Genomic DNA, 458,770 nt, shown 5'->3' with positions numbered 1-458,770 from the left:
CCCAAGGAGCCGTCGGCCGTCTGAGCCCCGGGTACCCCGGTACCCCCCGGTCCCCCCGCCGTGGACGCGGAACGGCCCCCGCCGCGGCGGGGGCCGTTCCGGGAGCGGGCGGGTCAGACGGCGAGGGCCTGCTTGACCTGGGCCAGGCTCGGGTTCGTCATCACGGACTCGCTGCCGGCGGCGGACTTCACGAGCACGGTCGGGACCGTCTGGTTGCCGTTGTTGGCCTTCTCGACGAACGCCGCGGACGCCGGGTCGAGCTCGATGTTGATCTCGTTGTACGCGATGCCCTCCCGGTCCAGCTGGGTCTTCAGCCGACGGCAGTAGCCGCACCAGGTGGTGCTGTACATCGTGACGGTGCCCGTGTCCTGCATGCTCGCTCCTCTGTGAGGTCTCGGTGGATCGCGGTGCCGGTTGATGATCCGAGGAGTCGAACGTCCCGCCCCGCCGGGCCATTCCCGCCGGGCCGCCCGGTGTGACCGATCCGACTGCCGGCCGCCCCGCTCCCGGGGCACCCCCGGCCCGCCCTTGCGGCACCTGCTGATCCACCGGTCCGGCCGGTGTGACGGATCCCGCGGGCCTGTGGACAAGTTTCCCGTCCGGCCCACCGGACCTGGCAGCATGGCGGGGTGACAGCAGCAACGCACTCCTCATCCGTACCGGCCGGCGGCGGCGCGCCCGACGTCGACGCCGACGCCGTGCTCCAGGGCCTCGACCCGGAGCAGCGCGAGGTCGCCACGACCCTGCGCGGGCCGGTGTGCGTGCTGGCGGGCGCCGGTACCGGCAAGACCCGCGCGATCACCCACCGCATCGCCTACGGAGTCCGCTCGGGCCAGCTCATGCCGGCCAGCGTGCTCGCCGTCACCTTCACCAACCGCGCCGCCGGCGAGATGCGCGGCCGGCTCCGCGCCCTCGGCGCGGGCGGGGTCCAGGCCCGCACCTTCCACTCCGCGGCCCTGCGCCAGCTCCAGTACTTCTGGCCCCGGGCGATCGGCGGGGAGGTGCCCCGGCTCCTGGAGCGCAAGATCCAGTTCGTGGCCGAGGCCGGCGCGCGCTGCCGCGTGCGCCTCGACCGCAACGAGCTGCGCGACGTCACCGGCGAGATCGAGTGGGCCAAGGTCACCCAGACCGTCCCCGCCGACTACCCGGCCGCCGCCCTCAAGGCCGGCCGCGAGGCCCCCCGCGACATGGCCGAGATCGCCCAGATCTACGGCACGTACGAGCAGCTCAAGCGCGACCGCGGCATGATCGACTTCGAGGACGTGCTGCTCCTCACCGTCGGCATCCTCCAGGACCGCCACGACATCGCCGAGCAGATCCGCACCCAGTACCAGCACTTCGTGGTGGACGAGTACCAGGACGTCAGCCCGCTCCAGCAGCGCCTGCTGGAGCTGTGGCTCGGCGACCGCGACAGCCTCTGCGTCGTCGGCGACGCCAGCCAGACGATCTACTCCTTCACCGGCGCCACCCCCGACCACCTGCTGAACTTCCGCACCCGCTACCCGCAGGCCACCGTGGTCAAGCTGGTCCGCGACTACCGCTCCACCCCCCAGGTGGTCCACCTCGCCAACGGCCTGCTGAACCAGGCCCGGGGCCGGGCCGCCGAACACCGGCTGGAGCTGGTCTCCCAGCGCGAGACCGGCCCGGACCCCGTCTACGCCGAGTACCCCGACGAGCCCGCCGAGGCCGAGGGCGTGGCCCGCCGGGTCCGCGACCTGATCGCGGCCGGTGTCCCGGCCGGCGAGATCGCCGTGCTCTACCGCATCAACGCCCAGTCCGAGGTCTACGAGCAGGCCCTCGCCGACGCCGGCGTCCCGTACCAGTTGCGCGGCGCGGAGCGCTTCTTCGAGCGCGCCGAGGTGCAGAAGGCGGTCCTCGCGCTGCGCGGAGCCGCCCGCTCCGCGGGCAACGACCCGCTGCTCGACGACGTCGTCGAGCTCGGCGCCCAGGTCCGGGCCGTGCTCAGCTCCACCGGCTGGACCGCCGAGCCGCCGGCCGGCTCCGGCGCCGTGCGCGACCGGTGGGAATCGCTGGCCGCGCTGGTCCGCCTCGCCGAGGACTTCGCCCGCGCCCGTCCCGGCGCGGGGCTGGCCGAGCTCACCGTCGAACTGGACGAGCGCAGGGCCGCGCAGCACGCGCCGACGGTCCAGGGCGTCACCCTCGCCTCGCTGCACGCCGCGAAGGGTCTGGAGTGGGACGCCGTGTTCCTGGTCGGCCTCACCGACGGCATGATGCCGATCACATACGCCAAGACCGACGAGCAGGTCGAGGAGGAGCGCCGGCTGCTCTACGTCGGCGTCACCCGGGCACGGCTGCACCTGACCCTCTCCTGGGCCCTCTCCCGGGCTCCGGGCGGCCGGGCCTCCCGCCGCCCCAGCCGCTTCCTGAACGGGCTGCGGCCGGGCTCCGCGGCCCCCGCGGGCCGGCCGGGCGTCCCGGCCGAGGGCGCGCCGCGCAAGCGGAGCCGCCGCGGGCCCGTGCTGTGCCGGGTCTGCGGCCGGACCCTGACCGAGGCCGGGGACATCAAGCTGATGCGCTGCAGCGACTGCCCCTCGGACATGGACGAGGGCCTCTACGAGCGGCTGCGCGAGTGGCGCGCCGGGCAGTCGAAGCTCCAGGGACTGCCCGCATACTGCGTGTTCACGGACAAAACCCTCATGGCGATCGCCGAGGCCGCGCCGTCCGAGCCGGGAGAGCTCTCGATGATCTCCGGCGTGGGCGGCCGCAAGCTCGACCGGTACGGGGCCGACGTCCTGGCCATCTGTACTGGTCAGGGGACTGACGGTGAGGATTCTGACGACGCGTAGAAACTCGTCGGAAAAATAGTTTGCACATGCCCGGCGAAGCCCCATAGGTTCTTAGCAACGGAAACGGTGGCTTCTCCGAAGCTCCGGATCCGTGCTGTACTTATCCGAATACATGGGACAGGCCCCCGGGCCGAGTCCCCGAGACGCCGAGAGGAGGCGAGACCAGTGACCAGCTTCATGACCTTCACCAAAATGACCGATCACTCGGTCGACGCTTCCTGCCTGCTCGGTTCCGTCTCCCTCATGGGCACCGGTCTGTCCGCGATTTCCGCTGACAGCCCCGCCCTGCTGGCGACCCTTCCGGTCAGCGAGCGCAATGAGCGACCGACCAAGGCACTGGTGGCAGTAGCGGAAGCCCGGCAGGCGCATGGCGCCTATGGCTTCGCGGCCGCAGCCGGTGCCGGATCCAAGACGCAGCAGACGCAGACCAAGCAGCACCACCTGATGTGGGCCTTCCGCGGGCTCGAACCCTGGAGTGATCCAGCCTGATCGCATGATCAGGCCGGCGCCTTCAGGGCCGCGGAACCCCACCCGGGATCCGCGGCCCTTCTGTTTGTCCCCGAACGGGGATGGCGGAGCGAAGGGGCCTCGGGACTGGCAAGACCAGGTACCACAGCCGCCACCCGGCCGACCGGCCGGAACGACTAGCCGAACAAGACGAGGAAGAAAACACCGTGCAACTCGAAGCGCACGCCCCGTCCGTACCGCAGACCCAAACGATCTCCCCGCCCGCAGTCCCGGAGGACCACGCCTTGACCCCCCTCACCGCGCTCACCGCGCTCGACGACGCCATCGAGAACCTCGGCGTCCCCGTACCGTGCCGGACCTTCGACCCCGAGGTCTTCTTCGCCGAGTCCCCGGCGGACGTCGAGTACGCCAAGTCCCTCTGCGGCACCTGCCCGCTGGTCGAGGCCTGCCTCGCCGGCGCCAAGGAGCGCCGCGAGCCCTGGGGCGTCTGGGGCGGAGAGCTCTTCGTCCAGGGCGTGGTCGTGGCCCGCAAGCGGCCCCGTGGCCGTCCGCGCAAGAACCCGGTTGCAGCGGCATGACCGCCATCGGAACCATCGACCGCCCCCTCACGCACGACCCGTTGAAGCAGGCCCCCATGTCCCCCTACGCCCCCACGAGCGAGCAGCCGCACGGCTCCGCCACCGCAGACTTCATCACCGCAGGCGCGATCACCTCGCGTCAGAACAGGACCCGCGAAATGCAACTCATCCCAGAAGCCATGGCCCGTGCCCATATGGACGACCGCATGCGCGAGGTGGACGCCGAGCGTCACGCCCTGCGCCTGGTCGCCGCGCGGCGCATGCAGCGAAAGGCCGAGCGCGTCTCCATGCGCGCCCGGCGCGCGCTGGCCATGGCCGTCATGCACTGAGCACGCGACGGGCCCCGACAGGGCTCGGCAGCGGCTTGAAAGCGACGTGAACGCCGCCGGAGCCGGCTGAACACAGCCGGCGAGGGCAGCACCGGGGGGACCGGTCCGAACGGACCGGTCCCCCCGGTGCGTTGCGGGGCCCCGCGCGGGCCGGCGGGGATATCGTCTGGTGGTGGACCAGCCGACCCCCCAACCCACCCCGCCGGGGCCCGAGGCCCAGGCCGTCGTCTGCGCGCGCTGCGGTGCCCGCCCCCCGGAAGGCGCCCCGCCGCCGCCCACCTGGACGTGTTCGGTGGAGAACGGGACCAGACAGTACTTCTGCGTCGACTGCGCGCGCGCCAACCTCCGCGCGATCGAGGGCCGGCTCGACTCCTCCTGGTGGTGAGGCCCGCGCGGGTCAGTCCTCGGGCAGGAACCCCGGCAGCCACGACTCCAGTTCGTCGCGCAGCCGCACCGTCGCGCCCAGCTGGCACAGGACGCCGATGGTGCTCAGCGTCACCCGGTGGATCAGCAGGTAGGACGGCGGCAGGTTGATCTGCCGCCCCAACTGGTGGGCGGGGGAGCGGGGATCGGCGATCCGTGCCGCCTGCCCGCGCAGCCACGGCCGGGTGAAGGTGAACTCGTCGGCCTCGGCGGGCTCGATGATGGGCTTCAGATAGTCCAGCACCGCGTCCGGGTCGAGTTCGACGCTCTCCCTGACGAACCCCTCGGCGCACAGGTGCCCGTAGACCCCCTCGGCGTCGCCGTCCAGGGTCATCCGCAGCGACCGGCCGATGGGCTTGGGCCAGCCGCCCGGCAGCCGGTCCACCGTGCCGAAGTCCAGTACGCCCAGCCGCATCCGGCCGTCCGCCCCCGAGATGAGCCGGAAGTTGCCCGGGTGCGGATCGGCGTGCAGCAGACCGGTCCGCGCGGGCCCGGAGAAGAGGAACCGGGCCAGCAGCTGTCCGGCGCGGTCGCGCTCCTCCCGCGTCCCGTCGGCGATCACCTCGGAGAGCGGGGTGCCCTCCATCCACTCGGTCACCAGCACCTGGTCACCCTGGTGCACGACGTCCGGGACGACCACGTCCTCGTCGGCGTCGAAGGCGTCGGCGTGGGTGCGCTGCGCCTCGGCCTCCAGCTCGTAGTCCAGCTCCTCCGCGACCCGGTCGCGCAACTCGGTGATCAGCGGCTTGAGGTCCATGCCCGGGACCAGCGGCCCCAGCAGCCCCGCGAACCGGCCCAGCTGCTTGAGGTCCGACAGCAGCGCCTCCCCGGCCCCCGGGTACTGGACCTTGACCGCCACCTGCCGCCCGTCGTGCCACACCGCCCGGTGCACCTGCCCGATCGAGGCGGCCGCGGCCGGCTTGTCCTCGAACTCCTCGAACAGCTCCCGCCAGTCCTCGCCGAGACGCTCCGCCAGCACCTCGTGCACCCGCGCCGCCGGCAGCGGCGGGGCCGCCTCCTGGAGCTTCGTCAGTGCCGCCCGGTAGGGGCCGGCGACCTCCTCGGGAAGCGCGGACTCGAACACCGAGAGGGCCTGCCCGAACTTCATCGCGCCGCCCTTCAGCTCCCCGAGCGTGCGGAACAGCTGTTCGGCCGTGCGCTGCTGGAGTTCGCGGGCCACGATCTCGGCCGACTTGCCGCCGATCCGCTTGCCCAGCCCCCAGGTGGCCCGGCCCGCGATGCCGAGTGGTAGCGCGGCCAGCTTGACGGTGCGCGTGACCGCCTTCCGGGGAAGATCAGACATGAGCCCCTCCAGTTTCCGGACTGCTGTGCCGCGAGCGGCGGTTCGGGACGCGGCGCGGCCCCCGTCGCATCCTGCCATGGCACCCCGACCCCCCGGACCGGGGCACCCGGCCCGGCTCCGGCGGGAGTCCGGCGGCTCACGACCGCACCGCCCCGGAGCCGGCCGCCGCGTCCGCGGCCGTTCCCGGGTCCGCGGCCGCGCAGGGGCAGTCCGGATGCGGGTGCAGCGCGGTGTGCTGCCAGTGCAGCCCGGGCAGGGCGGCCTCCCACCGGGCCGCCGTCGAAGCGGGCAGCTGCCCGTCGAGGAAGGCCAGGGCGTGCGCCGCGGCGAGGCCGGCCACCGCCGTGGACAGCCCCAGGTCGCAGGCCCCCGGCCCGCGGCGGCGGTGCGCCGAGCGCCACTGGACCAGCATGCGGGGCCAGGCCGGATCCCGGTCGACGCGGTCGCGCTCCATGCACCCCGCGCACGCCGTGGACCCGGGCAGCACCAGGGGCCCGACCAGCCCCGTCCCCTCCAGCACCCCCGCGTACAGGTGCGGGGTGCCCGTCGCCACCCAGTCGGCGGCCGTCGCCGGATCGGGGGCCCACGCCTGGAGGCCGTCCCGGGGTGCGAGGACCACCAGGGCCGGCTCCGGCCCCGGCCCACCGGGATCCCCCGCGCCCGGAGCCCGCCCCGGCGCCGCCTCCCGCACCAGCGCCCCCGCGGCCTCCGCCCGCGGCCGGCCCACGCTCCCCGGATCCAGCCCGCCCGGAGCCACGTCGGCCGCCTCCACCCGGCCCCCGTCCAGCACATCGACCCGGCCCACCCCGGCCCCCGCCAGCACGGCGGCGATCACCGCCCCCACCCGCCCGCTCCCGCGCACCTGGACCCGTAACGCCCTGCGCGCCGCGACACCGCGCAGGTCACCGCCCGGCTCCCGGTGCACCAGCGAGAGCGAGCCCAGGTCGGGCCCCAGCCGCTCCAGCACCTCCGGCCTTCTCCGCACGGCCTGCGCCCGCGGCCCCCCGGCGGTGAGGTCGTCGAGCAGCCCGGCCCCGGCGAGGTGCCGGACCAGCCCGTCCACCTGCCCCTCCGGCAGCCCCATCCCGGCGCCCTCGGCCCGCAGCAGCTCCATGCCCCGCGTCCCGTCGATCCGGTCGATGAGCGACCCCGTCGCCGTGTCCAGCGGTCCGAGCACCACCGCGTGGGCGGGCGTCACCCCGAACTGGACCGTCTGCAGGTCCCGCCACGCCCTCGCCAGTGCCGGCTTCACCTTCGGATACATCACGGCCTCCCCGTCCACGACTTCGTCTTCCGCGTTTCTGCGTTTCCGCGTTTCTGCGTTTCCGCCACGATGCCCGGCCGCCTGGCCGCGTGCGCGGATTTGTCCACAGGCAAGGGGTATTGGGCATATGAGATGAACGGCGGGGGTCCGTGACACCACGGCGAACCGATCACGTCCCGAACCCCGGACGCGCGGGACTTCCGCCACGGCTACCGGGTACCGTCGAGGCGTGCCAGCCGACCCGCCACAGCGCGCCGTCGAAGTACGCCGGAGCGCGCGCCGCCGCAGGACCGTGTCCGCCTACCGCGAGGGCGAGCGGACCGTCGTCCTGATCCCCGCCCGGATGTCCGAGGCCGAGGAACGGCGCTGGGTGGGCGTCATGCTCGACAAGCTCGCCGCGCAGGAGGGCAAGCGCACCCTCGGCGACGCGGAACTGATCGCGCGCGCCGAGCGTCTGTCCGAGCAGTACTTCGGCGGGCGCGCGCGTCCGCTCTCGGTCCGCTGGGTCACCAACCAGAACACCCGGTGGGGCTCCTGCACCCCCGCGGAGGGCAGCATCCGGCTGTCCCACCGCATCCAGGGAATGCCGGAGTACGTCGTCGACTACGTGCTGCTGCACGAGCTGGCGCACCTCCTGGTGCCCGGCCACGGCCCCCGTTTCTGGGAGCTGCTGGAGGCCTATCCGAAGACCGAGCGGGCCCGCGGGTTCCTCGAAGGAGTGGCCGCGGCGGAGCGCATGCCCCGGGTCCCGGCCGCCCGCGGGGAGTGACCCTCCGTCACGGAAGGCGGACGCGCACCGGGCCGGAACCGGGCCGGAACCGGGTCGGTACCGGGTCGGTGCCGACTTGGCCGGATGTCGGCAGGAGCCGTTAGCCTGAGCGGCACATATCGAGCAGTCGAAGTCGGGATGGGGGACGGTCGGACACATGGCCAGGGAATTCCAACGCGGCCACAAGGCCAAGATCAGTGATCTGACGGCGGGCACCGATCTGTACGTGGGCGTTCAGATCGCCGGGCCCGGGCTCACCTTCGACATCAGCTGCTTCGGCCTCGACGCCGACGAGCGGCTGTCGGACGACCGCTACTTCGTCTTCTACAACCAGCCGAAGTCGCCCGAGGAGTCGATCCAGCAGCTCGGCCCGCAGGCCGGGGACACCGAGTCGTTCCGGGTGACCCTCGACCACGTGCCCGCGTCCATCCACAAGCTGTCCTTCAGCGCCACCCTCGACGGCGCCGGCCAGATGTCGCAGATCGGCCCCGGCTACATCCGGATCGTCGCCGGCGGCGAGGAAGTCGTCCGGTACTCCTTCACCGGCTCCGAGTTCAGCACCGAACGCGCCCTGATGATCGGCGACTTCTACCGCAAGGACGTGTGGCGCTTCGCCGCCGTCGGCCAGGGCTTCGACGGCGGCCTCGCCGCGCTGCTGGAGCACTTCGGCGGCGAGGTCGCCGAGGACGAGCCGCAGCCCGAGCCCCAGGCCCCGGCCCAGCCGCAGGCCGCCGCGCCCTCGTTCGCGCCGCCCCCGCAGGCCGCCGCCCCGGCCCCGTCCTTCGGCGCCCCGGTCCAGCAGCAGCCGCCCGCCCCGGCGCCCGCCCCCGCGCCGTACGCCCCGCCGCAGCAGCAGCCCCCGGCCCCGCAGCCCCCGGCGCCCGCGCCCGTGCACTCGGCCCCGACCATGGTCGCCCCGCTCGGCGCGCCCGCGCCCGCGGCCCCGTACGGCCAGCCGCCCCACCCGCCGCAGCAGCCCGGCCCGCCCTCGTACGGCCAGCAGCCGCAGCACTCCTACGGCGCCCAGGTCCCGCCGCCGGCCCCGGCCCCCGCGCCCTACGGCCAGCAGCCGCAGCCCTCGTACGGCCAGGTCCCCGGCCAGCCGCCCGCCCCGCAGGCCCCCTACGGCCAGCAGCCCCCGGCCCCCTACGGCCAGGCCCCGCAGGCCGCCGCGCCCGGCGCCGGCCTCGCCGCCGCCCTCCAGCCGTACAAGGAGGCCCCCACCGGCGCCCGCTGGACCCCGCAGAACCAGCAGCTCATGCGGGTCGACCTCGCGATGGGCGGCCAGGCCGTCCTCGCCCGCCAGGGCAGCATGGTCCTGTATCAGGGCAAGGTCGACTTCAGCTACAAGGGCGCCGGCTTCGCCGGCCGCATCGTCGGCAACGCCACCGGCCAGGAAATGCAGCTGATGCGCTGCACCGGCCGCGGCCAGGTCTTCCTCGCCGAGAACGGCGCCCACCTGCACGCCATCGAGCTCCAGGGCGACGGCATCTGCGTCTCCGCCGAGAGCGTCCTCGCCTTCGACGAGTCCCTCCAGCACGAGGTACGCCGCATCGAGGGCCACGGCATCCCCGGCGGCGCCCTGTTCACGATGCTGTTCCAGGGCTCCGGCACCGTCATCGTCAAGACGCACGGCGTGCCCGTCGTCCTGCCGGTCACCCCCACCACCTTCGCCGACAGCAACGCCATCGTCGCCTGGTCGGCCGCCTCACAGGTGATCATTTCCAGCCAGGTCCGGCTGCGCCGCAACGCCTACCCGGGCCACAGCGGGGAGACCGTGAACCTCCAGTTCCGCGGCGCCCCCGGCAACTTCATCGTCGTCCAGCCGTACGAGGTCTGAGGGAGCCCCACATGAACGCCATGAACGCAATGAACCAGCAGCTCGCGGGCTACGCCCCGACGCCCGTCACGGCCCGTATGGAGAACCACGGCCGGGCCATGCTCAAGGTCGCCATGCAGAGCGGCCAGGACCTCTTCGCCCGCACCGGATCGATGGTCGCCTACGAGGGCTTCGTCCAGTACGAGCCCAACCCGCCCGCCGTCCGTCAGATGGCCTCCCAGTGGCTGACCGGCGAGGGCGCGCCCCTGATGAAGTGCACCGGCGACGGCCTGCTCTACCTCGCCGACTACGGCGCGGACGTCGTCTGCATCAACCTCAACAACGACGCCCTCTCCGTCAACGGCACCAACCTCCTCGCCTTCGACGCCCACCTCCAGTGGGGCGTGGAGCGGGTCAAGGGCATGGCGAAGTTTGCCGGCCAGGGCCTGTTCAACGTCCAGGTCGCCGGCACCGGCTGGGTCGCGATCACCTCCCGCGGCACCCCGATCGTGGTCGACTGCGGCCGCGGCGAGGACGAGACGTACGTGGACCCGGACGCGCTCGTCGCCTGGTCCCCGAACCTCAAGGTCAAGGGGAAGCGCAGCTTCAAGGCCTCGTCGATGATCGGCCGGGGCAGCGGGGAGGCCTACCAGATGGCCTTCTCCGGTCAGGGCATCGTCGTCGTACAGCCCAGCGAGGACAGCACCGACCGGCTCCGGACCCGGGGCTGAGGGGGAGCGGACACATCATGCAGAGCTCACTTTTCGGCCACGCCGAGCAGCAGTCCCAGGACCGCTACACCGTCCAGAACCCCCAGCTCCTGAGGGTCACCCTGACCGGCTCCGACGACATCCTCGCCCGCAAGGGCTCGATGGTCGCCTATCAGGGGATCGTCGACTTCGACGGCGAGTACCAGAGCAACAACCAGCGGGGCGCCCGCCGCCGCACCGGCGAGGGCCTGGACCTGATGCGCTGCTCCGGCCAGGGCACCGTCTACTTCGCCAACCTCGCCCAGTACGTCCACGTCGTCGACGTGGACCACGACGGCCTCACCGTCGACAGCAGCTACGTCCTCGCCATGGACTCCACCCTGCACTCCGAGGTCATCGCCGTCGACAGCCAGTACGGGATCTCCGGCTCGGGCAAGTACCAGCTCAACATCTCCGGCCGCGGCAAGGTCGCCCTCATGACCTCCGGCCAGCCGCTGATGATGCAGGTCACCCCCGACAAGTACGTCAACGCCGACGCCGACGCCATCGTCGCCTGGTCCACCTCGCTGCGCGTGCAGATGCAGGCCCAGACGCACTCCACCGGCGTGTGGCGGCGCCGCGGCAACACCGGCGAGGGCTGGGAGCTCAGCTTCCTCGGCACCGGCTTCGCCCTGGTGCAGCCCAGCGAGGTGCTGCCGCCGCAGAACGCCCAGCTCGGACAGGGCATCGCCGCCCAGTACGGCATGGGCCAGCAGGGCGCGCACGCCCAGAACCAGAACAACGCCTGGAACTGACCCGCACCGGGACCGGACCGGCACACGGGGAAGGGGCGGACCCGCACGGGCCCGCCCCTTCCCCGCCGCGTCACGCGCCCAGCCGCGCCCGGGTGGCCTCCAGCAGCCGCACCACCGAGGCATCGGCGACCGCCGGCACCTCCGCGTACGGGAACCAGCGCAGGTCCAGCGACTCGTCGCTGATCTCCGCCTCGGCGCCGTCCGGGGCCAGCACCGCGTACTGCACGTCCAGGTGCCAGTTGCACGGCGCGGGGATCGGATGCCGGTCCAGGCGCACGGGCCCGCCCGCCACCAGCGTCAGCCCCGAGCCGATGCCCGACTCCTCGACGGCCTCGCGCATCGCCGCCCCGGCGAGGGTGGTGTCCCCGGGCTCGCAGTGCCCGCCCATCTGGAGCCACATGCCGAGCTTCTTGTGCAGGGTCAGCAGCACCCGGCCGCCGACCGGGTCGATCACCAGCGCGCTGCCCGTGACGTGCCCGGCCGTGCAGGGCTTGTAGACCCCCTCCGGGTGGGCGGCCAGGTGCTCCAGGTAGACCCCGCGCAGCTCGTCCTGCTCGGCGTCCGGGCCCTCGTACTCCTTCAGGACCCGGACCGCGTCGTCGTACAGGCTCACTTCTTGTCGTCGCCCTCTTCGTCACGCTGCTGGGCGGCCTCGCCGAGCATCTTGTCGATCTCGGAGAAGTCCAGCTGCTCGCGGTGCACGAACCCGTCCGGGTCGTCCAGGTCGGAAGCCGTCGGCAGCATGTCCGGGTGCTCCCAGAGCCCGTCGCGGCCGTCCACGCCGCGCGCGTCGGTGAGCGAGGCCCACAGCCGCGAGGCGTCCCGCAGCCGCCGCGGACGCAGCTCCAGCCCGATCAGCGTCGCGAAGGTCTGCTCCGCCGGACCGCCCGAGGCACGCCGCCGGCGCATGGTCTCGCGCATCGCGTCCGCCGACGTCAGACGGGGCTTCGCCGCCTCGTGCACGACCGCGTCCACCCAGCCCTCGACCAGCGCGAGCGCCGTCTCCAGGCGGGCCAGGGCGGCCTTCTGCTCCGGGGTGTCCTGCGGCTGGAACATACCGCCCTGCAGCGCCTCCTGGAGCTGCTCCGGGTTCGACGGGTCGAGCTGGCCGACCACGTCCTCCAGCTTCGAGGTGTCCACCTTGATGCCCCGCGCGTAGCCCTCGACCGCACCGAACAGGTGCGACCGCAGCCACGGCACGTGCGCGAACAGGCGGGCGTGCGCCGCCTCCCGCAGCGCCAGGTACAGCCGCACCTCGTCCGACGGAACGCTCAGGTCCTTGCCGAAGGCCTCGATGTTCAGCGGCAGCAGTGCCGCCCGCCCGGCCGGGCCCAGCGGCAGCCCGATGTCCGTCGAGCCGACGACCTCGCCCGCGAGCGTGCCCACGGCCTGGCCGATCTGCTGGCCGAACATGGCCCCGCCCATGGAGCGCATCATCCCGAGCAGCGGGCCCGCCATGGCCTGCATCTCCTCGGGCAGCACGCTGCCCATGGCCGCGCCGACGCGCTCGGCGACCGGGTCCACGAGCTCCTTCCACACCGGGAGGGTCGCCTCCACCCACTCGGCGCGGCTCCACGCGACGGCCGCGTTGGCACCCGACGGCAGGGAGGTGACGCCGTCGAGCCACAGGTCGGCCAGACGCACGGCCTCCTCGACCGCGGACTTCTCCGCGACGCCGACGCTCGTGTCCTTGACCCCGTCCGCGGTGCCCTGCGCGACGGTCTGGCGGGCGATGTCCTTGGCCATGTCCCAGTTCACGGGACCGCCCTCGTAGCTCAGCATCTGGCCGAGCTGCTGGAAGGCGGCACCGAGGTCGTTCGGGTTCATCGAGCCGAACATCGCGGCGAACGGGTTCTCCGCACCGCCGGGGAAGCCGCCGGGAAGGCTGCCCGGGTCGAACCCGAACGGATTGCCGGGACCTCCCTGGCCGCCCTTCTTGCCTTTGTCGCCGTCCTCCGGCTCCTCCGGCGGAAGGCCGAATCCGAATGGGGTGTCGCTCACGGGTTTCCTCGGCTCGTAGGGCCGCCGGCGGGAGCCGACGGGCGATGGTCCGACAACACCACCCAGCCTAGACACCACTCCCGCTTCCGGGCTCGGTGCTCCGCCGGGTCCTGGGCTGCGGCAGGATGGACATCACCTGGTGGGTACGCGTCACAGCGCGCCCCCACTGAAGACAACCGCTGGAGACGCCCGGTGAGTTCCCCAGATCCGCAGGCTCGCGCGCCGCACGACGCCGAAAACCGCCCTGAGCACGACGACAGCGCGTCCGGCGTTCGCCAGCCGCGAAACCAGGCCGGTCCGCGCCGGCCCAGCCCCGTGATCGCGGTGACCGGAGCCGCCTCGGGCGTCGGCGCCGCCCTGGTCAGCCGCCTCGCCGAATCCGACGAGGTCAAGCAGGTCGTGGCCATCGACGAGCGGCGCGGGGACTGCGCCGCCGCCCAGTGGCACATCCTGGACGTACGGGACCCCGCGATCGCCGAGAAGCTGCGCGGCGCGGACGTCGTCGTCCACCTCGCGCTGGACCTCGACCTGGAGACCGACCCGGCCGCGCGTACCGCGTACAACGTGCGCGGCACCCAGACCGTGCTGACCGCCGCCGCGGCGGCCGGCGTGCACCGGGTCGTGCTGTGCACCTCGGCGATGGTCTACGGGGCCCTGCCGGACAACGACATCCCGCTCTCGGAGGACTCCGAGCTGCGCGCCACCGCCGAGGCCACCGGCGTCGGCGACCTGCTGGAGATCGAGCGCCTGGGCCGCCGCGCCCCCCGCGCCCACCCCGGCCTGAACGTGACCGTCGTCCGCCCGGCGGTCCTGGTCGGCGGCACGGACACCGCCCTGACCCGGTACTTCGAGTCCCCGCGCCTGCTCGTCGTCGCCGGATCCCGGCCCACCTGGCAGTTCTGCCACGTCGAGGACCTGGTCAGCGCCCTGGAGTACGCCGCCCTGGAGAAGGCCGAGGGCGAGCTCGCCGTCGGCTGCGAGGGCTGGCTGGAGCAGGAGGAGGTCGAGGAGCTCAGCGGGATCCGCCGCATGGAGCTGCCCTCCGCCGTCGCGCTCGGCGCCGCGGCCCGGCTGCACCGGATCGGCCTGACCCCGTCCCCGGCCGGGGACCTCGCGTACACCATGCACCCGTGGGTGGTCAGCGTCAGCGGGCTGCACGCGGCGGGCTGGCGGCCCCGCTGGACCAACGAGGAGGTGCTGGCCGAGCTGCTCCAGGAGGTCGCGGGCCGGCACACCGTCGCCGGCCGGCGCCTCGGCCGCAAGGACGCCGCCACCGCCGCCGGTGCCGCCGGTGCGACGGTCGCCCTGCTCGGCGCGGCCGCCGCCGTACGCCGCGCCCGGCGCCGCCGCGGGCTCTGACCTGCGGGACACGGCCCCGGACCGGCCCGGTCCGGGGCGGGGCCCGGCTCCTGTAGGAGGCTCCCAACCGGCGCGCCGCGCCCCGGGCGAAACGGCTATTCCACCGGGTCGGCGGCTAGGGCACGATGGGGAACATGGCACCGCACTTCGACCACCCCGGCGAGCAGGCCGCTCAGGACCCCATCCGGCTGCTCGAGATCCGTGAGACCCCGCTCTCCATCGACGAGGTCTTCAAGGCCGTCGGCGACGACGCCACCGGCGGCACCACCCTCTTCGTCGGGACGGTGCGCAACCACGACGGCGGAGCCGACGTCGACTCGCTCGGCTACTCCTGCCACCCGACGGCGGAGGCCGAGATGCGCCGCGTCGCGGACCGCGTCGTGGCGAAGTACCCGGTCCGCGCCCTGGCCGCCGTCCACCGCGTCGGCGACCTCGCCGTGGGCGACCTGGCCGTGATCGTCGCCGTCTCCTGCCCGCACCGAGGCGAGGCCTTCGAGGCCTGCCGGATGCTGATCGACGACCTCAAGCACGAGGTCCCGATCTGGAAGCACCAGACCTTCGCGGACGGCACGGAGGAGTGGGTCGGCGCCTGCTGAACCCGTGGCGGGCCTCTGAGCCGGGCCGGAGCGGGGGCCGGGCGCGGGGCCCTCACGGGCGGGGGGTAGCGTCGCCCCCGTTCGGCCGCGCAACACGCCCCCGATTTGCGTAACCCCCCTCCGGGCACGAGCGTTGAAGCCACCAACGACACGCACTTTCGGGGCAGGGAGGCACGTTCATGGCATCACTGGTGTGGCTGCTGATTCCGCTGTTCGCCGCGATCGGAGCGGCGATATGGGGCAGCTGGGCGGCCCGCGACCGCACCCAGGGAGACATATCCGAACTGGCCGGCTACGCCAGGTTCCGCGAGGCCATGGACAGGGCCGACCGGGCCGGGACGAGCGACAAGGCGCACTCCGGTTCCGACGCCGTCTGACGCGTCCCGAGAGCCCCTCCCCGTCCCCCTCACGGGCCCGGAACCGTTCCCCGCAGGCCCCCGACCAGGCCCCGGCTGAGAATCCGGTGAGAGTTCCGCCCGCGGGCCCCGTACGGACCGGCCCCACGGGCCGCCCGGTCGGGCCGTCCCGTACTGTCGATCCATGCCACGCCGCACCGCGACGATGCTCGCTTCCTTCCTCGTGCTGTTCGCGCTGCTCTGCGCGGGGGTCTTCATCAAGGTCCCGTACTCCGAGATGAGCCCGGGCCCGACCGTGAACACGCTGGGCGACTCGCGCGGTGAGCCGGTGCTGAACATCTCGGGGCACAAGACGTACCCGACCAGCGGCCACCTCAACATGACCACGGTCCGCGTCACCGGCGCCGACTACGACATGAACCTGCTGGAAGCGGTGTACGGCTGGATGGCCGGCGACAACATCGTCGTACCGCACGAGAACCTCTACCCGAACGGGAAGACGGACAAGGAGTCGACGCAGGAGAACGCCGAGGAGTTCAGCCAGTCGCAGGAGAGCGCCAAGGTGGCCGCCCTCAAGCAGCTCGGCATCCCGGTGGCCGCCCGCGTCGTCGTCTCCACCGTCGTCAAGGGCAGCCCCTCCGAGGGCAGGCTGCACGCCGGGGACGTGATCAAGGCGGTGGACGGCGCCCCCGTCACCGCCCCCGGGGACGTCGCCAAGCTCGTGACCAAGCACAAGCCCGGCGAGCCCGTCGAGTTCACCATCGTGCCCGCCGCCGAGGCGGCCGAGGCCGAGAAGGCGAACCGCGAGCCCACCGGCAGCGCGAAGGTCACCATCACCGCGGGCAAGGCGGAGGACGACGGCCACGCCATCGTCGGCATCCGGGCCGGGACCGACCACACCTTCCCGTTCCCGGTCGACATCAAGCTCGCCGACGTCGGCGGCCCGAGCGCCGGCCTGATGTTCGCCCTCGGCATCGTCGACAAGCTCACCCCCGAGAACCTCACGGGCGGCAAGTTCATCGCGGGCACCGGCACCATCGACGACGAGGGCAAGGTCGGGCCCATCGGCGGCATCCAGATGAAGACCATCGGCGCCCGCAAGGCCGGGGCCGAGTACTTCCTGACCCCGGCCGAGAACTGCGCCTCGGCCGCCCAGCACACGCCCGGGGGCCTGACCCTGGTGAAGGTCGCCACCATCGACGACGCCACCAAGGCGCTGGAGAAGATCAGCAAGGGGGACACGGCCGGACTGCCGAAGTGCACGGCGTCCTGACCGCGTCCTGACCGCGCCCCGCCGCCGCTCCCGCCGCGCAGGCGGAGCGGCCTAGCCCAGGAAGGTGGCCGCCAGTGCGTCGGCCAGCCCCGGCACCAGGCTCGCGCCGGTGAGCACCTCGCTGGAGGAGTCCTTCTCCCGCAGCCGTACGGCCGACTCGCGCGAGCCGTCGCGCAGGACGCCCACCGTGAGGCGCACCTCCTGCCGCTCGGGGTGGGCGGCGACCCACTTGGTCAGCTGCTTGTCGTTCAGCCCGTCCGGTACGGCGGCCTCCGCGGACGGCGGCAGCATCAGCCGCTCCACCGTCAGGGCACAGCCGACGACGGCGTCGGGCCAGGCGATGGTGCCCAGGAACTTGTCCAGCGGGGTCCCGGCCGGCACCTCGTCCTGCTCGATCGGGGTGAGCTGGCTCTTTCCCGCGTCGTCCTGGTCCAGGCCGAGCTGCCCGGCGAGCCGGGGCTCCTGCCTGCGCAGCCGGGCGGTGTCGACCAGGGCGAACAGCCGGGCCGGCTTGTCCCAGCCGAGGGTGGAGGCGTACTCGTCGATCTCGAGGACGGCGCGGGTCAGCGGGGTGGCCGCCATGGGGGTGCCGGGGGAGGGCGAAAGGTTGGACATGGACAACATCCTGCCTCCTTTCCCCCCGATACCGGGAACTGACTAAAGCCTCAGTAAGTTGCATGGGTGGGCCCTACGATCGTGGGCCCAGGACCAGACACAGCGACTTTCGAGGTGCGCACCTTGGCTTTCCAGATGCCGGACCGCGGCGGAGGCCCCTCCGGGCCACGGATGAGAGTCGGCCGCCCCTCCCGGCGCGCCCGGACTCTTCTGACGACATTGGGCGTCCTTGCCGTCCTGGCCATGGCGTTCATCATGTTCGCCGGGTTCTGGACGGACTGGCTCTGGTTCCGCTCCGTCAAGTACTCCTCCGTCTTCACCACCACCCTGTGGACCAAGATCGGCCTCTTCGCCGTCTTCGGCCTGCTGATGGCCGGTGCGGTCGGGCTGAACATCTGGCTGGCGTACCGGCTGCGGCCGCCGCTCAGCGCGATGTCGATGGAGCAGCAGAGCCTCGACCGCTACCGGATGAGCGTCGCCCCGTACAAGAGGTGGCTGCTCCTGGCCGTCTCGGCGATCGTCGGTCTGATCGCGGGCGCCTCGGCGGCCGGCCAGTGGAAGACCTGGCTGATGTACGTGAACGGGGTGCCCTTCGGGCGCAAGGACCCCCAGTTCCACCTGGACGTGTCGTTCTACACCTTCGACCTGCCCTGGTACCGCTTCCTCCTCGGCTTCGGCTTCGCGGCCGTCGTGCTCTCGGTGATCGCCGCCGTCGTCGTGCACTACCTGTACGGCGGACTCCGCGTGACCAGCCCGGGAGCCCGGGCCACCGCCGCGGCGACCGGGCACCTGTCGGTGCTGCTCGGCCTCTTCGTCACCTTCAAGGCCGTCGCGTACTGGCTCGACCGGTACGGCCTCGCCGTGAAGTCCAGCGACTTCAAGGCCGCCGACAACTGGACGGGCCTGCGCTACGTCGACGCCAACGCCTACCTGCCGGCGAAGACGATCCTCGTCGCCATCGCGGCGATCTGCGCGGTGCTGTTCTTCGCCACCCTGTGGCGGCGCACCTGGCAGCTGCCGGTCATCGGCTTCGGCCTGATGGTCCTCTCGGCGATCCTGATCGGCGGGCTGTACCCGGCGATCGTCCAGAAGTTCCAGGTCCAGCCGAACGAGCAGGCCAAGGAATCGCCGTACGTCGAGAAGAACATCAAGGCCACGCGCGACGCCTACGGGATCGACGGGGCCGACGTCAAGGACTACCCGGGCGTCCCGCAGACCGGGGACCGCACCAAGCTGCGGTCGGTGGCCGACACCACGGCCAGCCTGCGCCTGCTCGACCCGAACATCGTCTCGCCGGCCTTCCAGCAGCTCCAGCAGGTCAAGGGCTACTACGGCTTCCCGTCCACGCTGGCGGTCGACCGGTACGACGGCCAGGACACCGTCATCGGGCTGCGCGAGCTGAACATCGGCGGCATCCCGAAGAACAACTGGATCAACGACCACTTCAAGTACACGCACGGCTACGGCGTGGTCGCCGCCAAGGGAACCACCGTCAAGGACGGCGCCCCCGACTTCACGCAGTCCGACCTGCCCTCCAAGGGCATGTTCGGCACGGACTTCGAGCAGCGCATCTACTACGGCGAGCAGACGAAGCAGTACTCGATCGTCGGCGGTCCGCAGAAGGAGCTCGACTACTCGGACGACAAGGGCGAGAAGGAGACCAGCTACAAGGGCAACTCCGGGGTCAACCTGGACAACCCGGTCAACCGTGCCGCGTACGCCCTCGCCTTCAGCGAGCCGCAGATCCTCTACTCCGGTGCCATCGGCGACGGCTCGCGGATCCTGTACAACCGCACGCCCAAGGACCGCGTCGAGGCCGTCGCGCCCTGGCTGACCATCGACGGGGCGCCGTACCCGGCCGTCGTCGAGGGCCGGATCAAGTGGATCGTCGACGCCTACACGACGACCAACGGCTACCCGTACGCCTCGCGCACCACGCTGGGCCAGAGCACCGCGGACTCGCTGACCAACAGCCAGCGCGCGGTGGTCGCCCAGGAGAACCAGGTCAACTACATCCGCAACTCGGTGAAGGCCACCGTCGACGCGTACGACGGCACGGTCGACCTGTACCAGTGGGACACCCAGGACCCGGTCCTGAAGACCTGGATGAAGGCCTTCCCGGGCACGGTGAAGCCCAAGAGCGAGATCTCCAAGCCGCTCATGGACCACATGCGCTACCCGCAGGACCTCTTCAAGGTCCAGCGCGAGCTGCTGACCCGGTACCACGTCACGGACCCGCAGACCTTCCTCAGCGGCAGTGAGGCCTGGGCCGTCCCGGACGACCCGACGACCAAGGCCGGTACGGCGGTCCCGCCGTACTACCTGTCGATGAAGATGCCGGGCCAGCCGGAGAAGGACCAGGTCTTCTCGCTCACGACGACCTTCACGCCGAACGAGCGGCCCAACCTGAGCGCCTTCATGGCGGTGAACGCCGATCCCGGGACCCCGGACTACGGCAAGATCCGAATCCTGAAGATGCCGACGAGCAAGCCGCCGGACGGCCCCGGCCAGGTCCAGAGCAAGTTCCAGTCGGAGCCGAAGATCGCCGAGTCGATCCGGCTGCTGCGCGGCGGCGACTCGGAGATCGAGTACGGCAACCTGCTCGCGGTCCCGATGGACGGCGGAATGCTCTACGTGGAGCCGGTGTACGTGCGCAGCTCGGGGCTGAAGTACCCGCTGCTGCGCAAGGTGCTGGTGACCTACGGCGGCCAGACGGCCTTCGAGGACACCCTGGAGAAGGCGTTGAACGTGGTCTTCGGAGCCGAGGCCCCGACCACGCCCACCACGCCGGTGCCGCCGACCACGCCGACGAACCCGAACACCCCGCCGACCGCGCAGGACCCGACGGTCAAGGCGGCCCTCGCCGACGCCCAGAAGGCGGTGGAGGAGGCCGACAAGGCGATGAAGGCGGGTGACTGGGCCGCGTACGGCAAGGCGCAGAGCGACCTGCAGGCGGCGCTGAAGCGGGCGATCGACGCGGAGGCGAAGCTGACGGCTCCCAAGCCGGCCGGCTAGGCGGTGCGGAGAACCCGGTAATGGCTCCGTCCCGTGTCGTGATACTGTGGTTTCACCGACGCGGGGTGGAGCAGCTCGGTAGCTCGCTGGGCTCATAACCCAGAGGTCGCAGGTTCAAATCCTGTCCCCGCTACTGAAGACGAAGGCCCGGATCCAATGGGATCCGGGCCTTCGTCATGTCCGGAGCACCGAAAAGGTGCTGTTGGGAGACACGGGGTCACTGGGGCGGGTGAGTTGGGGGGCGAGCGTGTTTGACTTGTCTCTCTGTGGGCATGTCGACAAAACGCTGTAGTGACCTCACTGGCTGCGACATACCAGGTGTACGCGGGTAGCAGGTGATGCGACGATGGGATTTATGGGGGACAGGTCAACTCTGCTGGAGACAGGGCGGTTTGTGAGGGCGGAGGCCGAGTCGGGCGCGGGAACGGGCGAGGCCGCTCCGACCGTTAACGCGCAGACCGCACTGACCGATGCGGATTTCGCGGCAGAAGCCTTCGGGGACGCCGAGGGCACGACCGACGCCGAGCTGGAGGCCCGCCACCGCGTGGCCGCCGACAAGGGCGACCCGGGTGCCATGAGCGTGCTCGGCGCGCTGCTGCTGCGCCGTGGCGACCTGGCCGGGGCCGAGCCCTACCTCCGCGGCGCCACCGGCGCCGGCGACCGTGCCGCCGCCAACAACCTCGGGGTCCTGCTCCTCCAGCGCGGCTACCCCGACGAGGCCGCCGGCTGGTGGCGGGTCGCCGCCGTCGCCGGATCCGCCCCCGCCGCGCACGCCCTGGGCCGCCACTACCGCGAGCGCGGGGACGAGCCCGCCGCCGAGTACTGGCTGCGCCAAGCGGCCGAGTCCGGGCACGCCCTGGGCGCCTACGGGCTGGCCGACCTGCTGGAACACCGCGGGGACAAGGGCATCGAGCGCTGGTTCCGGGCCGCCGCCGAGCAGGGGCACCGCGAGGCCGCCTACCGCCTCGCCCGCCACCTGCGCAAGGGCGACCCGGCCGAGGCCGAGCAGTGGTACCGCCAGGCCGCCGCGCGCGGGCACCGCCGCGCCGGACTGCACCTGGGCGCCCTGCTGGAGGCCCGCGGCGAGCTGAAGGAGGCCGGCCGCTGGTACCTGAGCTCGGCCAAGCAGGGGGAGGCCCGGGCCGCCTGCGCCCTCGGCTTCCTGCTGCGCGACGCCGGCGACGAGGACAGCGCGGCCGCCTGGTGGCACCGTGCGGCCCAGGACGGCGACGGCAACGCGGCGAACGCCCTCGGCGCACTGCACGCCGCCCGCGGCGAGACCCAGACGGCCGAGAAGTGGTACCGGGTCGCCATGGACGCCGGCGACCACAACGGCGCCTACAACCTCGCCCTGCTCTGCGCCGCCCAGGAGCGGACCGCGCAGGCCGAGCAGTGGTACCGCCGGGCCGCGTACGCCGGCCACCGCGAGGCCGCCAACGCGCTGGCGATCATGCTGCTCCAGGCCGGGGACGCGGCCGGTGCCGAGCCGTGGTTCTCCAAGGCCGCGGAGGCCGGGAGCGTCGACGCCGCCTTCAACCTCGGCATCCTCTTCGCCAGCCGCGACGAGGACCGCTCCGCCCTGAAGTGGTACGAGCGGGCCGCCGCCGCCGGACACACCGACGCGGCGCTCCAGGTCGGGATCGCCCTCGTGCGCGACGGCGAGGAGCGGGCCGCCGAGCGGCACCTGCGCTGCGCGGCGGGCGGCGGCAGCGCGGAGGCCGCCTTCCGGCTGGCCGCCCTGCTGGAGTCGCTGGCCCCGCCGCCGGAGCCGGTGGCCCTCGGCGAGCCCGTCGGAGGCGCCGCCCGCACCGAGAGCGAGGAGTGGTACGCGCGCGCCGCCGAGCAGGGCCACCGCCGGGCACAGGTGCGGGTCGGCATGCTCGCCGCCGCCCGGGGCGACCTCGCGGTGGCCGCCCGGTGGTACCGGGAGGCGGCCGAGGCCGGCTCGCGCAACGGCGCCTTCAACCTCGGGCTGCTGCTGGCCCGCGAGGGCAACGAACCCGAGGCGGCCCTGTGGTGGACCCGCGCCGCGGTGGCCGGGCACGGCCGGGCCGCGCTCCGGCTCGGGCTGCTCGCGGCCCGGCACGGGGACCTCACGGAGGGGCAGAAGTGGTGCGTACGGGCCATGGAGCTGGGCCCGGCCGAGGTGTCCGAGCGCGCCGCCCGGCTGCGCGACGCCCTGGCGGAGGAGCTGTCCGCGTAGGAGCCGTCCGCCCGGCTCCGGACAACTGATTTGCATCTGCCGGGTGGCCTCCCGTACAGTCGTGTTTACCGACGCGGGGTGGAGCAGCTCGGTAGCTCGCTGGGCTCATAACCCAGAGGTCGCAGGTTCAAATCCTGTCCCCGCTACTGAAGGCCCGAGGCCCGGATCCCATGGATCCGGGCCTCGAGTCGTTTTCCGGGTCGTTTGTGAACGCGAAGAAGGCCGGGAGCCCAGGGCTCCCGGCCTTCTTCCGTGGGGCGTCAGGCGCCCGTGCAGCTCGGGCACACCCCGCGGTACGTCACCTCGACCGCGGAGACCACGAAGCCGAAGCGCTCGCCGTCGGGCAGGTCGGCCAGCGGGTCGCCCGCCGGGTGGACGTCCCGGATGGCGCCGCACTGGGCGCAGACCAGGTGGTGGTGGGGGCGGTGGGCGTTGGGGTCGTACCGCTTGGCCCGCCGGTCCGTCGAGACTTCCAGCACCTCGCCGAGCGATACGAGCTCGCCCAAGGTGTTGTAGACCGTGGCTCGAGAAATCTCGGGCAGTTTGGTCACAGCGCGTGCGTGCACCTCGTCTGCCGTCAGGTGAACGTGGTCACCGTCGAGCACCTCGGCCACGACGCGCCGCTGAGCCGTCATGCGCCAGCCGCGTCCGCGAAGTCGTTCCAGCAGGTCACTCATACAGGCCAGCCTAACAGTGGGGAATCGGTGTAGATCCCGAACCGGTGTGGACTTGGATGCTTGCTTGACTTAGACAAAGTCTATCGTAGGATCGATTACGACAAAGGCCGAGGACAGGACATGCACGAATGACGCAGGAGGCGCACGTGACGCAGGGACCGCTCACCACGGAGGCCGGGGCTCCGGTCGCCGACAACCAGAACAGCGAGACGGCCGGCGTCGGTGGTCCGGTCCTGGTCCAGGACCAGCTCCTGCTGGAGAAGCTCGCGCACTTCAACCGCGAGCGCATCCCGGAGCGCGTGGTGCACGCCCGCGGCGCCGGCGCCTACGGCACCTTCACGGTCACGGCGGACGTCACCAAGTACACCCGCGCCAAGTTCCTCTCCGAGGTCGGCAAGCAGACCGAAACGTTCCTGCGCTTCTCCACCGTCGCGGACAGCCTCGGCGGCGCCGACGCGCGCCGTGACCCGCGCGGCTGGGCGCTGAAGTTCTACACCGAAGAGGGCAACTACGACCTCGTCGGCAACAACACCCCGGTCTTCTTCATCCGGGACGCCATCAAGTTCCCCGACTTCATCCACACCCAGAAGCGCGACCCGTACACGGGCTCGCAGGAGGCGGACAACGTCTGGGACTTCTGGGGCCTGTCGCCCGAGTCCACCCACCAGGTGACCTGGCTGTTCGGTGACCGCGGCATACCGGCGTCCTACCGCCACATGAACGGCTACGGCTCGCACACGTTCCAGTGGAGCAACGAGGCCGGCGAGGTCTTCTGGGTCAAGTACCACTTCAAGACCGACCAGGGCATCAAGAACCTCACCCAGGCCGAGGCCAACCGGCTCGCCGGCGAGGACCCGGACTCCCACCAGCGCGACCTGCGCCAGTCCATCGAGCGCGGCGACTTCCCGACCTGGACCGTGCAGGTCCAGATCATGCCGGCGGCCGAGGCGGAGAACTACCGCTTCAACCCGTTCGACCTCACCAAGGTGTGGCCGCACGAGGACTACCCGCCGATCGAGATCGGCAAGCTGGAGCTCAACCGCAACCCGGAGAACGTCTTCGCCGAGGTCGAGCAGAGCATCTTCTCCCCGGCGCACTTCGTCCCCGGCATCGGCCCCTCCCCGGACAAGATGCTCCAGGGCCGCCTCTTCGCGTACGGCGACGCCCACCGCTACCGCGTCGGCATCAACGCCGACCACCTGCCGGTGAACCGCCCGCACGCCACCGAGGCGCGCACCAACTCCCGCGACGGCTACCTGTACGACGGCCGCCACAAGGGCTCCAAGAACTACGAGCCCAACAGCTTCGGCGGCCCCGCCCAGACCGGCCGCCCGCTGTGGGAGTCCACCCCCGTCACCGGCGGCACCGGCAACCACGCCACCCCCTCGCACTCCGAGGACGACGACTTCGTCCAGGCGGGCAACCTCTACCGCCTCTTCTCCGAGGACGAGAAGTCCCGTCTGATCGAGAACCTGTCCGGCTTCATCGCCAAGGTCTCCCGTGACGACATCGTCGAGCGCGCCATCGACAACTTCCGCCAGGCGGACGCCGACTTCGGCAAGCGGCTCGAAGCCGCGGTCCAGGCCCTTCGCGGCTGACGGACCGCTTGCCGTAGCAGGACAGCGGGCCGGAACCCCTTCGCAGGGGTTCCGGCCCGCTGCCGTTCCCGTACGGGCCGGGCTACGCGGGCACGGCCCGGCGGGCCGGTACCCAGCAGCGGATCACGTCGCGGACGGAGACGATGCCGACCGGGCCGCCGTCCTCCAGCACGATCAGATGCCGGAACCCGCCGTGGACCATGGCCTCCGCGGCCTCCTGCACGGTCGCGTCGGGGGTGCAGAAGACGACGTTGTTCGTGGTGTGCGCACCCACGGACTCCCGGTCGGGGTCGTGGCCGGCGCCGATCGAGTTCAGGATGTCGCGCTCGGTCAGGATGCCGATGCCGCTGTGGTCGGGGTCGAGGACGACGGCCGCGCCCACGCGCCGGCCGGACATCAGGCAGGCCGCCTGCCGGAGGGAGTGCGCGGGTCCGAGGGTGAGGATCACGGTGCTCATGGCGTCGCGGACGAGCATGGAGAGAGCCACCTCCTGGGGTGAGCCCCGCCCGGGTGGGGTGCGGCGCGCGAAAGGTTCCTCCACTTAGAGAAGTCGTTCACAAGCGCACAAGCGGGGGGATCCTCAGACTCCCACGGACACGGAAAGTCATCAAGGGGGCACGCTCGGCGCGCGAGCGCGCCGGTGCGAGGGGCCTCGCGCGGCGCGGCGGGCGGGCCGTCAGGCCTTCCGGTTCAGGTACCCGAGCATCTCGTCGTGCAGCAGGCCGTTCGAGGCCACCGCGTTCCCGCCGTCCACCCCGTCCACCCCGTCCAGGCTGGTGAACCGGCCGCCCGCCTCCTGGACCACGACCGCGATGGCGGCCATGTCCCACAGGTTCAGCTCCGGCTCCGCGCACAGGTCCAGCGAGCCCTCCGCGACCATCATGTACGGCCAGAAGTCGCCGTACGCCCGCGTGCGCCAGCACGCGCGCGTCAGGTCCAGGAAGCCCGGGAGCCGGCCCTGCTCCTCCCAGCCGCCCAGCGAGGAGTAGGCGAACGAGGCGTCGCCCAGGGAGGCCACCTTCGACACCGAGACCGGCCCGGCCGGCTCGCCCAGCGCACCCCCGGCGAAGGCGCCCCCGCCCTGCGAGGCCCACCAGCGGCGGCCCAGCGCCGGGGCCGAGACCACGCCCACGACCGGGCGGAACACCCCGTCCGCGCCCTCCTCCATGAGGGAGATCAGCGTCGCCCAGACGGGGACGCCGCGCACGTAGTTCTTCGTGCCGTCGATCGGGTCCACGACCCAGCGGCGCGGCCCGCCGCCCTTCAGCCCGTACTCCTCGCCGAGGATCGCGTCGTCGGGGCGCGCGGCCTGGATCCCGGCCCGGACGACTTCCTCGGCGGCCCTGTCGGCCTCGCTCACCGGCGTCATGTCCGGCTTCGTCTCGACCTGGAGGTCGAGGGCGCGGAAGCGCCGCATCGTGGTGGCGTCCGCCGCGTCGGCGAGTTCGAGGGCGAGACGCAGGTCATCGGCATACGTGGACATGACCGAACAGTATCGACACTCGCCGGGCCCGGCGAGCGAGGTCCACAGTGCGGCCGGGACGCGCCCTTGACGGGATCTGGCGACCCGTCAACCCTGGTGGGAAGCGCGTCCGGCGAACCCAGCGGGGAGGTGGCGATGCCGACGGCCCGTGAGTCCCTGCTGCAAGCGGCCGAGGCCGCACTGGCCGCCCGGCCCTGGCCGGCCGTGCGGATGGTCGAGGTCGCGGCCGCCGCCGGGGTTTCGCGCCAGACCCTCTACAACGAGTTCGGCGGCAAGGCGGGCCTGGGCCGGGCCCTGGTGCGCCGCTCCGCCGACTGGTACCTCGACGGGGTGGAACGGGCCCTGGCCGCCCCGGCCGCGCGCGGCTCCGCCGAGCGGCTCGCCGCCGTCGCCGACTGGACCGTACGGGCCGCCCGCGCCCGGGTCCTCGTACGGGCCCTGCTGACCGGCTCATGGGGGCCGGGGCTGCCCTCGCCGCCCCCGGCCGGGGGCCGGCAGGCGCTCGGGCCCGGGGAGCTGACCCGGGCGGCGCGCGACCGGGCCGCGGCCGCGCTGCCGCAGGAGCCGGCCCGCCGCTGCGAACTCGCCGTACGGCTCGCGCTGTCCTACGTGGTCGCGCCGGGGGAGCCGGGCCAGGAGCCGGCGGCGGTGGAACTGCTGCGGCTGCTCAGTGCGCCGAACCGGAGAGCTGGAGGCCGATGACCCCGAGGATCACCAGCGTGATCGAGACGAGTTTGAGGGTGGAGACCAGGTCGCCCAGGAAGACCATGCCGTAGATCGCCGTCCCGGCCGCCCCGATGCCCGTCCACACCGCGTACGCCGGCCCCACGTCGAGCTTCTTCAGCGCGAGGGTCAGCAGACCGAAGCTGCCGAGGGCGAAGCACGCGAAGGCGATCGTCGGCCACAGCCGGGTGAACCCGTGGGACAGCTTGAGGCATACCGCGAAGCCCGTCTCCAGGACCCCGGCTACCACGACCAGCAGCCACGCCATGGCGTATGCCTCCCCGCGTCAGGTGACTCGGCGTCACTTGGTGCGATTATGCATTTACCAGACATGGCCGGTGGCAAACCCCGCCGGACGATCAACCTGGCGCCGTCCGGCCCGCCGCGGCCCGCGGTCAGTCGCCCTCGCGGCGCTCGCGGGTCTGGAGCAGCCGCCGCAGCGAGTACAGCCGCGCCGGATCGGCGTGGCCCTCCTCCACCCACCGGTCCAGCGCGCAGTCCGGCTCGTCGTGGCTGCACGCGCGCGGGCACTCCTCCGTGCCCGGCACCAGGTCCGGGAAGGCCAGGACCACCCGGGACGGGTCCACGTGGTGCAGGCCGAAGGAGCGCACGCCCGGGGTGTCGATGACCCAGCCGTCCCCGGAGGGCAGCGGCAGCGCGAGCGCCGAGGTGGTGGTGTGCCGGCCGCGGCCGGTCACCGCGTTGACGTGGCCGGTGGCCCGCTGACGGCCCTCGGCGACCAGCGAGTTCACCAGGGTGGTCTTGCCGACGCCGGAGTGGCCGACGAAGGCGGTGATCCGGCCCTCCAGGCGCTCGCGCACCCGCTCGGCGGCGTCGCCCGTCGCCAGCTCCTCGCGGTTGGTGACCACGTAGTTCAGCCCGAAGGTCGAGTACACCTCCAGGATCTTGTCCGCGGAGGTCAGGTCGGACTTGGTGAGCACCAGCAGCGGCTCCAGCCCGGCGTCGTACGCGGCCACCAGGCAGCGGTCGATCATCCGGGGCCGGGGCTCCGGGTCGGCCAGCGCCGTGACGATGGCCAGCTGGTCGGCGTTGGCGACGACCACCCGCTCGTACGGGTCGTCGTCGTCCGCGGTGCGCCGCAGGACCGACTTGCGCTCCTGGATCCGCACGATCCGCGCGAGGGTGTCCTTCTTGCCGGACAGGTCACCGACGAGCGACACGTGGTCGCCGACCACCGCGGCCTTGCGGCCCAGCTCGCGGGCCTTCATGGCGGTGATCTTGCGGTCCTCGACCAGGCAGGTCAGCCGGCCCCGGTCCACGGTGAGGACGAAGCCGTCGGCGGCGTCCTCGTGCTTGGGCCGGATGTTCGTCCTGGCCCGGTTGCCCTTGGGGTTCGGGCGCTGGCGGATGTCGTCCTCATCGGTGTGCTTGCCGTACCTGCGCATGACCGGGCCCCTACGCTCCCGCTCCCGCATCCGCTCCCGAGAGCATGTCCGTCCACATCTTCGGGAAGTCGGGCAGGGTCTTCGCGGTCGTCGCCACGTTCTCGATCTCCACGCCCGGCACGGCCAGGCCGATCACCGCGCCCGCGGTGGCCATGCGGTGGTCGTCGTAGGTGTGGAACACGCCGCCGTGCAGCTTGCGCGGGCGGATCCGCAGGCCGTCCTCGGTCTCGGTGACGTCGCCGCCGAGGCCGTTGATCTCCGCGGTCAGCGCCGCCAGCCGGTCCGTCTCGTGCAGCCGCAGGTGCGCGACCCCGCGCAGGACCGACTCGGAGTCCGCCAGCGCGGCCACGGCCGCGATGCCCGGGGTCAGCTCGCCGACCTCGCCCAGGTCCACGTCGATGCCGTGGATCTTGCCGGTGCCGGTGAAGACCAGGCCCGCCTCGGTCAGCTCGCAGGAGCCGCCCATCGCGGTGAAGATCTCGCGCAGCGCGTCACCGGGCTGCGTGGTGCGCAGCGGCCAGTCCGGGATGGTGACCGTGCCGCCGGTGATCAGCGCCGCGGCCATGAAGGGCTGGGCGTTGGACAGGTCCGGCTCGACGACCATGTCGCGGCCGAGCAGCGCGCCCGGCGCCACCCGCCACACGTCCTTCTCGCCGCCGGCCTCGGGGGTGTCGACCTGGGCGCCCGCCGCGCGCAGCATGTCCACGGTCATCCGGATGTGCGGCATCGACGGCAGCTTGCCGCCCACGTGCCGGACCTCGACCCCCTGGTTGAAGCGCGGCGCGGACAGCAGCAGCGCCGAGACGAACTGCGAGGAGTTGGAGGCGTCGATCTCGACCGTGCCGCCCTCCAGGGCCCCGCCGCCCTGGACGGTCATGGGCAGCGCGCCCCGGCCGTCGTCGTCGATCCGGGCGCCGAGGGCGCGCAGCGCGGTGATGACCTGGCCGAGGGGGCGCTCGTAGGAGCGCGGGTCGCCGTCGAAGCGGATGTCGCCGTCGGCCAGGGTGGCCACGGGCGGCAGGAAGCGCATGACCGTGCCCGCGTTGCCGACGTCGACGGTGGCCGGGCCGTGCAGGGCCGCCGGGATGATCCGCCAGGCCTCGCCGCTGTCGCCGTCGGCGGAGCTGGAGGAGACGGTCTCCTCGATGCCGACGCCCAGCGCCCGCAGGGCGTCCGACATCAGCTGGGAGTCGCGCGAGCGCAGCGGGCGGCGCACCCAGCCCGGCTCGGCCGCGAGGGCGGCGAGCACGAGGGCGCGGTTGGTGACCGATTTGGACCCAGGCACGGTGACGGTGGCGTGGACGGCCCCCTCCGCGAACGGAGCGGGCCAGAGGTCGTGGAGCGCGGGGGTCTCGGTCATGGCCCTTACTTTAGTGGCTTCCCACGGCCCCGGATCTGGACGGCGGCCCCGTCTCAGAGGGCGAGCAGCCAGCGACCGCCGCCGATGAGGCAGCACAGGGTGACCGTGTGGAACAGGAGCAGCCAGGCGACGGGGTGGACGTGCGTGAGCCGGCCCAGCTGGTCCGCGTCCGACTCCGGCGCCGCGCCGCCCCGGCGCTGGGCCTGGAGCTCGAACACCGGCCGCACCGAGCCCAGCAGCAGGAACCACACCACCGCGTACGCGAACGCCGCCTGCACCGCCTCCGGGGCCTTCCAGGACACCAGCAGGAAGGCGCCGCCGGTCAGCACCACCGTCAGCAGCCCGTACGCGTTCCGGATCATCACCAGCATCACCAGCAGCAGCGCGGTCGCCGCCCACAGCAGCAGCGTGATCCGGTGCGCCGCCAGCAGGGCCGCGCCGCCCAGGCCCAGCAGCGCGGGCGCCGTGTAGCCGGCGGCGAGCATCAGGACCATCCCGATCCCGGTCGGCTTGCCCCAGCTGAGGGTGACCCCGCTGGTGTCGGAGTGCAGCCGGATCCCGGTGAGCCGGCGCCCGGTCAGCAGGGCGAGCAGCCCGTGACCGCCCTCGTGCGCGATGGTGATCGCGTTCCGGGCCACCAGCCACACCGGCCGGGGCGCCACGACCGCGAGGGCGGCCAGTCCCGTCGCCGCCACCAGCCAGAAGGCGGGCGGGGCCTGTATTCCGGTGAGCCGGTCCCAGAGGCCGGCCGTCGTGCTGCTGTCCATGGAGTGGCGGACTCCTTGCGGTCGGGGGTCGGGTCCATGGCAGTGTGTCAGCCATGTGCGGAAGGTTTGCGGCGAGTCGGACGCCCCAGGAGCTGGCGGGGATATTCGGGATCGAGCGGTGGGAGCCGAGCGAGACCCTGGCCCCCGACTGGAACGTGGCGCCGACCAAGGAGGTCCACGTCGTCCTCGACCGCCCCCTCAAAGACGCGCGGGACCCCCGTCCGGTTCGCCAGCTGCGGGTGCTGAAGTGGGGCCTGGTCCCCTCCTGGGCGCAGAACCCCGAGGGCGCGGCCCGGATGATCAACGCCCGGTCCGAGACCCTCCACGAGAAGCCGTCCTTCCGCCGCCCCTTCGCGCAGCGCCGCTGCATCGTCCCCGCCGACGGGTACTACGAGTGGGTCACCGCGCACGACGAGCGGGAGCTGGAGGTCGAGGGGAAGAAGAAGCGGGCCCGCAAGCAGCCCTACTTCGTGCTCCCCGCCGACGGCTCGGTCTTCGCGATGGCCGGGATCTACGAGTTCTGGCGCGACGGGAGCCTGCCCGCCGACCACCCCCGCGCCTGGTGGGCCACCTGCTCCGTGATCACCGCCGAGGCCGAGACCACCGCGCTGGGGGTGGCGCCCGCCGAGGGCCCGCGCTCGCTCTCCGAGATCCACCCGCGCATGCCGCTGATGCTGACCCCGGACCGCTGGGACGCCTGGCTGGACCCCGCCCGGACCGACGAGGACGGCCTGCGGGACCTGCTGGCACCCCCGCCCGGCGGGCTGATGCGGGCCTACCCGGTGGCCACGGCGGTCAGCAGCGTGCGCAACAACGGGCCGGAGCTGCTCCAGGAGCTGGAGGGCCCCGAAGAAGCGACGCTGTTCTAGGGGGTGTCCTGGCCGTGTCCCATCGGCGGAGCGGCCCCCGCCGCCCGGCAGGATGGGTCCATGAGCACCCGTACCGAGAGCGTGGACACCCCCGCCGGCGAGGCCCGGATCACCTGGCACGCCGCCCGCGCCGCGAAGCTGGTGCTGGCGCTGGGACACGGCGCCGGCGGCGGCATCGAGGCCCGTGACCTCCGGGCCCTGGCCGGGGCACTGCCCGGCCGGGGCGTCACCGTGGCCCTGGTCGAGCAGCCCTGGAGGGTCGCCGGGAAGAAGGTCGCCGCCGCGCCCAGGGTGCTGGACGAGGCCTGGCGGGCCCTGTGGCCCGCGCTGGAGCGGCCCGGCCTGCCCGTGGTGGCCGGCGGGCGCAGCGCCGGGGCCCGGGTGGCCTGCCGGACCGCCGCCGGGCTGGGCGCGGCCGGGGTGCTCGCGCTGGCCTTCCCGCTGCACCCGCCGGGCAAGCCGGAGAAGTCCCGGGCCGAGGAGCTGCTCGGGGCCGGGCGGCCCGCGCTGGTGGTGCAGGGCGGCCGGGACGCCTTCGGGCGGCCGGAGGAGTTCCCCGAAGGGGAGTACGAGCTCGTGGAGGTGCCCTTCGGGGACCACGGTTTCGCCGTGCCGAAGAAGGCGGACCTGACGCAGGACGAGGCCCTGGAAGTGATCACCGGCGCGGTGGCGCCGTGGCTCGCCCGGCTCACCGGCTGAGCGCCGGACCGGCCCCCGGCGGACCCCCGGAACGGCCCCGGAAACCAGGGACGGTGCCCCGGACGGGCTCCGCGGTGGTCCGGACCTGACAGATTCCGGCGTGACCCCGCTCACCTGCCCCCGCCCGGCCCCCGGAGATCCCGAAAACCCTTGGCGCACCGGGGAATGCGCTGCACCGGCCGCCTGTTGTGGGGAGTGTCGGAACGCAGGGGAAAGACGTCGGAGGAGAGGGAGCGCATGACCCAGGTCATCAGCCAGAACCGCCCGCAGGCCGCTGACCTGGACTGGACGGTGCTGCCTGCCCCCAAGCGCGGTTCGCTTCGGGCGGCGGAGGGCCGGGAAGGTCGACTATTCTCCGATTCGAGCGGATCCGCTTTCGGAGCCGCCACGCTGTCGGAGGAGGTGGGTCCTGTCGCTGGGACCGACGAAGGCCAGGCACAGGAGACGACCGCTGAGCGCAATGCGCGTTTCGAGCGGGACGCCCTCGGCTACCTCGACCAGATGTACTCCGCCGCACTGCGCATGACGCGCAACCCGGCCGATGCCGAGGACCTGGTCCAGGAGACCTACGCGAAGGCGTACGCGTCCTTCCACCAGTTCCGCGAGGGCACCAACCTCAAGGCGTGGCTCTACCGCATTCTGACCAACACGTTCATCAACTCCTACCGAAAGAAGCAGCGCGAGCCGCAGCGCAGCGCCGCCGAGGAGATCGAGGACTGGCAGCTGGCGCGCGCCGAGTCGCACATGTCGACCGGTCTGCGTTCCGCCGAATCGCAGGCGCTCGACCACCTGCCCGATTCGGACGTGAAGGAAGCGCTCCAGGCCATTCCCGAGGAGTTCCGCATCGCGGTCTATCTTGCCGACGTAGAGGGCTTTGCGTACAAGGAGATCGCGGACATCATGGGTACACCCATCGGTACTGTCATGTCTCGGCTGCACCGTGGGCGCCGTCAACTCCGCGGAATGCTGGAGGACTATGCCCGTGAGCGCGGGCTGGTCCCCGCCGGCGCGGGAGAGTCGAACGACCTGAAAGGCTCGGGCTCATGAGCTGCGGAGAGCCGCACGAGACGGAGTGCGCCGAGGTCCTGGACCATCTGTACGAGTTCCTGGACCACGAGATGCCCGACAGTGACTGCACGAAGTTCGAGACGCACTTCGGCGAATGCAATCCCTGTCTGGAGAAGTACGGCCTGGAACAGGCCGTGAAGAAGCTGGTCAAGCGCTGCTGCGGATCGGACGACGTACCGACCGACCTCCGCTCCAAGGTCATGGGACGGATCGAACTGATCCGTTCGGGTCAGGCCGTGCCCGAGGGTGACATCACCGCCGGGCCCGCGACCGGCTGAACGGCCCGGTCCGACCGCTGAACCGCCGCCCCCGGAAGTCCACTTCGTTCACTCGAAGGTGCTAATCCGGGGGCGCCCGTACGGCGCAATGCGAAAATGTGCCCCGCTCTGTTCGGGGGCCGACCTATTCTCCCCTCGCGGTACCGCTCACTTCCGGTACCGGGTTTTCCCGGCCCCTGGGGGAGGAGAGCGCCATGCGGGTACTTCCGCCGATGGCGCGCGCCTGCGTCCTGGCCGCCGTTCTCGCGGCCTCGGCCTGCGCGGCCCCGGCCCTCCTCGCGGGCTCCGCGACGCCGTGGCCCGCCGTGGCCCTGCTCGCCCTCCTCTCCCTCGGCTGCGAGTCGGCGCGGCACCTCCCCGTCCTGGGCCGCCGCGTCCCCGAGGGCATCGGCTCCTTCTTCCCGGTGGTGATGGCCGCCGTCTTCCTGCTGCCGCCGTCGGCCGCCGCGCTCGCGGCCGTGCCCGGAGGACTCGCGCAGGGCGTCGTGCGGCGGCCCGCCGGGGTCCGCCGGATCTGGCACGCCGCCCAGCAGGCGACGGCCGCGTGGGCGGCCGGGCGGGCCTACGGACTCCTCGGCGGCAGGGAAGCCCTCACCGGGCGGGGCGGCACGGAGGGCGAGCCCGCCGCCCGGGTGGCCGACTTCCCGTACGTGATGCTCCCCGCGGCCGTCGCCGCCGTCGTCTTCTGCCTGGTGCTCACCGCCCTCGACGCGGTCGTCCTGGCAACCGCCGAGGGCCGGCCCGCCGCCACCGCCCGGCGCGGACCCGCCGCCCCCGCCCTCGTCCCGCACTGCGTGCACGGGCTCGCCGGCCTGATGATGGCCGTCATGTGGCGCAGCCCGTACGGAGTTCCGGCCGCGCTGCTCGTCCTGCTGCCGATGTACATCTCCTGCTGGGTCTTCGCCCAGTACCACCGCGAACGCGCCGCGCACCGGGCCACGATCCGCGCCCTCGTGCAGGCCGTCGACCTCAAGGACCGCTACACGCGCGGGCACAGCGAGCGGGTGGGCCAGGCCTCCGCGATGATCGCCCGCGAGCTGGGCATGGGGGACGACCGCCTCGAAGTGGTCCGGATCGCCGGGATCCTGCACGACGTCGGCAAGCTGGGCGTGCCCACCCGGCTGCTGCGCAAGGACGGGCCGCTCACCCCGGAGGAGCGGCGGACCATCGAACTGCACCCCGAGTACGGGCACGAGATGGTGCGGGGCATCGGATTCCTCGGGGAGGCCCGGTCCGCGATCCTGCACCACCACGAGCGGGTCGACGGCTCCGGCTACCCGTACGGGCTCAGCGGCGAGCAGATCCCCGTCCTGGCCCGCGTGGTGGCGGTGGCCGACTCCTTCGACGCGATGACCTCCACCCGCTCCTACAGCCGGGCCCGGCCGGTGGCGACCGCCCTGGCGGAGCTGGAGCGCTGCGCGGGGGCCCAGTACGACCCGGCGATGGTACGGGCCCTGGTCGCCGCGATCGGCCGGCACGGCTGGCACCCCGTGGTCACCTCCGACGAGGACCTCCAGGTCATCCCCGCCGCCCCGGTCCCGCCGAGGCCGAGGCCGGGTCCGGCCCCGGACGACGCGGGCACGGGGGCCGCGGGCACCGGGGCCGCGGGGGACGCCGGCGCCGGGCCGCGGGCCGCCGATCCCGCCGGGCGGGCCGGCGGCGGCCGGTGAGGGCCCTCGCCGTCCGGGCCGTACGCGCCGCCGCGGCCGTGCTCACCGCCGCCGGGCTGGGCCACACCCTGTGGACCGGCGTCGTCGAGCCCGGCACCGCCCTCGCCTTCGGCACCCTGGTCGCCCTCGGCGAACTCGCCCGCCGCGACCACCACCCCGCCCGCACGGGCGAGGGCGCCGGGTCCGCCGGGCACAGCCGGCCCGCACCGCTCGGCTCCGCCGGAGCCCTCGCGTACGCCCTGCTCGGCCAGAACGCCGGGCACCCCACCCATCACGGGGTGCTCCAGACCGTCGCCGTCGTCGTCGCGGCCGCCCTCGCCGGCACCGTCCCGCACATCGCCCGGGGCCACGCCCCGGCCCTGGACCACGTGGCCCCCAGGGTCCTCACCGTGGCCTTCGCCGCCGCCTGCTTCCAGCCCCTGCACAACTCCGGGCGGCTCGGCGACCGGATCGGGCAGGGCCCGTACCTCGTCCTGTTCCTGCTGCTCCTGCTCGGGCTCACCGCCCTGTGCGACGCCGTGCTCGCCGCCCTCACCGCCGGGGCCCGCACCGGCTGGCCGTTCGCGCCGCTGCTCCGCGACGAGCTGCGCGCCCTGCCCGGCACCGGTTCGGCGATCTGCGCCACCGGCGTCGTGATGGCGCTCGGGGTGGCCGTGGCGGGCCTGTGGGCCCTGCCGGTCTTCTGCGTGCCGCTGCTGCTGACCCAGATGTCCTTCCACCGGATCTCCGCGGTCCGCACCACCTACCGCCAGACCATCACCTCCCTCGCCCGGGCCACCGAGATCGCCGGGTACACCGCCCCCGGGCACGCCCGCCGGGTCGCCGCCCTCAGCTGCGCCGTCGGCCGCGAGCTGGGCCTCTCGGAGCGGGAGCTCACGGTCCTGGAGTACGCCGCGCTGATGCACGACATCGGCCAGCTCTCGCTCGTCGACCCGGTCCCCGCCGGGGCCACCGCCGGGCTGCCCGCCGCCGAGGCCCGCCGGATCGCCGGGCTCGGCGGCGAGGTGGCCCGCCAGACCGGGGTGCCGGCGGAGGTCGCGGTGATCGTGGAACGCCAGGCGGACCCGTACCGTGAGCAGCCCGTCGCCGCCCGGATCGTGCGCGCCGTCAACGCGTACGACGACCTGGCGGGCGGCGGCCGTCACCCGGGCGGCTCACTGGCCGCCCTCGAACAGCTGCGCCTGGGCACCGGGCGCGACTACCAACCGGAGGTCGTGGAGTCCTTGGCGAGGGTTCTGGCCAGGGGCGGACACGGCAGAGTCGTACCCGTTCCGCCGGGGTAACCCATGGGTAATGAGCGGCCGTCCGAGCGGGCATGGTTGGATGCAGTAGGAGTGTCCGTGAGGGTGTGCGCAAGGCTGCACCTGTCCCCCAGCCACCGCTGGGGGTGCCCCCAAGCAGGCGGGAATCGTGAGGATCTTCGGGAAGGTACGGCATCGGCCCTCCGCTTCGTGGCGGCAGGCCACCGACCGCGCGTTCACGCTGATCGGCGACGGTCGGTACGAGGACGCGGGCGCGCTGCTGACCAGGGCTGCCGACCTGGAGCCCTGGCTGTCCGAGTCCTGGTTCAACCTGGCACTTCTCCACAAGTTCCGGCACGACTGGGAGCAGGCCAGGGCCGCCGGACTGCGCGCCGTGGCCCTGCTCGACCGGGAGACCGGCGCCCCGGACTGGTGGAACGTGGGCATCGCCGCGACCGCCCTCCAGGACTGGCCGCTGGCCCGCCGGGCCTGGCAGGCGTACGGGCTGAAGGTGCCGGGGGACCCGCACAGCACGGCCGGTACGGGCGAGCCGGTGGGCATGGAGCTGGGCAGCGCGGCCGTACGGCTGTCGCCCGAGGGCGAGGCCGAGGTCGTGTGGGGCCGCAGGCTCGATCCAGCCCGGATGGAGGTCCTGTCCATCCCCCTGCCCTCCTCCGGACGGCGCTGGGGCGAGGTCGTCCTGCACGACGGGGTGCCGCACGGCGAGCGGATCACCGCGGCCGGCCCCTCCTACCCGGTCTTCGACGAGATCGAGCTGTGGGCCCCCTCTCCGGTGCCGACCTGGGTGGTGCTGCTGGAGGCGGCCACCGAGGCCGACCGCGACGCCCTGGAACAGCTGGCCTCGGACGCCGGCTTCGCCGCGGAGGACTGGTCCTCCTCGGTGCGCCTGCTGTGCCGGACCTGTTCGGAGAGCGCGATGCCCAGCGGCGAGGGCAACGGCGACCACCTGGACCCGCACGACCACAGCGAACCGGGCCACCCCGGCCCGCTGGGCCACCGCACGGCCGGATCCGGCTCCCTGTGGGTGCCCGAGCGCGAATGCGGCATCGCGGCCCCGGCCGGGCTGGTGCGCGGGCTGCTCGACGGCTGGGTCGCCGACAGCCCCGACAGCCGTGAGTGGCGGGATCTGGAGGAAGTCTGCTGACCCTGGGCCGTAGGCTGTACGGGCACACCACGGACTTGAGGGAAGGCGTACGGCGGACATGGCGCAGCAGGAGAACCAGGTGACCCCGATCGACGACGAGGGCTACGTCGTGGACACCGAGGACTGTGAGGCGCGCGAGCTGGCCTACCGCGAGCGCGGTACGTCCCGCCCGATCACGGTCGTGGGCAACCCGGTGCTGCACAGCGAGTGCAAGGACGTCACCGAGTTCGGCGACGAACTGGCGCGGCTGATCGACGACATGTTCGCCAGCCAGAAGACCGCCGAGGGCGTGGGCCTGGCCGCCAACCAGATCGGCGTGGACGCCAAGGTCTTCGTCTACGACTGCCCGGACGACGACGGCGTGCGCCACACCGGCGTCGTGGTCAACCCCAAGCTCGTCGAGCTGCCCGCCGCGGCCCGCGTGCTGGACGACTCGAACGAGGGCTGCCTTTCGGTCCCGACCGCGTACGCCTCGCTGGCCCGCCCGGACTACGCCGAGGTCACCGGCCAGGACGCGCAGGGCAACCCGATCAAGGTCCGCGGCACCGGCTACTTCGCGCGCTGCCTCCAGCACGAGACCGACCACCTGTACGGCTACCTGTACATCGACCGCCTCTCGAAGCGCGACCGCAAGGACGCGCTGCGCCAGATGGCGGAGAACACCCCGCGCTACGAGGTCGTCCCGAACGACTGATCCCGCCCGTGCGCCGCACGCGAACGAGGGCCCCGCTCCGGAACCGGAGCGGGGCCCTCGTGTGTGGGGGGAGTGGCCGGCGCGCGCGGTGCGGGGCGCGGTCGGCGCATTCGGATGACATCACCGCCGCCGGAGCCCGGCCAGACCCACCTCCCCCGAATGTCAAGTCACCGTCGATTACCGGCCGTTGGGCTCCGGTCAGGCCACCGCCCGGGGTCCCCGGAAGGCGCGGCGGAAGGCGTTCGGGGTGGTGCCGAGGGTCCGCAGGAAGTGGTGGCGCAGGGCGGCCGCGGTTCCGAAGCCGCTGCGGCCGGCGATGGCGTCCACCGTGTCGTCGGTGGCCTCCAGCAACTCCTGCGCCAGCAGCACCCGCTGGCGCAGCACCCACTGGTACGGGGTGGTCCCCGTCTCCTGGAGGAAGCGGCGGGCGAAGGTCCGCGGCGACATGTGGGCCCGCTCCGCCAGCCCCTCGACGGTGATCTCCTCGTCCAGGTGCCGGGTCATCCACCCGATCACCTCGCCGACCGTGTCGCAGGCGGTGCGGGGGAGCGGCCGCTGGATGAACTGGGCCTGGCCGCCGTCGCGGTGGGGCGGTACGACCATCCGCCGGGCGATGGTGTTGGCCACCTCGGCGCCGTGCTCCTGGCGGACCACGTGCAGGCAGGCGTCGATGCCCGAGGCGGTGCCGGCGGAGGTGATCACCGACCCCTCGTCGACGTACAGCACGTCCGGGTCGACCCGGGCCGCCGGATAGCGGCGGGTCAGCGCCGCGGCGTGCATCCAGTGCGTGGTGCAGCGCCGCCCGTCCAGCAGCCCGGCCGCGCCGAGCACGAAGGCGCCGCTGCACACGCTGAGCACCCGCGCCCCCCGGTCCACGGCCCGGCGCAGGGCGTCGAGGAAGGGCTCGGGGTAGTCCCGTACCGGCGCCCGGCGGTCGGCGGGCAGGCAGATCAGATCGGCCTCCTCCAGCCGCTCCAGCCCGTGCGCCGGCGCGATGGAGAACCCGACGTCCGCCATGGTCAGCGGCCCGTCCTCGGCCGCGCACACCGCGAAGTCGTACACGGGCAGCCCCTGCTCGCTCCGGTCGATCCCGAAGACCTCGCAGAAGATCCCGAACTCGAAGGGCGCCACTCCGTCGACGAGGGCCACCGCCACGTTTTTCAGCATGGATCCAGTGTGGCAGTAATTCGTTCTTCCATGACAGTCCTGCCACTGTCCGGTTCCGGCTGCTCCGGCGATCTTTGAGTCATGAACACGTTCCTCGACTACGTGACCGTCCTCGCTGTCGCCGCCCTCCTCCTCGCCCCCGCCCTGTACGGAGCCCTGCACGACCGCCGCACCGACCGCCGGCTCAGGGCCGCCGCCCGCGAGCACTCGGCGGCGACGCCCCGCCCGGCGGCCGCACCCCGCCGGGCCGTCACCCGCTCCACCGCCTGGCGCCGGGGCCGCGTCGCGCACTGAGCGCGGTCCGCCTGCGGTCGACACCGCCCCCGGGCCGGGCCAGCATGGAGAGAGAGGGCGGCACCACCGACACCGGCCGCAGGCCCGGAAATTCCTGCTTCCCGCTCCCCTCCGGCCGAGCCGTCCGACCGAGCGGAGATGCCGCCGACCTCGATCCCGCGTGGACATCGCCGCAGACTCCTCATCGGAAGGAGGCGAGACGATGCTCCGCAGACGCCGTACGGCCGTCGGCATCGTGCCCGTGGTGATGGCCCTGGCGATAGGGCCCCTGACCGCCTGGACGAGCGCCGCGGCGGCTCCCGCCGTGGAATGCAGCATCAAACCGCACACCTTCACCAACGGGCCGGGCTACCTGATCTCGGGCTCGGGCTTCGAGCCCGGCAAGTACGTCAACTTCTTCCGCAACGGCGACAACATCGGAGGCGGCCCGGTCCCTGCGGACGGCACCTACTCGGTGCCGCTGCGCCCCGACCAGGGTGCCCCCGGGGCCGGCGTGGGCTTCTACGCCAAGGAGGGTCCGGAGGCGGGTGCGCGCACGACCACCTGCAAGGTGATCGACGCGCCGTCCGCCTGCGACGGGGCGAAGGCCGAGACCACCGGGTACCGGCTGGGCCGTACGGAGGGGCTCAAGGACGGCCGGGAGGACGGCTTCGCGGACACCTACCGCAAGAGCTACGACGACGCCGTCAAGAACCGGCCCGGACTGACCGCCGACGAGTGCAAGGCCCTGCAGGACAAGGGCTTCGCGGACGGCTACAAGGTGGGTTACGAGGCGGGCTTCAAGGAGGGCCAGGCCAAGGGCGGCAAGGTGGGCAAGAAGGAGGGCGAGGAGGACGAGCGCCAGGGCAACACCTCCCGCAACGTCGTCATCAGCCAGCTCCAGGTCAAGGCCGATCCGGCGAGCGGCGAGGCCGACTGCGCCCAGGGCATCCGGTTCACCGCCACCCTGGTCGGCTCCGGCACCGGCACGGTCCGGTACCACTGGGAGCGGACCTCCGGAAAGGTGCCCGGGACCGTCGAGTTCGCAGGCGACGGGACCAAGACGGTCACCGACCAGGCGGCCGTTCCGGCCGGGTCCACGACGGCCACGGTCAGCCAGAAGTTCGTGATCGACAGCGGCCCCTCGCAGGGGAAGACGGAGCAGGCGAGCGCCAGCGTCACCTGCAAGAAGTAGCACCGCCACAGCACGACGTCCCCGCCCGTGGAGCCACGGGCGGGGACGTCGTCGCGCCGAACGCCGGCCGGGACGGCCCTAGAAGTCCTCGTCCAGGTCGACCGTGCCCTCCACGGCGACCTGGTAGGCCGACGGGCGGCGCTCGAAGAAGTTCGTCAGCTCCTGGACGCCCTGGAGCTCCATGAAGGAGAACGGGTTCTGCGAGCCGTACACCGGCGGGAAGCCGAGGCGGACCAGGCGCTGGTCCGCGACGCACTCCAGGTACTCGCGCATCGAGTCGGTGTTCATGCCCGGCAGGCCGTCACCGCACAGGTCGCGGCCGAACTGCAGCTCCGCCTCGACGGCTTCCTTCAGCATGTCGGTGACCTGCTGCTGGAGCGCGTCGTCGAAGAGCTCCGGCTCCTCCTTGCGGACCGTGTCCACGACCTCGAAGGCGAAGTTCATGTGCATGGTCTCGTCGCGGAAGACCCAGTTGGTGCCCGTCGCCAGACCGTGCAGCAGACCGCGCGAGCGGAACCAGTACACGTACGCGAAGGCGCCGTAGAAGAACAGGCCCTCGATGCACGCCGCGAAGCAGATCAGGTTCAGCAGGAAGCGGCGCCGGTCGGCGGCCGTCTCCAGCCGTTCGATCTTCTCGACCGAGTCCATCCACTTGAAGCAGAACTGCGCCTTCTCGCGGATGGAGGGGATCTCCTCGACCGCGTCGAAGGCGGCCGCGCGGTCGTCCGGGTCGGGCAGGTAGGTGTCGAGCAGCGTCAGGTAGAACTGGACGTGCACGGCCTCCTCGAACAGCTGGCGCGACAGGTACAGGCGCGCCTCAGGGGAGTTGATGTGCTTGTAGAGCGTCAGCACCAGGTTGTTCGAGACGATCGAGTCGCCCGTCGCGAAGAACGCGACCAGACGGCCGATCATGTGCTGCTCGGCCGGCGTCAGCTTCGCGAGGTCGGCGACGTCCGAGTGGAGGTCGACCTCCTCGACCGTCCACGTGTTCTTGATCGCGTCCCGGTAGCGCTCGTAGAAGTCCGGGTAGCGCATCGGGCGGAGCGTGAGCTCGAAGCCCGGGTCGAGGAGGTTCTTCTTCTCGGTGGAGCTCATTACTGGCAGGCCTCGCAGGACTCGGGGTTCTCAAGGGAGCAGGCCAGCGCCTCGGCGTCGAGGGCCTGGGGCAGCTGGGCGGGGGTGGCGGCGGCCGGGACGGCGGCGGCGCCGGACGCGGCGCGGGCGATCTTCGTCGCCGGGCGCGAGCGCAGGTAGTACGTGGTCTTCAGGCCCTGCTTCCAGGCGTACGCGTACATCGAGCTGAGCTTGCCGATGGTCGGCGTCTCCAGGAACAGGTTCAGCGACTGGCTCTGGTCCAGGTACGGCGTACGGGCCGCCGCCATGTCGATCAGGCCGCGCTGCGGGATCTCCCACGCCGTGCGGTACAGCTCGCGGATCTCCGCCGGGATCCAGCCGAAGCCCTGGACGGAGCCGGAGGAGTCGCGCAGCGCCTCGCGGGTCTGCGCGTCCCACACGCCGAGCTGCTTGAGGTCCTCCACCAGGTAGCCGTTGACCTGGAGGAACTCGCCGCTGAGGGTCTCGCGCTTGAAGAGGTTGGAGACCTGCGGCTCGATGCACTCGTACACGCCCGCGATCGAGGCGATCGTCGCCGTCGGGGCGATGGCCAGGAGCAGGGAGTTGCGCATGCCGGTCTTCGCGATGCGGGCGCGCAGGGCCTCCCAGCGCTCGGGCCAGTGGCGCTCGGTCTCGTAGTGGTCCGGGTGCAGGACGCCCTGGGCGGTACGGGTCTCGGCCCAGGCCGGGAGCGGGCCGGAGCGCTCGGCGAGGTCGCAGGAGGCCTCGTACGCGGCCAGCATGATCCTCTCGGAGATCTTCGTGGACAGGGCCTTCGCCGCGGCCGAGTCGAAGGGCAGGCGCAGCTTGAAGAAGACGTCCTGGAGGCCCATCGCGCCCAGGCCCACCGGACGCCACTTGGCGTTGGAGCGGCCGGCCTGCTCGGTCGGGTAGAAGTTGATGTCCACCACGCGGTCGAGGAAGGTCACGGCGGTGCGGACGGTCTCGTCCAGGCGCGCCCAGTCCATCTCGCCGTCGGCGACGAACGCGCCGAGGTTGACCGAGCCGAGGTTGCAGACGGCCGTCTCGCCGTCGTTGGTGACCTCGATGATCTCGGTGCAGAGGTTGGAGGAGTGGACGACGGTGCCGGGCAGCGCGGTCTGGTTCGCGGTCCGGTTGGAGGCGTCCTTGAAGGTCATCCAGCCCTGGCCGGTCTGCGCGAGGGTGCGCATCATGCGGCCGTAGAGGTCGCGGGCCGGCATGGTCTTCTTGGCGAGGCCCGCCGCCTCGGCCTTGACGTAGGCGGCGTCGAACTCGTCGCCGTAGAGGTCGACCAGCTCGGGGACGTCGGCCGGGGAGAACAGCGACCAGTCGGCGTCGGCGTTCACGCGGCGCATGAACTCGTCCGGGATCCAGTGGGCCAGGTTGAGGTTGTGCGTACGGCGCTGGTCCTCGCCGGTGTTGTCGCGGAGCTCCAGGAACTCCTCGATGTCCGCGTGCCAGGTCTCCAGGTAGACGGCCGCGGCGCCCTTGCGGCGGCCGCCCTGGTTCACGGCGGCGACGGAGGCGTCGAGGGTCTTCAGGAACGGCACGATGCCGTTGGAGTGGCCGTTGGTGCCGCGGATCAGCGAACCGCGGGCGCGGATGCGGGAGTAGGAGAGGCCGATGCCGCCGGCGTGCTTGGACAGGCGCGCCACCTGGTGGTAGCGGTCGTAGATCGAGTCCAGCTCGTCCAGCGGGGAGTCCAGCAGGTAGCAGGAGGACATCTGCGGGTGGCGCGTACCCGAGTTGAACAGGGTCGGCGACGACGGCAGGTAGTCGAGCCGGCTCATCAGGCCGTACAGCGAGGCGACTTCCTCGACGGCCTGGACGCTCTCGTCCTCGGCGAGGCCGCAGGCCACGCGCAGCATGAAGTACTGCGGGGTCTCGATCACCTGGCGGGTGATCGGGTGGCGCAGCAGGTAGCGGCTGTGCAGGGTGCGCAGGCCGAAGAAGCCGAAGCGGTCGTCCGCGCCCTCGGCGAGCGCGTGCTCGACCAGCGCGTTCAGACGGGCGGCGTGGGCGGCGACGAACTCGGCGGTGCGGTCGGCGATCAGGCCCTCGCGGTGGCCGACGACGACGGACTCGGCGAAGGACGTCGCGCCCTGCCCGGCGGCCTCGTCGGCCACGGCCAGCGTGAGCAGGCGGGCGGCGAGGCGGGAGTAGGCGGGGTCCTCGGAGATCAGGCCCGCCGCGGCCTCGGTGGCCAGCCCGCGCAGCTCGGCCTCGTCGGCGGAGGCGCTGCGGCCGCGCAGGGCGGCGGCGGCGATCCGGCCGGGGTCGGTGTCGGGGAGGTCGGCGGTCAGCTCGGTGAGAGTACGCAGCAGCGCGGCCCCCGGGCCTTCGGTGGTGTCGCCAGAAACGGACTCGGCGCGCGGTGCGGAAGGCGCGATGGTCACGGCGGGAGCTCTCCCTCGCTCGGCCCGGTCATCGGCGGGTGGGGCGCGGGGAGGCGCATGCGGGCGCGACGGGATCGCGTACACACCGCATGGCGTCCACCGGCCCAACCGCGAGGCCCGGACGTGTCGGCACCCGGTTCGGTCGATCCGGGCGCACTGTCGGCAGGTCCTCGGACTTTTCATACCGTTGCGGGACAGTTCCGGATTCGCACCGGATTCCCCTGCGGCGACAGCGAGGATGAGCATACATGTGGTGGGCCGGGTCTGTGTGACCCCCTAGATGTTGTGTCGCCCGCGACTCCGCGTCCCTCTGGCGTACCTCTCCGCTATCGTCGGAGACAGCACCGTCGAGGAAGGCGAGCGAGGCATGACCCTCATGACCGACCATCCCCACATGACGACCGAAGCGTTCGAGCACCTGGCACGGATAGCGGCCCGCGAGGAGGAGGGGCTGCGGCTGGAATTCATCGGTGGGGTGCTGAGGAGCAAGGCGATGCCGGACGGGGACCATGGGCGGATCATCGTGTGGCTGTCCCGGATCTGTATCCAGCACCGCCCAGGGTTCTGGCTGCACGCGGGGCAGGGGATCAAGGCCGAACAGTACCGGGGCGGGCGCGCCATTCCGGATGGAATCCTGGCGCATGAGGACGCGTTCGTCGGGCAGGGCGACTGGGTGGATCCGGGCCCGATCCTGATGGCCGTCGAGGTGACCTCGTGGGACTCCGACACCGAACGGCGCGACCGGGTCGAGAAGCCGCGCGCGTATGCCGAGACCGGCATCCCCGTCTACCTGCTCATCGACCGGCTCAAGTGCCAGGTTCTCGTCCACAGTGACCCGGACGGCACATGCTACGAGACCGTACGCACCGTTCCCTTCGGTAAGGAAGTCACGCTCCCCGACCCCGTCGGCATCACCCTCCAGACCGAGCCCCTCAAGGACTGGGTGCGCTGACCCCGGCTGCGCCGAAGGGCCCCGCCGGAGGTCCGGCGGGGCCCTTCTGGCTCCTCAGCAGCAGCGGAAGCCCTCGCGCGGGTCCGCCTCGCGGGCGTCGGTGCGGGCCCGCTCGAAGGCGCGCCGGGTCAGGACCTCGGCGTCCGGGTCGTGCGAGCGGGCGTGCGCCACGTAGCGGTCGTACGCGGCCTCGCCGGAGAACTCCCGTACGTAGAACCGGGCCTTCGCCAGCGCCCCGCGCACCCCGCTCACGCGACCGGCTCCTTGGCCTTGCCCCCGCTCCCGTCGAGGCCGGCGGCCGCGAGCTCGGCCTTCTCCTCGGCGGTGGCGATGAGCCCGGCCGGGGCGATGATCTTCGACTCGGTCCACGGCACCTCGGAGAGGCGGACCGACCCGGGGGCGGAGACGGCCTTGAGGCAGACCCGGGCCGCGTCCACCAGCACGATGATGATCAGGACCGCGAACAGCGCCGACAGGACCCCGTCGACCGTGGCGTTGGTGACCACGGTGTGCATGTCGTCCATGTTCTTGGCGGGCGGCAGCACCTTCCCGGCGTCGATGCCGGTCTGGTACTTGTCGCGCTGCGCGAAGAAGCCGACCTTCACGTCGTCGGAGAAGATCTTCTGGTAGCTCGCGGTGAGGGTGACGGCCACGTCCCAGGCCAGCGGAACGCCCGTGACCCAGGCCCACTTGAGCCGCCCGGACTTGACCAGCAGCGTGGTGCAGACGGCCAGGGCGACCGCCGCGAGCAGCTGGTTCGCGATGCCGAACAGCGGGAAGAGCTGGTTGATGCCGCCCAGCGGGTCCTTGACGCCGACCCACAGGAAGTAGCCCCAGCCGCCGACGACGATGGCGCTCGCGAGCCACACGCCCGGCTTCCAGCTGACGTCCTTGAAGGACTTGTGCACGTTGCCGAGGGTGTCCTGGAGCATGAACCGGCCGACGCGGGTGCCGGCGTCGACGGTGGTCAGGATGAACAGGGCCTCGAACATGATGGCGAAGTGGTACCAGAAGGCCTTCATCCCGGCGCCGCCGACGACCGACGAGAAGATCTCCGACATCCCGAGTGCGAAGGTCGGCGCACCGCCCGTACGGGACAGCAGGCTGGCCTCCTCGACGTCCTTCGCGGCCTGCGCGAGGGCCTCCGGGCTGATGGCGAAGCCGAAGTCGGTGACGGCCTTGGAGGCGGTCTGGACGGTGGCGCCGATGACGCCGCCGGGGGAGTTCACCGCGAAGAAGAGGCCGGGCTCGATGATGCTCGCCGCTATCACCGCCATCACGGCGACGAAGGACTCGGTGAGCATGGCGCCGTAGCCGATGACCCGGACCTGGGTCTCCTTCTGGATCATCTTCGGGGTGGTGCCCGAGGAGACCAGGGCGTGGAAGCCGGACAGGGCCCCGCAGGCGATGGTGATGAAGACGAAGGGGAACATCGACCCGGCGAAGACCGGGCCGTCGCCGCGGGTGGCGAAGTCGGTGACCGAGGGCATCTTCAGCGTCGGCATCGCGATGACCACGCCGACGGCCATCAGCGCGATGGTGCCGACCTTCATGAACGTGGACAGGTAGTCGCGGGGCGCGAGCAGCAGCCACACCGGCAGCACCGAGGCGATGAAGCCGTACACGACCATCCAGATGACCAGCGTCTCCTTCTCCAGGGTGAAGGTGCTCGCCCAGGAGGAGTCGGCGACCCAGCCGCCGGCGACGATGGCGAGCAGCAGCAGCGCGACGCCTATGACGGAGACCTCGGTGACCCGGCCCGGGCGCAGGACGCGCAGGTAGACGCCCATGAAGAGGGCGATCGGGATGGTCATGCCGATGGAGAAGACGCCCCAGGGGGAGTGCGCCAGGGCGTTGACGATGACCAGCGCGAGCACGGCCAGCAGGATGACCATGATGACGAACACGGCGACGAGGGCGGCGGCGCCGCCGACGGGACCGATCTCGTCCCGGGCCATCTGGCCGAGCGAGCGGCCGTCGCGCCGCGTGGAGAAGAACAGCGTCACCATGTCCTGGACGGCGCCGGCGAAGATGACGCCCGCGACGATCCAGATGGTGCCCGGCAGGTAGCCCATCTGCGCGGCGAGCACCGGGCCGACCAGGGGGCCGGCACCGGCGACGGCGGCGAAGTGGTGGCCGAAGAGCACGCGCCGGTCGGTGGGGTGGAAGTCGACACCGTTGTCGAGGCGTTCGGCGGGGGTGGCCCGCGTCTTGTCGAGCCTCAGGACGCGGGTGGCGATGAACCGGGAGTAGAAGCGGTACCCGATGGCGTACGAGCCCAGCGCGGCGGCGAGCAGCCACGCGGCCGAGATCTCCTCGCCCCGGGACAGGGCCAGTACGCCCCAGCCGAGGGCCCCGACGAGGGCCACGCCCACCCAGACGGCGACCGACTGGGGGGAGGTCCGCCCCGAAGGAGGGGACGAGCCGGGGCCCGCCGATCCTCCCGCTGTCGGAGCCCCGTCCGTACCTGTTGCTTCCGGTTCCGGCATGATCCTCGTCCCCTCGTTGATCATCTGCTTAAGCGCAGGGAATCTACGGGGGGTTACCGCTGGATGTAAGCCCCCGTCCGCATAGCGGTACGAGCGTCCACCCAGGTCGAAGGGGTAGTCAACCGGTGATCAGGTGGCAGGTCGCTGGAGACGGGCAACGAACTTGTAACGGTCGCCGCGATATACCGATCGCACCCATTCGACCGGTTCTCCGTCGGCGTCCAGGGAGTGCCGCGAGAGCATCAGCATCGGCAGACCCACGTCGGTCCCGAGCAGTCCGGCCTCCCGGGGGGTGGCGAGGGAGGTCTCGATGGTCTCCTCGGCCTCCGCGAGCCGGACGTCGTACACCTCGGCGAGGGCGGTGTAGAGCGAGGTGTACTTGACGAGGGAGCGGCGCAGCGCCGGGAAGCGCTTGGCCGACAGGTGGGTGGTCTCGATGGCCATCGGTTCGCCGCTGGCCAGGCGCAGCCGCTCGATGCGCAGGACCCGCCCGCCCGTGGCGATCTTCAAGAGGCCCGCGAGGGTGTCGTCGGCCGTGACGTACCCGATGTCCAGCAGCTGGGAGGTGGGCTCCAGGCCCTGGGCCCGCATGTCCTCGGTGTAGGAGGAGAGTTGCAGCGGCTGCGAGACCTTGGGCTTGGCGACGAAGGTGCCCTTGCCCTGGATGCGCTCCAGCCGGCCCTCGACGACGAGTTCCTGGAGGGCCTGCCGGACGGTGGTCCGGGAGGTGTCGAATTCGGCCGCGAGAGTACGCTCGGGCGGCACGGGGGTGCCGGGGGGGAGCGTGTCGGTCATGTCGAGCAAGTGCCGCTTGAGTCGGTAGTACTTGGGCACACGCGCCGTCCGAGTGGCTGCCCCGCCTTCCGGCTCCGTGGTCGCCCCTTCGGTGGCCATCGCCGCCCGCCTTCCCGACTCCAGTTTCGCTGCCGTCACCGGCTCCTCCGATATGTGCGGTCACATGGTGACACGGGCGGGAGGGCAGGCCTCCTCCCCTCCCCCAGGTGTCGGTCCGATAACGGACCGAGCACCCGCTCATTAGACCCTTGACACCCCTAAAGGTCTAGGCCAAGCTCCCGGTACTGGTCTAAACCAATGTGGATCAGATCCCGGCCCCACGGCAGTACTTGGTACGTACGTCACCGCGGCGGGCGAGGGAAGGTGCAAAGCAGCAGCATCCCTGAGGAGGGTGGCGTGAAGCGCAAGCTCATTGCGGCGGTCGGTGTCGTGGGCATGATGGTCGGTGTCGCGGCGTGCGGCAACGGCGGCGACGACAAGCCGGAGTCCGACGCGTCGGGTGGCGCCAAGGAGATCACCGTCTGGGTGATGGACGGTTCCGCTCCCAAGGCCTGGATCGAGCAGGTCAACAAGGAGTTCTCGGCCAAGCACCCCGGTGTCACGGTCAAGGTCGAGGAGCAGAAGTGGACCGGCATCCAGGAGAAGGTCACCACGGCCCTCTCCGAGAACACCCCGCCGGACGTCCTTGAGCTGGGCAACACCCAGACCGCCGGCTACGCGGTCACCGGCGGCCTCGCCGACCTGACCAAGGACAAGGCCAAGCTCGGCGCCGACGCCTGGCAGAAGAGCATGCTCGCCTCCGCCGAGGTCGAGGGCAAGCTCTACTCCGCCCCCTGGTACGCCGCCAACCGCGTCGTCGTCTACGACAAGAAGGCCTACGAGAAGGCCGGCGTCACCCCGCCGAAGACCCGCGACGAGTGGATCGCCGGCCTGGAGAAGCTGAAGGCGTCCGACCCGTCCGCCCAGCCGATCTACCTGCCCGGCCAGAGCTGGTACATCCTCGCCGGCTTCATCTGGGACGAGGGCGGCGAGCTCGCCGTCAAGGACGGCGGCAAGTGGAAGGGCCAGCTGGCCACCCCGCAGGCCGCCTCCGCGATGGACTTCTACAAGAAGCTCCAGTCCTTCTCCACCGCCCCGAAGGACAAGGACGAGGCCACCCCGCAGCAGTCCACCGACATCGTCCCCAAGGGCGGCGTCTCCTCCTGGATCGGCCTCGGCTGGGAGGCCGGCGGTGCCGAGAAGGCCCTGAAGGACGCGGGCAAGGAGGCCGACTTCGGCTACTTCCCGATCCCGGGCAAGACGGCCGACAAGTCCGGCACCGTCTTCCTCGGCGGCTCGAACCTCGCCGTGGCCGAGCGCTCCAAGAACAAGGAGCTCGCCAAGGAGTGGCTGACCCTCGCCACCGGCAAGGACCAGATGACCAAGTACGCCGCCGAGGTCAAGGGCGCGCTGCTGCCCAACCAGGTCGGCGCGAACTTCGCCCCGGCCGCCGGCTCCTTCGCCGAGGCCATGGCCAAGGCCGGCGCGAACGGCAAGATCACCCCGGTGACCGCGGGCTGGGCGAACGTCGAGACCGAGCCGAACCCGATCAAGGAGTTCATGACCAAGGTCCTGAAGGGTGAGGACGCCGCCAAGGCGGGCGCGGACGCGGACAAGGAAATCGCGAACCGCATCAACAAGTAACAGCCCCACCCAGCAGTACCCGCACAGCCCAGCAGTGTGAACGCACCGGGGGGTGCGGCGGGCGGCCAGCCGCCTGCCGCGCCCCCGGTCGCGCATTTGACTCCACAGTCAACCGCGAGGAAGCCAAGCCATGACCGTGCACTCCCAGGGAGCGACGACCAGCGCTCCACAGGACGCACCACACAAGTCCGCCGGACGGCCGCCGAAGGCACCCACCGCCAGGACCGGCCCCAGTGATACGTCTCCTCGCGGGGGCAGAAAGTCGCTCCCCTCGGGGTGGCTGCCCTACCTGCTGGTCCTGCCCGCCGTGGCCGGCCTCGCGCTCCTGCTGCTGTACCCGCTGATCAAGAACGTGATCCTGTCCTTCCAGGACATCAACAAGATCGAGTTCATCCAGCGGAAGTACCCCTTCGCGGGATTCGACAACTACACCCAGCTGCTCGGCGACCCGAACTTCTGGACCGTCGTCGTCCGCAGCTTCGCCTTCACCCTGGCCAACGTCGTACTGATCATGGTGATCGGCAGCCTCATCGGCATCCTGCTGAACCGCCTCGGCAAGTGGATGCGCCTGGTCCTGTCGATGGCGCTGGTGATGGCCTGGGCCATGCCGATCGTCGCCTCCGTCCAGGTCTTCTACTGGCTGTTCGACGAGCAGTTCGGCGTCATGAACTGGGTGATGCGCACCCTTGGCTTCTCCGGCTACGAGCAGCACAACTGGTTCGAGACCGGCCTGTCCACCCTGACGATCGTCACGCTCCTGGTCGTCTGGGGCTCCATCCCCTTCGTCGCCCTCAACATGTACGCCGGCCTCACCACGGTCGGCGCCGAGCTGTACGAGGCCGCCCGCATGGACGGGGCCAACGGCTGGCAGACCTTCTGGAAGGTCGTCTTCCCGAACCTCAAGCCCTTCTTCCTGGTCACCACGTTCCTCGAGGTGATCTGGGTCTTCAAGGCCTTCACCCAGGTCTACGCGATGAACAAGGGCGGCCCGGACCGCGCCTCCGAGATCCTCCCGGTCTTCGCCTACGTCGAGGGCCAGAGCCAGGCCCACTACGGTCTCGCCGCCGCGATCTCCGTCCTGACGATCGTGATCCTGCTGGTCGTCATGTCCTTCTACTTCCGCCTGATCCTGAAGCAGGAGGAGGAGCAGTGAGCACCACCACCGCCCCGAACAAGCCCGCACAGCAGCTGCGCACCCGCAAGCCGCTGCGCCCCGCGACCGTCGCCAAGAACGCCGGCGCCGTGCTCCTGGCCCTGGTCTTCGTCTTCCCGGTGTACTGGATGTTCTCCTCGGCCCTCAAGCCGAACAGCGAGATCCTCACCAAGGACCCGGTCTTCGTCTTCACCCCGACGCTGGACAACTTCTCCAAGGCCACCGGCGTCGAGAACTTCTGGACGTACGTCACCAACAGCCTCGTGGTCACCGTGGGCGCCGTCCTGCTGGCCCTGCTGGTCGCCCTCGCCGCGAGCTTCGCGATCGCCCGCATGAAGTTCAAGGGCCGCAAGGGCCTCGTCCTCGGCGTGATGATGGCCCAGATGGCCCCCTGGGAGGTCATGGTCATCGCGATGTACATGATCATGCGCGACGCCGAGATGCTGAACAGCCTCGCCGTACTGACCGCGATCTACTTCGCGATGGTCCTCCCCTTCACCATCTGGACCCTGCGCGGCTTCATCGCCGCCGTCCCGGTGACCCTGGAGGAGGCCGCCCAGATCGACGGCTGCACCCGCGGCCAGGCCTTCCGCAAGGTGATCTTCCCGCTGCTGGCCCCCGGCCTGATGTCCACCTCGCTCTTCGGCTTCATCACCGCCTGGAACGAGTTCGCGATGGTCCTGATCCTCAACAAGGACAAGACCGCCCAGACCCTGCCCCTGTGGCTGACCCAGTTCAAGACCGCCTTCGGCAACGACTGGGGCGCCACCATGGCCGCGTCCTCGATCTTCGCGATCCCCGTCCTGGTGATCTTCATCTTCCTCCAGCGCAAGGCCGTCGGCGGCATGACCTCCGGCGCCGTGAAGGGATAACGGACCATGACGATCCTTGCGCACCGCAGTGACACGCTCACCCGCGATGCCCTCGCGGTCCTCCAGCCCGGCTTCGAGGGCACCACCGCCCCCGCCTGGCTGCTGCGCCAGGTCGGCGAAGGCCTCACCGCCGTCGGCCTGTTCGGCCGCAACATCGCCTCGCCCGAGCAGCTCGCCGCGCTCACCGCGCAGCTGCGGGCGGTACGGGAGGACGTCCTCGTCGCCATCGACGAGGAGGGCGGCGACGTCACCCGGCTGGAGGTCCGGGGCGGTTCGTCCTTCCCCGGCAACCTCGCCCTCGGCGCCGTCGACGACACCGCCCTGACCCGCGAGGTCGCCCGCGAGCTGGGCCGCCGGCTCGCCGAGTGCGGGGTCAACCTCAACTGGGCCCCGTCCGCGGACGTCAACTCCAACCCCGACAACCCGGTCATCGGCGTCCGCTCCTTCGGCGCCGACACCACCCTCGCCGCCCGGCACACCGCCGCGTACGTCGAGGGCCTCCAGGCCGCCGGCGTCGCCGCCTGCACCAAGCACTTCCCGGGCCACGGCGACACCAACGTCGACTCGCACCACGCGCTGCCCCGCATCGACGTGGACCTCGACACCCTCCAGGCCCGTGAGCTGATCCCGTTCAGGGCGGCCATCGAGGCCGGCACCAAGGCCGTCATGAGCGCCCACATCCTGGTGCCCGCCCTCGACCCGACCCGCCCCGCCACCCTCAGCCCGCAGATCCTCACCGGCCTGCTGCGCAAGGAGCTGGGCTACGAGGGCCTCATCGTCACCGACGGCATGGAGATGAACGCCATCGCCGGGACGTACGGCATCGAGCGCGGCTCGGTGCTCGCCATCGCGGCCGGCGCCGACGCCATCTGCGTCGGCGGGGGCCTCGCCGACGAGGCGACCGTGCTGCGCCTGCGCGACGCGCTGGTCGCCGCCGTACGCGAGGGCGTGCTCCCGGAGGAGCGGCTCGCCGACGCCGCCGCCCGGGTGCGCGCCCTCGCCGACTGGACCCTCCGGTCCCGTCCGGACGCGCCGCGGGAGGGGAGCGGCGCGTCCGGCATCGGCCTGACGGCGGCCCGCCGCGCGGTCGTCGTATCGGGCGCGGCGGCTCCGGTCCGCGACCCGTACGTCGCCACGCTCGCACCCGTCGCGAACATCGCGGTGGGCGACGAGACCCCGTGGGGGGTCGCCGCCGAGCTGGCCGAGCTGCTCCCGGGGACCGGCTCGGGCGTCTACCCCGAGGGCTCCGGGGCCGCCGACGTGCTGGCGGCCGCGGGGGACCGCACCGTCGTGGCGGTGGTCCGCGACGCGCACCGGCACCCGTGGATGACGGAGATCCTCGGCGCCCTGGTCGCGGCCAGGCCGGACACCGTGGTCGTGGAGATGGGCCTGCCGCGCGCCGAGCCGCGGGGGGTGCTGTACGTCGCCACGCACGGGGCCTCCCGGGTGTGCGGGCGGGCCGCGGCCGAGGTCATCGCCGGACGCGTCTGAGACCGGGCGCGTCCGGGACCGGGGCGCGCCCGGGACGCGCGCCCCGGGAACAAGAGAAGGCCGGGCCCCCGTGGAGGGGGGCCCGGCCTTCTCGTACGCCGTGGGGCTGTTACAGACCCTGCCAGGACGGCTTCGCGGCGTAGGTCTGGCGGAAGTAGTCGGCCAGCTTCAGCTTGGAGGCGGCCGCCTCGTCCACGACGACGGTCGCGTGCCGGTGCAGCTGGAGCGCCGAGGCCGGGACCAGCGCGGACAGCGGGCCCTCGACGGTCTGCGCGACGGCCTCGGCCTTGCCCTCGCCGGTGGCCAGCAGGACCAGGTGGCGGGCGTCGAGGATGGTGCCGATGCCCTGGGTGATGACGTGGTGCGGCACCTGCTCCATGTCGTCGTCGAAGAAGCGCGCGTTGTCCACGCGGGTCTGCTCCGTCAGCGTCTTGATGCGGGTGCGGGAGGCCAGTGAGGAGCAGGGCTCGTTGAAGCCGATGTGCCCGTCGGTGCCGATGCCCAGCAGCTGGAGGTCCACCCCGCCGGCGGCGGCGAGGTCCCGGTCGTACGCCTCGCAGGCCGCCTGGACGTCCTCGGCGGAGCCGTCGGGGCCCATGAAGGAGGCCTCGGTCAGGCCGAGGGGCTCGACGACCTCGCGGAGCACGACCGCGCGGTAGGACTCCGGGTGCCCGGCCGGCAGGCCGACGTACTCGTCGAGCTGGCATATCCGGGCCGCGGAGGCGTCGACCTCGCCGGCCTTGACCTTGGCCGCGAGGGCTTCGTAGACGGGCAGCGGGGTAGAGCCGGTCGCCACGCCGAGCAGGGCGTCGGGCTTGCGGCGGACCAGGGCGGCCATGGCCTCCGCGATGAGCTCGCCGCCTGCCTTGGCGTCCGGGACGATGACAACTTCCACGCTGGACCTGCCGATCTGAGAGTGGGGGTCCCCCAGCGGAGCGAGGGGGAGGGTGGGGGCGCTTGTGGTATAGACCAATCTAGCAGAGCCTTCCTGCGGAAGTAGGCCCTCCGCCCGCTCTTCCATGGTGGTCCCGTCGGCCGCCGCCCGCCCCCGCCCCGCTACAGCAGCGCCAGCTGGAGCCCGCCCGTGGCGTCCAGATGCTGGCCGGTGACCCAGCGCGAGTCCGGCGAGGCCAGGAAGGCCACCACGTCGGCGACCTCCTCCACCGTGCCCACCCGGTTGAAGACCGACCGGGAGGCCGCGTGCGCCCGGGCCGCCGGATCGGCCAGCCAGGCCGCGTTCAGGTCGGTCTCCGTGATGCCGGGGCCCACCGAGTTCACCGTGATCCCGCGCGGGGCGAGCGCGGCGGCCAGGGACACGGTCAGCGCGTTCACCGCGCCCTTGGCCATGACCGTGGCCAGGATCGCCGGCAGTGCGATGTGCGGGGTGCCGGTCACGTTCACGATCCGGCCCCCGTCCGCCAGCCGCTCCAGCCCGTGCTTGATCACGAAGAACGGCGCCTGGGCGTTGAGGGCCTGGACCCGCTGGAAGGTCTCCTCGTCGGTCTCCCCGATACCCGCGAAGGTCGCCGCCCCGGCGTTGTTCACCAGGACGTCCACCCGCCCGGTGTGCGCGGGGTGGGCCTCGTACGCGGCCCAGAGCGCCTGTGCGTCCCCGGGCACCCCGAGCTCCGCCCCGATGGCGAAGGCCCGGCCCCCGGCCGCCTCGATCGCCCCGACGGTCTCCTTCGCGGCCGCCTCGTTGCGCCCGTAGTGCACCGCGACGAGCGCCCCGTCCCGCGCCAGCCGCTCGGCGACGGCCCTCCCGATGCCCCGGCTGCCGCCCGTGACCAGTGCCGTCTTCCCCTTGAGCACGCCCATGACGCGCCCCCCTCCGTCATTCGCTAGTGGTCGCTACAGAAAGGGACCGTACCAGATTCCATAGCGACCGCTATAGAATCGTCCCCATGGTGACAGGACAACGCGGCAGGCCCCGCTCCTTCGACCGGGCCGCCGCCCTCGACAAGGCGATGCTCACCTTCTGGGAGCAGGGCTACGAGACCACGTCCATCGCGGACCTGACCCGCAACCTGGGCATCGGCGCGCCCAGCCTCTACGCCGCCTTCGGCGACAAGCGCAAGCTCTTCGACGAGGTCGTGGTGGTCTACGGCAGCCGGTACGGGGACTTCGCGAGCGTGGCGCTCGCCGAGGAGCCCACCGCCGCCGCGGCCATCGGCCGCATCCTGCGCGAGGCCGCCGAGATCTACACCGACCCCGCCCACCCGCCGGGCTGCATGGTGATCAGCGCGGCCGCCAACACCACCTCGCAGGAGGTGGCCGAGGCCCTGCGCGAGCGCCGCAACGCCAACCTGGAGCTGTTCGAGAGCCGCATCAAGGCCGACATCGCGAGCGGCGAGCTGCCGGCCGGAACGGACGCGCGGGCGCTGGCCCGCTTCGCCGGGGCGGTGCTCCAGGGGATGTCGCAGCAGTCGCGCGACGGGGCGAGCCGGGAGGAGCTGGAGGCCGTCGCGGAGCGGGCGCTGCTGGCCTGGCCGCGATAGGGAATCCGGGGAATCCGCGCGGGGAATCCGCCGGGGGAATGCGCACGAGAGGTGATTTCCTCTGGGCCACGGTGCAGGGCGGGACCCTCAGCCCGCCCGGCACCGTAGCCCGGAGTACTCACGGCCGTAGGGTGTGCGGTGCCCGGCGGCCGTTGGGAGGTGCCTGCGCGGTCAGGGCAGAACGCGTGGCCACCTCGCTCCGTCCTCCTGTGCGGGGAGGGCGGAAGTTTGAAACCCAATTGTGGACTAGACCAATCTGTCCTGTCCATCCAAGTGCGGGGTCTACCGACCCGTCACTTCCTCCAACAGTACGCGGAGTGTGCCCTTCCTGGATACTCCTGAGTATTCGTGGTGGGGAAAGTCATCCCCGTACCCGGGGTACGCTCGCAAGGTGCCCTCCATGAACGACCTCGTACGCCAGCACACCGCTCTCGGTGAATCCGACCTGGAGTGGTTGCACCTGCTGGTCTCGGAGTGGCAGCTGCTCTCCGACCTCTCCTTCGCCGACCTCGTGCTCTGGGTCCCCACCCTCGACGGCACCCGGTACGTCTCCGTGGCGCAGATGCGACCCAACACCGGCCCCACCTCCTACCAGGACGACATGGTCGGCCACCTGGTCCCGCGCGGCCGCCGCCCGCTGCTCGACGCCGCCCTCGACGAGGGCCGCATCGTGCGCGAGGGCGACCCGGAATGGCGCGAGGAGGTGCCGGTCCGCGTCGAGTCGATCCCCGTCCGCCGCGAGGGACGCGTCCTCGGCGTGATCGCGCGGAACACCAACCTGCTCACTGTGCGTACACCGAGCCGGCTGGAGCTCACCTACCTCCAGTCCGCCTCCGACCTCGCCCAGATGATCGCCGCGGGCTCCTTCCCCTTCCCGGGGCAGCAGGTCGACATGGACGCCTCCCCGCGCGTCGGCGACGGCCTCATCCGCCTCGACGCCGACGGCGTGGTGACCTACGCGTCCCCGAACGCGCTCTCCGCCTACCACCGCCTCGGCCTCGCCGCCGATCTGGTCGGCCAGCACCTCGGCACCACCACCGCCGAGCTCGCCCCCTCCCGGGGCCCGGTGGACGAGGCCCTCGTCAAGCTCGCCAGCGGCTGGGCCCCGCGCGAGACCGAGGTCGAGGGCAACGGCGGCGTCATCCAGCTGCGCGCCATCCCGCTCAAGCCCAAGGGGACCCGCATCGGCTCCCTCGTCCTGTGCCGCGACGTCACCGAACTGCGCCGTCGCGAACGTGAACTGATCACCAAGGACGCCACCATCCGGGAGATCCACCACCGGGTGAAGAACAACCTCCAGACCGTGGCCGCCCTCTTGCGGCTCCAGGGCCGTCGGATGGATTCGCCCCAGGCCCGCGAGGCGCTCAACGAGGCGGTCCGCCGCGTCGGCTCGATCGCGATCGTGCACGAGACCCTGTCCCAGAACCTCGACGAGCGGGTCGAGTTCGACGAGATCGCCGACCGCGTGATCGCGATGGTCGCCGAGATCTCGCCCGGCCGGGTGGAGTGCCGGCGCCTCGGCCGGTTCGGGATCCTGGACGCGGAGGTCGCCACTCCGCTGTCGATGGTGCTGACGGAGATCCTCCAGAACGCCCTGGAGCACGCCTTCACGCACGGGGAGGGCGGCACCGTGGAGGTGTCGGCCAGCCGCTCCGGCAGCGGCCGCACCGACTCCCGGCTGCTGATCACCGTCGTCGACGACGGCTGTGGCCTGCCCGAGGGCTTCGACCCCCAGCGGGCCGGCAACCTCGGGCTGCAGATCGTACGGACCCTCGTGGAGGGCGAGCTCGGCGGCACCTTCGACATGGTCCGGGCCGAGCCGCGCGGCACCCGGGTCGTCCTCGACATACCCGCCAGCCCGCAGAAGTAGGACGAACGGCCCGTCACTCAACGTGACGGGCCGTTCGGTCGTACTGCGGCGGCAAAGCACTGAGCCCCGGACCGAAGGTTCCCGGTCCGGGGCTCAAGAGCACGTTGCTGAGCGCTTATATGGGTACTACGCGCTGCGGCTCGAGGCTCGAAAGTCGATGTCAGGCGGTGGCGTTGCGCGCCCGATTGCGAGCGGCGCGGCGCTTCATGGCGCGGCGCTCGTCCTCGCTGAGACCGCCCCAGACGCCGGAGTCCTGACCGGACTCGAGCGCCCACTGCAGGCACTGCTCCATGACGGGGCAGCGGCGGCAGACGGCCTTGGCTTCCTCGATCTGCAGCAGCGCAGGACCGGTGTTGCCGATGGGGAAGAAGAGTTCCGGGTCTTCCTCGCGGCAAACGGCGTTGTGACGCCAGTCCATGGCTGCTCCATCTCCTTGTATTGCGGGCAGGTTGCTTGTGAATGTGAACGCTTTCACGAATCCCCCCGTGAGGGAAGGGCCGACGCCCAGTTGCCTGGTGCGGTCCGAAGATTCGTGGTGGGGTTCTGGCGGTCTGTGTGGGTGCCGGTTCTGCGGGCTGTCCCGATCGCCATGTAGAGATTCGCAAACCTCGGACGGGGATACAACCCCTTCCGGAAAGTTTTTTTGGATTCGTCGGTGTCTACTAGGTCACAGCCCTAGTTCCTGGGGGTGGACTGGCGTGTAAACGTTCGACTGAAAGGACTTTGGGCCCTTCCACTCACACAATCACACGCAGTGCACGGCGTACGCCTGTGAACCGAACGCTGGTGCGCAGTCCGAGGTGATCGCCGTCCATCTGGAAAGGGAGCGGAACCTTCGAATGCAAGGTGAAGTCGGTCAGATCGTGCAGAGACACCGCGTGCTTGCCGTGCGGACCGCGCTCAGGAGTCGAGGTCAGGAGCTGTGTCGCGTACCTGGCCACGGCCGGAGTTGACAAACGGTCGAGCGCCAATACGTCAAGTGCGGTATCGAACGACGCCTCCGGAGAGGCGTAAAGGGGCTTGTTCCCCAGATACGTCCAGGGCGAGGTGTTGCAGACTATCGACAGCACCAGATCCGTCACGGGATCCGCGCCGGGCTGCTCCAGCGTGATCGTGCCGTGCCGCCGGTTGGGCTCCTCCCAGAACTGGCGCATCAGCTGCCGCACGTACAGGGCGTGGGTCGAACGCTTGCCGCGCTCGCGCTGCTGCTCGACCCGCCCCACCACGCCCGCGTCGAAGCCGAAGCCCGCGCAGAACGTGAACCAGCGCTCCGGCACCGACTCGTCCTCGGTCCCCGGCACGCCGGACGCCAGCCCCAGCCCCACCGTCCGCTCGCGCTTCTCCCGCAGCGCGTCCAGCAGGGCACCCGTCGCCTCGACCGAATCGTTCGGCAGCCCGAGCGCGCGGGCGAACACGTTCGTGGAACCGCCCGGGACCACGGCCAGCCCCGGCAGCCGCTCCGGATCGGGGCCCTCGTGCAGGAGTCCGTTGACGACCTCGTTGACGGTGCCGTCGCCGCCGAGCGCCACCACCAGGTCGACGCCCTCCCGCGCGGCCCTGCGCCCGAGGTCGCGCGCGTGCCCCCGGTACTCGGTGGTCACCGCCTCCAGCTTCATCTCGCTGGCCAGGGCATGGGTCAGGACGTCGCGCGTGCGCGCGCTGGTGGTCGTCGCTGCAGGGTTGGCCACGAGAAGAGCACGCATGGTCGCCAGAGTACCCACCCCTCCATATGCGGCCCATACCGACCGTACCGTCCGGGCCCTCCGGCCCGCGGCTACCCTGCTGGGGTGAGCAAGAAGCCGACCCCCCACGCCCCCGCCGCCCCCGAGCCCGCAGCGCTGCCGGGCCGGCTGACCGCCGCCGCCGCACTGACCGCGCTGGAGGGCCTGGCCCTGGCCGGGCTCGGTGTCTACATGCTGTTCGTCGGCATCGCCGGGGACCCCGACTCCCCGCAGCAGGCCGAGACCGGCGGCATCACCCTGCTCGCCCTCGCCGCGCTCCCGCTGATCGCGGCGCGCGGGCTGCGCCTGGGCCGCCGCTGGAGCCGCGGCCCGGCGCTGATCACCCAGCTGATGGCGCTGCCGGTGGCCTGGACCCTGTGGACCACCGGCGGGGCGATGACCGTCGCCGCCGTGGCCCTGGCCCTGGCCGCGGTGGCCGTCGCCGCGCTGCTGGTGAACCCGACGGCGACCGAGGCGCTGGGCATCGGACCGGGCGACCAGGCCCGATAGCCCAGGGCCCCGATAGCCCAGGGCCCCGATAGCCCAGGGCCCCGATGGCCCGGAGCCCGGCCGCAGCCGGGTCCTCCTGCACTCCTCGCGCGGCCTACTCCTCGACGAGGAGCTTCTCCCGGAGCTGGGCCAGGGTGCGGGCCAGCAGCCGCGAGACGTGCATCTGCGAGATGCCGACCTCCTGCGCGATCTGCGACTGGGTCATGTTGCCGAAGAAGCGCAGCAGCAGGATCCGCTTCTCCCGCGGCGGCAGTCCCTCCAGCAGCGGCTTGAGGGACTCCCGGTACTCGACGCCCTCCAGCGCCTCGTCCTCCGAGCCCAGGGTGTCCGCGACCGCCGGCGACTCGTCGTCGGTGTCCGGCACGTCCAGGGAGAGCGTGCTGTAGGCATTGGCCGACTCCAGCCCCTCCAGCACCTCCTCCTCGGAGATCCCCAGCCGCTCGGCCAGCTCGTGCACCGTCGGGGACCGGCCGTGCTGCTGGGACAGCTCCGCCGTGGCCGTGGTCAGCGAGAGCCGCAGCTCCTGCAGCCGCCGGGGTACGCGTACCGCCCAGCCCTTGTCGCGGAAGTGCCGCTTGATCTCGCCCACCACGGTGGGTGTGGCGTACGTGGAGAACTCGACCCCGCGGTCGGGGTCGAACCGGTCCACCGACTTGATCAGGCCGATGGTGGCGACCTGCGTCAGGTCGTCCAGCGGCTCGCCGCGGTTGCGGAAGCGCCGCGCCAGGTGCTCGACCAGCGGCAGGTGCATCCGGACCAGCCGGTTGCGCAGCTCCGCCCGCTCGGGTGATCCCTCGGGCAGCTGCCGCAGCTCGAAGAACAGGGCCCGCGCGCCGCTGCGGTCCCGCGGATCCGGCACCGCCGGGGGCGCAGCCGGTGCCTCCGGGGCCTCTGCCTCCGGGGGCTGTGGTTGGTCGTGCTGGTTCTCGCTCATAGGGCCCGCCCGTCGCTCCGCCGAGTCCAAAAAGCCGTCTTCCGCATCCGCGTCAGCCGGGTGCGGCCGGGCGTGCTGCTGCTCCGGGATGCCGCCGTCGACCTCGTGCCTCACCCGGGGCCGATCCCCGCCCCGCACCGGGATCTCCCCGCCGCTCACGCCGGGCCTGGCCCCGCGCCGCGCTGTTTGTAGAGGCTGATGCTCACTGTCTTGTTCTCCTCGACCGTCGCCTCGACCTTGCCGGCCAGGGCCGACAGGACCGTCCACGCGAACGTGTCGCGTTCCGGGGCCCGCCCGTCCGTGGTCGGAGCGGAGACGGTCACTTCCAGCGAATCGTCGATCAGCCGGAAGACGCAGCTGAGGACGGAGCCCGGCACGGCCTGCTGGAGCAGGATCGCGCAGGCCTCGTCCACCGCGATGCGGAGGTCCTCGATCTCGTCGAGGGTGAAGTCCAAACGTGCCGCGAGACCGGCCGTGGCCGTTCGCAGCACAGACAGGTAGGCACCCGCAGCCGGCAGCCGGACTTCCACGAAGTCCTGGGTCCCGGGCTCGCCTGCGATCTGGGACACCCTCACCTCCAAGGTGGTACGAGCTCTGTTCGCCGGTGACGCTATCGCGATCCGGGCGATCGTGTCGCGGCACCCCTCATGGCGCCCGCTTGGAGCGACGGGCCGACCCCGCCAGGTGCGGTGACTGATGGTAAGCCCATGAGTACGCACAGTGGCTAGAGGTCTGCGGGCCCAATTCGGGGGAACCGGCGGAGGGTTGACCTACCCCGCTGACGCCGATCGAACCGTCGGCCCCGGACGGCCGAGGAGCCGTGTTCAGACGATGGAACCGTCGACGAAACACCAGCGCCAGGTTTCGCCCGGTTCGAAGCTCCGCATCACCGGGTGGCCGCTGTCCCGGTGATGGGCGGTGGCGTGCCGGTGGGGGGAGGAGTCGCAGCACCCCACGTAACCGCAGCCGAGGCACATCCGCAGCTGTACCGGATGGCTCCCGAGCACCTCGCATTCCGGGCAGGTCAACGCATGCGGGACCGGCTCGGGGCGCGGCAGTTCGGCAACGTGGGTGCACTCGCTCATGATGGCCAGGTTACGGCCGGGGGGCGGGCGCGACGACGGTGACGACGGATGGGATGGATCTTCGATGGAGGTATTGCCGCTGGTGGCGCTGGTCGCCGGGAGCGCCGCCGTGGCGGGCGTCGCCCGGCGCACGCCCGTACCGGCCCCGCTGCTGCTGGTCGCCGCGGGGCTGATCGCCGCGTACGTGCCGGGGGTGCCCTCGTACGCCCTCGACCCGCACATCGTGCTGCCGCTGCTGCTCCCGCCGCTGCTGCACACGGCGGCGGTGGACAGCTCGTACCTCGACCTGCGGGCCAACGTACGGCCGATCGCCCTGCTGTCGGTGGGCTACGTGCTCTTCGCGACGCTCGCCGTCGGCTACGCCGCCTACCTGGTGGTGCCCGGGCTCTCGCTGCCGGTGGCGCTGGTGCTGGGCGCGGTGGTCGCGCCGCCGGACGCGGTCGCGGCGACGGCGATCGCGCGGCGGCTGGGCCTGCCGAACCGGATGACGACGATCCTCCAGGGCGAGTCCCTGGTGAACGACGCCACCGCCATCACCGCCTACAAGGTGGCGCTGGCCGCGGCGGTCGGAGTGGGCGCCGGCTGGGCGGACGGGGTCGCGGAGTTCCTGCTGGCGTCGGTGGGCGGGGTCGGGGTGGGCCTGCTGCTGATGGTCCCCATCCACTGGCTGCGCAAGCGGCTGAGGGAGCCGCTGCTCCAGAACACCCTGTCGTTGCTGATCCCGTTCGTGGCGTACGCGGCGGCGGAGCGGGTGCACGCGTCGGGGGTGCTGGCCGTGGTGGTCGTCGGGCTGTACCTCGGCCACCGCAACTGGCAGGTTGACTTCGCGACGCGGCTCCAGGAGGAGGCCGTGTGGAAGGTGGTCGCCTTCGTGCTGGAGTCGGTGGTCTTCGCGCTGATCGGGCTCCAGCTGCCGGTGGTCCTGAAGGGGCTCGGGGAGTACGAGGGGGCGGCCGCGGCCTGGTACGCCCTCGCGGTGTTCCTCGCGGTGGTGGCGGCGCGGTTCGTGTGGGTGTTCCCGGCGACCTTCGTGCCGAGGTGGGTGTCGGAGCGGATCCGGCACCGGGAGCCGGAGACGGACTGGAAGTCCCCGGCGGTCGTGGGGTGGGCCGGGATGCGCGGTGTCGTCTCGCTGGCGATCGCGTTCTCCGTGCCGATGGGGGTGCCGCACCGGAACCTGATCCTGTTCCTCACCTTCACGACGGTCATCGGCACGCTGGTCGTCCAGGGCCTGACCCTGCCGCCCCTGATCAGGGCGCTGAAGCTGCCGGCGCGGGACGTGCAGGCGGAGACCCTCGCGGAGGCGCAGGCGCAGAGCGAGGCCTCGCGGGCGGCGGAGGAGCGGCTGGCGGAGCTGCTGGAACAGCCGGAGAACAGCACCATGCCGCCGCCGCTGGCGGACCGGCTGCGGACGGTCCTGGAGCGGCGGCGCAACGCGGTGTGGGAGCGGCTGGGCGAGGTCAACCCGGTGACGGGGGAGTCGGCGGACGACGTCTACCGCCGGCTGGCCCGGGAGATGATCGAGGCCGAACGGGAGGTCTTCGTCTCCCTCCGCGACCGCCGCCGCATCGACGACGAGATGCTCCGCGCGCTGCTGCGCCGCCTGGACCTGGAGGAGGCGGCGGCGTACCGGGAGGAGTCGGCCTGAGGTCCGGCTACGGGCGGCCCGTGATGACGGCCGTGACGGTCGACCCCGGGGGGAAGGTGCCGGACCGGGTCAGGGCGTGCAGGGCCCAGAGGAGCTTCGCTACGTAGATCCGCTCGACCGGGAGGCCGTGGCGGGACTCGAAGTCGGCGGCGAAGGCGTCGAGGGCGGGCGGGACGCGGGCGTAGCCCCCGTGGTCGAAGCCCTCCGCCAGGGTCCAGTCGCCGGCCGGGCCGCCGAAGGCCGCCGTCTGGAGGGACCGTATCTCCGGGCCCAGGAAGCCCCCGGCCAGGACCGGTACGCCCAGTGCCCGCTGGCCGGGGGCGAGCCCCGCCGCGAGGCCGGCCAGGGTGCCGCCCGTACCGCAGGCCACCGCCACCACGTCGGACGCCTCGCGCAGCTCGCGGCCCAGTTCCGCGCAGCCGGTGAGGGCGAGGGCGTTGCTGCCGCCCTCGGGGACCACGTACGCCCCCGTGGCCCCGGCGGCGGCCAGGAGGCGGTCCCGGGTGTCCGGGTCGGCCTTGCGGCGGTACTCGGAGCGGGTGGTGAAGTGCAGCCGCATGCCGTCGGCGGCGCAGCGGGCCAGGGAGTCGTTGAGGGGGCGCCCGGCCAGCTCGTCGCCCCGGACGATGCCGACCGTCTCCAGGCCGAGCAGCCGGCCGGCGGCCGCGGTGGCCCGGAGGTGGTTGGAGTAGGCGCCGCCGAAGGTGGCGAGCCGGCCGTGGCCGGCCTCCAGCGCCGCCCGGAGGTTCGGCGCGAGCTTGCGCCACTTGTTGCCGGGCAGCTCCGGGTGGACCAGGTCGTCCCGCTTGAGCAGGAGCCGTACCCCGTGCGCGGCGAAGCGTTCGTCGGCCGCCTCGGCGAGGGGGGACGGCGGGCGGGGGCGCAGTTCGGGGTGGGTCACCCGCTCATTGTCCGCCGGGGCGGGCCCGGTCGCCCGGTCCGGTCACTCCAGGCGTTCGGCGACGCGTTCGCGCAGCCGGTCCATGGTGAAGCCCCGGGGGTCGACCTTGCCGGGCTGCCATTCGCGGTGGCCGATGACCGAGCGTGCGCTCCAGCCGTGGGCCCGGCAGAGGGCGGCCGCCGCGCGGGCGATGGCGTCGAGCTGTGCGGGCGGCCAGGGGTCCTCGCCGTCGCCGAGGTTCTCGCACTCGAAGCCGTAGAAGTGCCGGTTGCCGTCGGTGTCGGCGTGGCGGTCCGGCGGCAGCCGCTTCTCGGCGATCACGGCCGCCAGGACGTCGGAGTCACCGGCGCCGGCGTGGTTGGTGCGGCCGTGGCCGACAAGGTGGACCCGGCCGTCCTTGGTGATGACGCCGTGGCAGAGGGGGCCGGGCAGGTCGGAGTGGCCGTCGCGGCAGAGCTGCACGGTGTGCGCGGTGCCGTGCGTGACGGTGTGGTGGACCATCACCCCGTGCACCGGCCCCCAGGGGCCCTTGTGGTTGCGGTTGTGGGTGCGCCAGGCGCCCACTTCCACGACGGTCAGGCCCTCGGCGCGCAGCGCCCGGATGAAGCGGTCAGCGGACATGGGTGCGGACATGGCCGCCTCCTTTCACCGTGTGTGTTCGTGCGGTTACTTAACGGTGTAGTGGAGGCTACCCTTCCGGGGCTAGGGCGTCTTTCGGCCAGCCGTCACGCCGAGGCCAGCCACAGGTCCGGGCCGAAGACCTCGTAGTGGACGTGGGAGGCCGGGACGCCCTTGGCGATCAGCTGGGCGCGCACCGACCGCATGAAGGGGAGCGGCCCGCACAGGTACGCCCTGGTGCCCGGGGCCACCGGGACGTCGGCGAGGTCGACGAGGCCGGTGGAGTCGCCCGCCTCGGCCCCGGTCTCGTACCAGAAGCGGGCCGTGGCGTCGGCGAGCTTGTGGGTCAGGGCGCGGTGGTCCGGGCGCAGGGCGTGGTCGGCGGGGCTGCGGTCGGCGTGCAGGACGGTGACCCGGCCGGTGTGCCCGGTTTCGGCCAGGTGCTCCAGCATCGACAGCATCGGGGTGCAGCCGATGCCCGCCGAGGCGAGCAGCACGGGCGAGTCCGGGTCCTGGAGCACCAGGTCGCCGTACGGGGCCGAGACGCGCAGGGTGTCGCCGGTGCGGACCCGGGTGTGGAGGTGGTGGGAGACCTCGCCGTCGGGGCCGCCGCCGGCGGCCGGGCCGTGGACCCGCTTGACGGTGATCGCGCGGACGGGGGAGCCGGGGGAGCCGGAGAGGCTGTACTGGCGGATCTGGCGGGCTCCGTCGGGGAGTTCGACCTGGACCGAGACGTACTGGCCGGGCTTGGCGCCGGGGGCGGGGGCGCCGTCGGCGGGGACCAGGTGGAAGGTGGTGCAGTCGGCCGTCTCCTCGACCCGCGCGGCCACCGTCCACTCCCGCCAGACGTCCCCGGCGAGCACCTGCTGCTCGGCGTAGAGCCGCTCCTCGACGGCGATCAGGGCGTTCGCCATCAGCCAGTACACCTCGTCCCAGGCCTCGGCGACCTCGGGGGTGACGGCCTCGCCGAGGGCCTCGGCAATGGCCTCGAAGAGGTGCGTGTGGACGACCGGGTACTGCTCGCGGGTGACGCCGAGGGAGGCGTGCTTGTGGGCGATGCGGTTCAGCATCACGTCGGGGCGGGTGTCGGGGTGCTCCACGAGGTGGGTGGCGAAGGCGGCGATCGAGCCGGCGAGGGCCTGCTTCTGGAGCCCGGCGTTCTGGTTGCCGCGGTTGAACAGGTCCCGGAGCAGCGCCGGATGGGCCGCGAAGAGCTTCGAGTAGAACAGCTCCGTGATGTCCGTGATGGCGGCCCCGACGGCGGGCAGGGTGGCGCGTACGGTCGCGGTCGACTTCTCCGACAGCATGGCGGCTCCTCGCTTAATTGGTATTGCAGACTCGTATTAAAGGGTTCGGGGCGGCCCGCCGCCATACGGAGATCCGTTCGAGGGCGGGCCGGGAGGCGGGGTCAATCGGCCACTCGGCCGCCACCGCTCGAAATGCCCAGCAGCAGGGGTCCCGTGGGGGCCGCCACCAGCTCGTTCACCGTGAGCGGGTCCAGAGCGGCGAAGAACGCCTCCTGGGCCCGGCGCAGCGCGCCGCGCAGGACGCAGGCCCCGCGCAGCGGGCACGGGGTGGCGCCCTCGCAGTCCACGACGTCGCCCGCGCCCTCCAGCTCGCGCACCACCCCGCCCACCGAGGCGGCGCGCCCGGCGGCGGTGAGCGCGAGCCCGCCGCCGCGGCCGCGCCGGGCCTCGACCAGCCCGAGATGCTGCAGCCTGGCGACCACCTTGGCGGTGTGGGTGTACGGGACCTCCATGGTCGCCGCCACCTCTCGGGTGGTGGGGAGGTCCGTGTCCTCGACGGCCAGGCGCATGAGCACGCGCAGCGCCAGGTCCGTGAATCGCGTCAGCCGCATGGCCCCAGAGTAGAAAACTGGCATCACAGATACAAATTAAGAGCGGCACGGCGCACGGGATGGCTGAAACGGGTGAGGTCTGCGGGAGGAAATGTGAAGCCGTTGAACCTTTGAGCATGCCCCGGCTCCCGGGAGCCAGTCCCACCCGTTTGTGTAGTGGTCCGGCCACGCAGCGCACTGGAAGGCTTCCGTCCCGCAGACCATGGAGTGATCGGAAGGAAAGACATGTCGGTCCAGGCAGGCTCCGAAACCGAATCCCGGACACCGCAGAGCAGTCTCGGGACCGCGGCCGCGCGGAACTTGGCAACCACGACCAAGTCCGCGCCGCAGATGCAGGAGATCACCTCGCGGTGGCTGCTGAAGACGCTCCCGTGGGTCTCGGTGCACGGCGGTGCCTACAGGGTCAACCGCCGTCTCAGCCACACCGTCGGCAACGGCGTCGTGGAGTTCGTCAAGACCGGCTCCCGGGTCCAGGTCATCCCGGCCGAGCTGGGCGAGCTGCCGCTGCTGCGCGACTACGAGGACGCGGAGGTCCTCACCGAACTCGCCGCCCGCTGCCGCCAGGTCGACTTCGAGGCCGGACAGGAGCTCACCTCCTTCGGCAGCCCGTCCGACCAGGTCTTCCTGCTCGCCCACGGCCGCGTCGAACAGATCGGCCCCGGCCCCTACGGCGAGGACGCGGTCCTGCGGACCGTCGCCGACGGCGCCTACTTCGGCGAGGCCTCCCTCACCGACGAGGCGGCCATCTGGGAGTACACCGCCCGCGCCGCCACCCCCGGTACGGCCCTCGTGCTGTCCCGCCAGGACTTCCGGCTCCTCGCCGACCGGGCCGACTCGCTGCGGGCGCACGTGGACCGCGTACGCACCCGCCCGGCGCGGCGCACCAACCCGTACGGCGAGGCCGCGATCGAGCTCTCCGCCGGCCATGTCGGCGAGGCCGTCCTCCCCCGCGCCTTCGCCGACTACGAACCCCGCCCGCGCGAGTACGAACTCTCCATTGCACAAACGGTCCTGCGCGTCCACACCCGTGTCGCCGACCTCTACAACCACCCGATGAACCAGACCGAGCAGCAGCTGCGGCTCACGGTCGAGGCGCTGCGCGAGCGCCAGGAGCACGAGATGCTCAACAACCCGGAGTTCGGCCTGCTCCACAACGCCGACTACGACCAGCGCATCCAGCCCCACGGCGGCGCGCCCACCCCGGACGACTTCGACGCCCTGCTCAGCATGCGGCGCGACTCCAAGCTGTTCCTCGCGCACCCCGAGGCCATCGCGGCCTTCGGCCGCGAGTGCAACAGGCGCGGGCTCTACCCGGAGACGGTCGACGTCGCCGGCACCCGGGTGACGGCCTGGCGGGGCGTGCCGATCTTCCCGTCCACCAAGATCCCGGTCAGCGCCGCCCGTACGACCTCCATCCTGTGCATGCGCACCGGAGAGGAGGAGCAGGGCGTCATCGGCCTCCACCAGCCCGGCATCCCGGACGAGATCGAGCCGAGCATGTCCGTGCGCTTCATGGGGATCAACGACCAGGCGATCATCTCCTACCTGGTCACCGCCTACTTCTCCGCCGCCGTCCTGGTGCCGGACGCGCTCGGCGTCCTGGAGAACGTCGAGATCGGCCGCTGGGACCGGTGACCGCCGACACCGTCGTCGCGGGCGAGGGACAGGAAGCGGCGGCCCTGCTGGAAGAGACGAGAGAAACGGTCAACCCGGAACTGCGCCGGGCCGTCGAGGGCCTGCCCGGCGCGATGCGCCGGGTGGCGATGTACCACTTCGGCTGGGAGCACGAGGACGGCAGCCCGGCCGCGGGCGGCGCGGGCAAGGCCATCCGGCCCGCGCTCGTGCTCGCCTCGGCGCAGGCCCTGGGGGCGCCCGCGGAGGCCGTCCGGGGCGCCGTACGGGCGGCGGCGGCCGTGGAGCTCGCGCACAACTTCACGCTGCTGCACGACGACATCATCGACCGGGACGTCCGCCGCCACGGGCGGCCCACCGCCTGGACCGTCTTCGGGACCCCGCACGCGATCCTCGCGGGCGACGCCATGATGGCACTCTCGCTGCGGCTGCTCGCCGAGGACCCGCACCCGGCTTCGGCACGTGCCTCGGCCCGGCTCGCGGCCTGCGTCGTCGAGCTGTGCGAGGGGCAGCAGGCGGACTGTGCCTTCGAGGAGCGCACGCACGTCTCGCTCGACGAGTGCCTGACCATGGCGGCGGCCAAGACCGGGGCCCTCCTGGGCTGCGCGTGCGCACTGGGCGCGCTGTACGCGGGGGCCGGGCCGGAGGAGGTCGACGCGATGGACGCGTTCGGGCGGGAGGCGGGGCTGGCCTTCCAGCTGATCGACGACCTGATCGGCATCTGGGGCGACCCCGGGCACACCGGCAAGCCCGCCGGGGCCGACCTGCTCGCCCGCAAGAAGTCCCTCCCGGTCGTGGCCGCCCTCACCTCGGGCACCGGGGCCGGGCAGGAGCTGGCGCTCCTGTACGCGGGCCCGCTGAAGCAGGACGACGTGTCCCGCGCCGCCCGGGCGGTGGAGCGGGCCGGCGGCCGCGACTGGGCGCAGGCCCACGCCGCCGACCGGATGGGCCGTGCGGTGCAGGAGCTGTCCCGGGCGGTGCCCGACCTCGCGGCGGCGGGCGGGCTGCTGGCGCTCGCGGAGTTCGTGACGCGGCGCACCAAGTAGCGGCCGGCTCGGTCCGGTGCCGCGGAGCGGTCTGTTCCGGCGCTGCGGGGCGCCGGAACAGACCTTTTCGTGGGCGGGCGGCGGGAAGCGCGCGGGGCAACTCTAGGATCACTCGCGGTAGTTGACATGCGAGTGAAGGGTGTGACCCGTGGTGCTGGAGATACGTCAGGCGGATCAGTCGGACCGGGACGCGGTCGCGCGCCTGCTGGACGAGGCCTTCCGCGACGACCCCGTGAGCAGCTGGGTCTTCCCGGACCCGGAGCACCGGGCCGCCGTGCACGGCAAGTTCCTCGGGGTGTTCGTGGACGTCGCGCTCGCCGAGGGCCGGATCGACTACGCGGCCGACGGCTCGGCGGCGGCGCTGTGGCTGCGCGTCCCGGCGGGGGAGCACGAGGGCGGGGCCGCCGAGGACGAGGTCCCGGCGAAGATGCGGGCCGTCGCCGACCCGGACAACGAGCGGTGCGAGCTGGTCGGCCGGCTCACCGGGGAGGTGCACCCCACCGCCGAGGAGCACGAGTACCTGCTGATGATCGCGGTCGCGCCCGGCAGGCAGGGCGAGGGGCTGGGCACCGAGCTGATCCGGCCGGTGCTGGAGCGTTGCGACCGGGACGGGGTCCCGGCCTACCTGGAGGCGAGCAGCGAGCGCAGCAAGGGCTTGTACGAGCGGCTCGGGTGGGAGTTCACCGGTGAGGCGGTGCGGCTGCCGGAGGGGCCGCTGATGTGGCCGATGTGGCGCAAGCCGCGGGGGTGAACGCGCGTCCCCGTGAATGGGGGTTGGCAAAGTACTTCAGGTGAAGTACTTTCATTGACGTGCCTCGGACTGGAGGCACTCCCGAATGGAAGAGAATCGCTTGCGCAAGCTCACGTACTTCATCGCCACCACCGTCGACGGCTTCATCGGAGCCCCGGACGGCGATGCCGATTTCATCTACAGCTACGTCGACCCGGAGTTCATCGGCCTCCTGACGGCCGAATACCCGGAGACGATCTCCAGCGGAGGACGCAAGCAGCTCGGCATCGAGGACGCCGCGCCCAAGCGCTTCGACGCGGTGATCATGGGCCGCAACACCTACGAGCCCGGCCTCAAGGCGGGCATGACCAGCCCCTACGGCCACATGCGCGAGCAGTACGTCGTCTCGCGCAGCCTCACCGCCTCCCCCGACCCGCAGGTGCGGCTGATCAGCGGCGACCTCGTCGCCGAGGTGCGCGGGATGAAGGCGCGGGACGGGCTCGGCATCTGGCTGTGCGGCGGCGCCGACCTCGCGGCCCAGCTGGTGGACGAGATCGACGAGTACATCGTCAAGACCTACCCCGTCGTCGTCGGGACCGGCATGCCGATGTCCCGCGCCGGCTTCGGCGTGCGCCCCCTGGAGCTGACCGGCTGCACCGCCCTCGGCGGCGGCCAGGTCGTCACCTCGTACGACGTCAAGCGCTGACCGGCCGCGCCGAAACGCACGAAACCGGCCTACCGTGGAGGTATGGCCGGTGAACAGCAGCAGCACGAACGCGGGACGGTCGCCCCGCGGGCCGGACACGAGCAGCGGACGTGTCCGGCCTGCGGGCGTGCCGTGGAGACGGTGCTCCGACGGCGCAAGTCCCTGGGGATCTTCGTCCCCGAGTGGAGTCCGGGCCCCTGCCGGAACCCGGACTGTGCCCTCTACGTCCCCGAGGGGTGAGACCTGGGCCGGATCAGGCCTAGCCCTTGGCGTCCAGACCCGAGGCGACCAGGCCGTTGGCCCACAGCTGGTTGACGCGTGACCGCTCGGCGCTGTTCGGGGTGGCGTTCGTGCACGAGGTGCCGGGGCCGCCGCCCGACATCAGCTCGCTGCACGGACCCGAGTAGTGGTCCGGCAAGCCCAGCACGTGACCGGTCTCGTGCGCCGTCACGCGGGTGGAGTTGTACTGCTGGTTCTGCCGGTAGTCCAGGAAGATGTAGCCGCGGCCGTGGCCGTCCGTGCTCGCGTACGAGCCGCGCGAGTCGTTGCCCTCGTAGTACGAGAAGTTCCCGCCCGAGGACACCTCCTGGAGCTTCACGTTGGAGACCGAGCTGTTCCAGATGCGGGTGGAGCTGGCTATCTGGGTACGGAAGCTCGGCGCGTTGCGGGTGTTGTAGGTGACGGTGACGGCCAGCAGGCCCGGGTTCGCGGCCCGCTGCTCGGCGACCGAACGCTTCACGGCCTCGAAGAAGGCCCGGTTCGCGGCGTCGTTCTCCGCCGAACGCTCGTACGCGGCGTAGCTCGCCGGGCTGCCGGCGGGGGCGCCGGTCGCGGCCCCGGCGGTCGGGACGACACCGCCGAGGGCGGCGGCGACACCGAGCCCGACGGCGGCGGCGGACAGCATGTTCCTGCGGGAGTGGCGCATGTGGGGGGCTCCTACTCGGCTGGTGCGGTGGGGGGTGGATGGGTCATCCAGTTCCGGAGTCTGCGGGAGCCGATGGGGCCGGGGGATGATGTCAGAGCCCGATAGCGCGAAGCTATCGGGCGGGTTTCGGCAAGATTCACCTTGGTCAACTGGCGTGAGAATGGCGGGATTCGGGGGGCTATCGGCGGCTGGTGCGGTACGCGGGGCCCGCCTACCCTCGGGTCATGGAGCTCGAGGTGAGGCACCTGCGCGCACTGTGCGCCATCGAGGAAGCCGGCAGTCTGCACAAGGCGGCCCGGCAACTCGGTGTGAGCCAGCCCTCCCTGACGACGCAACTGCGCCGGATCGAACGGGCCCTGGACGGCGAGCTGTTCCTGCGCGAACGCACCGGCTGCCGGCCGACCCCCTTCGGGCGCACCGTTCTGGGCCGGGCGCGGCCGCTGCTCGCGGAGATGGCCGCGCTGGTCGCCGAGGCACGGGCGGCGGCGAGCGGGCCGCGGCTGCGCATCGGTTCGACCGCGAGCCGGGCCCTGCCGGGCTGGCTGCGGCGGCTGCACCGGCGCGCGCCGGAGACGGAGACCTCGCTGGTGGTGGACGTCTCGGCGAACGCGCTGCTGCGGATGACCGCCGCCGGGCAGCTGGACGTGGCGTTCGTGCACGAGGTGGAGGGCAGCCCCCTGCGGGTGCCGGCCGGGCTGGAACTGCGGGTGCTGATGGAGCGCGAGCCGCAGTTCGTGTCCATGTCCCGGGACCATCCCGCCGCGCGGTCGCCGGTGGTGGCGTTAGAGGACCTGGCCGGGGACCGCTGGACGGTGGACCCCTCGGTCGACGGCGAATGGGACGGCCTGAGGCGGGTCTTCGCGGGGGCCGGTGTCGACCCGCCCGTGCTGCACGCCGACTACCACACGGCGGCCTCGCTGATCGTCTCCGGCGAGGCGGTGGCTCCGTGCCAGCCGACGTCCGGGCCGCGGGACGACATGGCCATCCGGCCGCTGTCGGGGGACCCGCTGGCGGTGCGGCTGCTTCTCGCGACGCGGCCGGGGGAGCACGCGGAGGTCTTCGAGGACCTCCGCGACGCCTACCGCGAAGCCGCCCTCCGCACCCCGCCGTACCGCGCCTGGCTCCGCCGGAGCGGCAGCCCGCTGCTGGTGGCGTAGCCCCTGCCCTTGCCCTGGCCGGGCCGTTGCCCTGGCCGGTGGTGCTGCCGCTGCGCGGGGCGTGCCCCTCCCCGCCCTTCCACCTCCCCCAGACTCCGTCCGGGGGGACCCCCAGGCCTCAAGCGCCGGCGCGGCTTACTGCACGGCGCTACAGCGCCCGCGCCTCACACTCCCCCGGCTACCGCTGGGAGGTGCCCCCAGGCGGGGCTGGGGTTCGCCTCGGGGTCTGGAAGTGCGCTGCGCGCACTCCAGCCGCCGAGCGGCACATCCGAGCCGGGCTCAGCCAAATCCAGCCTCGCCGGCGATTGAGGCGCGGGGTCTGGGGGCGGAGCCCCCAGGAAGGGGTCCGGGCGGAGCCCGGGGAACGGTGGAAGGGCGGGTAGGGGACCTTGCCCCGCGCAGCGGTACACCACCCGCACGCGCCCCCGGCCCCAGCCACGGCCCGTGGCCCCGTCCGGGCGCCGCCGGACGGAGTCCGGCGCAGCCGCGCGAGCGGCGCGTCGAGGGGGGAGGCGCGGCGCGTCGAGGAGGCGGGCTGCTTGACTTCGGTTGGCCGCGATATATCGTGTCTACAGAAGACGCGATATGTTGCGTGCGTCAGCCTGAGGAGGAGCAGCACATGCCAGAGCAGATGACGTGGTCCGTCGCCGCACCGCAGAAGCTCACCTTCGAGCAGCCGGTCCACGACCTCCGCGTACGCGTCGTCGGCGGCACCGTCAACGTGGTCGCCGCCGAAGAGGGCCCGGCCCGGCTGGAGGTCGCCGACGTCGACGGGCCCCCGCTGCACGTCGTCCAGGACGGCGGCACCCTCACGCTGTCCTACGAGGACCTCCCCTGGAACGGCTCCCAGGGCTTCCGGAAGTGGATCGAGGGCAAGCCGTGGAAGGCCTGGGCCGGCTCCTCCCCGGACGGCCGCAAGGCGTGGGAGCGCAGCGTCACCGTGACGCTGACCGTCCCCGCCGGCACCCGCGTCCAGCTGGCCACCGTCAGCGCCGCCGCCTTCGTCTCCGGGATCTCCGGCGGGACCGAGGTCAACGGGGTCTCGGGTGACGCGACGCTGGTCGGGCTCTCCGGCCGGGTGGAGGCGCGGACCGTGTCCGGCGGTGTCGAGGCGCAGTCCGTCACGGGTGAGTTCGGCTTCCACTCCGTCTCCGGCGGCCTGACGGTGGTCGACGGCGCGGCCGGCAGCGTACGGGCCGACTCGGTCAGCGGCGACATGCTCATCGACCTCGTCCCCGACCCGGACGCCGCCAAGCCGGTGGACATCTTCCTCAACTCCGTGTCCGGCCAGGTGGCCATCCGCCTCCCGCACCCCGCCGACGCCAAGGTCGAGGCCAACACCGCGACCGGCAGCGTCTCCAACGGTTTCGCGGACCTGCGGGTCACCGGCCAGTTCGGGGCCAAGCGGATCACCGGCACCCTCGGCGCCGGCACCGGCACCCTGCGCGCCACCACCGTCTCCGGGGCGATCGCCCTGCTGAGCCGCCCGCAGGCCGCGGCCGCCCCCCTCCAGCTCGACAAGAAGGTGCTCTGACATGCCGCCCGTCTTCGCCCACGGCCGCCTCCGCCTCTACCTCCTCAAGCTGCTGGACGAGGCGCCCCGCCACGGGTACGAGGTGATCCGCCTGCTGGAGGAGCGCTTCCAGGGGCTGTACGCGCCCTCCGCGGGCACCGTGTACCCGCGGCTGGCCAAACTGGAGGCCGAGGGGCTGGTCACGTACGCCACCGAGGGCGGGCGCAAGGTGTACTCCATCACCGAGGCGGGCCGTGCCGAGCTGGCCGGCCGGGTCGGGGAGCTGGCGGACCTGGAGCTGGAGATCCGGGACTCGGTCTCCGAGCTGGCCGCCGAGATCCGGGACGACGTCCGCGGCGCCGCCGGCGACCTGCGCCGCGAGATGCGGGCCGCGGCCACCGCGACGACGACCCACTTCGAGGACGAGTCCTGGAAGGTGGCCAAGGAGGAGTTCCGCAAGGCGAAGCAGGAGTGGAAGGAGCAGGCCCGCCGGGCGAAGGACGAGAGCCGCCGGGCCCGCGAGGAGGCCCAGCAGGCCCGGCGCCAGGCCAAGGAGGCCCAGGAGCGGGCCCGCGAGGAGGTCCAGCGGATCGCCGCGCAGCTCCAGGAGCAGTTCGCCAAGTCCGGCGGGGTGCTCGGCAGCCTGGCCGGGGCCTGGCTGGGCGGCGGCGCCCCCGCCGGCACCGGCCCCGCCGAGACGCCGAGCGCCCCCGGGCCCGCGGGCTCGGGGTGGGCCGAGGACCTGGCGCCCACCGCGGACCCGGCGCGGGACCTGGACCGGCTGCTGGACCGCTTCCGCGACGACGTCCGCGACGCGGCCCGCGACCACGGCGTGACCCCGGCGCAGCTCGCCGAGGCCCGCGCCCACCTGGCGGCCGCCGCCGCCCGCATCGCGGCGGGACTGCAGGCCTAGGGCTTGTCCGACGGATCAGGGCCGGGGGCGGTCTGGACGGCTCAGGCCGCGAGGCCGGTCTCCGCAGTGGCGTAGGTGACTCCGTGGTCCGCGAGGACCTCGGAGACCGGGCCGGGGCGGGAGACCAGGGCCAGGAGCAGGTGAAGGGTGCCGATGTGGCGGTCCTTGCGGCCCAGGGCGATGCGCAGGGACTGCTCCAGGGTCTTCTTCGCGCCCCGGGTGAAGCGGATGTGCCGGTTGTCGGGCTCCGGGCGGCCCAGGGCCGTGCGGAGCGAGGCGCCCAGGCCCCGCCTGCGGGGCGCGGGCGCCGCGAGGGCGCCCGCGCCGTGGGTCTCCTCGACCCTGGAGACGATCTCCGAGAGGTCGATGCCCAGGCCCGCGAGGGCCTCCTCGTCCGCCCGGGACATCCCGGCCCGGCGGCGGGCCGCTTCGAGGCCGGCGGCGACGGCCGTGCGGTCCGTGCCCAGCCGGTCCAGGGCGCCCAGGTCCAGCAGGGACAGCAGCAGGTGTTCCTCGGTGACGGCTGCGGCGTCGGCCGCACGGGCCCGGGCCACCGCGCCCGTCACCGTGTCGCGGGCGTCCCGGGTGAAGCGTTCGAACATCAGAGCCTCCCGTGCTTCTTGTGTACGGCCTGCCGGCTGACGCCCAGTTCGGCCGCGATCTCCTGCCAGGACCAGCCCTGCGCGCGGGCGCTGCGCACCTGTACGGCCTCCAGCTGCTCCAGCAGCCTGCGGAGGGCGGCCACGGCACGCAGGCCCACGCGCGGGTCCCGGTCCCCGGCCCGTGCTGCGAGGTCGGTCGCTTCGGTCATGACTGTCAATCTAGGTTGACGCGGGAGGGGTGTCAACCCTGATTGACGACATCGGGTCGCCGGGTCGTCGGGCCGTCGGATCGTCAGGTCGTGAGGACGATCTTGCCGAAGAGGTCTCCCGATTCGAGCTTCTCGAAGCCCTCGCGGGCGCGGTCCAGTGGCAGGACCTGGTCGATGACGGGGCGGATGCCGGTGGCGGCGCAGAAGGACAGCAGGTCCTCCAGCTCGTCCTTGGTGCCCATGGTCGAGCCGACCACCTTCAGCTCCAGGAAGAAGATCCGGTGCAGTTCGCCCGACGGCGGGGTACCGCCGCTGGTCGCGCCCGAGATCACCAGGGTGCCGCCGGGGCGCAGGCTCTTGACCGAGTGCGACCAGGTGGCGGCGCCCACCGTCTCGATGACGGCGTCCACCCGGTGCGGGAGCCGCGCGCCCGGCTCGTACGCCTCCGCCGCGCCCAGCTCCATGGCCCGCTTGCGCTTGGCCTCGTCGCGGCTGGTGGCGAAGACCCGCAGGCCGGCGGCCTTGCCCAGGACGATCGCGGCGGTGGCGACCCCGCCGCCGGCGCCCTGGACGAGCACGGAGTCCCCGGGGCGGACCCCGGCGTTGGTGAAGAGCATGCGGTACGCCGTCAGCCAGGCCGTCGGGAGGCAGGCGGCCTCCTCGAAGGACAGCTCGGCGGGCTTGCGCAGCACGTTCCAGGCGGGCACGGTCACCTGCTCGGCGAAGGTGCCCTGGTAGCGCTCGGTCAGGATCGAGCGGGGCTCGTCCGGGCCGACGCCGTGGCCGCTCTGGCCGATCACGGAGTGCAGGACGACCTCGTTGCCGTCCTGGTCGGTCCCGGCGGCGTCGCAGCCGAGGATCATGGGCAGTTTGTCCTCGCCGAGACCGACTCCGCGCAGCGACCACAGGTCGTGGTGGTTGAGGGAGGCGGCCTTGACGTTGACGGTCACCCAGCCGGGGCGGGCCCCGGGAGCCGGGCGCTCGCCCAGCTCAAGGCCGTTCAGCGGCTGGTCTCGGTCGATTCGGGCGGCATAGGCAGCGAACATGGCGCCAGACGCTACCGGTCGGTAGGCCGTCCTGGCCAGGGGTGGGTGATCGTGGACCGGTCGGAGCGGAAGTACTGGTTCGATGCTCAACTACCCGCCGTACCAGGCGGTTTGCTCCTCGCATAGGACTAACCGGAACGTCAAGAAGGGTTCCGGAGAGGGGTAGGATTCAAGCCATGCGGCGCGCTCGTCATGAGCCTGTCATTCCTGTCGCATTCTCGCTTTGCGTTCCCGCGTTCTCTCGCGCGCCCGGCAAGGAGGGCGGAACGACCCCTCCCGGTTCGGGGGCGGGGAGGGTGCGTTCCTGCGGGGGAGCGACGCGCACGCGAAGGGGCCCGGCCGGATCGATCCGGCCGGGCCCCACCCGTGGCACCTGTGACTCAGCGTGGCGCTCAGGCCAGGCGGGCCACCCCGTCGGCCTTCGCCGCGGCGGCGACCGCGGCCGTGACGGCCTCGGCGACGCGCTCGTCGAACGGCGAGGGGATCACGTAGTCGGCGGCGAGCTCGTCACCCACGACACCGGCGATGGCGTCGGCGGCGGCGATCTTCATGCCCTCGGTGATCCGGGTCGCGCGGACCTTCAGGGCACCCGCGAAGATGCCCGGGAACGCCAGCACGTTGTTGATCTGGTTCGGGAAGTCCGAACGGCCGGTCGCCACGACGGCCGCGTACTTGTGCGCGACGTCGGGGTGGACCTCCGGGTTCGGGTTGGCCATGGCGAAGACGAAGGAGTTCTTCGCCATCGTGGCCACGGCCTCCTCGCCGACGGTGCCGCCGGAGACGCCGATGAAGACGTCCGCGCCCGCGAGGGCCTCCTCCAGCGTGCCGTTCAGGCCGGTCTTGTTGGTCAGGCCCGCGATCTCCGCCTTGACGTCCGTCAGGTCGGAGCGGTCCGAGGAGACCACGCCCTTGCGGTCGGTGACGCAGACGTCACCGATGCCCGCGTCGACCAGGATCTTGGCGATGGCGATGCCCGCCGCGCCGGCGCCCGAGATCACGGCGCGCAGGTCGCCGAGGGTGCGGCCGGTGAGCTTCGCCGCGTTGCGCAGGGCGGCCAGCGTCACGATGGCCGTGCCGTGCTGGTCGTCGTGGAAGATCGGGATGTCCAGCGCCTCCTGGAGGCGGCGCTCGATCTCGAAGCAGCGGGGGGCGGAGATGTCCTCCAGGTTCACCCCGCCGAAGGACGGCGCCAGACGGATGACCGTCTCGACGATCTCGTCCGTGTCCTTGGTCGCGAGCGCGATCGGAACCGCGTCCACGCCGCCGAACTGCTTGAAAAGAATCGCCTTGCCCTCCATCACGGGGAGGGAGGCCTCGGGACCGATGTCACCGAGTCCGAGCACGGCCGTACCGTCGGTGACGACGGCGACCACGTTCGACTTCCAGGTGTACTCGTTCACGAGCTCCGGCTGCTCGGCGATGGCGGTGCACACCTTCGCCACGCCGGGGGTGTACGCCAGGGACAGGTCGTCCTTGTCGTTCACCGGCACCGTGGCCTGAATGGCCATCTTGCCGCCCCGGTGCAGCGCGAACACCGCATCGGGGTTGTTGTCCGTCGCACTGTCGCTGCGAGGGTTGACGATCTCCGCTGCCACTTCGTGTGACCCCTTAAGTCCTTGAATCGTTGAGGGTGGCCACTCCTGGTTAAGGGGTGGGCGGGCACCGCGTTCGTACTCCGCATCGACGGTTGGACCGCCTCCGCGGAGGGGAGGTTCGTACGCGCGGGCGCGCCGCACGCGCGCCCTGAGCCCCGGATGAGGGGTGTAAGGATCTGTTCTACCCGAAGAACACTCGCCCAGACGAGTCGATTCCGGACTGATCGTAGGGTCCTTGCCCCGGTTTTGGCTAAAAGTCCAAATCTCTCTGTCCAGCAGCCGAGACGCACCGTAAATAGTGAGGCGAAAACGGCAGGTCACGGGGGTTTGTGCGGCTCCGATGGGCCTTGCCCGCAGTCCTGTTGGCTAGTCGGGGGCGCCCGTTATCTGATTTTGACCTGACGGGCACCCTGAATGCGTCAGTCCGAATGGCAAGATGCCGTAATCACACAAGGTCGCGACACTCGATGGTGCGTGCTCCGACCTTCTCTCGGATGCTTTTCCACCCCTGCCGGAGGAACCGCTCATGACCGCAAGCACCACCCGTCGTACGACCGCCGCCCGGTCCCGGATCGCCGCGGTCGGCGCGATCGCGGTCGCCGGCGCCCTGATCCTCACCGGATGTGGCGACCAGACCGACGGCAACGGCTCCTCGACCCCGTCGGGCAAGACCGACAACAGCGCCCCGCTGTTCTCGAAGCTTCCGAAGAAGATCCAGGACGCCGGTGTCATCAAGGTCGGTTCGGACACGGCCTACGCGCCGATGGAGTTCGTCGACGGCGGGAAGATCGTCGGTGTCGACCCCGACATCGCCGAGGCCCTCGGCAAGCAGCTCGGCGTGAAGTTCCAGTTCACCTCCGGCACCTTCGACGGCCTGATCACCTCCCTGGAGACCGGCCGCCAGGACATCGCGATGTCCTCGATCACGGACAACAAGAAGCGCCAGGAAGGCCTCGACGACAAGGGCCAGAAGATCGGCAAGGGCGTCGACTTCGTCGACTACTTCTCCTCCGGCGTCTCGCTCCTGGTCAAGAAGGGCAACCCGGACAACATCAAGTCCCTCGACGACCTCTGCGGCAAGACGGTCGCCGTCCAGCGCGGCACCACGTACGAGGACACCTTCAAGGCGCAGGCCGAGAAGTGCGGTGACAAGAAGCTCACCATCGAGGCCTTCGACACCGACGCCGAGGCCCAGACCCGCGTCAAGGCCGGCGGCGCCGTCGCCGACCTGAACGACTTCCCGGTCACCGCCTACACGGCGAAGACCTCGGGCGGCGGCAACGACTTCGAGGTCGGCGGCCAGCAGGCCGACGTCGGCCTCTTCGGCATCGCGGTCTCCAAGGAGAACACCCAGCTGCGCGACGCCCTCAAGGAAGCCCTCGACGCCATCATCAAGGACGGCTCCTACGCCAAGGTCCTGGAGAAGTGGAACGTGAAGGACAGCGCCGTGCAGTCCGCCACGGTCAACGCAGGAAAGTAAGACCGAGCGCTCCACTGAAGGGCAGTCATTGTGACTGACAAGATCGACAAGGGTCCGGCCGCCACTCCGGCCGGGCCCGGCGCCTCGGGCAACCCCTACGAGGCAATCAAGGCCATCCCCGTACGGCACTACGGCCGCTGGATCAGCGCCGTGGTCGTCGCCGCGGTGCTCGCGTGGCTCGTCTACGCGTTCTCCCAGGGCAAGATCATCTGGGGCACGGTCGGCGACAAGCTGTTCGACCCCGCGGTCCTCACCGGCCTCGGCAACACCATCATCATCAGCATCTCGGCCATGGCGCTGGGCCTGGCGCTGGGCATCCTCTTCGCCGTGATGCGGCTGTCGAAGAACCCGGTCACGAGCTTCGTCTCCTGGCTCTACATCTGGTTCTTCCGCGGCACCCCGGTCTACGTGCAGCTGCTGGTCTGGTTCAGCCTCCCGCTGATCTTCCAGTACATCAACCTGGGCCCGATCTACAAGAACGAGACCGTCGACGTCATGACGCCGTTCATGGTCGCCCTGCTGGGCCTCGGCCTGAACGAGGGCGCCTACATGGCGGAGATCGTCCGTGCGGGCATCCAGTCCGTCGACGAGGGCCAGTCCGAGGCCTCGCACGCGCTCGGCATGACCCAGACGCAGACCATGCGCCGCGTCGTGCTGCCGCAGGCGATGCGCGTGATCATCCCGCCGACCGGCAACGAGTTCATCAACATGCTGAAGACCTCCTCCCTGGTCTCGGCGGTGCAGTACACCGAACTCCTGCGGGCCAGCTCCAACATCGGCAGCACCGCCGGCGCGGTCATCGAGATGTACTTCGTGGCCTCCATCTGGTACCTCGCGCTGACCAGCGTCTTCAGCGTCGGCCAGTACTACCTGGAGCGCCGCTACGCCCGCGGCTCGCTGCGCAGCCTGCCGCCCACCCCCTTCGAGCGGCTCAAGGCCAACCTGAACATGTTCCGCCGTACGGAGGTGGCGAAGTGACCGCCCAGCCGATGGTCAAGGCCGAAGGCGTACACAAGTCGTACGGCGCCGCCCACATCCTCCGCGGGATCGATCTCGAGGTCGCCCCCCGCGAGGTCTTCTGCCTGGTCGGCCCCTCCGGCTCCGGCAAGTCCACCTTCCTGCGCTGCATCAACCACCTGGAGCGCATCAACGCCGGCCGGCTCTCGGTCGACGGCCAGCTGGTGGGCTACAAGCAGAAGGGCGACAAGCTCTACGAGCTGAAGGACAGCGAGGTCGCGGCCCAGCGCCGGGACATCGGCATGGTCTTCCAGCGCTTCAACCTCTTCCCGCACATGACCGCCATAGAGAACGTCATGGAAGCCCCGGTCATGGTCAAGGGCGAGAGCAAGGCCGTGGCGCGCGAGCGCGCGGTCAAGCTCCTGGACCGCGTGGGCCTCGGCACCAAGGGCGGGAACTACCCGTCCCAGCTCTCCGGCGGCCAGCAGCAGCGCGTGGCGATCGCCCGCGCGCTGGCCATGGAGCCGAAGCTGATGCTCTTCGACGAGCCCACCTCGGCCCTGGACCCGGAGCTGGTCGGCGACGTCCTCGACGTCATGCGGGACCTGGCCGAGTCGGGCATGACCATGATCGTGGTGACCCACGAGATGGGCTTCGCCCGCGAGGTCGGCGACAACCTCGTCTTCATGGACGGCGGCGTCGTGGTCGAGTCCGGCAACCCGCGCGACGTGCTGGGCAACCCGCAGCACGACCGGACGAAGGCGTTCCTCTCCAAGGTGCTCTAGCCGGCGAAACGCTGACGCAGGGGCGGTACGGGTTCCCGTACCGCCCCTGCGGCGCGTGCGCGCGAAGTTCCTACCGCAGACCTAGGACCAAGGCGTCCGAGGGGGAGCGCCAGACCGAGCGGGCCTCGGCGAACCCGGCCGCGCGCAGGGTGCGGGCGTGCCAGGCCTCGTCGGGGGTGTCGCCGTCGGCGTGCTCCCCGTAGATCTCGAACCGGGCCTCGGTGGGACCGGCGAGCACCGGGTCGGCGGCCGCCAGGGCCCACCATTCCCGCCAGTCCAGGACCCCCGCCGCCCGCGCCCGGTCCATCCCGGCGTGCCGGTGGGCGTGCTCGGCGGCACCGATCCGCGGGGTGGCGGGGTCGGGCATGTGGTCGGCGTTCATGAAGACCCCGCCCGGGCGTACCAGCGGCGCGATCTGCCCGTACAGGGCGGCCAGCTCCGCGCTGGGGAGCCAGTGCAGGGCGGTCGCGGTCAGTACGGCGTCGTACGAGTCGTACGGGAGGGCCGCGCGCCAGCCGGGGTCCTTGAGGTCGGCGGTGACGAAGGTGACCCGGTCGTCCCCGGCGAAGTAGCCCCGGGCGATCGTCAGCAGCGCGGGGTCGAGATCCAGCCCCGTGCTCGTCGCCTCCGGGAACCGCCGCAGCAGCCGGTCCGTGATACTTCCCGTACCGCACGCGAGGTCCAGCACCCGGGGGGAGGGGCCGACGAAGGCCTCCACCATGTCCAGCATCACCCGGAACCGCTCCTCGCGGTCGGGCATGTACCACTCCTGCTGGCGGTCCCAGCTCTCCTGCCAGGCCCGCCAGTCCGTACCGAACGAGCCAGTCACAGCGTCCGCCATCCCGAACCCCTCCACACGTAATACCCTCGAAGCCTAAGCAGCCGTTACCCGGCTGATGCAGACACTAATCCGCAGCCGTAAGGACTACAAGTGGAACTGGCCCATTACTCGGACTTCGCCGTGCGCCTGGTCAACACCGAGGAGCCGGCCCGCAGCAAGGACGCCCTCACCTCCGTGGACGACGTCCGCGCCCTCTTCGGCGCCAGCGTCCAGATGGCCCGCCGGGTCACCGACACCGACGTCACCCGCTTCCGCAACGTCCGCGGCCGGCTCCGCGCCGTCTTCGAGGCCGCCGACGGCGGCGACCACGCCCTCGCCGTCGACCTCCTCAACTCCCTCCTCATGGAGTTCCCCGTCAGCCCCCAGGTCACCGGCCACGACACCGTCCGCGACGACGGCAGCCCCGACTGGCACCTCCACCTCGCCGAACACCCCTCCAACGCCTCCGCCGGCTACGCCGCCATGGCCGCCATGGGACTCGCCTTCGCCGTCACCGAACACGGCCCCGACCGCCTCGGCCTGTGCCAGGCGCCGCCCTGCCGCAACGCCTACCTCGACACCTCCACCAACCGCTCCCGCCGCTACTGCTCCGACCGCTGCGCCACCCGGGCCAACGTCGCCGCCTACCGCGCCCGCAAGCGGCTGGAGGCCGAAGCGTCCGCACGCAGCGGCCGCACCGCCGACCACGCCCAGGACAGCCGCTCCCTCAGCGAACGCTGACCCGCCGGGCGCGGCCGCAGCCGCAGGAACGCCACCGCCAGCACCAGCTCCTCGGGGACCGCGCCGTAGTCGGTGCTGTCCCCGGTCTCGTTGAACGGGTTGTCCCCGAGCATCCACCAGCCGCCCGGCCGCCGCTCCGCCGCCCGCTTGACCACCAGCAGGTCCTGCTGGAGCGGATGCCGGAACACCACCACGTCACCCGGCCGGACCAACGCCCCGTACCGGACCGCCAGCCGGTCCCCGTGCACAAGCGTCGGCACCATCGACGGCCCCGTCACCTCGGTGATCCCGACGCGCACCCGCGCCTGCCTGCTCCGCACCATCTCCGGCCTCCTCATCGTTCCCCGCATGCTGCCGTACGGCCCCGTACGTTCGCTCACCCCCGCTCGGCCGGGGCTGGACTTTTGTCCTAAGCCCATGGGGGCGCCCGCGATTTCCGGATTCTCAGCGAGTAATCTCCACCCTTGAGAAGACGATCACGAGGAGGACCCACTCCAATGCTTTCCCGCTTCTTCGCCCCCAAGGTGAAGGTCTCCGCCCACTGCGACCTGCCCTGCGGCGTGTACGACCCGGCCCAGGCCCGCATCGAGGCCGAGTCCGTCAAGGCCGTCCAGGAGAAGTACCAGGCCAACGAGGACGCGGACTTCCGCGCGCGCGCCATCACCATCAAGGAGCAGCGCGCCGAGCTCGCGAAGCACCACGTCTCGGTGCTGTGGAGCGACTACTTCAAGCCCCCGCACTTCGAGAAGTACCCGCAGCTGCACACCCTGGTCAACGACACCCTGAAGGCCCTCTCGGCCGCCAAGGCGTCGAACGACCCGGCGACCGGCGCCAAGGCCCTGGAGCTCATCGCCGAGATCGACCGCATCTTCTGGGAGACCAAGGCCGCCTGATCCTGGGCGCCCCTGCGGCACACGACTGAGGGGCCCGACCGTGCGCGGTCGGGCCCCTCAGTCGTGCGTACGCGCCGCTGGGACTACTCGTCGTCCTCGTCCTCGTCGTCCAGCCGGGCCAGCCAGGTCGCCAGGCGTTCCACCGGGACCTCGAAGTCCGGGTTCAGGTCGACGAACGTGCGGAGCTGCTCGGCGAGCCACTCGAAGGTGACCTCCTCCTCGCCGCGCCGCTTCTCCAGCTCCTCGATGCCGCGATCGGTGAAGTACAAGTCGGGCTCCGTGCCGTGTGGTGGTGATGGGGGTGTTTCCCGCCAGGATAATCCGCTTACCCCCGAGACCCTCCCGTCCGCCCGTCACCCGGCGCTACCTTGGACGCCCTTCACGGGGCGAGCGGGGGACGGGGGACCGGAGATGCCGGACGGGCGCACGGCCGGATCCGCGCGCGCCTTCGAGCTCCTGGAACCCCTCGTCCGGGCCGCCACCGTACGCGTCCACGCGCCCCCGGACGGGTATGAGAGCCCTGGGACGGGGCCGACGTGGGGGAGCGGGTTCTTCATCGCCCCGGGCTGGGTCCTGACGTGCGCGCACGTGGTCGGCGAAGGGGGTGCTGCCGTGCGGCTGGCCGGGCGTGAGGTCGGCATCACCTTCTTCTCCGGGGGTTCCGGGGGTCCCGGCGGCGACGGCGCCACGGGGACGGTCACGGGCCGGGTGGAATGCGTACTGCCCGAACGGCTCGACGAGCGGCGGCCCGGCCGGCGCGCCCTGTGGGACCTGCCGGACCTGGCGCTCGTCCGTGTCCTCGCCCCCGTCACGCACGCCTGCGTCTGGCTCACCGACCGGGCCAGACCCCGCCTCGACGAGGCCGCCTACTTCGGCTGCACCGAGGAACTCGGCTTCCGCGAGATCACCGGCCGCACCACCCGGCTGCGCGGCATCGCCGCGGGCGGGGCCGCGATCCGCCTCGGCGACGACGACGAGATCGAAGCCGGCATGTCCGGCGGCCCCGTGGTCGACCTCGCCCGCGGAGAGGTCGTCGGCGTCGTCAAGGCCCGCCGCAACGGAGTCGGCGGCGGCCTCGCCGTGTCCGTGGCCCAGCTGCGGACCCTGCCCATGGCCGCCACCGGCCAGACCGGCCTCTACCGCAGGGTCATGCAGGCCCACGACCTGTACCACTACGACCGGCACCTGAGCGACCTCGACAGCCGCAGGACCTGGACCGACGTGCACGATCTGCTGTCGGCCGGGGAAGCGGACCCGTACGGCGGGCGCGGCCGGCTCACCCCCGGCGAACGCACCACCCTGTGCGGACTGCTCGCGGAACTGCCGCCGCCCGGTTCGTCGGAGGCCGTACGGGAACTCGCCGAGCAGGCGAGGGGCGAGGAACCCGACACCACCCTGCCCGCCCCGCTGAGCTGGCGCGACGGCCTCGGCCTGCTGCACGACCCGCCCGGCGCGGGCGGCGAGGCCGCCGCCATGCTGCGGTACGCGACCGGAGTGAGCGTGGCCGACTACCGCGAGCCGCCCGCCCCCGGCGCCGACGAGGAACTGTGGGACTGGGTACGGGCCACCGCCGAGCGGCTGTGGCGCCCCCTGCGCCGGGAACTGGGCGAGCGGCACGAACGCGGCCTCGCCGAGCGGGAACGCCGCCGGCGCGCCGCCGCCGGCCGGGAGGCGCACGGCCCCGCCCGGCGCCACGCCGGGCTGCCGCCGGGACCCTCGGTGCTGCTGGAAGCCTGGGCGCACGGCTGGGAGGACGTCTACGACTGGCGGGTGTCCGTCCTGGCCGGACCGGCCCGCCCGGACCGCGTCACCCCCGTCGCCGCCGGCGTACGCGCCACCCTGGCGGCCCTGCCCGAGGCACTGCGCGCCCCGCTCGCCGAAGGGTTCCGGCGGTGCGACACGCACGAGGCGGCCGCGCTCCTCGAAGTCGCCGTCGCCCCCGAGCTGTTCGGGCTCGCCGTCGACGAGTGGGCCGTGTCCGGCGGGACACCGGTCGGGGTGCAGCGGCCGGTGGTGTTCCGCTCCGGCGGGGCCGTCTCGGCCGGGCGGTGGGCGCGGGTGCAGGCGGGCCCGCTCCTGGACCAGCGGGCCGACTGCCTCCGCGGCAGGCCCCGCAGCCCCTCGCCGGGCTGGCTGGCCGGACTGCTCGACAACACCGTCCCGGTGCTCTGCCGGGCGGCGGACGCCGAACCGACCCTGGGCGCGCTGCACTCCGTACGCGAGGCCGGCTACGGGGTGGTGGTCGGCCGCAGGCCACCGGCCGACCCGGGGGCCTCCTGCGCCCCCTTCCACCGGGGGCTGCGCGAGGAACTGGCCGAGGCGGGCCGGGGGGCGGTGCTGCCGCAGCGCCTCCAGGCCCTGCGGCAACGGGCGTACGGGGCGGACCCCGACGCCTACTGGGCGGCCGGGATGGCCCTCGTGTGGGACGACCCGGCACGGGCGCTGCCCGAGGACGAGCCGCTGCGGGGGGACCTGTGAGCCGGGCTCCCGGGCCGGCCGGGCGAGCGGTGCCGACCGGGGGAGCGGGAGCGGGCGGCGGAGCCGGTGCGGGGTACGGGACGTGCGGGACGTGCGGGAGGGAGCGGGCGTGAACGAGGAATGGCTCATCTACCGGGGCGTGGGCGAACCCCACGACGGCATCGAGGCCCTGCCCGAACCGCCGCCCTGGCGGGACTTCGACGGCGGCCCCGCCGTGGAACCGGGCGGCCCCGCCGCGGCCCCCGACGGGAACGTGGCCCGCCGCCTCGGCGCCCACCGGCAGGCCGCCGAGCTGCACCGCCCCGAGCCGGAGGAACTGGAGGCCGTCAACGCCGCCCTCTACCTGCGCCGGCCCCTCCTGGTCACCGGCTACCCCGGCACCGGCAAGTCCACCCTCGCGCACGCCGTCGCCCACGAGCTGAAACTCGGCCGGGTGCTGCGCTGGCCCGTGGTGTCGAGGACCGTGCTCCAGGAGGGCCTCTACCGCTACGACGCACTCGCCCGGCTCCAGGACGTACAGATCGCCGCCGGAGCCGCCGCGGCGGGCGGCCCGGGTTCCGCCGGCGCGCCGCCCGGCATCGGCAGGTACATCCGGCTCGGCCCCCTCGGCACCGCCCTGCTGCCCACCGGACGCCCCCGGGTACTGCTCGTCGACGAGCTCGACAAGAGCGACATCGACCTGCCCAACGACCTGCTGAACGTCCTGGAGGAAGGCGAGTTCACCCTCCCCGAGCTCGAACGCGTCGCCGACTCCGAACCCGAGGTGCAGGTACTCACCGACGACGGGGCCAAGGTCACCGTCCGCGACGGCCGCGTCCGCTGCCGCGCCTTCCCCTTCATCATCCTCACCAGCAACGGCGAACGGGACTTCCCCGCCGCGCTGCTGCGCCGCTGCATCCAGCTCAAGCTCGGCCAGCCCGGCGAGAAACGCCTCGCCACCATGGTCCGCGCCCACCTGGGCGAGGAGGCCGCCCAGCTCGGCGCCGACCTGATCCGGGAGTTCCTCACCCGCTCCCGCTCCGAACTGGTCGCCGCCGACCAGCTGCTCAACGCCATCTACCTCACCCACTACGCCGCCCCGCCGAGCCGGGACGACCTCGCCGACCTGCTCATCCAGCGCCTCGACCGCCCGAGGTGAGCCGCGGTGCCCCAGGAACCCGCCCACCCCGACGGGACCGCGGCCGCGGACATCCGCGCCCTCGCCGGGCTGCTGCGCGCCGCCGGACTCGACCCGTCCGCCGAGGAGCTGGCCGACGCGCTCTGGCTGGCCGCGAAGGCCGGCAGCGCGGCGGCCCGGCCCGCCGGAGCCGTCCCGGAGCCCGGCTCCGCCGCGCCCGGGGAAGCGGCCGGCCCGCCCGGGCCCGGGGCCACCGCCGAGCCGCCCCCGGAGCCGGCGCCGGAGGAACCGGACCCCGAGGACCCGGTCAGCCTCTACCCCGCCGGGGAACCCCCGGCCCCCGACACCGGGGCGGCCGCCGAGATCCCCGTGGCCGGCGGGGTGCCCGTACGCGTGCCCGGGGCGGCGGCACTGCCCCGGATCCTGGAGATCCAGCGGGCCCTGCGCGCCCTCCAGCGGCACCGGCCCCCCGGCCGCCCCACCCGTACGGTCCTCGACGAGGCCGCCACCGCCGAGGCCAGCGCCCGCGCCCTCGGACTGGTCATCCCGGTGTTCCGGCCGGAGAGCCGGCGCGAGGCGACCGTACGGCTCGTCATGGACGCCTCGCCCGCCATGGCGGTCTGGCGGGAGATGTTCGAGGAACTCCGGTCCGTGTGCGAGCGCCTCGGCGCCTTCCGGGACGTCCAGGCCCACCACCTGCACCGGCTCCCCGACGGCACCGCCGCCGTCGGCCGCGGCCCCGCACCCGGCCCGGGACTGCGCTCCGGCGACCAGCTGCGCGACCCCACCGGCCGGGCCCTGACCATCGTCGTCTCCGACTGCGCCGGGCCGCTGTGGCGGGAGGGCGAGGCGCAGCGGCTGCTGCACCGCTGGGCCGAGTGCGCGCCCTGCGCCGTCGTACAGCCACTGCCGCAGCGGCTGTGGGGCCGCAGCTGGCTGCCGACCGAGCGCGGGGTGCTGGAACGGGCCGGCGGGGGCGGGGGAGCGGGCGGCGGCGGGCCCAGGCTGCGGTTCCGGCCCGACCGGCCGCCCCGGCCCGGGCGGCCCACCGGAGGCCTCACCGTGCCCGTGCTCCCGCCGAACGCCATCGCCCTCGGAGCATGGGCCCGGCTCGTCGCCGGACTCGGCACCGGGCCCGTCCCCGCCGAGGTGGGACGCGTCCTCGCCCGCCACCCCGCCGCCCCCGTACCGCTGCCCCCCACCGCCCGGCCGCCGCGCGAACTGGTGCGCCGGTTCCGCTCCTCCGCCGCGCCCGGCGCCGTCCAGCTCGCCGTGTACCTGGCGGCGGCGCCGCTGACCCTGCCCGTCATGCGGCTGGTCCAGCGCACCATGCTGCCCGACTCGGAACCCTCCGACCTGGCGGAGGTCCTGCTCAGCGGACTGCTGCGGCGCAGCGGGGAACCGGCCGGGCAGTGGTACGAGTTCGTGCCCGGGGTGCAGGAGGTGCTGCTCGGGCCGCTGGGGCGGGACGAGGCCGCGCTGGTGCTCAAGCACTGCTCCGAGTACGTACTGGCCCACTTCGGGCGGGGCGTGCGCAACTTCCCCGCGCTGGCCGTCGCCCAGCTCACCGGGGAGCCCGCGGCCGCGCCGGACGCCGCCCCGGCACCCGGCCCGGACGCCGGGTGGGACGGCGGCCGGGTGCCGCCCGGGCAGCTCCCGCAGGCCTTCGCGCGGGTCTCCGCGAAGGTCGTACGCCGCTACCTGCCGGGCCCGCCCGAGGAGGCCCCGGCCCCCGCACCGCCCGTCCCGGTCCCCGTCGCCGACCCGCCGCCCGGCCGCGGCTGGGCGGTCCGCGCCGCCCGGGAGCGGCTCGCGGCGGGGACGCCCGACGCCGACGCACGGCCCCTGTACGAGTCCGCCGCACTGCTGCGCCGGGCCGTGGCCGCCCCGCCCGGCCCGGACGACCCCCCGGAGGAGGCCGAGACCGAACTCGCCGGGGTGCTGCTGCGGCTGTGGGCCGTCCAGCGCGACCCCGAACACCTCGACGAGGCCGAACGGGCCGTCACCGGGCTGCGCACCGCCGCCGGCCGGGCCGCGCTGGGCCGGGTGCTGTACGAGCGGGCGGTGGCGGCGGGCGCGGCGCCCGAGCTGCTGGCCGCCGCCGACCGGGAGTTCGCCGCCGCGGCCGCCGACCCCGCCCTGCACCGGGACTGCGCCGTACTGCGGGCCCGGACCCTGCTGCGGCTGGGCGCGCTGCGCGACGACGCGGGGCCGCTGCACGAGGCGCGGGCCGTCCTGGAGCCGATCGCCTCGGGGGAGGGGGCCCCGGACCCGGAGCTCCTCCTGACCCTGGGCCGCGTCCTGGTGGCCCTCCTGCCGCGCACCCCGGAGCCGGCGGAACGCACAGCCCTGGCGGAGCGGGCGGCCGGCACCCTGACCACGGCCCTGACGACCCTCCTCGCCCCGGCTCCTGCCCCGGCCCCGGCCCCGGCCCCCGACCCGGACACCGGCTCCCAGGACCCCGAGCCGGACACCCCGCAGCCCGGCCCCGGCCCCGGCCCCGCCCCCGACCCCGGACTCGCCGTGCGGGTGCGGGTCGAGCTGGGCGCGGCACTGCGCTACCTGCCCGCACGGCTGGAGGAGGCCGCCGCGCAGCTGGCGTCGGCCCTGGAGGAGGCGGCCGGGGACTCCGGGCTGCGGCTGGCCGCCCTGCTCTGCCTGGCCCGCGTGCACCGGGCCCGGTACGCGCGCGACGGCGACCCGGCGGCCCTGGAGGAGGCGGCCGGCGCGTACGGCCGGGCCCGGCGGCTGATCCCCCGGGACGGCGAGGCCTTCGGGGAGCTGCTGCCCGAATGGGGGGACGTACTCCTGGACCGGGCCCGGGCCGCCGACGGCCGGCGCTTCGCCTCCACCGCCGTACGGGTGCTGCGCGAGAGCCGCGCGGCCGTGCCCCAGTCCGACCCGGGGGCGGCGTACCGGCTGCGGCGGCTGGCCTCCGGGCTGCGGCTGCGGCACGCCTACGAAGGGGACCTGGTCGACCTGCGGGAGGCCGAGTACCTGCTGGAGCTCGCCGTGCGGCAGGGCCACGGCCCGCTGGACCGGGCCCGCGCCTGGCGGGAGCACGGGGACGTGCAGCAGGAGATCCACGCCCACACCCGCACCGCCGACCGCCTCGACCGCGCGGCGGACTCCTACCGGCGGGCCTGGCGCGCCGCACTGGAGGCCGACCGGGACGAGGGCACCACCGGTACGGCGCTGCCGCTCGCCGCCCGGGTCCAGGAGCTGCGCGGGGAGGTCCTGGAACGCCTCGCCCGCCCCCGCGCCGCCCTGGACGCCTACCGGGCCGCCCTGGAGCTCCGGCAGCGCCTGGGCGACCCCGACGGCGAACGGGCCCGGGCCGTCCGGGCCCGCGTACGCGCCCTGGAGGCGGGCACCTGAGCCGTTTCCCCCCGCCGGGCGCAGGGAAAGGGCAGTGGACCACACACGACAAGGGGACGGGCAGCCCATGGTGACCGGACGTCAGGAAGCGGCAGCACCACCACCGGCCCGCCCGTGCCCCGGGCCCCGGCCCGGGCTCCCGGACCTCACCGGGATCGACCTGGCCGCACTGCGCGGGATCGACCACCCCGTGCTCGCCGAGATCATCGACGGCCTGGTCGACCGGGTCACGCACCCGGCCGAAATCCTCAACGCGTTCGACTCCGGCGTCGCCTGACGGCCGCCGCCCCGCGCCGGAGTTGACCACTTTCCGCCGTTAGCCGGGCCCCCGCCGAGGGCAGGGATGGACCGTCCGCAGGGGAGAGGTACAGGCGATGAGCCAAGCGATCACGAGCGGTCCCGTGCCGCCCGTGCACCGGACCCTCGCAGGTCACGCCCGCCACGCCCGCTGGCCGTACGCCCGGCTCGACGTCCCGGCCCTCCGCGCCGCCGGCCACCGCCCGCAGCCGATCCGGCAGTTCGTCCTCAAGACGCACAGCCGCTGCAACCTCGCCTGCACCTACTGCTACGTCTACGAGATGGCCGACAGCAGCTGGCGCACCCGCCCCGCCGCCATGGCACCCGCGACCGCCCTGCGCGCCGCCGAGCGGATCGCCGAACACGCCGCCGCCCACGAACTGCCCCGCGTGGACCTCGTCCTGCACGGCGGCGAGCCCCTCCTCGCCGCGCCCGCCGCGCTCGCCGCCCCCGTGGAGGCCGTACGGGCCGCCGTCGCCCGGCACACCCCCCGCACCCGCGTCACCGCCGCCGTACAGACCAACGGCACCCTGCTCACCGCCGGCCGGATCGCCGCCCTGGCCGCCGCCGGGATCCGGGTCGGCGTCAGCCTCGACGGCGGCCTGCCCGCCCACAACCGGCGCCGCGTCGACCACACGGGCCGGCCCGGCTTCGACGCCGCCGCGCGCGGGCTGCGGCTGCTCGCCCGCCACCCCGACAGCTACGCCGGGGTGCTCTGCGTGGTGGACATCGCCCAGGACCCGGTGGAGACGTACGAGTCCCTGCTCGCCTTCGCCCCGCCCAGCGTCGGCCTGCTGCTGCCCCTGGCCAACTGGAGCACCCCGCCGCCCGGCCGCACCGGGCACGGGACCCCGTACGGGGACTGGCTCCTCGCCGTCTTCGAACGCTGGTGGCACGACGGGTCCCGGCGCACCAGGATCCGGATCTTCGAGGAGGTCATCGCCCTGCTGCTCGGCCTGCCCGCCGCCACCGAGACCCTGGGCCTGGCGCCCGTCACCACCGCCGTCGTCGAGACCGACGGCAGCATCGAACAGGCCGACTCGCTGAAGTCCGCCTACGAGGGGGCCGCCGCGACCGGCATGACCCTGGACCACCACAGCTTCGACGACCTCCTCGACCACCCCGGCTTCGCCGCCCGCCAGCTCGGCCGCGACGCCCTCGCCGCCGGCTGCCGCGCCTGCGAACTCGTCGAGGTGTGCGGCGGCGGACACTACCCGCACCGCTACCGGGCGGGGGACGGCTTCCGCCAGCCCTCCGTGTACTGCGCCGACCTCCAGGCCGTCATCCGGCACATCGCCCGCGCCCTCCACGAGGCCGCCACCACCGCCGGGCGGGCCGCCTCATGACCCACGGCACCGGCACCGGCACCGACACCGGCCTCCCCGCCCAGCGGACCGGCCCCGAAGCCCACGGGACGCCCGGGCGGGACCTCGCCCGGTTCGCCGTCAGCTCCCACACCCTGCGCGCCCTCGCCTCCACCGAACCCTCCGAAGCGGGCACCCGCCTCGTGCACGACGTACGCCGCTCCAAGCGGCTGCTCCTGCTGCGCGCCGTACTCGACGCCGCACCCGGCGCGGAGACCGCCGAGCACTGGGCGCTCCTGGAGGAGGCCGAACGCCAGGACCCCGTGGCCGTGCACGACGTACTGCACTACCCCGCCACCGGCGTCTGGGCCGAGGAGACCCTGCGCCGCCTCCACGCCCCGCAGGGCCCCCCGCCCGACCTCGGCCACCTCGGGGCGCTCGCCGTGGCCGCCGCGCTGCGCGCCGGAATCGGCTTCAAGACCACCCTGCGCCCCGTCAACGGCCGCCTCGTCCTGCCCACCCTCGGCCTGCTCCGCCCCCACGGCCCCGGCCGGCTCGCCCTGACCGAGCGCTCCTGGGACACCGCCGACGCCCTCCCGCTGCACGCCCTGCCCGGCGGCGCCCGCACCTCCCTCGACGACCTCGACCCCTACCGGGTCCCGCCCCCCGGCACCGCCACGGGCCCGGCCGCCGTCCGCCCGGCCCGCCGGCTCACCCCCAAGGGCCACAAGCGCTGGGACATCCAGTGGTCCGGCGCGCACACCCTGCTGGGCCGCTACGACTCCGCCCGCGCCGAGGAGATCGGCCTGCTGCTGCGCTCCGTGGTCCCGCTGGCCGGCGGCTCCCGCTCCAACGGCGCCACCCTGCCCGCCGCCGCCGGCTCCGTCCTGGCCCGCGCGCAGGCTCCGCCCGCCCTGGCCGCGACCCTGGTCCACGAGGTGCAGCACGGCAAACTCGCCGCCCTCGCCGACGTCCTCACCCTGCACACCGCCGACCGCACCCCCCGCCACTGGGCCCCCTGGCGCGCCGACCCGCGCCCCCTGGAGGGGCTGCTGCACGGCACGTACGCCCACCTCGCCCTCGCCGGGTACTGGCAGCACGCCGCCCTCTACGGGGCCCGTGGCGCCTGGGCCCAGCACGCCCGGATCCGCGCCCAGGTCGCCGCCGTCCTGCCCGCCCTGCGCGCGCACCCCGCGCTGACCGTCACCGGGCGGGAGTTCGTCGACGGCATGGCCGCCGCCGAGCGGGCCATGGACGCCACCCCGCCGCCCGGCGACCAGCACGCCGCAGCCCGCCGCACCCTGGAACGCGAACGCCGCGCCTGGTGCGAGGCACACCCCGAACTCGCCCCGTTCGTACGGGTATGACGCCCCGTCCGCTGCGGTACCTTTCAAGCCGCACCGCCCCGCACCCCGTCCACCGCACGGACCCCAGGGAGACGGCCGCATGACCGGTACCGCCATGCGTCACGACCGCGACGGAGCCGCCCCCGCGCAGCGCTTCGTCATCAGCTTCGCGGGCTTCAACCGGCCCTGGGCGGTGTGGATCGCCCACCGGCTGGAGGAACACGGCCACCGCGTCGTCCTCCAGCGCTGGGACCCGCAGAGCAGCCCCGGCGGGCTCACCGAGGCCCTCGACGACCTGGCCCGGGCGGGCGGCAGGATCCTCGTGGTCCTCAGCGAGCGCTACTTCTCCGCCGGCACCCACACCGACGAGGAGTGGAACACCGCCCTGCGCACCGTCACCGCCTCCCACCCCGACCGGTTCGCCGCCGTCTGCCTCACCGACGCCCCGCTGCCCAGCGCCGTCGCCGCCCTGGAGAAGACCGACCTGTGGGGCCTGGACGCCTACGAGGCCGAGTACCGCGTACTGCGCCGGCTGGAGCTGCCCACCGACCGCATCGGCACCGAGAGCGGCCGCCGGGGACCCCGCTTCCCCAACGACCCGCCCGAGATCTGGGGCCGCGTCCCGCGCCGCAACCCCCGCTTCACCGGCCGCAACGACGTCATCGGCCGGCTCCGCGCCGCCCTCACCGAGGCCCCGCCCGGCGCCTCCACCGCCACCCTGCTCGGCCTCTCCGGCGTCGGCAAGACCCAGGTCGCCACCGAATACGCCTACCGCTTCGCCTCCGAGTACGACGTGGTGTGGTGGGTGCCCGCCGAGGACCGGCCCACCCTGCGCGAACGCCTCGCCGACCTCGCCCCCGCCCTCGGCCTGCCGCCCGGCGCCGGAAGCTACGGCGAGCAGATCCGGGCCGTACTGGAGGCGCTGCGGCGCGGCTCCCCGTACCACCGCTGGCTCTTGGTCTTCGACGGCTGCGACAACCCCGACGACCTCACCGACCTGCTGCCCTCCGGCGCCGGCGACGTCATCATCACCTCCCGCAACCGCGAATGGGCCGCCCGGCACACCAGCCTCGTCGAAGTCCCCCTCTACGCCCGCCCCGAGTCCGTCACCTTCATCCGCCGCCGGGCCCGCCGGCTCACCGGCGACGAGGCCGACCAGCTCGCCGAAGCCCTGGAGGACTACCCGCTCGCCCTCGACCAGACCGCCGGCTGGCTCGCCGACTCCCCCCTCGGCGTCCGCGAGTACCTCAACCTCCTCCAGCACCGCCTCGACTCCCACGAGGCCGTCACCCTCTCCGACGACTACCCGCTGCCCTTCCCGACGGCGCTGGCCATACTCCTCAACAACGTCCGGGAGAACTTCCCCGACGCCCTCGCCCTGCTGCGGCTGTTCGTCTTCTTCGCCCCCGGCCGGGTCCCGCTGCGCCTGCTGCGCGAGTTCCCCGCCGACGGGGTCCCCGAACACCTCGCCGGGATCCTCAACGACCAGATCCGCTGGAACGCCGCCCTCAACAAGCTCGTCCAGTTCTCCGTGGTCCGCCTGGAGTACTCCGACCTCTCCGTCGAGGAGGGCGGCGGCCTGGAGACCGTCCAGCTCCACCGCATGGTCCACAACATCGTCCGCGAGAACCTCGCCGAGGACGAGGCCGACCAGCTCTCCCGAGCCGTCCGCCAGGTCCTCGCCGCCGCCGACCCCGGCCGCCCCACCGACTCCCGGCTCTGGCCCCGCTACGCCGAACTCATCCCCCACCTCGACCACGCCGGGGTCCTCACCAGCAGCAACCCCCGCATCCAGAACTTCCTGCTGCACTGCCTGCGCTACCTGATCCTCGCCGGCGAGTACCGCACCTGCCTGCGGCTCGCCGAACAGACCGACGGCGTCTGGCGGGCCATGCTCGGCGACGACCACGACCAGGTCCGCGAGCTCAGCTACCACCACGGCGGCGCCCTGCGCATGCTCGGCCACTTCCGGCAGGCCGAGGCCCTCGCCCGCTCCGTCGCCGACCGGCTCCTCGCCGAACGCGGGGACCGCGACCTGGAAACCCTGCGCGCCACCAGCACCTACGCCGGAGTCCTGCTCAGCACCGCCAAGTTCGACGAGGCCCGCGAACTGCTGGAGCACGCCTTCGCCACCTACCGCGAACTCCTCGGCGAGGACGACTCCACCACCCTCGGCGCCCAGAACAACGTGGCCGTCGTCCTGCGCCTCCTCGGCCGCTACCAGGAGGCCTACGACACCGACCTCGACACCCTGCGCCGCCGCGAAAGGGTGCTGCGGGTCCGGCACATCGCCACCCTCTCCTCCGGCATCGGCTGCGCCATGGGCCTGCGCCTCATGGGCCGCTACCGCGAGGCCCTGGCCCGCCAGGAACAGGGCCTCAAACTCCACGTCCAGGTCCTCGGCGCCAACCACCCGCAGACCCTGCGCGCCGAACACAACCTCGGCCAGTGCCTGCGCCGCACCGGCGACATCCCCGGCGCCGGCTCCCGGCTGCGCAGCGTCCTGGAACGCTCCACCCGGGTGTTCGGAGCCGAGTTCCCCTGGACCCTGATGGTCGCCTCCGACTACGCCACCTACCTGCGCGAGTACGGGGACATCGAGGAGGCCCGCCGGATCTCCGAGGAGGTCGTACGCGGCTACCAGTCACAGCTCGGCCTCGCCCACCCCTACAGCATCGGCACCGTCGGCAACCTCGCCCTCGTACTGCGCGCCCAGGGCGAGCGCACGGAAGCCCTGAACCTCGCGGAACAGGCCCTGGTCGGCATGCGCGGCGCCCTCGGCGACAGCCACCCCTGGACCCTGGGCTGCGCCCTCAACGCCACCGGCCACCGCAACATCACCGGCCGCCTGGAGGCCGCGCTGGAGCTCAGCCGGGAGACCCTGCGCGGAGCCGAACGGGTCCTGGGCCCCGACCACCCGATGGCCCTCAGCGCCCAGATCGCCCTGGCCGCGGACCTCCGCGCGGTCCGCGAGGACGCGGAGGCCTCGAAGCACGAGGACGCCGGCCTGAAGGCCCTCACCCGCACCCTGGGCCCCCAGCACGTCCACACCGTCTCGGCCCGCCAGCAGACCCGCCCCTACTGGGACTTCGAACCGCAACCGTAGGTGTTTTCAGCCTCGCCGGCGCTTGAGCCACCCCCAGCCCCGCCTGGGGGCACCTCCCAGCGGTAGCCGGGGGAGTTTGAGGCGCGGGGGCCCGGGGGCAGGGCCCCCGGCAGCGGCGCCGCACCCGGAAACGGCCGGAAGGCCCGGCCCCCACCAAGGGGGGCCGGGCCTTCCTTCTTCGTGCAGGTCGCGTTAGCGACTAGGCCTCGAAGACCTCGTTCATCAGCAGCTGCTGCTCCGCCTGGTGGCGCTTGGCGGAGCCCACCGCCGGCGACGAGCCGTGCGGACGCGAGACGCGCCGCAGGCGCTCGCCCGCCGGGATGTCCGCGCCGACCGCCAGGTCGAGGTGGTCGATCAGGTTCAGCGCGATGAACGGCCACGCACCCTGGTTCGCCGGCTCCTCCTGCGCCCAGATGTACTTCGCCGCGTTCGGGAACTTGGCGATCTCCGCCTGCAGCTCCGCACCCGGCAGCGGGTACAGACGCTCGATGCGGATGATCGCGGTGTCCGTGATGCCGCGCTTCTCCCGCTCGGCCTCCAGGTCGTAGTAGACCTTGCCCGCGCAGAAGACGACCTTGCGGACCGCGTTCGGGTCCACCGTGGTGTCGCCGATGACCGGACGGAACGAACCGTTCGTGAACTCCTCCGCCTTCGACGCCGCGGCCTTCAGGCGCAGCATCGACTTCGGGGTGAAGACGATGAGCGGCTTGTGGTGCGGGTTGTGGACCTGCCAGCGCAGCAGGTGGAAGTAGTTCGACGGCAGGGTCGGCATCGCGACCGTCATGTTGTCCTGCGCGCACATCTGCAGGAAGCGCTCCGGGCGGGCGGACGAGTGGTCCGGGCCCTGGCCCTCGTAGCCGTGCGGCAGGAGCAGGGTGACGCCGGAGGTCTGGCCCCACTTCTGCTCGGCCGAGGAGATGAACTCGTCGACGACGGTCTGCGCGCCGTTGACGAAGTCACCGAACTGGGCCTCCCAGAGGACCAGCGCGTCCGGACGGGCCAGCGAGTAGCCGTACTCGAAGCCCATGGCCGCGTACTCGGAGAGCAGCGAGTCGTAGACGTTGTAGCGGGCCTGGTCGTCCGACAGGTACAGCAGCGGGGTGTAGTCCTCGCCGGTCTCCCGGTCGATGAGGACCGCGTGGCGCTGGCCGAACGTGCCGCGGCGGGAGTCCTGGCCGGACAGGCGGACCGGGGTGCCCTCCATCAGCAGCGAACCGAAGGCCAGGGTCTCGCCCATGCCCCAGTCGATGGTGCCGTCGTCGATCATCGCCGCGCGGCGCTGCAGCTGCGGCAGCAGGCGCGGGTGGACGGTGACGCCCTCGGGGATGTTGACCTGGGCCTCGGCGATCCGCTTGACGACGTCCTGGGAGATCGCCGTGTTCACGGCGACCGGGAAGTCGGCCTGCGGGGCCGGGACCGGCGCGGCGACCGCGGGCTGCGTGGCGGCCTCGCGGACCTCCGCGAAGACCTTCTCCAGCTGGCCCTGGAAGTCCTGGAGCGCCTGCTCGGCCTCTTCCAGGGTGATGTCACCGCGACCGATGAGGGACTCGGTGTACAGCTTGCGCACCGAGCGCTTCTTGTCGATCAGGTCGTACATCAGCGGCTGCGTGAACGCCGGGTTGTCCGACTCGTTGTGGCCGCGGCGGCGGTAGCAGATGAGGTCGATGACCACGTCCTTGTTGAACGCCTGGCGGAACTCGAAGGCGAGCCGCGCGACGCGGACCACGGCCTCCGGGTCGTCACCGTTCACGTGGAAGATCGGTGCCTCGATCATGCGGGCCACGTCGGTCGCGTACATCGAGGAACGCGAGGACTCCGGGGCGGCGGTGAAGCCGACCTGGTTGTTGATCACGACGTGGACGGTGCCGCCGGTGCGGTAGCCGCGCAGCTGCGACATGTTCAGCGTCTCGGCGACCACACCCTGTCCGGCGAAGGCGGCGTCGCCGTGCAGGGCCAGCGGCAGGACGGTGAAGTCCGTGCCGCCCTTGTTGATGACGTCCTGCTTGGCGCGGGCGACACCCTCCAGGACCGGGTCCACCGCCTCCAGGTGCGAGGGGTTGGCGACGAGCGAGACCTTGATCTGCTCGCCGTCCAGGCCGGTGAAGGTGCCCTCGGCGCCCAGGTGGTACTTGACGTCGCCGGAGCCGTGCATGGACTTCGGGTCGAGGTTGCCCTCGAACTCGCGGAAGATCTGCGCGTACGACTTGCCGACGATGTTCGCCAGGACGTTCAGGCGGCCGCGGTGGGCCATGCCGATGACGACCTCTTCGAGGCGGGCCTCGGCGGCCGAGTCGATGACGGCGTCGAGCAGCGGGATGACGGACTCGCCGCCCTCCAGGGAGAAGCGCTTCTGGCCGACGTACTTCGTCTGCAGGAAGGTCTCGAAGGCCTCGGCCGCGTTCAGGCGGCGCAGGATGCGCAGCTGCTCCTCGCGCTCCGGCTTGGTGTGCGGGCGCTCGATGCGGTCCTGGATCCAGCGGCGCTGCTTCGGGTCCTGGATGTGCATGAACTCGACGCCGGTGGTGCGGCAGTACGAGTCGCGCAGCACGCCGAGGATGTCGCGGAGCTTCATCATCGACTTGCCGGAGAAGCCGCCGACCGCGAACTCGCGCTCCAGGTCCCACAGGGTGAGGCCGTGCTCGGTGATGTCGAGGTCGGGGTGCTTGCGCTGCTTGTACTCCAGCGGGTCGGTGTCGGCCATGACGTGGCCGCGGACCCGGTAGGAGTGGATCAGCTCGAAGACGCGGGCGGCCTTCGTGACGTCGTCGTCGTGCGAGGCGTCGATGTCGCGGTTCCAGCGGACCGGCTCGTACGGGATCCGCAGCGACTCGAAGACGTCGTCGTAGAACTTGTCCTCGCCGAGGAGCAGGTTGGCGACGATGCGCAGGAACTCGCCGGAGGCCGCGCCCTGGATGACCCGGTGGTCGTAGGTCGAGGTCAGGGTCATGACCTTGGAGATGCCCAGCTTGTTCAGGGTGTCCTGCGAGGTGCCCTGGAACTCGGCGGGGTAGTCCATGGAGCCGACGCCCATGATGACCGACTGTCCGGGCATCAGGCGGGGCACGGAGTGGACGGTGCCCAGGCCGCCGGGGTTGGTGAGGGAGCAGGTCACGCCGGTGAAGTCGTCCATCGTCAGCTTGCCGACGCGGGCGCGGCGGACGATGTCCTCGTAGGCCTGCCAGAACTCGAAGAAGTTGAGGGTCTCGGCCTTCTTGATGCCGGCGACGACGAGCTGACGGTCGCCGTTGGGCTTCACGAGGTCGATCGCGAGGCCGAAGTTCACGTGCTCCGGCTTGACCAGGGTCGGCTTGCCGTCCTTCTCCGCGAAGGAGTGGTTCATGGACGGCATGGCCTTGATGGCCTGCACCATCGCGTAGCCGATCAGGTGCGTGAAGGAGATCTTCCCGCCCCGGGCGCGCTTGAGGTGGTTGTTGATGACGATGCGGTTGTCGAACAGCAGCTTCACCGGGACGGCGCGGACGGACGTGGCCGTCGGCACTTCCAGCGAGGCGTTCATGTTCTTCGCCACGGCGGCGGCAGGTCCGCGGAGCGTCACCAGCTCGGGGCCGGCGGGGGCCTCGGTGGCGGGCGCGGCCTTCTGAGCCGGGGTGGTGGCGGCCGGAGCCTGAGAGGCGGGCGCGGCCGGTGCGGCGGCCGGGGCCTGGGAGGTGACAGTCACAGCAGGGGCACCAGAGGGGGTGGCAGGAGCAGGGGCAGGAGCTGACACAGGTGTGGGCGCGGCTGCGGGCGCGGCGGGCGCCGCCCCCGTGGCGGCGTCGACGGCCTGAGCGACCCCGGCGGTGGCGGTGGCGGCCTGTGCGGAGGCGCCGTCCGTCGTCGGGGTCTTGATGGGTTCGGCCGCCTTCACCGGGGCGGCGGCGCCCCCCGGCTTGTAGTCGGCGAAGAAGTCCCACCAGGCCCGGTCGACCGAACTCGGGTCCTGGAGGTACTGCTGATAGATCTCGTCGACGAGCCACTCATTCGCGCCGAAGCCTGAGGCGGGGTTCTTCCCGCCCTCTGCTGCGTCGGTCGTGGTGCTCGGGTTACTGGGGGACTGTGGCGACACGGCGGCAACCGCCCTCTTCCGCTTCACAAGGTATGGACAGCGGGGATAAAGGCTACGCCTCCCAGGGCGTGTGATGCAGGCCGGGCGGGACTTCCGTCGCGCAGGTCACACCGAACGGCGGGTTTCACCCATCGGAATGGCGGGAAACAAGCGTGGTTCGGGTAGGGGGCAGCCAGGTTGCGACCCCCAAGGCCTCGCACCCCTGACGACCCCGGGCACGTGTGGCCGAGATCATGTCCTTCCCACTCGAACCCTACGTCAAGACAGCACCTGTGAGCTGCCCGGAAGGGTGACAAGGATTCGGCAACCCCGTGACGATTCGGCCACGCCGATGTGGCCCCCGTGCAGCCCGACCGCCCAGCGGGCGATGGCCAGCCCCAGACCGGTGCCCCCGTCGCCGCCGCCGTCCCCGCCGCCGGCGGAACCCCGGTTGAACCGCTCGAAGACCCGGTGCCGCTCCGCCTCCGGGATCCCCGGACCCTCGTCGACGACCTCCAGCGCCAGGCTCCCCGGCGCCGCCCCGGCCCGCGCCCGGACCGTGACCCGGCCGTGCGCCGGGCTGTGCTTCACCGCGTTGTCGATCAGGTTCGCCACCACCTGGTGCAGCCGCTCCGCGTCCGCGTACGCGGTCAGCTCCGGAGGGTGCACGTCCAGATGAAGATGCACGTCATTGCGGGTGTGCCCACCGGAACCGGACGACATCCCCGGCCGCCCGGCGGCCGCCAGCCCCGACTCCTTCAGCACCCCCGACAGATACGGCCACACCTCGAACCGGCGCGCCTTCAACGGCACCACCCCGTTGTCCACCCGCGACAGGTCCAGCAGGGTGTCCACCAGCCGGCCCAGCCGCTCGGCCTGCTTCAGCATGGTCCGCATGGTCTCCGGATCGGCCTCCGAGACCCCGTCCACCACGTTCTCCAGCACCGCCCGCAGCGCCGCGATCGGAGTACGGAGCTCGTGCGAGACGTTCGCGACCAGCTCTCGACGGTGCCTGTCCTCGGCCTCCAGATCATCGGCCATCCGGTTGATCGTGGAAGCCAGATCGCCCAGCTCGTCACGGCGCCCGGCACCGCGCACCCGGCGCGTGTAGTCCCCGTGCGAGATCGCCCGCGCCACCGTCGTCATCTCGTCCAGCGGCGCCGTCAGGCCGTGCGCCACGAACTGCGTGATCAGCATCGAGGCGATCACCGAGAAGACCGTGATGAACCGCACCTCGGTGGCCGTGCGCAGGGCCACCATCAGCAGCCCCGTGGTGATGAACACCGAGACCACGACGAGCGTGCCCAGCTTCGTCTTGATCGAGAACGGCGAGTAGGGCCGCAGACCCGGCCCGCGCGGCGGCCCGCTCACGCCTGCGCCGGTGTCTCCAGGGCGTACCCGACGCCGTGGACGGTACGGATCCGGTCCGCGCCGATCTTCCGCCGCAGGGCCTTGATGTGGCTGTCGACCGTACGGGTCCCCGACGCGTCGGCCCAGTCCCACACCTCCGCCAGCAGCTGCTCCCGCGACAGCACCGCACGCGGCGTCCCCGCCAGGCAGACCAGCAGGTCGAACTCGGTCGGCGTCAGGTGCACGTCCTCCGACTGCACCCGCACCCTGCGCTGCGCGTGGTCGATCTCCAGGTCGCCCAGGCGCAGCGTCGCCCCGCGCGGAGCCGTCGCGGCCAGCGTGGCCCGCTCCACCCGGCGGAGCAGTACGTGGACCCGGGCGGCCAGCTCGCGCATCGAGAACGGCTTCGTCATGTAGTCGTCGGCCCCGACCCCGAGGCCCACCAGCATGTCGGTCTCGTCGTCCCGGGCCGTGAGCATCAGCACCGGGACCGGGCGCTGCGCCTGGACCCGGCGGCAGACCTCCAGCCCGTCGAAGCCGGGCAGCATGACGTCCAGCACCAGCAGCTCGGGCTGCCAGCTCTCGGCGGCCGCGACGGCGGCCGGCCCGTCGTAGGCCGTCTGCACCTGGAAGCCCTCGGCCCGCAGCCGGGCCGCGATGGCGTCGGCGATGGTGCGGTCGTCCTCGACCACGAGCACGCGCCGCTGGGCACCTGGGGTGGCCGCGGCGACGCTGTGGGTGGTGTGTGTCTGTTCCATGTCCCGCCCCTGAAGATCCCGCGTGATGGGGTGCAGCGTAGAGGAGGCACCGGCCTGCGGCTATGCGGGGTTCGGACAGGAGCCGGGGTCATCCGGAATCATAGATTCATCCCGTCGCGTCGAATCCCGGCAGCGCGTCCAGTACCTTGCGGAGCCCCGGAGCCAGCTCGGTCTGGTCCGCGGCGACCTCGAAACCGCCGTGCACGAAGGCGTACGTGAACCCGTCGTAGACCGGCGGATCGGCCGTGGCCACCCGGGGCAGGTGCGCGAAGTCCGCCTCCCGCAGCGCGGTGCGCAGGACCTCCAGCCGGGACGCCTCCAGCTTCCCGGAGCGCAGGTCGCGGGCCTTGCCGTCGAGGAGGGTCCAGGAGCCGTCGCCCTTGACGAGGACCGTCCGGGTCTGGCCCGCGAAACCCCCGCTGCGGGTCACGCGGACGAGGGTCCGGGCGGCGGCCTCGGTTGCCGCCGGGAGGGGGGAGGGCGTGGCGGGTGCGGTCGCCGCGGGCGGGGATGCCGAGGGCGGAGTCGCCGTCGCCGTCGCCGTCGCCGTGGGCGTCGCCGTCGGGGCCGCCGTGGCCTCCGGGGGCCCGCCGGACCCGCCACCGCAGCCGGCCAGTACCAGCACCGCGCCCAGCAGCACCACCGCCGCGGCCCCGGCCGCCCGGATCGTTCGCACACCCACCTCCGCAGGTACTCCGACCGAACACCGAGTATGAAGTGCCAGACCCCCGACCGAAAGCACCCGGAGGCCGTCATCCGCCGCATCACCCCCTGGCGCGCGCTGCCCGCGCTGACCGCCGTGCTCCTCGGGCTGTGGGGCCTGCCGCGCGGCGCGGGCGGCGGGAGCATGTGGCGCGACGAGTCCACCACCTGGCAGGTGGCGCACCGCCCCCTCCGCGGGCTGTGGGAACTGCTCGGGCAGGTCGACGCGGTCCACGGCCTCTACTACCTGCTGATGCACGGGGTCTTCGGCCTGTGGGACGGCGGCCCGTGGGCACTGCGGCTGCCGTCCGTGGCCGGCACGGCCCTCGCCGCCGCCGGAGTGGCCGCGGTGGCGCACCGGCTGGCGGGCGAGCGGGCCGCGCTGATCGCCGGCACCGCGTACGCCGTGCTGCCGCCGGTGCAGATGTACGCCCAGGAGGGGCGCTCGTACGCGCTGGTCGCGGCGGCCGTGGCCTGGGCGACGTACCTGATGCTGCGCGAGCGGTGGGCGGCCTACGCGGCGGTGCTCCTGCTGGGCTGCTGGCTGCACGAGTTCGCCGTACTGGCCCTGCCGGCGCACGCGTTCGCCGCCTGGCGGGCGCGGGGCTGGCGGTGGGCGGCGGGGGCCGTCCTCGCGGGGCTGCTGCCGCTGGCCCTCGTGAGCGCGCGGCAGGCGTCGGCGCAGCTGGGGTGGCTGGGGCGGCCGTCGTGGCAGGACTGGGCGGCGTACGGGGTGCTGGCGGCGGCGGTGGCCCTGCTCGCCCGGGGGAGCGCCGACCGGGGGCTCGTACGGGTGGCCGTGCCGCTCGCGCTGCTCCCGCCCGGGCTGCTGATGGCGGTCTCGCTGGCGCACCCCCTGTACGTCGACCGGTACGTCCTCTACGCGCTGGCCGGCCTCGCGGTGCTCGCGGGGGCGCGGGTGCGGCTGCCGCTGTCGTGGGTGCTGGTGGGGGCGCTGCTGCTGCCGGTGGGGGTGTGGTCGGTGTGGCTGCGGACCCCGGAGGCGCGCAAGGACGACGCCCTCGCCGTCGCGGCGGCGGTACGGGAGCGGGCCCGGCCGGGGGACGCGGTGCTGTTCATGCCGTCCCGGCGCCGGGAGTGGCTGCTGTCCTCGCCCGCGGTGTACGGGTCCGTCCGCGACGTGGCCCTGGCCCGGACCCCGGCGCGGTCCCGCACCCTCCAGGGCACGGAGCTGCCGCCGGACGCCGTCCGGGCGGCGGTCCTGGCCTCCCCGAGGGTGATCGCCCTGCTGGACCCGCCGGACCAGCCGCTGGACGCGTACCCGGCGGAGGCGGCGAAGCGCGAGGCGCTGGCGGCGGCGTTCGAGCGCTGCTCGGTGGCGGTGGTGCGCGGGGCGCGGGTGGCGGTGTACGCGCGGCGGGGCGAGTGCGGCTGACGCGGGCCCGCAGGGACACCGCCCCCGGGTCCCCCGGCCCTGATCCGCCCCGCCCCGGGTGCCGATGGGCCAGGATGGGCCGCAGACCGTGTCCGACGCTGCCTCCGGAGGCCCCCGTATGCCCGTGTCCGAGATACCCGGCCCCCTGGTCGGCAGCGGCTGGCTCGCAGAACACCTCGGGGACGTCGTGGTGTTCGACGCTTCCGTCGGGGGCCATCGCGGGGCACCGGTGAGGATTCCCGGCGCCCGTCCCTTCGACCTCGACGGGGAGCTCTCCGACCACGCGGCGGCGGCCCCGCACACCATGCCCTCCCCGGAGGACTTCGCCGAGGCGCTGCGCGGGCTCGGGGTCCACGACTCCGACGCCGTGGTCGTGTACGACGGCGCCGGGATCTACTCCAGCGCCCGCGCCTGGTGGATGCTGCGCGCCATGGGCTTCGACCGGGTGGCCGTGCTGGACGGGGGCCTGCCCGCGTGGGTCGCCGCCGGGCTGGCCGTCGAGGCCGGGGCGGCGGCGTACGAGGGGCCGCGCGGCGGCTTCACCGCCCGGCCCCGCCCGGGGCTGCTGGTGGACGCCGGCGCCGTCGCCGCCGCGCTCACCGACCCCGCCGCCGCCGTGTTCGACGCCCGGACCCGGGAGCGCTTCGCAGGCACCGCTCCCGAGCCCCGGCCGGGGCTGCGCGGCGGGCACATGCCGGGCGCGCTGAACCTGCCGTTCGGTGAACTCCAGGGACCGGACGGCCTGATGCGGCCCGCCGGGGAACTCCGCGAGGCCTTCGGGGCGTTGGCCGGGGAACGGGAGCGGCTCTACTTCAGCTGCGGTTCGGGCGTCACGGCCTGCGTGCTCGCGCTGGGGGCGACCCTGGCCGGGTACGGGGAGACCGCGGTGTACGACGGCTCGTGGAGCGAGTGGGGCCTGCCCTCGGAGCTGCGGCCGGTGGTGACGGGGCCCTGACCGGGGTGGGGCTATCCCCACCCCGGGTCCGGATACCTGCACCAGCGTGCGCCCGCCCCCCGGTCGGCAGACTCGTCGGCATGGAATCCCAGACCTTCACCCGCACCGCCCTCGCCGTCGCCGCCTCGGCCCTGCTGCTGTCGGGCTGCTCCTTCGTGGAGGACGCCCGGCTGAAGACCGCCGAGGCCGACGCCACCGTCACCGAGGCCGTCACGGCGGTGGAGCTGACGGGCCTTCGGCGCGGGTCGGTGGTGGTCACCCCGGGCAGCGGTTCCGGGGTGACCGTCCGACGGGTCGTGCACTACCGGGGCGACACCGCGCCCGTGCCGGGGCAGCGGGTCTCGGGCGGGGTGCTGGCCTTCACCGACGGCTGCGGCGGCGACGGGGACAGCTGCTGGGTGGACTACCGGCTGGAGGTGCCGGCCTCGGTGAAGCTCAAGGCGGGCAGCAGCAGCGGGGACATCACGGTCACGGGCGTGGCCTCCGCCGAGCTGGACTCCTCCTCCGGCGACGTCCGGGCCGAGCGGATCGCGGGCCCGCTGAAGGTGCGCACCTCCTCCGGGGACCTGACGGCCGCCGAGCTGTCCGGCCCGGAGTTCGAGTTCCGTACGGGCTCCGGGGACTCCACGGTCGGCTTCGCGAAGGCCCCGGCCTCGGTGTCCGTCACCACCGGCTCGGGCGACGTCACCCTGAGGGCGCCGCAGGCCGCGTACCGGGTGTCCGCCGAGACCGGCTCGGGCGAGCGGGACGTCACCCTCGGGGACGCTCCCGGCGCCCCTTCCCGCATCGCGGTCCGCACGGCCTCCGGCGACATCCGCCTCTCGGCCTCCCCGGACAGGGCCTAGGCGGTCACCGCGTCGACCTCCACCTCCACCAGCCAGGCCGGGTCGATGAAGCGGGACACCTCGACGAAGGTCGTCACCGGGCGGATCGCGGCGAAGCGCTCGCCGTGGGCCCGTGCGGCCTCCTCCCAGGTGGTGATGTCGGTCAGCATGATCCGGGTCCGCACGACATCCGCGAGCGAGGCGCCGGCCTCCTCCAGGGCCCGCTGCGCGATGTCCAGGCAGCGCACGGTCTGCGCGTGGACGTCGCCCGGGCCGACGGTGGAGCCGTCGTCCCCGATCGGCGCCGTGCCGGCGACCGCCACGTAGGGCCCCGTGCGGACCGCGCGGGAAAAGCCGATGCGGGGTTCCAGCGGGGAGCCCGAGCTGACGGTCCGTCGTATGTCTGTCATGCCGTCATGGTGCTACGAGGGGCCCGCCGGAGGTGTTCGCCCCCGGCGAACGGGTGTTGGGGAACATTGCCGGGCGCAGAAGCATTGAGTCGGCATAGCTCAACTTCACTGCCGGAGGGAACATCATGGCTTCGACGTCCGTAACGCTCACCCTGCCCGTACTGCCGCTCGACGACGAGGTCGTGCTGCCCGGGATGGTCGTTCCCCTGGACCTGTCCGACGCCGAGGTGCGCGGAGCCGTGGAGGCGGCGCAGGCGGCGGTGGGCGGCGGGAAGCCCCGGGTGCTGCTCGTGCCCCGGGTCGACGGGAAGTACGCCGGGATCGGCGTGCTGGGGACCGTCGAGCAGGTCGGGCGGCTCTCCGACGGGGATCCCGGGGCGCTGATCCGCGGGCGCGGCCGCGTCCGGATCGGCGCCGGGACCACCGGGCCCGGAGCGGCGCTCTGGGTCGAGGGGGAGACCGTCGACGAGAACGTGCCCGACCCGCTGCCCGGGTCCGTCGCCGAGCTCGTCAAGGAGTACAAGGCCCTCGCCACCAGCTGGCTGAAGAAGCGCGGCGCCTGGCAGGTCGTGGACCGCGTGCAGCAGATCGAAGGGGTGTCCGCCCTCGCCGACAACTCCGGGTACTCGCCGTTCCTGAGCGTGGCCCAGAAGGTCGAGCTGCTGGAGACCACCGACCCGGTCGCCCGCCTCCGCCTCGCCGTCAAGGCGCTCTCCGACCACCTCGCCGAACAGGACGTGGCCGAGTCCATCGCCAAGGACGTCCAGGACGGCGTGGAGAAGCAGCAGCGGGAGTTCCTGCTCCGCCGCCAGCTGGAGGCCGTCCGCAAGGAACTGCGCGAGCTGGGCGGGGAGAAGGAGGGCGAGGAGTCCGACGACTACCGCGCCCGCGTCGAGGCCGCCGACCTGCCCGAGAAGGTGCGGGAGGCCGCGCTCAAGGAGGTCGACAAGCTGGAGCGGGCCAGCGACCAGAGCCCCGAGGGCTCCTGGATCCGCACCTGGCTGGACACCGTGCTGGAACTGCCCTGGAACGAGCGCACCGAGGACGAGTACGACATCCAGGGCGCCCGGGCGGTGCTCGACGCCGAGCACGCCGGGCTGAACGACGTGAAGGACCGCATCACCGAGTACCTCGCCGTGCGCAAGCGGCGCGGCGAGCGCGGGATGGGCGTCGTCGGCGGACGGCGCGGGGGAGCGGTCCTCGCGCTCGTCGGACCCCCCGGCGTCGGAAAGACCTCGCTGGGCGAGAGCGTGGCCCACGCCATGGGGCGGAAGTTCGTGCGCGTCGCCCTCGGCGGCGTACGGGACGAGGCCGAGATCCGCGGCCACCGGCGCACCTACGTCGGCGCCCTGCCCGGCCGGATCGTGCGGGCGATCAAGGAGGCCGGGTCGATGAACCCGGTCGTGCTCCTCGACGAGATCGACAAGGTCGGCTCCGACTTCCGCGGCGACCCGGCGGCCGCCCTGCTGGAGGTCCTGGACCCCGCGCAGAACCACACCTTCCGGGACCACTACCTGGAGGTGGAGCTGGACCTCAGCGACGTGGTCTTCCTCGCGACGGCCAACGTCCTGGAGGCCATCCCCGAGGCCCTCGCCGACCGCATGGAGCTGGTGCGCCTCGACGGCTACACCGAGGACGAGAAGGTCGTCATCGCCCGCGACCACCTGCTGCCCCGCCAGCTGGAGCGCGCCGGACTGACCGCCGAGGAGGTGGTCCTCGGCGAGGACGCGCTGCGCAAGCTCGCCGGCGAGTACACCCGCGAGGCCGGCGTGCGCACCCTGGAGCGGTCCATCGCGCGGCTGCTGCGCAAGGTGGCCTCCCAGCACGAACTGGGCGAGCGGGAGTTCCCCTTCACCATCGGCGCGGGCGAGCTGCGCGGCCTGATCGGCCGCCCGCACCACGTGCCCGAGTCCGCCCAGGACCCGGCGGAGCGGCGGACCGCCGTCCCGGGCGTGGCCACCGGCCTCGCCGTGACCGGGGCCGGCGGCGACGTCCTGTTCGTCGAGGCCTCCCTCGCCGACCCGGAGACCGGCGCCGCCGGGCTCACCCTGACGGGCCAGCTGGGCGACGTGATGAAGGAGTCGGCGCAGATCGCCCTCAGCTTCCTGCGCTCGCACGGCGCGGAGCTGGAGCTGCCGGTCGCCGACCTGAAGGACCGGGGCGTGCACATCCACTTCCCGGCGGGCGCCGTCCCCAAGGACGGCCCGAGCGCGGGCATCACCATGACCACCGCGCTGGCGTCCCTGCTCTCCGGCCGCCAGGTCCGCACGGACGTGGCCATGACCGGCGAGGTCTCGCTGACCGGGCGGGTGCTCCCGATCGGCGGGGTCAAGCAGAAGCTGCTGGCCGCGCACCGGGCCGGGCTGACCACCGTGATCATCCCGAAGCGGAACGAGGCCGACCTGGACGACGTCCCGAGCGAGGTGCTGGAGGGACTGGAGGTGCACCCGGTGACGGACGTGCGGCAGGTGCTGGAGCTCGCCCTCGCCCCGGCGGTGGTGTCCTTCACCAAGGCCGCCTGATCCGGAAGGCGCGCACGGTCCACTGAGGCCCGGGGACCCCCAGCGGCGGGGCCCCGGGCCCTCGGCGTACCCGCTGCGAAATACTGGTGCCGAACAGGGGCGCCACGGTGTGCCCCGCCACGGATGGGAGCGGCGCGTGCACGGCAGCGAAGACCAGGAGTTCCTCGCCCTGGAGCGGGAGCTGTCCGTCTTCCTGCGGCGCGCCCGGGCCTCCTCCGGCGAGATGGCCCGCGCCCTGCACCCCGAGCTGGAGCCGGCCGCGTACGGGCTGCTGGTCCGGCTGGAGGCCGCCGGCCGCCAGCGGGCCACCGAACTGGCCGCCTACTTCGGCGTGGGCAAGGCCACCATGAGCCGGCAGCTGCGCGCCCTGGAGGTGCTCGGCCTGGTGGCCCGCGAGCCGGACCCCGCCGACGGCCGCGCCTTCCTCGTCGGCCTCACGGAAGAGGGCCGGGAGCGCTTCCTGCGCGTACGGGGAGCCCGGCGCGAGCAGTACATGCGCAAGCTCGCCGACTGGGACCGGGGCGAGGTCGCGGAACTGGCCAGACTCCTCAACCAGCTGAACTCCGGCGAGGAGTAGCCCCCCCCGGGCCCGGACGCGGGCTCAGAGCTCCGCGTAGACCGCCGAGGCGTCGTCGTGCCGCTTGTACCGGGCCGGCGGGCGCAGCGGATCCGACTCCACGGCCCGGACCCGCCCGATCAGCCCCCGCGCCCCCTCCTTGCGCAGCACGTCCAGGCAGGCCGCCCAGTCGCCCTCCCCGAAGGTGTCGGTCCAGCGGCTCGCCCCGTCCGTCAGCGCGGCCACCGCCAGCACCTCCGTGCGCGGGGTGCGCCCGGTGACGGCCCGGGCCGCCACCCCCGGGTCCGCGGCCGCCGTGAAGAAGCCCCCCTCGGCATTGCGCAGCGCGTCGGTCGCCGCCACCGAGCCGCGCACCCCGTCCGGCACCCGGTCCAGCCGGTCGTCCAGCACCGGCGTGACCGCACCGCCGGGCCCGCGGAGCAGGAGCACGGAATCCGAGAGCACGAGGTGCTCCACGTACGACTCGTCCCAGCGGACCATGACCACCGTCGCCTGCGGGGTCCGTACGTGAGAAAGGTCACAGGTGTCCCGGTGCGCGTCGGCGGTGTCGGTGATCGCCCGGGCCAGGACCCCCTCCAGGGGCATGTCCCGCCGCGATCCGGACAGTTCGGTCAATCGGCCGCCGAGCCGGGTGGAGAACCAGGGCACTCCGTGCACGCATCCGTCGTCCCCGCGCGGCGGGGTGACCCCGTCCAGGACGATCACGACGCCCCCTCCCGACGCAGGTGCCGACGCCGACACCCAGTCCTGGTTGGGGTGTTCCGCGTTGCCGGGTTCGGAGGCCAGGTCGATGCGCATGCGGACATTCTGCCCGCCAGGGCCTCCTGGAGGCCGGAAGGTTCATACCAATGCCGGAAACGGCGTGGCCGGCCCCCCGGAGGCCCCGCCCGCCCGCTCCCCGCGAAATGTGGGCGGGCATACTGCCAAAGCCCGCCGCGTTCTTTCAACCGCCCGTCCATGCCGGGCCCCTGGCACGCGGTGCCCGAGTTGGTCGGCCACTCCTCCGTGATGTTCACTCCTTCGAGTGGCCGGGTGGGCGATGTGCGGCTCTCCTCCCAACACACTGCGAAGGTCTGAGGCGGTACGAGGGGGCAGGGGGCGTTTACTTGTTGACCGGCCGTTACCTCGGCCACACGAGTAGACGAGCACGAGCACACGTACAGGATTGCGAGCACCGGTGTCTAAGAAGCGGTCTCGGAAGAACGGCACCGCCAGCGCCGACGGACCCGCCAACGCAGGACGGCGCGTCCGCGTCCGCAGCAGGCTGGTGGTCGGAGTAGCAGTCGCCGGACTCACCGTCCTCGCGGCAGGCACCCCCGCCGTCGTTTCCGCCACGAGGGAACTGAACGACTCCCAGCGCCTGGTCACCCTGGCGGAACAGACGCAGCACGCCCTCACCCTCGCCCACCTCCTCGGCGACGAGCGCGACGCCGTCGTCGAGTACGCGGCCAAGGGCCGGCCCGGCAACGCCAAGGCGCCCGTCGACGAGCGCACCGCGCGCACCGACCGGCAGATCGCCGAACTCCGGCCGGAGGCCGACGCGGAACTCGCCCGCGCCCTCGGCAAGGTCAAGGCCGTCCGCGCCGAAGCCGTCGACGGCAAGGGCACCGCCCTCGCCGCGCACCAGGCCTACGCGGGACTCCTCACCGAACTCCTCGCACCCGGCGACCGCCTCGCCGAACTCACCCCGCCCCGCGCCGAGGACGCCCTCGCCGTCACCCGGCCCATGGCCCCCCTGGGCCAGGCCGTGGACCAGGCATCGGCCACCCGCGGGCTGCTGCTCGCCGCCCTGGCCGTCCCGCGCGCCGAGCAGGCCCCGAACGCCGCCGTCGCCGACGAGCTCACCGGCGCCGCCCAGCGCTCCCGCGTACGCGAACAGGCCGCCCTCGACGACTTCACGCGCGCCGCCCGGCCCGCCGTACGCCAGACCCTCGCCGCCACCGTCACCGGCCCCGAGGTCAAGGCCGCCGACGACCAGCTCAAGCGCCTCACCGAGCGGTCCACCCTGACCCCGGCCGAGCGCAAGGCCACCGACTCCGCCGCCCTCGCCACCACCCTCACCGCCCGCATCGACCGGATGCGCTCGGTGGAGTCCACCCTGGCCGGCGACCGCGCCACCGCCTTCACCAAGCTGCGCGACGACGACGTGACCCGGATGGAGCTGATGGTCGCCGGGCTCGGCGTCCTCTTCCTCTTCGTCATCGGCTTCTCCACCGCCGTCGCCCGCTCCCTCACCAGACCCCTGTCGGTGCTGCGGCGCGGCGCGGAACGGCTCGCGACCCCCGAGGGCTCGCAGGAGCCCGTCCGCTTCACCGGCCGCAACGACGAGTTCGCCGAGGTCGTACGCCACCTCAACGCGGTCCGCGACCAGACCGTCGCCCTGCACACCAAGGTCGCCGGGCTCGACGCCGACCGCCGCCGCCTCATCGGCCGCAACGAAGCCCTCTCCGGCGGCCGCGAGGCCCTGGAGCAGGAGCTCGCCACGCTGCGCGCGGGCCTCGAAGAGCACCGCCGCATCATGTCGACGACCTCCGTCTCGCTCTCCCTGCGCACCCTCGGCCTCGTCGAGCGCCAGCTCGCGGTCATCGAGGAGCTGGAGTCCAAGGAAGGCGACCCGGACCGGCTCGCCACCCTCTTCAAGCTGGACCACCTGGCGACGGTCATGCGCCGCCACAACGAGAACCTGCTGGTCCTCGCCGGACAGGAGCACGGCCACGGCCAGAGCCTGCCCGTGCCCCTGGTCGACGTCATGCGGGCCGCCGTCAGCGAGATCGAGCGCTACGAGCGCGTCGACCTCGCGGCCATGCCCTCCTACACCCAGGTCGCCGGGCACGCCGCCGACGACATCTCCCACGTCCTCGCGGAACTCCTCGAGAACGCCACGACCTTCTCCCCGCCCGACGCCAAGGTGAAGGTGTCCGGCTGGCTGAACGACGCCGGCGACGTGGTCCTGTCCGTCGTGGACGAGGGCATCGGCGTCACCGAGGACCGCCTGGCCTCCCTCAACACCCGCCTGTCCGCCCCCGACGCCTACGACGAGGAACCCGAGGCCGAACACGGCCTGGGACTCGGCCTCTACGTTGCCGGACGCCTCGCGGCGCGCCACGGCGTCACCGCCGAGCTCCGCGCCGGCCGGCACGGCGGCCTGGAGGCCCTGGTCGTCGTCCCCGAGGCACTGCTGCCGGACACCCCGCCGACCTCCCCGGTGCACACCCTGGCCACGCCGGGCGTCCCCGCCTTCCAGCTGCCCGGCGTGATCGCCGAGGCCAATGAGAACACCCTGCCGCCGCGGCTGCGGGTGCCCGTGGCCGAGCCGGACGTGCAGGCCGTGGCGGCGGAGCCGTCAGAGCCCACCGAGCCCGCCAAGGTGGTCACGCTCGCCGAGGCCTTCGACGCGGAGGCGGGCGGTGCGGACGCCGCCGGCGCGGACGTCATGGACGCCGTGGACGCCGTGGACGCTGTGGAGCAGGACGCCGCCGCGCAGGAGTCCGCCGCCGCGCAGGAGTCCGCCGAGGCCGAGGTGTACGAGTCCGACACCTTCGACGCCGAGTCCCTGGTGGCCGAGGCCTTCGGAGCCGGGGCCTTCGCCCGCGCCGGCGAAGCCGCGCCCGCCGAGCCGGCCGCCGCCGAGGCGGAGCCCGCCAAGGTCGTCACCCTCGCCGAGGCCTTCGAGGACGCACCGCCGCCCCCCGCCGACCAGGTCTTCACCGCGTCGGCCCCCGACGAGGCCCCCGCGGCCGGGTCGCCGGGCGGGGTCGCTCCCGAGCAGGAGCTCCTCGCGCGGGTCGTGGCCGAAGCGGACGCGGACGCCTTCACGGTGGCCGACCCCGCCCCGGCGGACGCCGCCGGGGGACCGGAGACCGCGCCCGGTGCACCCGTACAGAACGAAGGACACCCTGGACCGGCGGACGACGCCGAACAGTCCAGCCACCGGCGGGCCGCCGACGCGGAGGACGGCTTCGTCCCCCGCCAGGGCAGCCACCCCGAGCCCATGGCCGAGCCCGCCACTCAGACCGTCACCGCCAAGGGCCTGCCCAAGCGGACCCCGCGCTCCGTGGCGGCCCCCGGCATCGGAAACCCCGCAGCGGCCCGCCCCGAGCCGCGCCGGGTCGACGCCGAGGAACTGCGCCGCCGGCTCGGCGGGTTCTACCAGGGCGCCCAGGACGGGCGCCGGGTCGTCGCGGCGGAACTGGAGCAGGACCGCCAGGACCGCCAGGACCCGCAGGACCGGGGGCAGGGGCACACCGACCAGGGGGACACCGCACAGGAGGCACGCACATGACCGCGCCCAGTACGTACGGACTGAGCACCCAGGCCCGCAACCTGCAGTGGCTGCTGACCGACCTGGTCGAGGAGGTGCCCGGGGTCAACTCCGTGGCCGTCGTGTCCTCGGACGGGCTGCTGCTGCTCTCCTCCGAGCCGACGGCGGAATCCCGGGGTGACCGTCCCAAGGGCCCCCGCGGCGCCTCGGCCGACCTCGCCACCATCGTGTCCGGACTCGGCAGCCTCACCACCGGTGCGGCCGCCCTCATGGAGTTCGGCACGGTCAAGCAGACGATGGTCGCCATGGAGAACGGCTCCGTCTTCGTCATGTCCATCAGCGACGGCTCCCTGCTCGGCGTGCACGCCACGCCCGACTGCGACATGAGCGTCGTCGCCTACCACATGGCCCTCTTCGTCGGCCGCGCCGGCCACGTCCTGACCCCCGAAGTCCGCAGCGAGCTGCGCCAGTCGATGGAGAAAAACCCGTGAGGAGTACGGCCTCCGACCGGCTGCCGATACGCGGCGCCGACCGCCGCCCCGCCCGCGTCCGCCCGTACTCCCTCACGGGCGGCCGCACCCGCTTCCCGCAGGTGCTGCTGGTGGAGACCTTCGTCGCCACGCTCGACAGCAGCCCGGCCAAGACGCCCGACCGCATGCCCGAGATGCGCGCCATAGTCGAGGTGTGCCGCCGGATGCGCACCATCGCCGAGATATCCGCACTGCTGAAGCTGCCGCTCGGCGTGGTCCGGGTCCTCGTCAGCGACCTCGCCGACCAGGGCCGGATACGCGTCTATGGCACGGGCCACGGCACCGGCCGGCCCGACCGCGCGCTGCTGGAAAGGGTTCTCAGTGGCCTCCGCCGTCTCTGACCTCGCCGCCGACCTCGCCCCCGGCGTGCCGGGCCTCGTGGACGACGAGCCCGTCCAGCCCTGGCAGTACGACCGCTCGCGCGCCCCCGTCGCCGTCAAGGTGCTCGTCGCCGGCGGCTTCGGCGTCGGCAAGACCACCTTCGTGTCCTCCGTCTCCGAGATCACCCCGCTGCGCACCGAAGCGGTGATGACCCAGGCCAGCGTCCCCACCGACGACCTGACCGGGACCCCGGACAAGAGCACGACCACCGTCGCGATGGACTTCGGGCGCATCACCCTCGACGACGACCTCGTGCTCTACGTGTACGGAACCCCCGGCCAGGAGCGGTTCTGGTTCATGTGGGACGACCTCGTACGCGGGGCCATCGGTGGCCTGGTGCTCGCCGACACCCGCCGGCTGCGCGACTGCTTCCCCGCGCTCGACTACTTCGAGACCTGCGGGCTGCCGTACGCGGTCGCCGTGAACCACTTCGAGGGCTCGCGCTCCTACGACGTGGAGGACGTGCGGGAGGCGCTCACCATCCCGCCGCACGTCCCCGTCGTGATCATGGACGCGCGGCGCCGGGCCACGGTCGTGGAGTCCCTGCTGACCCTGGTGGGCCACGCACTGGACGCCACTCCCGAGTAGGCCCGTTCCCCCTCCCCCGAATCGAGAACGTGATGCGCAAGATACTCGTCGTCGGGGCCGGCCAGTCCGGTCTCCAGCTCGCCCTCGGCCTCCAGGCGAAGGGCTACGAGGTCACCCTCATGTCCAACCGGACCGCGGACGAGATCCGCACCGGACGGGTCATGTCCACACAGTGCATGTTCGACACGGCGCTCCAGCACGAGCGGGACCTCCAGCTGAACTTCTGGGAGAAGCAGGCCCCGAAGATCCAGGGCCTGGGTGTCTCCGTGGCCGCCCCCGACGGCTCCCGCGCCATCGACTGGCTCGGCCGCCTCAAGGGCTACGCGCAGTCCGTGGACCAGCGCGTGAAGATGGCGGGCTGGCTCGACACCTTCACCCAGCGCGGCGGACAGCTGGTCGTGCACGGCGCGTCCGTCGCCGACCTGGACTTCTTCTCCCGCACGTACGACCTCGTGCTCGTCGCCGCCGGCAAGGGCGAGCTGGTGTCGATGTTCGGGCGGGACGCGGCACGCTCCCCGTACGACGCCCCGCAGCGCGCGCTGGCCGTCTCCTACGTCCACGGCCTCGGGCCGCGCCGCGAGCACCCGGACACCGAGGCCGTGCGCTGCAACCTGGTCCCGGGCGTCGGCGAGCTGTTCGTCATGCCGACCCTGACCACCTCGGGGCGCGCCGACATCCTGTTCTGGGAGGGCCTGCCGGGCGGGCCGCTGGACGTCTTCAAGGGCGTCAACGACCCCTCCGAGCACCTGGCGCTGACGCTGGAGCTCATGGAGAAGTACACCCCGTGGGAGTACGCGCGGGCGACGAAGGTCGAGCTGACCGACGCGGGCGGCACGCTCTCCGGCCGCTACGCGCCGGTCGTCCGCAACCCCATCGGGCGCCTGCCCGGCGGCGGCCTCGTGCTGGGCGTCGCGGACGTGGTCGTGGCGAACGACCCGATCACGGGCCAGGGTTCGAACGCGGCGGCCAAGTGCGCGGCCTCGTACCTCTCCTCGATCCTCATGCACGGCGACAAGCCGTTCGACGAGGCGTGGATGAAGGCCACCTTCGACAAGTACTGGTTCACCACCGGCAAGCCGGTGACCCAGTGGACCAACGCCATGCTGGGCGTCCCGCCGGAGCACGTGCTGAACCTGATCGGCGCGGCCGGGCAGCTCCAGCCGGTGGCGAATCGATTCGCCAACGGCTTCGACAACCCGGCCGACTTCGACTCGTACTTCTACGACCCCGAGGACACGGCCGACTACCTGGCGGAGGTCGCCTCGTCGCTCTCCCCGTCGGGTTCCTCGTCCGGCTCCCCTTCGGCCGAGTAGCCCGCATCGTCCCCCGCCGTCGCGGCCTCGGGCAGCGGCGGCGGGGTGAACTCCGCCAACGGCGCCCCCTCCGGATCCGGGCGGACCGCCCCGAGCAGCGGGTTCGCCGCGATCGGGGACACCTTCACCGTGGCCCCCGGGCGGGGCGCCTGGATCACCTTGCCGTCCCCGATGTACAGGGCCACGTGGGTCGCCTTGGGGAAATAGACCACCAGATCGCCCGGACGCAGCCGGTCCAGCGGCACCCGGGTCAGCCGCGCCCACTGCTCCTGGCTGGTCCGCGGGATGGACCGCCCGGCGTGCTCCCAGGCCTGCGAGGTCAGCCCCGAGCAGTCGAAGGAGCCCGGGCCCTCGGCGCCCCACACGTACGGCTTGCCGATCTGCGCCGCCGCGTACCGCAGCGCGGCCCCGCCGGCCGCCGTCGGCGTGGTCGTACGGGCGGGCAGCCGGCCCGAGTCCACCAGCGTGCGCTGCGCCCCGGCGGTCACGGCCGCCTCGCGCGCCCCGAGCCCGGCGAGTTCCTCGGGGGTGAGCGCCGCCAGCAGCCGCTCGACCTCCCTGAGCCGGCCCGTCACCTCCCCCCGGGCCTCCTTCTGCCGCGCGGCGAGCGCCTCCTGGTCGTCCAGCGCCCTGCGGGCCGCACCGGCGAGCGCCCCCGCCTGCTTCCGGTCCCGCTCCAGCCGCGCCACGACCCCGGCCCGCCGGGCACCCTCGCGGGCGGCGAGCCGGCGCTGGTCGACGGCCTGCTGCGGATCGCCGGAGAGCAGCAACCGCAGGTACGGGGAGAGGCTGCCGCCACGGGCCCCCTGGTACTGCTCCCGGGCGATCCGCCCGGCGGTGGCCCGCTCGGAGTCGAGTGCGGAACGGGCGCGCCCGAGCTCGGTGGTGAGCCGCTCCTCCTCCGCCTGGCGGGCCTTGAGGGCGGCCTCGGCGGCGTTGTAGGCCTCGGTGGCTTCTTCGGCTCTCTGGTAGAGCCCCTGGAGCTGGGCGAGCAACTCCCCGACCCCGCGTGCGGGGACGGCGGCGGGAGCGGCGGCGGGAGCGGCGCGGGCCTCGGGGAGGGGCCCTTCGGCGACGGCGGGCCCGGGGCGCGGTGCCGGCTCGGCGTGGACGCCGGCCGGCGGGCCGGCGGCGACGAAGACGGCGGCGAGGCAGGCGATCCGCAGCAGTCGTTTTGTCATGTAATCACCTCCGCCGCCCGATGCTGCCACGGGGAGCGGGGAGGGGCGGCGAGCGGCGGTGGCGGGTCGGAGGGCGTCACCCGGTTGGGGGGTGGGGGCGTGTCGTGCGGGCCCGCTATCTCCCCCTCGACCCCCCGGGCCCGGGCGGTGGTTGCCCACCCGCCTCCCCGGGTGCGGGTCCGGGGGTCGGGGGCGGGGTTTCGGCGGGGCGGTCTCGCAGCTGGTTTGGGGGTTTCCCGTCAGTCCCATCGTCCTTCCGGTTCGTGCCGGCCTGTCAAGGGCGCTCCCTTCGGTCGCGTCACTTCGTGATCGCCTTCGGCGACCCTTGACAGGCCGTCCCGCCCCGGAAAGCCGAAAGACTGACGGGAAGCCCCCAAAAGAACGGCACGGTCCATGGTGGGAGGGGCGGCCGTGTCAGCGATGAGGCGACGGGGCCGGGCGTCGGCCGGCCGGGCATCCGGGCCCGTGGATGCCGGATTCGGGGCCGGGGGCGCGACTGTGCGCACGAGAGGTTGATCAGAGCGACCTGGGAAGCCCCCAGGCGCGCCAGATCGCTACGCGCTCCTGTCGTCTCAGCGTCTGCCGACCGCCTTGGGCCGATACCCGCACCAGAGGTTGATCAGAGCAGCCGAGGGAGCGGATGGGCGCGTCGGATCGCTACGCGCTGCCCAGCTCTCGGCGACTGCGGGCCGTCTGGGGTGATGTGCTTCCGAGCTTCCTCAAATGGCGCTGCGCCCTGGGCTGTTCGGTGTCGAGCTGCACAGACAAGGGGCATGGCCGTGTCATTCGATGCGCCCGACCCGTACCCCAATTCATCCGGCCACGAATTCACGTGGGGCCCGCCCGAGGGCGAAACCGTGGCGTAACGAGTGCCGCGTACCGTCCCGTGGATGACTACCGAGATCCGGCCTGGTGTCGAGGATGACCTCGAAGAGCTGACCCGCATCTACAACCACTACGTCGTCGAGACGCCGATCACCTTCGACGTCGAGCCGCTGACCGTCGATCAACGTCGGCCTTGGCTGCTGGCGCATCCTGCCTCGGGACCCCACCGCCTGCTCGTGGCCGAGGAAGGCGGAAAGCTCCTCGGCTACGCGACGAGCGGCCCCTTCCGGCCGAAGCCGGCCTACGCCACCTCCGTGGAGACCAGCGTCTACCTGGCGCCCGAGCACGTCGGGCGTGGTGTCGGCGGCCTGCTCTACAGCTCGCTCTTCGAGGTTCTGGCACAGGAGGACGTCCACATGGCCCTCGCCGGAATCGCCATGCCCAACGACGCGTCACAACGGCTCCACGAGCGCTTCGGATTCCGGCTCGTCGGCCGTTTCGAACAAGTCGGACGGAAGTTCGGCGAATTCTGGGACGTGGCCTGGTTCCAGAAGTCGCTGGCGACCACAGCCGACCGTTGATCGGCCGCTCGGCCTACACGTGAATCGCCCGGTTCGGTCGCTCGCCATAGATTTCGGCGGAGATGCCCTCGTCTCCGTCGAAAGGTCCGGCCGTATGGTTCGCCGCTGGTTCACAGCCGCCCTGGGCGCGCTTCTGCTGTTGGCGCCCGGTTCTGCCTCGGCCTCACAGCCGTCGACCCAATTGCGGGTCATGACCCGCAACCTCTACTTCGGCGCGGACCTCGCGCCTGTTCTCGCCGCTGCCAACCCACAGGCGCTGGTCGCCGCCGTCACCACCGTGTACGCGAACGTCCAGGCGACGAACTTCCCCGAGCGCGCGAAGGCACTGGCCGGGGAAATCGCCCACGGCGACCCGCATCTCGTCGGGTTGCAGGAAGTGGCGCTGTGGCGCAGCCAGACCCCCGCCGGGCCGGGTAGCGCCACGCACGTCGAGTACGACTTCCTGCAGATCCTTCTCGACGAGCTCTCCGCCCGGGGCAAGCACTACGCCGCCGTGGCCACCCTCACCGTCGGCAGCGACTTCGAGGCCCCTCGCTCCACCCCCACCGGTCTGCAGGACATCCGGTTCACCGACCGGGACGTGCTCCTTGCCCGTACCGACCTGCCCGCGAAGGTCTTCTCGGTGACCGATGCGCAGGCCGCCCAGTTCCAGAACTTCCTGCCGATCTGCCGCCCGACCCTCGGGTGCCCGCCCGGTCCGCCCATCCAGGTGAAGCGCGGCTGGATCGCGGCCGATGCCACTCTGCACGGTCACAAGACCCGGGTGGTGACCACCCACCTCGAACCCGGGTCTCCCTCCGTCCAGGAAGCACAGGCGGGCGAGCTGCTCACCGGCCCCCTGAGCACCACACTGCCGGCCGTCCTCCTCGGTGACCTCAACTCACCCCCCGACACCAACACCTACAACCGCTTCCTCGCCGCCGGCTTCACGGACGCCTGGACCGCCACCCGCCACCACAACCTCGGCCTCACCTGCTGCCAGGCCCCCGACCTGCGCAACCCCATCTCCACCCTCACCCAGCGCATCGACTACGTCCTCTACCGCGGCCACATCACCGCACGAACGGCCCACACGGTGGGCGACCGCCAGGCTGACCGCACCCCGTCAGGTCTGTGGCCCTCCGACCACGCCGGCGTCAAAAGCGTGCTCCAGCTCCGCTAGACCCCAACCCCAGACGGCCGCGGGACGCCGAGATCGGAGAAGCGCGTAGCGATCTGGCGCGCCCCTGCGCGTCCTGGGCTGCTCTGATCAACCTCTGGTGCGGGTATCGGCCCAGGGTGGTCGGCAGGCGCTGAGACGACAGGAGCGCGTAGCGATCTGGTGCGCCTGGGGGCGTCGGAGGCCGCTCTGATCAACCTCTCGTGCGCATGCTCGCGCCCCCGGCCCGGGACCAGGGATCAAGGGGCCCGGATGCCCGGCCGGCCAACGCCCGGCCCCTCGCCTCATCGCTGACGGACCCGTCCGTCCAACCATGGACCGTGCCGTTCTTTTGGGGGTTTCCCGGCAGTCTTTCGGCTTTCCGGGGCGGGTCGGTCGGTCAAGAGTGGAGCGAAGCGACATCGCGTAGCGACGCGACCGAAGGGAGCGCTCTTGAGGGACCGGCACGAACCGGAAGGACGATGGGACTGACGGGAAACCCCCAAACCTCCCTGGCTCCGTCCCGCTAGGACTCCGCCCCCGCACCCCCGCCCCCCAGCAGGCGGGCCTTCGCCCTCGTGAACTCCTCCGGGGTCAGGAGGCCCTCCCGGACCAGGTCGGCCAGCTGGCGCAGCTCTGCCACCAGGTTCCCGGACGGCGGTGGAGCCGCCGGGGCCCCCGCGCCGGGGGCGGAGGGGGCTTGCGGGGGAGTCGGCTGCGGTTCCTCCTCGGCGGTGGGGGCCGGGCCGGCCCCCACCCCCCAAGGCTCCTCGCCCCCCTCCCCGACCCGGTGCCCGAACCCGTCCCCCACCCGGTGCCCGAACTCGTCCCCGACCCGGTCCCCGAACTCGTCCCCGAACCCCTCCACCACCGCCTCCCCGCTGTCCTCCGCCTGCGCCCACTCCGCCGCGCCCGCCGCCAGTCGCAGCAGGCCCCGCAGGAGCGGGTGGCCTGCCGGGCGGACCGCCGCCCTGACCGTCACGCCCACCGGCCGGATGAACATCACGCCACCCCCACCCTCTCCGCCGGGATCCGGACCGAGCCGACGATCCGCCCGCCCGCCGCCCGTACGGCGACGGCAGCGTCCTGGGCCCAGACGTGTTCGACCACCAGCAGCAGCGCGCAGCTGCCCCGGTCCAGGAGCTCCGCCGCCTCGCTGACGTCCTCCGGGCCGATCAGCCGTGCCACGTCACGGCCGGCCAGGATGCCCCGTAGCTCCACGAACTCGTCGAACTCCGCGGCCAGTACCTCCCCCGAGGCCGTCTTCGTCGTGACGAGGCCGTCGATCAGCCGCACCACCCCGGTCTTGCGCAGCCCCATCACGGCCTCGACCGCCGGGACCCGCAGCTGTTCCTCCGGGAAGGCGAGGACGATGAATTCCACAGGTCCCATGAGCCGGGGCTCCTCACTCCTGACCGTTTCTGACGACTCTTCGGCACCCTATGACATAAGCGGACATACCAGCCGCGACCTTGCTACGTTTCCCCATATGACCGCTCTGACGGCGAAGGTGACGGAGCCCGCTCCGCCCCCGCCCCCCGGCGCCCGCGCCGCCAAGCGTCGCGGCATCGAGCTGACGCTCCTCGCGGGCGCGGTCCTGATCTCCGTACTGGGCCACCTCTACGTGGGCCTCGCGGCCGACGGCAAGACCAGCCGGCCCGCAGCCCCCTACGCCGCCGGGCTCGGCGGCGCCGCGCTGCTCGCGCACCTCGCCGTGCGGCTCAGGGCCCCGTACGCCGATCCGCTCCTCCTGCCCATCGCCGTCCTGCTCAACGGGCTCGGCCTGGTCCTCATCCAGCGCCTCGACCTCGCCACCCCCGGGGAGCCCGGGGCGGGGGACCAGTTGCGGTGGTCGGCGCTCGGGGTGGTGCTGTTCGTCCTCGTGCTCGCGCTCCTGCGCGACCACCGGACGCTCCAGCGGTACGCCTACCTCTCCGTCGCCGCCGCGCTCACCCTCATGCTGCTCCCCGTGTTCTTCCCGGCCGTCAACGGCGCCCACATCTGGATCCGCTTCGCCGGGCTGTCCTTCCAGCCGGGGGAGTTCGCCAAGATCCTGCTCGCCCTCTTCTTCGCCGCCTACCTCGCGGCGAACCGCACCGCACTCGCCCTCACCGGCCGCCGGCTCTTCTGGAAGCTCCGCCTGCTGCCCGGCCGGGTGCTCGGGCCGATCCTCGCGATCTGGCTGCTCAGCGTCGGGGTGCTCGTCCTGGAGCGGGACCTCGGGACCTCGCTGCTCTTCTTCGGCCTCTTCGTGATCATGCTGTTCACGGCGACCGGGCGGATCGGCTGGATCGCCATCGGGCTGCTGCTCGCCGCCCTCGGGGCGTACGCCGTCGGGACCTTCGAGCCGCACGTGCACAGCCGCGTGGACGACTGGATGAATCCTTTCGCCTCCATCGAGCGCGGCGAGGGTCCCGGCCAGCTCGCCCAGTCCCTCTTCGCCTTCGCGGCCGGCGGCCTGCTCGGGGCCGGCCTCGGTCACGGCCAGTCCTTCCTCATCGGCTTCGCCGCCAAGTCGGACTTCGTCCTCGCCACCGCCGGCGAGGAGCTCGGCCTCGTCGGCCTCACCGCCATCCTGCTGCTCTACGGGCTCCTCGTGTCCCGGGGCTTCCGCGCCGGGCTCGCGCTGCGCGACCCCTTCGGACGGCTGCTCGCCACCGGGCTCGCCTCGATCGTCGCCCTCCAGGTGTTCGTCATCGCGGGCGGCGTCACCGGCCTGATCCCGCTCACCGGCATGGCCATGCCCTTCCTCGCGCAGGGCGGCTCCTCCGTGGTCACCAACTGGATCATCGTCGCCCTGCTCGTCCGGCTCAGCGACAGCGCCCGCAGACCCAGACCGGGACCGGGACCGGGGCCGGGGGAGGCCGCCGCGTGATCCGCTACATCCGCTGGTGCGCGTACTTCTGCGCCCTGCTGCTCGCCGCCCTGCTGGCCAACGTGGCCCGGGTGCAGGTGTGGGAGTCCGCCGCCTACGGGGCGAACCCCGCCAACAAGCGCCCCGCCATCGAGCGCTACGCCGAACCGCGCGGGGACATCCTGGTCGACGGCCGGCCCGTCACCGGCTCCCGCGACAGCGGCCAGCTGCTGCGCTACGAGCGGACCTACACCGACGGCCCGCTCTACGCGCCCGTCACCGGCTTCTCCTCCCAGACGTACGGGACCAGCTTCGTCGAGCGGGCCGAGGACGCCGTCCTCTCCGGCACCGACCCGGGGCTGTCCGCCTTCCCGCTCTGGTACGACCTCTCGCGCGGCCGCCCCGGCGGCGGCAACGCCGCGACCACCCTGCGCGCCGCCGTACAGCAGGCCGCGTACCGGGGGCTCGGCGGCAAGCGCGGCGCGGTCGCCGCCATCGAGCCGGCCACGGGCAGGATCCTGGCCCTGGTCAGCAGCCCCTCGTACGACCCGGGCCTGCTCTCCGGCACCGGTACGCGGGTCAAGGCGGCCTGGGAACGCCTGAACGCGGACCCCACCAGGCCGATGCTCAACCGGGCGCTGCGCGAGACCTATCCGCCGGGCTCCACCTTCAAGATCGTGACGGCCGCCGCCGCCCTCGACGCGGGCGTGGTCACCGACGTCGACGCCCCGACGCGGACCCCGGACCCGTACCCGCTGCCCGGCACCAGCACCCTGCTGCCGAACGCGGCCACGGGCTGCGCGGAGGCCTCGATGGCGGAGGCGGTGCAGTGGTCCTGCAACACGGTGATGGCCGACATCGGGGTGCGGGTCGGGCTGCGGGGGATGGCGGAGGCGGCGGCGCGCTTCGGATTCAACGACGAGGGGCTGCGGGTGCCGTCGTGGGTGTCGCGGTCGAACTTCGACACCGACATGAGCCCCGACCAGCTGGCGCTGTCCTCGATCGGACAGTTCAACACCAAGGCCACCCCGCTGCAGATGGCCATGGTCGCGGCGGCGGTGGCCAACGGGGGCGAGCTCCGCACCCCCTACCTGGTGGACCGCACGACCCAGGAGGACGGCTCCCTGGTGCGGCGCGCCGACCAGCGCACCCTGAGCCGGGCGATGAGCCCGGCCACGGCACTGCGGGTGCAGGAGCTCATGGTGAAGGTGGTGGAGGACGGCACCGGGCGCAACGCGGCGATCCCCGGCGCGCGGGTCGGCGGGAAGACCGGCACCGCGCAGCACGGCGTCGGCAACGCCGGTACCCCGTACGCCTGGTTCATCGCCTGGGCCCGCGGGCAGGACGCGCCGCAGCCGGCGGTGGCGGTCGCGGTGGTGGTCGAGGACGCCTCGGCGGTGCGCGGGGACATCAGCGGCAACGGAGCGGCGGCCCCGATCGCGCGGGCGGTGATGGAGGCGGCGCTGGCGCAGCGGTGACGCCCCCTGAGCCTGTGACCCGCGCCGTCAGGCCTGCGCGCCCTCCTGGATGGCGGTCTCCACCTCAGCCACCCGCTCCCGCTCCTCGGCCGCGAAGCGCTCGCGGTCCAGCGACTCGGCGATCTCCTCGTCCTGGGTCATCAGCAGGTCGAGGTTGGAGTCGCCCATCTCGAAGACGCCCATCTCCAGGTAGGCCTTCTGCAGCCGGTCCCCCCAGAGCCCGATGTCCTTGACGCACGGCACGATCCGGCTGAACAGCAGCTTGCGGAACAGGTGCAGGAACTCCGACTGCTCGGTGTACTGCACCGCCTCCCGTTTCGGGATGCCGAAGTTCTCCAGCACCTCCACCCCGCGCAGCCGGTCGCGCATCAGGTAGCAGCCCTCGATGACGAACTCCTCGCGCTCGCGCAGTTCGGCGTCCGTCAGCTGCTTGTAGTAGTCGCGCAGCGCCATCCGCCCGAAGGCCACGTGGCGGGCCTCGTCCTGCATCACGTACGCGAGGATCTGCTTGGGCAGCGGCTTGTCCGTCGTGTCGCGGATCATCCCGAAGGCGGCCAGCGCCAGCCCCTCGATGAGCACCTGCATGCCGAGGTAGGGCATGTCCCAGCGGGAGTCGCGCAGGGTGTCGCCGAGCAGCCCCTGGAGGCTGTCGTTGATCGGGTAGAGCATCCCGACCTTCTCGTGCAGGAAGCGCCCGAAGATCTCGGCGTGCCGGGCCTCGTCCATGGTCTGGGTGGCGGAGTAGAACTTCGCGTCCAGGTCCGGCACGGACTCCACGATGCGCGCCGCGCACACCATCGCGCCCTGCTCGCCGTGCAGGAACTGGCTGAAGTTCCAGGCGCTGTAGTGCCGGCGCAGCTCGCCCTTGTCCCGCTCGGTCATCTTCGCCCAGTGCCGGGTGCCGTGGAGGGTCAGCGTCTCGTCGGGGGTGCCGAGGGGGTCGTACGGGTCCACCTCGATGTCCCAGTCGATCCGCTTGGCGCCGTCCCACTGCTTGTCCTTGCCCTTCTGGTACAGCGCGAGGAGGCGGTCGCGCCCCCCGTCGTACTCCCAGTTGAAGCGGGCCGCGCCGGAGGCGGGGACCGGCCACACGGCCTCGTCCGGGGCCTGGGTGTAGAGCTCGTGCGTCGACACTGACGCCTCCTCGTCTCGCGTACTGCGTCTCGCGTAAGGGATCTCGCGTACTGCCTTGCGGGAGTGGACAGTTGGCAGCGTCACACGTTGGTAGACGCGGGGTCAACAAGTCGTGCGCGAGGGATTGACGACCTTGCTGACAAGGAGTCTCATAAGGGGTGACCGCAGGTAACCCGACCGCGAGGTGCCCGAAGCCATGACGACAGTGACGGAACGAGCCGCGCTGAGGGACGCCCTCGGCCTCCTCAAGGACCGCGAGCAGATCGCCGAACGACTCCTCGAATCCTCCGCCAAGCACTCCTTCGACCCCGACCGGGAACTCGACTGGGACGCCCCGCCGATCGACGGCAAGTACTACTGGCCGCCCGAGCTGCTCTCCCTCTACGACACCCCGATGTGGAAGAAGATGGGCGAGGAGCAGCGCATCGACCTCTCCCGCCACGAGGCGGCGTCCCTCGCCTCCCTCGGCATCTGGTTCGAGATCATCCTCATGCAGCTCCTGGTCCGGCACATCTACGACAAGTCGCTGACCAGCAACCACGTCCGGTACGCACTCACCGAGATCGCCGACGAGTGCCGGCACTCGATGATGTTCGCCCGCATGATCCAGAAGGGCGGAGCCCCCGAGTACCCGGTCACCCGGCTCAACCACAACCTCGCCCGCATCCTCAAGACGGTCTCCACCACCCCCGGCTCCTTCGCCTGCACCCTCCTCGGCGAGGAGATCCTCGACTGGATGCAGCGCCTGACCTTCCCGGACGAGCGCATCCAGCCCCTCGTCCGCGGCGTCACCCGGATCCACGTCATCGAGGAGGCCCGGCACGTCCGCTACGCCCGCGAGGAACTGCGCCGCCAGATGGTGACCGCCCCGCGCTGGGAGCAGGAACTCACCCGGATCAGCTGCGGCGAAGCCGCCCGCGTCTTCTCCGTGGCCTTCGTCAACCCCGCCGTCTACGACAACGTCGGCCTCGACCGGCGCGAAGCCGTCGCCCAGGTCAAGGCCAGCGGCCACCGCCGCGAGGTGATGCAGACCGGCGCGAAGCGGCTCACCGACTTCCTCGACGACATCGGCGTCCTGCGCGGCGTCGGCCGCAGGCTCTGGCGCAGCTCCGGCCTCCTCGCCTAGACGGGTCGTCTACTCTGCGGGCATGACCGTACGGGCGTACCGCAGACTGAGCGTCGAGGAGCGGCGCGCCCAGCTCCTCGACGCCGCACTGTCGTTGTTCGCGCACCGCGCCCCGGAGGAGATCTCCCTCGACGACGTCGCCGAGGCCGCCGGCGTCTCGCGCCCGCTGGTCTACCGCTACTTCCCGGGCGGCAAGCAGCAGCTGTACGAGGCCGCGCTGCGCTCGGCGGCGGACGTCCTCCAACTGTGCTTCGCCGAACCCCAGACGGGCCCGCTGACCCAGAGGCTGTGCCGGGTCCTGGACCGCTACCTGGCCTTCGTCGACGAGCACGACGCCGGCTTCGCCGCGCTGCTGCAGGGCGGCAGCGTCGTCGAGACCTCCCGCACCACGGCCACGGTGGACGGCATCCGCCGCGCGGCCGCCGAACAGATCCTCCTGCACCTCGGCGTCCCCGCCCCGGGCGCACGCCTGCGGATGATGGTCCGCACCTGGATCACGGCCGTGGAGGCCGCGTCCCTGATCTGGATCGACGAGGGCAAGCAGCCCGAGGCGGCCACCCTCCGCGACTGGCTGGTGGACCAGTTCATCGCCCTCCTCACGGCCACGGCGGCCACGGACCCCGAAACGGCCGGCGCGGCGAGCGCGGCCCTCGCCCTGGAACGCCCGGACGGCCCGGCGGGCGTCCTGGCCCGCCGCGTGATCCCGATGGTCTCCGAAGCCGCCCACCTGCTGTGACACTGGTGGGGTGAGAAGCGAACCGACCCCCTTCGAGGGCGGGCCGATGGACGGCCGCGTCCTCCCGATCCTCGTGGGCCCGACGGGCCACCCGCCGAAGTGGTACGAGATCCCGGTCCCGGCGGCGGACGGCGGCCCCCCGACGGTACTGCTGTACGAGCGCGTGCCGTCGGGGTACACGAAGCGGCTGGGGCTCCAGAAGGGGTGGAAGTACACCTACTCCCCGACGGGCGAGAAGCCGAAGCTCCGCTGGCCGTGGACGAAGTCCCGGGGCGGCCGCCGCCGCTGAGGCGGGGCCGGGGGCGGGGTTTCGGCGGGCCCGCCTCTCCTGCCCCGAAACCCCCGAACCGGCCATGAGACCGCCCGAGGGGACCCCGCTCCCCGCCCCCGGCCCACCGCCCCCCGGCCCGCAGACGAGGAGGCGGGTGGGCAGCCACCGTCCCGCCCCAGGGGGTCGAGGGGGAGATGGCGGGCCCGCGCCGCAAGCCCCGTACCCCCGCCCGGCTAGGGCAGCGGCAGTGTCAGGACCGCCTCCGCGCCCCCGCCCTCCGCCTGGCGGAACTCCAGGCGGGCGCCGATGGCCTCCGCCTGGCCCGCCGCGATCGTCAGGCCCAGGCCGTGTCCCTTGCCCCCGCTGCGGAAGCGCTGCGGTCCGTCCGCGAGGAGGTAGTCCGGGTACCCGTCGCCGTGGTCCCGCACCGACACCACGGGCCCGTCCACCGTCAGCACCACCGGGCCCCGCCCGTGCTTGTGGGCGTTCGCGAGCAGGTTCCCGAGCACCCGCTCCAGCCGCCGCCGGTCCGTCTCCACGTGCGCGTCCCGCACCACGACCACCTCGGTCTCCAGCCCCGACGCCCGCACCACCCGCCGTGCCAGCCGCTCCAGCTGGTGCAGGTCGGTGTCCACCCGCTCGTTCCCCGAGTCCAGCCGTGAGATCTCCAGCAGGTCCTCCGTCAGCTGCCGCATCGTGCGCACCCGCTCCCGCACCAGCTCCGTCGGCCGCCCCTCCGGCAGCAGTTCCGAAGCCGCCTGCAGACCCGTCAGCGGCGTGCGCAGCTCGTGCGCGACGTCCGCCGTGAACCGCTGCTCGCTCTGCAGCTTCCGCTGGAGGGTTCCCGCCATCGTGTCCAGCGCGGCCGCCACCGTCGACACCTCGTCCTGGTGCCGCGAAGGGTCCTCCGTGCGCGGGTCGCCGACCCGGGCGTCCAGGTCGCCCTGGGTGATCCGGCGCGCGACCGTCGCCGTCTGGTGCAGCCGGCGCGTCACCCGCGTCACCGCGAAGGCGCCGACCAGCAGGGTGCCGCCGAGGGCCAGCACGGAGGAGCCGATGATCGCGTTGTCCAGGCCCCGGATGGTCCCGGCGCTCTGCCCGTAGTCGATGAGGGTGGCCAGTGCCCGCCCGTCGGCCGGGGCCGCCGCCCACATCACCGGCCGCCCGCCGGCCTCGCCGACGACCGTGCCGCGCCGGCCGCTCAGCGCGAGCGTCCGCAGCTCCGGCGGCAGCCCCGCGGGGTCGAGCCCGGACTGCGGTGGCAGGGTCTCGCCCGCCTCGTACGCGTACGAGGCCTCGTCCAGCTTGTCCAGCGCCTTGTCCCGGGCCGCCGCGACCGTCTGCCGGGTCACCTCCACGTGCACCAGAACGCCCAGCACCGCCGCGAGGGCGCAGCACATCACCACGATGAAACAGGCGGACTTCCAGGTCAGCGTGGCCGTCCACGCGGGCAGCCACGCCCTCACGGCGCGACCGACGGACTGCTCGACGGCGACGGCGACGGCGAAGGCGAAGGCGAGGATGACGGCGCCGGCGAGGCAGTCCCGGCGGGCACCCGTACGATCTGCTCGCGCTCCGGCAGCATCGTCCGCTGCTTCGTGTCCCAGGACCAGGCGGTGATCAGCTCGTAGCCGGGGTTGCCGCTCGGCACGCGCAGGATGACGTCCCGCCCCGCCAGCTCCACGCCGATCACGGTCTCGGTGGTGGCCATGATCCGGTTGATCCGGCCGCCGGCGTCCACCGTGTACACCCGTACGGACATCATCCTGTCGGGGAACTCGATGCCGATCACCAGCTCGTCCTTGCCGTTGCCGGTGAGGTCCCGGTAGTACGGCTGCCGTACCGGGCACGTCGCCGGGTCCTGTCCGATCTTCCCGCAGGCGCGGATGGCGGCGGCGGTCTCCGCGGGCATGCCGTCCGTGCCGACGCTGATGTCCGGATGGGCCCGCAGCTCCGCCTGCACCAGCGCGACCGGGTCGACCTCGTGCACGTTCTGGCCGGTGACCTTCGGCAGCCCCCGTACGTACTCCGGCGGCGCGCCCCCCGGATCGGCGGGCGGCACCTCGGCGCCCCGGCGCTCGGGCCACAGGTGTACGGGGCCGCTCGCGGTCGGGGTCGGCCCGGCGGAGGCGAGCCCGCCGGTGTTGCCGCAGGCGGCGGCCAGCGGCAGCAGGGCGGCCACCAGCAGTGACGCGGGGGAGGGCTTTCGCACGTGCATGGCCTCCTCTGCGCGCGGCTGGTCGGTGCTGCTCGATATCCAGCCAACCTTATGCGCAGCTCGACCGCATTTGTCGCCGAGAGGCGGTGATCAGCCGTCCGTACGCCCGCGCCGCAGCATCGCGAAGCCCAGCCCGGCGGCGCCGATGGCGGCGATCCCGCCGCCCGCGGCGAGCAGCAGCACGCCGTCCCCCGGCCCGTCGGCCAGCGTGTTCAGCCGCAGCGCCTCGGCGGTGCCGGGGGTGCCGGAGCCGCCCTTGACCGGGGTGCCCGCCGGGGTGTCCAGCGACGCGGGTACGACCTGGCCGCCGCCGGCGCCCCCGCCGTGCCGGGTCCCGGTCTTGTGCCCGTCTCCGGCCACCGCGTGGGAGCCGCCGCCGGGCACGGTGTCGCCGACCCAGGAGGACAGCCGCCCGTCGGGCCGCAGCGCGGCGTGCAGCTCACCGGCGGCGCCGACCCCGGTGGACCCGTCGCGGCTGGTCAGGGTGGCCACCTTGGCGCCGGCGCGCAGGATCTCGGCCTGGTACGCGTCCTTCGCGAGGCGGTACACCTTCGCGGTCGACCGGCCGTCCGCGAGGGAGATGCTGCTGACCAGGGTCCGCTGCGCGCCGGAGGCGGCCGGCGCTCCGTCGGCGAGCGCCGCGGCGGTCGGCAGTGCCAGCAGTGCGCCGGCGCATGCGGTCACGGCGGTGGCGCGAACGATGGTGCGGCGGCGGGCGGTTTCCACGGGATTCCCTCGGCAGGTGGTCAGGGTCCGGCGCTTCCGGACGGCACAAAAGTAGGCCCCGGCCGTTGCGGTAGGGCGATGACCTTGTAACAGGAAGGCAGCAGGGAGCCGACGGAGCTGTTACACAACCGAGGGATTGCCCAGGGGCGCGCCGCCTGCTCCCATGGACGGCGGGGGTGAGGCCGATGCGCGGACTCAAGGTCCTTCCGAGCGGCCGGCCCGGCCGCGGCCGGCTCTACGTCAACCGGCCCGACGGCCAGGCCGTGGCCTGGTACGAGCGGCAGACCAACCGGATCAGCGTCCTGGCGGACGACCAGCGCGAGGCGGTACTGGCGGTCCTGCGACCGTACTTGACCAGCGGCTGGACCATCGGCCCGCCCCCGGTGCCCACCCCCGCCGAGCTGCGCGGCCTGAGCCTGCCGCCCGACCGGGACCTCGCCCCGAACCGGCCCGGCGAGACCCTGCTGGGCGAGCTGGCGTACGGATCGCAGGGCAGCCGGGCCCGGCACCGCATGCGGCAGGAGCTCCAGGCCCGGCAGCGCACGGGAGCGGAGCTCGACCTGCTGGAGGCCTCGGACTGGCGGGCCCTGCACGACGTCCCCCTGCCCGGTCTGGGACTGCTGGACCACCTGCTCATCGGCCCGCCGGGCGTCCTCGCCGTCCGTACGGTCCCGGGCCGCCGCCAGCGGGCCCAGGTCGGGGACCTGCTGCTCACGGTGGGCCGCGCGGAGCCCCGCCCCGACCCGCGCTGGATCCGCCGGGCGGCCGCCTGCGCCGCCCGGGTGCTGGCCGCGCCGGTCACCCCGGCCCTCGCCCTGGCGGACGCCTCCCGGGTGGAGGTGTCCCCGACGCAGCGCGACGTCCTGGTCCTCCAGCCCCCGACCCTGACGACCCTCCTGCGGGGCACGCCGAAGACCCTCAAACCCCCTGAGATCGAAGCCCTCTTCGCCCTGGCCCGCGCCCGCCCGGCATGGATCCAGGGGGCCACTCGCGGATCAGGCTGAACTCCGCTTGCGCGGCGCGGCCTTCTTCGCGGCAGCCGTCTTCTTCGCTGCGGCGGAAGCGGACTTGGCGGCCACCGAGGTGGACTTCCTGGCCGTGGAGGCGGCCTTCTTCGTGGCGGCCGAAGTCGACTTCTTGCCGTCCGGCTTGGCGGACGGGGCCGCCGAAGCGGACTTCGCCGAGGTCTTCTTCCCCGCGGCGGCCGTCTTCCCCGCCGCGGCCGTCTTCCGTCCGGCGGCCCCGGCCGTCGACTTCTTCCCGCCCACCGCCTTCGGCGCGGCGGCGGCCGCCGCACCGCGCCGGATCGGGGTCACCTCCGCCTCCGCACCGCCCTCCCCGCCCTCCCCGCGCCGCGAGGCCTTGGCGGCCCGCACGCTGTTCTCCAGCGCCGCCATCAGGTCGATCACCTGCCCGCCGGCCGGCTCCACCACCGCCTCCGCCGGTTCGAACGCCCCGCCCGCCTTCGCCGCGATCATCGCCTCCACGGCCTCGCGGTAGTCGTCGTGCAGCGAGGCCATCTCCACCTCGCCCAGCGTCGCCATCAGCGCGTCGGCCAGGTCCAGTTCGGCTTCCCGTACGGACACCGTGGCATCCGGGGCCACCCCCTCCGGCGCCCTGATCTCGTCCGGCCACAGCAGCCCGTGCATCGCGATCACGTCGTCGACGACCCGCAGCATGCCCAGCCGCTCCCGCCCCCGCAGCGCGTACTTGGCGATCGCCACCCGCCGGCTGCGCTTGAGCGCCTCCCGCAGCAGCGTGTACGGCTTGGCCGCCGTGGCCCCGTTCGCAGCGAGGTAGTACGCGGCGTCCATCTGGAGCGGATCGATCTCGTCGGCGGGCACGAACGACACGATCTCGATCGTCTTCGCCGTGGCGATCGGCAGGTGCGCCAGGTCCTCCTCCGTGATGGGGATGATCGACCCGTCCGCCTCCTCGTACCCCTTGCCGATCTCCGCGGAGGACACCTCCTCCCCGTCCAGCTCGCACACCTTGCGGTAGCGGACGCGGCCGCCGTCGGTCACATGGATCTGACGGAAGGAGATCGAGTGGCTCTCGGTGGCGTTCACGAGCTTGATCGGGATGCTGACCAGGCCGAAGGAGATCGCCCCGTTCCAAATGGATCGCACGGTTCCTCCTGATTCGTGGCAATCTCATCGTATGACGCCGATCACGATGGTGGAGGGGCGTCGCATCGCGCTCAGCAACCTGGACAAGGTCCTCTACCCGGGCAACGGCTACACCAAGGGCGAGGTGCTGCACTACTACGCCACCGTCGCGGGCCCCCTCCTCGCGCACATCAGGGACCGCCCGCTCTCCTTCCTGCGCTATCCCGACGGACCGGACGGCCAGCTGTTCTTCACCAAGAACCCGCCGCCCGGCACACCCGCCTGGGTGAAGACCGCCCCCGTGCCCCGCTCCGAGGACGAACGCGCCGAACAGGTGGTCGTCTGCGACCTGGCCTCCCTCATGTGGGCCGCCAACCTGGTCGTGGAGTTCCACGTCCACCAGTGGCGGGCCGACACCCCGGCCGTCGCCGACCGGCTCGTGCTCGACCTCGACCCCGGGCCGCCCGCCACCGTCGTCGAATGCTGCGCCGCCGCCCTCTGGCTGCGCGGGCGCCTCGCCGCCGACGGCCTGACCGCGTACGCCAAGACCTCCGGCTCCAAGGGCCTCCACCTGGCCGTGGCGCTCGAACCGGCCCCCTCCGCGCGCGTGTCCGCGTACGCCAAGGCCCTCGCCCAGGAGGCCGAGGCCGCGCTCCCCGACCTCGTCGTGCACCGCATGGCCAAGGCGCTGCGCCCCGGCAAGGTCTTCGTCGACCACAGCCAGAACGCCGCCGCCAAGACCACCGCCGCCCCCTACACCCTGCGCGCACGGCCCCTGCCGACCGTCTCCGCGCCCGTCTCCTGGGCCGAGGTCGAAGCCTGCCGCGACCCTTCCGACCTGGTGTTCCTCGCCGACGACATCCCGCCCCGGCTGGCCCGCGACGGCGACCTCCTCGCCCCGCTGACCGACCCCGGACGGGCCGGGAGCCTGCCGTGACCCCGCCGGCCGTCCAGGTCGCGCTCGCCGCCGCCGTACGCACCCTGCCGCGGGGGGCGGGCCTGGCGTACGAGCCGAAGTTCGACGGGCACCGCATGGTCGTGCTGCGCACCGAGGAGGACGTGGCGCTCCAGGCCCGCTCCGGGCGGATCGTCACCGCCGCCTTCCCCGATCTGGCGGCGGCCGCCCGGCAGTTGCCCGCCGGGACCGTGCTGGACGGGGAGGTGGTCGTCTGGCACGCCGGCCGCACGGACTTCGCGCTGGTCCAGCGGCGTGCGGCGGCGGCCACCGCGGCCCGCGCCGCGGTGCTCGCGCAGAGCCTGCCGGCCTCGTACGCGGCCTTCGACGTACTGGAGCTGGCCGGGGTGGACGTACGCGCCCGCCCCTACGAACGGCGCCGGGCCCTGCTGGTCGACCTGCTGCTGCCGCTCGGCCCGCCGCTCCAGCCGGTGCCGATGACGACGGACCCGGAGCTGGCCGAGACCTGGTACGAGACCCTGCCCGCCAGCGGCATCGAGGGCCTGGTCGTGAAGCGGCTGGACCAGCCCTACCCGGCCGGGCGGCGCGCCTGGCGCAAGCTCCGGCACACGAACGTGCGGGACGCGGCGGTGATCGGCTACACCGGCACCCCGCGCCGCCCGCTGGCGCTCGTACTGGTCCTGCCGGGGGAGGAGGACGAGGCGCCGCTGGTGTCGAGCCCGCTCTCGGCCGTGCTGCGCACGGAGCTGGCGGCGGCCGTCGCGGAGCGCGGGCGGGCCGCCGGGGGTGGGGGCGGGGGCGCGGGCGCGGGCGGGGCCACGGTCACGGCGATCGGGTTCGGGGAGGTGCCGTACCGCCCGCTGGATCCGCCGCTGGCGGCGGAGGTCCGGCACAGCTCGGTACGCCACCCGCCGCCGGAGGTGCTGCGGCTGCGGACAGACCTCTGACCCGCGCGGGAGGCGCAGGTCAGAGGGCCGGTGGTGGGGGGTTCAGGCGTGTGCGCCGCGTCCCGCGTCGGGGGGCGCCCCGGGCTGCGGGTGCGGCCCCGGGCCCTCCGGCTTCTCGTAGCCGGACTCGCGTTCGGCCCGTACCTCTTCGGCATGGGTGGAGGTGGTGGAGCCGAAGTTCCCGTAGCCCTGCATCTCGTGCGGCCGCAGGCCGCCCTCGGGGATCTCCACCGGGTCACGCTCCTCGCGGACCTCGTGGACCGCCCCGCCCTCGGGCAGGTGCGGCTGGCTCTCGGGGGTGGGCGGCGGCGGCTCCTTCGCCCGGACCCGCTGGCCCAGCTTGAACCCGGCGAGGATGACGCCGGCGATGACGATGCCGACGACGAAGAACCACGCGATGTCGGTCAGGATCGGGTCCACGCTCAGGATCATGTCCATAGAGACCATTTTCCCGCTTTTGCCACTTTTGCACGCCGGGGCCTCGCAAAGAATCCCCCCGCGCGGCCCCCGCCACCGCCCGCTCCCGCTGTCCTCGGACCGCGTACCCGCCCGCCGCGATTCCACCCGCGCCGTGCTCCGAACGGATGACGCACACCCGTCGGACGGACCCGTCCCGCGGTCCTACCGCAGCGGCCCGTCCGAGTCCCGCAGCCCCCGCGCGTCCCGGCCCCCGAGCACCCCCAGGATCTCGGCGCAGATGGCCAGCGCCGTCTCCGCCGGGGTCTTGGCACCCAGGTCCAGCCCGATCGGCCCGTGCACCCGCGCCAGCTCGGCCTCACCCACCCCGGCGGCCACCAGCCCCTCCCGGCGCCGCGCGGTGGTCCGCCGCGAACCCAGCGCGCCGACGTACGGGACCTCCAGCGCGAGCGCGCTCCGCAGGGTCGGCACGTCGAAGTCAGGCTCGTGGCTGAGCAGCACCAGGCAGGCGGCGTCCCGGTGTGCGGTCAGCACCTTCTCCGCCTCCGCCGCCGTCCCCACCACCACCGACTCCCAGCCCAGCAGCGCCGACTGCGCGCCGATCACGTCGGCCAGCTCCCCGGTCCCGCCGATCACCACGTACGGGGCCGACGGGTACGCCTCCACCAGCACCAGCCCGGAGCCCCCGTACAAGGCGTCCCGCCCCGGCCGCCGCGTCCCCAGCAGCTCCCCGGCACGCCGCCCGGCGTCGTCGGCCGGCGCGTCGCCGGCCCGTACGACCTCGCTGACGGCACCGTCCGCGCCCTCGCTGAGCCGGGTCACGAGCGCCACCCCGGCCCCGGTGCCCAGCAGCTCCCACCACTCGGCGGGGATCGCGGACAGCGGCTGCAACAGCACCTCCGCCTGCCCGCCACAGGTCAGCTTCGCCTCCGTGGCCTCACCGGCCCCGACCGACACCTCGCACACCCGCGCGGTCGCCCCGGCGCCCAGCGCCCCGGCCTCCGCGATCAGCTCGGCGTCGAACACCCCGCGGTACAGGGCCCCGACGCACTCCCCGCGGGCGTCCACGAGCACGGCCCCGGCGGGGTCCCGGGGCCCGAACCCCTGCTCGGTCACCGGCCGGGCCAGGAACGCCACCCGCCCCTCGGCCGCCCACTGCCGCGCCGTCTCCGCAAGCTCACGCATCCTCGTCGCCCCATCCTCTGTGCGCTCCCTCGCCGCAAAGCACCTGGTCAACGGGCACAAAGCGGCCTCACGAACCACCCTACGCACGCCCCGCACCCCCACCCATCCCCCGAACCCACAGACCCCGGCCCGTCGCCCTCGTACGGACCACCGGAAACGTCCACGAGTGGCCGCTCCGCCGCCACCACGGAGAATCGAGGGAGCGAAGGGAAACTACCGCCCGTGCTCACCCTGAAACGCGCCTTCGACTCCCTCTCCGTGCGCAACTTCCGGCTCTTCTTCCTCGGCCAGCTCCTCTCGGTGACCTGTACCTGGATGATGGTGATAGCGCAGGACTGGCTGGTGCTGGAGCTGTCGGGGAACTCGGGCACGGCCCTGGGCGTCGTCACCGCCCTCCAGTTCACACCCGTACTCCTCCTCACCCTCTACGGCGGCCGTCTCGCCGACCGCCACAGCAAACGCCGCATCCTGGTCCTGGCCAACCTGACATCGGGCACCCTCGCCCTCCTCCTGGGCCTGTGGGTGACCCTGGGCGAGATCCGCCTGTGGCACATCTGGCTCTTCGCCCTCGCCCTCGGCGCGGTCAACTCCGTCGAGGCGCCCACCCGCATCGCCTTCGTCGGGGAGATGGTCGGCAACGAGCTGCTCCCCAACGCGTCGGCGCTGAGCGGCGCGTACTTCAACGCCGCCCGGGTGGCGGGCCCGGCCGCCGCGGGCCTGCTCATCGCCCGACTCGGCGTCGGGCCGGTCATCCTGATCAACGCGTTCAGCTACCTGGGTGCCGTGGCGGGCCTCGCCCTGATGCGCCCCGCGGAACTCCACGGCCCGCCCTCCCGCCCGGCCGGCGCCCGCATCGCGGACGGCATCCGCTACGTCTCCCGGCGCCCCGACCTGGTCCTCCCCCTCGCCCTGACCGGCGTGCTGGGCCTGGCCGGCTTCAACTTCCAGCTGACGCTGCCGCTCCTGGCCAAGACCGAGTTCCACACGGGCTCGGCCGCCTTCGGACTGCTGAGCAGCTCCCTCGCGGCGGGCTCCCTGCTGGCCGCCTTCGCCACGACGGCCCGCCGCACCCGCCCGACGGCCGCCCTGGTCACCGGCTCGGCCCTGGCCTTCGGCGCCACGGAAGCCCTCACGGGCCTGGCCCCCACCCTCCCGACGGCGTGCCTCCTCCTCTCCCTCACGGGCTTCGCGATGATGTACTTCGCCCAGGCGGCCAACCACCGCATCCAGCTCGGCTCGGACCCCGCCTACCGCGGCCGCGTGATGGCCCTCTTCACCCTGATCTTCATGGGCACCACCCCCCTGGGCGCCCTCCTGACGGGCTGGCTCGCCGACCACTGGGGCCCCCGCTGGTCCCTCTCGGCAGGCGGCCTCATCTCCCTGACGGCAACGGCCCTGACCCTGACCTTCCGCCCCACGGCCCCCGCCCGGCCAGACCCGCTGCGCGAGCAGGACGCCACCCCCGCCAAGGGCGAACACCCGGCGTGAAAGGCCTGGCCCCGCCGATGACCCGCCGATGACCCGCCGGCCGTACGGCCTGAGGGCCCGGCTCAACGCGGGCGTTGATCCCACCGAGGCCGCCGAGCGCGCCGGCAACAGCGTGAAGGTGCTGCTGGGCCGCTACGCGAAGTACCTGACGGACGGCCGGAGTTGTCCGACCGTCGGACCGAGGGCCGATCTGCGCCGATGGGCCGAGACCCTGTCCGCGAATGGTCCACAGGGTCTGGCGTGCGCCTGCATGGAGTGGCAGTTGGCCGCACATACGCGAAGACCCCGTCTCAGCGTTGCCGCTGATGGCGGGGTCTTTGGGCACTTCCTGCGAAGTGCCCCCGGCAGGATTCGAACCTGCGCACACGGCTCCGGAGGCCGTTGCTCTATCCCCTGAGCTACGGGGGCGTGTCGTTCGCTTTGCGGCGACGGGTTGAACACTACCAGCTTCCGCGGGGTGATCAGGAACCGATTTGGGCGGGAGGAGGAGGTCGGTCGCCCGGAGGGGGTGGAAGTGGCAAAAACCCGGACGCGGGGGCTTAGGGCGACCTACTCTCAAGTTGTGCCAGGCGCCTCGGGCCGGGTGCTTGTTGTCGACGACAACAAGGTCATCCGGCAGCTGATCAAGGTCAATCTCGAGCTGGAGGGCTTCGAGGTCGTGACCGCGAGCGATGGTGCCGAGTGTCTGGACGTGGTTCACCGGGTGCGTCCCGACGCGATCACCCTTGATGTGGTCATGCCCCGGCTGGACGGGTTCGGGGCCGCCGCGCAGTTGCGGGCCGATCCGCGGACGCGGCACGTGCCCGTCGCCATCGTCAGCGCCTGTACGCAGCACGAGGTCGAGGCCGGGATCGCCGCCGGGGTGGACGCGTTCGTCGCCAAGCCCTTCGAGCCGGCCGAGCTGGTGCGGGTCGTGCGGCGGCTCGTCGAGCGGAAGGGTGCCCCGGCGGGGAGGGCCGGGAGGGCTGGGAGAGGGGCCTGAAGGGGCCTGGGCCCGCCTTCCTGTTCACATGGCGAAACCCGATGCATGGCCCAGGGGCTTCTCGCCTAGGCTGGGTTCCGTGATCCCCGCCGACCTCTCTCGTGCCGTCGTACAAGCCGTACGCCGCGCCGTCGAGGGCGGCGAGCTCCCCGCGGGCGTGCCCGAGCGGGTGGTCGTCGAGCGGACCCGCCCCGGCGGAGTGGGGGAGTACGCCACCCCCGTCGCGCTCCAGGTCGCGAAGGCCGCCCGGCTGGAGCCCCGTGAGGTCGCCCGGGTGCTCGCGGACCGGCTGCTCGCCGACGAGCCCGGGATCCGGGACGTGGAGATCACCGGGCCCGGGTTCCTCAATTTCAGCCTCCTGCCCACGCCCGCTGCCGAGCTCGTGCGCGAGGTCCGGGCCGGGGGCCGCAGGTACGGGTTCACGGACGGCGGGGAGCTGCGCGGGCGTGTGGTCCGGGAGGCCGTGCTGAGGATCCGGGCCAGTCAGGGGGTGCCCGGCGGGGAGGGGCTCCGCGTCGCGCCCGTCGCCCGCCGTGACGGGGACGTCGTCGCCGCGTACGGGGCGGACGCCGCCGCCTGGGCCATGCTCTGCGCACCGGCCCGCGAGACCCCCGCCTTCACCCCCGGGCTGCTCGTCCAGGACGAGTCCAGCGAGTTCTTCCGCGTGCGGTACGCCCACGCCCGCGCCCGGGCGCTGGGGACCAACGCCGCCGGCCTCGGGTTCCGCGGCGAGCCCGGGGACGACACCGACGCCCCCGGCCTGCTGCGGCTGCTCGGCGAGTACCCGCTCGTGCTGGAGGCCGCCGCGCACCACCAGGCGCCCGAGCGGCTCACCCGGCACCTCGTCGCCGTCGCCGACGCGCTCCTCGACTTCCAGCACCAGGTCCTGCCCAAGGGGGACGAGAAACCCTCGGCCGCCCACCGCGCCCGGCTGGCACTCGCCGAAGCCGCCGGGACGGTGCTGGCCGGCGGCCTCGCCCTCCTCGGCATAGACGCCCCAGACTTCCTGTGATCCGCGAAGAGAGATTCCGATGAGCCGTTCCGCGCACCCCGCCGGACCCCGCCACGCCGACGTCCTGCCCGAGGGCCACTACGCCCCGCCGCCGGCCGACCTGAACGCGCTCGACGAGAAGGTGTGGTCCCGTACCGTCACGCGGAACGACGACGGGGTCGTGACCGTGGGCGGGATCGAAGTGACCCGGCTCGCCGAGGAGTTCGGCACCCCCGCCTACTTCCTCGACGAGGAGGACTTCCGGGCCCGCTGCCGGGCCTGGGCGCACGCCTTCGGCAAGGACGCCGACGTGTTCTACGCCGGGAAGGCGTTCCTCTCCAAGGCCGTCGTGAAGTGGCTGAAGGAAGAGGGGCTGAACCTCGACGTCTGCTCCGGCGGCGAGCTCACCACCGCCCTCGCCGCCGAGATGCCCGCCGAGCGGATCGCCTTCCACGGCAACAACAAGTCGGAGAGCGAAATCCGGCGGGCCGTCTCCGCCGGCGTCGGGCGGATCGTGCTCGACTCCTTCCAGGAGATCGCCCGCGTCGCGCACGTCGCCCGCGAGCTGGGCGTACGCCAGCCCGTGCAGATCCGCGTCACCGTCGGCGTCGAGGCGCACACCCACGAGTTCATCGCCACGGCCCACGAGGACCAGAAGTTCGGCATCGCCGTCGCGGACGGGTCCGCCGCCGAGGCCGTACGGCGGGCCCTCGGGCACGACTCGCTGGAGCTGCTCGGCGTCCACTCCCACATCGGCTCGCAGATCTTCGACATGGCCGGCTTCGAGGTGTCCGCCAAGCGGGTGGTCCGGCTCCTGGCCGCCGTCCGCGACGAGCACGGCGTCGAGCTCCCCGAGATCGACCTCGGCGGCGGGCTCGGCATCGCCTACACCTCCGCCGACGACCCGCGCGAGCCGCACGAGATCGCCAAGGCGCTCACCGAGATCGTCGCGCGGGAGTGCGAGAGCGCCGGGCTCAAGGCGCCCCGCATCTCCGTCGAGCCCGGCCGCGCCATCGTCGGGCCCACCGCCTTCACCCTCTACGAGGTCGGCACCATCAAGCCGCTGGAGGGCCTGCGCACGTACGTCTCCGTCGACGGCGGCATGTCCGACAACATCCGTACGGCCCTGTACGACGCCGAATACGCGGTCACCCTCGTCTCCCGCGTCTCCGACGCCGAGCCGATGCTCGTCCGCGTCGTCGGCAAGCACTGCGAGAGCGGTGACATCGTCGTGAAGGACGCCTTCCTGCCCGCCGACCTGGCCCCCGGCGACCTGCTCGCCGTGCCCGCCACCGGGGCGTACTGCCGCTCCATGGCCAGCAACTACAACCACGCGCTCCGCCCGCCCGTCGTCGCCGTGCGCGACGGCGGGGCGCGGGTGATCGTCCGCCGCGAGACGGAAGAAGATCTCCTGTCCCTCGACCTCGGATGACCCCCATATTTCTGGGGGAAGGGTCGGGCCCCCCAAAATAGACGTTCTGTACACGTCTCACTCAATGGACCGGAGATGGAATCTCCTGTCCATTGAGTGAGACTGGTTCATACCTGGCGCGCAACACCGCGCGCCGGGAGCGATGAAAGATCGAAAGGCGTAGGTCAATGATGCGTACGCGTCCGCTGAAGGTGGCGCTGCTGGGCTGTGGAGTGGTCGGCTCAGAGGTGGCGCGCATCATGACGACGCACGCCGAGGATCTGACAGCCAGGATCGGCGCGCCCGTCGAACTCGCCGGCGTGGCTGTGCGCCGTCCCTCCAAGGTGCGCGAGGGCATCGACCCCGCCCTCGTCACCACCGATGCGACCGCCCTCCTCAAACGCGGTGACATCGACGTGGCCATCGAGGTCATCGGCGGCATCGAGCCCGCCCGCACCCTGATCACCACCGCCTTCGAGCACGGCATCTCCGTCGTCTCCGCGAACAAGGCGCTGCTCGCCCAGGACGGCGCGGCCCTGCACGCCGCCGCCGAGCAGGCCGGGCTGGACCTGTACTACGAGGCCGCCGTCGCCGGTGCCATCCCGCTGGTCCGTCCGATGCGCGAGTCCCTCGCCGGCGACAAGATCAACCGGGTGATGGGCATCGTCAACGGCACGACGAACTTCATCCTCGACAAGATGGACTCGACCGGCGCCGGCTACCAGGAGGCGCTCGACGAGGCCACCGCCCTCGGGTACGCCGAAGCCGACCCCACCGCCGACGTCGAGGGCTACGACGCCGCCGCGAAGGCCGCGATCCTGGCCGGCATCGCCTTCCACACCCGGGTCCGCCTCGACGACGTCTACCGCGAGGGCATGACCGAGGTCAGCGCCGCGGACTTCGCCTCCGCCAAGCGCATGGGCTGCACCATCAAGCTCCTCGCCATCCTGGAGCGGGCCGCGGACGGCGCGTCCGTCACCGCCCGCGTCCACCCGGCGATGATCCCGCTCAGCCACCCGCTCGCCTCCGTCCGCGAGGCGTACAACGCCGTCTTCGTCGAGGCCGAGGCCGCCGGGCGGCTGATGTTCTACGGGCCCGGCGCGGGCGGCTCGCCGACCGCGTCCGCGGTCCTCGGCGACCTCGTCGCCGTCTGCCGCAACAAGCTCGCCGAGGCAACGGGGCCCGGCGAGTCGGCGTACACCCAGCTGCCGGTCAGCCCCATGGGGGACGTCGTCACCCGCTACCACATCAGCCTCGATGTGGCGGACAAGCCGGGCGTCCTCGCCCAGGTGGCGACCACCTTCGCGGAGCACGGCGTGTCGATCGACACGGTCCGGCAGCAGGGCAAGGACGGCGAGGCCTCCCTCGTCGTCGTCACCCACCGCGCACCCGACGCCGCCCTCTCCGGGACCGTCGAGGCGCTGCGGAAGCTGGACACCGTGCGCGGTGTCGCCAGCATCATGCGTGTTGAAGGGGAGTAAGGACCCATGAGCAGCAATCGCACCCACCAGTGGCGCGGCATCATCGAGGAGTACCGCGACCGGCTGCCGGTGACGGACACGACTCCCGTGGTCACGCTCCGCGAGGGCGGTACTCCCCTCGTCCCCGCCCAGGTGCTCTCCGAGCGCACGGGCTGTGAGGTGCACCTCAAGGTCGAGGGCGCGAACCCCACCGGGTCCTTCAAGGACCGCGGCATGACCATGGCCATCACCAAGGCCAAGGAGGACGGCGCCAAGGCCGTCATCTGCGCCTCCACGGGCAACACCTCGGCCTCCGCCGCCGCCTACGCGGTGCGCGCCGGCATGGTGTCCGCGGTCCTCGTGCCCCGCGGCAAGATCGCGCTCGGCAAGATGGGCCAGGCCCTGGTGCACGGCGCCAAAATCCTGCAGGTTGACGGCAACTTCGACGACTGCCTGGACCTGGCCCGCGCGCTGTCCGACAACTACCCGGTGGCGCTGGTCAATTCCGTCAACCCGGTGCGCATCGAGGGCCAGAAGACGGCCGCGTTCGAGATCGTCGACGCGCTCGGCGACGCCCCCGACATCCACGTGCTGCCCGTCGGCAACGCCGGCAACATCACGGCGTACTGGAAGGGCTTCAAGGAGTACAAGGCCGACGGCCTGGCCTCCCGTACGCCCCGCGTCTGGGGTTTCCAGGCCTCCGGCTCCGCGCCGATCGTGCGCGGCGAGGTCGTCAAGGAGCCGCACACCATCGCCACCGCGATCCGCATCGGCAACCCGGCCTCCTGGGACTACGCGCTCGCCGCGCGCGACGAGTCGGGCGGCCTCATCGACGAGGTGACGGACCGCCAGATCCTGGCCGCCTACCGCCTGTTGGCCGCGCAGGAGGGCGTCTTCGTCGAGCCCGCCTCGGCCGCGTCGGTCGCCGGTCTGCTGAAGGCCGCCGAGGCCGGCCTGGTCGACCCCGGCCAGACGATCGTGTGCACCGTCACGGGCAACGGCCTCAAGGACCCCGACTGGGCCGTCGCCGGCGCTCCGCAGCCGGTCACCGTCCCGGTGGACGCCGAGGCCGCGGCCGTCCGTCTCGGCCTGGTCTGACCCAGGTCCCCGGCCCCTTCCGGGGCCACCAGCCCCCCGTTGCCGGATTCCGGAAATCTCCGGAATCCGGCAACGGGGGGCCGTACGGCACCAAAAGCCAACGGCGATCCAGCGGGATCCGGCGGAAGACGCCGACACGCATCGTGCGCCTCCTGTGCGCCCTATGTCGCGGGAGAACCTTCCTTCGATACGCTGTACTTACATCCGCCACCGCGCATATGACCGCGGTGCTGCCCCAAGGGCCTTCGGGTGTCGTACGTTCTCCAGTACATTCGCAGCGAAGATCCCGCGCAGCAGCCGGATCCCGCACAGTCACAAGGAGTGTCATCGACCGATGGCAGGTCCAGCGTTCCGCGCCGCCGCCGTACGGGTGCGCGTCCCCGCCAGCAGCGCCAACCTCGGCCCCGGCTTCGACGCCCTCGGCCTGGCCCTGGGGCTCTACGACGACGTCGTCGTCCGGGTAGCCGATTCCGGCCTGGACATCGACATCGCGGGTGAGGGCGCCGACACCCTCCCGCGGGACGAGAGCCACCTCCTCGTACGCTCCATGCGCACCGCCTTCGACCTGCTGGGCGGCCAGCCGCGCGGCCTGGAGGTCGTCTGCGCCAACCGCATCCCGCACGGCCGGGGCCTCGGCTCCTCCTCCGCCGCGATCTGCGCCGGCATCGTCGCCGCCCGCGCCGTGACCATAGGCGGGGAGGCCAAGCTCGACGACGCGGCTCTGCTGGAGCTCGCCACCGAGATCGAGGGCCACCCCGACAACGTCGCCGCCTGTCTGCTCGGCGGCTTCACCCTGGCGTGGATGGAGGGGGGCAGTGCCAAGGCGATCCGGATGGACCCCGCGGATTCCATCGTTCCGGTGGTCTTCGTCCCTTCGAAGCCGGTCCTGACCGAGACCGCCCGCGGCCTGCTGCCGCGCACCGTCCCGCACGTGGACGCGGCCGTCAACGCGGGCCGCGCGGGCCTGCTCGTGGAGGCCATGACCAGGCGTCCCGAGTTCCTGCTGCCCGCCACCGAGGACCGGCTGCACCAGGAGTACCGGGCCCCGGCGATGCCGGAGAGCGTGGCACTCGTCAACCGGCTGCGGGCGGACGGCATCCCCGCGGTCATCTCCGGCGCGGGCCCCACGGTCCTCGCGCTGGTCGACAACGGCGCGGCCGACAAGGTCGCGCAGCTCGCGGGCGAGGGGTGGGCCGCCAACCGGCTCGCGCTCGACGCCGCGGGTGCGAGCGTCCTTCCGCTGGGCGCCCAGGGCGGTCAGCCCGTGTCGTGACGACACGGCCCCCGTGGGCGGGCGGCCGGGCAGGCCGCCCGCCCACGGCGGGCGATTGCCGGTGATTGAGAGGGGGAATGTCTGTTGGATCCGGTAGTGTTAACCTCAAGTGCGCATCCGAAGCCGCCATGGCTCGGTGCTCAGCGTCCCCATCCGGGACCACATTTCTTCCGGGAGCCTCCCCGACTGCTTTGATCGCTGCCAGCAGTTTCGGGCACGCTCCGGAATCGGCGTGACATTCCCACGCTTCCAGCTCGGGGGCTTCTCGCCGGAACCACCATGCACGTTTCTCTCCGCCGTAACTCTTACCGGCGGACCACCGCCCCGGCACGGTCCACACACCGGACTGTTGTCGGACAGCACAACCGGTCGCCGAGCCAGACAGGCCGACGTCCGCTCCAGGGAAGGACCCTTCGTGAGCGACACCACCGATCTGATGGGCGCTGCCGACACCAACGTCGACACCAGTGCCCCCGCCGCGGGCGCGGCCCCGAAGCGCCGCCGCTCCGGCACCGGCCTTGAGGGCATGGTCCTGGCCGAGCTGCAGCAGGTCGCGTCGGGCCTCGGTATCAGGGGCACCGCGCGGATGCGCAAGAGCCAGCTGATCGAGGTCATCAAGGAGGCGCAGGGCGGCAGCGCCCCCAAGGCCGCCGCAGCCCCCGCCGCCGACGCCGCCGAGGCCAAGCCGAAGCGCCGCGCCACCAGCAAGGCCCGTACGGGCGAGGCCGCCGCCGCGGCCCCCGCCGAGAAGCCCGCCGCCCAGGCGCAGATCGAGATCCCGGGACAGCCGGCCAGCGATGACGCGCCGATCGGCGAGCGCCGCCGCCGCCGGGCCACCGCGCCCTCCGGCAGCCCCGAGTCCTCGGCCCCCGCCGCGGCCGTGCAGGTCGAGCAGAAGACCGAGACCACCGCCCCGGCCGCGCAGCCCGAGGCCAAGGCCGAGGCCGCCACCGCCGTCTCCGCCCAGTCCCAGGGCCAGGCGCAGGAGGCCGGCGAGGGCCGTACCCGCCGCGACCGCCGTGACCGCGGCGACCGTGGTGAGCGCGGTGACCGCGGTGAGCGCGGCGAGCGCCAGCAGGGCCGCCGCGAGCGCGGCGCCAAGGCCGACGAGCAGGGCCAGCAGCAGGGCGGCCAGGGCCAGCAGCAGCAGGGCGGCGGCCGCCAGGACCGCGCCGACCGCCAGCAGCAGCAGGGCGGCCGCGGCCAGGGCCGGCAGGACCGTCAGGACAACGGCCCCCAGGACGACTTCGACGAGGACGGCCGTCGCGGCCGTCGCGGCCGCTACCGCGACCGTCGTGGCCGTCGCGGCCGTGACGAGTTCGCGCCGAACGAGCCGCAGGTCGCCGACGACGACGTCCTGATCCCCGTCGCGGGCATCCTCGACATCCTCGACAACTACGCGTTCATCCGGACCTCGGGCTACCTGCCCGGCCCCAACGACGTGTACGTCTCCCTCGCCCAGGTCCGCAAGGCCGGCCTGCGCAAGGGCGACCACACCACCGGTGCGGTCCGCCAGCCCAAGGACGGCGAGCGCCGCGAGAAGTTCAACGCCCTCGTGCGCCTGGACTCCGTCAACGGCATGGCGCCCGAATCCGGCCGCGGCCGACCGGAGTTCCAGAAGCTGACCCCGCTCTACCCGCAGGACCGGCTCCGTCTGGAGACCGACCCGGGCGTGCTGACCACCCGCATCATCGACCTCGTGTCGCCGATCGGCAAGGGCCAGCGAGGCCTGATCGTGGCCCCGCCGAAGACCGGCAAGACCATGATCATGCAGGCGATCGCCAACGCGATCACCACCAACAACCCCGAGTGCCACCTGATGGTCGTCCTGGTCGACGAGCGTCCGGAAGAGGTCACCGACATGCAGCGGTCGGTCAAGGGCGAGGTCATCTCCTCGACCTTCGACCGCCCGGCCGAGGACCACACCACCGTCGCCGAGCTGGCCATCGAGCGCGCCAAGCGCCTCGTCGAGCTGGGTCACGACGTGGTCGTCCTGCTGGACTCCATCACCCGTCTGGGCCGCGCGTACAACCTCGCGGCGCCCGCCTCCGGCCGCATCCTGTCCGGTGGTGTCGACTCGACCGCGCTGTACCCGCCGAAGCGCTTCTTCGGTGCCGCGCGCAACATCGAGGACGGCGGCTCGCTGACCATCCTGGCCACCGCGCTCGTCGACACCGGCTCGCGCATGGACGAGGTGATCTTCGAGGAGTTCAAGGGCACCGGCAACATGGAGCTCAAGCTCGACCGCAAGCTCGCCGACAAGCGCATCTTCCCGGCCGTCGACGTCGACCCGTCGGGCACCCGCAAGGAGGAGATCCTCCTCAACAGCGAGGAGCTCGCCATCGTCTGGAAGCTGCGCCGGGTGCTGCACGCGCTCGACTCGCAGCAGGCGATCGAGCTGCTGCTCGACAAGATGAAGCAGACGAAGTCGAACGCCGAGTTCCTGATGCAGATCGCCAAGACGACCCCGGCCGGCAAGAACGACGACTGACCGGGTCGCCAGAACACGGAACAGCCCCCGCCGCATCCGCGGCGGGGGCTGTTCCCTTTGTGCGACCTTCGCCACACGCCTGCGCCCGCGCGGCCTTGTAAGAGACCCTTTAAGCCCCCGGATCGGGACCCTCGGTGGGCATCCGGTCACGGGTCGTGCCCGTGGGGGAGGGGGCGTGCGGAGCGGTCCACGCTCCGTGGAACCCTGGAATGCGCTAGTCCGTCTGAGTGAGAGACAGCCGGCAACGGAGCCAGGACCGAGGAGAGCATGAGCGAGGACAGCAGGGGCAGCGGTCGCAGGGCGGCACGCAGACGCGGGCGCCGGGCGCAGCCGCGCCGCCGCAAGGGCCTCAGGGTCGCCGCCTGGACCGCCGCCGGGGTGGTCCTGCTGGGCGGGGGAGGCCTCGGCTGGTTCTACTTCAAGCTCAACGGCAACCTGCACAGCGTCGACATCGACCAGGCCCTCGGCAAGGATCGCCCGCCGAACGTCGACAACGGCTCGATGGACATCCTGGTCCTGGGCTCCGACTCCCGCGACGGGGCGAACGGCGAGTACGGGGCGGACGACGGCGGCTCGGCCCGCTCGGACACCGCGATGATCGTGCACCTCTACGAGGGCCACAAGCAGGCCAGCGTCGTGTCGATCCCGCGCGACACGATGCTCCCGCGGCCCGCCTGCCCCACCGGCAAGGGGAAGACCAGCGCCCCCAGGCAGCGCGCGCAGTTCAACGAGGCCTTCACCATCGGCGGGGCCGCCTGCGCCGTCAAGACCGTCGAGGCGATGTCGGGGATCCGCATGGACCACTACATCGAGGTCGACTTCACCGGCTTCAAGAAGATCATCGACAACCTCGGCGGGGTCGAGCTCACGACCACCAAGCCGATCAAGGACGACGGCAGCCACCTCGACCTGCCGGCCGGCTCGCACAAGCTCAACGGCGAGCAGTCCCTCGGCCTGGTCCGCACGCGCAAGAGCGTCGGCGACGGGGGCGACCTGGGGCGAATACAGCTCCAGCAGGCCTTCATCAAGGCGCTGATCAAGCAGGTCAAGGGCGTCGGGGTGTTCGACAACCCCAAGAAGCTGTTCGGCCTCGCCGACTCCGCCACCAAGGCGATCACCACCGACAAGGCGCTCGGCGACATGAAGTCCCTGGCGAGCTTCGCCCAGGGGCTCCAGGGCATCGGCGCCGAGAACATGCGCATGATCACCCTGCCGGTGACCCGGGACCCGCTCGACAAGGACCGTGTCGCGATCCTGCCCAAGGACTCCAAGATGGTCTGGGACGCCCTGCTGGCCGACCAGCCCATCCCTGCCGCGGCCACCGAGCACTCCACCGGGGACAAGAGCACCGCGGGCTCCATCGTCCAGTAGAGGGGCCCGGCGGGTCCTGCCGGGATCCGGCAGGACCCGGGAGGACCCGGCAGGAATAGACCGGGACCCCTCCCCGTTGAGGGGAGCGTTCCCGGAATTTTGACAGGCGGCCCGGTCCTGGCAGACTGGTCTGTCGGCCCCGGTTCACGCAGTGCGCAATTCGGCTCCTGCGACCCGGCGCCCTCCCGAATCTAGGAGACACCTTGAAGCGCGAAGTTCACCCCGAGTACGTCGAGACCCAGGTCAGCTGCACCTGTGGCGCGTCGTTCACCACTCGCAGCACCCTGACCGAGGGCACCATCCGTGCCGAGGTCTGCTCCGAGTGCCACCCGTTCTACACGGGCAAGCAGAAGATCCTCGACACCGGTGGCCGTGTGGCCCGCTTCGAGGCCCGCTTCGGCAAGGGTGCGGCCAAGAAGTAGCGCGACCCAGGCGCCGGTCACCGGCCGCCCCCTGACCACGCGGGGGCGGCCGGACCGGCGCCTTTGTCGTCGTTCGGCCAGCCCACCCCACTTTTGATTTTTTCACCCCAGGAGCACCCGATGTTCGAAGCGGTCGAGGAACTGGTCGGCGAGCACGCCGACCTCGAGACGAAGCTCGCCGACCCTTCGGTCCACTCCGATCAGGCGAACGCCCGCAAGCTGAACAAGCGCTACGCGGAGCTGACCCCGATCGTCGCGACCTTCCGCGCCTGGAAGCAGTCGGCCGAGGACATCGAGACGGCCAAGGAGCTGGCGGCCGACGACCCCGACTTCGCCGCCGAGGTCAAGGAACTGAGCGCCCAGCGCGAAGAGCTCACCGAGAAGCTCCGCCTGCTGCTCGTCCCGCGCGACCCCAGCGACGACAAGGACGTCCTCCTGGAGATCAAGGCGGGCGCCGGCGGCGACGAGTCCGCCCTGTTCGCAGGTGACCTGCTGCGCATGTACCTGCGCTACGCCGAGCGCGTGGGCTGGAAGACCGAGATCATCGACTCCACCGAGTCCGAGCTCGGCGGCTACAAGGACGTCCAGGTCTCCGTCCGCACCAAGGGCGGCAACGGGGCCACCGAGCCCGGCCAGGGCGTGTGGGCCCGGATGAAGTACGAGGGCGGCGTGCACCGCGTGCAGCGCGTGCCGGCCACCGAGTCCCAGGGCCGCATCCACACCTCCGCCGCCGGCGTGCTCGTCACCCCGGAGGCCGAGGAGGTCGAGGTCGAGATCAACATGAACGACCTCCGCATCGACGTGTACCGCTCCTCGGGCCCCGGCGGCCAGTCCGTCAACACCACCGACTCGGCCGTGCGCATCACGCACCTCCCGACCGGCGTGGTCGCCTCCTGCCAGAACGAGAAGAGCCAGCTCCAGAACAAGGAGCAGGCCATGCGCATCCTGCGCTCGCGCCTGCTTGCCGCCGCTCAGGAAGCCGCCGAGCAGGAGGCCTCCGACCAGCGCCGCAGCCAGGTGCGCAGCGTGGACCGCTCCGAGAAGATCCGCACGTACAACTTCCCGGAAAACCGGATCTCGGACCACCGGACCGGTTTCAAGGCGTACAACTTGGACCAGGTGCTCGACGGCGACCTCGACTCGGTCATCCAGGCCTGCGTCGACACCGACTCCGCCGCGAAGCTCGCGGCCGCGCACTGACCCTCGCCCCACCCCCCCCGTACGACAGCAGCCCGGAGGACCAGCGTGAACTTGCTGCTTGCCGAGGTGGCCCAGGCCACCCAGCGGCTGGCCGCCGCCGGCGTGCCCTCACCGCGTTTCGACGCGGAGGAGCTCGCGGCCTTCGTGCACGGCGTCAAGCGGGGGGAACTGCACCACGTCAAGGACGCGGACTTCGACGCCCGCTACTGGGAGGCCGTCGCCCGCCGCGAAGCGCGCGAGCCGCTCCAGCACATCACCGGCCGGGCCTTCTTCCGGTACCTGGAGCTCCAGGTCGGCCCCGGGGTGTTCGTGCCCCGGCCCGAGACCGAGTCGGTCGTGGACTGGGCCATACACGCCGTCCGGGCCATGGACGTGGTCGAGCCGCTGATCGTGGACCTGTGCACCGGGTCCGGCGCCATCGCGCTGGCCATGGCCCAGGAGGTGCCGCGCTCGCGCGTCCACGCCGTGGAGCTGTCCGAGGACGCGCTGCGCTGGACCCGCAAGAACGCCGAGGGCTCCCGGGTCACCGTCCACCAGGGCGACGCGCTCACCGCGCTGCCCGAGCTGGACGGACAGGTCGACCTGGTCATCTCCAACCCGCCGTACATCCCGCTCACCGAGTGGGAGTACGTCGCCCCCGAGGCCCGCGACCACGACCCCGAGATGGCGCTGTTCTCCGGCGAGGACGGCCTCGACACCATCCGGGGCATCGAGCGGACCGCCCACCGGCTGCTGCGGCCCGGCGGCATCGTCGTGATCGAGCACGCCGACACCCAGGGCGGCCAGGTGCCGTGGATCTTCGCCGACGAACGGGGCTGGGCCGACGCCGCCGACCACCCCGACCTGAACAACCGTCCGCGCTTCGCGACCGCCCGCAAGGCCATGCCGTGACCCGCGCCACCGTTTCCCCCGCCACCCCCACGCTGCACGAGGAGATCCGCTGATGGCCCGGCGATACGACTGCAACGACGCGACGGACCGCAAGACGGGTCTGCGCGAGGCGGCCTCCGCCGTGCGCCGCGGAGAGCTCGTCGTGCTGCCCACCGACACCCTGTACGGGATCGGCGCGGACGCCTTCAGCGCGGAGGCCGTCGGCGACCTGCTCGCCGCCAAGGGGCGCGGCCGCAACATGCCCACCCCCGTCCTCATCGGCTCCCCGAACACCCTCCACGGCCTCGTCACGGACTTCTCCGAGCAGGCGTGGGAGCTCGTCGACGCCTTCTGGCCGGGCGGGCTCACGCTGGTCGCCAAGCACCAGCCTTCGCTGGCCTGGGACCTCGGGGAGACCCGCGGGACCGTCGCCGTGCGCATGCCCCTGCACCCCGTCGCGATCGAGCTGCTGACCGAGGTCGGCCCGATGGCCGTCTCCTCGGCGAACCTGTCCGGGCACCCGGCACCGGCCGACTGCGACGCGGCGCGCGAGATGCTGGGCGACTCCGTGTCCGTGTACCTGGACGGCGGCCCCACGCCGAGCACCGAGCCGTCGTCGATCGTCGACGTCACCGGGAAGGTTCCCGTACTGCTGCGCGAGGGGGCGCTGAGCGCCGCACAGCTGCGGGAGGTCGTACCCGACCTCGAGGTGGCTCCGTGAGCCCTCAGGGGCGTGGCATAGCGACCCAGTCGTTCCGCATACTCCACGTCAGCACCGGCAATGTGTGCCGCTCGCCCATCACCGAGCGGCTGACGAGGCACGCGCTGGCCCACCGCCTGGCCGTCCTGGGCCTGCCCGCCGAGGACCTCATCGTGGAGAGCGCCGGCACCTGGGGCCACGAGGGCGCCCCGATGGAGGCCAACGCGGCGGCCGTGCTGGCGGACTTCGGCGCGGACGCGTCGGGGTTCACCGGGCGCGAGCTGCTCGACGAGCACGTCATACGCGCGGACCTGGTGCTCACCGCCACGCGGGACCACCGGGCGCAGGTCATCTCCATGGGCCACTCGGCGGGGCTGCGCACCTTCACGCTGAAGGAGTTCACCCGGCTCGTACGGGCGATAGACCCGGCCACGCTGCCGCCGCTGGACGACGGCATGGCGGAGCGGGCGCGGGCGCTGGTACGGGCCGCCGCCGCGCTGCGAGGGTGGCTGCTGGCGCCGTCCGCCGACGCGGACGAGGTGTACGACCCGTACGGGGCGCCGATCACCTTCTTCCGGTCGATCGGCGACGAGATCAACCAGGCGCTGGACCCCGTGGTCACGGCCCTGACGGGCGTCGACGCCCCCCACTCCTCTCTTTGACGCGCCGCTCGCGCGGCTCGGCGCCGGGGCTCCACGCCTTCTTGACGCGCCGCTCGCGCGGCTCGGCGCCAGGGCGCCTCACCGGCTTCGCGCCGCTGCGCCGGACTCCGTCCGGCGGGCCTGGGGCGGGCCACGGGCCGTGGCTGGGGCCCGTGGGTCGTGAGCGGGTGGTGTGCCGCTGCGCGGGGCGAGGTCCCCTACCCGCCCTTCCACCGTTCCCCGGGCTCCGCGGGCTCCGCCCGGACCCGCGCCTCAAACTCCCCCAGCTACCGCTGGGAGGTGCCCCCAGGCGGGGCTGAAAGACCTTGGGGCTTCGCCCCGGACCCCGTGTCTCATGCGCCGGTGGCGCTGAGAGGCCTGGGGCTTCGCCCCGGACGCCGTGCCTGAAGCGCCGACGGGGCTGAGAGGCCTGGGGCTCCGCCCCGGACCCCGTGCTCGACCGCCGGCCAGGCGGGCGGGGTGGGCGGGGGCGGCCTACAGTGGCTGGTACCGGTAGGCCCACCGTGCGGGAGTCGCCATGACTGTCACCACCGAGCAGGCGGCGGATCTCCTGCGGCAGCAGGATCCGCAGATGGCCGACATCCTCGACGGGGAGCGGCACCGCCAGGCGGACACGCTGCAGATGAGCGCCGCCGAGAACTTCACCTCGCCCGCCGTGCTCGCCGCGCTGGGCTCCGTGCTCTCCAACAAGTACGCCGAGGGATACCCCGGTGCCCGCTACCACGGCGGCTGCGAGTACGTGGACCTCGCCGAGCGGACGGCCGTGGAGCGGGCCAGGGCGCTCTTCGGCGTCGAGCACGCCAACGTGCAGCCGCATTCCGGCTCCTCGGCCGTACTCGCCGCCTACGCGGCGCTGCTGCGCCCCGGGGACACCGTCCTGGCCATGGGGCTGGCGCACGGCGGGCACCTCACGCACGGCTCGCCCGCCAACTTCTCCGGCCGGTGGTTCGACTTCGTGGGGTACGGCGTCGACGCCGAGAGCGGGCTCGTCGACTACGAGCAGGTGCAGCGGCTGGCGCGGGCCCACCGGCCCAAGGCCATCGTGTGCGGGTCGATCTCCTACCCCCGGCACCTGGAGTACTCGGCGTTCCGCGAGATCGCCGACGAGGTCGGGGCGTATCTCATCGCCGACGCGGCCCACCCCATCGGGCTGGTCGCCGGAGGGGCCGCCCCGAGCCCCGTCCCGTACGCCGACGTGGTGTGCGCGACCACCCACAAGGTGCTCCGCGGCCCCCGCGGCGGGATGCTGCTGTGCGGCGCCGAGTTCGCGGAGCGGGTCGACCGGGCGGTGTTCCCCTTCACCCAGGGCGGCGCCCAGATGCACACCATCGCCGCGAAGGCGGTGGCCTTCGGCGAGGCGGCCGCCCCGCCCTTCACCCGGTACGCGCACCGGGTCGTGGCCAACGCCCGCGTCCTGGCGGCCGCCCTGGAGCAGCGCGGGTTCGCCGTGACGACCGGCGGGACGGACACCCACCTCATCAGCGCCGACCCCGCGGCGCTCGGCGTCGACGGGCCGACGGCGCGCGGCCGGCTGGCCGCCGCCGGGATCGTCCTGGACACCTGCGCCCTGCCGTACGGGGACCAGCGCGGCATCCGCCTGGGCACCGCGGCGGTGACCACGCAGGGGATGGGGGAGCCGGAGATGGCCCGGATCGCGGAGCTGTTCGCCGCCGCGCTGGCAGGGGAAGCGGCCCGGACGCGGGCCGGGGTGGCCGCACTGACCGGTGGATTTCCCCCTTACGGGGCGTAACCGGTACGAGCGTGGAGTAGTGCAACCGGAACGGGGCCTCCGTGCGTCCTCGTCCCTGGTGACATCGCGGCTAATGTGTGGGGCTGAGATGGCCGGCGATACATCTGGGGCAGCCAGTGCGTGAATATCTGCTGACGCTTTGCGTCACGGTCGCGGTGACCTACCTGCTGACCGGGCCCGTGCGGAAGTTCGCGATCGCGGCCGGCGCGATGCCGGAGATCCGCGCGCGCGACGTGCACCGCGAGCCCACTCCGCGGCTCGGCGGCATCGCCATGTTCGGCGGCATGTGCGCGGGACTGCTGATCGCCGACCACCTGCAGAACCTCAACGGGGTCTTCGAACGGTCCAACGAGCCCAGGGCGCTGCTCTCGGGCGCCGCGCTGATCTGGCTGATCGGCGTCCTGGACGACAAGTTCGAACTCGACGCGCTGATCAAGCTGGGCGCCCAGATGATCGCCGCGGGCGTGATGGTCATGCAGGGCCTGACCATCCTGTGGATTCCGGTTCCGGGCATCGGCACGGTGGCGCTCACCCAGTGGCAGGGCACCCTGCTCACCGTGGCGCTGGTGGTGATCACCATCAACGCGGTGAACTTCGTCGACGGACTCGACGGTCTGGCGGCGGGCATGGTCTGCATCGCCACATGCGCGTTCTTCCTCTACGCCTACCGGATCTGGTTCGGCTACGGCATCGAATCCGCCGCCCCCGCCACCCTCTTCGCGGCGATCCTGATGGGCATGTGCCTGGGCTTCCTGCCGCACAACATGCACCCCGCCCGGATCTTCATGGGGGATTCCGGCTCGATGCTGATCGGGTTGGTGCTGGCCGCCTCGGCCATCTCGATCACGGGGCAGGTGGACCCCGACACGATGGCCCTCTTCGTCGGCGGTGAGCGCAACGCGACCCACGCGATGCTGCCGGTCTTCATTCCGCTGCTGCTCCCGCTGACCATCATCGCCATTCCGATGGCGGACCTGATCCTGGCGATCGTGCGGCGCACCTGGAACGGCCAGTCACCCTTCGCCGCGGACCGCGGCCACCTGCACCACCGGCTGCTGGAACTCGGGCACTCCCACAGCCGCGCCGTACTCATCATGTATTTCTGGTCAGGCCTGATCGCATTCGGCACGGTGGCCTATTCGGTGCATTCGGCCTCGATGTGGATCGTGCTGTCCCTCGCGGCGCTGAGCGCGCTGGGCCTCGTACTGCTGCTGATGCCGCGGTTCACCCCACGGGCGCCGCAGTGGGCGCAGGGCCTGGTCCCGCCGCGCTACCGGCACGCCGAGCGGGCCGCGGAGGCGGCCGTACGGGAGGACGAGGGCATGGAGCCGGAGCCGGCGAGGCCCGTCGTGGCGGGGGTGTCGGGCGTCAACGGCGCGACCGCGGTAGGCCCCCGTTCGCGCCTCCCCGACCGGCGTAAGGCCGGATCGGCACGCTGACGGCCCGGGCGCATTTCCGACATGGGCGCCCTTTACCAGACAATGAGAGGGCTTGTCTTGCACACACGGGCGCGTTAGCCCTCATGTGTGACAGTCAGCACACCTGACAGGTAAAGCTCTCATCAAATAGTTTGTGATACCGTTCACTAAACCCGGCGACAGAGCCGAAGGACCGTAGTGCGACGGTCCATTGGCCCGAGGCTCTCACTCGGACCGGGCTTACGCTCGTCCCCGTACGAGTTCCCGTACGAGTCCGTGCCCCCACCACCACGCGGAGCAAACCGCCATGCGGTCAGATGACGTCCGATCCCTCCTGCAAACCGCCGTACCCACTGCTGCCGCCGGCGCAATCGCCGCCGTGATCAGCGGTCTGGTCGTCGGAGGCAAGGGTGCTGTCGGATCCGTCGTCGCGACCGTGGTCGTGATCCTGTTCATGGGTCTCGGATTCGTCGTCCTGCAGCGCACGGCGAAATCCCTGCCGCATCTGTTCCAGGCCATGGGCCTCATGCTCTACGCCGCGCAGATCCTGCTGCTCTTCGTCTTTCTCGCCGTGTTCAAGAACACGACACTGTTCCACCCCCGGGCGTTCGCCATCACGCTCGTCGCCACCACCCTCGTGTGGATCGGCGCACAGACGCGTGCTCACATGAAGGCGAAGATCCTTTACGTCGAGCCGGACTCGACCAAGGGTGAAAAGCCCGAAAACCCGGGGTCGAAGTCGTGAGGGGTAGGGCCGGGATAAGTGTGCGTTCGAGATGCTGCTATCGTCCGGTTCCAACTGCGGCTCTGCGGGCGCGGGCATCTGAGCTGACGCCTGTTCCATCGCGAGGCTCGATGCCTGACTGCCGCCCCCACACCCGTTACACCAGTCCAGTGCCGAACCGCGGCCTCGCGCCGCGCCGACACAACGAGGTTGCCGTACCTATGCGCCACGCTGAAGGAGCCCGCGGTGAGTGCTGACCCGACGCAGGTCCTCGCCTTCGAGACCGACTGTCACATCTTCGACGGATGTGGCTTCCCCGGCCCGGGCCTGCACTCGTTCCTCTTCGAGCCGCTCTGGGGCGAAGCGGGCAGCAATGCCTACTTCAACAAGCCGATGCTGCTGGCCCTCCTGGGCTCGATCATCATCGTGGCCTTCTTCTGGGCCGCCTTCGGCAAGGCGAAGATCGTCCCCGGCAAGCTCCAGATGGTCGGCGAGGCCGGCTACGACTTCGTGCGCCGCGGCATCGTCTACGAGACCCTCGGCAAGAAGGAGGGCGAGAAGTACGTCCCCTTCATGGTCTCGCTGTTCTTCTTCGTCTGGATCCTGAACGTCTGGTCGATCGTCCCGGTGGCCCAGTTCCCGGTGACCTCGATCATCGCGTACCCGGCCGTGCTCGCCCTGATCGTCTACGTGATCTGGATGTCGGTCACCTTCAAGCGCCACGGCTTCGTCGGCGGCCTGAAGAACCTCACCGGCTACGACAAGAGCCTCGGCGGCGTCCTGCCGCTGATCATGGTCATCGAGTTCTTCTCGAACGTCCTGGTGCGCCCGTTCACCCACGCGGTCCGACTCTTCGCGAACATGTTCGCCGGTCACACCCTGCTGCTGCTCTTCACGATCGCCAGCTGGTACCTGCTGAACGGCATCGGCATCGCCTACGCCGGTGTGTCGTTCGTGATGGTGATCGTGATGACCGCCTTCGAGCTCTTCATCCAGGCTGTCCAGGCGTACGTCTTCGTCCTCCTGGCCTGCAGCTTCATCCAGGGCGCGCTCGCCGAGCACCACTGAGCCAGGCCCGCCCCGCTCAGCCCCCCGTATTCGTCCGGTGGCCAACCCCCACCGGTCCGTGAAAGAGAAGGAAGAACTGGCATGTCCCAGACCCTTGCCGCCGTCACCGGCTCCCTCAGCTCCGTTGGTTACGGTCTCGCGGCCATCGGCCCCGGCGTCGGCGTCGGCATCATCTTCGGTAACGGCACCCAGGCCCTCGCCCGCCAGCCCGAGGCTGCCGGCCTGATCCGCGCCAACCAGATCCTCGGCTTCGCCTTCTGTGAGGCGCTCGCCCTGATCGGTCTGGTCATGCCGTTCGTCTACCCGAGCTCCTGATCCTCGGTCTCGACGAACAGTCCACTAGACGAAAGGCACTGATGTGAACCTCATGGTTCTCGCGGCTGAGGAGATGGAAAACCCCCTCATCCCGCCGATCCCCGAGCTCGTCATCGGTCTGATCGCCTTCGTCATCGTCTTCGGCTTCCTCGCGAAGAAGCTTCTCCCGAACATCAACAAGGTTCTGGACGAGCGCCGCGAGCAGATCGAGGGCGGTATCGAGAAGGCCGAAGCCGCTCAGACCGAGGCCCAGAGCGTGCTGGAGCAGTACAAGGCCCAGCTCGCCGAAGCCCGGCACGAGGCCGCGCGCCTGCGCCAGGACGCGCTGGAGCAGGGCACTGCGCTCAAGGAAGAACTGCGCGCAGAGGGCCAGCGGCAGCGTGAGGAGATCATCGCTGCCGGTCACGCCCAGATCGCGGCAGACCGCAAGGCCGCCGCTCAGGCGCTGCGTCAGGACGTGGGCAAGCTCGCCACCGACCTGGCCGGCAAGCTCGTCGGCGAGTCCCTCGAGGACGCCGCTCGTCAGAGCCGCACCATCGACCGCTTCCTCAGCGAGCTTGAGGAGAAGGCCGAGGCGGCCCGATGAACGGAGCGAGCCGCGAGGCGCTGGCCTCCGCGCGCGAGCGTCTCGACGCGCTGACGGACAACACGTCCGTCGACGCGGCGAAGCTCGCCGGTGAGCTGGCAGCCGTCACCGCGCTGCTCGACCGTGAGGTCTCGCTGCGTCGGGTCATCACGGACCCGGCGCAGTCCGGCGAGGCCAAGGCCGAGCTGGTCGGCCGGCTGCTGTCCGGCCAGGTCGACGGGAACACCCTCGACCTGGTGTCCGGCATGGTGCGCTCCCGCTGGTCGCAGTCCCGCGACCTGGTGGACGCGCTGGAGGCGCTGGCGGCCACCGCCGACCTCACGGCGGCCCAGCAGGCCGGCGGCCTCGACAACGTCGAGGACGAGGTCTTCCGCTTCGGCCGGATCGTCGCCTCCAGCACCGAGCTGCGCTCCGCGCTGACCGACCGCGCCGCCACCGGCTCCGCCAAGAGCGAGCTGCTGCGCGGCCTGCTCGGCGGCAAGGTGAACGCCGCCACCGAGCGCCTGGTGATCCGTCTCGTCACGCACCCGCGTGGACGTAGCCTGGAAGCGGGACTCGAGTCCCTGTCCAAGCTCGCCGCCGAGCGCCGGGACCGCATGGTCGCCACCGTGACCAGCGCGATCCCGCTCAGCGACGTGCAGAAGCAGCGTCTCGGCGCGGTGCTGGCGAAGCTGTACGGCCGCCAGATGCACCTGAACCTCGACGTGGACCCCGCGGTCCTCGGCGGGATCTCGGTGCGGGTCGGCGACGAGGTCATCGACGGCACCATCGCGGACCGCCTCGCCGAGGCGTCGCGCCGCATGGCCGGCTGACCAGCCGCCACCACACAGATACAAAGCATTCCTAGCGGCCCGGTTGGGCCGTGCAGAACTTGCAGAAGATTCCTGGGGGTCACCCCCAGACCCCTAAGAAGCTTCAGGCCCAACAAGGAGAGCAGGGAACCCAGATGGCGGAGCTCACGATCCGGCCGGAGGAGATCCGGGACGCACTGGAGACCTTTGTCCAGTCGTACCAGCCGGACGCGGCCTCGCGCGAGGAGGTCGGAACGGTCAGCGTTGCCGGCGACGGCATCGCGAAGGTGGAGGGCCTGCCCTCCGCCATGGCGAACGAGCTGCTGAAGTTCGAGGACGGCACCCTCGGTCTCGCCCTCAACCTCGAGGAGCGCGAGATCGGTGCGATCGTCCTCGGCGAGTTCAGCGGTATCGAGGAGGGTCAGCCGGTGCAGCGCACCGGTGAGGTCCTCTCCGTAGGCGTCGGCGAGGGCTACCTCGGCCGCGTCGTCGACCCGCTCGGCAACCCGATCGACGGCCTCGGCGAGATCGCGACCGAGGGCCGCCGCGCCCTCGAGCTGCAGGCCCCGGGCGTCATGGTCCGTAAGTCGGTGCACGAGCCCATGCAGACCGGCTACAAGGCCGTCGACGCCATGGTGCCGATCGGCCGCGGCCAGCGTCAGCTGATCATCGGCGACCGTCAGACCGGCAAGACCGCTCTGGCCGTCGACACGATCATCAACCAGCGTGACAACTGGCGCTCCGGCGACGTGAACAAGCAGGTCCGCTGCATCTACGTCGCCATCGGCCAGAAGGGCTCGACCATCGCGTCCGTTCGCGGCGCCCTGGAAGAGGCCGGCGCGCTCGAGTACACGACGATCGTCGCCGCCCCGGCGTCCGACCCGGCCGGCTTCAAGTACCTGGCGCCGTACACCGGTTCCGCCATCGGTCAGCACTGGATGTACGCCGGCAAGCACGTCCTGATCATCTTCGACGACCTGTCGAAGCAGGCCGACGCCTACCGCGCCGTGTCGCTGCTGCTGCGCCGCCCGCCGGGCCGCGAGGCCTACCCGGGTGACGTCTTCTACCTGCACTCCCGTCTGCTGGAGCGTTGCGCGAAGCTCTCCGACGAGATGGGCGCCGGTTCGATGACCGGTCTGCCGATCGTCGAGACCAAGGCGAACGACGTGTCGGCGTTCATCCCGACCAACGTCATCTCCATCACCGACGGCCAGTGCTTCCTGGAGTCCGACCTGTTCAACGCGGGCCAGCGCCCGGCGCTGAACGTCGGTATCTCGGTCTCCCGCGTCGGTGGTTCCGCGCAGCACAAGGCCATGAAGCAGGTTTCCGGCCGTCTGCGCGTCGACCTGGCCCAGTACCGCGAGCTGGAGGCGTTCGCCGCCTTCGGTTCCGACCTGGACGCCGCGTCGAAGGCCTCGCTGGAGCGCGGCAAGCGCATGGTCGAGCTGCTGAAGCAGGGCCAGTACCAGCCGATGCCCGTCGAGGAGCAGGTCGTCTCCGTCTGGGCCGGCACCACCGGCAAGATGGACGACGTCCCGGTCGAGGACATCCGCCGCTTCGAGTCGGAGCTGCTGGAGCACCTGCGCCGCGAGCGCAAGGACCTCCTGACCTCCATCGCCGACGGCGGCAAGATGTCGGACGACACGCTGGGCTCGATCGCCGACGCGATCGCCGCCTTCAAGCGCCAGTTCGAGACCTCGGACGGAAAGCTCCTGGGCGAGGACGTTCCGGCCGTCAACGTCTCCAAGTGACGACGGAAGGGACCTGACTCATGGGAGCGCAGCTCCGGGTCTACAAGCGTCGCATCCGTGCCATCACGGCGACCAAGAAGATCACCAAGGCGATGGAGATGATCGCCGCCTCGCGCATCGTCAAGGCGCAGCGCAAGGTGGCGGCGTCGATGCCGTACGCGACCGAGCTCACCCGTGCGGTGACCGCGGTGGCGACCGGTTCGAACACCAAGCACGCCCTGACCACCGAGGTCGAGGCGCCGACCCGCGCCGCGATCGTGCTCATCACGAGCGACCGCGGTCTGGCCGGCGGCTACTCCTCGAACGCCATCAAGCAGGCGGACCGGCTCACCGAGCGGCTGCGCGCTGAGGGCAAGGAGGTCGACAGCTACATCGTCGGCCGCAAGGGTGTCGCCTACTACGGGTTCCGTGAGCGCAAGGTCACGGAGTCGTGGACGGGCTTCACCGACAGCCCGGCCTACGCCGACGCCAAGCGCGTCGCGGCGCCGCTGATCGAGGCCATCCAGCTGGACACGGCCGAGGGCGGCGTCGACGAACTGCACATCGTCTACACGGAATTCGTGTCGATGATGACGCAGAACGCGGTGGACGGCCGGATGCTGCCGCTCAGTCTCGACAAGGCTGCGGAGGAGGACGGTGCGAAGGGCGAGATCCTTCCGCTGTTCGAGTTCGAGCCGTCGGCGGAGGACGTCCTCGACGCCCTGCTGCCGCGCTACGTCGAGAGCCGGATCTACAACGCACTGCTGCAGTCGGCCGCTTCCGAGCACGCCGCCCGCCGCCGCGCGATGAAGTCGGCGACCGACAACGCCGGGGACCTCATCAAGAGCCTCTCCCGGCTTGCCAACGCGGCCCGCCAGGCCGAAATCACCCAGGAAATCAGCGAGATCGTCGGTGGCGCGAGCGCCATGGCCGACGCGACCGCGGGGAGTGACAAGTAATGACGACCTCTGTTGAGACGGCCGCCGCCACGGGCCGCGTCGCCCGGGTCATCGGCCCGGTCGTCGACGTGGAGTTCCCCGTCGACGCGATGCCCGAGATCTACAACGCCCTGAAGGTCCAGGTCGCCGACCCGGCCGAGGACGGCGCGCTCAAGACGCTGACCCTCGAGGTCGCCCAGCACCTGGGTGACGGCATGGTCCGCACGATCTCGATGCAGCCCACCGACGGTCTGGTCCGCCAGGCCCCGGTGACCGACACGGGCGAGGGCATCACCGTCCCCGTCGGCGACTTCACCAAGGGCAAGGTGTTCAACACCCTGGGTGAGGTGCTCAACTACCCCGAGGCGAACGCCGAGGTCACCGAGCGCTGGCCGATCCACCGCAAGGCGCCTTCCTTCGACGAGCTCGAGTCGAAGACCGAGATGTTCGAGACCGGCGTCAAGGTCATCGACCTCCTCACCCCGTACGTCAAGGGTGGAAAGATCGGTCTGTTCGGTGGTGCCGGTGTCGGCAAGACCGTTCTGATCCAGGAAATGATCTACCGCGTCGCCAACAACCACGACGGTGTGTCGGTCTTCGCGGGCGTCGGTGAGCGTACCCGTGAGGGCAACGACCTCATCGAGGAAATGGGCGACTCGGGCGTCATCGACAAGACGGCGCTCGTCTTCGGCCAGATGGACGAGCCCCCGGGCACCCGTCTGCGCGTCGCCCTGGCCGGTCTGACCATGGCGGAGTACTTCCGCGATGTTCAGAAGCAGGACGTGCTGTTCTTCATCGACAACATCTTCCGGTACACCCAGGCGGGTTCCGAGGTGTCGACCCTGCTCGGCCGTATGCCCTCCGCGGTGGGTTACCAGCCGAACCTGGCCGACGAGATGGGTCTCCTCCAGGAGCGCATCACCTCGACCCGTGGTCACTCGATCACCTCGATGCAGGCGATCTACGTCCCCGCGGACGACCTGACCGACCCGGCGCCGGCGACCACCTTCGCCCACCTCGACGCGACGACGGTTCTCTCCCGTCCGATCTCCGAGAAGGGCATCTACCCGGCCGTGGACCCGCTGGACTCGACGTCCCGCATCCTCGACCCGCGGTACATCGCGGCGGACCACTACGCGGCCGCCATGCGTGTCAAGGGGATCCTGCAGAAGTACAAGGACCTCCAGGACATCATCGCGATCCTCGGTATCGACGAGCTGGGCGAGGAGGACAAGCTCGTTGTCCACCGTGCCCGTCGTGTCGAGCGCTTCCTGTCGCAGAACACCCACGTCGCCAAGCAGTTCACCGGCGTGGACGGTTCGGACGTTCCGCTCGACGAGTCGATCACCGCGTTCAACGCCATCTGCGACGGTGAGTACGACCACTTCCCCGAGCAGGCGTTCTTCATGTGCGGTGGCATCGAGGACCTGAAGGCCAACGCCAAGGAGCTGGGCGTCTCCTGATCCGGCGCGCCCCGCGAGGGGCGCATCCGGTTCGCAGGTTTCACAGGAGAGGGGCGGGTGTGTCCCGTCCCTCTCCCCACGCCCATTAGAATTTGACCCAACACCCGGCTGACCCGCCGGGTGGTGACCCGAGGAGCCACCTTGGCTGCTGAGCTGCACGTCGAGCTGGTCGCGGCGGACCGCAATGTCTGGTCCGGCGAGGCCACCCTGGTCGTCGCCCGCACCACGTCCGGCGACATCGGCGTCATGCCCGGTCACCAGCCGCTTCTCGGTGTGCTGGAATCGGGCCCGGTGACCATCCGTACCAGCGAGGGCGCCACTGTCGTCGCCGCGGTGCACGGCGGATTCATCTCGTTCGCGGACAACAAGCTGTCCCTGCTGGCCGAGATCGCCGAGCTCGCGGACGAGATCGACGTCCAGCGGGCGGAGCGGGCACTGGAGCGCGCGAAGTCGGAGGCCGACGCGGCCGCCGAACGTCGCGCCGATGTCCGGCTGCGCGCGGTCGCGGGGCACTGAGCCCCGTACCGAACAGTTTGATACCTCAGCCGCGGTCGGGTCCGGAATTTTCCGGACCGGGTCGCGGCTGAGGCGATGTACGTACTTTTGTTTGTGCGGTTTTCGATGAGCGAGGAGGTCGGTGAAGATGCTCCTCGCTCTGCTTGTGAGCGGCCTGGTCGTAGCCCTGGTGGTGATCGGGCTGTTCGTGTTCGGGCTGCGCCGCAGACTCATCCAGCGGTCCGGCGGGACCTTCGACTGCAGCCTGCGCTGGGGCGTGGCCGAGGAGCCCGACGTCTCCGGCAAGGGATGGGTCTACGGGGTCGCCCGCTACAGCGGTGACCGGATCGAGTGGTTCCGTGTCTTCTCGTACTCGCACCGCCCGCGCCGGCTGCTGGAACGCTCCTCCATCGAGGTCCTCGCGCGGCGCGCGCCCGAGGGCGAGGAGGAGCTGGCCCTGCTGTCCGACGCCGTCGTGCTCGGCTGTTCCCACAAAGGGACCCGCCTGGAGCTGGCGATGAGCGAGGACGCGCTGACCGGGTTCCTGGCGTGGCTGGAGGCCGCGCCGCCCGGGCAGCGGGTGAACGTGGCCTGACCCGGCCGACACGTGGGGAAGCCGGGGAGGCGGGGGACGGTCCCGCCTCCCCGGCTTCGTCGTGCCACCGGGGGTGTGCAGTGCGTGGGGGTTACTGCAGCCCGGTGTGGATCGCGTTGGCGAGTTCGCCGTTCGCGGTGTCGCCGCTGAACTCCCAGAAGAAGGCGCCCTTGAGGCCCTGGTTCTTCAGCCAGGTCATCTTCCCGGCGATGGTGGCGGGGGTGTCGTAGCTCCACCAGTTGCTTCCGCACTTGGCGTAGGCGGTGCCGGCGACGGTGCCGGTGGCCGGGCAGCCGGCCTTGAGGACCTTGTAGTCCTCGATGCCCTGCTCGTAGGTGCCCGGGGCGGGTCCGGTGGCGGTGCCGCCGGGCGCGTCCTGGGTGACTCCGGTCCAGCCGCGGCCGTAGAAGCCGATGCCGAGGTTGAGCTTGGAGCCGGGGATGCCCTTGCCCTTGAGCTTGGTGATGGCGGCCTCGGAGTTGAAGCCGGCGATCGGGATGCCCGCGTAGGAGGTCAGCGGGGAGTGGGGGGCGGTGGGGCCCTTGGCGTCCCACGCGCCGAAGAAGTCGTACGTCATGACGTTGTAGAAGTCGACGTACTGGGCGGCGCCGCCGTAGTCGGCGAGGTCGAGCTTCCCGCCGTTGGAGCCGTCGGCTGAGATCGCGGCGGTGACCAGGCTGGAGCCGCCGAACTTGGCGCGCAGGGCCGACATCAGGTTCTTGAAGGAAGCGGCGCCGCTGGTGTCACAGGACAGCCCGCAGGCGTTGGGGTACTCCCAGTCGATGTCGATGCCGTCGAAGACGTCCGCCCAGCGCGGGTCCTCGACCAGGGCGTAGCAGGAGTCGGCGAAGGCGGCCGGGTTCTGGGCGGCCTGGCCGAAGCCGCCGGACCAGGTCCAGCCGCCGAAGGAGTAGAGGACCTTGATGTTCGGGTACTTGGCCTTGAGCTTGCGCAGCTGGTTGAAGTTGCCGCGCAGGGGCTGGTCCCAGTTGTCGGCGACGCCGTCGACGCTCTGGTCGGCGGTGTAGGCCTTGTCGTAGTCGGCGTAGGCGTCGCCGATGGTGCACTTGCCGTTCTGGACGTTGCCGAAGGCGTAGTTGATGTGGGTGATCTTCGCGGCGCTGCCCGAGGTGACCAGGTTCTTCACGTGGTAGTTGCGCTGGTAGACGCCCCAGTCGGTGAAGTAGCCGAGCTTGACCTTGGCGCCGGGGTCCGGGGGCTCGGTGCCGCCGCCGCCCGGGGTGGTCACCGAGAGCCCGCCCGAGGAGGGGCCGGTCTGGTCGGCGGTGTCACGGGCGGTGACCGCGTACGTGTACGTGGTGCCCTTGGTCAGGCCGCCGTCGTTGAAGGTGGTGCCGGTGACGGTGGTGAGCTTGGAGCCGTTGCGGTAGACGTCGTAGTTCTTGACGCCCTTGTCGTCGGTGGCCGCCGACCAGGACAGGGTCAGCGCGTTCTCGGTGACGCCGGTCGCGGTGGGGGTGCCGGGGGCCGAGGGCGGGTTGTCGGTGGGGTTGGTGCCGCCGTCGCAGGAGCCGCCGTTGATCTTGCAGCCGGAGGGGGCGCCGGCGCCGGTTCCGTTGAAGCCGAAGCTGACGGTGGCGCCGGGGGCCAGGGTGCCGTTCCAGCCGACGTTCTTGGCGGTCCAGTGGTCGCCCGAGCTGGTGACGGTGGCGTCCCAGGCCGAGGTCACCCGGGTGCCGGACGGGTAGTCCCACTCCACGGTCCAGCTGCTGAGGGTGGTGGTGCCGGTGTTCTTCACCGTCCACTTGCCCTCGAAGCCGGAGCCCCAGTCGGAGACCTTGGTGTACGTCGCGGTCGCGGACGCGGCCGCCTGCGCGGGGCCGGCCAGGCCGACGAGGCCGGCGACCGGCAGGGCGAGGGCCGCCACCGTGGCGGCCAGCCTCCTGAACAGACGGTTGCGTCGTGGGGGTGCTGTGCTCAAGGGTGCTCCTCCGTAGGTCCGTACCGATCGTGGGGCCGACCGGTACATGGGGGTGGGACCTGCGCCGCCCGTGAGCACGCCTCGTGTCGATCTTTGTCATGGCACGCTCACCACAGTGATGCGGTGAGACTAGAAAGGTCTGGACCAAGCGTCAAGAGGTCCAGACCTTAGCTCCAGAGGCCGTCTAGATCCCCAACTCCTGTGCCAGTACGGCCGCTTGGACCCGGCTCCGCAGATCCAGCTTCCCCAGCACCCTGCTGACGTGGGTCTTCACCGTGGCCTCCGCCATGTCCAGCCGTACGGCGATCTCCGCGTTCGACAACCCCCCGCCCAGCGCCCCCAGCACCTCCCGCTCGCGCCGCGTCAGCGACTCCACCGCCGCGGCCGCCCCCGGCCGCACGGGAGCGCGCACCGCCTTCGGCGCCGCGAACTCGGCGATCAGCCGCCGGGTCACCGCCGGCGCGATCAGCCCCTCGCCGCGCGCCACCGTCCGCACCGCCGCGATCAGCTCCGCCGCGTCCGCGTCCTTCAGCAGGAAGCCCGAGGCCCCCGCCCGCAGCGCGCCGAAGACGTACTCGTCCAGGTCGAAGGTGGTCAGGACCAGCACGTCCGCCAGCCCCCGCTCCACCACCTGCCGGGTGGCCGACACCCCGTCGAGCTTCGGCATCTGCACGTCCATGAGGACCAGGTCCGGGCGCAGCTCGGCCGCCAACCGCACCGCCTCCTCACCGTCGGCGGCCTCTCCCACCACCTCGACGTCGCCCGCACTGCGCAGGATCAGCACCAGACCGGCCCGTACGGCCCGCTGGTCCTCGGCCACGACGACCCTGATGGTCATGACTGCACCGCCTTCTCCTCGGCGGGCAGTACCGCCCGCACCTGCCACACCCTGTCCGTCGCGCCCGCCGTGAACGTCCCGCCCAGCAGCTCCGTGCGCTCCCGCATGCCGATCAGCCCGGCCCCGGAACCCGGGGCGCGCGGGTCCGGGCGGTCCCCGTACGGGGAGTCCACCGCCACCGTCAGCAGCCCCGCGCCGTGCGCCACGCGGACCCGGACCGTGCCGGGGGAGGCGTGCTTGAGGGCGTTGGTCAGCGACTCCTGCACGATCCGGTACGCCGCCAGCTCCACCGGCGCCGGCAGCGGCGACCCGGCGGGCCGCTCGTCCGCCAGGACGAAGTCCAGCCCGCTCGCCGACCCGTTGGTACGGGCCTGCCCCAGCAGGGCGTCCAGACCGTCCAGGGAGGGCACGGCGACGGCTTCCTGCTCCGCCCCCGCGTCCCGCAGCAGCCCGATCAGCCGGCGCATCTCCGCCAGGCCCTGCACGCTGTTCTCCCGGATCACCCCGAGGGCCTCGCGGCTGGTGGCGGGGGAGTCGATGGAGAGGGCGGCCGTGGAGTGGATGGCGATCGCCGAGAGGTGGTTGGCCACCATGTCGTGCAGCTCCCGCGCCATCCGGGCACGCTCGGCCACCACGGCCTGGCTGCGGTCCATCTCGGCCAGCAGCGCCGTCTGCTCGGCGCGCAGCCGGGCGGCCTCGGCGGCCTCGCGGTGGTTGCGCAGGGTCGCGCCGGTCAGGGCCGGGGCGAAGCTCACGATGCCGGTGATCACGCCGATGAGCAGGGCCTGCGGGGTGCGCAGCCAGACCAGGGAGCCGATGGTGACGGCCACGGTGATCAGACCGGTGCTGACCGGCAGCCGGCGGGCCATGGCGGGCTTGCCGTAGACCACGGCCGCGTACATCAGGTCGGTGAAGATGATTACGGAGGCGATGTTGCCGAGGGTGAACTGGTCCACGACCACGGCGAGGGTGCCGACGCTCAGGGTGACGGTCGGCATGGTGCGGCGCAGCAGCTCCAGGGCGCCGAGCACCAGGAGCGGGAGCAGCACCGCCCAGTCGGGCAGGAAGTGCCGGCCGGGGGAGCTGTGCACGCCCAGCGCCCACAGCAGCAGGCCGGCGAGCACGCTGACGCCCGCGAGCAGTACGTCGTCGCGGTGCGGGCGGGGGATCTTCGGGAGCACGGCCCCATCCAACACGGTCCGGCGCGGCGGGGCGTCGGCACCCGGGCTGAGACGGCGCTACATCGAAGGATGCAGTGGGCTTTCCTCACTGGCGACGACGCGGCGGGGCGCGGCGGCCGGAACCCTTGGAGGAGAACCGGGGGAAACGGGGAAGGAAGGGAGGACCGTCATGCTCGTCGGGCTGATCATCGCCTGTGAGGTCGGCTTCTGGGTGCTGCTGGCGGGCGGACTGGCGCTGCGCTACCTGGCCGGAATGCCGAGGCTGGGGGCCGCGCTGCTGCTGATGGAGCCGCTGCTGGAGCTGGTGCTGCTGGTGGTGTCCTTCATCGACCTGAAGAACGGCGGCGAACCGAGCTGGCGGCACGGGGTCGCGGCCCTCTACATCGGCTACACCGTCGGCTACGGGCACTACACCGTGAAGTGGCTCGACGGCCACGCCGCCCACCGCTTCGCCGGGGGCCCGAAGCCGCCCGGAACCAAGTACGGCAAGGCCCGCGCGGTCCACGAGTGGAAGCTGTGGGCGCGGACCCTGGCCGGCGCCGCGGTCGCGGTCGGGCTGCTCCAGGCCGGCACCTGGTACGTCGGCGCCGCCGCCGACACGGCCCAGCTCCAGTCGTGGCAGGGCGTCGCCCTGCGGGTGCTCGGCATCCAGGCAGTGATCGCCGCGAGCTACTCGATCTGGCCCCGCAAGGCCCCGGCGGGCGCCGGGGCGGACGCGGCGGACCGGGACGCCGAACTGGCCGAAACCAAGCGCTAGCGCTCCCCGCCCGGGGGGCGACCCCCGGGCCCCCGGTGGGGCCGGGGTGCGGTCAGCGTTCCCCGCCCGGGACCCAGAGCACGTCGCCGACCTCCTTGTTGGCCGTCCGCGCCAGGATGAACAGGAGGTCGGACAGGCGGTTGAGGTAGGTGGCCGTCAGCGGGTTCATCACCTCGCCGTGCTCCTCCAGCGCCGCCCACGTGGAGCGCTCGGCCCGGCGGACCACCGTGCAGGCCTGGTGCAGCAGGGCCGCTCCCGGGGTGCCGCCGGGGAGGATGAAGCTGCGCAGCTTCTCCAGCTGCTCGTTGAAGACGTCGCAGTCCGCCTCCAGCCGGTCCACGTAGAACTGCTCCACCCGCAGCGGCGGGTACTCGGGGTCCTCCACGACCGGGGTGCACAGGTCGGCGCCGACGTCGAACAGGTCGTTCTGCACGCGGACCAGGACCTTCACCACCGCCTCCGGCAGCGCACCCAGCGCGATCGCCGTCCCGATGGCGGCGTTGGCCTCGTTGGCGTCGGCGTACGCGGAGATCCGCAGGTCCGTCTTCCGGGTCCGGCTCATGTCCCCCAGGGCGGTCGTGCCCTTGTCGCCGGTACGGGTGTAGATGCGCGTCAGGTTCACCATGGCGCCAGCGTAGACGGGCCCGCCGGCCGCGCACCGTCGAGCGGGGGGAGCGGCGCCCCGGCCGACGCGTGCGGCATCCGGCGGCGGGCCGGTGCGGACCGGCGGACGGAGGAGCCGGCGGGCCCGCTACGAGGTGGCGAGAACTGAACTGTGGGGCCGTGCACGCCTCGTGGGCGGTTCCAGTGTGATGTCCGTCAGCTGAGACGTGACGCGTGTTACTTCACGGTCACTCGGCCCCTCACGGGCGCTAGTCTCCGCCGGAGAGGCTACGAGGCCGGGTCGTACTGAGAACAACAAGGGGTGTGCAGTGGCTGGGAAGCTCGCCGTCATCGGCGCGGGACTGATGGGTTCCGGGATCGCTCAGGTCTCCGCTCAGGCGGGTTGGGACGTCGTCCTGCGGGACGTCACCGATGCCGCGCTGACCCGGGGCACGGACGGCATCAAGGCCTCTTACGACAAGTTCGTCTCCAAGGGCAAGATGACCGCCGAGGACGCCGAGGCGGCGCTGGCGCGGATCACCACGACCACCGACCTCGACGCGGTCGCCGACGTGGACATCGTCGTCGAGGCCGTCTTCGAGAAGCTCGAGGTCAAGCACGACATCTTCCGCACGCTCGACAAGATCGTGCGCGAGGACGCCATCCTGGCCTCCAACACCTCCGCCATCCCGATCACCAAGATCGCGGCCGTGACCGAGCACCCGGAGCGGGTCGTCGGCGCGCACTTCTTCTCGCCCGTCCCGATGATGCAGCTCTGCGAGCTGGTGCGCGGCTACAAGACGAGCGACGAGACCCTCGCCACCACCCGCGCGTTCGCCGAGTCGGTCGGCAAGACCTGCATCGTCGTCAACCGCGACGTCGCCGGCTTCGTGACCACCCGCCTGATCTCCGCGCTCGTCGTCGAGGCCGCGAAGCTCTACGAATCCGGCGTGGCCACCGCCGAGGACATCGACATCGCCTGCAAGCTGGGCTTCGGGCACGCCATGGGCCCGCTGGCCACCGCCGACCTCACCGGCGTCGACATCCTGCTGCACGCCACCAGCAACATCTACACCGAGTGCCAGGACGAGAAGTTCGCGCCGCCGGAGCTGATGCGCCGCATGGTCGACGCGGGTGACATCGGCCGCAAGAGCGGCCAGGGCTTCTACAAGCACTGAGACGGCCGTTCGAATCCCCGCACCCTACGGGGTGAATTAGGTATCGGTTCGCTCACGGTCGGCAACTTCACCGCCCGCACGGCAGTCAGTTGCAGTGAGAGTTGCCGACCACGGACCCGTCGGACCACACGTACGCAGTAAAGCCGGGGAGCAGACATGCACATCAGGGGCGACCACGCCGAACTGGCCGTCGGGGGCCGCCTCGACGTGCGCAGCGCGGCTGACGCCCGTACGGTCCTCCACACCGCCCTCGACGACGGCCACGGCGACCTCGTGCTCGACCTCACCGGCCTCGACTCCTGGGACGCGACCGGACTCGGCGTGATCATGGGGGCGCACCGGCGGGCCGGCCGGACCGGGCGGCGCCTGGTCCTGCGCGGGGTGCCCGACCGGATGCAGCGGCTGCTCGTCGCGACCCGGCTGCACCGCATCCTCGCGATCGAGGGCGGGCTGGAAGCGGAGTCCCTGCCCCGGGCGTGATGAGGGGCAGGGGGCCGGGCCCGGGGAAAAGGGGCTGCGGCTGCGGGGCGCGCTCCGCTTACATGGGTCCATGGTGTCCACCGACAGACTGCTGGCCTTCGCCGCCATGTCCCTCGTGCTGATCGTGATCCCCGGCCCCAGCGTCCTCTTCGTCGTCGGACGGGCGCTCGCCCAGGGCCGGCGGGCCGCGCTGACCACGGTGGCCGGGAACACGCTCGGAGCGTACGTACTCGTCGTGGCCGTGGCGCTCGGCGTCGGCGCCGTCGTCGAACGCTCCGTCCTCGTCTTCACCGCCCTGAAGCTGGCCGGCGCCGCCTACCTCGTCCACCTGGGCGTCAAGGCCTTCCGCAACCGCGGATCGCTGCACGCCGCGGTCGCCGAAGCGGCCCCCACGGCCCACGGCACCCTGCGGACCCTCGGAGAGGGCTTCGCGGTCGGCGTGGCCAACCCCAAGACCATCGTCTTCTTCGCCGCCGTGCTGCCCCAGTTCGTCGACCGCGACCAGGGGCACGTCATGCTCCAGATGCTGCTGCTCGGCCTGGTCTTCAACCTGATCGCGATCGTCTTCGACAGCCTCTGGGGACTCGCCGCCGCCACCACCCGCGACTGGTTCGCGGGATCCCCGCGCCGCCTCTCCATGATCGGCGGCACGGGCGGGCTCGCCATGATCGGCCTCGGCGTCACCGTCGCCGTGACCGGCCGCAAGGATTGATCGAAGGAACCGTAACGGTCCGGTGGTGAAGGCACCCCTGCGGTGACGGCGGCCGCGGCCACGGTCTAGGGTCGGGCGGAAACCGGACCGGTGGCGACAACGACGTGAGCGGGCGCCGGGCACGACGAAGACGGCGGCGGGGCGCGCGGCGCGATCGGGGGACAGGGGCATGGACCGTACACAGGGGCAGCCCGGCCAGGACGAACTGGCCACGGCGGGCCGGCCGGCCGGAACACCGGCGGCGGCCCCCAAGACCGTGACGGCCAAGACCGTGACGGCCAAGGCCGCGGCCCCGGCGTCCGCCGCGCAGCCGCAGACCCCCGCCCGCGTCGTGACCCTGACCACCGGGGAGTTCACCCTCACCGTCAACCCCGTCGACGGCAGCGAGATCGAGCCCCTGCGGCCCGAAGCCCGCGCAACGGCCGGCCGCCGCCCCGCCAGGCGCGCCGCCGCCTCCCGCGCCGACCGGGACGCCGCCGCGCGCCCGCCCGTACTGCCCGGCCCGCCCCTCCCCGCCCTGCCGCTCCTGGAGCGCGCCGAGGAGCGGGAGCGGCTCGTACGCCTCCTCGGACGCGGCCGCTCCGTACGGCTGACCGGCCCCGCCGGATCCGGCCGATCCGTCCTCCTCGACGCGGTCGCCGCCGACTGCGCGGACCTCGCGCCCGACGGGGTCGTCCGGCTCGGCGGCCACGGGCGGCAGCAGCCCGCCGAACTGCTCCACGCCCTGTACGCCACCGTGTACGACACCCGGGACGAGCGCCCCGACCGTACGCAACTCCTCGCGGGCGTTGCCGAGATCGGTGCGATCGTGCTCCTCGACGACCTGGAGCTCGGCGGCGCCGCCCTCGACGAACTGCTGCGCGCCACCCCGGAATGCGCCTACCTGCTCGCCGCCACCCCCGACACGAAGGCCCCCTCCGACGAGTCGCACCTGGAGGAGGTCTTCCTCGGCGGACTCAGCCGGGCCGGCTGCGTACGGCTGCTGGAGGCCGCCACCGGCAGGCCGCTCACCGACGAGGAGACGGCCTGGGCGGAGGACCTGCGGTTCGCTTCCGAGGGGCTGCCGCTGCGCTTCGTACAGGCCGCCGCGCTGCTGCGGCAGCGCGACGAGCTCAACGGCGGCTCCGCCGACGACGAGGACGAGGAGCCCGGGGTCTTCGAGGAACGCCCCCGCGACCCCTCCCACGTGCCGCTGCCCACCCTGGCGCAGGCCGCGGCCCCCGCCGAGCTGCTGGCCTCCCGGGTCAGCGAGTCGGCCCGGGCCGCCCTGCGGACCGCCTGCGCCCTGGGCGGGGAACTCCCGCACCACGCCCACCTGCCCGCGCTGGTCGGTGAGACGCACGCCGACGCCGCCGTCGCGGAACTCCTCGGCTGCGGGCTGATCACCCCCGTGGGGCCGCGCTACCGGCTCGCGGAGGGGGTCGCGCGGCAGCTGGAGGAGGCCGGGTACGGGGAGAGCGCCGCCGACGAGGCGCGTACCGCCGCCCGGCACTACGCCTGGTGGACCGGCCACGCCTCGGTGACCCCGGAGCGGGTCGCGGCGGAGGCCGACGCGGTGCTCGCCGCGCTGGGCGGGGCCGATGTGGTGGCCGCCGTACTGCTGGCCCGCACGACCGCCCCGGCGCTGGCGGCGGCGCCGTACTGGGAGGCCTGGGGGCGGGTGCTGCGCTCCGGTGCGGAGGCCGCTCGGAAGGCGGGGGAGGTCGCGGAGCAGGCGTACTTCCACCACGAGCTCGGCGTGCTCGCGCTGTGCGAGGGGCGCCTGGACCGGGCGCGGGCGGAGCTGGAGGCCTCGATCGGGCTGCGCGGGGCGCTGGCCGACAAGCGCGGGACGGTCTCCGGGCGGCGGGCGCTGGCGCTCGTCACCGACCGGGACCGGGAGGCGATGGGGGCGAAGGTCTCGCCGCCGCTGCGCCTGGAGGCCCCGCCGGTCCTCCCGGCCCTGCCGTCCGGCGGGGGCGCCGCGGTGAAGCCGGCCGGCGCCGAGGCGGTCACGCAGCTGACCCCGGTGATCGGGAAGGCGGCGGGTTCGCCGACGACCCTGTCCCAGGTCTACGCGGACGCGTTCGCGCCGGTTCCGCAGGCTCCGACGGTTCCGCAGCCGGCGCCGGCGCCGGTGCCGTTCGTGCGCCGTCCGGAGCCCGCATCCGTCCAGCGGCGCAAGACGGTGCTGCTGGCCGCCGCCGGGGCGCTGACGGTGGTGGCGCTCGGTACGGTCGTCGGCCTGTCGCTGACGGCGGGGGAGGACGACCCGGAGCAGCCGACGGCCCCGACCGTGTCCTCGACCCCGGACGCCCCGGCGGTGGCCCCGCCGCAGGTGCCGGGGAACAGCGGGAACGATTCGCCGCCGCAGCCGGACGTGCCGGCGGCCGGTGCCGCCGACCCGACGCGGGGCGGGGGCCCCCGGCCCACGACCCCGCCGCCGGCCCATACGCCGGGCCCGCAGCAGCCGCAGCCGACCCCGCCGGCGACGACGCCCCCGGCCCCGACGTCCCCGAAGCCGGAGGCCACCCCGCCGGGCACCACGCCCCCGGCCCCGACGTCCCCGAAGCCGGAGACCAGCCCGTCGGGCACGTCGACGGCCCCGACCACCCCGACGACCTCGACGGAGGCCCAGTCCCCGACGGCGTCGGAGTCCCCGACGACTATCTGACCCGGCGGGGGGTGCGGGCCCTGCGGGGCTGTCCCCTACCCGCCCTTCGCCCGTTCCCCGGGCTCCGCCCGGACCCGTTGCGGGGGGCTCCGCCCCCGCACCCCCGCGCCTCAAACGCCGGCGGGGCTGGATGACCCGACCCCGCCGGCGTTTGAGGCGACGGCGCGCAGCGCCCGTGCGGGGTCAGGGGCAGCGCCCCTGGGAACGGTGGAAGGGCGGGGAGGGGACCGGCCCCGCGCAGCGGCCCCGCACGACAACGGCCCCCCGAGCCGGAGCTCAGGGGGCCGGGGCGGCGACGGGCCGCACACGAAGGCGAAGAGGAGCGGGCCCCCGCCCCGCACCCGCCGGACGGAGTCCGGCGCAGCGGCGCGAAGCCGGTAAGGCGCCCCGGCGCCGCACCGCGCGAGGGGCGCGTCGGAAATGGGTCCGGCGCAGCGGCGCGAAGCCGGTAGGGCGCCCCGGCGCCGCACCGCGCGAGGGGTGCGTCGGAAATGGGTCCGGCGCAGCGGCGCGAAGCCGGTAGGGCGCCCCGGCGCCGCACCGCGCGAGGGGCGCGTCGGAAATGGGTCCGGCGCAGCGGCGCGAAGCCGTGGAGGCCGCCCGCGGCCGAGCCGTGCGAGCGGCGCGTGAAAGAGGACGGGCCGCCCGCGGCCGAGGCGCGCGAGGGGCGCGTCCAGAGGGCTAAAACAGGCGGAGCTTGTCGTCCTCGATGCCGCGGAGGGCGTTGTAGTCGAGGACCACGCAGTCCATCCCGCGGTCATTGGCCAGAACCCGCGCCTGCGGCTTGATCTCCTGCGCCGCGAAGACGCCGCGCACCGGCGCGAGGTGCGGGTCGCGGTTCAGCAGCTCCAGGTACCGGGTCAGCTGCTCGACGCCGTCGATCTCGCCGCGCCGCTTGATCTCGACCGCCACCGTCGCGCCGGAGGAGTCCCGGCACAGGATGTCCACCGGGCCGATCGCCGTCATGTACTCGCGCCGGATCAGGGTGTAGCCCTCACCCAGCGTGTCGATGCGGTCGGCCAGCAGCTCCTGGAGGTGCGCCTCGACGCCGTCCTTGATGAGGCCGGGGTCGGTGCCCAGCTCGTGGGAGGAGTCGTGGAGGACTTCCTCCATGGTGATGATGAGCTTCTCGCCCGCCTTGTTGACGACGGTCCAGACGTTCGCCTCGTCCCCGCTCCCCTCCTTGAGGGTGCACGGAGGCGACATCCAGTTGAGCGGTTTGTACGCCCGGTCGTCCGCGTGGATCGAGACACTGCCGTCGGCCTTCACGAGGATCAGACGGGGTGCCGAGGGCAGATGGGCGGTGAGCCGGCCCGCGTAGTCGACGGAGCAGCGGGCAATGACGAGACGCATGGTCGGCAACGCTACTCGACCGACGGGCCTCCACGCGATTCGCCCCTGAAAGCCCCGTTCGCCGATGGCGCGTTGTATGCGCATTCTCCTGGTGCGGCACCCGGTGGGCGCCTACCGTGGTGAGCGGGAGGTTGTCGAGCGTGCACACTGCGTCGCGATCTCCCTCCCTGCCCGTAGGACTCATGCAGCCCAAACTGCCTGGGTCACGAGAGGAGAACCCATGTCGCTCGACGTCTCACCGGCCCTACTCGAACAGGCCGAGCGAGGCGAGGTCGACGAAGCCGCCTTCGTCGACTGCGTCCGGACCTCCCTGCCTTACGCATGGGAGATGATCAGCTCGTTGGTGGCCCAGCTGGAGGTTGAGGGCGGAGAGTTCGCCGACAACCAGACGCCGCCGCCGGACGAGCAGGCGCGCGGGCAGCTGCTGCGCGCGCTCGCGAGTGACGCGATACGGGGTGCGCTGCAGCGGCACTTCGGGGTGCGCCTGGCGTTCCAGAACTGCCACCGTGTGGCCGTGTTCCCGCTGGATTCCTCGGTGGACGACCGGCTGGCCAAGTTCACCTCGATCCGCGGCCAGCTGCTCAACCAGTCCCCGGAACTTCGGGACTGCTAGCAGGACCGGTACTCCGCTGCCGCTCCGTGTCGCGGGAGGTGCGACTGACACAGGAGCGGCAGCCCCAGGCCCTTCACGGGGTCACACCAGCAGGGGGAGGAGCTCCGAGCCGAGGCGGCGGACGTTGTCCTCCGTGGCGGCGAGGTCACCCGACCCCTCCGTCAGCAGGGCGAAGCGGGTGATGCCCGTCCGCTCCGAGGTCTGCGCCAGCCGGTCCGCCGCCAGGGTGGGGCTGCCGACGGGGTGCAGGGAGCACAGCAGTTCCGTGTACGCGTGCGGGTCCCGCATCGAGCGCTGCCGTCCGTCCACCGTCACGTGGGCGTCCAGGCCCTGGCGGAACCAGTCCGGCATCGACTTCAGCAGGGTCTCGCGCGCGTCGGCCGTGCGGTCCGCCAGCTGGCAGACCCCGGCCGACACGTGCCCGGCCGCCCGTACGGACTCCGGCGAGTGCCCGTGCGCCAGCGCGGTCCGCCGCCACAGCGCGACCTGCTCGGCCTTCTCCTCGTCCCCGCAGTGCATGCCCAGCAGCATCGGCAGCCCGCGCTCCGCGGCCAGCCGCACCGACGCCGGGGAGGTGCAGGCGACGATCACTTCCGGCCCCGTCCCGTCGCCGTCCAGGGCGTCGGCCGGGCGCGGTACGACGGCCACCTCGCGGAAGGAGTGCCGAGGGCCGGCCGCCCCCACCCGGGGCTCCGCCAGCCAGCGCCGCAGCAGGTCGAGGTCCTCCGGAAAGCCGGTCTCGTACGCTTCGAGTCCGCCCCCGAACACCTCCAGGTCCACCCACGGCCCGCCGCGCCCCACCCCCAGGGTGAACCGGCCGCCCGAGGTGACGTGCAGCAGGGCCGCCTGCTCGCCGAGGGCCACCGGGTGCGTGTTCGGCAGCACGCTGACCGCCGTGCCCACCCGCAGCCGCCGGGTCCGGCCCAGCAGCAGGGCCGCCAGGGTCACCGCCGACGGGCAGACCCCGTACGGCACGAAGTGGTGCTCGGCGAGCCAGACCGAGTCCAGCCCGGACTCCTCGGCCACCTCGGCGGTCCGCACCGCCCGGTGCAGTGCCTCGCCCTGTCCCTGACCCGGGAACTGGGCCGCCAGTACAAACGCTCCTACGCGCATCATCGCCCTTAGCCTCCTCGCGGCTGACGCGGCCTCCCCCAGGCGGACCGACCCGTCGACGGCATCGACGTCTGCTGGCAACAACGTCTGACACGTGCCAAAGGCACGGCCTGACAGGAAAGTTATTGAGATTGTCGGGCCAGCTCTCTCCGGAGGGCCTGCCTCCTCCCGCCACCCTGCGGGTACCCCGGCTCGCTGCGCGTAGTCTGGGAGAAAGTCACTGTCGGCCGCCCCTTCGTGAGGTATACGTGTCACCGCGCCACAACCGCCCCAAGGGCGGCGAGACTCCGGACGAACGACCCGGCACCGGCCTTGACCGGTTCGGTCTGGAGCGCACCGAGGAGTACCTGGGCGAGGACTGGAAGGTCCGGCACGTGGCGGGGGCCAGCGCGGCGGGCAAGCGCTACCGCTGCCCGGGCTGCGACCAGGAGATCCCGTCGGGCACCCCGCACCTGGTGGCGTGGCCCGAGTACGGCGGTGTCGACGACCGCCGGCACTGGCACAAGGCCTGCTGGAACGCGAAGGACCGCCGCACCTCCAAGGTGCAGCGGTCCCGCAACGCGCCCAGGTACTAGGGCCTGTGGCCGTCAGACGTCGCGGCGTCGGACCACCGCGTACGAGGCGATGACCGCGGCCGCGGCCACCACGACCAGCAGTACGAGCTGGACCACGGCGCTGGGGGCCGACCGGCCCTCCATGTCGACGCCCTGCAGCCCGAACAGCTGGACCAGGCCCACCGGGGCGTTGTAGCGGAGCACCAGCCCCCCGAGCCCCGAGGTGACCGGCCAGGAGGTCAGTATCGCCCCGAGCACCGGGGGCATCGTGACCACGCCGAGCATGACCGCGATCCCGCCCGCGGAGTGCCGTACGAGCGCCCCGACCGCGAGCGCGAGGACGCCCAGCAGGGTCACGTAGAAGGAGCCGGCCACCGCGCCCGTCCAGTCGCTCAGGCCGTGCACCCCGGCGGCCGGCCCGTTGTGCAGGATCGCGGCCCACAGGCCGACGAACAGCACCGAGCCCAGGGTGACGAGGAACGAGGACGTCCCGAAGACCAGGTACTTCGCGGTGAGCACCCGCAGCCGCTCCGGGGCGGCGGTGAAGGTGGTGCGGATCAGGCCGGTGCCGAACTCGGAGGAGATCGTCAGCACGCCCAGCACGATCACGGACACCTGGCCGGCCATCAGCCCGAAGAGGGCGGGGCCGGTGAACGGGAGGTACTGGTAGTCGGCGGACGAGGTCTGGAGCACGGCGATCATGCCGACGCCGACGACCAGCGCCACGAGGGAGCCGAGCGTCCACAGGGTGGAGCGCACGGAGGTCAGCTTCGTCCACTCCGAGGCGATGGCGTGCCCCAGGTGCGGCCGGGGCGTGGGCAGCGGCGAGCTGTACGCCTGCGGCCGCTCCGCGCTCGCCGCGGGCGGGCCGGCGGGGGTGGGGGTCATCGGGGGTCCTCGGGGGTGTTCTCGGAGCCGCGGGCCAGCTCGGCCGCGCTGCCCGGCATCAGGAAGGGGCGCCCGGATCCGGGCGGCGGGGGAACGAAGAAGCTCGCCGCCGTCTCGGCCGGGACGGCCGTCTCCTCCTCCCACTCCGGGACGGTCAGCGGCTCGGGCTCCCACAGCTCGGCGCGGGGGTCCTCGGTGGAGGTGTACTCGACGGAGGAGTGGGTCATCCGCATGTACGCCTCCTCCAGCGAGGCCCGGTGCGGGGAGAGCTCCCACAGCCGTACGCCGGCCTCGTGCGCGAGGTCGCTGATGCGGGGCAGTTCCAGCCCGGTCACCCGCAGCGCCCCGTCGGGCTCCTGGAGGACCCGGCCGCCCGCCCGCGTCAGGGCGGCGGCGAGCGAGGTCCGGCCGCCGGAGCCGTCGGCCGCGGGCCCGGCGGCGGCGCGCACCCGCGCGAATCCGGCCGAGTTGTGCGTGATGAAGTCCTGGGTGCTCATGTCGGCCAGCAGCCGGCCCCGGCCGATCACGATCAGGTGGTCGGCGGTCAGTGCCATCTCGCTCATCAGGTGCGAGGAGACGAAGACGGTCCGGCCCTCGGCGGCCAGCTTCCGCATGAGGTTGCGGACCCAGAGGATGCCCTCGGGGTCGAGGCCGTTGACCGGCTCGTCGAAGAGCAGCACCTGCGGGTCGCCGAGCAGGGCGGCCGCGATGCCGAGGCGCTGGCCCATGCCGAGGGAGAAGCCCTTCGTGCGCTGGCGGGCGGCGTCCTGCAGGCCGACCACGCCGAGGACCTCGTCCACGCGCTTCTCGGGGATCCCGGAGAGCTGGGCGATGGACAGCAGGTGCGTACGGGCCCTGCGGCCGCCGTGCATGGCCTTGGCGTCGAGCAGGGCGCCGACGTGCCGCTGTGCGTTCGGCAGCTCCCGGAAGGGGAGGCCGTTGATCGTGACGCGGCCCGAGGTGGGCCGGTCCAGCCCGAGGACCATGCGCATGGTGGTGGACTTGCCGGAGCCGTTGGGTCCCAGGAAGCCGGTCACGTGGCCCGGCTTGACCTGGAAGGACAGCTGGTCGACAGCGGTCTTGGCGCCGAAGCGCTTGGTCAGGCCGACTGCCTCGATCATCCTTGTGCCCCTTGCCAGCCGGGACGGCTTTCGCCCGCGTACGCCTTAAGAGGATATCGGGGCTCCTGCGGTTCCCTCCCGGGGCGGATCCCTGAGCTGCCCCTGAGATCCGACCCGGGGATGTCCCGTAGTACGCGGGACGTCCGTCGCGAGAAGGACGTCCCACGTCACGGGGTGTGCGTCAGGCGTCAGGCGTCCCGCTTCGCAAGGGTGAGGTAGCCGGCGGCCACGGCGGCCAGCGACCACAGGGCCATGATCCCGAGGCCGCCCCAGGGCCCGTAGGGCGTGTCGGTGTCCGAGGAGGCGACGGTCTGCATGATCGCGGATCCCGCCATGTTGGGCAGGTAGTCGGCGATCTTGCGGGTGGCGTCGACCAGGCTGAGGACGATCGGCAGGATCAGGACGAAGGTGATCAGAAGCGAGATCGCGGCGGCCGAGTTCCGCAGGACCATCGAGACCCCGATGGCGAAGGCGGCGAGCAGTGCCAGGTACAGGCCGACGCCGATCACCGCGCGCAGGACGTTCTCCTCGCCGATGGCCGTGCTGTGGTCGCCGAGGAGGGCCTGGCCGAGGAAGAAGGACAGGAAGCCGGTGGCCAGGCCGACGACCAGAGCAAGGCCGGTGGCCACGGTGACCTTGCCCAGCAGCAGGGTGCCGCGGCGGGGCACGGCCGCGAGGGAGGTGCGGACCATGCCGGTCCCGTACTCGCTGCCCACCACCATCGCGCCGAACACCAGCATCGCCAGCTGGCCCAGCATCATCCCGGAGAAGCTCATCTGCGTGGCGTCGAAGGTGACCTGCGAGGCCTTCGGCATGTCGTCGAAGGTCGCGTTGACCACGGCGCACAGCCCGGCGCCCATGGCGACGGTGACCAGCAGCGTGGTGGCCAGGGTCCAGCTGGTGGAGGCGACGGTGCGGATCTTGGTCCACTCGGAGCGGAGGACGGCGGAGTAGGCCACGTCACTCACCGCCCTTGCGGGTGGCGTCGAAGCCCGCTCCCCACGCGGGGCCGGCGGGCGGGGGCACGGCCGCGCCGGGGGCGTGGGCGTGGTATTCGACGGAGTCCGCCGTCATGCGCATGAACGCTTCCTCGAGTGAAGCCCGTTGCGGGCTGAGTTCGTGCAGCACGATCTGGTGCTGTGCCGCGAGTTCGCCGAGCCGCTCGGGTTCGACGCCGTCGATCTCCAGGGTGCCGGTGGCGGGCACGTTGACCGCGTTGATGCCGGCCTGGTGCAGCACGTCCTTGAGCCGTTCCTGCTGCGGCGAGCGCAACCGTACGTAGCTGCGGGAGTTCTGCCGGATGAAATCGGACATGGACATGTCGGCAAGGAGCTTTCCCCGGCCGATGACGATCAAATGGTCTGCGGTCAACGCCATTTCACTCATCAAGTGGGAGGAGACGAAGATCGTTCTCCCTTCCGAGGCCAGCCCCTTCATAAGATTGCGGATCCAGAGAATTCCCTCGGGATCAAGACCATTGACGGGTTCGTCGAACATCAGGATCTCCGGATCACCCAGCAACGCAGCGGCGATTCCCAGCCGCTGGCCCATTCCGAGCGAAAATCCTTTCGACTTCTTCTTGGCCACGGCCGTCAGGCCGACCAGGTCCAGCACCTCGGCCACCCGTCGTTCCGGGATCCGGTTCGACTGGGCCAGGCAGAGAAGGTTGTTGTACGCACTGCGACCGCCGTGCATGGCTTTCGCGTCCAGCAGCGCCCCGATGTGCTTCAGCGGTTCCGGCAGGTCCCGGTAGTGCTTCCCGTCGATCCGGACCGTGCCGCCCGACGGGCGGTCGAGGTCGAGCATCATGCGCATGGTCGTGGACTTCCCCGCCCCGTTGGGGCCGAGGAAGCCGGTCACCACCCCCGGTCTGACCTGGAAGCTGAGGTGGTCCACGGCGGTCTTCGCGCCGAATCGTTTCGTAAGGCCCTCAAGCTCGATCATGCGGCCACGCTAGAACGGCCAGGGGCCGTACGCCACCTCAAAAAGGTGACATACGGCCCCTGATGTGCCGGTTTCGCTACCAGCAGGTAGACGGCGGCGTACGCGCGGGCGTACTAGCGGCTCTGCTGCGCCGGGACGCCCCGGGTGACCGGCTCGTCGTCGATCGGGGAGCCGGCGGCCGCCACGGCCGCGCCCGTCAGCGTCGCCAGCATCTCGCGGACGTTGGTCAGCTGCGCGTTGATGGAGTCGCGGCGGTTGGTCAGCGCCGCCAGCTCGCGCTCGGACTCGCTGCGGATGCGGTCGGCCTTGGCGTTGGCGTCGGCCACGATGTCCTCGGCCTGGCGCTGCGCGGTCTCCACCGTCTGGCGGGCCCGGCGCTCGGCGTCCGTACGCAGCTTCTCGGCCTCCAGGCGCAGCTGCTCGGCCCGGTGCTCGATCTCCGCCAGGCGCTTCTCGGCCTTCTGCTGACGCGAGGCCAGGTCGCGCTCCGACTGCTCGCGACGCTTGGCCAGGTTGGTCTCGAAGTCCGCGGCGGCCTGGGCGGCCTTGGCGCGGGTCTCCTCGAACAGGGCGTCGGCCTCCTCGCGCTTGGAGGCCGCGTCCTTCTGGGCCTCGGCGCGCAGGGCGGCCGCGTCGCCCTTTGCCTTCTCGACGATGCGGACGCCCTCGTCCTCCGCGTTCGACTTCCGGTCCGCCGCGAACGACTCGGCGTCGTTGCGCACCTGCTGGGCCGCCGACTCGGCCAGCTCGCGGTGCTGCTCGGCCGCGCGACGGGCCTCCTCGCGCAGGTCCTTCGCCTCCTCCTCGGCCAGCCGCAGGATCTTCTCGACCCGGGCGCCGAGACCGGCGTACGACGGCTCGGCGTCGCTCACCTGGGCCTGGGCGTTCTGCGTTTCGAGGTGCAGCTCCTCGATCCGCTTTTCCAGAGAGTTGATACGTCCTAGGGCGCTGTCGCGGTCGGAGACCAGCTTGGTAATGCGGTCGTCCACCTGACCGCGGTCGTAACCACGCCGCACGAGCTCGAAGCCGAAGGGGGAGGAAGTGTCGCTCATGGGGTTCCTGTCGAATGAGACCGATGAGGTGCTACGTGAGGTGTTAAGGGGAATCCTAGGCGCCAGGGCGGCGTGTCATCGAGTCAATCCGGGTTTGCCCTGGACAATGACACCCCTTTTGAGTGGCAAGGCGACGGAATGATTGTCACTCCTTCGACTGAACCTCCCTCAGAAGCACACATCCTGTCTTCTGACTACCCCTCTGACACCTTGCCACCCGAACGAGTGGAACCCGCTGATGCGCCGGCCTTCACGCCCCCCGCGCCCTGACCGCCCAATGCGGGCTTTCCGCCACCCGAAGGTGCCTCGAATGATTCCAACGCCTCAAGAACGTCCTGGACACGGGAGATCTCCGCCTGAATGTCCTCGCGCCTGCGCACCAGGACCTCCAGCTCACGACGGCCCTCGTCGACCAGCCGCTCCGCCTCCGCCGTCGCCTCCGCGAGCACCTTCTCGGCCTGCCGCGACAGCTCCGCCTTCTTCGTCTCGGCCTCCTTGAGCAGCGCCTCGGCCTTGCGCACGGCCGCGATGCGGACCTTGCTCGCCTCGCTGCTCGCGTCCGACACCAGCTCCTTGGCCTTGGCCTCCGCCTCGGCGCTCTGCTCGGTCGCCGCGCGGACCAGCTTGTCCACGCGCTCGCCGGCCGACTTCATCTGCTCGGCCGACTCCCGGCGGGCACGCTCGTGCAGCTCCTCCACCTCGGACTCGACGCGGGAACGCAGCTCCTCCGCCCGCTCCCTTATGGCGGCCGCGTCCGTACGCGCGCCGACCAGCAGCTCGTCCGCGTCCGTCCGCGCCTTCTCCACCGTGGAGTTGCCCTCGACGGTCGCCTCCGCCGTGATGCGCGCCGCCTCCTTGCGGGCGGCGTCGACCATCGCGTCGGCCTGCTCCTCGGCCGCCGTGGTGGCGGCCAGCGCCTGCCGGCCCGCGTCCGCGGTCAGCTTGTCCGCCTCCGCGGCCGCCTCCGTGATGAGCCGGTCCACCTGCTCCGCGGCCTCCGTGCGCCGCTTGTTGGCCGCCTCACGGGCCTCGTCCAGCAGCCGCTCCGACTCCTCGCGCGTCTGCGTACGGGTGCGCTCGGCATCGGTCGCCGCCTCCGCCTTCACCCGCTCCGCCTCGGACCGGGTACGGGTCGCGTGCTCCTGCGCCGACGCCAGCGCCTCCGCGGCCTCCGCGCGCAGCCGCTCCGCCTCGGTGGCCGCCTCGGCGACCGTGCGCTCGTTGTCCTTGCGGGTCTGCTCGGTGAGCTTGTCCGCCTCGGACGCCGCCTCGGTGATGAGCCGGTCCGCCTGCTCGGCGGCCTCGGTGCGCAGCCGGTTGCCCTCGGCGCGCGCCTCGTCCAGGGTCTGCTCGGCGTCGCGCTCGGCGGTCTCCAGGGTCTCGTTGGCCGCGGCCGTGACGCGCTCCGCCTCCGCGGTGGCCTCGCCGATGATCCGGCCGCCCTCGGTGCGGGCCTCCTCCAGCGTCCGCGCCGCCTCCGCGACGAGCCGGTCGGCCTCCGCCGCGGCCTCGGCGACCGTGCGCTCGTTGGCCGCGCGGGTCTCCTCGACGAGCCGGTCGCCCTCCGCGCGGGAGTCCACCAGGATCCGCGCCGAATCGCGCTCGGCGGCGGCCAGGGTGTCGGCCGCCTGCGTCTTCAGGGCGGCGGCCCGCGCCTCGCCCTCCTCCAGGACCCGTGCGGCCTCGGCCATGAGGCGCTCGGCCTCGGCGGTCGCCTCGGCGACCGTGCGCTCGTTGTCCTTGCGGGTCTGCTCGGTGAGCTTGTCCGCCTCGGACGCCGCCTCGGTGATGAGCCGGTCCGCCTGCTCGGCGGCCTCGGTGCGCAGCCGGTTGGCCTCGCCGCGCGCCTCGTCCAGGGTGCCCGCGGCCTCGGCCCGGGTGGCCTCGGCCGCCTCGGCGGCCTCCGCGGTGAGCCGCTCGGCCTCCGCCCGGGCGTCGGCGACGGTCGCCGCGTTCGCCGCGAGGGTCTCCTCGGTGAGGCGCTCCGCCTCCGACTCGGCCTCGGCCACGATCCGGGCGCCCTCGGCGCGCGAGGCCTCCAGGGACTCCGCCGCCTCGCCGCGGATCCGGTTCGCGTCGTCACGGGCGTCCGCCCGGGTCCGCGCCGCGTCCCGCTCGGACGCCGCCAGGGCGTCCGTCGCCTCGGTGCGCACCCGCTGCGCGTACTCGGCCGTGTCGGCCCGCAGCTGCTCGGCCTCGGTGATCGCGTCGCCGACGGTCCGCGCCGCCAGCTCCTTCGCCGCGTCCGTCTCCACACGGGCCTCGCTGCGCACCCGGGCGGCGTCCTCGGCCGCGCGCTCGCGCTCCGCGTGGGCGTCGGCGCGGACCCGGTCCGCCTCCTCCTCCGCCTCGGTGCGGGTACGGTCCGCCGCGTGCTCGGCCGCGCTGCGCAGCCCGCTGATCTCCTCCTCGGCCTGCTCGTGCAGCCCGGCCACGGCGTCGCGTACCTGCTGCGCGGTGGCCTCGGCCGCCGCGACCAGCTCCGCCGCGCGGCGCTCCGCCTCCTCGGTCAGGCGCGCCGCCTCGGCCTGCGCCTCCTCCGAGCGCTTGCGGGCCTGCGCCAGCAGCTCCTCGTTCTGCTCACGGGCCTGCGCCCGCTCGTTGCCCGCGTCCGTCCGGGCCGCCGACAGGGTCTCCTCGGCCTCACGGCGGCGCCGCGCGGCCTCCTCCTGGGCGGCCGCCAGGGCCTCCGCGGCCTCCTCGGCGACCCGCTCGGCCGCCGCCTTCGCCTCGGCACGCAGCCGGTCAGCGGTCTCCTGCGCCTCGGTGCGCACCCGCTCGGACTCGGCCTCCGCCTCGGCGCGCAGCCGTACGGAGACCAGCTCGGCCTCCGCGCGGACCCGGCCCGCGTCCTGCGCGGCCTCGGAACGCAGCTGCTCGGACTCCGCCTCCGCCTGGCCCTGGAGGGTACGGATCCGCTCCGCCGCCTCGGCGCGCAGCCGGTCGTTCTCCTCGGTGGTCTCCCTGCGGATGTTCTCCGCCGCCAGGCGGGACTCCCGCAGCGTCTGCTCCGCCGACGTCAGCCGGGCCTCGGCGTCCGACTGCAGCCGGGCCAGCTCCGCGTCCGCCTCGGCGCGCTTCGCCGCCAGGGCCTGCTCGGTCTCCTCGCGGCGCGCCCGTACGGCGGCGTCCGTCTCGGCGGTCAGGGCCTCGGCCTGCTCCTCGGCCTCCGCGCGCAGCCGCTCGGCCTCCGCGCGGGTCCGCTCCAGGGTCTCCTCGGCCTGCCGGCGCAGGGTGGTGGCCCGCTCCACGGCCTCGGCACGGACCCGCTCGCTCTCGGCGGCGGCCCCGCCGCGGAGTTCGTCCGCGTCCGACTTGGCCTTGCCCAGCAGCTCCTCGGCGGTCCGGGCCGCCTCCTCGATCTGCTGCACCGCCTCGCGGCGGGCCTCGCCGCGGATCCGCTCGCCCTCGGCGACGGCCTCCGCGCGCAGCTGCTCGGCCTCGCCGCGCAGCCGCCGCGCCTCCTCCTGGAGTTCGACCGTGCGGGCCCGGTACTCCTCGGTGTCGTCCTTCGCGGCGCCCTTGAGCTCGTCGGCCGTGGCCGCGGCCTGGGCACGCAGCCGCTCTGCCTCGGTCTCCGCCTCGCGGCGGATCCGCTCGGCCTCCTCGGACGCGGCGCGGGTCGTCGCCCGGGCGTCCTCCGAAGCCTTGTTCAGCACGTCCTCGGCGGTGCGGGCCGCCTTCGCCAGCTGCGCCGCCGTGTCCTCGGCGGCGGCCGTACGGGCCTGCTCGCCGGCCTCCGTGCGCAGCCGCTCCGCCTCCGCGCGGGCATCGGCCAGCGCGTGCTCGGCCTCGGCCTTGAGGGCCTCGGCCTCCTTCGTGGCCTCGCCGACCAGCCGGGCGACCTGCTCCTTCGCGGTGCGGGTGCGCTGCTCGTTGACGGACTCCGCCGAGGCGAGCTGCCGGGCGGCGCTCTCCTTGGCCTCCGCGAGCAGCTTCTCCGCCTCGGCCCGGGCCGCGCGCAGCGCCCCGTCGGCCTCCTGGACGCGGGCCTCGGCGACCCGGCCGAGGTCCATGGTCTGCTGCCGGGTCTGCTCGGCCTCGGCGGTGGTGGTGCTGCGCAGCCGCTCCGCGTGCTCGGTGGCCTCCTGGGCCTGCGCGGAGGCGGCGGCCAGCAGCCGCTCGGCCTCCTTGCGGGCGCGCAGCAGCGCCGACTCGGCCTCGGCGCGCGCGGCCTCCGCGTCGGCGGCGAGCCGGCGGCGGGCCTCCTCGGCGGTCCGGGCGGCCTCGGCGCGGGCGGCGTTCAGCGCCTGCTCGGCCTCGGCGCGGGACTCCTCCATGAGCCGGCGGGCCTGGGACTCGGTCCGGGCGCGCAGCTGCTCGGCCCAGGCGACGTTCTCGTTGACGTGCGCCTCGACGGTCTGGCGGCGCTCGTTGAGCTCCTGGTCCAGGCGCTGGCGCCGGTTGACGGCCTCGGCGTGCAGCTCGGCCTGGAGGCGCGCCTGGTGTTCGGCGTGCTCCTGGAGGATCCGCTGGGTCTGCGCCCGGGCGTCGCGCAGTTCGCGCTCGGCGTCGGACCGCATCTGGTCGGCCTGCACCTGGGCGTTGCGCAGCAGCTGCTCCGCCTGGTAGCCCATGTCCGCGCCGTCGTAGGCAGGGCGGGACGCGAGCGCGCGCCGCACCTCATGCAGCTTGGCGCGCAGCACCTCGACCTGGTACCCGAGGTCCTCGGCGTGCTGGACGGCCTTCCCGCGCTCCTTCTTCAGCCGCTCCATCTCGGCTTCGAAGCGCGAGAGATGGTCGGCTTCGGCCTGATGGCTCTCCTGGCTTTCGTAGCCCCGCACAGCGCGGTCCCATCCGTCCCCTGGTCGCAAGCTCACTCCCAAATGAGCATCGCTCGCCCGCTGAACGACGCCCCCGGGGAATGGTGTCAGATGTCGGGGCAGGGCTAGCAGGCCCCGACCCCGTTCCGCACCGAACCCCGGCCGAGCCATGGCCACTCTACCGGCCGGGGAATGGGGACATCAGTGCGCTGCTGCCGGGCCGCCTCCGCCCGGCCGTCGAGCCGTCCTGATCGGCGTGCCCGTGACGCGCTGATCCGTGATGTCCGAATGAATCTTTCCGTGGGCGGGACACGGCGCCGTTGACGCGGTGCGCGCGGGCGCCGCGGGCCGGCGGGGCCCGGCCGACGGCCCCCGCCGCCCCCGCCGCCCCTGCCGCCCGTGCCGCCCCGGCCGGGTGGCCGGGCGCGGACGGCACACCACGGCCGGTGGTGTGCCGTGGCGCGAGCCGGTCACATCAGTGGCCGGCGGCGTCGGGGTCGGAGGTGACCAGCTCGGTGAGGACTCCGTGGCAGTCCTTGGGGTGGAGGAAGGTGATGCGGGAGCCCATGGAACCGGTACGGGGCTCGTCGTAGAGGACGCGGACGCCCTTGCCGCGGATGGCCGCCGCGTCGCCGTCGACGTCGGCGGTGCCGAAGGCGATGTGGTGCACGCCCTCGCCGTTCTTGGCCAGCCACTTGGCCACCGTGGAGTCCTCGCGGGTGGGCTCCAGGAGCTGGAGGTAGGAGGCCCCGCCGTCGGAGGTCTCGTTGATCTTGAGCATGGCCTCGCGGACGCCCTGCTCCTCGTTGACCTCGGTGTGGAACACCTCGAACCCGTACGTGGCACGGTAGAACTCGACGGTCTTGTCCAGGTCGAAGCAGGCGATCCCGATGTGGTCGATTCTTGTCAGCATGGGACCAGTGCACCGCCGAGGAGGGTCGTCACGCAACGTGCCAGCGATCACACCGACTGCCCGATGACTGCGCGGGTACTGCTCAGTACATTCGGGTAAACCCTCGTTCACTCCTCATCCTCAAGGGGCTGTGCCTCATGTCCGGAACGAACAACACCACCTCAGTGATCGTCGCCGGGGCCCGCACGCCCATGGGGCGGCTGCTCGGCTCGCTGAAGTCCTTCTCGGGTGCCGACCTCGGCGGCTTCGCCATCAAGTCCGCGCTGGAGCGGGCCGGGATCTCCGGCGACCAGGTCCAGTACGTGATCATGGGCCAGGTGCTCCAGGCCGGCGCGGGCCAGATCCCCGCCCGCCAGGCCGCCGTCAAGGCCGGCATCCCCATGAACGTGCCCGCGCTCACCATCAACAAGGTGTGCCTTTCGGGTCTGGACGCCATCGCGCTGGCCGACCAGCTCATCCGCGCCGGGGAGTTCGACATCGTGGTCGCGGGCGGCCAGGAGTCGATGACCAACGCACCGCACCTGCTGCCGAAGTCCCGCGAGGGGTACAAGTACGGCGCCATCGAGATGCTCGACGCGATGGCCCACGACGGCCTGACCGACGCCTTCGAGGGCATCGCGATGGGCGAGTCCACCGAGAAGCACAACACCCGCCTGGGCATCGAGCGCGCCCCGCAGGACGAGTTCGCCGCCGCCTCCCACCAGCGGGCCGCGGCGGCGCAGAAGAACGGCGTCTTCGAGGCCGAGATCACCCCGGTCGAGATCCCGCAGCGCAAGGGCGACCCGGTCGTCTTCGCCGTCGACGAGGGCATCCGCCCCGAGACCACGGCGGAGTCCCTGGGCAAGCTGCGCCCGGCGTTCGCCAAGGACGGCACCATCACCGCCGGCACCTCCTCGCAGATCTCCGACGGCGCCGCCGCCGTGGTCGTGATGAGCAAGGCGAAGGCCGAGGAGCTGGGCCTGGAGTGGCTGGCCGAGATCGGCGCCCACGGCAACGTGGCCGGCCCCGACAACTCCCTCCAGTCGCAGCCCTCGAACGCGATCCTGCACGCCCTGAAGAAGGACGGCCTGGAGGTCTCCGACCTGGACCTCATCGAGATCAACGAGGCCTTCGCGGCGGTCGCCGTGCAGTCAATGAAGGACCTCGGCGTGACCCCGGAAAAGGTGAACGTCAACGGCGGCGCCATTGCCCTGGGGCACCCGATCGGCATGTCCGGGGCCCGTGTGGTGCTGCACCTGGCGCTGGAGCTCAAGCGCCGAGGCGGCGGTACCGGTGCGGCCGCCCTCTGCGGCGGCGGCGGCCAGGGCGACGCCCTCGTGATCCGCGTCCCGAAGGCGTAGGGGCGAGCGCATGGCGACGGTGGACGTCCCCACGCTGGTGGCACAGGCCCGTGAGGGCCGGCCGCGGGCAGTGGCCCGGCTGATCTCACTGGTCGAGGGGGCGTCCCCGCAACTGCGCGAGGTGATGGCCGCCCTGGCCCCGCTGACCGGCGGCGCGTACGTGGTCGGGCTGACCGGCTCCCCGGGTGTCGGCAAGTCGACCTCGACGTCGGCGCTGGTCTCGGCCTACCGCGCGGCCGGGAAGCGCGTCGGCGTGCTCGCGGTCGACCCGTCCTCGCCCTTCTCGGGCGGGGCGCTGCTCGGCGACCGGGTCCGGATGTCGGACCACGCGTCCGACCCCGGGGTCTACATCCGCTCCATGGCCACCCGCGGGCACCTGGGCGGCCTCGCCTGGGCGGCTCCGCAGGCGATCCGGGTGCTGGACGCGGCCGGCTGCGACGTGATCCTCGTCGAGACGGTCGGCGTCGGGCAGTCCGAGGTGGAGATCGCCTCGCAGGCCGACACCTCGGTGGTGCTGCTGGCTCCGGGCATGGGCGACGGGATCCAGGCCGCGAAGGCGGGGATCCTGGAGATCGGCGACGTGTACGTGGTGAACAAGGCCGACCGGGACGGCGCGGACGCCACCGCCCGGGAGCTGAACCACATGCTGGGCCTGGGCGAGACCCGGGGGCCCGGCGACTGGCGGCCGCCGATCGTCAAGACGGTCGCGGCGCGCGGGCAGGGCATCGACGAGCTGGTCGAGGCGCTGGAGAAGCACCGGGCGTGGATGGACGAGCGCGGGGTGCTGGCCGAGCGCCGGTCGGCGCGGGCGGCGCGGGAGGTGGAGACCATCGCGATCACCGCACTGCGGGGGCGCCTGGCCGACCTGCGCGGGGACGCGCACCTGGACGCGCTGGCGGCCCGGGTGGCGGCCGGCGAGCTGGACCCGTACGCGGCCTCGGACGCGCTGCTGGAGAGCCTGACCGAGGGCTGAGGGGCGCGCGACGCGTGAGAGGGCGGGGAGCCTCGGCTCCCCGCCCTCTCACGTGTGTACGGCGCGTGCTCAGATCTTGCCGCGGTTGCCGCGCAGGTGCTCCGCGACCGGGCGCAGCGACTCGCGCAGTGCCTGGAGGGCCTCCGGCGGCAGCAGGTCGATGAAGTGCTCGCGGACGGACGCCACGTGGTGCGGGGCGACCTTGCGCATGGTCTCCATGCCCTCGTCCGTGAGGACCGCGTACAGGCCGCGGCGGTCGGACTCGCAGTTCACCCGGCGGACCAGGCCCGCGGTCTCCATGCGGGTGATCTGGTGGGAGAGCCGGCTCTTGGACTGGAGCGTGGCGGTGGCCAGGTCGCTCATGCGCATCCGCAGGCCTTCCGACTCCGAGAGGTTCACCAGGATCTCGTAGTCGTTGTTGGTGAGTCCGAAGGGCTGGAGATCCTTTTCCAGCTGGTGCATCAGCAGTCTGCTGACGTCCAGGTGGGTGCGCCAGGCGCACTGTTCGGCGTCGGTAAGCCAGCGGGTGGCCGTCTCGGTCTCCATCGTCTCCATGAAAGAACTCTACCTAAGAAGTTGAATTACGTACAAAAATAGGAAGATCGCATTCGGGCGGTGCGGGCCGCGGACCTCACAGCCCGAGACGCCGCTGGAGATCGCCCAGCTGCCCCGGCATCCGGGGCACGCCCAGCTGCCCCAGCGGACCCTGGCCGGCCCCCGGAACGCCCTGGGCGTTGCCGGTGGCCGCCCCGGCGCCCACCGCGCCCACCGACTGCTCGGCCATCAGCAGCTCGGTCGACTGCAGCAGGACCGTGCCCGCGCCGACGAACTCGAACTGGTGCTCCTCACCCGAGGTGCCGCCGATGCCGGTCAGCGAGCGCAGCCCGCCCATCACGCCCGACATGTAGCCGTGGTCGTAGTGGTGGCAGGGGGAGGGGCAGTCCGCCCAGCCCACCAGCGCCTGCGGATCGACACGCAGCGGCGGCTCCATGAACACCACCGGTCCATTGGACGCCGCGACGAACTTCCCGGTTCCGATCAGGGTCAGGAAGCCCGGGACGATCGACTGCTTGAGCGCCAGCGAGGGCTGGTACGCCAGCAGGTTCCCCGACCGGATGGTCAGGTTGCCGTTCTCCAGGTCGTACGAGTTCACGTCGAAGGCCCGGTCGGCCAGCAGCATCTTGCCCTGCCCCTCGGCCACCACCCAGTCACTGGCGTGCAGCGGCGAGTGGAAGCTGGTGCGCAGCAGGCGGTCGAAGCGGCCGTTGCCGATGCCGTTGAACTCGATGCGCCCGTAGTAGGCGATCATCTTGCCCTTCTGCAGGAACCACTGGCTCCCCTTGAGCTCCACGCAGAAGGTGTACGCGTTCACGTTGTCGTCGGAGGGCAGGCTGTGCGGGTCGAACACCGTCGGGCCGCCCGGGCCCGGGTTCACGGGGCCAAAGTTCACAGCTTCTCCTCCGAGGCCTGTACGTAGACCGCGCCCTGGCCGGACAGCTCCAGCTGGAACGCCTCGCCCGAGCCGCGCCCCACCATGTCCCGCCAGCCGAGCGCGGTGGAGAGCTTGTTCCGGACGTCCCCGTGGTGGGCCACGTACGCCTGCGGGTCGACGTGGACCGGCCGGTTCGGGGTGATGGGGAGCTCGATGACTCCGCCGTGGGCCATCACGGCGACCGCGCCGTGGCCCTTGAGGGTGGTGGTGAACAGGCCCTGGCCGGTCACCTGGCCGCGCACCATGCCCATGACCCCGCCCTGCGAGCCCATGAACATCGTGCCCTGCTGGAGGGTGCCGTCGAAGGCGAGCAGCCGGTCGGCCTCGACGTACAGGGTCTCGCCCTGGAGGTTGATCACCTGGATGTGGTGGCCGCCGTGGCCGAACATCACGGTGCCGCTGCCCTCGACCGTCATCAGCGGGGTCTGCTCGTTCGCCACCCGGCGCCCGATCATGCCCATGACGCCGCCCTGGCCGCCGGTGATGCTCGGGGTGAAGGAGACCTCGCCCCGGTAGGCGAGCATCGCCCCGCGCTGGCTGTACATCTTCTGCCCGGGGACCACCTGGGCCTCGACCATCTTCGAGTTGATCTCGCGGAACGGCATCAGACGTCACCCCCGATCGTGTTGCGCTCGCTCGGCTGGACGTACACCAGGCCCTCGCCCTCGAAGCGGATCTGGAACGCCTCGCCGGAGCCCTCGCCGATCAGGGTGCGGAAGTTGACCCCCGACTGGAAGGACTGCTGGAGGTTGCCCGTGTGCGCGATGTACGCGCCCGGGTCGACCGACAGCGGGTACTGGGAGCTGACGCGCAGCACCACCGCCGGCCCGTCGGACACGATCGCCGCCTGGCCGGAGCCCTCGACGGTCGTCGTGAAGAGCCCGTTGCCCGTGGTGGCGCCGCGCAGACCGGTGAAGGTCGTACCGGTGCGCAGGCCGGCGTCGGTGCACAGGAGGTTGCTGGACTCGACGTAGAGCTTCTCGCCGCGCAGGTTCACGAGGTTGATCTCGCTCGCGCGGTCGGCGAAGTAGCAGGTGCCGTGCCCCTGCACCTCCATCACGGTCATCTGTTCGCCGGTCAGCCGGCGGGTCACCATTCCGCGGAGGCCTTCGCCGCCGCCCGTCATCTTCTTGAAGGCCATCTGGCCGTCGTACGCGACCATGGCGCCGTTCTTCGCTTTCACGGCGTCACCGGTCAGGTCGACGGCGAGCACCTTGCTGCCTTGGAGTCTGAACTGAGCCACGGGGATGAAGGTATCGGCAGCGGGCCGGGGCGAACAGGGTCTGGTGGGCCGATATCCGCCACAATCGCCGGGCTTCGGGGGATCCGGGGCCCCGCGGGAAGATCGCGGAGAGCGGCTGACACACTGGGACGGACCCCAGGTACCCGGCCCCGAAGGTTCCACGTGGACATCAAGACCGCTTCCGCCCTGCACCGGCTGCGCCTCATCTCCGTTCCGGAGGCGCTGTCGTTCCCGGCCCTGCTGATCTTCGGCTCGCTGCTGAGCCGGGTATCGGACATCGACTACCTCATGATGCCGCTGGGCATCCTGCACGGGATCCTGTTCGTCATCTACGCGGTCTTCCTGCTGGACGTGTGGAACAAGGCGAAGTGGCCGGTCAAGAAGGTCGCCCTGTTCTTCGTGCTCGCGCTGCTGCCCTTCGGCGGGCTCTACGGCGACAAGCTGCTCAAGCGCGACGAGACCGACAGCGTCATCGCCGCCCGCGCGCGCCAGGCTGCGGACGCGTGATCGTCGCGTTCTCGGTGACCCCGCTGGGGGTCGGCGAAGAGGTCGGCGAGTACGTGGCCGACGCGGTCCGCGTCGTACGCGAGTCCGGGCTGCCGAACCGCACCGACGCCATGTTCACCACCGTCGAAGGCGAGTGGAACGAGGTCATGGACGTGGTGCGCCGCGCCGTGGCCGCCGTCGAGGAGCGGGCGCCCCGGGTCTCCTTCATCCTCAAGGCCGACATCCGGCCCGGCGTCACCGACAGCCTCACCTCGAAGGTCGAGACGGTGGAGCGGCACCTCTCCGAGGGCTGAGCCGGCCGCCCGCACTGTTTCCGGAAAGCGCCCCCCGCCCGCCGGCGGGGGGCGCTTTCCGCAGGCCCGGGACCCGCCCGGGTGCGGCCGGGCCCGCCGACCCGGCGGGGCCGGCCCGGGCCACGGCCGCGTCGTTCGTCGGCATCGAGCTGTACGAGGGGGTCGACCCGGAGGGCGCCGGGCTGGCGCTCACCGCGCTGGAGCAGCTGGCCGCGCTGGCCGCCGTCCTGGAGGGCCTCGGGCCGCTGACGCAGCGCGCCGTCCGCCACGGCCTCCGGCGGGGAACCCGGGGCTGACACCGCCGCCCGGCGGGGTGGGGTCAGCCGGCGGAGCCTGAGGCCAGGGCGATGCCCAGGGGGGTGCGTTCGTACAGGACGCGGTGGCCCTGGCGGAAGGGGACGAGGAGCCCCGCCGCCCGCAGGGCCTTCAGGTGCGCCGACACCGTCGAGGGGGCCAGGCCCAGCCGGTGCGCGAGGTCCGTGGTCGAGGCGGGCTCGTGCAGGGCGCACAGCACCTCCGCCCGGGCCCGCCCCAGCAGCCCCGCCAGGGCCCGCGGGGCCGGACCGGCCGCGGCCGTCCACAGCGCCCCGATGCCCCGGGCCGGGTACACCAGCGCCGGCTGCCACGGCGGGTCGAACCCGCCCACCACCTCCGGCCAGACGAAGGCGCTCGGCATCAGCAGCAGCCCCTGCCCGCCGAGTGCGCGGTCGTGGTGGGACGGGCGCTCGATGGTCAGGGTCTGCTCCTCCCCGTACCAGCGCAGGTCCGGGTGGAGCCCGTCGAGCAGCGCCTGGAGCCCGCCCGCCGCCAGCCGGCGCGAGTGGAACAGCACGTCCGCCTCCAGCAGGGCCCGCAGCCGGGTCCAGTGCGGGGCGATCAACACCTCCCAGGCCCGCTCGTACAGCTCGGCCAGCTCCCCCACCGCCCGCGCGGGATCCGCCAGCATCCGCCGCCCGATGTCGCTGTCCACCGCCCCCGGGGTGCAGACCAGGGCCCGCCGCAGGTCCTCGCGGGCGGCCTCCGGGTCACCGGCCGCCGCCCGCACCCGGGCCAGCTCCTCCCCGAAGGTGACGGACGGTCCGGCCGGCGGCGGGCTCAGCAGGTCCGGGTTGTGCCCCTTCCTCGGCATCAGCAGCCACAGCGGACGCAGGTCCAGGCCGGCCGCGGCGGACCGGACCCGGCTCAGCCAGGGCAGGTGGTACGCCTGCCGGTGCGGGCGCAGCAGGACCCGTACGGCCTCCTGCGTCTCCCAGAGCGGGGAGATCGCGAACCGGCACCGGAGCAGGTCGGCCGGACCGAACCGGTAGTGGAACGCCACGCAGCCCCCCGGGCCTCGCCGCCGGAAGATTCGGGCCGGGCCGAATCCCTAGGGCCGCCAGCGTAGCCCCGCCAGGGTTCGGGCCATGCCCACCGACAACGCGACCACCACCCCGGCCGCCGGGGACCCGGGCACGGGGTACCGCCCCCTGTTCCGCGTCCGCGAGTTCCGCGCCGTCTTCGCCGCGCACCTGCTGTCCCTGCTCGGCGTCGTCGTCGCCGAGATCTCCCTCACCGTCCTCGTCTACCGCGCCACCGGCTCACCCCTGCTGAGCGCGCTCACCTTCGCCCTCGGCTTCCTGCCGTACGCCCTCGGCGGCGTCCTGCTCGCCCCCTTCGCCGACCGGTACCCCGCCCGGCGGGTGCTCGTCGGGTGCGACCTGCTGTGCGCCGCCTGCGCGGCCGGCATGGTCTGGCCGGGGACGCCGGTCGCGGGGATCCTCGTACTGCGCTGCGCCATGGCCCTCGTCGCCCCCCTCTTCCAGGGCGCCCGCAGCGCCTCCCTCACCGACGTCCTCGGGACCGGCGAGGCCTTCGTCCTCGGCCGCTCGCTGCTGCGGATGGTGGCGCAGAGCGCTCAGCTCGCCGGCTTCGGCCTCGGCGGACTGCTGCTGGCCGCCGTCTCCCCGCGCGCGGCCATCGGGCTGACCGCCGCCGGGTTCCTCGCCTCCGCGCTGCTGCTGCGCCTGGGCACCCGGGCCCGGCCCGCCCGCGCCGCCGGTCCCGGCGCCGTGCGCGCCTCCCCGCTCGGCGGGCTGCGGGCCGTCCTCGGCGGGCGCCGGCTGCGGGCGCTCACCCTGCTGTGCTGGCTGCCGCCCGCCTTCGCCGTCGTGCCGGAGGCACTGCTCGCCCCGTACACCGAGGGCATCGGGGCCGGGACCGTCACCCTGGGGGTGCTGATGTGCGCGCTGCCCGTCGGCACCGTCGCGGGTGAACTCTGGGCGGGGTCGGCGCTCACCGCCCGAACGCGTTCGCGGATCACGGCGCCGCTGGCCGCCGCCTCCCCGCTCCCGCTCCTGCTGTTCGCCGTACGCCCCGGCCCGGCCGTGGTCCTGGTGGCGCTGCTGCTCGCCGGGCTGGCGCACGCCTACACCCTCGGGCTGGACCGGATGTACGTGGACGCCGTCCCCGACGAGCTGCGCGGACGGGCGATGACCCTGCTGAGCACGGGCCTGATGACCCTCCAGGGGGTCGGCATGGCCCTCGCCGGTGCCGCCGCCGAGCTCCTCCCCGCGCACGTCGTCGTCGCCGGTGCCGCCGCGCTCGGCACCGCGGTCGTGGTACTGCTCCTGGCCGAGGTGCGGCGGTCGAGGAATGAGACGGGGCTCGCGGTCAAATGACCGCCCGGTAGGGTCTGGTGGATGCCCAAGCCGCTCAGCCTCCCCTTCGACCCCATCGCCCGCGCAGACGAGCTCTGGCGGCAGCGCTGGGGGCCCGTGCCGTCCATGGCGGCGATCACCTCCATCATGCGCGCGCACCAGATCCTGCTGGCGGAGGTCGACGCGGTGGTGAAGCCGTACGGGCTGACCTTCGCCCGGTACGAGGCGCTCGTGCTCCTCACCTTCTCCCAGGCGGGCGAGCTGCCGATGTCGAAGATCGGCGAGCGTCTGATGGTCCACCCGACCTCCGTGACGAACACGGTGGACCGGCTCGTGAAGTCCGGCCTGGTCGACAAGCGCCCCAACCCGCAGGACGGCCGCGGCACGCTCGCGTCGATCACGGCGAAGGGCCGCGAGGTGGTCGAGGCGGCGACGAAGGACCTGATGGCCATCGACTTCGGCCTCGGCGTGTACGACTCGGAGGAGTGCGCGGAGATCTTCGCGCTGCTGCGCCCGCTGCGGGTGGCCGCCGCGGACTTCGACGAGAACTGAGTCACGGCGCCGGACCCGGCGCCGGACCCGGGGCCGCGTCAAGATCGCGCAAAACGGACGGTTAGGCTCGACGGCATGAAACGAAGCGTGCTGACCCGCTACCGCGTCATGGCCTACGTGACCGCGGTCATGCTCCTGATCCTCTGCGCCTGCATGGTGGCGAAGTACGGCTTCGACACCGGCGCCGGCCTGACCCTCGCGGTCTCGCAGGTCCACGGCGTGCTCTTCATGATCTACCTGGTCTTCGCCTTCGACCTGGGCTCCAAGGCCAAGTGGCCGTTCGGCAAGCTGCTGTGGGTGCTGGTCTCGGGGACCATCCCGCTGGCCGCCTTCTTCGTCGAGCGCGGCATCCGCGCCGAGATCGAGCCGCTGGTCACCGACGGCATGGCGACCGCCAAGGCCTGAGCGCCGCTGGGGTCCGACCGGATCCGGACACCCCCGGGGAGACTCCCCGGGGGTTTGCCATCGACATTTACTAGGACGTCCTAGTAAATTCATGGGTATGGACGCTGACGCCATCGAGGAGGGCCGCCGCCGCTGGCAGGCCCGGTATGACAAGGCCCGCAAGCGCGAGGCCGATTTCACGACGCTCTCCGGAGATGACGTCGACCCCGTCTACGGGCCCCGCCCCGGCGACTCCTACGAGGGGTTCGAGCGCATCGGCTGGCCGGGGGAGTACCCCTTCACCCGCGGTCTGCACGCCACCGGCTACCGCGGCCGGACCTGGACCATCCGGCAGTTCGCCGGCTTCGGCAACGCCGAGCAGACCAACGAGCGCTACAAGATGATCCTGGCCGCCGGCGGCGGCGGGCTCTCCGTCGCCTTCGACATGCCGACCCTGATGGGGCGCGACTCCGACGACCCGCGGGCGCTCGGCGAGGTCGGCCACTGCGGCGTCGCCATAGACTCCGCCGCCGACATGGAGGTCCTCTTCAAGGACATCCCGCTCGGCGACGTCACCACCTCCATGACCATCAGCGGCCCCGCCGTGCCCGCCTTCTGCATGTACCTGGTCGCGGCCGAGCGCCAGGGCGTCGACCCGGCCGTGCTCAACGGCACGCTCCAGACCGACATCTTCAAGGAGTACATCGCCCAGAAGGAGTGGCTCTTCGAACCCGAGCCGCACCTGCGCCTCATCGGCGACCTCATGGAGTACTGCGCGAACGGCATCCCCGCCTACAAGCCGCTCTCCGTCTCCGGCTACCACATCCGCGAGGCCGGGGCGACGGCCGCGCAGGAGCTCGCCTACACCCTGGCCGACGGCTTCGGCTACGTGGAACTCGGCCTCTCCCGCGGCCTGGACGTGGACCACTTCGCCTCCGGCCTCTCCTTCTTCTTCGACGCGCACCTCGACTTCTTCGAGGAGATCGCCAAGTTCCGCGCGGCCCGCCGCATCTGGGCGCGCTGGATGAAGGAGGTCTACGGGGCGAAGTCGGACAAGGCCATGTGGCTGCGCTTCCACACCCAGACCGCCGGCGTCTCCCTCACCGCGCAGCAGCCGTACAACAACGTCGTGCGCACCGCGGTCGAGGCCCTCGCGGCCGTCCTCGGCGGCACCAACTCCCTGCACACCAACGCCCTCGACGAGACCCTCGCCCTCCCCAGCGAGCAGGCCGCCGAGATCGCGCTGCGCACGCAGCAGGTGCTGATGGAGGAGACCGGCGTCGCCAACGTCGCCGACCCGCTGGGCGGTTCCTGGTACGTGGAGCAGCTCACCGACCGCATCGAGGCCGACGCCGAGAAGATCTTCGACCAGATCAAGGAGCGCGGCCTGCGCGCCCACCCGGACGGCCGGCACCCCATCGGGCCGATCACCTCCGGCATCCTGCGCGGCATCGAGGACGGCTGGTTCACCGGCGAGATCGCCGAGTCGGCCTTCCAGTACCAGCGCTCCCTGGAGAAGGGCGACAAGCGGGTCGTCGGCGTCAACGTCCACCACGGCTCCGTCACCGGCGACCTGGAGATCCTCCGCGTCAGCCACGAGGTGGAGCGCGAGCAGGTCCGCGTGCTGGCCGCCCGCAAGGAGCGCCGCGACGACGCCAAGGTGACGGCCTCGCTGAAGGCGATGCTGGACGCCGCCCGGGACGGGACGAACATGATCCCGGCCATGCTGGACGCGGTACGCGCCGAGGCCACGCTCGGCGAGATCTGCAACGTCCTGCGCGACGAGTGGGGCGTCTACACCGAGCCGGCCGGCTTCTAGCCCCCGGCGGCAGCGGACGCACAGCGGCCGGCCGTACCCCCGCGGTGGGGGTGCGGCCGGCCGCGCCGTGTTCTGCGGTGACGGGGCGCCGTCAGGCGCGGGCCGCGCCCTGGAGGCCGTGCATCAGGAGGGCGGTGAAGGCGCCCGCCCACAGCTCGTCCACCGGCTCGCAGCTCACCAGCGCCCGGTGCACCACCGTGCCCGCGATCACGTCGAAGATCAGGTCGGTGGTGTGGCGGGCCAGGGCCGCGTCCTCCTCGGGCGGGAGTTCGCCCCGGGCCTGGGCCCGTTCGCGACCCAGTACGACGAGACGTTTCTGCCGGTCCACGATCGCCGACCGGATCCGGTCCCGCAGCGCCTCGTCCCGGGTGGACTCCGCGACCACGGCCATCAGGGCCGTACGGGCCTCCGGGCGCCGCAGCAGCCGCGCGAACTGGAGCACCACGTCCTCGATGTCGGCTTCGAGCGAGCCCCGGTCCGGCAGCTCCAGCTCGTCGAACAGCTCCGCGACGGCGTCCACGACCAGCTCGTTCTTGCCCGCCCAGCGCCGGTAGAGGGTGGTCTTCGCGACCCCGGCGCGGGCCGAGACGTCCCCCATCGTCAGCTTCGACCAGCCCAGCTCCACCAGCGCGTCCCGGGTCGCCGCGAGGATCGCGGTGTCGGCGGCCGCGCTGCGGGGGCGGCCGGTACGGCCGTGCGGGGAGCTGACACCGGGGCTGGGGTTGCGCATGGCCGAGACCATACCCGTCGGTAGGGGAACCGGCGGGGGCCTGTTCGCTGTGGTTCAGATCACGGGGCGCGCGGGCTCCGGGGGAGTTACGCTACGGCTCGTAGCGTAAGAGCGACAACCACGCGAAGCTACTGGCGCCAGGTGGGGACCCGGCGCCGAACATCGCACAACGCAGGACGATCTTTCGGGATCCTTTTCGTCGGCGCGCGCACAAGGGGGAGGATGTACGCATGCAGCCCAGAAACATGTCCATGAGCGGCGTGGTCGACCTCGCCGCTGTGAAGGCGGCCGGCGAAGCCAAGGCCAAGGCCGAGCAGGCGCGCAGCGACGCGGCCCGGCAGGGCGGCGGCGCGGGCAGCGCGCCCGGCGGCGCCGTACCGCCGTCCGCCCTCGTCTTCGACGTATCCGAGGCGGGCTTCGAGCGCGACGTGCTCCAGCTCTCCAACGAGGTTCCGGTCGTCCTCGACTTCTGGGCCGAGTGGTGCGAGCCGTGCAAGCAGCTCGGCCCGCTGCTGGAGCGTCTCGCCGTCGAGGCCGACGGCCGTTTCGTACTGGCGAAGATCGACGTCGACGCCAACCAGATGCTGATGCAGCAGTTCGGCATCCAGGGCATCCCGGCCGTGTTCGCCGTGGTCGCCGGCCAGGTGCTTCCGCTGTTCCAGGGCGTGGCGCCCGAGCAGCAGATCCGCGAGACCCTGGCCCAGCTGGTCCAGGTCGCCGAGGAGCGCTTCGGCCTCATCGGCCTCCAGGTCGACCCCGGCGCCGAGGGTGCCCCGGCGGCCCCCGCCGCGGTTCCGGCGGGTCCGTACGACGCGCTGCTGGAGGCGGCCGTCGTCGCGCTGGACGCGGGCGACCTGGCCGGTGCGGTGCAGGCGTACAAGAACGTACTGGCCGACGACCCGGCGAACACCGAAGCGAAGCTGGGCCTGGCCCAGGCCGAGCTGCTGTCCCGGGTGCAGCACATGGACCCGCAGACGGTGCGCGCCGAGGCCGCCTCGAACCCGAAGGACCCGGCCGCGCAGATGGCCGCGGCCGACCTGGACCTCGCGGGCGGGCACGTGGCGGACGCCTTCGGGCGCCTGGTGGATACGGTCCGGGTGACTTTCGGTGACGACCGGGACGCGGTACGGGTCCGGCTGCTGGAGCTGTTCGACGTGATCGGCGCGGACGACCCGCGGGTCTCGCAGGCCCGTACGGCGCTGGCGCGGGTGCTGTTCTAGCCGTACTCCGGTTGCGTGTGCCGCCACCGGCGATTTGTTGACACGGAGATAAACAGCGGCCGCGTTTTGCCAAAACTTGGTAATCGCGGCCGCTGTTACTCGCAGTAAATCGAACCCCGTGAACTGTCCGGTTGGTTCGTTCTTCACCCCTTCTGTCGTGGCCCAGGGTGACACCCTGTGTGGCCGTGCGATGCCACCGGGACAGACTCCGGTTATCCAGCCGTTACCCGCCAGTAACGAACCCCCTTGTGCCCCGGCCGGGAATGGACCACGATCGGCGACGCTCGGTCCTTCCCGCAGAACCGCTCACCCGGAACCGCGGCGGAGGGTCCCCACCGGGCCGGCCGGTGACAGTGGCACCGGCCGTGGACAGGGGGGTCTCTGCCACACCGGCAGGGCCTGTCCTCCAGGTTGCGCGAACGCGTGGCCCAGTGGTTGTCGCTCGGGGGTGAACGCCGGTGTATCGGACGCGGCTGCGCCGCGGCTCGGCCGCCTGCGCTCCTTCCCGAGGACGTAGCACTTCTCCCATCCCAGGACGGGCCTCCCGGCCCGGACCGGAGATGTACGTCCGAGAAGGAGGAACAAGATGAGTTCTCAGGTTCGTGGCGGGACCAGATGGAAGCGCTTCGCGCTCGTCATGGTGCCGAGTCTCGCGGCCACCGCCGCGGTCGGTGTGGGTCTGGCGCAGGGTGCCCTCGCGGCGTCCTTCAGCGTCTCGGGCCAGGACTTCAAGGTGTCGGCCGACAAGCTCGACGGTGACGACCTGCTCCAGTACGGCAGCGTGGCCGAAGGTGCGACGCTGGGCGACCCCAACAAGAAGACCAAGCACCCGGTCACCATCTCCGGGTTCAGTCGCGCCGAGATCACCAACATGTGCCAGTCCCTGGTCACCCCGGTCCCGGGCCTCGGCGCCATCACGATGCAACTGCGCACCGGCCACAAGGGCACGCCCGCCGTCGCGCACAACATCTACCTGGATGTCGCCGAGCTCGACACCAACGCCGAGTTCACCGACCTGGACATCGGTGTCGCAGTGGGCGCGGCGAAGGACGGGACGCACCCGACCGGGCCGCAGGCCAACACGGTGGCGGACGGCGGCCTGTTCTCGCAGCGTGCCAAGAAGGCCGTCCTGACGAAGGTCCGTCAGAAGGCCTGGGCGACGACGGCGGGCACCTTCACGCTGCCCGACCTCAAGCTGCGCCTGATCAGCGGCAACGAGCCGTGCTACCAGGACGAGAAGTAAGCCGGTTCCGTCCTGTGATGTGACCGGACGGGCGGACGGCGGCAGCGGCCGCCGTACGCCCGCCCGGGCTCCACAGAGTTCTCCGTACCACCGTTTCCAGGGAGCTGTTGTCCATGAACCCCGAGGCCCCGGTTCGCGCCGCAGACGACCACTGGCTCACCGTCGTGCACCACCGTTTCCGCGCCTGGCGGGGCAGCCGTCCCTTCTGGGCGGGTCTCTTCACGTCCCTGGGCGGCGTTCCGATCGCCTACTTCCCCTACGCGGACCTCCGGCTGGGCAACGTCACCATCGCCATGGCCACGACCGCCGGTGCGGGCTCGCTGATCATCGGCATCCTGCTGATCACCCTGGGCATCGCCCAATGGTTCCAGCAGGGCATCCGGGTGTTCGCGGGTGTCGCCTCGATCCTGCTGGCCCTGGTCTCGCTGCCGGTGTCCAACCTGGGCGGTTTCTTCCTCGGTTTCCTGTTCTCCCTGCTCGGCGGAGCGCTCGCGCTGGCCTGGGCTCCGGGAAAGCCGGTGGAGGAGGAGCCCGAGGAGGCCGACGCGGCCGAAGTGCCGCCCGCGGACCCGTTCTACGGCATCCCGGGCCCCCGTGACACGGAAACGCCGTACGCGACCGAGACGACTGCCCACGCCGATGGCGGGAGGAACAGTGCGGGGTGACGAGACGCAGCGGGGCGTGGCCCCAGGTGCAGAGTCCCGTGAGAGAAGGGGCCCGCGCCACGCGGCGCCCAGGAAGTCGCTGCTGAACAAGATCCAGATACCCGTCGGCAAGACGATGGCCCTCGCGGCGATGCCGACCGCGGTCCTCGTCGGGATGGGCATCGCCCCGAAGCTGGCGCTGGCCGACGACAAGGACATCCCCTTCGCGCCCGGCCCGTGCGTGACCCGGTCCGACGAGCCCACGAAGTCGGCCTCGCCGACGCCCACGCCGTCGACGTCCGCGTCCACCTCGCCGTCGCCCAGCACCTCGCCGGGTGCGACTCCCTCTCCCGGCGCGAGCAAGGCCCCGAAGCCGGCGGCGAGCCCCTCGGCCTCCCCGTCCGCCAAGACGCCCGAGACCCCGAAGACGAGCGCCTCCCCGTCGGCGTCGGCGACGGCCCCGGCCGCCAAGCCGGTGAACCCGCTCGACCCGCTGGGCGTCGGCGACGCCCTCAAGGGCCTCGTGGACGGACTCGGCAAGCCCCTCCAGGACGCGAAGACGCCGGCCACCCCGGCGCCCGCGCCGACCCCGAGCGCGACGAAGACCGCCGACCCGGCGGCCGACGCGATACGCGACGCCGCGAAGAAGGCCGGGGTGAAGGTCGAGGAGCTCCCGCAGAGCGTCAAGGACACGGTCACCAAGCCGAAGGACGAGACGGGCAAGACGGCCAAGGACGCCGACGGGGCGTCGCCCAGCCCCTCTCCGAGCACGTCGGCGACCACGGACCCGAACGGGAAGCAGCCCTTCCCCTGCCCGACCTTCGACGCCGAGGCCTTCGCCAACGCCAAGCTGGAGCCCGGCATCCCGCTCCTGCCGGACGAGCCCTGGTACCTGGACAGCTCGCTGCTGACCCTCTACGGCCTCGACTACGAGGGCATCGTGGAGGTGAAGACGGCGGGCGGCAAGGTCAAGAAGGTCCTGAAGTTCACCGCGGACTCGCTGGACATCAAGGACCTGTACCAGACCGTGGGTACGAGCCCCAACATCGCCCACCTGAAGTCGCGTCCGGGCTCCACGTCCACGATCCGCGGCGCGAAGGTGACGATGTACACCGAAAGCCTCAAGGGCAACCTCTTCGGGATCATCCCGGTCGAGTTCACCCCGAACACCCCGCCGCCCCTGAACGTCCCCTTCGCGTTCTTCACGAAGGTCAAGGTCGTCCAGGCCGGCCAGTTCGGCGGCAACCTCACCGTCCCGGGCCTGAAGAACTACATCGGCCCGGCGGAGAAGTAGTCCTGGCGTGAAAGAAGGCCTGCACCCCTCGGGGTGCAGGCCTTCTTTCATGGTCGGCGGGGCTAGGAAGCCGCCCCCGGTCCCTTCGGCGGGTCGAGGAGGTCCGCCTTGGCCTGGAGCTCCTCCGCGATGTCGTCCCAGTCGGGGCCGAAGGCGAGGAGGTCGTCAGCGGCCTCGCGCAGCAGTGCCGCGTCGTCCGGGCGCTGCAGGCACGCGATCCGGTAGGCCAGGTTGCGTGCCCACGGCGGGAGGCCGATGAAGTTCTCGGCCTTCAGCGTGCGAAGCATGGAGAGGATCTCGTCCGGGCCCGCGTAGATGACCGTCTCCACGTACTCGAACTCGGCGAGGCCGAACTGTTCCGGGGTCACGTCCACGTTGTCCTCGGGGGTGACTCCACGGCCCAGCCTCAGCAGTTCCGTCACGCTCGTTCCTCGTTCGCTCATCAGCCGGTCCGGTAGTAGGTCGAGATGGAGATGGCGTCGTCGCCGAACTTGAAGATGTTTCCGGTGATCTCCATGCCATCGATGGTGACGATGACGTTCTGCAAGCCCTGCATGCTGCCGCCCTTGCCCATGTGGGTCAGGGTTTCGAGGATAAGGGCCTTCTCGATGGTGTCGGGATTCAGGTGCGTGGTGTTGAGCGCGGGGAAGGACGGCTTGCCCTTGGGGGCCTTGTGGGCCCGGTTCATGGCGTGTCCGGTGCTGATCGTCCACTTCCATCCCCCGGCGGTGACGGCGCGCTTGATCAGCGTGGGGTGGACGCCCGCGGCGGTGATGGTGCGGAAGGCACCGAACTCCACGTGCGCGCTGACCATCGCGATCGGCTTCAGGCGGGCGAGGGTCTGGGCGGCCGCCGCAGTCGCACGGAAATAGCCGCCGAGGCCGACTGCGATCTTGGTAACGGCCACCGCGACCTGCGGGATCTTCAGCACCGCGGCGCCGATGAGGACGACGTTCAGCGCCGTCCACAGGCAGCTCTCCACGTCCCACGAGGAGAAGCACTTCCTCGCGGCGGTGACACCCAGGACGTCGAGGAGGATCTGGCCGCCGTTCTCGATCACCCAGTCGATGACGTCCTTGTTGGCCGCCTCCAGAGCGGCCTTGTACTCGTCCACGCAGGCCTGGCCGCAGGCCTTGCGCAGCGCCTCCTCCTGGGTGAGGTTCAGGTCCGCGCCGCCGTACCCGGGACCGCCGTCGTTCTTGGAGGCGGCGATCTGCGCAGCGCGCTGTTCCTCCTCCCACTTGCGGTAGGCCTCTTCGGCCCGGTCCGCCGACGCGTCGGCGTCCTTCGCCGACTGCTGGGCGTTGGCCGCGGCACCCTCCGCCGCCTTCGCGTCCGACTCGGCCTTGGTGGCCGCGCTGTTCGCGGCGTCGGAGTCCTTCTTGGCCGCGTTGGCGGAGGTACGGGCGTTGGCGGCGCTCTTCTCCGCCTCGGTGGCCTCGCTGTTGGCGGCGGCGGCCTCGCTCGCCGCGTCCCGCGAGGCGTTGCCGGCGAGGAGGACCTCGGCACCGGCCTGGGAGTTGTACTCCGTCGCCTTGGTCTCCGCGGCCTTCGCGGCAGCCGCGGCCTTGGCCGCCGTGGCGGCGGAGGCACGCGCGGCGGCGACCGACTTCAGTGCCGCTGCGGTGTCCGCCGCGGCGGCGGCCGAGGCCTGGGCCGCGAGCTTGGCGTCACCGGAGGCCTTGTCGGCGAGTGCCTTGGCGGCGGCCGCGGCCTTGGCGGCCTCCTCGGACTTCGCGGTGGCCGCCGCCGCCTGCTGCTCGGCGAGCGACTTGGCGGACTGCCCCACCAGGACCGCGAAGGCGGCGGCGGAGTCGGACTCCCGGTACGGGGTACCGGCCGCGATGGCGGTGTTGGCCGGCTTGACGGCTTCCGCGGCCGAGTCGCGGGCGGCCATGGCCGCCTGGGCGGTCGCGTAGGCGTGTCCGGCGGTGACCGCGGACCAGGCCGAGGTCTTCTCGGCCTCGTCCTGGGCCGCGGCCGCCTCCTTCTTGGCCTGGACCGAGGCGGCCTGGGCCTTCTTGGCCTCCGCCTCCGCCTTCACGGCGTTCGCGGAGGCGGCGTCCGAGGCGTCGATGGCCTCGGCGGCAGCCGCGTGGGCCGTCTGGGCGGCCGCGTAGCTCGTCCACCACTGCGAGTTCGCGTTCTCGTACGCGGCCTGCGAGCGGGCGGCGGCGCCCTCGGCCCGGGTGGCGGCGGCACGGGCCTCGACCGCGGCGGAGCCCGCCTCGTCGGCGGCGGTGCGGGCACGGTCCGCCGCGCCCTTCGCGGTGTTGGCCGCGGTGCGGGCCTCCGTCGCGGCCTTGCGGCTGTCCCCGGCGGCGGCGGTGCCCTCGGCGGCGGCCGCCGCCGACTCCAGGGCGGCGGCGCGGGCGTCCTTGGCACGCATGTCGCGCTCAGCCTGCGCGGCCGCGTCACGGGCGATGGCCGCCCGGTTCTCGGCGCCTTCGGCGGCGTCCAGCTTGTCCGCGGCGGTCGAGCCGGCGGACTCGGCGGCGGTACGGGCCTTGGCCGCCGCCTCACGTTCGGTGGCGGCGCGCTTCTCCGCCGCCAGCGCCTTGTTCCGCTCCGCCGTGGCCTTGGCGTGCTCGGCCTTGGCGACGTCACGTTCCTGCTCGGCCTTGATCCGCTGCGCCTTGGCGTTGTCCGCGGCCGTCTTCGCCGTGTCCCGGGCGGCCTCGGCGGTGGCCTGGGCGGTCTTCGCCTTGGTGGCGTTCTCCGCGGCTTCCTTGGCCTGGGCCGCGGCCGACGCGGCGGCGGCCTTCGCCTGGGCGGCGGCCTCCTGCGCGGCGACGCGGCGGAACTCGGTGTTCAGGGCGTGCGACTGGGTCTGCGCCAGGGCGTACAGGGTGTTGCTGTCCGCGACCGTCGCCTTGGCGGCGTTCGACGCCGTCTCGGCGGCCTTCGCCGCGGCCTGGGCGGCGGCGGCCGAGGCCTTGGCGACCTGGACGGACTGCTGGGCGAACAGCAGGCCCCGGCCGCGCGGAGCCTTGGCGGCGTCGGCGAGCGCCCACGCGGCGTCCTGCGCGGTGTCGGCCTTCTCGGACGCCGTCCTGGCGGACGCGGCGGAGGCCGCCGCGATCTTCGCCTGCTCGGCGGCCTTGGTACGGGCCGTGGCCAGGTCCTTGGTGGCCTGGGTGAACACGGACGCGGCCGGGCGGCTCGACGCCGGCTGGCCGGCCCAGTACTTCTGCCAGGTCAGGATCTGGTCGGCGAGCCACGCCTGGCCCAGCGCCTCGATCATGGCCTCGGTGGACTCGCGCACCTCGGCCGCGGCCGCGACCTCGGCGTTGACGATCTCGGCACGCGGCTTGGCCTGGGTGGCGTACTCCTTCTCCCACTCCAGGTGCGCGGTGACGACGATCGGGGACATGACCCGGTAGAAGTCGAGCGGGTTGCGGCTGTCGCACGCGCCCCAGGCGACCTTCAGCGCCTCGACCTCCAGGCGGAACTCGGCCGAGCCCTCGGCCGGGGCCTTGCCCATGTAGCCGCCGAGCCGCAGGTAGCGGGCGATGTCGCTCGCGGTCGGCATGCGGTAGTTGCCGCTCGACGCGTCCTTCAGCATCGAGTTGGTGACGAAGTCGTGGTTCTCGTCCTTGCCCTTGAGCTCGGCGGCGAGCGCCTTCGCCTTGTCGAGGGCGGCGTTCGAGGGCACGGCGTGGGCGTCGGAGCCCAGCTGGTTGTACAGGTCCCGCTGGGGGCCCAGGGTGAAGGCGACGACGTCCTTGTCGAACTTGGGGGCGTACTGGTCGATGCCCGCGCCCGTGCCGGACTTCCAGTACGGGTAGTTCGCCTTCTCCCAGCGCTCCCGCCGCTCGGCCGAGGCCACCGGGGAGCCCTCGTACGAGTCGCGGTCCTTGATCCGGGCCTGGTCCAGCGGGTACATCCCGGTGGCGAGGTCGGTCGCGGCGGCCAGGTCGGCGGCGGGACCGGTGAGGGCCTTGGCCGCCGTCTTCTTCATCTCCGGCCCGCCGATGTGCAGGGCGAAACCGCCCGCGCAGCGGTCGAGGCGGGCCTGCTCGCCGAGGCTGATCGGCCGGTAGGGCGGGTCGGTGTCCGGGGGGACCTCGACCGCGCCGGCGGGAGCGGCCTGGATCAGGCCCACGAGGACCGCGGAGGCGGTGAGCAGGGCGGTGCCCGCCAGCCCGCGCCGCAGGGCGTCGCGGGAAGCGCGACTCCTGCCCCGCAAAAGGGTGGTTCGTTGCACGTGCTTGTTGCCTGTCTTCAGGGGTTCGGTCAGCCCGAAGGAAGGCGCGCGTACGTACGGCCGTGCCGCCGCGGCATGCGGTGGCACGGTGGAGTGAACTGGTCGATTCCCCCTGTGCACGGGTCAGGTGCACAACCCCGTTTGCCTTCCCCCAAGGCGGTTCGAGCGTTTCACGATCGGGTTACCGCCGGTAGTGCGTTTTCGGCCACACCAGTGTGATTTCGGCCGAAACTACTGGCCAGTAGCCCCGGGCGACGGGAAACACCGAGGGCGGCACCCCGGGTCTCCGGGGTGCCGCCCTCGGTCTCTGTGCGGCAGAGTCAGGCGGTCGGGCGGTCAGCCGTCGGGCTTCAGGCGGGGGTGCCGCCGCCCAGGTGGTGGACGCGGACCATGTTGGTCGTGCCCGGGACGCCGGGGGGCGAGCCGGCCGTGATGATCATGGTGTCGCCGGCGTTGAAGCGCTGGAGCTTCATCACCTCGGCGTCCACCAGGTCGACCATGGCGTCCGTGCTGTCGGCGTGCGGGACGATGGCCGACTCGACGCCCCAGCTCAGGGTGAGCTGGTTGCGGGTGTTCACGTCCGTCGTGAACGCGAGGATCGGCTGCGTGGCGCGGTAGCGCGACAGGCGGCGGGCGGTGTCGCCGGACTGGGTGAAGGCGACCAGGGCCTTGCCGTCGAGGAAGTCCGCGATCTCGCAGGCCGCGCGGGCGACGGAGCCGCCCTGGGTGCGCGGCTTCTTGCCCGGGACCAGCGGCTGGAGGCCCTTGGACAGGAGCTCCTCCTCGGCCGCCGTGACGATCTTCGACATCGTCTTGACGGTCTCGATCGGGTAGGCGCCCACCGAGGACTCGGCGGACAGCATGACCGCGTCGGCGCCGTCGAGGATGGCGTTGGCGACGTCGGACGCCTCCGCGCGGGTCGGGCGGGAGTTGGTGATCATCGACTCCATCATCTGGGTCGCGACGATCACCGGCTTGGCGTTGCGGCGGCACATCTCGATGAGCCGCTTCTGGACCATCGGGACCTTTTCGAGCGGGTACTCGACGGCCAGGTCGCCGCGGGCCACCATGACCGCGTCGAAGGCCGCGACGACGGCCTCCATGTTCTCGACGGCCTGGGGCTTCTCCACCTTGGCGATGACGGGGACCCGGCGGCCCTCCTCGTCCATGACGCGGTGGACGTCCTTGACGTCGTTGGCGTCGCGGACGAAGGACAGGGCGACCATGTCGCAGCCCATGCGGAGGGCGAAGCGCAGGTCGTCGATGTCCTTCTCCGACAGGGCGGGGACGTTCACGGCCGCGCCGGGCAGGTTGATGCCCTTGTGGTCGGAGATGACACCGCCCTCGATGACGATGGTCTTGACCCGCGGGCCGTCGACCTCGGTCACCCGGAGCTCGACGTTGCCGTCGTTGATCAGGACCTGGTCGCCCTTGGCGACATCGCCCGGGAGGCCCTTGTAGGTGGTGCCGCAGATGGACTTGTCGCCCGGGACGTCCTCGGTGGTGATGGTGAACTCGTCACCGCGCACCAGCTCGACGGGACCCTCGGCGAAGGTCTCGAGACGGATCTTGGGGCCCTGGAGGTCGGCGAGGACGCCGACCGCACGCCCGGTGTCCTCGGAGACCTTCCGGACGCGGTCGTACCGCTCCTGGTGTTCTGCCTGGGATCCGTGGCTGAAGTTGAATCGGGCCACGTTCATACCTGCCTCGATGAGCGCTTTCAGCTGCTCATACGAGTCGACGGCGGGGCCCAGCGTGCAGACGATTTTGGAACGGCGCATGACCGGATCCTATCCGTTTGTTTCGTAGCGGAATATTCCGTCTGGCGGAAAGTCCAAGTGACTACTGGGTAACCAACGCGTACGCCTGGGAGGCGATCTCCAGCTCCTCGTCCGTCGGGACCACCGCCACCGCCACCCGCGCGTAGTCCGGGGAGATCAGCCGGGGCTCCGCGGAGCGCACGGCGTTGGCCTCCAGGTCCAGCGCGAGGCCCAGCTCCTCCAGGCCGGCGATCGCCGCCTCCCGCACGGCGGACGCGTTCTCGCCGACGCCCGCCGTGAACACCACCGCGTCCACCCGTCCCAGGACCGCCGTGTACGCGCCGATGTACTTCTTCAGCCGGTGGACGTAGGCCGCCAGCGCGAGGCCGGCCGCCTCGTCGCCCTCGCCCGCGCGCCGCGTCACCTCGCGCATGTCGTTGTCGCCGCACAGACCCAGCAGACCGCTCTTCTTGTTGAGCAGCGAGTCGATCTCGTCGACGGAGAGCCCGCCCACCCGGGCCAGGTGGAAGATCACCGCCGGGTCCAGGTCGCCGGAGCGGGTCCCCATGACCAGGCCCTCCAGCGGGGTCAGGCCCATGGAGGTCTCCACGCAGGCCCCGCCCCGCACCGCCGAGGCGGAGGCGCCGTTGCCCAGGTGCAGCACGATCACGTTCACGTCCTCCACCGGCTTGCCCAGCAGCGCCGCCGCCGCACGGGAGACGTAGGCGTGGGAGGTGCCGTGGAAGCCGTACCGCCGGATGGCGTACTTGTCGGCGGTCGCCGCGTCGATCGCGTACCGGGCCACGTGCTCCGGCATCGTCGAGTGGAAGGCGGTGTCGAAGACGGCCACCTGCGGCAGGTCCCCGCGCAGCTCGCGCGCCACCTCGATGCCGGTCACGTTCGCCGGGTTGTGCAGCGGGGCCAGCGGGATCAGGCTGCGGATCTCCGCGAGCACCTCGTCGTCGATGACCGTCGGCTGGGTGAACCGGGTCCCGCCGTGCACCACCCGGTGGCCCACGGCCGCCAGTTCGGGGGAGTCCAGGCCCAGGCCGTCGGCCGCCAGCTCCGCCGCGACCGCCCGCAGGGCGGCGCCGTGGTCGGCGATCCGGCCGAGCCGCTCGCGCTTGCCGCCCTCGGCGCCGGCTCCGGTGAGCGGCTCGTGCACGAGGCGGGAGGTCTCCTCGCCGATGCGCTCCACCAGGCCGGCGGCGAGGCGGGAGCGGTCGGCCATGTCGAGCAGCTGGTACTTCACGGACGAGGAGCCGGAGTTGAGGACGAGTACGCGCGTTGCGGTCACGGTGGGGGGTCTTTCCTTCGGGTGTGGTGGGGGGATCACTGGGCCTGGGGCCGGGACTGCGACTGCGCCTGGATCGCGGTGATCGCCACGGTGGTGACGATGTCCTGGACCAGCGCGCCGCGCGAGAGGTCGTTGACCGGCTTGCGCAGGCCCTGGAGCACCGGGCCGACCGCGACCGCGCCGGCCGAACGCTGCACCGCCTTGTACGTGTTGTTGCCCGTGTTCAGGTCCGGGAAGATCAGCACGCTCGCCCGGCCGGCCACCTCGGAGCCGGGCAGCTTGGTCGCGGCGACCGAGGGCTCCACGGCGGCGTCGTACTGGATCGGGCCCTCGATCGGCAGGTCGGGGCGCTGCGCGCGGACGGTCTCGGTGGCCTTGCGGACCTTCTCCACGTCCGCGCCGGAGCCCGAGGTGCCCGTGGAGTACGAGAGCATCGCGATCCGCGGGTCGACACCGAAGGCGGCCGCGGTGGCCGCCGACTGCACGGCGATGTCGGCCAGCTGTGCCGCGTCGGGGTCCGGGTTGACCGCGCAGTCGCCGTAGACGAGGACCTGGTCGGCCAGGCACATGAAGAAGACGGAGGAGACGATCGAGGCCTCGGGCTTGGTCTTGATGATCTCGAAGGCGGGACGGATGGTGGCGGCGGTGGAGTGCACCGAGCCGGAGACCATCCCGTCGGCCAGGCCCTCCTGGACCATCAGGGTGCCGAAGTAGTTGACGTCGGTGACCACGTCGTGGGCCAGCTCGACGGTCATGCCCTTGTGCGCGCGGGCCTTGGCGTAGTACTCGGCGAATCGTTCCCGCAGGGGGGAGGACGCCGGGTCGATCAGCTGCGCGGCCGAGATGTCGACGCCCAGGTCGCCGGCCTTCTTCAGGATGGCCTGTTCCTCGCCCAGCAGGGTCAGGTCGCACACCCCCCGGCGCAGCACCACGTCCGCGGCGCGCAGCACCCGCTCCTCGGTGCCCTCGGGCAGCACCACGCGGCGCCGCTCCGAGCGGGCCCGCTCCAGCAGCTCGTGCTCGAACATCATCGGGGTGACGCGCTCGGAGCGGGCCACCGACAGCAGCCCGCGCAGTTCGGCGGTGTCCACGTGCCGCTCGAAGAGGCCGAGCGCGGTCTCCAGCTTGCGCGGGGTCGCGGAGTTCAACCGGCTCTGGAGCGAGAAGAGTTCGGCGGCGGTCGGGAAGCTGTTGCCGGCCACCGAGACCACCGGGGTGCCGGGGGCGAGCTTCGAGGCAAGGGCGAGGACGTCCTTGGACGGGCGCTCGTTCAGGGTCAGCAGTACGCCCGCGATCGGCGGGGTGCCCGAGGCGTGCGCGGCGAGCGCGCCCACCACCAGGTCGGCCCGGTCCCCGGGGGTGACGACCAGGCAGCCGGGGGTCAGGGCGTTCAGGAAGTTGGGCAGCATCGCGCCGCCGAAGACGAAGTCCACGGCGTCGCGGGCGAGCCCGGCGTCGTCGCCGAGGAGCACCTCGCCGCCGAGCGCCCGGGTGATCTGGGCGACGGTGGGGGCGGACAGGGACTTGTCGTCGGGCAGGACGTAGCAGGGCACGGGGAGGCGGGCGGCGAGCCGCTCGGCTATGACGTCGCGGTCCTCGGGGGCCACCCGGTTGACGACCATCGCCACGACGTGGCAGCCCAGGCTCTCGTAGGCCCGGTGGGCGTTGCGGGCCTCGGCGCGCACGGCCTCGGCGGGGTGCTTGGTGCCGCCGACGACGGGGATGACGACCGCCCCCAGTTCGTTGGCGAGGCGGGCGTTCAGCGCGAGCTCGTCGGGCAGGTTGGTGTCGGCGTAGTCCGTGCCGAGCACCAGCATGACCTCGTAGTCCCGGGCCACCCGGTGGTAGTGGTCGACCAGCCGCGAGACCAGCTCGTCGGTGCCCTTCTCGGCGAGGACGGCGGAGGCCTCGTGATATTCCATGCCGTAGGCCGTCGCGGCGTCCTGGTCGAGCCGGTAGCGGGCCCGCAGGAGGTCGAAGAGCCGGTCCGGCCCGTCGTGCAGCAGGGGGCGGTACACGCCGACCCGGCCCGTCTGCCGGGTCAGGAGCTCCATGATCCCCAGCTCGACGACCTGCCGGCCGTCTCCCCGCTCGATACCGGTCACGTACACGCTGCGCGTCACGCGGGCTCTCCGTCCCATGCAGTGGATGTCTGATTGGTGTGCCTCGACCTCTTGACAATACCTCCGTCAGTGGATAGGGCGCCCCTGGAAAAAGTCCGGGCGGGAGGGACGAAAGGCCTGGTGGGTGGAGCAGTGCCGAGCGCGCACCCTTCTCGGAACGTGGAACAATCGGACAGGCGTCATCAAATACGCCCTTCATATGTACGGCAGGAGACACAGCACGATGCGTATCGGAGTTCTCACCGCAGGCGGCGACTGCCCGGGCCTGAACGCTGTCATCCGGTCGGTCGTACACCGTGCCCTGGTCGGACACGGGGACGAGGTCATCGGCTTCGAGGACGGCTTCAAGGGCCTGCTCGACGGCCACTACCGCCCCCTCGACATCAATGCCGTCAGCGGGATCCTGGCCCGCGGCGGCACGATCCTCGGCTCGGCGCGCATGGAGCGCGCGCGGCTGCACGAAGCCGCCGAGAACGCCCACGAACTGGCGCGGCGTTACGGCATCGACGCGCTGATCCCGATCGGCGGCGAGGGCACCCTGACGGCCGCCCGGATGCTGGCCGACGCGGGGATGCCGGTGGTCGGCGTGCCGAAGACCATCGACAACGACATCTCCTCCACCGACCGGACCTTCGGCTTCGACACCGCCGTCACGGTCGCCACCGAGGCCATCGACCGTCTTAAGACCACCGCCGAGTCCCACCAGCGCGTGATGGTGGTCGAGGTCATGGGCCGTCACGCGGGCTGGATCGCCCTGGAGTCCGGTATGGCCGGCGGCGCCCACGGCATCTGCCTGCCCGAGCGCCCCTTCGAGGTGGACGCCCTGGTGAAGATGGTGGAGGAACGGTTCGCCCGCGGGAAGAAGTTCGCCGTCGTCTGCGTGGCCGAGGGCGCGCACCCGGCCGCCGGCTCCATGCCGTACGAGAAGGGCGCCATCGACCAGTACGGCCACGAGCGCTTCGCCGGCATCGGCAACCGGCTGGCCATCGAGCTGGAGCACCGCCTCGGCAAGGAGGCCCGCCCGGTCATCCTCGGCCACGTCCAGCGCGGCGGCGTGCCCACCGCCTACGACCGCGTCCTCGCGACCCGCTTCGGCTGGCACGCCGTCGAGGCCGTGCACCGCGGGGAATTCGGCAAGATGACCGCCCTGCGCGGCACCGACATCGTGATGGCGCCGTTGGCCGAGGCCGTCACGGAGCTCAAGACCGTCCCGGAGAACCGGATGTACGAGGCGGAGTCGGTCTTCTGACCGGGCCGGGCGCGTCGCTTCGCGTCAGGCGCCGCCGGCCAGGGCCCAGAACCGGTCCGTGATCTCCGCGAGGAACTCCCGCCCCGCGTCGCCGGTGCCGGCCGCGCCCTCGGCACCGCCCCAGCCGAGGGTGGCCACCATCCGCGACTGGTACTCGTTGTAGAGGAGCTCCAGGACCCGCTCCAGGTGGGCCTTGGGTACCGGCAGCAGCTTGGCCAGCGGTTTCACGTAGGCCTGCCAACGGGTGGTCGCCGCGCTGCGCAGCAGGTCGGCGAGCTCCTCGTGCTTGCCGGTGGCCGTCACGAACTGCGCCAGGGTCAGGCCGAGCACCGAGGCGAGGGCGGCGGACTGGCGTTCGTTGCCCTTCCAGCGCGCGGTGTCCTCCATCTTCCGGTACGCGTTCGGCTCGACCCCGATCCGGCGGGCCAGGTCCTCGGGGTCCAGGCCCCGGGCGATGCGGTGCTCCCGCAGGGTGACGGGCTCGGCCAGCAGCTCCCCGGGGGAACACCAGAGCACGCCGGCCAGGGCCGTGAGCTCGGCGGAGGTGGGCGACTGCTCGCCCCGCTCCCAGGCCATCACGGTCTCTGGTGCGACGAGCAGGCCGTACTGGGCCCGCAGGCCGTAGGCGACATGACCGGGAGCCATGCCCAGGGCCGCGCGCAGGCGGCGCGCGGCGGGGGCATTGAAAGGGGGGCTGGAGTGCACAGGGCACACGGTAGGAGTGGCCAACCTTCGACGACTACAGACTATTCAAACAAGCCCATAACTCGTAGGAAAGTCCTATGGAGTTCATGACTTTGGGCGGTTTTCCCGGCGACCGTCCGGTAATCGGATCGTGGGAAGATCCATTGAGAGCGTACGGATCAAGCCACTCCATTTCAGGTGACCCGGGAAACCCGGAGAGTGATCCCGGTCACAGGACGTGAACCGGTCCGGCCCGCCGTCCGTGATCCATGTCGGGGGCCCTCGCATACGGGGGTGGCGAGGGCCCCGCCCTTCCCTTGACGTCGGCGTCAAGGAATACGGTCGGGCCATGCGCATCGGCGAACTGGCGAAGCGGGCCGGGACCAGCACCCGGACGCTCAGGTACTACGAATCACGCGGACTGCTCGCGGCCCGGCGGACCGGCAACGGCTACCGCGACTACGACGAGGACGACCTGCGCCTGCTGCGCCAGATCCGGACCCTCCAGGACTTCGGCTTCGAACTGGAGGAGACCCGGCCGTTCGTCGAATGCCTGCGCGCCGGCCACCCGGCCGGAGACTCCTGCCCGGCCTCCCTCGCGGTCTACCGCCGCAAGCTCGCCGAGCTGGACCGGCTGATCGGCCAGCTGGCCGACGTCCGCGACCAGGTCTCCCGCCAGCTGGCGACGGCCGAGGAGGCCGCCGGGGAAGCCGTGCCGCGCTGCGAGATGACCGGCTGACGAGAGGGGAACGAAATGATCCACGCCAAGGGTGTGGCGGAAGTGACCGACGCCGACTTCGAGGCGCGGGTGCTGGCCGAACGGGGCCGGCCCGTACTGGTGGAGTTCACCGCGGACTGGTGCGGCCCCTGCCGCCAGCTCGCCCCGGTGCTCTCCGCCGTGGCCGCCGAGCGGGCGGACCGCCTCAAGGTCGTACAGATCGACGCGGACAGCAACCCCGCGACCGTCACGCGCTACGGGGTGCTGTCCATGCCGACCATGCTCCTCTTCCGCGACGGGGAGCCCGTCCGGCAGATCGTCGGCGCCCGGCCCAAGCGCCGGCTGCTTCAGGAGCTCGACGAGGCGACGGCGGCGACGGCGCCGGTCACGGCCTGAGCCAGACCGTCGCCATCGGCGGGAGCGTCATCCGCAGGCTCGCCGCACGCCCCTGGGCCGGTACCGGCTCCGGGCGCAGCGGCCGGCCGTGGTGGACGCCGCTCCCGCCGTACTCCTCCCGGTCGGTGTTGAGGACCTCCCGCCACAGCGGCACCTCCTCCGGCACCCCGATCCGGTAGCCGTGCCGGACCACGGGGGAGAAGTTCGACACGCACAGCAGCTGCGAGCCGTCCTGCGCGTACCGCAGGAACGCGAACACGTTGTCCTCGGCGGCGTCCGCCTCCACCCACGCGAAGCCCTCCGGCACCGAGTCCCGCTCCCACAGCGCGGGAGCCGCCGTGTACGCGCGGTTCAGGTCGCGCACCAGGTCGCGCACCCCCCGGTGGTCGCCGGCCGCCGGATAGGAGGAGTCCAGCAGCCACCAGTCCGGCCCGTACGACTCCGACCACTCCGAACCCTGTGCGAACTCCTGCCCCATGAACAGCAGTTGCTTGCCCGGGTGGGCCCACATGAAGCCCAGGTACGCACGGTGCGTGGCCCGCTGCTGCCACCAGTCGCCCGGCATCTTCGACACCAGTGAGCGCTTGCCGTGCACCACCTCGTCGTGCGAGATCGGCAGCACGTAGTTCTCGCTGAACGCGTACACCATCCCGAAGGTCATGTCGTGGTGGTGGTACTTGCGGTGCACCGGCTCCTTCGACACGTACCGCAGCGTGTCGTGCATCCAGCCCATGTTCCACTTCAGGCCGAAGCCCAGGCCGCCGGAGTCCGTCGGCCGCGTGACCCCGTTCCAGGCCGTCGACTCCTCCGCGATCGTCACCACCCCCGGGCAGCGCCGGTAGACCACCGCGTTCATCTCCTGGAGCAGCGCCACCGCGTCCAGGTCCTCCCGGCCGCCGTGCTCGTTCGGCGACCACTGGCCCTCGTCGCGCGAGTAGTCCAGGTACAGCATCGAGGCCACCGCGTCCACGCGCAGCCCGTCCACGTGGAACTCCTGGCACCAGTACACGGCGTTGGCCACCAGGAAGTTGCGGACCTCCTTGCGCCCGTAGTCGAACTCCAGCGTCCCCCAGTCCGGGTGCGCGGCCCGGCGCGGGTCCTGGTGCTCGTACAGCGGCCGCCCGTCGAACTCGGCGAGCGCCCAGTCGTCGCGCGGGAAGTGCGCCGGCACCCAGTCGACGATCACCCCGATCCCGGCCCGGTGCAGAGAGTCCACCAGCAGCCGGAAGTCGTCCGGGGTGCCCATCCGCGAGGTCGGCGCGTAGAAGCCGGTGACCTGGTAGCCCCAGGACCCGCCGAAGGGGTGCTCGGCGACCGGCATGAACTCCACGTGGGTGAACCCGAGCTCCTTCACGTACGCCGGCAGCTGGTCGGCCAGCTGCCGGTACGTGAGCCCCGGCCGCCAGGAGGCCAGGTGCAGCTCGTACACCGACAGCGGCGCCTGGTGGGGTGCCCGGTCGCCGCGCGTGGCCATCCACTCCGCGTCCTGCCACACGAACCGCGAGGCCGTGACCACCGAGGCGTTCGCCGGCGGGACCTCCGCGTACTGCGCCATCGGGTCGGCGCGCAGGGTGTGGCTGCCGTCCGGACGGGTGATGTCGTACTTGTACAGGGCGCCCTCGACGACCCCCGGCAGGAACAGCTCCCACACCCCGCTCGCGCCGAGCGAGCGCATCGGGTAGGCCACCGAGTCCCAGTACGAGAAGTCCCCGGTGACCCGCACCCCTTGCGCGTTCGGCGCCCACAGCGTGAAGCGGGTGCCGGCCACGCCCTGGTGCTCCATCGGGCGGGCGCCCAGGGCCGTCCACAGCTCCTCGTGCCGGCCCTCGCCGATCAGGTGCAGGTCCAGCTCCCCGAGTGCCGGCAGGAACCGGTACGGGTCGTGGACCTCGACCTCGTCGCTCTCGTACGCCACCAGCAGCCGGTACTCCGGCACCCCGGTCAGCGGCAGCAGCCCGGAGAACAGCCCGTCCCCGTCGTCGAAGAGCTCCGCCCGCAGCCCCTTGGCCACGATGGTGACGGCCTTCGCGTACGGGCGCAGCACCCGGAAGGCCACCCCGCCCCGCTGCGCGCGGGCGCCCAGCACCGCGTGCGGGTCGTGGTGGCGGCCCTCCAGCAGCCGGGCCCGTTCCTCCGCGTCCAGCGCGGGCGCCGGCCGGACCCCGTGGGGCGGCGCGGCGCGGCGGGCCCTGGGTGCGCGGGCCCGCTTCGCGGGTTCGGGTACGGCTGCGGCTTCCTCGCGGACGGTCGGTGACGGCTGTCGTGCGGCGCTCACGCGAGCGGCCTCCTCGGGGGCTTCGGGTGGGGGGTGGGGGCGGTGCCGGGAGCCGGCGGGGGCATGCGGTGTGCGGGCCGCTGGGGTTCCGACAGCCGGCGGATCGCCGCCATCGGGACGTGCAGCCAGTCGGGGCGGTGCCGGGACTCGTACCGGGCCTCGTACACCGCCTTGTCGGTCTCGTACGCGCGCAGCAGCACCGGGTCCTCGCGCGGGTCGCGGCCGGTGGTGCGGGCGTAGCCCTCGCAGAACGCGGCCCGGCAGGCGTCAGCCCAGGCGGGGGCGAAGGGCCGGTGCGAGCGGGCGGCGTAGTCGAAGGAGCGCAGTATCCCGGCGATGTCGCGGACCGCCGGCTCGGGGCGGCGGCGGTCCGCGAGCGGCCGGGCCGGCTCCCCCTCGAAGTCGATCAGGGCCCAGCTGCCGTCGGCGGTGCGCAGGGTCTGGCCCAGGTGCAGGTCCCCGTGGATGCGCTGGGCGGGGACCCCGGCGCCCCGGGAGGCGGCCAGCGCGTCGAAGGCGCCGCGCAGCCCGGTCTCGTACGGCTGCAGTGCGGGCACCTCGCGGCAGGTGGCGGCGAGCCGGGCGGTCATCCCGGCGGCGAGCCGGGCGGTCTGCTCGGGGCCCAGGGCCAGGGTGGGCAGCGCGGTCGCGAGGGCGCTGTGCACCTCGGCGGTGGCCCGGCCCAGGGCGTGCGCCTCGGCGGTGAAGTCGGCCCCGGTCCCGAGTCTGCGCAGGGCCAGCTGCCAGCCGTCGTCGGAGCCGCGCAGGTAGGGCTGGAGCACGCCCAGGGTCAACGGTTCTCCACCGGCCAGCTCGGCCTCGTACCAGGCGACCGGGGCGGGCACGCGGGCGCAGCCGGCGGCGGCCAGGGCCCTGGGCAGCTCCAGGTCCGGGTTGACCCCGGGGCCGACCCGGCGGAACACCTTGAGGATGTACGAATCCCCGTAGATCAGGGAGGAGTTGGTCTGCTCCCCGGACAGCGGCCGGGGCAGCAGTCCGGCCTGGACCGGAGTGTCCGGATCCCGGTCGAAGCGGAGCGGGCCCAGGGTCCCGGGGGAGCGCAGCCGTTCCAGCAGCAGGGAGGCGAGCCGGGGGTCGCCCAGCGCCTCGTACACGGCCCGGCCGGCGTACGGGCCGCTCTCGGCGTGCCCGATCAGGGCGGGCGCGAGGGCGGGCGGGAGCGGGGACGGGCGGATGCCCAGGAGGAGTTGGTAGCAGTCCCCGTCCACGTCGAGCAGCAGGTGCAGCAGTCCGGGGGCGGAGCCCGGCGGCAGCAGTTCGGCCGCGGAGACGGCCTCGATCCTGCCGATCCGGCGCCCCTTGCCCGCGAACCAGCGCTGTGCGGGCAGCCAGTCCCTCAGCATCGGCTCCAGGGCGGCGGTCCCGGCGGGTCCCGGGGCTCCGGCGGGTCCGGCGGTTCCGGTGGCCCGGGCGGCCGTCAGCCGGCTCCGGGCGGATGCAGCCTCCGACATGGCGTCGCGTCCTTTCCCCGGGCCGTCACAGAATGCGCAGAGTGTCCCGGATGTGCGGCAGTTGCTACTCCGGTATGTGCGTGTGTCGGGTCAGGATGATCCGTACAGGGGCGGGCCGTTGACCCAAAGGAGTGCCCGCCCCGTAGCGGGTCCGTCAGTCGGCGCGCTGGTCGCTGCGGAGCCGGAACCAGTAGAAGCCGTGTCCCGCCAGGGTCAGCAGGTACGGCCACTCGCCGATCGGCGGGAAGCGCACGTCACCCGTGAGCTCCACCGGGACCCGCCCGTTGAACGACCTCAGGTCCAGTTCGGTGGGCTGTGCGAAGCGGGAGAAGTTGTGCACGCACAGCACCAGGTCGTCCCCGAACTCGCGCAGGAACGCGAGCACCGCCGGGTTGGACGAGGGCAGTTCGGTGTACGAGCCGAGGCCGAAGGCCGGGTTGGCCTTGCGGATCTCGATCAGCCTGCGGGTCCAGTGCAGCAGTGAGGAGGGCGACGCCATGGCCGCCTCGACATTGGTGACCTGGTACCCGTGGACCGGGTCCATGATGACCGGCAGGTTCAGCCTGCCCGGATCGCACGAGGAGAAACCGGCGTTGCGGTCCGGGGTCCACTGCATGGGGGTCCGTACGCCGTCGCGGTCGCCGAGCCAGATGTTGTCGCCCATGCCGATCTCGTCGCCGTAGTACAGCACCGGCGAGCCGGGCAGCGACAGCAGCAGGGCGGTGAACAGCTCCATCTGGTTGCGGTCGTTGTCCAGCAGCGGGGCGAGCCGGCGCCGGATGCCGATGTTGGCCCGCATCCGGGGGTCCTTGGCGTACTCGGCGTACATGTAGTCGCGCTCTTCGTCCGTGACCATTTCGAGGGTCAGCTCGTCGTGGTTGCGCAGGAAGATGCCCCACTGGCAGCCGTCCGGGATCGCCGGGGTCTTGGCCAGGATCTCGGAGACGGGGTAGCGCGACTCTCTTCGGACGGCCATGAAGATGCGCGGCATGACGGGGAAGTGGAAGGCCATGTGGCACTCGTCCCCGCCCTTGGCGAAGTCGCCGAAGTAGTCGACGACGTCCTCGGGCCACTGGTTCGCCTCGGCGAGCAGCACGGTGTCCGGGTAGTGCGCGTCGATCTCGGCGCGGACCCGCTTGAGGAGTTCGTGGGTGCGGGGCAGGTTCTCGCAGTTGGTGCCCTCCTCGGCGTAGAGGTAGGGCACGGCGTCGAGGCGGAACCCGTCGATGCCGAGGTCGAGCCAGAAGCGCAGCGCCGAGATGATCTCCTCCTGCACGGCCGGGTTCTCGAAGTTGAGGTCCGGCTGGTGCGAGAAGAAGCGGTGCCAGTAGTACTGCTTGCGGACGGGGTCGTACGTCCAGTTGGAGGTCTCGGTGTCGATGAAGATGACGCGGGCGTCCTGGTACTGCTTGTCGTTGTCGGCCCACATGTAGTAGTCCCCGTACGGCCCGTCGGGGTCCTTGCGGGACTGCTGGAACCACTCGTGCTGGTCGCTGGTGTGGTTCATGACGAAGTCGATGATCACCCGCATGCCGCGGGTGTGCGCGGCGTCCACGAACTCCACGAAGTCGGCGAGGTCGCCGAACTCGGGCAGCACGGAGGTGTAGTCGGAGACGTCGTAGCCGCCGTCGCGCAGCGGCGACGCGAAGAACGGCGGCAGCCACAGGCAGTCGACGCCGAGCCACTGGAGGTAGTCCAGCTTGGCGGTGAGCCCCTTGAGGTCACCGACGCCGTCGCCGTTGCTGTCGTGGAAGGAGCGGACCAGGACCTCGTAGAAGACCGCCCGCTTGAACCAGTCGGGGTCGCGGTCCTTGGCGGGGGTGTCCTCGAAGGTGTCGTGGACGGGATCGTTGATCATCATGTGGTGGGTGACCCTCCGGTGGGCGGGGACGGTCGCAGGGCGGCCAGGACGTGCGCGGGCGTACGGCCCGGTTCCAGGCGCACGTAGTTCGCCCTGCCCCAGTGGTAGGTCTCGCCGGTGAGCTCGTCGCGCACCGCGAGGGACCCGTGCCAGTCGAGGCCGAGTACCGGCATGTCCAACGAGACCGTCGCCTCCTGGGTGTGGTGCGGATCGAGGTTGACGACCACCAGTACGGAATTGCCGCCGGAGTGCTTCGAATAGGCGATCACCTGTTCGTTGTCGGTCGGGTGGAAGTGGATGTCGCGCAGCTGCTGGAGGGCGGGATTGCGCCGGCGCAGCCGGTTGAGGGCGGTGATCAGCGGGGCGATCGTGCGGCCCTCGCGGTCGGCGGCGGCCCAGTCGCGCGGGCGCAGCTCGTACTTCTCGGAGTTCAGGTACTCCTCGCTGCCCTCCCGGACCGGGGTGTTCTCGCAGAGCTCGTAGCCCGCGTAGATCCCCCAGGTGGGGGAGAGGGTGGCGGCGAGGACCGCCCGGACCTCGAAGGCGGGCCGGCCGCCCTTCTGGAGGTACTCGTGGAGGATGTCGGGCGTGTTCACGAAGAAGTTCGGCCGCATCACGGAGGCCGAGCGGTCGCCGGACAGCTCGGTCAGGTACTCGGTCAGCTCGGCCTTGGTGTTGCGCCAGGTGAAGTAGGTGTACGACTGCTGGAAGCCGACGGAGGCGAGCGCGCGCATCATCGCCGGCCGGGTGAAAGCCTCCGCCAGGAAGATCACGTCGGGGTCGGACTTGTTGATCTCCGCGATCACCTTCTGCCAGAACACGACCGGCTTGGTGTGCGGGTTGTCGACCCGGAAGATCCGGACGCCGTGGTCCATCCAGTGCCGCAGGATCCGGACCGTCTCCTCGACGATGCCGGCCATGTCCGAGTCGAAGTGGACCGGGAAGATGTCCTGGTACTTCTTCGGGGGGTTCTCGGCGTACGCGATCGTCCCGTCGGCGCGGTGGCGGAACCACTCCGGGTGCTTCTCCACCCAGGGGTGGTCGGGGGAGCACTGGAGGGCGAAGTCCAGGGCGATCTCCATCCGGAGGTCGCGGGCGCGGGCCACGAAGGCGTCGAAGTCCTCCAGGGTGCCGAGCTCGGGGTGGACCGCGTCGTGGCCGCCCTCCGTCGAGCCGATGGCCCAGGGCACGCCCGGGTCCCAACTCCCGGCGGACAGCGTGTTGTTGGGCCCCTTGCGGTGGGTAGACCCGATGGGGTGGATGGGCGGCAGGTAGACCACGTCGAAGCCCATGGCGGCGATGGCGGGCAGCCGTTCGGCGGCGGTGCGGAAGGTGCCGCTGACCGGGGCCCTGCCCGGCTCCACCACCGCTCCCTCGGAGCGGGGGAACATCTCGTACCAGGAACCGAAGAGGGCCCGCTTGCGTTCGACGATCAGCGGCAGCGGCTTGGCCGCCGTGACCAGCTCCCGGTACGGGCGCCGGGCCAGAGCCGCGTCCACCGCGGGCGCGAGCGCGGCCTCGTACCGCTGCGCGACCGGCCGGTCCTCGTCGCGCATCGCGTCGGCCGCGGCCAGTACGGCCTCGCGGCCGTCCCGCTTGGGGATCTTCGCGGCGGCGCGCTCGTAGAGCTCCGCGCCTTCGAGGAGGGTCAGCCCGGTGTCGAGGCCGGCCGGGATCTTGATCGCGGCGTGGGCGCGCCAGGTGGCGACCGGGTCGCTCCACGCCTCTACGGTGTAGGTCCACCTTCCCTCGACCTCGGCGGAAACGCGGGCACCCCACCGGTCCGTACCGGGGGCGAGTTCCCGCAGCGGCACCGGCGGGCGCAGCCGCCCGCTCGGGTCGCGCAGGACGACATGGGCGGCTACGGCGTCGTGGCCCTCGCGGAACACGGTGGCGGAGATCTCGAGGACCTCGTCCACGACCGCCTTGGCGGGTCTGGCGCCGCAGTCGACGGCGGGGCGGACGTCCAGCACGGGAATGCGACCGATCATGATGGGATCACCTGGGGGCAGTTCGCAGGGCTCGGTGACGGTCCAGCCGGAGTCACGGCTGGTAGTGCACGCTCTGTTCGCTCTGTTTCTAGCCGCTCGGAAGACGGCTGGGCTGCGGGCATGGCCGCTCCTGTCCGCGTTCACTCGGGTGGCGGGGAAAGGTTGTGGGCGGGTGCGCCGTGCGTGTAGTACCGCGTGTACCCGCACAGCCCTTCCCACTCTCACCCCGCCCAATCCGCGCCGTCGGTTAACTACTCGTACGTAGTGGGACGCGGAGGACCAAGGAACGGCTCGGCGCGGCCCGGCATCCGCCGAGGCTCCGTCAAGTCGGCGAGGATGGGCCGATGGACAGCGAAAACACCTCCGTCACGCAAGCCCCCACAGCCCCTCCCGCCCCATGGGGCGAGGACCTCCAGCCGGTGTTCGGCCTCCCCTGCGGCATGGTGCTGCGGCCCTGGCGCGAGGCGGACGCCCCGGTGCTGGCCGAGGCGTACGCGGACCCCGGCATCCGGCACTGGAACCGGCCCGAGCCCGAGACCCCCGCGTCGGCCGCCGCCCGGATCGCCCGCTGGAACCGGCGCTGGGCGGAGCGGGAGGCGGCGGTCTGGGCCGTGTCCCCGTCGCCGGACTCCGCGGCCGTGGGCCTGATCGGGATCGCCGACTTCGATCCGGAGGGCGCGAGCGCGGAACTCGTGTACTGGCTGCTCCCGGACGGGCGCGGGCGCGGGGTGATACCGCAGGGGGTGCGCGCGGCGTCCGAGTGGGCCTTCCGCACGGCCGGCCTGCACCGGCTGCGGATCTGCCACTCGGTGGCCAACCCGGCCTCCTGCGCGGTCGCGCTGAAGGCCGGCTTCCCGCTGGAGGGAACCATGCGCGGCGCGCTCCTGCACGCCGACGGCTGGCACGACGAGCACCTCCACGCCCGCCTGGCCACGGACGCCTGACGGACGGCTCCGACTGCCCCGACGGCCCGGGCCGGGACGCGCCATGGCCGGGGCCGGGCTCGGACGCTAGCCTTCCGGGGGCGACGTGCGGGTGCACAGCGTGGTGCGGTCGCTCCGATCCGTCATCCCCTGCGAAGGTGGAACGTGTGAAGGCTATCCGTCGATTCACCGTGCGCCCCGTCCTCCCCGAACCCCTGATGCCGCTCGCCGACCTCGCGCGCAACCTGCGCTGGTCGTGGCATACGGAAACCCGTGAACTCTTCCAATCCGTCGACCCCGAGGGCTGGCAGGCCGCCGGCGGCGACCCCGTCCGGCTGCTCGGCGCCGTGCCCGCCTCCCGGCTGGAGGAACTCGCCGCCGACCGGCGGTTCCTGCGGCGGCTGGCCGTGGCCGCCGCCGACCTCGACGACTACCTGCACGGCGGCAGGTGGTACCAGACCAGCGAGAACGCCGCGGAGTTCCCCGCCGCCATCGCCTACTTCTCCCCCGAGTTCGGCATCACCGCCGCCCTGCCCCAGTACTCCGGCGGCCTCGGGATCCTCGCCGGGGACCACCTCAAGGCCGCCAGCGACCTCGGCGTCCCCGTCATCGGCGTCGGCCTGCTCTACCGGCACGGCTACTTCCGCCAGTCGCTCTCCCGCGACGGCTGGCAGCAGGAGCACTACCCGGTACTCGATCCCCACGAGCTGCCCCTGTCCCTGCTGCGGCAGGAGGACGGCCTCCCCGCCCGGGTGACGCTCACCCTGCCCGGCGGGCGGTCGTTGCACGCGCACATCTGGCAGGCCCGCGTCGGCCGGGTGCCGCTGCTCCTGCTCGACTCAGACGTCGAGGACAACGACGCCGGCGCCCGCGAGGTGACCGACCGGCTCTACGGCGGCGGAAGCGACCACCGCCTCCTCCAGGAGATGCTGCTCGGCGTCGGCGGCGTCCGCGCCGTACGCGCGTACTGCCGGATCACCGGCCACGCCGACCCCGAGGTCTTTCACACCAACGAGGGACACGCCGGCTTCCTCGGACTTGAACGCATAAGGGAACTCGACGGCGAGCAGGGCCTCGGCTTCGACGCGGCCGTCGAAGCCGTGCGCGCCGGGACCGTGTTCACCACGCACACCCCCGTGCCCGCCGGCATCGACCGCTTCGAGCGCTCCCTGGTCGCACGGCACTTCGGCGACGGCGGCGAGCTGCCCGGCGTACCCGTCGAGCGGATCCTGGAACTGGGCGCCGAGACCTACCCGGGCGGTGACCCCGGGGTGTTCAACATGGCCGTGATGGGCCTGCGCCTCGCCCAGCGCGCCAACGGCGTCTCCACCCTCCACGGGGCGGTCAGCCGGGGCATGTTCGCCGGGCTCTGGCCGGGCTTCGACGCCGCCGACGTGCCCATCACCTCCGTGACGAACGGGGTGCACGCCCCGACCTGGGTCGCCCCCGAGGTCATGCGGCTCGGCGCCCGCCAGATCGGGGCCGGACGGACCGAGGACGCCCTCGCCGTGGGCGCCTCCGCCCGCTGGGATGCCGTCGCGCAGATCGCCGACCAGGACGTGTGGGACGTACGCCGGGCCCTGCGCGAGCAGCTGGTCCAGGAGGTGCGCGACCGGCTGCGCGCCTCGTGGAAGCAGCGCGGGGCCGCCGACGCCGAACTCGGCTGGGTGGACGGCGTCCTCGACCCGGACGTGCTGACCATCGGCTTCGCCCGCCGCGTGCCCTCGTACAAGCGGCTCACGCTGATGCTGCGCGACCCCGAGAGGCTGCGCCGGCTGCTGCTGGACCCGGACCGCCCCGTGCAGATCGTCGTCGCCGGCAAGGCGCACCCGGCCGACGACGGCGGCAAGCGGCTCGTGCAGGAGCTGGTCCGCTTCTCCGACGACCCGCGCGTGCGCCACCGCATCGTCTTCCTGCCCGACTACGGCATGGCCATGGCGCAGAAGCTCTACCCGGGCTGCGACGTCTGGCTCAACAACCCGCTGCGCCCGCTGGAGGCCTGCGGCACCAGCGGGATGAAGGCCGCCCTCAACGGCTGCCTCAACCTGTCCGTGCTGGACGGCTGGTGGGACGAGTGGTTCGAGCCCGACTTCGGCTGGGCCATCCCCACCGCCGACGGGCTCGGCACGGACGAGGACCGCCGCGACGACCTGGAGGCCGGATCCCTCTACGAGCTGATCGAGAAGCGGGTCGCACCCCGCTTCTACGACCGGGACGGGGGGGCCGGACTGCCCGTGCGGTGGATCGAGATGGTCCGCCGCACCCTGGTGTCCCTGGGCCCGAAGGTGCTCGCGGGCCGGATGGTGCGGGAGTACGTGGAACGCCTCTACGCCCCCGCCGCGCTCTCCCACCGGGCCCTGACCCCCGGCGCCGCACAGGAACTGGCCTGGTGGAAGGGCCGGATCCGGGCCTCCTGGCCACGGGTCGCCGTCGAGCACGTGGAGGCCGTCGCCGCCGCGCCCGTGGGGGGCACCGCCGAACTGGGCGCCACCCTCACCCTGCGGGTGCGGGTCGCGCTGGACGCGCTCGCGCCGGAGGACGTGGAGGTGCAGGCCGTCGCCGGGCGGGTCGACGCCCAGGACGTGATCCGGGACGGGCGGGCCTTCCCGCTCAAGCCCGCCGCCGGACCCGACCTGGAGGGGCGCTGGGTGTACGAGGGCCCGCTCGCGCTGGACCGGACGGGGCCCTTCGGCTACACCGTACGGATCCTGCCGACGCACCCGCTGCTGGCGACCCCGGCCGAACTCGGCCTGGTCGCGGCCCCGGTGGACACTGACGCGCTGGGCGGCGTACTGCTGCGCTGAGCCGCTGCGGGCGGGATCAGGGGGCGGGCGGCGGATCCACCAGCCGCCCGCCCTCGACCAGCATCCCGGCCCGCTTCACACTGCGCAGGGCCGGGATCACCTCCACCTGGCCCACGCCGTCCACCGCGCCGATCCGCTCCGTCAGATAGGTGTAGAGGGCGTCGGTGTCGCGGCACACCACCACCGCCATCAGGGAGGCCGCCCCCGTCACGGCAGCCGCGAAGGGCACCTCGCGGTGACCCGCCAGCGCGTTCCCCACCTCCGCCAGCCGGGCCGGCGGGACGGTCAGCACCAGCGTCGCCTCCGCCTCGTAGCCGAACAGCTCGGGCACGAACTCCACGTCGAAGAAGACCGCCCCGAGGTCCCGCAGCCGCTCCAGCCGCCGGCGGGCGGTGGACTCCGACAGCCCGGCGGCGCGCGCCAGCTCCGGATACCCCGCGCGGCCGTCCCGGCCCAGCACCGCCAGCAGGGCCGACTCCGCCGCGTTGAGGACGTACCGCTCCGGCCCCGGCTCGGCCGGAGGGCGCTGAAGGGCCGCGATCTGGTCGGGGCGCAGCTCGTCGACGCCCGCCCACGCGTCGGGACCGCCGAAGAACTTCCGCAGGATGGTGTGGGCGCTGATGCCGGTGACCCGGCGGGTGCGCGGCAGCTTCTCCAGCAGCAGGGCGTCGCGGTCACGGCGGGTACGGGCCCGGGTCATGCAGTGGATCTCCGTGCCGCCGGAGTTCATGGTCACCCAGGCGATGTCCGGCCGGCGGGCGAGCGCCTCGGCGACCGGGAGCGCCGCGTCGGGGGTGCACTGCACCCGCAGCCAGGACTCGAACAGCCCGACGCGGCTGCCCACCGGCAGCCCGACGACCCGGATCAGCCCGGCGCTCCGCAGCCGCCGGTAGCGGCGCACGACGGTCTGGTCGGAGACCTCCAGCACCTCGGCGATGCGGCTGAAGGGGGCCCGGCCGTCGATCACCAGGGCGTGGATCAGGGACCGGTCGAGACCGTCCAGCTCTTCGCGATTCACGGTTTCCATCACCACAGCATCCCCGATGACGGAAATCCGGCAGAGGGTGCTCGCTGGGTGGGGTTCCGGAACGGGCCGCTGCGACCGTGGGGTCACACGGGGCGCGCCCCGCCTCCCGACCCCCGATCCGAGGAGACCCCCATGCGTAAGTGGCTGCCGCTGACCGCGGTGTGCCTCGGGGCGTTCATGCTCCTGGTCGACGTCACGATCGTGACCGTCGCCCTCCCGGACATGGCCGCCGACATGCGTACCGACTTCGCCGGCCTCCAGTGGGTGATGGACGTCTACGCCCTCGCCCTGGCCGCCCTGCTGCTCGGCGCGGGCTCGCTCGCCGACCGGATCGGCCGCCGCCGCGTCTACCTGGGCGGGCTGGTGCTCTTCGCCGCCTCCTCCCTCGCCTGCGGGGTCGCGGACGGCCCGGCCGCGCTGATCGCCTTCCGCGCGGTGCAGGGCGTCGGGGGCGCGGCGATGTTCGCCACCACCATGGCCCTGCTCAGCGCGGCCTACCAGGGCCGTGACCGGGGCGTCGCCTTCGGCGTGTGGGGCGCGGTCAACGGCGCCGCCGCCGCGGCCGGGCCGGTCATCGGCGGACTGCTGACCGAGCACTTCGGCTGGCGCTGGATCTTCTTCATCAACCTGCCCGTCTGCGTGCTGGCCGTCTGGGTGACCCTGAAGGCCGTGGCCGAGTCCCGCGACCCGCGGGCGCGGGGGCTCGACCTGCCGGGCATGGCCACCTTCACCGTGGGGGCCGCGGCCCTGACGTACGCCCTGATCAGGGTCGGAGAGAACGGCTGGACCTCGGCCGCCACCCTCGGGCCGGCCGGCCTCGCGGTGGCCGCGTTCGCCGCCTTCGTCCTCGTCGAACTGCGCGGCTCCCGCCCGATGCTGGACCTGTCGCTCTTCCGCAGCCCGGTCTTCGTGGCGGTGATGGCCGCCGGGCTGCTGCTGTCCGGCGCGGCGTTCTCGTACCTGATGTACGTCTCCCTCTGGCTCCAGTCCGCCGAGGGGATGAGCCCGGTGGGCGGCGGCCTGGTGCTGCTGCCGATGAGCCTCGCCGGCTTCGTCGTCGCGGCGCTGGCCGGGCGGCTGCTGCACGGGGCCCCGCCCCGGCTGACGATCGGCGGCGGGCTGCTGCTGATCGGGGCGGGGGCGCTGCTCCAGGCCTGGATGCTGGACGCGGGTGACGGCTGGACCGCGCTGGCGCCCGGACTGCTGGTGAGCGGCGTGGGCGTGGGCATGGCGACCCCCGCGCTGGCGGCCACCGCGATGGGGGCGGTGGCCCCGGCCCGGGCGGGCATGGCCGGCGGCGTGCTGAACACCGCGCGGCAGCTGGGCACCGCGCTGGGGATCGCGGTGCTGGGCGCGGTGTTCCACGCCGGGCTGGCTGACGGGCTCGACGGGCGGCCCCGGGAGCTCGCCGACGCCCTGGCCTCCGGCGGGGCGGGGCGGCTGCTGGCGGCGCCGGGGGCGCGGGAGTGGGTCGACGCCGCCTTCGCGAGCGGGCTGCGGGACACCTTCCTGGTCTCGGGGGCGCTGGGCCTGGCGGGTGCGCTGGCGGTGGCGCTGCTGGTCCGCCGCCCGGCCGCCGGGGCCCCGGTCCCGGCACAGGGCGGTGCTCCGGCGGGAGTTCCCGCGTCCGGGCGGACCTCCGCCTGAGCCGCGCCGGCGCCCGTACGGCCGTACGGGCGCCGGGGTGATCCGGGCGGCTCCCCGGGAGGGTGAACCTTCGAACACGCGGTGCATGGCGGTGCTCCCGGTGGCCGGTCCGCTCCTAGGCTGCCCCCGGATGTCCACCGGACCCGGTCCCCACGCACCCCGAGAAACGGACTCTCACATGCGTCTTCGCTCCACCGCAGCGGCCGCGCTCCTCGCCTCCCTCGCGCTCGTCCTCCCGGCCGCCGGCCCGTCCCTGGCCGTCGGCCACGACCGCGACCACGACACCCTGGGCGAACTGCACTACCGGTTCACCGACGACGGCGGCGACGTGCACCGCAGGACGCTCGAGCCCGCCGACAACGACACCTGCTACCGGCTGACGGGCACCTCGCAGAACCGGCCCGCGTTCTGGGTGGAGAACGACACGGAGTCCCTCGCCCTGCTCTTCAGGGACAACAGCTGCGGCGGCGAGGCCCAGGAGACGCTGCGGCCGGGCGAGCGGGCGCACGACCTGAACGTCCGGTCGGTGTTCTTCAAGCCGAGCGGGCACCACGGCGGGCACCACGGCGGCCGTGACGACTGGGACGACCGTGACGACCGTGACGACTGGGACGACGACCGCAGCATGGCCCGCCCGGGGCAGGGGCGGAGCATGACCCAGGGCGACTTCATGAAGAGCGTCTTCCGGAGCATCGGCTGAGGGCCGCCGCCCGGACATGGGACAGGGCCGCCCGGGGAGTTCTTCTCCCGGGCGGCCCCGTGGTTCAGCGGTTCAGCCGTGGTTCACTCCCTGCCCCGGAGGGGGTCAGAAGGTGAGCTTCCAGCTGTCGATCTTGCCGGTGTCCAGGCTCGCGTTGTCGTTGACCCGGAGCTTCCAGACGCCCTGGGCGACCTCGGAGGAGGCGTCCACCGTGTAGCTCCTGACGATGTTGTCCGCACTGCCGCCGGAACGGTTGTGCAGGTTGTAGACGCTGCCGTCGGGCGCGACCAGGTCGACCTTCAGGTCACCGATGTAGGTGTGGACGATGTTGACGTCCACCTTGAGGGTGCTCGGCGCGTTGCCGGTGCGGGTCACCGTGACCGGGGACTCGACGGTCGCGTTGTCGGCGATCGCGTAGTCGTTCGTGTTCTCGAACACGTTCTGCTGCGAGGTGCCCACGGTCCAGGTGAAGGACGCCGTACCCGACTTGGAGGCCGAGTCGGTCACCGTGACGGTCACGTTGGACGTGGCCGCGGTGGTCGCCGTACCGGAGATCAGACCGGTCGAGGAGTTGATCGACAGGCCGGCCGGCAGGCCGGTCGCCGAGTAGGTCAGCGAGCCCGGGTTGGTGCTGGTCGCCTGGACCTGGAGGCTCACCGCGGTGTTGATCTGGGTGTTCTGGTTGGCGATCGGGCTGACCGTCACGCCGTCGTTGATGCGCGGGCCGACGTTGATGGCGGCCCAGGCGTTGGCGACGTTGTTGTACGTGGCCGAGCCCTGGCCGTACAGGTCGGCGGCGGCCTTCAGCGTCTGGACGCGGGCGTCGGCGTAGTTGGTGGTCGACTTGAAGTAGCCCACCGTCAGCGCGCGGAACCAGATCTTCGAGGCGGCGTCACGGCCGATCGGGGTGACGGGCAGGCCGTCGGAGGTCGGCGAGTCGTAGCTCACGCCGTTGATGACCTTGGCGCCGGAGCCCTCGGAGGCCAGGTAGTACCAGTGGTTGGCCGGGCCCGAGGAGTAGTGGACGTCGATGCCGCCGATGCCGGAGTACCAGGCGTCCTTGGAGGAGCCGTCCTTGCTCGGCTTGTCCATGTAGCGCAGCGGGGTGCCGTTGCCGCGGATGTCGATCTTCTCGCCGACCAGGTAGTCGCCGACGTCCTGCGGGTTGTTGGCGTAGAACTCGACCGCCGCCGCCATGATGTCGGAGGTGGCCTCGTTCAGACCGCCGGGCTCGCCGCTGTAGGTCATGTTGCCGGTGACCGAGGTGAGGCCGTGGGTCATCTCGTGCGCGGCCACGTCGATCGAGGTGAGCGGCTTGGCGTTGCCGTCACCGTCGCCGTAGGTCATGCAGAAGCAGGAGTCGTCCCAGAAGGCGTTGACGTACGCGTTGCCGTAGTGGACCCGGCTGTACGGGGCCACGCCGTCGTTGCGCAGGCCGTTGCGGCCGTGGACGTTCTTGTAGTAGTCCCACGTGACCTGGGCGCCGTAGTGGGCGTCCGCGCCGGCCGTCTCGGTGTTGGACGGGGAGCCGTTGCCCCAGATGTCGTCCGGGCCGGAGAACAGGGTGCCGGTGCCGGAGGTGCCCCGGTTCAGGTTGTAGGTCTTGTGGCTGCCGCGGCCCGCGTCGGTGAGCGTCCAGTTGCTGCCCGACTGCGAGGAGCCGAGGGTGACCTGACCGCTGTACTGGGTGTTGCCGGTACCGGTCTGGACGCCCTGCCACTGGGAGATCTTCGCGCCGGTCTTGGCGTTCGTGATCACGTGGAGCTGGCTCGGGGTGCCGTCGTCCTGGAGGCCGCCGACGACGGTCTCGAAGGCGAGGACCGGGACGCCGTCCGCGGCCCAGATGACCTTGCGGGCACCCTTGTCGGCCTTGGTCTGCTTGGAGCCCTCGGCGTTCGCAGCCGAAACGGCCTGGCCCTCGGCGGCGGCCGGGGTCACGGTGGCGGTGGTGTCCGAGACCTTGATCTCGTGCTGGGTCGCCTTGGTCACGCTCTTGGTGACGCCGCCCTTGGCGTGGACGGTGAGGTCACCGCCGAGCACGGGCAGACCGTCGTAGGTCCGCTCGTAGGTGGTGTGCGTGGTGCCGTCCGCGTCCTTGGTCACATCGCGGACGATCAGCTTCTCGCCACCACCGAGGCCGAGCGCCTTCGCGGCCTGGGCGGTGGTCGAGTTGGCCTCGGTGATGAGCGTCGCACGCTCCGAAGCGCTGAGTGCTGCGGGGGCCGCGCCCGGGTTGGGCTGGGCGGCCGTGCGGGTCTGCGACGCGGTCGCGTCGGCGGTGGCGGTACCGGCCTGTATGCCTACGGCGAGCAGGGCGGCCGCGGCTACGAGCGCGCCGGCCGCGGTGGCACGCCGCTGGGGGGTGGGACTCAACGCAGACTCCTTCTGCAAGGGGGGGTTCCGGATGGCTGGGTGGGCCTCCGGGCAGATCAGGGCTGGTGCGATGAACGGATCGAAGAGTGCCAGCTGTTTGCTGCGATGTCAGGGCCACATCAAAAGGTTGGCCGGAAACAGTCCGTTGTCCGAAGATACGTATCCGGTATCCGAACCATTCACCTTTGTGTGGGAGGGGCCCCGCCGGCGGACGGAACGCTTGCTACCGGCTGTTAACACTTGGGCAACAAGGGATCCCGCCAACCCGAACGGCATTTACCGTACGGGTGTTTGTCGTACTGTTTCCCGGTGCGACATGTGTTCGCTGCCAGGGGAAGCAGTGGACAGGTGGCACCGACCTAGACCACGTGCCAGGGGGGCCCATGAGGCATGTTCGTTTTCCTGAGCAAAGAGTGGCCTCCGAGGTGGCCGGGCCCGACGGGCCGTCAGCGCCCCCGGTGCGGCGGCTCGGTGACAAGGCGCGGTGGTACCTGCCCGTGGCCGTGACGGCCGACCTCGTCGGTGCCGCCGTGCCCGTCGGCCTGGTCTTCGACGCCGCCGGGCAGGCCAGGCCCCTCCACTGCGCGGTCGGCGCGGCCCTCGCCTGGACCGGGGTGCAGGCGCTGCGCCGACGGTACGTCACCCGGGTCCTCGGAGAGTCCCGCGGAGCGCTCCCCGTACTGCACGACTGGCTGATTCTGATCGGCGTCCTGGCCGTCGCCCGGGTGGTGACGGCGGAGGAGACCCCCCGTCTCGCCGCCCTCGGCGCGCTGCTGCCCGCGCTCCTCGTCACCGTCGGGTGCCACAAACTGACGTACCGCCACCTGTCGGCCGACCGCCGCGAGGTACAGGCCGTCAGCCGCGTGCTGGTGGTCGGCGAGCCCGCCGCCGCCGAGCACGTCATCGCGCACCTCGCCGCGCGCACCGACCACCCGTACGTCGTCGTCGGCATCGTCCCCGTCGGCGGGGGCCCCCTCGCCGGCGGGATGCCGGTCGCGGCCAGGCTGGACGCCTCGATGCCGAAGGCGCCGAACCGGGACGCGTCGGCCGTGCTGCGCGCCGTCCGCCGCCACCACGCCGACCTGGTGCTCGTGGCGCCCGGGGCGCGCTTCGCGGGGGAGCGGCTGCGGCGGGTTGCCTGGGCCCTGCACGACGAGGGCCTCGAACTCGCCGTCTGCCCGGGGCTGGTGGAGATATCCGTCAAGCGGCTGGAGACCCTGTCGGCGGGCGGCCTCGCCGTGCTGCGGGTCGCGCCGCCCGTGCGGCGGGGGGTGCAGCCCCTGCTCAAGGCGGTGCTCGACCGGGTGGGGGCGGCTGTCGGGCTGCTGCTGCTGTCGCCGCTGTTCCTCGGGCTCGTCCTGGCCATCCGCCTCGGCTCGACGGGGCCGGCCTTCTACAGTCAGCGGCGCGTCGGGCGCGACGGGGTCCCCTTCGTCATGTGGAAGTTCCGCACGATGGTGACGGACGCCGACCGGCTCAAGGCCGAGCTCGCGGGGGCCAACGAGAACGACGGCCTGATGTTCAAGATGCGCCGCGACCCCCGCGTGACCCGGGTGGGCCGGCTGCTGCGCCGCACCTCGCTGGACGAACTCCCGCAGCTCGTCAACGTACTGACGGGCAGCATGTCGCTGGTCGGCCCCCGCCCTCCGCTGCCCGAGGAGGTGGCGGAGTACGACGAGGTCGAGCTGCGCCGGCTCACCGTACGGCCCGGGATGACCGGCCTGTGGCAGATCAGCGGGCGGTCGGACCTGTCCTGGGACGAAACGATTCAGCTGGATCTGCAGTACGTGGACAACTGGTCCTTCACCAGCGACGTCGACGTCATGGGCCGTACGCTCCGCGCCGTGGTCGACGGCCGCGGAGCGTACTGAGGGGCCACGGGGTGACGTCAGCTCTGGCCGAGCCACCAGCGGTAGGTGGCGTCGATGCCGTCCCGCAGCCCGGTGCCCGGCTTCCAGCCCAGCGAGGTCAGACGGGACACGTCGAGCAGCTTGCGCGGGGTCCCGTCCGGCTTGGAGGTGTCCCAGGCCAGCCGTCCCCGGAAGCCGGTGACCTCGGCGACGGTCTCGGCCAGCTCCTTGATGGTGAGGTCCTCGCCGCAGCCGATGTTGACGGGCTCGTCGCCGTCGTAGCGCTCCAGCAGCACCGCGCAGGCGGCCGCCAGGTCGTCCACGTGCAGGAACTCCCGGCGCGGGGTGCCGCTGCCCCACAGGGTGACCTCGTCGCGGCCCTCCGTGGCCGCCTCGTGGAAGCGGCGGATCAGCGCCGGCAGCACGTGCGAGGACTGGAGGTCGAAGTTGTCGCCCGGGCCGTAGAGGTTCGTGGGCATGGCCGAGATGTACGAGGCCCCGTACTGCTTGCGGTACGACTGGACCTGCACGATGCCGGCGATCTTCGCGAGGGCGTAGGCCTCGTTGGTGGGCTCCAGCGGGCCCGTCAGCAGGGCGTCCTCGGTGATGGGCTGCGGGGCCAGCTTCGGGTAGATGCAGGAGGAGCCGAGGAACAGCAGGCGGCCCACGCCGGCGGTGTGCGCACCGGCGATGACGCTGAGCTGGATCTTGAGGTTGTCCTCCAGGAACTGCACCGGGTACGTGCTGTTGGCCATGATCCCGCCGACCTTGGCGGCGGCCAGCACGACCGCGTCCGGGCGGACGTCGCGCAGGTACGCCTCCGTCGCGGTGGCGTCGCGCAGGTCGAGGTCGGCGCGGCCGCGGGTGAGCACCTCGTGGCCGTCGGCGGTGAGGCGGCGCGCGACCGCGGACCCCACGAGGCCGCGGTGTCCGGCGACGAAGACGCGGGCGTGCGGGGGCAGCAGGGACGGGGTGCTTGTCATACCGCCGATGATGCCAGTCCGCCGGCCGCGGGTTCCGGGGGAGTCCGGACCCGGGGTGCGGAGCCGTCGGTTACACCCGGGGCCGGTCGTGCGCGTGCGGCGCCACTGCCGGGGGCTCTGCCCCCGGACCCCGGGCGCCTCGGACGCCGACGGGGCCGGAGCGTGCGGCGGGGCCCTGGCGTGCGCCAGGGCCGGGTCGTGCGGAGTGGGCGTGTACGGTACGCATCCAGTCCCGGACCAGGGACGGGCGGGCCCGGCCCGCCGCCTGCCGGAATGCCGCAGGGCCGTCGGGGGCCCCTGCGCGCCGGGCCGCAGGCGCATACGGAAAGACCGGTCGTGCCAGAGGCCGGAGCACATCAGAACAGCAACGGATCCCAGGGGGACACCACATGGGCAAGACCGCACTGATCACCGGCGTCACCGGACAGGACGGCTCGTACCTCGCAGAGCTCCTGCTCTCCAAGGGCTACACGGTGCACGGGCTCGTGCGGCGGTCCTCCAGCTTCAACACGGAGCGGATCGACCACATTTACCAGGACCCGCAGACGGAGAATCGTTCCTTCGTCCTGCACCACGCCGACCTCTCCGACGGCGTCGCCCTGGTGAACCTGCTGCGCGACATACGCCCCGACGAGGTCTACAACCTCGGCGCCCAGTCCCACGTCCGCGTCTCCTTCGACGCCCCCCTCTACACGGGCGACGTGACCGGACTCGGCGCGCTGCGGCTGCTGGAGGCCATCCGGGCCAGCGGCGTCGACACCCGGATCTACCAGGCCTCGTCCTCCGAGATGTACGGCTCCACACCGCCCCCGCAGAACGAGGACACCCCCTTCCACCCGCGCAGCCCGTACGGCGGGGCCAAGGTCTTCGCGTACTGGACCACGGTCAACTACCGCGAGGCCTACGGCATGTTCGCCGTCAACGGGATCCTCTTCAACCACGAGTCCCCCCGCCGCGGCGAGACCTTCGTGACCCGGAAGATCACCCGTGCGGTCGCCCGCATCAAGTCCGGCCTCCAGGACCACCTCTACCTCGGCAACCTCGACGCCGTCCGCGACTGGGGCTACGCCCCCGAGTACGTCGACGCGATGTGGCGCATGCTCCAGCAGGACGAGCCGACGGACTACGTGGTCGCCACCGGAGTAGCCGCCACCGTGCGGGACTTCGTCGAGTCCTCCTTCGCCCACGCCGGCCTTGACTGGACCGACCACGTCCGCTACGACCCCAAGTACGAGCGCCCCAGCGAGGTCGACGCCCTCATCGGCGACGCCTCCAAGGCGCGGGAGATCCTTGGCTGGAAGCCGACGGTCCTGGTGCCCGAGCTGGCGCAGATCATGGTGGATGCCGATGTCCGCCAGGTCGAGGACCAACTGGCGGGCGCCGGCGTCCGGATCGACCGCTGAGCCTCCGGCTCTCGCCTACGATTTGCCGTGTCCCGGTCATCCCCGCGAGCTCAAGGCTCCGTACGGGTGTGGCCGGGTGCGCACCCGCCGCATGTCCGCGGCGCATCCTCCAGCCTGAACTCCGTTGATTCCAAGTTGGTATGCAATGGGTCAAGAGAGGTGACCGGGTTCTCGCGCGAGCCCTAGTCTGCGCCAGTACATACGGCTGTTCGGATAGTTCCAGCCATCAAGCCGGGCCAACGGCCCTGGGGGGCTCATGCGTAGATCCAGAGGGCTGAGTGCTGCCCTCGCACTGTCACTGGCCGGTGCCGGCACGGGCCTCGGCCTGGTGCTGATGCCCGAGGCGTCAGCCATCACACCGCCGGTGGCGTTCACCGCCGACGAGCTGCCCACCTGGCAGCCGAACGGCGTCGTCTTCGCCATGGAGCAGGCGAACGGCACCGTATTCGCGGGCGGCACCTTCTCCGCGGTCCGCCCGCCCGACGCGGCCGGGGGAGCCGAGCAGGAAGCGGTCAACTTCGTGGCGCTGGACGCCGCGACGGGCAACCCCACCTCCTGCAAACTGGCCTTCACCGTCAGCGACGGCAGCGCGACCGTCCGGGCCCTGGCCGTCTCCAAGGACAAGAAGACCCTGTACGCGGGCGGCTACTTCGGCGCCGTCAACGGCACTCCCGTCTCCAGCCTCGCCGCGATCGACATCGACACCTGCACCCCCAAGGCCGCCTTCCACCCCGGCGTACCCGCCACCGTGCGCGCGCTCGACGTCACCGACGACACCCTTTACGTGGCCGGTGACTTCGGCACCGTCGACGGCCAGACCCGCGAGCGGTTCGCCGCGGTCGACGCCGCCTCCGGTGCCGTCAAGCCCTGGACCGCCAACGCGGACGAGCCCGGCCGGGCCGTCAAGGTCAGCAACGACGGCAGGAAGGTCCTGCTCGGCGGCGACTTCTTCGCGGTCAACGGCGCCAACACGCACGCCCTGGCGGTCGTCGACGCCACCACGGGCGCGGTCGCCAAGACGTACTCCACCATCCCCTCCAACTCGGTCGTCAAGCACATCTCGGCCGACGCGACGGGCTACTACACCGCCAACGAGGGCTCCGGCGGCGGCGTCTTCGACGGCCGCCTCGGCCTGGGCCTCGACTTCAACGAGAAGTGGCGCGACCGCTGCCTCGGCGCGACCCAGTACGTGCTGCCCTACGACGGCGTGCTCTACAGCTCCTCGCACGCGCACGACTGCTCCACCGAGCTGGAGTTCCCCGACGGCAAGCGGAACTTCTTCCTGGCACAGCCCACCGACCACACCGGCACCGCCCCCGCGCCCGCGGACGGCTTCGTGCGCGGCCCGCGCAAGCTCGGCTGGCACCCCACCGCCAACGACGGCATCGGGGAGGGCATCGGCCCGCGCGTCATGTCCGTCGCGGAGAAGGACGGCGTCAAGTACCTGTGGGCGGGAGGCGAGTTCACGCTCATCAACGGCCGGCCCCAGCAGGGGCTGACCCGCTTCGCCGGCACCGGTGACGTCGGCGCGCCGACCACCCCCGTCGCCAGCGCCGCGAGCGTCAAGCCCGGCGAGGTCCAGGTCCGCTGGCGCACCGGCTACGACCAGGACGACAGCAAGCTGACGTACCGGATCTACCGCAACGGCTCGGCGACCCCGATCGCCACCGTGACCGCCGACTCCCTGGAGTTCGAGCGCCCGCAGGCCTCCTGGAACGACACCACCGTCAAGGCCGGCCAGTCCTACACCTACCGGGTGACCGCCACCGACGCCGCGGGCAACACCAGCGCCCTTTCGGCGAGCGTCTCCGTGACCGTCCCGACCTCCGTGCAGGCGTACCCGGACAGGGTCCGCGCCGACGGCGCCAACCTGTACTGGCGCTACGACGACACCGTCAGCCCGTACGTCGCGGACTCCTCCGACGGCGGCAACACCGGCGGCGTCCAGGTCGGCGCCCCGGCGCTGCGCCAGAGCCCCGGCGCCGTCAGCGGCACCAGCACGGCGATGGGCTTCAACGGCACCAGCCAGCAGGTGTACAGCGACCACCGCCAGAGCGTCGGCGCCTCCTTCACCGTCGAGACGTGGTTCAAGACCAACACCACGCGCGGCGGCAAGCTGATCGGCTTCGGCAACAACACGGTCAACAGCAGCAGCACGTTCGACAAGCAGCTGTACATGACCAACACCGGCCGTCTGGCCTTCGGCGTCTACAACGGCACCGCCCGCACCATCACCACCGGACTCCTCGAGACGTACAACGACAACAAGTGGCACCACGTCGTCGGTACGCAGGGCCCCGGCGGCATGACCCTGTACGTGGACGGCCAGAACAAGGGCACCAACAGCGCCACCAACTCCACCCCGTACGCCGGCTTCTGGCACGTGGGCGGCGACAGTCTGACCAGCTGGCCGAACCGTCCGACGAGCAACTTCTTCGCCGGACAGATCGACGAGACCGCCGTCTACCCGTCGGCGCTCACCCAGGCCCAGGTCAAGGCGCACTTCGACCTGGCCAAGGCCCCGACCGACACGGTCTCCAAGGTCACGGCGTCCGAGGACACCTACGTCAACCAGGGCGCCCCCAGCGCCGCCTACGGCACCTCGTCCTCGCTCGCGGTGCGCGGTACCTCGGCGTACGAGACGTACCTGCGCTTCACCCTCCCGGCCGCCCCGGCCGGGCAGGTCCTCAAGGCCGCCTCCCTCCAGTTCAAGACCTCCACGCAGACCGGCGCCGGCACCGCCGACACCGTCTCCGTGGTCCCGGTCACCGGCACCTGGAGCGGCGGCGCCACGACGTTCAACACCAAGCCCGCCCTCGGCACCACCCCGCTCGGCAGCATCGCGGGCGTGCCCGACGGCTCGGCCGTCCAGAACGTCGAACTGGACACCGCCGCGGTCTCCGCGCTGCTGGGCGGCGGCTACAGCCTCGGCCTGACCAGCACGGGCACCGACCCGCTGTGGATCTGGTCCTCGGAGTCGACCGCCGCGGACGCCGCTCCGCAGCTGGTCCTCACCTTCGGCCAGAAGTAACCGCCTGACGGAGTACGGGGCCCGGCCGCCATGCGCCGGGCCCCGTACTCCTCCCCACGTACGGGAGCCACCTGATGTACCGACGCTCCGCGGCGGCCGCCGTCCTGCTCGCCGCCGCCCTGACGCTGACCGGCTGCAGTTCCCCGGGCGACGGCAAGGCCGGCACCGCCCGGGGCGCCGCCACGCCGAAGCCGCCGGCCCCGTCCTCGGCGCCCGACCCGGCGGACGCCACGACGGCGCCCGCCGCACCGGCGTCACCGGACGCGAAGCCGGCGGGCCCGGTCCTGCCGGACGCGAAGCTCACCCCGAAGACGGGCAGCTTCGAGGAGAACGAGAAGAAGTACCTGAGCGGGCGCGTCCCCGAGAAGACGGACCCGGCCGCCGTCCTCCAGACCGGCCAGGAGACCTGCCGGCGCGTGGAGCGCACGGCCAAGCGGGACAAGGACGCGGCGGCCGCGTCCATCGTCTCCGGCGAGGTCACCGGCGCCAAGGACGCGATCACCTTCCTCTGCCCGGAGCAGAAGCCGGTCCTGGACGCCGCCCAGAAGGGCTTCACCGACGGCCCGCGCCCCGCCCCGGCCCCCGGCACCTACCGGGCCGCCACCCAGAGCACCACGTGCACCTGGGAGGTCCAGGCCAAGGACGGCTCCGTCCTCACCTCGGGCCCGGAGGCCCCGCCCAAGCCGGGCGACCGCATCACGGCCACCGTTCCCGCCGGAGCCGACCGGTTCAGCTCGACGGGCTGCTACGCCTGGCTCCCCGCGTAACCGCGTAACCGCGTAACCGCACCACGCTCCGCAGAACGCCGCCCGCGACCGGAACCCCCGGCTGCGGGCGGCGTTTTCGCACCCGGCTTCCGGGTACCCGCGCCGTCACACGACACAGCGGAGGCGAATCCTATGCGGGGCATCGGCGGTTGCATCGCCCTGATCGTGGTGGGGGCCATCCTCACCTTCGCGAGCGACTGGGAGCTGGAGAGCGTCAACCTCGACCTCGTCGGGCTGATCATGATGGCGGCCGGGTGCGTCGGCCTCGGCGTCTACGCCAGCGTCCTCAAGCGCCGCCGCGCCACGGCGGCCTTCCCGGTGGTGGAGGAGCACCACCGCCACGACCTGTGACCCCTGCCCGCCTGCTCCTCTCCCGGCCCGAAGGCCGCCCCGAAGGCCACCGAAAAGCTGGCGAAGCAGCTGGTGGCCTCCCTCAAGGGCAAGGCCTGACCCTCACCGCCTCAGCGGCGGCCGGCCGTCCCGTACACGTCCAGGAGGGTGTCCAGTACGGCGTCCATGGAGAAGGACGCCGCCGCGAGTCCGCGGGCGGCCGCCGAGGCCTTGGCGTTCGTGGCGGGGTCCAGGAGGGCCAGGACCGCCCGGGAGACGCCCTCGGGACCGGGGTCCACCGCGTGCCCCGCGCCCGCCGCGGCGATGTCCCGGGCCAGGCCGTTGGAGTGGGTGACCACCGACGGGACGCCCACCGAGAGGGCCTCCAGCACCGACATCGGGAACGGCTCGTCCACCGAGGGCAGTACGTAGACGTGGGCGCGGCGCAGCTCCGTGAGGACCTCCGGGGTGGACAGGGCGCCGGGGACGGTGAAGCGGTCGGCGAGGCCCAGGGCGGTGATCCGGGCCCGGACCGCGGCGAGCTCCCCCTCGTCCGGGCCGGCCACCACGAACTCCGCGTCCGGGTGCATGGCGAGGACCGCCGGGGCCGCGTCCACGAAGTCCACCGGACGCTTGCGCGCCTGGAGGCGGGCCGAGTACAGGATGCGCGGCGGCCCGGCGAGCGGCGGCCGCTCCTCCTGCGCAGGGGTGCCGTTGACCAGGCGGACGGCCCGCGCCAGGGGCGGGGCGCCCACCACCGCGTCCAGGCCCGCGCGCTCGTGCGGGGTCAGGTACAGCACGGCGTCCGCGCCGCGCAGCAGGCGGCGTACCGCCACCGCGTCCAGGAGCTTCGCGAGGAGCCTGTCGCTCGGGTCCACCATGCCGTGGGTCTGGAGGACGAGGGGCCTGCGCGCGCGCAGGGCCGCCAGGGCCACGGGCAGGGTGACCAGGTCCCGGGCCAGGTGGACGTGGACCACGTCGGCGTCCCGCACCAGGCGGGACGCCGAGGCCAGCAGGGCCGGCGAGGTCATCCCGCTGAAGCCGAGGGGGAGGAGGCGGCGGGCCGGGAACAGCTTCGCCGGGACGCCCTCCACCGACGCCGGCCAGGGGTCGAAGCCCTCGCCCAGCGCCAGCAGACGCGCCTCGTGGCCGCGCGCCCGCAGGCCCTGGGCCAGGTTCAAGGCCACTCGCACCGGGCCGCCGAAGGCGTGCGAGGGGGAGTGGAGGGTCACGGCGTGCAGGACCTTCACCTGGGCTCCTCCACCGGGCGGCGCCGCCCGTCCTGGGTCTGCAGCGTCAGGGCGGGGAGGTCCTTGTGGACGACGGCGCCCGCGCCCGCCACCGCGCAGCGGCCCACCGTCACACCGGCCAGCACGGTCGCCCGTACCGCCACCCACGCGCCGTCCTCGACGGTCACCGGAGCGTTGCGGTAGCGGAAGTCGGCGGCCCGGTGGTCGTGCGAGCCGGTGCACAGCATGGACTCCTGCGACAGGCAGACGTGCGAACCGATGGTCACCGGCTCCAGGTTGAGCAGCCAGGCGCCCTCGCCGATCCACGTGTGGTCGCCGACCTCCAGCTTCCACGGCCACAGCACGCGCACCCCGTGCCGGATCAGCACTCCCTCACCGATCTTCGCCCCGAAGGCCCGCAGCAGTGCCACGCGCAGCTTGGCGGGACAAAACCAGGACATGAAGAGGGTGTTCATCACGGCGAACCACAGAGCCTGCGTCAGGAACCCGCGCCCCTTGTCGTATCCGGCCAGCGTGAAGGCAGGAAGATCGCGCAACAGAAGCCCCTCGTCGTCCACCCCGGGCGCGCCTCCCGGCGCGCCGAACGCTCAGACTAGACTGCGCGCTGATCACGCACGGGGGTGGGGGCAACAGTGGCCACGGACATACGCGAACCCGCCGTGGAGCCGGTGCCGCCGCCCGTCGAGGACGAGTCCCGGTGGGGGAGGATCACCACCCCGCGCACCATGCTCTCGCGGGCGCTGTCCGTGCCGCTCGCCCTCGGCTTCACCGTCTTCCTCCCCCTCTTCGTCGCCGTCCAGTCCGGCGACGGCCAGCGCGACGCCGCCTACTGGCTGCAGCTCCTGCTCACCATGTACGCGGGCGCCCGGCTCTCCGCGATGGTCCTCACGAGCCGCCGCAAACTGCTCCAGGGCTCCTTCTGGCTCTTCGTCTACATGGCCATGGGCGTGGCCCCGCTCGCCCAGGCCGTCCTGGGCCGGGTCCCCACCCCCGTCGTCGGGCCCCGCTCCGACCTCACCCTCGCCATCGGGCTGGTCCTGCTCGGCTGCACCGCCTTCGACGTCGGCGTGCTGCTCGCCCGCCACCGGCCCGCGGGCCGCGCGGGCGGCTCCCCGAAGGAACCCCGGCCGGTCATGGCCCACCGGCGCAGGCTCCAGCTGCTGACCGCCCTCGCCTTCCTGGGCAGCACGGCCTTCATCCTCAAACTCGGCGGCCCGGCCGTCTTCTTCTCCAGCCGGCAGGAGATCATCGCCGGCATCCAGGAGGCGGGCGTCTCCAACGGCGACGGCCAGGCCGGGCAGGCCCTGCTGCGCGGCTTCGGCACCGTGCCCGCGCTGCTCGCGCTGCTCCTGTACACGCGCTGGCTCATCACCTCGAAGTTCGCCCGCCGCAAGGTGTCGGTCATCGTCACCTGGGCGGGGCTGGCCGTGCTCAACCTGATCGTGAACAACCCGGTCTCGAACCCGCGCTACTGGTTCCTGACCGTCCTGTTCGCGCTGCTGTTCACCGTTTTCCCGGTGAGCCCCGCCATGTACCGGGTGGCCCTGTCGATGGCCGTCGTGGTCGCCCTGCTCGTCTTCCCCTTCGCGGACCGCTTCCGCTACGACGAGAAGAACTACAAGCCCGTCGAGACGACCTCGTTCCTGGAGCCGATGGCACTCAAGGACTACGACCAGATCGGCATGTTCGCCAACACCATCACCTTCTCCGACTCCGGACCCGGCCACTTCTACGGGCGCCAGCTCGCCGGATCCGTCTTCTTCGCGGTGCCCCGCTCGGTGTGGCCGGGCAAGCCGCGCGACACGGGCGTGATGGTCGGCCAGTGGATGGGCACGGTCAACACCAACCTCTCCTCCCCGATCTGGGCCGAACTCTGGCTGGACTTCGGCCCGTTGGGCATGGGCGCCGGCCTGCTGGGCATCGGGTACGCCGCCGCGCGCGTCGACCGCCGCTACGCGAAGCGGGCCACGCGCCGCTCCGCTCCGGGCAGCCTGGTCTCGGTCGTGGTCCCGCTGGTCGCCGGGTACTCCTTCATCCTGCTGCGCGGGCCGCTGCTCCAGGCCTCCGGCCGGGTCGCGATCGCCGCGATGTGCCTCGCGCTGGTGGCCACGTACCGCCAGGACGAGGGCGCCACCCTGCGCTGAGCCGGCGCGGGAACTCCCGTGCCTGGCCGCATGGCGCCAGGCACCTCCGTGCCACCCCGAACCCCTGGAACACCCCCGGACCCGGAAGCCATGATCCTCTCGACGGCCGCGACAAGGGGCCGGGGGGAAACGGGTCGGCGCGGCTGAGCGCACACCCGGTACCGCACCACTGCGCGTCCGTGCCGCTGCCCACACGCAGCTCATCCGCGTCCGGAATCTGGGGGATTGTCATGCCTGCTCGTCGTCGCCTGACCACGCTCGCCTCGGTCACCGCCACCGTGGCCGTCGGCTCGTCCGTCCTGCTCTCCCTGGGCGCGGGCCCGGCCTCGGCCGCCAGCGTGGCGACGTGGGACAAGGTCGCCCAGTGCGAGAGCTCCGGCAACTGGAGCATCAACACCGGCAACGGCTACTACGGCGGGCTGCAGTTCTCGGCGTCGACCTGGCGGGCCTACGGGGGGACGGCGTACGCGTCCTACGCCCACCAGGCCACCAAGAAGCAGCAGATCCTGATAGCCGAGAAGGTCCTCGCCGGCCAGGGTCCGGGCGCGTGGCCGAGCTGCGGCCGCCTCGCCGGACTCGGCAACGACCACGCCGACCCGTACCCGGACGCACCGACCCCGCCGGCCCCCGCGCAGTCGTGGAAGGCGCAGGTGCTGATCGGCTCGGGCAACGGGATCTACCACGCCACCCGCTTCGACAACGGCACCTGGACCCGCTTCGGCAACGTCGACGGCGAGGCGGCGGCCGTCCCGGGCGGCGTACGCACGACGGCCGACGCGGGCATCAACGGCGACACGCACGTCCTGGCCGTGAGCAACGAGGGCAAGCTCTACCACACCATCCGCAACGCGGACCGCACCTGGGGAACCTTCGGGGACGTCCACGCGGCCGCGGGCGCCCTGCCGAACGTGACGCAGGTGGCGGCGGTGTCGTCGGGTACGGAGCTCCAGGTCGTGGTGGTGGCGGACGGGAAGGTCTACCACACCGTCCGGCACGCGAACGGGACGTGGGCGCCGTTCGGCGCGGTCGGCAACCCGGGCGGTGCCCCGGTGACGAAGGTGGCGGTCTCCCAGGTGGGCACCGACACCCAGGTCGTGGCCGTCTCGAACGGCTCGCTCTTCCACACGGTCCGGCACGCCGACGGCACGTGGATCAACTGGGGCGACGCCTCCGCCGAGACCGGGGTCTTCGGTGTCGACGATGTCGCGGTGGCCGGTACGGGCGGTGACCTCCAGCTGGTGGTGACCACCGAAGGCGGTGCCAAGCGCTACCACGGGGCCCGCTTCGCGAGCGGCCAGTGGGTCCTCAACGACCTCTCCGCCGTCGTCCCGGCCGGAGTCACCGTCACCGACGTCGCGGCCGCCGCGGTCGACAACCAGCTCCAGGCGGCCTTCGTGACCACCGACGGCCGGATCCTGCACACCCTCCGCCACCTCGACGGGACCTGGACGGGCGCCGCCCCCATGGACCTGACGGGCGTCGGCGGCAACCACACCGGCGTGTCCATCACCGCCACCTTCAACTGACCAGCGCACGACACCCGCCACACATCCGAGGAGCCACCATGTCCACCACCTTCAGCCGTCGTGCGCTGACCTCCGCCGCCGGCCTCGCCCTCGCCGCGTCCGGCCTGGTCGCCTTCGCCGCCTCCCCGTCCTACGCCGCGGGGCCCGCCTACCAGATGCCGTTCAGCTGCAACCAGGCCTGGCTGGGCCAGACGTACAGCGGCCACAGCCCGTCGATGCAGTCGATCGACTGGACGCACGGCGCCACCACCGCCAACCAGCCCGTGCTCGCCAGCGCCGACGGCGTCGTCAGCACCGCCACCACCCTCACCAACCCCGACGGCTCCTACCGCAGTTACGGCAAGTACGTGGTCATCGACCACGGCAACGGCTCGACGAGCCTCTACGCCCACCTCAACGGCTACGACGTCAGCGCGGGAACCCGCGTCGTACGCGGCCAGAAGATCGGCATCGTGGGCAACACCGGCAACTCCTCCGGCGCCCACCTGCACTACGAGCAGCGGTACAACGGCACCGTCAAGCAGTCCGTCTTCGACGGCGAGCCCTTCCAGATGGGCTCGACGCTGACCAGCCGCAACTGCGCCGACACGACGACCCCGCCGGCCCCGACGGGCCAGTGGCGGGCGCAGGTCGCGGTGGAGTCCGGCGGCGGGCTCTACCACGCCGTCCGCAACGCCGACCGGACCTGGACCGGCTTCGGCGACGTCCAGGGCGTCACCGGCGCGGTCCCGGGCGGGGTGCGGACCACCGCTGAGGCGGGCATCAACGGCGACACGCACGTCCTCGCCGTGAGCAACGAGGGCAAGCTGTACCACTCCATCCGCTTCGCCGACCGCTCCTGGTCGGACTTCGGGGACGTGCACGGCGAGGCCGGTCCGCTCGCCAACATCACGCAGGTGGCGGCGGTCTCCTCGGGCACCGAGGTGCAGGTCGTGGTGGTGGCGGACGGGAAGGTCTACCACACCGTCCGCCGCGCGAACGGGACGTGGGCGCCGTTCGGCGCGGTCGGCAACCCGGGCGGTGCCCCGGTGACGAAGGTGGGGGTCTCCCAGGTGGGCACCGACACCCAGGTCGTGGCCGTCTCGAACGGCTCGCTCTTCCACACGGTCCGGCACGCCGACGGCACGTGGATCAACTGGGGCGACGCCTCCGCCGAGACCGGGGTCTCCGGTGTCGACGATGTCGCGGTGGCCGGTACGGGCGGTGACCTCCAGCTGGTGGTGACCACCGAAGGCGGTGCCAAGCGCTACCACGGGGCCCGCTTCGCGAGCGGCCAGTGGGTCCTGAACGACCTCTCGTCGGTCGTCCCCTCCGGTGTGACGGTCACGGACGTGGCGGCCGCGCAGGTGAACAACGAGCTCCAGGCGGCCTTCGTGACCACCGACGGCCGGGTCCTGCACACCATCCGCGCCGTCAGCGGCACCTGGTCGCCCGCGGCCCCGGTCGACCTGACGGGCGTGGCCGGCAACCACACCGGCGTCTCGATCACCGGCACCTACAACTGATCCGGTACTCCTGATCCGGTACTCCTGATCCGGACACACCGCGGGCCCGGGACGACACCGTCCCGGGCCCGCTCACGTGTACCTCAGGCGGCCGCAGCGACCTGCGCCGGCACCTTCAGCCGGGCCACCCGCAGCCACCCGGCGGCGGCCTTCGCGGCGGAACCCAGGACCAGGCCCCAGGCGGCGCCCGCCACGCCCCACACGGCGAACCCGCCCAGCAGCAGCCCCACCGACAGCAGCGAGAACACCACCTGGAGCGAGAGGGTGGCCTTCGGTTCGAGCACGCGCAGCGTCAGCAGGGCGCAGGTGCCCAGGCCCATGACCGCGTACTGGGTCCCCGTGGCGGGCAGCAGCGCGGCGGCCGCCGGCCAGGTGTCGCCGAGCAGCTCCCGGCCCAGCCGGTCCGGCAGTACGTACAGCACCGCCGCCCAGCCCGCGCCCAGCACCGCGAGGACGGCGCCCGTCAGCACGGTCAGCCGGACCGCGCCCCGCTTTCCGCCGGCCCGCCCCACCACGGGCGGCCCGAAGGCGTTCGCCGAGTTGAACAGCACGTTCAGCGGGCCGAAGAGGGTGCTCGCGCCGCGCAGCGCACCGACGGCGAGCGGCGTCGCGAACGCGCCGAGCCCGAGCACGGCGAGCTGGCTGGAGCCGTTGCCCACGGCGAACTCGACCACGAAGCGCCGCCCCAGGTGCCCGCGCCGCAGATAGGGCCGCAGCTCACCGCGCACCCCGCGGACGAACGGCCGCAGCAGCCACAGCCCCAGCCCCAGCGCGGGCAGCGCGGACAGCCCCCACACCAGCACCAGCCGGCCCGCCGGCACCCCCTGCGGCTGCACGGCCAGCGCCGCGACCACGCACACCAGCCGCAGCATGTCCGCCGCCAGCGCCCGCTCGGGCACCCGCAGCGCGGAGAAGCAGTAGCGCAGCCCGTCCTGTACCAGGACCGGCGGCAGTACGAGGCCCAGCGCGAGCAGCGCCGGTCCGGCGTCCCCGGGCACCGCGAGGCCCGCCACGGCCAGTACGAGCCCGGCCACGGCCGACGCGGCGGCCGTGAACAGCACGGAGGAGCGGCACACCCTGCCCAGGCCCCCGCCCTTCTCCAGCACCACGGCCTGGCCGACGTAGGCCGTGTTGAGCCCGAGCAGCACGCTGAAGGCCACGTAGACCACCGAGAAGGCGGCGAACCCCGACGCCGACGACAGCCGGGCGGCCAGCACCAGCACCAGGATGTTCGTGGCACTGGAGGCGGCCTGGTCCAGGACCGAGGAGACCGCGGCGAGACCCCGCCGGCTCACCTCCGGCCCGTGCGGACCGTGCGCAGCGCCACGGTGTCGCTCCCTTCGCCCGGGGCGGGCTCCGCGGATCCGGCGCCCCCGCCGGCCGGCGGCCGCGGCGCGTCCGGGGCGGGGCCGGCCGCGGCCCCGTCCTTGGACCTGCCGCCGCGCTTGCCGGAGGGCAGCGGGGCGTGCAGCACCGCGCCCAGCACGGTCCCGCCGGCTCCGCTGATCAGCTCGCGGATCCGGGACAGGTCGCTGCGGTGCACGGCGCGCGGGTCGCAGACCACGAGGACGCCGTCGACGCGGTCGACCAGGGCGAGCGCGTCGGCGTACGAGAGCACGGGCGGCGCGAGCACCACGACGGTGGAGTTGGGGGAGTCGGCCTCGGAGATCAGCCGGCTGGTGCGCGGGGAGGTCAGGGCGCGGGGCACGTTGCGCACCCGGTCGCCGGGGATCAGGTCGAAGTCCCCGGACTCGGCGGCGTCCACGACGAGCCGGCGCCCGGCGGGCCAGTCGGAGTCGCCGTCCGCCGCGCCGTCCGCCCCGGTGCTCCAGCGCGGCCGGTCGCCGGTGTCGGTCGGCAGCTGGCTGGCCAGTACCGGGGTGCGCAGGTCGGCCTCGATGAGCAGGACGTCCTTGCCGGTCTCGGCGAAGGAGGCGGCCAGGTTCACGGCCACCGCGGCGGCCGTCTCGCTGCTGCCGCGCGGGGCGACCACCAGCAGCCGGCGCCGGTCGGCGAACCGGGAGTCGTAGGCGAGCCGGAAGGCCACCGAGCGGTACTCCTCGGCGAGCCGTGGATCGGCCTCCCCGGCCGCGAGGAGGGGGCCGCCGCCGGTCCGGTCCCGGGGCAGGTGGCCCAGTACGGGCGCGCGCAGGGACCGGGCCACGTCGCCCTCGGAGCGCGGCGCCGGGTCGAAGACCAGCCGGACCCACGCGGCGAGCAGGCCGAGCGCCAGGCCGACGGCCGCGCCGAGCGCGAGCGACATGGGGACGCCCGGCCCGTCGGGGGCGGCGGGCGGGGTGGCCGCGCTGGTGACCCGGCCCGGGGTCATGTCCAGGGCCTGGAGCTTGGCGATGTTGCCGTTGAGGGTGTTGACCTTGTTCTGGAGGTCGGTCCGCGAGGAGAGGGACGCGTCACGGGCGGTGCCCGCCGGCATGTTGTTGATCTGCCGGGCCACCTCGTCGAGCTGCTTGGCGACCGGGTCGCGCTGGGCCTCGTACCCCTTGACCATCGTGTCGCGGGTGACGTCGAGGGCCTCCCGCCGCTTGAGCAGGTAGGCGGCGGCCATGCCGTCGGCGCGTTTGGCGGCCTGCCGGGGGGAGGCCGCGGTGTAGGTGAAGCGCAGCACCATCGTCTGCGGCGGGTTGGTCACCTGGAGGCCGCCGCGGAACGCCGGGAAGTCCTTGGCGGACACGCCGAGCGTCTTCGCGGCCTGCTCGGCGATGGAGCTGGAGAGCGCGACCTGCCGTTCCGAGCCGATGTTGATGGCCTTGTCGGGGGCGAGGCTCGGGTTGAACGGGTCGTCGGTGGGCGCGCGCAGCACCACGTCCGCGACGGACACGTAGGTGTCCGCAGTGGAGACGCCCAGGTAGACGCCGCCCAGCAGGCCGACGGCCACGCCGGCGCCGAGGAGCCGGCGGTAGCGCAGGAGCTGCTTGAACTGGTCCCGGAGGAGATCGGGTTCGTCCTCGGCCGGGGCCGTCACCGGGCGGTTCGTCTCGGTCACGACCGGGGACCCCCGAGTGCTTCGTCGATCAGTGCGTCGATGCGGGCCAGGCCCGCTTCGCGGCTCAGGTGGGCCGCCACGTGGACGGGTCCGGCGGCACCGAGGGCGTCCGCGCCCTCGGGGTCCTCGGCCAGGGACCGGACGGCCTTCAGCAGCGCCTCGGGGTCTTCCGGCGGTACCAGCACCCCGGCCCCCGAACGCCGTACCTCCTGCGCGGTCCCGCCCTGCGCCGCGACGGAGGCGACGACGGGCCGCCCGGCCTGGAAGTAGGAGGTGAGCTTGGACGGCACGCTCATGTCCAGCACGGCGGCGTGCTGCGTGACCGCGAGGACGTCCGCCGCGGCGAGCACGTCCGGGAAACCGCCGTCGGCGGCCGGGGGGATGATGTCCAGGTTCGGCACGTCGGCGGCGAGGCTCGCGAGGGCCGTGCGCTGGCTGCCGTCGCCCATGAGGACGAAGCGGACCTCCGGATCCAGCCGGGCGGCGCCGACGAGGACTTCGAGGCCCTGCTTGAGGCCCATGTTCCCGGAGTGCAGGACGACGGTCTGGCCCGGCGCCCACCCCAGGTGGTGGCGGGTCTCCCCGCGCGGCTTCGTGGGCTTGGCCACGTGCGACCAGTTGGGGACGAGGCGGATCTTCTCCGGGGCCACGCCCATCGCCACGACCCGGTCCACGAACGTCTCGTGGATGACGCCGACCAAGGTGGCCCGCTTGAGGGCGTACGCCTCCGCGCGCCCGGCGAACGCGGCCGCCTTGTCCCCGCCGCTGATGCCGCTCTGCGCGGCCGCGGCGCCCATCAGGTCCTGGACGACGGGTACGAACGGCACCTTCCAGCGGGCCGCGAGCCGTGCTGCCGTCACCCCGCCGGCGAGGCTCGGCATCTGCGCCATGACCAGGTCGGGCTTCGGCATCCGGGGCGGGGCCACGGCACCGTGCAGCAGAATCGATCCTTCGAACAGGGCCCGCCTGACCGCGGTCTGACGGGGCGGCACGGTGTGCGCGCGCCGGTGCACGGTGACCCCCGCGCGCTTCTCGGTGTGCCGCAGCTTCCCCTTGTACTCCGGCTCGACCGACCAGGCCGGGTAGTGCGGCATGCCCGCCAGAACGTGCGCGTCGTGACCGGTACTCGCCCAGTGCTCCGCGATCTGGGTGGCGTACGGGCCTATGCCCGCATGCTCCGGGGCGTAGTTGGTGGAAACCAGCAGCAGGCGCCGGTGACCGGATGTGGACACTGAACGTCCCCTTCTCCCCTGGATGATGCGCACGTCACCCTATTCGTTCACCCGACCGGTATGGGAACGCGCAGGCTATTGTCGGCTAATCCGCCGCACCGGGGGTGCGGCCGCTGGGGGGTAACCGATGACGGAGCACGACATGACCGATCCTGTGCCGTCCACGCGCAGGCCGTACCGGGTGGGCTACGCACCCGGTGCCTACGACCTGTTCCACATAGGCCACCTCAACATCCTCCGGCACGCCCGCAGCCGGTGCGACTACCTCGTCGCCGGCGTGGTCTCGGACGAGATGGCCGAACTGGCCAAGGGGAGCCGTCCGATGATCCCGCTCGTCGAGCGGCTGGAGATCGTCCGCAGCGTCAAGTACGTCGACGCCGCCTTCGTGGAGACGGTCCCGGACAAGGTGGAGACCTGGAAGCAGGTCCGCTTCGACGTCATCTTCAAGGGCGACGACTGGCGCGGCACCCCCAAGGGGGACAAACTGGAACGGGACTTCGCCGCCCACGGGGTCGACGTCGTCTACTTCCCCTACACCGTGCACACCTCCAGCACCCAGCTGCGCCGGGCCCTGGACGCCCTCGCCCAGCAGGCGCACCCGCCGCTGCCGGAGCAGCTCACCGCCGAACGGCGCTGAGCTCGCGGAACCACTTCGCCAGGAACGCCAGCAGGAACAGGGCGGCGACCGCGCCCAGGCCCGCGTACGCCCAGCGGAACAGCGCCCCGCCGCCCAGCAGCAGGAACACCAGGCAGAACACCCCGTAGTCCACGGGGAGCAGCGCCACCGCGCGCAGGGTCGACGGGGCGGCGGCCGGGCTGCCCGGGGCGGCCTTCGGCTTGAGCTTCTCGGTCAGCAGCCCGCCGAAGAAGGTGACCACGGCGGCGAACTGGAAGCCCAGCGGCACCAGCAGCCAGGCGTCCGATCCGGTGCCGCCCCCTCCGATCCCGAACGCCTCGGGGAAGCGGTGGAAGGCGATGAGCACGCAGGCGTGCAGCGCGGTCAGCTTGGCGGCATCCACGACGTGGTCGAGCCACTCGCCCGCCGCGCTCCCGCCGCCGCGGAGCCGGGCGAGCTGGCCGTCGGCCGAGTCGAAGGCGAAGCCGACCGCGAGCGCCGCCCAGACGGCTATCCCCAGCCCCCAGGAGGGCGCGGCCAGCGCGACCGCGGCGACGGCGGCGAAGCTGAACGCGGCGCTGACCAGGGTGACCTGGTTGGGCGTCAGGCCCAACGCGTACGAACCGGCCGCCAGGTACCGGCCGGCGGGCCGGTTGACGAACCGGGAGTAGAGCGACACCCCCTTGGCCGACTTCTGCGCCCCCCGCAGTTCCCGGAGCGCGGTCCCGAATCTCCCCATGCCTGCCCCTGCCCTGTCCATGTGGTGATGTGTTCGCGTGTTCGTGTGTTCATGTGGTCGTGTGTTCACAGGAAGGGCACATCATCGCAGGGGGAGCGAAAGGTTCCGCTCCGGATCGGTCAACCCACGGAAGCAGCCGGCCGCCTCACCCCACCACCCGCAGCAGCAGCACCGACCGGGCCGGGACCGCCAGCGCCTCCCCGCCCCGGTGCCGGGTCCCCGGCGGAGCCTCCTGGGACTCCCGCGCGGTGTCCAGCACCAGCTCGTACGCCGTCGCCCACGGCGCGCCCGGCAGCATCCACTCCACCGGCCGGTCCCCGGCGTGCAGCAGCGCGAGGAAACTGTCGTCCGTCACCTGGCGGCCCCGCTCGTCCCGCCCCGGGATGTCCCGCCCCGACAGGTACAGGCCCACCGCGGCGGCCGGGGCGTACCAGTCCCGCTCCGTCATCTCCGCGCCCGCCGGGGTGAACCAGGCCAGGTCCCGCAGCCCGTCCGCACCCTGCGGCCGCCCCGAGAAGAACGCCCGCCGGCGCAGCACCGGATGGGCCTGGCGCAGCGAGACCAGCCGCCGGGTCAGCGCGAACAGGCCGCTCCACTCCGGGTCGGACAGCAGCGACCAGTCCACCCACCCCGTCTCGTTGTCCTGGCAGTACGCGTTGTTGTTGCCGCCCTGCGTACGCCCGAACTCGTCGCCCGCCACCAGCATCGGCACCCCCGTCGACAGCAGCAGCGTCGTCAGCAGGTTGCGCAGCTGCCGCCGCCGCAGCGCCCCGATCCGCGGGTCCCCGCTCTCGCCCTCGGCCCCGCAGTTCCAGGACCGGTTGTCGTTGGTGCCGTCCCGGTTCGCCTCCCCGTTCGCCTCGTTGTGCTTGCGCTCGTACGACACCAGGTCGCGCAGGGTGAACCCGTCGTGCGCGGTCACGAAGTTCACCGAGGCGTACGGCCGCCTCCCGCCCCACGCGTACAGGTCGCTCGACCCCGACAGCCGGTACCCCAGGTCCCGTACGTCGGGCAGCGCACCCCGCCAGAAGTCCCGCACGGCATCCCGGTACCGGTCGTTCCACTCCGTCCACAGCGGCGGGAACGCCCCCACCTGGTAGCCGCCCGAGCCCACGTCCCACGGCTCCGCGATCAGCTTGACCCGCCGCAGCACCGGGTCCTGGGCGATCACCGCGAGGAACGGCGACAGCATGTCCACGTCGTGCATCGAGCGGGCCAGCGCCGCCGCCAGGTCGAAGCGGAAACCGTCCACCCCCATCTCGGTCACCCAGTACCGCAGCGAGTCCGTGATCAGCCGCAGCACGTGCGGGCGTCCGGCGTGCAGGGTGTTCCCGCAGCCCGTGTAGTCGGCGTAGCGGCGCTGGTCGGACTGGAGCCGGTAGTAGCCCCGGTTGTCGACCCCGCGCAGCGAAAGGGTCGGCCCCAGCTCCCCGGCCTCCGCCGTGTGGTTGTAGACCACGTCGAGGATGACCTCGATCCCCGCCGCGTGCAGGGCCTTCACCATCCGCTTGAACTCGCCGACCTGCTGCCCCGCCGTCCCGCTCGCGGAGTACCCGGCGTGCGGGGCGAAGTACCCCACCGAGTTGTACCCCCAGTAGTTGCGCAGGCCGCGCCGCAGCAGGTGGTCCTCGTGCGCGAACTGGTGCACCGGCAGCAGCTCCACCGCCGTCACGCCCAGCGTCTTCAGGTGCTCCACCGCCGCCGGATGGGCCAGTCCCGCGTACGTGCCGCGCAGCTCCTCCGGAACACCCGGATGGCGCATCGTGAACCCGCGCACGTGCAGCTCGTAGATCACCGTATCGGCCCAGGGCGTCTTCGGCCGGACGTCGTCCGACCAGTCGTCGTCATCGTGGACGACCACCCCCTTCGGGACGTACGGGGCCGAGTCCCGGTCGTCGCGCACCGTGTCCGCGATGTACTGCTGCGGCCAGTCCCGGACGTGCCCGTACACCTCCGGCGGCAGCGAGAAATCGCCGTCGACGGCCCGCGCGTACGGGTCCAGCAGCAGCTTCGCCGGGTTGTACCGGGCGCCCGTCCAGGGGTCCCAGCGCCCGTGCACCCGGAAGCCGTACCGCTGCCCGGGCCGCACGCCCGGGACGAAGCCGTGCCAGATCTCGTGCGTCAGCTCGGTCAGGGTGCAGCGGGTCTCCGCCCCGAGGGCGTCGAAAAGGCACAGCTCCACCGCCTCCGCGCCCTGCGCCCAGAGCGCGAAGTTGGTGCCCTCCACCCCGGCCGGCCCCGCGTGGTAGCGGGCCCCCAGCGGGTGCGAGGAGCCCGGCCACACCGGTGGCGGCGGGTGCGCGGCCGCCCGTAACACCTTCGCCTGGACGCGCTCGCGTACGGCGTCCATCCCCTCGACGGGCCGGCCGGCATCGCTGCCGGCGGCATCCACCGCCTCTTGCTCGGCTGCGCTCGACACTGCCCGCCTCCACGGCTCCTCGGTACCGGCGGGGGCAATGCGGCCCGGCGTCCCGGCCAGGGCCCGCCCCGTCTGGTCCTTCCCACTGTTCTGCCCGGACTGTTCTGCCCGGAACGTGCCCGGCCCTCACGTTTCCCCCGGAGGGCCCCGGTCGTTGGACGGAACGTGACTCTTCTGACGAGGCGGGCAGGGGCGGGCTTGGCCGCCGTGGCGGCGTGGGCGGGCCTGCTGGGCGGGCTGACCGGCTGCACCGAGGACGGCGGCTCCCCCGTCGAGATCCAGCTGCCCGGCAAACCCCGATCCCCGGACGAGGCCATCCGGATCACCCCCGACGACAACGCCAAGGGCGTACCGGCCGAGGGCCCCCTGCGGGTGAACGTCCCCGAGGGCCGCCTCGAACGGGTCAGGGTCACCAAGGTCGAGGACGCCCAGGAGGAGGAGGTCCCCGGCGAGATCGCCGCCGACGGCCTCAGCTGGAGCCCCGACCCCGACGCCGGACGGCTCGCGCTCGCCGCCAAGTACACCGTCGACGCGGTCGCCCTCGACGGGCACAACCGCCGCCAGGCCCGGCACACCACCTTCACCACCTACGTCCCCGAGGAGCGGTTCATCGGCTACTTCAAACCCGAGAACCGCTCCACCGTCGGCACCGGCATGATCGTCTCCTTCAACTTCAACCGGCCGATCAAGCAGCGCGCCGACGTGGAGCGGGCCATCACCGTCACCTCCGACCCGGCCGTCGAGGTCGTCGGCCACTGGTTCGGCTCCGAACGCCTCGACTTCCGGCCCAAGACCTACTGGAAGGCCGGCACCGAGGTCACCGTGAAGATGAAGCTCCGCGACATCGAGGGCGCGCCCGGCTCGTACGGCATCCAGGACAAGACCATCCGCTTCACCGTCGGCCGCTCCCAGGTCTCCGTCGTCGACGCGGAGGCGCACACCATGGAGGTCCGCCGGGACGGGCAGCTGGTGTCCACCATCCCCATCAGCGCCGGGGCGCCGAAGAACACCACCTACAACGGCAAGATGGTGGTGATGGAGATGTTCGACGTCACCCGGATGAACGGCGCCACCGTCGGCTTCACCAGCGAGGACGGCAAGGGCGAGTACGACATCCCGGACGTCCCGCACGCCATGCGGCTCACCGCCTCCGGCACCTTCCTGCACGGCAACTACTGGGCCAGCCCGGACACCTTCGGCTCCACCAACACCAGCCACGGCTGCGTGGGCCTGCGCGACGACAAGGGCGGCGGCTCGGACACCCCGGCGGGCTGGTTCTTCGACCGGACGCTGGTCGGGGACGTGGTGGAGGTCGTGAACTCGCAGGACAAGACCGTCGCCCCCAACAACGGACTGGGCGGCTGGAACATGTCCTGGGCCGACTGGGTGGCGGGCTCCGCCATCGGCTGACGGCCCGCGCCCACCGCGCGGCGACTGACATATTCCGGACCGCCCCGCACCCCGGGGGAGCGGTGCAATCGAGTGATTGTCGGACCGGAATGCCGTACTCGCCGAGTGTCTTCCGTCCGCCGCGCCGAACCCCGCCCGCAGCCTGTCAGGGCCATCGGCGCGGGCAGGTGGCCGAGACATCGGACGGAGTGTCATGTCAGCAAGGAAATGGACCCTCGGGCTGGCCGTGGGCGTCGTCATCGCCACCGGGTCCCCCGCGGCCGTCGCGGCGGGCCCCGGCAACGAGCCGGCCGCCGCCACGGCGCGCACCCTGAGGGCCCCGTTGCCCGGCGGCCTCGGGCCCTGCATCCCCGGTACCCTCCCGGGCGAGGGCTGCCCGTCGGTCTGGCCGGACCCCAACAACCGGGACTTCACCGGCCGGGACGCGAACATCAACGTCTTCGTCGGCGGGGACATGCTGGTGCGCCGGGGCGCCGCCGAGGCCGAGGGGAAGGTCGTCGTCCTCGGCGACTTCGACATGAACAAGTCCGCCGGAGGACTGGTCTACAACGTCGGCATCGCCGGAGTCGGCTCCCGCGTCCCCCCGCCGAGCGGCTCCGACTTCCTGACCACCGGGGGCGACGTCAACGTCGCCCCGCGCCAGACCCTCCTCGCCGACGGCGGTGTCGTCCGCTTCGCGGGCGCCCTCACCGGCGGCGGCACCGTGACCGGCACCCGCATCCCAGACCCGAACGCCGCCGAACCCTACGCCCGCCTGCGCGGCGCGCTCGCCACCGCCAGCACCTGCTACGCGCTGCCCGGCGGAGTCCCGCGCACGCCGACCGGCCGGGCCGTGTGGAGCACCCAGGAGACCGTCTTCACCGGCGACGGCCGCTCGCCGCTCCAGGTCTTCAACGTGGACTTCGACCTTTCCGCCCATTCCGGCGAAGCCCAGCAGACGCTGCGCTTCGCCGGCATCCCGGAGAACGCCACGGTCCTGGTCAACGTCGTCGGGGAGAACCCCGCCCTGCGCGTCAACAACGTCCTGCTCCCCGCCGGGCTGCGCGAGCGGCTGCTGTGGAACTTCCCCGACGCCGAATCGGTCACCATCGCCGGTTCGGCGCAGCTCGGCGGCAGCGTCCTGATCGGACCGGAGGCCTCGGTCGCCAACGTGTCCGTGATCGGCATGAACGGCCGCTTCTTCACCGCCGGCAACGTGACCCACACCAGCCCGACGGAGACCACCGGCCTGGGCGCGGAGTTCCACGCGTACCCCTTCAACGGCGACCTGCCCGACTGCGCGACCGTCCCGCCGGCCAGGGGCTCGGTGTCCGTCGTCAAGCACGACGAGAACGGCCGGGCCCTTCCCGGGGCCACGTTCGAGCTGTGGAAGGAGACCAACACGGTCGACGGCCTCCAGCCCACCGGCGCGAACCCGGACACCAAGGTCGCCGACTGCACCACCGGCGCGGACGGGACCTGTACGCAGGTGGAGGAGCTCGGCACCTACTACTGGCGCGAGACGGCCCCGCCCCCCGGCTACGACCTGCCCGCACAGCCCGTCCACACGCTGGTCCTGACGGCCGAGAACGCCGCCCGGGGAGTGCGGTGGACGGCCGTGAACAACAGGACCCCCGTCCCTCCGGTCGAGAGTGCCCGGGTGGTGCTGCGGAAGGTCGACAAGGACACCGGCGACCCGCTGCCCGGCGCCCGCTTCGAACTGTGGCGCGAGAGCAACGGCACCGCAGGCCTGCAGACCGGAGAGCGGCCCGACACCCGGCTCGACGGCGTCTGCGTGACCGACGCGCGCGGCTCCTGCACGGTCGAGCTGCCGGTCAGCGAGCGCTACTACTGGCGGGAGGTCGGCCTCCCGGACGGCTACGAACGCCCCCGCGACCCCGTCACCGCCTTCGAGCTGGAACGCGGTGAGACCGAGGAGCTCGTCGTCGTCACCGTCCCGAACAAGAAGGAGGACGACGACCCGGCCGGCACCATCAAGGTGCTGAAGAAGGACGCCAAGACGAAGCGGCCGCTGCGCGGCGCGGAGTTCGAGCTGTGGCGGGAGACCGGACGCGCCGCGGGCCTCCAGCGGAGCGGCGACGACGCCGACGAGCGGGTCGGGGACGAGTGCACCACCGGCCGGGACGGCGTCTGCGCCTTCGACGGGCTCCAGAACGGCGCGTACTACGTGGTCGAGGTGGACGTTCCCGACGGCTACGTGCTGCCGCGCGACCCGGTGACGGGCCCGCTGACCCTGGACGGGCGCACCCCGGGCCACCGGATCGCCGTCACCCTCCTCAACAAGCGCGCGCACGACGGCCAGACCTGCCACTGCAAGGACAAGCCCGACCACGGCAAGCCGGACCACGGCCGTCCCGACCACGAAGGTCCCGACCACGGGGGTCCCGACCACGACGGCCCCGACCACGGGGGTCCCGACCACGGGCGGCCCGACCACGGGGGTCCCGACGGTCCCGGCTGGAACCCCGGCGAGTGGCCGCTGGGCGGTGACCGCAAGGCCTGACCGCCCGTCCGCCCCGGCACTTGGGACGGAACGGTGACACGACTGTGCCTATTCGTAATCTCCCCATGTGATTTCCTGTCGACAAGCGCGCGACTGTCCGTGCGCGGGGGACATGGGGAGAACACGAGTGAACCTGCAGCCGATACGCGGCCGCGTCCGCACCGGCCTGCCGGCCGTTCTGCTGGGGGCGGCCCTGCTGCTGACCAGCGCGTGCAGCGGCGGCGGCAACAGCGGGGGCAGCGGCGGGGACAACGGCAAGGCCGGGGGTGGCACGGCGAAGACCGGCACCGAGGCGTCCAAGGCCGTGGTCAACGTCAAGCCGGACGACGGGTCGAAGGAAGTCGCCACCAGCGGCGTCCTGAAGATCACCAGCAGCGGGGGCAAGCTGACCACCGTGACGGTGGCCGACACCAAGGGCAACGCGGTGGAGGGCAAGGTGGCCGCCGACGGCGCGTCCTGGGAGCCCGCCCGCAACCTGGCCGCCGCCACCGAGTACAAGGTGCACGCGGTGGCCAAGGACGAGGCCGGCCGGGAGTCCGCCAAGGACACCACCTTCACCACCCTGACCCCGCAGAACACCTTCGTGGGCCACTACACCCCCGAGGACGGCTCGACCGTCGGCGTGGGCATGCCGGTGTCCATCAACTTCACCCGCGGCATCACCAACACCGAGGCCGTCGAGAAGGCCATCACGGTCACGGCCGAGCCGTCCGTGCCGGTCGAGGGCCACTGGTTCGGCAACGACCGCCTCGACTTCCGCCCCGAGAAGTACTGGGCCGCGGGCACCAAGGTCACCGTGAAGCTCGCGCTCGACGGCGTCGAGGGCCGTCCCGGCGTCTACGGCAAGCAGACCCGCACGGTCACCTTCACCGTCGGCCGCTCCCAGGTCACCACCGTCGACGCCACCTCCAAGAAGATGGAGGTCGTCCGCGACGGCCAGGTGCTCAAGACCATCCCGATCACCGCGGGCGCCCCGTCGACGACCACCTACAACGGTCAGATGGTCATCAGCGAGAAGTACAAGGTGACCCGGATGAACGGCGCCACCGTCGGCTTCGGCGGCGAGTACGACATCTCGGACGTCCCGCACGCGATGCGGCTGTCGACCTCCGGCACCTTCGTCCACGGCAACTACTGGGCCTCCTCCAGCACGTTCGGCTCGGAGAACGTCAGCCACGGCTGTGTCGGCCTGGAGGACGAGCGCGGCGCCGGCGACCCCAACACCCCCGCGGCGTGGTTCTTCAACGAGTCGCTGATCGGCGACGTGGTCGTCGTGAAGAACTCCAAGGACAAGCAGATCGCCCCGGACAACGGCCTCAACGGCTGGAACATGGACTGGGCGGAGTGGATCAAGTAACCGATCCGCGTACGTGAGCCGGTGGCCCGGTGCTGTGACCCACAGCACCGGGCCACTTCGCGTGCAGCGCCCTTCTGGGGGAGACCCCCAGACCCCCTGGCCACTAACCTCCCCCGTATGACCATCTCTCTCGAAGTCTCCGAAGGCGTCGGCACCATCCTGCTGGACCGCCCGCCCATGAACGCCCTGGACATCGCCACCCAGGACCGGCTGCGCGAGCTCGCGGTGGAGGCCACCGACCGCGCCGACGTGCGCACGGTCGTCCTCTACGGCGGGGAGAAGGTGTTCGCGGCCGGCGCGGACATCAAGGAGATGCAGAACATGGACCACGCGGCCATGGTCGCCCGGTCCCGTGCGCTCCAGGACGCCTTCACCGCCGTGGCCCGCATCCCCAAGCCGGTCGTCGCCGCCATCACCGGCTACGCCCTCGGCGGCGGCTGTGAGCTCGCCCTGTGCGCCGACTACCGGATCGCCGCCGACAACGCGAAGCTCGGCCAGCCCGAGATCCTGCTCGGCCTGATCCCGGGCGCGGGCGGCACCCAGCGGCTCTCCCGGCTGATCGGCCCGTCCAAGGCCAAGGACCTGATCTTCACCGGCCGCATGGTCAAGGCCGAAGAGGCCCTCGCCCTGGGCCTGGTGGACCGCGTCGTGCCCGCCGCCGAGGTGTACGAGCAGGCGCACGCGTGGGCGGCCCGGCTCGCCCAGGGCCCGGCGATCGCGCTGCGCGCCGCGAAGGAGTGCGTGGACGCCGGTCTGGAGGCGGACATCGACACCGGCCTGACCATCGAACGCAACTGGTTCGCGGGCCTGTTCGCCACCGAGGACCGCGAGCGCGGGATGCGCAGCTTCGTCGAAGAGGGCCCGGGCAAGGCCAAGTTTGTATGAGCGCAGTCGTATGAGCGCAGTCGAGGGATGCCTCAAGACGCGCATGAGCGCGGCCGTATGAAACCCCTGAGGGTGGATTAGCCAGGCCTTAAGCCGGCCTTAAGGGCACCTGATGGTCCACCGACGGTGATCGCCGCACAGCGGAACGTCACCCCAGGTCAGGCTGGTTCATGCAGCCCTCGATTGCCTTTCGCATATGCCGGGACACCCCCTCGGAATCCATGGTTCCGGGGGGTGTATTCCCGTGGAACGGCCCGGACGGGCGCGCGGGCCGTCCATGATGGGTGCATGGCGGGCCTGGAGGGTGTGGAACAGCCGCGGCAGCGCAGCAGTGCGTCGGCCGTACGGCTCACGGCGGCGGTCGAGGACGAACAGGGCCTCAGGGCTCTGGAGTTGTACGGCAACCCCGCCGAGGCGGAAGTGACGCTGCCGTCCATGCCGGAGTCCGCGAGCACGGCCCGCCGGCTCACCCAGAGCGTGGTCATCCGCTTCTGGGGGCTGTCGCCGCAGATCTCCGAACACGCCGTCCTGCTGGTCTCGGAGCTCGTCGGCAACGCCGTGCGCCACACCGGGGCCCGGTCCTTCGGCTTACGGATGCTGCGCCGGCGCGGTTGGATCCGGGTGGAGGTGCGCGACCCCTCGCGCGGGCTGCCCTGTCTGATGCCGGTCCACGAGCTGGACACCACGGGGCGGGGGCTGTTCCTCGTCGACAAGCTCTCCGACCGCTGGGGCGCGGACCTGCTGCCGCGCGGCAAGATCACCTGGTTCGAGATGCGGGTCGCCGACCGCTGAGCGGCCCCGGAACGCCAGAAACCCCCTGTCGCCGAGGTGGGGCGCTGCGGGGGTTTCATGGGTGCGCCGAGGATCGGTGGGGTGTGTGATCCTCGGCGAGGGACTTCGCTCGGGTCAAAGGGAAGCCGTGGTTCCGACTATGGCAGACGAGGGCTCAAACGCCAAAAGTCCCGAGTCGGACATAAGTGTGCATATCTCAAGAGTTTCCATCTAAATCCTAGGTGAGATGGGCCACTCGCCTCGTAATCAACGAATAAATATCGACCGCTCTGTGTAAATCGTTGATCACATACCGGACACCCGAGTCTGGGTGCCCGTCCGGCGAAAGTCCCAAATTGGGTCAATCATTACTTTCGGTGTCATCCGGCTCTTAAATGGGCGCGTGCTCTGTTATCCAGACCGTCGTACGGCCCTGCGCGCCACGGCGGCGGCCGCCGCCGGCGCCCTCACCGCGGCCTGCGGCACGGGCGGCGGCCCGGCAGCGCCGGGACCCGTCCGTGCCGCCCCCGCCAAGCCCGCCCGGCCGGCCGGGCCGGCGCCCGCGGCCCCGGCCCCCCGCCGCATCCCGGGGCAGCCCGTGGAGATCGCGCACGGCCCCCGCGACCGGCCCCGGGTCGCACTCACCTTCCACGGCAACGGGGACCCCGCCGTCGCCCGCGCCGTGCTCGCCGCGGCGGAGAAGGCCGGCGCGCGGGTCACCGTACTGGCCATCGGCAGCTGGCTCGACGAGCACCCCGACATGGCCCGGCGGATCCTGGACGGCGGCCACGAACTCGGCAACCACACCCAGCGCCACCTCGCCATCAACGGCATGCCCGAGGCCGGGGCCTACGCCGAGATCACCGGCTGCGCCCAGCGCCTCAAACGGCTCACCGGCTCCATCGGCACCTGGTTCCGCCCCTCGCAGACCCAGTACGCCACCCCCCTCGTCCGGACCCTCGCCCAGCGGGCGGGCTATCCGCACGTCCTCTCGTACGACGTGGACTCCCTCGACTTCACCTCGCCCGGCGCGGCGGCCGTCATCCGCAACGTCACCGGGACGATCCGGCCCGGATCGGTGGTGAGCCTGCACTTCGGCTACGCGGACACGGTCGACGCGATGCCGCCCCTCCTCGAAGAACTCGCGCGCCGCGAACTGCGCGCGGTGACCACCACGGAGCTGCTGACCTCATGAAGACCACCCGCCTTCCCCGGAAGGCCGCCGTGCTGCTGGCCGGTCTGGTCCTCGCCGCCCTGGCGGGCTGCGGATCGGCAGACAAGGCCCCCGCCGAGGCCCTCGGCACCAAGGGGCCCGCCAAGCAGCCCGTCAAGGCCGTCCCGGCCGTGCCACCGGGCCTGGCGGGGATGCCCCCGCTGCTCGATCCCCACGACGTGTACGCCGCCGACCGGCCGAACAAGCTGTCCCCGGTGGTCAAGGACTTCCCGTCCCGGGTCTACGTGCCGAACACCAACTCCAACACGGTGTCCGTCATCGACCCGGCCACGTACAAGGTCATCGACACCATCCCGGTCGGCGTCCAGCCGCAGCACGTGGTGCCCTCCTGGGACATGAAGACCCTCTGGGTCAACAACAACCGCGGCCACACGCTCACCCCGATCGACCCGGCCACCGGCGAGGCCGGCAAGCCCGTCGAGGTGCACGACCCGTACAACCTGTACTTCACCCCCCACGGCAAGTACGCCGTGGTGATGGCCTCCATGGACCGCGAGCTGGTCTTCCGCGACGCGCACACCATGGACCGGGTGAAGACCGTCCCCGTCACCTGCTTCGGCGTCAACCACGCCGACTTCTCGGCGGACGGCCGCTACTTCATCGTCAGCTGCGAGTTCTCCGGCGAACTGCTCAAGGTCGACACCGAGAAGATGGAGGTGATCGGCCAGCAGAAGCTGCCCTTCGAGGGAGCCATGCCGCAGGACGTCAAGATCTCCCCGGACGGGAAGACCTTCTACGTCGCGGACATGATGGCGCACGGCATGTGGGTGCTCAGCGGGGACAAGTTCGACGTCCCCAAGCTGCTGCCCACCGGCAAGGGCTGCCACGGCCTGTACGTCAGCCGCGACTCGCGGGAGATGTACGTCTCCAACCGGGGCGAGGGCAGCATCTCGGTCTTCGACTTCAAGGAGAACCGCCTCACCAAGAAGTGGAAGCTGCCCGACGGCGGCAGCCCCGACATGGGCGGGGTCTCGGCCGACGGCCAGGTGCTGTGGCTCTCCGGCCGCTACAACTCCGAGGTCTACGCCATCGACACCGTCACCGGCAAGCAGCTGGCCCGCATCCCGGTCGGCGGCGGCCCCCACGGCCTCGCCGTGTACCCGCAGCCCGGCCGCTACTCCCTCGGTCACACCGGCATCTTCCGCTAGCGGACGCGGCGGTCCCGGACATGGCGGCAGGTACGGGTGAAGGGACCCGAACGGGACCCGCGGGAGCCTGCGGCGCCCCGGGCCGCTACCCTGAGCCGGTCAACAAGCACCGAGAAGGGGTGGACCCAGTGGCTGACATCGAGAGCGCACGGGCGACGTTCGACAAGTTCGACGTGAACGGTGACGGCTTCGTCACGGCCGACGAGTACAGCGCGGCCATGAAGGCGATGGGTGACCACTACGTCACCGCCGCGGTCGCGGACTCCGTGATCGCCGCCAAGGACAGCGACGGCGACAAGCTGATGAGCTTCGACGAGTTCTGGGCCTCCCTGAACAAGTAAGCGCGGCGCGTCCGCCTCCGCCCCGCCCGCCGGGGCGGGGGCGCGTCAGGCCCCGCCCTCCGGCGCCTGGGCCCGCGCCGGGCCCTCCACCTCGGACAGGGCCTCCACCTCGGACAGGGCCTCCTCCAGCCAGCTCAGCCAGAAGCTCTCCAGGGCGATGCCGCCGTGCAGCACGAGCCGGCGCAGCCGGTCCGCGGCCGCGTCCCGCCCCGCCGGGAAGTCCTTCGCCTCGATGGCCTCGTACGTGGCCAACTGCGCCCGGTGCAGCTCCAGATGGCGCCGCAGCTCCGGCCCCAGCCGCTGCGGCCCGACCACCGCCGCCGCGCGGATCCGCAGCAGCAGCGCGTCCCGCACCGGCTTCGGGTCCTGGCTCTCGTCCACCCACCGCGCCAGCTCCGCGCGGCCGTCGGGCAGCACCTCGTACTCCTTCTTCTGCCCGCGCACGGGCACCTCGCTGGGCAGCGCCCGGATCAGCCCCGCCTCCTCCAGCCGCCCCAGCTCCCGGTAGATCTGCTGGTGCGTCGAGGACCAGAAGTAGCCGATCGACTTGTCGAACCGCCGGGTCAGCTCCAGCCCCGACGAGGGCTTCTCCAGCAGGGCGGTGAGGATGGCGTGCGGCAGCGACATGCCGCCATCGTAGGTCGCCCCGCGCTCAGCCCAGCGCCGCGAGTTCCTCCGGGGTCCGCGGCCCGGGCGCCCCGTCCGCCAGCACCCCCCGGGTCCGCAGGAACGCCCCGACCACCGGCGCCCAGGCCGACCGCAGCCCCGCCGACGCCAGCAGCTCCGGGTCCGAGAGCAGTTCCCCGGCGGGGCCCGTGCGGATCCCGGACGGGGTCAGCACGGCCGCGTCGTCGGCCCAGCGGACCGCGAGGTCCACGTCGTGGGTGGCCATGACCACCGTGGTGCCGGCCGCGCGCAGGCCCGCCAGGACGTCCAGGAGGCGTTCCTGGCCGTCCGGGTCGAGCCCGGCCGTGGGCTCGTCCAGGATCAGCACCCGCGGGGCCATCGCCACCGCGCCCGCGATCGCCGCGCGCTTGCGCTGCCCGTACGACAGCAGGTGCGTCGGGCGGTCCCGCAGCGCCGTGATGTCCAGCGCGGCCAGCGCGCCCTCCACCCGCTCGCGGACCTCCGCCGCCGGCAGGCCCAGGTTCATCGGGCCGAAGGACACGTCCTGCTCCACGGAGGCCGCGAAGAGCTGGTCGTCCGGGTCCTGCACCACCAGCTGCACCGAGGTCCGCAGCCGGACCAGGCCCTTGCGGTCGTACGCCACCTCCGTGCCGCCGAGCCGCAGCGCCCCCGAGCCCGGCCGCAGGCCCCCGCTCAGCAGCCGCATCAGCGTGGTCTTGCCGCTGCCGTTGCGGCCCAGCAGCACCAGCGCGCGGCCCTCGGCGATGCCGAAGTCCACCCCGGACAGCACGGCCGGGCCGTCCTCGTACGCGTACCCCGCGCCGACCAGCTCCACCAACGGGGTCACAGCCACAGCTCCTTCAGTACGAGGGTCCCCGCGACCAGAGCGGTCAGCAGGGCGGCGGACCCCGTCAGGAACCGCCAGGACAGCGCCGCGTCGGGCACGAGCACCCGCAGCGCGCCGTCGTAACCGCGCCCCGCCAGCCCCTCCTGGAGCCGGGCCGCGCGGTCGAAGGCCCGGACGAACGAGGTCGCCGCGAGCCCGGCCAGCGAACGCCACACCGCCGCCCGGCCCGTCTGCCCGAGCCGGGCCGCCTGGGCGCGCCTGACCTGGGCCATCGAGTCCAGCAGCAGGAAGCCGATCCGGTACATCACCAGGGCCACGTCCACCACCGGCGCCGGCACCCCGGCCCGCACCAGCCTGGGCAGCACGTCCGAGACCGGGGTCGTGAAGGCGAACAGCAGCACCCCGAGCGAGGCCGACGAAGTGCGCAGCAGCAGCTCCACCGCGTGCCGGGGCCCGTCCGGGGCGAGGGCGAGGAACCCGTCCGGGCCGCCCACCGACACCAGCAACGGCAGTGCCCCGGTCACGCAGAAGCCCAGCGGGATCCGGAAGGCCCGCCACAGCTGCCGCCCGGCCACCCCGGCCGGCCCGAGCAGCACGGCCAGGGTCGCGGCGGCCACCAGCGGCCCGCCCGGCCAGGGCGGCAGGCACACCGCGGTGACGGTGAGCCCGAGCCCCAGCAGGGCCTTCTCCAGCGGGTGGCGGCCCCGCCAGCGGCTGGAGTGGGCCGCCACGTCGATCGGCAGCACCGGCTACGACTCCGGGGTCGGGCGGGCCGGCTCGGCCTCGGCCTCGGCCTCGGCCCGCGCGAGGGCCTGCGCCGCGCCCTGGCGGCGGCCCTTGCGGACGCCGAAGTAGTAGGCGAGCACGCCCGCCCCGAGTGCCGCCTGGAGGGCGAACAGCGCGGACTCGACCTCGCCCGACGGGGGCTCGTACAGCGGGGAGAACCAGGGCTCGTAGTCCGGCTTCAGCTCGGTGATGGCCGCCTCGGCCTGAGCGTCGGAGCCGGTGAACGGCTCCTCCTTGCCGTCGCCGAGCCCCAGCGCGAGCGGGATGACGGCCAGCGCCGCCACCAGGAGCAGCAGCAGGGTGTTGATCTTCGCGTTCCTGCTCATCAGAGCGCCGCCTCCTGCTTCGCCTGCTTGCCGCCGGTCAGCTTCGCGACCCCGAGCCGGACCAGGTCGGACTTGCTGGACTGCATCAGCAGCCGCATCACGAGCACCGTCAGCAGGCCCTCGCTGATCGCGAGCGGGATCTGGGTGACGGCGAAGATGCCCGCGAACTTCTCCAGGGAGCCCGGGAAGCCGCTCGCCGGGTCGGGGAAGGCCAGCGCCAGCTGGACGGAGGTCACGCAGTAGGTGACCAGGTCGGCGAAGAACGCGCCGGCGAAGACGGTCACCATCAGCGGCACGCCGGACTTCCGCAGCAGCCGGTAGACCCCGTAGCCGGCCCAGGGCCCGGCGATGGCCATCGAGAAGACGTTGGCGCCCAGCGTGGTGAGCCCGCCGTGGGCCAGCAGCAGCGCCTGGAAGAGGAGGGTGATCGTGCCGAGCACCGCCATGATCGGCGGCCGGAAGAGGATGGCCCCGAGCCCCGTCCCCGTCGGGTGCGAACAACTGCCCGTCACGGAAGGGATCTTCAGGGCGGACAGGACGAACGTGAACGCGCCGGACGCCCCGAGCAGCAGCGTGCTCTCCGGGTTCGCCTTCACCTCGCGGGTCAGCGCGCGGACCCCGTGGACGACGAAGGGGGCGGACGCGGCGCCCCAGGCGACCGCGTGCAAAGGGGGTAGGAACCCCTCGGCTATATGCATGGGTTGGGAGACCTCTCCAGCACCTCGTGGATGGACGACGCGCCCCGGCCGGTCTCCTGGCTCACGGGTACTGATGCCCTGGCTCCGCCTTCCCGGGACCGTGCGGTCTCCCGCGCGGGCCCAGTGGCTTCCCGCGGTGGGGGCACCTCCCGGACGGAGTCTGGGGGAGAGTGGAGCCGGACTTCCCGATCACAGTGGCGAGGGCCGCACCGGTCTTCCACCGGTTTCCCGAACACCAAGGCCAGACGACCCTAGTCGCCCGCACGGACCGTCACAACCCGGACCGATCCGGCCACCCCGGCCGCCACCCGGCCGCCGCCCCGCGGCACACCCCGGACGGGCCAGGCCCGCTGGCCCGCCCGCCGGGCGCCCGGCACGGTGGAGGACATGGCAGCCGACCAGAGCCCCCGCTACGAGGACCTCTCCGCCGTCTTCGTCAACTGCACCCTCAAACGCTCTCCCGAGACCAGCAACACCGAGGGCCTGATCGCGAAGAGCCGGGCCGTCATGGAGTCGGCGGGCGCCCGCACCTCGCTGATCCGCGCCGTCGACCACGACATCGCCACCGGCGTCTGGCCGGACATGACCGACCACGGCTGGGAGAGCGACCAGTGGCCGGTCCTCTACAGCCAGATCATGGACGCCGACATCCTGGTGCTGTGCGGCCCGATCTGGCTCGGCGACAACAGCTCCGTCATGAAGCAGGTCATCGAGCGGCTCTACGCCTGCTCCTCGCTGCTGAACGAGCAGGGCCAGTACGCCTACTACGGGCGCGTCGGCGGAGCGCTGATCACGGGGAACGAGGACGGCGTCAAGCACTGCGCCATGAACATCCTCTACAGCCTCCAGCACCTCGGCTACGCCGTCCCGCCCCAGGCCGACGCGGGCTGGATCGGCGAGGCCGGCCCCGGCCCCTCCTACCTGGACCCGGGCTCGGGCGGTCCCGAGAACGACTTCACCAACCGGAACACCACGTTCATGTCGTGGAACCTGATGCACCTGGCGGCGCTCCTCAAGCGCGCCGGCGGCATGCCGGCCCACGGCAACCAGCGATCCCTGTGGGACGCCGGCTGCCGCTTCGACTTCCCCAACCCCGAACACCGCTGACCGGGCGGCTCCGGGCCGTCCGCGGGTCAGCAGGTGTCGGGGTGCGGGAAGTCCAGCACGAGCCGCTCGGGCGAGTGCAGGACGGAGGTGTTGTAGGTCGGCTGGGTGTCGAAGGCGGCGCCGAAGGTCACGTACCCCTCGTAGTCGCCGGTCATGGCCATGCCCTTGAGCTTGCTGAGGTAGATCTTCTGGAGCCTGGGCCCCTGGTAGACGTTCTGCCCCGCGTCGTCGTGCCCGGCGGCGGGGTGCAGGCGGATCTCCAGGAAGTACTTCCCGGCCAGCGGCACGGGCTTGCCGGACCCGTCGTAGACCAGCTGGGACACGGGAGTGACGGTGACCGGGGGCACGTAGCCCTGGAGGTCGATGACGAGCCGGTCGTACGTGCAGTGCCCGCCCCAGCGGGCATTGACGACGAGCGGCGTCTGGGTGCTGGTGGTGGTCGTGGTGGCGGCGGACGCCGGCGACGCGGAGAGCGCGAGCCCGGCGGTGAGCAGGGCGCCCGTGGCGAGGGCCACGATCCGGCGGCGGTGCGGGTGACGCATGATGTCTCCCCGGTTCCGTGAGACGGGGACTGCCTGTCATCTCATAGGACACCGCCGGAGGGCGCGCGGTTCCGCGCGCGCCGCCTCAGTGCGCCAGCAGCGCGCTCAGCTGTGCGTCCAGGTCGTAGTGCCGCCGCTCCTGCCCGCGCGGCACCAGCTCCGTCATCCGCCGGCACAGCTCGCGCACGTCCTTGGCGCGGGCGGAGACCACGCAGCTCTGCCCGCCGTTGCTGAAGCCCAGCAGGACGCGCGGCTCCGAGCCGCTCCACCGCGGCCACACCTGGATGTCGCCCTCGCCGGTGGCGGCGCTCTGCCCGTCGAGCAGCAGCTCCCGCGAGAACACCCAGCGGGCGAGGTGCGTCCCGGCCCCCCGGAAGTCGACGGCCACCTCGTACGGGCGGTCCGTGCGGTAGACGAACCGGCCGGTCAGGGGCACGGACAGGGGGGCGGCTTCCAGCCGCAGCGGCAGGAGTCTCTGTTCGGTGATGGTGGCCATCGGCGGCTGCCTCTCGTCGCGCGTGGGGTCTTCCCGCGCCCCTCCCGGCACGCTATCCGCGGCCCGGGGGCGCGCCGCGGGGCCGAAGGTCCCGAGCCGCCGGGCCGCAGGGCCTCTTTTCGGCCGGGCGGCGCGCCACGGGCATGCGGAGGGCCCGCCCTCCGGGGGGAGGGCGGGCCCGGTGTCCGGTGGCGGCGGTGCCGCGCGGCCGGCCGCTACGGCAGCGGGTTGCAGATCAGCGCGTCGTGGTTGTCGGACCGGCCGATCGCGGTGGAGCCGGATCCGTCGGCCTGGGCGCCGTTGTTCTGGTGCGACGCACCGAAGCCCGACGCGACCTGCTGCGCGGTGGAGGAGTTGCCGAGGTTGCTGCCGCCGGCGCCGGCCCCGTTGTGTTGCGTACTTCGCGGATCAGCACTCGATGACGTTGACCGCGAGGCCGCCGCGCGCCGTCTCCTTGTACTTGATCTTCATGTCGGCGCCGGTCTCCTTCATGGTCTTGATGACCTTGTCGAGGGAGACCTTGTGGCTGCCGTCGCCGCGCATCGCCATCTTCGCGGCGGTGACGGCCTTGACGGCGGCCATGCCGTTGCGCTCGATGCAGGGGATCTGGACGAGGCCGCCGACCGGGTCGCAGGTCAGGCCGAGGTTGTGCTCCATGCCGATCTCGGCGGCGTTCTCGACCTGCTCGGGGGTGCCGCCCAGCACCTCGGCGAGGGCGCCCGCGGCCATCGAGCAGGCGGAGCCCACCTCGCCCTGGCAGCCGACCTCGGCGCCGGAGATCGAGGCGTTCTCCTTGAAGAGCATGCCGATCGCGCCCGCGGCCAGCAGGAAGCGGACCACGCCGTCCTCGTCCGCGCCGGGCACGAAGTTCACGTAGTAGTGCAGGACCGCCGGCAGGACGCCCGCAGCACCGTTCGTGGGGGCGGTCACCACGCGCCCGCCCGCCGCGTTCTCCTCGTTGACGGCCATCGCGTAGATCGTCGTCCACTCGCTGCGGTGCATCATCGGGTCGCCCTCGGTGCGCAGCTGGCGCGCCGTGGACGCGGCGCGGCGCTTGACGCGCAGGCCGCCCGGGAGGATGCCCTCGCGGGACATGCCGCGCGAGACGCAGGACTGCATGACGCGCCAGATCTCCAGGAGGCCCTCGCGGATCTCCTCCTCGGTGCGCCAGGCCTTCTCGTTCTCCAGCATCAGGGAGGAGATCGACAGACCGGTCTCGTTGGCCAGGCGCAGCATCTCGTCGCCCGAGCGGAAGGGGTACTTCAGCACGGTGTCGTCGAGCTTGATCCGGTCCTCGCCGACCGCGTCCTCGTCCACGACGAAGCCGCCGCCGACCGAGTAGTACGTCTTCTCCAGCAGCGGGGCGCCGGCGGCGTCGTACGCGAAGAGGGTCATGCCGTTCGCGTGGTAGGGCAGCGAGCGGCGGCGGTGCAGGATCAGCTGGCTCGGCTCGTCGAAGTCGATCTCGTGGGCACTGCCTATCTCCGTACCCAGCAGCCGCAGCTTGCCGCTCTTGCGGATGCGCTCCACCTCGTCGTCGGCGGTCTCGACGTCCACGGTGCGGGGGGAGTGGCCCTCCAGGCCGAGCAGGACCGCCTTGGGCGTGCCGTGCCCGTGGCCGGTCGCGCCGAGGGAGCCGAAGAGTTCCGCCCGCACGGAGGCGGTCTGGGCGAGGACGCCGTCCTTCTTCAGCCGCGTCACGAACATGCGCGCCGCGCGCATCGGGCCGACCGTGTGGGAGGAGGACGGGCCGATGCCGATGGAGAAGAGGTCGAAGACGGAGATGGCCACTGGCGGACTCCCTTGTCTGCTCGTGGGGTGGGGAGGGGGCAGGGGTGTGGTGATCAAGACGGGGGATCTGCGGATTTTGTCCGGCAGACGAGCGTAACGCGTGGAGATGAACGGTTCGCCTCCCGGACGGGGCCGACGGACGTGAGCCGGGTCGCGTTCCGGTGCCGGGAGGGCCCGCAAGGGCGTGCCGGGGGCCGTGGCGGCCGCCAGGAGGGTGTGCGGGCCGCCGGAGAGCACCCGTACGGGTGCGGGCGGTCATGAAAAGGGCCCGGCCTTGTGAAGAACAAGGCCGGGCCCCCGGAGCCGTCCCTAGAGCGACGGGTACAGCGGGAACTTCGCGGCCAGGGCCGAGACGCGCGCCTTGAGGTCGGCGGCGTCGTAGCTCGGCTTCAGCGCCTGCGCGATGATCTCGGCGACCTCGGTGAAGGCCTCGGCGTCGAAACCGCGGGTCGCGAGGGCCGGCGTACCGATCCGCAGACCCGAGGTGACCATCGGGGGCCGCGGGTCGTTCGGGATGGCGTTGCGGTTGACCGTGATGCCGACCTCGTGGAGGCGGTCCTCGGCCTGCTGGCCGTCCAGCTCGGAGTTGCGCAGGTCGACCAGGACCAGGTGCACGTCGGTGCCGCCGGTGAGGACGTCCACGCCCACGGCCTTGACGTCGTCCTGGACCAGGCGGGCGGCGAGGATCTTCGCGCCCTCCAGGGTCCGCTCCTGGCGCTCCTTGAACTCCGGCGAGGCCGCGACCTTGAAGGAGACGGCCTTGGCCGCGATCACGTGCTCCAGCGGGCCGCCCTGCTGGCCCGGGAAGACCGCGGAGTTGATCTTCTTGGCCAGCTCCTGCGTCGACAGGATGACGCCGCCGCGCGGACCGCCGAGGGTCTTGTGCGTGGTGGTGGTGACGACGTGGGCGTGCGGCACCGGGTTCGGGTGCAGGCCCGCGGCGACCAGGCCCGCGAAGTGGGCCATGTCGACCATCAGGTACGCGCCGACCTCGTCCGCGATCCGGCGGAAGGCGGCGAAGTCCAGCTGGCGCGGGTACGCGGACCAGCCGGCGACGATCAGCTGCGGCTTGGACTCCTTGGCGAGGCGCTCGACCTCGGCCATGTCCACCTGGCCGGTCTCGTCGACGTGGTACGGGACCACGTTGTAGAGCTTGCCGGAGAAGTTGATCTTCATGCCGTGGGTCAGGTGACCGCCGTGGGCCAGGTTCAGGCCCATGATCGTGTCGCCCGGCTTGAGCAGCGCGAACATCGCGGCGGCGTTGGCCTGTGCACCCGAGTGCGGCTGGACGTTCGCGGCCTCGGCGCCGAACAGCGCCTTGATGCGGTCGATCGCGATCTGCTCGACCACGTCGACGTGCTCGCAGCCGCCGTAGTAGCGGCGGCCCGGGTAGCCCTCGGCGTACTTGTTGGTCAGGACCGAGCCCTGGGCCTCCATGACGGCGACCGGAGCGAAGTTCTCCGACGCGATCATTTCCAGGGTCGACTGCTGGCGCACGAGCTCGGCGTCGACGGCGGCGGCGACGTCAGGGTCGAGCTCGTGGAGGGGGGTGTTCAGAACGGACATTCAGGGGCCCCTGGGGTGTCAGTTGTCGGAGTGGGTGAGCGCGGCGTACTCGTCGGCGGTGAGCGCGTCCTTCGGCTCCTCCGACAGGCGCACCTTGAACAGCCAGCCACCCTCGAACGGGGCGGAGTTCACCAGGGCCGGGTCGTCCACGACGTCCTGGTTGAACTCGGTGACCTCGCCGGAGACGGGGGAGTACAGGTCGCTGACCGACTTGGTCGACTCCAGCTCGCCACAGGTCTCGCCCTCGGTGACGGTGTCGCCGACCTCGGGGAGCTGGGCGTAGACGACGTCACCGAGCGCGTTGGCCGCGAACTCCGTGATGCCGACCGTCGCGACGCCGTCCTCGACGGCCGACAGCCACTCGTGCTCCTTGGTGTAACGCAGCTGCTGGGGGTTGCTCATGACCTGATTCTCCTGGATGCGGGGAGGTGGATACGAATGGTGGTCTTGCGTGCTGAGACGGGGGGACCCGGTACGAGGGCTACTTCTGCCGCTTGTAGAAGGGCAGGGCCACGACCTCGTACGGCTCATGCGTACCGCGAATGTCGACGCCGACGCCGGAGGTGCCGGGCGCGGCGTGCTCCGCGTCGACGTACGCCATCGCGATCGGCTTGCCCAGCGTGGGGGACGGGGCGCCGGAGGTCACCTCGCCGATGACCTCGCCGCCCGCGACCACCGGGAAGCCGGCGCGCGGGACGCGGCGGCCCTCGGCGACCAGGCCGACCAGCTTGCGCGGCGGCTTGGTGGCGGCGACCTCGGCGGCGGCCTCCAGGGCGGCGCGGCCGACGAAGTCGCCCTCCTTCTCGAACTTCACGACCCGGCCCAGCCCGGCGTCGAAGGGGGTGAGCGCGGTGGTCAGCTCGTGCCCGTACAGCGGCATGCCCGCCTCCAGGCGCAGCGTGTCGCGGCAGGACAGGCCGGCCGGCACCAGGCCGGCGCCCTCGCCCGCCTCGGTCAGCGCCTGCCACAGCTCCACGGCGTGCTCGGGGGAGACGAACAGCTCGAAGCCGTCCTCGCCCGTGTAGCCGGTACGGGCGATCAGGGCGGGCACGCCCGCGACGGTGCCCGGCAGGCCCGCGTAGTACTTCAGGCCGTCCAGGTCGGCGTCCGTCAGCGACTTCAGGATGCCGGGGGACTCCGGGCCCTGGACGGCGATCAGCGCGTACGCGTCACGGTCGTCGCGGACCTCGGTGTCGAAGCCGGCCGCGCGCTCGGTGAGCGCGTCCAGCACGACCTGGGCGTTGGAGGCGTTGGCGACGACCATGTACTCGGTCTCGCCGAGGCGGTAGACGATCAGGTCGTCGAGGATCCCGCCGTCCTCCTGGCAGATGTGCGTGTAGCGGGCGCGGCCGACGCCGACGGTGGAGATGTTCCCGACGAGCGCGTAGTCCAGCGCCTTCACGGCCTCCGGGCCGGTCAGGGTGATCTCGCCCATGTGGGACAGGTCGAACAGGCCGGCCTTGGTGCGTACGGCGTTGTGCTCGTCGCGCTCACTGGCGTAGCGCAGCGGCATGTCCCAGCCCGCGAAGTCGGTCATGGTCGCACCGAGCGAGCGGTGCAGCGCGTCGAGCGCGGTCAGGCGGGGGGCAGTGCTCATGGGTGTGGCTCCCGGGTCCCAGGGCATGACATGACGAGGAGGTTCCTCCCCATCTGTCATCGGAACCTGAGAGGTTCGCCGAGAGTTCCCGGAGGGGGAACGCCGACTTGCACCTTGGGTGGAGCACGCGCCGGGCCGTCCGGGGACGGACGCGGCGGGGCTCGCTTTTCAGATCTGCCTCATCCACGCGGTACGGGGCCTGAGAGATTCAAGGGAGGTACTTGCTCCTTCGGCGCCCGGGCACGGCCTCGCGGCCTGCCGGGACTCTCCCGCGCGGATTCAAGCGGCCGGTATGCAGTTTGGTGTCCAGATGGCGCACATCATTGCACGGGACGGGCGGGGGAGGGCAGTGGGGCCCGGAAGAACGTGCGGTCCGGGCGGGGCCGGCCGTCCGCGCTGTGGAACGCCCGGCCGCAACCGGGGCCGCCGGATTACCGTCTCTTTACATTCAGTGGGCATGGGGCCCTCGCGGCCCGATTCGGGGGAGACGATCACTGTGCGGAGACTCGGAGTGGCTACGACGACAGGTGCGGTCGGCGCGGTCCCGGAGCAGCGGAGCACCGCCCGGCCCGCGGCGGCCGGCGGCCCCGGCCCCGTCCGCGACCTGCGCGGACAGTCCGCGCGGCCGCACCGGCTGAGCTACGCCGCCGGGGACATCGTGGTGGTGTCCGGGCTGCCCGGCGGCGGCAAGAGCACCCTGATCAAGCGGGCCGCCGAAGCCGCCATCGACTCGCAGGACACCCGCGAGCGCTGGGAGCGCCGCATGCCGTCCGGCCTGCCGTACGCGGTGTACCGGCCGCTGGTCCGCGCCGCGCACTACGGGGGGCTGTGGCGCGAGCTGCGCTCCGGCGCCTCTGTGGTGGTCCACGACTGCGGCACCCAGCCGTGGGTGCGGGGCCTGCTGGCCGCCGTCGCGCGGCGGCGGGGGCGGGCGCTGCACCTGCTGCTGCTGGACAGCACCCCCGACGAGGCCCTGTCCGGGCAGGAGGCCCGCGGCCGTCGGGTGTCGGCGTACGCGTTCGCCCGCCACCGGGGCGCGGTGTCCCGCCTCCTGCGCTCCGCGGAGGCCGGCCGGACCCCGCGCGGCTGCGCCTCGCTCACCCTCCTGGACCGCCCCGCGGCCGCCGCCCTGACCCGGATCACGTTCGACGCCTGACGGGCCGCTGCCCGGATTCCAGCCCCGCCGGCGTTCGGGGCGCTGGGTCTGGGGGGGCGGAGCCCCAGGGGGTCCGGGGCGCAGCCCCTGGGGTACCCCCAGCGGTAGCCGGGGGAGGAACGGGCGAAGGGCGGGCAGGGGACCTCGCCCCGCGCAGCGGTACGCGCCACCCGCGGACGCCCCGGCCACGCGCCGGCGTCGCCGGTGAAACCGCCCCGGCACTCCCGCGCGTCACAGAGGCGGCGGCACCCCCCGCCCACCGCCGGAGGCCACGGTAGCCTCGGGGCGACATCGGCGCGGACACAGGGAGAGCAGGCGCACATGCAAGGCAACGGCTGGCCGGCGAACGAGTTGGAGCAGGTGCTCGGAGCGGCGCTCGGCCAGGCGGACGCCGGCCCGCGGATCCTGGAGGCGCTCGGCCGCAGCCAGGTCTGGGTGCCGCTCCCCCAGGGCGGCGGGCCCGACAGCGCCTCCCTCGACCTCCCCACGATGCTGATCGACGGCGCGGCGTACGTCCCCGTCTACAGCTCGGAGGCCCAGTTCCGCTTCGCCGCCGGCCCCGCCATGGACTTCGCGGTCGCCCCCGTCGTCGAGTTCGCCCGCGGCCTGCCCCCGCAGCTCGGCATCGCCGTGAACCCCGAGGGTGCCGTCGGGGTCCCCCTGCCCCCCGCCGCCGTCGCGGAGCTGTGCCGCACCGGCCGCACCGAGCTCGACGGTCCGGCCTCCGGCGGCCGCGTCCGGCTCTTCGAACCCGACTGGCAGGAGGACCCGGTCGACTTCCTCGCCGCCGCCGCCGAGGAGTTCCGGGCGACCGGAGCCGTGGCGTCCGCCCACCGCTGCCTCGCCAGCGTCGAGGGCGGCGACCCCCAGCTCTTCATCGGTGTCCGCCTGGCGGGATGGGATCCCGGGTCCCGCAGCGCCCCTCTGGAGGCGCTCGGCCGCGCCCTGGCCCGCGTACCGGCGCCCTGGCCGGTGCAGTTGATCCTGCTGGACGCCGCCGAGGACCCGGTCACGGAGTGGATTCGTGAGCGCGTACGCCCCTTCTACCTCCCGTAGCGCCGCTTAAGCTGGTTGGGACGTGTGGACGACGGGCGGACGAAGACGAAGAGGGGTACCGGGTGAGTGCGTCAGGCACGGCCGCGGCCGGGCAGGTCGAGCACATGCTGCGCCAGGTGACTCCCGGGCGCTATGAGAGCTATGAGTCATTCCTGCACGCCCTCGGCGAGGGCAGGCTCTGGATGCTGCTGTGGCAGGGGCAGCCGGGCTCACCGGACGCCCAGTACGGCGGCATGGAGGTCGAGGGGCTGGGCTACGCCCCCTGCGTGACCTCCCCGCAGGAGCTGGCCGCGAGCGGCTGGAACCGCGGCTACGAGGTGGTCACGGGCCGGGACATCGCCCGCGCCCTCTACCCGGACCGCTGGGGCCTGTGGGTCAACCCGCACGCCCAGGGCGGCGGCCTCGGCATCCCCTGGGCCGACCTGCGCCGGGTCGCCACCGGCCTGGACCGGATGCCGGCGGGGCCGCTGCGGCTGTCCGAGCCGGCCCTGGAGCTCCCACAGTTCTACGGGCTGCTGACCCAGCACGCGCACCGCACGCCGGCCGTGAGGTCGCTGCGCCGCGCCTGGGTGCAGCCCTCGCTCGGGTCCGCGTACCTCGCGGTGGGGCTCGACCTGTACGACGCCTCGGCGCCCGCGCTGGAATCCGTACGGGAGATGATGCGCCAGTCGGTCGGCGCCGTGCCCGAGGGGGTTCCGGTGTGCACGGTGGCGCTCGCGGACGAGCACGATCCGGTGGCGATGTGGCTGCGTGCGCAGACCCGGCCCTTCTACGACCGCGAGGGGCAGGCCGCCGCCTACTGAGCCCCCGCGGGCGTTCCGGGGACGCTTTCCCCGAGCTCCCTACAGGGATTTCCGGGGTGCGCCCGCGCCCTGAGACAAACCCGTCCGACGGACACCAGGCCGCCGGGAACCACGGTTCCCGGCGGCCTTCGTCTTGTCCGGATATCACCGTAGGTGGGCGCCCAATTGGCGCACTCCTCCCCAGGGTTGGGCGTGATGTCCGGTTGCGTACCGAACGGACGGTCTTGCTCCGCTGAGCCGTGAGCGGAGTCCGGATAACGGGAACCCAGGCCTCAGATCACGGTTGCGCATCCATTCATCTGCGGGTCTGGCGGCTGGTCGAGCGCCCGATGAAGACTCCCCACCCAAGAGCCGGTCAGTCCTCCAGGACGCGGTTCGGTCCGTGGACTCCGCCGCTCGTCCCGACGCGGCGCTTCCGCACTTCCCGCACCTCAGCTGCACCGCACCGCACGCACCGCACCCTGCTCCACCCACAGCACGGCCGCACTGCCAGCACTGCCAGCACCTCGCACCTCGTACGCGTTCACGTGCCCCGAGCACTGGAGCGCCACTCCGCACCAACGCCGCCACAGCGGCGGGCATGGGCCGACCCACCCGTCGGCCGAGAGGGGTCCCCACCACGATGACGGCACCACTGCACGACACGAGCGCGGAATCACCCGCACCCGTGTCCGTAGCCGAAGTCCCTGCCAAGGCCATCGAAGGCCGCTCGCCCGGCCGCATCGCCTGGATGCGGCTCAAGCGCGACAAGGTCGCGCTGACCGGCGGCGTGATCGTGATCCTCCTGATCCTGGTGGCGGTCTTCGCGCCGCTGATCGTGAACCTGCTGGGCCACGACCCCAACGAGTTCCACGAGGACATGATCGATCCGGACCTGGGCACGCCGCTCGGCTCCTTGGGCGGCATCAGCTCCGACTTCCTGCTGGGCGTCGAACCGACCAACGGGCGCGACGTGTTCAGCCGGATCGTCTACGGCGCCCGCATCTCGCTGGTCGTCGCCTTCCTGGCGGCCTTCGTCTCGGTCGTCCTCGGCAGCCTCCTGGGTGCCCTCGCCGGCTTCCTCGGCGGCTGGGTGGACGGGATCATCAGCCGGCTGATGGACCTGCTGCTGGCCTTCCCCCAGCTGCTGTTCACCATCGCCCTGGTCTCCGTGGTCCCCAACTCCGTGTGGGGGTTCGAGGGTTCCGGCGTCCGGATGGGCGTGCTCATCCTCGTCATCGGCTTCTTCGGGTGGCCGTACATCGGCCGCATCGTCCGGGGCCAGACGATCTCCCTGCGGGAACGCGAGTACGTCGAGGCCGCTCGCAGCCTCGGGGCCGGCCGCGGCTACATCCTCCTGAAGGAGCTGCTGCCGAACCTGGTCGCGCCGATCCTCGTCTACGCCACGCTGATCATCCCGACCAACATCCTGACCGAAGCGGCCCTCAGCTTCCTGGGTGCCGGCGTCAAGCCGCCCACCGCTTCCTGGGGAAAGATGCTCTCCGACGCCGTCCCCATCTACCAGGACGACCCCATGTACATGGTGGTTCCCGGTATGACGATCTTCATCACCGTCCTGGCGTTCAACCTCTTCGGGGACGGGCTGCGTGACGCACTCGACCCCAAGGGCAGCTGAACCGCTTCTTCGATTCACCACCTCTGGAGGTTGGACAACCGTGACCCGCAGAAAGCAGGCTCTCGCGATCACCGCAGTGATCGCCGCGCTCTCGATGACCGCCGCGTGCGGTGGCAACGACAAGAAGGACGACAAGGCCGCCGACGGCGACAGCGGCAAGGGCTACAGCGGTGCCGCGACCGCCGTGATCAACCCCTCGGACGCCAAGGGCGGCGAGCTCAAGCTCTGGTCCCCGCAGGACGTCGACTACCTCGACCCGGCGCGCGCCTACTACGGCTTCGTCTGGAACATGCAGCGCCTCTACGTCCGCAGCCTGCTGGCCTACGACGCCAAGCCGGGCAAGGACGGCACGAAGGTCGTACCCGACCTCGCCGAGGCCCTGCCGGTCATCAGCAACGACGGCAAGACCTACACCCTGAAGCTCAAGGACGGGGTGAAGTTCGAGGACGGTACGCCGATCACCTCGAAGGACATCAAGTACGGCGTCGAGCGCGTCTTCGCGCAGGACGTGCTGTCCGGCGGCCCGACCTACCTGATCGACCTCCTGGACCAGGGCCAGAAGTACCCCGGCCCGTACAAGGACACCGACCCGAACAAGATGGGTCTGAAGACGGTCGAGACGCCGGACGACAAGACGATCGTCTTCAACCTGGCGAGCGCGAACTCCGACTTCAGCTACCTGCTGGCCATGCCGTCCTCCTCGCCGGTCCCGGCGGGCAAGGACACGGGCGCCACGTACACCAACAAGCCGATCTCCACGGGCCCCTACAAGGTCGAGAGCTTCACCGCCGGCAAGGGCGCGACCTTCGTCCGCAACGAGAACTGGGACCCGAAGACGGACCCGATCCGCAAGGGTCTGCCGGACAAGGTCTCCTTCACGGTCACCACCAACCCGGACGACATGGACCAGCGCCTGCTCTCCGGCGACATCGACATGGCCGTCGACGGCACCGGTGTCCAGCAGGCCGCGAAGAACAAGATCCTCAAGGACGAGAAGCTCAAGGCCAACGCGGACAACCCGTTCACGGGCTACATCCGCTACTTCGCCTTCCCGCAGACGGTCGCGCCGTTCGACAACATCGAGTGCCGCAAGGCCGTCATCTACGCGGCCGACCCGAAGTCCCTCCAGACCGCCCGCGGCGGCCCGACCAGCGGTGACCTCGGCGCCAACATGCTGCCGGCCGGTGTCCCCGGCTCGGACAAGAGCTACGACCCCTTCGGCCTGACCAAGGGCAAGTCGCAGGCGTCGAAGGCCAAGGAGGCCCTCAAGGCCTGTGGCAAGCCCGACGGCTTCGAGACCGTCATCGCCGTGCGCAACAACCGCGCCCCCGAGGTGAAGACGGCCGAGTCCCTGCAGGCCTCGCTCGCCAAGGTCGGCATCAAGGCGACGATCGACCAGTTCGACGGCAAGCTCTCCTCCTCCACGATCGGTTCGCCCGAGAACGTGAAGAAGAAGGGCTACGGCATCATCGTCATGGGCTGGGGCGCCGACTACAACTCCGGCGCGGGCTTCCTGCAGCCGCTGGTCGACGGATCGTTCATCCTGCCGAACGGCAACAACAACTACACCGAGGTCAACGACACGGAGATCAACGGCCTGTTCGACAAGGCCGCTGCCGCCGCCACCCCGGAGGCCGCCGCTCCGTTCTACACGGAGATCAACAAGAAGGTCATGGACAAGGCGCTCTACCTGCCGATCAACTTCGACAAGGCGCTCGTCTACCACAACCCGCGCCTGACGAACGTCTTCTTCAACGAGTCCTTCGGCAAGATCGACCTCGCCACCGTGGGCATCAAGCAGTAGCGGCGGAGCAGCAGAACCAGCAGGACCAGCAGGCTGCCCGGCGACGAGCCGGGCAGCAGCCTGGCAGCCCGGCCGACGCCGGGCACGCAACCGCAACTCAGCACGTAAGTAAGTGCCTTCACCGCACATGCGCTAGTCCGAAGGGCAGGTGAAGGCCGCAGGCGCTGGCCGCCGCCCCCACGAGGGGCGGCGGCCACCAGCCCCGGGCGGCCGACTGCAGTGCTCGTCTACCTCATACGGCGGCTGTTCAACGTCGCCGCCACGCTGCTGGTGGTCTCCGTGGTCACCTTCGGCATCTTCTTCGCGGTCCCGAAGCTGACCGGCAGCGATCCCGCGCTCATGTACGCCGGCCGGGAGACCAACGAGACCGCCCTGGCGGGCATCCGCGTGAAGATGGGCTTCGACAAGCCCATCTCCGAGCAGTACCTGCTCTTCGTCAAGGGCATTTTCGCCGGCCGCGACTACGACGGCGGCACCGAGATCACCCACTGTGCGGCCCCCTGCTTCGGCTACTCCTTCAAGACCGAGGCGCCCGTCTGGGAAACCATGATGGACCGCATCCCGGTCACCCTCTCGCTCGCCCTCGGGGCGGCCGTGATCTGGGTGATCGCCGGAGTGGCCACGGGCGTGATCTCCGCACTCAAACGCCGCACCGCCGTCGACCGCACCGTCATGGTCGGCGCGCTCGCAGGCGTCTCCCTGCCGATCTTCTTCACCGGCATGGTGGCCCCCGCGGTCTTCGTCTACAGCCTCGGCTGGCTGGACGTCTCCAACTACAAACCCCTGACCGAGGATCCGCTGGCCTGGCTCAACAGCATGATCCTGCCCTGGGTCACCCTGGCCTTCCTCTTCGCCGCGACCTACGCCCGCATCACCCGGGCGACCATGCTGGAGGTCATGGGCGAGGACTACATCCGCACCGCCCGCGCCAAGGGCCTCAAGGAGGCCGTGGTCATCCGCAAGCACGCCCTGCGCTCCACGCTCACCCCGGTCGTCACCATGTTCGGCCTGGACCTCGGCGGCCTCCTCGGCGGCGCGGTGCTCACCGAGACCACCTTCAACTTCCAGGGCCTGGGCACGGCCGCCGTGGCCGCGATCAGCGCCGGCGACCTCCCCGTGATCATGGGCGTCACCCTGCTCGCCGCCCTGTTCGTGGTCCTCGCGAACCTGATCGTGGACCTGCTGTACGCCGTCATCGACCCGCGCGTGAGGCTGACGTGACCAAGAACGATTCCGACCAGCCGGCCTTCGTGCCCGAGCAGGGCGGCGCGCGCGACGCGGCCCCCTTCCTCTCCGTGCGCGACCTCAAGGTCCACTTCCCGACCGACGACGGCCTGGTCAAGTCCGTGGACGGCCTCACCTTCGACCTGGAGCGCGGCAAGACCCTCGGCATCGTGGGCGAGTCCGGCTCCGGCAAGTCGGTGACCTCGCTGGCCATCATGGGCCTGCACCGCACCGGCAACGCGCGCAGCCGCCCCGACATCTCGGGCGAGGTCGTGCTCGACGGCGAGGACCTGGTCAGCGCCGACGCCGACCACGTACGCCGGCTGCGCGGCCGCAAGATGGCGATGGTCTTCCAGGACCCGCTGTCCGCGATGCACCCGTACTACTCGGTCGGCAAGCAGATCGTCGAGGCGTACCGGACCCACCACGACGTCGACAAGAAGAAGGCCCGCGCCCGCGCCGTCGAGATGCTCGACCGCGTCGGCATCCCGGAGCCCCACCGGCGCGTGGACGCGTACCCCCACGAGTTCTCCGGCGGTATGCGCCAGCGCGCGATGATCGCGATGGCGCTGGTCAACAACCCCGAACTGCTCATCGCGGACGAGCCGACCACCGCCCTGGACGTCACCGTCCAGGCGCAGATCCTCGACCTGATCCGCGACCTGCAGAAGGAGTTCGGCTCCGCGGTCATCATGATCACGCACGACCTCGGCGTGGTCGCCGAGATGGCCGACGAGATCCTCGTGATGTACGGCGGCCGGTGCGTCGAGCGCGGCACCGCCGAGAAGGTCTTCTACGAGCCCCGCCACCCCTACACCTGGGGACTGCTCGGCTCCATGCCGCGCATCGACCGCGACCAGACCGAGCGGCTGATCCCGGTCAAGGGCTCGCCGCCCAGCCTCATCAACATCCCGAGCGGCTGCGCGTTCAACCCCCGGTGCCCCTACGCCGACGTGCCCAAGGGGGGCATCACCCGCACCCAGCGGCCCGAGCTGACCCAGGACGACAGCCGGCACTGGTCCGCCTGCCACATGTCGCAGGAGGAGCGGACCCGGATCTGGACCGAAGAGATTGCGCCGAAGCTGTGACGGACATGAAGAAGGACACCGCCGCCCAGGACTCGGCGACGGCCGTCGCCGAGGCGGAACCGCTGCTGAAGGTCACCGGCCTGGTCAAGCACTTCCCCATCAACAAGGGGATGCTGCGCCGCCAGACCGCCGCCGTGAAGGCCGTCGACGGGATCGACTTCGACGTCCGGCGGGGTGAGACCCTCGGCGTCGTCGGCGAGTCCGGCTGCGGCAAGTCGACGATGGGCCGCCTCATCACGCGGCTGCTGGAACCGACCGCCGGGCGCATCGAGTTCGAGGGCAAGGACATCACCCACCTCAGCGTGGCCGGCATGCGCCCGCTGCGCCGCGACGTGCAGATGATCTTCCAGGACCCGTACGGCTCGCTGAACCCGCGCCACACGGTCGGCGCGATCGTCTCGGCCCCCTTCAAGCTCCAGGGCGTCACCCCCGAGGGCGGCATCAAGAAGGAGGTCCAGCGCCTCCTCTCGCTCGTCGGCCTGAACCCGGAGCACTACAACCGCTACCCGCACGAGTTCTCCGGCGGCCAGCGCCAGCGCATCGGCATCGCGCGCGCCCTGGCGCTGAAGCCGAAGCTGGTCGTCGCGGACGAGCCGGTGTCGGCGCTGGACGTGTCGATCCAGGCGCAGGTGGTGAACCTGCTGGACGACCTCCAGCAGGAGCTCGGCCTGACGTACGTGATCATCGCGCACGACCTGTCGGTCATCCGGCACGTCTCGGACCGCATCGCGGTGATGTACCTCGGCAAGATCGTGGAGCTGGCGGACCGCAAGTCGCTGTACGAGTCCCCGATGCACCCGTACACGAACGCCCTGCTGTCCGCCGTCCCCGTCCCGGACCCGAGGCGGCGCGGCGCGAAGAGCGGCCGCATCCTGCTCAAGGGCGACGTCCCCTCGCCGATCTCCCCGCCGGCCGGCTGCCGCTTCCACACGCGGTGCTGGAAGGCGACGGAACTCTGCGCGAAGCAGGACCCGCCGCTGCTCACCATCAAGCCGGGCCACCAGACGGCCTGCCACCACCCGGAGAACCAGCCGGCGCCTGCCTCTTCCTGAAGCGCCGCCGCCCTTCTCTGACGCGCCGCTCGCGCGGGGCCGGCCCCTCCCCGTCCTTCACCCTCCCCCAGCGGTAGCTGGGGGAGGGTCTGGGGGCGGAGCCCCCAGGAAGGGGTCCGGGGCGCAGCTCCGGGGAACGGGCGAAGGGCGGGTAGGGGACCTCGCCCCGCGCAGCGGCCACCGGCAGACGGCTCCCGGCAAGGCGCCCCACGGCAGGGGCGGACGCCACCGCCCCGCCGGCAGGCGACAATGACCGGGTGCTCCACGATCTCTTCCCGCCCGGCATCCAGCACGCCCTGGACCTCGCGGGCATCTTCGTCTTCGCCACCGCCGGCGCCCTCCTCGCGGTCCGCAAGAACTTCGACGTCTTCGGCATCTGCGTCCTCGCCCTCGTCACCGCCCTCGGCGGCGGCCTCCTGCGGGACCTCTGCATCGGCGCCGTCCCGCCCGCGGCCTTCAGCGAACTCAGTTTCTTCGTCACCCCCCTGATAGCCGCCGCGATCGTCTTCTTCCTCCACCCGGAGGTCCAGCGCATCAACCGCGCCATCAACGTCTTCGACGCCGCCGGCCTCGGGCTGTTCTGCGTCACCGGGACGACCAAGGCCTACGAGTACGGCCTCGGACTGACCGCCTCCGCCGCGCTGGGCCTCGCCACGGCCGTCGGCGGCGGCGTACTGCGCGACGTACTCGCCAACGAGGTGCCCTCGCTGCTGCGCGACCGCGAGATGTACGCCGTGCCGGCCGTCGTCGGCGCCGCGATGGTGGCCGTGTTCATCGGCTTCGAGGTGCTCAACCCCGTGACCACCGGCATCGCCATCGTCACCACCTTCGTGCTGCGCCTGCTCGCGATGCGCTACCACTGGCGTGCCCCGCTGGCCTGGAACCGCCGCTCCTCGGTGGCCGAAGAGGTGTAGGTCCCCCTCGTAGGCCCACCCCAGAAAGAAAAGCTACCGCTTAGTAGCTTGCCGGTGTACCGTCGGCGGCATGTCTTACGCAGCGGCCCAGGCCTCCATCGGCGACAGCGAATTCGACCGCGACACCACCGTCACCGCCCGCGCGGGCGAGCCCGGGGTGTACGACGCGGAGCTGTCCGCCGGCTGGACGATCATCACCGCCGTCAACGGCGGCTATCTGCTGGCCCTGGTCGGCCGGGCCCTCGCGTCGGCCCTGCCGCACCCGGACCCCTTCACCGTGTCCGCCCACTACCTGACCTCCTCCGTGCCCGGCCCCGCCGTGATCCGCACCGAGGTGGTCCGCGTCGGCCGCACCCTCTCCACGGGCCAGGCCTCGCTGTTCCAGTACGACGAGAACGGCGCCGAGGTCGAGCGCATCCGCGTCCTCGCCTCGTACGGGGACCTGGCCGCACTCCCGGACGCCGTGCACACGGTGGCGCGCCCGCCGGCCATCCCCGCGTACGAGGACTGCCTCGGCCCCGAGGCCGGCCCGGCCCCGATCCCCGGCAGCAACGCCATCGTCGACCGGCTCCGGCTCCGCCTGGACCCGGCGACCGCCGGGTGGGCGGTCGGCGCCCCCTCCGGCAAGGGCGAGATGCGGGCCTGGTTCGAGCTGGCCGACGGCCGCGACGCCGATCCGCTGTCGCTGCTGCTCGCGGTGGACGCGCTGCCGCCGACCGCCTTCGACCTCGGCCTGCTGGGCTGGGCCCCGACGGTGGAGCTCACCACGCACATCCGGTGCCGCCCGGCCCCGGGCCCGCTGCGGGTGGGCATCGTCACCCGCAACCTGGCCGGGGGCTTCCTGGAGGAGGACGCCGAGGTCTGGGACTCCGCCGACCGCCTGGTGGCCCAGTCCCGCCAGCTGGCTCGTGCCCCGCGCTGATTCCTCCCAACGCGCCGCTCGCACGGCTCGGCGCCGAGGCGCCTCCCCTCCTTGGCGCGCCGCTCGCGCGGCTCGGCCGCGGGCGGCCTCCCCGGCTTCGCGCCGCTGCGCCGGACTCCGTCCGGCGGGGCCGGGGCGGGGTCGGTTCGGGTGGCTGGGCCGGTGGGTCGGGTGCGGGTCGTTGGCCGCTGCGCGGGGCTGGCCCCTCCCCGCCCTTCAACCTCCCCCGGACTCCGTCCGGGGGGACCCCCAGCCCTCAGTCGCCGGGCGCGGCTACAGACACGGCGCTACCGCGGCCGCGCCTCAAGCGCCGGCGGGGCTGGAAGTGCGCTGCGCGCACTCCAGCCCTGGTCGGCACATCCAGCCCCGCCTGGGGGCACCTCCCAGCGGTAGCTGGGGGAGCTTGAGGCGCTGGGGATCTGGGGGCGGAGCCCCCAGGAAGGGGTCCGGGCGCAGCCCGGGGACCGGTGGAAGGGCGGGTAGGGGACCAGCCCCGCGCAGCGGTACCCGGGCTCCGGACCGCGGTTCCGGGCGGCGGTACCCGGGCCCCGGGCCCCGGCTCCGGGCGGCGGCAGCCGCGGCGGTGCCGCCCCGTGGTCGGACCAAGCACCCCCGGGCGGGACCCGCGGCAGCGACGGGCTCGTAGAATCAAAAAATCATGGCCTACCTCGACCACGCCGCGACCACGCCGATGCTCCCGGAAGCCGCTGCGGCGATGACCGCGCAGTTCGCCGCCACCGGTAACGCGTCCTCCCTGCACGCCGCCGGCCGCCGGGCCCGCCGTACCGTCGAGGAGGCCCGCGAGTCCCTCGCAGAGGCGCTCGGCGCGCGCCCGAGCGAGGTGGTCTTCACCGCCGGCGGCACCGAGGCCGACAACCTCGCCGTCAAGGGCCTCTACTGGGCCCGCCGCGACGCCGACCCCGCCCGCAGGCGGGTCCTCGCCAGCCCCGTCGAGCACCACGCCGTCCTCGACGCCGTGCACTGGCTCGCCGAGCACGAAGGGGCCGAGGTCGAGTACCTCCCCGTCGACCGCTACGGCCGGGTGCACCCCGACGACTTCCGGGCGGCAGTCGAACGCAACCCCGACGACGTCGCCCTCGCCACCGTGATGTGGGCCAACAACGAGATCGGCACCGTCATGCCGGTCCGGGAACTGGCCGCCGTCGCGCGGGAGTTCGCCGTACCCCTGCACTCCGACGCCGTCCAGGCCTTCGGGCAGCTCGACGTCGGCTTCGGCGACAGCGGACTCGCCGCCATGACCGTCAGCGGCCACAAGGTCGGCGGGCCCTACGGCATCGGCGCGCTGCTGCTGGGCCGCGACCAGAGCCCCGTCCCGGTCCTGCACGGCGGCGGCCAGGAGCGGCACGTCCGCTCCGGCACCCTCGACGTGCCGGCCATCGCCGCCTTCGCGGTGGCGGCCGTACTCGCCGCCGAGCGGCGCGAGCGGTTCGCCGCCGAGGTCGGCGCCCTGCGCGACGAGCTGATCGCGGCCGTGCTGGCCGCCGTCCCCGACGCCGTCCTCGGCGGTGACCCGGTGGACCGGCTGCCGGCCAACGCCCACTTCAGCTTCCCCGGCTGCGAGGGCGACTCGCTCCTGCTGCTGCTGGACGCGCAGGGCATCGAGTGCTCCACCGGCTCCGCCTGCACCGCGGGGGTCGCCCAGCCCAGCCACGTCCTGCTGGCGGCGGGCACGGACCCGCGGCTGGCCCGCGGCACCCTGCGGTTCTCCCTGGGCCACACCTCCACCAAGGAGGACGTCGCCGCCGTCGCCGCCGCCATCGGCCCCGCCGTGGAACGCGCCCGCACCGCCGGCCTCAGCTAGCCGCCGCCCCCAGCTCCTGCCGGACCATGCGGATGTAGCGGTCCCAGTCCCAGTGCGGGCCGGGGTCCGTGTGGTCGGCGCCCGGGACCTCGTTGTGCCCCAGGATGTGCTTGCGGTCCGCCGGTATGCCGTACCTCCGGCAGACGTCGGCGGCCAGCCGGGCCGAGGCCGCGTACATGGCGTCGGTGAAGTCCCGGGGGCTGTCGACGAAGCCCACGTGCTCGATGCCGACGCTGCGCTCGTTCATGTCCCGGTTCGCCGCGTGGAAGGCCACGTCCAGCTCGCGCACCATCTGCTCCACATGGCCGTCCTGGCGCACTATGTAGTGCGCCGACGCCTTGTGCCACGGGTTCTTGAAGGCGTCGACCGAGGACTCGAAGCCGCCCTGTGTGACATGGACGACGATCCGGTCCACCCGGTAGTCGTCGGGCCGGTCTGCGAGCCGCCAGTTCGCCGGCGAGGCCGCCGTCCAGCTCGCGCCCGCGTAGTCGAGCTCGCCCTCCTTGCGCGGCTTGGACACCCCCGGCAGCAGCCACCAGGCCCGCCCGATCTCGTCCCGGGCCGCGAAGCCCGCCGCCGCGAGGACCCCCAGCCCGCCCAGGAGCACAGCCCGCCGCGTCCTGCGCGGCCCCTTCTCCACCTGCTCGGTCATGTGATCCACCCCCCACAGCCGATAACGCGCTGTGACCCCGCCCGGTTCCCCGTACTCTGGACGGTGCTATGACTGAGAACCTGCCGCGCACCGCCCGCCCCCTCCGCGTCCTGGCCGCCATGTCCGGCGGCGTGGACTCCGCCGTCGCCGCCGCCCGGGCCGTCGAAGCCGGGCACGACGTCACCGGGGTCCACCTGGCGCTCTCCGCGAACCCCCAGTCCTTCCGGACCGGCGCCCGCGGCTGCTGCACCATCGAGGACTCCCGCGACGCCCGCCGCGCGGCCGACGTCATCGGCATCCCCTTCTACTGCTGGGACCTCGCCGAGCGCTTCCGCGAGGACGTCGTCGAGGACTTCATCGCCGAGTACGAGGCCGGGCGCACCCCGAACCCCTGCCTGCGCTGCAACGAGAAGATCAAGTTCGCGGCGCTGCTCGACAAGGCCCTCGCGCTCGGCTTCGACGCCGTCTGCACCGGCCACTACGCCACCGTCGTCGAGAACGCCGACGGCTCCCGCGAGCTGCACCGCGCCTCCGACATGGCCAAGGACCAGTCCTACGTCCTCGGCGTCCTCGACGAGAAGCAGCTGGCCCACGCCCTCTTCCCGCTCGGCGACACGATCACCACCAAGGGCGAGATCCGCGCCGAGGCCGAGCGGCGGGGCCTGGCCGTCGCGAAGAAGCCCGACAGCCACGACATCTGCTTCATCGCCGACGGCGACACCCAGGGCTTCCTCGCCCAGCGCCTCGGCAAGGCCGAGGGCGACATCGTCGACGGGACCACCGGCGAGAAGGTCGGCACCCACGAGGGCGCCTACGGCTTCACCATTGGCCAGCGCAAGGGCCTGCGCATCGGCCACCCGGCCCCCGACGGCAAGCCCCGCTACGTCCTCGACATCTCCCCGGTGAACAACACCGTCACCGTCGGCCCCGTCGAGGCCCTCGACGTGACCGCGCTCACCGCGATCCGCCCCCGCTGGTGCGGCTCCACGCCCGCCGCCCCGGGCACCTACACCGCGCAGCTGCGCGCCCACGGCGGCGAGACCGAGGTCTTCGCCGAGGTCGTGGACGGCGAGCTGCGCGTCACCTTCACCGACCCGGTCCGCGGCGTGGCGCCCGGCCAGGCGATCGTCCTCTACGACGGCACCCGCGTGGTCGGCTCCGCCACCATCGCCACCACCACCCGGGCGGCGGCCACCGCCACGGCTCAGGCCGTCTAGCCGACCGTCAGGACGATCTTGCCGGTGGTGCGGCCCCGCTCGCCGATCTCGTGGGCCTGCGCGGCCTGCTCCAGCGGCAGGACCGTGTCGATGACGGGCCGCAGCCTGCCCTCCTCCACCAGGGCCGCGATCTCCGCCAGGCCCCGGAAGTCGGGCTCGACCAGCGTCCAGCCGGTGCGGAAGCCCTCCGCGCCCGCCGGCACGTCGTCCGGGGAGGGCAGGGTCACCAGGTGCCCGCCGGGCTTGAGGACCTTGAGCGAGCGCGCGCCCTCCTCCCCGCCGAGGGAGTCGATCACCACGTCGACGTCCGAAACCGCCTCGGTGAAGTCGGCCGACCGGTAGTCGATCAGCTCGTCGGCCCCCAGTTCGCGCAGCAGGCCGTGCTTGGCCTCGCTCGCCGTGCCGATGACGTAGGCGCCCCGCGCCTTGGCGATCTGCACCGCGAGGTGGCCGACGCCGCCCGCCGCGGCGTGGACCAGCACCCGCTGACCGGGGGTGACGCCGGCCGTGTCCACCAGCGCCTGCCAGGCGGTCAGCGCCGCCAGCGGCAGTGCGGCCGCCTGCACGTGGTCGAGGGAGGCGGGCTTGCGGGCGAAGTGCCGGGCCGCGCCCACCACGTACTCCGCGTAGCCGCCCGCCTGCCGCGGGAAGCCCGGCATTCCGTACACCTCGTCGCCGGGGGCGTAGAGGGTCACGCCCGGGCCGACCGCCTCGACGGTGCCGGAGACGTCCCAGCCCACGATCGGGGTCTCGCCCCAGGCGATCAGGGCGCCGCTGGCCCGGGTCTTCCAGTCGACGGGGTTCACGCCGGCCGCGTGGACGCGTACCAGGATCTCGTTGAGGCCCGGCTCCGGCCGCTCGATCTCCCGCTCGACCAGGGTCTCGGGGCCGCCCCATCCGTTCACGACGATCGCGCGCATCTCTGTCTTCCTCATTCCATGGGATTTCGTCCGATACCGGGTCCTCCCCGGCGACACGTTCCACACTCGGGCATCCCGGGGCGGCATGGTATTGGCCTGATGGCCAGGGTGTGACAGGATCTGGCCATGGACGGCGCACGGAAAACGACAGCGGGAGCCGCGAACGGCCGGCGCCCGCACCGGGTCGCGGTGCTCGCCCTGCCCGGTGTGCCCCCCTTCGAGCTGGGCATTCCCTCCCGGGTCTTCGGCAGCGCCCTGGACGAGGCCGAGCAGCCCCTGTACGAGGTCACCGTCTGCACCGCCGACGGCGGCCCCGTCCTCAGCGACGCCGGGTTCACGGTGCAGCCCGCCGCCGGACCCGAGGCCCTCGCCGCCGCCGACACCGTGATCGTCCCGCCCACGCACGCCATGCCCGAGCTGGCCCGGGGCGGCCCGCTGCCCCTCGAGGTCACCGCGGCCATCGCGGGGATCCGTCCCGGCACCCGGCTCGTCTCCATCTGCACCGGCTCCTACGTGCTCGCGGCGGCCGGGCTCCTCGACGGCCGTCCCGCCACCACCCACTGGAACCTGGCCCCCGAGTTCCGCCGGGCCTACCCCCGCGTCCAGGTCGACGAGGAGGTGCTCTTCGTCGACGACGGCGACGTCCTGACCTCCGCGGGCGTCGCCGCCGGGGTCGACCTGTGCCTGCACCTGATCCGCCGCGACCACGGGACCACCGTCGCCAACCGGGCCGCCCGCATCTGCGTCGTACCGCCCTGGCGCGACGGCGGGCAGGCCCAGTACATCGACCGCCCCGTCCCCGCCCCCACGGTCGCCACCACCACGGCCACCCGCGCCTGGGCCCTGGAACGCCTCGCCGAACCGATCAGCCTCGCCGAGCTCGCCGCCCACGCGCGGATGAGCCTGCGCACCTTCACCCGCCGGTTCCGCGACGAGGTCGGCATGACCCCCGTCCAATGGCTCACCGGACAGCGTCTGGAGGTCGCCCGCCAGCTGCTGGAATCCAGCGACCTGCCCGTGGACCTGGTCGCGCACCGCTCCGGCTTCGGCTCCGCGAACTCCCTGCGCCAGCACATGCGGACCGCCTTCGGGGTCTCCCCGATGGCCTACCGGCGCACCTTCGGCCCCCACACCATGACCTCCGGGGTAATCGCCACGGCCGGCGCCCGCTGACAGCATCGGGGCAACGGCCGGGACCGCCCGGCGCACCGACAGGGGAGGCCCACATGACCGCGTACGCCATCGCCCACCTGCACCGCCCGACCGTCAACGAGGACGTCCTGCGCTACATCGAGGAGATCCAGGCGACCATGGACCCCTTCGGCGGCCGCTTCCTCGTCCACGGCAAGCAGGTCGAGGTCATGGAGGGCCCCTTCCCCGGCACGGTCGTCGTCATCGGCTTCCCCGACATCGACCGGGCCCGCGCCTGGTACGCCTCCGACGCCTACCAGGCCATCCTCCCGCTGCGCACCGGCCACATCCCCGGCACCGCCTTCCTGGTCGAGGGCGTCCCCGCCGACTACGACGCCACCGGGCGGGCCGGCGCCCTCCGCGAAGCCGCCGGACTCTGACCCCGTCGGGCCGGAGCCGCGGACCGAGGCGGCGGCGGGGCCCGGGCGGATGCGAGCATGGCGGTATGCCTACTCACGTGATCACCGGTGCCGGTTCCGGCATCGGCGCCGCCGTCGCCGCCCGCCTGCACGCCCGCGGCGACGACCTCGTCCTGCTCGCCCGCGACGCCGCCCGCGCCCGGCAGCTCGTCGAGCGCTACCCGGGCGCGCGGACCCTCGTCGGCGACCTCGCGGACCCCGACCGGCTGTCGTGGGCGTTCTCCAAGCAGCCCATCCCCGAGCGCATCGACTCCCTCCTGCACATCGCAGGGATCGTCGACCTCGGACCGGTCGGCGAGCTCCGCCCCAAGACCTGGCACCAGCAGCTCAACGTGAACCTGATCGCCCCCGCCGAGGTCACCCGGCTGCTGCTGCCCACCCTGCGCGCCTCCAAGGCCACCGTCGTCTTCGTGAACTCCGGCGCCGGCCTCACCGCCCACGCCGACTGGAGCGCGTACGCCGCCTCCAAGCACGGGCTGAAGGCCCTCGCCGACTCCCTGCGCGCCGAGGAGAAGGCCAACGGCATCCGCGTCACCTCCGTCTACCCCGGCCGCACCGCCAGCCCGATGCAGGCCAAGGTGCACTCCCAGGAGGGCAAGGAGTACGATCCCGAGCGCTGGATCGACCCCGAGTCCGTGGCGACCACCATCGTCATGGCCGTCGACCTGCCGCGCGACGCCGAGGTCAACGACCTGTCCGTGAGGCCCGGCCGATGACAGCGAGCGCCACCGGCGTCGGCTCGCTGCCCGGCGGCGACGCCCGCGAGGCCGCCAAGACCGCGACGGGGTCCTTCGAGGACTTCCCCTACCTGCCCGAGCTGCCCGCGCGCGGGCCCGGCGCGGACATGATCGGCCGCTCCCTGGGGCTGCTCGTCGACATGTACGCGCACGTCGAGCCGAGCGGCTGGCGGGTCAGCGACCGCCCCGGCCGCGACACCCGCCGCGCCCGCTCCTGGCTGGGCGAGGACCTCGACGCCCTGGAGGAGTTCACCCAGGGCTACACCGGCAGGCTGAAGGTCCAGGCCGTCGGCCCGTGGACGCTGGCCACCGCCCTCGAACTGCACGGCGGCGAAGCCGTCCTCCAGGACGCCGGCGCCTGCCGCGACCTGGCCGGATCCCTCGCCGAGGGCCTGCGCGACCACCTCGCCGACGTACGCAAGCGCATCCCCGGCGCCGAGATCGTGCTCCAGTACGACGAGCCGTCGCTCACCGCCGTACTGCTCGGCCGGGTCCGCTCCGCCAGCGGCTACCGCACCTACCGGGCCGTCGACCGCCAGGTGGTCGAGAGCACCCTGCGCGACCTCTTCGCGGTGCACGACGGAGAGGTCGTCGTGCACTCCTGCGCGCCCGACGTCCCCTTCGCGCTGCTGCACCGGGCCGGCGCCACGGGCGTCTCGTTCGATTTCTCCCTGCTCACCGAGCGCGAGGACGACGCCATCGGCGAGGCCGTCGAAAGCGGCCTGAAACTCTTCGCCGGAGTGGTGCCGGGCACCGATGCCCCGTTGTCAGACCCGGGCGGTAGCGTCATGGGTGTCAGGAAGCTTTGGCGCAGGCTGGGACTGGCCCCGGGGACTCTCGCCGAGTCCGTCGTGGTCACCCCGTCGTGCGGTCTGGCGGGCGCCTCGCCCGCGTACGCCCGCGCGGCGCAGGCCCATTGCGTCAGGGCGGCGAGGTCGCTCGCCGACAACCCTGAGTGACGGTCGAGGACGGGCCACGGGAGGACACGGCATGGCAGCCGAACAGCAGGACACGGCAGTACCGACGGCGGCGCGCGAGCAGCACCAGCTGCTCGCCGAGCAGGTCGAGGAGCACCGCTTCCGGTACTACGTGAACGACCAGCCGGTCGTCAGCGACGCCGAGTTCGACCAGCTGCTGCGCTCGCTGGAGGCCCTGGAGGAGCAGTACCCCGAGCTGCGCACGCCCGACTCGCCCACCCAGAAGGTGGCCGGGGCGTACGAGACGGACTTCGCCTCCGTGGAGCACCGCGAGCGGATGCTCTCCCTCGACAACGCCTTCGACGACGAGGAACTGTCCGCCTGGGCCGACCGGGTGGCCCGGGACGTGAACACCCCGGACTACCACTACCTGTGCGAGCTCAAGGTGGACGGCCTCGCCGTCAACCTCACCTACGAGAACGGCCGCCTCACCCGCGCCGCCACCCGCGGCGACGGCCGCACCGGCGAGGACATCACGCCCAACGTCCGCACCATCGCCGAGATCCCGGACCGCCTCAAGGGGGACCGGGTCCCGGCCCTCGTCGAGATCCGCGGCGAGGTGTACTTCCCGATGGAGAAGTTCGAGGAGCTCAACGCCCGGCTCGTCGAGGCCGAGGGCAAGCCCTTCGCCAACCCTCGCAACGCGGCGGCCGGTTCGCTGCGCCAGAAGGACCCCAAGGTCACCGCGACCCGCCCGCTGCACATGGTGGTGCACGGCATCGGCGCCCGCGAGGGCTTCGAGATCGAGCGTCAGTCGCAGGCGTACGAGCTGCTGCGGGAATGGGGCCTGCCCACCGCGCAGCACAACAAGGTCGTCTCCTCCCTGGCCGAGGTGCGCGAGTTCATCGCCCACTTCGGCGAGAACCGGCACTCCGTGGAGCACGAGATCGACGGCGTCGTCGTCAAGCTCGACGAGATCGCCCTCCAGGGCCGGCTCGGCTCCACCGCCCGCGCCCCCCGCTGGGCCATCGCCTGGAAGTACGCCCCCGAAGAGGTCAACACCAAGCTCGTCGACATCAAGGTCGGCGTCGGGCGCACCGGGCGCGTGACCCCGTACGCCCAGGTGGAGCCGGTGACGGTGGCCGGCTCCGAGGTCGAGTTCGCGACCCTGCACAACCAGGAGGTCGTCAAGGCCAAGGGCGTCCTCATCGGGGACACCGTCGTCCTGCGCAAGGCCGGCGACGTGATCCCCGAGATCCTCGGCCCCGTCGTGGACCTGCGGGACGGCACCGAGCGGGAGTTCGTCATGCCGGCCCTCTGCCCCGAGTGCGGGACGGAGCTGCGCCCGATGAAGGAGGGGGACATCGACGTCCGGTGCCCCAACGGGCAGACCTGCCCCGCGCAGCTGCGGGAGCGCCTCTTCTACCTGGGCGGCCGGCAGTCCCTCGACATCGAGAACTTCGGCATGGTGGCCGCGGCCGCCCTCACCGGGCCGCTGGAGCCGGCGCAGCCGCCGCTGCTGGACGAGGGCGACCTCTTCGACCTCACCATCGAGCAGCTGCTGCCCATCAAGGCGTACGTCCTGGACCCGGACAGCGGACTGCCCAAGCGGGACCCGAAGACCGGCGAGGAGAAGATCGTCACGGTCTTCGCCAACCAGAAGGGCGAGCCGAAGAAGAACGCCCTGGCCATGCTGGAGAACATCGCGGCCGCCAAGGAGCGCCCGCTGGCCCGGATCATCAACGGCCTGTCGATCCGGCACGTCGGCCCGGTCGCCGCGGAGGCGCTCGCCCGCGAGTTCCGCTCGATCGAGCGCATCGAGCAGGCCACCGAGGAGGAGCTGACGGCCACCGAGGGCGTCGGGGCGATCATCGCCGCCTCCCTCAAGGAGTGGTTCGCCGTCGACTGGCACCAGGAGATCCTGCGCAAGTGGCGGGCGGCCGGCGTGCGGATGGAGGAGGAAGGTTCCGCCGAGGAGGAGGGGCCGCGCCCGCTGGAGGGCCTGACCGTGGTCGTCACCGGCACCCTTCAGAACCACACCCGCGACGGGGCCAAGGAGGCCCTGCAGAGCCGCGGGGCCAAGGTCACCGGCTCCGTGTCGAAGAAGACCTCCTTCGTCGTCGTCGGCGACAACCCCGGCTCGAAGTACGACAAGGCCGTACAGCTCAAGCTCTCGATCCTCGACGACGCCGGCTTCGAAGTGCTCCTCGAACAGGGGCCCGACGCCGCACGCGAGGCCGCGCTCCCGCTGGAGGGCGGTGCCGGAGCCGGGGACGGGCAGTAACCCGCACGGGAGTCGTCCAGGGGGCGGCGTAGGCGAACGGATGCATGGCGCCCGGCCGTACGGGCGGGCGCACGCCGGGCGCGGTTCCCGGTGGTAAACGGCCGGTACAGGGCTGGTCGAGGGGCGATGAGCTGTCGGATCATCGGACGGGTGACGGGGGGGCCTGGTCCAAACTCACCCGTTCGGCGGATACCGTACTGATGAGGATGGCTGGGCCGCATTCGGGCAACCACCGCCGACCGCTGCCCCTGGGAGCCTCTCGCGTCCTACTGTTGTGGGGTGCGCCTGTCGTGCGCGGCTGCCTGATGCGCTTTCAGCCGTGATGGCATGACATCGGGGCCATCGCGTGACATCGGCATCGCCGGCTGTGAGAGGGACGGGCATGAAACCCACCGAAAGCGCCGACCCGTCACCTGAATCCGGCGGGGAGACCCCGCCCGTGCGGGCGGGCCGGCTCGGTGTCCTGGGTGCCAGGACACCGGAGACCCGCGCCCTCGACACCGGAGCGGGCGTACCGGGACAGGAGCGGCAGCGCACCGTGCTGCCCCTCGCCCTCGTCGGCTTCGCCGCCGTGGTGCTCGCCGCCGGCATCACCTCCGCACTGACCGACCGTCAGGCGCTCTTCCCCGGCGGCTCCGTGGGGTGGGGTCTCGCCCTGCTCACCGGCATCATCGTCGGCCACCTCGTCGCCCTGGGCCGCGACCGCTGGTGGGGCGGCACCGGATCCGGTGCGGCACTCACCCTCGGCGTCCTGATCCTCTACGGCTGGATCCCCGCCGGACTCGTCTCCCTGGCGGTGGTCTCCCTCGTCGGGGCCGCGCGCCGGCAGCGCTGGCGGCAGGGCCTGCTGCACGGCTCCGTCGACATCCTCGGCATCGGCGCGGGGGCCCTCGTACTGGCGGCCTTCGGCGACGCGCCGAGCGTCGAGAGGCCGTGGCTGCCCATGGACTGGGACCTGTCGGCCGCCCCCGAGGTGGTCCTCGTCGCCCTCGCCTACCTGCTCGTCACCCGGATCCTGCTGTGGTTCGCGCTCACCCCGCGCGGCGGCGGGCTGCCCACCATGGCCCGCGCGACCATCCTGCGCCAAGCCCTGGTCGCCGCGGCCCTGCTCGGCATCGCCCCGCTGATCTGCGTGGTCGCCAGCACCCGGCCGGTGCTGCTGCCGCTGTTCGCCGTACCGCTCATCGCCCTCGACTCCACCCTGTGGATCGCCCGGGCCCGCGCCGAGGAACAGCTGCGCGACCCGCTGACCGGGCTGCCCAACCGGCAGTGGCTGCTGGAGCGGGCCTGGTCCGCACTGGACGAGGCCGAACGCCAGGGCACCCGGTCGGCCCTCGTACTGATCGACCTGGACCGCTTCCGCGCCGTCAACGACACGCTCGGCCACCTCGCGGGGGACCGGCTGCTGCTCCAGATCGCCGAGCGGCTGCGCCAGGCGCTCCCGGCCGAAGCCGAGGCGGCCCGGCTCGGCGGCGACGAGTTCGCCGTGCTCCTGCCCACCACCGACTCCACCACCAGCGCCCAGCGCGTCGCCCGCAACCTGGTCGCCGAGCTCAGCTCCCCGCTGGACCTCGACGGCCTCACCCTGGTCCTGGAGGCCAGCGCCGGCCTCGCCGTCTTCCCGGACCACGCGCTGGACGCGGAGGGCCTGCTGCGCCGCGCCGACGTGGCCATGTACCAGGCCAAGCGGGACCGCACGGGCGTCGAGGTCTACGAGTCCAAGCGCGACAGCAACACGCCCGACCGGCTCGGCCTCCTCGGCGACCTCCGCCGGGCCCTCGACGCCGGCGAGGTGGAACTCCACTACCAGCCGAAGGTCCGCTTCGACGGCCAGGTGGCCGGCCTGGAGGCACTGGTCCGCTGGGTGCACCCCGAGCGCGGGCGGGTCTCGCCGGACGAGTTCATCGCGATCGCCGAAACGTCCGGGCTGATGCCGCACCTGACGGAGTACGTCCTGGAGACGGCCCTCGCCCAGGTCGCCCGGTGGCGGGCGCAGGGCCTGAAGGTCCCGGTCGCCGTCAACGTCTCGCCGCGCGACGTCCACACCCCCGGGTTCGCGGGAGCCGTCGCCGCCCGCCTGGCCCGGCACGGGGTCCCGGCCAGCGGTCTCCAGCTGGAGATAACGGAACACGTCCTGCTGGAGGACCCGCAGCGGGCCGCCGACACCATGGCCGGGCTGACCGGCCACGGCGTCAAGATGTCCCTCGACGACTTCGGCACCGGCTACTCCTCGCTGGTGCACCTGCGCCGGCTGCCGGTGAGCGAGCTGAAGATCGACCGCTCGTTCGTCGCCCGCCTCGCGGTGGACGCCCAGGACGCGGAGATCGTCCGCTGCACGGTCGACCTGGCCCACTCCCTGGGCCTGCTGGTGGTCGCCGAGGGCGTGGAGGACGACGAGACCTGGGAGCGCCTGCGGGACCTGGGCTGCGACGCGGTCCAGGGCTGGCTGGTCGCCGCCGCCATGCCGCCGCAGGAGGCCACCGCCTGGCTGCTGGCCCGCGGCGAGCGCGGCTGGCGCCGCCCGGCCGACATCACCGCGGAACTCGCCGCCACGGCCACCGCGGAAACCCCGGCCCAGTAGCCGCCGCCCGCCGCTGAAATCAGCCCCGCCGGCGATTGAGGCGCGGGGTCCGGGGCGGAGCCCCGGGGAACGGTGGAAGGGAGGGTGGGGGACCGCTCCGCGCAGCGGTCACCCGCCCGTGCCGCAGGCCCCCGGCAAACCGTTTACCGGGTCCCGGGGTCGGCCCCATAGGATTGGGACCGAAACCTACACACTCACCACCCCCAGAGGATCGCTGCATGCCTGGCATCACGCGCGAGGAGGTCGCCCACCTCGCTCGGCTGGCACGTCTGGAACTGAAGAGCGAAGAGCTCGACCACTTCGCCGGACAGCTCGACGACATCATCGGCGCGGTCGCCCGCGTTTCCGAGGTCGCCGACCAAGACGTCCCGCCGACCTCCCACCCGCTGCCGCTGACGAACGTCATGCGCGCGGACGAGGTCCGTCCCTCGCTCACCCCCGAGCAGGCGCTTTCCGGCGCTCCCGCCCAGGAGCAGCAGCGTTTCAAGGTGCCGCAGATCCTGGGGGAGGACTAATCACCATGGCTGACACCAACATCATCAAGCTCACGGCCGCCGAGACCGCCGAGAAGATCGCCTCCGGCGAGCTCACGGCCGTCGAGGTCACCGAGGCCCACCTCGCGCGCATCGAGGCGACGGACGAGAAGGTCAACGCCTTCCTGTACGTCGACCGCGAAGGCGCCCTGGAGCAGGCCCGCGCCGTCGACGCCAAGCGCGCGGCCGGCGAGAAGCTCGGCCCGCTGGCCGGCGTCCCGCTCGCCCTCAAGGACATCTTCACCACCGTCGGGGTCCCGACCACCGTCGGTTCGAAGATCCTCGAAGGCTGGATCCCGCCGTACGACGCCACCCTGACGCGCAAGCTCAAGGAAGCCGGCGTCGTCATCATCGGCAAGACCAACATGGACGAGTTCGCCATGGGGTCCTCCACCGAGAACAGCGCCTACGGCCCCACCGGCAACCCCTGGGACCTCACCCGGATCCCCGGCGGCTCCGGCGGCGGTTCCGCGGCCGCGCTCGCCGCCTTCCAGGCCCCCCTCGCGATCGGCACGGACACCGGCGGCTCCATCCGCCAGCCCGCCGCCGTCACCGGCACCGTCGGCGTGAAGCCCACCTACGGCGGCGTCTCCCGTTACGGCATGGTGGCCTTCTCCTCCTCCCTCGACCAGGGCGGCCCGTGCGCCCGTACGGTCCTGGACGCGGCGCTCCTGCACGAGGTCATCGCCGGACACGACCCGCTCGACTCCACCTCCATCGACGCCCCGGTCCCGCCGGTCGTCGAGGCCGCCCGCAACGGCTCCGTCGCCGGCATGCGCGTCGGTGTGGTCAAGCAGTTCGCCGGCGAGGGCTACCAGGCCGGCGTCGTCCAGCGCTTCAACGAGTCGGTGGAGCTCCTCAAGGAGCTCGGCGCCGAGATCGTCGAGCTGGACTGCCCGTCCTTCGACCTCGCCATGGCCGCGTACTACCTGATCGCGCCGTCCGAGGCCTCCTCCAACCTGGCCCGCTTCGACGCCATGCGCTACGGCCTGCGCGTCGGCGACGACGGTACGAAGTCCGCCGAGGACGTCACCGCCCTGACCCGCGAGGCCGGCTTCGGCGACGAGGTCAAGCGCCGCATCATCCTCGGCACGTACGCGCTCAGCTCCGGCTACTACGACGCGTACTACGGCTCCGCCCAGAAGGTCCGCACGCTCATCACCAAGGACTTCGAGAAGTCCTTCGAGCAGGTCGACGTGATCGTCTCCCCGACGACCCCGACCACCGCCTTCGCGATCGGTGAGCGCACCGACGACCCGCTGGCGATGTACCTCGCGGACCTGTGCACCATCCCGACCAACCTGGCCGGCAACTCCGCCATGTCGCTGCCCTGCGGCCTGGCACCGGAGGACGGTCTCCCGGTCGGGCTGCAGATCATCGCCCCGGCGATGAAGGACGACCGCCTGTACAAGGTCGGTGCCGCCGTAGAGGCCGCCTTCGTCGAGCGCTGGGGTCACCCGCTGCTTGAGGAGGCTCCGTCGCTGTGAGTTCCAGTGCACTGTCCAAGGCCAAGGGCTTCAAGAAGTCCAAGTCCGGCACCTACCTGTCGATCGGTACCACCGCTTTCGGTGCCATCAGTGTGATCAAGCAGGCCCGCAAGGCCCGCACCGAGCACGACACGCTGAAGCTCGTCGACGCCGTTGTGTCCGCCGCCGCCATCGTCACCGGCCTCGCGATCCTGTACCGCGAGCTGAAGCGCCTCGGCGACGACGACGTCCTGCTGGGCTGAGAGGGAAAGTTTCACCGTGACCACCTTCACCGAACTGCTGTCGTACGAGGACGCCCTCGCGTCGTACGACCCCGTCATGGGCCTCGAGGTCCATGTCGAGCTCGGCACCAAGACCAAGATGTTCTGCGGCTGTTCCACCGAGCTGGGCGCCGAGCCCAACTCGCAGACCTGCCCGACCTGCCTCGGTCTGCCCGGCTCCCTCCCGGTCGTCAACGCGATCGGCGTCGAGTCCGCCATCAAGATCGGTCTCGCGCTGAACTGCGAGATCGCCGAGTGGTGCCGCTTCGCCCGGAAGAACTACTTCTATCCGGACATGCCGAAGAACTTCCAGACCTCCCAGTACGACGAGCCCATCGCCTTCAACGGCTACCTGGACGTCCAGCTGGAGGACGGCGAGATCTTCCGCGTGGAGATCGAGCGCGCCCACATGGAGGAGGACACCGGCAAGTCGCTGCACGTCGGCGGCGCCACCGGCCGTATCCACGGCGCGTCCCACTCCCTGCTGGACTACAACCGTGCCGGCATCCCGCTCATCGAGATCGTCACCAAGCCCATCGAGGGCGCGGGCGAGCGGGCCCCCGAGGTCGCCAAGGCGTACGTCGCCGAGCTGCGCGAGGTCATCAAGGCGCTCGGCGTCTCCGAGGCCCGCATGGACAAGGGCCAGATGCGCTGCGACGTCAACCTGTCGCTGCGCCCGACCCCCGAGTCCGAGTTCGGCACCCGCAGCGAGACGAAGAACGTCAACTCGCTGCGCTCCGTCGAGCGCGCGGCCCGCTTCGAGATCCAGCGCCACGCGGCGGTGCTCTCGTCGGGCGGCTCGATCGTGCAGGAGACCCGGCACTTCCACGAGGAGGACGGCTCCACCACGGCCGGCCGCATCAAGGACAACGCCGAGGACTACCGCTACTTCCCCGAGCCGGACCTGGTCCCCGTCGCCCCGGCCCGCGCCTGGGTCGAGGAGCTGCGCGGCGGGCTGCCGGAGATGCCGCGCGTGCGCCGCAACCGCCTCCGCGAGGAGTGGGGCGTCAGCGAGCACGACATGCAGTCGATCCTCAACGCGGGCGCGGTGGACTCCATCGTCGCCACCATCGAGGAGGGCGCCGACTCCGCCGCCGCCCGCAAGTGGTGGATGGGTGAGCTGGCGCGCAACGCCAACGAGCAGGGCGTCTCGGTCGACGAGCTGCCGATCACCCCGGCCCAGGTGGCCCGTATCGCGGCCTTGGTCGCGGCCGGCGACCTGAACGACAAGCTGGCGCGCCAGGTCATCGAGGGCGTCCTCGGCGGCGAGGGCACCCCGGACGAGGTCGTCGACAAGCGCGGCCTGAAGGTCGTCTCGGACGAGGGCGCGCTCGGCGCGGCCGTGGACGAGGCCATCGCGGGCAACGCGGCCATCGCCGACAAGATCCGCGGCGGCAAGGTCGCCGCCGTCGGCGCCCTGGTCGGCGCGGTCATGAAGACCACCCGCGGCCAGGCGGACGCGGCCCGCGTCAAGGAGCTCATCCTGGAGCGCCTCGGCGTCGAGGGCTGATCCCCCGGCAGTCCCTGACGAAGGCCCCGCACCGGACACCGGTGCGGGGCCTTCGCCGTGTCCGGGCGCGGTCGGCGCCATGTCCGGATGTGACGGGGAATCGTCATTGCCGCCACGCGGGAGCCGCGTGAGGATGGGGTCATGCCCACTTCGCACCGGGTCGTCATCGCGGTCTTCCCCGATGTCGACCTCCTCGACGTCACCGGCCCGGCCGAGGTCTTTGCCCTGGCCAACCGGGAGACCGATGGGCGGGCCGGCTACGAGGTCACCCTCGCGGGGCCCGCCGCCGGACCGGTGCGGACCTCGGCCGGGGTGCGGCTGTTCGCCGACACCGCCTTCGGCGAGGTCGGCGGGCGGGTGGACACCCTGCTGGTGCCCGGCGCGGTCGACATGACCGAGGCCGGACCGGTCGCCCGGATCGACGACACCGTCGTGGCGTGGGTGCGGGAGACCGCCCCGCACGCCCGGCGGGTGGCGTCGGTGTGCGTGGGGGCGCACCTGCTGGCGGCGGCGGGGCTGCTGGACGGGCGGACGGCGACCACCCATTGGTCGACCGCCGCCCAGCTGGCGGCCGAGCATCCGGAGGTCGTGGTCGACCCCGATCCGATCTTCGTACGCGCCGACCGCGGCCGGCTGTGGACCGGGGCGGGGATCAGTGCCTGTCTGGACCTGGCGCTGGCCCTCGTCGCGGAGGACCTGGGCGAGCAGACCGCGCTGGCGGTGGCCCGGCAGCTGGTGATGTACCTCAAGCGGCAGGGCGGCCAGAGCCAGTTCTCGGTGCCGCTCAGCCGGCCGGCCGCCGGCCGCCGGGACATCGACGACCTGCGGCTGTGGATCGCCGACCACCTCGACGCGGACCTGTCGGCGCCGGCGCTCGCGGCCCGTATGTGCCTGAGCGAGCGGCACTTCGCCCGTGTCTTCACCCAGGAGACCGGCACCACTCCCGCCGCCTACGTCGAAGCGGCCCGGATCGAGGTGGCCCGGCGCGTGCTGGAGACCACCGACAGCCCGCTCGACCAGGTCGCGGCCGCCGCCGGCCTCGGCTCGGCGGAGACCCTGCACCGGGCCTTCCGCCGGCAGCTCGCCACGACCCCGGCGGCCTACCGCCGCCGGTTCCGTACGCAGGCCGGCTGACCCGCACCGACCCGTTGGAGCAGGAGGAGCGGCTTCGCCATGCCTTCTTCCGTGCAATTTCTCCCTTTTGAAAGGTTTTCCATGAGCGCGAACAGCATGAACAGCACGAACGCGAACACGGACGCGACCAGGAGCGCTGCCTCCGCGACCCTGCGCGACGTGAGCGGGCTGGACGGGCGTCCGGCCCGGCTGGCGGACTCCGTCCTGGTGATGATCGACTTCCAGAACACCTACCGGACCGGCGTGATGGCCCTGGACGGCGCGGAGGAGGCGCTCGCGGCGGGCGCGCGGCTGCTGGAGCGCGCCCGCGCCGCCGGGGCGCCGGTGGTCCACATCGTCAACGACGGCGGCGTGGGCACCCCGTACGACATCCGCGCCCGCATCGGCGCCATCAGCGACGAGGTTGCCCCGGCCGGGGGTGAGCCGGTGGTGGTCAAGCAGGTCCCGAACGCCTTCCACGCCACCGAGCTGGAGAAGGTCCTCGCCGGCCTGGGGTTCGGTGCGGGCAGCGGCAAGGACCTGGTGCTCGCCGGGTTCATGACGCACATGTGCGTCACCTTCACCGCCGAGGGGGCCTTCTACCGCGGCTACCGGCCCACCGTGGTCGCCGAGGCCACCGCCACCCGCTCCCTGGCCGCCCCGGACGGCACGGTCCTGCCCGCCGCGGCCCTCCAGGCCGCCGCCCTGACCACGGTCACGGACCTCTTCGGGCTGGTGGTGCCGGGGGTGGACGACCTTCTGTAGCGATCGCTACTTAAATCGGGTAGGTTTCTTTCTGTAGCGACCGTTACCGAAAGAAGCAGGGGGATCCGCATGTCCGCGACCACGTCCAGGGCCCGCCAGGCCCACCAGGCCCCGGCCCACTACGCCCGCACCGTCCGCACCGGGAGCGGCGGCCCCGGCCTGCTGCTGGCCCACGGGGCGGGCGGGTCGGTGGAGGCCAACTTCGGGCCGCTGCTGGACGCGCTGGCCGCACGGCACAGCGTCGTCGGCGTCGACTACCCCGGCGCCGGGGACACCCCGAAGTCCGGGGAGCCGCTGAGCCTCGACGAGCTGGCCGACCAGCTGGTGGCCGCCGCGGACGCCGAGGGGCTGGAGCGGTTCGCCGTGCTCGGCTACTCGCTCGGCGGGAGCGTGGCCGTCCGGGTCGCCACCCGGTACCCCGAGCGGGTCACCGCGCTCGTGCTCACCGCGAGCTTCGCGCGGGCCGGCCACGGCTTCGGGCTGATCGGGGAGCTGTGGTCCGAGCTGGGCCGGCGCGGTGAGAACGAGCTGCTCGCGCGGCTCCTCGTACCGCTCGTGCTCAGCGAGGAGCAGCTGGAGGCGCTGAGCCCCGAGCAGCTGGAGGGCGCGGTGCGGGGGACCGCGTCCACGGTGACGCCCGGGAGCGGGGACCAGGCCGCCCTGATCAAGGGGACGGACCAGCGCGCGGAACTCGCGGGGATCGGCGTACCGGCCCTGGTCGTCGAGACGACCCGGGACCGGCTCGTGCCGAGGGCGGTCCAGCGGGAGCTGGCGGACGCCCTGCCGGGCGCGCGGCGCGCGGAACTGCCCACCGGGCACCTGCCGTTCGCCGAGCGCCCCGCGGAATGGGCCGCCCTGGTCACGGAGTTCCTCAGCGGGCGTCCGGCGCGCTGAGGAAGGCCAGGCGGGCCGGCTTCGCCGGGAGGTGGACCTCCGGCAGGTCGATCTCCGGCAGCTCGACCTCGGGGCCGAGCTCGAAGCCGGTCCGCTCCAGCAGGGCGATCGCCTTGGCGTTGCGGGCGTCCGGTTCAGCGACGACGCGGCGGGTGGCGGGGTCGGAGAACACGTACGCGATGAAGGAGCTCATCAGGGCCCCGGTGAAGCCGTGCCGGACGCCGCTCCGGCTGGGGCCGATCAGCAGGTGCACGCCGACGTCCCCGGGCCGGGCGTCGTAGCACTCGCTGACCCGGTCCTCGGCGCATTCGTACGTCTGGAAGAGCGCGACCGGCTCGCCGTCGCGGTGGACCATGAACGCGTGGTGGGTGGTGCGGCGGTCGACGTCCTCGTAGATCTCCTGGACGAGCTCGCGGCTGGCCTCCGTCATGCCCCAGAAGCGCGCCCGCTCCTCGGTGACCCAGGCGTGGATCAGCGCGGAGTCGGCGGCGGGGTCGACGGGGGTGATGGTGACCGTCCCGAAGCCCTCGACGTGCCGGGTGTGGACGGGCGTACGGGTGGATGCGGACGCGGATGCGGCGGCGGAGCCGGTGATCATGCGGATTCCTTGGTGAGGCGGGCCCAGTCGGTGACGACGGGGACGAGTTCGCAGCGGGCCCAGAGGGGGAGCTGGTCGCGGTGGTGGGGGGAGCCGGTGACGCCGTCCGCGCCCAGCGGGACCGCCCAGAGGCTGTCCTCGCGGCGGGCCAGGTCCCAGACGTAGCGGGCCGCGGAGGCGCGGGCGGCGCGGTCGGTGAACCCGGGCACGGAGGAGGTGGCGTTGACGCAGTCGTGGTCGCCGCCCAGGCCCGGCCATTCGGCGTCCGGGTCCGGCAGCGCCGACCAGGGTGCGAGGAGGTGGAGCCGCGACCAGGGGGTGTCGTGGGCGCCGGCCTCGGCCGTCTCCTCCAGCGCGGCGCGCACGTGCGCGGCGCGGTCGAGGCCGGGGAGGAGGGGGGTGGTGAGCAGGCCCTCCAGGGCGTAGCCGACGCGGGGCAGGAGGTACAGCCAGGGGTGGAAGACCTCCGGGCCGGCGGGGGCCGGGGCCAGGCCGGCGAAGACGGGGTCGGCGGCGAGGCGGCGTACGGTCGCGCTCCGGAAGGCGGCGAAGGCGGCGGCGTCGGTGCTGCCTGCCGCCATGTGCCGGTCCCAGGCGAGGAGCCGCTCCCGGAGCCGGGCGGCGGCGGGGGAGAGGCCGTCGGGGGCGGGCAGCAGTGCCAGCAGCGGTCCCGCGGAGCCCAGGTAGTCGTCCGCGTGTACGTCGGCCATGGCCTTCGGGGACCAGTCCGCCGAGCCGCTGAGCAGCTCCCGGATCCGGTCGGCGCGGTGCGGGGGCGCGAACTCCACGCCGAGGGGGGACGCGATCCCGCGTGCGTTGGCCATGACGGCGAAGCCCTGGACCGGCTCGGCGGGGGTGGGCGCCCAGCCCTGCCAGGCGTGCCGGGCGTCCCAGGCGGGCACCGGCCGGAGCCGGTTCGAGCCGTCGCGCAGCGGGACGGCGCCGGCGACGCGGTGCAGCAGGCCGCCCTCGGAGTCGGCGGCGTGGACCACGTTGACCGGCTCGGCCCAGCTGTCGAGGGCGCGGTCCACGTCGGCGACGGTACGGGCGCGGAGCAGGGCGGGCAGTGCGGCGAAGCCCAGGTCGCGGCGGACGCGCGGCGGGTAGCGCAGGGCGAGGGCGTCGGCGCCTTCGGGGACGAGGCCGTCGGCGTCAGCGCGGACGACGACCGGGCCGCGCGGGGTCTCCAGGACCTCCACCTCGACGTCGGCGGCGCCGGCCACGGCGATCGTCTCGGTGTGCCGGGCGACGGGCTCCCAGGTGCCGTCGGGGCCGAGCGCCTCCAGGCCGTCGCCGGCCGGGCGCAGCCGCTCCGCGTAGAGGTCCTGGTAGTCGGCCATGGCGTTGGTGATGGCCCAGGCGGCACTGCCGGTGTGGCCGAAGTGGGCGAGGCCGGGGACGCCGGGGACGGCCAGGCCGAGGACGTCGTACTCGGGGCAGGCGAGGCGTATCTGCTGGTAGACGCCCGGGTCTTCGATGAACCGGTGCGGGTCGCCCGCGATGATCGCCGCGCCGGTGGCGGTCCGGTCGCCCGGGACCAGCCAGCCGTTGCTGCCGGCGGTGCCGGGGCCGTCGGTGGCGAAGAGGGTGGCGGCGCCGTCGCCGAGGACGCGGGCGGCGCGCTCGCGCCAGAGCTTGGTGGCGAACCCGGCGAAGAGGATGTGGGTGGCGATCCAGACCGACAGCGGGACCCAGGGTTCCCAGGGGGCGGGGGTGTGGCCGGTGCGGGCGAAGCGCTCGTCGCGGGCGGCGCCTTCGGCGAGCCCGGAGTTGACGCCGTCGACGTAGGCGCGCAGCCAGGCGGCGGTCTCGGGGTCGAGGGCCTCGTGGCAGCGGCGGGCGGTGTCGTCGAGGCGGGCCTGGCGGGCGAAGCGGTCCCAGGGGACGCAGTCGGCGCCGAGGAAGGCGGCGCTGGAACCCTGTGCGCGGTGCCGCTCGACTTCGAGCTGCCAGGCCCGGTCGAGGGCGGTGACGCGGCCCTGCGCGTAGGAGAGGTGGATCGGGTCGGAGGCGCGCAGGTGCGGGATGCCCCAGCTGTCGCGGTAGACCTCATAGGGCTCTGTAGTCACACTGCTCACATCTCCCCAGGCATCTTAGGTTAGGCTGCCCTTACTATAAGGGTGTCAGGGGGAGGGGCGGACATGGCGGTCGGCAAGGGCTGGGAGGGCGTGGTCCTCAAGCTGCTGCGCGGCAAGGACTTCACGTTCACGGTCACCGGGGTGGAGGAGGTCACCGAGCACTTCCGCCGGGTCCGCTTCAGCGACGGCGGACTGCTGGCCGCCGCGGGCGCCTCCCTGCACCCGACCATGTGGGTCCGGGTCTGGTTCCAGGGCGGCAGCCGTCCGCACCAGCGGGCCTACACGCTGGTGGACCCCGACCCGGCGGCCGGGACCTTCGCCTTCGAGTTCGCCCTGCACGACGGGCTGGCGAGCCGGTGGGCGCGCACGGCCGCACCGGGGGACACCCTGGAGGCCACCGTCCAGGGCACCGGCTTCACGGCGCCGGACCCGGAGCCGAAGCGGCTGCTGGTGATCGGAGACCCGGCCTCCCTGCCGGCCGTCAACTCCCTGCTGGACGCCTACCCGAGCACCCCGGCCACCATCTGGTTCGAGACCCAGCACGACTCCGACGCGGAACTGCCCGTACGCGCCGACCCGGGCCGGCACGACCTCCGGCGGGTGGCGCGCGACGGGTCGGCGCTCGCCGAGCGGGTGCGGTCCGAACTGCCGGAGCTGCTGGGCCCGGACCCGGCCGACGCGTACGTCTGGCTGGCCTGTGACACGGCCACCACCCGGGACCTGGCGGGATACCTCAAGAAGGAACTGGGCCTGCCGAAGCAGCGCGTGAACAGCCTGGGCTACTGGCGCGCCGCCTGAGGCAGGGCTACGCGCCGACCGTGCCGTCGACGGCCTCGCGGAGGAAGTCGGCGTGGCCGTTGTGGCGGGCGTACTCGTGGATCATGTGGAGTATCACCAGGCGCAGCGAGGCCTCCTGCTCCCACTTCGCGACGTACGCCGTCACCTCCAGCGACTCGGCGGCCGCCTCGACGGCGCGCGAATGCTCCACCTCCGCCTCCCAGGCGGCGAACGCCTCGGCGCGGGTCGCGGCCGTGGCGTCGTACGCGGCCTGGAAGTCGTGGTCGTCGGACCACAGGTGCGGTACGTCGGCGCCGCCGATCGTGCGCCGGAACCAGTGCCGCTCCACCTCGGCCATGTGCCGCACCAGCCCCAGCAGGGACAGGGTGGACGGCGGCGAAGCCTGCCGCCGCAGCTCCTCGTCGCCGAGCCCCTCGCACTTCCAGGCGAGCGTGGCCCGGTGGTAGTCGAGGTAGGCCCGCAGCGTCTCCCGCTCCCCGCCGGTCAGCGGCGGCCCTGTGCGTCCGGTGTTCTCCATGTGGAGCTCCTCTCCCGTGTCAGGCCGTCGGGGACGGCCAGATGTAAGGCGTCGTCACCCCGAGTACGCCGAAGCCCAGGCGTTCCAGGATCGGGCGGCTGTCGTCCGAGGCGTCCACCTGGAGGTAGGGGATGTTCCGGGCCGCCGCCACACGGGCCCGGTGGGCCACCAGCAGGCGGTAGATGCCGCGGCCGCGCCACTCCGGGGCGGTGCCGCCGCCCCACAGGCCGGCGAAGGCGCTGCCCGGCCGCATCTCCATCCGGGCCGCGCTGACCGGGACGTCCCCCGCCATCGCCAGCACGGCCTCGATGGTCTCCGGCTCGTCCCGCAGCAGCGTGAGCATCTGCTCCCGGATCCGGGGCCGCTCCGTGCCGAAGGCCCGGTGGTGCACCTCCATCATCAGGTCCACCCCCGCCTCGTCCGTCACCACCCGCAAGGTGATCCCCTCCGGCGGCTCCACCGGCAGGGAGGCGAGGTCGGCCGTGCGCGCCACCACGAGCGTCTCCGGCGGCTCCGGCACGAACCCCGCCGCGCGCAGCCGGTCCCCGAGGTCCGCCGGGCGGTCGTGGGAGTACAGCTTCCACTCGAACTCCGGCCCGCCCCCGTCCTCCCCGCGCGCCCCGAAGTACGCCACCTGCGCGGCGATCTCCGCGTCCGCGGTGTCCTCGTCGAGGTCCGACCAGAGCACGCCGTTCCAGCCGAGCCCCGGCACGGTCTGGCGTACCACCCGGCCCACCCGCTCCACCCGCGCGTGCGCGGCGTCGGGCTGCGCGTCGCGCCGCATCTCCGCGTCGTAGCGGTCGCGCACCTTCAGCAGTTCATCAAGGTCCATCGTCATGCGGGCCAGCTGATCAGCTGCGGGGCCGTGCGTACAACTGCATTAGCCTCACCCCGTGAATGACGACGACTCCGCCATCTACACCGGCAAGGCCACCCCCGACGCCGCCACCGACCGGGGCTGGCTCCTCGGCCACTTCAAGAGCCCCGGCGATCCCCGCCACAGCGGGGACGTCGAGATCAAGTGGGGGGTCCACCCCAAGGGCGAGGAGCGCGGGCGGTGGGTGACCGGCGAGCGCCGCACCGCCCTCCAGGTGCTGATCAGCGGCCGGTTCCGGCTGGAGTTCCCCGGCCGCACCGTGGTCCTCGCCGAGCAGGGGGACTACGTGGTCTGGGGGCGCGGGGTCGACCACTCCTGGTACGCGGAGGAGGACGCGGTGGTCCTCACCGTGCGCTGGCCCTCGCTCCCCGGCTACCGGGCCGACGAGCCGTCCGCCCCGGAGCACCAGTGACCAAGGTCCCGTATCCCGCCACAGACCTGTGACGATGCACACGAAACCAGCCAACGATCACGAAAGGCTGGAATCGTGTCAATCGAGGTGTAGACCACCCTGGCCGCGGCGGACCTCGCGGCCGAACCTTCACAAGTTCACGAGTTCATGAGTTCTTTGCGTCGGGCTACCTCCCGGTGAAGATCCGAACCACCAGGGAGCACGTCCGTTGGCAGCAATCGCACGGTGGTGCCTGCGGCACCGACTGGTCACCGTCCTGATCTGGCTGCTGGCCCTCGGCGGGACCGCCGCGGCCGCCGGAGCGGCCGGCACCGCGTTCTCCAACGACTACGAGGTCCCCGGCACGGAGTCCGCCCAGGCCCACGCCCTGCTGCGCGAGGGCTTCCCCGGCCAGGGCGGCGACACCGACACCATCGTGTGGCGGGCCCCGGACCACCGGACGGCACGCACCCCGGAGATAGAACAGCGCATGACCCGGGCCCTGGACGCCGTCGCGGCCCTGCCCGGGGTGGCATCCGTCGCGAGCCCCTACGCACCGGGCCCCGCCGGCGCCGCGCAGATCAGCCCCGACGGCCGCACCGCCTACGCGGTGGTCACCTTCGACCGGCCGGCCGACTCCGTGCCCAAGGCCCAGGCCAAGGCCGTCGTCGACACCGCGAAGAACCCCGCCACCCAGGCCGACGGCCTCCAGGTCGAACTCGGAGGCCGCGCCATCGGCCTGACCGAGGCACCCAGCGCCCACCTCGCCGAGATCATCGGCGTCGGCATCGCCGCCCTGGTCCTCTTCCTCGCCTTCGGCTCCCTCGCCGCGAGCCTGCTGCCCATCGCGACCGCCCTCGTCAGCGTCGGCAGCGCCTACTTCGGCATCACCCTCCTCGGGCACGCCATGCCCGTCGCCGACTTCGCCCCGATGCTGGGCACCCTCGTCGGACTCGGCGTCGGCATCGACTACGCCCTGTTCATCGTCACCCGGCACCGCAAGGGCCTGGCGCGCGGCCTCACCGTCGAGGAAGCCGCCGCGAGCGCCGTCGCCACCACCGGCCGGGCCGTCGTGTTCGCCGGGGCCACCGTCTGCATAGCCCTGCTCGGCATGCTGGTACTGCGGCTGAACTTCCTCAACGGGGTCGCGATCGCCGCGTCCCTCACCGTGATCCTCACCGTGGCGGCCTCCGTCACCCTGCTGCCCGCCCTCCTCTCGTACATCGGCATGCGGGCCCTCTCGCGCCGCGAACGGCGCAAGCTCGCCGCTGAGGGCCCCCGGCCCCAGCCGCCCACCGGGTTCGCCGCGCGCTGGTCGGCCTTCGTGGAACGCCACCCCAAACTGCTCGGACTGGCCGCGGCCCTGGTGATGGCCGTGCTCGCGCTGCCGACCCTCTCGCTCCACCTCGGCACCTCCGACCAGGGCAACAACCCGGCCACCTCCACCACCCGCAAGGCGTACGACCTGCTGGCCGGCGGTCCCTCCCAGACCGGAGGCCCTGGGGAAGGCTTCGGGCCCGGCATGAACGGCCCGCTCAGCGTCGTCGCCCGGCTCGACGGGGCAGGCGACCGCGTCGCCTTCGAGCGGCTGGCGGAAGCCCTGCGCACCACCGAGGGCGTCGCCTCCGCCGGCCCGGCCGTCTTCAACCGCAGCGGGGACACCGCCGTCCTCACCGTCGTCCCCGACTCCGCCCCGCAGTCCCGGGCCACGAGCGAACTGGTCGACGACCTCCGCCGGGACGTCATCCCCCGCGCCGCCCACGGCAGCACCATGGACGCCCACGTCGGCGGGGTGACGGCCGGCTACGACGACTTCGCCGAGGTGATCGTCGGCAAGCTGCCGCTCTTCGTCGGGGTGGTCATCGCGCTCGGCTGCGTCCTGCTGCTGCTCGCCTTCCGTTCGATCGGCATACCGCTCAAGGCCGCCGCCATGAACGTCGCCGCCGTCGCCTCCTCCTTCGGCGTCGTCGTCGTGATCTTCCAGTGGGGCTGGGGGAGCGAACTGCTGGGCCTGGGCAGCGCCGGCCCGATCGAGCCCTTCCTGCCGGTGATCATGGTGTCGGTGCTCTTCGGGCTCTCCATGGACTACCAGGTCTTCCTGGTCAGCCGGATGTACGAGGAGTGGCTGGAGACCGGCGACAACAGGCGGGCCGTCCGGGTGGGCCTCGCCGAGACCAGCCGGGTGATCAACTCGGCCGCCGTCATCATGATCTCCGTCTTCCTGGCCTTCGTGCTCAGCGGCGACCGGCTCATCGCGATGTTCGGCATCGCGCTCGCCGCCGCCGTCGCGCTCGACGCCTTCGTCCTGCGCGCCCTGCTCGTCCCGGCGCTCATGCACATGCTCGGCGGTGCGAACTGGTGGATCCCCGCCTGGCTCGACCGCCGGCTGCCCCGCATCAGCATCGAGCCGCCGGAACGCGCCGCTGCCCGTGCGACACTTCCGTCGCAGCGGCCGGACGCGGACCACGTCGAACCGGCCCGCACGTCCCGCTGACCGGTCACGAGCCGTAAGGAAGCACCGATGTTCGCGATAGAACTGGCCGACGACGCCCAGCTGTTCCCGCTGGAGGTGTGGCACGCCGAGGAGTTCCTGGCGCACATGGACCGGGGCCGCGAGTTCATCGGCCGGTTCATCGGCCTCCCGGACCGCGTCACCGACCTCGAATCGGCGCGGCACCTGCTCGGCACCAAGGCGGAGGAGGCCGCCAGGGACGGCGCCCGCCTCTACGGCATCCGGGTCGGCGGCACCCTCGTCGGCGGGGTCCTCTTCCGGACCTTCGACGCCGCGGCCGGCAACTGCGAGGTCGGCTGCTGGCTGGAGCCCGAAGCGGCCGGCCGGGGCCTGGTCAACAAGGCCTGCCGGGTCCTGATCGACTGGGCCTTCGACGTGCGCGGCATGCACCGCGTGGAATGGCACGTGGCCTCCGGCAACAAGAAGAGCATCGCCGTCGCCGAACGCCTCGGACTGACCCGCGACGGCGTCATGCGGCAGAACCACCTGCACCAAGGCGTCCGCCAGGACACCGAGGTCTGGGCCGTCCTCGCCCCCGAATGGGCCGCCGCCCGCCAGGCGTAGCCACCGCCGCCGCGGGCCCCGCCGGGCGCCCGCGGCCCACCGGCGGCGGAACCCGCACGGGCCTCTCAGGAACCTCTCAGAAACGCCGCCTACGGTGCCCGGCATGGACACCACGAAGACCCCCGCCCCGGCCGCCCCCGACGCGGACGCGGACGCCCCCGAGGGCAAGGCGGCCACCTCCGGGACGGCAGCCGCCGAACCCGCCGCCGACCCCGACGGCGACAAGGCCGAAACCACCGAGGCCGCCGAGGCCTCCGAAGCCGAAGCAGAAGCCGACGAGACCGGCGAGACCGGCGAGACCGGCGAGGACGTCCCCGAGCGGAGCACCGGCGTCGGAGCCGCCGCATCCGCCGTCGTCGCAGCGGGCCTGGGCCTCGTCGCCCTCAGCGGCAGCTGGGTCTCCCGCGTCGCCGCCGAACGCCAGACGCTCATGGGCCAGATCGAATCGGTCAGCGCGACCACCGCCAAGGAGAAGATCGCCGCCCTGTACGGCGACGCCTGGCACATGACCGCCCTCGTCAACGGTGTCCTCTCCACCCTCGCCCTCCTCCTCGCCGTCTTCGTCCTCGCCGGCCCCGCCTTCGGCGCCCCCGGCCGGGTCCACCCCGCCTGGGTCCGCTCCGTCTCCTGGGCAGCCGTCGCCCTGGGCCTCCTCGGGGTCCTGCTCTTCGGCCTCATGTACTTCGACCTGCTCTTCCCCCTCCCCACGGCCGCCGAGTAGGCACCGCCTTACGGGATCTCCCGCCTTGCCTTAGGCCGCCCGAGGCCGCCTCAGGCCCCCCGGACCCCGGCCTAAGGACCCCGGCACCGCGGAGATGCGGCATGAGCCCCATGTGCCGCACCCCTCTGGGACGCGAATCTTGGATCACACCGAACGAGGTGCCCGAGAACAGCGACCAGGGAGAACGAGATGTTCGAGTACGAGATCGCCACCGCCCGCCGCACCGACCTCATCCGCGAGGCCGACCGGTACCGGATGGCCCGGGAGGCCAAGAAGGCCGCCCGCTCCTCTCGGAGCCAGGATTCCGAGAGGCCGGTGAGTCGCCACCGCGGCCTCTTCACCCGCGCCGCGTAACCCGCGTCGCGGACCACGGGAGCCGTGGCGAGATGACAAGCGCAGCGATAACGACTGCCGCCGGGCCGGACCTGTGTGCGATGCTCGGCGGCGTGGAGACCAGATCTGTCAGCCCGGTGTTCGTCGGCCGAGCCGACGAACTGGCCGCACTCGTGGACGCCCTGGGGCGCGCCGCCAACCAGGAGCCGCAGGCCCTGCTCATCGGCGGAGAAGCAGGAGTCGGCAAGACCAGGCTGACCGAGGAGTTCCTCACGGAGGCCGCCCGCCGCGGCGCCGTGGTGGCGGTCGGAGGGTGTGTGGAGATCGGGGCGGAGGGACTTCCCTTCGCCCCCTTCTCCACTGCCCTGCGCACCCTGCTCCGCCTGCTCCCCGACGAACTGGCCGAAGCCGCCGCCGGCCAGGAGGACGAACTCGCCCGGATCCTCCCCGAACTCGGCGAGACCCCCCGCGGCCCCCACGACGAGGAGAGCACCGCCCGGCTCTTCGAACTGACCGCCAGGATGCTGGAACGCCTCGCCGCCGACCGCACCGTCGTGCTCGTCCTGGAGGACCTGCACTGGGCGGACACCTCCACCCGGCACCTGCTCGCCTACCTCTTCCGCACCCTCGCCCGCGGCCGGCTCGTCCTCGTCGCGACCTACCGCGCCGACGACGTCCACCGCCGCCACCCGCTGCGCCCGCTGCTCGCCGAACTCGACCGGCTCCGCACCGTCCACCGCATCGAACTGTCCCGCTTCAACCGGGCCGAGGTGCGCCGCCAGCTCGCCGGGATCCTCGCCTCGCAGCCCGAGGAGAGTTTCGTCGACTCCGTCTTCGACCGCTCCGACGGCAACGCCTTCTTCGTCGAGGAACTCGTCGCCTCCCAGGAGAGCGGCTGCCGCACCGGGCTCACCGAATCCCTGCGCGACCTCCTGCTCGTCCGCGTCGAGGTACTGCCCGACGCCGCCCAGCGCGTGGTGCGCATCGTCGCCGAGGGCGGCTCCACCGTCGAGTACGCCCTGCTGCGCGACGTGGTCCGGCTCGGCGAGGACGAACTCATCGAGGCCCTGCGGGCCGCGGTCGGCGCCAGCATCCTCTCCGCCACCGCCGACGGCGACGGCTACCGCTTCCGCCACTCGCTGGTCCGCGAGGCGGTCAGCGACGACCTGCTGCCCGGCGAGCGCGCCCGCGTCAACCGCCGCTACGCCGAGGCCATGGAAGCCGACGAATCGCTGGTCCGCGCCGAAGAGCGGGTCATCCGGCTGGCCAACTACTGGTTCGCGGCCAACGACCCCGCCAAGGCCCTGCCCGCGGTCCTCGCCGCCTCCGTCACCGCCCGCCGCCGCCACGCCTACTCCGAGCAGCTCAGCCTGCTGGAACGGGCCATGGACCTGTGGGACAGCGCCCCCGACGAGGTCCGCGCCGAACTGCGCCCCGCCGACTACACCGAGGTCTACCCGCCCTGCGGCTGCGACCCGGCCACCACCCCGCTCCAGCGCCTCGACCTGCTCGCCGAGGCCACCGTCGCCGCCCGCTTCGGCGGTGAACGCGAACGCGCCCTGAAACTCACCAAACTGGCCCTGCGCACCCTCGACGAGGACGGCGACGACCCGCTGCGCGCCGCCTGGTTCTGGACCGAGCGCTCCCGCCTCGTCGCCAACCTCGGCCGGGGCGACGGCTGGCACGAGATCGCCACGGCCCAGGAACTGGTCAAGGGCCTGCCCCCGTCCCAGGTGCACGCCGACGTCCTCGTCCGGGCCGCGGGCTGGGGCATGCTCCACAACCCGGGCCCCGGCAACCTCGCCGCCGCCGAACGGGCCGTGGAGTACGCCCGCATGATCGGCGCCGAGGAGACCGAGCTCAACGCCCGGATCACCTACGGCTGCCTGCTCACCGACTCCGGCGACGGCACCACCGGCCTCGCCGAACTCCACGCGGTCAAGGACCGCGCCACCGACCTCGGGTTCACCGTGGTCGCGGGCCGTGCTCACGTCAACATCACCTCTCAACTCGAAGCCATGGGCCGGTCCCGCGAAGCCGTGGAACTGGCCGAACAAGGGGTCGAACTCGTCAGCAGGTCCCGGCTCCTGGACACCGAGGCCTGGGTCTGCGGGAACATGGCGGAGAGCCTGTACAGCCTCGGCCGCTGGGACGAGGCCGCCGAGGCCGCCCGCCGCACCCTGCGCGTCGGCCAGAGCGCCGCCCCGCGCGGCTCCGCCTCGGCCCGCCTGGCCTACCTGGCCCTGGCCCGCGGCGAACTCACCGAGGCCGCCCAGCAGCTCGCCGCCGCCCACGCCCACTTCGGCACCCACGACCGCCAGCCCCAGCACCGGCTCCCGCTCCACCGGCTGGCCATCGGCCTGGCCGACGGCGAGGGCCGCATAGCCGACGTCCGCGCCGAGACCGCCGACGCCGTGGCCCACGGCTTCCCGCTCGGCCAGCACCGCTACGCCTGGCCGCTGCTGCTCGCCTCCGCCTCCGCCGAGGCGGACGCCCGGGGCCTGCCGGTGGCCGACGCCGGACGTGACGCCGCCCTGGAGGTGCTGCGCACCGCCGCCCGGACCCTGGCCACCCCCGTCCCCGTATGGGCCGCGCACGCCGAGTACCTGCGGGCCGAACTGCTCCGCGCCGAGGCCCGGGACACCGTCGCCGACTGGGCCGCGGTCGAGGCCGCCGTACGCCCCCTCCAGCGCCCGTACCTGCTCGCCCGCGCCCGCCACCGGCTCGCCGAGGCGCTGCTCGCCTCGGGAGGGGACCGCGAGACCGCCGCCGGCCTGCTCCGCGACGCCCACGCCGCCGCCGACCGGCTCGGCTCCCGGCGGCTCCGGGAGGACCTGGCCCTGCTCGCCCAGCGCGCCCGGCTCCCGCTGACCGCCGAGGAGGACCACCCGGTCGCCCCGGTACCGGGCACCGACCCGATCGAGGCCCTGGGGCTGACCAGCCGTGAACGGGACGTCCTGCGCCTCGTCGCGGCGGGCAGTAGCAACCGCCGGATCGCGGAGGAGCTCTTCATCTCCCCGAAGACGGCCAGCGTCCACGTCTCGAACATCCTGGCCAAGCTCGGAGTCGCGAGCCGGGGCGAGGCCGCGGCCCTCGCCCACCGGCTGCACCTCTTCACCGCGCCGCTCGCCCCGGCGGCGTCCCCCGCGGCCCCGGGCGGACGCCGCTAGGGGGTGCCCGCAAAGCCCCTCCTGCCCCGCGACGCCGACACCCCCCTAGGGATCCCGGGGCTCCTCGCCCCCGTCGGCAGCGCCCGGCTCCTGGACCTCGGCCGGGCGTATGAGCACCTTGCCGGAGTCGAGGTCTATGGGGCCCCGTCCCGGATCGCCGTCACCGACGTCGGTCCGGGACAGCTCCAGCCGCTTCTTCTCCTCGTGCGCATGCTTGCGTCCGGGGTTGAACAGTTCCTCGATCATGTTGAACACCGCGCTCGCCCTGCCTTCCGCCCCCTCCGGAGCCGCTCAGGTCACCGCACCGTCAGTTTCAGGATCCTGTCGTCGCCGGGCTCCGGCGACCCGCGCCCGTCCGTCTCGCTCGTGACCAGCAGCAATTCGTCCCCGCCGAGGGGCACCACCGTGCGCAGCCGGCCGTACTTCCCCTGGAGGAAGGCCTCCGGCTCCGCCGCGGCGGCGGTTCCCTTCAGCGGGATCCGCCACAGCCGCTCGCCCTTCAGCCCCGCCATCCAGATCGAGCCATCCGCCCAGGCGATCCCGCTCGGCGAGGCCTCGTCCGTCTTCCACACCGCCACCGGATCACGGGACCCCGCCTTTCCGCCCTTCCCCTCCGCCTCCGGCCAGCCGTAGTTGCCGCCGGGCTCGATGAGGTTCAGCTCGTCCCAGGTGCGCTGGCCGAACTCGGACGCCCAGAGCCGTTTGTCCTTGTCCCAGGCGAGGCCCTGCACATTGCGGTGCCCGTGGGAGTAGACGAGGGAGCCGGCCTCCGGATTGCCCTGGGCCGGCCGCCCGTCCGGGGTCATCCGCAGGATCTTCCCGCCGAGCGACTTCCTGTCCTGCGCCAGCGAGGTGTTCCCGGTCTCGCCCGTGCCCGCGTAGAGCATCCGGTCCGGGCCGAAGGCGATCCGGCCGCCGTTGTGGATGAGGCCCTTGGGGATCCCCCGCAACACCGTGTCGGGCGAGCCCAGTTGCTGCCCGGCCGGTCTCTGCTCGTCGTACCGCATCCGGGCGATGCGGTTGTCGGACTCGGTCGTGAAGTACGCGTAGACCATCCGGTCCGAGGCGAAGTCCGGGGACAGTGCGAGCCCCAGCAGCCCGCCCTCCCCGCCCGGGGCCACCCCGGGGACCTTGCCGATCTGCGTCACCGCCCCCGTGTCCGTCCGCACCCGGCTGATGGTGCCCTTGTCCCGGGAGGCGACCAGCAGGTCCCCGCCGGGCAGCGGGGCCACGCCCCAGGGGGATTCCAGGCCCTTGGCGACCTCGCCCGTCACCGTCACCGCCCCCTTCGCGGGCGGCGCCGACGCATCCGCCGGCCCCGACGCCCCGGAGGACGCCGCTCCCGCCGGCGGTGAGCCCGGCGGGGAACCGCCCGGCCCGGCCCGCTCGCCGTCCGGCGGGGAACAGCCCGCCGCCAGCAGGGCGCTGCACCCCGCCAGCGCGAGCCCCGCCACCACGCCCCGGCGCCGCGCGCGCCCGCTCCCGTACCCCGGCGCCTCCCCGAGGCCCCGCAGCGCCCCGCCCCTGTGGAACTGCCCGTACCGCATCGTCCCGCTCCCCTCCGGTCGTCCGTCCCCTGTCCGGTGTCCTCCAGTCCTGCCCTTCACCACTCTCAACAGACCCGGCCGGTCCCGAAGTTCCATCCCTCGTACACCCGATCGAGTGGACCTGGGAAGCCGCAGGGGAGCCGCAAAGGAGCCGGAAAGGAGCCGACGGGAAGACCGGAACCTAGTCCCAGGCTCCCACCGCCGCCGGCAGCGCCGCTATCTCGGCCAGCTCCTCGCCCGTGAGGCGCACCTCCGCCGCCCGGGAGTTCTCCGCCGCCCACCGGGCCCGCTCCGCCCCCGGCACCGGCACCACGTGCGGCCCCTGCGCCAGCACCCAGGCCAGCGCCACCTGCGCCGCCGTGACCTCGGGCCCGTGCCGCCGGGCCACCCGCCGCAGCCCCGCCACCAGTACCTGGTTGGAGGCCATCGCGTGCGCCGTGAACCGAGGGTGCCGCGCCCGCACGTCCGCCTCCTCGAAGCCCTGCCCCGGCGTCAGCGTCCCGGTCAGGAACCCGCTGCCCAGCGGCATCGCCGCCAGCATCCCCACCCCCCGCGCCGCACACCACGGCAGCAGCTGCCACGCCGCCTCCGGCGACCACACCGACAACTCCGCCTGCACCGCGGTCACCGGGAACACCTGCTGGACCCGCTCCAGCTGCCGCAGCGTCGTGCGGTACCCCCGGTCCCCGCGCCGCCCCGCGCCCGGCCCGGCCCCCGCGCCCAGCGCGCAGAACCCCAGCGCCCGTACCTTCCCCGCCTGCACCAGCTCCGCCATGGCGCCCCAGGTCTCCTCCACCGGCACCTCCGGATCCACCCGGTGCAGCTGGTACAGGTCTATGACGTCGGTCCGCAGCCGCCGCAGCGAGGCGTCGCACGCCCGCCGCACGTACCCCGGCCGCCCGTCGGCCACCACGTGCCCCTCGCCCGCCCGCAGCCCCACCTTGGCGGAGACGAAGGCCTCGGACCGCCGCTCCCGCAGCGCCCGGCCCAGCACCAGCTCGTTGGTGTAGGGCCCGTACAGATCGGCCGTGTCCAGCAGGTTCGCCCCCAGGTCCAGCGCCGTGTGCAGAGTGCGCAGCGACTCCTCGCCCCGCCGCCGCGAAGGCGCGTAGGCCCAGCTCATCGGCATGCAGCCGAGCCCTATGGCTCCCACCGTCAGCGGTCCCGACCCGATCGACCTGCGCTCCACCCCTGCGTCCCCCTTCCGGCCCGGTACCGGTCCGGCCATCAAACTAACGGCTTGATCCAGTTCCCTTCGCATAGCCTCGTGATCATGACTGCAACGACCGGGGACGTCTGGCTCCCCTTCCCGCCCGGAGAGATCGACGGCCTCCCCGACTGCTTCCGCTACCGCCAGTGGGACGGCGAGGACACCTTTCCGGCCGACCCGGCCGACTGCGTCTTCTACGTCACCCCGTACATGAAGTCCCAGGAGGTGACCCTGCGTCCGCTCGCCCGGATGCCCGCCCTGCGGGTGGTGCAGACCCTCACCGCCGGCATCGACCACGTCCTGCCCGGCCTCGGCGACCTCCGGCCGGGCGTACGGCTGTGCAACGCCCGCGGCGTCCACGAGGCCAGCACCGCCGAGCTCGCCCTCACCCTCGTCCTCGCCTCCCTGCGCGGCATCCCCGGCATGGTGCGCGGCCAGGACCGCGAGGAGTGGCGCGGCGGCTTCTACCACGCCCTCGCGGACCGGTCCGTGCTGATCGTCGGCTACGGGGCGATCGGCGCGGCCGTCGAGGACCGGCTCGCGCCCTTCGAGTGCGGGCGGATCACGCGCGTCGCACGCTCGGCCCGCACCGCCCCGCACGGGCCGGTCCACGCCCTCGCGGACCTCCCCGGCCTCCTCCCGGACGCGGACGTCGTCGTCCTCACCACCCCGCTGACCGAGGACACCCGGGGACTCGTCGACGCCGGCTTCCTCGGCCGGATGAAGGACGGCGCCCTGCTCGTGAACGTCTCGCGCGGGCCGGTCGTCGACACCGCGGCCCTGCTGGGGGAACTGGAGTCCGGCCGGCTGCGCGCAGCGCTCGACGTCACGGACCCCGAGCCGCTGCCCGCCGGCCATCCTCTCTGGCACGCCCCGAACGTCCTGATCACCCCTCACGTGGGCGGCAGCAGCTCGGCGTTCGAGCCCAGGGCGAAGCGGCTCGTGGCCCGCCAGCTCAACCGGTTCGCCGCCGGGGAAGAGGTCCACAACACCGTCCTGATCAAGGACTGAAGCCGGCGCGTCCCGCCATCCGGGGCACCTGATGGCTACGCTGGGCGACGGCATGCATGCGATCAGTGGCCAAGACCCCCCTCTTGGTGACGGAGCGTAGACAAGCTATGTCGCTGAGTGACGAAAGTGGTGTATCGTCCGGAACAAGGGGCTGCGCCACGTACGTCTGGCGCTGGGGAGTGATCGGACACTTTGGGGGGCGACGGGCGATGCACGGCCAATGGACGAAGGATCCGATGCGGCAGGGCCGCCGGAGGCGGCGCAGCCGGGACTGGGCTGCGCCAGAAGCGGCCGGCGAGGGGCACCGGTGAGCGCGCCGGGGGCGGCGCTGCTGACCCGGCCGCCGGCCACCGGCGGAGGAGGCCGGGGCCTCGCAGCGCAACTCCTCCTCGCACTGGTCAGCGGCGGCTACGCCGTCGGAGCCGCCCTCGGCTGGGGGTCGGACGAACTCGCCAAGATCATGGGCGACTTCGGACTCAGCGCCGCCGGATTACTGGCCGCCGCCTCCTGCTACCACTACGCCCGCGCGATCGACAAGCGCGAACGTCCCGCCTGGCTGATGTTCGCCTTCTCCTCGCTCATGGGCGGCCTGGGGAACGCCGTCTGGGGCTGGTACGAGGTGGTCCTCGGCCAGAAGGTCCCCGAGCCCTCGCTCGCCGACTTCGCCTTCCTCTGCTTCGCGCCGCCCGCCATCGTGGGCCTGCTCGTCCTGGCCAAACGCCCGGTCACCCGCGCCGGATGGGTCTGCCTCGGCCTCGACTCCTGGCTCATCGGCGGCTCGCTGCTGACCCTGTCCTGGAGCCTGGCCCTCGCCAACGCCGCCCGCACCGCCCAGTCGGGCGCCCCGGGCAGCGTGCCGCGCGCCGCGCTCTCGCTCGCGTACCCGCTCCTGGACATCGCGCTGGTCTCGATGGTCCTGGTGCTGCACTTCCGGCGCTCGGCGAACAACCGCTCGGCGGTCAACACGGCGATCGCGGCCCTCGCCCTCACCGTCCTGAGCGATGCCCTGTTCACCTCGCCGCTGCTCAACACCACTTACAGCTCGGGGGAGATCCTCGACGCCGGCTGGTTCGCGGGCTCGCTGCTGCTCGCCTACGCCCCCTGGGGCGCCCGCCGGCCCGAGCCCGTGACGCGCCCCGCACCACCGCGCCCGGACCGCTCGCACAGCCGCCCCATCACCGGCTCGCTGCCCGCCCTCACCCCGTACCTCGCGGCCGCCGTCTGCACCCTCGGCATCCTCTACAACGTCGTGGACGGCCGGAAGGTGGACCGGATGGTGGTCTTCACCGGCTGCACCGTCGTCCTCGCCCTCGTCATCCGGCAGGGCATCATGCTCCTCGACAACATCGCGCTCACCCAGGAACTGGCCCAGAAGGAGAACCACTTCCGCTCCCTCGTACAGGGCTCCAGCGACGTCATCATGATCGCCGCACCCACCGGGACCCTGCGCTACGTCAGCCCCGCCGCCGCCGGGGTCTACGGCCGCGAGGCGGAGGAACTGGTAGGCACCGAGCTCGCCGCCCTGATCCACCCCGACGACCTCGGCCGGGTGGTCCACGAGGTACGCCGCTTCCTGGCCGCCCCGCCCGCCGAGGAGCCCACCACCCGCATCGAGTGCCGGTTCAAGTCGGGCGGGGGCGAGTGGTTGAACGTGGAGTCCACCGTCAACCGCCACCAGGGCGGCCTCATCCTCAACAGCCGTGACGTCACCGAGCGGGTCCGCCTCCAGGCGCAGCTCCAGCACAGCGCCGAGCACGACCCGCTGACCGACCTGCCCAACCGGGCCCTGTTCACCCGGCGCGTCCGGCAGGCCCTGACCGGCCGCCGGGCCGGCGACCACAGCACCGCGGTGCTCTTCATCGACCTCGACGGCTTCAAGGCCGTCAACGACACCATCGGCCACCAGGCCGGCGACGAGCTCCTCATCGAGGCCGCCCGCCGCCTCCAGGACGCCGTCCGGGCCGGGGACACCGCCGCCCGCCTCGGCGGCGACGAGTTCGCCGCGCTGATCCTCGGCGACGGCAGCCGCGACCGCAGCGCCCGCGAGTACCAGGTCCACGACATCGCCGACCGGCTGCGCGCCACCCTCTCCCAGCCCTACCGCATCGCGGGGAGCGAGGTCCGGGTGGCCGCCAGTATCGGAGTCGCCTTCGCCGACCCCGGCATCACCCCTTCGGACCTGATGCGCAACGCGGATCTCGCGATGTACCGGGCCAAGGCGGGCGGCAAGGACCGGGTCGAGCTGTACGCGCCGCAGATGCAGGCCGAGGTCGTGCGCAAGGCCGAGCTGGCCGGGCGGCTGCGCACCGCGCTGCACGAGGGCGAGTTCGCCCTGCTGCACCAGCCCGTGGTCTCCCTGGCCACCGGCGAGGTCGTCGCCGTCGCCGCGCAGGCCCGCTGGCGCTCCGCCCAGGGGATCCTCTTCACCCCGGCCGAGTTCCTCCGGGTGGCCGAACACAGCGAGGGCGGGCCGGCGGCCGGGCCGGACGGCTCGCGCACCGCCGAACTGGGCCGATGGCTCCTGGAAGAGGCCGTCGAGCAGGCCGCCGAGCGGCACCGGGCCGGGCACGACGTGCCAGTGGCCGTCCGGATGACCGCCCAGCGGCTGCTGGACCGCTCCACACCCGGCAGCGGCGTGGAGGCCCTGCTGGCCCGCCACGGGCTGCCCTCCGGGTCGCTCGTGCTCGAACTGGCCGCCTCCGACCCCAGGGTGCCCTTCGACGAGCTGGAGCGCCGCCTGACGGCCCTGCACCGGCTCGGCGTACGGATCGCCCTGGACGGCTTCGGCAGCGGCTACGCGGCCATCAGCGCCCTCCGCAGGCTCCCGGTGGACCTGCTGAAGCTGGACCGGGGCCTGGTCGAAGGGGTGGTCGAATCGGCCAGACTGCACAAGATCACGGCCGGATTGTTGCGGATCGCAAACGACCTGGGCATGCAGTCCGTGGCCGACGGCGTGGACCTCCCCGAGCAGGTGCTGGCGCTGCGGGCGATGGGGTGCACCCACGGCCAGGGGGCGGCTTTCTCCGGACCACTCGACGAATACAGGCTGCGGCGCGCGCTCGTGAGGAGTACGTTCCCAGTACCGGGCGGTACGGCCCAGCCCGCCTTGGCCGGCGGCTCGTCCGGTGGCTCGATGGTCATCCGTAGAGGCTCAAATAATGAGACGCCCGTCCCACCCGCTTGACATCCACCTCCCGCCGGAGGGAGGGTCAATGCCATGCGCACCCGAATTCTCGTACTTGGAAAGCGCGTCGGCTGAAGCTGGGGCCTGCATGTCCCCGCTCGACACCACCGACGCGCTCCCCTCGCTTGCCACCCGGCACGAGGGGTTTTTTGTTGCACTGGCACACGCGTCCGGACCAGATCCGGATCACCCCCCGCTCCTCGTAAAACCCTCAGCTTCGAGAAGAGAATGCCGATGACCGAGCAGGCCTCCGGGGCCCACCATCCGCAGCCGCGGCCCCGTACGGGTGGGCACCACCAGCCCACCGCAGTTGAGCACGTCACGGGCGCGCAGTCCCTCATCCGCTCTCTCGAAGAGGTGGGGTGCGACACCGTCTTCGGTATCCCGGGCGGCTGCATCCTCCCGGCGTACGACCCGATGATGGACAGCAAGAAGGTCCGTCACATCCTGGTCCGCCACGAGCAGGGGGCCGGCCACGCCGCCACCGGCTACGCCCAGGCCACCGGCAAGGTCGGCGTGTGCATGGCCACTTCCGGCCCGGGCGCCACCAACCTGGTGACCCCGATCGCCGACGCGCACATGGACTCCGTCCCGCTCGTCGCGATCACCGGCCAGGTCTCCTCCAAGGCCATCGGCACCGACGCCTTCCAGGAAGCGGACATCGTCGGCATCACGATGCCGATCACCAAGCACAACTTCCTGGTCACCAAGGCCGAGGACATCGCGAAGACCATCGCCGAGGCCTTCCACATCGCCTCCACCGGCCGCCCCGGCCCGGTCCTGGTCGACATCGCCAAGGACGCCCTGCAGGCGAAGACCACCTTCTCGTGGCCGCCCAGCCAGGACCTGCCCGGCTACCGGCCGGTCACCAAGCCGCACGCCAAGCAGATCCGTGAGGCGGCCAAGATGATCGCCGCCGCGAAGCGCCCGGTCCTCTACGTCGGCGGCGGCGTCATGAAGGCCGGTGCCACGGCCGAGCTGAAGGTCCTCGCCGAGCTCACGGGCGTCCCGGTCGTCACCACCCTGATGGCCCTGGGCTCCATCCCGGACAGCCACCCGCAGAACCTGGGCATGCCCGGCATGCACGGTGCCGTCACCGCCGTCACCGCGCTCCAGAAGTCGGACCTGCTGATCGCCCTCGGCACCCGCTTCGACGACCGCGTCACCGGCAAGCTGGACAGCTTCGCCCCCTTCGCCAAGGTCATCCACGCGGACATCGACCCCGCCGAGATCGGCAAGAACCGCGCCGTCGACGTCCCGATCGTCGGTGACGCCCGCGAGGTCATCGCCGACCTGATCCAGGCCGTCCAGGCCGAGACGAACGAAGGCAACACCGGCGACTACACCGCCTGGTGGAAGGACCTCAACCGCTGGCGCGAGACCTACCCGCTCGGCTACGACCTGCCCGAGGACGGCACCCTCTCGCCGCAGCAGGTCATCGAGCGGATCGGTCAGCTGGCGCCGAAGGGCACCATCTACGCGGCCGGCGTCGGCCAGCACCAGATGTGGGCCTCGCACTTCGTCAACTACGAGGAGCCCCGCACCTGGCTGAACTCCGGCGGCGCCGGGACCATGGGCTACGCGGTCCCCGCCGCGATGGGCGCCAAGGTCGGCATGCCGGAGCGCACGGTCTGGGCGATCGACGGCGACGGCTGCTTCCAGATGACCAACCAGGAACTGGCCACCTGTGCGCTGAACAACATCCCGATCAAGGTCGCCATCATCAACAACGGCGCCCTCGGCATGGTCCGCCAGTGGCAGACCCTGTTCTACAACCAGCGCTACTCCAACACGGTCCTGCACGCGGACGAGACCGGCCACGACACCGTGGGCTCCCAGCTCGGCGAGTCCGCCTCCCCCCGCATGGGCACCCGCGTCCCGGACTTCGTCAAGCTGTCCGAGGCCATGGGCTGCGTCGCGCTGCGCTGCGAGGACCCGGCGGACCTGGACAAGGTCATCGCCGAGGCCAACGCGATCAACGACCGCCCGGTCGTGATCGACTTCATCGTCCACGAGGACGCCATGGTGTGGCCGATGGTCGCGGCCGGCACCTCCAACGACGAGGTCATGGCAGCCCGGGGCGTCCGCCCCGACTTCGGCGACAACGAAGACGACTGAGCCGAGAGAGCCTGAGAGAGAGAACGACTCACATGTCCAAGCACACGCTCTCCGTCCTGGTCGAGAACACGCCCGGCATCCTCGCCCGGATCGCCGCGCTGTTCTCCCGCCGCGGGTTCAACATCGACTCCCTCGCGGTCGGCGTCACCGAGCACCCCGACATCTCCCGCATCACCATCGTGGTGAACGTCGAGGACCTCCCGCTGGAGCAGGTGACCAAGCAGCTCAACAAGCTGGTCAACGTGCTCAAGATCGTCGAGCTGGAGCCGTCCAACGCCATCGAGCGCGAACTCGTCCTGGTGAAGGTCCGCGCCGACAACGAGACCCGCTCGCAGATCGTCGAGATCGTCCAGCTGTTCCGCGCCAAGACCGTCGACGTCTCCCCGGAGGCCGTCACCATCGAGGCCACCGGCGGCACCGACAAGCTCGGCGCCATGCTCAAGATGCTGGAGCCCTTCGGCATCAAGGAACTCGTGCAGTCCGGGACCATCGCCATAGGGCGTGGCGGCCGGTCCATCACGGACCGCAGCCTGCGCTCGCTCGAACGCAGCGCCTGAGCCCCGCGGCGTCCGGTTCAGGACACGACGGCTGACACGCCAGCCCGCATAGCGAGACCGAGAAACTCTTATTCCGTTCCCCGCCGTACGGTGGGAGCAACACCAGCGCACCAAGGAGATATCCCAGTGGCCGAGCTGTTCTACGAGAACGACGCCGACCTGTCCATCATCCAGGGCCGCAAGGTCGCGGTCATCGGTTACGGCAGCCAGGGCCACGCCCACGCGCTGTCGCTCCGTGACTCCGGCGTCGACGTCGTCGTCGGCCTCAAGGAGGGCTCCAGCTCCAAGGCCAAGGCCGAGGAGCAGGGCCTGAAGGTCCTCCCGGTCGCCGAGGCCGCCGAGTGGGCGAACGTCATCATGATCCTGACCCCGGACCCGCTCCAGGCCGAGATCTACGAGGCGTCCATCAAGGACCACCTGCAGGAGGGCGACGCGCTCTTCTTCGGGCACGGCTTCAACGTCCGCTACGGCTTCATCAAGCCCCCGGCCAACGTGGACGTCGCCCTGGTCGCCCCGAAGGGCCCGGGCCACCTGGTCCGCCGTCAGTACGAGGAGGGCCGCGGCGTTCCGTGCATCGCCGCCGTCGAGCAGGACTACTCGGGCAGCGCCTTCGCCCTGGCCCTGTCGTACGCGGCCGGCATCGGCGGCACCCGCGCCGGCGTCATCAAGACCACCTTCACCGAGGAGACCGAGACCGACCTGTTCGGTGAGCAGGCCGTCCTCTGCGGTGGCGCCTCCGCTCTGGTCAAGGCCGGTTTCGAGACCCTGACCGAGGCCGGCTACCAGCCGGAGATCGCCTACTTCGAGTGCCTGCACGAGCTGAAGCTCATCGTCGACCTCATGTACGAGGGCGGCCTGGAGAAGATGCGCTGGTCGGTCTCCGAGACCGCCGAGTGGGGCGACTACATCACCGGCCCGCGCGTCATCACCGACGCCACCAAGGCCGAGATGAAGAAGGTCCTGGAGGAGATCCAGAGCGGCAAGTTCGCCGAGGAGTGGATGGCCGAGTACAAGGCCGGTCTGCCGAAGTACAACGAGTACAAGAAGGCCGACTCGGAGCACCTGCTGGAGACCACCGGCAAGAAGCTGCGCAAGCTGATGAGCTGGGTCGACAGCGACGAGAGCTGATCTCGTGAACGGCGGGGCCGGGACGTGAGTCCCGGCCCCGCCGCACACCCGCTCCCCTCCGGCGCCGGCCGGAGATCACCGGAATGTAGCCCTCGGATAGGACGGATTGTCCACCCCGGCCAATCCCGGACGGGTGATCCTTCCGTACAGGCGGAAATCCGCACCCGATCCGCCACTACACTGCTCAACACAACGCGTCAGGCCCACAGTGTCGTGCGTCTTCCACGCGGCTACCCCCTCCACCGCCTGCGGCCGTCGGGACGGCCGTCCGCACTGGACTTGTGAGGACCCACGTGAGCTCGAAACCTGTCGTACTCATCGCCGAAGAGCTGTCGCCCGCCACGGTGGACGCGCTCGGTCCGGACTTCGAGATCCGGCACGTCAACGGCGCCGACCGCGCCGAGCTGCTCCCCGCGATCGTCGACGTCGACGCGATCCTCGTCCGCTCCGCCACCAAGGTGGACGCCGAGGCCATCGCCGCGGCCAAGAAGCTGAAGGTCGTCGCCCGCGCCGGTGTGGGCCTCGACAACGTCGACGTCTCCGCCGCCACCAAGGCCGGCGTCATGGTCGTGAACGCCCCGACCTCCAACATCGTCACCGCCGCCGAGCTCGCCTGCGGCCTGCTCGTGGCCACCGCCCGCAACATCCCGCAGGCCAACACCGCCCTGAAGAACGGCGAGTGGAAGCGGAACAAGTACACGGGCGTCGAGCTCAGCGAGAAGACCCTCGGCGTCGTCGGCCTCGGCCGCATCGGCGTCCTGGTCGCCCAGCGCATGTCCGCCTTCGGCATGAAGGTCGTCGCGTACGACCCCTACGTGCAGCCCGCGCGCGCCGCCCAGATGGGCGTCAAGATGCTGACGCTGGACGAGCTGCTGGAGGTCGCCGACTTCATCACCGTGCACCTCCCCAAGACCCCCGAGACCCTCGGTCTCATCGGGGACGAGGCCCTGCGCAAGGTCAAGCCGTCCGTCCGCATCGTCAACGCCGCACGCGGCGGGATCGTGGACGAGGCCGCGCTGTACTCGGCCATCAAGGAGGGCCGCGTCGCCGGCGCCGGCCTGGACGTGTACGCGAAGGAGCCCTGCACGGACTCCCCGCTGTTCGAGCTCGACCAGGTCGTCTGCACCCCGCACCTCGGCGCGTCCACGGACGAGGCCCAGGAGAAGGCCGGCATCGCGGTCGCCAAGTCGGTGCGCCTCGCGCTCGCCGGCGAGCTCGTGCCGGACGCGGTCAACGTCCAGGGCGGCGTCATCGCCGAGGACGTGCGCCCCGGCCTGCCGCTCGCCGAGAAGCTCGGCCGCATCTTCACCGCCCTCGCGGGCGAGGTCGCGGTCCGCCTCGACGTCGAGGTCTGCGGCGAGATCACCCAGCACGACGTCAAGGTGCTGGAGCTCTCCGCCCTCAAGGGCGTCTTCGAGGACGTCGTCGACGAGACGGTCTCCTACGTCAACGCCCCGCTGTTCGCGCAGGAGCGCGGCGTCGAGGTCCGTCTGACCACCAGCTCGGAGTCCCCGGACCACCGCAACGTGGTGACCGTGCGCGGCACCCTGTCGGACGGTCAGGAGGTGTCGGTCTCCGGCACCCTCGCGGGCCCGAAGCACCTGCAGAAGATCGTGGGCGTGGGCGAGTACGACGTGGACCTGGCCCTGGCCGACCACATGATCGTGCTGCGCTACACCGACCGCCCGGGCGTGGTCGGCAAGGTCGGCCAGCTGCTCGGCGAGGCCGGCCTGAACATCGCGGGCATGCAGGTCGCCCGCGCCGAGGAGGGCGGCGAGGCACTCGTCGTCCTCACGGTCGACGCGGAGGTCCCGGTGGACGTCCTGGCGGCCATCTCCGAGGAGATCGGCGCCGCTTCGGCCCGTACGGTCAACCTCGGCTGACCGTCGCGCACATGTGAAAGGGCCCGGGGTCGCGACCCCGGGCCCTTTCGTGCAACCCCGTCCGGACGCCGTACGCGGCTCAGCGCGCCGGTACCGGTTCGGCCGGGGCCCGCTCCGCCCCGGGGGGAGCCGGGCTCGTCCCGCCCCGCGCGATGGCCAGCGCGAGCCCCGCCGCGGCGAGGAGCAGCACCGCACCGCCCCAGGCCGCGTACTGCATCCCGTGCACGAAGGCCTCCCGGGCCAGGGCCAGCAGCTGCCCGCCGGCCCCGCCCCCGGCCTGCCCGGCGGCGGCGACGGCGCCGCCCAGGGTCTCCCTCACCGCGGCCGGCTCGCCCGCCAGGTCGGCGCGGTAGACGGCGGTGCCGAGGCTGCCCAGCAGCGCCATCCCGAGGGCCCCGCCGAACTCCTGGCCCGTCTCCAGCAACGAGGCGGCCGAACCGGCCTTCTCGGCCGGGGCCGTGGCGAGGGCCATGTCGGAGACCAGGGACATCACGCCGACGATGCCGGAGGCGAGCACCCCGGCGCCGGCCAGCAGCAGCCACAGGGAGTCGGTGCCCACGAGGGAGATCAGCCCGAACCCGGCGGCGGCGACGGCGAAGGAGCCGGCGATGACCCGGGACCGGTCCGTCCGCCGGGCCAGGACGGTGGAGACGGGCGCGGCCGCGCCGATGAGGAGCGAGGGCGCCAGGCTCCACAGGGCTGCTTCCAGGGTGCCCATGCCGAGCACGGACTGCAGGTACTGGGTGGTGAAGTAGGCCGAGCCCATCATCGCGAAGGCGGCGACGGAGTTCAGGGCGATGCCCGCCCCGAAGCGGCGGTCCCGGAACAGCGCCCGGCCCACCATGGCGTCCTCCCGGCCGCGCTGGCGGCGGAGGAAGGCGTACCCGAAGACCAGGCCGGCCAGCAGGCAGGCGGCGTACAGCGGGTCGAGGCCCTCGGCGGCGATCTCCTTCAGCCCGTAGACCACCGGCAGTACGGCGGCCATGGACAGCGGCACGCTCAGCAGGTCGAAGCGGCCGGGGGCCGGGTCCTTGAACTCCGGTACCAGCACCGGGACCAGGATCAGCAGGAGCAGCATCGCGGGCACGTTGACCAGGAAGACGGAGCCCCAGTGGAAGTGCTTCAGCATCACTCCGCTGAGCACCGACCCGAGGGCGACCCCGCCGGTCATGGCGCCGGACCAGATCCCGATGGCCTTGCTGCGCTGCCCGGCGTCCTGGAAGAGGTTGCGGACCAGGGCCAGCGTGGACGGCATCAGGGTGGCGCCCCCGACGCCGAGCAGGACCCGGGCCGCGATGAGCATCGCGGCGCTGGTGGCGAAGGCGGCGCCGACGGAGGCGAGGCCGAAGGCGGTGGCGCCGATCAGCAGCAGCTTGCGGCGGCCGATCCGGTCGCCGAGCGAGCCCATCGTGATCAGCAGCCCGGAGAGGGCGAAGGCGTAGCTGTCGAAGATCCAGAGCTGCTGGGTGGCGCTCGGGTCGAGCTCCCGGGTGATGGCCGGGACGGCGAAGTAGAGGACGGAGACGTCCATCGAGACCAGGAGCAGGGGCAGCAGCAGGACCGTGAAGGCGGTCCATTCGCGGCGGCCGGCGAGGGGTGCCGCGGTGGCGGGGTTCGTCATGAACAGGAATGTACAGACGTATGGAACGTCTGTCTATGACGCTTGTATGGAAACTTCGTGTGGGACTGTCGTCTAGGACGGCCGTCTTGCTACGGTGGCGGCCATGGGACACAAAGAGGATCTGCTCGAAGGCGCCAAGAAGTGCCTGGTCGAGAAGGGGTTCGTACGCACCACCGCGCGCGACATCGTCGGCGCCTCGGGCACGAACCTGGCGTCCATCGGCTACCACTACGGCTCCAAGGACGCCCTGCTCACCCAGGCGTTCATCGCCCTCATGCAGCAGTGGGGCGAGTCCGTCTTCCAGGGAGGCCTGCCCGGTGAGGACAGCTCCCTGGAGCGCCTGCACGCCATGTGGGACGGCGTGGTCGCGCAGCACGACGACTGGGCGCCCGTCTGGGCGGCCAGCATGGAGGTCGCGCTGAGCGGCGAACGGGTGCCGCAGCTGCGCGAGATGCTCGTCGCCTCCCAGGCCGAGGGCCGCCGCGGCCTGATCTCGCTCCTCACCGGCACGCCGGAGGAGGAGCTCACCGAACGCGACGAGCGCACCCTCGGCTCCGTCGTCCAGGCGCTGCTCAACGGGCTGATGATCCAGTGGCTGCTCGACCCCGGAACCGCCTCCTCCGCCGAGGAGTTCACCGAGGGGCTGCGCCGGATCGCGGAAGGCCTGACGGCGTCCCTGCGGGGCGGGTCCACCGCGCCGACGGCGGAGTAGGCGCGCGGGCACCGGGCCTGCGGGCACCCGGGCCTGCGGGCACCGGGCCTGCGGGCCTCGGGCCGGGTCCACGCCCGCGGGTCCACGCCCGCGCCCCTCGGGCCGGCCTCCGCCGAGGCCGGCGGCCCCTCGCGCGCGCGGCCCTCAGGCGCGCAGGCGCGCGGCCTTGAGGGCCATGTGCAGCAGCAGCCGGTCCTCGCCGAGGTCCAGGTCGAGCCCCGTCAGCTGCTCCACCCGGCCCAGCCGGTAGTACAGGGTCTGGCGGTGGATGCCCAGTTCCGCCGCCGCGCGGCCCGCCTGCCCCGCGCAGTCGAGGAACACCTCGGCCGTGCGGGCCAGTTCCCGGTGGGCCGGGCCCAGCAGGGCCCGCGTCGCCGGATCGTCCGCCGGGCCGGCGCCCAGGGCGGCCAGCATCCGGTACGGCCCGATCCCCGCCCACTGCGCCACCGGACCCAGCCCCGGCTGCGCAGCCGCCGCCCGGGCGGCGGCGGTGGCCTGGGCCCACGCCGCGGGCAGCTCCGCGAGCGCCCGGACCGGGTCGGAGAGCCCGGCGGTGACGGAGCCGCCCCCGACTGCGGGGGCCCCGGCGCCGGGGGACCCCGCCGGCGCCGTGCGGGGGAGCAGCCGCCCGACCGCCGCCAGGGCCGGACCCAGCGCGTCCCCCGACCGCAGCCGCACCAGCACCGCCAGCATCGCCGTCCCCGGGCCCGGACCGTCCCGGTCCGCGGAGCCCGCCGGGACCACGCACACCGCCGCCGCCCCCGGCACCGACCCCGGAGCCTCCCCGGACCACGGGGCCACGCACACGGCGGCGTGCGGCCCCTCGGCCCCCGGCCCCAGCGCCACCCGCAGCGCGGCCACGGCCATGTCCTGCTGCCAGCCCCGGCCTGCGGTGAGCACCGCCAGGAACTCCCGGGAGAGGTCGGCGCCCGCCTTGGCCTCCTCGGCGAGCAGCACCCCGATCCGCTGGGCCACCTCCATCGCGGCCTCCAGGGCGGCCGGGCCGGGGCCCGGATCCTGGTCGAGGAGCCACACGTAGCCCTGCACGATGCCCCGGTACCGCACCGGCAGGCAGATCCGCCCCCGGAAGACCCCCGCGTCGGGGGCCGCCGGGATCCGCACCGGGCCGGTGGCGCGGGCGATCCCGAAGCCCTCGAACCAGGACCGGACGGCCGCCGTCGACTGCCGGGTCAGGATCGAGCGGGTGCGCACCGGGTCCATCACGAGGTCGTCCTCGCTGTCGTGCGCACCGAAGGCGATGAGGCGGAAGTCCCGGTTCTCCAGCGTCGCAGGGGCGCCGAGCAGCGCCGAGATCTCGTCCACCAGGTCCTGGTAATCGCCCTTCACGCGGACATTCTCCCACCCCGCGACGGGCCCTTCAGACAGATGTATGAGATCCGGGCCACGGATGCGTGACAGCTGTCGATGGCCGAGGATCGTGGAGATCCTTAGGTTTCACGGTGGTTTTACTTGCGTTTTCCTTACGGTCGCGGCCCACCCCTGCGGCGTCCGTTCGTCCGCTTCTGCCACCCGTTGGAGGTGCCCCGTGCTGGGTCCCGCGATCCTCGCCGCTTCGCGCAGCGACAAGATGCGCCGAATCGTCTCTGCCGCCCCGGTGACCAAGCCGGTGGTCAACCGGTTCATCCCCGGTGAGACGGTCGGCCAGGTCATCCCGATCGTCGAGGAGCTCACCCGCAAGGGCCTTGAGGTCACCCTCGACGTCGTCGGCGAGGACATCACGGCCGTGGAGCAGTCCTACGCGGCCCGGGACGCCTACCTGGAGCTCATCGAGCGCCTCAAGGAGCTGGAGCTGGGCGAGACCGTCGAGATGTCGGTCAAGCTCTCCATGTTCGGCCAGGCCCTGGAGGGCGGCCACGAGCTGGCCCTCGCCAACGTCCGCCCGGTCGTCGAGGCCGCCGCCGCCATCGGCACCACCGTGACGCTGGACGCCGAGGACCACACCACCCTCGACTCGATGTTCGCCATCCACGAGGAGCTGCGCCGGGACTTCCCGCAGACCGGCTGCGTCATCCAGGCCTACCTCTTCCGCACCGAGGCCGACGCCCGCCGCCTGGCCGCCGCCGGCAGCCGCGTCCGGATCGTGAAGGGCGCCTACAAGGAGCCCGCCGAGGTCGCCTACCAGGACAAGGCGGAGATCGACAAGGCGTACGTCCGGATCATGAAGATCCTGATGGAGGGCGAGGGCTACCCGATGATCGGGTCCCACGACCCGCGCCTGATCGCCATCGCGCAGGAGCTCGGCCGCCAGGCCGGGCGCAAGCTGGACGAGTACGAGTTCCAGATGCTCTACGGCATCCGCAGCGAGGAGCACCTGCGGCTCGCCGCCGAGGGGCATCGCATGCGGGTCTACACGGCCTACGGCACCGACTGGTACGGCTACTTCATGCGCCGTCTCGCGGAGAAGCCGGCCAACCTGCTCTTCTTCCTCCGCTCGATGATCACCAAGAACTAGCCCAGAACCAGGTCAAGGAGTTATCGCCATGGATGCTGTGACCCAGGTCCCCGCGCCGGTCAACGAGCCGGTCCACTCGTACGCCCCCGGCAGTGCCGAGCGCGCGCGCCTCGAGATCCAGCTGAAGCAGCTGTCCGAGAACCCGATCGACCTCCCGATGACGATCAACGGCGTCAAGCGGATGGGCGGCGGCGAGCGTTTCGACGTCGTGCAGCCCCACGACCACAAGTCGGTCATCGGTACGTACGCCAACGCGACCCAGGCCGACGCCCAGGAGGCCGTGGACGCCGCCCTGGCCGCCGCCCCGGCCTGGCGTGCGATGTCCTTCGACGACCGCGCCGCGATCATCCTGCGCGCCGCCGAGCTGCTGGCCGGCCCGTGGCGCGAGAAGCTGGCCGCCTCCACCATGCTGGGCCAGTCCAAGACGGCGCAGCAGGCCGAGATCGACACCCCCTGCGAGCTCGTCGACTTCTGGCGCTTCAACGTCCACTTCGCCCGCCAGATCCTGGCCGAGCAGCCCGCCGCGAACAGCGCCGGCGTGTGGAACCGCAGCGACCACCGCCCGCTGGAGGGCTTCGTCTACGCGATCACGCCGTTCAACTTCACGGCCATCGCCGGCAACCTGCCGACCGCCCCCGCCCTGATGGGCAACGTGGTCGTGTGGAAGCCGTCCCCGACGCAGACCCACTCCGCGGTCCTCCTCATGGAGCTCCTGGAGGCGGCCGGCCTGCCCAAGGGCGTCATCAACCTGGTGACCGGCGACGGCATCGCGGTCTCCGAGGTGGCCCTGAACCACCCCGAGCTGGCCGGCATCCACTTCACCGGCTCGACCAAGACCTTCCAGTACCTGTGGAAGACGGTCGGCAACAACATCGAGAAGTACCGCTCCTACCCGCGCCTGGTCGGCGAGACCGGCGGCAAGGACTTCGTCGTCGCGCACCCGTCCGCGGACCGCGCGATCCTGAAGACCGCCCTGACCCGCGGCTCCTTCGAGTTCCAGGGCCAGAAGTGCTCGGCCTCCTCCCGCGCCTACGTTCCGGCCTCCATCTGGAACGACGGCTTCAAGGAGCAGTTCGCGGCCGAGGTCGACGGCATCACCATGGGTGACGTCCGCGACCTGACCAACTTCATCGGCGCGGTCATCGACGAGCGCTCCTTCGCGAAGAACAAGGCCGCGATCGACCGCGCGAAGGCCGACCCGACCTGCACCGTCATCGCCGGCGGCACGTACGACGACTCGGAGGGCTACTTCGTCCGCCCGACCGTCATCGAGTGCACCGACCCGGAGAACGAGGTCTTCACGACCGAGTACTTCGGCCCGATCCTCGCGATCCACGTGTACGAGGACGACAAGTACGACGAGATGCTCGCGCAGATGGAGAACGTCTCGGCATACGCCCTGACCGGCGCCGTCATCGCCCAGGACCGCTACGCGGCCGCCGACACGATGGAGAAGCTCCGCTTCGCGGCGGGCAACTTCTACATCAACGACAAGTCGACCGGCGCCGTCGTCGGCCAGCAGCCCTTCGGCGGCGGCCGCGCCTCGGGTACCAACGACAAGGCGGGCGCGGCGTCCAACCTGCTGCGCTGGACCTCGACCCGCTCCATCAAGGAGACCCTGGTCCCGCCGACCGAGTACGGCTACCCCCACATGGGCTGATCCTGCCCCCAGCTGAACCCCGCCCCCGCTCCGGTACCCCCAAGTCCGGAGCGGGGGCGGTCCCCATTTCCGGGGGGCCTTGCGGGGTTCAGACCTCGACCAGGACCTGGTCCAGGGACTTGCGGACCAGGTCCGGGACCTCGCAGTCGTCGGCCGGATAGCCCACCGGGATGACCGCGAAGGCCTTCTCGTTCTCCGGGCGGTTCAGGACGTGCGCCAGGAAGCGCATCGGGCTCGGGGTGTGGATGAGCGCGGCCAGCCCGGACAGGTGCAGGGCCGACAGCAGCATGCCGACCGCGATGCCGACCGACTCGTCGACGTAGTAGTGCTTGCGCTTCGTGCCGTTCGGGCCGAGCCAGTAGCGCTGCTGGAAGACCACGATCAGCGCCGGCGCGTCGGTGAGGTGGGTCTTCACGGCGTCCGTGCCGATGGGGCGCAGCGCGGCGAGCCACTCGTCGCCGAGGCGGCCGTCGTAGGAGATCTGCTCCTCCTGCTCGGCGGCGGCGCGGATCTGCTGCCGGACGGCCGGGTCCTTGACCAGGACGAAGGTCCACGGCTGCTGGTGCGCACCGGAGGGGGCGGTGGCCGCGCAGGCGATGGCGTCGCGGACGGCCTGCTCCGGGACGGGATCGGGGGAGAAGTGGCGCACGGTCCGCCGCTCGTCCATCCGGGCCCGCAACTCCGCCGCGCGCGCGAGGGATTCGGGGCCGGGCATGCGCGCGGGACGGTAGGCGACGGGCCGGTAGGGCTGGCCATGGGTGGGGGTCCACTGCTGGGTCTCAGGCGACATGCGCAGATCTTGCAGCGGTGGAACTCCCGAGGCCAGCGGAGCGTCATGAACCAATGTCCGTTGTGTACTGACAGGGGGGCTATGACCGTGTCGAACGTCGGTCGATTCGTGGACTGGGAGGGCTGCTTCAACGCCCGCGACCTCGGCGGTCTGGGAGCGCTGCGGCCCGGGGCGCTGATCCGGGCGGACAGCCTCGACGGGCTCACCGCCCGAGGCTGGACCACCCTGTACGGTCACGGGGTGCGGACCGTCATCGACCTGCGCAACGACGGAGAGGCCGAGGTGGACCACTCCGCGCGGCCGGCCGGGCTGACCACCCTGCGGATCCCGCTCGACGGCATCGAGCACCGGGACTTCTGGGACGTGTGGTGGGGCACTCCCGGCTTCGGCACCCCCGCGTATTTCCGGCCTTTCCTGGAGCGCTTCCCCGACCGCGTGGCCTCCGTCGCCCGCGCCGTCGCCACCGCCCCGCCGGGCGGGGTCGTCTTCCACTGCGGTCTGGGCCGCGACCGTACGGGGATCATCGCGCTCGTCCTGCTGCGGCTGGCCGGGGCGAGCCCGCGGGAGACAGCCGACGACCACGCGCTGAGCGAGCCCCGGGTGCGGGCCCGGTACGCGGCCCGGGGCAGGTCCTACGACGACTCCGAGATCGAGGAGTACGTCGCCGGCCTCGGCACCACGGTGCACGCCCTGGCCCGGGACACCGCGCAGTGGCTGGATGCGGGCGCCTACCTGCGCGGGGCCGGGCTGACGGCGGCCGAACTGGAGGGGCTCCGGGGCAGACTGGGGGCATGAGCGACGACACGCCGGTCCGCCTCGCGCACACCTCCCAGCTCGGCCGGGACGCCCTCGCCGCCGTCCGGGACCTGCCCGACGGGGCCTTCGACGGCGACTTCGGCGACGAGGACTTCGAGCACGCCCTCGGCGGGATGCACGCCCTGGTGTACGAGGGCGGCGTGCTCGTCGCGCACGGCAGCGTCGTCCAGCGGCGGGTGCTGCACCAGGGGCGGGCCCTGCGGACCGGGTACGTGGAGGCCGTGGCCGTCCGCGCCGGCCGGCGCCGGCGCGGGCTCGGCGGGGCGGTGATGGCCGGGCTGGAGGGCGTGATCGCCGGCGCCTACGTACTGGGCGCCCTGTCCGCGTCCGAGGAGGGCGCGGCCCTGTACGAGAGCCGGGGCTGGAAGCCGTATCCCGGGCAGATCGGCGTGCTCGGCCCGGCCGGCCCCGAGCGGCTGGCCGAGGAGGAGGGCTCGACCTACGTGTGGACGCCGCCCGGCGGGGTCGCGCCGGTCTCCTCCGGGCGGCTCGACTTCGACTGGCGCGACGGGGACGTCGTGTAGCTAGCCCGAGACGCTGGGGGCGCCCGTCTCGATGTGGCCCGTGTAGCGGCGCGACCAGGTGCCGTCGGCGTCGGCCAGGACCGTGAAGTCGTACCAGCCCTTGCTGTACGCCACCGCGTTGAAGAAGTCCTCGCGCGAGGAGTTCGCCGGGACGGTGTAGGTCCAGGGGCCGTCCGTGCGGTAGGCGTTGGAGCGGATGGTGAAGGTGACCGGGGAGCCCGAGGCGTTGGTCATCTTGAACCAGACGGCCGTCTTGCCGGTACCGGACTCCACCGCGTAGCGGGCCGCGACCTCCAGGTCCTTGCCCGGCTTCGTGGCGTCGCCGATGAAGCGGCGCAGGAACCGGTTCGGGCCGTACATCGAGATGTCGTACTTGCCCGAGCCGGCGCCCAGGCCGATGGAGAACCAGTCGGTCGAGGTGGCGCCCGGGTCGACCGTGTACTGCCAGGCGGCCGTGTCCCGGTACTGGTGCGGGTGGATCGAGAAGTGTGCCGCCTGCTTCGCCTGGGGGCCCTGGTTGGTCATCGAGAACCAGGCCAGGATCTTGCCCATCGGGCCGAACTCGAAGCGGTCCAGGTTGCCGTTCACCTGGTACGGGAGGGCCCGCGCCGGCCGGGTGCCGGGCTCCTGCGCCGGCTGGGCGTTGTCCTGCGGGACGGGGTTGGGCAGCGGGCCGCAGGTGGACTGGCCGATCACCTTCGCCGTGGGCGGCAGGCCCGCGGGGACCCCGTACACGGGGTGCGCGAAGTCGAAGACGCCCGTCAGGTCACCGGTCACCTTGCGGCGCCAGGCGCTGATGTTGGGGCAGAGGGCGGGCGTGCCGATCGCGGTCGTCCACTTCTCCATGAAGCGCAGCACCGAGGTGTGGTCGAAGACCTCGGAGCTGACCCAGCCGCCGCGGGTCCAGGGGGACATCACCAGCATCGGGACGCGGAAGCCGAGCCCGACCGGGACGCCGTCGATGTACTCGTCCGGGGTGCCGGGCGGGGCGACCGGCGGCGGCACGTGGTCGAAGAAGCCGTCGTTCTCGTCGTAGTTGAGGAAGAGGACGGTGGAGTCGAAGACCTCCGGGTTCGCGGCGAGCGCGCGGTAGACCAGGTCCACGAAGTGCGCGCCGTCGCCGGGAGGGGCGTACGGGTGCTCGGAGAAGGCCTCGCTCGCCACCACCCAGGACACCTGGGGCAGGGTCCCGGCGACCACGTCGGCACGGATCGCGGCCGCGATGTCGTCGGGGGTGGAGCCGGTGACCCTGGGGACCGAGGCCATGCCCCGGTCCCACAGCGGGTCGCCGGGCCTCGCGTCGGTGAACTTCTTGAAGTAGGCCAGCCCGTTGTCCCCGTAGTTGTCCTGGGCGTTCTGGTAGACCTTCCAGCTCATCCCGGCCCGCTGGAGGGCCTCCGCGTACGACTCCCAGGTCAGCCCGGACTCCTCGCCGCCGTCCTTGCTGCCCGCGTCGACCTTGCCGCTCCACAGGAAGGTGCGGTTGGGGCCGGTGGCGCTGAGGGTGGAGCAGAAGTAGGCGTCGCAGACGGTGTAGTTGTCGGCGAGGCCGTAGTGGAAGGGGATGTCGCCCCGCTCCAGGTAGCCGAGGGTGTGGGTCTTGCCGACACCGGCGACCCAGTTGTCCATCCTGCCGTTGTTCCAGGCCGCGTGCTGCGAGCTCCAGCTGTGCGGGAGGTCTCCGGTGCACTGGGCCAGGGTCTGGCCGTCGGCCCCGCCGGCCGAGGGGGTGGCGGACAGCTTCCACGGGTACTGGCGGCCGCCCCAGTTCGGCTGGTTGAAGGTGCCCCAGCCTCCGGGGATGTTGCCCGCGGCGCGGTCGCCGAAGCCGCGTACGCCCTTCAGCCTGCCGAAGTAGTGGTCGAAGCTGCGGTTCTCCTGCATCAGGACCACCACGTGCTTCACATCGGTGATCGTGCCCGTCGCGGCGGCGGCCGCGGCCGTGCCCGGCAGGGCGGCGGGCAGGGCCGCCCCCGCCACGAGCCCTGCGCCGATCCCCACGAATCCCCTGCGGCTGATGGGTGTCACTGGCTGCTCGCCTCCAACTCAAGTGCCCCTCCGGCACATTGACGGCAAGGGTGGCGGCAGCCGCCGTAAAGGTCTACATCCGTGCGGTAAGAACTCGGTGAACATCCGGATGGCTGGAATCAACTCCCGGTGCGCACGAGCATCTTGCCCGTGTTCTCGCCGTGGAGCATGCCCAGGAAGGCCTCCACCGTGCGGTCGAATCCCTGGACAACGGTGGTGTCCGTACCGACCCGGCCGCTGCGCAGATGGGGCACCAGGAAGTCCTCCAGCTCGTCCTGGAGATTGGTGTGGTTTCGAACCATTACGCCTTCCATGCGCAGAGACTTGTGGACCACCTCGAAGAGGTTGCGGGGCGCGGCGGGGGCGCGGTCCGCGTTGTACATCGAGATCGCTCCGACCCAGGCGATCCGGCCGTATTCGCGCAGGGAGTCGATCGCGCCCTCCAGGTGGTCCCCGCCCACGTTGTCCACGTACACGTCGATGCCGTCCGGCGCGGCCTGCGCCAGCTGCTCCCCGACCGGCCCGTCGTGGTAGTCGAAGGCGGCGTCGAAGCCGAGGGTCCCGGTGAGGTGGGCGACCTTCGCCGCCGAGCCGGCGCTGCCGATGATCCGGCGGGCGCCGAGCAGCCGGGCGATGCGCCCGGTGGCGGTGCCGACCCCGCCGGCGGCGGCGGAGACGAAGAGGTCCTCGCCCTCGCGCAGGGCCGCGGTCCGGGTGAGGGCGGCGTAGGCGGTCAGGCCGGTGCCGCCCAGGACGGACAGGTAGGCCTCCAGCGGGACGCCTTCGTGGCCCCGCAGTCTGCGGGTGCCGTCCACGCCCGGGGTGACCAGGGAGTGGGTGCGCCAGCCCGCGCGGTGGAACACCAGGTCGCCCTCCTTCAGGCCCGGGTCGCGGGAAGCGGTGACCCGGCCCACCGTGCGGCCCTCCAGCGGGGCGTTCAGCTCGAAGCCGCCCTCGCCGCCGTCCATCAGTCCGCGGTGGTACGGGTCCACCGACAGCAGCAGGTTCTCCACCAGGGCGGTGCCGGGGGCGGGTTCGGGAACGGGAGAGGAGACGTACGCGAAGTCGGAGGCGACGGGGAAGCCGGTCGGACGGGCGATCTGGTGGACGGCGTGGGCGGTGTCGGTGCTCATGGCCATGAACCTAGGAAGGAATCCGGCGGCCGGGCAGGGGGTTGCCCTCATGGAAGCCGCACATCCATGAGTGCGGCTCATACATCGAGGTGGGAACCCTTGACCGAGCTCGCCCCGCAGGAACTCCGCGTCCTGGTCGCCGTCGCCGACACGGGCGGCTTCTCCGCCGCGGCCGCCGCGCTGGGGGTCAGCCAGTCGGCCGTCTCGCACTCGGTGCGCGGCAGTGAGGGCAAGGTCGGCGCGGTGCTGTTCGAGCGCGGCCGCACCGGAGCCTCGCCCACCCCGGCCGGCGAGCGGGCCGTCGCACTGGGCCGGCGCATCCTGCGGCTGTACGAGGTGCTGGGCGCGGAGGCGCGCGGCGCCGCCCGGGCCCCCGCCGGGCGGGAGGCGCTGGAGGGGGTGCTGCGCGTCGCGGCCTTCCGCAGCGCGGCCCTGCACCTGCTGCCGCCCGCGCTGGAGCGGCTCGCCGCGCTGCACCCCGGCATCCGGCCCGAGGTCAGGGTGGTGCGCGAGATCGGCGCCGGCACGGCGGGGGAGGTGGCCGCGGGCCGGGCGGACCTGGGCATCGCGACGCTGGGCGCGCGGGAGGACGTACCGCCGGGGCTGCTGACCGGGGTGCTGGCGGAGGAGGCGTACTCCCTGGTGCACCCCGCCGGGCACCCGGACCCCAGGGCGCTGCCCCTGCTGGACTGGGACGAGAACTGCGGCTCCTACACCCGGGCGTGGTGGCGGTCCCAGGACTGGATCCCCCGGGCCACCGTGAAGGCGGAGGACGACGCCATGGTGCTGACCATGGTCGGCCGGGGCCTGGGCATGGCGATCATGCCGGAGCTGTCGCTGCGGGAGGCTCCCGACACCGTCGAGATCACCGCCCTGGGGCCGCGGAGGCCGGTGAGGCAGGTGGGATACGTCACCACAACGGAATTGGCATCCACGCTCGTCGCCAGGGCTCTGATCAGGGAACTCAGGGCCGAGAAGGCCTGAAAGCGGAACCTGTGGAAGGCTCCCTTCGAGGGGTTTCCCGTCTCAGATACTAGGAAGTCCGAGTAATTGCGGAGACATACAGCCGGACCTGCCCTAGCTTTGTAGGAGCCGAACGTCTCGCTGATCCTGCGAATGGCGGTCGAGGGCGCGCGCCCACTGGCAGGCAACCCCTGCGGCGCACTGCCCCCCGCCTCTTCCGGCGCCTTGAAGGAACACCCCTCATCCGTGGCCCCGCCACGCCGTGATCCCAAGGAGTCGATCACCATGACCCCCACCACCGCCGCAGCCCGCCGCGTCCGCCACGCCTCCCCGGCCGACGCCGACCGCAAGAACGCCGCCGCCGCCCTCCAGCGCGCCCTGGACCGCCGCGACAACGGCGGCTCGACCGGCCACTGACCGGCTTCCCGGCGACTCCGCTTCCCGGCCCGTCCGCACCCGGCGCGCCGCGTCCGGTTGGTCCAAATGCTGGACGCGATATGTCTGAGGGCTGGGACACGGAGTACGGTTCCGACATGTCGACCAGCATCAATCTCGCAGTGATCCCCGGTGATGGCATCGGCCAGGAAGTCGTGGCTCAGGGCCTCAAGGTCCTTACCGCGGTCCTGCCCCAGGATGTGAAGCTGGAGACCAAGGAGTACGACCTCGGCGCCCAGCGCTGGCACCGCACCGGTGAGACCCTCCCGGACGCGGAGCTGGAGGCCCTCAAGCACCACGACGCGATCCTGCTGGGCGCCATCGGCGACCCGTCGGTCCCGTCGGGCGTCCTGGAACGCGGCCTGCTGCTGAAGCTCCGCTTCGCCTTCGACCACTTCATCAACCTGCGCCCCTCGAAGCTGTTCCCGAACACGGCCACCCCGCTCGCCGGCCGTCCGGAGATCGACTTCGTCGTGGTCCGCGAGGGCACCGAGGGCCCGTACACCGGCAACGGCGGCAGCCTGCGCACCGGCACCCCCGCCGAGGTGGCCACCGAGGTCAGCGTCAACACGGCCTACGGTGTGGAGCGCGTCGTGCGCGACGCGTACGAGCGGGCCAACGCCCGCCCCCGCAAGAAGCTGACGCTCGTCCACAAGAACAACGTCCTCGTGTACGCGGGCCACATGTGGAAGAACATCTTCGACAAGGTCGGCCAGGAGTACCCCGAGGTCACCACCGACTACCTGCACGTCGACGCCGCGACGATCTTCTTCGTCACCCAGCCCGAGCGCTTCGACGTCATCGTCACGGACAACCTGTTCGGTGACATCCTCACCGACCTGGCCGCGGCCGTCACCGGCGGCATCGGCCTGGCCGCCTCCGGGAACATCAACCCGACCGGCGCCTTCCCGTCCATGTTCGAGCCCGTCCACGGCTCCGCCCCCGACATCGCGGGCACCGGCAAGGCCGACCCGACCGCGACGATCCTCTCGGTCGCCCTCCTGCTGCGCCACCTCGGCTACGAGGCCCAGGCCGTCCGCATCGAGGACGCCGTCTCCGCCGACCTGGCCGAGCGCGACGGCACCTTCCGCTCCACCGACGTGATCGGCGACGCCCTCGCCGCGCGAGTAGCCGGCTGACCCGGCCGTTCCACCCAGGAAGCCGCCAGGTCACAAACGGACCTGGCGGCTTCTCCTGTGCGGCCCCCGGTGCCACCATCTCCCCTGGGCCGCTAAGCCCCGTTTCTCCGAAGCCTGCCCGCGCGCGATAATCGAACGCGAGGCCGCGGATTACGGGGAAGCTCGGACGTCCTAGTACGCATGAGCGCGGTCCGCCAAACCCAACCGGTGAAGGACAAGCACTCATGACGACGCCCACGATCGAGCTCAAGCCCTCCTCGAACCCGCTGTCCGACGCGGAGCGCGAGGCGATCCTGGCCAGCCCCGGCTTCGGCCGCCACTTCACCGATCACATGGTGACGATCAAGTGGACCGAGGGCCGCGGATGGCACGACGCCGAGCTGGTCCCGTACGCCCCGCTGGCGATCGACCCCGCGAACATGACCCTGCACTACGCGCAGACGATCTTCGAGGGCCTCAAGGCCTACCGCCAGCCCGACGGCACCGTCGCCACCTTCCGCCCGCGCGCCAACGCCGAGCGCTTCCAGGCCTCCGCCCGCCGCATGGCGATGCCCGAGCTGCCCGCCGACCTCTTCATCGAGGCCTGCGACGCCCTGATCAAGCAGGACCGCGCCTGGGTGCCGGACTCCGGCGAGGCCTCCCTGTACCTGCGCCCGTTCATGTTCGCGTCCGAGGTCGGCCTGGGCGTCCGCCCGGCCAACGAGTTCCTCTTCATGGTCATCGCCTCGCCGGCCGGCGCCTACTTCCCCGGCGGCGTCAAGCCCGTCTCCGTCTGGCTCTCCGAGGAGTACGTGCGCGCCGTCAAGGGCGGCACCGGCGCCGCCAAGACCGGCGGCAACTACGCGGCCTCCCTCGTCGCCCAGGCCCAGGCCGCCTCGCACGGCTGCGACCAGGTCGTCTGGCTCGACGCGGTCGAGCACCGCTGGATCGAGGAGATGGGCGGCATGAACCTGTACTTCGTGTACGGCGACCGCATCGTCACCCCCGAGCTGACCGGCTCGCTCCTCCCCGGCATCACCCGCGACTCCCTCCTCACCATCGCCCGAGACCTCGGCTACACCGCCGAGGAGGGCCGCATCACCACCGAGGACTGGAAGCGCGACAACGAGAACGGCACCCTCACCGAGGTGTTCGCCTGCGGCACCGCCGCCGTCATCACCCCGGTCGGCTCGGTCAAGTCCGAGCGCGCCAACTGGACCCAGGGCGACGGGCAGCCCGGCGAGGTCACCATGAAGCTCCGCAAGGCGCTCCTGGACCTCCAGACCGGCCACACCGCCGACACCCACGGCTGGATGCACCCGCTCGGCTAGGGCCTGTCCCGAGACGCCCGAAGGCCCCCGCGCTGCTGCGCGGGGGCCTTCGGCCTTGCGGTGGGGTGGGGGAGGAGCGTGGTCAGCGCTCCTCGTCCTTCTTCTCCCCGTCCTTCTTCTTGCCGCCCTGGACGGGGCCGTCCGGGCCTCCCACGGCCATCAGGCCGTCGCCGATCATGTAGGCCAGTCCCGCGATCCCCTTGACGATCCTCGTCGCCACGTATGCGATCTCTTCCACGACGCCTCCCCGTGCCGTTCGTACCGGGCGGCGGCCCCTGTCCTATTCGGCCGCCGCCAAGACTGCTTCCGTCGTCGGACCGGCGGCCGGAGCCGCCTTCGGCCGGAGGGTCAGCGCGGTGTACACCGCGCCGCCGACCAGGCCCGACAGGATGAAACTACAGTCCACCCCGCCGGTGAGGGCCAGCAGAGGGCCTTCGTACACCGGGGTCGACACGGCCGCCAGTCCCACGGCCGCGCCCGCCGCCCAGGAGGCGGTGGCGCGGAGGTTCCAGCCGCCGCTGTACCAGTAGACGCCGCCGCGGGCCCGACGGTTGAACACCTGGAGGGCGTCGGCGTCGTAGACCCCGCGGCAGCGCACGAAGCCGATCAGGGTGATCACGGCCCACGGGGTGCCGATCGCGGTGAGCAGCAGCACGAACGAGGTCATCGCGGACTGCACGTCCCACTCGAAGGAGCCGAAGAAGACGAACGCGGTGGCCACGGCCGCGGCGATCACGGTGGCCTTCGTACGGGTGGCCCTCGGCACGATGGCGTCCAGGTCCAGGCCCATCGAGTAGAGCATCAGCCCGGCGTTGCCCACCGAGCCGGCCGCCGCGGCCGCCAGCAGCGGGACGAGGTACCAGAAGGGCGCGGCCGCCACGAGCGGCCCGGCGTAGTCGGCCCCGGCGCGGGCGGCGAGGGCGGTGTAGGTGCCGAACAGCTGCGGGATCAGCAGCCCGACCAGCAGCCCGAGGCAGGTGGCCCAGAACACCTTGCGGGAGCCGTGGCGGCGCGGGGAGACGTAGCGGGTGTAGTCGCCGAGCAGGGTGATGAACGCGACGGGCCCGCTGAGCCCGGCGGCGACGGCTGCCAGCAGCCAGGTCGGCCAGAAGGAGCCGAGGAGGTACTCCGTGTCCGGCGGGGCGGCGCTGGTGAAGTCCGGGGCGTAGGCGATGACGCCGACGGCCAGCAGGACCACCATGGCGACGGCCAGCACCTTGCTCATGCGCAGCAGCAGCCGGTAGCCGAAGACGGCCCCGACGACGGTGCCCGCGGCGAGCACGCCGTACATCACGGCCCGGGTGAGGCCGGTATCGGGCAGTCCGGTGAGCCGGGACAGGGTCCCGGCCATCACGTCGCCGCCGATCCACAGGGTGAGCGCGGTGTAGCCGAGGGAGAGCAGCAGGCCGACCACGGAGCCGACCAGCCGCCCCCGTACGCCGAACTGGGCGCCACTGGAGGTGGACAGGTTGGTCGCGGTGCGCAGGGACACCAGGGCGAGCGGCGCGGTGAAGGCGATGCCGACCAGGGTGCCGGTCACGATGGCGGTGACGGAGGGCACCAGCCCGAGTCCGAAGGACGGGGGCAGCCAGCCGAAGACGATCACGCCGAGGCAGAGGTTGGAGCCGAGGAGGATCGAGATCAGGTCACGGGGACTGCTCGTCCGCTCCTCCTCCGGAATGGTGTCGACTCCGCGCTGTTCGATGGGCATGGGGGGACTCCCTTGGCAGGGCGGGGGATGGTTGCGCATGGATTTGAGCGTCATTCAATGTGACCTGAGCCCAGGTCCCAGGTCAATGCTTCATTGCGCGGAAATGAAGAGTTAGAGTGATGCTCTAACCCATCGAGTCAAAAGGTGGTGGATCGGCGTGCGGCTGACCCCTACGGAGCGCGACCGGCTGCTGCTGCGCAGCGCAGCGGAACTGGCCAGGGCCCGTCGGGCCCGGGGCCTCAGGCTCAATGTCCCCGAGGCCACCGCGCTGATCGCGGACACGGTCTGCGAGGCCGCGCGCGACGGCAAGCGGCTGGCCGAGGCCATCGAGGAGGCCCGGAGCGTCCTCGGACCCGACGACGTGCTGCCCGGTGTGGCCGACGTGGTCACCGAGGTGCACGTGGAGGCCGTCTTCGACGACGGATCCCGCCTCGCGGTGGTCTCCGCGCCCATCCAGGGCGCGGTCTCCCTCGGCGACGACGCCCCGGGAGCGGTCGTCCCCGGCCCCGGCGCACCGCAGCCCGAACCCCAGCTGCACCTGCGCGTGCGCAACACCGCGTCCGTGCCGGTCAGCGTCACCTCCCACTTCCACTTCTTCGAGGCGAACCCCCGGCTCGACTTCGACCGCGCCGCCGCCTACGGCATGCGGCTGTGCGTGCCGGCCGGCTCCTCGGTGCGCTTCGACCCGCACGGCGAGGGCGAGGTGGGCCTCGTCCCGATCGGCGGCCAGCGGATCGCCATCGGCTTCGCGGGCCTGGTGGACGGTCCGCTGGACGCCCCCGGAGCCAAGGAGCAGGCCCTGGCCCGCGCCGCCGCCTGCGGCTACCTCGGCGCCGCCGCCACCACCGAAGCCGACCCGAAGGGAGACCGGGCGTGAGCCGTCAGACCCCCCACACCGACCACAGCGCGCACTGCGCCCCCGGCAGCAGCCGCCACATCGACCCGCACGAGTACGCCTCCGTCTTCGGCCCCCGGGCCGGGGACCGGGTCCGGCTCGGCGACTCGGGGCTCACCGTCCGGGTGGAGTACGACGCCCAGAAGCCCGGCGACGAGTTCCTCGCCGGGTTCGGCAAGACCGCCCGCGACGGCCTGCACCTGAAGGGCGCCGCCGTCCGCGAGACCTGCGACGTCGTGATCAGCAACGTCCTCGTCATCGATGCCGTCCTCGGCATCAAGAAGGTGTCGATCGGCATCCGCGAGGGCCGCATCCACGCGATCGGCCGGGCCGGCAACCCGGACACCCTCGACGGGGTCGACGTGGTCGTCGGCACCGGAACGAGCATCGTCTCCGGCGAGGGCCTGATCGCCACGGCCGGCGCCGTGGACACCCACGTCCACCTGCTCTCCCCGCGGATCATGGAGGCCTCCCTCGCCGCCGGTGTCACCACCGTCATCGGTCAGGAGTTCGGCCCCGTCTGGGGCGTTGGAGTCAACTCCCCCTGGGCGCTGAAGCACGCCTTCAACGCGTTCGACGCCTGGCCCGTGAACATCGGCTTCCTGGCCCGCGGCTCCTCCTCGGACGCCGCGCCGCTGGTGGAGGCCCTGGCCGAGGGCGGCGCGTCCGGCTTCAAGGTCCACGAGGACATGGGTGCCCACACCCGTGCCCTGGACACCGCGCTGCGGGTGGCCGAGGAGTACGACGTGCAGGTCGCCCTGCACTCCGACGGCCTCAACGAGTGCCTGTCGGTGGAGGACACCCTGCGCGTGCTGGAGGGCCGGACGATCCACGCCTTCCACATCGAGGGCTGCGGCGGCGGGCACGTGCCCAACGTCCTGAAGATGGCGGGCGTGCCGAACGTGATCGGCTCCTCCACCAACCCCACCCTGCCCTTCGGCCGGGACGCGGTCGCCGAGCACTACGGCATGATCGTCTCCGTCCACGACCTCAAGCCGGACCTCCCGGGCGACGCCGCGATGGCCCGCGACCGGATCCGCGCCGGGACGATGGGAGCCGAGGACGTCCTGCACGACCTGGGCGCCATCGGCATCACCTCCTCCGACGCCCAGGGCATGGGCCGGGCCGGCGAGACCATCCGCCGCACCTTCGCCATGGCCGCCAAGATGAAGGGCGAGCTCGGTCCCCTGGACGGCGACGGCGAGGGCGACGACAACGCCCGCGTGCTGCGGTACATGGCCAAGCTGACCATCAACCCGGCGATCGCCCACGGCCTGGCGCACGAGATCGGCTCCATCGAGATCGGCAAGCTCGCCGACATCGTCCTGTGGCGCCCCCAGTTCTTCGGCGCCAAGCCGCAGCTGGTGCTGAAGTCGGGCTTCCCGGCCTACGGAGTCACCGGCGACCCCAACGCCGCCACCGACACCTGCGAACCACTCGTCCTCGGACCGCAGTTCGGCTCGTACGGGGCCACCGCCGCCGACATCTCCGTCGCCTTCGTCTCCGCCGCCGCGGCGGCGCTGGGCAGCGACGAGATGCCGACCCGGCGCCGCCGGGTCGCCGTACGCGGCACCCGCGGCATCGGCCCCAAGGACATGCTCCTCAACTCCCGGGTGGGCGCGGTCGATGTGGACGCGCGCAGCGGACTGGTCTCCCTCGACGGGGAACCGCTGCGCTCCGAAGCGGCCGACTCGGTCTCCCTCAACCGCCTGTACTTCTTCTAGACGGCAAAGCCTGTAAGCCCGTTAGGACCCCACCATGAATGCACAGCCCGCCGCCAAGCCCGTGAACGACGGCTTCCGGATGCCCGCCGAGTGGACCCCCCACGAGCGCACCTGGATGGCCTGGCCCAGCCCCAACCCCACCTTCACCAACGAGCAGGAGCTCGCCGAGGCCCGCCAGGCCTGGGGCGCCGTCGCCCGCGCGGTCCGCGCCTACGAGCCGGTGACCCTCGTCGTCTCCCCGGGCGACGCCGAGAGCGCCCGGGCGATCGTCGGCGACGACGTCGAGCTCGTCGAGCAGGAGCTCGACGACGCCTGGATGCGGGACATCGGCCCGACGTTCGTCACCAACGACGCCGGCGAACTGGCCGCCGTCGACTGGACCTTCAACGGCTGGGGCGCTCAGGAGTGGGCCCGCTGGGACCACGACTCGAAGATCGCCCGGCACATCTCCGACGTGGTCGGCACCCGCACCTACAGCACCCGCCTGGTGAACGAGGGCGGCGCCATCCACGTCGACGGCGAGGGCACCGTGCTCCTCACCGACACCGTGCAGCTCGGCGAGGGCCGCAACCCCGGCTGGACCCGCCAGCAGGTCGAGGAGGAGATCCACGCCCACCTCGGCACCACCAAGGCGATCTGGCTGCCGTACGGCCTGGCCGGCGACTACGGCACCTACGGCACCCAGGGCCACGTGGACATCGTCGCCGCCTTCGCCCGCCCCGGCGTGGTGATGGTCCACACCCAGCCCGACCCGGCCCACCCGGACCACGAGCGCTGCAAGACCATCGCCGCCATCCTGCGCGCCTCCACCGACGCGCAGGGCCGGCTGCTGGAGGTCGTGGAGGTCCCCGCGCCGACCGTGCTGGAGGAGGACGGCGAGTGGGTGGACTACTCGTACATCAACCACTACCTCTGCAACGGGGGAGTGGTGCTGTGCGCCTTCGACGACCCGCGCGACGAGGAGGCCGCCGAGATCTTCCGCGGACTGTTCCCCGGGCGGACCGTGACGCTCGTTGACGCACGTACGATTTTCGCCGGGGGTGGCGGTATCCACTGCATCACCCAGCAGCAGCCGAAGGTCTGACCCGAGGCCGACCTCGTGAAGGAGTGACCATGGTGGCGGGTGGAGTACCGGTACGGGCGGCGCGCAAGAACGCGCCCCCGCGCGAGGACGTACTCGTCGCCGCCATGGCCACGATCGCCGAGCGCGGACTGGAGGGCCTGACCATGGCCGGCCTGGGCCGGCAGGTCGGCATGAGCAGCGGCCACCTCCTCTACTACTTCGGCAGCAAGGACGAGCTCCTGCTGCAGACCCTGGAGTGGAGCGAGGCGGCCCTCGGCACCGAGCGGCGGGCCCTGCTGGCCCGCCGCGGCTCGGCGCGCGAGCGCGTAGGGGCGTACGTGGACCTGTACGTGCCCGACGGCGCCCGGGACCCGCACTGGACCCTGTGGCTGGAGGTCTGGAACCGGTCCCAGAACGCGGGCCCCCAGGAGCGCGAACGGCAGGCCGCCATCGAGGGCGCCTGGCACCGCGACCTGGTCGCCCTGCTCGCCGAGGGCATCTCGCGCGGCGAGTTCCGCGCGGTGGACCCCGACCGCTTCGCGTCCAGGCTGCGGGCCCTGCTCGACGGGTTCAGCATCCAGGTCGCCGTGGGCCTGCCCGGCATAGGGCGCGAGGACATCCTGGAACACGTCTCGGAGTTCCTCGCCGAAACCCTCGCCGGCTAGGCCCTGTCCTGGCCGTGCCTTCCGTATCAGGCACTTTCCCGGCGGCGGCCCGACTGCCGGACGGCAGGTGCCCGCATGCTGAGACCGGCGTCCACCGGCGACGGGCCGTGTGACACACTGCGAGCGTGTCTGCTCAGCTCATGATTATGGACAGCAGCGCGCCGGTCCTCTGTGACCGCTGAAACCGTGGACGACCTCCGCGGCAGCGGCCACCGTGCCTCAGACCCGCGCGCAGACCTCTCGCACCCGCGAGGGGTCTTTTCGTTTCCAAGGGCAGAAACATGCCGGAAGCGGGCAGCGCGCGATGATGGGGGCAGTGGATCCCCGGTCTCCGGAACCACTCATCCGACAGGAGTCAGATCAGCATGACGACGACAGAGGCGACCCAGCCGACAGAGGCCCTCGACGACGCCTTCCACGTCTTCGACACCACCCTGCGCGACGGCGCCCAGCGTGAGGGCATCAACCTCACGGTCGCGGACAAGCTGACCATCGCGCGGCACCTGGACGAGTTCGGAGTCGGCTTCATCGAGGGCGGCTGGCCCGGCGCCAACCCCCGCGACACCGAGTTCTTCGCCCGCGCCCGCGCCGAGATCGACTTCAAGAACGCCCAGCTCGTCGCCTTCGGCGCCACCCGCAGGGCCGGCGGCGCCGCCGCCTCGGACCCGCAGGTGCGAGCCCTCCTGGAGTCCGGCGCGCCGGTCATCACCCTCGTCGCCAAGTCCCACGACCGGCACGTCGAACTCGCCCTGCGCACCACCCTGGACGAGAACCTGGAGATGGTCCGCGACACCGTCTCCCACCTCGTCGCCCAGGGCCGCCGGGTCTTCGTCGACTGCGAGCACTTCTTCGACGGCTACCGCGCCAACGCCGAGTACGCCAAGTCCGTCGTCCGCACCGCCCACGAGGCCGGTGCCGACGTCGTCATCCTCTGCGACACCAACGGCGGCATGCTCCCCGCCCAGATCACCGCCGTCGTCTCGACCGTGCTGGCCGACACCGGGGCCCGCCTCGGCATCCACGCCCAGGACGACACCGGCTGCGCCGTCGCCAACACCCTGGCCGCCGTCGACGCGGGCGCCACGCACGTGCAGTGCACCGCGAACGGCTACGGCGAGCGCGTCGGCAACGCCAACCTCTTCCCGGTCGTCGCCGCGCTGGAGATCAAGTACGGCCGCAAGGTCCTCCCCGAGGGCGCGCTCGCCGAGATGACCCGCATCTCCCACGCCATCGCCGAGGTCGTCAACCTCACCCCCTCCACGCACCAGCCGTACGTCGGCGTGTCCGCCTTCGCGCACAAGGCGGGCCTGCACGCCTCGGCCATCAAGGTCGACCCGGACCTGTACCAGCACATCGACCCCGAGCGCGTCGGCAACACCATGCGCATGCTGGTCTCCGACATGGCCGGCCGGGCCTCCATCGAGCTCAAGGGCAAGGAGCTCGGCGTCGACCTCGGCGGCGACCGCGCGCTGATCGCCCGCGTGGTCGAGCGGGTCAAGGAGCGCGAGCTGGCGGGCTACACGTACGAGGCCGCCGACGCCTCCTTCGAGCTGCTGCTGCGCGCCGAGGCCGAGGGCCGGGCGCGCAAGTACTTCCGCGTGGAGTCCTGGCGGGCCATCGTCGAGGACCGCCCCGACGGCACCCACGCCAACGAGGCCACGGTCAAGCTGTGGGCCAAGGGCGAGCGGATCGTCGCCACGGCGGAGGGCAACGGCCCGGTCAACGCCCTCGACCGGGCGCTGCGGGTCGCGCTGGAGCGCTTCTACCCCCAGCTGGCCAAGTTCGAGCTGGTGGACTACAAGGTCCGCATCCTGGAGGGCAAGCACGGCACGGAGTCCACGACCCGCGTGCTGATCTCCACGACGGACGGCACCCGCGAGTGGAACACGGTGGGCGTCGCCCCCAACGTCATCGCGGCCTCCTGGCAGGCCCTGGAGGACGCCTACACCTTCGGCCTCCTGCACGCGGGCGTGGAGCCGGCCGAGTAGTCCCGGCGGCGGTCGGCACCTGCCGATGACGAGGTTCCCGAATTTCTTCGGGGGCATGGCCCTTTATGTCCGGCTCACACGGGAAAGTGGCGGTTCGGGTAGCGTCGTCAGTATGAGGACCAGGCTGATATCCGTACGCATCGGATCGGTGCTGTCCGGTCTGCTGCTGGCGCTGACCGTCGGCGGGCTCGGTGCCGCCCCGCGGGCCGCCGCGGCCGACGGCGGGACCGCCGCCGTGGCGGAGGCTCTGAAGAAGGGTCCGGTCTACGTCGACCCCGGGGCCGCCGCGCAGCTGTCGCCGGCCCAGGCCGACGCCCTGGCCGCCAAGATCAAGGCGGCCGGCAAGCCGCTCTTCGTCGCCGTGCTGCCCGCGACCCCCGCCTTCCCCGCCGACAGCGTGCTGCGCACGGTCCGCACCGAGACGGGGATCACCGGGCTCTACGCCATCCGGCTCGGCGACGGCTTCGACGCCGGGGCCGACCGGGCCGTCATGCCGGGCAACGCCGTCCGCAACCTCACCGACGCGGTGAAGGCGGGCGGGGCGGTGGACGCCGCCACCGAGCTGAACAACTTCGTCGACCAGGCCCTCCCGCAGATGAAGGGCCGCGCCCCGGCCTCCTGGGGCGGGGCCTCCGACGGCGGCGGCTCCTCGGCCGGGGCGCTGATCGCCCTCGCCGCGGTCGCCCTGGCCGGCGGTGGTGGCGCGTACCTCCTGGTCAAGCGGAACCGGAAGAAGAAGGAAGAGGCCCGGCGGGAAGCCATCGCCCGGCTGGGCGTGGTCGTGGACGAGGACATCACCGCCTTCGGCGAGGAACTCGAACGCCTCGACTTCCACCCCGGCGAGCCCGGCGCCGACGACGCGATGCGCGCGGACTACGAGAAGGGGCTGGACTCCTACGAGACGGCCAAGCGGATCATGGCCTCCGCGCGGGAGCCGCACGAGGTACAGGGGGTGACCCAGGCGCTGGAGGACGGCCGGTTCGCGCTGGCGGTCCTCGACGCCCGCCGTCAGGGCAGGCCGCTGCCCGAGCGGCGCCCGCCCTGCTTCTTCGACCCGCGCCACGGGCCGAGCACCGAGGACGCCGCCTGGGCCCCGGCCGGCGGGACGGCCCGGACCGTACCGGTCTGCGCGGCGGACGCCGTACGGCTGCGCGACGGGCTGGACCCGGCGGTGCGCACCGTCGACACGGAGCGCGGTCCGCGTCCGTACTACGACGCCGGTCCCGCGTACGGCCCCTGGGCCGGCGGGTACTTCGGCGGCGGGATGCTGCCCGGCCTGCTGATGGGCACGATGCTCGGTTCGATGATGGCCACCCCCGCGTACGCCTCGGACTTCGGCGGCGGGTACGGCGGCCACGACGGCGGCGGCTTCGGGGGCGGGGACGTCTCGGGCGCCGATTTCAACCCGTCCGACTTCGGCGGCGGGGACTTCGGCGGCGGTGGCGGATTCGACGGGGGCGGCGGATTCGACGGCGGGGGCGGCTGGTAGCCGCCCCCGGGGTTCCGTGCGGGCCGCGGTCAGGCCTGCTTGACCGCCGAGATGTCGAAGGTCAGCTTCACCTTGTCGCTGACCATCACGCCGCCGGCCTCCAGGGCCGCGTTCCAGGTCAGGCCCCAGTCGGAGCGCAGGATCTCGGCGGAGCCCTCGAAGCCGACGCGCTCGCTGCCGTAGACGTCCGTGGCGGAACCGGCGAACTCCAGGTCGATGGAGAGCGGACGCGTCACGTCCTTGATCGTCAGGTCACCGGTGATGCGGTACTTGTCGCCGCCCAGCTGCGCCGCCGAGGTGGAGCGGAAGGTCATCAGCGGGAAGAGCTCGGCGTCGAAGAAGTCGCTGCCCAGCAGGTGGGCGTCGCGGTCGGCGATGCCGGTGCCGACCGAGGCGATCTGTACGTCGATGGAGGCGGTGGAGCGCGACGGGTCGCTGCCGTCCAGGCGGAGGGTGCCCTCGTGCTGGGCGAAGCTGCCGCGCACGTTGGTCACCATGGCGTGGCGGACGGTGAAGCCGATGCTGCTGTGCGCCGGGTCGATGGCGTACTCGCCGGTGAGGGCGGCGAGCGCCGGGTCGACGGGGAGCGTGGCGACCGTGCCCTGCTGTACGGGGGCGGCGGTCTGGCTGCTGCGGCGGGAGAAGAGACCCATGACTTCCTCCTGGGGAGTCCTGCGGTTTGGTTTAACTTTCAACAAGAAGGACGCTAGACCCATTCCGTTCAAATTTCAACTTCTCGGGTCGGGGTACCGCCGTTTTGTGGAACCTCCACAAAGGCCGAAGGTCCCTGCTGGGGGAGTCCATGCATCCTTCGGAGGTTCTGTCCGGGCCGCACAGCGGACGGGGCCCGAGACTGTGTAGAACCGACGGAGGGTTTTGATGGCCACGCTTCGTAAGGTCGGTACATGACCGTTGTGGACCAGACCCCGAGCGAGCCGACGGACGCCCGCGGGCGCGTGGCCGAGCTGCACTCCCTCCGCGAGGAGGCCCGGCGCGGCCCCAGTGACCGCGCGACCGAGGCGCAGCACGCCAAGGGCAAGCTGACCGCGCGCGAGCGCATCGCGCTCCTGCTCGACGAAGGTTCCTTCAGGGAGGTCGAGCAGCTCCGCCGGCACCGGGCGACCGGCTTCGGCCTGGAGGCCAAGAAGCCCTACACCGACGGTGTCATCACCGGCTGGGGCACGGTCGAGGGCCGCACGGTCTTCGTCTACGCGCACGACTTCCGCATCTTCGGCGGCGCGCTGGGCGAGGCCCACGCCACGAAGATCCACAAGATCATGGACATGGCCATCGCGGCCGGTGCCCCGCTGGTCTCCCTCAACGACGGCGCCGGTGCCCGTATCCAGGAGGGCGTCTCCGCCCTCGCCGGCTACGGCGGCATCTTCCAGCGCAACACCAAGGCCTCGGGTGTCATCCCGCAGATCTCGGTGATGCTGGGCCCGTGCGCCGGCGGCGCCGCGTACTCCCCGGCCCTGACGGACTTCGTGTTCATGGTCCGGGACACCTCGCAGATGTTCATCACCGGCCCGGACGTCGTCCGCGCGGTGACCGGCGAGGAGATCAGCCAGAACGGCCTCGGCGGCGCGGACGTGCACGCCGAGACCTCCGGCGTCGCGCACTTCGCGTACGACGACGAGGAGACCTGCATCGCCGAGGTCCGGTACCTCATCACGATGCTCCCCTCGAACAACCGCGAGAACCCCCCGGTCCACGAGAACACCGACTCCGCCGACCGGCGCTCGGACGTCCTCCTCGACCTGGTCCCCGCCGACGGCAACCGCCCGTACGACATGCTCAAGGTCATCGAGGAGCTCGTCGACGACGGGGACGTCCTGGAGATCCACGAGCGCTGGGCGCGCAACATCATCTGCGCCCTGGCCCGCCTGGACGGCCAGGTCGTCGGCATCGTCGCCAACCAGCCCGGCCACCTCGCCGGCGTCCTGGACATCCACGCGTCCGAGAAGGCCGCGCGCTTCGTCCAGATGTGCGACGCGTTCAACATCCCGATCGTCACCCTGCTGGACGTCCCGGGCTTCCTGCCCGGCGTCGACCAGGAGCACGGCGGCATCATCCGCCACGGCGCCAAGCTGCTGTACGCGTACTGCAACGCCACGGTGCCGCGGATCTCGCTGATCCTGCGCAAGGCCTACGGCGGCGCGTACATCGTCATGGACTCCCAGTCCATCGGCGCCGACCTCACGTACGCCTGGCCCACCAACGAGATCGCCGTCATGGGCGCCGAAGGCGCCGCCAACGTGATCTTCCGCAAGCAGATCGCGGACGCCGAGGACCCCGAGGCGATGCGGGCCCGGATGGTCAAGGAATACAAGGCCGAACTGATGCACCCGTACTACGCGGCCGAGCGCGGCCTCGTGGACGACGTCATCGACCCCGCCGAGACCCGCGGGGTGCTCGTCAGCGCCCTCGCGATGCTCCGCACCAAGCACGCCGATCTGCCGTCTCGCAAGCACGGCAACCCGCCGCAGTAACGAGCGAAGGAGACATGCCGACGATGAGCACCGCCACCGACACCCTGCTGAAGGTCGAGAAGGGCAACGCCGAGCCCGAGGAGCTGGCCGCGATCACCGCGATCCTCCTCGCCCGCGCCGCCGCCACCCCGGAGGAGGCCGCCGCCGCGGGCCGTTCCACGGCCGGCTGGCGCCGCCTGGAGCGCAGCCGGGGCTTCCAGGCCCCCCACAGCTGGCGCGGCTGAGCAGCGCACGCAGAACGCCACGAGGCCCCGCACCCTTTCGAGGTGCGGGGCCTTCCGCGTGCCCGCCCCCCGCACGGCCCGCCCCCGCACGGCACGTCCCGGGGTACGGCGAAGGCCCCCGTGTCCGGGACACGGGGGCCTTCGCCGTCGTTCGTTCCGCTCTGCTTACCGGAGCCGGGCCATGAGGGCGTGCTCGACGAGCGTGATGAGCGCGCTCTTGGCGTCCGCGCGGTGGCGGGCGTCGGTGGTGATGATGGGGGCGTCCGGGCCGATCTGGAGGGCCTCGCGGACTTCTTCGGGGGTGTAGGGCTGGTGTCCGTCGAAGCCGTTGAGGGCGATGACGAAGGGCAGGCCGCTGTTCTCGAAGTAGTCGACCGCGGGGAAGCAGTCGGCGAGGCGGCGGGTGTCGACGAGGACGACGGCGCCGATGGCGCCGCGTACGAGGTCGTCCCACATGAACCAGAAGCGGTCCTGTCCGGGGGTACCGAAGAGGTACAGGATCAGGTCCTGGTCCAGGGTGATGCGGCCGAAGTCCATGGCGACCGTGGTGGTCGTCTTGTCACCGGTGTGGGTGAGGTCGTCGATACCCGCGGAGGCGCTGGTCATGACGGCTTCGGTGCGCAGGGGGTTGATCTCGGAGACCGCGCCGACGAACGTGGTCTTGCCCACGCCGAAGCCGCCCGCCACCACGATCTTCGCGGAGGTGGTGGAGCGCGGAGCCGCTCCGCCGTTAGAGCTTGCGAAGTCCACTGAGCACCCTTTCGAGCAGTGTCACATCTGGCTGGCCGCCGGCAGACTCGTCGCCGCCGGGCTGGTGAATGGCGACAAGGCCCGCCTCCGCCAGGTCGGCGACGAGGATTCGGGCGACACCAAGAGGAATGGAGAGAAGTGCCGAGATCTCCGCGACGGATTTGATCTCCTGGCACAGGCGGCAGATGCGCTGGTGCTCGGGCAGCTGCCCTTGCAGACGAGCGGGATCCGCCGTGGTACTGACCAGCGCCTCGATGGCGAGCTGGTAGCGCGGCCGGGTACGGCCGCCGGTCATCGCGTACGGGCGCACCAGCGGGTTGTGCGCCTTCGGGGCCTGCGGCTGCGCTGCCCTGGGGGGCTGCTGCGGAAGCCGGTGGGGCGCCTGGGGCTGCTGGGGCTGGCCGTACGGCTGCTGGGCGTAGGGGTTGTGCTCCGGCACGGGCCGGCTGGGAGAGGAGGGGAAGTTGAAGCGGTTCTGGTCGTGCCCACCCTGCGGCTGCAGGCCGCCATAAGGATGTCCTCCGGGTGTTGTCACGTTTCCTCCTCCGACTCCAAGAACGCAGTACTCCCTGTGGAACCGCGCCACCGCACCCTACGGTGCGATGACGCGAAACGCACTGCCCGTTTGCTAGTTGAGAAGGCTTCCCTGCAGCTCCGCGCGGAGGTCCGGGGTGAGGACCGTGCCCGCCCGATCCACGAGGAGAGCCATCTCGTAGCCCACGAGGCCGATGTCGCACTCGGGGTGCGCGAGCACCGCGAGCGAGGATCCGTCGGAGACGGACATCAGGAAGAGGAACCCGCGGTCCATCTCCACAACGGTCTGGTTGACGGCGCCGCCCTCGAAGATCCGGGAGGCACCGGCGGTCAGCGAGGTCAGGCCGGAGGCCACGGCCGCCAGCTGATCGGCGCGGTCGCGCGGGAATCCGTCGGACATCGCCAGCAGAAGGCCGTCGGCGGAGACCACCACCGTGTGGGACACCCCAGGGGTGTTGTCCACGAAGTTGGTGATCAACCAGTTCAGGTTCTGCGCCGCCTGGCTCATCGCGCTCACACTAACGCTCCTGGTCATAGCTGTTACTTGACTGCTCGGAACCCGCGCTGCGTCCCTGCTGGACACCGCGTCGCAGGTTACTCAACCTGCCACGGACGTCCTCCGGGGCGCGGGAGACCTGGGGGCCTCCCTGCGGGGTCGTCTCCGCAGCGCCCTCGACCAGGTTGGCCTTGGGCACGCGCCGAGGGAGACCGGACGAGGTGACCCCGCCCGCCTTCGGCTCACGGAGCTTGCCGGCCTGCTGCCAGCGCTCGTCGTTCGTCGAGCGCCAGCCCCCGCCGGCTGCTGCCTCCTCCGGCTCCTGCTTCGGTTCGGCGGCCTGCTGCTGACGCTGCGGCCGCTGCTCGAAGAGGGATCCGGCGGACTCCGCTTCCTGCTGTGCCGGCTGCCACTGCTGCTGGCTGCCGCGTCGCGGCAGGCCCGCCCCGGTCAACTCGTGACCGGCGTCGGCAGCGGCGCCCGGACGGTCGAAGCCTACGCGGTCCACGGCCGGTTCGGGAGCGGAGGGGGATTCCGAATCGGTCCCGTAATCCTGCTGGTAGGAGCCCGGGTAGGTGTTCTGCCCGGGCCACTCGGCCTGCTGGGACTGGTCCTCGTAGCCACCGTCGTACGTCTGGGCGGGCTGCTGCCCGTCCTGGTAGCCGGACTCCGGATACGCGTAGCCCTGCTCCGGGAACGTCTCGTAGGCCCCCGGCTGCTGCTGGGCGTCGTACGGAGCCTCGTAGCCCTGCGCGGACTGCTGCTCGTAGCCCTGGTACTCCTGGTACCCGTGCTCCGGCTGGGGTTCCGAATACTCCTGCGCCTCGGGACCGGGGTACTGCTCCTGGTCCTGCGCCTGCGGGAAGTTGAGCTGCGCCTCCAGCGCGGCCCGGCGCTCCTCGCGGCCCAGGGACCGGCCGAGCGGGTCCGCGGGCTTCGCGTCGCCGCCCTGGGCGCCCGGGGCGTCGTAGGCGGAGTCGTCGAAGCCGAGCTCGGCGGCCGTCCGCAGCGGGGCGGCCTGCTGGGCCTGCTGCTGCGGAATGATCGAGGAGACGGTGAAGTCGTCTTCCGGGATGCCCTCGCCACCGCCACCGTGGGTGATGGCGTCGGGGAGCATGACCAGCGAGGTGGTGCCGGCCGCCTCGCCCGAGGGGCGCAGCTGGACGCGGATGCTGTGGCGGTCCGCCAGCCGGCCGACCACGAAGAGACCCATGCGCTGCGAGATCGCGGCGTCCACGGTCGGCGGGTTGGCCAGCTTGTGGTTGATGTCCGCGAAGTCCTCGGCCGTGAGGCCGATGCCCTTGTCGTGGATCTCGACCATGACGCGGCCGTCGGGCAGACGCGTGGCGGTGACGCGGACCTTGGTCTGCGGGGAGGAGAACGTGGTGGCGTTCTCCAGGAGCTCGGCGAGCAGGTGCACGAGGTCGGTCACGGCCTGGCCGTGGATCTCGGCCTCGGAGACGCCCGAGAGCTCGATGCGCTCGTACTGCTCCACCTCGGAGGAGGCGGCGCGCAGCACGTCGACGAGGGGCACCGGCTGGTCCCAGCGGCGGCCCGGGTTCTCACCCGCGAGGATGAGGAGGTTCTCGCCGTTGCGGCGCATACGGGTGGCCAGGTGGTCCAGGCGGAAGAGGTTCTCCAGCTGGTCCGGGTCGGCCTCGTTGTTCTCCAGGTCGGTGATGAGGGTCAGCTGGCCCTCGATCAGGGACTGGTTGCGCATGGAGAGGTTGGTGAAGATCGCGTTGACGTTCCCTCGCAGGAGCGCCTGCTCGGCGGCGAGCCGGACCGCTTCCTGGTGGACCTGGTCGAAGGCGCGGGCGACCTCGCCGATCTCGTCCCGGGAGGTGATCGGGATCGGCTGCACACGGGTGTCGACCTTGCCCGGGTCGGTGCGCGAGAGCTGGTCGACGAGCGCGGGCAGGCGCTGCTCGGCGATGTCGAAGGCGGAGCTGCGCAGACGGCGCATCGAGCGGCTCATCTGGCGGGCCATCATGGCGGCCAGGATGAAGGCGGCCAGCAGGGCCACGACCACGATCGCGCCGGTCAGGATGGCGTCGCCGCGCGACTTGTCGGAGACCGCGACGGCGTCCTTGACGGCCTTGTCGAGGAGGTCCTTCTCGATCTCGGCGTAGCCGTCGAACTTGGCGGTCGCGGCGGCCTGCCAGGCGGGGGCGGTGGTGCCGTTCAGGGCGAGCTTGGCGGGCTTCTCGCCGCCGGCTATCGCCTCGGTCATGCCGGTGAGGGCGGAGCCGTTCACCACGGGCGGAGCCTTGAAGACGGTGCCCGCCTGCTCTGCGGCCTGCTTGGCCTGGGCGAGCTTGGCGGCGCCCTCCTGGGACTTCTTGCCCATGACCTCCTTGAGCCGGTTGGTGTCCTCGTCGGTGCCGGCGGCGACGTACTCGCCGATGGCGATCTCTTCGAGGTAGGCGTAGGAGGAGAAGGCGACCAGCTGGGCCTTGCGGATTTCCTCGTTCTCGTTCGGGCGCACCAGCAGGTGCGTGCCGACGGAGCGCTGCAGCGAGTTCGCGGCCTTGGCCAGCTCGACCGCGTAGACCATGCGGCCGTAGCTGGTGACGTTTCCGGTGCCCAGGCCCAGTTCGTTGGAGAACTGCATGAGGTAGTGCTGGACCAGCACGTAGCCCTCTTCGGTCGGGATGGGGCCGGCCGAGGAGGGGAGGTTCTTCTTCTGGGTCTCCGGGACGGCGTAGGCCGTCTTGCGGACCTGCTCCAGCTTCGGCTCCTCCTGGCGGAAGAGTTCGAGGCGGCGCTCCAGGCCCTGCTTGGCCGGGAGGTCCTTCGCGGCCTGGGCGAACTTGGCCTTGGCCGCGTCCGTGGCCGCGTAGGCCTTCGTCACCGCGGCGTTGTTGCGGTCGCCCTTGAGGAGGGGCTCGGCGGTGAGGTCGCGCTCGTTGAGGAGGGCCTGGCCGTATTCGGCCGCGGCCTGGACGATCCGGGCGGTCTTCTCGGCGTCCTTGGCCTCGTTCCAGCTGTCGACCGAGCCCTTCACCTGGAAGCCGCCCATGACCAGTCCGACGAGGACGGGAACCATGAGGATGGCGTTCAGCTTGGTGGCCACCCGCCAGTTGCGGGGGGAGAGCCTGCTGGTGCTTCCGCTGCTTGTGGATGGTTCCACGGGCACGTCGACGGGCGACATGGCCGCGCGCGGCGGCGGGGTGAAGTTGCCTCGCGCGGGTTCATCCGCGGGGCTCGAGTTGCTTCGCCTCACTCGACCAACAACCTCTCGGCGGTGCTACTAGCTGGTTCGTTGAATTCCAGCACGGTTAAGTGCCGTGTTCCAAACAGTTGAATCCGGCCATTCCCAGAACCTTACGCCCCACATAAATCGGACATAAAGAGCGAGCTGCGGCAAAAATGGGGCCTGTCGTGCGCGCAGCGGCACCGACCGAACGCACGCTGTGTGCGGCCGGCGACAATTCACTGTCGAAACGTTATGAACGCGAGGGGCGGGCCGTGTTCGAGAACACAGCCCGCCCCTCGCGTATTGCCTTGTAATGCGTGTTACTTGAGCCGGGCCATGAGGGCGTGCTCGACGAGCGTGATGAGCGCGCTCTTGGCGTCCGCGCGGTGGCGGGCGTCGGTGGTGATGATGGGGGCGTCCGGGCCGATCTGCAGGGCCTCGCGGACCTCCTCCGGCGTGTACGGCTGGTGTCCCTCGAAGCCGTTGAGGGCCACGACGAACGGCAGGCCGCTGTTCTCGAAGTAGTCCACCGCGGGGAAGCAGTCCGCCAGGCGCCGCGTGTCGACCAGCACGATCGCGCCGATGGCGCCGCGTACGAGGTCGTCCCACATGAACCAGAAGCGGTCCTGTCCGGGGGTACCGAAGAGGTACAGGATCAGGTCCTGGTCCAGGGTGATGCGGCCGAAGTCCATGGCGACCGTGGTGGTCGTCTTGTCACCGGTGTGCGTGAGGTCGTCGATGCCCGCGCTCGCGGACGTCATCACGGCCTCGGTTCTCAGCGGATTGATCTCGGAGACCGCGCCGACGAACGTGGTCTTGCCCACGCCGAAGCCGCCCGCCACCACGATCTTCGCGGAGGTGGTGGAGCGAGGAGCCGCCCCACCGTCAGAGCTTGCGAAGTCCACTGAGAACCCTCTCGAGCAGCGTTACATCCGGCGTTCCGCCGGCCTCTCCATTGCCCGGCTGGTGGATGGCCACCATGCCGGCTTCCGCCAGGTCGGCGACGAGGATGCGGGCGACGCCGAGCGGCATCGAGAGCAGCGCGGAGACCTCCGCGACCGACTTCACCTCGCGGCACAGGGTGCAGATGCGCTGGTGCTCCGGCAGCAGGCCGGACAGGTGCATCGGGTCGGCCGTCGTGCTGACCAGCGCCTCGATGGCGAGCTGGTAGCGCGGACGGGTCCGGCCGCCGGTCATCGCGTACGGGCGGACGAGCGGCTGATCGCCTTCCGAGTACGAATCTCCGTACGCGTCGGGGTAGGCGGGGGGCGGGGTCATTGATCCTCCGGGCTGGACAGCAGTGGTCAGCGTGCCGTCTGACAGGGCGGCCGGTGGGGGGACATGACGGCCTGTCGGGGGTACTGGATTCCGGGTGTGCGGACCCGGTTCCCCGGCCGGAAGTACCGTCCGGCCGGGGAGGGGGGTGTCAGATGAGCAGGCTTCCCTGGAGCTCCGCGCGCAGGTCCGGGGTGAGGACGTTGCCGGCACGGTCAACGAGGAGGGCCATCTCGTAGCCGACGAGGCCGATGTCGCACTCGGGGTGCGCGAGCACGGCCAGCGAGGATCCGTCGGAGACGGACATCAGGAAGAGGAACCCGCGGTCCATCTCCACAACGGTCTGGTTGACGGCGCCGCCCTCGAAGATCCGGGAGGCACCGGCGGTCAGCGAGGTCAGGCCGGAGGCCACGGCCGCCAGCTGATCGGCGCGGTCACGGGGGAATCCTTCGGACATCGCCAGAAGGAGTCCGTCGGCGGAGACCACCACGGTGTGGGACACCCCGGGGGTGTTGTCCACGAAGTTGGTGATCAACCAGTTCAGGTTCTGTGCCGCCTGGCTCATCGAACTCAACTATCGCTCCTGCTGGTAAGTGGGGTCGATGTGGTAACTGCCGGTCGCGGGGCCGGTGGTGCCGGCCTGGCGGCCCTGCTGGATACCGCGACGGAGGTTGGTGAGACGGCCGCGGACGTCGTCCGGGGCACGCGACACCTGCGGGCCGGCCTGGGTTTCCGACTGCTGCTGCGCGGTACCCGCCACGAGGTTCGCACGCGGCACCCGGCGGGGCAGACCCGAGGTGGTGATCCCGCCGGCGGCGGGCTGGCGCACGCGCTCGGCCTGCCGCATCAGCTCGTCGTTCGGGGACGCCTTCCAGCTGACCGTCGGGCTGCTGCCGGTGACCGCCGCGGCGGGCTCGGCCGCGAGCTCCTGGCCGCGCTGCGGCAGCGACTGCTGCTGCGGGCGCTGGTGGGGAGCCGGGGCGACCGGGGCCGCCTGCAGGGGCTGGTGCGGCTGCTGGGGTACGGCCGGTCCCTGCCCGGCGGGCTGCTGCCCGCCCTGGTAGGACCAGTTCGAATCCAGCGACTGCGCCGGAGCCGGCAGGGCCTCCGGCTGGTACGCCTGCGGGAGGCGCGGGGCCTCGGCGCGCGGGGCCGGAGCCGGAGCGTAACCGCCGGGCTGCTGTGCCTGCTGCGCCTGCTGCTCACTGTAGCCGCCGACGCCGGGGCCGCCCGGGCGGGCGAACTGGCCGGTGGAGGACGGGTCCAGCGGACCCGCCTGCTGCGGCCGCTCGAACTGGCCGGTGCTGCCGCCCTGCGGGTACGGGGCGTTGAAGTCCGGGCGGGCGAACTCGGCCGTGGAGCCGGGGCCCGACAGCTCGTCGTGGCCGCGCGGGACCTCGTGGCCGCCCTGGGCCGCGGCGCCCCAGCTGGTGCCCTGCGGGGCAGGGGCAGGGGCAGGGGCCGGAGCCGGGGCCGCCGGACCGCCCGCGCCCGGGAGCTCCGGACGGGCGGCGCCGCCGTCGCGCGCCGGCAGCTGCGGCCGCCTGCGCTTGACGGGGGCACCGGGCTGCTGCTGGGGCCGGCCCTGCTGGGGCTGCTGCTGCGGGGCCTGGCCCTGCGGCTGCTGCGGCCGCTCGAAGCCGTTGCCCTGCTGCTGCGCGAACCCGCCCTGGGCACCGCCCTGCTGCGGGAAGCCGCCGGGACCGCCGGGACCGCCGGCCGGCCGCGCCTGCGGGCCGCCGGTCTGGCCGCGGGCGGGCAGCGGAGCGCCGCCGCCGAAGGCACCCTGGCCCTGGGACTGGCCCGTCGGGGCGGAGGGACCGCCCTGCGGACGGGGGCCCTGGCCCTGCGGGCGCTGCTGCTGGCCGGGGCCGCCGTCGCGTCCCGGCAGGGCGGCGCGCTGGCCGCCGCCGGCGACCTGGCCGCGCTGCGGGCCGGCGCCCACGGGGGGACGTGCGCCCGCACCGGGCACGGACGCCTGCTGGCCGCCGGGGGCACCCGGACCGCCGGGACCGCCCGGCGCACCGCCGGGACCGCCCTGGCCGCCCTGGCCCGGCATCGGACCCGGCTTCTTGCCGCCCTGGGCGACGTCCACCGGAAGCATGACGAGGGCCGTCGTACCGCCCGAGTCGGAGGGGCGCAGCTGGATGCGGATGCCGTGTCGCAGGGACAGGCGGCCGACCACGAACAGACCCATTCGACGGGACACCGAGACGTCCACGGTGGGCGGCGAGGCGAGCCGCTCGTTGATCGCGGCGAGGTCCTCGGGGGAGAGGCCGATGCCGGTGTCGTGGATCTCGACGAGCACGCGGCCGTCGGGCAGCGCGTGACCGGTGACCTTGACCTTGGTCTGCGGGGAGGAGAACGAGGTGGCGTTCTCCAGCAGCTCGGCGAGGAGGTGCACGAGGTCGTTGACGACGCGGCCGGCGACATCGGTGCCGGGCACCGCCGCCAGCTCGATGCGCTCGTACTGCTCCACCTCGGACGCGGCGGCGCGGAGCACGTCGACGAGCGGGACGGGGCGGGTCCACCGGCGGCCCGGCTCCTCGCCCGCGAGGACGAGGAGGTTTTCGCCGTTACGGCGCATGCGGGTCGCGAGGTGGTCGAGCTTGAAGAGCGAGGAGAGCTGGTCCGGGTCGGCCTCGCGCGACTCCAGTTCGGAGATGAGCGACAGCTGACGCTGGATGAGGCCCTGGGAACGGCGCGAGAGGTTGGTGAACATCGCGTTGACGTTGCCCCGGAGGAGGGCCTGCTCGGCGGCGAGGCGGACGGCCTCGCGGTGCACGTCGTCGAAGGCCGCGGCCACCTGGCCGATCTCGTCGCGGGTGTGCAGGCCGACGGACTCCACGGAGGTGTCCACGTCCTGGGGGTCCGACTCGGAGAGCTGCTTGACGAGCTCGGGCAGACGGTCCTGGGCGACGCGCGTCGCGGTGTCCTGCAGGCGGCGCAGCGAGCGGATCATGGACCGGGCCATGACGAAGGCGCCGATGAGGGAGACACCGAGGACGAGGAGGATCAGGGCACCGTTGATGATGGCGTCCTGCTGCGACTCGTTCTTGAGCTCGCGGGCCTTCTGCTCCATGTCCTCCAGCAGCGAGAGCTCGATCTGCTGCATCGCGCGGAGCTTGGTGTCGTCGGCGTCGTACCAGTCCATCCAGGAGCGGTTCTTCTCCTTGACGAACTGTCCCTGGGTGCTCAGCACGCGGCGGGCGTAGTGGTCGGCGCTGCCGATCTCGGAGTTGCCGTCGCCGAGGGAACTGAGGAGTTCCTCGGGCTTGCCCTGGTAGACGAGCTCGAAGGTCTTCTTCGCCTGGCTCTCACCGCGGAGGGCGGAGAGGGCGTAGAGGCGGTCGTTCTCCTCCAGCTTGCCCTGCTTGTCGCCGCTCTCGGGGAGCGAGGCGGCGATGATCGCGCGCTGGATGGACGCGTACTCCTTGGCGGAGGAGAACGCCGCCAGGGCGCGGGTGCGCTTGATCATCTCGGGGTTCGAGGTGGCCTGCGCCATGTCCTGCGAGAGCGAGAGCAGCGAGACGATCAGCGCGTTGTACTCGGTGACGGTCTGCTGGGCGCCGTTCTGGTACGCCTTCTTGCGGATGTCCTCGATGCCGGTGAGCTGGCGGCCGATCTGGAGGATGTTGTTGCGGATCGACTTGAGGGTCTCGTCCTTGTCCTCCGCGTTGTCGACCTTGTCGGTCGCGGCGGCGAAGGCCTTGGCGGCGGCGTCGGTCTGGTCGCGTACACCCTCGACGAGGCTGTTGGCCTTGCCGTCCTTGGTGAGCGACATCGGACCGGCCGACTTGTCCCGCTCCTCCTGGAGCATGGCGGCGAGGCTGGTCGCCTGGCGGGTCATCACCGTCAGCAGCTGCATGTGCTCCAGCTGCTGGATGTCCTCGAGCGAGTCGTTGATACGGAAGCCACCGAGCGAGGTGGCGGCGACGACGGGCAGGGTCAGCAGCGACACGAGTCGCGTGCTGATGCGCCAGTTCTGCATGGCGAGACGGGAACCGGGCCCGCTGGGGGCCTTGGGTATCGCCTCTTCGGTCGTGGGCGACTCGGCCTTGCCCTTGGCCCTGCTCGGCTTGACGGCCTTGCCGGGCTTCCCGGCCTTGCCGGACCTGCCACGGCCCTTCGCCTTCACCGAGGAGGTGTCGGGACCGGCTCCTTCGGCAGCCGGCCCGCGGTTCTGGGCGTGCTGGGGTGAGGAGCCACGGTCGATCCCGCCGCGCGGCTCCTGCTCCGCCGCAGCGCTGCCATCCCTCTTGAATCGTCCCTGCACTAGCGTCGCAACCTCTGGACCAGGCGCCCCGCCGGGTGAACGGCGGAACGGTGTCGAGTCTTGGGGCACTGACGGCCCCGTGATGGTCGTCGGTGACCGGCGCGTCTCCCTCTCCATTGCCGCCGCGCGCGGCGCTCTCTTGCGCCACCTGCGCGCCGGCTGATACCCGCGGCGGTCCCGCGAATTCCAGCACAGTGGGGGATCTCCAACAAGGTGCGCGTGTCGCCCCGGCGAGCCCGTCACGGCTTGTGGCGGGAGTGCTACGCGGCGTGGAGGCACTATGGGGAGGAAACGGACTTACGTCAACCAAAGCTTCGGTCCGGCAAGGTGTCCCAGTCGAGATGATCAGGAGCGGAATGGCGCATTCAGTGGCGCAATGTCCGTTTCGGCAGCCTCGATTGACCGCCCGTTATGCCGGTATTGCCCGGTCGCTGGTGAGCAAACTCACACGACTGTGGCCATTACTTACCGGTTCAGACGGGGATTCGGATGTTTAGCCTTGCCTGTTAAAGGGTTGGCGCCACATCCGGCGCATCCGACAACCCTCATCCCACGAAGCGACCCGAGGGCCCGAAACTCCGATGAAGACGACGATGATGTTCCGCAACATAGCCAACCCCCGCCGCACCACCCTCGCGCACCTGAAGGACGCCGAGGAGCTGCAGGCGGCGCCGGCCACCCCGGAGCACTCCGTCGACCTGCCGACGCAGACCGCGAACCCCCGCCGCACCGTCCTCATGGACGCGCCGGTCGCCGCAGCACGGTAATCCCTCCGCAGTAGTGGCTCCGTAAAGGAGCGCGAGGCGCCGCCGCCCACCGCGTTAGCCTGGACTCCGCAGACTCCAGCCAGCGGAAATACAGAGGGGCAGACGCAACACGTGCGCATCGCCAGGTTCTCGATCGACGGCAATGTCGCGTTCGGCGCGGTCGAGGGCAGCACTGCCCCCGGCGCCGAAGGTGAGCTCGTCCTCGACATCATCAAGGGCATCCCGTTCGCGGACTTCGAGCTCTCCGGCACGAAGGTCCCGCTGAGCAAGGTCCGGCTGCTGCCGCCCGTGCTCCCGAACAAGGTCGTGGCCGTCGGCCGCAACTACGCGGAGCACGCGGCGGAGCTGGGCAACCAGGTTCCGGACGCGCCCATCACCTTCTTCAAGCCCTCCACCTCCGTGGTCGGCCCGGGCGACCCGATCGTCTACCCCTCCTTCTCCCAGGACGTGCACCACGAGGCGGAGCTCGCCGTGGTCATCGGCCGCATGTGCCGCGAGGTCCCGAAGGAGCGCGTGAAGGACGTGATCCTCGGCTACACCTGCGCCAACGACGTCACCGCCCGCGACGTCCAGCAGCGCGAGAAGCAGTGGGCCCGGGCCAAGGGCTTCGACAGCGCCTGCCCCCTCGGCCCCTGGATCGAGACCGACCTGGACCCGGCCGACCTGACCATCCAGTGCACCGTCAACGGCGAACAGCGCCAGCTCGGCCGCACCAGCGACATGGTCCGCTCCATCGAGGACCTGGTCGTGCACATCAGCGAGGCCATGACGCTGCTCCCGGGCGACGTCATCCTCACGGGGACCCCGGCCGGAGTCGGCCCCCTCAACGTCGGCGACGAGGTCGCCGTCACCATCGAAGGCATCGGCACTCTCACCAACAAGGTGATCAAGCGTGGCTAACGCGAACGTCCGCGTACGTTTCTGTCCCTCCCCGACCGGCAACCCCCACGTGGGCCTGGTCCGCACCGCCCTCTTCAACTGGGCGTTCGCCCGCCACCACGGCGGTACGTTCGTCTTCCGCATCGAGGACACCGACGCGGCCCGCGACTCCGAGGAGTCGTACGAGCAGCTCCTCGACTCGCTGAAGTGGCTCGGCTTCACCTGGGACGAGGGCCCCGAGATCGGCGGCCCGCACGCCCCGTACCGCCAGTCCCAGCGCATGGACATCTACAAGGACGTCGCGCAGAAGCTCCAGGACGGCGGCTACGCCTACCACTGCTACTGCACCACCGAGGAGCTCGACACGCGCCGCGACGCCGCCCGCGCGGCCGGCAGGCCCTCCGGCTACGACGGCCAGTGCCGCGACCTCACCGCGGAGCAGAAGAGCGCGTACGAGGCCGAGGGCCGCACCTCGATCGTCCGCTTCCGGATGCCCGACGAGACCATCACCTTCACGGACCTGGTCCGCGGCGAGCTCTCCTTCACCCCGGAGAACGTGCCGGACTTCGGCATCGTCCGCGCGAACGGCGCCCCGCTGTACACGCTCGTCAACCCGGTCGACGACGCGCTGATGGAGATCACGCACGTCCTGCGCGGCGAGGACCTGCTGTCCTCCACCCCCCGCCAGATCGCCCTCTACAAGGCGCTGACCGAGCTGGGCGTCGCCAAGGCCACCCCGCAGTTCGGCCACCTGCCGTACGTGATGGGCGAGGGCAACAAGAAGCTCTCCAAGCGCGACCCGGAGTCCTCGCTCAACCTCTACCGCGAGCGCGGCTTCCTGCCCGAGGGCCTGCTGAACTACCTCTCGCTCCTCGGCTGGTCCTTCTCCAAGGACCAGGACATCTTCTCGATCGAGGAGATGGTGGCGAAGTTCGACATCGACGGCGTGAACGCCAACCCGGCGCGCTTCGACCTCAAGAAGTGCGAGGCGATCAACGCCGACCACATCCGCCGGATGGACCCCAAGGCCTTCGCGGACGCCTGCGAGCCGTGGCTGCGGGCCCCGCACGCCAACTGGGCGCCCGAGGACTTCGACGCCGAGGCCTGGGCCCGGATCGCGCCGCACGCCCAGACCCGGGTGACCGTCCTCTCGGACATCACCGCGAACGTGGACTTCCTCTTCCTGAAGGAGCCCGTCGAGGACCAGGCGTCCTGGGACAAGGCCATGAAGGGCGAGCCCGCGGCCCTGCTGACCACGGCGCGGGAGAACCTCTCCGCCGCCGACTGGTCGGACCCGGAGTCCCTCAAGCAGGCCGTCCTGACGGCCGGCGAGGCGCACGGCCTCAAGCTCGGCAAGGCCCAGGCCCCGGTCCGCGTGGCCGTCACCGGCCGCACCGTCGGCCTGCCGCTCTTCGAGTCCCTGGAGATCCTGGGCAAGGAGCGCTCGCTGGCGCGCATCGACGCGACCCTGGCGAAGCTCTCCGCCTGACCCGCACCACCCCGTGGGGGCGGCAGCCGACCCGGCTGCCGCCCCCACGGCGTTCCGGGCCCGTCGGGTGCGGTGAGAACGGCCGCACCCGCCGCACCCGTCACGGCCCCGGGCGGGCCGTGACGCGCCTCACGCGGACTTCGCCGACGGCCCCACGCGGGACCCGCCGACGGCGTAGGCTCGCCCGTATGCCGATCCGCGCAGTGCTGTGGGACATCGACGACACCCTGTTCGACTACACGGGGGCCGATGCGGCCGGCCTGGCCGCCCACCTGCGCGACGAGGGGCTCGGGGAGCGCTACGGATCCCCGCACGAGGCCCTGGCCCTCTGGCGCCGGATCACGGAGCTGAACTGGGCCCGCTTCTCCGCCGGCGAGGTCACCTTCCAGGGCCAGCGGCAGGACAGGGTGCGGGACTTCCTCGGCAGGCCCGCCATGACGGCACCGCAGGCCGACGCCTGGTTCGACCGCTACGTGAAGCACTACCAGGCCGCCTGGGCGCTCTTCCCGGACGTCCTGCCCGTCCTGGACGCCCTCGCCGGCACCCACCGGCACGGGGTGCTCTCCAACTCCTCCGCCGCCAACCAGGACCCCAAGCTGCGCCACCTCGGACTGCGCGACCGCTTCGAGGTGCTGGTCTGCGCCGCCGAGCTGGGGGTGAGCAAGCCCGACGCCGCCGCCTTCCTGGCCGCCTGCGAGGCGCTGGCGCTGCCCCCGGGGCAGGTCGCGTACGTCGGCGACCAGCCGGAGATCGACGCGCGCGGCGCGCGGGACGCCGGACTGACGGCCGTCTGGCTCGACAGACAGGGCGGCAGGGGGCCCGGTCCCGTGGGCGTACACAGGATCGAGGGGCTCGACCGGCTGCCCGGGCTGCTGGCCGCCGATACCCGTTTTGGAGCACGGTCAGGCATCCGGTAATGTTCTTTCTGCGCCGGGGAACGGGCCGAAAGGCCGGAAACCACAGGCGCTAACCAAACGAAAGGCCCCCAGGGGCTTGAAGTTCGGTGGGCTATAGTGTAATTGGCAACACGAGGGTTTCTGGTTCCCTTATTCTAGGTTCGAGTCCTGGTAGCCCAGCGCAGTGCAGCAGTAACGCAGTGCTTTGCCCCCGTTGTGTAGCGGCCTAGCACGCCGCCCTCTCAAGGCGGTAGCGCCGGTTCGAATCCGGTCGGGGGTACAGATCCTTCCCGCGGGATCTCCAGGGTCGCTCCCGGAGATCTTGATGCAGGATCGCTAGGGCCCCCGTTGTGTAGCGGCCTAGCACGCCGCCCTCTCAAGGCGGTAGCGCCGGTTCGAATCCGGTCGGGGGTACCAAGGTCTGGCAGGTCTAGACCATTGGGCTATAGTGTAATTGGCAACACGAGGGTTTCTGGTTCCCTTATTCTAGGTTCGAGTCCTGGTAGCCCAGCGCAGTACCGCAGTAAAGCTAGCCCCCGTTGTGTAGCGGCCTAGCACGCCGCCCTCTCAAGGCGGTAGCGCCGGTTCGAATCCGGTCGGGGGTACAAGAGGAGAGGCCCTCCGCGATCATCGCGGAGGGCCTCTTCCGTGTTTCCGGGACCGTGCCGGGCCGGCCGTCGCCGGGGTACAAGTACGGGCCCGGAGGCGCGAGTTCGGACGTGTGCGGCGTCGTACGCGCCCCCGGACCCGGGGGTTGGTCAAGCAGGGCAGGTTCAGCCGGAGCGGCGCAGGGCCTCCGTCAGGCGGGCGGCCGCGTCGATGACGGCCTGGGCGTGCATGCGCCCCGGGTGGCGGGTCAGGCGCTCGATCGGCCCGGAGACCGACACGGAGGCCACCACGCGGTTCGAGGGGCCCCGTACGGGCGCCGAGACGGACGCCACGCCGGGCTCCCGCTCGCCGATCGACTGGGCCCAGCCGCGGCGGCGCACGCCGGACAGGGCCGTGGCCGTGAAGCGCGCGCCCTGCAGGCCGCGGTGGAGCCGCTCGGGCTCCTCCCAGGCCATCAGGATCTGCGCGGCCGATCCCGCCTTCATCGGGAGCGTGGAGCCCACCGGGACGGTGTCCCGAAGGCCCGACAGCCGCTCGGCGGCCGCCACGCAGATGCGCATGTCGCCCTGGCGGCGGTAGAGCTGCGCGCTCTCGCCCGTCACGTCACGGAGGTGTGTGAGCACCGGTCCGGCCGTCGCCAGCAGGCGGTCCTCGCCGGCCGCGGCGGCAAGCTCTGCCAGCCGCGGGCCGAGGATGAACCGGCCCTGCATGTCCCTCGCCACCATCCGGTGGTGTTCCAGTGCCACGGCCAGGCGATGTGCCGTGGGTCGTGCGAGCCCTGTCGCCGCGACCAGCCCGGCGAGGGTGGCCGGACCGGACTCCAGTGCGCTCAGTACCAGAGCTGCCTTGTCGAGAACGCCGACGCCGCTAGAGTTGTCCATGAAACGATATTCACGTCTCACACTGTGAAACGCAAGTTCAAATTTTCCAAGAACGAGCGAGTCTGTATGTGCGGGTCCACGAACCACTGGGTCCGAGCCGTCGTTCCGCGGGTGGGGTAGCGGGCGATCAGGCGCACCAGATCTCTAAATAAGCGCCGGCACAACCGGCCGGCCGGAGGGAAAGCGATGGGTAGGACACTCGCGGAGAAGGTCTGGGACGACCACGTCGTCCGGCGCGCCGAGGGCGAGCCCGATCTCCTCTTCATTGATCTCCACCTGCTGCACGAGGTGACCAGCCCCCAGGCCTTCGACGGTCTGCGCCAGGCCGGCCGCAAGGTCCGCCGTCTGGACCTCACCATCGCGACCGAGGACCACAACACCCCCACCCTCGACATCGACAAGCCGATCGCCGACCCGGTCTCCCGGGCCCAGCTGGAGACGCTGCGCAAGAACTGCGCCGAGTTCGGTGTCCGGCTGCACTCGCTCGGTGACGTCGAGCAGGGTGTCGTCCACGTCGTGGGACCCCAGCTGGGTCTGACCCAGCCGGGCACGACCGTGGTCTGCGGCGACTCGCACACGTCCACGCACGGCGCCTTCGGCGCGCTGGCCTTCGGCATCGGCACCAGCCAGGTCGAGCACGTGCTGGCCACCCAGACGCTGCCGCTGGCCCGCCCCAAGACGATGGCCATCACCGTCACCGGCGAGCTGGCCGAGGGCGTCACCGCCAAGGACCTGATCCTGGCGATCATCGCCAAGATCGGCACCGGCGGCGGCCAGGGCTACATCCTGGAGTACCGCGGGGCGGCCGTCGAGAAGCTCTCGATGGAAGCCCGCATGACCATCTGCAACATGTCGATCGAGGCCGGCGCCCGGGCGGGCATGATCGCCCCCGACCAGACCACCTTCGACTACCTGGAGGGCCGCGACCACGCCCCGACGGGCGAGGACTGGGACGCGGCGGTCGCCTACTGGAAGACGCTGCGCACCGACGAGGACGCCGTCTTCGACGCCGAGGTCGTCATCGACGGCTCCTCCCTGTCCCCGTTCGTCACCTGGGGCACCAACCCGGGCCAGGGCGCGCCGCTGTCGGCCAACGTCCCCGACCCGGCTTCGTACGAGGACGCTTCGGAGCGCCTGGCCGCCGAAAAGGCCCTGGAGTACATGGGGTTGACGGCCGGGCAGCCGCTGCGCGAGATCAAGGTCGACACCGTCTTCGTAGGTTCCTGCACCAACGGCCGCATCGAGGACCTGCGCGCCGTCGCGGGCATCATCGGGGGCCGCAAAGTCGCCGACGGCGTACGGATGCTGGTGGTCCCGGGCTCGGTCCGGGTCGCCCTGCAGGCCGTGGAAGAGGGCCTGGACAAGGTCTTCAAGGAGGCCGGCGCCGAATGGCGGCACGCGGGCTGCTCGATGTGCCTGGGCATGAACCCCGACCAACTGGCCCCCGGTGAGCGTTCCGCGTCCACCTCCAATCGCAACTTCGAGGGCCGGCAGGGCAAGGGCGGGCGCACCCACCTGGTCTCCCCGCAGGTGGCCGCCGCCACCGCGGTGCTGGGCCATCTGGCCTCGCCCGCCGACCTGTCCGCCGCCGACGCGACCGCCGGAGTCTGAACCATGGAAGCCTTCACCACCCACACCGGCCGGGCCGTTCCGCTGCGCCGCAGCAACGTCGACACCGACCAGATCATCCCGGCCCACTGGCTGAAGAAGATCACCCGCGACGGGTTCGAGGACGGGCTCTTCGAGGCCTGGCGCAAGGACCCGGAGTTCGTCACCAACCGCCCCGAGCGGGCAGGCGCGACCGTCCTGGTCGCCGGTCCCGACTTCGGCACCGGCTCCTCGCGCGAACACGCCGTATGGGCCCTGCAGAACTTCGGTTTCAAGACGGTCATCTCCTCCCGCTTCGCCGACATCTTCCGCGGCAACTCGCTGAAGAACGGTCTGCTGACCGTCGTCCTGCCGCAGGAGACCGTCGACCGGCTGTGGGAGCTGACCGAGGCCGACCCCACCGCCGAGGTCACCGTCGACCTGGTCGACCGCAAGGTCCGAGCCGAGGGGATCGAGGCGGAGTTCGAGCTCGACGACAACGCCCGCTGGCGTCTGCTGGAGGGCCTGGACGACATCTCGCTCACCCTTCAGAACGAAGCCGACATCGATGCGTACGAAAGCGGCCGGCCGTCCTTCAAGCCGAGCACCATTCGGCACTGATTCCTGCCTGATCAGCGCTTATTCACCCTTGGGTGATCACATCGACAACACTGTGCCCCCCGCCTTCCGGCGGGGGGCACAGCCGTATGTTGAGGCCCCGTGAGGCGACAACTCGCCCCAGATGGCACAATCTGTGCATGGAACGCGACAGTCAACTCGAGCTCTACGAGCTCGTCGCGGACCGTTTGAAAGAAGCACACGCAAGGGTGCGCGCACTGCAAGTCCCGGAGGGCGTAAGGATGACGCTGTCCCGGAAGCTGTTGGTCGTCACTGCCGCGGCGAAGCACGATCTCGCCGACGCGGCAAGGCGCCTGGACAGGTTGATGAAGGACCTCGACGAGGGTCGATTCCCTGAAGGCGACTGATGCGAAGGAACTCCGTAACGGCCTACATCGTTGCGGCACTAGGGTGATTAGCCCGTTTCGTGTTTGATTTGCGGTATATATCCGCCTAACGTGCGAAATAAGCTTGAACACATTCGTTCTGGCGATGTCTCCGAAGGGGAAGACGTGAACAAGGCGCAGCTCGTAGAAGCGATTGCCGACAAGCTGGGCGGCCGCCAGCAGGCCGCGGACGCCGTCGACGCGGTACTGGACGCCATGGTCCGCGCGGTCGTCGCGGGCGACCGGGTCTCGGTCACGGGCTTCGGCTCGTTCGAGAAGGTCGACCGTCCGGCCCGCTACGCCCGCAACCCGCAGACGGGTGAGCGCGTCCGGGTCAAGAAGACCTCCGTCCCCCGCTTCCGCGCGGGTCAGGGCTTCAAGGACCTGGTCAGCGGCACCAAGAAGCTCCCCAAGGGCGACGAGGTCGCCGTGAAGAAGGCCCCGAAGGGCAGCCTGACCGGCGGCGCGTCCGCCACGGTCAAGAAGGCCGCCGCGAAGAAGGCCACCACGGCGAAGAAGGCCGCCGCGAAGACCACGGCCGCGAAGAAGACCGTGGCGAAGAAGGCCGTCGCGAAGAAGGCCGCGACGACCGTCAAGAAGACCGCGGCGAAGACCACGGTCGCGAAGAAGGCCACGGCCACCGCCAAGAAGGCCGCCCCGGCCAAGAAGGCGGCGACGGCGGCCAAGAAGACCACCGCCACCGCGAAGAAGACCGCCCCGGCGGCCAAGAAGGCCACCGCGACGAAGGCGCCCGCCAAGAAGACGGCGACGCGCAAGGCCACCGCGAAGAAGACCACCGCCCGCAAGAAGTGAAGTAAGGGCACGGGTTACACACGCCGGGCCGGCTTCCCCACCGGGGGAGGCCGGCCCGCGGTGCGTTCCTTCGCAGGTCACGGGCCTGTCGGCAGGCCCGGCACGGGGGTCAGAAGGTCTGCAGGGTCACCAGCGTGATGCGCAGGGCCGGGCCCTCGCCGTCCGTCTCGATGCGGACCCGCTGCCCGGGCCGCAGCAGCCGCAGGCCCCCCGCGTCGAAGGCCGCGGCCTCGAAGGGCACCGGGGTGCCGTCGTCCAGCAGCACACTGCCGCTGCGGGTCTGGGAGTCGTACGTGTACGCGGTCGCCTGCATACGGGAACTGTATCGGGCCGTGTGCCGCCCGACCCCGAGGGCCAGGGCCGTGCGCAGGTCCGCTCCCGTGTCCACGTCGCGGCGCACGCTCTCCACGTCCGGGAGGGCTATTTCCACCGCCCCCGAGGCCGAATGCCGGGCCCGGGAGGGGCCGCCGAACGAAGGTGCCAATTCCACGTCGGGAGCCGCGGAAAGCAGGGTCGTGCCGATTCCGGCCGCATCCGCCAGAAATGCCCGGGGAAAATGCCCCGCGATATCGAGCACACGTAGCAATTCCGGCGCCCGCAGGGCCGGCAGGTCGGCGTTCATCGCGGCCACCGCGGCCCCGGGCCGCCCCGCCCGAACCGCCCGCGCCCCGTGGTCCAGCGCGGCGTTGAGCCCCGCTCCGGGGGCGTCCGGCAGGATCCGCGCCCCCAGCCGCGCCAGCTCCGCACCCGCCACGGCGTCGTCCGTGACGACCACCACATCCGCGACCGAGGCGCAGTCCAGCGCCCCTGCCACGGTGTCCTGGGCGAAGGCCAGCGCCAGTCCGGGCCGGGACCCGCCCACGGCCGCCGCGAGACGGCTCTTGGCCAGCGCCAGGGGCTTCAGCGGGACCACCAGGCTCCATGCGGCGTTCGTGGCGGCCCCCTTCACTACGGTGCGCGGCGGCACCCGCCCGACCCATCGGCAGGTCACGGCCCGGTCATCCCTCGGCCCATTGTCGCCCCCGGACGGCCGCAGGGGGGCTTCGTGGTCCGAGCGGGGCGTACGGTGTCCTCGACAGAGGCCGGACCCGCAGCGACACTTGTCCGGCCCACAAGGTGCCCAAGCCGCGCACCGGTCCTAGAGGAAGGTGTCCGAGTGTCCCGCCGCAGAATCGGCTTCTGGTACCGCCTGGCGGCGGTCATCGCAAAACCGCCGCTGGTAGTGCTCTTCAAGCGGGACTGGCGGGGAATGGATCACATTCCGGCGGACGGCGGATTTATCACCGCCGTCAATCACAACTCGTATCTGGACCCGCTCTCCTACGCGCACTTCCAGTACAACACCGGCCGGGTGCCGCGTTTGCTCGCCAAGGCCGGCCTCTTCAAGGTGCCATTTGTCGGCATGATCCTGCGCGGATCCGGACAGATCCCCGTCTACCGCGAGACCACCAACGCCCTGGACGCATTCCGGGCCGCCGTGGACGCGGTCGAGCGCGGTGAATGCGTGGCCTTTTACCCGGAAGGCACCCTGACCCGCGACCCGCAGATGTGGCCGATGGCCGGCAAGACCGGTGTCGCCCGCGTGGCGCTGATCACCAAGGCCCCCGTCATTCCCGTGGCCCAGTGGGGCGCGAATCTCGCGATGCCGCCCTACGCCAAGGAGAACAAGGTCCGGCTGTTCCCGCGCAAGACCCTCCAGGTGCTCGCCGGACCGCCCGTGGACCTCTCGGCCTACTACGACCGCGAGCCCACTCCCGACGTCCTCAAGGGCGCCACCGAGGCCATCATGGCCGACATCACCAAGCTCCTGGAGGAGCTGCGGGGCCAGCAGGCGCCCGCGGAGCCGTACGACCACCGCAAGGCCAGGGCGGAACAGCGGCGCAAGGCCGCGGGGGAGGGCAAGAAGTGACACGTCCCGTCAAGGCGGCAGTTTTCTCGGCGGGCTCCTGGGGCACCGCCTTCGGCCTGGTGCTCGCCGACGCCGGCTGCGAGGTCACCCTGTGGGCCCGGCGTCCGGAGATCGCCGACGCCATCAACACAGGCCGTACCAACCCGGACTACTTCCCCGGTGTGGAGCTCCCGGCGAACCTGCGCGCGACCACCGACCCGGCCGAGGCCGCCCGCGGCGCCGACTTCACCGTCCTGTCCATCCCCTCCCAGACGCTGCGCGCCAACCTCGCCGAATGGGCCCCGCTGCTGGCCCCCGACACCGTGCTCGTCTCCCTGATGAAGGGCATCGAACTCGGCACCGCCAAGCGGATGAGCGAGGTCATCGAGGAGGTGGCCAAGGTCCCCGCCGAGCGCGTCGCCGTCGTCACCGGCCCCAACCTGGCCCGCGAGATCGTCGCCCGGCAGCCCGCCGCCTCCGTCGTCGCCTGCGTGGACGAAGCCGTGGCCCAGCGCCTCCAGGCCGCCTGCCACACCCCGTACTTCCGCCCGTACACCAGCACCGACGTCATCGGCTGCGAACTCGGCGGCGCCGTCAAGAACGTCATCGGCCTGGCCGTCGGCATCGCGGACGGCATGGGTCTGGGCGACAACACCAAGGGCTCGCTCATCACCCGGGGGCTCGCCGAAGCGACCCGCCTGGGCCTGGCGATGGGCGCCGACCCGCTCACCTTCTCCGGCCTCGCCGGCCTCGGCGACCTCGTCGCGACCTGCTCCTCGCCGCTCTCCCGCAACCACACCTTCGGCACCAACCTGGGCCGCGGGATGACCCTGGAGGAGACCATCGCGGTCACCAGCCAGACCGCGGAAGGGGTCAAGTCCTGCCAGTCCGTGGCGGATCTGGCACGCCGGTACGGAGTGGACATGCCGATCACCGACACGGTCGTCGAGATCGTGCACCACGGCAAGCCCCCGCTGGTCGCGCTGAAGGAACTGATGGGCCGCAGCGCCAAACCGGAACGTCACTGACACCTTTCCGGACGCATGAGCGGGTACTCTCGTGGCGATATGAGCAGCGAGAACCTCCCCCAGACCCCTGAGCAGCAGGGTCGCAAGCCCCGCGTGGCCGTCGTCTTCGGCGGCCGCAGCTCGGAACACGCCATCTCGGTCGTCACCGCGGGCGCCGTGCTGCGCTCCATCGACCGCGCCAAGTACGAGGTGCTGCCCATCGGCATCACCACGGACGGCCGGTGGGCCCTGACCACCGACGCCCCCGAGCGCATGGCCATCGCGGACCGGCAGCTCCCCAGCGTCGAAGCGCTGGCGGAGTCCCCGGAGGGCACCGTCGTGCTCCCGGTCGACCCCGCCAGCCGCGAGGTCGTCTACACCGAGCCGGGCGCCGTCCCCAAGGCACTGGGCGAGGTCGACGTCGTCTTCCCCGTGCTGCACGGCCCCTACGGCGAGGACGGCACCCTCCAGGGCCTCCTGGAGCTCTCCGGGATCCCCTACGTCGGCTCCGGCGTCCTCGCCTCGGCCGTCGGCCAGGACAAGGACTACATGAAGCGGGTGTTCACGTCCTTCGGGCTGAACGTCGGCCCGTACGTGACCATCCGCCCCCGCGAGTGGGAAGCCGACCAGGCCGCCGCCACGGCGAAGATCCTGGACTTCGCCGGCGAACACGGCTGGCCGCTGTTCGTCAAGCCCGCCCGGGCCGGTTCCTCCATCGGCATCACCAAGGTCGACGACCCCTCCGGGCTCGACGCGGCGATCCGCGAGGCCCGCCGCCACGACCCGAAGATCATCGTGGAGGCGCTGCTGCGCGGCCGCGAGATCGAGTGCGGCGTCCTGGAGTTCGAGGACGGGCCGCGCGCCAGCGCCCCCGCCGAGATCCCCCCGGTCTCCAGCCACGACTTCTACGACTTCGAGGCGAAGTACATCGACTCCGCCACCGGCCTCGTCCCCGCCCCGCTCACCCCGGAGCAGACCGCCGAGGTGCAGAAGCTCGCGATCGACGCCTTCGAGGCCGCCTCCTGCGAGGGCCTGGTGCGCGCCGACTTCTTCCTCACCGAAGACGGCACCTTCGTCATCAACGAGATCAACACGATGCCCGGTTTCACGCCGATCTCCATGTACCCGCGGATGTGGCAGGAGTCCGGCATCGAGTACCAGGAGCTGGTGGACCTCCTGATCCAGGCGGCCCTGCGCCGCTCCACCGGACTGCGCTAGCCGTACCCGTACAGCAGACCGCCCGCTGGAAGGCCCTCTTTCGAGAGCGCGCCAGCGGGCGGCGGTGTGCGCGGGGCGGACGGATCAGTACGAGGAGATCCCGGCCGGGACCGATGCGGCCACGGCGGCGGACAGACCGACGAGCATGCTCGCGTCCGTGGCATGCTCCTTGTCGATCCACACCTCGGTGTAGGCCAGCCGGCCCGTGGTGGTGAACCGCAGACCGCCCTCCGGCGGCTGCTCCACCAGCCAGCCGACGCCGTTGACCTCGACGCCGTCCGCCTTGGGATCGGCCATCTTGGGGGGCTTGGGGATACCGCACCGCAGTACGATCGCCGAGCCGCCCCACGCGGCGGTCAGGTCCGTCTCCGGGTCGGTGACGGACCGGGCCAGCCCCGACACCGTCTCCGGGAGCTCCCTGTGCAGCGCCGCACAGAGCTGCGCGACACCGGCGGGCGGAGCCGGCGGGGGTGTCACCCGGGCCTCGGAGGCCCCGGGGGCACAGCCCGCCAGGGCCGTGACCGCCACCAGGGCGGGCAGGGCCAGTAGACGGAGGGGCCGGTGGTGCGAAGACATCACCGGCCAAGACTAGACGGGGGCTACAGATGGACCACCGGGCAGGTCAGGGTGCGGGTGATCCCCTCCACCTGCTGGACCTTGGCGACCACCATGCGGCCGAGATCGTCGACGGTGTCGGCCTGGGCGCGCACGATCACGTCGTACGGCCCCGTCACGTCCTCGGCCTGGATCACCCCCGCGATCTTGGAGATGGACTCGGCGACGACCGACGCCTTGCCCACCTCGGTCTGGATGAGGATGTACGCCTGTACCACGGAACCTCCAGGGCGGCCACGAGGATCATTTCCCCTAACCTTCGGATGGGCCCGGGGACATCGGGCGGGCCCGGGGAAGAAGGGACGCCACGGTACCGCGTCGCCGCATGCCACGGGGAGACCCGGGGGTCCGGCGCCACGCACAGCGGGGCGTACGCAGAGCAGAAGTTGACGTATCTGTTGACGGTACCCAGAGCTGTGACGGCTCGCGACCGCAAGCGGACTTGCCAAGAAGGGGCACAGCGATGAAGGGCACTGTGGGCGAGCTGGGGGAGTTCGGGCTCATTCGGGAGCTCACCTCACGGCTCACCACCACCCCGGCGGTCCGGCTCGGACCCGGGGACGACGCCGCGGTGGTGTCGGCCCCCGACCGGCGGGTCGTGGCGAGCACGGACATCCTGCTGGAAGGCCGGCACTTCCGCCGCGACTGGTCCACCGCCTACGACGTCGGCCGCAAGGCCGCCGCGCAGAACCTGGCCGACATCGCGGCCATGGGCGCCGTGCCCACCGCGCTGCTGCTCGGCCTCGTCGTCCCGGCCGAGCTGCCGGTCACCTGGCCCACCGAGCTGATGGACGGCATCCGCGACGAATGCCAGGTCGCGGGCGCGGCGGTGGTCGGCGGGGACGTCGTACGCGGCGACACCATCACCGTCTCCATCACCGCCCTCGGGGACCTGCGCAACCACGAGCCCGTGCTGCGCTCCGGCGCCCAGCCCGGCGACGTCGTGGCCGTCACCGGCTGGCTCGGCTGGTCCGCGGCCGGCTACGCGGTGCTCTCGCGCGGCTTCCGCTCCCCCCGGGCCTTCGTCGAGGCCCACCGGCGCCCCGAGCCGCCCTACCACGCCGGCCCCGCGGCCGCCGGGCTCGGCGCCACCGCCATGACCGACGTCAGCGACGGTCTGATCGCCGACCTCGGGCACATCGCCGAGGCCAGCAAGGTCCGCATCGACCTGCGCTCGGGCGCCGTGGACATCCCCACCCAGATGCACGACATCGGCCAGGCCGTCGGCGTGGACCCGCTCCAGTGGGTGCTCACCGGGGGAGAGGACCACGCCATCGTGGCGACCTTCCCGCCCGACGTGAAGCTCCCGGCCCGCTGGAAGGTCATCGGGTCGGTCCAGCACCGCTCCGCCCTGCCCCAGGTGACCGTGGACGGCGCCCCGTGGACCAGCACCGGCGGCTGGGACCACTTCGGCGCCGACCCGGCCGACGGCGAGACCGCGTGAGCGTCGCCGGCGCCGCACCGCCGCTGTGCCTGACCGTCGCCGGATCCGACTCCGGCGGCGGCGCGGGCATCCAGGCCGACCTCAAGACCATGCTGGCGCTCGGCGTGCACGGCATGAGCGTGGTCACCGCCGTGACCGCCCAGAACTCCCTCGGCGTGAAGGGGGCCTGGGAGCTGCCCGCCGAGGCCGTCACGGCCCAGTACCGGGCCGTGGTCGACGACATCGGCGTGCACGCGGTCAAGACCGGGATGCTGTCCTCCGCCGTACTCGTGGAGACGGTGGCCGAGCTGCTGGCCGGCACCCCCGCCCCGGCCGTGGTGGACCCCGTCGGGGTCTCCAAGCACGGGGACGCGCTGCTCGCCGCCTCGGCGCTGGACGCCGTACGCCAGGAGCTGCTGCCCAGGGCCACGGTCGCCACCCCGAACCTGGACGAGGTGGCCCAGCTCACCGGGCTGGCCGTCGAGACCGAGGACGACATGCGGCGGGCCGCCGACGCGGTCCTCGGCTACGGACCCCGCTGGGCGCTGATCAAGGGCGGCCACCTCGCGGCCCACGGCGACCAGGCCGTGGACCTGCTGAGCGACGGCTCCCGGGAACTGTGGCTGCGGGCGCCCCGGCACGACAACCGGCACACCCACGGCACCGGCTGCACGCTCGCCAGCGCGATCGCCGCGGGCCTCGCCAAGGGCCTGGACGTGCCGGAGGCCGTCACGGCCGCCAAGGAGTACGTCACCGGCGCCATCGCCGCCGGCTTCGCGCTCGGCGGCGGCATCGGCCCGGTGGACCACGCCTGGCGGTGGCGCTGAACCGGACGCGGGCCACCTCCTGACGTCAGGAGGTGGCCCGCGTCGCCCCGGACAAGGCAAAAGGCCGGTTCACCAGAGGTGAACCGGCCTTCTTGGCAACCGGAAAGGGCTGCGCTACGACGACGGGAGGCGTCAGCGCGAGACCTTGCCGGCCTTGATGCACGAGGTGCAGGCGTTGAGGCGCTTCGGCGTCCCATTGACCACGGCACGGACGCGCTGGATGTTCGGGTTCCAGCGACGCGAGGTGCGGCGGTGCGAGTGGGAGATGTTGTTGCCGAAGCTCGGCCCCTTGGCGCAAACGTCGCAGTTGGCAGCCACAGGTCACTCCAAGACTTCAGATGCAATTACGGTGGAATCCGGCGCACCGGAATCAGAGATCTGAAGTGGCTTGCCGGACGAATGACCCGACTCTCGACGGGCAACCTGAGCAGCATACAACGACTGCTTGGGTCCGAGAAAACTACCATGACGGGGCCCGTCTCCGCCCCAGGGCCCCCGAGCGGAGGGCTCCCTTCGTTACCCTGCGGTGAACCCTGGCCCGCACAAGGAGGAACGCCCGGTGGCGCACGAGCCTGGCCCGCACACCCTCGACGCCGAAGCGGTGCGCACCTGGAGCTCGCTGGCCCTGGCCGCACTGGGCCGGGCCCGCGAGGACATCGACGCGATCAACGTCTACCCGGTCGCGGACGCCGACACCGGAACCAACCTCTACCTCACCGCCGAGGCCGCCGGCCGCGCCCTCGACGAGTCCCTCGCGGGCGTGACGGACCCCACAGCCGCCCCCGCCTCCCTCGCCGAGGCCGTACGGGCCTACGCGCACGGCGCCCTCATAGGCGCCCGGGGCAACTCCGGGACCATCCTCGCCCAGCTGCTGCGCGGGGTCGCCGACGTCCTCGGCGCCGAACCCGCGGACCCGGCCGGCCCCGCCGCCCCCGCCCCGGGCCCGCTGCTCGCGCAGGCCCTGACCCGCGCCGCCGAGGAGGCCTACCGGGCCGTCGCGCACCCCGTCGAGGGCACCATGCTCACCGTCGCCGGCGCCGCCGCCCGGGCCGGAGCCGCCGCCGGGACCCCGGCCGCCACCGCCGCCGAGGTCGCCCGCGCCGCCTACGACGGGGCCCGCGCGGCCCTCGCCGAGACCCCGGGGCAGCTTCCCGCTCTCGGGAAGGCCGGAGTGGTCGACGCCGGGGGCTGCGGACTGGTCGCCGTACTCGGGGCCCTGTGGCAGGCGCTGTCCGGCCAGGAACCCGCCCCCGAACCGGTACGCGGCCCCGCCGTGCCCGTACCCGTGGTGCTGGACCCGGAGCCCTGCGGGCAGGAGCAGGGCGGCCCCGCGTACGAGGTCGTCTACCTGCTGGAGGCCTCCGACGAGGCCGTCGCCGGGCTCCGCTCCGGCCTCGACCTGCTCGGCGACTCCCTGGTGGTGGTCGGCGGCGACGGGCTGTGGAACGTCCACGTGCACGTCGACGACCCCGGCGCGGCCGTCGAGGCCGGGGTGGAAGCCGGCCGGCCGCACCGGATCCGCATCACCCACTTCGGCGACCAGCGCCGCCGCGCGGCCGCCCCCCGGGCCCAGCGGGCCGTGGTCGCCGTCGTCCAGGGCGAGGGCCTGGCCGCCCTGTGCGGGGAGGCCGGCGCCACCACCGTGCTGGCCCGCCCCGGGGAGCAGCCCGCCACCGCCGAGCTGCTCGACGCCGTCCGCCGGGCCCACGCCCGCGAGGTGGTCCTGCTGCCCGGCTGCCCCGAGCTGCGCGCCGCCGCCGCGGCCGCCGCCGAACAGGCCCGCGCCGAAGGGGTACGGGTCGCCGTGATCCCCACCCGGTCCGCGGTCCAGGGCCTGGCCGCCCTCGCCGTGCACGACCCGGACGGCAGCTTCGACGAGGACGTGGTCGCCATGACCGCGGCCGCCGGCGCCACCCGCTACGGGGAACTGGCCGTCGCCGAACGGCAGTCCTTCACCTCCGCCGGGATCTGCCAGGCCGGGGACGTCCTCGGGCTCATCGACGGAGACGTCGCCGTCATCGGCGAGGGCCTGCCCGAGACCGCCGAGGCGGTCCTGAAGAGGATGCTCGGCTCCGGCGGCGAGCTGGTCACCCTCGTCCTGGGCCCCGAGGTCCCGGACACTCTGGCCGCCCGCCTGGAGGCGTACGTCCAGCACGCGCACCTGGCCGTCGACACCGTCACCTACCGCGGCGGCCGGTACTCGGCGCCCCTGCTCATCGGAGTCGAATAGCGGCCTTGTCACAGCGATGGTGTGCAATGGAACACGTGCCCGCGCTCGACGAAGACCTCAAGAAGACCCTCGGCCCCGCCACCGCCAAGGTGCTGGCCGAGCAGCTCGGCCTGCACACGGCCCTGGACCTGCTCCACCACTACCCCCGGCGGTACGCCGAGCGCGGCGAGCTGACCTCGCTGGCCGACCTCGCCGACCAGATCGACGAGCACGTCACCGTCGTCGCCCAGGTCGCCGACGCCCGCCTGCTCACCTACCAGGGCGGCCGCGGCGGCGGAAAGCGCCTCGAAGTCACCATCACCGACGGCAGCGGCCGCCTCCAGCTGGTCTTCTTCGGCGCGGGCGTCCACAAGCCGCACAAGGAGCTGCTGCCCGGCAGCCGCGCCATGTTCGCCGGCAAGGTCTCCCGCTTCAACCACAAGCTCCAGCTCGCACACCCGGCGTACGAGCCCCTGGGCGCCGAGGCCTCCGACCGGGACGCCGCCACCGCCTTCGCCAACCAGCTGATCCCGATCTACCCGGCCTGCGCCAAGCTGGAATCCTGGAAGATCGCCAAATGCGTGGACGCGGTACTGCCCAGCGCCCAGGAGGCCGTGGACCCGCTCCCGCCCGCCCTGCGCGAGGGCCGCGGGCTCGTCCCGCTCACCGAGGCCCTCCTCAAGATCCACCGCCCCGCCACCAAGGCCGACATCGAGGACGCCCGCCAGCGCCTGAAGTGGGACGAGGCCTTCGTCCTCCAGGTCGCCCTGGCCCGCCGCCGGCACGCCGACTCCCAGCTGCCGGCCGTCGCCCGCCGCGCCGCCCCCGGCGGCATCCTCGACTCCTTCGACGCCAAGCTGCCCTTCACCCTCACCGAAGGCCAGCAGACCGTCTCCAAGGAGATCTTCGACGACCTCGCCACCAGCCACCCCATGCACCGCCTCCTCCAGGGCGAAGTGGGCTCCGGGAAGACGATGGTGGCCCTGCGCGCCATGCTCGCCGTCGTCGACTCCGGGGGACAGGCCGCCATGCTCGCGCCCACCGAGGTGCTCGCCCAGCAGCACCACCGCTCGATCACCGAGATGATGGGCGAACTCGCCGAGGGCGGCCTGCTCGGCGGCTCCGACCAGGGCACCAAGGTGGTGCTGCTCACCGGCTCCATGGGCACCGCCGCCCGCCGCCAGGCCCTGCTCGACCTGGTCACCGGCGAGGCCGGCATCGTCATCGGCACGCACGCCCTGATCGAGGACAAGGTGCAGTTCCACGACCTCGGCCTGGTCGTCGTCGACGAGCAGCACCGCTTCGGCGTCGAACAGCGCGACGCCCTGCGCTCCAAGGGGAAGCAGCCCCCGCACCTGCTGGTCATGACCGCCACCCCCATCCCGCGCACCGTCGCGATGACCGTCTTCGGCGACCTGGAGACCTCCGTCCTCGACCAGCTGCCCGCCGGCCGCTCCCCGATCGCCACCCACGTGGTGCCCGCCAAGGACAAGCCGCACTTCCTCACCCGGGCCTGGGAGCGGGTCCGCGAGGAGGTGGAGAACGGCCACCAGGCGTACGTGGTGTGCCCCCGGATCGGCGATGGTGAGGACGACCCCAAGAAGAAGAAGGCCTCCGCCGAGGACGATGCCGAGAAGCGGCCGCCGCTGGCCGTGCTGGAGATCGCCGAACAGCTCACCCGGGGACCCCTCGCCGGACTGTCCGTGGAGGTCCTGCACGGGCGGATGGACCCCGCCGACAAGGACGACGTGATGCGCCGCTTCGCCGCCGGCGAGGTCAAGGTGCTCGTCGCCACCACCGTCATCGAAGTCGGCGTGAACGTCCCCAACTCCACCGTCATGGTGATCATGGACGCGGACCGCTTCGGCGTCTCCCAGCTGCACCAGCTGCGCGGCCGCGTCGGCCGCGGCTCCGCCCCGGGCCTGTGCCTGCTGGTCAGCGAGATGCACGAGGCCAGCCCCGCCCGAGCCCGGCTCGCCGCCGTCGCCGCCACCCTCGACGGCTTCGAGCTGTCCCGGATCGACCTGGAACAGCGCCGCGAGGGCGACGTCCTCGGCCAGGCCCAGTCCGGCGTCCGCTCCTCGCTGCGCATGCTCGCCGTCATCGAGGACGAGGAGGTCATCGCCCAGGCCCGGGAGGAGGCCACCCGCGTCGTCACCGCCGACCCCGAGCTCGAGCACCTGCCCGGGCTGCGCACCGCGCTGGACGCCCTGCTGGACGCCGAGCGGGAGCAGTACCTGGAGAAGGGCTGAGGCGCACGACCTATCGTTGGAGGCCAGAACGGAGGCCAGAGCCTCCCCCGACCGCCCCAGAGAAGGACCCCAGATGACCCGCGTGATCGCCGGCACGGCCGGCGGGCGGCGGCTGACCGTGCCGCCCGGCACCGGCACCCGCCCGACCTCCGACCGGATGCGCGAAGGGCTCTTCTCCACCTGGGAGTCCCTGCACGGCGTCGACGGCTCCCGTGTGCTCGACCTCTACGGCGGCTCCGGCGCCGTCGGCCTGGAAGCCCTCTCCCGGGGCGCCGCCCACACCCTGCTGGTCGAGGCCGACGCCAAGGCCGCCAAGGCCATCCGGGACAACATCAGGACCCTGGGCCTGCCCGGCGCCGAATTCCGGGCGGGCAAGGCCGAGCAGATCGTGGCCGCCGCCGCGCCCGGGGACCCGTACGACATCGTCTTCCTGGACCCCCCGTACGCCGTCGAGCACGGCGATCTTGGCGAGATCCTCCTCACACTCCGCGCCAATGGCTGGCTCACCGGCGATGCGCTCGTCACGGTGGAGCGCAGCACGAGGAGCGGTCCGTTCCCGTGGCCGGAGGGTTTCGAGCCGCTGCGTTCGCGCAAGTACGGCGAAGGCACCCTTTGGTACGGTCGCGCCGCCTCCACCAGCGAAGACTCATGAACGAGGGAGCTCAGTTGCGCCGCGCGGTCTGTCCGGGATCCTTCGACCCCATCCACAACGGACACCTCGACGTCATCGGACGCGCCTCCAGGCTGTACGACGTCGTGCACGTCGCCGTGATGATCAACCGGTCCAAGCAGGGCCTGTTCACCGTCGAGGAGCGGATCGACATGATCCGCGAGGCGACCGCCGACTACGGCAACGTCGAAGTGGAGTCCTTCCACGGCCTGCTCGTCGACTTCTGCAAGCAGCGGGACATCCCCGCCATCGTCAAGGGCCTGCGCGCGGTCAGCGACTTCGACTACGAGCTCCAGATGGCCCAGATGAACATGGGGCTCTCCGGGGTCGAGACCCTGTTCGTACCGACCATCCCCACCTACAGCTTCCTGTCGTCCTCCCTGGTCAAGGAGGTCGCCACCTGGGGCGGCGACGTCGCCCACCTGCTGCCCGCGCACGTCCACGCGGCGCTGGTCGAACGACTGCGCGCGAAGTGACCCGGGCGGGACGGGCCGAGCTTCGCCGGCCCGTCCCGCGCGTCCTCCCGGTGGCCCTACAGTCGTCTCGTCAGTCCTAGGCCGAGAGAGCGCGAGCCCCCCGTGGACGTACAGAAGAAGCTGGACGAGATCGTCGCGGCCGTGGGCGGCGCCCGCACCATGCCGATGTCGGCCTCCTGCGTGATCAACCGCGCGGAACTCCTCGCGCGGCTCGAAGACGTACGCAAGGCCCTGCCCGGCTCGCTCGCCCAGGCACGGGAACTCATCGGCGGGCGCGAGCAGATGGTCGAGGAGGCCCGCCGGGAGGCGGAGCGCATCATCGAGTCCGCCCACGCCCAGCGGGGCTCGCTGATCTCCGACACCGAGATCGCCCGCCGCTCGCAGGGCGAGGCGGACCGGATCCTGGCCGAGGCGCGCCGGGAGGCCGCCGAGATCCGGGCCGAGGCCGACGACTACGTCGACAGCAAGCTCGCCAACTTCGAGGTCGTGCTCAGCAAGACCATCGGCTCGGTGGACCGCGGCCGCGAGAAGCTGCTGGGCCGCGGACCCGGCACGGACGACCGGGGTCACGACGACAGCGGCGCCCCCGAGCCCAGCCCCGACCCGGAGACCCGGCGCGAGCAGGCGGACGCGTACGTGGACCAGAAGCTCGCCACCTTCGAAGCGGTGCTCTCCAAGACCCTGGAGGCCGTCGGGCGGGGCCGCCAGAAGCTCCTGGGCCGGGCGCCCGCGGACGACCTCGGCGCGCACATGGCCGCCCAGGACGCCGCCGGGGCCCACGGGGCCCGCCCGTCGAGCGACGCGGAGTTCCTGGCCGGGCTGGCGGACCCGGGGCCCGGGCCGCTGCCGGCGCCCGCCCAGCCGGAGCCGGCGTACGACCCCTACGCGGCCGCGTACCCCGCGCAGCCCGCCCCGCACCCCCAGCAGGACGGCTACGCGTACCAGGACCCCTACGGGGGCTACCAGCAGCCGTATCCGTACCCCGGTGCGGGCACCGGCTCCACCGGAGCGGACTACGCCGCGCACTACGACGCGCAGCAGCCCGACCCGTACGCCTTCTACCAGCAGCCGCCGCAGCCGCAGCACCCCCAGCAGCCGGCGCTCGACGAGACCAGCCTCTTCGACACGAGCATGATCAACCTGGATCAGCTGCACCGGTACGGACAGGGGCGCTGAGGCCCGGATTGGGCTCAGAGCGAAGCGCCGGGTATCCTGGCTCTTCGGTCGCGCGTATGCGTCGCGATCCATGCTGCCCATGAGTGGCGGAATCTTTGATCTTCAGCGATCTGTGAAAGCAGGAACGGCCCTGAACACCCGCCTCGACCACCGAAACCCCCTCGTGTTCGACACGCACGAGCTGGGCCGGCGTCCTGGTGCCATGTTGCGGCTGTCCCGCGAGATCGCGGCACCGGCGGACTTCGGTCTCGTCGACGTCATCGGAGTGCCGGAAGGCGCCCCGCTGAAGCTCAACCTCCGCCTCGAGTCGGTCATGGAAGGGGTGCTTGTCACAGGCACCGTCCGTGCATCGGCGACGGGGGAGTGCGTAAGGTGTCTGGAGACCGTCGAGCGCGAGCTCAAGGCGGACTTCCAGGAGATGTTCTCGTACCCTGACGCCGACGACCGGGGCCGCCCCAAGGCGGAGCCGGCCGACGACGCCGAGGACGACGAAGACATGCTCTTGCTCGAGGACGGCTTGTTCGACCTCGAACCCGTGCTGCGCGATGTGGTGGTGCTCGCACTGCCCATGCAGCCGGTGTGCCGGGAGGACTGTCTCGGACTGTGCCCCGACTGCGGGCTCAGCCTGAACGACGATCCGGAGCACCACCACGACGCCGTCGACATCCGTTGGGCGGCATTGCAGGGACTCGTCACCGATCAGGTCGATGAGAAGGACAACATGAGCGGCACTGCGTCTGACGGAGTTCAGAGCGCCGCCGAGAAGCAGGAGAAGTAGCCGTGGCTGTTCCGAAGCGGAAGATGTCGCGCAGCAACACGCGCCACCGCCGGTCGCAGTGGAAGGCTGCGGTCCCCACCCTGGTTTCGTGTGAGCGTTGCCAGGAGCCGAAGCTCCAGCACATCGCGTGCCCGAGCTGCGGCACCTACAACAAGCGCCAGGTCCTCGAGGTCTGAGCGGCTGGTGAGAGGCGCAATGTCTGAGCTGTCCAACGCTGAGAAGCAGGCAGACAGTAACAACGCGGCCTCGTCCCACACGCTTCTGGAAGGGCGGCTCGGGTATCAACTCGAGTCCGCCCTTCTGGTGCGTGCGCTGACCCACCGTTCGTACGCGTACGAGAACGGCGGTCTGCCCACCAACGAACGCCTGGAGTTCCTCGGGGACTCCGTGCTCGGCCTGGTGGTCACGGACACGCTGTACACCACCCACCCCGACCTGCCCGAAGGCCAGCTGGCCAAACTGCGGGCCGCGGTGGTCAACTCTCGTGCGCTGGCGGAGGTCGGGCGCGGCCTCGAACTCGGCTCCTTCATCCGGCTCGGCCGGGGTGAAGAGGGCACGGGTGGCCGGGACAAGGCCTCCATCCTCGCCGACACCCTCGAAGCGGTGATCGGCGCGGTCTACCTCGACCAGGGCCTCGACGCGGCCTCGGAGCTGGTCCACCGGCTCTTCGACCCGCTCATCGAGAAGTCCTCCAACCTCGGTGCCGGCCTGGACTGGAAGACCAGTCTCCAGGAGCTCACGGCGGCTGAGGGCCTCGGCGTACCGGAATACCTGGTCACCGAGACGGGACCGGACCACGAGAAGACCTTCACGGCTGCCGCCCGCGTCGGTGGTGTCTCGTACGGCACCGGTACCGGCCGTAGCAAGAAGGAAGCGGAGCAGCAGGCCGCGGAGTCCGCCTGGCGCGGCATCCGCACCGCCGCGGACGAACGGAAGGCGGCGGAAGCCGCTGCCGCCGCCGGGCCGGCACAGGGCGACGGGGCGCCGACGCCCGCCGACCCGGCGCCGGACGCCTGACCGCTTTCTTCACGCAGTGACCCCGTCGCACCCCGGTGCGGCGGGGTTTCCTGTTCGACGCCCCGCCCCCTTCCAGGAGGAACACCATGCCCGAGCTGCCCGAAGTGGAAGTGGTACGGCGCGGCCTGGAGCGCTGGGTGGCCGGGCGGACCGTCGAGGCCGTGGAGGTGCTCCACCCCCGGGCCGTACGCCGGCACCTGGCGGGCGGGCCCGACTTCGCGGCGCGTCTCGCGGGCCAGACCATCGGGGTGCCGCGGCGGCGCGGGAAGTACCTGTGGCTGCCCCTGGAGGGCCGGGACCTGTCCGTCCTCGGCCACCTCGGGATGAGCGGGCAGCTGCTGGTGCAGCCCGCCGACGCCCCCGACGAGAAGCACCTGCGGATCCGGCTGCGCTTCGCCGACGACACGGGCACCGAGCTGCGCTTCGTCGACCAGCGCACCTTCGGGGGGCTCTCGCTGCACGAGACCGTCCCCGGCAGCACCGAGGGGCTGCCGGACGTGATCGCGCACATCGCCCGCGACCCGCTGGACCCCCTCTTCGACGAAGGGGCCTACCACCTGGCGCTGCGCGCCAAGCGCACCACCGTCAAGCGGGCACTGCTGGACCAGTCGCTGATCAGCGGGGTCGGCAACATCTACGCCGACGAGGCGCTGTGGCGCGCGAAGCTGCACTACGAGCGCCCCACCGCCACCCTCACCCGCCCCCGGAGCGCGGAACTCCTCACCCACGTGCGGGAGGTCATGAACGCCGCGCTCGCCGTCGGCGGAACCAGCTTCGACAGCCTGTACGTCAACGTGAACGGCGAGTCCGGCTACTTCGACCGGTCGCTCGACGCCTACGGCCGCGAGGGCGAGCCCTGCCGCCGCTGCGGCACCCCGATGCGGCGCCGGGCGTGGATGAACCGGTCCAGCTACTTCTGCCCGCGCTGTCAGCGGCCGCCGCGCGCCGCGTCGTAGGTCTCCCGGGCGTTGAGCACCTCGTCCATGCTGCCTTCCAGCAGCTGGATCAGGGCGAGCAGGCGCTGGGCGACCTCGCGCCCGAGGGGGGTCAGCTCGTAGTCGACGCGGGGCGGATTGGTCGGCTGCGCCTCGCGCAGCACGATCCCGTCGCGCTCCAGCGCGTGCAGGGTCTGGGAGAGCATCTTCTCGCTCACGCCCTCGACGCGCCGGCGCAGCTCGTTGAACCGGCAGGGGCCCTCGATGAGCGCACCCACGGTGAGGCTGCCCCAGCGGCCGGTGACGTGCTCCAGGGTTTCCCGCGAGGGGCAGGCACGCGCGAAGACGTCGAACGGCAGGTCGGCCGGGATGGCTTCGGTACAGGCAGGGTTCTCCATGGAACAAGCGTACTCCCGGACAGCGCTAACTGTCTGCTTGCGCTTTCTGAAAGTTAGTGCTTCTCTTGATCCAGCGCAGCCCTGCGCCCCGGTCGCACCTGCGCCGCCCGCCGCTTTCGAGGAGAACAGCATGTCCGCGAACATCCCCGCTCCCGTCGTCTCCATCGCCTACCACTCCGGCTACGGGCACACCGCCGTCGTCGCCGAGGCCGTACGGACCGGTGCCGCCGACTCGGGCGCGACGGTCCACCTGATCAAGGTCGACGAGATCACCGACGCCGAGTGGGCGCTGCTGGACGGGTCGGACGCGATCATCTTCGGCTCGCCGACCTACATGGGCACCGCCTCGGGCGCCTTCCACGTCTTCGCCGAGGCCACCTCCAAGCGCTGGTTCGGCGACGCCTGGCAGGACAAGGTCGCGGCCGGCTTCACCAACTCCGGCTCCAAGAGCGGCGACAAGCAGCACACCCTGCAGTTCTTCCAGGTCCTGGCCGCGCAGCACGGCATGAGCTGGGTCAACCTGGGCCTGAAGGCGGGCTGGAACGCCAGCACGGCCTCCGAGAACGACCTGAACCGCCTCGGCTTCTTCTCCGGCGCTGCCGCCCAGAGCAACAACGACGAGGGTCCGGACGCGGTCCACAAGGCCGACATCGCCACCGCCGAGCACCTGGGCCGGCGCGTCGCCGACCACGCCCGCGTGGTCGTCGCGGGCCGGGCGGCCCTGGCGGCGGCTCAGGCCTGACCTCCCCCGCGCCTGCGCGAACGGGCGGACCACCCTCGGGTGGTCCGCCCGTTCGCGCAGGTCCGCCGGGTCCGCCGGGTCCGTCAGAAGCCGAAGTCCTGGGTCCACCAGGGGCCGCCGGAGCCGAAGTGGACGCCGACGCCCAGGGTGCGGAATTCGCAGTTGAGGATGTTCGCCTTGTGGCCGGGGCTGTTCATCCAGGCCTGCATCACGGACTTCGCGTCGCCCTGGCCGCGCGCGATGTTCTCGCCGCCCATGCCGGAGATCCCCGCGTTCTGGGCCCGCTGCCAGGGGGAGTTCCCGTCCGGGTCGGTGTGGTCGAAGAAGCCGCGTACGGCCATGTCCTTGCTGAAGGCGCCGGCCAGCGCCGCGAGCGGCGGGTTCGCCCGGACCGGTACGCACCCGGCCTGGGCGCGCTCCTGGTTCACCAGCGCGAGCACCTCGACCTCCTCGGCGGACTGCGCGTCGGCGGCCGTGGGGGCGGCGGGCTTGGGGGCCGCGGGCGGCTTGGGGGCGGCGGGCTTCGGCGCGGCGCTCTTCTCGGGCGCCTTCTCGGGCGCCTTCGTGGAGGCAGCGGGCGACGGGGACGCCGCAGGCGACCCGGAAGGGGAGGGCGAGGCGGACGGGGACGGCGAGGCCGACGGGGACGGCGAGGCGGAGGGGGAGGTGCCGGCCTGCGGCGCGGCGGCGGAGGCCCGGCCCGACAGGTTGGCCAGGCCGTTCGGCTGCTCGACCGGCTTGCGGGAAGCGGTGGCGGAGGGCTCGGCCCGGGCCTCCGTCTTCTCCCCGGCGCCCGTGCCGACGTAGGGGAAGGAGCCGCCGACGGGGACGAACCCGGTCGTCACGGCCGCCGTGCCGAGGGCCACGGCCACGGACGCGCCGAGCAGCCCGGTGCGCACGGCGGTGCGCTTGGCGCCGCTCCGAGGTGCGGCGTGGAGTCGGTGGCGTCCCATGGGTGCCGTGCCTTCCCTTTGCAAGATCAACGTTTGCTCACCCGAAAGGGTGAGTCATTGGTGGGGGACTGTAGCCCATGAGGCAAGGGGGGCGATGGGCTCCGGAACCGTTTGCCCGGTTAGCGTTCATGCATGGATGAAGACGTGCGCATGACCGCCTGGGTGCGCGGCCGTGTACAGGGAGTGGGCTTCCGCTGGTTCACCAGGGCCAATGCCCTGGAGATCGGAGGGGTGGCCGGCTTCGCGCTCAACCTCGACGACGGCCGGGTACAGGTCGTGGCGGAAGGTCAACGTGAGAATTGCCACCGGCTGCTGGACTGGCTCCGCTCCGCCGACACGCCCGGACGGGTCGACGGGGTGACAGAGATCTGGGGCACACCGCGCGGTGGCTACGACGGCTTCGAGATCCGGTGACCAATCGACTGATCATGGACTGATCGGATCCCCGGAACGTCCGCACCCGGTCGGATCTGCGCATTCGCCGCCGACGCGTTGCCGCGGCGGTGGATCCGTGGAAGGCTCGGAGACGAGGTTGATCTCTCCGTCCCTTGCGAGGACCGGGCCGCCCGCCGATACGGGGCGTGATCGTGTTGACCGTCAAACTTTTTGGTGAGACGCTGGAAGCCCCGCGCACCTGAGCTGTTTGGCAGTGGTGGCACTAGTAAGCGCAGTGACTGACTGTCGCTGCCGGACATCCGCGGGTGCGATTCCCTCACGACCCACACCGCTTCGGTCGGTCACTCAGTGTGGAGGACCATCCATCATGGCAAAGGCGCTTCTCGGTTACGTCGGCGGTTCCGACCCGCGACTCCTCGCCGAGATGCGACGGCTTCAGCAGCGCGTCCAGGACCTCGAGTCCGAGCTCGGACGGATCCAGTCCGAGAACGACGCTCTGACCGCGGCCGCCGCTCAGCACGGTGACTCGCTGCTCGACAGCATCGAGATCGACGTACCCCAGGCGGAGCCTGCGCTCACCTGATCCGCGCTCACTCATCGTTCGACTCCAGCCCCGAATGATCTGCAAGGGACGCCTCGGCGTCCCTTCTTTCTTTCCGCCCGCGCGTCGTGCATTGGGCCAGGTGGGGGGCTGATTCCTTTAACGTCTGATGTGCCCTGCACCTTCATGGGTGAAACCGAACGTGAAAGGTAGAGTCCGGCGGCGTGCACCTCAAGTCCCTGACCCTGCGTGGCTTCAAATCCTTCGCCTCCGCCACCACCCTGCGCTTCGAACCCGGGATCACCTGCGTCGTCGGACCGAACGGATCCGGCAAGTCCAACGTGGTGGACGCGCTCTCCTGGGTCATGGGGGAACAGGGAGCCAAGTCCCTGCGCGGCGGGAAGATGGAAGACGTCATCTTCGCGGGCACCACGGGACGGCCGCCGCTGGGACGGGCCGAGGTCTCCCTCACCATCGACAACTCCGACGGCGCGCTGCCCATCGACTACGCCGAGGTCACCATCACGCGGATCATGTTCCGCGGTGGCAGCAGCGAATACCAGATCAACGGTGACACCTGCCGGCTCCTCGACATCCAGGAGCTGCTCTCCGACTCCGGCATCGGCCGCGAGATGCACGTCATCGTCGGGCAGGGACAGCTCGACTCCGTCCTGCACGCCGACCCGACGGGCCGCCGCGCCTTCATCGAGGAGGCCGCGGGCGTACTGAAGCACCGCAAGCGCAAGGAGAAGGCGCTGCGCAAACTCGACGCGATGCAGGCCAACCTCGCGCGGGTGCAGGACCTGGCGGACGAACTGCGCCGCCAGCTCAAGCCCCTGGGCCGGCAGGCGGCGGTGGCCCGCCGGGCGGCCGTGATCCAGGCCGACCTGCGCGACGCGAAGCTGCGGCTGCTCGCCGACGACCTGGTGGCGCTGCGGGGAGCGCTGGACGCGGAGATCGCGGACGAGGCCGCGCTCAAGGAGCGCAAGGAGTCCGCGGAACGGGACCTCGCGGACGCGCTGCGCCGGGAGGCCGAGCTTGAGGAATCGGTACGCCGCCTCGCGCCGCGGCTCCAGCGGGCCCAGCAGACCTGGTACGAGCTGTCGCAGCTCGCCGAGCGGGTGCGCGGCACCGCGTCGCTGGCCGAGGCCCGGGTCAGGAGCGCGTCCGCGCCGGTGGAGGAGGAGCGGCGCGGCCGCGACCCCGAGGAGCTGGAGCGGGAGGCCGCGCGGATCCGGGAGCAGGAGGCGGAGCTGGCCGCCGCGCTGGAGGCGGCCGAGCGGGCCCTGGAGGACACCGCCGCGCACCGGGCCGAGCTGGAGCGGGCCCTCGCGGAGGAGGAGCGGCGGCTGCGGGAGGCCGCGCGGGCCATCGCCGACCGGCGTGAGGAGCTGGCCCGGCTGACCGGCCGGCTGGGGGCGGCCCGGTCGCGGGCGGGCGCGGCGCAGGCGGAGATCGAGCGGCTCGTGGCTGCCCGGGACGAGGCCGAGGGCCGGGCGGTGGCGGCCCGGGAGGAGTACGAGGAACTGGCCGCGGAGGTCGGCGGGCTGGAGGACCCCTCGGTGGAGGGGGAGTACGAGGCGGCGAAGGCCGAGCTGGCCGGGGCGGAGGCCGCGCTGGGCGCCGCCCGGGAGGCGCTGGGCTCGGCCGAACGGTCCCGCGCGGCGGTGTCGGCGCGGCGGGAGGCGCTCGCGCTGGGGCTGCGGCGCAAGGACGGGACCGGGGCGCTGCTCGCGGTGCGGGAGCGGCTGGCGGGGGTGCTGGGTCCGGCGGCGGAGCGTGTGTCGGTGGTGCCGGGGTACGAGGCCGCGGTGGCCGCCGCCCTCGGCTCCGCCGCGGATGCGGTGGCCGTGGCCTCCGCCGGGGCGGCGGCCGGGGCCATCCGGCACCTGCGTGACACCGATGCGGGGCGGGCCACGTTCCTGATCGCGCCGGTGGCTTCCACCGTGATTCCGGGGCAGGCCCCGGCGGCCCCCTCTGCCCCGGGCGGTGCCGGACTGCCCGGGCAGGCCCAGGGGCCGGATGCCTTCCCCCACCCGGCCCCTTCCCACGATGCCGACGGGCGGCTCCGCCGCGGGCGGGGCTCCGCCCCGGACCCCGCGCCTCGGACGCCGCTGGGGCCGGAGGCGGCTCCGGCGGCGGTGGAGCCGTCGGCGGGTGGGCAGGACGTGGCCGTCGCGGCCGGGTACCTGGAGGCCGCTTCGCTCGTTCGGGGGGACGACGAGGTACGGCGGGCCGTGTCGTGGGTGCTGCGGGAGCACGTCGTGGTCGGGAGCCTGGAGGAGGCCGAGGCGGTCGTGGCCGCGCGGCCGGACCTGGTCGCGGTGACCGCCGACGGGGACGTGCTCGGCGCCCACCTCGCGCACGGCGGTTCCGCGGGCGCGCCCAGCCTGATCGAGGTGCAGGCCGCCGTCGACGAGGCGGCCGCGGAACTGGAGCGGCTGGACGGCGAGTGCCGGGAGCTGGCCGCGGCCGAGGAGGCGGCCCGGGGGCACCGCGCCGGGGCGGCGGCCCGCGCCGAGGAGCTGGCGGAGCGGCGCCGGGCCGGGGAGCGGGCCCGGGCCGGGGCCGCCCAGCAGCTCGGCAGGCTCGCCGGGCAGGCGAAGGGCGCCCTGGGCGAGGCCGAGCGCACCGCCCGGGCGGTGGCCACCGCCCAGGAGGCGCTCGAACGCGCGCGGGTCGACGTCGAGGAGTGCGCGGAACGGCTCGCGGCCGCGCAGGAGATGCCGCTGGCGGAGGAGCCCGACACCTCCGCCCGGGACCGGCTCTCCGCCGACGGGGCGAACGCGCGGCAGACCGAGATGGAGGCCCGCCTCCAGCTGCGTACGCACGAGGAGCGGGTGAAGGGCCTGGCCGGCCGGGCCGACGCGCTCGACCGGGGCGCCCGCGCCGAGCGCGAGGCCCGGGCCCGCGCGGAGCGGCGCCGGCAGCGCCGGCGGTACGAGGCCGAGGTGGGCCGGGCCGTCGCCGACGGGGCCCGGCAGCTGCTGGCGCACCTGGAGGTGTCGATCGGCCGGGCGGAGGTGGAGCGTTCGGCCGCCGAGCACGCCAAGGGGCTGCGCGAGCAGGAGCTCGGCGAGGCCCGCGGCCGGGGCCGCGACCTCAAGGGCGAGCTCGACAAGCTGACCGACTCCGTGCACCGGGGCGAGGTGCTCGGCGCCGAGAAGCGGCTACGGATCGAGCAGCTGGAGGCGCGGGCGCTGGAGGAGCTGGGCGTGGAGCCCGTCGCCCTGGTGGCGGAGTACGGGCCCGACCAGCCGGTCCCCCCGTCCCCGCCGGCCGAGGGCGAGGCGTTGCCTGAGGATCCGGAGCACCCCCGCAACCGGCCGGGCCCGTTCGACCGGGCCCGGCAGGAGAAGCGGCTCAAGGCGGCCGAGCGGGCCTACCAGCAGCTCGGCAAGGTCAACCCGCTGGCACTGGAGGAGTTCGCGGCGCTGGAGGAGCGCCACCGCTTCCTCAGCGAGCAGCTGGGGGACCTGCGGAAGACCCGTGCCGACCTCCTTCAAGTGGTGAAGGAGGTCGACCAGCGGGTCGAGCAGGTCTTCACCGAGGCCTACCGGGACACCGCCCGGGAGTTCGAGGGGGTGTTCTCACGGCTGTTCCCCGGCGGCGAGGGCCGTCTGGTGCTCACCGACCCGGACGACATGCTGGCCACCGGCGTGGACGTCGAGGCCCGTCCGCCGGGCAAGAAGGTCAAGCGGCTGTCGCTGCTTTCCGGCGGCGAGCGGTCGCTGACGGCCGTGGCGCTGCTGGTCTCCATCTTCAAGGCGCGGCCCAGCCCGTTCTACGTGATGGACGAGGTCGAGGCGGCGCTCGACGACACCAACCTCCAGCGGCTGATCCGCATCATGGAGGAGCTCCAGGAGAGCTCGCAGCTGATCGTCATCACGCACCAGAAGCGGACGATGGAGGTCGCGGACGCCCTCTACGGCGTCTCGATGCAGGGCGACGGGGTCTCGAAGGTGATCAGCCAGCGGCTCCGCTGAGCCCTAGTGCTTCAAGAAATGAAAACAAGACCCAAGCTCTGAACTTAATCTGACCTTCACATCACCTATTGACTTCAGGAAATGAACACATAGGCTCTGTGCTGCCTCCCGCCTTCCAGTGGTGCCCGATCTTGACCTGTGCGCCACTGGGAGAACGGACAAGACCCCCCACGGAGCACACCTTGACCAGCAGCACTGCGCAGGCACCGGCGCCCGGCGGCGGCGGACGCGCGTCCCAGCCCCAGCCCGACCACCTCGGGCACGTCATCTTCATCACCGCGGCCGCCGCCATGGGCGGATTCCTCTTCGGCTACGACAGCTCCGTCATCAACGGCGCCGTCGTCGCCATCCGCGACCGCTTCGACATCGGTTCGGCGGCGCTCGCCCAGGTGATCGCCGCCGCGCTGATCGGCTGCGCGCTCGGCGCCGCCACCGCGGGCCGCATCGCCGACCGGATCGGCCGCATCCGCTGCATGCAGATCGCCGCCGCGCTCTTCACGGCGAGCGCCATCGGCTCGGCCCTCCCGTTCGCGCTCTGGGACCTCGCCGTGTGGCGCGTCATCGGCGGCTTCGGCATCGGCATGGCCTCCGTCATCGGTCCCGCCTACATCGCCGAGGTGTCCCCGCCCGCCTACCGGGGCCGGCTGGCCTCCTTCCAGCAGGCCGCGATCGTCATCGGCATCGCCATCTCGCAGCTGGTCAACTGGGGCATCCTGAACCTCGCCGACGGCGACCAGCGCGGGAAGGTCGGCGGGCTCGAAGCCTGGCAGTGGATGCTCGGCGTGATGGTGGTCCCGGCCGTGCTGTACGGGCTGATGTCCTTCGTCATCCCCGAGTCGCCCCGCTTCCTGATCTCCGCCGGGCGCACCGAGGAGGCCCGCAAGGTGCTGGCCGAGGTCGAGGGGAGCCAGGTCGACCTGGACGGGCGCGTCGCCGAGATCGAGGCGGCCATGCGCTCCGAGCACAAGTCCACCTTCAAGGACCTGCTCGGCGGCCGCTTCGGACTGATGCCCATCGTCTGGATCGGCATCGGCCTCTCGGTCTTCCAGCAGCTCGTCGGCATCAACGTGATCTTCTACTACAGCTCCTCGCTGTGGCAGTCCGTCGGCATCGACCCGACCAGCTCGTTCCTGTACTCCTTCACCACGTCGATCATCAACATCGTCGGCACGGTGATCGCGATGATCTTCGTCGACCGGCTCGGCCGCAAGCCGCTCGCGCTGATCGGCTCGGTGGGCATGGCTGTCTCCCTCGGCCTCTGCGCGTGGGCGTTCTCGTACAAGAGCGGCGCCGGCGACGACATCACCATGCCCGACACCCAGGGCACGATCGCCCTGATCGCCGCCCACGCCTTCGTGCTCTTCTTCGCCCTCTCCTGGGGCGTGGTGGTCTGGGTGCTGCTCGGCGAGATGTTCCCCAACCGGATCCGCGCCGCCGCGCTCGGCGTCGCCGCCGCGGCCCAGTGGGTCGCCAACTGGGTCATCACCGTCACCTTCCCGACCCTGTCGGACTGGAACCTGTCCGGCGCGTACGTCATCTACACCGTCTTCGCCGTGCTCTCGATCCCGTTCATCCTCAAGTGGGTGCCGGAGACCAAGGGCAAGGCGTTGGAGGAGATGGGGTAACAACTCCCCGCCACCACCCCTCTCCTCCGCGGTGCTGCCCCGGCTCAGTCCCTGAGCCGGGGCAGCACCTTTTCGCACAGCAGCCGCAGGCTGCGCCATCCCTCGTCCAGCGGCATCCCGCCGCACAGCGGGTGCAGTACGAGGTTCCCCGCCTCGCCAGCTCCGCGCGCGTACGCCACCGCCTCCTCCGGGGAGAGGATCCGGTAGACCCCCTCGGCCCGCAGCTCCTCGACCGTGCGGGCGCCGGACCGCACCGCCGAGCGGATGTCCTTGGACTGCCAGGAGGCGTACATGCCCGCCTCGTGCAGGAAGTGCTTCCCGTGGAGCGCCCAGGCCCGCTCCGGGTCCTCCGCGACGTGCAGCAGCGGGGTCTCCCGCGCCGGCATCATGCAGAAGCCCTCGGTGCCGTACTCCGCGAGCCGCTCCCCGTAGTACGCCTCGAGCTCCGGCAGGTGCGCGCTCGGGAAGAACGGCAGCCCCAGCCGGGCCGCGCGCCGCGCCGCCGCCTTCGAACTCCCGCCCACCAGCAGCATCGGGTGCGGCTGGGTGAAGGGCACCGGGGTCACCTTCACGGTGCGGCCGCGGAACTCGAAGGGCTCGCCGGTCCAGGCCTTCAGCAGGGTCTCCAGCAGCTCGTCCTGGAGCCTGCCGCGCCGTCCCCACTCCACCCCGTGCTGCTCGTACTCCTCCGGCCGGTATCCGATGCCCGCCACGGTCACCAGCCGCCCGCCGCCGATGAGGTCCAGCACGGCGATGTCCTCGGCCACCTTCAGCGGGTCGTGCAGCGGGCCGATGATCGCCGAGACGGTGACCGCGATCCGCCGGGTGGCGCCGAGGACGGCACCCGCGAACGCGAAGGGGGAGGGCAGCCAGTTGTTGTCCGTGCCGTGGTGCTCCTCGGTCTGGACGGTGTCGATCCCGTGCTCGTCGGCGTACCGGGCCATCTCCACCGCCGCCTGGTAGCGGGCGGCCAGCGTCTCGGGGGTGCCGTCGGGGTCGATCAGGTTGAACCGGGCCACGGTGATGGGCATGGGAAGTCCCCCTTCGCCGGATGCGGACGGTCGGGCGAGGGGGGACGGTAGCTGACGTGACGTCAGATGGACAGGGTTCCGGCGGGCTCGCGCCCGGACTCCCGGCCGGACTCCGGCGCCGCCGGGGCGGGCGTGCGCGGGAGCACGGCGTACAGCGCGGCGGAGACCAGGATGCCGGTCACCCAGCCGAGGCCGTTCTCGCCGATCCAGGTGGAGGCGAGCGGCCCGCTGAACCAGTCCACCTTGGTGAACAGCAGCCCCGCCACCAGGGCCGCGCCCCACGCCGTCATCGCCTGCCAGGCGAAACCGCCCCGGTACCAGTAGGCGCTGCCGGGCGTGGTGTCCAGCAGTGCGGCACCGTCGTAGGAGGGCCGGCGCAGCATGTCCACGCCGAAGACGCCGATCCACGCGGAGAAGGCCACGGCCAGCAGGGTGAGGAAGGAGATGAACGAGCCGAAGAAGCTGGTCGCGACCACCATCAGCAGGAAGCCGAAGACCAGGCTGATGACGGCGTTCACGCTGACCGCCCAGGCGCGCGGCACCTTGATGCCCAGGGTCTGCGCGGTGAACCCGGCCGAGTACATCGACATCGAGTTGATCAGCAGCATCCCGATCAGGGCGATCAGCAGGTAGGGCACCGCGATCCAGGTCGGCAGCAGCTCGCCGATGAAGGAGACCGGGTCCTGCGCGCTCGCCAGGTCGGGCGTGCCGACGGCCATCACCGCGCCCATCAGCACCATCGGCAGGACCACCACACCCGCGCCGCCGATCGTCGCACCGACCATCCCCTTGGCGGAGGCGGTGCGCGGCAGGTAGCGGGTGAAGTCCGGGCCGGACGGCACCCAGCTGATGCCGCCCGCCGCGATGGTGCCGATGCCCGCGACCATCATCGCCGTGGAGCCGGCCGGCTTGCCGAAGACGGCCGACCAGTCGGTGGTGAAGAGCAGGTAGCCGAGGACGAGGACGCTGAAGCCTCCGAAGAGGTACGTCGACCACTTCGAACAGACGCGCAGTGCGTTGATGCCCAGTCCCGAGACCACGAAGGTGCAGCCCACGAAGAAGAGCAGGGTGACGACGATGAGCGCGGTGTTGCTCTTCACGCCGAAGAGCAGGTCCAGGACGGTCAGCACGGCGTAGGCGCCGCTGACCGCGTTGATCGTCTCCCAGCCCCAGCGCGCCACCCAGATCAGGGCGCCGGGGAAGAGGTTGCCGCGCTGGCCGAAGACGGCCCGCGAGAGCGCCATGCCCGGCGCGCCGCCGCGCTTCCCGGCGATGGAGATCAGGCCGACGATCCCGTAGGAGACGACGGGCGCCGCGAGCGCGACGACCAGCACCTGCCAGATGTTGAGCTTGTTGAAGATCACCAGGCCCGCGCCCATGGTGAGCAGCAGCACACTGATGTTCGCGGCGACCCAGGTCGGGACCAGCTCGCGGACCCGGCCGGTGCGCTCGGCGTCGGGCACGGGCTCCAGCCCGCGGGTCTCGGCCGAGGTCTTGCCGGTGGCCTGGGCTGCTGCGGTTCCGGCTGCGGTCTCGGCCGGTATTGCGCCGGTGGCGGGCTCGGCGGGCATGCGGTTGCTCCGTGGGGCGTGCGAGGACGGGAAGTCGTCCATCATCGTAGATTTGCGCCCAATCGCACAAATAGGGGCTTAGAGCCCGGTACGGGCGCCGAGTTCCGGGCTCGGGAGGCGTCGTGGCGGATACTGGACGGGTTATGGAAATCCTCATCCTTGCCGTAGTCATCGCCCTGGTCGCGGTCGGTGCGATCAGCGGGCTCGTGGTCAGCAGCCGCAAGAAGAAGCAGCTGCCCCCCACGGCGCCGCCGAGCACGCCGACCATCACTGCCCCGCCCGCCGAACCGCAGGTGGGGGAGGACTCCGCACCGACGGTCGAAGAGCCGCGCCGGACCATCGAGGAGGTCGTGCTCCCCGAGGCGGAGACCGCGGCCCCCGAGGCCGTCGAAGCGCCCGTCGCCGAGCCGGAGGCCCCGGCCGCGCCCGAGATCGAGGTGCCCGAGCCCACCGCCGGCCGCCTGGTCCGGCTGCGCGCCCGGCTCGCCCGTTCGCAGAACTCGCTCGGCAAGGGGCTGCTCACGCTGCTCTCGCGCGAGCACCTCGACGAGGACACCTGGGAGGAGATCGAGGAGACCCTCCTCATCGCCGACGTCGGTGTCGCGCCGACGCAGGAACTGGTCGAGCGGCTCCGCGAGCGGGTCAAGGTGCTCGGCACCCGCACCCCCGCCGAGCTGCGCACCCTGCTGAAGGAGGAGCTGCTGACCCTGGTCGGCACCGACTTCGACCGCGCCGTGAAGACCGAGAGCGGCACCGACACCCCCGGCGTCGTGATGGTCGTCGGCGTCAACGGCACCGGCAAGACCACCACCACCGGCAAGCTCGCCCGGGTGCTCGTCGCCGACGGCCGCAGCGTGGTCCTCGGCGCCGCCGACACCTTCCGCGCCGCCGCCGCCGACCAGCTCCAGACCTGGGGCGAGCGCGTGGGCGCCCGTACCGTCCGCGGCCCCGAGGGCGGCGACCCGGCCTCCATCGCCTACGACGCGGTCAAGGAGGGCATCGCCGAGGGCGCCGACGTGGTGCTCATCGACACCGCCGGCCGGCTGCACACCAAGACCGGCCTCATGGACGAGCTCGGCAAGGTCAAGCGCGTCGTGGAGAAGCACGGCCCGCTGGACGAGGTGCTGCTGGTCCTGGACGCCACCACCGGCCAGAACGGCCTGACCCAGGCGCGCGTCTTCGCCGAGGTCGTGGACATCACCGGCATCGTGCTCACCAAGCTCGACGGCACCGCCAAGGGCGGCATCGTCGTCGCCGTCCAGCGCGAGCTGGGCGTCCCGGTCAAGCTCGTCGGCCTCGGCGAGGGCCCGGACGACCTGGCCCCCTTCGAGCCGGAGGCGTTCGTGGACGCCCTCATCGGCGACTGAGGCACCAGGACCTCACCGAAGGATCTACGCAGACCAGTGCCCCCGCGTCCGTCCAGGACCCGGGGGCACTGCCGTGGGCGGGGGCCGTCAGCGGCGGAAGCGGTGACAGGTGTAGGCCAGGGTGCCGAGCAGCAGCCGGGCCTGCGGGGGCCCGCCCGCACTGTCCAGCGCGGGCCCGCGCAGCCAGGAGGCCGGGCCCAGCCCCGCGTGGTCGCAGGGCGGGGCGGTCAGGAAAGCGCCGCGGCCCAGGGCGCGCAGGTCCAGATCGGCGTCGTCCCAGCCCATCCGGTACAGCAGCTCGGGCAGCTCGGCGGCGGCGCCCGGGGCGACGAAGAACTGCGCCCGGCCGTCCGGCGTGGCCGTCACGGGCCCCAGCGGCAGGCCCATCCGCTCCAGCCGGACCAGGGCGCGCCGCCCGGCCTCGGCGGAGACCTCGATGACGTCGAAGGAGCCGCCGACCGGGAGCAGGATCGCCGCGCCCGGGTACTCGCCCCAGATCTCGGAGACCTCGTCCAGGGTGGCGCCCCCCGGGACGGTCGGAGCGAAGTCCAGCGGGTGCGCCCCCGGCGCACCGCAGTTCGTATGACCGCAGGAGCAGTCGCGGCCGGGACCCGCGGCGCGGGCCCCGGGGACCGCGTCCCAGCCCCAGAGCCCGGTGTACTCCGCCACCGTCGTGCACTCCGAGGTCCGTCCGCGGCGCCGGGCGCCGGAACGGAACTCCTTGGTGCTGCGGCTGCCGCCGATCGTGAAGCCCATGCCCATGCCCCCTCCAACGGGTCGGACGCGCCGGTGGTTACGACGTCGGCGAGACCTGTCGGAGGCCGGGTGGGGCGCGCTGTCCGCCGGAGCCGCCCGGCGCACTCCTCGCCGCGCGCGCCCCGAGCGCACTCCCGTCCAACCACTGTCGTTTCGCCTTGGTGTCAAGTGAATCGCGCCTGGCCGGTGGCGAGTTCATTCGAAGGGGTGGCGAATGGTGGCGTTTCTGGAATCGACGTCGCCGACGGGGTGATCGTAGGATTACTTTCGGTGCACGAACCTGGGCGGCGGACCCCAACCGTGGGTATGCCGGAGGCAATCGGTGGAGGACCTGTGAAGGTCCCTGGCGGAGCCGGCCGCCCCGGCCAGGGTTCGTGTGAAGAGGCGATGCGGATGGGGGCGTTCCAGTGAGCGGCAACGGCGCAAGCGGAACGAGTGGCGATTCCGCTGTCCGGAACGAACAGCTGACCTCGTGGTTCGTCCGCAGCGGCTGGTCCAAGGGCGAACTCGCCCGCCAGGTCAACCGCCGCGCGCGCCAGATGGGCGCCCACCACATCAGCACCGACACCTCCCGCGTGCGCCGCTGGCTCGACGGCGAACAGCCCCGCGAACCCGTCCCGCGCATCCTCTCGGAGCTCTTCTCCGAACGCTTCGGCTCCGTCGTCGCCATCGAACAGCTCGGCCTGCGCACCGCCCACCAGACCCCCTCCGTCTCCGGCGTCGACCTGCCCTGGGCCGGCCCGCAGACCGTGGAGCTGCTCAGCGAGTTCTCCCGCAGCGACCTGATGCTCGCCCGCCGCGGGTTCCTCGGGACCTCCCTCGCCCTCTCCGCGGGGCCGGCCCTCATCGAGCCCATGCAGCGCTGGCTCGTCCCCTCCCCGGCCGCCGACCTCGGACCGCGCCCCGACACCGGGCCGTCGGGCGCGCTCGGCGGACACCGGCCGCCCCGGCTGTCCGAGCCGGAGCTCGACCTCCTCGAAGCCACCACCGTGATGTTCCGCCAGTGGGACGCCCAGTGCGGCGGCGGACTGCGCCGCAAGGCCGTCGTCGGACAGCTCCACGAGGTCACCGACCTGCTCCAGGAGAGCCACCCGGCCCCGGTCATGAAGCGGCTGTTCAAGGTCGCCGCCGAACTCGCCGAACTCGCCGGCTGGATGAGCTACGACATCGGCCTGCACCCCACCGCGCAGAAGTACTTCGTCCTCGCCCTGCACGCCGCGAAGGAAGCCGGTGACAAGCCGCTGGGCTCCTACATCCTGTCCGGCATGAGCCGCCAGATGATCCACCTGGGCCGCCCCGAGGACGCCCTGGAACTCATCCACCTCGCCCAGTACGGCAGCCGCGACTGCGCCGGACCGCGCACCCAGGCCATGCTGTACGCGATGGAGGCCCGGGCCTACGCCAACATGGGCCAGCCCAGCCGCTGCAAGCGGGCCGTGCGGATGGCCGAGGACACCTTCTCCGACGTCGGCTTCGACTCCGAGCCCGAACCCGACTGGATCCGCTTCTTCTCCGAGGCCGAGCTCAACGGCGAGAACTCGCACTCCTACCGCGACCTGGCCTACGTCGCAGGCCGCAGCCCCACCTACGCCTCCCTCGCCGAACCGGTCATGGAACGGGCCGTGGAACTCTTCGCCAAGGACGAGGAACACCAGCGCTCGTACGCCCTGAACCTCATCGGCATGGCCACCGTCCACCTGCTCCAGCGCGAGCCGGAACAGGCCACCGTCCTCGTGGACCAGGCCCTCGACGTGGCGAGAAAGGTGCGGTCCGAACGGGTGAACACGCGGCTCCGCAAGACCGTGGACACCGCCGCCCGTGAATACGGGGACGTGGCCGAGGTGGTCCGGCTGACCGACCTCCTCGCCTCCCGGCTGCCTGAGGCCGCCGAGGCCGTCTGAGCCGCCCCGCGGCCCCGGTGCGCGCCTGACGTGCGCCCGACCCCGGCCTGACCCTCACATGACCCGGACCGGACCCGTACCTCACCGGTTCATGGAGGCGTAACACGCCCGACCTCTTCGTCATCGGCACGAAACACCCAGCGGCGCCGCCGGAAACCGTCCTGCGCGAATCTCAGGGCCAATAACCGGCCAGACCTTACGCCGCCGCTCAGGTTTCCCACGATCGCCCGCACGCGAACGTACCGACGACGAGGAGACGCCGATGGCATCAGCCATCACGACCCTCGCAGCAGACGCCCCGACCCTGTCTGCCGCGAACACCGGGTTCATGCTCATCTGCTCCGCCCTGGTCATGCTGATGACCCCGGGACTCGCCTTCTTCTACGGAGGCATGGTCCGCGTCAAGAGCAGCCTCAACATGCTGATGATGAGCTTCATCAGCCTCGGGATCGTCACGATCCTCTGGGTCCTCTACGGCTTCAGCCTCGCCTTCGGCACCGACTCGGGCTCGCTGATCGGCTGGAACTCCGACTACGTCGGCCTCAGCGGCATCGGCCTCACCGAGCTGTGGGACGGCTACACCATCCCGGTCTACGTCTTCGCCGTCTTCCAGCTGATGTTCGCCGTCATCACCCCCGCCCTGATCAGCGGCGCCCTCGCCGACCGCGTCAAGTTCAGCGCCTGGGTGCTCTTCACCGCCCTGTGGGTCACCGTCGTCTACTTCCCCGTCGCCCACTGGGTGTGGGGCGCCGGCGGCTGGCTCTTCGAGCTCGGCGTCATCGACTTCGCCGGCGGCACCGCCGTCCACATCAACGCCGGCGCCGCCGCCCTCGGCGTCATCCTGGTCATCGGCAAGCGCGTCGGCTTCAAGAAGGACCCGATGCGCCCGCACAGCCTCCCCCTGGTCATGCTCGGCGCGGGCCTGCTGTGGTTCGGCTGGTTCGGCTTCAACGCCGGATCCTGGCTCGGCAACGACGACGGCATCGGCGCCGTCATGTTCGTCAACACCCAGGTCGCCACCGCCGCCGCCATGCTCGCCTGGCTCGGCTACGAGAAGCTGCGCCACGGCTCCTTCACCACCCTCGGAGCCGCCTCCGGCGCCGTCGCGGGCCTCGTCGCCATCACCCCCGCCGGCGGCTCCGTCAGCCCCCTCGGCGCGATCGCCGTCGGCGCCATCGCCGGTGTGCTGTGCGCCATGGCCGTCGGCCTGAAGTACAGGTTCGGCTACGACGACTCCCTCGACGTGGTCGGCGTCCACCTCGTCGGCGGCATCGCCGGCTCCCTGCTCGTCGGCTTCTTCGCCACCGGCGGCGTCCAGTCCGACGCCAAGGGCCTCTTCTACGGCGGCGGCCTCGAACAGCTCGGCAAGCAGGCCGTCGGGGTCTTCTCCGTCCTCGCCTACTCCCTCGTCGTATCCGCGATCATGGCCTTCCTCCTCGACAAGACCATCGGGATGCGGGTCACGGAGGACGTCGAGGTCTCCGGCATCGACCAGGTCGAGCACGCCGAGACCGCCTACGACTTCAGCGGCGCCGGCGGCGGGCTCTCCGCACGGACCACCGCCGCACCCGCCCCCGCCGCGCACAAGAAGGTCGACGCATGAAGCTGATCACCGCCATCGTCAAGCCCTACAAGCTGGACGAGATCAAGGAAGCCCTCCACGCCTTCGGGGTCCAGGGCCTCACCGTCTCCGAGGCCAGCGGATACGGGCGCCAGCGCGGCCACACCGAGGTCTACCGCGGCGCCGAGTACACCGTGGACCTCGTACCGAAGATCCGCATCGAGGTGCTCGTCGAGGACGAGGAGGCCGAAGAGCTGATCTCCGTCATCGTCAGCGCCGCCCGCACCGAGAAGATCGGCGACGGCAAGGTGTGGAGCGTCCCCGTGGACTCGGTCGTCCGGGTCCGCACCGGCGAGCGCGGCGCCGACGCGCTCTAGACGACGGGAGCCCCGGGTGACGAGCGTCGAAGAGACCACGCAGGACGACCCGGCCGGCTCCGGACCCGGCGGCTACGCCGAGGCCCGGCTGCGACTCCTCCAGGAGGAGTCGCGGTCCGGGCCTTCCCGGCGTTCCGCCCTGTCCGGGCTGACCGACCAATGGCTGAACGCACAGTTCGCGCGGGCCGCGCGGGAGACCGGCGTACGGGGCGCTGCCCTCGTCGCCGTCGGCGGCTACGGACGCGCCGACCTCTCCCCGCGCAGCGACCTCGACCTGCTGCTGCTCCACGACGGCAAGGCCCGGCCCGCCGAGCTGAAGGCGCTCGCCGACCGCCTCTGGTACCCCGTCTGGGACCTCGGCCTGGCCCTGGACCACTCCGTACGCACCCCCGCCGAGGCCCGCAAGACCGCCGCCGAGGACCTCAAGGCCCACCTCGGACTGCTCGACGCGCGGCTCGTCTCAGGCGACGCCGGACTGCTCGCCGGGCTGCGCACCTCCGTGCTCGCCGACTGGCGCAACCAGGCCGCCAGACGCCTCCCGCAGCTGCACGCCCTGTGCCGGGAGCGGGCCGAGCGGGCCGGGGAGCTGCGCTTCCTGCTGGAACCCGACCTCAAGGAGGCGCGCGGCGGACTCCGCGACGCCACCGTCCTGCGGGCCGTCGCCGCGTCCTGGCTCGCCGACGCCCCGCGCGAGGGGCTCGCCGAGGCCCGGCGGCGGCTGCTGGACGCGCGCGACGCACTGCACCTGGTCACCGGCCGGGCCACCGACCGGCTCGCGCTCCAGGAGCAGCCCCAGGTCGCCGCCCGGCTGGGGCTGCTCGACGCCGACGCGCTGCTGCGCGAGGTGTACGAGGCCGCGCGGGTGGTCGCGTACGCCGGCGACGTCACCTGGCGGGAGGTCGGGCGGGTGCTGCGCGCCCGGGCCGCCCGGCCGAGGCTGCGCGGACTCCTCGGGACCCGCGGCACGACCGCCCCCGAGCGGGCGCCGCTGGCCGAGGGGGTCGTGGAGTCCGACGGGGAGGCGGTGCTCGCGCTCGCCGCCCGGCCCGACCGGGACCCCGTACTGCCCCTGCGCTTCGGCGCCGCCGCCGCGCAGGCGGGCCTGCCCGTCTCGCTGCACGCCGTACGCCGCCTCGCCGCGCAGGCCCGGCCGCTGCCCGTGCCGTGGCCGGCGGAGGCCCGGGAGCAACTGCTGACCCTGCTGGGCGCGGGCGAGCCGATGGTGGGGGTGTGGGAGGCGCTGGAGGCCGAGGGCCTGATCACCCGGCTGCTGCCCGACTGGGAGCGCGTGCGCTGCCGCCCCCAGCACAACCCCGTGCACACCTGGACGGTGGACCGGCACCTGATCGAGACGGCGGTGCGGGCCTCGGCGCTGACCCGTCGGGTGGGCCGGCCCGACCTGCTGCTGATGGCCGCCCTGCTGCACGACATCGGCAAGGGGTGGCCCGGCGACCACTCCGTCGTCGGCGAGACCATCGCCCGCGACATGGCCGTGCGGGTGGGCTTCGACGCCGAGGACACCGCCGTACTGGGCACGCTCGTACGCCACCACCTGCTGCTGGTGGACACCGCGACCCGGCGGGACCTCGACGACCCGGCGACCGTACGGGCCGTCGCGGACGCCGTCGGCTCCACCTCCACCCTGGAGATCCTGCACGCCCTGACCGAGGCCGACGCCCTGGCCACCGGACCGGCCGCCTGGAGCACCTGGCGGGGCTCCCTGGTCGCCGACCTGGTGGCGCGGGCCGCCGCCGTGCTCCGCGGCACCCCGCCCGCCGTCACCGAGCCGGAGATCCCGACCACCGAACAGGAACGCCTGGCGGTCGAGGCGCTGCGCACGGGCGAGCCGGTGCTCGCGCTGCACGCCCGGGAGGAGGAGGGCGACGCCGTCGGGGTGGAGCTGGTCGTCGCCGTCCCGGACCAGCCCGGGGTGCTCCCGGCCGTGGCCGGGGTGCTGGCCCTGCACCGGCTGACCGTGCGGGCCGCCGACCTGCGGTTCCTGGAGCTGGCGGAGCTGCCCGGCGAGGTGCTCGTGCTGCGCTGGCGGGTGGCGGCGCAGTACGGGGCCCTGCCGCAGGCCGCCCGGCTGCGCACCGATCTGGTGCGGGCGCTGGACGGCACCCTGGACGTCCCGGCGAAGCTGGCCGACCGCGAGGCGGCGTACCCGCGGCGGCGGGGCGTGGTCCCGCCGCCGCCCCGGGTCACGGTGGTCCCGGAGGTCTCCTCCCTGGCCACCGTCCTGGAGGTGCGGGCCCCCGACGCGGTGGGGCTGCTCCACCGGATCGGGCGCGCCCTGGAGTCGGCGGGCGTCCGCGTCCGCAGCGCGCACGTGTCCACCCTGGGCGCGAACGCGGTGGACACGGTCTACGTGGTCGACCCGGACGGCAAACCCTTCCCGCCGGAGGCGGCCGCCGCCGTCGCGTCCCAGGTCCAGTCCGCCCTGCTGTAGGACGCTGCGCGGGCGAGGTCCCCGCCCGCCCGTCGCGGTGGAAGGGCGGGCAGGGGACCGCTCCGCGCAGCGGCCCGGCATCCCCGCCCCCGGGAGGGGGAACGGCCGGATACCCTGGGGGACGACCACCACGCCCCCGACCCGAGGAATCGCGACCACCGTGTTCGATACGCTTTCCGACCGCCTCAGCGCGACCTTCAAGTCCCTCCGGGGCAAAGGCCGCCTCTCCGAGCAGGACATCGACGCTGCGGCGCGGGAAATCCGTATCGCCCTCCTCGAGGCCGACGTCGCCCTCCCGGTCGTCCGCTCCTTCATCGCGAACGTCAAGGAAAGGGCCCGCGGCGAGGAGGTCAGCAAGGCGCTGAACCCCGGCCAGCAGGTCCTGAAGATCGTCAACGACGAGCTGGTCTCCATCCTCGGCGGCGAGACCCGCCGGCTGCGCTTCGCCAAGACCGCGCCCACCGTGATCATGCTGGCCGGTCTCCAGGGTGCCGGTAAGACCACCCTCGCCGGAAAGCTCGGCTTCTGGCTGAAGGGGCAGGGCCACACCCCGCTCCTCGTCGCCTGCGACCTCCAGCGCCCCAACGCCGTGAACCAGCTCAGCGTCGTCGCCGACCGCGCCGGCGTCGCGGTCTACGCGCCCCAGCCCGGCAACGGCGTCGGCGACCCGGTCCAGGTGGCCAAGGACTCCGTCGAGTACGCCCGGGCCAAGCAGCACGACATCGTCATCGTCGACACCGCCGGCCGCCTCGGCATCGACCAGGAGCTGATGCAGCAGGCCGCGGACATCCGCGACGCCGTCAGCCCCGACGAGATCCTCTTCGTCGTCGACGCGATGATCGGCCAGGACGCGGTCAACACCGCCGAGGCCTTCCGCGACGGCGTCGGCTTCGACGGCGTGGTGCTGTCCAAGCTCGACGGCGACGCCCGCGGTGGTGCCGCGCTCTCCATCGCGCACGTCACCGGCAAGCAGATCATGTTCGCCTCGAACGGCGAGAAGCTCGACGACTTCGACGCCTTCCACCCCGACCGCATGGCGGGCCGGATCCTCGACATGGGTGACATGCTCACCCTCATCGAGCAGGCCGAGAAGACCTTCTCGCAGGCCGAGGCCGAGAAGATGGCGGCCAAGCTCGCCAAGGGCCCCAAGGAGTTCACGCTCGACGACTTCCTGGCCCAGATGGAGCAGGTCCGCAAGATGGGCTCCATCTCCAAGCTCCTCGGCATGCTGCCGGGCATGGGCCAGATCAAGGACCAGATCAACAACATCGACGAGCGCGACGTGGACCGCACCGCCGCGATCATCAAGTCGATGACCCCGGCCGAGCGCCAGGACCCGCACATCATCAACGGCTCGCGCCGCGCGCGCATCGCCAAGGGTTCCGGAGTCGAGGTCAGCGCCGTGAAGTCGCTCGTGGAGCGGTTCTTCGAGGCCCGCAAGATGATGTCCCGCATGGCCCAGGGCGGCGGGATGCCCGGCATGCCCGGTATCCCGGGCATGGGCGGCGGCCCCGGCCGGCAGAAGAAGCAGGTCAAGCAGGCCAAGGGCAAGCGCAAGAGCGGCAACCCGATGAAGCGCAAGGAAGAGGAGGCCGCGGCCGCGGCCCGCCGCGAGCAGGGCGCGCAGCCCGACGCTCCGGCCGCGGGCGGCAACCCGTTCGGGCTCCCGGCCGGCGGCGGCCAGCCGGGTCAGGACTTCGACCTTCCGGACGAGTTCAAGAAGTTCATGAAGTAGCAGGGCCGGAAGCCACTGCGGAAGGGCCCCGGGCGCGTCATGCGGCCGGGGCCCTTCCGTATCTGCGGGGGCATCGGGCTGATTTGTCGCTTATGGTCGGCCGGGAGGACGGCATGACGGCATAAGGAGGCGCCCACGTGCCCAGCCCCACCCCCGTACCGCCGCGCGACCGGGCCGACACCCCCTGGCGCTCGGAGGGCGCCCCGCCCGCCCCGCCCGCCAAGCGGAAGCTCCCCGGCGGCGGCTGGCGCGGACTGGTCCTCGCCGCCCTGATCGTCTTCCTGCTGACCAACCTCGTGCTGTCCTTCTTCAACGAGGGCGACGAGCCGACGATCTCCTACACGGAGTTCAGCAAGCAGGTCGCCGACGGAAACGTCTCCAAGATCTACTCCAAGGGCGACGCCATCCAGGGCCAGCTCAAGAACGAGCAGCCCGTCCCCGGCGGCAAGGGCGACTACAGCAAGTTCGTCACCCAGCGCCCCGCCTTCGCCGACGACCAGCTGTGGTCCAGCCTCACGAGCAAGGGCGTCACCGTCACCGCCTCCCCGGTGGTCGAACAGCGCAGCTTCCTGGCCAACCTGCTGATCTCCCTCGCCCCGATGCTGCTCCTCGTCGGCCTGTGGCTGCTCATCGCCCGCCGGATGGGCTCGGCCATGGGCGGGATCGGCGGGCTGGGCCGCAAGGGACCGCCCAAACCCGTGGAACTGGAGTCGGGCGCCCCGCGCACCACCTTCGACGACGTCGCCGGCATCGACGAGGTCGAGGGCGAGCTGAACGACGTCGTCGACTTCCTCAAGAACCCCCAGCAGTACCGCGACATGGGCGCCCGGATGCCCGGCGGCGTCCTCCTCGCGGGCGCGCCCGGCACCGGCAAGACCCTGCTCGCGCGGGCCGTCGCCGGAGAGGCCGGGGTGCCGTTCTTCTCCGCGTCCGCCTCCGAGTTCATCGAGATGATCGTCGGCGTCGGCGCCTCCAGGGTCAGGGAGCTCTTCGCGGAGGCGCGCAAAGTGGCCCCCGCGATCGTGTTCATCGACGAGATCGACACCATCGGCCGGGTGCGCGGCGGCGGCGCGGCCATGGGCGGCCACGACGAGCGCGAGCAGACCCTCAACCAGATCCTCACCGAGATGGACGGCTTCTCCGGCTCCGAGGGCGTCGTCGTCCTCGCCGCCACCAACCGGGCGGACGTGCTGGACCCCGCCCTGACCCGCCCCGGCCGCTTCGACCGCACGGTCGTCGTCTCCCCGCCCGACCGGGACGGCCGCGAGGCCATCCTGCGCATCCACACCCGCGACATCCCGCTCGCCGCCGGCGTCGACCTCGCCCAGGTGGCCCGTACGACCCCCGGCATGACCGGGGCCGAACTCGCCAACCTGGCCAACGAGGCCGCCCTGCTCGCCGTCAAGCGCAAGCAGCGCCAGGTCACCCAGGCGGACCTCTCCGACGCCCTGGAGAAGGTCCAGCTCGGCGCGGAACGCCCCCTGGTGATGCCGCTGGAGGAGCGCCGCCGCACCGCCTACCACGAGAGCGGCCACGCCCTGCTGGGCATGCTCCAGCCGGGCGCCGACCCCGTACGCAAGATCACCATCGTGCCCCGCGGCCGGGCCCTCGGCGTCACCCTCTCCACCCCCGACGCGGACCGGTACGCGTACACGGAGGACTACCTCCGGGGCCGCATCATCGGCGCGCTCGGCGGCATGGCGGCCGAGCAGACCGTCTACGACGTGATCACCACCGGCGCCGAGAACGACCTCGAACAGGTCACCAACATCGTCCGCGGGATGGTCGCCCGCTGGGGCATGAGCGACCGCGTCGGCAAGCTCACCGCCATCCCCTCCGACGGGCAGGGCCCGTACGGCCTGGCCGCCGCCCCCACCACGCTCGACACCGTGGACCACGAGATGCGGCGGATCGTCGACGAGTGCTACCAGGAGGCCTGCCGCCTGCTGCGCGAGCACCGGCCGAAGCTCGACACCCTCGCCGAGGCCCTCCTGGAGGCCGAGACCCTGGACGAGGAGGCGGCGTACGCGGCGGCCGGCATCCCCCGGCTCGCCAAATAACCCGCGCCCCCGTTAGGCCGTGTCTTTCGGATCAGGCCGGGCCCGCGCCGCCTGGCACCGCGCCTCGCCGCGTTCTCGTCGGTCGCCAACGTCCCCCAGCTACCGCTGGGAGGTGCCCCCACCGCGTTGACTCCCTCCTCGGCCTTGCGATGCACGGCACCAGACGACGCGGGCTGATCCGGCCTGATCCAAAAGACACGGCCTACGCCACCCGGGCGACGACGTACCGGAAGATGTTCGGCAGCCAGACGGCGCCGTCGGGCCGCTCGAACGGGTGAAGCGCCTCCGACAGCTCCTTCTCCGCCTGGGCGGGATCCGCCGCGCCGCCGTACAGCCCCGTCGACAGCAGGCCCCGTACCGCGCTGTCCACGTCCGCGTACCCGAACGGGCAGAACACCCGCCCCGACCCGTCGGGCACCAGCCCCGCCCCAGCCGCCAGCGCGTCCAGGTCCAGGGCCGCCGGGCCGCCGCCCAGCACCGCAGGCACCGTGCAGCGCTCCGGCGGACCCCAGCCGGCCAGCACCACCGCGCCGCCCCGCCGGACCGCCGGCAGGGCCGCGGCCAGGGCGCCCGGGGAGGGCGCGAAGGCGAGCAGCACGTCGTAGGGGCGCACGGCGGGGACCGGGGGAGCCGCCACCACCTCCAGCAGCCGTTCGCGGGCCAGCGCCCGGCGGGCCGGATCCGCCTCCACGCCGGTGGCGGCGGCACCCCGCCCTCCGGCCAGCAGCAGGGCCAGCCCGGCCCCGCAGTCGAGGCCCAGCAGCCGGTCACCCGGCCCGATCTCCAGCCGGTCGTAGACCGCTTCGTACAGCGGTACCAGCATCCGTTCCTGGATCTCCGCCCAGTCCCGGGCGACGAGCGTGGCCGTCGGCGTCGGTGTCATCGAAAGAGCGCTCCTGATTCCGTGTCGCCCCCTTGCCCCCGTTGCCAGGGAACTCCCCATTCGCCCCCGCGTCCAGAGGAGCGCGCCACCCGATTCACGCTCGACCCGCCCGGCGCCGTACCATTCGCGCCATGGCAAAGGCACCCGTTCTCACCCCGCAGGCGGAGGATTTCCCCCGCTGGTACCAGGATCTGATCAACAAGGCCGAGCTGGCCGACAACGGTCCGGTCCGCGGCACCATGGTCATCCGTCCGTACGGCTACGGCCTGTGGGAGCGGATGCAGCAGGAGATGGACGCCCGCATCAAGGAAGCCGGTGCCCAGAACGCCTACTTCCCGCTGTTCATCCCGCAGTCGTACCTGACGAAGGAAGCCGAGCACGTCGAGGGCTTCGCCCCCGAGCTCGCGGTCGTCACCCACGGCGGCGGCAAGGAGCTGGAAGAGCCGGTCGTCGTCCGGCCCACGTCCGAGACGATCATCAACGACTACTTCTCCAAGTGGGTCCAGAGCTACCGGGACCTGCCGCTGCTGATCAACCAGTGGGCCAACGTGGTCCGCTGGGAGATGCGCCCCCGCGTGTTCCTCCGTACGAGCGAGTTCCTCTGGCAGGAGGGCCACACCGCCCACGCCACGTACGAGGACGCCCGCGACTACGCGGCCCGCATCCACCGCGACGTCTACGGCGACTTCATGACGAACGTGCTCGGCATCGACGTCGTGCTCGGCCGCAAGACCGCCAAGGAGCGCTTCGCCGGTGCCATCAACACCCTCACCCTCGAGGGCATGATGGGCGACGGCAAGGCCCTGCAGATGGGCACGAGCCACGAGCTCGGCACCAACTTCGCCAAGGCCTTCAACACCCAGTACCTCTCGAAGGAGGGCCAGCAGGAGCTGGTCTGGCAGACCTCGTGGGGCGTCTCGACCCGCATGGTCGGCGGTCTGATCATGTCGCACGGTGACGACAACGGCCTGCGGGTGCCGCCGCGCCTGGCCAACGTCCAGGTCGTCGTCATGGCGATCAAGGGCGACGAGGCCGTGGCGAAGGTCCGCGAGCTGGGCGACCGGCTCAAGGCCGCGGGCATCCGCGTCCACGTCGACGACCGCGTCGACACCCCCTTCGGCCGCCGCGCCGTGGACTGGGAGCTCAAGGGCGTACCGGTGCGCATCGAGATCGGCCCCCGCGACCTGGAGGCCGGCACCGCGATGCTGGCCCGCCGGATCCCGGGCGGGAAGACCCCGGTGCAGATCGACGCCCTCGCCGACCTGCTGCCCAAGGTCCTCGACGAGGACCAGGCGCAGCTGCTGCGCGAGTCCCGCGAGCGCCGCGAGGCCCGTACGAGCGACGTCGCCACCATCGAGGAGGCCGCCGAGGCCGCCATCGCGGGCGGCTGGGCGCGCATCCCGTGGGCCGACCTCGGCCCCGAGGGCGAGGCCAAGCTGGGCGAGCAGGCCGTCTCGGTGCGCTGCCTGGTGGCCGAGGACGGGTCGGTCCCGGTGGCCGACGACGCCCCCGGTACGCTCGCGATCGTCGCGCGCTCCTACTGATTTCCCCTGGCGCCCCTGGCGTGCGGCTTCGGCCGCGCGCCGGGGGCGTCGGCGTCGATAGCCCTCGTTACGTACCGACTCATCCTGGGATATGCGCACCCGTCCTCGTCAGGACGCATCAGTGTGAACTGACTGGTACGTGCAAAAAATTTGGAATGGCCCGGAATCGGAACACCGGGGCACCCCGGCTCGTTGTCACGACGTGAGCACGACACCACCTGTTCTCGCCGCAGAGCTGGCGCAGGCGTGGGCCGACATTCAGCGGTACCACGCCGAGCTGCCTGACCTTGCCGCGCCCGAGTCCCTGATCGGAGAGTCCTCGTCCGCCTGCGGCGCCGAGCTCTCCTTCGAGCGACTGCTGCACGAGGCAGTCCACGGCATCGCCGCCGCCCGCGGAGTACGTGACACCTCGCGCGCCGGCCGCTACCACAACCGCAGATTCCTCGCGATCGCCGAGGAGATGGGGCTGGACCACTCCGAGGAGCCGCACGCCAGCAGCGGGTTCTCCCTGGTCACGCTCAATCCCGAGGCCAAGAAGCGCTACCGCCCCACCATCGAGCGGCTCCAGCGCGCCCTCAAGGCGCATACGGCGGCCACCGCGGCCGACACCAAGCGCAGCTTCCGCGGTCCGGCCGCCCGGCACGGCTCCTCGGGCGGCGGCGTACGGGTCAAGGCGGTCTGCGACTGCGGGCGCAACGTCCGGGTGGTCCCCTCCGTCCTGGCGCAGGCGCCGATCGTCTGCGGCGGCTGCATGAAGCCCTTCCGGATCCCCGAGGTCGCCACCGCGGCCGCGTCCTGAGCGTGTGGTGTGCGTCCGCCGCCGGGCGGCCGGGGTGATCCCCCGCCGCTCGGAAGCGCCGCAGGCGTGTGGCACAATGGGCAGCTGTACTCGACAGTCGCATAGGACCCCTCTCTCCTCCGGCTGACGCGTCCATCGGGCACCCGAGTACCGCAACCCCACGTGGCATCTCAAGTGCCCAACCACGTCAAGTTCAGGAGACACCACTCCAGTGGCAGTCAAGATCAAGCTCAAGCGTCTCGGTAAGATCCGCTCCCCGCACTACCGCATCGTCGTCGCCGACGCCCGCACCCGCCGGGACGGTCGCGCGATCGAGGAGATCGGCATCTACCAGCCGACGTACAACCCCTCGCGCATCGAGGTCAACGCCGAGCGCGCGCAGTACTGGCTGTCCGTGGGCGCCCAGCCCACCGAGGCCGTTCTCGCCATCCTGAAGCTCACCGGTGACTGGCAGGCGCACAAGGGCCTCCCGGCCCCGGCGCCGCTGCTGCAGCCGGCGACGAAGGAAGACAAGCGTCGTTCCTTCGACGAGTTCGCCAAGGCCCTCGAGGGCATCGGCGAGGGCAAGGGCGAGGCCATCACGCAGAAGAAGAAGGCCGACAAGAAGGCGGACGAGGCTGAGGCCGCCGCCGAGTCGACCGAGGCCTGAGCATGCTCGAGGAGGCTCTTGAGCACCTCGTGAAGGGCATTGTGGACAACCCCGACGACGTGCAGGTCGCCTCGCGCAACCTGCGCCGCGGGCAGGTGCTGGAGGTCCGGGTGCACCCCGACGACCTCGGCAAGGTGATCGGCCGCAACGGCCGCACCGCTCGTGCACTGCGTACCGTCGTGGGCGCCATCGGCGGCCGGGGGATCCGCGTCGACCTCGTCGACGTGGACCAGGTCCGCTGAGCAGTTGAACACCGGCACGGGCCGGGGAGGGCATACGTGCCCGCCCCGGCCCATTGTCGTCTGAACAGGAGATACAGGTGGAGCTGGTAGTCGCGCGGGTCGGCCGCGCCCACGGGATCAAGGGTGAGGTCACCGTCGAGGTGCGGACCGACGAGCCGGAGCTGCGGCTCTCGCCCGGCGCCGTGCTGCGGACCGAACCGGCGTCGGCGGGTCCGCTGACCATCGAGACGGGCCGGGTGCACAGCGGCCGGCTCCTGCTCCGCTTCGAGGGCGTCAAGGACCGCACCGCCGCCGAGGCGCTGCGCAACACCCTCCTGATCGCGGACGTCGACCCGACGGAGCTGCCCGAGGAGGAGGACGAGTACTACGACCACCAGCTCATGGACCTGGACGTCGTACTCGAGGACGGCACCGAGATCGGCCGGATCACCGAGATCTCGCACCTGCCCTCGCAGGACCTCTTCATCGTCGAGCGCCCGGACGGCACCGAGGTCATGATCCCCTTCGTCGAGGAGATCGTCGCCGAGATCGACCTGGAGGAGCAGCGCTGCGTCATCACCCCGCCGCCCGGGCTGATCGACGACCGCGCCGAGATCGCCTCCGCGCGTGACGCCGAGGCCTCCGCGGAGGCAGAGAAGTCCGGGGACGACGCCTGATGCGGCTCGACGTCGTCACGATCTTCCCCGAGTACCTGGAGCCGCTGAACGTCTCCCTCGTCGGCAAGGCGCGGGCGCGCGGCCAGCTCGACGTGCACGTGCACGACCTGCGGGAGTGGACGTACGACCGGCACAACACCGTCGACGACACCCCGTACGGCGGCGGCCCCGGCATGGTCATGAAGACCGACCCCTGGGGCGAGGCCCTGGACTCGGCGCTGGCCGACGGCTACGAGTCCGGCGCGCACGGCCCGGTCATCGTCGTGCCCACGCCCAGCGGCCGGCCCTTCACCCAGGAACTGGCCGTCGAGCTCTCCGAGCGGCCCTGGCTGATCTTCACCCCGGCCCGGTACGAGGGCATCGACCGCCGCGTCATGGACGAGTACGCGACGCGGATGCCGGTCTACGAGGTCTCCATCGGCGACTACGTCCTCGCGGGCGGGGAGGCGGCCGTGCTGGTCGTCACCGAGGCCGTGGCCCGGCTGCTGCCGGGCGTGCTCGGCAACGCCGAATCGCACCGCGACGACTCCTTCGCCCCCGGCGAGATGGCCAACCTGCTCGAAGGCCCCGTCTACACCAAGCCCCCGCAGTGGCGCGGCCGGGGCATCCCCGAGGTGCTGCTCAGCGGCCACCACGGCAAGATCGCCCGCTGGCGCCGCGACGAGGCCTTCCGCCGCACCGCGCAGAACCGCCCGGACCTGATCGAGCGCTGCGAGGCCTCCGCCTTCGACAAGAAGGACCGCGAGATCCTCAGCATCCTGGGCTGGAAGCCGTCCGGAGACGGCCGATTTTGGCGCAGGCCGCAGGCCGTGGAAGAATAGGCGGCTGCTGTGTGCTTCCGTACGCTCCTGCCACAGGGGGATCGCCGTACGGGGGGTGGCACGGCTCCCGAATTCTCTACGGAAACCCGCCCGGCGACCTGTGGCGTCGTGCGAAGAAAGCAGACGAACAACATGTCTCACCTGCTCGATGGCGTCAACGCCGCCTCCCTGCGCACGGACGTCCCGGCCTTCCGCCCGGGTGACACGATCAACGTGCACGTCCGCGTGATCGAGGGCAACCGCTCCCGTATCCAGCAGTTCAAGGGCGTTGTCATCCGTCGCCAGGGCTCTGGCGTCTCCGAGACCTTCACCGTTCGCAAGGTCTCCTTCAGCGTCGGCGTGGAGCGCACCTTCCCGGTCCACTCCCCGATCTTCGAGAAGATCGAGCTCGTCACCCGCGGTGACGTGCGTCGCGCCAAGCTGTACTTCCTCCGTGAGCTCCGCGGCAAGGCCGCGAAGATCAAGGAGAAGCGCGACCGCTGATCTCCTCTCCGGGTCCCGGGGACGGGCAGATAGGCTCGCACCCGATGGACACCGAAGCAGAGCTCACACAGCGCGGCCACTCCTCCCCCGAGCAGGGGGAGGGGCGGCCGCGTTCTGCTTTTTCCGGGTCCTGGCGGCGGGCCGGACTGATCGGCGTGTCCTGCGCCGTCTTCGTGCTGCTGCTGGCCAATTTCGTCGTCCAGCCCTTCCAGATCCCGAGCCGCTCCATGGAGCCGACCCTGCAGGTGGGGGACCGGGTCCTGGTCAACAAGCTGGCGTACCGTTTCGGCGCCGAGCCCCGGCGCGGGGACGTGGTGGTCTTCGACGGCGCCGGGTCCTTCGTGCGCGAGCCCGCGGGCGGCAACCCGGTGGGTGACGCCGTGCACGGCGCGCTCTCGGCGCTCGGGCTCGCGGAGCCCTCCGACACCGACTTCGTGAAGCGGGTCGTGGGCGTCGGCGGGGACGACGTGGTGTGCTGCGACCAGGGCGGCCGGATCCAGGTCAACGGAGCCCCGGTGGAAGAGCCCTATCTGTACGCCGGAGACTCCGCCTCGAAGGTGCCCTTCCGGATCGTCGTTCCGCTGGGGACCCTGTGGGTCATGGGCGACCACCGCTCCCAGTCCCGGGACTCCCGGGACCACCTGGGCGAGCCTGGCGGGGGGATGGTGCCGGTGGAGAAGGTGATCGGGCGGGCCGACTGGATCGGCTGGCCGGTGTCGCGCTGGGGTTCGGTGCCCGGGGCGCGGACCGGGGACGGCCCGCATGGGTAGCCGCGGGCGCCCGCGGGGGGCCGGCCGCCCGGAGCCGGGCAGCGGACCGGAACGGTCCGAGCGGTCCGAGCGGTCCGAGCGGTCCGAACGGCCCCGGCGGAGCCCGGAACCGGCGCCCCGGCCCGCGCCAGCGCGGGAGCCCGCGGGCGCCGGCGCGCCGGAGCGGGCGGCCGCGGACGCCGGGGGTGCCGAGGGCGCGGAGCCCGGAGGGCGGGCCGAGCGGCGCCGGCTGGCGCGCAAGGTCCGCCGGCGCAGGCGTACCCGCCGCGTGGGCGAGCTGCCACTGCTGGTGGCGGTCGCGCTGTGCATAGCCCTGGTGCTCAAGACCTTCCTGGTGCAGGCCTTCTTCATCCCCTCCGGCTCCATGGAGCAGACGATCCGGATCGGGGACCGGGTGCTGGTGGACAAGCTGACCCCGTGGTTCGGCTCGAAGGTCCAGCGGGGCGACGTCGTCGTGTTCAAGGACCCGGGCGGCTGGCTCAAGGGCGAGGCCGCGAGGCCCGAACCGGATCCGGCGGGCGTCAAGCAGATCAAGCAGGCCCTGACCTTCATCGGCCTGCTGCCCTCGGCGGACGAGCAGGATCTGATCAAGCGGGTCATCGGCGTCGGCGGGGACACGGTCAAGTGCTGCGACGCCCGGGGCCGGGTGACCGTCAACGGAACGCCGCTCGATGAGCCTTACGTGTCACCGGGCAACGCCCCCTCCGAAATCCGTTTCGAGGTGCGCGTACCGGCCGGGCGGATCTTCGTGATGGGCGACCACCGCGCCAATTCGGCCGATTCCCGTTACCACCTCGACGAGGCCTTCGAGGGCACCATCGACGAGAAGGGCGTGGTCGGGCAGGCTGTGGTGATCGCCTGGCCCTACGACCACTGGCGCGGACTCGATCAGCCGGCGACCTTCCTGCAGGTGCCGGATCCCGTACGGGGCGGCAGGCGGCGCGGGCCCCGTCGGCGCCGTCGGGGCACGCCGTTCGCATAGTGTGGCCCTGGTCTCCCGCGCCTTAGGGAACTCCCGCTCGTTAGGGGAGGGGAGGGCCCGTTCTGATCCGGCACGGGCAGCGGTTTTCCGAGTGAGGAGTGGATGTGGGGGACGTGGCGGTAGGCGCACGATCCGGACGCGATGAGGGCGAGGAGCGGCCGGACGACGCCGTCGGGCACGAGACCGGGGAGGAGGGCGCCGAGGCGGAGAAGCCGCAGCGTTCCTTCTGGAAGGAGCTCCCGCTCCTCATCGGTATCGCCCTGCTGCTGGCCCTGCTGATCAAGACCTTCCTGGTGCAGGCGTTCTCGATCCCGTCCGACTCGATGCAGAACACCCTGCAGCGCGGTGACCGGGTGCTGGTGGACAAGCTGACCCCGTGGTTCGGCTCGGAGCCCGAGCGCGGCGAGGTCGTGGTCTTCCACGACCCCGCGAACTGGCTGGCCGGGGAGCCCACCCCGGAGCCCAACATCGCGCAGACGATCCTGAGCAAGATCGGCCTGATGCCGTCCGCCGACGAGAAGGACCTGATCAAGCGGACCATCGCCATCGGCGGGGACACCGTGGAGTGCAAGAAGAACGGACCGGTCGTCGTCAACGGCAAGGCGCTGGACGAGCCGTACATCTTCCCCGGCAACAGCGCGTGCGACGACTTCCCCTTCGGCCCGATCACCGTGCCCAAGGGCAAGATCTGGGTGATGGGCGACCACCGGCAGAACTCCCAGGACTCCCGCTACCACCAGCAGGACTCCACCCAGGGCTTCGTCCCGGTCAAGGACGTCGTCGGGCGGGCCGTCGTGGTGGCCTGGCCCCTCACCCGCTGGTCCACGCTCCCCGTGCCGGACACCTTCGACCAGCCGGGCATCGGCAAGCAGCCCCCGGCGCCGCTCCACTCGCCGCAGGCGAGCGGGCCGGGCACGGCGGGGGTCACCCCGGCCGCGCTGGGGCTCGTCGGGGCCGTTCCCCTGGTCATGTGGCGCAGGCGGAGGCTGACCAAGGGGCGTACCGCCCGGTAGGGTGCCGCCCAGGTCGACGATCTCCGAGGCATGGGGGCGCTGCAATGGGCGGAAGACAGGCAATGCGCACGCGCAAGGATGGCCGCGGCGGCCTCGGCAACACGTTGTCGGGGATCGCCGTGGCCATCGGCTTCGTGCTCTTCCTCGGCGGCTTCGTCTGGGGTGCCGTGGTGTACCAGCCGTACACGGTGCCGACGGACTCGATGATGCCGACGGTGCGGCCGGGTGACCGGGTGTTGGCGCAGCGGATCGACGGCGGCGAGGTGCGGCGCGGTGACGTGGTCGTCTTCACCGACACCGTGTGGAGCAACTCGCCCATGGTCAAGCGGGTCGTGGCCGTCGGCGGCGACACCGTCTCCTGCTGCGGCCAGGGCGGCCGGGTGACCGTGAACGGCGAGCCGCTGGACGAGCCGTACCTGGATCAGGAGGGCGCCGGCGGGGCGGCCGCGGGCACGAAGCCCTTCGAGGTGAAGGTGCCCGAGGGCAACCTCTTCCTGATGGGCGACCGGCGCGGCGGCTCGCTGGACTCCCGGTCGCACCTCGAGGACGCGGGCCAGGGGACGGTGCCCAGGTCGGCGGTCTCGGCCCGGGTCGACGCCCTCGCGTGGCCGTCCGTGAAGATGCTGGAGCGGCCGCAGGTCTTCGCCGCCCTGCCCGGCGGGATCTCCGCTCCCGGGCCGCTGCGGCTCCAGGTGACGGCGGTGCTGGCCGGCGCGGCCCTGGTGGTGCTGGGCGGCGCCTACGGGCCGCTCGCGCGGCTCCTGGGACGGGGGCGGGGGAGGGCGGGCTCCGATGGCCGCTGAGCCGTCCGGGACGCCGCGGAAGGTCTCGCGGGTGGTCCTGCTCGACCCCCAGGACCGGATCCTGCTGCTGCACGGCTTCGAACCGGACGATCCCGCCGACGACTGGTGGTTCACCCCCGGCGGCGGCCTGGAGGGCGCCGAGAGCCGGGAGCAGGCCGCGCTGCGGGAACTCGCCGAGGAGACCGGGATCACAGAGGTGGAACTGGGGCCGGTGCTGTGGCGCCGGTACTGCTCCTTCCCCTTCGACGGCAGGCGCTGGGAGCAGGACGAGTGGTACTTCCTGGCCCGTACCGCCCAGACCGACACCGAGATGGGCGGCCTCACCGAGCTGGAGCGGCGCAGCGTCACGGGGGCCAGGTGGTGGACCTCCGAGGAACTTCTCGCGGCCCGTGAGACGGTGTACCCGACCAGACTGGCCGAGCTGCTCCGGACGCTGCTCGACGACGGTCCTCCGGGCGCTCCGGTGGTCCTCGCCCCGGAAATCGTTTAGGGGCGTACGGCGCTGGCGCACAATAGGGGGACGCACGGCTGAAGGGGAACATGCCATGAGCGCCGAGGACCTCGAGAAGTACGAGACCGAGATGGAGCTGAAGCTCTATCGGGAGTACCGCGACGTCGTCGGGCTGTTCAAGTACGTGATCGAGACCGAACGACGTTTCTACCTCACCAACGACTACGAGATGCAGGTGCACTCGGTCCAGGGCGAGGTCTTCTTCGAGGTCTCCATGGCCGACGCGTGGGTCTGGGACATGTACCGGCCGGCCCGCTTCGTCAAGCAGGTCCGTGTGCTGACCTTCAAGGACGTGAACATCGAGGAGCTCAACAAGAGCGACCTCGAACTGCCGGGCGCCGACCTGCCGGGCTGATCCGCGGACCGGTTCACCTTGAAGGGTGAGCCGGTTGTCCACAACGCCACGCTTGTCCACCAAGATCCACTTGCTGCGCCGGAACGCGGGACCGTCGGCGGCGGAGGTGGTGCCGGATGAACGCGAAGGGCGTGGCACAGCAGGCATTGGGGCGGTACGGCGAGGAGCTCGCCGCGCGGAGGCTGACCGAGTCCGGGATGACGGTGATCGCCAGGAACTGGCGGTGCCGCGCCGGGGAGATCGACATCGTCGCACGCGACGGGGACGCCCTCGTCGTGTGCGAGGTCAAGACGCGCCGCGCGGGCGACTTCGAACATCCGATGGCCGCCGTCCGGGCAGGCAAGGCCGAGCGGCTGCGCCGGCTCGCCGGACGGTGGCTCGCCGACCACGGGGGCCCGCCGCCGGGCGGGGTGCGGATCGACCTCGTCGGAGTCCTGCTGCCCCGGCGCGGGGCGCCCGTGGTGGAGCACGTCAGGGGGGTGGCCTGATGGGGTTCGCGCGGGCCTGCTCGGTGGCCCTGGTGGGCGTCGAGGGCGTACTGGTGGAGGTGCAGGCCGACCTGGAGCCGGGGGTGGCGGCCTTCACCCTGGTGGGGCTGCCGGACAAGACCCTGGTCGAGAGCCGCGACCGGGTACGGGCGGCGGTGGCGAACTCGGGCGCCCCCTGGCCGCAGAAGAAGCTCACGGTCGGACTCAGCCCGGCGTCCGTGCCGAAGGCCGGCGCCCATTTCGACCTCGCCGTCGCCGCCGCGGTGCTGGGGGCCGCCGAGGTCGTCGACCCCGCGAGGATCGCCGACCTCGTGCTCATCGGGGAGCTGGGCCTCGACGGCCGGGTACGCCCGGTGCGGGGGATCCTGCCGGCCGTGCTCGCCGCCGCCGAGGCGGGGTACCGGCAGGTGGTGGTGCCGCAGCAGTGCGTCGCGGAGGCCACCCTGGTCCCGGACGTCTCGGTGCTGGGCGTGCGCAGCCTGCGGCAGCTGATCGCGGTGCTGACCGACGGGGAGGTGCCGGAGGACGACCCCCCGCCGGAGACCGGGCGCCCCGATCCGATGCTCGCCGGGCTGGTCGTACCCGGCGCCGGGCTCGGGACGGGCCTCTCGGGCCGGGGCGACGCCGCGGACTTCCCCGACCTCGCCGACGTCGCCGGGCAACAGGGCGCCCGCCGGGCCCTGGAGGTGGCGGCCTCGGGGGGCCACCACCTCTTCCTCAGCGGGCCCCCGGGGGCGGGCAAGACCATGCTCGCCGAGCGGCTGCCCTGGCTGCTGCCGCCGCTCACCCGACAGGACTCCCTGGAGGTGACGGCCGTCCACTCGGTCGCGGGAATCCTGCCGCCCGGCGAACCCCTGGTCGGCAGGCCCCCGTACTGCGCCCCGCACCACTCCGCGACCATGCAGTCGCTGGTCGGCGGCGGGGCCGGGATCCCCAGGCCCGGAGCGGTCTCCCTGGCCCACAGGGGGGTGCTCTTCCTGGACGAGGCCGCCGAGTTCAGCGGCAAGGTGCTGGACGCACTGCGCCAGCCCCTCGAAGCCGGGCACGTGGTCATCGCCAGGGCCGCCGGGGTGGTACGGCTGCCCGCCCGCTTCCTGATGGTCCTCGCGGCGAACCCCTGCCCCTGCGGCCGCCACACCCTGACCGGGTCCGGCTGCGAATGCCCCGTCTCGGTGATCCGGCGCTACCAGGCCCGGCTGTCCGGGCCGCTGCTCGACCGGGTCGACCTGCGGGTCGAGGTGGAGCCGGTCACCCGCTCCGACCTGCTCGGCCGGGGCGGCCGCGGCGAGGCCACCGCCGCCGTCGCCGACCGGGTCCGCGAGGCCCGCGACCGGGCCGCCGCCCGGCTCGCCGGCACCCCGTGGCGGCTCAACTCCGAGGTGCCCGGGCACGAGCTGCGCACCCGCTGGCCCGCCGGCCCCGGCGCCCTGGCCCTGGCCGAGCGGGACATGGAGCGCGGACTGCTCACCGCGCGGGGGCTGGACCGGGTGCTGCGGGTCGCCTGGACCGTCGCCGACCTGCGGGGCCGCGACCGCCCCGAGGCGCTGGACGCGGCCGTGGCGCTGGAACTGCGTACCGGGATCGCCCGGGGCGCCGCCCAGGCACTGGGGGCCGGGTCGTGAGCGCGGAGGGGCGGCCCGATCCCGAACTCCTGGCCCGGGCCGCGCTGACCAGGGTGCTGGAGCCGGGCGACGAGCACGGCGGACGCTGGATCCGGGAGCTCGGGGCCACCGCGGTGATACGGCTCCTGACCGGCCCCGACCCGGAGCCCGGGCCGCTGACCGGGGTGGGGCCCGACCGGCTCGCCGGGTACCGCCGACGGGCCGCCGCCGCGGAACCCCTGCGGGACCTGGAGGGCGCCGCCGGCTCGGGCATCCGCTTCGTGTGCCCCGGCTCGGCGGAGTGGCCGACCCAGCTGGACGACCTCGGCGACGCCCGGCCTGTCGGGCTCTGGCTGCGGGGCCGGCCCCATCTGCGGACCTGGGCCCTGCGCTCGGTCGCCGTGGTCGGGGCCCGGGCGTGTACCCCGTACGGGGCCCACATGGCGCAGACCCTGGCCGCCGGACTCGCCGAGCGCGGCTGGGTGGTCGTCTCCGGGGCGGCGTACGGGATCGACGGCGCCGCCCACCGCGGGGCCCTCGCCCCGGGCGGAGCCACGGCGGCGGTACTGGCCTGCGGGGTGGACACGGCCTACCCGCGCGGCCACGCCGGACTCCTGGGCCGGATCACCCGTCAGGGTCTGGTCCTGGGCGAACTGCCGCCCGGCACCCACCCCACCCCGAGCCGGTTCGTGCTGCGCAACCGGGTCATCGCCGCCCTCACCCGCGGGACGGTGGTCGTGGAGGCCGCCCACCGCAGCGGATCCCTGGTCACCGCCCGCCGCGCCCAGGAGCTGGGCCGCCTCACCATGGGCGTGCCCGGCCCCGCCACCAGCGGCCTCTCGGCCGGGGTGCACGAGCTGCTGCGCGGCGAGGCGGTGCTCGTCACCGACGCCGACGAGATCGTCGAACTCGTCGGCGACATGGGCGAACTGGCCCCCGCCCGGCGCGGCCCGGTCCACGCCCGGGACCTGCTGGACCCCGGCGCCGCGCGGGTACTGGAAGCCCTCCCGGCGGGGCGGGCGGCGGGCCTCGACGAGATCGCCCTCGCCGCGGCCGCCGGCACCGATGAAGTCATCGGCAGACTGTACGAACTTCACTCTCTGGGGTTCGTCGAACGGCAGGGCGACGGCTGGCGGTTGACCCCGCGGACGTCGCGAGAGGGGGTGCAATCCGGAGCCGACCGGCGAGGCGGTCGTTGACCTGGGGCGTTCCGGTGAAAGAGTGACGGCGATGACAGACGCGGTCCTCCCGGTGGCAGTCGCCGGGACCGTGCGCGAGGCGCCGGTCCCGGGCCGCCCGCGCGAGGGCGGACGCCCCTGGGCCCCTGCGCCATCCCGTACTCTTCGCGCACCGCGACACTTCCGTCACGCTACGCTCCCAAGGAATCCCGCTCCGGCAAAGGCGAAGCATGCCCCAGCACACCTCAGGGTCCGACCGCGCTGCGGTGCCCCCCGCTGCCCGTGGCAGCGTGCGGTCCACCGCGCCCTCGTCCCTGGAGGTGCTCTGGCGCTCATACAAGGACTCGGGCGACGAGCGGCTGCGGGAGCAGCTGATCCTGCACTACTCGCCCCTGGTGAAATACGTGGCCGGCCGGGTCAGCGTGGGCCTGCCGCCCAACGTGGAGCAGGCCGACTTCGTCTCCTCCGGCGTCTTCGGCCTGATCGACGCGATCGAGAAGTTCGACATCGAACGCTCCATCAAGTTCGAGACGTACGCCATCACCCGGATCCGCGGCGCGATGATCGACGAACTGCGCGCGCTGGACTGGATCCCGCGCTCCGTGCGGCAGAAGGCGCGGGCCGTCGAGCGCGCCTACGCGACGCTGGAGGCCCAGCTGCGGCGCACCCCGACGGAGTGTGAGGTCGCCGGGGAGATGGGCATCGCGGTTGAGGAACTCCACACGGTCTTCAGCCAGTTGTCCCTGGCCAACGTGGTCGCCCTGGAAGAGCTGCTGCACGTGGGCGGGGAGGGCGGGGACCGCCTCTCCCTGATGGACACCCTGGAGGACACCGCCGCCGACAACCCGGTCGAGGTGGCCGAGGACCGGGAGCTGCGCCGGCTGCTCGCGCGGGCCATCAACACCCTCCCCGAGCGGGAGAAGACCGTGGTGACCCTCTACTACTACGAGGGCCTGACCCTCGCCGAGATCGGCCACGTGCTGGGCGTCACCGAGAGCCGGGTCAGCCAGATCCACACCAAGTCCGTGCTCCAGCTGCGGGCCAAGCTGGCCGACGTCGGCCGCTGAGCCGGCGGCGGTCCCGGTGGGGCCCGCCCCCCTTGCGGGACCTCCGTAGAGTGGTGACGTGCCCAGGATTCGAGCGGCCTCCGTGGCCGAGCACCGGTCGATGCAGCGCGGCGCCCTGTTGGACGCCGCACGTTCCCTGTTGTCCGAAGGCGGGACGGAAGCCCTGACCTTCCCCGCCCTCGCGGAGCGGACCGGGCTCGCCCGGTCGTCCGTGTACGAGTACTTCCGGTCCCGCGCGGCCGTCGTCGAAGAGCTGTGCGCGGTGGACTTCCCCGTCTGGGCCGCCGAGATCGAGGCGGCGATGGAGCAGGCGCCCACGCCGGAGACGAAGATCGAGGCGTACGTGCGCACCCAGCTGGGACTGGTCGGGGACCAGCGCCACCGCGCGGTGGTGGCGATCTCCGCCGGCGAGCTGGACGCCGGCGCGCGGGAGAAGATCCGCGCCGCGCACGGCGGCCTGGTGGCGATGATCGTCGAGGCCCTGGGCGCCCTCGGGCTGCCGGAGCCCCGGCTGTCCGCGATGCTGCTCCAGGGCGTCGTGGACGCCGCGGTCCGCCGGATCGAGCTCGGCGCCGCCGAGGACCCGGCCGTGATCACCGAGACCGCCGTCTCCATGGCCCTGCGGGGCGTCACCGCCTAGGACCCGGAAGGCGCCACCCCCGGCAGTAGCCGGGGCGTGGGCGCGGGGAGCAGGGCCAGCGGGTTCAGGTAGGCGTCCTCGCCCGCCAGCAGGCCCCAGTGCAGGCAGGGGCCCGGGCAGTGGGAGCCCTCCGTGAGCACCGCCACCACCTGCCCCGCCGCGACCGCCTCCCCCTGCGCCACCAGCGGCCGCACCGGCTCGTACGTCGTGCGCAGGCCGCCCGGGAGGGTGAGCGAGAGCACCCCGCGTCCCGCCACCCGCCCCGCGTAGTGCACCCGCCCGGGTCCCACGGCCCGTACCTCCGCCCCGGCCGGCGCCGACAGGTCCACACCGCGGTGGCCGGCCGCGTACGGGGTCGGCGGCGGGTCCCACCAGCGCGCCACGGACAGCGGCGCGGGCAGGGGGCGTGCGCCCCGCACCCCGCCCGCCGCGCCCCCGCCGCGCGCCGGTGCGACGGGCGAGGACGGGGCGGGATCCGGGGCCGTCGGCCCGGGTGCGGGCAGTGGACCGGGCAGTGGCCGGGGCAGTGCCAGGAGCAGGATGAGCAGCAGTTTCGTCATGCCCGGCAGGATCCCGCGCGGGCGGCCCGCCCGGCCCCGGCCTGTGGACGGCCGGAAGGGTGTGGACAACGGCGTCACCCGGCATACCGCCGGGTCCCGTACACTTCTTGTGGCGATCCGGGTCACCGGGTCGACTTCGCACGCCCCAGCGCCGACCGGCTTCCGGTCAGGTGAAAGCGTCTCTCGGTCCCTCAAGGGGCAGGGCGCGGTGGGGCGTCAGGAACCAAAACCGAGAAACCAAGGAGATGGCCATGGCCGTCGTAACGATGCGGGAGCTGCTGGAGAGCGGCGTCCACTTCGGTCACCAGACCCGTCGCTGGAACCCGAAGATGAAGCGCTTCATCTTCACCGAGCGCAACGGCATCTACATCATCGACCTGCTCCAGTCGCTGTCGTACATCGACCGCGCCTACGAGTTCGTGAAGGAGACCGTCGCGCACGGTGGCTCCATCATGTTCGTCGGTACGAAGAAGCAGGCGCAGGAGGCCATCGCCGAGCAGGCGACCCGCGTCGGCATGCCGTACGTCAACCAGCGCTGGCTGGGTGGCATGCTCACCAACTTCTCCACCGTCTACAAGCGCCTCCAGCGTCTGAAGGAGCTTGAGGCGATCGACTTCGAGGACGTCGCCGCCTCGGGTCTCACCAAGAAGGAGCTCCTGGTCCTCTCCCGCGAGAAGGCCAAGCTGGAGAAGACCCTCGGTGGTATCCGCGAGATGTCGAAGGTTCCCAGCGCCGTCTGGATCGTCGACACCAAGAAGGAGCACATCGCCGTCGGTGAGGCGCGCAAGCTGCACATCCCGGTCGTCGCGATCCTCGACACCAACTGCGACCCCGACGAGGTCGACTACAAGATCCCGGGCAACGACGACGCGATCCGCTCCGTCACCCTGCTCACCCGCGTGATCGCCGACGCCGTCGCCGAGGGCCTCATCGCCCGCTCCGGTGCCGCGACCGGCGACTCGAAGCCGGGCGAGAAGGCCGCCGCCGAGCCGCTCGCCGAGTGGGAGCGCGACCTGCTCGAGGGTGAGAAGAAGGCTGACGCCGAGGCTCCGGCCGCCGAGGCCGCCGCCGAGGCCCCCGCCGCCGAGGCTCCGGTCGCCGAGGAGGCCCCGGCTGCCGAGGCTCCGGCCGCGGACGCCGAGCAGGCCTGACCCACTGAGAGCGCCCGGCGTTCACTCGCCGGGCACTCACAGCACGGACGATGACGGCGGGGGAGCCGCGCCACGAGCGCGCTCCTCCGCCGTTCACCCGTAGATCTACGACTTCGAGAGAGAATCACAGACTCATGGCGAACTACACCGCCGCTGACGTCAAGAAGCTCCGCGAGCTCACCGGCGCCGGCATGATGGACTGCAAGAAGGCCCTCGTCGAGTCCGACGGCGACGTCGACAAGGCTGTCGAGGCCCTGCGTATCAAGGGCCTGAAGGGTGTCGCCAAGCGCGAGGGCCGTTCCGCCGAGAACGGTGCCGTCACCTCCCTGATCTCCGAGGACGCCACCTCCGGCGTTCTCGTCGAGCTCAAGTGCGAGACGGACTTCGTCGCCAAGAGCCCGAAGTTCCTGGCCGTCGCCGACCAGCTCGCCGCCCACGTGGCCGCCACCAAGCCGGCGGACCTCGAGGCGCTGCTGGCGTCCGAGATCGAGGCCGGCAAGACCGTCCAGGCGTTCGTGGACGAGGCCAACGCCAACCTCGGCGAGAAGATCGTCCTGGACCGCTTCGCGGCGTACGAGGGTGCCTTCGTGGCCTCCTACATGCACCGCACCATGCCCGACCTGCCCCCGCAGATCGGTGTCCTGGTCGAGCTGGACAAGGCCGACGCCGACCTGGCCAAGGGCATCGCCCAGCACATCGCCGCGTTCTCGCCGAAGTACCTGACCGCCGAGGAAGTCCCGGCCGAGGTCGTCGAGTCCGAGCGCCGCGTCGCCGAGGAGACCACCCGCGCCGAGGGCAAGCCCGAGGCCGCGATCGCCAAGATCGTCGAGGGTCGCGTCAACGGCTTCTTCAAGGACGCCACGCTGCTCGGCCAGCCGTACGCGCTGGACAACAAGAAGTCCGTCCAGAAGGTTCTGGACGAGGCCGGTGTCACCCTGAAGCGCTTCACCCGCATCAAGGTCGGCATCTGAGTCCGTCCGTACGCGACGGACACCGGACCCCTATAGGGTCTGAAGCAGTCGTCCGCGCTCGCGCAGGACGACCGCAGATCTGACGAGGAGGCCATTGCCGTAGAGGGAACCGCGAGGACCCACCGGCAATGGCCTTCTTCGTATGTGCACGAGGAGATCTCCATGAATCAGGGCGTGGACACCCACACCGCATCCGACGACAAGAGCGACCACGAGAAGAAGGGTCGTCGCTTCATGCTGAAGCTGTCCGGCGAAGCCTTCTCCGGCGGCGGCGGACTGGGTGTCGACCCCGACGTCGTGCACGCCATCGCCCGCGAGATCGCGGCCGTGGTCCGCGACGGCGCCGAGATCGCGATCGTCATCGGCGGCGGCAACTTCTTCCGCGGCGCGGAGCTTCAGCAGCGCGGCATGGACCGGGCACGGTCCGACTACATGGGCATGCTCGGCACCGTCATGAACTGCCTCGCCCTCCAGGACTTCCTGGAGAAGGAGGGCATCGACAGCCGAGTCCAGACCGCCATCACCATGGGGCAGGTCGCGGAGCCGTACATCCCGCTGCGCGCCGTGCGCCACCTGGAGAAGGGCCGCGTCGTCATCTTCGGCGCGGGCATGGGCATGCCGTACTTCTCCACCGACACCACGGCCGCCCAGCGCGCCCTGGAGATCGACGCCGAAGCCCTCCTCATGGGCAAGAACGGTGTCGACGGGGTCTACGACTCCGACCCGAAGACCAACCCGGACGCGGTGAAGTTCGACGCGCTGGAGTACAGCGAGGTGCTGTCCCGGGACCTCAAGGTCGCCGACGCCACGGCCATCACGCTGTGCCGCGACAACCAGCTGCCGATCCTGGTCTTCGAGCTGCTCGCCGAGGGCAATATCGCCCGCGCCGTCAAGGGTGAGAAGATCGGCACGCTCGTGAGCGACCAGGGCACCCGGGCCTGAGCCCACCGAGCCGGGCCCGCAGGGGCCCGGTCCGGGCGGCCCGGACCGCCCGCGCCCGCCTGAACCATCCAAATCTGACATGCAGGAGCACGTGGTGATCGAAGAAATCCTCCTCGAGGCCGAGGAGAAGATGGAGAAGGCCGTCGTCGTAGCCAAGGAAGACTTCGCCGCGATCCGCACGGGCCGTGCGCACCCGGCGATGTTCAACAAGATCGTGGCGGACTACTACGGTGCCATCACGCCCATCAACCAGCTCGCCTCCTTCGCCGTGCCCGAGCCGCGCATGGCGATCGTGACGCCGTTCGACGCCTCCGCGCTGCGCAACATCGAGCAGGCGATCCGGGACTCCGACCTCGGTGTCAACCCGAGCAACGACGGCCGCATCATCCGGGTGACCTTCCCGGAGCTGACGCAGGACCGCCGCAAGGAGTTCATCAAGGTCGCCAAGACCAAGGCCGAGGACTCCAAGGTCTCCATCCGTTCCGTGCGCCGCAAGGCCAAGGACGCCCTCGACAAGCTGGTCAAGGACAAGGAGGCCGGCGAGGACGAGGTGCGCCGCGCCGAGAAGGAGCTCGACGACACCACCGCGAAGTACGTCGCGCAGGTGGACGAGCTGCTCAAGCACAAGGAAGCCGAGCTCCTCGAGGTCTGATGAACGACTCTCCCTGGGCCGCTGAGCCGGTTCCGGCGGGTCCCGCATACGATGCGCTGGTGGGCCCGCAGACTGCGCCCATGCCCATCGTGCCCGATGCCGCCGGCCGTGCCTTCGACGACCGGGAAGCACGCGATCGGGGGGCCGCCTTCGTCGGCGGCCCCCCGTTCCGCGCCGAGACGCCGTTGCAGGAGCCCATGCCCAGCCCCCCGCCTCCGCCTCCGCAGGCCCCGCAGGACGCCTCGCCCCCGCCGCAGAAGAAGCGCGCGGGGCGGGATCTGCGTGCCGCCATAGGGGTCGGTGTCGGCCTCGGAGCGGTGATCTTCGCTTCGCTCTTCATCGTCAAGGCCGTCTTCGTCGGAGTCATCGTCGTCGCGGTCGTGGTCGGCCTGTGGGAGCTCACCTCCCGGCTCCAGGAGAAGAAGGGCATCAAGGCCCCGCTGGTCCCGCTCGCGGTCGGCGGCGCGGCGATGATCATCGCCGGGTACGTCCGCGGGGCCGAGGGCGCCTGGGTGGCGATGGCGCTCACCGCGCTGGCCGTTCTCGTGTGGCGGATGACCGAGCCTCCCGAGGACTACCTCAAGGACGTCACGGCCGGCGTCTTCGCGGCGTTCTACGTGCCCTTCCTGGCCACCTTCGTCGCGATGCTGCTGACCCCCGACGACGGTCCGCAGCGGGTGGTGACCTTCCTGGTGCTGACCGTGGTCAGCGACACCGGGGCGTACGCCGTGGGCTGGCGCTTCGGCAAGACCAAGCTCGCCCCGCGCATCAGCCCCGGCAAGACCCGCGAGGGGCTCTTCGGAGCGGTCGCCTTCGCGATGGCGGCCGGTGCCCTCTGCATGGAGTTCCTGATCGACGGCGGTGCCTGGTGGCAGGGCCTGCTGCTGGGTCTCGCGGTGGCGGTCTCCGCCACCCTGGGCGACCTCGGCGAGTCGATGATCAAGCGTGACCTGGGCATCAAGGACATGGGCACGCTGCTCCCGGGCCACGGCGGCATCATGGACCGCTTGGACTCGCTGCTCCCGACCGCTCCGGTGGTCTGGCTGCTGCTGGCGGCGTTCGTCGGTACGGGCTGACCGGTCGGACCCCGCTGACCTGGGGCGACACCGGACGGACGGATTCGATGCGGACCGGGCGGTTACTCTTGAAAGGCGCGCTGCTTCTGCGGCGCGCCTTTCGTCTTACAAGGAGTACCTGCCATGGCCCGCCCCGTTCCGGGAGAGCTCACCTTCGTCGCCCCTCGCGGGGCCAAGAAGCCTCCGCGGCACCTCGCCGACCTCACCCCGGCTGAGCGCCGTGAGGCGGTGGCCGCGATCGGCGAGAAGCCGTTCCGGGCCAAGCAGCTCTCCCAGCACTACTTCGCCCGCTACGCGCACGACCCGGCCGAGTGGACCGACATCCCCGCCGCCTCGCGCGAGAAGCTCCAGCAGGAGCTGCTGCCGGAGCTCATGAACGTCGTGCGGCACATCAGCTGCGACGACGACACCACGCGCAAGACCCTGTGGAAGCTGCACGACGGCACGCTCGTCGAGTCCGTGCTGATGCGCTATCCCGACCGGGTGACGATGTGCATCTCCTCGCAGGCCGGCTGCGGTATGAACTGCCCGTTCTGCGCGACCGGCCAGGCCGGCCTGGACCGCAACCTCTCCACCGCCGAGATCGTGCACCAGATCGTCGACGGCATGCGCGCCCTGCGCGACGGCGAGGTCCCCGGCGGCCCGGCCCGGCTCTCCAACATCGTCTTCATGGGCATGGGCGAGCCGCTCGCGAACTACAAGCGCGTCGTCGGCGCCATCCGCCGCCTCACGGACCCGGAGCCCGACGGTCTGGGCCTGTCGCAGCGCGGCATCACCGTCTCCACCGTCGGCCTGGTCCCGGCGATGCTGCGGTTCGCCGACGAGGGCTTCAAGTGCCGCCTCGCGGTCTCCCTGCACGCCCCGGACGACGAGCTGCGCGACACCCTCGTCCCGGTGAACACCCGCTGGAAGGTCCGCGAGGTCCTCGACGCGGCCTGGGAGTACGCGGAGAAGTCCGGCCGCCGGATCTCCATCGAGTACGCCCTGATCCGCGACATCAACGACCAGGCCTGGCGCGGCGACCTGCTCGGCCGCCTGCTCAAGGGCAAGCGCGTGCACGTCAACTTGATTCCGCTGAACCCGACGCCGGGCTCGAAGTGGACCGCCTCGCGCCCCGAGGACGAGAAGGCCTTCGTCGAGGCGATCGCCCGCCACGGGGTGCCGGTGACCGTCCGTGACACCCGCGGCCAGGAGATCGACGGCGCCTGCGGCCAGCTCGCCGCCTCGGAACGCTAGATTCCGGTCACGGGTCCGCGTAAATCGGCCGCGGGGTACCCTGTGGCCGAACCAATTGCATATTCCGACAGGGGAGCGCCACAGCGCTGAGAGTGCGGTATCCGTCATCCGCAGACCCTCTGAACCTCGCCCCGGTCATTCGGGGTAGGAAGTTCGGTCACCACTCAAGCTGTTGCGCCCTGCCCGGCGTCCGCTCCCACAGAGCGCCGGGCAGGGCCGCGTCTTCTCCTGGTCATCCCAGGAGGAATCACCAGTGAGCACCACCAAGAAGATCGCGGGCGCGGCACTCGCGGCCGCGCTCGGCGTCACCACGCTCAGCGCCTGCGGTGGCGGCGACGCCAAGGACAAGTCCGCGGGCGCGACCGACGCCCCGAAGTCCAAGACGGTCACGCTCGTCTCCCACGACTCCTTCAACGTGACCGACACGGTCCTCAAGGAGTTCGAGCAGCAGAGCGGCTACACCGTCAAGGTGCTGAAGTCCGGCGACGCCGGCGCCGCCCTCAACCAGGAGATCCTCACCAAGGGCTCCCCGCGCGGCGACGTCTTCTTCGGCGTCGACAACACCCTGCTCTCGCGGGCCCTCGACAACGGCGTCTTCACCCCGTACCAGGCCAAGGGCCTGGACACGGTGAAGCCCGAGTTCGTCCTGGACAAGCAGCACCGCGTCACCCCGGTCGACTCCGGCGACATCTGCGTCAACTACGACAAGGCCTACTTCGCCGACAAGAAGATCGCCCCGCCGCAGACGCTGGACGACCTGGTCAAGCCGGAGTACAAGAACCTGCTGGTCACCGAGAACGCCGCGACCTCCTCGCCCGGCCTCGGCTTCCTCCTCGCCTCCGTCGGCAAGTACGGCGAGGAGGGCTGGAAGGACTACTGGAGCAAGCTCAAGGCCAACGGCGTCGAGGTCGTCGACGGCTGGGAGCAGGCCTACAACGAGCGCTTCTCCGGCTCCGCCGGCGGCAAGAAGGCCAAGGGCGACCGCCCGCTGGTCGTCTCCTACGCCTCCAGCCCGCCGGTCGAGGTCCTCTACGGCGAGCCGCAGCCGGCCGAGGCGCCCACGGGCGTGGCCGCCGGCACCTGCTTCCGCCAGGTCGAGTTCGCGGGCCTGCTCAAGGGCGCGAAGAACGAGGAGGGCGGCAAGGCCCTCATCGACTTCATGGTCTCCAAGAAGTTCCAGGAGGACATGCCGCTCCAGATGTTCGTGAACCCGGTCGTCAAGGACGCGAAGCTGCCCGAGCTGTTCACGAAGCACGGCGTCGTGGTCGAGAAGCCGGAGAACGTCGCTCCGGAGACCATCGCCAAGAACCGTGAGCAGTGGGTCAAGACGTGGTCCTCGCTCGTCGTGAAGTAGAGCGCCTTCCCGCGGGGGGCGGGCGCGCCACGGCCGTCAGACTCGCTCTGATGGCCGTGCCGCTCGCCTTCTTCGGACTGTTCTTCGCCTATCCCGTCGCCGCGATCGTCGGCCGCGGGCTCAAGACGGACGAGGGCTGGCAGTCCGGCCGGATCGGCGAGGTCCTCGCCCGGCCCGACATCACCGGCGTGCTGTGGTTCACCACCTGGCAGGCGCTCGCCTCGACCGCCCTCACCCTGCTCCTGGCACTGCCGGGCGCCTACGTCTTCGCGCGCCTGGAGTTCCCCGGCAAGCAGCTGCTGCGCGCGCTGGTCACCGTCCCCTTCGTACTGCCGACCGTGGTCGTCGGCAGTGCCTTCCTGGCGCTGGTCGGGCGGGGCGGGCTGCTCGACGAGCTGTGGGGCGTCCGGCTGGACACCACCGTGTGGGCGATCCTGCTCGCCCACGTCTTCTTCAACTACGCCGTCGTGGTGCGGACGGTCGGCGGGCTCTGGGCGCAGCTCGACCCGCGCCAGGAGGAGGCCGCGCGGGTGCTGGGCGCCGGGCGGTTCGCGGCGTGGCGGCGGGTGACGCTGCCCGCGCTCGGGCCGGCGGTGGCCGCGGCCTCGCTGATGGTGTTCCTGTTCACGTTCAGCTCCTTCGGCGTCGTGCAGATCCTGGGCGGGCCCGCGTACGCCACCCTGGAGGTGGAGGTCTACCGGCAGACGGCGCAGCTGCTGGACCTGCCGACCGCCGCCGTGCTGACGATGGTGCAGTTCGCGGCCATCGCCGCCGTCCTCGCCGTGCACGCGTGGACCGTGCGCCGGCGGGAGACCGCGCTGCGGCTCGTCGACCCCTCGCGAACCGCGCGTCGGCCGCGCGGCTGGGCGCAGCGGGGCCTGCTGGGCGGGGTGCTGGTGTCGGTGGCGCTGCTGGTCGTGGCGCCGCTGGCGGTGCTGGTGGAGCGGTCGTTCGACGCCCCGGGCGGGTACGGCTTCGGCTTCTACCGGGCGCTGCAGGACGCGCGCTCGGGCGGCGGAACGTTTCTGGTGCCGCCGCTGGAGGCCATCTGGAACTCCCTCCAGTACGCGCTCGCCGCCACCGCGATCGCCCTGCTGGTCGGGGGGCTGGCCGCCGCGGCCCTGACCCGGCGCGGGGGCCGCTTCGTACGCGGCTTCGACGCGCTGTTGATGCTGCCGCTCGGGGTGTCCGCCGTGACGGTGGGCTTCGGGTTCCTGATCACCCTGGACGAGCCGCCGCTGGACCTGCGGACCTCGTGGATCCTGGTGCCGCTCGCGCAGGCGCTGGTCGGGGTGCCGTTCGTCGTACGGACCATGCTGCCGGTGCTGCGGGCCGTCGACGGCCGGCTGCGGGAGGCGGCGGCCGTGCTCGGGGCCTCGCCGCTGCGGGCCTGGCGGGAGGTGGACCTGCCGCTCGTGCGGCGGGCGCTGCTGATCGCCGCCGGTTTCGCCTTCGCGGTCTCGCTGGGCGAGTTCGGCGCGACCGTCTTCATCGCCCGGCCGGACCACCCGACGCTGCCGGTGGCCGTGGCGCGGCTGCTGGGCCGGGCCGGGGAGATGAACTATGGGCAGGCGATGGCCCTGAGCACGATTCTGATGCTGGTGTGCGCGGTGTCCCTGCTGGTGCTGGAGCGACTGCGACCCGACAAGACCTCGGGAGAGTTCTGATGACCCTGCTCCGGCTCGAAGGGGTGACGGTCCGCTTCGGCGACCGGGCGGTCGTGGACGCGGTGGACCTGGAGGTCTCCGAGCACGAGACCGTGTGCGTGCTCGGCCCCAGCGGCAGCGGCAAGTCCACCCTGCTGCGGGTGGTGGCCGGGCTCCAGCAGGTGTCCGCCGGGCGGGTGCTGCTCGGCGGAGCCGACCAGGCCGGCGTGCCGGTACACCGGCGGGGCGTGGGCCTGATGTTCCAGGACCACCAGCTGTTCCCGCACCGCGACGTCGGCGGGAACGTCTCCTTCGGCCTGCGTGTGCGGGGCACCCCGAAGGGCTCGTCCGGGGCCCGGGTCACGGAGCTGCTGGAGCTGGTCGGGCTCCCGGGGGCCCAGGGCCGGGCCGTCTCCTCGCTGTCCGGCGGGGAGCAGCAGCGGGTGGCCCTCGCCCGGGCACTGGCCCCCTCGCCCCGGCTGCTGATGCTGGACGAGCCGCTGGGACAGCTGGACCGGGGGCTGCGCGAGCGGCTGGTGGTCGAGCTCCAGGGGCTGTTCGCCCGGCTGGGCACCACCGTCCTGGCCGTCACCCACGACCAGGGCGAGGCCTTCGCGCTGGCCGACCGGGTGGTGGTGATGCGGGACGGGCGGATCGCGCAGGCCGGGACCCCGCTGGAGGTGTGGCAGCGGCCCGCGTCGGAGTTCGTGGCCCGCTTCCTCGGCTTCGAGAACGTGGTCCCGGGGACGGTGGCGGGTACCGCCGCCGCCACCGTGTGGGGCCGGGTGCCGGTCCCGGCCGGCACGCCCGAGGGGGAGCGGCGGCTGCTGGTCCGCCCCGCCGGGGTGGTGCTGTGCGAGGCCGGCCTGGGCTGCGTGGTGGAGTCCCGGACCTTCCGCGGCACGCACGTGGCCCTGCGGCTGAAGCCCGCGTCGGGGCCCGTACTGGAGGCCGAGTGCGAGCTGGCCACCGCGCCGGCCGTGGGGGACCGGGTCGCGGTGGCGTTCAGCCCGTCGGAGGTCGTCGTCCTCCCGGACACCCCCTAGTCCCGCCTAGTCCCGGATGCCGTCGACGGCGATCGGGAGGTGGCGGGGGCCGCGCAGGACCGCGTTCTGCCGGTAGGGTGGCGGGTCCTCCAGCAGCCGGGGGTTCTCCAGCCTGCGCGCCAGCTCGCTCAGCGCCAGCGCGCCCTCCAGCCGGGCCAGGGGAGCACCGAAGCAGCTGTGGATGCCGCTGCCCAGGCCCAGGTGCTGCACGTCCGGGCGGTCCGGGTCGAAGCGGTCCGGGTTCTCGAACCGTTTCGGGTCGCGGTTCCCGGAGGCCAGGATCAGCCACAGCGAGGAGCCCTTGGGGATGGTCACCCCCGCCACCTCGATGTCGGAGAGGGTGCTGCGCTGCGGCAGCAGCTGCACGGGCGGCTCGTAGCGCAGCAGTTCCTCCACGATCGGCACGCCCAGGTTCGGCTCGGCACGCAGCCGGGCCAGGTGTTCCGGATACCGCAGCAGGGTGAGCATGCCGTTCGTGATCAGGTTGACGGTGGTCTCGTGCCCCGCGATCAGCAGCAGCGCCGCCGTGCTGAGCACCTCCATCGTGGTCATGGCGCCGTCCGGCCCCTGCGCGGTCGCCAGCTCCGACAGCATGTCCCCGGTGGGGTTCTTGCGGCGCTCCTCGATCAGCCCGGCCAGGTACATGCCGAGCTCCATCCGGGCGTCCTTCGTCTTCTTGGCGCGCTCGCCCGGATCGGCGTCCGGATCGGGGTCCAGACTCGCGGCGAGGGTGTCGGCCCAGACGTGGAAGCGCGCCTCGTCCTCGCTCGGCACGCCCAGCAGCCGGCAGATCACTGTGACGGGGAACGGGTACGAGAACTCCTCGACCAGGTCGATCCGCGCGGGGTCGCCCTCCTTGGCGATCGCGTCGATCAGCCCGGTGACGATGCCGTCCAGCTCTCCGCGCATCTGCTCGACGCGGCGCGGGGAGTGCGGCGGCCCGAAGGGGCGGTTCGTCATCCGGCGCAGCCGGTCGTGGTCGGGCGGGTCCAGTTTCAGGAAGGAGGGCGGCAGGACGCCCTCCCCCTCGTCCTCGCCCGCCTCGCTCAGCGGGTCGCCGGGGGCCGCCGTCAGGTTCCGGGAGTCGGAGCTGATCCGCGGATCGTGCAGCAGGCCCTTGATCTCGTGGTACGTGCTGAGGACGTACGGGCCCTCCCCGTCGTGGAACACCGGGGTCTTGCGGAGCTCCTCGTACAGGGGATACGGATCGGCCCGGCTGGAGTAGTCGAGGATCTGCCGCAGGATGCCTTCAGTCATGAGAGGTCCTCGTGCTCAGTTGTGCGCCGGCGTGAACGTCATCCGCCGGTCGGCCGGCGAGTAGCCGCTCAGGGTGATCGTCGGGCCGTGCGTGGGCACCGACGGGTCGGGGAAGTCGGCGTCCAGCGGCCGGTTCCCCTCGGGCCTGCGGTCCACCGTCGAGTAGGGCGGCGGGAACGGTGCGGTCTGCTCGATCTGCTGCTCGTAGAAGTCCAGCCAGCGGCACTGGTCGAAGGTGACGGCACCGATGACGCGCCCCTGGTAGCCGTAGACGCCGACGAAGCGGCGCTCGGCGCGCGAGCCCTGGATGATGACGATCTCGGTCCCCATCGAGGGGACCCCGACCGACTTGATGTTCACGCCGAACTGGGACGACCAGAAGGCCGGGACCCATACGTGCGGGCGGCGCTCCGCGCTCTCGCTGAGCATGTTGTGCGCGGCCGTCTCGGCCTGGGCGACGGCGTTGCCCCAGTGCTCCAGGGACAGGAACTGGTAGCCGAAGAGGGCGTGCGGGGAGCGGGCCACGTCGCCGGCCACGTAGATGTCGTCGGTGACGATGCCCCAGATGTCGAAGGCCCGGCAGCCCGCGTCGCAGGCGATGCCGCGCGGGCCCGCGCCGAGCCCGGACCCGTTCAGCCACTCGGTGTTGCGCTGGGCGCCGAGCGAGACGACCACCACCTCCGCCTCCAGGGTGGTGCCGTCGGAGAGGTGCGCGGTGCGGACCCTGCCGGAGGAGTCGCCCTCCAGGCCCGTCACCATGATCCCGGTGCGCAGGTCCACCCCGTTCTCGCGGTGCATCTCGGCCGCGACCGCGCCGACCACCCCGCCGAGCGCTCCGACCAGGGGCGCGTCACCGCGTTCCGCCACGGTGACGGCCAGGCCGCGTTCCCGGCACGCGGAGGCGATCTCGGAGCCGGTGAACCCGGCACCGATGACGAGCACCCTGCCGGGACCGGACGCGAGCGCGCGTTCCAGGGCCGCGCCGTCGTCCCGGGTGCGCAGGACGAAGACCCCGTCGAGGGCGCCCTCGTCGGGCTTCGGCCACGGCCGGGCGCGGACGCCGGTGGCGATCAGCAGCCGGTCGTACTCCACCTCGTCCCCGTCGGCGAGCCGGACCCGGCGGGCCGCCATGTCCAGACCGGCGGCCGGTACGCCGAGCCGCCACTTGGCGTCGATGTCCCGGCGCCGGGGCAGGGCCGTGCGGTCCGCGGTCGCCTTGCCGAGCAGGACCTGCTTGGACAGCGGGGGACGGTCGTACGGTTCGTGGGGTTCGTCGCCGATCATCGTCAGGGATCCGGTGAACCCCTTCTCGCGCAGGGTCTCGGCGGCCCGCAGGCCGGCCAGGGAGGCTCCCACGACGACGATGCGGCCTTCGCGCTTGAGCCGGTCCAGGGCTGCGTCACCGCTCACCACGCGCCTCCGCGGTCGAAAGGGACCCGTTCACGGCATCCAGCAGGATGGCCCGGACGGGGCAGGCGTGGACGGCGCGGACGACGTTCTCGCGGTGCTCCTCGTCGGGCTGCGGGTCGTAGAGCAGGGACTCGTCGCCGTGCATGGTGAAGACGTCCGGTGCGAGGAACGCGCACTGCGCGTACCCCTGGCACCGGTTGAGGTCCACGACAAGCCTCATGGGGCATCAGCCTTTCCGTGACCTGTTGACCCCCCACGGACCCCCGACACCCTCCCGGTCTCCAGCATGCGCGTGAGACCCGCGCGCCGCCTGCGGGGAGGGGCGGGAGCGGGGCTCAGGCCGTCCGCCGCAGGTTGGTGCGCAGGACGTGCAGGCTGACGACGAGCACCCAGAACGGGAAGACCATCTCGGCCCAGGGCACCCCGGATCCGAGGAGGAGCAGCACCAGCCCGGTGGCGTAGCCCAGCGCGACCAGCGGGCGGGGGAAGAAGGCCAGGCGGCGCCCGATGGTGGAGGTCACGAAGACGAAGACGGCCGCCATGCGCATCGCGTAGGTGGTGAGCACGGTGTACGCGAAGGGGCGGCCGAATCCGGACGGCGGGACGGCCTCCTGGAGCACGGTGCCCGCCGCGGCGGCGGCGACGAACAGGGTCCCGACGAAGACGTAGCCGCTGCCGAGGAAGACCGCCGCGATGAACCGGTCCTCGCCCCCGCCGGAGTGCGCGCGCAGGGCTCCCATGAACCAGAGGAAGAAGATCCCGGCGAAGGGGACGATCTCCAGGGCCAGCCGGACGGCCCAGCGGTCGGCGTCGGCGACGGGGGCGTCGGAGGGGCTTCCCGAGGGGATCGCGAGCCTCATCAGCACGATCGCCACCGCGAGCAGTACGGCGAAGACGAGCCCGGCCGTCCCGGCGGCCCGTGGTGTGCGCATCCGCGTGGTGGTGGACTCCATGGCTTCAGCAGGCGGCACCCGGCGGGCCCCCGCCACCGGGGGACCCCACGGGAGTGAATCCGCGGCCCGGCCGCGGGGCCGGGCCGGGAGGGTCAGGCGACCGGTGCCGGAACCGGCTCCCCGGCGGGTTCCCCGGCCCCGTCGTGGTTGCCGTACCAGGCCACCGCGACGGCGCCGGCGACCGCCAGCACGAAGCCGGTCACCGCGAGCCAGGCCAGACCCGGGCGGGAGGCGTCGCCGAGCCACAGGACGCCGATCGCGCCCGGGAGCACCGTCTCGCCGACGACCAGGGCGGCGGTGGCGCCGTTGACCGAGCCGATCTGGAGGGCCACCGTGTGCAGGTACATGCCGCCGATGCCCGCGATCAGGATGGCGTAGAGCGCCGGGTCGGTGGCGAAGGCGACCGGGTCGAAGGGGTCCACGCCGTCGAGGATGCGCACGCCGACGCCCAGTGCGCCGAAGGCCAGGCCGGACAGCAGGCCCGCCAGGATCGCGGCCCGGCCGCCGAGGAACCGTACGGCCACGGTGCCGCCGACGATGATCAGCAGGGTCACGGCCAGCAGCCACCAGTGCGTGGACATCGGGGCGTGGTGGTCGCCCTCGTGGCCGGCGGCGGTCGCCAGCAGCACCAGCGCCGCGCAGACGACGCCGATCGAGGTCCACTCCTTGCGGGTCAGCCGGATGCCCAGCATCTTCACGCTGAGGACGGCGGTGATCACCAGGTTGGCGCTGATCACCGTCTGGGAGAGGAACAGGGGCAGCATTCGGGCCGCCAGCGCGCCCAGTCCGAAGCCCACGAAGTCCAGGATGGTGCCGACGATGAACTCCCAGGTCATCGCGGCCTTGGCGGTGGAGGTCAGGTTCGGTCCGCCGTGGGCGGTCACGCCGGCGGCGGCCGGGGACGTCCGGGCGGCGCGGCGCGAGCCCACGGCTTGCAGGACAGAGCCCGTGCCGTAGCAGATGGACGCCGCGACAGCGGTCAGCAGGCCTATGAGCACAGAAGGCTCCGTTCAACGTCTGGCAGGTAAGGCGGTACCTCTGCCAGACGTCATATCGGGCCGGGAAGTTGCCTCCGCAAGGGAGTCCGTTGACCGGTTCTTTGCCCTGCCGGGGCTCAGGCCATGGCCGCGAGCGCGTACGGGACCTCTTCCACCGAGTCCACCAGCGCGGTCCGCGACTCGTAGTCGTTCGGCGTCACGTCGTCGGAGACCTCCTGCACCGTGCCCCGAGGCGCCCGGGAGGAAGACCACGCCGGCCCACCCTGAGGGCTGGCCGTTTCAGCGGGTCAGTGCCAGCGAAGTCAGCTGCGCCACACACCAGCCGAGCCCCGCCGCGGCCGCGAGGAGCGCGGCCGCCCGCAGGGCCGCCGCCGTACGCAGCACCGCGCCCGGAGTGCCGAGGCCGGCCAGCGCCTCCCGGGAGGCGGAGCGGGCCTGCCGGGACTCGACGGCCGAGGTGAGCAGGGTCCCGGCCGCGCACAGGGCCACCAGGGCGGCGGCGGGGCCGGTCAGCGGCCCGAGCGGGGCGAGGGGGCCGGCCTGGCCGTGCGGGGGGAGGACGGTGAGGGCGGCGGCGCCGACGGCGGTGAGCACCCCGAGCGGCCGTCCCAGCCGGGGCGCCTCCTCCTGGAGGCCGCGCCCGGCCAGCAGCCGCAGCAGGCCCGGCCGGACGGCCTGCACCAGGGTCCCGCAGGCGTAGGCCAGTCCCGGACCGGCGAGGGCCAGCCCGACCGCGATCAGCGCGCAGCCGGCCGGTACGGCGGCTCCGCCGGGCCGCGCGTACGCCAGGGCGGCGAGCCCGCAGGCGGCCAGCGCCACCCCCCAGGGCACGCCGGTCTGCGGGGCCAGTCCGGCGTGCGGCGGGCGGGGGCGCAGGGCGAGGGCGGTGGCGGTGGCGGCCGTCAGCGGGACCAGGGCCAGCAGGGTGAGGGCGGCGGCCACCGGCAGGGGCCGGCCGGCGTGCAGCAGGCGGGCGCCGGCGCCGTCGAAGGGCAGTCCGGCGAGGTCGCCCCGCAGGTGGAGGAAGGCGGCCAGGGCGAGGGCGCTGCCGAGGGCGCACGCGACGGCGGTGGAGACGGCCGCGACCAGGGTGAGCCGTACGGGTCCCAGCCCGGCGGCGTCGAGCCCGTCGCGGGGTCGGGTCGCGGGGTCGGTGCGGGCGACGGCCACCGCGAACTGGGCGGTGGCGGCGAGCGGTACCAGCGCCCACAGCAGCCGGGGGAACGATCCGGCGGGCCGGGCCGCCGCGTCCGCGAGGACGTACAGCAGGAGGAACCCGCTGCCGGCGGAGGCGGCCGCGACCAGCAGCCGGCGCAGCTGGACCAGGGGGCGGGAGCCGCGGACTAGGCGGAGAGCGAGCACGCGGCCGGATCCTCCGTGGTGAGGGCGGAGGCGGACGCGGCGCCGGCCGGGCGGCCGTCGAGCAGGGCCAGCGCGCGGTCGGCGCCGGCCGCGGTCTCCTCGTCGTGGGTCGCCAGCAGGACCGTGATGCCGTGGGAGCGGGCGGCCGTGGTCAGGGTGCGCAGCAGCAGGGCGCGTTCGGCGCGGTGCAGCGGCGCGGTCGGCTCGTCGGCGAAGAGCACCGCGGGCTCCGCGACCAGGGCGCGGGCCAGGGCGACCCGCTGGGCCTCGGCGCGGTTGAGGGCGCCGGGGCGCTTGCCGGCGAAGCGGTCGAGGTCGAGGCGCTCCAGCCATTCGAGGGCGGCCCGGCGGGCGGCGCGGTGCGGGGTGCCGCCGATCAGCAGGGGCAGGGCCGCGTTCTCCCAGACCTTGAGCTCGGGCAGCAGCTGCGGTTCGGGGCCGATCCAGGCGAACCGGTCGCGGCGCAGGCGTTCTCGGGCGGCGGAGCCCAGGGTGTGGACGGGCACGCTGTTGAACCAGACCTCGCCCTGTTCGGGCAGCAGCTGCCCGGCCAGACAGCGCAGCAGGGTGCTCTTTCCGCAGCCGCGCGGGCCGGTCACGGCGAGGATCTCGCCCTGGCGGACTCCGGCGGAGACCCCGATCAGGCCGGGCGTACCGCTGTGGGAGTAGTGCAGGGACCGGGCCCAGAGCAGGTCGTCCTGCGGCGGGGCATGGTCGGGCCGGGCCTTGTCCGGGGGAGCCACCATGGCGTACACCTCCGTCCGGGGGAACGAAAGCGGCGCCCCTTCGGTCACTGGCGCCGCAATGAGATGTAAAGAGATGAACGTCTTGGATGCCGACAGCACACGGCCCGGACCCCCGCGTTCTACTCGAACGGAGGATCCGGGCCGGGTGGGTGGGCCTGGTCGGCCGGGACCGGTTAGAGCTTGGTCCACGCCTCGGTGAGCACCGAGCGCAGGATGCCTTCGATCTCGTCGAAGGTGCCCTGGTCGGCGATCAGCGGCGGGGCCAGCTGGATGACCGGGTCCCCACGGTCGTCGGCGCGGCAGTACAGGCCGTTGTCGAAGAGCGCCTTGGAGAGGAAGCCGTAGAGCACGCGCTCGGTCTCCTCGTCCGTGAAGGACTCCTTGGTGACCTTGTCCTTGACGAGCTCGATGCCGTAGAAGAAGCCGTTGCCGCGGACGTCGCCGACGATCGGGAGGTCGTGCAGCTTCTTCAGGGTGTTGAAGAAGTTGCCCTCCTCGTCCAGCACGTGCTGGTTCAGGCCTTCCTTGTCGAAGATGTCGAGGTTGGCGATGGCCACGGCGGAGGACACCGGGTGTCCGCCGAAGGTGTAGCCGTGCAGGAAGGTGTTGTCGCCCTTGTAGAAGGGCTCCGCGATGCGGTCCGAGACGATGCAGGCGCCGATCGGGGAGTAGCCCGAGGTCATGCCCTTGGCGCAGGTGATCATGTCCGGTACGTAGCCGAACTTGTCACAGGCGAACATCGTGCCGAGGCGGCCGAACGCGCAGATGGTCTCGTCGGAGACGAGCAGCACGTCGTAGGTGTCGCAGATCTCGCGGACCCGCTGGAAGTACCCGGGCGGCGGCGGGAAGCAGCCGCCGGCGTTCTGCACGGGCTCCAGGAAGACGGCCGCGACGGTGTCGGGCCCCTCGAAGAGGATCTGCTGCTCGATCTGGTCGGCGGCCCAGCGGCCGAAGGCCTCGGGGTCGTCGCCGTGGATCGGGGCGCGGTAGATGTTGGTGTTGGGCACCTTGTGCGCGCCGGGGACCAGCGGCTCGAAGGGGGCCTTCAGCGCGGGCAGGCCGGTGATGGACAGCGCGCCCTGCGGGGTGCCGTGGTAGGCCACCGCACGCGAGATGACCTTGTACTTGGTGTGCTTGCCCTGGAGCTTGAAGTACTGCTTGGCGAGCTTCCAGGCGGTCTCCACGGCCTCGCCGCCACCGGTGGTGAAGAAGACCTTGTTCAGGTCGCCGGGGGCGTAGTCGGCGAGGCGCTCGGCGAGCTCGACGGCCTTGGGGTGCGCGTACGACCACACGGGGAAGAACGCCAGCTCCTGGGCCTGCTTGTACGCGACCTCGGCCAGTTCCTTGCGGCCGTGACCGGCGTTGACCACGAACAGTCCGGCGAGACCGTCCAGGTAGCGCTTGCCCTTGTCGTCGAAGATGTAGGTGCCCTCACCCCGCACGATGGTGGGGACGGGCGCGTTCTCGTACGACGACATGCGGGTGAAGTGCATCCACAGGTGGTCGTACGCGGTTTTGGAGAGGTCCTGGCTCACGGGCTATCGAGTTCCCCACATGTAGGTCTGCTTCTTCAGCTTCAGATAAACGAAGCTTTCGGTTGATCGCACGCCGGGGAGCGTGCGGATCTTCTTGTTGATCGTTTCGAGCAGGTGGTCGTCGTCCTCGCAGACGATCTCCACCATCAGGTCGAACGACCCCGCGGTCATCACGACGTACTCGCACTCGGCCATGGAGGTCAGTGCGTCGGCCACCGGGTCGAGGTCTCCCTCGACGTTGATGCCGACCATCGCCTGACGCCGCAGGCCCACGGTGAGCGGGTCCGTGACGGCGACGATCTGCATGACGCCCTGGTCGAGCAGCTTCTGCACGCGCTGGCGCACCGCCGCTTCGGAGAGGCCCACGGCCTTGCCGATCGAGGCGTACGGACGGCGACCGTCCTCTTGCAGTTGCTCGATGATCGCCAGGGACACAGCATCGACCGAAGGGGACGGTTGTCTGTTCCTGGAATCTGCGCTTCGACTGACCACGACCTCACTGTGCACGAGGAGTCGTCTGTTCCGCAACCCGTAATCGA

Annotated in this window: 412 protein-coding genes, 8 tRNA genes, 1 pseudogene and 3 riboswitches (1 of these 424 only partly in view); of the genes and pseudogenes, 270 read left to right on the top strand and 151 right to left on the bottom strand. The window is 72.3% G+C overall.

The window, feature by feature from the left end; translation table 11 throughout:
* Positions 1–24: the 3' portion of an NAD(+) diphosphatase gene (gene nudC, locus ACZ518_RS02650; RefSeq protein ID WP_469111196.1), read on the top strand. 924 nt of this gene lie to the left of the window's left edge; only the last 24 of its 948 coding nucleotides appear in the window; the start codon falls outside the window, past its left edge; it ends in the stop codon at positions 22–24.
* An 89-nt stretch (positions 25–113) separates the two neighbouring features.
* Here nudC and ACZ518_RS02645 read toward each other — a convergent pair whose 3' ends face one another.
* Positions 114–374, bottom strand: coding sequence for a mycoredoxin (locus tag ACZ518_RS02645; RefSeq protein ID WP_469111195.1), 261 nt, complete (start codon positions 372–374; stop codon positions 114–116).
* Between the two features lie 255 nt (positions 375–629).
* Here ACZ518_RS02645 and ACZ518_RS02640 point away from each other — a divergent pair, with 255 nt between their 5' ends.
* The 5 genes from ACZ518_RS02640 to ACZ518_RS02620 all read left to right on the top strand — a co-directional run bounded on the left by ACZ518_RS02640 (position 630) and on the right by ACZ518_RS02620 (position 4,567).
* Positions 630–2,807, top strand: coding sequence for an ATP-dependent DNA helicase UvrD2 (locus ACZ518_RS02640; RefSeq protein WP_469111194.1), 2,178 nt, complete (start codon positions 630–632; stop codon positions 2,805–2,807).
* 165 nt (positions 2,808–2,972) lie between these two features.
* Complete coding sequence (locus tag ACZ518_RS02635; protein WP_469111193.1) at positions 2,973–3,296, top strand: hypothetical protein; 324 nt, start codon at positions 2,973–2,975, stop codon at positions 3,294–3,296.
* 185 nt (positions 3,297–3,481) lie between these two features.
* Entirely contained in the window at positions 3,482–3,853 is a 372-nt protein-coding gene (locus ACZ518_RS02630) for a WhiB family transcriptional regulator (RefSeq protein ID WP_007266407.1), read from the top strand.
* Positions 3,850–4,182 carry a hypothetical protein gene (locus ACZ518_RS02625; protein ID WP_469111192.1) on the top strand — a complete coding sequence of 111 codons (333 nt, stop codon included), beginning with the start codon at positions 3,850–3,852 and terminating at the stop codon, positions 4,180–4,182. The genes ACZ518_RS02630 and ACZ518_RS02625 overlap by 4 nt, the downstream gene beginning before the upstream one ends.
* Before the next feature lie 172 nt (positions 4,183–4,354).
* Positions 4,355–4,567 (top strand): hypothetical protein, encoded by a 213-nt coding sequence (locus ACZ518_RS02620; protein WP_469111191.1) that lies wholly within the window; start codon positions 4,355–4,357, stop codon positions 4,565–4,567.
* 12 nt (positions 4,568–4,579) lie between these two features.
* Here ACZ518_RS02620 and ACZ518_RS02615 read toward each other — a convergent pair whose 3' ends face one another.
* Both ACZ518_RS02615 and ACZ518_RS02610 read right to left on the bottom strand, forming a co-directional pair.
* Positions 4,580–5,908, bottom strand: coding sequence for an ABC1 kinase family protein (locus ACZ518_RS02615; protein WP_469111190.1), 1,329 nt, complete (start codon positions 5,906–5,908; stop codon positions 4,580–4,582).
* Positions 5,909–6,044: 136 nt separating this feature from the next.
* A complete protein-coding gene (locus ACZ518_RS02610; RefSeq protein WP_469111189.1) occupies positions 6,045–7,172 on the bottom strand; it encodes a ThiF family adenylyltransferase in 1,128 nt (375 codons plus the stop codon).
* A 229-nt stretch (positions 7,173–7,401) separates the two neighbouring features.
* Between ACZ518_RS02610 and ACZ518_RS02605 the strand changes: the two genes are divergently transcribed.
* From ACZ518_RS02605 to ACZ518_RS02590, 4 genes are all read left to right on the top strand, one after another.
* Positions 7,402–7,941, top strand: coding sequence for a M48 metallopeptidase family protein (locus tag ACZ518_RS02605; protein WP_469111188.1), 540 nt, complete (start codon positions 7,402–7,404; stop codon positions 7,939–7,941).
* 157 nt (positions 7,942–8,098) lie between these two features.
* Positions 8,099–9,781, top strand: coding sequence for a TerD family protein (locus ACZ518_RS02600; protein WP_469111187.1), 1,683 nt, complete (start codon positions 8,099–8,101; stop codon positions 9,779–9,781).
* Positions 9,782–9,810: 29 nt separating this feature from the next.
* Positions 9,811–10,491, top strand: coding sequence for an AIM24 family protein (locus ACZ518_RS02595; protein ID WP_385767817.1), 681 nt, complete (start codon positions 9,811–9,813; stop codon positions 10,489–10,491).
* A 17-nt stretch (positions 10,492–10,508) separates the two neighbouring features.
* The gene (locus tag ACZ518_RS02590; RefSeq protein WP_469111186.1) at positions 10,509–11,264 is read left to right on the top strand and encodes an AIM24 family protein; all 756 of its coding nucleotides are present in this window, start codon (positions 10,509–10,511) and stop codon (positions 11,262–11,264) included.
* A gap of 70 nt (positions 11,265–11,334) precedes the next feature.
* Here ACZ518_RS02590 and ACZ518_RS02585 read toward each other — a convergent pair whose 3' ends face one another.
* Together ACZ518_RS02585 and ACZ518_RS02580 are read right to left on the bottom strand one after the other, a co-directional pair.
* Positions 11,335–11,877, bottom strand: a complete 543-nt coding sequence (locus tag ACZ518_RS02585) for an NUDIX hydrolase (RefSeq protein WP_469111185.1) — start codon at positions 11,875–11,877, stop codon at positions 11,335–11,337.
* The gene (locus ACZ518_RS02580) at positions 11,874–13,265 is read right to left on the bottom strand and encodes a zinc-dependent metalloprotease (RefSeq protein WP_469111184.1); all 1,392 of its coding nucleotides are present in this window, start codon (positions 13,263–13,265) and stop codon (positions 11,874–11,876) included. Before ACZ518_RS02580 ends, ACZ518_RS02585 begins: the two co-directional genes overlap by 4 nt.
* A 192-nt stretch (positions 13,266–13,457) precedes the next feature.
* Between ACZ518_RS02580 and ACZ518_RS02575 the strand changes: the two genes are divergently transcribed.
* From ACZ518_RS02575 to ACZ518_RS02560, 4 genes are all read left to right on the top strand, one after another.
* Positions 13,458–14,624, top strand: coding sequence for an SDR family oxidoreductase (locus ACZ518_RS02575; protein WP_469111183.1), 1,167 nt, complete (start codon positions 13,458–13,460; stop codon positions 14,622–14,624).
* Positions 14,625–14,758: 134 nt separating this feature from the next.
* Positions 14,759–15,220 carry a molybdenum cofactor biosynthesis protein MoaE gene (locus tag ACZ518_RS02570; protein WP_469111182.1) on the top strand — a complete coding sequence of 154 codons (462 nt, stop codon included), beginning with the start codon at positions 14,759–14,761 and terminating at the stop codon, positions 15,218–15,220.
* A gap of 179 nt (positions 15,221–15,399) precedes the next feature.
* Positions 15,400–15,597 carry a hypothetical protein gene (locus tag ACZ518_RS02565; protein WP_469111181.1) on the top strand — a complete coding sequence of 66 codons (198 nt, stop codon included), beginning with the start codon at positions 15,400–15,402 and terminating at the stop codon, positions 15,595–15,597.
* A 163-nt stretch (positions 15,598–15,760) separates the two neighbouring features.
* On the top strand, positions 15,761–16,849 hold the full coding sequence (locus tag ACZ518_RS02560; RefSeq protein WP_469111180.1) for a YlbL family protein: 1,089 nt from the start codon (positions 15,761–15,763) through the stop codon (positions 16,847–16,849).
* A gap of 51 nt (positions 16,850–16,900) precedes the next feature.
* Here the strand turns inward: ACZ518_RS02560 and ACZ518_RS02555 are convergent, their stop codons facing one another.
* A complete protein-coding gene (locus tag ACZ518_RS02555; protein WP_469111179.1) occupies positions 16,901–17,473 on the bottom strand; it encodes a PPA1309 family protein in 573 nt (190 codons plus the stop codon).
* A gap of 105 nt (positions 17,474–17,578) precedes the next feature.
* Between ACZ518_RS02555 and ACZ518_RS02550 the strand changes: the two genes are divergently transcribed.
* From ACZ518_RS02550 to ACZ518_RS02535, 4 genes are all read left to right on the top strand, one after another.
* Positions 17,579–20,479, top strand: coding sequence for a UPF0182 family membrane protein (locus ACZ518_RS02550; protein ID WP_469111178.1), 2,901 nt, complete (start codon positions 17,579–17,581; stop codon positions 20,477–20,479).
* Between the two features lie 59 nt (positions 20,480–20,538).
* Positions 20,539–20,612 (top strand) — tRNA-Met (locus tag ACZ518_RS02545).
* A gap of 213 nt (positions 20,613–20,825) precedes the next feature.
* Positions 20,826–22,682, top strand: coding sequence for a tetratricopeptide repeat protein (locus ACZ518_RS02540; protein ID WP_469111177.1), 1,857 nt, complete (start codon positions 20,826–20,828; stop codon positions 22,680–22,682).
* 72 nt (positions 22,683–22,754) lie between these two features.
* Positions 22,755–22,828: transfer RNA gene (locus ACZ518_RS02535), tRNA-Met, on the top strand.
* A gap of 114 nt (positions 22,829–22,942) precedes the next feature.
* Here ACZ518_RS02535 and ACZ518_RS02530 read toward each other — a convergent pair.
* The gene (locus ACZ518_RS02530; RefSeq protein WP_469111176.1) at positions 22,943–23,359 is read right to left on the bottom strand and encodes a Fur family transcriptional regulator; all 417 of its coding nucleotides are present in this window, start codon (positions 23,357–23,359) and stop codon (positions 22,943–22,945) included.
* A gap of 128 nt (positions 23,360–23,487) precedes the next feature.
* Here ACZ518_RS02530 and ACZ518_RS02525 point away from each other — a divergent pair, with 128 nt between their 5' ends.
* Complete coding sequence (locus ACZ518_RS02525; RefSeq protein WP_469111175.1) at positions 23,488–24,957, top strand: catalase; 1,470 nt, start codon at positions 23,488–23,490, stop codon at positions 24,955–24,957.
* Between the two features lie 82 nt (positions 24,958–25,039).
* Here ACZ518_RS02525 and ACZ518_RS02520 read toward each other — a convergent pair whose 3' ends face one another.
* Together ACZ518_RS02520 and hisN are read right to left on the bottom strand one after the other, a co-directional pair.
* Positions 25,040–25,432 carry a CBS domain-containing protein gene (locus tag ACZ518_RS02520; protein ID WP_427710389.1) on the bottom strand — a complete coding sequence of 131 codons (393 nt, stop codon included), beginning with the start codon at positions 25,430–25,432 and terminating at the stop codon, positions 25,040–25,042.
* Between the two features lie 201 nt (positions 25,433–25,633).
* The gene (hisN, locus tag ACZ518_RS02515; protein ID WP_469111174.1) at positions 25,634–26,440 is read right to left on the bottom strand and encodes a histidinol-phosphatase; all 807 of its coding nucleotides are present in this window, start codon (positions 26,438–26,440) and stop codon (positions 25,634–25,636) included.
* A gap of 135 nt (positions 26,441–26,575) precedes the next feature.
* Between hisN and ACZ518_RS02510 the strand changes: the two genes are divergently transcribed.
* On the top strand, positions 26,576–27,142 hold the full coding sequence (locus ACZ518_RS02510; protein ID WP_469111173.1) for a TetR/AcrR family transcriptional regulator: 567 nt from the start codon (positions 26,576–26,578) through the stop codon (positions 27,140–27,142).
* On the opposite strand, the gene ACZ518_RS02505 is transcribed toward ACZ518_RS02510, so the two are convergent.
* The 4 genes from ACZ518_RS02505 to ACZ518_RS02490 form a co-directional block, all read right to left on the bottom strand.
* Complete coding sequence (locus ACZ518_RS02505; RefSeq protein WP_469111172.1) at positions 27,108–27,431, bottom strand: DMT family transporter; 324 nt, start codon at positions 27,429–27,431, stop codon at positions 27,108–27,110. The two genes, ACZ518_RS02510 and ACZ518_RS02505, sit on opposite strands and share 35 nt — an antisense overlap.
* Before the next feature lie 127 nt (positions 27,432–27,558).
* Positions 27,559–28,569: a ribosome small subunit-dependent GTPase A gene (gene rsgA, locus ACZ518_RS02500; RefSeq protein WP_469111171.1), complete on the bottom strand. Its 1,011-nt coding sequence runs from the start codon at positions 28,567–28,569 to the stop codon at positions 27,559–27,561.
* 10 nt (positions 28,570–28,579) lie between these two features.
* Positions 28,580–29,929, bottom strand: a complete 1,350-nt coding sequence (aroA, locus tag ACZ518_RS02495; RefSeq protein WP_469111170.1) for a 3-phosphoshikimate 1-carboxyvinyltransferase — start codon at positions 29,927–29,929, stop codon at positions 28,580–28,582.
* Positions 29,930–29,982: 53 nt separating this feature from the next.
* Positions 29,983–30,696 carry a M50 family metallopeptidase gene (locus ACZ518_RS02490; RefSeq protein ID WP_469111169.1) on the bottom strand — a complete coding sequence of 238 codons (714 nt, stop codon included), beginning with the start codon at positions 30,694–30,696 and terminating at the stop codon, positions 29,983–29,985.
* A 53-nt stretch (positions 30,697–30,749) separates the two neighbouring features.
* Between ACZ518_RS02490 and ACZ518_RS02485 the strand changes: the two genes are divergently transcribed.
* The 8 genes from ACZ518_RS02485 (at position 30,750) to def (ending at position 38,380) form a co-directional block, all read left to right on the top strand.
* A complete protein-coding gene (locus tag ACZ518_RS02485; RefSeq protein ID WP_469111168.1) occupies positions 30,750–31,565 on the top strand; it encodes an SOS response-associated peptidase in 816 nt (271 codons plus the stop codon).
* A gap of 60 nt (positions 31,566–31,625) precedes the next feature.
* Complete coding sequence (locus tag ACZ518_RS02480; RefSeq protein WP_469111167.1) at positions 31,626–32,264, top strand: alpha/beta hydrolase family protein; 639 nt, start codon at positions 31,626–31,628, stop codon at positions 32,262–32,264.
* A 402-nt stretch (positions 32,265–32,666) separates the two neighbouring features.
* Positions 32,667–33,311, top strand: a complete 645-nt coding sequence (locus ACZ518_RS02475) for a sigma-70 family RNA polymerase sigma factor (RefSeq protein ID WP_007266438.1) — start codon at positions 32,667–32,669, stop codon at positions 33,309–33,311.
* Positions 33,308–33,610 carry a mycothiol system anti-sigma-R factor gene (gene rsrA, locus ACZ518_RS02470; RefSeq protein ID WP_388933841.1) on the top strand — a complete coding sequence of 101 codons (303 nt, stop codon included), beginning with the start codon at positions 33,308–33,310 and terminating at the stop codon, positions 33,608–33,610. The genes ACZ518_RS02475 and rsrA overlap by 4 nt, the downstream gene beginning before the upstream one ends.
* Before the next feature lie 194 nt (positions 33,611–33,804).
* On the top strand, positions 33,805–35,280 hold the full coding sequence (locus tag ACZ518_RS02465) for an HD-GYP domain-containing protein (protein ID WP_469111166.1): 1,476 nt from the start codon (positions 33,805–33,807) through the stop codon (positions 35,278–35,280).
* A complete protein-coding gene (locus ACZ518_RS02460; RefSeq protein WP_469111165.1) occupies positions 35,277–36,563 on the top strand; it encodes an HD-GYP domain-containing protein in 1,287 nt (428 codons plus the stop codon). Before ACZ518_RS02465 ends, ACZ518_RS02460 begins: the two co-directional genes overlap by 4 nt.
* A 127-nt stretch (positions 36,564–36,690) precedes the next feature.
* On the top strand, positions 36,691–37,686 hold the full coding sequence (locus tag ACZ518_RS02455; protein ID WP_267032753.1) for a tetratricopeptide repeat protein: 996 nt from the start codon (positions 36,691–36,693) through the stop codon (positions 37,684–37,686).
* A gap of 58 nt (positions 37,687–37,744) precedes the next feature.
* Positions 37,745–38,380, top strand: coding sequence for a peptide deformylase (gene def / locus ACZ518_RS02450; RefSeq protein WP_469111164.1), 636 nt, complete (start codon positions 37,745–37,747; stop codon positions 38,378–38,380).
* Positions 38,381–38,578: 198 nt separating this feature from the next.
* On the opposite strand, the gene ACZ518_RS02445 is transcribed toward def, so the two are convergent.
* On the bottom strand, positions 38,579–39,547 hold the full coding sequence (locus tag ACZ518_RS02445; protein ID WP_469111163.1) for a helix-turn-helix domain-containing protein: 969 nt from the start codon (positions 39,545–39,547) through the stop codon (positions 38,579–38,581).
* Positions 39,548–39,628: 81 nt separating this feature from the next.
* On the opposite strand from ACZ518_RS02445, the gene ACZ518_RS02440 reads away from it, so the two are divergent.
* Both ACZ518_RS02440 and ACZ518_RS02435 read left to right on the top strand, forming a co-directional pair.
* Complete coding sequence (locus tag ACZ518_RS02440) at positions 39,629–39,841, top strand: hypothetical protein (protein WP_469111162.1); 213 nt, start codon at positions 39,629–39,631, stop codon at positions 39,839–39,841.
* A gap of 202 nt (positions 39,842–40,043) precedes the next feature.
* Positions 40,044–41,015, top strand: a complete 972-nt coding sequence (locus tag ACZ518_RS02435; RefSeq protein WP_469111161.1) for a hypothetical protein — start codon at positions 40,044–40,046, stop codon at positions 41,013–41,015.
* Between the two features lie 78 nt (positions 41,016–41,093).
* Here ACZ518_RS02435 and ACZ518_RS02430 read toward each other — a convergent pair whose 3' ends face one another.
* The gene (locus tag ACZ518_RS02430; RefSeq protein ID WP_358899304.1) at positions 41,094–42,110 is read right to left on the bottom strand and encodes a ribonucleotide-diphosphate reductase subunit beta; all 1,017 of its coding nucleotides are present in this window, start codon (positions 42,108–42,110) and stop codon (positions 41,094–41,096) included.
* Entirely contained in the window at positions 42,110–44,506 is a 2,397-nt protein-coding gene (locus ACZ518_RS02425) for a ribonucleoside-diphosphate reductase subunit alpha (RefSeq protein WP_469111160.1), read from the bottom strand. The genes ACZ518_RS02430 and ACZ518_RS02425 overlap by 1 nt, the downstream gene beginning before the upstream one ends.
* A 156-nt stretch (positions 44,507–44,662) precedes the next feature.
* Positions 44,663–44,739: riboswitch (adenosylcobalamin-variant (AdoCbl-variant) riboswitch) on the bottom strand.
* A 134-nt stretch (positions 44,740–44,873) separates the two neighbouring features.
* On the opposite strand from ACZ518_RS02425, the gene ACZ518_RS02420 reads away from it, so the two are divergent.
* Positions 44,874–45,458: a Uma2 family endonuclease gene (locus tag ACZ518_RS02420; protein WP_469111159.1), complete on the top strand. Its 585-nt coding sequence runs from the start codon at positions 44,874–44,876 to the stop codon at positions 45,456–45,458.
* Between the two features lie 54 nt (positions 45,459–45,512).
* On the opposite strand, the gene ACZ518_RS02415 is transcribed toward ACZ518_RS02420, so the two are convergent.
* The 3 genes from ACZ518_RS02415 to ACZ518_RS02405 form a co-directional block, all read right to left on the bottom strand.
* A complete protein-coding gene (locus ACZ518_RS02415; RefSeq protein WP_007266448.1) occupies positions 45,513–45,710 on the bottom strand; it encodes a YbdD/YjiX family protein in 198 nt (65 codons plus the stop codon).
* Positions 45,707–47,947, bottom strand: a complete 2,241-nt coding sequence (locus tag ACZ518_RS02410) for a carbon starvation CstA family protein (RefSeq protein WP_469111158.1) — start codon at positions 47,945–47,947, stop codon at positions 45,707–45,709. The genes ACZ518_RS02415 and ACZ518_RS02410 overlap by 4 nt, the downstream gene beginning before the upstream one ends.
* Positions 47,948–48,076: 129 nt before the next feature.
* Positions 48,077–48,841 (bottom strand): GntR family transcriptional regulator, encoded by a 765-nt coding sequence (locus ACZ518_RS02405; RefSeq protein ID WP_267036634.1) that lies wholly within the window; start codon positions 48,839–48,841, stop codon positions 48,077–48,079.
* A 297-nt stretch (positions 48,842–49,138) separates the two neighbouring features.
* Here ACZ518_RS02405 and ACZ518_RS02400 point away from each other — a divergent pair, with 297 nt between their 5' ends.
* From ACZ518_RS02400 to ACZ518_RS02385, 4 genes are all read left to right on the top strand, one after another.
* Positions 49,139–50,425 carry an extracellular solute-binding protein gene (locus ACZ518_RS02400; RefSeq protein WP_469111157.1) on the top strand — a complete coding sequence of 429 codons (1,287 nt, stop codon included), beginning with the start codon at positions 49,139–49,141 and terminating at the stop codon, positions 50,423–50,425.
* 130 nt (positions 50,426–50,555) lie between these two features.
* Positions 50,556–51,578, top strand: a complete 1,023-nt coding sequence (locus ACZ518_RS02395; protein WP_469111156.1) for a carbohydrate ABC transporter permease — start codon at positions 50,556–50,558, stop codon at positions 51,576–51,578.
* A gap of 35 nt (positions 51,579–51,613) precedes the next feature.
* On the top strand, positions 51,614–52,450 hold the full coding sequence (locus ACZ518_RS02390) for a carbohydrate ABC transporter permease (RefSeq protein ID WP_469111667.1): 837 nt from the start codon (positions 51,614–51,616) through the stop codon (positions 52,448–52,450).
* 6 nt (positions 52,451–52,456) lie between these two features.
* Complete coding sequence (locus ACZ518_RS02385) at positions 52,457–53,941, top strand: glycoside hydrolase family 3 protein (RefSeq protein WP_469111155.1); 1,485 nt, start codon at positions 52,457–52,459, stop codon at positions 53,939–53,941.
* 109 nt (positions 53,942–54,050) lie between these two features.
* Here the strand turns inward: ACZ518_RS02385 and nagB are convergent, their stop codons facing one another.
* Both nagB and ACZ518_RS02375 read right to left on the bottom strand, forming a co-directional pair.
* Positions 54,051–54,836 carry a glucosamine-6-phosphate deaminase gene (gene nagB, locus ACZ518_RS02380; RefSeq protein ID WP_469111154.1) on the bottom strand — a complete coding sequence of 262 codons (786 nt, stop codon included), beginning with the start codon at positions 54,834–54,836 and terminating at the stop codon, positions 54,051–54,053.
* Positions 54,837–54,997: 161 nt separating this feature from the next.
* Entirely contained in the window at positions 54,998–55,759 is a 762-nt protein-coding gene (locus tag ACZ518_RS02375; protein ID WP_469111153.1) for an SDR family oxidoreductase, read from the bottom strand.
* 86 nt (positions 55,760–55,845) lie between these two features.
* Between ACZ518_RS02375 and ACZ518_RS02370 the strand changes: the two genes are divergently transcribed.
* Both ACZ518_RS02370 and ACZ518_RS02365 read left to right on the top strand, forming a co-directional pair.
* On the top strand, positions 55,846–56,439 hold the full coding sequence (locus ACZ518_RS02370; RefSeq protein ID WP_469111152.1) for a TetR/AcrR family transcriptional regulator: 594 nt from the start codon (positions 55,846–55,848) through the stop codon (positions 56,437–56,439).
* Positions 56,440–56,839: 400 nt separating this feature from the next.
* Positions 56,840–58,309, top strand: a complete 1,470-nt coding sequence (locus ACZ518_RS02365; protein ID WP_469111151.1) for a sensor histidine kinase — start codon at positions 56,840–56,842, stop codon at positions 58,307–58,309.
* Between the two features lie 160 nt (positions 58,310–58,469).
* On the opposite strand, the gene ACZ518_RS02360 is transcribed toward ACZ518_RS02365, so the two are convergent.
* Positions 58,470–58,727: a WhiB family transcriptional regulator gene (locus tag ACZ518_RS02360; RefSeq protein WP_004937597.1), complete on the bottom strand. Its 258-nt coding sequence runs from the start codon at positions 58,725–58,727 to the stop codon at positions 58,470–58,472.
* A gap of 319 nt (positions 58,728–59,046) precedes the next feature.
* Positions 59,047–60,012 (bottom strand): diacylglycerol/lipid kinase family protein, encoded by a 966-nt coding sequence (locus ACZ518_RS02355; protein ID WP_469111150.1) that lies wholly within the window; start codon positions 60,010–60,012, stop codon positions 59,047–59,049.
* Between the two features lie 84 nt (positions 60,013–60,096).
* Between ACZ518_RS02355 and ACZ518_RS02350 the strand changes: the two genes are divergently transcribed.
* Positions 60,097–60,540, top strand: coding sequence for a hypothetical protein (locus ACZ518_RS02350; protein WP_469111149.1), 444 nt, complete (start codon positions 60,097–60,099; stop codon positions 60,538–60,540).
* A gap of 94 nt (positions 60,541–60,634) precedes the next feature.
* On the opposite strand, the gene ACZ518_RS02345 is transcribed toward ACZ518_RS02350, so the two are convergent.
* The 3 genes from ACZ518_RS02345 to ACZ518_RS02335 form a co-directional block, all read right to left on the bottom strand.
* Positions 60,635–61,612, bottom strand: a complete 978-nt coding sequence (locus ACZ518_RS02345; RefSeq protein WP_469111666.1) for an RNA polymerase sigma factor SigF — start codon at positions 61,610–61,612, stop codon at positions 60,635–60,637.
* 17 nt (positions 61,613–61,629) lie between these two features.
* Complete coding sequence (locus ACZ518_RS02340) at positions 61,630–62,043, bottom strand: ATP-binding protein (RefSeq protein ID WP_033218654.1); 414 nt, start codon at positions 62,041–62,043, stop codon at positions 61,630–61,632.
* Between the two features lie 255 nt (positions 62,044–62,298).
* Positions 62,299–62,559, bottom strand: coding sequence for a UBP-type zinc finger domain-containing protein (locus tag ACZ518_RS02335; protein WP_469111148.1), 261 nt, complete (start codon positions 62,557–62,559; stop codon positions 62,299–62,301).
* Positions 62,560–62,623: 64 nt separating this feature from the next.
* On the opposite strand from ACZ518_RS02335, the gene ACZ518_RS02330 reads away from it, so the two are divergent.
* On the top strand, positions 62,624–64,207 hold the full coding sequence (locus ACZ518_RS02330; RefSeq protein ID WP_469111147.1) for a Na+/H+ antiporter: 1,584 nt from the start codon (positions 62,624–62,626) through the stop codon (positions 64,205–64,207).
* A 7-nt stretch (positions 64,208–64,214) separates the two neighbouring features.
* On the opposite strand, the gene ACZ518_RS02325 is transcribed toward ACZ518_RS02330, so the two are convergent.
* The 4 genes from ACZ518_RS02325 to ACZ518_RS02310 form a co-directional block, all read right to left on the bottom strand.
* A complete protein-coding gene (locus tag ACZ518_RS02325) occupies positions 64,215–65,108 on the bottom strand; it encodes a 1-aminocyclopropane-1-carboxylate deaminase/D-cysteine desulfhydrase (RefSeq protein WP_469111146.1) in 894 nt (297 codons plus the stop codon).
* Between the two features lie 42 nt (positions 65,109–65,150).
* On the bottom strand, positions 65,151–65,741 hold the full coding sequence (locus tag ACZ518_RS02320; RefSeq protein WP_469111145.1) for an N-acetylmuramoyl-L-alanine amidase: 591 nt from the start codon (positions 65,739–65,741) through the stop codon (positions 65,151–65,153).
* A gap of 92 nt (positions 65,742–65,833) precedes the next feature.
* Entirely contained in the window at positions 65,834–67,033 is a 1,200-nt protein-coding gene (locus ACZ518_RS02315; protein WP_469111144.1) for a globin domain-containing protein, read from the bottom strand.
* Between the two features lie 101 nt (positions 67,034–67,134).
* Positions 67,135–67,584 carry an RrF2 family transcriptional regulator gene (locus tag ACZ518_RS02310; RefSeq protein WP_469111143.1) on the bottom strand — a complete coding sequence of 150 codons (450 nt, stop codon included), beginning with the start codon at positions 67,582–67,584 and terminating at the stop codon, positions 67,135–67,137.
* 225 nt (positions 67,585–67,809) lie between these two features.
* Between ACZ518_RS02310 and ACZ518_RS02305 the strand changes: the two genes are divergently transcribed.
* The 5 genes from ACZ518_RS02305 to ACZ518_RS02285 all read left to right on the top strand — a co-directional run bounded on the left by ACZ518_RS02305 (position 67,810) and on the right by ACZ518_RS02285 (position 71,938).
* Positions 67,810–69,219: a family 2B encapsulin nanocompartment shell protein gene (locus tag ACZ518_RS02305; RefSeq protein WP_469111142.1), complete on the top strand. Its 1,410-nt coding sequence runs from the start codon at positions 67,810–67,812 to the stop codon at positions 69,217–69,219.
* A complete protein-coding gene (locus tag ACZ518_RS02300) occupies positions 69,207–70,262 on the top strand; it encodes a family 2 encapsulin nanocompartment cargo protein polyprenyl transferase (protein ID WP_469111665.1) in 1,056 nt (351 codons plus the stop codon). Before ACZ518_RS02305 ends, ACZ518_RS02300 begins: the two co-directional genes overlap by 13 nt.
* A gap of 148 nt (positions 70,263–70,410) precedes the next feature.
* Entirely contained in the window at positions 70,411–71,013 is a 603-nt protein-coding gene (locus ACZ518_RS02295) for a GNAT family N-acetyltransferase (protein ID WP_469111141.1), read from the top strand.
* Positions 71,014–71,113: 100 nt separating this feature from the next.
* Complete coding sequence (locus ACZ518_RS02290) at positions 71,114–71,698, top strand: dihydrofolate reductase family protein (RefSeq protein ID WP_469111140.1); 585 nt, start codon at positions 71,114–71,116, stop codon at positions 71,696–71,698.
* Between the two features lie 42 nt (positions 71,699–71,740).
* The gene (locus ACZ518_RS02285; RefSeq protein ID WP_469111139.1) at positions 71,741–71,938 is read left to right on the top strand and encodes a hypothetical protein; all 198 of its coding nucleotides are present in this window, start codon (positions 71,741–71,743) and stop codon (positions 71,936–71,938) included.
* A gap of 19 nt (positions 71,939–71,957) precedes the next feature.
* On the opposite strand, the gene snpA is transcribed toward ACZ518_RS02285, so the two are convergent.
* Entirely contained in the window at positions 71,958–72,623 is a 666-nt protein-coding gene (snpA, locus tag ACZ518_RS02280; protein WP_469111138.1) for a snapalysin, read from the bottom strand.
* Positions 72,624–72,847: 224 nt separating this feature from the next.
* Between snpA and ACZ518_RS02275 the strand changes: the two genes are divergently transcribed.
* The 3 genes from ACZ518_RS02275 (at position 72,848) to ACZ518_RS02265 (ending at position 76,206) form a co-directional block, all read left to right on the top strand.
* The gene (locus ACZ518_RS02275; protein ID WP_469111137.1) at positions 72,848–73,780 is read left to right on the top strand and encodes a LysR family transcriptional regulator; all 933 of its coding nucleotides are present in this window, start codon (positions 72,848–72,850) and stop codon (positions 73,778–73,780) included.
* 619 nt (positions 73,781–74,399) lie between these two features.
* Complete coding sequence (locus ACZ518_RS02270; RefSeq protein ID WP_469111136.1) at positions 74,400–75,314, top strand: DUF4097 family beta strand repeat-containing protein; 915 nt, start codon at positions 74,400–74,402, stop codon at positions 75,312–75,314.
* Between the two features lies 1 nt (position 75,315).
* Positions 75,316–76,206, top strand: coding sequence for a PadR family transcriptional regulator (locus tag ACZ518_RS02265; RefSeq protein WP_469111135.1), 891 nt, complete (start codon positions 75,316–75,318; stop codon positions 76,204–76,206).
* A gap of 41 nt (positions 76,207–76,247) precedes the next feature.
* On the opposite strand, the gene ACZ518_RS02260 is transcribed toward ACZ518_RS02265, so the two are convergent.
* The 4 genes from ACZ518_RS02260 to ACZ518_RS02245 all read right to left on the bottom strand — a co-directional run bounded on the left by ACZ518_RS02260 (position 76,248) and on the right by ACZ518_RS02245 (position 79,658).
* A complete protein-coding gene (locus tag ACZ518_RS02260; protein WP_469111134.1) occupies positions 76,248–76,808 on the bottom strand; it encodes a Clp protease N-terminal domain-containing protein in 561 nt (186 codons plus the stop codon).
* On the bottom strand, positions 76,808–77,017 hold the full coding sequence (locus tag ACZ518_RS02255) for a helix-turn-helix domain-containing protein (protein ID WP_173315878.1): 210 nt from the start codon (positions 77,015–77,017) through the stop codon (positions 76,808–76,810). The genes ACZ518_RS02260 and ACZ518_RS02255 overlap by 1 nt, the downstream gene beginning before the upstream one ends.
* Positions 77,018–77,100: 83 nt before the next feature.
* Complete coding sequence (locus ACZ518_RS02250) at positions 77,101–78,063, bottom strand: zinc-binding dehydrogenase (protein ID WP_469111133.1); 963 nt, start codon at positions 78,061–78,063, stop codon at positions 77,101–77,103.
* Positions 78,064–78,455: 392 nt separating this feature from the next.
* A complete protein-coding gene (locus tag ACZ518_RS02245) occupies positions 78,456–79,658 on the bottom strand; it encodes an NAD(P)-dependent malic enzyme (RefSeq protein ID WP_469111132.1) in 1,203 nt (400 codons plus the stop codon).
* A gap of 526 nt (positions 79,659–80,184) precedes the next feature.
* Between ACZ518_RS02245 and ACZ518_RS02240 the strand changes: the two genes are divergently transcribed.
* The 3 genes from ACZ518_RS02240 to ACZ518_RS02230 are packed head-to-tail and all read left to right on the top strand — an operon-like array spanning position 80,185 to position 82,880.
* Entirely contained in the window at positions 80,185–81,138 is a 954-nt protein-coding gene (locus ACZ518_RS02240) for an ABC transporter substrate-binding protein (RefSeq protein ID WP_469111131.1), read from the top strand.
* Between the two features lie 30 nt (positions 81,139–81,168).
* Positions 81,169–82,116: an amino acid ABC transporter permease gene (locus ACZ518_RS02235; RefSeq protein WP_469111130.1), complete on the top strand. Its 948-nt coding sequence runs from the start codon at positions 81,169–81,171 to the stop codon at positions 82,114–82,116.
* 11 nt (positions 82,117–82,127) lie between these two features.
* Entirely contained in the window at positions 82,128–82,880 is a 753-nt protein-coding gene (locus ACZ518_RS02230; protein ID WP_362468031.1) for an amino acid ABC transporter ATP-binding protein, read from the top strand.
* A 70-nt stretch (positions 82,881–82,950) separates the two neighbouring features.
* On the opposite strand, the gene ACZ518_RS02225 is transcribed toward ACZ518_RS02230, so the two are convergent.
* Complete coding sequence (locus ACZ518_RS02225; protein ID WP_469111129.1) at positions 82,951–83,721, bottom strand: methyltransferase domain-containing protein; 771 nt, start codon at positions 83,719–83,721, stop codon at positions 82,951–82,953.
* Between the two features lie 90 nt (positions 83,722–83,811).
* Between ACZ518_RS02225 and ACZ518_RS02220 the strand changes: the two genes are divergently transcribed.
* Positions 83,812–84,441 carry a CGNR zinc finger domain-containing protein gene (locus ACZ518_RS02220; RefSeq protein WP_469111128.1) on the top strand — a complete coding sequence of 210 codons (630 nt, stop codon included), beginning with the start codon at positions 83,812–83,814 and terminating at the stop codon, positions 84,439–84,441.
* Here the strand turns inward: ACZ518_RS02220 and sodX are convergent.
* Entirely contained in the window at positions 84,345–84,764 is a 420-nt protein-coding gene (gene sodX, locus ACZ518_RS02215) for a nickel-type superoxide dismutase maturation protease (protein ID WP_469111127.1), read from the bottom strand. The two genes, ACZ518_RS02220 and sodX, sit on opposite strands and share 97 nt — an antisense overlap.
* A 174-nt stretch (positions 84,765–84,938) precedes the next feature.
* Here sodX and sodN point away from each other — a divergent pair, with 174 nt between their 5' ends.
* Positions 84,939–85,334 carry a superoxide dismutase, Ni gene (sodN, locus tag ACZ518_RS02210; RefSeq protein WP_007266490.1) on the top strand — a complete coding sequence of 132 codons (396 nt, stop codon included), beginning with the start codon at positions 84,939–84,941 and terminating at the stop codon, positions 85,332–85,334.
* A gap of 83 nt (positions 85,335–85,417) precedes the next feature.
* On the opposite strand, the gene ACZ518_RS02205 is transcribed toward sodN, so the two are convergent.
* Positions 85,418–85,603, bottom strand: a complete 186-nt coding sequence (locus tag ACZ518_RS02205; protein WP_007266501.1) for a DUF6104 family protein — start codon at positions 85,601–85,603, stop codon at positions 85,418–85,420.
* A gap of 142 nt (positions 85,604–85,745) precedes the next feature.
* Between ACZ518_RS02205 and ACZ518_RS02200 the strand changes: the two genes are divergently transcribed.
* The 7 genes from ACZ518_RS02200 to fxsT all read left to right on the top strand — a co-directional run bounded on the left by ACZ518_RS02200 (position 85,746) and on the right by fxsT (position 98,360).
* Complete coding sequence (locus ACZ518_RS02200; protein ID WP_469111126.1) at positions 85,746–87,812, top strand: VMAP-C domain-containing protein; 2,067 nt, start codon at positions 85,746–85,748, stop codon at positions 87,810–87,812.
* 109 nt (positions 87,813–87,921) lie between these two features.
* Entirely contained in the window at positions 87,922–88,950 is a 1,029-nt protein-coding gene (locus tag ACZ518_RS02195) for an AAA family ATPase (RefSeq protein ID WP_469111125.1), read from the top strand.
* Between the two features lie 6 nt (positions 88,951–88,956).
* Positions 88,957–92,307: an SAV_2336 N-terminal domain-related protein gene (locus ACZ518_RS02190; RefSeq protein ID WP_469111124.1), complete on the top strand. Its 3,351-nt coding sequence runs from the start codon at positions 88,957–88,959 to the stop codon at positions 92,305–92,307.
* A gap of 67 nt (positions 92,308–92,374) precedes the next feature.
* The gene (fxsA, locus tag ACZ518_RS02185; RefSeq protein WP_469111123.1) at positions 92,375–92,584 is read left to right on the top strand and encodes an FxSxx-COOH cyclophane-containing RiPP peptide; all 210 of its coding nucleotides are present in this window, start codon (positions 92,375–92,377) and stop codon (positions 92,582–92,584) included.
* 97 nt (positions 92,585–92,681) lie between these two features.
* Positions 92,682–93,950 (top strand): FxsB family cyclophane-forming radical SAM/SPASM peptide maturase, encoded by a 1,269-nt coding sequence (locus tag ACZ518_RS02180; RefSeq protein ID WP_469111122.1) that lies wholly within the window; start codon positions 92,682–92,684, stop codon positions 93,948–93,950.
* Positions 93,947–95,275: an HEXXH motif domain-containing protein gene (locus ACZ518_RS02175; RefSeq protein WP_469111121.1), complete on the top strand. Its 1,329-nt coding sequence runs from the start codon at positions 93,947–93,949 to the stop codon at positions 95,273–95,275. Before ACZ518_RS02180 ends, ACZ518_RS02175 begins: the two co-directional genes overlap by 4 nt.
* 79 nt (positions 95,276–95,354) lie before the next feature.
* Complete coding sequence (fxsT, locus tag ACZ518_RS02170) at positions 95,355–98,360, top strand: FxSxx-COOH system tetratricopeptide repeat protein (protein ID WP_469111120.1); 3,006 nt, start codon at positions 95,355–95,357, stop codon at positions 98,358–98,360.
* A 199-nt stretch (positions 98,361–98,559) separates the two neighbouring features.
* Here fxsT and ACZ518_RS02165 read toward each other — a convergent pair whose 3' ends face one another.
* The 4 genes from ACZ518_RS02165 to ACZ518_RS02150 form a co-directional block, all read right to left on the bottom strand.
* The gene (locus ACZ518_RS02165; RefSeq protein ID WP_469111119.1) at positions 98,560–102,426 is read right to left on the bottom strand and encodes a multifunctional oxoglutarate decarboxylase/oxoglutarate dehydrogenase thiamine pyrophosphate-binding subunit/dihydrolipoyllysine-residue succinyltransferase subunit; all 3,867 of its coding nucleotides are present in this window, start codon (positions 102,424–102,426) and stop codon (positions 98,560–98,562) included.
* 258 nt (positions 102,427–102,684) lie between these two features.
* Positions 102,685–103,776, bottom strand: coding sequence for a HAMP domain-containing sensor histidine kinase (locus ACZ518_RS02160; protein ID WP_469111118.1), 1,092 nt, complete (start codon positions 103,774–103,776; stop codon positions 102,685–102,687).
* Positions 103,773–104,513, bottom strand: coding sequence for a response regulator transcription factor (locus ACZ518_RS02155; RefSeq protein ID WP_469111117.1), 741 nt, complete (start codon positions 104,511–104,513; stop codon positions 103,773–103,775). The genes ACZ518_RS02160 and ACZ518_RS02155 overlap by 4 nt, the downstream gene beginning before the upstream one ends.
* Positions 104,514–104,619: 106 nt before the next feature.
* Positions 104,620–105,189 (bottom strand): hypothetical protein, encoded by a 570-nt coding sequence (locus ACZ518_RS02150; RefSeq protein WP_469111116.1) that lies wholly within the window; start codon positions 105,187–105,189, stop codon positions 104,620–104,622.
* 36 nt (positions 105,190–105,225) lie between these two features.
* Between ACZ518_RS02150 and ACZ518_RS02145 the strand changes: the two genes are divergently transcribed.
* The 3 genes from ACZ518_RS02145 (at position 105,226) to ACZ518_RS02135 (ending at position 108,411) form a co-directional block, all read left to right on the top strand.
* Positions 105,226–106,611, top strand: a complete 1,386-nt coding sequence (locus tag ACZ518_RS02145) for a glycosyltransferase family 39 protein (protein WP_469111115.1) — start codon at positions 105,226–105,228, stop codon at positions 106,609–106,611.
* A 118-nt stretch (positions 106,612–106,729) separates the two neighbouring features.
* A complete protein-coding gene (locus ACZ518_RS02140; protein ID WP_469111114.1) occupies positions 106,730–107,566 on the top strand; it encodes a sulfurtransferase in 837 nt (278 codons plus the stop codon).
* 80 nt (positions 107,567–107,646) lie between these two features.
* Positions 107,647–108,411: a DUF4097 family beta strand repeat-containing protein gene (locus ACZ518_RS02135; RefSeq protein WP_469111113.1), complete on the top strand. Its 765-nt coding sequence runs from the start codon at positions 107,647–107,649 to the stop codon at positions 108,409–108,411.
* Here ACZ518_RS02135 and ACZ518_RS02130 read toward each other — a convergent pair.
* The gene (locus ACZ518_RS02130) at positions 108,408–108,800 is read right to left on the bottom strand and encodes a RidA family protein (protein WP_469111112.1); all 393 of its coding nucleotides are present in this window, start codon (positions 108,798–108,800) and stop codon (positions 108,408–108,410) included. The genes ACZ518_RS02135 and ACZ518_RS02130 overlap by 4 nt on opposite strands.
* 125 nt (positions 108,801–108,925) lie before the next feature.
* Here ACZ518_RS02130 and lon point away from each other — a divergent pair, with 125 nt between their 5' ends.
* Positions 108,926–111,322 (top strand): endopeptidase La, encoded by a 2,397-nt coding sequence (lon, locus tag ACZ518_RS02125; RefSeq protein WP_469111111.1) that lies wholly within the window; start codon positions 108,926–108,928, stop codon positions 111,320–111,322.
* Positions 111,323–111,458: 136 nt separating this feature from the next.
* Positions 111,459–111,899, top strand: a complete 441-nt coding sequence (locus tag ACZ518_RS02120) for a MarR family winged helix-turn-helix transcriptional regulator (protein WP_050779716.1) — start codon at positions 111,459–111,461, stop codon at positions 111,897–111,899.
* Positions 111,900–111,923: 24 nt separating this feature from the next.
* Here the strand turns inward: ACZ518_RS02120 and ACZ518_RS02115 are convergent, their stop codons facing one another.
* A complete protein-coding gene (locus ACZ518_RS02115) occupies positions 111,924–112,697 on the bottom strand; it encodes a hypothetical protein (protein WP_469111110.1) in 774 nt (257 codons plus the stop codon).
* A gap of 379 nt (positions 112,698–113,076) precedes the next feature.
* Here ACZ518_RS02115 and ACZ518_RS02110 point away from each other — a divergent pair, with 379 nt between their 5' ends.
* Genes ACZ518_RS02110 through ACZ518_RS02090 form a run of 5 tightly spaced genes read left to right on the top strand, consistent with a single transcriptional unit; the run spans position 113,077 to position 118,972 of the window.
* Complete coding sequence (locus ACZ518_RS02110; RefSeq protein ID WP_469111109.1) at positions 113,077–116,181, top strand: sensor histidine kinase; 3,105 nt, start codon at positions 113,077–113,079, stop codon at positions 116,179–116,181.
* Positions 116,178–116,651, top strand: coding sequence for a roadblock/LC7 domain-containing protein (locus ACZ518_RS02105; RefSeq protein ID WP_469111108.1), 474 nt, complete (start codon positions 116,178–116,180; stop codon positions 116,649–116,651). The genes ACZ518_RS02110 and ACZ518_RS02105 overlap by 4 nt, the downstream gene beginning before the upstream one ends.
* Positions 116,648–117,031, top strand: a complete 384-nt coding sequence (locus ACZ518_RS02100; RefSeq protein WP_125816391.1) for a DUF742 domain-containing protein — start codon at positions 116,648–116,650, stop codon at positions 117,029–117,031. The genes ACZ518_RS02105 and ACZ518_RS02100 overlap by 4 nt, the downstream gene beginning before the upstream one ends.
* On the top strand, positions 117,012–117,659 hold the full coding sequence (locus ACZ518_RS02095; RefSeq protein ID WP_469111107.1) for a GTP-binding protein: 648 nt from the start codon (positions 117,012–117,014) through the stop codon (positions 117,657–117,659). Before ACZ518_RS02100 ends, ACZ518_RS02095 begins: the two co-directional genes overlap by 20 nt.
* Positions 117,660–117,691: 32 nt before the next feature.
* The gene (locus ACZ518_RS02090; protein WP_469111106.1) at positions 117,692–118,972 is read left to right on the top strand and encodes a styrene monooxygenase/indole monooxygenase family protein; all 1,281 of its coding nucleotides are present in this window, start codon (positions 117,692–117,694) and stop codon (positions 118,970–118,972) included.
* On the opposite strand, the gene ACZ518_RS02085 is transcribed toward ACZ518_RS02090, so the two are convergent.
* On the bottom strand, positions 118,903–120,153 hold the full coding sequence (locus ACZ518_RS02085) for a C40 family peptidase (RefSeq protein WP_469111105.1): 1,251 nt from the start codon (positions 120,151–120,153) through the stop codon (positions 118,903–118,905). The genes ACZ518_RS02090 and ACZ518_RS02085 overlap by 70 nt on opposite strands.
* Before the next feature lie 890 nt (positions 120,154–121,043).
* On the opposite strand from ACZ518_RS02085, the gene ACZ518_RS02080 reads away from it, so the two are divergent.
* A complete protein-coding gene (locus ACZ518_RS02080) occupies positions 121,044–121,559 on the top strand; it encodes a GNAT family N-acetyltransferase (protein WP_469111104.1) in 516 nt (171 codons plus the stop codon).
* 190 nt (positions 121,560–121,749) lie between these two features.
* Complete coding sequence (locus ACZ518_RS02075; RefSeq protein ID WP_469111103.1) at positions 121,750–122,721, top strand: endonuclease/exonuclease/phosphatase family protein; 972 nt, start codon at positions 121,750–121,752, stop codon at positions 122,719–122,721.
* A 502-nt stretch (positions 122,722–123,223) separates the two neighbouring features.
* On the opposite strand, the gene ACZ518_RS02070 is transcribed toward ACZ518_RS02075, so the two are convergent.
* Together ACZ518_RS02070 and ACZ518_RS02065 are read right to left on the bottom strand one after the other, a co-directional pair.
* Positions 123,224–123,700 carry an SHOCT domain-containing protein gene (locus ACZ518_RS02070; protein ID WP_469111102.1) on the bottom strand — a complete coding sequence of 159 codons (477 nt, stop codon included), beginning with the start codon at positions 123,698–123,700 and terminating at the stop codon, positions 123,224–123,226.
* Positions 123,700–124,089: a DUF6325 family protein gene (locus ACZ518_RS02065; RefSeq protein ID WP_469111101.1), complete on the bottom strand. Its 390-nt coding sequence runs from the start codon at positions 124,087–124,089 to the stop codon at positions 123,700–123,702. The genes ACZ518_RS02070 and ACZ518_RS02065 overlap by 1 nt, the downstream gene beginning before the upstream one ends.
* A 97-nt stretch (positions 124,090–124,186) precedes the next feature.
* Here ACZ518_RS02065 and ACZ518_RS02060 point away from each other — a divergent pair, with 97 nt between their 5' ends.
* Both ACZ518_RS02060 and ACZ518_RS02055 read left to right on the top strand, forming a co-directional pair.
* Positions 124,187–125,572: an FtsW/RodA/SpoVE family cell cycle protein gene (locus ACZ518_RS02060; protein ID WP_469111100.1), complete on the top strand. Its 1,386-nt coding sequence runs from the start codon at positions 124,187–124,189 to the stop codon at positions 125,570–125,572.
* Positions 125,569–127,029 carry a penicillin-binding transpeptidase domain-containing protein gene (locus ACZ518_RS02055; protein WP_469111099.1) on the top strand — a complete coding sequence of 487 codons (1,461 nt, stop codon included), beginning with the start codon at positions 125,569–125,571 and terminating at the stop codon, positions 127,027–127,029. Before ACZ518_RS02060 ends, ACZ518_RS02055 begins: the two co-directional genes overlap by 4 nt.
* 27 nt (positions 127,030–127,056) lie before the next feature.
* Here ACZ518_RS02055 and ACZ518_RS02050 read toward each other — a convergent pair whose 3' ends face one another.
* Positions 127,057–128,163, bottom strand: coding sequence for a ferritin-like domain-containing protein (locus tag ACZ518_RS02050; RefSeq protein WP_469111098.1), 1,107 nt, complete (start codon positions 128,161–128,163; stop codon positions 127,057–127,059).
* A gap of 196 nt (positions 128,164–128,359) precedes the next feature.
* Here ACZ518_RS02050 and ACZ518_RS02045 point away from each other — a divergent pair, with 196 nt between their 5' ends.
* The 3 genes from ACZ518_RS02045 to ACZ518_RS02035 are packed head-to-tail and all read left to right on the top strand — an operon-like array spanning position 128,360 to position 130,314.
* Positions 128,360–129,289, top strand: a complete 930-nt coding sequence (locus tag ACZ518_RS02045) for an AurF N-oxygenase family protein (protein ID WP_469111097.1) — start codon at positions 128,360–128,362, stop codon at positions 129,287–129,289.
* A 22-nt stretch (positions 129,290–129,311) separates the two neighbouring features.
* On the top strand, positions 129,312–130,025 hold the full coding sequence (locus tag ACZ518_RS02040; RefSeq protein ID WP_469111096.1) for a TetR/AcrR family transcriptional regulator: 714 nt from the start codon (positions 129,312–129,314) through the stop codon (positions 130,023–130,025).
* Between the two features lie 10 nt (positions 130,026–130,035).
* On the top strand, positions 130,036–130,314 hold the full coding sequence (locus ACZ518_RS02035; protein ID WP_469111095.1) for a hypothetical protein: 279 nt from the start codon (positions 130,036–130,038) through the stop codon (positions 130,312–130,314).
* A 215-nt stretch (positions 130,315–130,529) separates the two neighbouring features.
* Here the strand turns inward: ACZ518_RS02035 and ACZ518_RS02030 are convergent, their stop codons facing one another.
* The 3 genes from ACZ518_RS02030 to ACZ518_RS02020 form a co-directional block, all read right to left on the bottom strand.
* The gene (locus tag ACZ518_RS02030) at positions 130,530–131,762 is read right to left on the bottom strand and encodes an ATP-binding protein (RefSeq protein WP_469111094.1); all 1,233 of its coding nucleotides are present in this window, start codon (positions 131,760–131,762) and stop codon (positions 130,530–130,532) included.
* On the bottom strand, positions 131,759–132,514 hold the full coding sequence (locus ACZ518_RS02025; RefSeq protein WP_469111093.1) for a hypothetical protein: 756 nt from the start codon (positions 132,512–132,514) through the stop codon (positions 131,759–131,761). Before ACZ518_RS02025 ends, ACZ518_RS02030 begins: the two co-directional genes overlap by 4 nt.
* A 90-nt stretch (positions 132,515–132,604) precedes the next feature.
* Positions 132,605–133,240 carry a hypothetical protein gene (locus tag ACZ518_RS02020; RefSeq protein ID WP_469111092.1) on the bottom strand — a complete coding sequence of 212 codons (636 nt, stop codon included), beginning with the start codon at positions 133,238–133,240 and terminating at the stop codon, positions 132,605–132,607.
* A 185-nt stretch (positions 133,241–133,425) separates the two neighbouring features.
* Here ACZ518_RS02020 and ACZ518_RS02015 point away from each other — a divergent pair, with 185 nt between their 5' ends.
* Complete coding sequence (locus ACZ518_RS02015; RefSeq protein ID WP_469111091.1) at positions 133,426–134,244, top strand: nuclease-related domain-containing protein; 819 nt, start codon at positions 133,426–133,428, stop codon at positions 134,242–134,244.
* On the opposite strand, the gene ku is transcribed toward ACZ518_RS02015, so the two are convergent.
* Complete coding sequence (ku, locus tag ACZ518_RS02010; RefSeq protein ID WP_469111090.1) at positions 134,236–135,369, bottom strand: non-homologous end joining protein Ku; 1,134 nt, start codon at positions 135,367–135,369, stop codon at positions 134,236–134,238. The two genes, ACZ518_RS02015 and ku, sit on opposite strands and share 9 nt — an antisense overlap.
* Before the next feature lie 31 nt (positions 135,370–135,400).
* Between ku and ligD the strand changes: the two genes are divergently transcribed.
* Both ligD and ACZ518_RS02000 read left to right on the top strand, forming a co-directional pair.
* A complete protein-coding gene (gene ligD / locus ACZ518_RS02005; RefSeq protein WP_469111089.1) occupies positions 135,401–136,285 on the top strand; it encodes a non-homologous end-joining DNA ligase in 885 nt (294 codons plus the stop codon).
* A complete protein-coding gene (locus ACZ518_RS02000) occupies positions 136,282–137,211 on the top strand; it encodes an ATP-dependent DNA ligase (protein WP_469111088.1) in 930 nt (309 codons plus the stop codon). The genes ligD and ACZ518_RS02000 overlap by 4 nt, the downstream gene beginning before the upstream one ends.
* Before the next feature lie 42 nt (positions 137,212–137,253).
* Here the strand turns inward: ACZ518_RS02000 and ACZ518_RS01995 are convergent, their stop codons facing one another.
* Both ACZ518_RS01995 and ACZ518_RS01990 read right to left on the bottom strand, forming a co-directional pair.
* Complete coding sequence (locus ACZ518_RS01995; protein ID WP_469111087.1) at positions 137,254–137,649, bottom strand: DUF6479 family protein; 396 nt, start codon at positions 137,647–137,649, stop codon at positions 137,254–137,256.
* 183 nt (positions 137,650–137,832) lie between these two features.
* Positions 137,833–138,813 carry an XdhC family protein gene (locus ACZ518_RS01990; protein ID WP_469111086.1) on the bottom strand — a complete coding sequence of 327 codons (981 nt, stop codon included), beginning with the start codon at positions 138,811–138,813 and terminating at the stop codon, positions 137,833–137,835.
* 222 nt (positions 138,814–139,035) lie between these two features.
* Between ACZ518_RS01990 and ACZ518_RS01985 the strand changes: the two genes are divergently transcribed.
* Positions 139,036–140,301, top strand: coding sequence for an MFS transporter (locus ACZ518_RS01985; RefSeq protein ID WP_469111085.1), 1,266 nt, complete (start codon positions 139,036–139,038; stop codon positions 140,299–140,301).
* A gap of 336 nt (positions 140,302–140,637) precedes the next feature.
* Here ACZ518_RS01985 and ACZ518_RS01980 read toward each other — a convergent pair.
* Positions 140,638–140,709 (bottom strand) — tRNA-Arg (locus ACZ518_RS01980).
* A gap of 100 nt (positions 140,710–140,809) precedes the next feature.
* Between ACZ518_RS01980 and ACZ518_RS01975 the strand changes: the two genes are divergently transcribed.
* The 25 genes from ACZ518_RS01975 to ACZ518_RS01855 all read left to right on the top strand — a co-directional run bounded on the left by ACZ518_RS01975 (position 140,810) and on the right by ACZ518_RS01855 (position 167,105).
* Positions 140,810–141,283: a response regulator gene (locus tag ACZ518_RS01975; protein ID WP_469111664.1), complete on the top strand. Its 474-nt coding sequence runs from the start codon at positions 140,810–140,812 to the stop codon at positions 141,281–141,283.
* A gap of 79 nt (positions 141,284–141,362) precedes the next feature.
* A complete protein-coding gene (gene nrtL, locus ACZ518_RS01970) occupies positions 141,363–142,295 on the top strand; it encodes an ArgS-related anticodon-binding protein NrtL (RefSeq protein ID WP_469111084.1) in 933 nt (310 codons plus the stop codon).
* A 19-nt stretch (positions 142,296–142,314) separates the two neighbouring features.
* The gene (lysA, locus tag ACZ518_RS01965; protein WP_469111083.1) at positions 142,315–143,706 is read left to right on the top strand and encodes a diaminopimelate decarboxylase; all 1,392 of its coding nucleotides are present in this window, start codon (positions 142,315–142,317) and stop codon (positions 143,704–143,706) included.
* A gap of 170 nt (positions 143,707–143,876) precedes the next feature.
* Positions 143,877–145,166 carry a homoserine dehydrogenase gene (locus tag ACZ518_RS01960; protein WP_469111663.1) on the top strand — a complete coding sequence of 430 codons (1,290 nt, stop codon included), beginning with the start codon at positions 143,877–143,879 and terminating at the stop codon, positions 145,164–145,166.
* Positions 145,167–145,172: 6 nt separating this feature from the next.
* Positions 145,173–146,243: a threonine synthase gene (gene thrC / locus ACZ518_RS01955; RefSeq protein WP_469111082.1), complete on the top strand. Its 1,071-nt coding sequence runs from the start codon at positions 145,173–145,175 to the stop codon at positions 146,241–146,243.
* 334 nt (positions 146,244–146,577) lie between these two features.
* On the top strand, positions 146,578–147,516 hold the full coding sequence (thrB, locus tag ACZ518_RS01950; protein WP_469111081.1) for a homoserine kinase: 939 nt from the start codon (positions 146,578–146,580) through the stop codon (positions 147,514–147,516).
* A 415-nt stretch (positions 147,517–147,931) separates the two neighbouring features.
* Positions 147,932–150,007 carry a transcription termination factor Rho gene (gene rho, locus ACZ518_RS01945; RefSeq protein WP_469111080.1) on the top strand — a complete coding sequence of 692 codons (2,076 nt, stop codon included), beginning with the start codon at positions 147,932–147,934 and terminating at the stop codon, positions 150,005–150,007.
* Positions 150,008–150,274: 267 nt separating this feature from the next.
* Complete coding sequence (locus tag ACZ518_RS01940; protein WP_469111079.1) at positions 150,275–151,378, top strand: LCP family protein; 1,104 nt, start codon at positions 150,275–150,277, stop codon at positions 151,376–151,378.
* A 203-nt stretch (positions 151,379–151,581) separates the two neighbouring features.
* Positions 151,582–151,800 carry a 50S ribosomal protein L31 gene (gene rpmE / locus ACZ518_RS01935; RefSeq protein ID WP_267032631.1) on the top strand — a complete coding sequence of 73 codons (219 nt, stop codon included), beginning with the start codon at positions 151,582–151,584 and terminating at the stop codon, positions 151,798–151,800.
* Positions 151,801–151,920: 120 nt separating this feature from the next.
* A complete protein-coding gene (gene prfA, locus ACZ518_RS01930) occupies positions 151,921–153,000 on the top strand; it encodes a peptide chain release factor 1 (protein WP_469111078.1) in 1,080 nt (359 codons plus the stop codon).
* A gap of 45 nt (positions 153,001–153,045) precedes the next feature.
* Positions 153,046–153,891 carry a peptide chain release factor N(5)-glutamine methyltransferase gene (prmC, locus tag ACZ518_RS01925; RefSeq protein WP_007266582.1) on the top strand — a complete coding sequence of 282 codons (846 nt, stop codon included), beginning with the start codon at positions 153,046–153,048 and terminating at the stop codon, positions 153,889–153,891.
* Between the two features lie 52 nt (positions 153,892–153,943).
* Entirely contained in the window at positions 153,944–154,591 is a 648-nt protein-coding gene (locus ACZ518_RS01920) for an L-threonylcarbamoyladenylate synthase (RefSeq protein ID WP_007266583.1), read from the top strand.
* Positions 154,588–155,232: an arsenate reductase/protein-tyrosine-phosphatase family protein gene (locus tag ACZ518_RS01915; RefSeq protein ID WP_469111077.1), complete on the top strand. Its 645-nt coding sequence runs from the start codon at positions 154,588–154,590 to the stop codon at positions 155,230–155,232. Before ACZ518_RS01920 ends, ACZ518_RS01915 begins: the two co-directional genes overlap by 4 nt.
* 517 nt (positions 155,233–155,749) lie before the next feature.
* A complete protein-coding gene (locus tag ACZ518_RS01910; protein ID WP_469111076.1) occupies positions 155,750–156,982 on the top strand; it encodes a serine hydroxymethyltransferase in 1,233 nt (410 codons plus the stop codon).
* Positions 156,983–157,086: 104 nt separating this feature from the next.
* Entirely contained in the window at positions 157,087–158,421 is a 1,335-nt protein-coding gene (locus tag ACZ518_RS01905) for an MraY family glycosyltransferase (protein WP_469111662.1), read from the top strand.
* A gap of 286 nt (positions 158,422–158,707) precedes the next feature.
* Complete coding sequence (locus ACZ518_RS01900; RefSeq protein WP_469111075.1) at positions 158,708–159,145, top strand: hypothetical protein; 438 nt, start codon at positions 158,708–158,710, stop codon at positions 159,143–159,145.
* 210 nt (positions 159,146–159,355) lie between these two features.
* Complete coding sequence (gene atpB, locus ACZ518_RS01895; protein ID WP_007266588.1) at positions 159,356–160,192, top strand: F0F1 ATP synthase subunit A; 837 nt, start codon at positions 159,356–159,358, stop codon at positions 160,190–160,192.
* Positions 160,193–160,273: 81 nt separating this feature from the next.
* Positions 160,274–160,507, top strand: a complete 234-nt coding sequence (gene atpE / locus ACZ518_RS01890) for an ATP synthase F0 subunit C (RefSeq protein ID WP_007266589.1) — start codon at positions 160,274–160,276, stop codon at positions 160,505–160,507.
* A 52-nt stretch (positions 160,508–160,559) separates the two neighbouring features.
* A complete protein-coding gene (locus ACZ518_RS01885; RefSeq protein WP_125600457.1) occupies positions 160,560–161,093 on the top strand; it encodes a F0F1 ATP synthase subunit B in 534 nt (177 codons plus the stop codon).
* The gene (locus ACZ518_RS01880) at positions 161,090–161,905 is read left to right on the top strand and encodes a F0F1 ATP synthase subunit delta (protein WP_469111074.1); all 816 of its coding nucleotides are present in this window, start codon (positions 161,090–161,092) and stop codon (positions 161,903–161,905) included. Before ACZ518_RS01885 ends, ACZ518_RS01880 begins: the two co-directional genes overlap by 4 nt.
* 134 nt (positions 161,906–162,039) lie before the next feature.
* The gene (gene atpA / locus ACZ518_RS01875) at positions 162,040–163,635 is read left to right on the top strand and encodes a F0F1 ATP synthase subunit alpha (protein WP_007266592.1); all 1,596 of its coding nucleotides are present in this window, start codon (positions 162,040–162,042) and stop codon (positions 163,633–163,635) included.
* A 20-nt stretch (positions 163,636–163,655) separates the two neighbouring features.
* Complete coding sequence (locus ACZ518_RS01870; RefSeq protein ID WP_469111073.1) at positions 163,656–164,573, top strand: F0F1 ATP synthase subunit gamma; 918 nt, start codon at positions 163,656–163,658, stop codon at positions 164,571–164,573.
* Entirely contained in the window at positions 164,573–166,015 is a 1,443-nt protein-coding gene (gene atpD, locus ACZ518_RS01865) for a F0F1 ATP synthase subunit beta (RefSeq protein ID WP_007266594.1), read from the top strand. The genes ACZ518_RS01870 and atpD overlap by 1 nt, the downstream gene beginning before the upstream one ends.
* A 141-nt stretch (positions 166,016–166,156) precedes the next feature.
* A complete protein-coding gene (locus ACZ518_RS01860) occupies positions 166,157–166,531 on the top strand; it encodes a F0F1 ATP synthase subunit epsilon (protein WP_388939738.1) in 375 nt (124 codons plus the stop codon).
* A gap of 127 nt (positions 166,532–166,658) precedes the next feature.
* On the top strand, positions 166,659–167,105 hold the full coding sequence (locus tag ACZ518_RS01855; RefSeq protein ID WP_469111072.1) for a DUF2550 domain-containing protein: 447 nt from the start codon (positions 166,659–166,661) through the stop codon (positions 167,103–167,105).
* 91 nt (positions 167,106–167,196) lie between these two features.
* Here ACZ518_RS01855 and ACZ518_RS01850 read toward each other — a convergent pair whose 3' ends face one another.
* The 3 genes from ACZ518_RS01850 to ACZ518_RS01840 form a co-directional block, all read right to left on the bottom strand.
* Positions 167,197–169,095 (bottom strand): glycosyl hydrolase family 18 protein, encoded by a 1,899-nt coding sequence (locus tag ACZ518_RS01850; protein ID WP_469111071.1) that lies wholly within the window; start codon positions 169,093–169,095, stop codon positions 167,197–167,199.
* Between the two features lie 136 nt (positions 169,096–169,231).
* Positions 169,232–169,885, bottom strand: coding sequence for a response regulator (locus ACZ518_RS01845; RefSeq protein WP_469111070.1), 654 nt, complete (start codon positions 169,883–169,885; stop codon positions 169,232–169,234).
* Positions 169,882–171,078 carry a sensor histidine kinase gene (locus ACZ518_RS01840; protein WP_469111661.1) on the bottom strand — a complete coding sequence of 399 codons (1,197 nt, stop codon included), beginning with the start codon at positions 171,076–171,078 and terminating at the stop codon, positions 169,882–169,884. Before ACZ518_RS01840 ends, ACZ518_RS01845 begins: the two co-directional genes overlap by 4 nt.
* 157 nt (positions 171,079–171,235) lie before the next feature.
* Between ACZ518_RS01840 and ACZ518_RS01835 the strand changes: the two genes are divergently transcribed.
* A complete protein-coding gene (locus ACZ518_RS01835) occupies positions 171,236–171,823 on the top strand; it encodes a hypothetical protein (protein WP_469111069.1) in 588 nt (195 codons plus the stop codon).
* A 52-nt stretch (positions 171,824–171,875) separates the two neighbouring features.
* Here ACZ518_RS01835 and ACZ518_RS01830 read toward each other — a convergent pair whose 3' ends face one another.
* Positions 171,876–172,448: a cob(I)yrinic acid a,c-diamide adenosyltransferase gene (locus ACZ518_RS01830; RefSeq protein ID WP_469111068.1), complete on the bottom strand. Its 573-nt coding sequence runs from the start codon at positions 172,446–172,448 to the stop codon at positions 171,876–171,878.
* A gap of 307 nt (positions 172,449–172,755) precedes the next feature.
* On the opposite strand from ACZ518_RS01830, the gene ACZ518_RS01825 reads away from it, so the two are divergent.
* From ACZ518_RS01825 to ACZ518_RS01810, 4 genes are all read left to right on the top strand, one after another.
* Positions 172,756–173,604: a 3-hydroxyacyl-CoA dehydrogenase family protein gene (locus tag ACZ518_RS01825; protein ID WP_469111067.1), complete on the top strand. Its 849-nt coding sequence runs from the start codon at positions 172,756–172,758 to the stop codon at positions 173,602–173,604.
* 156 nt (positions 173,605–173,760) lie between these two features.
* Positions 173,761–174,084 carry an STAS domain-containing protein gene (locus tag ACZ518_RS01820; RefSeq protein WP_266573917.1) on the top strand — a complete coding sequence of 108 codons (324 nt, stop codon included), beginning with the start codon at positions 173,761–173,763 and terminating at the stop codon, positions 174,082–174,084.
* A gap of 70 nt (positions 174,085–174,154) precedes the next feature.
* Positions 174,155–174,796, top strand: a complete 642-nt coding sequence (locus ACZ518_RS01815; RefSeq protein WP_469111066.1) for a LysE family translocator — start codon at positions 174,155–174,157, stop codon at positions 174,794–174,796.
* Between the two features lie 169 nt (positions 174,797–174,965).
* Complete coding sequence (locus ACZ518_RS01810; protein WP_469111065.1) at positions 174,966–177,449, top strand: ATP-binding protein; 2,484 nt, start codon at positions 174,966–174,968, stop codon at positions 177,447–177,449.
* A 681-nt stretch (positions 177,450–178,130) separates the two neighbouring features.
* Here ACZ518_RS01810 and nucS read toward each other — a convergent pair.
* Entirely contained in the window at positions 178,131–178,802 is a 672-nt protein-coding gene (gene nucS / locus ACZ518_RS01805; protein ID WP_469111064.1) for an endonuclease NucS, read from the bottom strand.
* Between the two features lie 220 nt (positions 178,803–179,022).
* Between nucS and ACZ518_RS01800 the strand changes: the two genes are divergently transcribed.
* Positions 179,023–179,415, top strand: coding sequence for an SCO5389 family protein (locus tag ACZ518_RS01800; protein ID WP_007266607.1), 393 nt, complete (start codon positions 179,023–179,025; stop codon positions 179,413–179,415).
* Positions 179,416–179,496: 81 nt separating this feature from the next.
* Here ACZ518_RS01800 and ACZ518_RS01795 read toward each other — a convergent pair whose 3' ends face one another.
* Positions 179,497–180,528 carry an LLM class flavin-dependent oxidoreductase gene (locus ACZ518_RS01795; protein ID WP_469111660.1) on the bottom strand — a complete coding sequence of 344 codons (1,032 nt, stop codon included), beginning with the start codon at positions 180,526–180,528 and terminating at the stop codon, positions 179,497–179,499.
* A gap of 248 nt (positions 180,529–180,776) precedes the next feature.
* On the opposite strand from ACZ518_RS01795, the gene ACZ518_RS01790 reads away from it, so the two are divergent.
* Positions 180,777–181,103, top strand: coding sequence for an ATP/GTP-binding protein (locus tag ACZ518_RS01790; RefSeq protein ID WP_469111063.1), 327 nt, complete (start codon positions 180,777–180,779; stop codon positions 181,101–181,103).
* A gap of 12 nt (positions 181,104–181,115) precedes the next feature.
* Here the strand turns inward: ACZ518_RS01790 and ACZ518_RS01785 are convergent, their stop codons facing one another.
* The 7 genes from ACZ518_RS01785 to mce form a co-directional block, all read right to left on the bottom strand.
* Positions 181,116–181,970, bottom strand: coding sequence for an ABC transporter permease (locus tag ACZ518_RS01785; RefSeq protein ID WP_469111062.1), 855 nt, complete (start codon positions 181,968–181,970; stop codon positions 181,116–181,118).
* Positions 181,967–183,091, bottom strand: coding sequence for an ABC transporter ATP-binding protein (locus tag ACZ518_RS01780; RefSeq protein ID WP_469111061.1), 1,125 nt, complete (start codon positions 183,089–183,091; stop codon positions 181,967–181,969). Before ACZ518_RS01780 ends, ACZ518_RS01785 begins: the two co-directional genes overlap by 4 nt.
* 188 nt (positions 183,092–183,279) lie before the next feature.
* Positions 183,280–184,059: an ABC transporter permease gene (locus ACZ518_RS01775; RefSeq protein WP_469111060.1), complete on the bottom strand. Its 780-nt coding sequence runs from the start codon at positions 184,057–184,059 to the stop codon at positions 183,280–183,282.
* A complete protein-coding gene (locus tag ACZ518_RS01770; protein ID WP_469111059.1) occupies positions 184,052–185,035 on the bottom strand; it encodes an ABC transporter ATP-binding protein in 984 nt (327 codons plus the stop codon). Before ACZ518_RS01770 ends, ACZ518_RS01775 begins: the two co-directional genes overlap by 8 nt.
* 113 nt (positions 185,036–185,148) lie before the next feature.
* Entirely contained in the window at positions 185,149–186,087 is a 939-nt protein-coding gene (locus ACZ518_RS01765) for a coiled-coil domain-containing protein (protein WP_007266614.1), read from the bottom strand.
* Positions 186,088–186,281: 194 nt separating this feature from the next.
* On the bottom strand, positions 186,282–190,871 hold the full coding sequence (scy, locus tag ACZ518_RS01760) for a polarized growth protein Scy (protein ID WP_469111058.1): 4,590 nt from the start codon (positions 190,869–190,871) through the stop codon (positions 186,282–186,284).
* Between the two features lie 454 nt (positions 190,872–191,325).
* Positions 191,326–191,763: a methylmalonyl-CoA epimerase gene (gene mce, locus ACZ518_RS01755; protein WP_469111057.1), complete on the bottom strand. Its 438-nt coding sequence runs from the start codon at positions 191,761–191,763 to the stop codon at positions 191,326–191,328.
* Between the two features lie 137 nt (positions 191,764–191,900).
* On the opposite strand from mce, the gene ACZ518_RS01750 reads away from it, so the two are divergent.
* Positions 191,901–193,103 (top strand): acetyl-CoA C-acetyltransferase, encoded by a 1,203-nt coding sequence (locus ACZ518_RS01750; RefSeq protein ID WP_469111056.1) that lies wholly within the window; start codon positions 191,901–191,903, stop codon positions 193,101–193,103.
* 10 nt (positions 193,104–193,113) lie between these two features.
* Positions 193,114–194,076: a methylmalonyl Co-A mutase-associated GTPase MeaB gene (gene meaB, locus ACZ518_RS01745; RefSeq protein WP_469111055.1), complete on the top strand. Its 963-nt coding sequence runs from the start codon at positions 193,114–193,116 to the stop codon at positions 194,074–194,076.
* Between the two features lie 69 nt (positions 194,077–194,145).
* Here meaB and ACZ518_RS01740 read toward each other — a convergent pair whose 3' ends face one another.
* The 4 genes from ACZ518_RS01740 to ACZ518_RS01725 form a co-directional block, all read right to left on the bottom strand.
* Positions 194,146–194,622 (bottom strand): MarR family winged helix-turn-helix transcriptional regulator, encoded by a 477-nt coding sequence (locus tag ACZ518_RS01740; protein ID WP_405983000.1) that lies wholly within the window; start codon positions 194,620–194,622, stop codon positions 194,146–194,148.
* An 85-nt stretch (positions 194,623–194,707) separates the two neighbouring features.
* The gene (locus tag ACZ518_RS01735; RefSeq protein WP_469111054.1) at positions 194,708–195,526 is read right to left on the bottom strand and encodes an AIM24 family protein; all 819 of its coding nucleotides are present in this window, start codon (positions 195,524–195,526) and stop codon (positions 194,708–194,710) included.
* A complete protein-coding gene (locus ACZ518_RS01730; RefSeq protein WP_042801807.1) occupies positions 195,523–196,173 on the bottom strand; it encodes an AIM24 family protein in 651 nt (216 codons plus the stop codon). Before ACZ518_RS01730 ends, ACZ518_RS01735 begins: the two co-directional genes overlap by 4 nt.
* Positions 196,173–196,811, bottom strand: coding sequence for an AIM24 family protein (locus tag ACZ518_RS01725; RefSeq protein ID WP_469111053.1), 639 nt, complete (start codon positions 196,809–196,811; stop codon positions 196,173–196,175). The genes ACZ518_RS01730 and ACZ518_RS01725 overlap by 1 nt, the downstream gene beginning before the upstream one ends.
* 162 nt (positions 196,812–196,973) lie before the next feature.
* Between ACZ518_RS01725 and ACZ518_RS01720 the strand changes: the two genes are divergently transcribed.
* Both ACZ518_RS01720 and ACZ518_RS01715 read left to right on the top strand, forming a co-directional pair.
* Positions 196,974–197,318, top strand: coding sequence for a DUF3817 domain-containing protein (locus tag ACZ518_RS01720; RefSeq protein WP_427713015.1), 345 nt, complete (start codon positions 196,974–196,976; stop codon positions 197,316–197,318).
* Positions 197,315–197,611 carry an MTH1187 family thiamine-binding protein gene (locus ACZ518_RS01715; protein ID WP_469111052.1) on the top strand — a complete coding sequence of 99 codons (297 nt, stop codon included), beginning with the start codon at positions 197,315–197,317 and terminating at the stop codon, positions 197,609–197,611. The genes ACZ518_RS01720 and ACZ518_RS01715 overlap by 4 nt, the downstream gene beginning before the upstream one ends.
* 319 nt (positions 197,612–197,930) lie before the next feature.
* On the opposite strand, the gene ACZ518_RS01710 is transcribed toward ACZ518_RS01715, so the two are convergent.
* Positions 197,931–198,929, bottom strand: a complete 999-nt coding sequence (locus tag ACZ518_RS01710) for an ArsR/SmtB family transcription factor (RefSeq protein WP_469111051.1) — start codon at positions 198,927–198,929, stop codon at positions 197,931–197,933.
* 85 nt (positions 198,930–199,014) lie between these two features.
* Here ACZ518_RS01710 and ACZ518_RS01705 point away from each other — a divergent pair, with 85 nt between their 5' ends.
* The 4 genes from ACZ518_RS01705 to ACZ518_RS01690 all read left to right on the top strand — a co-directional run bounded on the left by ACZ518_RS01705 (position 199,015) and on the right by ACZ518_RS01690 (position 203,002).
* Entirely contained in the window at positions 199,015–200,268 is a 1,254-nt protein-coding gene (locus tag ACZ518_RS01705) for an MFS transporter (RefSeq protein ID WP_469111050.1), read from the top strand.
* A 21-nt stretch (positions 200,269–200,289) separates the two neighbouring features.
* A complete protein-coding gene (locus ACZ518_RS01700) occupies positions 200,290–200,799 on the top strand; it encodes a MarR family winged helix-turn-helix transcriptional regulator (RefSeq protein WP_469111049.1) in 510 nt (169 codons plus the stop codon).
* 75 nt (positions 200,800–200,874) lie between these two features.
* Positions 200,875–201,204 (top strand): DUF3817 domain-containing protein, encoded by a 330-nt coding sequence (locus tag ACZ518_RS01695; RefSeq protein ID WP_125816181.1) that lies wholly within the window; start codon positions 200,875–200,877, stop codon positions 201,202–201,204.
* Positions 201,205–201,301: 97 nt separating this feature from the next.
* Entirely contained in the window at positions 201,302–203,002 is a 1,701-nt protein-coding gene (locus ACZ518_RS01690; RefSeq protein ID WP_469111048.1) for an acyl-CoA mutase large subunit family protein, read from the top strand.
* Between the two features lie 91 nt (positions 203,003–203,093).
* Here the strand turns inward: ACZ518_RS01690 and ACZ518_RS01685 are convergent, their stop codons facing one another.
* Positions 203,094–203,732 carry a TetR/AcrR family transcriptional regulator gene (locus ACZ518_RS01685; RefSeq protein WP_469111047.1) on the bottom strand — a complete coding sequence of 213 codons (639 nt, stop codon included), beginning with the start codon at positions 203,730–203,732 and terminating at the stop codon, positions 203,094–203,096.
* 230 nt (positions 203,733–203,962) lie between these two features.
* Between ACZ518_RS01685 and ACZ518_RS01680 the strand changes: the two genes are divergently transcribed.
* From ACZ518_RS01680 to ACZ518_RS01665, 4 genes are all read left to right on the top strand, one after another.
* Positions 203,963–204,952, top strand: a complete 990-nt coding sequence (locus ACZ518_RS01680) for a tetratricopeptide repeat protein (RefSeq protein WP_469111046.1) — start codon at positions 203,963–203,965, stop codon at positions 204,950–204,952.
* Positions 204,953–205,538: 586 nt separating this feature from the next.
* Positions 205,539–206,195 (top strand): DUF6230 family protein, encoded by a 657-nt coding sequence (locus ACZ518_RS01675; protein WP_469111045.1) that lies wholly within the window; start codon positions 205,539–205,541, stop codon positions 206,193–206,195.
* Between the two features lie 113 nt (positions 206,196–206,308).
* Positions 206,309–206,860: a DUF6114 domain-containing protein gene (locus ACZ518_RS01670; RefSeq protein ID WP_469111044.1), complete on the top strand. Its 552-nt coding sequence runs from the start codon at positions 206,309–206,311 to the stop codon at positions 206,858–206,860.
* A complete protein-coding gene (locus ACZ518_RS01665; protein ID WP_469111043.1) occupies positions 206,850–208,133 on the top strand; it encodes a hypothetical protein in 1,284 nt (427 codons plus the stop codon). Before ACZ518_RS01670 ends, ACZ518_RS01665 begins: the two co-directional genes overlap by 11 nt.
* Positions 208,134–208,195: 62 nt before the next feature.
* Here the strand turns inward: ACZ518_RS01665 and ACZ518_RS01660 are convergent, their stop codons facing one another.
* The 5 genes from ACZ518_RS01660 to pta form a co-directional block, all read right to left on the bottom strand.
* Complete coding sequence (locus tag ACZ518_RS01660; RefSeq protein ID WP_469111042.1) at positions 208,196–208,555, bottom strand: hypothetical protein; 360 nt, start codon at positions 208,553–208,555, stop codon at positions 208,196–208,198.
* A 20-nt stretch (positions 208,556–208,575) separates the two neighbouring features.
* Positions 208,576–212,322, bottom strand: coding sequence for a hypothetical protein (locus tag ACZ518_RS01655; protein ID WP_469111041.1), 3,747 nt, complete (start codon positions 212,320–212,322; stop codon positions 208,576–208,578).
* 368 nt (positions 212,323–212,690) lie between these two features.
* Positions 212,691–214,121, bottom strand: coding sequence for a pyruvate kinase (gene pyk, locus ACZ518_RS01650; RefSeq protein WP_469111040.1), 1,431 nt, complete (start codon positions 214,119–214,121; stop codon positions 212,691–212,693).
* A 61-nt stretch (positions 214,122–214,182) separates the two neighbouring features.
* Positions 214,183–215,397: an acetate kinase gene (locus tag ACZ518_RS01645; protein ID WP_469111039.1), complete on the bottom strand. Its 1,215-nt coding sequence runs from the start codon at positions 215,395–215,397 to the stop codon at positions 214,183–214,185.
* A 35-nt stretch (positions 215,398–215,432) separates the two neighbouring features.
* Positions 215,433–217,520 (bottom strand): phosphate acetyltransferase, encoded by a 2,088-nt coding sequence (gene pta, locus ACZ518_RS01640; protein ID WP_469111038.1) that lies wholly within the window; start codon positions 217,518–217,520, stop codon positions 215,433–215,435.
* A 223-nt stretch (positions 217,521–217,743) separates the two neighbouring features.
* Here pta and ACZ518_RS01635 point away from each other — a divergent pair, with 223 nt between their 5' ends.
* Complete coding sequence (locus tag ACZ518_RS01635) at positions 217,744–218,769, top strand: ATP-dependent 6-phosphofructokinase (RefSeq protein WP_469111037.1); 1,026 nt, start codon at positions 217,744–217,746, stop codon at positions 218,767–218,769.
* 24 nt (positions 218,770–218,793) lie between these two features.
* On the opposite strand, the gene ACZ518_RS01630 is transcribed toward ACZ518_RS01635, so the two are convergent.
* Positions 218,794–219,483, bottom strand: coding sequence for a helix-turn-helix domain-containing protein (locus ACZ518_RS01630; RefSeq protein WP_469111036.1), 690 nt, complete (start codon positions 219,481–219,483; stop codon positions 218,794–218,796).
* Between the two features lie 319 nt (positions 219,484–219,802).
* Between ACZ518_RS01630 and ACZ518_RS01625 the strand changes: the two genes are divergently transcribed.
* Both ACZ518_RS01625 and ACZ518_RS01620 read left to right on the top strand, forming a co-directional pair.
* Positions 219,803–220,192, top strand: a complete 390-nt coding sequence (locus ACZ518_RS01625; protein WP_469111035.1) for a MerR family transcriptional regulator — start codon at positions 219,803–219,805, stop codon at positions 220,190–220,192.
* A gap of 15 nt (positions 220,193–220,207) precedes the next feature.
* Positions 220,208–220,567, top strand: coding sequence for a thioredoxin family protein (locus tag ACZ518_RS01620; protein ID WP_469111034.1), 360 nt, complete (start codon positions 220,208–220,210; stop codon positions 220,565–220,567).
* Here the strand turns inward: ACZ518_RS01620 and glgB are convergent.
* From glgB to ACZ518_RS01600, 4 genes are all read right to left on the bottom strand, one after another.
* Complete coding sequence (glgB, locus tag ACZ518_RS01615) at positions 220,557–222,842, bottom strand: 1,4-alpha-glucan branching enzyme (RefSeq protein ID WP_469111033.1); 2,286 nt, start codon at positions 222,840–222,842, stop codon at positions 220,557–220,559. The two genes, ACZ518_RS01620 and glgB, sit on opposite strands and share 11 nt — an antisense overlap.
* Positions 222,839–224,314: a maltokinase N-terminal cap-like domain-containing protein gene (locus ACZ518_RS01610; RefSeq protein ID WP_469111032.1), complete on the bottom strand. Its 1,476-nt coding sequence runs from the start codon at positions 224,312–224,314 to the stop codon at positions 222,839–222,841. Before ACZ518_RS01610 ends, glgB begins: the two co-directional genes overlap by 4 nt.
* A 154-nt stretch (positions 224,315–224,468) precedes the next feature.
* The gene (treS, locus tag ACZ518_RS01605) at positions 224,469–226,175 is read right to left on the bottom strand and encodes a maltose alpha-D-glucosyltransferase (RefSeq protein ID WP_469111031.1); all 1,707 of its coding nucleotides are present in this window, start codon (positions 226,173–226,175) and stop codon (positions 224,469–224,471) included.
* Positions 226,172–228,166, bottom strand: a complete 1,995-nt coding sequence (locus ACZ518_RS01600; RefSeq protein WP_469111030.1) for an alpha-1,4-glucan--maltose-1-phosphate maltosyltransferase — start codon at positions 228,164–228,166, stop codon at positions 226,172–226,174. Before ACZ518_RS01600 ends, treS begins: the two co-directional genes overlap by 4 nt.
* Positions 228,167–228,510: 344 nt before the next feature.
* On the opposite strand from ACZ518_RS01600, the gene ACZ518_RS01595 reads away from it, so the two are divergent.
* Both ACZ518_RS01595 and glgP read left to right on the top strand, forming a co-directional pair.
* Positions 228,511–229,110 carry a GNAT family N-acetyltransferase gene (locus tag ACZ518_RS01595; RefSeq protein ID WP_469111029.1) on the top strand — a complete coding sequence of 200 codons (600 nt, stop codon included), beginning with the start codon at positions 228,511–228,513 and terminating at the stop codon, positions 229,108–229,110.
* A 146-nt stretch (positions 229,111–229,256) separates the two neighbouring features.
* Positions 229,257–231,893 (top strand): alpha-glucan family phosphorylase, encoded by a 2,637-nt coding sequence (gene glgP / locus ACZ518_RS01590; protein WP_469111028.1) that lies wholly within the window; start codon positions 229,257–229,259, stop codon positions 231,891–231,893.
* 16 nt (positions 231,894–231,909) lie between these two features.
* Here glgP and ACZ518_RS01585 read toward each other — a convergent pair whose 3' ends face one another.
* Positions 231,910–232,920, bottom strand: coding sequence for an Lrp/AsnC family transcriptional regulator (locus tag ACZ518_RS01585; protein WP_469111027.1), 1,011 nt, complete (start codon positions 232,918–232,920; stop codon positions 231,910–231,912).
* A gap of 132 nt (positions 232,921–233,052) precedes the next feature.
* Here ACZ518_RS01585 and ACZ518_RS01580 point away from each other — a divergent pair, with 132 nt between their 5' ends.
* On the top strand, positions 233,053–234,567 hold the full coding sequence (locus ACZ518_RS01580) for an MFS transporter (protein WP_469111026.1): 1,515 nt from the start codon (positions 233,053–233,055) through the stop codon (positions 234,565–234,567).
* Between the two features lie 178 nt (positions 234,568–234,745).
* Positions 234,746–235,267 (top strand): hypothetical protein, encoded by a 522-nt coding sequence (locus tag ACZ518_RS01575; protein WP_469111025.1) that lies wholly within the window; start codon positions 234,746–234,748, stop codon positions 235,265–235,267.
* A 105-nt stretch (positions 235,268–235,372) separates the two neighbouring features.
* Here the strand turns inward: ACZ518_RS01575 and ACZ518_RS01570 are convergent, their stop codons facing one another.
* Positions 235,373–237,640: a M4 family metallopeptidase gene (locus ACZ518_RS01570; RefSeq protein WP_469111024.1), complete on the bottom strand. Its 2,268-nt coding sequence runs from the start codon at positions 237,638–237,640 to the stop codon at positions 235,373–235,375.
* A gap of 383 nt (positions 237,641–238,023) precedes the next feature.
* Between ACZ518_RS01570 and ACZ518_RS01565 the strand changes: the two genes are divergently transcribed.
* Positions 238,024–239,511: a sugar transferase gene (locus tag ACZ518_RS01565; protein WP_469111023.1), complete on the top strand. Its 1,488-nt coding sequence runs from the start codon at positions 238,024–238,026 to the stop codon at positions 239,509–239,511.
* Positions 239,512–239,528: 17 nt separating this feature from the next.
* Here the strand turns inward: ACZ518_RS01565 and ACZ518_RS01560 are convergent, their stop codons facing one another.
* Positions 239,529–240,473 carry a GDP-L-fucose synthase family protein gene (locus ACZ518_RS01560; RefSeq protein WP_469111022.1) on the bottom strand — a complete coding sequence of 315 codons (945 nt, stop codon included), beginning with the start codon at positions 240,471–240,473 and terminating at the stop codon, positions 239,529–239,531.
* Between the two features lie 389 nt (positions 240,474–240,862).
* Between ACZ518_RS01560 and gmd the strand changes: the two genes are divergently transcribed.
* From gmd to ACZ518_RS01540, 4 genes are all read left to right on the top strand, one after another.
* Complete coding sequence (gmd, locus tag ACZ518_RS01555) at positions 240,863–241,876, top strand: GDP-mannose 4,6-dehydratase (RefSeq protein WP_469111021.1); 1,014 nt, start codon at positions 240,863–240,865, stop codon at positions 241,874–241,876.
* Positions 241,877–242,132: 256 nt separating this feature from the next.
* Positions 242,133–244,907, top strand: a complete 2,775-nt coding sequence (locus ACZ518_RS01550; RefSeq protein WP_469111020.1) for a CBM96 family carbohydrate-binding protein — start codon at positions 242,133–242,135, stop codon at positions 244,905–244,907.
* Positions 244,908–244,981: 74 nt separating this feature from the next.
* Complete coding sequence (locus ACZ518_RS01545) at positions 244,982–245,674, top strand: hypothetical protein (protein WP_469111019.1); 693 nt, start codon at positions 244,982–244,984, stop codon at positions 245,672–245,674.
* A 132-nt stretch (positions 245,675–245,806) separates the two neighbouring features.
* Positions 245,807–246,025, top strand: a complete 219-nt coding sequence (locus ACZ518_RS01540) for a hypothetical protein (RefSeq protein WP_469111018.1) — start codon at positions 245,807–245,809, stop codon at positions 246,023–246,025.
* Between the two features lie 110 nt (positions 246,026–246,135).
* Here ACZ518_RS01540 and ACZ518_RS01535 read toward each other — a convergent pair whose 3' ends face one another.
* Positions 246,136–247,254, bottom strand: a complete 1,119-nt coding sequence (locus ACZ518_RS01535; protein WP_469111017.1) for a glycosyltransferase — start codon at positions 247,252–247,254, stop codon at positions 246,136–246,138.
* The gene (locus ACZ518_RS01530; RefSeq protein ID WP_469111016.1) at positions 247,251–247,790 is read right to left on the bottom strand and encodes a WcaF family extracellular polysaccharide biosynthesis acetyltransferase; all 540 of its coding nucleotides are present in this window, start codon (positions 247,788–247,790) and stop codon (positions 247,251–247,253) included. The genes ACZ518_RS01535 and ACZ518_RS01530 overlap by 4 nt, the downstream gene beginning before the upstream one ends.
* A gap of 189 nt (positions 247,791–247,979) precedes the next feature.
* Here ACZ518_RS01530 and ACZ518_RS01525 point away from each other — a divergent pair, with 189 nt between their 5' ends.
* The 3 genes from ACZ518_RS01525 (at position 247,980) to ACZ518_RS01515 (ending at position 252,429) form a co-directional block, all read left to right on the top strand.
* Positions 247,980–249,398, top strand: coding sequence for a hypothetical protein (locus ACZ518_RS01525; protein WP_469111659.1), 1,419 nt, complete (start codon positions 247,980–247,982; stop codon positions 249,396–249,398).
* Between the two features lie 230 nt (positions 249,399–249,628).
* On the top strand, positions 249,629–250,924 hold the full coding sequence (locus ACZ518_RS01520) for a transglycosylase family protein (RefSeq protein WP_469111015.1): 1,296 nt from the start codon (positions 249,629–249,631) through the stop codon (positions 250,922–250,924).
* Between the two features lie 38 nt (positions 250,925–250,962).
* Positions 250,963–252,429, top strand: coding sequence for a M23 family metallopeptidase (locus tag ACZ518_RS01515; protein WP_469111014.1), 1,467 nt, complete (start codon positions 250,963–250,965; stop codon positions 252,427–252,429).
* 83 nt (positions 252,430–252,512) lie between these two features.
* On the opposite strand, the gene ACZ518_RS01510 is transcribed toward ACZ518_RS01515, so the two are convergent.
* Genes ACZ518_RS01510 through ACZ518_RS01500 form a run of 3 tightly spaced genes read right to left on the bottom strand, consistent with a single transcriptional unit; the run spans position 252,513 to position 256,635 of the window.
* Positions 252,513–253,724, bottom strand: coding sequence for an MATE family efflux transporter (locus ACZ518_RS01510; RefSeq protein ID WP_469111013.1), 1,212 nt, complete (start codon positions 253,722–253,724; stop codon positions 252,513–252,515).
* Positions 253,721–255,433 (bottom strand): lipopolysaccharide biosynthesis protein, encoded by a 1,713-nt coding sequence (locus tag ACZ518_RS01505; RefSeq protein ID WP_469111012.1) that lies wholly within the window; start codon positions 255,431–255,433, stop codon positions 253,721–253,723. The genes ACZ518_RS01510 and ACZ518_RS01505 overlap by 4 nt, the downstream gene beginning before the upstream one ends.
* Entirely contained in the window at positions 255,430–256,635 is a 1,206-nt protein-coding gene (locus ACZ518_RS01500) for a glycosyltransferase (protein ID WP_469111658.1), read from the bottom strand. Before ACZ518_RS01500 ends, ACZ518_RS01505 begins: the two co-directional genes overlap by 4 nt.
* Positions 256,636–256,792: 157 nt before the next feature.
* On the opposite strand from ACZ518_RS01500, the gene ACZ518_RS01495 reads away from it, so the two are divergent.
* Positions 256,793–257,302 (top strand): FAD synthase family protein, encoded by a 510-nt coding sequence (locus ACZ518_RS01495; RefSeq protein WP_469111011.1) that lies wholly within the window; start codon positions 256,793–256,795, stop codon positions 257,300–257,302.
* Here the strand turns inward: ACZ518_RS01495 and ACZ518_RS01490 are convergent.
* Positions 257,283–258,020, bottom strand: a complete 738-nt coding sequence (locus ACZ518_RS01490) for a CDP-alcohol phosphatidyltransferase family protein (RefSeq protein WP_469111010.1) — start codon at positions 258,018–258,020, stop codon at positions 257,283–257,285. The two genes, ACZ518_RS01495 and ACZ518_RS01490, sit on opposite strands and share 20 nt — an antisense overlap.
* 145 nt (positions 258,021–258,165) lie before the next feature.
* Complete coding sequence (gene glgX, locus ACZ518_RS01485; protein WP_469111657.1) at positions 258,166–260,370, bottom strand: glycogen debranching protein GlgX; 2,205 nt, start codon at positions 260,368–260,370, stop codon at positions 258,166–258,168.
* 243 nt (positions 260,371–260,613) lie between these two features.
* Here glgX and ACZ518_RS01480 point away from each other — a divergent pair, with 243 nt between their 5' ends.
* The 8 genes from ACZ518_RS01480 to ACZ518_RS01445 all read left to right on the top strand — a co-directional run bounded on the left by ACZ518_RS01480 (position 260,614) and on the right by ACZ518_RS01445 (position 270,088).
* A complete protein-coding gene (locus ACZ518_RS01480) occupies positions 260,614–261,849 on the top strand; it encodes a L,D-transpeptidase (RefSeq protein WP_469111656.1) in 1,236 nt (411 codons plus the stop codon).
* 193 nt (positions 261,850–262,042) lie between these two features.
* Positions 262,043–264,352 carry a choice-of-anchor A family protein gene (locus tag ACZ518_RS01475; protein WP_469111009.1) on the top strand — a complete coding sequence of 770 codons (2,310 nt, stop codon included), beginning with the start codon at positions 262,043–262,045 and terminating at the stop codon, positions 264,350–264,352.
* A 112-nt stretch (positions 264,353–264,464) separates the two neighbouring features.
* Positions 264,465–265,709: a L,D-transpeptidase gene (locus ACZ518_RS01470; RefSeq protein WP_469111008.1), complete on the top strand. Its 1,245-nt coding sequence runs from the start codon at positions 264,465–264,467 to the stop codon at positions 265,707–265,709.
* Between the two features lie 117 nt (positions 265,710–265,826).
* Positions 265,827–266,594: an enoyl-CoA hydratase/isomerase family protein gene (locus ACZ518_RS01465; RefSeq protein ID WP_362459472.1), complete on the top strand. Its 768-nt coding sequence runs from the start codon at positions 265,827–265,829 to the stop codon at positions 266,592–266,594.
* A 183-nt stretch (positions 266,595–266,777) separates the two neighbouring features.
* Positions 266,778–267,386 carry an ATP-binding protein gene (locus ACZ518_RS01460; protein WP_469111007.1) on the top strand — a complete coding sequence of 203 codons (609 nt, stop codon included), beginning with the start codon at positions 266,778–266,780 and terminating at the stop codon, positions 267,384–267,386.
* 382 nt (positions 267,387–267,768) lie between these two features.
* Complete coding sequence (locus tag ACZ518_RS01455; protein ID WP_469111006.1) at positions 267,769–268,560, top strand: polysaccharide deacetylase family protein; 792 nt, start codon at positions 267,769–267,771, stop codon at positions 268,558–268,560.
* Entirely contained in the window at positions 268,557–269,747 is a 1,191-nt protein-coding gene (locus ACZ518_RS01450; RefSeq protein ID WP_469111005.1) for a YncE family protein, read from the top strand. Before ACZ518_RS01455 ends, ACZ518_RS01450 begins: the two co-directional genes overlap by 4 nt.
* 128 nt (positions 269,748–269,875) lie before the next feature.
* Positions 269,876–270,088: an EF-hand domain-containing protein gene (locus ACZ518_RS01445; protein ID WP_007266682.1), complete on the top strand. Its 213-nt coding sequence runs from the start codon at positions 269,876–269,878 to the stop codon at positions 270,086–270,088.
* 45 nt (positions 270,089–270,133) lie between these two features.
* Here ACZ518_RS01445 and ACZ518_RS01440 read toward each other — a convergent pair whose 3' ends face one another.
* Genes ACZ518_RS01440 through ACZ518_RS01420 form a run of 5 tightly spaced genes read right to left on the bottom strand, consistent with a single transcriptional unit; the run spans position 270,134 to position 273,372 of the window.
* On the bottom strand, positions 270,134–270,715 hold the full coding sequence (locus tag ACZ518_RS01440) for a PadR family transcriptional regulator (protein WP_469111004.1): 582 nt from the start codon (positions 270,713–270,715) through the stop codon (positions 270,134–270,136).
* A 25-nt stretch (positions 270,716–270,740) separates the two neighbouring features.
* Positions 270,741–271,568, bottom strand: coding sequence for an energy-coupling factor ABC transporter ATP-binding protein (locus ACZ518_RS01435; RefSeq protein ID WP_469111003.1), 828 nt, complete (start codon positions 271,566–271,568; stop codon positions 270,741–270,743).
* Positions 271,559–272,308, bottom strand: coding sequence for a cobalt ECF transporter T component CbiQ (gene cbiQ / locus ACZ518_RS01430; RefSeq protein ID WP_469111002.1), 750 nt, complete (start codon positions 272,306–272,308; stop codon positions 271,559–271,561). The genes ACZ518_RS01435 and cbiQ overlap by 10 nt, the downstream gene beginning before the upstream one ends.
* A gap of 3 nt (positions 272,309–272,311) precedes the next feature.
* Positions 272,312–272,674 carry an energy-coupling factor ABC transporter substrate-binding protein gene (locus ACZ518_RS01425; protein ID WP_469111001.1) on the bottom strand — a complete coding sequence of 121 codons (363 nt, stop codon included), beginning with the start codon at positions 272,672–272,674 and terminating at the stop codon, positions 272,312–272,314.
* A complete protein-coding gene (locus tag ACZ518_RS01420) occupies positions 272,674–273,372 on the bottom strand; it encodes an energy-coupling factor ABC transporter permease (protein WP_469111000.1) in 699 nt (232 codons plus the stop codon). The genes ACZ518_RS01425 and ACZ518_RS01420 overlap by 1 nt, the downstream gene beginning before the upstream one ends.
* Before the next feature lie 29 nt (positions 273,373–273,401).
* Positions 273,402–273,627: riboswitch (cobalamin riboswitch) on the bottom strand.
* Positions 273,628–273,759: 132 nt separating this feature from the next.
* On the opposite strand from ACZ518_RS01420, the gene ACZ518_RS01415 reads away from it, so the two are divergent.
* On the top strand, positions 273,760–274,479 hold the full coding sequence (locus ACZ518_RS01415) for a flavodoxin family protein (RefSeq protein ID WP_469110999.1): 720 nt from the start codon (positions 273,760–273,762) through the stop codon (positions 274,477–274,479).
* A 26-nt stretch (positions 274,480–274,505) separates the two neighbouring features.
* Here ACZ518_RS01415 and ACZ518_RS01410 read toward each other — a convergent pair whose 3' ends face one another.
* From ACZ518_RS01410 to gcvT, 6 genes are all read right to left on the bottom strand, one after another.
* On the bottom strand, positions 274,506–275,021 hold the full coding sequence (locus tag ACZ518_RS01410) for an AMIN-like domain-containing (lipo)protein (protein WP_469110998.1): 516 nt from the start codon (positions 275,019–275,021) through the stop codon (positions 274,506–274,508).
* 85 nt (positions 275,022–275,106) lie between these two features.
* A complete protein-coding gene (locus ACZ518_RS01405; RefSeq protein ID WP_469110997.1) occupies positions 275,107–275,517 on the bottom strand; it encodes an SsgA family sporulation/cell division regulator in 411 nt (136 codons plus the stop codon).
* Positions 275,518–275,925: 408 nt separating this feature from the next.
* On the bottom strand, positions 275,926–277,308 hold the full coding sequence (locus ACZ518_RS01400) for an L-serine ammonia-lyase (protein WP_469110996.1): 1,383 nt from the start codon (positions 277,306–277,308) through the stop codon (positions 275,926–275,928).
* Between the two features lie 309 nt (positions 277,309–277,617).
* Positions 277,618–278,874, bottom strand: a complete 1,257-nt coding sequence (gene glyA, locus ACZ518_RS01395; RefSeq protein WP_469110995.1) for a serine hydroxymethyltransferase — start codon at positions 278,872–278,874, stop codon at positions 277,618–277,620.
* An 18-nt stretch (positions 278,875–278,892) separates the two neighbouring features.
* Positions 278,893–279,276, bottom strand: coding sequence for a glycine cleavage system protein GcvH (gene gcvH, locus ACZ518_RS01390; protein ID WP_469110994.1), 384 nt, complete (start codon positions 279,274–279,276; stop codon positions 278,893–278,895).
* Positions 279,277–279,355: 79 nt separating this feature from the next.
* Complete coding sequence (gcvT, locus tag ACZ518_RS01385; RefSeq protein ID WP_469110993.1) at positions 279,356–280,471, bottom strand: glycine cleavage system aminomethyltransferase GcvT; 1,116 nt, start codon at positions 280,469–280,471, stop codon at positions 279,356–279,358.
* Between the two features lie 178 nt (positions 280,472–280,649).
* A riboswitch (glycine riboswitch) is annotated at positions 280,650–280,753 on the bottom strand.
* 175 nt (positions 280,754–280,928) lie between these two features.
* Between gcvT and ACZ518_RS01380 the strand changes: the two genes are divergently transcribed.
* The 11 genes from ACZ518_RS01380 (at position 280,929) to ACZ518_RS01330 (ending at position 293,927) form a co-directional block, all read left to right on the top strand.
* Entirely contained in the window at positions 280,929–281,627 is a 699-nt protein-coding gene (locus tag ACZ518_RS01380; RefSeq protein WP_469110992.1) for an AAA family ATPase, read from the top strand.
* Positions 281,628–281,948: 321 nt separating this feature from the next.
* A complete protein-coding gene (locus ACZ518_RS01375; protein ID WP_469110991.1) occupies positions 281,949–282,683 on the top strand; it encodes an enhanced serine sensitivity protein SseB in 735 nt (244 codons plus the stop codon).
* A 62-nt stretch (positions 282,684–282,745) separates the two neighbouring features.
* Positions 282,746–283,486, top strand: a complete 741-nt coding sequence (locus tag ACZ518_RS01370; RefSeq protein ID WP_469110990.1) for an enhanced serine sensitivity protein SseB C-terminal domain-containing protein — start codon at positions 282,746–282,748, stop codon at positions 283,484–283,486.
* A 622-nt stretch (positions 283,487–284,108) separates the two neighbouring features.
* Positions 284,109–285,101 (top strand): ABC transporter permease, encoded by a 993-nt coding sequence (locus ACZ518_RS01365; protein ID WP_469110989.1) that lies wholly within the window; start codon positions 284,109–284,111, stop codon positions 285,099–285,101.
* A gap of 94 nt (positions 285,102–285,195) precedes the next feature.
* The gene (locus tag ACZ518_RS01360) at positions 285,196–286,905 is read left to right on the top strand and encodes an ABC transporter substrate-binding protein (protein WP_469111655.1); all 1,710 of its coding nucleotides are present in this window, start codon (positions 285,196–285,198) and stop codon (positions 286,903–286,905) included.
* A 219-nt stretch (positions 286,906–287,124) separates the two neighbouring features.
* A complete protein-coding gene (locus ACZ518_RS01355) occupies positions 287,125–288,126 on the top strand; it encodes an ABC transporter permease (RefSeq protein ID WP_469110988.1) in 1,002 nt (333 codons plus the stop codon).
* Between the two features lie 29 nt (positions 288,127–288,155).
* The gene (locus tag ACZ518_RS01350; RefSeq protein ID WP_469111654.1) at positions 288,156–289,217 is read left to right on the top strand and encodes an ABC transporter ATP-binding protein; all 1,062 of its coding nucleotides are present in this window, start codon (positions 288,156–288,158) and stop codon (positions 289,215–289,217) included.
* Between the two features lie 5 nt (positions 289,218–289,222).
* Positions 289,223–290,269, top strand: a complete 1,047-nt coding sequence (locus ACZ518_RS01345) for an ABC transporter ATP-binding protein (RefSeq protein ID WP_469110987.1) — start codon at positions 289,223–289,225, stop codon at positions 290,267–290,269.
* A 257-nt stretch (positions 290,270–290,526) separates the two neighbouring features.
* Positions 290,527–291,183, top strand: a complete 657-nt coding sequence (locus ACZ518_RS01340) for a trimeric intracellular cation channel family protein (RefSeq protein ID WP_469110986.1) — start codon at positions 290,527–290,529, stop codon at positions 291,181–291,183.
* Positions 291,184–291,253: 70 nt separating this feature from the next.
* Positions 291,254–292,105, top strand: a complete 852-nt coding sequence (locus ACZ518_RS01335; protein WP_362462838.1) for a thioesterase family protein — start codon at positions 291,254–291,256, stop codon at positions 292,103–292,105.
* A 658-nt stretch (positions 292,106–292,763) separates the two neighbouring features.
* Complete coding sequence (locus tag ACZ518_RS01330) at positions 292,764–293,927, top strand: cysteine desulfurase family protein (protein WP_469110985.1); 1,164 nt, start codon at positions 292,764–292,766, stop codon at positions 293,925–293,927.
* Here ACZ518_RS01330 and ACZ518_RS01325 read toward each other — a convergent pair.
* On the bottom strand, positions 293,920–294,579 hold the full coding sequence (locus ACZ518_RS01325; RefSeq protein ID WP_469110984.1) for an N-acetylmuramoyl-L-alanine amidase: 660 nt from the start codon (positions 294,577–294,579) through the stop codon (positions 293,920–293,922). The genes ACZ518_RS01330 and ACZ518_RS01325 overlap by 8 nt on opposite strands.
* 68 nt (positions 294,580–294,647) lie before the next feature.
* Here ACZ518_RS01325 and mnmA point away from each other — a divergent pair, with 68 nt between their 5' ends.
* Entirely contained in the window at positions 294,648–295,796 is a 1,149-nt protein-coding gene (gene mnmA / locus ACZ518_RS01320) for a tRNA 2-thiouridine(34) synthase MnmA (RefSeq protein WP_469110983.1), read from the top strand.
* Here mnmA and ACZ518_RS01315 read toward each other — a convergent pair.
* Entirely contained in the window at positions 295,793–296,716 is a 924-nt protein-coding gene (locus ACZ518_RS01315; protein ID WP_469110982.1) for an NADP-dependent oxidoreductase, read from the bottom strand. The two genes, mnmA and ACZ518_RS01315, sit on opposite strands and share 4 nt — an antisense overlap.
* A 126-nt stretch (positions 296,717–296,842) precedes the next feature.
* Here ACZ518_RS01315 and ACZ518_RS01310 point away from each other — a divergent pair, with 126 nt between their 5' ends.
* The 13 genes from ACZ518_RS01310 to ACZ518_RS01250 all read left to right on the top strand — a co-directional run bounded on the left by ACZ518_RS01310 (position 296,843) and on the right by ACZ518_RS01250 (position 311,407).
* Positions 296,843–297,889 (top strand): GlxA family transcriptional regulator, encoded by a 1,047-nt coding sequence (locus tag ACZ518_RS01310; protein ID WP_469110981.1) that lies wholly within the window; start codon positions 296,843–296,845, stop codon positions 297,887–297,889.
* Positions 297,890–297,942: 53 nt separating this feature from the next.
* Positions 297,943–298,287, top strand: coding sequence for a DUF1330 domain-containing protein (locus tag ACZ518_RS01305; protein ID WP_469110980.1), 345 nt, complete (start codon positions 297,943–297,945; stop codon positions 298,285–298,287).
* A gap of 65 nt (positions 298,288–298,352) precedes the next feature.
* Complete coding sequence (locus ACZ518_RS01300; RefSeq protein WP_469110979.1) at positions 298,353–299,042, top strand: SDR family oxidoreductase; 690 nt, start codon at positions 298,353–298,355, stop codon at positions 299,040–299,042.
* Positions 299,039–300,022 carry a methionine synthase gene (locus tag ACZ518_RS01295; RefSeq protein ID WP_469110978.1) on the top strand — a complete coding sequence of 328 codons (984 nt, stop codon included), beginning with the start codon at positions 299,039–299,041 and terminating at the stop codon, positions 300,020–300,022. The genes ACZ518_RS01300 and ACZ518_RS01295 overlap by 4 nt, the downstream gene beginning before the upstream one ends.
* 31 nt (positions 300,023–300,053) lie before the next feature.
* Complete coding sequence (gene ligA, locus ACZ518_RS01290) at positions 300,054–302,264, top strand: NAD-dependent DNA ligase LigA (protein WP_469110977.1); 2,211 nt, start codon at positions 300,054–300,056, stop codon at positions 302,262–302,264.
* A 382-nt stretch (positions 302,265–302,646) separates the two neighbouring features.
* On the top strand, positions 302,647–304,845 hold the full coding sequence (locus tag ACZ518_RS01285; RefSeq protein WP_469110976.1) for a putative bifunctional diguanylate cyclase/phosphodiesterase: 2,199 nt from the start codon (positions 302,647–302,649) through the stop codon (positions 304,843–304,845).
* Positions 304,846–305,063: 218 nt separating this feature from the next.
* A complete protein-coding gene (gene gatC / locus ACZ518_RS01280; RefSeq protein WP_007266718.1) occupies positions 305,064–305,360 on the top strand; it encodes an Asp-tRNA(Asn)/Glu-tRNA(Gln) amidotransferase subunit GatC in 297 nt (98 codons plus the stop codon).
* Between the two features lie 5 nt (positions 305,361–305,365).
* Complete coding sequence (gatA, locus tag ACZ518_RS01275) at positions 305,366–306,865, top strand: Asp-tRNA(Asn)/Glu-tRNA(Gln) amidotransferase subunit GatA (protein WP_469110975.1); 1,500 nt, start codon at positions 305,366–305,368, stop codon at positions 306,863–306,865.
* A complete protein-coding gene (locus ACZ518_RS01270; RefSeq protein WP_030236124.1) occupies positions 306,862–307,107 on the top strand; it encodes a hypothetical protein in 246 nt (81 codons plus the stop codon). Before gatA ends, ACZ518_RS01270 begins: the two co-directional genes overlap by 4 nt.
* A gap of 16 nt (positions 307,108–307,123) precedes the next feature.
* A complete protein-coding gene (gene gatB, locus ACZ518_RS01265) occupies positions 307,124–308,635 on the top strand; it encodes an Asp-tRNA(Asn)/Glu-tRNA(Gln) amidotransferase subunit GatB (protein ID WP_469110974.1) in 1,512 nt (503 codons plus the stop codon).
* Positions 308,636–308,776: 141 nt separating this feature from the next.
* Complete coding sequence (locus tag ACZ518_RS01260) at positions 308,777–309,769, top strand: GlxA family transcriptional regulator (RefSeq protein WP_469110973.1); 993 nt, start codon at positions 308,777–308,779, stop codon at positions 309,767–309,769.
* 81 nt (positions 309,770–309,850) lie between these two features.
* Positions 309,851–310,513, top strand: a complete 663-nt coding sequence (locus ACZ518_RS01255) for an isochorismatase family protein (protein WP_469110972.1) — start codon at positions 309,851–309,853, stop codon at positions 310,511–310,513.
* Between the two features lie 69 nt (positions 310,514–310,582).
* On the top strand, positions 310,583–311,407 hold the full coding sequence (locus ACZ518_RS01250) for an alpha/beta fold hydrolase (protein WP_469110971.1): 825 nt from the start codon (positions 310,583–310,585) through the stop codon (positions 311,405–311,407).
* Here the strand turns inward: ACZ518_RS01250 and ACZ518_RS01245 are convergent.
* On the bottom strand, positions 311,385–312,005 hold the full coding sequence (locus ACZ518_RS01245; protein WP_469110970.1) for a GNAT family N-acetyltransferase: 621 nt from the start codon (positions 312,003–312,005) through the stop codon (positions 311,385–311,387). The two genes, ACZ518_RS01250 and ACZ518_RS01245, sit on opposite strands and share 23 nt — an antisense overlap.
* Entirely contained in the window at positions 312,002–314,074 is a 2,073-nt protein-coding gene (locus tag ACZ518_RS01240; protein WP_469110969.1) for a penicillin acylase family protein, read from the bottom strand. Before ACZ518_RS01240 ends, ACZ518_RS01245 begins: the two co-directional genes overlap by 4 nt.
* 72 nt (positions 314,075–314,146) lie before the next feature.
* On the opposite strand from ACZ518_RS01240, the gene ACZ518_RS01235 reads away from it, so the two are divergent.
* Positions 314,147–314,881: a siderophore-interacting protein gene (locus tag ACZ518_RS01235; protein WP_469110968.1), complete on the top strand. Its 735-nt coding sequence runs from the start codon at positions 314,147–314,149 to the stop codon at positions 314,879–314,881.
* 7 nt (positions 314,882–314,888) lie between these two features.
* On the opposite strand, the gene ACZ518_RS01230 is transcribed toward ACZ518_RS01235, so the two are convergent.
* A complete protein-coding gene (locus ACZ518_RS01230; RefSeq protein ID WP_469110967.1) occupies positions 314,889–315,398 on the bottom strand; it encodes a DinB family protein in 510 nt (169 codons plus the stop codon).
* A 19-nt stretch (positions 315,399–315,417) separates the two neighbouring features.
* Entirely contained in the window at positions 315,418–316,230 is an 813-nt protein-coding gene (locus ACZ518_RS01225; protein ID WP_469111653.1) for a GNAT family N-acetyltransferase, read from the bottom strand.
* A 61-nt stretch (positions 316,231–316,291) separates the two neighbouring features.
* Between ACZ518_RS01225 and ACZ518_RS01220 the strand changes: the two genes are divergently transcribed.
* From ACZ518_RS01220 to ACZ518_RS01195, 6 genes are all read left to right on the top strand, one after another.
* Positions 316,292–316,687: a cupin domain-containing protein gene (locus ACZ518_RS01220; protein ID WP_469110966.1), complete on the top strand. Its 396-nt coding sequence runs from the start codon at positions 316,292–316,294 to the stop codon at positions 316,685–316,687.
* A 208-nt stretch (positions 316,688–316,895) separates the two neighbouring features.
* Complete coding sequence (locus tag ACZ518_RS01215) at positions 316,896–319,160, top strand: MMPL family transporter (protein ID WP_469110965.1); 2,265 nt, start codon at positions 316,896–316,898, stop codon at positions 319,158–319,160.
* Between the two features lie 27 nt (positions 319,161–319,187).
* The gene (locus ACZ518_RS01210) at positions 319,188–319,742 is read left to right on the top strand and encodes a GNAT family N-acetyltransferase (protein WP_469110964.1); all 555 of its coding nucleotides are present in this window, start codon (positions 319,188–319,190) and stop codon (positions 319,740–319,742) included.
* Between the two features lie 103 nt (positions 319,743–319,845).
* Positions 319,846–320,463, top strand: coding sequence for a hypothetical protein (locus ACZ518_RS01205; protein WP_469110963.1), 618 nt, complete (start codon positions 319,846–319,848; stop codon positions 320,461–320,463).
* A gap of 189 nt (positions 320,464–320,652) precedes the next feature.
* A complete protein-coding gene (locus ACZ518_RS01200; protein ID WP_469110962.1) occupies positions 320,653–320,817 on the top strand; it encodes a hypothetical protein in 165 nt (54 codons plus the stop codon).
* An 80-nt stretch (positions 320,818–320,897) separates the two neighbouring features.
* Positions 320,898–323,966, top strand: coding sequence for a helix-turn-helix transcriptional regulator (locus ACZ518_RS01195; RefSeq protein WP_469111652.1), 3,069 nt, complete (start codon positions 320,898–320,900; stop codon positions 323,964–323,966).
* A 45-nt stretch (positions 323,967–324,011) separates the two neighbouring features.
* Here ACZ518_RS01195 and ACZ518_RS01190 read toward each other — a convergent pair whose 3' ends face one another.
* The 3 genes from ACZ518_RS01190 to ACZ518_RS01180 form a co-directional block, all read right to left on the bottom strand.
* On the bottom strand, positions 324,012–324,212 hold the full coding sequence (locus tag ACZ518_RS01190; protein WP_469110961.1) for a DUF6191 domain-containing protein: 201 nt from the start codon (positions 324,210–324,212) through the stop codon (positions 324,012–324,014).
* Between the two features lie 50 nt (positions 324,213–324,262).
* A complete protein-coding gene (locus ACZ518_RS01185) occupies positions 324,263–325,513 on the bottom strand; it encodes a PQQ-dependent sugar dehydrogenase (protein WP_469110960.1) in 1,251 nt (416 codons plus the stop codon).
* A 181-nt stretch (positions 325,514–325,694) separates the two neighbouring features.
* Entirely contained in the window at positions 325,695–326,702 is a 1,008-nt protein-coding gene (locus ACZ518_RS01180) for an aldo/keto reductase (RefSeq protein WP_469110959.1), read from the bottom strand.
* Positions 326,703–326,786: 84 nt separating this feature from the next.
* On the opposite strand from ACZ518_RS01180, the gene ACZ518_RS01175 reads away from it, so the two are divergent.
* The 6 genes from ACZ518_RS01175 (at position 326,787) to serA (ending at position 336,604) form a co-directional block, all read left to right on the top strand.
* On the top strand, positions 326,787–327,734 hold the full coding sequence (locus ACZ518_RS01175; protein WP_469110958.1) for a 2-hydroxyacid dehydrogenase: 948 nt from the start codon (positions 326,787–326,789) through the stop codon (positions 327,732–327,734).
* A 307-nt stretch (positions 327,735–328,041) separates the two neighbouring features.
* On the top strand, positions 328,042–330,918 hold the full coding sequence (locus ACZ518_RS01170) for a putative bifunctional diguanylate cyclase/phosphodiesterase (protein WP_469110957.1): 2,877 nt from the start codon (positions 328,042–328,044) through the stop codon (positions 330,916–330,918).
* A gap of 228 nt (positions 330,919–331,146) precedes the next feature.
* Positions 331,147–333,036, top strand: a complete 1,890-nt coding sequence (locus ACZ518_RS01165) for an acetolactate synthase large subunit (protein WP_469110956.1) — start codon at positions 331,147–331,149, stop codon at positions 333,034–333,036.
* Between the two features lie 32 nt (positions 333,037–333,068).
* Positions 333,069–333,593: an acetolactate synthase small subunit gene (gene ilvN / locus ACZ518_RS01160; RefSeq protein ID WP_405978459.1), complete on the top strand. Its 525-nt coding sequence runs from the start codon at positions 333,069–333,071 to the stop codon at positions 333,591–333,593.
* A gap of 126 nt (positions 333,594–333,719) precedes the next feature.
* Entirely contained in the window at positions 333,720–334,721 is a 1,002-nt protein-coding gene (ilvC, locus tag ACZ518_RS01155) for a ketol-acid reductoisomerase (protein WP_469110955.1), read from the top strand.
* Positions 334,722–335,014: 293 nt separating this feature from the next.
* On the top strand, positions 335,015–336,604 hold the full coding sequence (serA, locus tag ACZ518_RS01150) for a phosphoglycerate dehydrogenase (protein ID WP_469110954.1): 1,590 nt from the start codon (positions 335,015–335,017) through the stop codon (positions 336,602–336,604).
* A gap of 79 nt (positions 336,605–336,683) precedes the next feature.
* Here serA and ACZ518_RS01145 read toward each other — a convergent pair whose 3' ends face one another.
* Positions 336,684–338,225, bottom strand: a complete 1,542-nt coding sequence (locus ACZ518_RS01145) for an MFS transporter (RefSeq protein WP_469110953.1) — start codon at positions 338,223–338,225, stop codon at positions 336,684–336,686.
* Positions 338,226–338,328: 103 nt separating this feature from the next.
* Between ACZ518_RS01145 and ACZ518_RS01140 the strand changes: the two genes are divergently transcribed.
* The gene (locus tag ACZ518_RS01140) at positions 338,329–338,937 is read left to right on the top strand and encodes a TetR/AcrR family transcriptional regulator (RefSeq protein WP_469110952.1); all 609 of its coding nucleotides are present in this window, start codon (positions 338,329–338,331) and stop codon (positions 338,935–338,937) included.
* Positions 338,938–339,081: 144 nt separating this feature from the next.
* On the opposite strand, the gene ACZ518_RS01135 is transcribed toward ACZ518_RS01140, so the two are convergent.
* Positions 339,082–340,284, bottom strand: coding sequence for a PucR family transcriptional regulator (locus ACZ518_RS01135; RefSeq protein WP_469110951.1), 1,203 nt, complete (start codon positions 340,282–340,284; stop codon positions 339,082–339,084).
* Positions 340,285–340,483: 199 nt separating this feature from the next.
* On the opposite strand from ACZ518_RS01135, the gene ACZ518_RS01130 reads away from it, so the two are divergent.
* A complete protein-coding gene (locus ACZ518_RS01130; protein ID WP_125596708.1) occupies positions 340,484–341,410 on the top strand; it encodes a proline dehydrogenase family protein in 927 nt (308 codons plus the stop codon).
* Between the two features lie 28 nt (positions 341,411–341,438).
* A complete protein-coding gene (pruA, locus tag ACZ518_RS01125; RefSeq protein ID WP_469110950.1) occupies positions 341,439–343,070 on the top strand; it encodes an L-glutamate gamma-semialdehyde dehydrogenase in 1,632 nt (543 codons plus the stop codon).
* Positions 343,071–343,158: 88 nt separating this feature from the next.
* Here the strand turns inward: pruA and ACZ518_RS01120 are convergent, their stop codons facing one another.
* The gene (locus ACZ518_RS01120; RefSeq protein WP_469110949.1) at positions 343,159–343,860 is read right to left on the bottom strand and encodes a nitroreductase family protein; all 702 of its coding nucleotides are present in this window, start codon (positions 343,858–343,860) and stop codon (positions 343,159–343,161) included.
* An 81-nt stretch (positions 343,861–343,941) separates the two neighbouring features.
* On the opposite strand from ACZ518_RS01120, the gene ACZ518_RS01115 reads away from it, so the two are divergent.
* Together ACZ518_RS01115 and ACZ518_RS01110 are read left to right on the top strand one after the other, a co-directional pair.
* Positions 343,942–344,655, top strand: coding sequence for a tyrosine-protein phosphatase (locus ACZ518_RS01115; protein ID WP_469110948.1), 714 nt, complete (start codon positions 343,942–343,944; stop codon positions 344,653–344,655).
* On the top strand, positions 344,652–345,200 hold the full coding sequence (locus ACZ518_RS01110) for a GNAT family N-acetyltransferase (RefSeq protein ID WP_469110947.1): 549 nt from the start codon (positions 344,652–344,654) through the stop codon (positions 345,198–345,200). The genes ACZ518_RS01115 and ACZ518_RS01110 overlap by 4 nt, the downstream gene beginning before the upstream one ends.
* Here ACZ518_RS01110 and ACZ518_RS01105 read toward each other — a convergent pair whose 3' ends face one another.
* Together ACZ518_RS01105 and ACZ518_RS01100 are read right to left on the bottom strand one after the other, a co-directional pair.
* A complete protein-coding gene (locus tag ACZ518_RS01105; RefSeq protein WP_469110946.1) occupies positions 345,201–347,228 on the bottom strand; it encodes a phosphocholine-specific phospholipase C in 2,028 nt (675 codons plus the stop codon). It abuts the gene before it with no gap.
* A gap of 119 nt (positions 347,229–347,347) precedes the next feature.
* Positions 347,348–348,361 carry an NADP-dependent oxidoreductase gene (locus ACZ518_RS01100; protein ID WP_469110945.1) on the bottom strand — a complete coding sequence of 338 codons (1,014 nt, stop codon included), beginning with the start codon at positions 348,359–348,361 and terminating at the stop codon, positions 347,348–347,350.
* A gap of 99 nt (positions 348,362–348,460) precedes the next feature.
* Here ACZ518_RS01100 and ACZ518_RS01095 point away from each other — a divergent pair, with 99 nt between their 5' ends.
* From ACZ518_RS01095 to ACZ518_RS01080, 4 genes are all read left to right on the top strand, one after another.
* Positions 348,461–349,345: a LysR family transcriptional regulator gene (locus ACZ518_RS01095; protein ID WP_469110944.1), complete on the top strand. Its 885-nt coding sequence runs from the start codon at positions 348,461–348,463 to the stop codon at positions 349,343–349,345.
* 264 nt (positions 349,346–349,609) lie between these two features.
* The gene (locus ACZ518_RS01090; RefSeq protein WP_260618342.1) at positions 349,610–349,741 is read left to right on the top strand and encodes a hypothetical protein; all 132 of its coding nucleotides are present in this window, start codon (positions 349,610–349,612) and stop codon (positions 349,739–349,741) included.
* A 116-nt stretch (positions 349,742–349,857) separates the two neighbouring features.
* On the top strand, positions 349,858–350,898 hold the full coding sequence (locus tag ACZ518_RS01085; protein WP_469110943.1) for a 3-isopropylmalate dehydrogenase: 1,041 nt from the start codon (positions 349,858–349,860) through the stop codon (positions 350,896–350,898).
* A 224-nt stretch (positions 350,899–351,122) separates the two neighbouring features.
* Positions 351,123–352,208, top strand: a complete 1,086-nt coding sequence (locus tag ACZ518_RS01080) for a branched-chain amino acid aminotransferase (protein WP_007266756.1) — start codon at positions 351,123–351,125, stop codon at positions 352,206–352,208.
* 82 nt (positions 352,209–352,290) lie between these two features.
* Here the strand turns inward: ACZ518_RS01080 and ACZ518_RS01075 are convergent, their stop codons facing one another.
* Together ACZ518_RS01075 and ACZ518_RS01070 are read right to left on the bottom strand one after the other, a co-directional pair.
* On the bottom strand, positions 352,291–352,446 hold the full coding sequence (locus ACZ518_RS01075; protein ID WP_469110942.1) for a hypothetical protein: 156 nt from the start codon (positions 352,444–352,446) through the stop codon (positions 352,291–352,293).
* Between the two features lie 42 nt (positions 352,447–352,488).
* Positions 352,489–353,919 (bottom strand): cytosine permease, encoded by a 1,431-nt coding sequence (locus ACZ518_RS01070; RefSeq protein ID WP_469110941.1) that lies wholly within the window; start codon positions 353,917–353,919, stop codon positions 352,489–352,491.
* 157 nt (positions 353,920–354,076) lie between these two features.
* Between ACZ518_RS01070 and ureA the strand changes: the two genes are divergently transcribed.
* The 6 genes from ureA (at position 354,077) to ACZ518_RS01040 (ending at position 361,743) form a co-directional block, all read left to right on the top strand.
* On the top strand, positions 354,077–354,796 hold the full coding sequence (ureA, locus tag ACZ518_RS01065) for an urease subunit gamma (protein WP_469110940.1): 720 nt from the start codon (positions 354,077–354,079) through the stop codon (positions 354,794–354,796).
* Positions 354,797–354,855: 59 nt separating this feature from the next.
* Positions 354,856–356,538 carry an urease subunit alpha gene (locus ACZ518_RS01060; RefSeq protein ID WP_469111651.1) on the top strand — a complete coding sequence of 561 codons (1,683 nt, stop codon included), beginning with the start codon at positions 354,856–354,858 and terminating at the stop codon, positions 356,536–356,538.
* A gap of 34 nt (positions 356,539–356,572) precedes the next feature.
* A complete protein-coding gene (locus ACZ518_RS01055) occupies positions 356,573–357,622 on the top strand; it encodes an agmatine deiminase family protein (protein WP_469110939.1) in 1,050 nt (349 codons plus the stop codon).
* A 29-nt stretch (positions 357,623–357,651) separates the two neighbouring features.
* Positions 357,652–358,266: a TetR/AcrR family transcriptional regulator gene (locus tag ACZ518_RS01050; RefSeq protein ID WP_469110938.1), complete on the top strand. Its 615-nt coding sequence runs from the start codon at positions 357,652–357,654 to the stop codon at positions 358,264–358,266.
* 365 nt (positions 358,267–358,631) lie between these two features.
* On the top strand, positions 358,632–360,254 hold the full coding sequence (gene cimA / locus ACZ518_RS01045) for a citramalate synthase (RefSeq protein WP_469110937.1): 1,623 nt from the start codon (positions 358,632–358,634) through the stop codon (positions 360,252–360,254).
* Between the two features lie 112 nt (positions 360,255–360,366).
* Positions 360,367–361,743 carry a hypothetical protein gene (locus ACZ518_RS01040; protein ID WP_469110936.1) on the top strand — a complete coding sequence of 459 codons (1,377 nt, stop codon included), beginning with the start codon at positions 360,367–360,369 and terminating at the stop codon, positions 361,741–361,743.
* Between the two features lie 29 nt (positions 361,744–361,772).
* Here the strand turns inward: ACZ518_RS01040 and ACZ518_RS01035 are convergent, their stop codons facing one another.
* Positions 361,773–362,396, bottom strand: a complete 624-nt coding sequence (locus tag ACZ518_RS01035) for a YceI family protein (protein ID WP_469110935.1) — start codon at positions 362,394–362,396, stop codon at positions 361,773–361,775.
* A 252-nt stretch (positions 362,397–362,648) separates the two neighbouring features.
* Here ACZ518_RS01035 and ACZ518_RS01030 point away from each other — a divergent pair, with 252 nt between their 5' ends.
* Entirely contained in the window at positions 362,649–364,232 is a 1,584-nt protein-coding gene (locus ACZ518_RS01030) for an acyl-CoA carboxylase subunit beta (protein ID WP_469110934.1), read from the top strand.
* A gap of 23 nt (positions 364,233–364,255) precedes the next feature.
* Entirely contained in the window at positions 364,256–364,456 is a 201-nt protein-coding gene (locus ACZ518_RS01025) for an acyl-CoA carboxylase subunit epsilon (protein WP_469110933.1), read from the top strand.
* Positions 364,457–364,621: 165 nt separating this feature from the next.
* Here the strand turns inward: ACZ518_RS01025 and ACZ518_RS01020 are convergent, their stop codons facing one another.
* From ACZ518_RS01020 to ACZ518_RS00985, 8 genes are all read right to left on the bottom strand, one after another.
* On the bottom strand, positions 364,622–365,206 hold the full coding sequence (locus tag ACZ518_RS01020; protein ID WP_007266770.1) for a GTP-binding protein: 585 nt from the start codon (positions 365,204–365,206) through the stop codon (positions 364,622–364,624).
* On the bottom strand, positions 365,187–365,741 hold the full coding sequence (locus tag ACZ518_RS01015; protein WP_469110932.1) for a DUF742 domain-containing protein: 555 nt from the start codon (positions 365,739–365,741) through the stop codon (positions 365,187–365,189). The genes ACZ518_RS01020 and ACZ518_RS01015 overlap by 20 nt, the downstream gene beginning before the upstream one ends.
* A 93-nt stretch (positions 365,742–365,834) precedes the next feature.
* Positions 365,835–366,248 (bottom strand): roadblock/LC7 domain-containing protein, encoded by a 414-nt coding sequence (locus ACZ518_RS01010; RefSeq protein ID WP_007266772.1) that lies wholly within the window; start codon positions 366,246–366,248, stop codon positions 365,835–365,837.
* Between the two features lie 10 nt (positions 366,249–366,258).
* Positions 366,259–369,462: a sensor histidine kinase gene (locus ACZ518_RS01005; protein WP_469110931.1), complete on the bottom strand. Its 3,204-nt coding sequence runs from the start codon at positions 369,460–369,462 to the stop codon at positions 366,259–366,261.
* Between the two features lie 293 nt (positions 369,463–369,755).
* The gene (locus tag ACZ518_RS01000; RefSeq protein ID WP_266573764.1) at positions 369,756–370,340 is read right to left on the bottom strand and encodes a GTP-binding protein; all 585 of its coding nucleotides are present in this window, start codon (positions 370,338–370,340) and stop codon (positions 369,756–369,758) included.
* A complete protein-coding gene (locus ACZ518_RS00995; protein WP_007266775.1) occupies positions 370,321–370,713 on the bottom strand; it encodes a DUF742 domain-containing protein in 393 nt (130 codons plus the stop codon). Before ACZ518_RS00995 ends, ACZ518_RS01000 begins: the two co-directional genes overlap by 20 nt.
* A gap of 148 nt (positions 370,714–370,861) precedes the next feature.
* The gene (locus tag ACZ518_RS00990) at positions 370,862–371,275 is read right to left on the bottom strand and encodes a roadblock/LC7 domain-containing protein (RefSeq protein ID WP_007266776.1); all 414 of its coding nucleotides are present in this window, start codon (positions 371,273–371,275) and stop codon (positions 370,862–370,864) included.
* A gap of 9 nt (positions 371,276–371,284) precedes the next feature.
* Entirely contained in the window at positions 371,285–374,986 is a 3,702-nt protein-coding gene (locus ACZ518_RS00985; protein ID WP_469110930.1) for a sensor histidine kinase, read from the bottom strand.
* Positions 374,987–375,567: 581 nt separating this feature from the next.
* On the opposite strand from ACZ518_RS00985, the gene ACZ518_RS00980 reads away from it, so the two are divergent.
* The 9 genes from ACZ518_RS00980 (at position 375,568) to ACZ518_RS00940 (ending at position 379,622) form a co-directional block, all read left to right on the top strand.
* Positions 375,568–375,753 carry a hypothetical protein gene (locus tag ACZ518_RS00980; RefSeq protein ID WP_469110929.1) on the top strand — a complete coding sequence of 62 codons (186 nt, stop codon included), beginning with the start codon at positions 375,568–375,570 and terminating at the stop codon, positions 375,751–375,753.
* Positions 375,754–375,864: 111 nt separating this feature from the next.
* Positions 375,865–376,653: a fumarylacetoacetate hydrolase family protein gene (locus ACZ518_RS00975; RefSeq protein WP_469110928.1), complete on the top strand. Its 789-nt coding sequence runs from the start codon at positions 375,865–375,867 to the stop codon at positions 376,651–376,653.
* Entirely contained in the window at positions 376,646–378,121 is a 1,476-nt protein-coding gene (gene gltX / locus ACZ518_RS00970; protein WP_469110927.1) for a glutamate--tRNA ligase, read from the top strand. The genes ACZ518_RS00975 and gltX overlap by 8 nt, the downstream gene beginning before the upstream one ends.
* 188 nt (positions 378,122–378,309) lie before the next feature.
* Complete coding sequence (locus tag ACZ518_RS00965; protein ID WP_469110926.1) at positions 378,310–379,038, top strand: HAD family hydrolase; 729 nt, start codon at positions 378,310–378,312, stop codon at positions 379,036–379,038.
* Positions 379,039–379,125: 87 nt separating this feature from the next.
* Positions 379,126–379,197: transfer RNA gene (locus ACZ518_RS00960), tRNA-Gln, on the top strand.
* 27 nt (positions 379,198–379,224) lie between these two features.
* Positions 379,225–379,297 (top strand) — tRNA-Glu (locus tag ACZ518_RS00955).
* A 61-nt stretch (positions 379,298–379,358) separates the two neighbouring features.
* Positions 379,359–379,434 (top strand) — tRNA-Glu (locus ACZ518_RS00950).
* Between the two features lie 22 nt (positions 379,435–379,456).
* Positions 379,457–379,528, top strand: a tRNA-Gln gene (locus ACZ518_RS00945).
* Positions 379,529–379,549: 21 nt separating this feature from the next.
* Positions 379,550–379,622 (top strand) — tRNA-Glu (locus ACZ518_RS00940).
* A 168-nt stretch (positions 379,623–379,790) separates the two neighbouring features.
* On the opposite strand, the gene ndgR is transcribed toward ACZ518_RS00940, so the two are convergent.
* Positions 379,791–380,507 carry an IclR family transcriptional regulator NdgR gene (ndgR, locus tag ACZ518_RS00935; protein ID WP_007266782.1) on the bottom strand — a complete coding sequence of 239 codons (717 nt, stop codon included), beginning with the start codon at positions 380,505–380,507 and terminating at the stop codon, positions 379,791–379,793.
* Between the two features lie 186 nt (positions 380,508–380,693).
* Here ndgR and leuC point away from each other — a divergent pair, with 186 nt between their 5' ends.
* The 4 genes from leuC to ACZ518_RS00915 all read left to right on the top strand — a co-directional run bounded on the left by leuC (position 380,694) and on the right by ACZ518_RS00915 (position 383,911).
* The gene (gene leuC, locus ACZ518_RS00930; protein WP_469110925.1) at positions 380,694–382,118 is read left to right on the top strand and encodes a 3-isopropylmalate dehydratase large subunit; all 1,425 of its coding nucleotides are present in this window, start codon (positions 380,694–380,696) and stop codon (positions 382,116–382,118) included.
* A 3-nt stretch (positions 382,119–382,121) separates the two neighbouring features.
* The gene (gene leuD, locus ACZ518_RS00925) at positions 382,122–382,715 is read left to right on the top strand and encodes a 3-isopropylmalate dehydratase small subunit (protein ID WP_469110924.1); all 594 of its coding nucleotides are present in this window, start codon (positions 382,122–382,124) and stop codon (positions 382,713–382,715) included.
* 137 nt (positions 382,716–382,852) lie between these two features.
* A complete protein-coding gene (locus tag ACZ518_RS00920) occupies positions 382,853–383,080 on the top strand; it encodes an SCO5555 family protein (RefSeq protein ID WP_007266785.1) in 228 nt (75 codons plus the stop codon).
* Positions 383,081–383,224: 144 nt separating this feature from the next.
* Positions 383,225–383,911, top strand: a complete 687-nt coding sequence (locus tag ACZ518_RS00915; protein WP_469110923.1) for an HU family DNA-binding protein — start codon at positions 383,225–383,227, stop codon at positions 383,909–383,911.
* Between the two features lie 316 nt (positions 383,912–384,227).
* On the opposite strand, the pseudogene cofC reads toward ACZ518_RS00915, so the two are convergent.
* Positions 384,228–384,878: pseudogene (cofC, locus tag ACZ518_RS00910) on the bottom strand (2-phospho-L-lactate guanylyltransferase); the annotation flags it as partial.
* Positions 384,879–385,067: 189 nt separating this feature from the next.
* Here cofC and ACZ518_RS00905 point away from each other — a divergent pair.
* The 3 genes from ACZ518_RS00905 to ACZ518_RS00895 are packed head-to-tail and all read left to right on the top strand — an operon-like array spanning position 385,068 to position 388,024.
* Complete coding sequence (locus ACZ518_RS00905; RefSeq protein ID WP_469110922.1) at positions 385,068–385,820, top strand: lysophospholipid acyltransferase family protein; 753 nt, start codon at positions 385,068–385,070, stop codon at positions 385,818–385,820.
* Entirely contained in the window at positions 385,817–386,827 is a 1,011-nt protein-coding gene (locus ACZ518_RS00900) for an NAD(P)H-dependent glycerol-3-phosphate dehydrogenase (protein ID WP_469110921.1), read from the top strand. Before ACZ518_RS00905 ends, ACZ518_RS00900 begins: the two co-directional genes overlap by 4 nt.
* A 39-nt stretch (positions 386,828–386,866) precedes the next feature.
* Positions 386,867–388,024 (top strand): D-alanine--D-alanine ligase family protein, encoded by a 1,158-nt coding sequence (locus ACZ518_RS00895; protein WP_469110920.1) that lies wholly within the window; start codon positions 386,867–386,869, stop codon positions 388,022–388,024.
* 84 nt (positions 388,025–388,108) lie between these two features.
* Here the strand turns inward: ACZ518_RS00895 and ACZ518_RS00890 are convergent, their stop codons facing one another.
* Entirely contained in the window at positions 388,109–388,600 is a 492-nt protein-coding gene (locus ACZ518_RS00890) for a DUF3515 family protein (RefSeq protein WP_469110919.1), read from the bottom strand.
* A gap of 23 nt (positions 388,601–388,623) precedes the next feature.
* On the bottom strand, positions 388,624–388,857 hold the full coding sequence (locus tag ACZ518_RS00885; protein WP_007266792.1) for an Lrp/AsnC ligand binding domain-containing protein: 234 nt from the start codon (positions 388,855–388,857) through the stop codon (positions 388,624–388,626).
* A gap of 245 nt (positions 388,858–389,102) precedes the next feature.
* On the opposite strand from ACZ518_RS00885, the gene ACZ518_RS00880 reads away from it, so the two are divergent.
* Positions 389,103–390,083 (top strand): thiamine-phosphate kinase, encoded by a 981-nt coding sequence (locus ACZ518_RS00880; protein WP_469110918.1) that lies wholly within the window; start codon positions 389,103–389,105, stop codon positions 390,081–390,083.
* Positions 390,080–390,889 (top strand): bifunctional hydroxymethylpyrimidine kinase/phosphomethylpyrimidine kinase, encoded by an 810-nt coding sequence (gene thiD, locus ACZ518_RS00875; RefSeq protein WP_469110917.1) that lies wholly within the window; start codon positions 390,080–390,082, stop codon positions 390,887–390,889. Before ACZ518_RS00880 ends, thiD begins: the two co-directional genes overlap by 4 nt.
* A 132-nt stretch (positions 390,890–391,021) precedes the next feature.
* Here the strand turns inward: thiD and rpmB are convergent, their stop codons facing one another.
* A complete protein-coding gene (gene rpmB, locus ACZ518_RS00870; protein ID WP_007266795.1) occupies positions 391,022–391,207 on the bottom strand; it encodes a 50S ribosomal protein L28 in 186 nt (61 codons plus the stop codon).
* Between the two features lie 241 nt (positions 391,208–391,448).
* Here rpmB and ACZ518_RS00865 point away from each other — a divergent pair, with 241 nt between their 5' ends.
* The 9 genes from ACZ518_RS00865 (at position 391,449) to mutM (ending at position 400,423) form a co-directional block, all read left to right on the top strand.
* Positions 391,449–393,119, top strand: coding sequence for a DAK2 domain-containing protein (locus ACZ518_RS00865; protein ID WP_469110916.1), 1,671 nt, complete (start codon positions 391,449–391,451; stop codon positions 393,117–393,119).
* Positions 393,120–393,145: 26 nt separating this feature from the next.
* Positions 393,146–395,350, top strand: a complete 2,205-nt coding sequence (gene recG / locus ACZ518_RS00860) for an ATP-dependent DNA helicase RecG (protein ID WP_469110915.1) — start codon at positions 393,146–393,148, stop codon at positions 395,348–395,350.
* A gap of 73 nt (positions 395,351–395,423) precedes the next feature.
* Positions 395,424–396,002, top strand: a complete 579-nt coding sequence (rsmD, locus tag ACZ518_RS00855; RefSeq protein ID WP_469110914.1) for a 16S rRNA (guanine(966)-N(2))-methyltransferase RsmD — start codon at positions 395,424–395,426, stop codon at positions 396,000–396,002.
* A 14-nt stretch (positions 396,003–396,016) separates the two neighbouring features.
* A complete protein-coding gene (coaD, locus tag ACZ518_RS00850; protein WP_469111650.1) occupies positions 396,017–396,496 on the top strand; it encodes a pantetheine-phosphate adenylyltransferase in 480 nt (159 codons plus the stop codon).
* A 102-nt stretch (positions 396,497–396,598) separates the two neighbouring features.
* On the top strand, positions 396,599–397,672 hold the full coding sequence (locus ACZ518_RS00845; RefSeq protein WP_469110913.1) for a DivIVA domain-containing protein: 1,074 nt from the start codon (positions 396,599–396,601) through the stop codon (positions 397,670–397,672).
* 79 nt (positions 397,673–397,751) lie between these two features.
* Positions 397,752–398,450: a YceD family protein gene (locus ACZ518_RS00840; protein ID WP_469110912.1), complete on the top strand. Its 699-nt coding sequence runs from the start codon at positions 397,752–397,754 to the stop codon at positions 398,448–398,450.
* Positions 398,451–398,452: 2 nt separating this feature from the next.
* Positions 398,453–398,626: a 50S ribosomal protein L32 gene (gene rpmF / locus ACZ518_RS00835; protein ID WP_003965982.1), complete on the top strand. Its 174-nt coding sequence runs from the start codon at positions 398,453–398,455 to the stop codon at positions 398,624–398,626.
* 19 nt (positions 398,627–398,645) lie between these two features.
* Positions 398,646–399,467: a ribonuclease III gene (gene rnc / locus ACZ518_RS00830; RefSeq protein WP_469110911.1), complete on the top strand. Its 822-nt coding sequence runs from the start codon at positions 398,646–398,648 to the stop codon at positions 399,465–399,467.
* Positions 399,468–399,553: 86 nt separating this feature from the next.
* Positions 399,554–400,423 (top strand): bifunctional DNA-formamidopyrimidine glycosylase/DNA-(apurinic or apyrimidinic site) lyase, encoded by an 870-nt coding sequence (gene mutM / locus ACZ518_RS00825; protein WP_469110910.1) that lies wholly within the window; start codon positions 399,554–399,556, stop codon positions 400,421–400,423.
* Here mutM and ACZ518_RS00820 read toward each other — a convergent pair.
* Positions 400,396–400,800 (bottom strand): winged helix-turn-helix transcriptional regulator, encoded by a 405-nt coding sequence (locus tag ACZ518_RS00820; RefSeq protein ID WP_469110909.1) that lies wholly within the window; start codon positions 400,798–400,800, stop codon positions 400,396–400,398. The two genes, mutM and ACZ518_RS00820, sit on opposite strands and share 28 nt — an antisense overlap.
* A 142-nt stretch (positions 400,801–400,942) precedes the next feature.
* Between ACZ518_RS00820 and ACZ518_RS00815 the strand changes: the two genes are divergently transcribed.
* A complete protein-coding gene (locus ACZ518_RS00815; protein ID WP_469111649.1) occupies positions 400,943–401,542 on the top strand; it encodes a flavodoxin family protein in 600 nt (199 codons plus the stop codon).
* An 83-nt stretch (positions 401,543–401,625) separates the two neighbouring features.
* Here ACZ518_RS00815 and ACZ518_RS00810 read toward each other — a convergent pair whose 3' ends face one another.
* Positions 401,626–402,495, bottom strand: a complete 870-nt coding sequence (locus ACZ518_RS00810; RefSeq protein ID WP_469110908.1) for a CAP domain-containing protein — start codon at positions 402,493–402,495, stop codon at positions 401,626–401,628.
* Between the two features lie 132 nt (positions 402,496–402,627).
* Between ACZ518_RS00810 and ACZ518_RS00805 the strand changes: the two genes are divergently transcribed.
* The 4 genes from ACZ518_RS00805 (at position 402,628) to ACZ518_RS00790 (ending at position 409,043) form a co-directional block, all read left to right on the top strand.
* Complete coding sequence (locus tag ACZ518_RS00805) at positions 402,628–402,909, top strand: acylphosphatase (protein WP_469110907.1); 282 nt, start codon at positions 402,628–402,630, stop codon at positions 402,907–402,909.
* 349 nt (positions 402,910–403,258) lie between these two features.
* Complete coding sequence (locus ACZ518_RS00800) at positions 403,259–403,474, top strand: hypothetical protein (RefSeq protein ID WP_362457577.1); 216 nt, start codon at positions 403,259–403,261, stop codon at positions 403,472–403,474.
* Between the two features lie 182 nt (positions 403,475–403,656).
* Positions 403,657–407,418 carry an AAA family ATPase gene (locus tag ACZ518_RS00795; protein ID WP_469110906.1) on the top strand — a complete coding sequence of 1,254 codons (3,762 nt, stop codon included), beginning with the start codon at positions 403,657–403,659 and terminating at the stop codon, positions 407,416–407,418.
* Between the two features lie 182 nt (positions 407,419–407,600).
* Positions 407,601–409,043, top strand: coding sequence for a sugar porter family MFS transporter (locus ACZ518_RS00790; RefSeq protein WP_469110905.1), 1,443 nt, complete (start codon positions 407,601–407,603; stop codon positions 409,041–409,043).
* Positions 409,044–409,087: 44 nt separating this feature from the next.
* Here ACZ518_RS00790 and ACZ518_RS00785 read toward each other — a convergent pair whose 3' ends face one another.
* Positions 409,088–410,074 (bottom strand): LLM class flavin-dependent oxidoreductase, encoded by a 987-nt coding sequence (locus ACZ518_RS00785; RefSeq protein WP_469110904.1) that lies wholly within the window; start codon positions 410,072–410,074, stop codon positions 409,088–409,090.
* Between the two features lie 62 nt (positions 410,075–410,136).
* The gene (locus ACZ518_RS00780) at positions 410,137–411,645 is read right to left on the bottom strand and encodes a cytosine permease (RefSeq protein WP_469110903.1); all 1,509 of its coding nucleotides are present in this window, start codon (positions 411,643–411,645) and stop codon (positions 410,137–410,139) included.
* Between the two features lie 143 nt (positions 411,646–411,788).
* Between ACZ518_RS00780 and ftsY the strand changes: the two genes are divergently transcribed.
* Positions 411,789–413,012, top strand: coding sequence for a signal recognition particle-docking protein FtsY (gene ftsY / locus ACZ518_RS00775; RefSeq protein WP_469110902.1), 1,224 nt, complete (start codon positions 411,789–411,791; stop codon positions 413,010–413,012).
* A gap of 87 nt (positions 413,013–413,099) precedes the next feature.
* Here ftsY and ACZ518_RS00770 read toward each other — a convergent pair whose 3' ends face one another.
* Positions 413,100–413,768: a bifunctional DNA primase/polymerase gene (locus ACZ518_RS00770; protein WP_469110901.1), complete on the bottom strand. Its 669-nt coding sequence runs from the start codon at positions 413,766–413,768 to the stop codon at positions 413,100–413,102.
* A gap of 407 nt (positions 413,769–414,175) precedes the next feature.
* Between ACZ518_RS00770 and nsdA the strand changes: the two genes are divergently transcribed.
* From nsdA to ftsH, 6 genes are all read left to right on the top strand, one after another.
* The gene (nsdA, locus tag ACZ518_RS00765; RefSeq protein WP_469110900.1) at positions 414,176–415,669 is read left to right on the top strand and encodes a transcriptional repressor NsdA; all 1,494 of its coding nucleotides are present in this window, start codon (positions 414,176–414,178) and stop codon (positions 415,667–415,669) included.
* A gap of 262 nt (positions 415,670–415,931) precedes the next feature.
* On the top strand, positions 415,932–417,272 hold the full coding sequence (locus ACZ518_RS00760) for an ammonium transporter (RefSeq protein ID WP_469110899.1): 1,341 nt from the start codon (positions 415,932–415,934) through the stop codon (positions 417,270–417,272).
* Positions 417,269–417,607: a P-II family nitrogen regulator gene (locus ACZ518_RS00755; protein ID WP_361610247.1), complete on the top strand. Its 339-nt coding sequence runs from the start codon at positions 417,269–417,271 to the stop codon at positions 417,605–417,607. Before ACZ518_RS00760 ends, ACZ518_RS00755 begins: the two co-directional genes overlap by 4 nt.
* A 16-nt stretch (positions 417,608–417,623) precedes the next feature.
* Positions 417,624–420,056 carry a [protein-PII] uridylyltransferase gene (locus tag ACZ518_RS00750; protein ID WP_469110898.1) on the top strand — a complete coding sequence of 811 codons (2,433 nt, stop codon included), beginning with the start codon at positions 417,624–417,626 and terminating at the stop codon, positions 420,054–420,056.
* Positions 420,057–420,216: 160 nt separating this feature from the next.
* Positions 420,217–421,791, top strand: a complete 1,575-nt coding sequence (gene ffh / locus ACZ518_RS00745; protein WP_405978401.1) for a signal recognition particle protein — start codon at positions 420,217–420,219, stop codon at positions 421,789–421,791.
* A 137-nt stretch (positions 421,792–421,928) separates the two neighbouring features.
* Positions 421,929–423,851, top strand: a complete 1,923-nt coding sequence (ftsH, locus tag ACZ518_RS00740; RefSeq protein WP_469110897.1) for an ATP-dependent zinc metalloprotease FtsH — start codon at positions 421,929–421,931, stop codon at positions 423,849–423,851.
* Positions 423,852–424,053: 202 nt separating this feature from the next.
* Here the strand turns inward: ftsH and ACZ518_RS00735 are convergent, their stop codons facing one another.
* Positions 424,054–424,734 carry a methyltransferase type 11 gene (locus ACZ518_RS00735; protein WP_469110896.1) on the bottom strand — a complete coding sequence of 227 codons (681 nt, stop codon included), beginning with the start codon at positions 424,732–424,734 and terminating at the stop codon, positions 424,054–424,056.
* A gap of 131 nt (positions 424,735–424,865) precedes the next feature.
* Between ACZ518_RS00735 and proS the strand changes: the two genes are divergently transcribed.
* From proS to ACZ518_RS00645, 18 genes are all read left to right on the top strand, one after another.
* Positions 424,866–426,278, top strand: a complete 1,413-nt coding sequence (gene proS / locus ACZ518_RS00730) for a proline--tRNA ligase (protein ID WP_469110895.1) — start codon at positions 424,866–424,868, stop codon at positions 426,276–426,278.
* 202 nt (positions 426,279–426,480) lie between these two features.
* On the top strand, positions 426,481–427,077 hold the full coding sequence (locus ACZ518_RS00725) for a hypothetical protein (protein ID WP_469110894.1): 597 nt from the start codon (positions 426,481–426,483) through the stop codon (positions 427,075–427,077).
* 211 nt (positions 427,078–427,288) lie between these two features.
* Positions 427,289–427,726 (top strand): 30S ribosomal protein S16, encoded by a 438-nt coding sequence (gene rpsP / locus ACZ518_RS00720; RefSeq protein ID WP_125817063.1) that lies wholly within the window; start codon positions 427,289–427,291, stop codon positions 427,724–427,726.
* A gap of 2 nt (positions 427,727–427,728) precedes the next feature.
* Positions 427,729–427,968, top strand: a complete 240-nt coding sequence (locus ACZ518_RS00715; RefSeq protein WP_007266827.1) for an RNA-binding protein — start codon at positions 427,729–427,731, stop codon at positions 427,966–427,968.
* A gap of 77 nt (positions 427,969–428,045) precedes the next feature.
* A complete protein-coding gene (rimM, locus tag ACZ518_RS00710; RefSeq protein ID WP_469110893.1) occupies positions 428,046–428,624 on the top strand; it encodes a ribosome maturation factor RimM in 579 nt (192 codons plus the stop codon).
* Entirely contained in the window at positions 428,624–429,445 is an 822-nt protein-coding gene (gene trmD / locus ACZ518_RS00705) for a tRNA (guanosine(37)-N1)-methyltransferase TrmD (RefSeq protein ID WP_469110892.1), read from the top strand. Before rimM ends, trmD begins: the two co-directional genes overlap by 1 nt.
* 132 nt (positions 429,446–429,577) lie before the next feature.
* Positions 429,578–429,928 (top strand): 50S ribosomal protein L19, encoded by a 351-nt coding sequence (rplS, locus tag ACZ518_RS00700; protein WP_030227407.1) that lies wholly within the window; start codon positions 429,578–429,580, stop codon positions 429,926–429,928.
* Positions 429,929–429,972: 44 nt separating this feature from the next.
* Positions 429,973–430,698, top strand: coding sequence for a signal peptidase I (lepB, locus tag ACZ518_RS00695; protein ID WP_469110891.1), 726 nt, complete (start codon positions 429,973–429,975; stop codon positions 430,696–430,698).
* Positions 430,699–430,966: 268 nt separating this feature from the next.
* A complete protein-coding gene (gene lepB / locus ACZ518_RS00690) occupies positions 430,967–431,680 on the top strand; it encodes a signal peptidase I (RefSeq protein WP_469110890.1) in 714 nt (237 codons plus the stop codon).
* A 113-nt stretch (positions 431,681–431,793) separates the two neighbouring features.
* Positions 431,794–432,693 (top strand): signal peptidase I, encoded by a 900-nt coding sequence (gene lepB / locus ACZ518_RS00685; protein WP_469110889.1) that lies wholly within the window; start codon positions 431,794–431,796, stop codon positions 432,691–432,693.
* A 62-nt stretch (positions 432,694–432,755) separates the two neighbouring features.
* Positions 432,756–433,496: a signal peptidase I gene (gene lepB, locus ACZ518_RS00680; protein WP_469110888.1), complete on the top strand. Its 741-nt coding sequence runs from the start codon at positions 432,756–432,758 to the stop codon at positions 433,494–433,496.
* Positions 433,486–433,986: an NUDIX hydrolase gene (locus ACZ518_RS00675; RefSeq protein WP_469110887.1), complete on the top strand. Its 501-nt coding sequence runs from the start codon at positions 433,486–433,488 to the stop codon at positions 433,984–433,986. Before lepB (ACZ518_RS00680) ends, ACZ518_RS00675 begins: the two co-directional genes overlap by 11 nt.
* Before the next feature lie 55 nt (positions 433,987–434,041).
* Entirely contained in the window at positions 434,042–434,362 is a 321-nt protein-coding gene (locus ACZ518_RS00670; protein ID WP_007266836.1) for a DUF2469 domain-containing protein, read from the top strand.
* A 116-nt stretch (positions 434,363–434,478) separates the two neighbouring features.
* Positions 434,479–434,850: a YraN family protein gene (locus tag ACZ518_RS00665; RefSeq protein WP_469110886.1), complete on the top strand. Its 372-nt coding sequence runs from the start codon at positions 434,479–434,481 to the stop codon at positions 434,848–434,850.
* Complete coding sequence (locus ACZ518_RS00660) at positions 434,850–436,472, top strand: YifB family Mg chelatase-like AAA ATPase (RefSeq protein WP_469110885.1); 1,623 nt, start codon at positions 434,850–434,852, stop codon at positions 436,470–436,472. Before ACZ518_RS00665 ends, ACZ518_RS00660 begins: the two co-directional genes overlap by 1 nt.
* Positions 436,469–437,650 (top strand): DNA-processing protein DprA, encoded by a 1,182-nt coding sequence (dprA, locus tag ACZ518_RS00655; protein WP_469110884.1) that lies wholly within the window; start codon positions 436,469–436,471, stop codon positions 437,648–437,650. Before ACZ518_RS00660 ends, dprA begins: the two co-directional genes overlap by 4 nt.
* A gap of 209 nt (positions 437,651–437,859) precedes the next feature.
* On the top strand, positions 437,860–438,696 hold the full coding sequence (gene whiG / locus ACZ518_RS00650; protein ID WP_469110883.1) for an RNA polymerase sigma factor WhiG: 837 nt from the start codon (positions 437,860–437,862) through the stop codon (positions 438,694–438,696).
* 82 nt (positions 438,697–438,778) lie between these two features.
* A complete protein-coding gene (locus ACZ518_RS00645; RefSeq protein ID WP_469111648.1) occupies positions 438,779–439,336 on the top strand; it encodes a TetR/AcrR family transcriptional regulator in 558 nt (185 codons plus the stop codon).
* On the opposite strand, the gene ACZ518_RS00640 is transcribed toward ACZ518_RS00645, so the two are convergent.
* Positions 439,333–439,896, bottom strand: coding sequence for a M23 family metallopeptidase (locus tag ACZ518_RS00640; RefSeq protein WP_469110882.1), 564 nt, complete (start codon positions 439,894–439,896; stop codon positions 439,333–439,335). The genes ACZ518_RS00645 and ACZ518_RS00640 overlap by 4 nt on opposite strands.
* A gap of 251 nt (positions 439,897–440,147) precedes the next feature.
* Between ACZ518_RS00640 and rpsB the strand changes: the two genes are divergently transcribed.
* The 9 genes from rpsB to ACZ518_RS00595 all read left to right on the top strand — a co-directional run bounded on the left by rpsB (position 440,148) and on the right by ACZ518_RS00595 (position 449,970).
* The gene (gene rpsB, locus ACZ518_RS00635) at positions 440,148–441,047 is read left to right on the top strand and encodes a 30S ribosomal protein S2 (RefSeq protein ID WP_469110881.1); all 900 of its coding nucleotides are present in this window, start codon (positions 440,148–440,150) and stop codon (positions 441,045–441,047) included.
* 134 nt (positions 441,048–441,181) lie between these two features.
* Entirely contained in the window at positions 441,182–442,018 is an 837-nt protein-coding gene (gene tsf, locus ACZ518_RS00630) for a translation elongation factor Ts (protein ID WP_469110880.1), read from the top strand.
* Between the two features lie 162 nt (positions 442,019–442,180).
* Positions 442,181–442,960: a UMP kinase gene (gene pyrH / locus ACZ518_RS00625; RefSeq protein ID WP_469110879.1), complete on the top strand. Its 780-nt coding sequence runs from the start codon at positions 442,181–442,183 to the stop codon at positions 442,958–442,960.
* Positions 442,961–443,054: 94 nt separating this feature from the next.
* Positions 443,055–443,612, top strand: a complete 558-nt coding sequence (frr, locus tag ACZ518_RS00620; RefSeq protein ID WP_365156621.1) for a ribosome recycling factor — start codon at positions 443,055–443,057, stop codon at positions 443,610–443,612.
* Positions 443,612–444,688: a phosphatidate cytidylyltransferase gene (locus ACZ518_RS00615; RefSeq protein WP_469110878.1), complete on the top strand. Its 1,077-nt coding sequence runs from the start codon at positions 443,612–443,614 to the stop codon at positions 444,686–444,688. Before frr ends, ACZ518_RS00615 begins: the two co-directional genes overlap by 1 nt.
* Before the next feature lie 123 nt (positions 444,689–444,811).
* Positions 444,812–445,924, top strand: a complete 1,113-nt coding sequence (gene rlmN, locus ACZ518_RS00610; RefSeq protein ID WP_266842615.1) for a dual-specificity RNA methyltransferase RlmN — start codon at positions 444,812–444,814, stop codon at positions 445,922–445,924.
* 253 nt (positions 445,925–446,177) lie between these two features.
* Positions 446,178–447,278 carry a thiamine ABC transporter substrate-binding protein gene (locus ACZ518_RS00605; protein ID WP_469110877.1) on the top strand — a complete coding sequence of 367 codons (1,101 nt, stop codon included), beginning with the start codon at positions 446,178–446,180 and terminating at the stop codon, positions 447,276–447,278.
* Positions 447,279–447,328: 50 nt separating this feature from the next.
* Positions 447,329–448,945 (top strand): ABC transporter permease, encoded by a 1,617-nt coding sequence (locus tag ACZ518_RS00600; RefSeq protein WP_469110876.1) that lies wholly within the window; start codon positions 447,329–447,331, stop codon positions 448,943–448,945.
* Positions 448,945–449,970, top strand: a complete 1,026-nt coding sequence (locus tag ACZ518_RS00595) for an ABC transporter ATP-binding protein (protein ID WP_469110875.1) — start codon at positions 448,945–448,947, stop codon at positions 449,968–449,970. Before ACZ518_RS00600 ends, ACZ518_RS00595 begins: the two co-directional genes overlap by 1 nt.
* Before the next feature lie 6 nt (positions 449,971–449,976).
* Here the strand turns inward: ACZ518_RS00595 and ACZ518_RS00590 are convergent, their stop codons facing one another.
* The 9 genes from ACZ518_RS00590 to ACZ518_RS00550 form a co-directional block, all read right to left on the bottom strand.
* Positions 449,977–451,227: a cytochrome P450 gene (locus ACZ518_RS00590; RefSeq protein WP_469110874.1), complete on the bottom strand. Its 1,251-nt coding sequence runs from the start codon at positions 451,225–451,227 to the stop codon at positions 449,977–449,979.
* A 15-nt stretch (positions 451,228–451,242) separates the two neighbouring features.
* Positions 451,243–452,637 (bottom strand): NAD(P)/FAD-dependent oxidoreductase, encoded by a 1,395-nt coding sequence (locus tag ACZ518_RS00585; RefSeq protein ID WP_469110873.1) that lies wholly within the window; start codon positions 452,635–452,637, stop codon positions 451,243–451,245.
* Positions 452,627–452,857, bottom strand: a complete 231-nt coding sequence (locus ACZ518_RS00580; RefSeq protein ID WP_469110872.1) for a ferredoxin — start codon at positions 452,855–452,857, stop codon at positions 452,627–452,629. Before ACZ518_RS00580 ends, ACZ518_RS00585 begins: the two co-directional genes overlap by 11 nt.
* A gap of 115 nt (positions 452,858–452,972) precedes the next feature.
* On the bottom strand, positions 452,973–453,590 hold the full coding sequence (locus tag ACZ518_RS00575; protein ID WP_469110871.1) for a hypothetical protein: 618 nt from the start codon (positions 453,588–453,590) through the stop codon (positions 452,973–452,975).
* Between the two features lie 92 nt (positions 453,591–453,682).
* Positions 453,683–454,588: a DMT family protein gene (locus tag ACZ518_RS00570; RefSeq protein WP_469110870.1), complete on the bottom strand. Its 906-nt coding sequence runs from the start codon at positions 454,586–454,588 to the stop codon at positions 453,683–453,685.
* A 279-nt stretch (positions 454,589–454,867) separates the two neighbouring features.
* On the bottom strand, positions 454,868–455,950 hold the full coding sequence (locus ACZ518_RS00565; RefSeq protein WP_469110869.1) for a hypothetical protein: 1,083 nt from the start codon (positions 455,948–455,950) through the stop codon (positions 454,868–454,870).
* The gene (locus ACZ518_RS00560; RefSeq protein ID WP_469110868.1) at positions 455,932–456,696 is read right to left on the bottom strand and encodes an ABC transporter ATP-binding protein; all 765 of its coding nucleotides are present in this window, start codon (positions 456,694–456,696) and stop codon (positions 455,932–455,934) included. The genes ACZ518_RS00565 and ACZ518_RS00560 overlap by 19 nt, the downstream gene beginning before the upstream one ends.
* Positions 456,697–456,869: 173 nt before the next feature.
* A complete protein-coding gene (locus ACZ518_RS00555) occupies positions 456,870–458,231 on the bottom strand; it encodes an aspartate aminotransferase family protein (protein WP_469110867.1) in 1,362 nt (453 codons plus the stop codon).
* 3 nt (positions 458,232–458,234) lie between these two features.
* Positions 458,235–458,738 (bottom strand): Lrp/AsnC family transcriptional regulator, encoded by a 504-nt coding sequence (locus ACZ518_RS00550; protein ID WP_033222960.1) that lies wholly within the window; start codon positions 458,736–458,738, stop codon positions 458,235–458,237.
* Positions 458,739–458,770 lie beyond the last annotated feature (32 nt).

Source organism: Streptomyces sp. NPDC033966, from assembly GCF_055575955.1.
Note: the sequence above shows the minus strand (reverse complement) of the source record. Positions and strands in the feature narration are given on the sequence as shown.

Coding starts and splice junctions, on each gene's coding strand:
- ACZ518_RS02645 (WP_469111195.1), bottom strand. CDS start 374: ATGCAGGACACGGGCACCGTCACGATGTACAGCACCACCTGGTGCGGC.
- ACZ518_RS02625 (WP_469111192.1), top strand. CDS start 3,850: ATGACCGCCATCGGAACCATCGACCGCCCCCTCACGCACGACCCGTTG.
- ACZ518_RS02615 (WP_469111190.1), bottom strand. CDS start 5,908: ATGTCTGATCTTCCCCGGAAGGCGGTCACGCGCACCGTCAAGCTGGCC.
- ACZ518_RS02610 (WP_469111189.1), bottom strand. CDS start 7,172: ATGTATCCGAAGGTGAAGCCGGCACTGGCGAGGGCGTGGCGGGACCTG.
- ACZ518_RS02600 (WP_469111187.1), top strand. CDS start 8,099: ATGGCCAGGGAATTCCAACGCGGCCACAAGGCCAAGATCAGTGATCTG.
- ACZ518_RS02595 (WP_385767817.1), top strand. CDS start 9,811: ATGAACCAGCAGCTCGCGGGCTACGCCCCGACGCCCGTCACGGCCCGT.
- ACZ518_RS02590 (WP_469111186.1), top strand. CDS start 10,509: ATGCAGAGCTCACTTTTCGGCCACGCCGAGCAGCAGTCCCAGGACCGC.
- ACZ518_RS02570 (WP_469111182.1), top strand. CDS start 14,759: ATGGCACCGCACTTCGACCACCCCGGCGAGCAGGCCGCTCAGGACCCC.
- ACZ518_RS02565 (WP_469111181.1), top strand. CDS start 15,400: ATGGCATCACTGGTGTGGCTGCTGATTCCGCTGTTCGCCGCGATCGGA.
- ACZ518_RS02560 (WP_469111180.1), top strand. CDS start 15,761: ATGCCACGCCGCACCGCGACGATGCTCGCTTCCTTCCTCGTGCTGTTC.
- ACZ518_RS02555 (WP_469111179.1), bottom strand. CDS start 17,473: ATGTTGTCCATGTCCAACCTTTCGCCCTCCCCCGGCACCCCCATGGCG.
- ACZ518_RS02540 (WP_469111177.1), top strand. CDS start 20,826: ATGGGATTTATGGGGGACAGGTCAACTCTGCTGGAGACAGGGCGGTTT.
- ACZ518_RS02530 (WP_469111176.1), bottom strand. CDS start 23,359: ATGAGTGACCTGCTGGAACGACTTCGCGGACGCGGCTGGCGCATGACG.
- ACZ518_RS02525 (WP_469111175.1), top strand. CDS start 23,488: ATGACGCAGGAGGCGCACGTGACGCAGGGACCGCTCACCACGGAGGCC.
- ACZ518_RS02520 (WP_427710389.1), bottom strand. CDS start 25,432: ATGCTCGTCCGCGACGCCATGAGCACCGTGATCCTCACCCTCGGACCC.
- hisN (WP_469111174.1), bottom strand. CDS start 26,440: ATGTCCACGTATGCCGATGACCTGCGTCTCGCCCTCGAACTCGCCGAC.
- ACZ518_RS02510 (WP_469111173.1), top strand. CDS start 26,576: ATGCCGACGGCCCGTGAGTCCCTGCTGCAAGCGGCCGAGGCCGCACTG.
- ACZ518_RS02505 (WP_469111172.1), bottom strand. CDS start 27,431: ATGGCGTGGCTGCTGGTCGTGGTAGCCGGGGTCCTGGAGACGGGCTTC.
- rsgA (WP_469111171.1), bottom strand. CDS start 28,569: ATGCGCAGGTACGGCAAGCACACCGATGAGGACGACATCCGCCAGCGC.
- aroA (WP_469111170.1), bottom strand. CDS start 29,929: ATGACCGAGACCCCCGCGCTCCACGACCTCTGGCCCGCTCCGTTCGCG.
- ACZ518_RS02490 (WP_469111169.1), bottom strand. CDS start 30,696: ATGGACAGCAGCACGACGGCCGGCCTCTGGGACCGGCTCACCGGAATA.
- ACZ518_RS02485 (WP_469111168.1), top strand. CDS start 30,750: ATGTGCGGAAGGTTTGCGGCGAGTCGGACGCCCCAGGAGCTGGCGGGG.
- ACZ518_RS02480 (WP_469111167.1), top strand. CDS start 31,626: ATGAGCACCCGTACCGAGAGCGTGGACACCCCCGCCGGCGAGGCCCGG.
- rsrA (WP_388933841.1), top strand. CDS start 33,308: ATGAGCTGCGGAGAGCCGCACGAGACGGAGTGCGCCGAGGTCCTGGAC.
- ACZ518_RS02465 (WP_469111166.1), top strand. CDS start 33,805: ATGCGGGTACTTCCGCCGATGGCGCGCGCCTGCGTCCTGGCCGCCGTT.
- def (WP_469111164.1), top strand. CDS start 37,745: ATGGCGCAGCAGGAGAACCAGGTGACCCCGATCGACGACGAGGGCTAC.
- ACZ518_RS02445 (WP_469111163.1), bottom strand. CDS start 39,547: ATGCTGAAAAACGTGGCGGTGGCCCTCGTCGACGGAGTGGCGCCCTTC.
- ACZ518_RS02440 (WP_469111162.1), top strand. CDS start 39,629: ATGAACACGTTCCTCGACTACGTGACCGTCCTCGCTGTCGCCGCCCTC.
- ACZ518_RS02435 (WP_469111161.1), top strand. CDS start 40,044: ATGCTCCGCAGACGCCGTACGGCCGTCGGCATCGTGCCCGTGGTGATG.
- ACZ518_RS02430 (WP_358899304.1), bottom strand. CDS start 42,110: ATGAGCTCCACCGAGAAGAAGAACCTCCTCGACCCGGGCTTCGAGCTC.
- ACZ518_RS02420 (WP_469111159.1), top strand. CDS start 44,874: ATGACCCTCATGACCGACCATCCCCACATGACGACCGAAGCGTTCGAG.
- ACZ518_RS02410 (WP_469111158.1), bottom strand. CDS start 47,947: ATGCCGGAACCGGAAGCAACAGGTACGGACGGGGCTCCGACAGCGGGA.
- ACZ518_RS02405 (WP_267036634.1), bottom strand. CDS start 48,841: ATGGCCACCGAAGGGGCGACCACGGAGCCGGAAGGCGGGGCAGCCACT.
- ACZ518_RS02395 (WP_469111156.1), top strand. CDS start 50,556: ATGACCGTGCACTCCCAGGGAGCGACGACCAGCGCTCCACAGGACGCA.
- ACZ518_RS02385 (WP_469111155.1), top strand. CDS start 52,457: ATGACGATCCTTGCGCACCGCAGTGACACGCTCACCCGCGATGCCCTC.
- ACZ518_RS02375 (WP_469111153.1), bottom strand. CDS start 55,759: ATGGGCGTGCTCAAGGGGAAGACGGCACTGGTCACGGGCGGCAGCCGG.
- ACZ518_RS02370 (WP_469111152.1), top strand. CDS start 55,846: ATGGTGACAGGACAACGCGGCAGGCCCCGCTCCTTCGACCGGGCCGCC.
- ACZ518_RS02365 (WP_469111151.1), top strand. CDS start 56,840: ATGAACGACCTCGTACGCCAGCACACCGCTCTCGGTGAATCCGACCTG.
- ACZ518_RS02360 (WP_004937597.1), bottom strand. CDS start 58,727: ATGGACTGGCGTCACAACGCCGTTTGCCGCGAGGAAGACCCGGAACTC.
- ACZ518_RS02355 (WP_469111150.1), bottom strand. CDS start 60,012: ATGCGTGCTCTTCTCGTGGCCAACCCTGCAGCGACGACCACCAGCGCG.
- ACZ518_RS02335 (WP_469111148.1), bottom strand. CDS start 62,559: ATGAGCGAGTGCACCCACGTTGCCGAACTGCCGCGCCCCGAGCCGGTC.
- ACZ518_RS02330 (WP_469111147.1), top strand. CDS start 62,624: ATGGAGGTATTGCCGCTGGTGGCGCTGGTCGCCGGGAGCGCCGCCGTG.
- ACZ518_RS02320 (WP_469111145.1), bottom strand. CDS start 65,741: ATGTCCGCACCCATGTCCGCTGACCGCTTCATCCGGGCGCTGCGCGCC.
- ACZ518_RS02315 (WP_469111144.1), bottom strand. CDS start 67,033: ATGCTGTCGGAGAAGTCGACCGCGACCGTACGCGCCACCCTGCCCGCC.
- ACZ518_RS02310 (WP_469111143.1), bottom strand. CDS start 67,584: ATGCGGCTGACGCGATTCACGGACCTGGCGCTGCGCGTGCTCATGCGC.
- ACZ518_RS02305 (WP_469111142.1), top strand. CDS start 67,810: ATGTCGGTCCAGGCAGGCTCCGAAACCGAATCCCGGACACCGCAGAGC.
- ACZ518_RS02285 (WP_469111139.1), top strand. CDS start 71,741: ATGGCCGGTGAACAGCAGCAGCACGAACGCGGGACGGTCGCCCCGCGG.
- snpA (WP_469111138.1), bottom strand. CDS start 72,623: ATGCGCCACTCCCGCAGGAACATGCTGTCCGCCGCCGCCGTCGGGCTC.
- ACZ518_RS02275 (WP_469111137.1), top strand. CDS start 72,848: ATGGAGCTCGAGGTGAGGCACCTGCGCGCACTGTGCGCCATCGAGGAA.
- ACZ518_RS02270 (WP_469111136.1), top strand. CDS start 74,400: ATGCCAGAGCAGATGACGTGGTCCGTCGCCGCACCGCAGAAGCTCACC.
- ACZ518_RS02265 (WP_469111135.1), top strand. CDS start 75,316: ATGCCGCCCGTCTTCGCCCACGGCCGCCTCCGCCTCTACCTCCTCAAG.
- ACZ518_RS02260 (WP_469111134.1), bottom strand. CDS start 76,808: ATGTTCGAACGCTTCACCCGGGACGCCCGCGACACGGTGACGGGCGCG.
- ACZ518_RS02255 (WP_173315878.1), bottom strand. CDS start 77,017: ATGACCGAAGCGACCGACCTCGCAGCACGGGCCGGGGACCGGGACCCG.
- ACZ518_RS02250 (WP_469111133.1), bottom strand. CDS start 78,063: ATGTTCGCTGCCTATGCCGCCCGAATCGACCGAGACCAGCCGCTGAAC.
- ACZ518_RS02240 (WP_469111131.1), top strand. CDS start 80,185: ATGACCGCAAGCACCACCCGTCGTACGACCGCCGCCCGGTCCCGGATC.
- ACZ518_RS02230 (WP_362468031.1), top strand. CDS start 82,128: ATGGTCAAGGCCGAAGGCGTACACAAGTCGTACGGCGCCGCCCACATC.
- ACZ518_RS02225 (WP_469111129.1), bottom strand. CDS start 83,721: ATGGCGGACGCTGTGACTGGCTCGTTCGGTACGGACTGGCGGGCCTGG.
- sodX (WP_469111127.1), bottom strand. CDS start 84,764: ATGGTGCGGAGCAGGCAGGCGCGGGTGCGCGTCGGGATCACCGAGGTG.
- sodN (WP_007266490.1), top strand. CDS start 84,939: ATGCTTTCCCGCTTCTTCGCCCCCAAGGTGAAGGTCTCCGCCCACTGC.
- ACZ518_RS02200 (WP_469111126.1), top strand. CDS start 85,746: ATGCCGGACGGGCGCACGGCCGGATCCGCGCGCGCCTTCGAGCTCCTG.
- fxsA (WP_469111123.1), top strand. CDS start 92,375: ATGGTGACCGGACGTCAGGAAGCGGCAGCACCACCACCGGCCCGCCCG.
- ACZ518_RS02180 (WP_469111122.1), top strand. CDS start 92,682: ATGAGCCAAGCGATCACGAGCGGTCCCGTGCCGCCCGTGCACCGGACC.
- ACZ518_RS02175 (WP_469111121.1), top strand. CDS start 93,947: ATGACCCACGGCACCGGCACCGGCACCGACACCGGCCTCCCCGCCCAG.
- fxsT (WP_469111120.1), top strand. CDS start 95,355: ATGACCGGTACCGCCATGCGTCACGACCGCGACGGAGCCGCCCCCGCG.
- ACZ518_RS02155 (WP_469111117.1), bottom strand. CDS start 104,513: ATGGAACAGACACACACCACCCACAGCGTCGCCGCGGCCACCCCAGGT.
- ACZ518_RS02145 (WP_469111115.1), top strand. CDS start 105,226: ATGAAGTGCCAGACCCCCGACCGAAAGCACCCGGAGGCCGTCATCCGC.
- ACZ518_RS02140 (WP_469111114.1), top strand. CDS start 106,730: ATGCCCGTGTCCGAGATACCCGGCCCCCTGGTCGGCAGCGGCTGGCTC.
- ACZ518_RS02135 (WP_469111113.1), top strand. CDS start 107,647: ATGGAATCCCAGACCTTCACCCGCACCGCCCTCGCCGTCGCCGCCTCG.
- ACZ518_RS02130 (WP_469111112.1), bottom strand. CDS start 108,800: ATGACAGACATACGACGGACCGTCAGCTCGGGCTCCCCGCTGGAACCC.
- lon (WP_469111111.1), top strand. CDS start 108,926: ATGGCTTCGACGTCCGTAACGCTCACCCTGCCCGTACTGCCGCTCGAC.
- ACZ518_RS02115 (WP_469111110.1), bottom strand. CDS start 112,697: ATGCGCATCGACCTGGCCTCCGAACCCGGCAACGCGGAACACCCCAAC.
- ACZ518_RS02105 (WP_469111108.1), top strand. CDS start 116,178: ATGACCGCGCCCAGTACGTACGGACTGAGCACCCAGGCCCGCAACCTG.
- ACZ518_RS02090 (WP_469111106.1), top strand. CDS start 117,692: ATGCGCAAGATACTCGTCGTCGGGGCCGGCCAGTCCGGTCTCCAGCTC.
- ACZ518_RS02085 (WP_469111105.1), bottom strand. CDS start 120,153: ATGACAAAACGACTGCTGCGGATCGCCTGCCTCGCCGCCGTCTTCGTC.
- ACZ518_RS02080 (WP_469111104.1), top strand. CDS start 121,044: ATGACTACCGAGATCCGGCCTGGTGTCGAGGATGACCTCGAAGAGCTG.
- ACZ518_RS02075 (WP_469111103.1), top strand. CDS start 121,750: ATGACCCGCAACCTCTACTTCGGCGCGGACCTCGCGCCTGTTCTCGCC.
- ACZ518_RS02070 (WP_469111102.1), bottom strand. CDS start 123,700: ATGTTCATCCGGCCGGTGGGCGTGACGGTCAGGGCGGCGGTCCGCCCG.
- ACZ518_RS02065 (WP_469111101.1), bottom strand. CDS start 124,089: ATGGGACCTGTGGAATTCATCGTCCTCGCCTTCCCGGAGGAACAGCTG.
- ACZ518_RS02060 (WP_469111100.1), top strand. CDS start 124,187: ATGACCGCTCTGACGGCGAAGGTGACGGAGCCCGCTCCGCCCCCGCCC.
- ACZ518_RS02045 (WP_469111097.1), top strand. CDS start 128,360: ATGACGACAGTGACGGAACGAGCCGCGCTGAGGGACGCCCTCGGCCTC.
- ACZ518_RS02040 (WP_469111096.1), top strand. CDS start 129,312: ATGACCGTACGGGCGTACCGCAGACTGAGCGTCGAGGAGCGGCGCGCC.
- ACZ518_RS02025 (WP_469111093.1), bottom strand. CDS start 132,514: ATGCACGTGCGAAAGCCCTCCCCCGCGTCACTGCTGGTGGCCGCCCTG.
- ACZ518_RS02015 (WP_469111091.1), top strand. CDS start 133,426: ATGCGCGGACTCAAGGTCCTTCCGAGCGGCCGGCCCGGCCGCGGCCGG.
- ligD (WP_469111089.1), top strand. CDS start 135,401: ATGACGCCGATCACGATGGTGGAGGGGCGTCGCATCGCGCTCAGCAAC.
- ACZ518_RS01995 (WP_469111087.1), bottom strand. CDS start 137,649: ATGGACATGATCCTGAGCGTGGACCCGATCCTGACCGACATCGCGTGG.
- ACZ518_RS01990 (WP_469111086.1), bottom strand. CDS start 138,813: ATGCGTGAGCTTGCGGAGACGGCGCGGCAGTGGGCGGCCGAGGGGCGG.
- lysA (WP_469111083.1), top strand. CDS start 142,315: ATGAGCCGTTCCGCGCACCCCGCCGGACCCCGCCACGCCGACGTCCTG.
- ACZ518_RS01960 (WP_469111663.1), top strand. CDS start 143,877: ATGCGTACGCGTCCGCTGAAGGTGGCGCTGCTGGGCTGTGGAGTGGTC.
- thrC (WP_469111082.1), top strand. CDS start 145,173: ATGAGCAGCAATCGCACCCACCAGTGGCGCGGCATCATCGAGGAGTAC.
- thrB (WP_469111081.1), top strand. CDS start 146,578: ATGGCAGGTCCAGCGTTCCGCGCCGCCGCCGTACGGGTGCGCGTCCCC.
- ACZ518_RS01940 (WP_469111079.1), top strand. CDS start 150,275: ATGAGCGAGGACAGCAGGGGCAGCGGTCGCAGGGCGGCACGCAGACGC.
- prfA (WP_469111078.1), top strand. CDS start 151,921: ATGTTCGAAGCGGTCGAGGAACTGGTCGGCGAGCACGCCGACCTCGAG.
- ACZ518_RS01920 (WP_007266583.1), top strand. CDS start 153,944: ATGGCCCGGCGATACGACTGCAACGACGCGACGGACCGCAAGACGGGT.
- ACZ518_RS01910 (WP_469111076.1), top strand. CDS start 155,750: ATGACTGTCACCACCGAGCAGGCGGCGGATCTCCTGCGGCAGCAGGAT.
- ACZ518_RS01900 (WP_469111075.1), top strand. CDS start 158,708: ATGCGGTCAGATGACGTCCGATCCCTCCTGCAAACCGCCGTACCCACT.
- atpE (WP_007266589.1), top strand. CDS start 160,274: ATGTCCCAGACCCTTGCCGCCGTCACCGGCTCCCTCAGCTCCGTTGGT.
- ACZ518_RS01885 (WP_125600457.1), top strand. CDS start 160,560: ATGGTTCTCGCGGCTGAGGAGATGGAAAACCCCCTCATCCCGCCGATC.
- ACZ518_RS01880 (WP_469111074.1), top strand. CDS start 161,090: ATGAACGGAGCGAGCCGCGAGGCGCTGGCCTCCGCGCGCGAGCGTCTC.
- atpA (WP_007266592.1), top strand. CDS start 162,040: ATGGCGGAGCTCACGATCCGGCCGGAGGAGATCCGGGACGCACTGGAG.
- ACZ518_RS01870 (WP_469111073.1), top strand. CDS start 163,656: ATGGGAGCGCAGCTCCGGGTCTACAAGCGTCGCATCCGTGCCATCACG.
- atpD (WP_007266594.1), top strand. CDS start 164,573: ATGACGACCTCTGTTGAGACGGCCGCCGCCACGGGCCGCGTCGCCCGG.
- ACZ518_RS01855 (WP_469111072.1), top strand. CDS start 166,659: ATGCTCCTCGCTCTGCTTGTGAGCGGCCTGGTCGTAGCCCTGGTGGTG.
- ACZ518_RS01850 (WP_469111071.1), bottom strand. CDS start 169,095: ATGTACCGGTCGGCCCCACGATCGGTACGGACCTACGGAGGAGCACCC.
- ACZ518_RS01845 (WP_469111070.1), bottom strand. CDS start 169,885: ATGACCATCAGGGTCGTCGTGGCCGAGGACCAGCGGGCCGTACGGGCC.
- ACZ518_RS01835 (WP_469111069.1), top strand. CDS start 171,236: ATGCTCGTCGGGCTGATCATCGCCTGTGAGGTCGGCTTCTGGGTGCTG.
- ACZ518_RS01830 (WP_469111068.1), bottom strand. CDS start 172,448: ATGGTGAACCTGACGCGCATCTACACCCGTACCGGCGACAAGGGCACG.
- ACZ518_RS01820 (WP_266573917.1), top strand. CDS start 173,761: ATGCACATCAGGGGCGACCACGCCGAACTGGCCGTCGGGGGCCGCCTC.
- ACZ518_RS01815 (WP_469111066.1), top strand. CDS start 174,155: ATGGTGTCCACCGACAGACTGCTGGCCTTCGCCGCCATGTCCCTCGTG.
- ACZ518_RS01810 (WP_469111065.1), top strand. CDS start 174,966: ATGGACCGTACACAGGGGCAGCCCGGCCAGGACGAACTGGCCACGGCG.
- nucS (WP_469111064.1), bottom strand. CDS start 178,802: ATGCGTCTCGTCATTGCCCGCTGCTCCGTCGACTACGCGGGCCGGCTC.
- ACZ518_RS01800 (WP_007266607.1), top strand. CDS start 179,023: ATGTCGCTCGACGTCTCACCGGCCCTACTCGAACAGGCCGAGCGAGGC.
- ACZ518_RS01795 (WP_469111660.1), bottom strand. CDS start 180,528: ATGCGCGTAGGAGCGTTTGTACTGGCGGCCCAGTTCCCGGGTCAGGGA.
- ACZ518_RS01785 (WP_469111062.1), bottom strand. CDS start 181,970: ATGACCCCCACCCCCGCCGGCCCGCCCGCGGCGAGCGCGGAGCGGCCG.
- ACZ518_RS01780 (WP_469111061.1), bottom strand. CDS start 183,091: ATGATCGAGGCAGTCGGCCTGACCAAGCGCTTCGGCGCCAAGACCGCT.
- ACZ518_RS01770 (WP_469111059.1), bottom strand. CDS start 185,035: ATGATCGAGCTTGAGGGCCTTACGAAACGATTCGGCGCGAAGACCGCC.
- ACZ518_RS01765 (WP_007266614.1), bottom strand. CDS start 186,087: ATGAGCGACACTTCCTCCCCCTTCGGCTTCGAGCTCGTGCGGCGTGGT.
- mce (WP_469111057.1), bottom strand. CDS start 191,763: ATGCTGACAAGAATCGACCACATCGGGATCGCCTGCTTCGACCTGGAC.
- ACZ518_RS01750 (WP_469111056.1), top strand. CDS start 191,901: ATGTCCGGAACGAACAACACCACCTCAGTGATCGTCGCCGGGGCCCGC.
- meaB (WP_469111055.1), top strand. CDS start 193,114: ATGGCGACGGTGGACGTCCCCACGCTGGTGGCACAGGCCCGTGAGGGC.
- ACZ518_RS01740 (WP_405983000.1), bottom strand. CDS start 194,622: ATGGAGACCGAGACGGCCACCCGCTGGCTTACCGACGCCGAACAGTGC.
- ACZ518_RS01730 (WP_042801807.1), bottom strand. CDS start 196,173: ATGCCGTTCCGCGAGATCAACTCGAAGATGGTCGAGGCCCAGGTGGTC.
- ACZ518_RS01705 (WP_469111050.1), top strand. CDS start 199,015: ATGCCCACCGACAACGCGACCACCACCCCGGCCGCCGGGGACCCGGGC.
- ACZ518_RS01700 (WP_469111049.1), top strand. CDS start 200,290: ATGCCCAAGCCGCTCAGCCTCCCCTTCGACCCCATCGCCCGCGCAGAC.
- ACZ518_RS01695 (WP_125816181.1), top strand. CDS start 200,875: ATGAAACGAAGCGTGCTGACCCGCTACCGCGTCATGGCCTACGTGACC.
- ACZ518_RS01690 (WP_469111048.1), top strand. CDS start 201,302: ATGGACGCTGACGCCATCGAGGAGGGCCGCCGCCGCTGGCAGGCCCGG.
- ACZ518_RS01685 (WP_469111047.1), bottom strand. CDS start 203,732: ATGCGCAACCCCAGCCCCGGTGTCAGCTCCCCGCACGGCCGTACCGGC.
- ACZ518_RS01680 (WP_469111046.1), top strand. CDS start 203,963: ATGCAGCCCAGAAACATGTCCATGAGCGGCGTGGTCGACCTCGCCGCT.
- ACZ518_RS01675 (WP_469111045.1), top strand. CDS start 205,539: ATGAGTTCTCAGGTTCGTGGCGGGACCAGATGGAAGCGCTTCGCGCTC.
- ACZ518_RS01670 (WP_469111044.1), top strand. CDS start 206,309: ATGAACCCCGAGGCCCCGGTTCGCGCCGCAGACGACCACTGGCTCACC.
- pyk (WP_469111040.1), bottom strand. CDS start 214,121: ATGCGCCGTTCCAAAATCGTCTGCACGCTGGGCCCCGCCGTCGACTCG.
- ACZ518_RS01635 (WP_469111037.1), top strand. CDS start 217,744: ATGCGTATCGGAGTTCTCACCGCAGGCGGCGACTGCCCGGGCCTGAAC.
- ACZ518_RS01625 (WP_469111035.1), top strand. CDS start 219,803: ATGCGCATCGGCGAACTGGCGAAGCGGGCCGGGACCAGCACCCGGACG.
- ACZ518_RS01620 (WP_469111034.1), top strand. CDS start 220,208: ATGATCCACGCCAAGGGTGTGGCGGAAGTGACCGACGCCGACTTCGAG.
- ACZ518_RS01610 (WP_469111032.1), bottom strand. CDS start 224,314: ATGTCGGAGGCTGCATCCGCCCGGAGCCGGCTGACGGCCGCCCGGGCC.
- treS (WP_469111031.1), bottom strand. CDS start 226,175: ATGATGATCAACGATCCCGTCCACGACACCTTCGAGGACACCCCCGCC.
- ACZ518_RS01600 (WP_469111030.1), bottom strand. CDS start 228,166: ATGATCGGTCGCATTCCCGTGCTGGACGTCCGCCCCGCCGTCGACTGC.
- ACZ518_RS01595 (WP_469111029.1), top strand. CDS start 228,511: ATGGACAGCGAAAACACCTCCGTCACGCAAGCCCCCACAGCCCCTCCC.
- ACZ518_RS01585 (WP_469111027.1), bottom strand. CDS start 232,920: ATGGAAACCGTGAATCGCGAAGAGCTGGACGGTCTCGACCGGTCCCTG.
- ACZ518_RS01580 (WP_469111026.1), top strand. CDS start 233,053: ATGCGTAAGTGGCTGCCGCTGACCGCGGTGTGCCTCGGGGCGTTCATG.
- ACZ518_RS01575 (WP_469111025.1), top strand. CDS start 234,746: ATGCGTCTTCGCTCCACCGCAGCGGCCGCGCTCCTCGCCTCCCTCGCG.
- ACZ518_RS01565 (WP_469111023.1), top strand. CDS start 238,024: ATGAGGCATGTTCGTTTTCCTGAGCAAAGAGTGGCCTCCGAGGTGGCC.
- ACZ518_RS01560 (WP_469111022.1), bottom strand. CDS start 240,473: ATGACAAGCACCCCGTCCCTGCTGCCCCCGCACGCCCGCGTCTTCGTC.
- gmd (WP_469111021.1), top strand. CDS start 240,863: ATGGGCAAGACCGCACTGATCACCGGCGTCACCGGACAGGACGGCTCG.
- ACZ518_RS01550 (WP_469111020.1), top strand. CDS start 242,133: ATGCGTAGATCCAGAGGGCTGAGTGCTGCCCTCGCACTGTCACTGGCC.
- ACZ518_RS01545 (WP_469111019.1), top strand. CDS start 244,982: ATGTACCGACGCTCCGCGGCGGCCGCCGTCCTGCTCGCCGCCGCCCTG.
- ACZ518_RS01540 (WP_469111018.1), top strand. CDS start 245,807: ATGCGGGGCATCGGCGGTTGCATCGCCCTGATCGTGGTGGGGGCCATC.
- ACZ518_RS01525 (WP_469111659.1), top strand. CDS start 247,980: ATGCTCTCGCGGGCGCTGTCCGTGCCGCTCGCCCTCGGCTTCACCGTC.
- ACZ518_RS01520 (WP_469111015.1), top strand. CDS start 249,629: ATGCCTGCTCGTCGTCGCCTGACCACGCTCGCCTCGGTCACCGCCACC.
- ACZ518_RS01515 (WP_469111014.1), top strand. CDS start 250,963: ATGTCCACCACCTTCAGCCGTCGTGCGCTGACCTCCGCCGCCGGCCTC.
- ACZ518_RS01495 (WP_469111011.1), top strand. CDS start 256,793: ATGACGGAGCACGACATGACCGATCCTGTGCCGTCCACGCGCAGGCCG.
- ACZ518_RS01490 (WP_469111010.1), bottom strand. CDS start 258,020: ATGGGGAGATTCGGGACCGCGCTCCGGGAACTGCGGGGGGCGCAGAAG.
- glgX (WP_469111657.1), bottom strand. CDS start 260,370: ATGGACGCCGTACGCGAGCGCGTCCAGGCGAAGGTGTTACGGGCGGCC.
- ACZ518_RS01475 (WP_469111009.1), top strand. CDS start 262,043: ATGTCAGCAAGGAAATGGACCCTCGGGCTGGCCGTGGGCGTCGTCATC.
- ACZ518_RS01470 (WP_469111008.1), top strand. CDS start 264,465: ATGGGGAGAACACGAGTGAACCTGCAGCCGATACGCGGCCGCGTCCGC.
- ACZ518_RS01465 (WP_362459472.1), top strand. CDS start 265,827: ATGACCATCTCTCTCGAAGTCTCCGAAGGCGTCGGCACCATCCTGCTG.
- ACZ518_RS01450 (WP_469111005.1), top strand. CDS start 268,557: ATGAAGACCACCCGCCTTCCCCGGAAGGCCGCCGTGCTGCTGGCCGGT.
- ACZ518_RS01440 (WP_469111004.1), bottom strand. CDS start 270,715: ATGTCGCTGCCGCACGCCATCCTCACCGCCCTGCTGGAGAAGCCCTCG.
- ACZ518_RS01425 (WP_469111001.1), bottom strand. CDS start 272,674: ATGAGCAGGAACGCGAAGATCAACACCCTGCTGCTGCTCCTGGTGGCG.
- ACZ518_RS01420 (WP_469111000.1), bottom strand. CDS start 273,372: ATGCATATAGCCGAGGGGTTCCTACCCCCTTTGCACGCGGTCGCCTGG.
- ACZ518_RS01415 (WP_469110999.1), top strand. CDS start 273,760: ATGGCAGCCGACCAGAGCCCCCGCTACGAGGACCTCTCCGCCGTCTTC.
- ACZ518_RS01410 (WP_469110998.1), bottom strand. CDS start 275,021: ATGCGTCACCCGCACCGCCGCCGGATCGTGGCCCTCGCCACGGGCGCC.
- ACZ518_RS01405 (WP_469110997.1), bottom strand. CDS start 275,517: ATGGCCACCATCACCGAACAGAGACTCCTGCCGCTGCGGCTGGAAGCC.
- glyA (WP_469110995.1), bottom strand. CDS start 278,874: ATGTCCGTTCTGAACACCCCCCTCCACGAGCTCGACCCTGACGTCGCC.
- gcvH (WP_469110994.1), bottom strand. CDS start 279,276: ATGAGCAACCCCCAGCAGCTGCGTTACACCAAGGAGCACGAGTGGCTG.
- gcvT (WP_469110993.1), bottom strand. CDS start 280,471: ATGAGCACTGCCCCCCGCCTGACCGCGCTCGACGCGCTGCACCGCTCG.
- ACZ518_RS01380 (WP_469110992.1), top strand. CDS start 280,929: ATGGGGCCCTCGCGGCCCGATTCGGGGGAGACGATCACTGTGCGGAGA.
- ACZ518_RS01375 (WP_469110991.1), top strand. CDS start 281,949: ATGCAAGGCAACGGCTGGCCGGCGAACGAGTTGGAGCAGGTGCTCGGA.
- ACZ518_RS01365 (WP_469110989.1), top strand. CDS start 284,109: ATGACGGCACCACTGCACGACACGAGCGCGGAATCACCCGCACCCGTG.
- ACZ518_RS01360 (WP_469111655.1), top strand. CDS start 285,196: ATGACCGCCGCGTGCGGTGGCAACGACAAGAAGGACGACAAGGCCGCC.
- ACZ518_RS01345 (WP_469110987.1), top strand. CDS start 289,223: ATGAAGAAGGACACCGCCGCCCAGGACTCGGCGACGGCCGTCGCCGAG.
- ACZ518_RS01335 (WP_362462838.1), top strand. CDS start 291,254: ATGTCTTACGCAGCGGCCCAGGCCTCCATCGGCGACAGCGAATTCGAC.
- ACZ518_RS01330 (WP_469110985.1), top strand. CDS start 292,764: ATGGCCTACCTCGACCACGCCGCGACCACGCCGATGCTCCCGGAAGCC.
- ACZ518_RS01325 (WP_469110984.1), bottom strand. CDS start 294,579: ATGACCGAGCAGGTGGAGAAGGGGCCGCGCAGGACGCGGCGGGCTGTG.
- mnmA (WP_469110983.1), top strand. CDS start 294,648: ATGACTGAGAACCTGCCGCGCACCGCCCGCCCCCTCCGCGTCCTGGCC.
- ACZ518_RS01315 (WP_469110982.1), bottom strand. CDS start 296,716: ATGCGCGCGATCGTCGTGAACGGATGGGGCGGCCCCGAGACCCTGGTC.
- ACZ518_RS01310 (WP_469110981.1), top strand. CDS start 296,843: ATGGACGGCGCACGGAAAACGACAGCGGGAGCCGCGAACGGCCGGCGC.
- ACZ518_RS01305 (WP_469110980.1), top strand. CDS start 297,943: ATGACCGCGTACGCCATCGCCCACCTGCACCGCCCGACCGTCAACGAG.
- ACZ518_RS01300 (WP_469110979.1), top strand. CDS start 298,353: ATGCCTACTCACGTGATCACCGGTGCCGGTTCCGGCATCGGCGCCGCC.
- ACZ518_RS01295 (WP_469110978.1), top strand. CDS start 299,039: ATGACAGCGAGCGCCACCGGCGTCGGCTCGCTGCCCGGCGGCGACGCC.
- ligA (WP_469110977.1), top strand. CDS start 300,054: ATGGCAGCCGAACAGCAGGACACGGCAGTACCGACGGCGGCGCGCGAG.
- ACZ518_RS01285 (WP_469110976.1), top strand. CDS start 302,647: ATGAAACCCACCGAAAGCGCCGACCCGTCACCTGAATCCGGCGGGGAG.
- gatC (WP_007266718.1), top strand. CDS start 305,064: ATGCCTGGCATCACGCGCGAGGAGGTCGCCCACCTCGCTCGGCTGGCA.
- gatA (WP_469110975.1), top strand. CDS start 305,366: ATGGCTGACACCAACATCATCAAGCTCACGGCCGCCGAGACCGCCGAG.
- ACZ518_RS01260 (WP_469110973.1), top strand. CDS start 308,777: ATGCCCACTTCGCACCGGGTCGTCATCGCGGTCTTCCCCGATGTCGAC.
- ACZ518_RS01255 (WP_469110972.1), top strand. CDS start 309,851: ATGAGCGCGAACAGCATGAACAGCACGAACGCGAACACGGACGCGACC.
- ACZ518_RS01250 (WP_469110971.1), top strand. CDS start 310,583: ATGTCCGCGACCACGTCCAGGGCCCGCCAGGCCCACCAGGCCCCGGCC.
- ACZ518_RS01245 (WP_469110970.1), bottom strand. CDS start 312,005: ATGATCACCGGCTCCGCCGCCGCATCCGCGTCCGCATCCACCCGTACG.
- ACZ518_RS01235 (WP_469110968.1), top strand. CDS start 314,147: ATGGCGGTCGGCAAGGGCTGGGAGGGCGTGGTCCTCAAGCTGCTGCGC.
- ACZ518_RS01230 (WP_469110967.1), bottom strand. CDS start 315,398: ATGGAGAACACCGGACGCACAGGGCCGCCGCTGACCGGCGGGGAGCGG.
- ACZ518_RS01225 (WP_469111653.1), bottom strand. CDS start 316,230: ATGGACCTTGATGAACTGCTGAAGGTGCGCGACCGCTACGACGCGGAG.
- ACZ518_RS01210 (WP_469110964.1), top strand. CDS start 319,188: ATGTTCGCGATAGAACTGGCCGACGACGCCCAGCTGTTCCCGCTGGAG.
- ACZ518_RS01205 (WP_469110963.1), top strand. CDS start 319,846: ATGGACACCACGAAGACCCCCGCCCCGGCCGCCCCCGACGCGGACGCG.
- ACZ518_RS01200 (WP_469110962.1), top strand. CDS start 320,653: ATGTTCGAGTACGAGATCGCCACCGCCCGCCGCACCGACCTCATCCGC.
- ACZ518_RS01195 (WP_469111652.1), top strand. CDS start 320,898: ATGCTCGGCGGCGTGGAGACCAGATCTGTCAGCCCGGTGTTCGTCGGC.
- ACZ518_RS01190 (WP_469110961.1), bottom strand. CDS start 324,212: ATGATCGAGGAACTGTTCAACCCCGGACGCAAGCATGCGCACGAGGAG.
- ACZ518_RS01185 (WP_469110960.1), bottom strand. CDS start 325,513: ATGCGGTACGGGCAGTTCCACAGGGGCGGGGCGCTGCGGGGCCTCGGG.
- ACZ518_RS01175 (WP_469110958.1), top strand. CDS start 326,787: ATGACTGCAACGACCGGGGACGTCTGGCTCCCCTTCCCGCCCGGAGAG.
- ACZ518_RS01165 (WP_469110956.1), top strand. CDS start 331,147: ATGCCGATGACCGAGCAGGCCTCCGGGGCCCACCATCCGCAGCCGCGG.
- ilvN (WP_405978459.1), top strand. CDS start 333,069: ATGTCCAAGCACACGCTCTCCGTCCTGGTCGAGAACACGCCCGGCATC.
- ACZ518_RS01145 (WP_469110953.1), bottom strand. CDS start 338,225: ATGACGAACCCCGCCACCGCGGCACCCCTCGCCGGCCGCCGCGAATGG.
- ACZ518_RS01140 (WP_469110952.1), top strand. CDS start 338,329: ATGGGACACAAAGAGGATCTGCTCGAAGGCGCCAAGAAGTGCCTGGTC.
- pruA (WP_469110950.1), top strand. CDS start 341,439: ATGGATGCTGTGACCCAGGTCCCCGCGCCGGTCAACGAGCCGGTCCAC.
- ACZ518_RS01120 (WP_469110949.1), bottom strand. CDS start 343,860: ATGTCGCCTGAGACCCAGCAGTGGACCCCCACCCATGGCCAGCCCTAC.
- ACZ518_RS01115 (WP_469110948.1), top strand. CDS start 343,942: ATGACCGTGTCGAACGTCGGTCGATTCGTGGACTGGGAGGGCTGCTTC.
- ACZ518_RS01110 (WP_469110947.1), top strand. CDS start 344,652: ATGAGCGACGACACGCCGGTCCGCCTCGCGCACACCTCCCAGCTCGGC.
- ACZ518_RS01100 (WP_469110945.1), bottom strand. CDS start 348,361: ATGAGCACCGACACCGCCCACGCCGTCCACCAGATCGCCCGTCCGACC.
- ACZ518_RS01090 (WP_260618342.1), top strand. CDS start 349,610: ATGACCCCCACCACCGCCGCAGCCCGCCGCGTCCGCCACGCCTCCCCG.
- ACZ518_RS01085 (WP_469110943.1), top strand. CDS start 349,858: ATGTCGACCAGCATCAATCTCGCAGTGATCCCCGGTGATGGCATCGGC.
- ACZ518_RS01080 (WP_007266756.1), top strand. CDS start 351,123: ATGACGACGCCCACGATCGAGCTCAAGCCCTCCTCGAACCCGCTGTCC.
- ACZ518_RS01070 (WP_469110941.1), bottom strand. CDS start 353,919: ATGCCCATCGAACAGCGCGGAGTCGACACCATTCCGGAGGAGGAGCGG.
- ACZ518_RS01055 (WP_469110939.1), top strand. CDS start 356,573: ATGAATGCACAGCCCGCCGCCAAGCCCGTGAACGACGGCTTCCGGATG.
- ACZ518_RS01050 (WP_469110938.1), top strand. CDS start 357,652: ATGGTGGCGGGTGGAGTACCGGTACGGGCGGCGCGCAAGAACGCGCCC.
- cimA (WP_469110937.1), top strand. CDS start 358,632: ATGACGACGACAGAGGCGACCCAGCCGACAGAGGCCCTCGACGACGCC.
- ACZ518_RS01040 (WP_469110936.1), top strand. CDS start 360,367: ATGAGGACCAGGCTGATATCCGTACGCATCGGATCGGTGCTGTCCGGT.
- ACZ518_RS01035 (WP_469110935.1), bottom strand. CDS start 362,396: ATGGGTCTCTTCTCCCGCCGCAGCAGCCAGACCGCCGCCCCCGTACAG.
- ACZ518_RS01030 (WP_469110934.1), top strand. CDS start 362,649: ATGACCGTTGTGGACCAGACCCCGAGCGAGCCGACGGACGCCCGCGGG.
- ACZ518_RS01025 (WP_469110933.1), top strand. CDS start 364,256: ATGAGCACCGCCACCGACACCCTGCTGAAGGTCGAGAAGGGCAACGCC.
- ACZ518_RS01010 (WP_007266772.1), bottom strand. CDS start 366,248: ATGAGCCAGGCGGCGCAGAACCTGAACTGGTTGATCACCAACTTCGTG.
- ACZ518_RS00995 (WP_007266775.1), bottom strand. CDS start 370,713: ATGACCCCGCCCCCCGCCTACCCCGACGCGTACGGAGATTCGTACTCG.
- ACZ518_RS00990 (WP_007266776.1), bottom strand. CDS start 371,275: ATGAGCCAGGCGGCACAGAACCTGAACTGGTTGATCACCAACTTCGTG.
- ACZ518_RS00980 (WP_469110929.1), top strand. CDS start 375,568: ATGAAGACGACGATGATGTTCCGCAACATAGCCAACCCCCGCCGCACC.
- ACZ518_RS00965 (WP_469110926.1), top strand. CDS start 378,310: ATGCCGATCCGCGCAGTGCTGTGGGACATCGACGACACCCTGTTCGAC.
- ndgR (WP_007266782.1), bottom strand. CDS start 380,507: ATGGACAACTCTAGCGGCGTCGGCGTTCTCGACAAGGCAGCTCTGGTA.
- leuC (WP_469110925.1), top strand. CDS start 380,694: ATGGGTAGGACACTCGCGGAGAAGGTCTGGGACGACCACGTCGTCCGG.
- leuD (WP_469110924.1), top strand. CDS start 382,122: ATGGAAGCCTTCACCACCCACACCGGCCGGGCCGTTCCGCTGCGCCGC.
- ACZ518_RS00920 (WP_007266785.1), top strand. CDS start 382,853: ATGGAACGCGACAGTCAACTCGAGCTCTACGAGCTCGTCGCGGACCGT.
- ACZ518_RS00895 (WP_469110920.1), top strand. CDS start 386,867: ATGAGCAGCGAGAACCTCCCCCAGACCCCTGAGCAGCAGGGTCGCAAG.
- ACZ518_RS00890 (WP_469110919.1), bottom strand. CDS start 388,600: ATGTCTTCGCACCACCGGCCCCTCCGTCTACTGGCCCTGCCCGCCCTG.
- ACZ518_RS00880 (WP_469110918.1), top strand. CDS start 389,103: ATGAAGGGCACTGTGGGCGAGCTGGGGGAGTTCGGGCTCATTCGGGAG.
- recG (WP_469110915.1), top strand. CDS start 393,146: ATGGAACACGTGCCCGCGCTCGACGAAGACCTCAAGAAGACCCTCGGC.
- rsmD (WP_469110914.1), top strand. CDS start 395,424: ATGACCCGCGTGATCGCCGGCACGGCCGGCGGGCGGCGGCTGACCGTG.
- ACZ518_RS00840 (WP_469110912.1), top strand. CDS start 397,752: ATGAGTGGCGGAATCTTTGATCTTCAGCGATCTGTGAAAGCAGGAACG.
- rnc (WP_469110911.1), top strand. CDS start 398,646: ATGTCTGAGCTGTCCAACGCTGAGAAGCAGGCAGACAGTAACAACGCG.
- mutM (WP_469110910.1), top strand. CDS start 399,554: ATGCCCGAGCTGCCCGAAGTGGAAGTGGTACGGCGCGGCCTGGAGCGC.
- ACZ518_RS00820 (WP_469110909.1), bottom strand. CDS start 400,800: ATGGAGAACCCTGCCTGTACCGAAGCCATCCCGGCCGACCTGCCGTTC.
- ACZ518_RS00810 (WP_469110908.1), bottom strand. CDS start 402,495: ATGGGACGCCACCGACTCCACGCCGCACCTCGGAGCGGCGCCAAGCGC.
- ACZ518_RS00805 (WP_469110907.1), top strand. CDS start 402,628: ATGGATGAAGACGTGCGCATGACCGCCTGGGTGCGCGGCCGTGTACAG.
- ACZ518_RS00800 (WP_362457577.1), top strand. CDS start 403,259: ATGGCAAAGGCGCTTCTCGGTTACGTCGGCGGTTCCGACCCGCGACTC.
- ACZ518_RS00785 (WP_469110904.1), bottom strand. CDS start 410,074: ATGCCCATCACCGTGGCCCGGTTCAACCTGATCGACCCCGACGGCACC.
- ACZ518_RS00780 (WP_469110903.1), bottom strand. CDS start 411,645: ATGCCCGCCGAGCCCGCCACCGGCGCAATACCGGCCGAGACCGCAGCC.
- ftsY (WP_469110902.1), top strand. CDS start 411,789: ATGGAAATCCTCATCCTTGCCGTAGTCATCGCCCTGGTCGCGGTCGGT.
- ACZ518_RS00770 (WP_469110901.1), bottom strand. CDS start 413,768: ATGGGCTTCACGATCGGCGGCAGCCGCAGCACCAAGGAGTTCCGTTCC.
- ACZ518_RS00760 (WP_469110899.1), top strand. CDS start 415,932: ATGGCATCAGCCATCACGACCCTCGCAGCAGACGCCCCGACCCTGTCT.
- ACZ518_RS00755 (WP_361610247.1), top strand. CDS start 417,269: ATGAAGCTGATCACCGCCATCGTCAAGCCCTACAAGCTGGACGAGATC.
- ACZ518_RS00735 (WP_469110896.1), bottom strand. CDS start 424,734: ATGACACCGACGCCGACGGCCACGCTCGTCGCCCGGGACTGGGCGGAG.
- proS (WP_469110895.1), top strand. CDS start 424,866: ATGGCAAAGGCACCCGTTCTCACCCCGCAGGCGGAGGATTTCCCCCGC.
- ACZ518_RS00715 (WP_007266827.1), top strand. CDS start 427,729: ATGCTCGAGGAGGCTCTTGAGCACCTCGTGAAGGGCATTGTGGACAAC.
- trmD (WP_469110892.1), top strand. CDS start 428,624: ATGCGGCTCGACGTCGTCACGATCTTCCCCGAGTACCTGGAGCCGCTG.
- rplS (WP_030227407.1), top strand. CDS start 429,578: ATGTCTCACCTGCTCGATGGCGTCAACGCCGCCTCCCTGCGCACGGAC.
- lepB (WP_469110891.1), top strand. CDS start 429,973: ATGGACACCGAAGCAGAGCTCACACAGCGCGGCCACTCCTCCCCCGAG.
- lepB (WP_469110888.1), top strand. CDS start 432,756: ATGCGCACGCGCAAGGATGGCCGCGGCGGCCTCGGCAACACGTTGTCG.
- ACZ518_RS00675 (WP_469110887.1), top strand. CDS start 433,486: ATGGCCGCTGAGCCGTCCGGGACGCCGCGGAAGGTCTCGCGGGTGGTC.
- ACZ518_RS00670 (WP_007266836.1), top strand. CDS start 434,042: ATGAGCGCCGAGGACCTCGAGAAGTACGAGACCGAGATGGAGCTGAAG.
- ACZ518_RS00665 (WP_469110886.1), top strand. CDS start 434,479: ATGAACGCGAAGGGCGTGGCACAGCAGGCATTGGGGCGGTACGGCGAG.
- ACZ518_RS00660 (WP_469110885.1), top strand. CDS start 434,850: ATGGGGTTCGCGCGGGCCTGCTCGGTGGCCCTGGTGGGCGTCGAGGGC.
- whiG (WP_469110883.1), top strand. CDS start 437,860: ATGCCCCAGCACACCTCAGGGTCCGACCGCGCTGCGGTGCCCCCCGCT.
- ACZ518_RS00640 (WP_469110882.1), bottom strand. CDS start 439,896: ATGACGAAACTGCTGCTCATCCTGCTCCTGGCACTGCCCCGGCCACTG.
- rpsB (WP_469110881.1), top strand. CDS start 440,148: ATGGCCGTCGTAACGATGCGGGAGCTGCTGGAGAGCGGCGTCCACTTC.
- tsf (WP_469110880.1), top strand. CDS start 441,182: ATGGCGAACTACACCGCCGCTGACGTCAAGAAGCTCCGCGAGCTCACC.
- pyrH (WP_469110879.1), top strand. CDS start 442,181: ATGAATCAGGGCGTGGACACCCACACCGCATCCGACGACAAGAGCGAC.
- ACZ518_RS00615 (WP_469110878.1), top strand. CDS start 443,612: ATGAACGACTCTCCCTGGGCCGCTGAGCCGGTTCCGGCGGGTCCCGCA.
- rlmN (WP_266842615.1), top strand. CDS start 444,812: ATGGCCCGCCCCGTTCCGGGAGAGCTCACCTTCGTCGCCCCTCGCGGG.
- ACZ518_RS00600 (WP_469110876.1), top strand. CDS start 447,329: ATGGCCGTGCCGCTCGCCTTCTTCGGACTGTTCTTCGCCTATCCCGTC.
- ACZ518_RS00595 (WP_469110875.1), top strand. CDS start 448,945: ATGACCCTGCTCCGGCTCGAAGGGGTGACGGTCCGCTTCGGCGACCGG.
- ACZ518_RS00590 (WP_469110874.1), bottom strand. CDS start 451,227: ATGACTGAAGGCATCCTGCGGCAGATCCTCGACTACTCCAGCCGGGCC.
- ACZ518_RS00580 (WP_469110872.1), bottom strand. CDS start 452,857: ATGAGGCTTGTCGTGGACCTCAACCGGTGCCAGGGGTACGCGCAGTGC.
- ACZ518_RS00575 (WP_469110871.1), bottom strand. CDS start 453,590: ATGGAGTCCACCACCACGCGGATGCGCACACCACGGGCCGCCGGGACG.
- ACZ518_RS00560 (WP_469110868.1), bottom strand. CDS start 456,696: ATGGTGGCTCCCCCGGACAAGGCCCGGCCCGACCATGCCCCGCCGCAG.